The 396,097-nt window shown below is 45.0% G+C and carries 357 protein-coding genes, 1 tRNA gene, 2 rRNA genes, 1 other RNA gene, 5 pseudogenes and 3 riboswitches; of the genes and pseudogenes, 257 read left to right on the forward strand and 109 right to left on the reverse strand.

Annotated elements, in window-relative coordinates; translation table 11 throughout:
- The 9 genes from GK047_RS14690 to dnaA form a co-directional block, all read right to left on the reverse strand.
- A 16S ribosomal RNA gene (locus tag GK047_RS14690) occupies positions 1 to 62 on the reverse strand; the annotation flags it as partial.
- 347 nt (positions 63 to 409) lie between these two features.
- Complete coding sequence (locus GK047_RS14695) at positions 410 to 1,477, reverse strand: HD domain-containing phosphohydrolase (RefSeq protein WP_163947914.1); 1,068 nt, start codon at positions 1,475 to 1,477, stop codon at positions 410 to 412.
- 83 nt (positions 1,478 to 1,560) lie between these two features.
- Positions 1,561 to 4,041: a DNA gyrase subunit A gene (gene gyrA, locus GK047_RS14700; protein ID WP_163947917.1), complete on the reverse strand. Its 2,481-nt coding sequence runs from the start codon at positions 4,039 to 4,041 to the stop codon at positions 1,561 to 1,563.
- Between the two features lie 45 nt (positions 4,042 to 4,086).
- Complete coding sequence (gyrB, locus tag GK047_RS14705; RefSeq protein ID WP_163947920.1) at positions 4,087 to 6,003, reverse strand: DNA topoisomerase (ATP-hydrolyzing) subunit B; 1,917 nt, start codon at positions 6,001 to 6,003, stop codon at positions 4,087 to 4,089.
- A gap of 36 nt (positions 6,004 to 6,039) precedes the next feature.
- Entirely contained in the window at positions 6,040 to 6,288 is a 249-nt protein-coding gene (gene remB / locus GK047_RS14710) for an extracellular matrix regulator RemB (RefSeq protein WP_163947924.1), read from the reverse strand.
- A 5-nt stretch (positions 6,289 to 6,293) separates the two neighbouring features.
- Positions 6,294 to 7,412 (reverse strand): DNA replication/repair protein RecF, encoded by a 1,119-nt coding sequence (gene recF, locus GK047_RS14715; protein WP_163947927.1) that lies wholly within the window; start codon positions 7,410 to 7,412, stop codon positions 6,294 to 6,296.
- Positions 7,413 to 7,441: 29 nt separating this feature from the next.
- Positions 7,442 to 7,657, reverse strand: coding sequence for a S4 domain-containing protein YaaA (gene yaaA, locus GK047_RS14720; protein ID WP_163947930.1), 216 nt, complete (start codon positions 7,655 to 7,657; stop codon positions 7,442 to 7,444).
- Between the two features lie 36 nt (positions 7,658 to 7,693).
- A complete protein-coding gene (gene dnaN / locus GK047_RS14725) occupies positions 7,694 to 8,836 on the reverse strand; it encodes a DNA polymerase III subunit beta (RefSeq protein WP_163947932.1) in 1,143 nt (380 codons plus the stop codon).
- 179 nt (positions 8,837 to 9,015) lie between these two features.
- Positions 9,016 to 10,389, reverse strand: a complete 1,374-nt coding sequence (gene dnaA / locus GK047_RS14730) for a chromosomal replication initiator protein DnaA (RefSeq protein ID WP_163947935.1) — start codon at positions 10,387 to 10,389, stop codon at positions 9,016 to 9,018.
- A gap of 497 nt (positions 10,390 to 10,886) precedes the next feature.
- Here dnaA and rpmH point away from each other — a divergent pair, with 497 nt between their 5' ends.
- From rpmH to GK047_RS14790, 12 genes are all read left to right on the forward strand, one after another.
- Positions 10,887 to 11,021 carry a 50S ribosomal protein L34 gene (rpmH, locus tag GK047_RS14735; RefSeq protein WP_163947939.1) on the forward strand — a complete coding sequence of 45 codons (135 nt, stop codon included), beginning with the start codon at positions 10,887 to 10,889 and terminating at the stop codon, positions 11,019 to 11,021.
- A gap of 159 nt (positions 11,022 to 11,180) precedes the next feature.
- Positions 11,181 to 11,540: a ribonuclease P protein component gene (gene rnpA / locus GK047_RS14740; RefSeq protein WP_163947943.1), complete on the forward strand. Its 360-nt coding sequence runs from the start codon at positions 11,181 to 11,183 to the stop codon at positions 11,538 to 11,540.
- A 71-nt stretch (positions 11,541 to 11,611) separates the two neighbouring features.
- Positions 11,612 to 12,367 carry a membrane protein insertase YidC gene (gene yidC, locus GK047_RS14745; RefSeq protein ID WP_163947946.1) on the forward strand — a complete coding sequence of 252 codons (756 nt, stop codon included), beginning with the start codon at positions 11,612 to 11,614 and terminating at the stop codon, positions 12,365 to 12,367.
- Complete coding sequence (gene jag / locus GK047_RS14750) at positions 12,364 to 12,981, forward strand: RNA-binding cell elongation regulator Jag/EloR (RefSeq protein ID WP_163947949.1); 618 nt, start codon at positions 12,364 to 12,366, stop codon at positions 12,979 to 12,981. Before yidC ends, jag begins: the two co-directional genes overlap by 4 nt.
- Positions 12,982 to 13,055: 74 nt before the next feature.
- Positions 13,056 to 14,432, forward strand: coding sequence for a tRNA uridine-5-carboxymethylaminomethyl(34) synthesis GTPase MnmE (gene mnmE, locus GK047_RS14755; RefSeq protein ID WP_163947953.1), 1,377 nt, complete (start codon positions 13,056 to 13,058; stop codon positions 14,430 to 14,432).
- Between the two features lie 46 nt (positions 14,433 to 14,478).
- Positions 14,479 to 16,368, forward strand: coding sequence for a tRNA uridine-5-carboxymethylaminomethyl(34) synthesis enzyme MnmG (mnmG, locus tag GK047_RS14760; RefSeq protein ID WP_163947956.1), 1,890 nt, complete (start codon positions 14,479 to 14,481; stop codon positions 16,366 to 16,368).
- A gap of 4 nt (positions 16,369 to 16,372) precedes the next feature.
- A complete protein-coding gene (gene rsmG, locus GK047_RS14765) occupies positions 16,373 to 17,101 on the forward strand; it encodes a 16S rRNA (guanine(527)-N(7))-methyltransferase RsmG (protein ID WP_163947959.1) in 729 nt (242 codons plus the stop codon).
- Positions 17,102 to 17,271: 170 nt separating this feature from the next.
- Positions 17,272 to 18,090 carry a nucleoid occlusion protein gene (gene noc, locus GK047_RS14770; RefSeq protein WP_163947962.1) on the forward strand — a complete coding sequence of 273 codons (819 nt, stop codon included), beginning with the start codon at positions 17,272 to 17,274 and terminating at the stop codon, positions 18,088 to 18,090.
- Positions 18,091 to 18,256: 166 nt separating this feature from the next.
- Positions 18,257 to 19,015: a ParA family protein gene (locus tag GK047_RS14775; protein WP_163947965.1), complete on the forward strand. Its 759-nt coding sequence runs from the start codon at positions 18,257 to 18,259 to the stop codon at positions 19,013 to 19,015.
- An 8-nt stretch (positions 19,016 to 19,023) separates the two neighbouring features.
- Positions 19,024 to 19,884 carry a ParB/RepB/Spo0J family partition protein gene (locus GK047_RS14780; protein WP_163948838.1) on the forward strand — a complete coding sequence of 287 codons (861 nt, stop codon included), beginning with the start codon at positions 19,024 to 19,026 and terminating at the stop codon, positions 19,882 to 19,884.
- An 81-nt stretch (positions 19,885 to 19,965) separates the two neighbouring features.
- Entirely contained in the window at positions 19,966 to 21,123 is a 1,158-nt protein-coding gene (locus GK047_RS14785) for an aminotransferase class V-fold PLP-dependent enzyme (RefSeq protein WP_163947968.1), read from the forward strand.
- 20 nt (positions 21,124 to 21,143) lie between these two features.
- Entirely contained in the window at positions 21,144 to 21,635 is a 492-nt protein-coding gene (locus GK047_RS14790; protein WP_163947971.1) for a DUF4446 family protein, read from the forward strand.
- On the opposite strand, the gene yyaC is transcribed toward GK047_RS14790, so the two are convergent.
- Positions 21,610 to 22,230 (reverse strand): spore protease YyaC, encoded by a 621-nt coding sequence (yyaC, locus tag GK047_RS14795; protein WP_163947974.1) that lies wholly within the window; start codon positions 22,228 to 22,230, stop codon positions 21,610 to 21,612. The two genes, GK047_RS14790 and yyaC, sit on opposite strands and share 26 nt — an antisense overlap.
- Positions 22,231 to 22,327: 97 nt before the next feature.
- On the opposite strand from yyaC, the gene GK047_RS14800 reads away from it, so the two are divergent.
- The 5 genes from GK047_RS14800 to GK047_RS14820 all read left to right on the forward strand — a co-directional run bounded on the left by GK047_RS14800 (position 22,328) and on the right by GK047_RS14820 (position 24,466).
- Positions 22,328 to 22,564: a putative Se/S carrier protein gene (locus tag GK047_RS14800; RefSeq protein ID WP_163948840.1), complete on the forward strand. Its 237-nt coding sequence runs from the start codon at positions 22,328 to 22,330 to the stop codon at positions 22,562 to 22,564.
- Between the two features lie 18 nt (positions 22,565 to 22,582).
- The gene (locus GK047_RS14805) at positions 22,583 to 23,458 is read left to right on the forward strand and encodes a mechanosensitive ion channel family protein (protein WP_163947977.1); all 876 of its coding nucleotides are present in this window, start codon (positions 22,583 to 22,585) and stop codon (positions 23,456 to 23,458) included.
- A 1-nt stretch (position 23,459) separates the two neighbouring features.
- The gene (locus GK047_RS14810; RefSeq protein WP_163947980.1) at positions 23,460 to 23,675 is read left to right on the forward strand and encodes a DUF951 domain-containing protein; all 216 of its coding nucleotides are present in this window, start codon (positions 23,460 to 23,462) and stop codon (positions 23,673 to 23,675) included.
- 69 nt (positions 23,676 to 23,744) lie between these two features.
- A tRNA-Ser gene (locus tag GK047_RS14815) sits at positions 23,745 to 23,832 on the forward strand.
- A 193-nt stretch (positions 23,833 to 24,025) separates the two neighbouring features.
- Positions 24,026 to 24,466 carry a hypothetical protein gene (locus GK047_RS14820; RefSeq protein ID WP_163947983.1) on the forward strand — a complete coding sequence of 147 codons (441 nt, stop codon included), beginning with the start codon at positions 24,026 to 24,028 and terminating at the stop codon, positions 24,464 to 24,466.
- A gap of 49 nt (positions 24,467 to 24,515) precedes the next feature.
- Here the strand turns inward: GK047_RS14820 and GK047_RS14825 are convergent, their stop codons facing one another.
- The 3 genes from GK047_RS14825 to GK047_RS14835 form a co-directional block, all read right to left on the reverse strand.
- Entirely contained in the window at positions 24,516 to 25,760 is a 1,245-nt protein-coding gene (locus GK047_RS14825) for a right-handed parallel beta-helix repeat-containing protein (RefSeq protein ID WP_163947986.1), read from the reverse strand.
- Between the two features lie 226 nt (positions 25,761 to 25,986).
- The gene (locus GK047_RS14830; RefSeq protein ID WP_163947989.1) at positions 25,987 to 26,259 is read right to left on the reverse strand and encodes a hypothetical protein; all 273 of its coding nucleotides are present in this window, start codon (positions 26,257 to 26,259) and stop codon (positions 25,987 to 25,989) included.
- Positions 26,260 to 26,283: 24 nt separating this feature from the next.
- Complete coding sequence (locus tag GK047_RS14835; RefSeq protein WP_163947992.1) at positions 26,284 to 26,472, reverse strand: YjzC family protein; 189 nt, start codon at positions 26,470 to 26,472, stop codon at positions 26,284 to 26,286.
- Between the two features lie 239 nt (positions 26,473 to 26,711).
- On the opposite strand from GK047_RS14835, the gene rpsF reads away from it, so the two are divergent.
- The 11 genes from rpsF to GK047_RS14890 all read left to right on the forward strand — a co-directional run bounded on the left by rpsF (position 26,712) and on the right by GK047_RS14890 (position 36,134).
- Positions 26,712 to 26,999 carry a 30S ribosomal protein S6 gene (rpsF, locus tag GK047_RS14840; RefSeq protein ID WP_163947995.1) on the forward strand — a complete coding sequence of 96 codons (288 nt, stop codon included), beginning with the start codon at positions 26,712 to 26,714 and terminating at the stop codon, positions 26,997 to 26,999.
- A gap of 34 nt (positions 27,000 to 27,033) precedes the next feature.
- Entirely contained in the window at positions 27,034 to 27,519 is a 486-nt protein-coding gene (ssb, locus tag GK047_RS14845; protein ID WP_163947998.1) for a single-stranded DNA-binding protein, read from the forward strand.
- Positions 27,520 to 27,542: 23 nt separating this feature from the next.
- Positions 27,543 to 27,830 (forward strand): 30S ribosomal protein S18, encoded by a 288-nt coding sequence (gene rpsR, locus GK047_RS14850; RefSeq protein WP_163948001.1) that lies wholly within the window; start codon positions 27,543 to 27,545, stop codon positions 27,828 to 27,830.
- Between the two features lie 274 nt (positions 27,831 to 28,104).
- Positions 28,105 to 28,341, forward strand: a complete 237-nt coding sequence (locus GK047_RS14855; protein WP_346010342.1) for a cupin domain-containing protein — start codon at positions 28,105 to 28,107, stop codon at positions 28,339 to 28,341.
- A 74-nt stretch (positions 28,342 to 28,415) separates the two neighbouring features.
- Complete coding sequence (locus tag GK047_RS14860; protein WP_163948004.1) at positions 28,416 to 28,727, forward strand: MazG-like family protein; 312 nt, start codon at positions 28,416 to 28,418, stop codon at positions 28,725 to 28,727.
- A 6-nt stretch (positions 28,728 to 28,733) separates the two neighbouring features.
- Positions 28,734 to 29,648: a DUF2232 domain-containing protein gene (locus GK047_RS14865; protein WP_163948007.1), complete on the forward strand. Its 915-nt coding sequence runs from the start codon at positions 28,734 to 28,736 to the stop codon at positions 29,646 to 29,648.
- Positions 29,649 to 29,666: 18 nt separating this feature from the next.
- A complete protein-coding gene (locus GK047_RS14870) occupies positions 29,667 to 31,628 on the forward strand; it encodes a DHH family phosphoesterase (protein WP_163948010.1) in 1,962 nt (653 codons plus the stop codon).
- A complete protein-coding gene (rplI, locus tag GK047_RS14875) occupies positions 31,625 to 32,074 on the forward strand; it encodes a 50S ribosomal protein L9 (RefSeq protein ID WP_163948012.1) in 450 nt (149 codons plus the stop codon). Before GK047_RS14870 ends, rplI begins: the two co-directional genes overlap by 4 nt.
- Before the next feature lie 40 nt (positions 32,075 to 32,114).
- Positions 32,115 to 33,476, forward strand: a complete 1,362-nt coding sequence (dnaB, locus tag GK047_RS14880; RefSeq protein WP_163948015.1) for a replicative DNA helicase — start codon at positions 32,115 to 32,117, stop codon at positions 33,474 to 33,476.
- A 564-nt stretch (positions 33,477 to 34,040) separates the two neighbouring features.
- Positions 34,041 to 35,327, forward strand: a complete 1,287-nt coding sequence (locus tag GK047_RS14885; RefSeq protein WP_163948018.1) for an adenylosuccinate synthase — start codon at positions 34,041 to 34,043, stop codon at positions 35,325 to 35,327.
- 126 nt (positions 35,328 to 35,453) lie between these two features.
- Positions 35,454 to 36,134: a hypothetical protein gene (locus GK047_RS14890; protein WP_163948021.1), complete on the forward strand. Its 681-nt coding sequence runs from the start codon at positions 35,454 to 35,456 to the stop codon at positions 36,132 to 36,134.
- A gap of 17 nt (positions 36,135 to 36,151) precedes the next feature.
- Here the strand turns inward: GK047_RS14890 and GK047_RS14895 are convergent, their stop codons facing one another.
- Positions 36,152 to 36,412, reverse strand: a complete 261-nt coding sequence (locus GK047_RS14895) for a hypothetical protein (RefSeq protein ID WP_163948024.1) — start codon at positions 36,410 to 36,412, stop codon at positions 36,152 to 36,154.
- Positions 36,413 to 36,750: 338 nt separating this feature from the next.
- On the opposite strand from GK047_RS14895, the gene GK047_RS14900 reads away from it, so the two are divergent.
- The 6 genes from GK047_RS14900 to GK047_RS14925 all read left to right on the forward strand — a co-directional run bounded on the left by GK047_RS14900 (position 36,751) and on the right by GK047_RS14925 (position 43,961).
- Positions 36,751 to 38,289, forward strand: a complete 1,539-nt coding sequence (locus tag GK047_RS14900) for a M23 family metallopeptidase (RefSeq protein WP_163948027.1) — start codon at positions 36,751 to 36,753, stop codon at positions 38,287 to 38,289.
- A 126-nt stretch (positions 38,290 to 38,415) separates the two neighbouring features.
- The gene (yycF, locus tag GK047_RS14905) at positions 38,416 to 39,135 is read left to right on the forward strand and encodes a response regulator YycF (protein WP_163948030.1); all 720 of its coding nucleotides are present in this window, start codon (positions 38,416 to 38,418) and stop codon (positions 39,133 to 39,135) included.
- A 2-nt stretch (positions 39,136 to 39,137) separates the two neighbouring features.
- A complete protein-coding gene (gene walK, locus GK047_RS14910) occupies positions 39,138 to 40,964 on the forward strand; it encodes a cell wall metabolism sensor histidine kinase WalK (RefSeq protein WP_163948033.1) in 1,827 nt (608 codons plus the stop codon).
- Positions 40,961 to 42,250: a YycH family regulatory protein gene (locus GK047_RS14915; protein WP_163948036.1), complete on the forward strand. Its 1,290-nt coding sequence runs from the start codon at positions 40,961 to 40,963 to the stop codon at positions 42,248 to 42,250. The genes walK and GK047_RS14915 overlap by 4 nt, the downstream gene beginning before the upstream one ends.
- 75 nt (positions 42,251 to 42,325) lie before the next feature.
- Positions 42,326 to 43,063, forward strand: coding sequence for a two-component system regulatory protein YycI (gene yycI / locus GK047_RS14920; RefSeq protein WP_240343976.1), 738 nt, complete (start codon positions 42,326 to 42,328; stop codon positions 43,061 to 43,063).
- 97 nt (positions 43,064 to 43,160) lie between these two features.
- Positions 43,161 to 43,961, forward strand: coding sequence for an MBL fold metallo-hydrolase (locus GK047_RS14925; RefSeq protein WP_163948042.1), 801 nt, complete (start codon positions 43,161 to 43,163; stop codon positions 43,959 to 43,961).
- On the opposite strand, the gene GK047_RS14930 is transcribed toward GK047_RS14925, so the two are convergent.
- Positions 43,930 to 44,139 (reverse strand): hypothetical protein, encoded by a 210-nt coding sequence (locus GK047_RS14930; protein WP_163948045.1) that lies wholly within the window; start codon positions 44,137 to 44,139, stop codon positions 43,930 to 43,932. The genes GK047_RS14925 and GK047_RS14930 overlap by 32 nt on opposite strands.
- 310 nt (positions 44,140 to 44,449) lie before the next feature.
- Here GK047_RS14930 and GK047_RS14935 point away from each other — a divergent pair, with 310 nt between their 5' ends.
- The 4 genes from GK047_RS14935 (at position 44,450) to GK047_RS14950 (ending at position 47,819) form a co-directional block, all read left to right on the forward strand.
- The gene (locus GK047_RS14935) at positions 44,450 to 45,667 is read left to right on the forward strand and encodes a S1C family serine protease (protein WP_163948048.1); all 1,218 of its coding nucleotides are present in this window, start codon (positions 44,450 to 44,452) and stop codon (positions 45,665 to 45,667) included.
- 36 nt (positions 45,668 to 45,703) lie between these two features.
- Positions 45,704 to 45,871, forward strand: a complete 168-nt coding sequence (locus tag GK047_RS14940; protein ID WP_163948051.1) for a CxxH/CxxC protein — start codon at positions 45,704 to 45,706, stop codon at positions 45,869 to 45,871.
- Between the two features lie 139 nt (positions 45,872 to 46,010).
- Positions 46,011 to 46,490 carry a 23S rRNA (pseudouridine(1915)-N(3))-methyltransferase RlmH gene (rlmH, locus tag GK047_RS14945; RefSeq protein WP_163948055.1) on the forward strand — a complete coding sequence of 160 codons (480 nt, stop codon included), beginning with the start codon at positions 46,011 to 46,013 and terminating at the stop codon, positions 46,488 to 46,490.
- Between the two features lie 372 nt (positions 46,491 to 46,862).
- Positions 46,863 to 47,819: a hypothetical protein gene (locus GK047_RS14950; protein ID WP_163948058.1), complete on the forward strand. Its 957-nt coding sequence runs from the start codon at positions 46,863 to 46,865 to the stop codon at positions 47,817 to 47,819.
- A gap of 165 nt (positions 47,820 to 47,984) precedes the next feature.
- Here the strand turns inward: GK047_RS14950 and GK047_RS14955 are convergent, their stop codons facing one another.
- Positions 47,985 to 48,272 carry a hypothetical protein gene (locus GK047_RS14955; protein ID WP_163948061.1) on the reverse strand — a complete coding sequence of 96 codons (288 nt, stop codon included), beginning with the start codon at positions 48,270 to 48,272 and terminating at the stop codon, positions 47,985 to 47,987.
- A 152-nt stretch (positions 48,273 to 48,424) separates the two neighbouring features.
- On the opposite strand from GK047_RS14955, the gene GK047_RS14960 reads away from it, so the two are divergent.
- Positions 48,425 to 50,164 (forward strand): ABC-F family ATP-binding cassette domain-containing protein, encoded by a 1,740-nt coding sequence (locus GK047_RS14960; protein WP_163948064.1) that lies wholly within the window; start codon positions 48,425 to 48,427, stop codon positions 50,162 to 50,164.
- Positions 50,165 to 50,168: 4 nt separating this feature from the next.
- On the opposite strand, the pseudogene GK047_RS14965 reads toward GK047_RS14960, so the two are convergent.
- Positions 50,169 to 50,396: pseudogene (locus tag GK047_RS14965) on the reverse strand (transposase); the annotation flags it as partial.
- A gap of 650 nt (positions 50,397 to 51,046) precedes the next feature.
- Between GK047_RS14965 and GK047_RS14970 the strand changes: the two are divergent.
- Together GK047_RS14970 and GK047_RS14975 are read left to right on the forward strand one after the other, a co-directional pair.
- Complete coding sequence (locus tag GK047_RS14970) at positions 51,047 to 52,717, forward strand: DUF6138 family protein (protein ID WP_163948067.1); 1,671 nt, start codon at positions 51,047 to 51,049, stop codon at positions 52,715 to 52,717.
- A 108-nt stretch (positions 52,718 to 52,825) separates the two neighbouring features.
- Positions 52,826 to 53,419 (forward strand): hypothetical protein, encoded by a 594-nt coding sequence (locus GK047_RS14975; protein WP_163948070.1) that lies wholly within the window; start codon positions 52,826 to 52,828, stop codon positions 53,417 to 53,419.
- 142 nt (positions 53,420 to 53,561) lie between these two features.
- Here GK047_RS14975 and GK047_RS14980 read toward each other — a convergent pair whose 3' ends face one another.
- Both GK047_RS14980 and GK047_RS14985 read right to left on the reverse strand, forming a co-directional pair.
- A complete protein-coding gene (locus GK047_RS14980; protein ID WP_163948072.1) occupies positions 53,562 to 53,756 on the reverse strand; it encodes a hypothetical protein in 195 nt (64 codons plus the stop codon).
- A gap of 273 nt (positions 53,757 to 54,029) precedes the next feature.
- Positions 54,030 to 55,193: a response regulator gene (locus GK047_RS14985; RefSeq protein ID WP_163948075.1), complete on the reverse strand. Its 1,164-nt coding sequence runs from the start codon at positions 55,191 to 55,193 to the stop codon at positions 54,030 to 54,032.
- Between the two features lie 494 nt (positions 55,194 to 55,687).
- On the opposite strand from GK047_RS14985, the gene GK047_RS14990 reads away from it, so the two are divergent.
- Positions 55,688 to 58,807, forward strand: a complete 3,120-nt coding sequence (locus tag GK047_RS14990; protein WP_163948078.1) for an S-layer homology domain-containing protein — start codon at positions 55,688 to 55,690, stop codon at positions 58,805 to 58,807.
- A gap of 236 nt (positions 58,808 to 59,043) precedes the next feature.
- Positions 59,044 to 62,121 (forward strand): hybrid sensor histidine kinase/response regulator, encoded by a 3,078-nt coding sequence (locus GK047_RS14995; RefSeq protein ID WP_346010343.1) that lies wholly within the window; start codon positions 59,044 to 59,046, stop codon positions 62,119 to 62,121.
- Between the two features lie 148 nt (positions 62,122 to 62,269).
- Here the strand turns inward: GK047_RS14995 and GK047_RS15000 are convergent, their stop codons facing one another.
- Positions 62,270 to 62,452 carry a hypothetical protein gene (locus GK047_RS15000; protein WP_163948086.1) on the reverse strand — a complete coding sequence of 61 codons (183 nt, stop codon included), beginning with the start codon at positions 62,450 to 62,452 and terminating at the stop codon, positions 62,270 to 62,272.
- A gap of 1,151 nt (positions 62,453 to 63,603) precedes the next feature.
- Here GK047_RS15000 and GK047_RS15005 point away from each other — a divergent pair.
- The 7 genes from GK047_RS15005 to GK047_RS15035 all read left to right on the forward strand — a co-directional run bounded on the left by GK047_RS15005 (position 63,604) and on the right by GK047_RS15035 (position 72,606).
- Positions 63,604 to 64,287: a response regulator transcription factor gene (locus tag GK047_RS15005; protein ID WP_163948089.1), complete on the forward strand. Its 684-nt coding sequence runs from the start codon at positions 63,604 to 63,606 to the stop codon at positions 64,285 to 64,287.
- Positions 64,288 to 65,289, forward strand: coding sequence for a sensor histidine kinase (locus tag GK047_RS15010; protein ID WP_163948092.1), 1,002 nt, complete (start codon positions 64,288 to 64,290; stop codon positions 65,287 to 65,289).
- A 101-nt stretch (positions 65,290 to 65,390) separates the two neighbouring features.
- Positions 65,391 to 66,329 carry a VanZ family protein gene (locus GK047_RS15015; protein ID WP_163948095.1) on the forward strand — a complete coding sequence of 313 codons (939 nt, stop codon included), beginning with the start codon at positions 65,391 to 65,393 and terminating at the stop codon, positions 66,327 to 66,329.
- A 24-nt stretch (positions 66,330 to 66,353) separates the two neighbouring features.
- Positions 66,354 to 67,037: an ABC transporter ATP-binding protein gene (locus GK047_RS15020; RefSeq protein WP_163948099.1), complete on the forward strand. Its 684-nt coding sequence runs from the start codon at positions 66,354 to 66,356 to the stop codon at positions 67,035 to 67,037.
- Complete coding sequence (locus tag GK047_RS15025) at positions 67,034 to 69,622, forward strand: ABC transporter permease (protein ID WP_163948104.1); 2,589 nt, start codon at positions 67,034 to 67,036, stop codon at positions 69,620 to 69,622. Before GK047_RS15020 ends, GK047_RS15025 begins: the two co-directional genes overlap by 4 nt.
- Positions 69,623 to 69,916: 294 nt before the next feature.
- On the forward strand, positions 69,917 to 70,825 hold the full coding sequence (locus GK047_RS15030) for a helix-turn-helix transcriptional regulator (RefSeq protein WP_163948106.1): 909 nt from the start codon (positions 69,917 to 69,919) through the stop codon (positions 70,823 to 70,825).
- 89 nt (positions 70,826 to 70,914) lie between these two features.
- Positions 70,915 to 72,606 (forward strand): alpha-amylase family glycosyl hydrolase, encoded by a 1,692-nt coding sequence (locus GK047_RS15035; RefSeq protein ID WP_163948109.1) that lies wholly within the window; start codon positions 70,915 to 70,917, stop codon positions 72,604 to 72,606.
- Positions 72,607 to 72,832: 226 nt separating this feature from the next.
- Here GK047_RS15035 and GK047_RS15040 read toward each other — a convergent pair whose 3' ends face one another.
- Both GK047_RS15040 and GK047_RS15045 read right to left on the reverse strand, forming a co-directional pair.
- Positions 72,833 to 73,234, reverse strand: a complete 402-nt coding sequence (locus tag GK047_RS15040) for a RidA family protein (protein ID WP_163948112.1) — start codon at positions 73,232 to 73,234, stop codon at positions 72,833 to 72,835.
- Positions 73,235 to 73,813: 579 nt separating this feature from the next.
- Positions 73,814 to 74,302 (reverse strand): stalk domain-containing protein, encoded by a 489-nt coding sequence (locus tag GK047_RS15045; RefSeq protein WP_163948115.1) that lies wholly within the window; start codon positions 74,300 to 74,302, stop codon positions 73,814 to 73,816.
- Positions 74,303 to 75,440: 1,138 nt separating this feature from the next.
- On the opposite strand from GK047_RS15045, the gene GK047_RS15050 reads away from it, so the two are divergent.
- Positions 75,441 to 75,953 (forward strand): hypothetical protein, encoded by a 513-nt coding sequence (locus tag GK047_RS15050; protein WP_163948118.1) that lies wholly within the window; start codon positions 75,441 to 75,443, stop codon positions 75,951 to 75,953.
- A 30-nt stretch (positions 75,954 to 75,983) separates the two neighbouring features.
- Here GK047_RS15050 and GK047_RS15055 read toward each other — a convergent pair whose 3' ends face one another.
- Entirely contained in the window at positions 75,984 to 76,703 is a 720-nt protein-coding gene (locus tag GK047_RS15055; RefSeq protein ID WP_163948121.1) for a glycosyltransferase family 2 protein, read from the reverse strand.
- On the reverse strand, positions 76,703 to 77,440 hold the full coding sequence (locus tag GK047_RS15060; protein WP_163948124.1) for a glycosyltransferase family 2 protein: 738 nt from the start codon (positions 77,438 to 77,440) through the stop codon (positions 76,703 to 76,705). Before GK047_RS15060 ends, GK047_RS15055 begins: the two co-directional genes overlap by 1 nt.
- A 358-nt stretch (positions 77,441 to 77,798) precedes the next feature.
- On the opposite strand from GK047_RS15060, the gene GK047_RS15065 reads away from it, so the two are divergent.
- The gene (locus GK047_RS15065) at positions 77,799 to 80,921 is read left to right on the forward strand and encodes a S8 family peptidase (RefSeq protein ID WP_163948126.1); all 3,123 of its coding nucleotides are present in this window, start codon (positions 77,799 to 77,801) and stop codon (positions 80,919 to 80,921) included.
- A 376-nt stretch (positions 80,922 to 81,297) separates the two neighbouring features.
- On the opposite strand, the gene GK047_RS15070 is transcribed toward GK047_RS15065, so the two are convergent.
- A complete protein-coding gene (locus GK047_RS15070) occupies positions 81,298 to 82,944 on the reverse strand; it encodes a glycoside hydrolase family 19 protein (RefSeq protein ID WP_163948129.1) in 1,647 nt (548 codons plus the stop codon).
- A gap of 206 nt (positions 82,945 to 83,150) precedes the next feature.
- On the opposite strand from GK047_RS15070, the gene GK047_RS15075 reads away from it, so the two are divergent.
- Both GK047_RS15075 and GK047_RS15080 read left to right on the forward strand, forming a co-directional pair.
- Positions 83,151 to 83,360, forward strand: a complete 210-nt coding sequence (locus GK047_RS15075) for a hypothetical protein (RefSeq protein ID WP_205516802.1) — start codon at positions 83,151 to 83,153, stop codon at positions 83,358 to 83,360.
- Positions 83,361 to 83,394: 34 nt separating this feature from the next.
- Positions 83,395 to 83,637, forward strand: a pseudogene (locus GK047_RS15080) (MerR family transcriptional regulator); the annotation flags it as partial.
- 121 nt (positions 83,638 to 83,758) lie between these two features.
- Here GK047_RS15080 and GK047_RS15085 read toward each other — a convergent pair.
- Positions 83,759 to 84,325, reverse strand: coding sequence for a beta-class carbonic anhydrase (locus tag GK047_RS15085; protein ID WP_163948133.1), 567 nt, complete (start codon positions 84,323 to 84,325; stop codon positions 83,759 to 83,761).
- 196 nt (positions 84,326 to 84,521) lie between these two features.
- On the opposite strand from GK047_RS15085, the gene GK047_RS15090 reads away from it, so the two are divergent.
- The 3 genes from GK047_RS15090 to GK047_RS15100 all read left to right on the forward strand — a co-directional run bounded on the left by GK047_RS15090 (position 84,522) and on the right by GK047_RS15100 (position 87,131).
- Positions 84,522 to 85,406 (forward strand): NAD-dependent epimerase/dehydratase family protein, encoded by an 885-nt coding sequence (locus GK047_RS15090; RefSeq protein WP_163948135.1) that lies wholly within the window; start codon positions 84,522 to 84,524, stop codon positions 85,404 to 85,406.
- A gap of 216 nt (positions 85,407 to 85,622) precedes the next feature.
- Entirely contained in the window at positions 85,623 to 85,964 is a 342-nt protein-coding gene (locus tag GK047_RS15095) for a zinc ribbon domain-containing protein YjdM (RefSeq protein ID WP_163948842.1), read from the forward strand.
- Between the two features lie 105 nt (positions 85,965 to 86,069).
- Positions 86,070 to 87,131, forward strand: a complete 1,062-nt coding sequence (locus GK047_RS15100) for an Atu2307/SP_0267 family LLM class monooxygenase (RefSeq protein WP_163948137.1) — start codon at positions 86,070 to 86,072, stop codon at positions 87,129 to 87,131.
- Positions 87,132 to 87,142: 11 nt separating this feature from the next.
- Here the strand turns inward: GK047_RS15100 and GK047_RS15105 are convergent, their stop codons facing one another.
- A complete protein-coding gene (locus GK047_RS15105; RefSeq protein ID WP_163948139.1) occupies positions 87,143 to 87,595 on the reverse strand; it encodes a VOC family protein in 453 nt (150 codons plus the stop codon).
- Positions 87,596 to 87,755: 160 nt separating this feature from the next.
- Between GK047_RS15105 and GK047_RS15110 the strand changes: the two genes are divergently transcribed.
- Positions 87,756 to 88,190, forward strand: coding sequence for an Lrp/AsnC family transcriptional regulator (locus GK047_RS15110; RefSeq protein ID WP_163948140.1), 435 nt, complete (start codon positions 87,756 to 87,758; stop codon positions 88,188 to 88,190).
- Between the two features lie 92 nt (positions 88,191 to 88,282).
- On the opposite strand, the gene GK047_RS15115 is transcribed toward GK047_RS15110, so the two are convergent.
- Entirely contained in the window at positions 88,283 to 90,028 is a 1,746-nt protein-coding gene (locus GK047_RS15115) for a methyl-accepting chemotaxis protein (RefSeq protein WP_163948143.1), read from the reverse strand.
- A 54-nt stretch (positions 90,029 to 90,082) separates the two neighbouring features.
- Between GK047_RS15115 and GK047_RS30170 the strand changes: the two genes are divergently transcribed.
- Genes GK047_RS30170 through GK047_RS15125 form a run of 3 tightly spaced genes read left to right on the forward strand, consistent with a single transcriptional unit; the run spans position 90,083 to position 92,295 of the window.
- Positions 90,083 to 90,205, forward strand: a complete 123-nt coding sequence (locus GK047_RS30170; protein ID WP_275901677.1) for a hypothetical protein — start codon at positions 90,083 to 90,085, stop codon at positions 90,203 to 90,205.
- A 52-nt stretch (positions 90,206 to 90,257) separates the two neighbouring features.
- Positions 90,258 to 90,836 (forward strand): TetR/AcrR family transcriptional regulator, encoded by a 579-nt coding sequence (locus GK047_RS15120; RefSeq protein ID WP_346010344.1) that lies wholly within the window; start codon positions 90,258 to 90,260, stop codon positions 90,834 to 90,836.
- Positions 90,837 to 90,888: 52 nt separating this feature from the next.
- The gene (locus GK047_RS15125) at positions 90,889 to 92,295 is read left to right on the forward strand and encodes an MFS transporter (protein ID WP_163948145.1); all 1,407 of its coding nucleotides are present in this window, start codon (positions 90,889 to 90,891) and stop codon (positions 92,293 to 92,295) included.
- A gap of 84 nt (positions 92,296 to 92,379) precedes the next feature.
- Here the strand turns inward: GK047_RS15125 and GK047_RS15130 are convergent, their stop codons facing one another.
- The 4 genes from GK047_RS15130 to GK047_RS15145 form a co-directional block, all read right to left on the reverse strand.
- Positions 92,380 to 93,387 (reverse strand): FecCD family ABC transporter permease, encoded by a 1,008-nt coding sequence (locus tag GK047_RS15130; RefSeq protein ID WP_163948147.1) that lies wholly within the window; start codon positions 93,385 to 93,387, stop codon positions 92,380 to 92,382.
- Positions 93,384 to 94,394, reverse strand: coding sequence for a FecCD family ABC transporter permease (locus tag GK047_RS15135; protein ID WP_163948148.1), 1,011 nt, complete (start codon positions 94,392 to 94,394; stop codon positions 93,384 to 93,386). The genes GK047_RS15130 and GK047_RS15135 overlap by 4 nt, the downstream gene beginning before the upstream one ends.
- Before the next feature lie 67 nt (positions 94,395 to 94,461).
- Complete coding sequence (locus tag GK047_RS15140; RefSeq protein ID WP_163948150.1) at positions 94,462 to 95,385, reverse strand: iron-hydroxamate ABC transporter substrate-binding protein; 924 nt, start codon at positions 95,383 to 95,385, stop codon at positions 94,462 to 94,464.
- Positions 95,386 to 95,389: 4 nt separating this feature from the next.
- Entirely contained in the window at positions 95,390 to 96,181 is a 792-nt protein-coding gene (locus GK047_RS15145; RefSeq protein WP_163948152.1) for an ABC transporter ATP-binding protein, read from the reverse strand.
- A gap of 193 nt (positions 96,182 to 96,374) precedes the next feature.
- On the opposite strand from GK047_RS15145, the gene GK047_RS15150 reads away from it, so the two are divergent.
- The gene (locus GK047_RS15150) at positions 96,375 to 97,424 is read left to right on the forward strand and encodes an NAD(P)/FAD-dependent oxidoreductase (RefSeq protein ID WP_163948154.1); all 1,050 of its coding nucleotides are present in this window, start codon (positions 96,375 to 96,377) and stop codon (positions 97,422 to 97,424) included.
- A 70-nt stretch (positions 97,425 to 97,494) separates the two neighbouring features.
- On the opposite strand, the gene GK047_RS15155 is transcribed toward GK047_RS15150, so the two are convergent.
- The 3 genes and pseudogenes from GK047_RS15155 to GK047_RS15165 all read right to left on the reverse strand — a co-directional run bounded on the left by GK047_RS15155 (position 97,495) and on the right by GK047_RS15165 (position 99,524).
- Positions 97,495 to 98,247, reverse strand: coding sequence for an ABC transporter permease (locus GK047_RS15155; protein WP_163948155.1), 753 nt, complete (start codon positions 98,245 to 98,247; stop codon positions 97,495 to 97,497).
- Positions 98,240 to 99,144, reverse strand: a pseudogene (locus tag GK047_RS30655) (ABC transporter ATP-binding protein). Before GK047_RS30655 ends, GK047_RS15155 begins: the two are co-directional and overlap by 8 nt.
- Positions 99,145 to 99,269: 125 nt before the next feature.
- Positions 99,270 to 99,524, reverse strand: a complete 255-nt coding sequence (locus tag GK047_RS15165; RefSeq protein ID WP_346010349.1) for an ATP-binding protein — start codon at positions 99,522 to 99,524, stop codon at positions 99,270 to 99,272.
- A 32-nt stretch (positions 99,525 to 99,556) separates the two neighbouring features.
- Between GK047_RS15165 and GK047_RS30395 the strand changes: the two genes are divergently transcribed.
- From GK047_RS30395 to GK047_RS15180, 3 genes are read left to right on the forward strand one after another with little or no spacing between them, the layout of a single operon-like run.
- Entirely contained in the window at positions 99,557 to 100,195 is a 639-nt protein-coding gene (locus GK047_RS30395) for an ATP-binding cassette domain-containing protein (protein ID WP_163948160.1), read from the forward strand.
- Complete coding sequence (locus GK047_RS30185; protein ID WP_163948163.1) at positions 100,189 to 100,557, forward strand: ATP-binding cassette domain-containing protein; 369 nt, start codon at positions 100,189 to 100,191, stop codon at positions 100,555 to 100,557. The genes GK047_RS30395 and GK047_RS30185 overlap by 7 nt, the downstream gene beginning before the upstream one ends.
- Positions 100,558 to 100,603: 46 nt before the next feature.
- On the forward strand, positions 100,604 to 100,990 hold the full coding sequence (locus tag GK047_RS15180) for an ATP-binding cassette domain-containing protein (RefSeq protein WP_163948166.1): 387 nt from the start codon (positions 100,604 to 100,606) through the stop codon (positions 100,988 to 100,990).
- A gap of 190 nt (positions 100,991 to 101,180) precedes the next feature.
- Here the strand turns inward: GK047_RS15180 and GK047_RS15185 are convergent, their stop codons facing one another.
- Positions 101,181 to 101,762: an NAD(P)H-dependent oxidoreductase gene (locus tag GK047_RS15185; RefSeq protein ID WP_163948169.1), complete on the reverse strand. Its 582-nt coding sequence runs from the start codon at positions 101,760 to 101,762 to the stop codon at positions 101,181 to 101,183.
- Positions 101,763 to 101,924: 162 nt separating this feature from the next.
- On the opposite strand from GK047_RS15185, the gene GK047_RS15190 reads away from it, so the two are divergent.
- The 4 genes from GK047_RS15190 (at position 101,925) to GK047_RS15205 (ending at position 107,757) form a co-directional block, all read left to right on the forward strand.
- Positions 101,925 to 102,953: an AraC family transcriptional regulator gene (locus tag GK047_RS15190; RefSeq protein WP_240343977.1), complete on the forward strand. Its 1,029-nt coding sequence runs from the start codon at positions 101,925 to 101,927 to the stop codon at positions 102,951 to 102,953.
- A 142-nt stretch (positions 102,954 to 103,095) separates the two neighbouring features.
- Entirely contained in the window at positions 103,096 to 106,191 is a 3,096-nt protein-coding gene (locus tag GK047_RS15195; protein WP_240343978.1) for an ATP-binding protein, read from the forward strand.
- Positions 106,192 to 106,349: 158 nt separating this feature from the next.
- Entirely contained in the window at positions 106,350 to 107,447 is a 1,098-nt protein-coding gene (rlmN, locus tag GK047_RS15200; RefSeq protein ID WP_163948172.1) for a dual-specificity RNA methyltransferase RlmN, read from the forward strand.
- Between the two features lie 34 nt (positions 107,448 to 107,481).
- Complete coding sequence (locus GK047_RS15205; RefSeq protein WP_163948175.1) at positions 107,482 to 107,757, forward strand: hypothetical protein; 276 nt, start codon at positions 107,482 to 107,484, stop codon at positions 107,755 to 107,757.
- A gap of 145 nt (positions 107,758 to 107,902) precedes the next feature.
- Here GK047_RS15205 and gdhA read toward each other — a convergent pair whose 3' ends face one another.
- On the reverse strand, positions 107,903 to 109,264 hold the full coding sequence (gene gdhA, locus GK047_RS15210) for an NADP-specific glutamate dehydrogenase (RefSeq protein WP_163948851.1): 1,362 nt from the start codon (positions 109,262 to 109,264) through the stop codon (positions 107,903 to 107,905).
- 234 nt (positions 109,265 to 109,498) lie between these two features.
- Between gdhA and GK047_RS15215 the strand changes: the two genes are divergently transcribed.
- The 11 genes from GK047_RS15215 (at position 109,499) to GK047_RS15265 (ending at position 122,248) form a co-directional block, all read left to right on the forward strand.
- Positions 109,499 to 110,116, forward strand: a complete 618-nt coding sequence (locus GK047_RS15215) for a class I SAM-dependent methyltransferase (protein ID WP_163948177.1) — start codon at positions 109,499 to 109,501, stop codon at positions 110,114 to 110,116.
- 109 nt (positions 110,117 to 110,225) lie between these two features.
- A complete protein-coding gene (locus GK047_RS15220) occupies positions 110,226 to 111,671 on the forward strand; it encodes a DEAD/DEAH box helicase (protein ID WP_163948180.1) in 1,446 nt (481 codons plus the stop codon).
- 180 nt (positions 111,672 to 111,851) lie between these two features.
- Positions 111,852 to 112,304 carry a MarR family winged helix-turn-helix transcriptional regulator gene (locus GK047_RS15225; protein ID WP_163948183.1) on the forward strand — a complete coding sequence of 151 codons (453 nt, stop codon included), beginning with the start codon at positions 111,852 to 111,854 and terminating at the stop codon, positions 112,302 to 112,304.
- 112 nt (positions 112,305 to 112,416) lie between these two features.
- A complete protein-coding gene (locus tag GK047_RS15230; RefSeq protein WP_163948186.1) occupies positions 112,417 to 113,994 on the forward strand; it encodes an ABC transporter substrate-binding protein in 1,578 nt (525 codons plus the stop codon).
- A 50-nt stretch (positions 113,995 to 114,044) separates the two neighbouring features.
- Positions 114,045 to 114,995: an ABC transporter permease gene (locus GK047_RS15235; protein WP_163948189.1), complete on the forward strand. Its 951-nt coding sequence runs from the start codon at positions 114,045 to 114,047 to the stop codon at positions 114,993 to 114,995.
- 7 nt (positions 114,996 to 115,002) lie between these two features.
- Complete coding sequence (locus GK047_RS15240) at positions 115,003 to 115,848, forward strand: ABC transporter permease (RefSeq protein ID WP_163948193.1); 846 nt, start codon at positions 115,003 to 115,005, stop codon at positions 115,846 to 115,848.
- Positions 115,849 to 115,872: 24 nt separating this feature from the next.
- On the forward strand, positions 115,873 to 116,853 hold the full coding sequence (locus tag GK047_RS15245) for an ABC transporter ATP-binding protein (RefSeq protein ID WP_163948196.1): 981 nt from the start codon (positions 115,873 to 115,875) through the stop codon (positions 116,851 to 116,853).
- Entirely contained in the window at positions 116,850 to 117,866 is a 1,017-nt protein-coding gene (locus tag GK047_RS15250; protein ID WP_205516804.1) for an ABC transporter ATP-binding protein, read from the forward strand. Before GK047_RS15245 ends, GK047_RS15250 begins: the two co-directional genes overlap by 4 nt.
- A gap of 50 nt (positions 117,867 to 117,916) precedes the next feature.
- Complete coding sequence (locus tag GK047_RS15255) at positions 117,917 to 118,432, forward strand: hypothetical protein (RefSeq protein ID WP_163948203.1); 516 nt, start codon at positions 117,917 to 117,919, stop codon at positions 118,430 to 118,432.
- 243 nt (positions 118,433 to 118,675) lie between these two features.
- Complete coding sequence (locus tag GK047_RS15260) at positions 118,676 to 120,418, forward strand: ABC transporter ATP-binding protein (RefSeq protein WP_163948206.1); 1,743 nt, start codon at positions 118,676 to 118,678, stop codon at positions 120,416 to 120,418.
- A gap of 60 nt (positions 120,419 to 120,478) precedes the next feature.
- Positions 120,479 to 122,248, forward strand: coding sequence for an ABC transporter ATP-binding protein (locus GK047_RS15265; RefSeq protein ID WP_163948208.1), 1,770 nt, complete (start codon positions 120,479 to 120,481; stop codon positions 122,246 to 122,248).
- 715 nt (positions 122,249 to 122,963) lie between these two features.
- Here GK047_RS15265 and GK047_RS15270 read toward each other — a convergent pair.
- Positions 122,964 to 123,704 (reverse strand): DUF3800 domain-containing protein, encoded by a 741-nt coding sequence (locus GK047_RS15270; RefSeq protein ID WP_163948211.1) that lies wholly within the window; start codon positions 123,702 to 123,704, stop codon positions 122,964 to 122,966.
- Positions 123,705 to 123,916: 212 nt separating this feature from the next.
- A complete protein-coding gene (locus GK047_RS15275) occupies positions 123,917 to 125,347 on the reverse strand; it encodes a DNA sulfur modification protein DndB (protein WP_163948214.1) in 1,431 nt (476 codons plus the stop codon).
- 771 nt (positions 125,348 to 126,118) lie between these two features.
- On the opposite strand from GK047_RS15275, the gene GK047_RS15280 reads away from it, so the two are divergent.
- From GK047_RS15280 to GK047_RS15300, 5 genes are all read left to right on the forward strand, one after another.
- Positions 126,119 to 126,901 carry a DeoR/GlpR family DNA-binding transcription regulator gene (locus GK047_RS15280; protein ID WP_205516805.1) on the forward strand — a complete coding sequence of 261 codons (783 nt, stop codon included), beginning with the start codon at positions 126,119 to 126,121 and terminating at the stop codon, positions 126,899 to 126,901.
- Positions 126,902 to 126,903: 2 nt separating this feature from the next.
- Positions 126,904 to 128,049, forward strand: coding sequence for an N-acetylglucosamine-6-phosphate deacetylase (nagA, locus tag GK047_RS15285; protein WP_163948217.1), 1,146 nt, complete (start codon positions 126,904 to 126,906; stop codon positions 128,047 to 128,049).
- A gap of 13 nt (positions 128,050 to 128,062) precedes the next feature.
- Entirely contained in the window at positions 128,063 to 129,010 is a 948-nt protein-coding gene (locus tag GK047_RS15290) for a helix-turn-helix transcriptional regulator (protein ID WP_163948220.1), read from the forward strand.
- A 63-nt stretch (positions 129,011 to 129,073) separates the two neighbouring features.
- Positions 129,074 to 129,616: a DinB family protein gene (locus GK047_RS15295; RefSeq protein WP_163948223.1), complete on the forward strand. Its 543-nt coding sequence runs from the start codon at positions 129,074 to 129,076 to the stop codon at positions 129,614 to 129,616.
- Between the two features lie 160 nt (positions 129,617 to 129,776).
- Entirely contained in the window at positions 129,777 to 131,744 is a 1,968-nt protein-coding gene (locus GK047_RS15300; protein ID WP_163948226.1) for a methyl-accepting chemotaxis protein, read from the forward strand.
- A 72-nt stretch (positions 131,745 to 131,816) separates the two neighbouring features.
- On the opposite strand, the gene GK047_RS15305 is transcribed toward GK047_RS15300, so the two are convergent.
- Positions 131,817 to 132,128: a hypothetical protein gene (locus GK047_RS15305; RefSeq protein WP_163948229.1), complete on the reverse strand. Its 312-nt coding sequence runs from the start codon at positions 132,126 to 132,128 to the stop codon at positions 131,817 to 131,819.
- 281 nt (positions 132,129 to 132,409) lie between these two features.
- Entirely contained in the window at positions 132,410 to 133,429 is a 1,020-nt protein-coding gene (locus GK047_RS15310) for a phosphodiester glycosidase family protein (RefSeq protein ID WP_163948231.1), read from the reverse strand.
- A gap of 232 nt (positions 133,430 to 133,661) precedes the next feature.
- Between GK047_RS15310 and GK047_RS15315 the strand changes: the two genes are divergently transcribed.
- Positions 133,662 to 134,243 carry a stalk domain-containing protein gene (locus GK047_RS15315; protein ID WP_163948234.1) on the forward strand — a complete coding sequence of 194 codons (582 nt, stop codon included), beginning with the start codon at positions 133,662 to 133,664 and terminating at the stop codon, positions 134,241 to 134,243.
- Positions 134,244 to 134,456: 213 nt separating this feature from the next.
- Here GK047_RS15315 and GK047_RS15320 read toward each other — a convergent pair whose 3' ends face one another.
- The gene (locus GK047_RS15320) at positions 134,457 to 137,732 is read right to left on the reverse strand and encodes an S-layer homology domain-containing protein (protein ID WP_163948237.1); all 3,276 of its coding nucleotides are present in this window, start codon (positions 137,730 to 137,732) and stop codon (positions 134,457 to 134,459) included.
- 311 nt (positions 137,733 to 138,043) lie between these two features.
- Here GK047_RS15320 and GK047_RS15325 point away from each other — a divergent pair, with 311 nt between their 5' ends.
- The 10 genes from GK047_RS15325 (at position 138,044) to GK047_RS15370 (ending at position 149,415) form a co-directional block, all read left to right on the forward strand.
- Entirely contained in the window at positions 138,044 to 139,882 is a 1,839-nt protein-coding gene (locus GK047_RS15325; RefSeq protein WP_163948239.1) for a sensor histidine kinase, read from the forward strand.
- Positions 139,854 to 141,410, forward strand: coding sequence for a response regulator transcription factor (locus GK047_RS15330; protein WP_163948242.1), 1,557 nt, complete (start codon positions 139,854 to 139,856; stop codon positions 141,408 to 141,410). The genes GK047_RS15325 and GK047_RS15330 overlap by 29 nt, the downstream gene beginning before the upstream one ends.
- 227 nt (positions 141,411 to 141,637) lie before the next feature.
- Positions 141,638 to 143,002, forward strand: a complete 1,365-nt coding sequence (locus GK047_RS15335) for an ABC transporter substrate-binding protein (protein WP_163948246.1) — start codon at positions 141,638 to 141,640, stop codon at positions 143,000 to 143,002.
- 93 nt (positions 143,003 to 143,095) lie between these two features.
- Positions 143,096 to 143,986 carry a carbohydrate ABC transporter permease gene (locus GK047_RS15340; protein WP_163948856.1) on the forward strand — a complete coding sequence of 297 codons (891 nt, stop codon included), beginning with the start codon at positions 143,096 to 143,098 and terminating at the stop codon, positions 143,984 to 143,986.
- Positions 143,987 to 144,137: 151 nt separating this feature from the next.
- Positions 144,138 to 144,947, forward strand: a complete 810-nt coding sequence (locus tag GK047_RS15345) for a carbohydrate ABC transporter permease (RefSeq protein WP_163948860.1) — start codon at positions 144,138 to 144,140, stop codon at positions 144,945 to 144,947.
- 20 nt (positions 144,948 to 144,967) lie between these two features.
- On the forward strand, positions 144,968 to 145,828 hold the full coding sequence (locus tag GK047_RS15350; RefSeq protein WP_163948248.1) for a metallophosphoesterase family protein: 861 nt from the start codon (positions 144,968 to 144,970) through the stop codon (positions 145,826 to 145,828).
- Between the two features lie 13 nt (positions 145,829 to 145,841).
- Complete coding sequence (locus GK047_RS15355) at positions 145,842 to 147,041, forward strand: Gfo/Idh/MocA family protein (RefSeq protein ID WP_163948251.1); 1,200 nt, start codon at positions 145,842 to 145,844, stop codon at positions 147,039 to 147,041.
- A gap of 13 nt (positions 147,042 to 147,054) precedes the next feature.
- The gene (locus GK047_RS30190; RefSeq protein WP_163948253.1) at positions 147,055 to 147,579 is read left to right on the forward strand and encodes a GNAT family N-acetyltransferase; all 525 of its coding nucleotides are present in this window, start codon (positions 147,055 to 147,057) and stop codon (positions 147,577 to 147,579) included.
- A 28-nt stretch (positions 147,580 to 147,607) separates the two neighbouring features.
- Complete coding sequence (locus GK047_RS15365; protein ID WP_163948257.1) at positions 147,608 to 148,432, forward strand: AraC family transcriptional regulator; 825 nt, start codon at positions 147,608 to 147,610, stop codon at positions 148,430 to 148,432.
- Positions 148,433 to 148,554: 122 nt separating this feature from the next.
- A complete protein-coding gene (locus GK047_RS15370) occupies positions 148,555 to 149,415 on the forward strand; it encodes a DUF6923 family protein (protein ID WP_163948260.1) in 861 nt (286 codons plus the stop codon).
- A gap of 158 nt (positions 149,416 to 149,573) precedes the next feature.
- Here GK047_RS15370 and GK047_RS15375 read toward each other — a convergent pair whose 3' ends face one another.
- Positions 149,574 to 150,389 (reverse strand): alpha/beta fold hydrolase, encoded by an 816-nt coding sequence (locus tag GK047_RS15375; protein WP_163948263.1) that lies wholly within the window; start codon positions 150,387 to 150,389, stop codon positions 149,574 to 149,576.
- Between the two features lie 105 nt (positions 150,390 to 150,494).
- Between GK047_RS15375 and GK047_RS15380 the strand changes: the two genes are divergently transcribed.
- From GK047_RS15380 to GK047_RS15415, 8 genes are all read left to right on the forward strand, one after another.
- Positions 150,495 to 151,454, forward strand: a complete 960-nt coding sequence (locus GK047_RS15380) for a helix-turn-helix transcriptional regulator (protein ID WP_163948266.1) — start codon at positions 150,495 to 150,497, stop codon at positions 151,452 to 151,454.
- Positions 151,455 to 151,522: 68 nt separating this feature from the next.
- Entirely contained in the window at positions 151,523 to 152,062 is a 540-nt protein-coding gene (locus tag GK047_RS15385) for a TetR/AcrR family transcriptional regulator (protein WP_163948269.1), read from the forward strand.
- An 89-nt stretch (positions 152,063 to 152,151) separates the two neighbouring features.
- The gene (locus GK047_RS15390; RefSeq protein ID WP_163948271.1) at positions 152,152 to 152,601 is read left to right on the forward strand and encodes a hypothetical protein; all 450 of its coding nucleotides are present in this window, start codon (positions 152,152 to 152,154) and stop codon (positions 152,599 to 152,601) included.
- Positions 152,602 to 152,607: 6 nt separating this feature from the next.
- Positions 152,608 to 152,976: a DUF6463 family protein gene (locus tag GK047_RS15395; RefSeq protein ID WP_163948274.1), complete on the forward strand. Its 369-nt coding sequence runs from the start codon at positions 152,608 to 152,610 to the stop codon at positions 152,974 to 152,976.
- Between the two features lie 283 nt (positions 152,977 to 153,259).
- On the forward strand, positions 153,260 to 153,703 hold the full coding sequence (locus GK047_RS15400) for a MarR family winged helix-turn-helix transcriptional regulator (protein WP_163948278.1): 444 nt from the start codon (positions 153,260 to 153,262) through the stop codon (positions 153,701 to 153,703).
- An 81-nt stretch (positions 153,704 to 153,784) separates the two neighbouring features.
- Positions 153,785 to 154,438 carry a nitroreductase family protein gene (locus tag GK047_RS15405; protein WP_163948282.1) on the forward strand — a complete coding sequence of 218 codons (654 nt, stop codon included), beginning with the start codon at positions 153,785 to 153,787 and terminating at the stop codon, positions 154,436 to 154,438.
- Between the two features lie 47 nt (positions 154,439 to 154,485).
- Positions 154,486 to 155,439 (forward strand): ring-cleaving dioxygenase, encoded by a 954-nt coding sequence (locus GK047_RS15410; protein WP_163948285.1) that lies wholly within the window; start codon positions 154,486 to 154,488, stop codon positions 155,437 to 155,439.
- A complete protein-coding gene (locus tag GK047_RS15415; protein WP_163948287.1) occupies positions 155,436 to 156,044 on the forward strand; it encodes an alpha/beta hydrolase in 609 nt (202 codons plus the stop codon). The genes GK047_RS15410 and GK047_RS15415 overlap by 4 nt, the downstream gene beginning before the upstream one ends.
- A gap of 81 nt (positions 156,045 to 156,125) precedes the next feature.
- Here GK047_RS15415 and GK047_RS15420 read toward each other — a convergent pair whose 3' ends face one another.
- Positions 156,126 to 156,980, reverse strand: a complete 855-nt coding sequence (locus GK047_RS15420; RefSeq protein ID WP_163948290.1) for a helix-turn-helix transcriptional regulator — start codon at positions 156,978 to 156,980, stop codon at positions 156,126 to 156,128.
- Between the two features lie 93 nt (positions 156,981 to 157,073).
- On the opposite strand from GK047_RS15420, the gene GK047_RS15425 reads away from it, so the two are divergent.
- From GK047_RS15425 to GK047_RS15435, 3 genes are read left to right on the forward strand one after another with little or no spacing between them, the layout of a single operon-like run.
- The gene (locus tag GK047_RS15425; protein WP_163948293.1) at positions 157,074 to 158,138 is read left to right on the forward strand and encodes a Gfo/Idh/MocA family protein; all 1,065 of its coding nucleotides are present in this window, start codon (positions 157,074 to 157,076) and stop codon (positions 158,136 to 158,138) included.
- A 34-nt stretch (positions 158,139 to 158,172) separates the two neighbouring features.
- Positions 158,173 to 159,030, forward strand: a complete 858-nt coding sequence (locus tag GK047_RS15430; RefSeq protein ID WP_163948296.1) for a sugar phosphate isomerase/epimerase family protein — start codon at positions 158,173 to 158,175, stop codon at positions 159,028 to 159,030.
- 43 nt (positions 159,031 to 159,073) lie between these two features.
- Positions 159,074 to 159,949 carry a sugar phosphate isomerase/epimerase family protein gene (locus GK047_RS15435; protein WP_163948299.1) on the forward strand — a complete coding sequence of 292 codons (876 nt, stop codon included), beginning with the start codon at positions 159,074 to 159,076 and terminating at the stop codon, positions 159,947 to 159,949.
- Positions 159,950 to 160,032: 83 nt separating this feature from the next.
- Here GK047_RS15435 and GK047_RS15440 read toward each other — a convergent pair whose 3' ends face one another.
- The 4 genes from GK047_RS15440 to GK047_RS15455 form a co-directional block, all read right to left on the reverse strand.
- Entirely contained in the window at positions 160,033 to 160,752 is a 720-nt protein-coding gene (locus GK047_RS15440) for an SDR family oxidoreductase (protein WP_163948301.1), read from the reverse strand.
- A complete protein-coding gene (locus tag GK047_RS15445) occupies positions 160,749 to 162,323 on the reverse strand; it encodes a PucR family transcriptional regulator (protein ID WP_163948304.1) in 1,575 nt (524 codons plus the stop codon). Before GK047_RS15445 ends, GK047_RS15440 begins: the two co-directional genes overlap by 4 nt.
- Positions 162,324 to 162,547: 224 nt before the next feature.
- Entirely contained in the window at positions 162,548 to 163,747 is a 1,200-nt protein-coding gene (locus GK047_RS15450; protein ID WP_163948306.1) for an MFS transporter, read from the reverse strand.
- A gap of 79 nt (positions 163,748 to 163,826) precedes the next feature.
- On the reverse strand, positions 163,827 to 164,834 hold the full coding sequence (locus GK047_RS15455) for an LLM class flavin-dependent oxidoreductase (protein WP_163948308.1): 1,008 nt from the start codon (positions 164,832 to 164,834) through the stop codon (positions 163,827 to 163,829).
- 341 nt (positions 164,835 to 165,175) lie between these two features.
- On the opposite strand from GK047_RS15455, the gene GK047_RS15460 reads away from it, so the two are divergent.
- Both GK047_RS15460 and GK047_RS15465 read left to right on the forward strand, forming a co-directional pair.
- The gene (locus GK047_RS15460) at positions 165,176 to 165,895 is read left to right on the forward strand and encodes a 3-ketoacyl-ACP reductase (RefSeq protein ID WP_163948310.1); all 720 of its coding nucleotides are present in this window, start codon (positions 165,176 to 165,178) and stop codon (positions 165,893 to 165,895) included.
- A 353-nt stretch (positions 165,896 to 166,248) separates the two neighbouring features.
- Complete coding sequence (locus tag GK047_RS15465; protein WP_163948314.1) at positions 166,249 to 167,490, forward strand: MFS transporter; 1,242 nt, start codon at positions 166,249 to 166,251, stop codon at positions 167,488 to 167,490.
- A 224-nt stretch (positions 167,491 to 167,714) separates the two neighbouring features.
- Here GK047_RS15465 and GK047_RS15470 read toward each other — a convergent pair whose 3' ends face one another.
- The 8 genes from GK047_RS15470 to GK047_RS15505 all read right to left on the reverse strand — a co-directional run bounded on the left by GK047_RS15470 (position 167,715) and on the right by GK047_RS15505 (position 175,936).
- A complete protein-coding gene (locus tag GK047_RS15470; protein WP_163948317.1) occupies positions 167,715 to 168,728 on the reverse strand; it encodes an extracellular solute-binding protein in 1,014 nt (337 codons plus the stop codon).
- An 81-nt stretch (positions 168,729 to 168,809) separates the two neighbouring features.
- Positions 168,810 to 169,889, reverse strand: coding sequence for an ABC transporter ATP-binding protein (locus GK047_RS15475; protein ID WP_163948319.1), 1,080 nt, complete (start codon positions 169,887 to 169,889; stop codon positions 168,810 to 168,812).
- An 18-nt stretch (positions 169,890 to 169,907) separates the two neighbouring features.
- On the reverse strand, positions 169,908 to 171,566 hold the full coding sequence (locus tag GK047_RS15480) for an ABC transporter permease (protein WP_163948322.1): 1,659 nt from the start codon (positions 171,564 to 171,566) through the stop codon (positions 169,908 to 169,910).
- 91 nt (positions 171,567 to 171,657) lie between these two features.
- Positions 171,658 to 172,692 (reverse strand): ABC transporter substrate-binding protein, encoded by a 1,035-nt coding sequence (locus GK047_RS15485; protein ID WP_163948325.1) that lies wholly within the window; start codon positions 172,690 to 172,692, stop codon positions 171,658 to 171,660.
- Between the two features lie 25 nt (positions 172,693 to 172,717).
- Positions 172,718 to 173,503, reverse strand: coding sequence for a DUF3919 family protein (locus GK047_RS15490; RefSeq protein ID WP_163948328.1), 786 nt, complete (start codon positions 173,501 to 173,503; stop codon positions 172,718 to 172,720).
- Between the two features lie 43 nt (positions 173,504 to 173,546).
- Complete coding sequence (locus GK047_RS15495; RefSeq protein WP_163948331.1) at positions 173,547 to 174,983, reverse strand: sensor histidine kinase; 1,437 nt, start codon at positions 174,981 to 174,983, stop codon at positions 173,547 to 173,549.
- A gap of 3 nt (positions 174,984 to 174,986) precedes the next feature.
- Positions 174,987 to 175,679, reverse strand: a complete 693-nt coding sequence (locus GK047_RS15500) for a response regulator transcription factor (RefSeq protein ID WP_205516806.1) — start codon at positions 175,677 to 175,679, stop codon at positions 174,987 to 174,989.
- Positions 175,680 to 175,720: 41 nt separating this feature from the next.
- Positions 175,721 to 175,936: a hypothetical protein gene (locus GK047_RS15505; protein WP_163948337.1), complete on the reverse strand. Its 216-nt coding sequence runs from the start codon at positions 175,934 to 175,936 to the stop codon at positions 175,721 to 175,723.
- Between the two features lie 31 nt (positions 175,937 to 175,967).
- Between GK047_RS15505 and GK047_RS15510 the strand changes: the two genes are divergently transcribed.
- Positions 175,968 to 176,135 carry a hypothetical protein gene (locus GK047_RS15510; RefSeq protein ID WP_163948340.1) on the forward strand — a complete coding sequence of 56 codons (168 nt, stop codon included), beginning with the start codon at positions 175,968 to 175,970 and terminating at the stop codon, positions 176,133 to 176,135.
- A 122-nt stretch (positions 176,136 to 176,257) separates the two neighbouring features.
- The gene (locus GK047_RS15515) at positions 176,258 to 177,697 is read left to right on the forward strand and encodes a lytic polysaccharide monooxygenase (RefSeq protein ID WP_240343979.1); all 1,440 of its coding nucleotides are present in this window, start codon (positions 176,258 to 176,260) and stop codon (positions 177,695 to 177,697) included.
- Between the two features lie 182 nt (positions 177,698 to 177,879).
- Here GK047_RS15515 and GK047_RS15520 read toward each other — a convergent pair whose 3' ends face one another.
- Positions 177,880 to 178,245, reverse strand: a complete 366-nt coding sequence (locus tag GK047_RS15520) for a DUF2512 family protein (RefSeq protein WP_240343994.1) — start codon at positions 178,243 to 178,245, stop codon at positions 177,880 to 177,882.
- A 520-nt stretch (positions 178,246 to 178,765) separates the two neighbouring features.
- On the opposite strand from GK047_RS15520, the gene desA reads away from it, so the two are divergent.
- Positions 178,766 to 179,797 (forward strand): Delta(5) desaturase DesA, encoded by a 1,032-nt coding sequence (gene desA / locus GK047_RS15525; RefSeq protein ID WP_163948349.1) that lies wholly within the window; start codon positions 178,766 to 178,768, stop codon positions 179,795 to 179,797.
- Positions 179,798 to 179,869: 72 nt separating this feature from the next.
- Here desA and GK047_RS15530 read toward each other — a convergent pair whose 3' ends face one another.
- The 5 genes from GK047_RS15530 to GK047_RS15550 form a co-directional block, all read right to left on the reverse strand.
- Entirely contained in the window at positions 179,870 to 180,364 is a 495-nt protein-coding gene (locus tag GK047_RS15530; RefSeq protein WP_163948351.1) for a YhcN/YlaJ family sporulation lipoprotein, read from the reverse strand.
- A gap of 128 nt (positions 180,365 to 180,492) precedes the next feature.
- Positions 180,493 to 181,041 carry a hypothetical protein gene (locus GK047_RS15535; RefSeq protein WP_163948354.1) on the reverse strand — a complete coding sequence of 183 codons (549 nt, stop codon included), beginning with the start codon at positions 181,039 to 181,041 and terminating at the stop codon, positions 180,493 to 180,495.
- 224 nt (positions 181,042 to 181,265) lie between these two features.
- Complete coding sequence (locus GK047_RS15540) at positions 181,266 to 181,691, reverse strand: DUF3995 domain-containing protein (RefSeq protein WP_163948357.1); 426 nt, start codon at positions 181,689 to 181,691, stop codon at positions 181,266 to 181,268.
- Between the two features lie 64 nt (positions 181,692 to 181,755).
- The gene (locus tag GK047_RS15545) at positions 181,756 to 182,145 is read right to left on the reverse strand and encodes a VOC family protein (RefSeq protein ID WP_163948360.1); all 390 of its coding nucleotides are present in this window, start codon (positions 182,143 to 182,145) and stop codon (positions 181,756 to 181,758) included.
- Between the two features lie 24 nt (positions 182,146 to 182,169).
- The gene (locus GK047_RS15550; protein ID WP_163948363.1) at positions 182,170 to 182,715 is read right to left on the reverse strand and encodes a TetR/AcrR family transcriptional regulator; all 546 of its coding nucleotides are present in this window, start codon (positions 182,713 to 182,715) and stop codon (positions 182,170 to 182,172) included.
- A 213-nt stretch (positions 182,716 to 182,928) separates the two neighbouring features.
- Between GK047_RS15550 and GK047_RS15555 the strand changes: the two genes are divergently transcribed.
- From GK047_RS15555 to GK047_RS15595, 9 genes are all read left to right on the forward strand, one after another.
- Positions 182,929 to 183,891, forward strand: coding sequence for an ABC transporter permease (locus tag GK047_RS15555; RefSeq protein WP_163948366.1), 963 nt, complete (start codon positions 182,929 to 182,931; stop codon positions 183,889 to 183,891).
- A gap of 17 nt (positions 183,892 to 183,908) precedes the next feature.
- A complete protein-coding gene (locus tag GK047_RS15560; RefSeq protein WP_163948370.1) occupies positions 183,909 to 184,790 on the forward strand; it encodes a carbohydrate ABC transporter permease in 882 nt (293 codons plus the stop codon).
- A 157-nt stretch (positions 184,791 to 184,947) separates the two neighbouring features.
- Positions 184,948 to 186,522 (forward strand): extracellular solute-binding protein, encoded by a 1,575-nt coding sequence (locus GK047_RS15565; RefSeq protein WP_163948373.1) that lies wholly within the window; start codon positions 184,948 to 184,950, stop codon positions 186,520 to 186,522.
- Positions 186,523 to 186,615: 93 nt separating this feature from the next.
- Positions 186,616 to 187,656 (forward strand): response regulator transcription factor, encoded by a 1,041-nt coding sequence (locus GK047_RS15570; protein ID WP_163948376.1) that lies wholly within the window; start codon positions 186,616 to 186,618, stop codon positions 187,654 to 187,656.
- Positions 187,653 to 189,518, forward strand: coding sequence for a cache domain-containing sensor histidine kinase (locus tag GK047_RS15575; RefSeq protein ID WP_163948379.1), 1,866 nt, complete (start codon positions 187,653 to 187,655; stop codon positions 189,516 to 189,518). Before GK047_RS15570 ends, GK047_RS15575 begins: the two co-directional genes overlap by 4 nt.
- Positions 189,519 to 189,553: 35 nt before the next feature.
- Positions 189,554 to 190,321: an SDR family NAD(P)-dependent oxidoreductase gene (locus tag GK047_RS15580; protein ID WP_163948382.1), complete on the forward strand. Its 768-nt coding sequence runs from the start codon at positions 189,554 to 189,556 to the stop codon at positions 190,319 to 190,321.
- Positions 190,318 to 192,411, forward strand: coding sequence for a heparinase II/III domain-containing protein (locus GK047_RS15585; protein ID WP_163948385.1), 2,094 nt, complete (start codon positions 190,318 to 190,320; stop codon positions 192,409 to 192,411). Before GK047_RS15580 ends, GK047_RS15585 begins: the two co-directional genes overlap by 4 nt.
- A 25-nt stretch (positions 192,412 to 192,436) precedes the next feature.
- Positions 192,437 to 194,740, forward strand: coding sequence for a DUF4962 domain-containing protein (locus tag GK047_RS15590; protein ID WP_163948388.1), 2,304 nt, complete (start codon positions 192,437 to 192,439; stop codon positions 194,738 to 194,740).
- Between the two features lie 160 nt (positions 194,741 to 194,900).
- Positions 194,901 to 195,275: a hypothetical protein gene (locus tag GK047_RS15595; RefSeq protein WP_163948391.1), complete on the forward strand. Its 375-nt coding sequence runs from the start codon at positions 194,901 to 194,903 to the stop codon at positions 195,273 to 195,275.
- Between the two features lie 184 nt (positions 195,276 to 195,459).
- Here the strand turns inward: GK047_RS15595 and GK047_RS15600 are convergent, their stop codons facing one another.
- Entirely contained in the window at positions 195,460 to 195,915 is a 456-nt protein-coding gene (locus GK047_RS15600) for a response regulator (RefSeq protein ID WP_240343980.1), read from the reverse strand.
- A 71-nt stretch (positions 195,916 to 195,986) separates the two neighbouring features.
- Entirely contained in the window at positions 195,987 to 197,030 is a 1,044-nt protein-coding gene (locus GK047_RS15605) for an HD-GYP domain-containing protein (RefSeq protein ID WP_163948394.1), read from the reverse strand.
- A 435-nt stretch (positions 197,031 to 197,465) separates the two neighbouring features.
- Between GK047_RS15605 and GK047_RS15610 the strand changes: the two genes are divergently transcribed.
- Positions 197,466 to 198,461 (forward strand): leucine-rich repeat domain-containing protein, encoded by a 996-nt coding sequence (locus tag GK047_RS15610; RefSeq protein WP_163948397.1) that lies wholly within the window; start codon positions 197,466 to 197,468, stop codon positions 198,459 to 198,461.
- A gap of 199 nt (positions 198,462 to 198,660) precedes the next feature.
- On the opposite strand, the gene GK047_RS15615 is transcribed toward GK047_RS15610, so the two are convergent.
- Positions 198,661 to 199,269: a TetR/AcrR family transcriptional regulator gene (locus GK047_RS15615; protein ID WP_163948400.1), complete on the reverse strand. Its 609-nt coding sequence runs from the start codon at positions 199,267 to 199,269 to the stop codon at positions 198,661 to 198,663.
- Between the two features lie 227 nt (positions 199,270 to 199,496).
- Here GK047_RS15615 and GK047_RS15620 point away from each other — a divergent pair, with 227 nt between their 5' ends.
- The 13 genes from GK047_RS15620 (at position 199,497) to GK047_RS15680 (ending at position 214,703) form a co-directional block, all read left to right on the forward strand.
- Complete coding sequence (locus GK047_RS15620) at positions 199,497 to 200,849, forward strand: extracellular solute-binding protein (protein ID WP_163948403.1); 1,353 nt, start codon at positions 199,497 to 199,499, stop codon at positions 200,847 to 200,849.
- Positions 200,850 to 200,946: 97 nt separating this feature from the next.
- A complete protein-coding gene (locus tag GK047_RS15625) occupies positions 200,947 to 201,837 on the forward strand; it encodes an ABC transporter permease subunit (protein ID WP_163948406.1) in 891 nt (296 codons plus the stop codon).
- Between the two features lie 17 nt (positions 201,838 to 201,854).
- Entirely contained in the window at positions 201,855 to 202,736 is an 882-nt protein-coding gene (locus tag GK047_RS15630) for a carbohydrate ABC transporter permease (RefSeq protein WP_163948409.1), read from the forward strand.
- 68 nt (positions 202,737 to 202,804) lie between these two features.
- Positions 202,805 to 204,661: a sensor histidine kinase gene (locus GK047_RS15635; RefSeq protein ID WP_205516808.1), complete on the forward strand. Its 1,857-nt coding sequence runs from the start codon at positions 202,805 to 202,807 to the stop codon at positions 204,659 to 204,661.
- 3 nt (positions 204,662 to 204,664) lie between these two features.
- On the forward strand, positions 204,665 to 205,855 hold the full coding sequence (locus tag GK047_RS15640; RefSeq protein WP_163948412.1) for a response regulator: 1,191 nt from the start codon (positions 204,665 to 204,667) through the stop codon (positions 205,853 to 205,855).
- A gap of 176 nt (positions 205,856 to 206,031) precedes the next feature.
- Positions 206,032 to 207,312, forward strand: coding sequence for an ATP-binding protein (locus GK047_RS15645; RefSeq protein WP_163948415.1), 1,281 nt, complete (start codon positions 206,032 to 206,034; stop codon positions 207,310 to 207,312).
- A 3-nt stretch (positions 207,313 to 207,315) separates the two neighbouring features.
- On the forward strand, positions 207,316 to 208,215 hold the full coding sequence (locus GK047_RS15650) for a response regulator (protein WP_163948418.1): 900 nt from the start codon (positions 207,316 to 207,318) through the stop codon (positions 208,213 to 208,215).
- A gap of 519 nt (positions 208,216 to 208,734) precedes the next feature.
- Complete coding sequence (locus GK047_RS15655) at positions 208,735 to 209,538, forward strand: transporter substrate-binding domain-containing protein (RefSeq protein ID WP_163948421.1); 804 nt, start codon at positions 208,735 to 208,737, stop codon at positions 209,536 to 209,538.
- A gap of 74 nt (positions 209,539 to 209,612) precedes the next feature.
- A complete protein-coding gene (locus GK047_RS15660; protein WP_163948424.1) occupies positions 209,613 to 210,269 on the forward strand; it encodes an amino acid ABC transporter permease in 657 nt (218 codons plus the stop codon).
- Complete coding sequence (locus GK047_RS15665; protein ID WP_163948427.1) at positions 210,266 to 210,988, forward strand: amino acid ABC transporter ATP-binding protein; 723 nt, start codon at positions 210,266 to 210,268, stop codon at positions 210,986 to 210,988. The genes GK047_RS15660 and GK047_RS15665 overlap by 4 nt, the downstream gene beginning before the upstream one ends.
- A gap of 225 nt (positions 210,989 to 211,213) precedes the next feature.
- Positions 211,214 to 211,753 (forward strand): C40 family peptidase, encoded by a 540-nt coding sequence (locus tag GK047_RS15670; RefSeq protein WP_163948432.1) that lies wholly within the window; start codon positions 211,214 to 211,216, stop codon positions 211,751 to 211,753.
- Between the two features lie 265 nt (positions 211,754 to 212,018).
- On the forward strand, positions 212,019 to 214,223 hold the full coding sequence (locus GK047_RS15675; RefSeq protein ID WP_163948435.1) for a 5'-nucleotidase C-terminal domain-containing protein: 2,205 nt from the start codon (positions 212,019 to 212,021) through the stop codon (positions 214,221 to 214,223).
- A gap of 264 nt (positions 214,224 to 214,487) precedes the next feature.
- Entirely contained in the window at positions 214,488 to 214,703 is a 216-nt protein-coding gene (locus GK047_RS15680; RefSeq protein WP_163948438.1) for a helix-turn-helix domain-containing protein, read from the forward strand.
- Here GK047_RS15680 and GK047_RS15685 read toward each other — a convergent pair whose 3' ends face one another.
- Positions 214,704 to 215,318, reverse strand: coding sequence for a TetR/AcrR family transcriptional regulator (locus GK047_RS15685; protein WP_163948441.1), 615 nt, complete (start codon positions 215,316 to 215,318; stop codon positions 214,704 to 214,706). It lies immediately after the preceding gene.
- Between the two features lie 137 nt (positions 215,319 to 215,455).
- Here GK047_RS15685 and GK047_RS15690 point away from each other — a divergent pair, with 137 nt between their 5' ends.
- Positions 215,456 to 216,709, forward strand: a complete 1,254-nt coding sequence (locus GK047_RS15690) for an MFS transporter (protein ID WP_163948444.1) — start codon at positions 215,456 to 215,458, stop codon at positions 216,707 to 216,709.
- A gap of 50 nt (positions 216,710 to 216,759) precedes the next feature.
- Here GK047_RS15690 and GK047_RS15695 read toward each other — a convergent pair whose 3' ends face one another.
- On the reverse strand, positions 216,760 to 217,074 hold the full coding sequence (locus tag GK047_RS15695) for an antibiotic biosynthesis monooxygenase family protein (protein WP_163948447.1): 315 nt from the start codon (positions 217,072 to 217,074) through the stop codon (positions 216,760 to 216,762).
- A 2-nt stretch (positions 217,075 to 217,076) separates the two neighbouring features.
- Here GK047_RS15695 and GK047_RS15700 point away from each other — a divergent pair, with 2 nt between their 5' ends.
- Both GK047_RS15700 and GK047_RS15705 read left to right on the forward strand, forming a co-directional pair.
- Positions 217,077 to 217,466 (forward strand): hypothetical protein, encoded by a 390-nt coding sequence (locus GK047_RS15700; RefSeq protein WP_163948450.1) that lies wholly within the window; start codon positions 217,077 to 217,079, stop codon positions 217,464 to 217,466.
- 154 nt (positions 217,467 to 217,620) lie between these two features.
- Positions 217,621 to 217,995, forward strand: a complete 375-nt coding sequence (locus GK047_RS15705) for a winged helix-turn-helix transcriptional regulator (protein ID WP_163948453.1) — start codon at positions 217,621 to 217,623, stop codon at positions 217,993 to 217,995.
- 93 nt (positions 217,996 to 218,088) lie between these two features.
- Here the strand turns inward: GK047_RS15705 and GK047_RS15710 are convergent, their stop codons facing one another.
- On the reverse strand, positions 218,089 to 219,147 hold the full coding sequence (locus GK047_RS15710; protein ID WP_163948456.1) for a YncE family protein: 1,059 nt from the start codon (positions 219,145 to 219,147) through the stop codon (positions 218,089 to 218,091).
- A gap of 343 nt (positions 219,148 to 219,490) precedes the next feature.
- On the opposite strand from GK047_RS15710, the gene GK047_RS15715 reads away from it, so the two are divergent.
- From GK047_RS15715 to GK047_RS15745, 7 genes are all read left to right on the forward strand, one after another.
- Positions 219,491 to 221,074: an AraC family transcriptional regulator gene (locus tag GK047_RS15715; RefSeq protein ID WP_163948460.1), complete on the forward strand. Its 1,584-nt coding sequence runs from the start codon at positions 219,491 to 219,493 to the stop codon at positions 221,072 to 221,074.
- Positions 221,075 to 221,204: 130 nt separating this feature from the next.
- Positions 221,205 to 221,765, forward strand: a complete 561-nt coding sequence (locus GK047_RS15720; protein ID WP_163948463.1) for a nitroreductase family protein — start codon at positions 221,205 to 221,207, stop codon at positions 221,763 to 221,765.
- A 69-nt stretch (positions 221,766 to 221,834) separates the two neighbouring features.
- A complete protein-coding gene (locus GK047_RS15725; protein WP_163948870.1) occupies positions 221,835 to 222,788 on the forward strand; it encodes an ABC transporter permease in 954 nt (317 codons plus the stop codon).
- Positions 222,778 to 223,725 carry an iron chelate uptake ABC transporter family permease subunit gene (locus GK047_RS15730; protein ID WP_163948466.1) on the forward strand — a complete coding sequence of 316 codons (948 nt, stop codon included), beginning with the start codon at positions 222,778 to 222,780 and terminating at the stop codon, positions 223,723 to 223,725. The genes GK047_RS15725 and GK047_RS15730 overlap by 11 nt, the downstream gene beginning before the upstream one ends.
- Positions 223,722 to 224,480 (forward strand): iron ABC transporter ATP-binding protein, encoded by a 759-nt coding sequence (locus GK047_RS15735; protein WP_163948469.1) that lies wholly within the window; start codon positions 223,722 to 223,724, stop codon positions 224,478 to 224,480. The genes GK047_RS15730 and GK047_RS15735 overlap by 4 nt, the downstream gene beginning before the upstream one ends.
- Positions 224,481 to 224,540: 60 nt before the next feature.
- Entirely contained in the window at positions 224,541 to 225,542 is a 1,002-nt protein-coding gene (locus GK047_RS15740) for a siderophore ABC transporter substrate-binding protein (protein WP_163948471.1), read from the forward strand.
- A gap of 172 nt (positions 225,543 to 225,714) precedes the next feature.
- The gene (locus GK047_RS15745; RefSeq protein WP_163948473.1) at positions 225,715 to 226,065 is read left to right on the forward strand and encodes an ArsR/SmtB family transcription factor; all 351 of its coding nucleotides are present in this window, start codon (positions 225,715 to 225,717) and stop codon (positions 226,063 to 226,065) included.
- Between the two features lie 379 nt (positions 226,066 to 226,444).
- On the opposite strand, the gene GK047_RS15750 is transcribed toward GK047_RS15745, so the two are convergent.
- Both GK047_RS15750 and GK047_RS15755 read right to left on the reverse strand, forming a co-directional pair.
- On the reverse strand, positions 226,445 to 227,779 hold the full coding sequence (locus tag GK047_RS15750; RefSeq protein WP_163948475.1) for a 5'-deoxyadenosine deaminase: 1,335 nt from the start codon (positions 227,777 to 227,779) through the stop codon (positions 226,445 to 226,447).
- A gap of 76 nt (positions 227,780 to 227,855) precedes the next feature.
- A riboswitch (purine riboswitch) is annotated at positions 227,856 to 227,955 on the reverse strand.
- A gap of 187 nt (positions 227,956 to 228,142) precedes the next feature.
- Positions 228,143 to 230,266 carry a multicopper oxidase family protein gene (locus tag GK047_RS15755; protein WP_163948477.1) on the reverse strand — a complete coding sequence of 708 codons (2,124 nt, stop codon included), beginning with the start codon at positions 230,264 to 230,266 and terminating at the stop codon, positions 228,143 to 228,145.
- Between the two features lie 439 nt (positions 230,267 to 230,705).
- On the opposite strand from GK047_RS15755, the gene GK047_RS15760 reads away from it, so the two are divergent.
- From GK047_RS15760 to GK047_RS15775, 4 genes are all read left to right on the forward strand, one after another.
- On the forward strand, positions 230,706 to 230,906 hold the full coding sequence (locus tag GK047_RS15760) for a cold-shock protein (protein ID WP_054817005.1): 201 nt from the start codon (positions 230,706 to 230,708) through the stop codon (positions 230,904 to 230,906).
- Positions 230,907 to 230,973: 67 nt separating this feature from the next.
- Complete coding sequence (locus tag GK047_RS15765) at positions 230,974 to 231,201, forward strand: cold-shock protein (RefSeq protein ID WP_163948479.1); 228 nt, start codon at positions 230,974 to 230,976, stop codon at positions 231,199 to 231,201.
- Positions 231,202 to 231,548: 347 nt separating this feature from the next.
- Complete coding sequence (locus GK047_RS15770) at positions 231,549 to 232,727, forward strand: M23 family metallopeptidase (protein WP_240343981.1); 1,179 nt, start codon at positions 231,549 to 231,551, stop codon at positions 232,725 to 232,727.
- Between the two features lie 227 nt (positions 232,728 to 232,954).
- The gene (locus tag GK047_RS15775; protein ID WP_163948483.1) at positions 232,955 to 233,641 is read left to right on the forward strand and encodes an MIP/aquaporin family protein; all 687 of its coding nucleotides are present in this window, start codon (positions 232,955 to 232,957) and stop codon (positions 233,639 to 233,641) included.
- Positions 233,642 to 233,764: 123 nt separating this feature from the next.
- On the opposite strand, the gene GK047_RS15780 is transcribed toward GK047_RS15775, so the two are convergent.
- The 3 genes from GK047_RS15780 to GK047_RS15790 all read right to left on the reverse strand — a co-directional run bounded on the left by GK047_RS15780 (position 233,765) and on the right by GK047_RS15790 (position 235,840).
- The gene (locus GK047_RS15780; RefSeq protein ID WP_163948485.1) at positions 233,765 to 233,992 is read right to left on the reverse strand and encodes a hypothetical protein; all 228 of its coding nucleotides are present in this window, start codon (positions 233,990 to 233,992) and stop codon (positions 233,765 to 233,767) included.
- A gap of 29 nt (positions 233,993 to 234,021) precedes the next feature.
- Positions 234,022 to 234,549: a MarR family transcriptional regulator gene (locus GK047_RS15785; protein ID WP_163948487.1), complete on the reverse strand. Its 528-nt coding sequence runs from the start codon at positions 234,547 to 234,549 to the stop codon at positions 234,022 to 234,024.
- 88 nt (positions 234,550 to 234,637) lie between these two features.
- On the reverse strand, positions 234,638 to 235,840 hold the full coding sequence (locus tag GK047_RS15790; protein WP_163948489.1) for an MFS transporter: 1,203 nt from the start codon (positions 235,838 to 235,840) through the stop codon (positions 234,638 to 234,640).
- Between the two features lie 223 nt (positions 235,841 to 236,063).
- On the opposite strand from GK047_RS15790, the gene GK047_RS15795 reads away from it, so the two are divergent.
- Positions 236,064 to 238,391: an ATP-dependent DNA helicase gene (locus GK047_RS15795; protein WP_163948491.1), complete on the forward strand. Its 2,328-nt coding sequence runs from the start codon at positions 236,064 to 236,066 to the stop codon at positions 238,389 to 238,391.
- A 218-nt stretch (positions 238,392 to 238,609) separates the two neighbouring features.
- Here GK047_RS15795 and GK047_RS15800 read toward each other — a convergent pair whose 3' ends face one another.
- On the reverse strand, positions 238,610 to 239,773 hold the full coding sequence (locus GK047_RS15800; RefSeq protein ID WP_163948493.1) for an iron-containing alcohol dehydrogenase: 1,164 nt from the start codon (positions 239,771 to 239,773) through the stop codon (positions 238,610 to 238,612).
- Between the two features lie 233 nt (positions 239,774 to 240,006).
- Here GK047_RS15800 and GK047_RS15805 point away from each other — a divergent pair, with 233 nt between their 5' ends.
- Positions 240,007 to 241,041, forward strand: coding sequence for a GGDEF domain-containing protein (locus GK047_RS15805; RefSeq protein WP_163948495.1), 1,035 nt, complete (start codon positions 240,007 to 240,009; stop codon positions 241,039 to 241,041).
- A gap of 209 nt (positions 241,042 to 241,250) precedes the next feature.
- On the opposite strand, the gene GK047_RS15810 is transcribed toward GK047_RS15805, so the two are convergent.
- Positions 241,251 to 242,951 carry a hypothetical protein gene (locus tag GK047_RS15810; RefSeq protein WP_163948498.1) on the reverse strand — a complete coding sequence of 567 codons (1,701 nt, stop codon included), beginning with the start codon at positions 242,949 to 242,951 and terminating at the stop codon, positions 241,251 to 241,253.
- A gap of 256 nt (positions 242,952 to 243,207) precedes the next feature.
- Between GK047_RS15810 and GK047_RS15815 the strand changes: the two genes are divergently transcribed.
- The 9 genes from GK047_RS15815 to GK047_RS15855 all read left to right on the forward strand — a co-directional run bounded on the left by GK047_RS15815 (position 243,208) and on the right by GK047_RS15855 (position 252,941).
- Complete coding sequence (locus tag GK047_RS15815; RefSeq protein ID WP_163948501.1) at positions 243,208 to 243,753, forward strand: GbsR/MarR family transcriptional regulator; 546 nt, start codon at positions 243,208 to 243,210, stop codon at positions 243,751 to 243,753.
- Positions 243,754 to 243,892: 139 nt separating this feature from the next.
- The gene (locus GK047_RS15820) at positions 243,893 to 245,707 is read left to right on the forward strand and encodes an ABC transporter ATP-binding protein (RefSeq protein WP_205516823.1); all 1,815 of its coding nucleotides are present in this window, start codon (positions 243,893 to 243,895) and stop codon (positions 245,705 to 245,707) included.
- A gap of 195 nt (positions 245,708 to 245,902) precedes the next feature.
- Positions 245,903 to 246,916 (forward strand): Gfo/Idh/MocA family protein, encoded by a 1,014-nt coding sequence (locus GK047_RS15825; protein ID WP_163948873.1) that lies wholly within the window; start codon positions 245,903 to 245,905, stop codon positions 246,914 to 246,916.
- A gap of 134 nt (positions 246,917 to 247,050) precedes the next feature.
- Positions 247,051 to 248,097: an ABC transporter substrate-binding protein gene (locus tag GK047_RS15830; RefSeq protein WP_240343998.1), complete on the forward strand. Its 1,047-nt coding sequence runs from the start codon at positions 247,051 to 247,053 to the stop codon at positions 248,095 to 248,097.
- Between the two features lie 116 nt (positions 248,098 to 248,213).
- Positions 248,214 to 249,128 (forward strand): ABC transporter permease, encoded by a 915-nt coding sequence (locus tag GK047_RS15835; RefSeq protein ID WP_163948507.1) that lies wholly within the window; start codon positions 248,214 to 248,216, stop codon positions 249,126 to 249,128.
- The gene (locus GK047_RS15840) at positions 249,128 to 249,922 is read left to right on the forward strand and encodes an ABC transporter ATP-binding protein (RefSeq protein WP_163948510.1); all 795 of its coding nucleotides are present in this window, start codon (positions 249,128 to 249,130) and stop codon (positions 249,920 to 249,922) included. Before GK047_RS15835 ends, GK047_RS15840 begins: the two co-directional genes overlap by 1 nt.
- Positions 249,923 to 250,446: 524 nt before the next feature.
- Positions 250,447 to 251,130, forward strand: coding sequence for a response regulator transcription factor (locus GK047_RS15845; RefSeq protein WP_163948513.1), 684 nt, complete (start codon positions 250,447 to 250,449; stop codon positions 251,128 to 251,130).
- Positions 251,127 to 252,242, forward strand: a complete 1,116-nt coding sequence (locus GK047_RS15850; RefSeq protein ID WP_163948515.1) for a HAMP domain-containing sensor histidine kinase — start codon at positions 251,127 to 251,129, stop codon at positions 252,240 to 252,242. Before GK047_RS15845 ends, GK047_RS15850 begins: the two co-directional genes overlap by 4 nt.
- A gap of 201 nt (positions 252,243 to 252,443) precedes the next feature.
- Positions 252,444 to 252,941, forward strand: a complete 498-nt coding sequence (locus GK047_RS15855; protein WP_163948518.1) for a DinB family protein — start codon at positions 252,444 to 252,446, stop codon at positions 252,939 to 252,941.
- Positions 252,942 to 253,688: 747 nt separating this feature from the next.
- Here the strand turns inward: GK047_RS15855 and GK047_RS15860 are convergent.
- The gene (locus tag GK047_RS15860) at positions 253,689 to 254,126 is read right to left on the reverse strand and encodes a GNAT family N-acetyltransferase (RefSeq protein ID WP_163948521.1); all 438 of its coding nucleotides are present in this window, start codon (positions 254,124 to 254,126) and stop codon (positions 253,689 to 253,691) included.
- A gap of 146 nt (positions 254,127 to 254,272) precedes the next feature.
- Positions 254,273 to 255,346, reverse strand: coding sequence for a M42 family metallopeptidase (locus GK047_RS15865; RefSeq protein WP_163948523.1), 1,074 nt, complete (start codon positions 255,344 to 255,346; stop codon positions 254,273 to 254,275).
- 397 nt (positions 255,347 to 255,743) lie between these two features.
- Here GK047_RS15865 and GK047_RS15870 point away from each other — a divergent pair, with 397 nt between their 5' ends.
- The 14 genes and pseudogenes from GK047_RS15870 to GK047_RS15925 all read left to right on the forward strand — a co-directional run bounded on the left by GK047_RS15870 (position 255,744) and on the right by GK047_RS15925 (position 269,428).
- Positions 255,744 to 257,573, forward strand: coding sequence for a fibronectin type III domain-containing protein (locus tag GK047_RS15870; protein ID WP_163948526.1), 1,830 nt, complete (start codon positions 255,744 to 255,746; stop codon positions 257,571 to 257,573).
- 309 nt (positions 257,574 to 257,882) lie between these two features.
- Positions 257,883 to 259,466 (forward strand): annotated as a pseudogene (locus tag GK047_RS15875) (M4 family metallopeptidase); the annotation flags it as partial.
- A 45-nt stretch (positions 259,467 to 259,511) separates the two neighbouring features.
- A pseudogene (locus GK047_RS29715) lies at positions 259,512 to 260,000 on the forward strand (fibronectin type III domain-containing protein); the annotation flags it as partial.
- 48 nt (positions 260,001 to 260,048) lie between these two features.
- Positions 260,049 to 260,195 carry a carbohydrate-binding protein gene (locus tag GK047_RS30400; RefSeq protein WP_346010350.1) on the forward strand — a complete coding sequence of 49 codons (147 nt, stop codon included), beginning with the start codon at positions 260,049 to 260,051 and terminating at the stop codon, positions 260,193 to 260,195.
- 172 nt (positions 260,196 to 260,367) lie between these two features.
- Positions 260,368 to 261,093 carry an MBL fold metallo-hydrolase gene (locus GK047_RS15880; RefSeq protein WP_163948529.1) on the forward strand — a complete coding sequence of 242 codons (726 nt, stop codon included), beginning with the start codon at positions 260,368 to 260,370 and terminating at the stop codon, positions 261,091 to 261,093.
- A gap of 16 nt (positions 261,094 to 261,109) precedes the next feature.
- Positions 261,110 to 261,679: a TetR/AcrR family transcriptional regulator gene (locus GK047_RS15885; protein ID WP_163948532.1), complete on the forward strand. Its 570-nt coding sequence runs from the start codon at positions 261,110 to 261,112 to the stop codon at positions 261,677 to 261,679.
- 433 nt (positions 261,680 to 262,112) lie between these two features.
- A complete protein-coding gene (locus tag GK047_RS15890; protein ID WP_163948536.1) occupies positions 262,113 to 262,670 on the forward strand; it encodes a glycerol-3-phosphate responsive antiterminator in 558 nt (185 codons plus the stop codon).
- Positions 262,671 to 262,697: 27 nt separating this feature from the next.
- The gene (gene glpK, locus GK047_RS15895) at positions 262,698 to 264,191 is read left to right on the forward strand and encodes a glycerol kinase GlpK (RefSeq protein WP_163948540.1); all 1,494 of its coding nucleotides are present in this window, start codon (positions 262,698 to 262,700) and stop codon (positions 264,189 to 264,191) included.
- Positions 264,192 to 264,341: 150 nt separating this feature from the next.
- A complete protein-coding gene (locus GK047_RS15900; protein WP_163948543.1) occupies positions 264,342 to 266,039 on the forward strand; it encodes a glycerol-3-phosphate dehydrogenase/oxidase in 1,698 nt (565 codons plus the stop codon).
- A gap of 262 nt (positions 266,040 to 266,301) precedes the next feature.
- Positions 266,302 to 266,889, forward strand: coding sequence for a TVP38/TMEM64 family protein (locus GK047_RS15905; RefSeq protein WP_163948546.1), 588 nt, complete (start codon positions 266,302 to 266,304; stop codon positions 266,887 to 266,889).
- A 323-nt stretch (positions 266,890 to 267,212) separates the two neighbouring features.
- A complete protein-coding gene (locus GK047_RS15910) occupies positions 267,213 to 267,584 on the forward strand; it encodes a hypothetical protein (protein ID WP_163948549.1) in 372 nt (123 codons plus the stop codon).
- Positions 267,585 to 267,966: 382 nt separating this feature from the next.
- Positions 267,967 to 268,563 carry a TetR/AcrR family transcriptional regulator gene (locus GK047_RS15915; protein ID WP_163948552.1) on the forward strand — a complete coding sequence of 199 codons (597 nt, stop codon included), beginning with the start codon at positions 267,967 to 267,969 and terminating at the stop codon, positions 268,561 to 268,563.
- Between the two features lie 79 nt (positions 268,564 to 268,642).
- Positions 268,643 to 268,834, forward strand: a complete 192-nt coding sequence (locus GK047_RS15920) for a hypothetical protein (RefSeq protein ID WP_163948555.1) — start codon at positions 268,643 to 268,645, stop codon at positions 268,832 to 268,834.
- A gap of 18 nt (positions 268,835 to 268,852) precedes the next feature.
- A complete protein-coding gene (locus tag GK047_RS15925) occupies positions 268,853 to 269,428 on the forward strand; it encodes a hypothetical protein (protein ID WP_163948558.1) in 576 nt (191 codons plus the stop codon).
- 141 nt (positions 269,429 to 269,569) lie between these two features.
- Here GK047_RS15925 and GK047_RS15930 read toward each other — a convergent pair whose 3' ends face one another.
- The 4 genes from GK047_RS15930 to GK047_RS15945 form a co-directional block, all read right to left on the reverse strand.
- The gene (locus GK047_RS15930; protein WP_163948561.1) at positions 269,570 to 270,061 is read right to left on the reverse strand and encodes a GyrI-like domain-containing protein; all 492 of its coding nucleotides are present in this window, start codon (positions 270,059 to 270,061) and stop codon (positions 269,570 to 269,572) included.
- A 32-nt stretch (positions 270,062 to 270,093) separates the two neighbouring features.
- Positions 270,094 to 270,597 carry a DinB family protein gene (locus tag GK047_RS15935; RefSeq protein ID WP_163948563.1) on the reverse strand — a complete coding sequence of 168 codons (504 nt, stop codon included), beginning with the start codon at positions 270,595 to 270,597 and terminating at the stop codon, positions 270,094 to 270,096.
- A gap of 94 nt (positions 270,598 to 270,691) precedes the next feature.
- Positions 270,692 to 271,636, reverse strand: a complete 945-nt coding sequence (locus GK047_RS15940) for a helix-turn-helix transcriptional regulator (protein ID WP_240343982.1) — start codon at positions 271,634 to 271,636, stop codon at positions 270,692 to 270,694.
- Between the two features lie 221 nt (positions 271,637 to 271,857).
- Complete coding sequence (locus GK047_RS15945; RefSeq protein ID WP_163948566.1) at positions 271,858 to 272,412, reverse strand: NAD(P)H-dependent oxidoreductase; 555 nt, start codon at positions 272,410 to 272,412, stop codon at positions 271,858 to 271,860.
- 150 nt (positions 272,413 to 272,562) lie between these two features.
- Here GK047_RS15945 and GK047_RS15950 point away from each other — a divergent pair, with 150 nt between their 5' ends.
- A complete protein-coding gene (locus GK047_RS15950) occupies positions 272,563 to 273,381 on the forward strand; it encodes a hypothetical protein (protein WP_163948569.1) in 819 nt (272 codons plus the stop codon).
- A gap of 71 nt (positions 273,382 to 273,452) precedes the next feature.
- On the opposite strand, the gene GK047_RS15955 is transcribed toward GK047_RS15950, so the two are convergent.
- On the reverse strand, positions 273,453 to 274,682 hold the full coding sequence (locus GK047_RS15955; protein ID WP_163948572.1) for an aminopeptidase: 1,230 nt from the start codon (positions 274,680 to 274,682) through the stop codon (positions 273,453 to 273,455).
- A gap of 84 nt (positions 274,683 to 274,766) precedes the next feature.
- Here GK047_RS15955 and GK047_RS15960 point away from each other — a divergent pair, with 84 nt between their 5' ends.
- The 9 genes from GK047_RS15960 to GK047_RS16000 all read left to right on the forward strand — a co-directional run bounded on the left by GK047_RS15960 (position 274,767) and on the right by GK047_RS16000 (position 286,524).
- Positions 274,767 to 276,440 (forward strand): glutamine--tRNA ligase/YqeY domain fusion protein, encoded by a 1,674-nt coding sequence (locus GK047_RS15960; protein WP_163948575.1) that lies wholly within the window; start codon positions 274,767 to 274,769, stop codon positions 276,438 to 276,440.
- Positions 276,441 to 276,663: 223 nt separating this feature from the next.
- Positions 276,664 to 277,368: a response regulator transcription factor gene (locus tag GK047_RS15965; RefSeq protein ID WP_163948578.1), complete on the forward strand. Its 705-nt coding sequence runs from the start codon at positions 276,664 to 276,666 to the stop codon at positions 277,366 to 277,368.
- Positions 277,362 to 278,765, forward strand: a complete 1,404-nt coding sequence (locus GK047_RS15970) for a sensor histidine kinase (protein ID WP_163948581.1) — start codon at positions 277,362 to 277,364, stop codon at positions 278,763 to 278,765. The genes GK047_RS15965 and GK047_RS15970 overlap by 7 nt, the downstream gene beginning before the upstream one ends.
- Before the next feature lie 64 nt (positions 278,766 to 278,829).
- Positions 278,830 to 279,480, forward strand: coding sequence for a hypothetical protein (locus tag GK047_RS15975; protein ID WP_163948584.1), 651 nt, complete (start codon positions 278,830 to 278,832; stop codon positions 279,478 to 279,480).
- A 287-nt stretch (positions 279,481 to 279,767) separates the two neighbouring features.
- Positions 279,768 to 283,280, forward strand: coding sequence for an S-layer homology domain-containing protein (locus tag GK047_RS15980; RefSeq protein WP_205516810.1), 3,513 nt, complete (start codon positions 279,768 to 279,770; stop codon positions 283,278 to 283,280).
- A gap of 603 nt (positions 283,281 to 283,883) precedes the next feature.
- Positions 283,884 to 284,450 carry an RNA polymerase sigma factor gene (locus GK047_RS15985; RefSeq protein ID WP_163948590.1) on the forward strand — a complete coding sequence of 189 codons (567 nt, stop codon included), beginning with the start codon at positions 283,884 to 283,886 and terminating at the stop codon, positions 284,448 to 284,450.
- Positions 284,443 to 285,282: a hypothetical protein gene (locus GK047_RS15990; RefSeq protein ID WP_163948593.1), complete on the forward strand. Its 840-nt coding sequence runs from the start codon at positions 284,443 to 284,445 to the stop codon at positions 285,280 to 285,282. The genes GK047_RS15985 and GK047_RS15990 overlap by 8 nt, the downstream gene beginning before the upstream one ends.
- A 310-nt stretch (positions 285,283 to 285,592) precedes the next feature.
- Positions 285,593 to 285,916, forward strand: a complete 324-nt coding sequence (locus tag GK047_RS15995; RefSeq protein ID WP_163948596.1) for an NUDIX domain-containing protein — start codon at positions 285,593 to 285,595, stop codon at positions 285,914 to 285,916.
- 86 nt (positions 285,917 to 286,002) lie between these two features.
- Positions 286,003 to 286,524 (forward strand): NADPH-dependent FMN reductase, encoded by a 522-nt coding sequence (locus GK047_RS16000; protein WP_240343983.1) that lies wholly within the window; start codon positions 286,003 to 286,005, stop codon positions 286,522 to 286,524.
- 55 nt (positions 286,525 to 286,579) lie between these two features.
- Here GK047_RS16000 and GK047_RS16005 read toward each other — a convergent pair whose 3' ends face one another.
- On the reverse strand, positions 286,580 to 287,458 hold the full coding sequence (locus tag GK047_RS16005) for a cation diffusion facilitator family transporter (RefSeq protein ID WP_163948604.1): 879 nt from the start codon (positions 287,456 to 287,458) through the stop codon (positions 286,580 to 286,582).
- Positions 287,459 to 287,759: 301 nt separating this feature from the next.
- On the opposite strand from GK047_RS16005, the gene GK047_RS16010 reads away from it, so the two are divergent.
- The 6 genes from GK047_RS16010 (at position 287,760) to GK047_RS16035 (ending at position 295,122) form a co-directional block, all read left to right on the forward strand.
- Complete coding sequence (locus GK047_RS16010) at positions 287,760 to 288,119, forward strand: Na-translocating system protein MpsC family protein (protein WP_163948606.1); 360 nt, start codon at positions 287,760 to 287,762, stop codon at positions 288,117 to 288,119.
- Positions 288,120 to 288,335: 216 nt separating this feature from the next.
- The gene (locus GK047_RS16015) at positions 288,336 to 290,690 is read left to right on the forward strand and encodes an FdhF/YdeP family oxidoreductase (protein ID WP_163948609.1); all 2,355 of its coding nucleotides are present in this window, start codon (positions 288,336 to 288,338) and stop codon (positions 290,688 to 290,690) included.
- Positions 290,691 to 290,821: 131 nt separating this feature from the next.
- Positions 290,822 to 291,562 carry a formate dehydrogenase accessory sulfurtransferase FdhD gene (gene fdhD, locus GK047_RS16020; RefSeq protein WP_240344000.1) on the forward strand — a complete coding sequence of 247 codons (741 nt, stop codon included), beginning with the start codon at positions 290,822 to 290,824 and terminating at the stop codon, positions 291,560 to 291,562.
- A gap of 93 nt (positions 291,563 to 291,655) precedes the next feature.
- Entirely contained in the window at positions 291,656 to 294,166 is a 2,511-nt protein-coding gene (locus tag GK047_RS16025; RefSeq protein WP_240343984.1) for a trypsin-like peptidase domain-containing protein, read from the forward strand.
- Positions 294,167 to 294,332: 166 nt separating this feature from the next.
- On the forward strand, positions 294,333 to 294,788 hold the full coding sequence (locus tag GK047_RS16030) for a VanZ family protein (protein WP_163948611.1): 456 nt from the start codon (positions 294,333 to 294,335) through the stop codon (positions 294,786 to 294,788).
- Between the two features lie 79 nt (positions 294,789 to 294,867).
- Positions 294,868 to 295,122, forward strand: coding sequence for a hypothetical protein (locus tag GK047_RS16035; protein WP_163948613.1), 255 nt, complete (start codon positions 294,868 to 294,870; stop codon positions 295,120 to 295,122).
- A gap of 58 nt (positions 295,123 to 295,180) precedes the next feature.
- Here GK047_RS16035 and GK047_RS16040 read toward each other — a convergent pair whose 3' ends face one another.
- Entirely contained in the window at positions 295,181 to 295,951 is a 771-nt protein-coding gene (locus GK047_RS16040; RefSeq protein WP_163948616.1) for a pirin family protein, read from the reverse strand.
- 168 nt (positions 295,952 to 296,119) lie between these two features.
- On the opposite strand from GK047_RS16040, the gene GK047_RS16045 reads away from it, so the two are divergent.
- Both GK047_RS16045 and GK047_RS16050 read left to right on the forward strand, forming a co-directional pair.
- Complete coding sequence (locus GK047_RS16045; protein ID WP_163948619.1) at positions 296,120 to 296,536, forward strand: BlaI/MecI/CopY family transcriptional regulator; 417 nt, start codon at positions 296,120 to 296,122, stop codon at positions 296,534 to 296,536.
- 3 nt (positions 296,537 to 296,539) lie between these two features.
- Entirely contained in the window at positions 296,540 to 297,373 is an 834-nt protein-coding gene (locus tag GK047_RS16050) for a M56 family metallopeptidase (protein WP_163948622.1), read from the forward strand.
- A gap of 65 nt (positions 297,374 to 297,438) precedes the next feature.
- Here the strand turns inward: GK047_RS16050 and GK047_RS29250 are convergent, their stop codons facing one another.
- Complete coding sequence (locus GK047_RS29250) at positions 297,439 to 297,615, reverse strand: hypothetical protein (RefSeq protein WP_205516811.1); 177 nt, start codon at positions 297,613 to 297,615, stop codon at positions 297,439 to 297,441.
- 486 nt (positions 297,616 to 298,101) lie between these two features.
- On the opposite strand from GK047_RS29250, the gene GK047_RS16055 reads away from it, so the two are divergent.
- The 3 genes from GK047_RS16055 (at position 298,102) to GK047_RS16065 (ending at position 302,444) form a co-directional block, all read left to right on the forward strand.
- Positions 298,102 to 299,847 carry an ABC transporter ATP-binding protein gene (locus tag GK047_RS16055; protein ID WP_163948625.1) on the forward strand — a complete coding sequence of 582 codons (1,746 nt, stop codon included), beginning with the start codon at positions 298,102 to 298,104 and terminating at the stop codon, positions 299,845 to 299,847.
- Between the two features lie 30 nt (positions 299,848 to 299,877).
- Positions 299,878 to 301,938 carry an ABC transporter ATP-binding protein gene (locus tag GK047_RS16060; RefSeq protein WP_163948627.1) on the forward strand — a complete coding sequence of 687 codons (2,061 nt, stop codon included), beginning with the start codon at positions 299,878 to 299,880 and terminating at the stop codon, positions 301,936 to 301,938.
- Positions 301,939 to 302,126: 188 nt separating this feature from the next.
- A complete protein-coding gene (locus GK047_RS16065; RefSeq protein WP_163948630.1) occupies positions 302,127 to 302,444 on the forward strand; it encodes a hypothetical protein in 318 nt (105 codons plus the stop codon).
- Positions 302,445 to 302,545: 101 nt separating this feature from the next.
- Here the strand turns inward: GK047_RS16065 and GK047_RS16070 are convergent, their stop codons facing one another.
- Together GK047_RS16070 and GK047_RS16075 are read right to left on the reverse strand one after the other, a co-directional pair.
- On the reverse strand, positions 302,546 to 303,169 hold the full coding sequence (locus tag GK047_RS16070; RefSeq protein WP_163948632.1) for an NAD(P)-dependent oxidoreductase: 624 nt from the start codon (positions 303,167 to 303,169) through the stop codon (positions 302,546 to 302,548).
- Positions 303,170 to 303,317: 148 nt separating this feature from the next.
- A complete protein-coding gene (locus tag GK047_RS16075; RefSeq protein ID WP_163948635.1) occupies positions 303,318 to 303,647 on the reverse strand; it encodes a hypothetical protein in 330 nt (109 codons plus the stop codon).
- A 195-nt stretch (positions 303,648 to 303,842) separates the two neighbouring features.
- Between GK047_RS16075 and rluF the strand changes: the two genes are divergently transcribed.
- The 8 genes from rluF (at position 303,843) to GK047_RS16115 (ending at position 315,502) form a co-directional block, all read left to right on the forward strand.
- The gene (rluF, locus tag GK047_RS16080; RefSeq protein WP_163948638.1) at positions 303,843 to 304,562 is read left to right on the forward strand and encodes a 23S rRNA pseudouridine(2604) synthase RluF; all 720 of its coding nucleotides are present in this window, start codon (positions 303,843 to 303,845) and stop codon (positions 304,560 to 304,562) included.
- Positions 304,563 to 304,855: 293 nt separating this feature from the next.
- Positions 304,856 to 307,216 carry an S-layer homology domain-containing protein gene (locus GK047_RS16085; protein ID WP_240344001.1) on the forward strand — a complete coding sequence of 787 codons (2,361 nt, stop codon included), beginning with the start codon at positions 304,856 to 304,858 and terminating at the stop codon, positions 307,214 to 307,216.
- Between the two features lie 124 nt (positions 307,217 to 307,340).
- Positions 307,341 to 308,597, forward strand: coding sequence for a threonine ammonia-lyase IlvA (gene ilvA, locus GK047_RS16090; protein ID WP_163948644.1), 1,257 nt, complete (start codon positions 307,341 to 307,343; stop codon positions 308,595 to 308,597).
- 308 nt (positions 308,598 to 308,905) lie between these two features.
- Complete coding sequence (locus GK047_RS16095; RefSeq protein ID WP_163948647.1) at positions 308,906 to 310,441, forward strand: putative bifunctional diguanylate cyclase/phosphodiesterase; 1,536 nt, start codon at positions 308,906 to 308,908, stop codon at positions 310,439 to 310,441.
- Between the two features lie 262 nt (positions 310,442 to 310,703).
- Positions 310,704 to 311,777, forward strand: coding sequence for a BMP family lipoprotein (locus GK047_RS16100; protein ID WP_205516812.1), 1,074 nt, complete (start codon positions 310,704 to 310,706; stop codon positions 311,775 to 311,777).
- A 126-nt stretch (positions 311,778 to 311,903) separates the two neighbouring features.
- Positions 311,904 to 313,445, forward strand: a complete 1,542-nt coding sequence (locus GK047_RS16105; RefSeq protein ID WP_163948650.1) for an ABC transporter ATP-binding protein — start codon at positions 311,904 to 311,906, stop codon at positions 313,443 to 313,445.
- On the forward strand, positions 313,438 to 314,517 hold the full coding sequence (locus GK047_RS16110; RefSeq protein ID WP_163948653.1) for an ABC transporter permease: 1,080 nt from the start codon (positions 313,438 to 313,440) through the stop codon (positions 314,515 to 314,517). The genes GK047_RS16105 and GK047_RS16110 overlap by 8 nt, the downstream gene beginning before the upstream one ends.
- Before the next feature lies 1 nt (position 314,518).
- Positions 314,519 to 315,502: an ABC transporter permease gene (locus GK047_RS16115; RefSeq protein WP_163948656.1), complete on the forward strand. Its 984-nt coding sequence runs from the start codon at positions 314,519 to 314,521 to the stop codon at positions 315,500 to 315,502.
- Between the two features lie 56 nt (positions 315,503 to 315,558).
- Here GK047_RS16115 and GK047_RS16120 read toward each other — a convergent pair whose 3' ends face one another.
- The gene (locus GK047_RS16120; RefSeq protein ID WP_163948660.1) at positions 315,559 to 316,413 is read right to left on the reverse strand and encodes an AraC family transcriptional regulator; all 855 of its coding nucleotides are present in this window, start codon (positions 316,411 to 316,413) and stop codon (positions 315,559 to 315,561) included.
- Between the two features lie 188 nt (positions 316,414 to 316,601).
- On the opposite strand from GK047_RS16120, the gene GK047_RS16125 reads away from it, so the two are divergent.
- The 8 genes from GK047_RS16125 (at position 316,602) to GK047_RS16160 (ending at position 325,256) form a co-directional block, all read left to right on the forward strand.
- Positions 316,602 to 317,783 (forward strand): galactokinase, encoded by a 1,182-nt coding sequence (locus tag GK047_RS16125; protein ID WP_163948663.1) that lies wholly within the window; start codon positions 316,602 to 316,604, stop codon positions 317,781 to 317,783.
- A 2-nt stretch (positions 317,784 to 317,785) separates the two neighbouring features.
- Complete coding sequence (gene galE / locus GK047_RS16130; protein ID WP_163948666.1) at positions 317,786 to 318,772, forward strand: UDP-glucose 4-epimerase GalE; 987 nt, start codon at positions 317,786 to 317,788, stop codon at positions 318,770 to 318,772.
- Between the two features lie 37 nt (positions 318,773 to 318,809).
- Positions 318,810 to 320,387, forward strand: coding sequence for a UDP-glucose--hexose-1-phosphate uridylyltransferase (locus GK047_RS16135; protein WP_163948669.1), 1,578 nt, complete (start codon positions 318,810 to 318,812; stop codon positions 320,385 to 320,387).
- Positions 320,388 to 320,740: 353 nt separating this feature from the next.
- Complete coding sequence (locus GK047_RS16140; RefSeq protein ID WP_163948672.1) at positions 320,741 to 321,739, forward strand: acrylyl-CoA reductase family protein; 999 nt, start codon at positions 320,741 to 320,743, stop codon at positions 321,737 to 321,739.
- Between the two features lie 74 nt (positions 321,740 to 321,813).
- Entirely contained in the window at positions 321,814 to 322,671 is an 858-nt protein-coding gene (locus tag GK047_RS16145) for a carbon-nitrogen hydrolase family protein (protein WP_163948674.1), read from the forward strand.
- A 26-nt stretch (positions 322,672 to 322,697) separates the two neighbouring features.
- Positions 322,698 to 323,417 (forward strand): GNAT family N-acetyltransferase, encoded by a 720-nt coding sequence (locus tag GK047_RS16150; RefSeq protein ID WP_163948676.1) that lies wholly within the window; start codon positions 322,698 to 322,700, stop codon positions 323,415 to 323,417.
- A 16-nt stretch (positions 323,418 to 323,433) separates the two neighbouring features.
- Positions 323,434 to 324,105: a GNAT family N-acetyltransferase gene (locus GK047_RS16155; RefSeq protein WP_163948678.1), complete on the forward strand. Its 672-nt coding sequence runs from the start codon at positions 323,434 to 323,436 to the stop codon at positions 324,103 to 324,105.
- Positions 324,106 to 324,371: 266 nt separating this feature from the next.
- On the forward strand, positions 324,372 to 325,256 hold the full coding sequence (locus tag GK047_RS16160) for a GNAT family N-acetyltransferase (protein WP_163948680.1): 885 nt from the start codon (positions 324,372 to 324,374) through the stop codon (positions 325,254 to 325,256).
- 54 nt (positions 325,257 to 325,310) lie between these two features.
- Here the strand turns inward: GK047_RS16160 and pyrH are convergent, their stop codons facing one another.
- The 5 genes from pyrH to GK047_RS16185 all read right to left on the reverse strand — a co-directional run bounded on the left by pyrH (position 325,311) and on the right by GK047_RS16185 (position 335,284).
- Positions 325,311 to 326,048: a UMP kinase gene (pyrH, locus tag GK047_RS16165; RefSeq protein WP_346010351.1), complete on the reverse strand. Its 738-nt coding sequence runs from the start codon at positions 326,046 to 326,048 to the stop codon at positions 325,311 to 325,313.
- Positions 326,049 to 326,238: 190 nt separating this feature from the next.
- Positions 326,239 to 327,555, reverse strand: coding sequence for an MFS transporter (locus GK047_RS16170; RefSeq protein WP_163948887.1), 1,317 nt, complete (start codon positions 327,553 to 327,555; stop codon positions 326,239 to 326,241).
- Positions 327,556 to 327,704: 149 nt separating this feature from the next.
- Positions 327,705 to 330,584, reverse strand: coding sequence for an ATP-binding protein (locus GK047_RS16175; RefSeq protein ID WP_163948685.1), 2,880 nt, complete (start codon positions 330,582 to 330,584; stop codon positions 327,705 to 327,707).
- Positions 330,585 to 330,797: 213 nt separating this feature from the next.
- Positions 330,798 to 333,704 carry a DEAD/DEAH box helicase gene (locus GK047_RS16180; protein ID WP_205516814.1) on the reverse strand — a complete coding sequence of 969 codons (2,907 nt, stop codon included), beginning with the start codon at positions 333,702 to 333,704 and terminating at the stop codon, positions 330,798 to 330,800.
- Positions 333,692 to 335,284, reverse strand: coding sequence for an SWIM zinc finger family protein (locus tag GK047_RS16185; protein ID WP_163948687.1), 1,593 nt, complete (start codon positions 335,282 to 335,284; stop codon positions 333,692 to 333,694). Before GK047_RS16185 ends, GK047_RS16180 begins: the two co-directional genes overlap by 13 nt.
- Positions 335,285 to 335,494: 210 nt before the next feature.
- Between GK047_RS16185 and GK047_RS16190 the strand changes: the two genes are divergently transcribed.
- Genes GK047_RS16190 through GK047_RS16200 form a run of 3 tightly spaced genes read left to right on the forward strand, consistent with a single transcriptional unit; the run spans position 335,495 to position 337,994 of the window.
- Positions 335,495 to 335,788: a hypothetical protein gene (locus tag GK047_RS16190; protein ID WP_163948690.1), complete on the forward strand. Its 294-nt coding sequence runs from the start codon at positions 335,495 to 335,497 to the stop codon at positions 335,786 to 335,788.
- 50 nt (positions 335,789 to 335,838) lie between these two features.
- Entirely contained in the window at positions 335,839 to 337,647 is a 1,809-nt protein-coding gene (gene recQ, locus GK047_RS16195; RefSeq protein WP_163948692.1) for a DNA helicase RecQ, read from the forward strand.
- Positions 337,648 to 337,688: 41 nt separating this feature from the next.
- Positions 337,689 to 337,994, forward strand: coding sequence for a 4a-hydroxytetrahydrobiopterin dehydratase (locus GK047_RS16200; protein WP_163948694.1), 306 nt, complete (start codon positions 337,689 to 337,691; stop codon positions 337,992 to 337,994).
- A gap of 12 nt (positions 337,995 to 338,006) precedes the next feature.
- Here the strand turns inward: GK047_RS16200 and GK047_RS16205 are convergent, their stop codons facing one another.
- Positions 338,007 to 338,507: a GNAT family N-acetyltransferase gene (locus GK047_RS16205; protein WP_163948696.1), complete on the reverse strand. Its 501-nt coding sequence runs from the start codon at positions 338,505 to 338,507 to the stop codon at positions 338,007 to 338,009.
- Positions 338,508 to 338,545: 38 nt separating this feature from the next.
- Here GK047_RS16205 and GK047_RS16210 point away from each other — a divergent pair, with 38 nt between their 5' ends.
- From GK047_RS16210 to GK047_RS16235, 6 genes are all read left to right on the forward strand, one after another.
- Positions 338,546 to 339,202 carry a hypothetical protein gene (locus GK047_RS16210; RefSeq protein ID WP_163948698.1) on the forward strand — a complete coding sequence of 219 codons (657 nt, stop codon included), beginning with the start codon at positions 338,546 to 338,548 and terminating at the stop codon, positions 339,200 to 339,202.
- A 100-nt stretch (positions 339,203 to 339,302) separates the two neighbouring features.
- Positions 339,303 to 339,776, forward strand: coding sequence for a GNAT family N-acetyltransferase (locus GK047_RS16215; protein WP_163948700.1), 474 nt, complete (start codon positions 339,303 to 339,305; stop codon positions 339,774 to 339,776).
- Between the two features lie 30 nt (positions 339,777 to 339,806).
- Entirely contained in the window at positions 339,807 to 340,643 is an 837-nt protein-coding gene (locus tag GK047_RS16220) for a sulfurtransferase (protein WP_163948702.1), read from the forward strand.
- Between the two features lie 248 nt (positions 340,644 to 340,891).
- Positions 340,892 to 341,110, forward strand: a complete 219-nt coding sequence (locus tag GK047_RS16225; RefSeq protein ID WP_163948706.1) for a hypothetical protein — start codon at positions 340,892 to 340,894, stop codon at positions 341,108 to 341,110.
- A 55-nt stretch (positions 341,111 to 341,165) separates the two neighbouring features.
- Complete coding sequence (locus GK047_RS16230) at positions 341,166 to 341,738, forward strand: helix-turn-helix transcriptional regulator (RefSeq protein ID WP_163948709.1); 573 nt, start codon at positions 341,166 to 341,168, stop codon at positions 341,736 to 341,738.
- Positions 341,722 to 342,708: a BtrH N-terminal domain-containing protein gene (locus tag GK047_RS16235; protein ID WP_163948712.1), complete on the forward strand. Its 987-nt coding sequence runs from the start codon at positions 341,722 to 341,724 to the stop codon at positions 342,706 to 342,708. The genes GK047_RS16230 and GK047_RS16235 overlap by 17 nt, the downstream gene beginning before the upstream one ends.
- 328 nt (positions 342,709 to 343,036) lie before the next feature.
- Here GK047_RS16235 and GK047_RS16240 read toward each other — a convergent pair whose 3' ends face one another.
- From GK047_RS16240 to GK047_RS16250, 3 genes are read right to left on the reverse strand one after another with little or no spacing between them, the layout of a single operon-like run.
- Positions 343,037 to 344,005, reverse strand: a complete 969-nt coding sequence (locus tag GK047_RS16240; protein WP_163948715.1) for an NAD(P)-dependent alcohol dehydrogenase — start codon at positions 344,003 to 344,005, stop codon at positions 343,037 to 343,039.
- Between the two features lie 20 nt (positions 344,006 to 344,025).
- A complete protein-coding gene (locus GK047_RS16245) occupies positions 344,026 to 344,247 on the reverse strand; it encodes a helix-turn-helix transcriptional regulator (protein ID WP_163948718.1) in 222 nt (73 codons plus the stop codon).
- 1 nt (position 344,248) lies between these two features.
- Positions 344,249 to 344,695 (reverse strand): hypothetical protein, encoded by a 447-nt coding sequence (locus GK047_RS16250; RefSeq protein WP_163948721.1) that lies wholly within the window; start codon positions 344,693 to 344,695, stop codon positions 344,249 to 344,251.
- A 454-nt stretch (positions 344,696 to 345,149) separates the two neighbouring features.
- Here GK047_RS16250 and GK047_RS16255 point away from each other — a divergent pair, with 454 nt between their 5' ends.
- From GK047_RS16255 to GK047_RS16300, 10 genes are all read left to right on the forward strand, one after another.
- Positions 345,150 to 346,031: a MetQ/NlpA family ABC transporter substrate-binding protein gene (locus GK047_RS16255; RefSeq protein ID WP_163948724.1), complete on the forward strand. Its 882-nt coding sequence runs from the start codon at positions 345,150 to 345,152 to the stop codon at positions 346,029 to 346,031.
- A gap of 81 nt (positions 346,032 to 346,112) precedes the next feature.
- Entirely contained in the window at positions 346,113 to 347,141 is a 1,029-nt protein-coding gene (locus GK047_RS16260) for an ATP-binding cassette domain-containing protein (protein WP_163948727.1), read from the forward strand.
- Complete coding sequence (locus GK047_RS16265; RefSeq protein ID WP_163948729.1) at positions 347,131 to 347,790, forward strand: methionine ABC transporter permease; 660 nt, start codon at positions 347,131 to 347,133, stop codon at positions 347,788 to 347,790. The genes GK047_RS16260 and GK047_RS16265 overlap by 11 nt, the downstream gene beginning before the upstream one ends.
- Positions 347,791 to 348,074: 284 nt before the next feature.
- The gene (locus GK047_RS16270; RefSeq protein WP_163948732.1) at positions 348,075 to 352,217 is read left to right on the forward strand and encodes an S-layer homology domain-containing protein; all 4,143 of its coding nucleotides are present in this window, start codon (positions 348,075 to 348,077) and stop codon (positions 352,215 to 352,217) included.
- A 243-nt stretch (positions 352,218 to 352,460) separates the two neighbouring features.
- Positions 352,461 to 353,552, forward strand: a complete 1,092-nt coding sequence (locus GK047_RS16275) for a serine hydrolase domain-containing protein (protein ID WP_163948735.1) — start codon at positions 352,461 to 352,463, stop codon at positions 353,550 to 353,552.
- Positions 353,553 to 353,738: 186 nt separating this feature from the next.
- Positions 353,739 to 354,662: an ABC transporter permease gene (locus GK047_RS16280; RefSeq protein WP_481856008.1), complete on the forward strand. Its 924-nt coding sequence runs from the start codon at positions 353,739 to 353,741 to the stop codon at positions 354,660 to 354,662.
- 11 nt (positions 354,663 to 354,673) lie between these two features.
- A complete protein-coding gene (locus GK047_RS16285; RefSeq protein ID WP_163948741.1) occupies positions 354,674 to 355,561 on the forward strand; it encodes a carbohydrate ABC transporter permease in 888 nt (295 codons plus the stop codon).
- Positions 355,562 to 355,633: 72 nt separating this feature from the next.
- Positions 355,634 to 357,301 (forward strand): extracellular solute-binding protein, encoded by a 1,668-nt coding sequence (locus GK047_RS16290; RefSeq protein WP_163948743.1) that lies wholly within the window; start codon positions 355,634 to 355,636, stop codon positions 357,299 to 357,301.
- A gap of 77 nt (positions 357,302 to 357,378) precedes the next feature.
- Positions 357,379 to 358,206, forward strand: coding sequence for a response regulator transcription factor (locus GK047_RS16295; RefSeq protein ID WP_163948746.1), 828 nt, complete (start codon positions 357,379 to 357,381; stop codon positions 358,204 to 358,206).
- Positions 358,196 to 360,079: a cache domain-containing sensor histidine kinase gene (locus GK047_RS16300; RefSeq protein ID WP_240343985.1), complete on the forward strand. Its 1,884-nt coding sequence runs from the start codon at positions 358,196 to 358,198 to the stop codon at positions 360,077 to 360,079. The genes GK047_RS16295 and GK047_RS16300 overlap by 11 nt, the downstream gene beginning before the upstream one ends.
- Positions 360,080 to 360,201: 122 nt before the next feature.
- Here the strand turns inward: GK047_RS16300 and GK047_RS16305 are convergent, their stop codons facing one another.
- Entirely contained in the window at positions 360,202 to 361,734 is a 1,533-nt protein-coding gene (locus GK047_RS16305) for an MDR family MFS transporter (protein WP_163948895.1), read from the reverse strand.
- A 258-nt stretch (positions 361,735 to 361,992) separates the two neighbouring features.
- Between GK047_RS16305 and GK047_RS30195 the strand changes: the two genes are divergently transcribed.
- Complete coding sequence (locus GK047_RS30195) at positions 361,993 to 362,826, forward strand: hypothetical protein (RefSeq protein ID WP_275901678.1); 834 nt, start codon at positions 361,993 to 361,995, stop codon at positions 362,824 to 362,826.
- A 228-nt stretch (positions 362,827 to 363,054) separates the two neighbouring features.
- On the opposite strand, the gene GK047_RS16315 is transcribed toward GK047_RS30195, so the two are convergent.
- Entirely contained in the window at positions 363,055 to 363,840 is a 786-nt protein-coding gene (locus tag GK047_RS16315; protein WP_163948750.1) for a lipase family protein, read from the reverse strand.
- Between the two features lie 257 nt (positions 363,841 to 364,097).
- Here GK047_RS16315 and GK047_RS16320 point away from each other — a divergent pair, with 257 nt between their 5' ends.
- Positions 364,098 to 365,813: an ABC transporter ATP-binding protein gene (locus GK047_RS16320; protein ID WP_163948754.1), complete on the forward strand. Its 1,716-nt coding sequence runs from the start codon at positions 364,098 to 364,100 to the stop codon at positions 365,811 to 365,813.
- 165 nt (positions 365,814 to 365,978) lie between these two features.
- On the opposite strand, the gene GK047_RS16325 is transcribed toward GK047_RS16320, so the two are convergent.
- Positions 365,979 to 366,254 carry a hypothetical protein gene (locus GK047_RS16325; RefSeq protein ID WP_163948757.1) on the reverse strand — a complete coding sequence of 92 codons (276 nt, stop codon included), beginning with the start codon at positions 366,252 to 366,254 and terminating at the stop codon, positions 365,979 to 365,981.
- A gap of 156 nt (positions 366,255 to 366,410) precedes the next feature.
- On the opposite strand from GK047_RS16325, the gene GK047_RS16330 reads away from it, so the two are divergent.
- On the forward strand, positions 366,411 to 366,554 hold the full coding sequence (locus GK047_RS16330; RefSeq protein ID WP_163948760.1) for a hypothetical protein: 144 nt from the start codon (positions 366,411 to 366,413) through the stop codon (positions 366,552 to 366,554).
- Here GK047_RS16330 and GK047_RS16335 read toward each other — a convergent pair.
- The 7 genes from GK047_RS16335 to GK047_RS16365 form a co-directional block, all read right to left on the reverse strand.
- Positions 366,551 to 366,871: a DMT family transporter gene (locus tag GK047_RS16335; protein ID WP_163948763.1), complete on the reverse strand. Its 321-nt coding sequence runs from the start codon at positions 366,869 to 366,871 to the stop codon at positions 366,551 to 366,553. The genes GK047_RS16330 and GK047_RS16335 overlap by 4 nt on opposite strands.
- 79 nt (positions 366,872 to 366,950) lie before the next feature.
- Positions 366,951 to 367,053: riboswitch (guanidine-I (ykkC/yxkD leader) on the reverse strand.
- A 53-nt stretch (positions 367,054 to 367,106) separates the two neighbouring features.
- Positions 367,107 to 367,430, reverse strand: coding sequence for a DUF4190 domain-containing protein (locus GK047_RS16340; protein ID WP_163948766.1), 324 nt, complete (start codon positions 367,428 to 367,430; stop codon positions 367,107 to 367,109).
- 261 nt (positions 367,431 to 367,691) lie between these two features.
- Positions 367,692 to 367,943, reverse strand: a complete 252-nt coding sequence (locus GK047_RS16345) for a deoxyribodipyrimidine photo-lyase (RefSeq protein ID WP_346010352.1) — start codon at positions 367,941 to 367,943, stop codon at positions 367,692 to 367,694.
- Positions 367,944 to 367,965: 22 nt separating this feature from the next.
- The gene (locus tag GK047_RS16350) at positions 367,966 to 368,118 is read right to left on the reverse strand and encodes a hypothetical protein (protein WP_163948771.1); all 153 of its coding nucleotides are present in this window, start codon (positions 368,116 to 368,118) and stop codon (positions 367,966 to 367,968) included.
- A gap of 99 nt (positions 368,119 to 368,217) precedes the next feature.
- Positions 368,218 to 368,694 (reverse strand): C40 family peptidase, encoded by a 477-nt coding sequence (locus GK047_RS16355; RefSeq protein WP_163948774.1) that lies wholly within the window; start codon positions 368,692 to 368,694, stop codon positions 368,218 to 368,220.
- Positions 368,695 to 368,697: 3 nt separating this feature from the next.
- A riboswitch (cyclic di-AMP (ydaO/yuaA leader) is annotated at positions 368,698 to 368,837 on the reverse strand.
- 165 nt (positions 368,838 to 369,002) lie between these two features.
- The gene (locus GK047_RS16360; protein ID WP_163948777.1) at positions 369,003 to 369,821 is read right to left on the reverse strand and encodes a hypothetical protein; all 819 of its coding nucleotides are present in this window, start codon (positions 369,819 to 369,821) and stop codon (positions 369,003 to 369,005) included.
- Between the two features lie 97 nt (positions 369,822 to 369,918).
- Positions 369,919 to 371,916 (reverse strand): M1 family metallopeptidase, encoded by a 1,998-nt coding sequence (locus GK047_RS16365; protein ID WP_240343986.1) that lies wholly within the window; start codon positions 371,914 to 371,916, stop codon positions 369,919 to 369,921.
- A gap of 131 nt (positions 371,917 to 372,047) precedes the next feature.
- Between GK047_RS16365 and GK047_RS16370 the strand changes: the two genes are divergently transcribed.
- The 4 genes from GK047_RS16370 (at position 372,048) to GK047_RS16385 (ending at position 373,902) form a co-directional block, all read left to right on the forward strand.
- Positions 372,048 to 372,632: a TetR/AcrR family transcriptional regulator gene (locus tag GK047_RS16370; RefSeq protein ID WP_163948782.1), complete on the forward strand. Its 585-nt coding sequence runs from the start codon at positions 372,048 to 372,050 to the stop codon at positions 372,630 to 372,632.
- A 6-nt stretch (positions 372,633 to 372,638) separates the two neighbouring features.
- The gene (locus tag GK047_RS16375) at positions 372,639 to 372,980 is read left to right on the forward strand and encodes a DMT family transporter (protein WP_163948786.1); all 342 of its coding nucleotides are present in this window, start codon (positions 372,639 to 372,641) and stop codon (positions 372,978 to 372,980) included.
- 30 nt (positions 372,981 to 373,010) lie between these two features.
- Positions 373,011 to 373,325 (forward strand): DMT family transporter, encoded by a 315-nt coding sequence (locus GK047_RS16380; RefSeq protein ID WP_163948789.1) that lies wholly within the window; start codon positions 373,011 to 373,013, stop codon positions 373,323 to 373,325.
- An 85-nt stretch (positions 373,326 to 373,410) separates the two neighbouring features.
- Entirely contained in the window at positions 373,411 to 373,902 is a 492-nt protein-coding gene (locus tag GK047_RS16385) for a YwhD family protein (RefSeq protein ID WP_163948792.1), read from the forward strand.
- 173 nt (positions 373,903 to 374,075) lie between these two features.
- Here the strand turns inward: GK047_RS16385 and GK047_RS16390 are convergent, their stop codons facing one another.
- The gene (locus GK047_RS16390; protein ID WP_163948795.1) at positions 374,076 to 376,169 is read right to left on the reverse strand and encodes a transglycosylase domain-containing protein; all 2,094 of its coding nucleotides are present in this window, start codon (positions 376,167 to 376,169) and stop codon (positions 374,076 to 374,078) included.
- Positions 376,170 to 376,453: 284 nt separating this feature from the next.
- Here GK047_RS16390 and speE point away from each other — a divergent pair, with 284 nt between their 5' ends.
- The 3 genes from speE to argS all read left to right on the forward strand — a co-directional run bounded on the left by speE (position 376,454) and on the right by argS (position 379,599).
- Positions 376,454 to 377,281, forward strand: coding sequence for a polyamine aminopropyltransferase (gene speE, locus GK047_RS16395; RefSeq protein WP_163948799.1), 828 nt, complete (start codon positions 376,454 to 376,456; stop codon positions 377,279 to 377,281).
- Between the two features lie 228 nt (positions 377,282 to 377,509).
- On the forward strand, positions 377,510 to 377,920 hold the full coding sequence (locus GK047_RS16400; RefSeq protein WP_163948802.1) for a YwiB family protein: 411 nt from the start codon (positions 377,510 to 377,512) through the stop codon (positions 377,918 to 377,920).
- 5 nt (positions 377,921 to 377,925) lie between these two features.
- Positions 377,926 to 379,599, forward strand: a complete 1,674-nt coding sequence (gene argS / locus GK047_RS16405) for an arginine--tRNA ligase (protein ID WP_163948805.1) — start codon at positions 377,926 to 377,928, stop codon at positions 379,597 to 379,599.
- A 118-nt stretch (positions 379,600 to 379,717) separates the two neighbouring features.
- Here argS and GK047_RS16410 read toward each other — a convergent pair whose 3' ends face one another.
- Positions 379,718 to 380,875: a S8 family peptidase gene (locus GK047_RS16410; RefSeq protein ID WP_163948808.1), complete on the reverse strand. Its 1,158-nt coding sequence runs from the start codon at positions 380,873 to 380,875 to the stop codon at positions 379,718 to 379,720.
- Between the two features lie 425 nt (positions 380,876 to 381,300).
- Between GK047_RS16410 and rpoE the strand changes: the two genes are divergently transcribed.
- The 17 genes from rpoE to GK047_RS16495 all read left to right on the forward strand — a co-directional run.
- Positions 381,301 to 381,867 (forward strand): DNA-directed RNA polymerase subunit delta, encoded by a 567-nt coding sequence (gene rpoE / locus GK047_RS16415; RefSeq protein ID WP_163948811.1) that lies wholly within the window; start codon positions 381,301 to 381,303, stop codon positions 381,865 to 381,867.
- A 321-nt stretch (positions 381,868 to 382,188) separates the two neighbouring features.
- Positions 382,189 to 383,790, forward strand: coding sequence for a CTP synthase (locus tag GK047_RS16420; RefSeq protein ID WP_163948813.1), 1,602 nt, complete (start codon positions 382,189 to 382,191; stop codon positions 383,788 to 383,790).
- Positions 383,791 to 383,953: 163 nt separating this feature from the next.
- Positions 383,954 to 384,346 (forward strand): response regulator, encoded by a 393-nt coding sequence (locus GK047_RS16425; protein ID WP_163948815.1) that lies wholly within the window; start codon positions 383,954 to 383,956, stop codon positions 384,344 to 384,346.
- A 132-nt stretch (positions 384,347 to 384,478) separates the two neighbouring features.
- Entirely contained in the window at positions 384,479 to 385,333 is an 855-nt protein-coding gene (fba, locus tag GK047_RS16430; RefSeq protein WP_163948817.1) for a class II fructose-1,6-bisphosphate aldolase, read from the forward strand.
- A 162-nt stretch (positions 385,334 to 385,495) separates the two neighbouring features.
- Positions 385,496 to 386,755 (forward strand): UDP-N-acetylglucosamine 1-carboxyvinyltransferase, encoded by a 1,260-nt coding sequence (locus GK047_RS16435; protein ID WP_163948901.1) that lies wholly within the window; start codon positions 385,496 to 385,498, stop codon positions 386,753 to 386,755.
- 65 nt (positions 386,756 to 386,820) lie between these two features.
- Positions 386,821 to 388,122: a transcription termination factor Rho gene (rho, locus tag GK047_RS16440; protein ID WP_163948819.1), complete on the forward strand. Its 1,302-nt coding sequence runs from the start codon at positions 386,821 to 386,823 to the stop codon at positions 388,120 to 388,122.
- A gap of 93 nt (positions 388,123 to 388,215) precedes the next feature.
- Positions 388,216 to 389,490 carry a radical SAM family protein gene (locus GK047_RS16445; protein ID WP_163948821.1) on the forward strand — a complete coding sequence of 425 codons (1,275 nt, stop codon included), beginning with the start codon at positions 388,216 to 388,218 and terminating at the stop codon, positions 389,488 to 389,490.
- A gap of 120 nt (positions 389,491 to 389,610) precedes the next feature.
- Positions 389,611 to 389,808: a 50S ribosomal protein L31 gene (gene rpmE / locus GK047_RS16450; protein WP_163948823.1), complete on the forward strand. Its 198-nt coding sequence runs from the start codon at positions 389,611 to 389,613 to the stop codon at positions 389,806 to 389,808.
- A gap of 91 nt (positions 389,809 to 389,899) precedes the next feature.
- Positions 389,900 to 390,301 carry a hypothetical protein gene (locus GK047_RS16455; RefSeq protein ID WP_163948826.1) on the forward strand — a complete coding sequence of 134 codons (402 nt, stop codon included), beginning with the start codon at positions 389,900 to 389,902 and terminating at the stop codon, positions 390,299 to 390,301.
- A 67-nt stretch (positions 390,302 to 390,368) separates the two neighbouring features.
- Positions 390,369 to 390,632: signal recognition particle sRNA large type (gene ffs / locus GK047_RS16460), an RNA gene on the forward strand.
- Positions 390,633 to 390,792: 160 nt separating this feature from the next.
- Complete coding sequence (locus GK047_RS16465; RefSeq protein WP_240343987.1) at positions 390,793 to 392,229, forward strand: ATP-binding protein; 1,437 nt, start codon at positions 390,793 to 390,795, stop codon at positions 392,227 to 392,229.
- A gap of 78 nt (positions 392,230 to 392,307) precedes the next feature.
- Positions 392,308 to 394,056 (forward strand): DNA polymerase III subunit gamma/tau, encoded by a 1,749-nt coding sequence (dnaX, locus tag GK047_RS16470; RefSeq protein ID WP_163948829.1) that lies wholly within the window; start codon positions 392,308 to 392,310, stop codon positions 394,054 to 394,056.
- Positions 394,057 to 394,076: 20 nt separating this feature from the next.
- A complete protein-coding gene (locus GK047_RS16475) occupies positions 394,077 to 394,388 on the forward strand; it encodes a YbaB/EbfC family nucleoid-associated protein (protein WP_163948832.1) in 312 nt (103 codons plus the stop codon).
- A 42-nt stretch (positions 394,389 to 394,430) separates the two neighbouring features.
- Positions 394,431 to 395,027, forward strand: coding sequence for a recombination mediator RecR (gene recR, locus GK047_RS16480; RefSeq protein WP_163948834.1), 597 nt, complete (start codon positions 394,431 to 394,433; stop codon positions 395,025 to 395,027).
- 142 nt (positions 395,028 to 395,169) lie between these two features.
- Complete coding sequence (locus GK047_RS29725; RefSeq protein WP_346010346.1) at positions 395,170 to 395,448, forward strand: DUF2508 family protein; 279 nt, start codon at positions 395,170 to 395,172, stop codon at positions 395,446 to 395,448.
- Positions 395,438 to 395,731: a pro-sigmaK processing inhibitor BofA family protein gene (locus GK047_RS16490; protein ID WP_346010347.1), complete on the forward strand. Its 294-nt coding sequence runs from the start codon at positions 395,438 to 395,440 to the stop codon at positions 395,729 to 395,731. The genes GK047_RS29725 and GK047_RS16490 overlap by 11 nt, the downstream gene beginning before the upstream one ends.
- A 304-nt stretch (positions 395,732 to 396,035) precedes the next feature.
- Positions 396,036 to 396,097: ribosomal RNA gene (locus tag GK047_RS16495) — 16S ribosomal RNA — on the forward strand; the annotation flags it as partial.

The following is a 396,097-nucleotide window of genomic DNA, read 5'->3' on the forward strand; positions in this document are numbered from 1 at the left end:
ACTTGCATGTATTAGGCACGCCGCCAGCGTTCGTCCTGAGCCAGGATCAAACTCTCCATAATAGTTAAACCTATTTGAAAGCTTAATTGCTCATTTGCGTTGCTAGCGAGATTTGCATCTCTTTTTTTGGTCGATTGCTCGACCGTGCTTCTTTCACTCGTTGTTCAGTTTTCAAAGATCAATTTCTTTCATTTTAATCCTCCGCCCCTCAAAGGCGACTTAATCAATATACCACATCTGCCTATTCGATTGCAAGAACTTTTTTTATTTCTTTACTTTCTTTCGTTCTGCCTCCGAAGCGACAAGGAGTAATATATCAAAACTGAATAAATAATGCAAGCTTTTTTTAATAAAATACAAAAGAAGATGAACCCCACTTCAAGAGAGTAAGGGGTTCATCTTCCTATGACTAAATCGTGCCAAGCACATCTTGAATAAATAAACTTCTTTCCAAAGCTAAGTTAACAATCGTACCGTTAATATTTATCCAAGGACGTGTTGGATAAGCCCGATCCGAGAAAACAATTTCACCAACGCGATTATCACTGAGCTTTACTAGCGTGCCATTACTGATTTGAGTTGACTTGTTAATAAACACCTGAACAAGAGTTGGATCAACTTTGCCAAATGATTCAGTGAAGAGCTGCTCAAGTACGAGATAGGGAGACAAAGCTGTGCGATAAGAGCGGACATTCGTCATCGCGTGATAAATGTCCGCAATCGCTACTATTTTTGCATACAAATGAATTTTGTCACCTTTTACGCCTAATGGATAGCCAGAGCCATCCTCACGCTCATGATGCTGTAGTGCACTTAGTTTTACACCTTCATTGATAGCCGTAATATTTTTCAATATGTTATATCCAATTAACGTATGCGCTTTGACTTCATCCATCTCCGAAGAGGTTAATGGATTCTTCTTTTCAAGAATTGCGTAATCAACCTTGGCCATTCCAATATCGTGCAATAGCCCGGCCAGTGCAATCTGCATCAAATCTTTTTGCTGAAGTCCGTGCCATTTGGCCAATGAGTAAGAGGTAAGGCTGACCATAATGCTATTGTGATAAATATAATCTTGTAGATTTACATTTTTAGGCGTAAAGGTGAGCACTTTGTAGGCATCAATATGTTGGATGAGGGCCTCTAGTCGAGTTCGGATATCCAAAATGGGAAAAGGTTGTCCCCCACTTGCCAAACGAAAAATGCGCTTAAGCAGCGTTAACATGTTCTGATACTCTACATAAAAGGGATGAACTGCGGAACTTTCCGTAGGTCTCGCTTCCTCTACAACTACTTCAGGTTCAGCCCCTATTTTGGATTCGATAAACACAGAAGGAATAAGAAAAGCTTTTAAAATCTCGATTTCTTTTTCTGTTATCACTTTCCCTTTATAGAAAAGCGTGCTACCAAGCTTCGTTAGAACGTTGTCGCCCAGTCTTTCCCCATATTTCAATTGAGTAACAGCTACTGTCGGCACGAATATTCACTCACCTTACTTGATCTAATACTTAGTATTGTAAATGAAAAGGGATGGGTTTGTAAGCCCCATCCCAACATTTATTACTCAGTAACTTCAGTTTCTTCCCAATCTCCATCTTCTTCGCTCTCGCTTTGTTCTTCGTTCTTTTGCACGCGAGCCAACGTTCCGACTTCGTCATCTTCTCTTATATTGATAAGACGTACACCTTGCGTATTCCGACCCATCATGGATATTCCATCCATACTAGTACGAATTACCGTGCCTGATGCCGTAATGATCATTAAGTCTTCATCATCTTGAACGACTTTAAGACCGACAATTGGGCCGTTCTTATCCGTAACATTCAAAGTTTTAATCCCTTTACCACCACGTGATTGAATGCGGTATTCCAAAACAGGCGTTCTTTTACCGAAACCTTTGGAGGTTACAATCAGAACACTATTATCCTCTTGGATAACATCCATATCAATAACAGCATCTTCTTTATCTAAATGAATACCTTTAACGCCTGTAGCCGTTCTTCCCATCGAACGAACATCCTGCTCTGGGAAATGAATCGACATACCGAACTTGGTTCCCATAATAATGCCTTGGTTTCCATCCGTCAGCTTGACGCCAATTAGATCATCATCTTCACGCAAGTTAATGGCAATTAAGCCACCTTTACGAATATTGGAATAATCGTCGATTGGTGTTTTCTTCACTACACCTTGCTTCGTTGCGAAGAAAAGGTATTGTTCTGTTTCAAAGCTTTCAATCGGAATTACAGCATTGATGGTCTCGCCTTGCTCAATTTGAATCAAGTTAATAATAGGTGTCCCACGTGCCGTACGACTCAAATCTGGAATCTCATAGGCTTTCAGACGATATACTTTTCCTTTGTTCGTGAAGAACATAAGGTAGTGATGCGTATTGGATACGAATAAATGTTCGACAAAGTCATCATTCTTCGTATCCATTCCTACTACACCACGCCCGCCACGTTTTTGATTACGGTACGTCGTTACAGGCAAACGCTTAATGTAACCAGTATGCGTAATTGTTATGACAACATCTTCGCGTGGAATGAGGTCTTCATCTTCGATACTTTCAAGACCTACTGTAATCTCGGAACGTCTTTCATCTCCGAATTTTTCTTTGATCTCTTTTAATTCTTCACTGATGATAGCCAAAATGAGTTGCTCATCAGCCAAAATTGCCTTGTATTCCGCAATTTTCTTCATAAGCTCTGCATACTCGGCTTCAATTTTCTCACGTTCTAATCCTGTCAAACGCTGTAAGCGCATATCAAGAATAGCTTGTGCTTGGTCGTGGCTTAAGTTGAAGGTAGTAATAAGACCTTCTCTAGCTTCGTCTGTCGTTCGTGATGCACGGATCAATGCGATAACTTGATCTAGATGATCAAGGGCAATACGCAGACCTTCCAAGATGTGAGCGCGTGCTTCCGCTTTACGTAAGTCATACTCTGTCCTACGGCGGATAATTTCTTGTTGATGCTTGAGATAGTAATACAACATCTCACGCAGATTTAGTACTCTCGGCACGCCGTTTACTAATGCTAGCATAATGATACCGAAATTAGACTGCATTGAAGTATGTTTAAATAAATTATTCAGAACAACGTGTGGATTAACATCACGACGAAGCTCGATGACGATTCGCATCCCGTTACGATCGGACTCATCACGAAGATCAGTGATACCATCAATTTTCTTTTCCCGAACAAGCTCAGCTATCTTCTCCACTAATCTAGCTTTATTTACTTGATACGGTAATTCGTTAACAATAATTCTAGCTTTATTATTATTCTCCTCAATTACCGTTCTGGCACGCATTGTGACGGAACCTCTACCTGTTGAATACGCTTGTCGGATACCCTCACGACCTAAAATGAACCCAGCTGTCGGGAAGTCTGGTCCTTTAATCACTTGCATAAGCTCAAGTGGGGTGACATCTGGGTTATCGATCATCATCAGAATGCCTTCGATGACCTCGCGCAAGTTATGAGGAGGAATGTTCGTTGCCATCCCAACGGCAATTCCTGAGCTTCCGTTTACGAGTAAATTCGGAAAACGAGAAGGGAGAACGACTGGCTCATGCTCTTCACCATCATAGTTAGGGATATAATCAATTGTCTCTTTATTAATATCGCGGAGGATCTCCATCGCGATTTTGGATAAACGCGCTTCTGTATAACGCATTGCCGCAGCCATATCGCCATCAATTGAACCAAAGTTACCATGACCATCTACAAGCATGTAGCGCAGGGAAAAGTCTTGGGCCATCCGGACCATCGTCTCGTAGACCGGACTGTCTCCATGCGGATGGTACTTACCGATAACTTCGCCAACGATTCTCGCAGATTTCTTATGCGGTTTGTCGGATGACATGCCCAGCTCGGACATCGCAAACAAGATACGACGATGAACTGGCTTAAGACCATCTCTTACATCGGGCAGTGCACGACTGACAATGATACTCATCGCGTAATCCATAAAGGAAGTACGCATTTCTGTACCAATATCAATTTCTTTGACTTGCGAATGTAATTCTTCGCTCATGAATGTTCCTCCTGAAAGCTTACATCGTTTGCAACGCCTAGGACGTTAAATATCTAAGTTTTTCACGTATTTCGCATGTTCTTCGATGAAATCTCTTCTTGGTTCTACATTGTCACCCATAAGCGTATCGAAGATGGCGTCTGCTTCAATTGCATCCTCGATAGTTACCACGAGCATAGTTCGGCTATCTGGATCCATCGTAGTTTCCCACAGCTGTGTTGGATTCATTTCTCCGAGCCCTTTATAACGCTGTACATTAACTTTGGCGCCTTCGCCGAATTCCTGCATGATCTCGGCTCTTTGTTTGTCATTGTAAGCATAGCGTATTGTTTTGTTTCTCTCCAACTTGTAAAGAGGTGGTTGAGCAATATAGACATAACCGGATTCAATCAGCTTTCTCATGTACCTGTAAAAGAAAGTAAGAAGAAGTGTCCGAATATGCGCACCATCCACGTCGGCATCAGTCATAATAATAATCTTGTGATAACGGGCTTTTGTAATTTCGAAATCTTCACTTATTCCGGTTCCAAATGCCGTTATCATTGAGCGAATTTCGATATTTGATAAAATCCGATCTAATCTAGCTCTCTCTACATTCAGAATTTTACCGCGAATGGGGAGAATGGCTTGGAAATGGCGATCCCTCCCTTGCTTGGCAGAGCCACCAGCTGAGTCACCTTCTACAATGTAGATTTCACTAATCGATGCATCTTTTGAGGAGCAATCGGCTAGTTTACCTGGCAGAGAACTAACTTCAAGCGCGCTTTTACGACGGGTCAGCTCTCTTGCTTTACGTGCAGCTTCTCTCGCCCTTGCAGCTTGAATCCCTTTTTCAAGGATTTTCTTGGCAATCGCAGGGTTTTCGTTCATGAATTCTTGAAGCTTTTCTGCAAATAAGGATTCGACAATCCCGCGAACCTCGCTGTTACCAAGCTTTGTTTTTGTTTGTCCTTCAAACTGAGGCTCCGGTATTTTCACCGAGATAATAGCAGCCAGTCCTTCACGAACGTCATCGCCAGAAAGATTAGAGTCATTTTCTTTAATAGAGTTTGTTTTGCGCGCATAATCGTTCAAAATCCGTGTCAGCGCACTCTTGAAACCTGATTCATGGGTTCCGCCTTCATGGGTATTAATGTTGTTTGCAAAAGAATAAATATTTTCTGTATAGCTATCGTTATATTGCAGAGCGATCTCGATCGATATATTATCCTTGGAGCCCTCAACATAGATAGGTGTCTGGTTGACTGTTTCACGATTTCGGTTCAAGTACTCGACAAAAGATACAATTCCACCTTCATACATGTAGGTATTGACGGTATCTGTACGTTCATCAACTAAGTTAATTTCGATCCCTTTATTCAAGAAAGCAAGCTCTCGGATTCTTGATTGGAGAATATCGTAATCATATTCAAGCGTTTCTTTAAAAATTTCAGGATCGGGATGAAAGGTAATCTTAGTTCCGGTTTCTTCGGTTTCACCTACTACCTTGAGATCATACTGAGGTGTACCGCGGCGATATTCCTGTTGATGAATTTTACCTTCACGTTTAACTTCTACGGTCAATAGCTCAGATAATGCATTCACGACGGAGATACCTACACCGTGTAATCCCCCTGATACTTTATAACCCGAATCTTCTCCACCGAACTTGCCTCCTGCGTGAAGAACTGTAAGCACAACCTCAAGTGCAGGACGCTTCATCTTTGCATTTATGCCAACTGGGATTCCTCGTCCATTATCGATAACGGTTACAGAGTTGTCCTTGTGAACGAAAACGTCGATCTTCGTACAAAATCCGGCTAGAGCCTCGTCGATACTATTATCGACAATCTCCCAAACGAGATGATGAAGTCCCCGGCTGCTGGTTGAACCAATATACATACCCGGTCTTTTACGAACCGCTTCTAATCCTTCCAGTACCTGAATCTGATTTTCATCATACGCATTTTGATTCACAGACATGTTATGCTTCACCTGCTTTTTTATAGTCAAAACTGGTTAGTTCGTTAATAATTGATGAGCTCTTTTTTTGAGGGTCGTAGATGAAATTGGAGAATAATACACTTTATTCTGCGTAACAACGAGCGATTTGCACTCTTCCTCACCGATTTGCTCTGTTTTTTTATCTTTCGCAGCTTGCTGAATAAACTGTTTGGATATTTTGGAAGACTTCTCGACCGAAATATCGAAAATTGCAATCAGTTCAGAAGCTCTTATAATTTTTTCGCCACCCAAATGGATAAACACGCTCTTCAGCTCCTGCCGCTTACATTTCCTTTCAAAACATGGAACACGGAAGCATGATCAAGTTGGTCCAAATGGACGCTTTCTAGACCTGTTGTTGTAATAAAAGTTTGCACTTTTTGTTGAAAGGTACGGATCAATTGTGTCTGCCTATATTCGTCTAGTTCGGAGAGAACATCATCCAGCAGCAAAAGCGGATACTCGCCGACTTCCTCATGGATAAGTTCAATTTCGGCAAGTTTAAGGGATAACGCAGTTGTTCGCTGCTGCCCCTGAGATCCGTACGTTTGGACTTCTTTATCGTTGATGAAAAAAAGAAGATCGTCTCGATGAGGGCCAACAAGAGTGACACCCCTTCGAAATTCCTGATCTCTAACCTGTGTTAACTTTATCATAAATTGGTCTAATAAAACAGATTCATCTTCAAACTGCTGCATTTCAAAAGATGGGGCGTAGCGAATACGGAGCTCCTCAGTGTTATTAGTGATCCCTTTATGAATCGTTTCAGCCCATTGTTGTAGCTTCTTAATAAAGCTTTGACGTTTTTTCATAATTTTAACACCATATTGGGCTAATTGTTCATTCCAGATGTCCAGCATAGCGTCAGGAGAACCTTTTGCAGAGAAAGATTGTTTTAAATAATTGTTTCTCTGCAGCAGTATTTTTTGATATTGGGACAAATCATAGAGGTAGGAGGGCTGAACCTGACCAATCTCCATATCCAAAAAGCGCCTGCGAATACCTGGCGTTCCTTTAACGATTTCTAAATCTTCTGGAGCAAACATGACGACGTTCAGCGCACCAATAAAATTACTTAATTTTTTTTGCTCGAGTCCGTTAATCTTAGCCTTTTTTCCTTTTGGAGAAATAGACAAATCTAGTTTGCAATTTCCGTATCTCTTGTTGATCTCTGCATGCAGTTGCGTTTGCTCACCGTTCCAGCCGATTAACTCTTTATCCTGATGGGTCCGATGAGACTTGGTCATCGCAAGCACATAAATGGACTCCAACAAGTTTGTTTTACCTTGAGCGTTTGGTCCTACGAATATGTTCACATTGCTGTCTGTCGTCAGCTCAACATGTTCATAATTCCGATAGTGACTAAGGGCTAGCTTCGTTAAGAACATGGCCTATCCTCCCTGGATGTTTGATCCTATCAGGAGCTTATCACTTCAAATTGCCCGAAACCCTCTACGTTTACCACATCATGCGGTACAAGTTTCCGTCCTCTGCGGTTTTCAGCTTGCCCGTTCACTTCAATTTTCTCTTCTTTTACAAAAAATTTAGCTTGTCCACCTGTGGATATACAGTCAGCTAACTTTAAAAACTGCCCTAACGTTATATATTCAGTGTTGATCGCAACTTGTTTCATGTACTTAAACTCCTTAAGGGGATTTACAACTTAAATTTAATTAGTTGTGCGGTAAGGGAGAATCAACTGAAGGATATTGGTTGAATCTTCTGGTTTCATAATGATCGGCTGCATAGCTCCTGTAAATCCAATATGGATTAATTCTGAGTCAAGCACCTTTAATGCATCAAGCATGTATTTGGAATTGAATGAGATTCTTAGCAGTTCGCCTGTAATGCGCTGCAAATTAATTTGTTCGGTTACTTTTCCAAGCTCAGAGGAACTTGAAGAAATTTCAATCGTTTGATCTTCTCGCATGATCATTTTAACAATGTTTGTCTTATCTTCTCTGGAGAGTAGGTAGGCGCGGTCAATCGCTTCTGCCAGCTCTTTGGTTGGTACGACCATTTCCGTTTGATAGGACTGTGGGATAAGTTTTGAAGTATCCGGGTATGTACCATCCAAAATCCGAGAATAGAAAAGAATGGAGTGAATTTTGAATAAAACCTGATTATCTGAAATAACAATATCAATAAGCGAATTTTGATCAGGCAAAATTTTGCTTAATTCATTCAACGTTCGCCCGGATATAACGATATTTTGTAAATTTGGCGCCGATTCAATTTCAATTGTGATTTCTCTGCTAGCTAGTCGGTGTCGATCACAGGCAATAAATTTTAGCTTATCCCCAGAAATGTTCCAAAGAACACCCGTTAAAATTGGCGTAGATTCGTTAGTGGAAACAGCATATGAAGTTTGCTTAATCATTGTTTTTAATAGATCACTTGGAATACGCAGCATTTTGCTTTCTTCGATCTCAGGTAACAATGGATATTCATCGGGATCAAGTCCCATGATTTGAATTTCAGATGAGCCTGAACGAATCGTTGTTTGAAAATGATGACCTACTTCAATTTCGATGTTTTGAGAAGGCAGTTTGCGAATAATTTCAACGAAAAACTTTGCAGGTAAAACAACACTTCCCGCTTGGAAGAGATCAATAATCTTGAGTGTTCCATTTTCCGAAGGGGTAAAACTTTGAATCGAGATGTCGGTGTCGCTAGCTGTTAAGGTCACACCGCTTACGGTTGCATCTATTTTGATCCCTGTAAGAATAGGTATGGTTGTTCGACTGGAAATAGCTTTGGAAACGTGTCCTATGGATTCGATCAAGTGATCCTTGAGAATGGTTAATTTCATGATTTCACTCCTGCGGTTCTTTTTTTCGATGCGTTAGCATAATCATTATATAATATCATTTTTTATTAGTAATAGCAGTAGGGGCTCGGGATATGTGGATATGTGGATGAACCCCATAAAAATCAAGCCTATCCACATGTGAATAGATTGTGCATAGGCTCAGTATAATTGAGAAGTTATTAAGAGGGGTTTTTTATGCGTTCTGTCAGGTTATGAACAACCTTGTATAATTCTTGATCGACTTTCAGTTGTTGAAAAATTTTCTCATGTGCATGTATGACCGTTGTATGATCACGACCGCCAAAGTTTTCTCCAATTTTGGGCAGAGAGAAATCAGTAAGCTCACGAGCCAAGTACATAGCAACTTGTCTTGGGAAAGCCACGGCTTTGGTTCGTTTACGCGCTTTAAAATCCTCTAGCTTTAATCCATAGAATTCTCCTACACGCTGCTGAATATCCTGAATTGTAATTACCCTTGGTCGACTTGATGGAATAATATCTTTCAGTGCTTCGGCTGTAAGATGAACGCTAATATCTTGGTTAATAAGAGACGAATAAGCGACGACTCGAATGAGGGCGCCTTCGAGCTCTCGAATGTTCGTGTCGATCTGATTGGCTATATAAATCATAGCTTCGTTAGGGATTTCTAGATTTTCAGCCTTTGCTTTTTTGCGTAAAATAGCGATACGTGTTTCTAAATCTGGTGGTTGAATATCGGTAATTAAACCCCATTCAAATCTGGAGCGTAAACGATCTTCCAGGGTTGGAATTTCTTTTGGTGGGCGATCACTAGAAATAATAATTTGTTTACCTTCTTCATGAAGTGCGTTAAATGTATGGAAAAATTCCTCCTGCGTTCCTTCTTTGCCCGCGAGGAACTGAATATCATCAATAAGCAGCACGTCGATCGTTCTATATTTATTGCGAAATCCTTCACCTCGGTTATCACGAACCGCATTAATGAATTCATTCGTGAATTTCTCTGAGGAAATATACAAAACACGCGCATCTGGGTTGTGTTCGAGAACATAATGCCCTATCGCATGCATCAAATGTGTTTTTCCTAAGCCTACTCCTCCATAGAGAAAGAGCGGATTGTAAGCTTTAGCTGGTGCTTCCGCTACGGCCAGCGACGCGGCGTGGGCAAATCGGTTGCCTGAGCCGATGACAAACGTGTCAAAGGTGTATCTGGCGTTCATTGCGTTCATCATATTCGTAAAGGTTTCTTCACTTGCAACAATGGCTGGACCCTTAGGAGGGATAACCGCTTGCAGAGCCAAGGCAGGTTGTGATTTTTGTTCATCCATTTCGATCGTAAACTTCACGTTGACATGTTTTCCGGTGAAATCGTGTATGGTTCCTTCAATTAGCTTGGTATAACGGCTTTCAAGCCACTCTCTAGCAAAATTGTTGGGTGCACATATGACGACAGTAGAATCGTTGAATACTGTCGCTTTGGTTGATTTCAACCAAGTATCGAAGCTTGGTTTACTGAGTTTAGTCTGGATAATTGTTAAAACTTGCTGCCACAAGTCAGTAGTATGGCCTTCCACAGTAATTCACTCCTTTGAAATCAAACATGTGGCGTAAGGCCAGCAAAGAAAAGCTATGTCAAAACAGGACAGCTTTTGTCGTTTTATCCACAATATTAAGGATCGGTCGAAATGACTTGTTCTTCAAGAGGGAAAATTGTTCACAATGTTATCCACAGGCTGTTGATAAATCGGAGGCTGATTGGGGTATATCCACAACAGAAACATTATCATCTTAACAAAAGATTACTTGTTAATCAACGGAATGTTTGAATTTATCCACAATCTCCATAACTTGTGCATATGTTTTATTCACACCACAAGATATTGTTGATATTTTGTTAATTTTCGACAAGGTTCTCTTTTGTATAAGAAAAATTTATGCACAGGTTGTTCTTTTTGCAAAAAAGGCTTCCGTCACCTGCACACTCGGGTAGGTTGACTTTATGTCGTGGAAATGATTTAATGAGTAGTAGAAAATTTGTAGGATGGATATCCTCAACAGGGAGGTGCTATAGATGGGTCCGACGTTTAACCCGAACACGAGAAAGCGTAAGAAGAATCATGGTTTCCGTAAAAGAATGAGCACGAAGAACGGCCGTAAAGTGCTGAGCGCTCGTCGTCTTAAAGGAAGAAAAGTTCTTAGCGCGTAATTAGCGTAAAAAGAGAGGCTCCGAAAGGGGCTTTTTTTTGTGTATATAGTTGCACATATAGAATAGCTAGTTTTAATGTGGCGTTTTCTGTTAATGCTGTTATATGAGGAAAGAATCTAATTTATTCTTGAATGTAACCTGTCTGGAGCGTACAAACTTGTGGAAAAAACATATAGATTGGCCAAGAGGGAAGATTTCAATAAAGTGTATCGGTATGGAAAATCGATGGCAAACCATCAGTTTGTCCTTTATTACTTGGCGCAGCCGAAGTTGGAGCAATTTCGCTTAGGTGTTTCGGTCAGTAAAAAAATAGGGAATGCAGTTGTTAGAAATCGATTAAGAAGGATGATGAAGGAAATCATACGTTTGAATAAAGATAATTTGACCCTTCATTATGATTACATTTTAATTGCGCGAAAACCGGTTGCTGAGATGGAGTATGCGGATATGCAGAAGAGTATATTTCATGTCATTCGCAAAGCTTCTTTATATAAAAGAAATGAGCCGATAAAAAAGTAACGTATTATTTCCTTGCGAGCTGAAGTTGTGTTATAGTTTATGTTGGAAAAGATATTTAGGAGGATCTCATTTTGACTCGTCGACTCTATTTGCTCGCATCAGTCTCTGCACTGATTCTTTTGCTCTCCGGATGTAGTACTGCAAGCAGCGCTACGGCACCAATTGATCCGAATACTGCTGGTTTTTTTGTGAAATATTTTGTGTACCCGCTTTCCCAAACGCTTGACTGGTTCGCTGATCACTTATGGGGTCAATACGGTTTATCTATTCTCGTTGTTACATTGATAATCCGTTTAATTATTTTGCCGCTTACGCTCAAGCAATACAAAAGCTCCAAACGGATGCAGGATTTACAGCCGGAAATGAAAAAGCTGAAAGAAAAGTACAAAGATGATGCGAAGAAACAGCAAGAAGAAACAATGAAGCTGTTTCAATCAAATGGTGTCAACCCGTTAGCTGGGTGTTTCCCGATCATTGTACAAATGCCAATTCTGATTGCATTGTATCAAGCAATCATGCGAAATGACCATATTCGTGATCATACTTTTTTATGGATGAATCTTGGACAGCCAGATCACTATTACATACTTCCGGTGATTGCGGCAGCGACAACATTCATTCAGCAGAAATTTATGTCTTCTCAAATGAATCAGCAAATGAAAAGCTTACTGTTTATTTTTCCAGTTATGATTTTCGTGATGTCGATGAATTTCGCTGCAGCGCTTCCGCTGTATTGGATATATGGTAATATTTTCACTATTATTCAATCTTACTTTATTTATGGTTCTCCTGGATCTCAAAATAATAAGGGTGGCCTGTCAAAATGAAAAAAATCGTGGTGACTGGAAAAACCATTGAGGATGCCGTAAAGACGGGGCTCGCTCAATGGCATGTATCAGAGGATCGTGTAAAGATTCATATCTTGGAGCAGCCTTCTAGAGGGTTTCTCGGTTTCATTGGTTCGAAGGCAGCTAAAGTCGAGCTTGAATTGATCCCGGATGCTCTTGAAGAAGCCATACGTTTTCTTCAGGAAATTATCAAGACGATGCATATTTCCATCACCATTGATCAACATAAAGATCGTGAAGGCACCATCTTGAATATGAATGGTTCGGAGCTAGGCATGCTAATCGGTAAAAGAGGGCAAACGCTGGATGCATTACAATATCTAGTTAATATTGTTGCGAACCGTTACTCCAATTCTCACTTCCGCATTATTCTGGATGCGGAGAATTTCCGGGAAAGACGGAAAAGAACATTGGAGGAATTAGCACTGAGGCTAGCTAGTCGCGTAATAAAATCGAAGAAGGAAGTAATTCTGGAGCCGATGAATTCGCAAGAACGCAAAATTATTCATGCTGAGCTTCAAGGACACTCCGTTGTGAAAACTTACAGCAAGGGCGAGGAACCAAACCGTAGGGTTGTCATCGCTTTAAAATAAGGTTGGGCTGCAATGACTTGTTATCTTGTCATTGCTTTTTCTTTACTATGAGGTACATTTAAGGGGTTATTACTATGTTAAATGATACGATCGCCGCTATTTCGACGCCACTAGGAGAAGGTGGGATATCGGTTATTCGTGTGAGTGGCGATTCGGCGATTCCACTAGTGGAGCGCGTTTTCCACTCGAAGACGAAATTATCTGCGGCACTAACACATACTGTTCATTATGGTCATATTATTGAACCTGCTTCGGCCGAAAGGTTGGAGGAGGTTCTCGTTACGGTTATGAAAGCTCCACGTTCTTTTACAACTGAGGATGTGGTTGAAGTAAGCTGCCACGGTGGAATAGTCTCAGTTAAAAAAGTACTCGATTTGTTGCTACAGCAAGGAATTAGACTGGCTGAGCCAGGTGAGTTCACGAAGCGAGCTTTCCTTAATGGTCGCATAGATTTGACACAAGCTGAGGCTGTAATTGATTTGATTCGTGCTAAATCAGATCGCGCTTTTAAGGTTGCTCTCAGGCAGGTGGAGGGAAATCTGTCGAAGCAGATTAAGTTACTACGACATCAGCTTGTTGAATTAATGGCTCATATTGAAGTCAATATTGACTATCCAGAGCATGATGTTGAAGAGATGACCAATGCGTTCATTCTTACAAAGTGCGATGTGGTAATGGGTGAACTTAATCGGCTACTGAAAACAGCTGAGCAAGGAAAGATTTTGCGAGAAGGAATTGAAACAGCCATTGTGGGGAGACCCAATGTAGGTAAATCATCACTGCTCAATGAACTAGCACAAGCAAACCGCGCGATTGTGACGGATATTCCTGGAACGACTAGAGATGTTATAGAGGAGTTCGTTAATATTGGCGGCATCCCGTTAAAGCTGCTCGATACAGCGGGAATCCGTGAGACGACTGACATTGTAGAACAGCTCGGAGTGGAGCGCTCGAAGACTGCTTTGGCTGAAGCGGATCTAATTTTGTTCGTACTTAACAGTAATGAAGAGTTACAGTTGGATGAACTTGCGATGATAAAACAACTAGCAGAAAAACAGACGATTGTTATTTTAAATAAAATCGATTTAGATCGAAAGCTAGATATTGAGCAAGTATACGCATACTTTGTACCAGATCGTGTAGTAGAATTATCGCTATTAGAGAATAAAGGTATTGAAGATTTGGAAAAAGCCATTGCTGGAATCTTTTTTGAGGGTAAACTAGAATCAAATGATTTGACTTATGTTAGTAATGTTCGGCATATATCTTTGTTAAAGCAAGCAAAAAGATCGCTTGAAGATGCATTGGAAGCTAATGAGCAATATGTGCCCATTGATATGATACAGATTGATATTCGAGCTGCATGGGAGCAGCTAGGTGAAATAATAGGCGATTCTGTGGGGGAATCTTTGATCGACCAAATTTTTACGCAATTTTGCTTAGGAAAATGAAAACGAAATGATTTGAGTTTTCATAAAAGAGGGAGGAACGTTTACTATGGGGTATCACGCTGGGGATTACGAAGTCATCGTAATTGGGGCAGGCCATGCCGGATGTGAAGCAGCACTTGCTTCCGCTCGTATGGGCTGTAATACATTGTTGTTAACTATTAATCTAGATATGGTTGCTTTTATGCCTTGTAACCCATCGATTGGTGGTCCTGCAAAGGGCCACGTTGTTAGAGAGATTGATGCACTTGGTGGTGAGATGGGGCGTAATATCGATAAAACTTATATTCAAATGAGAATGTTGAATACAGGCAAGGGGCCTGCTGTACACGCGCTCCGTGCACAAGCAGATAAATTTTCTTACCAACATAAGATGAAAGAAACCATTGAAGCTACGCCTAACTTAACTCTTCGTCAAGGAATGGCGGAAGAGTTAATTGTTGAAGATGGAGTATGTAAGGGACTTATTACGAAAACAGGTGCTGAGTATTATGCTAAAGCAGTTGTTCTTACAACAGGGACTTATTTAAGAGGTAAAGTGATTATGGGTGAGCTGATGTATGAGAGCGGACCTAACAATCAACAGCCATCAGTGAAACTATCCGAATCTCTCCGTAAGTTGGGATTTGATTTGGTGCGATTCAAAACGGGAACACCGCCGCGTGTTCATAAGGATACAATCGATTTTAGTAAAACACAGATTCAGCCAGGTGATGATGAACCTAAATTTTTCTCATATGAAACAAAAACGGGTATTCAAGATCAACTTCCATGTTGGTTAACATACACCTCAGAAGCGACTCATGATATTATCAATGCAAATTTGCATAGAGCACCAATGTTTTCAGGGGCCATTGAGGGGACAGGGCCAAGATACTGCCCTTCAATTGAAGATAAAATCGTTCGTTTTAGTGATAAGCCGAAGCATCAAATATTTTTGGAACCAGAAGGTCGGAATACATCTGAATACTATGTGCAAGGTCTTTCTACGAGTATGCCAGAAGATGTTCAGCTAGGAATTTTGCGATCCATACCTGGACTAGAAAAAGTTGAAATGATGCGTACGGGTTACGCAATTGAATATGATGCTGTTGTACCTACTCAATTGAAGCCTTCATTAGAAACCAAGCTTGTTAGTGGTTTGTTTACGGCTGGCCAAATTAATGGTACATCAGGGTATGAGGAAGCTGCTGGTCAAGGCGTTATGGCTGGTATTAATGCAGCGCGTAAAGTACAGGAAAAAGAAGCTGTTATATTGGATCGGTCTGAGGGATACATCGGTGTACTTATTGATGATCTTGTAACTAAAGGGACGAATGAACCGTATCGTCTTTTAACCTCTAGGGCAGAATATCGTTTGCTGCTTCGTCATGATAATGCAGACCTTCGCTTAACTCCGATTGGCCATGAGATTGGGCTTATCTCTGATGAGCGTTATGAGGGCTTCTTGATTAAAAAAAGTTTGGTCGAACAAGAAATTGAACGCTTGAGAACATCGAAAGTCAGACCTGAGCCTCATATACAATTATTGCTTGAGAGTCTTGAAAGTGTACAACTAAATAACTCTGTTGATGCTCTTTCTTTACTTCGCCGACCCGAAATCGAATATCGGCATATCGAGCAAATGACACCTTCACCTTTGGATCTCTCAGATGAAATGAAGGAGCAAGTTGAAATTCAAGTCAAATATGCTGGGTATATCGATAAACAGCATACACAAGTGGAGCGTCTTCGGAAAATGGAAAAGAAGAAGATTCCTGACAACATTGAATACAGCGACATACATGGAATAGCTACGGAAGCTAAGCAGAAATTGGCTAAGATCCGTCCTATTTCTCTCGGTCAAGCTTCTCGGATTTCGGGTGTGACACCTGCCGATATTTCAATACTGCTTGTTTATTTAGAACACTACAATAGAGTCACTGCGGCTAAAGGATAATTATATGGATGACATTCAAAATAATTTTGTGAAGCTTTTAAAAGAGAATAATATTGCCCTCTCTATAGAGCAGTTGAATCAGTTCGAACTTTATTACAAAACGTTGGTTGAGTGGAATGAAAAAATGAATTTAACTGCAATAACGGAGAGAGAACAAGTATATATGAAGCACTTCTATGATTCTCTCTCTCTTTCTTTTTATTTTCCTATGGGACAAGTATCATCCCTTGCTGATATTGGTTCAGGTGCTGGATTCCCGAGTATTCCTTTGAAAATTGCATTTCCACATTTGCGTATTACTATCGTTGATTCTTTAAATAAACGTATTCTGTTTTTACGTGAATTAGTTTCATCCCTTGGTTTGAAGGATACGGAATGTGTACATGGCAGAGCAGAAGACATTTCAAGATTATCTACATATCGAGATTCGTTTGATTTGGTAACAGCGCGTGCAGTTGCGCGACTGAGTGTGCTAAATGAATTTTGTCTTCCTTTTGCCAAAAAGGGTGGAGCTTTCATTGCAATGAAAGGTTCGGAGATTGATGAAGAACTCGTGGAGTCATCGTATAGTTTATCTGAGTTAAGAGGGAAGTTGATTAAAGTTAATCGCATGCAGCTACCTATTGAGGATTCGATTAGACACTTCGTTCAAATTGAAAAAGTGGCCCCAACACCTGCTAAATATCCAAGGAAAGCGGGACTACCTCTTAAAAGCCCTTTAGTTAAGATTTAAATATGTTCCACGTGAAACATTATTAAAACGTTCATATCTGTTCGGCAGGAACTTCATCTTTTATGGAGAACTATTCATAGTATGAGTTTTTTTCGTCATCCTTTGCCAGCATGACATTTTTAACCGTATTGGTAGCAAAACTACGGGAAGAGTTGGTGGTTAGTTTTCCTATGAAAGAACAAATATCAAAGTTATTTGGTCTAGTAGACCGTTCAACAACGACGGACGAGGTTAAGAATATACAAGTTAACAATATTATTCCTAGTCCATATCAACCAAGAACTGTTTTTGATGATGATCGAATTGATGAACTTTGTCAAACCATTCGTACACATGGTGTGATACAACCTATTGTTGTAAGGGTTAAAAATAACACATTTGAGTTAATTGCTGGTGAAAGAAGACTTCGCGCCGTTAAAAAATTGGGCTTGGACACGATTCCAGCCATTGTAAGAGACTTTAATGATTCTCAAGCTGCATCAATCGCCTTAATCGAAAACTTACAACGTGAAGGTCTTACTGCTATAGAAGAAGCAGGTGCATATCAACAGTTGATTGAAATGCACGATCTTACACAGGAAAGCCTTGCTCAAAGGCTGGGTAAGAGTCAATCTACAATCGCTAATAAGATTAGACTACTTCATTTAAGTGTACCTGTTAAACTTGCTCTTATGGAGAGAAAGATAACAGAACGGCATGCGAGAGCATTGCTCTCTTTGGATCAAGAAGAGATGCAAGTAAAAGTGCTAGAAGAAATAATCAGCAAGGAATTAAATGTTAAGCAAACAGAAGCAAAGATTAGTTTCCTTAAAGAAGCTGCGAAAATTAAAAAATCTAAACGCGTTTCTTTTACAAAGGATGTTCGTCTTGCTTTAAATACAATTCGACAATCCGTTGAGATGGTTTCAAGTTCAGGACTCAATATCAATACTTCGGAGCAAGACCACGAGGATCACTACGAAATTATTATTAAAATCCCGAAAAGATAATATAGGAAGCATTGCTACCTTAAACGGCGCAAGCCGTTTTTTTTGTTTCCCATAAAAGAATGAGACTAGCAAATATTAATAAGGTAACGTGATAGAAGATATGTTAAGATAGTATTATTCTTTATTTTTTGTTATTTGGAGCATAAGTGATTGAGGTGAACAGGTTTTGTCTAAAATTATAGCAATAACGAACCAGAAGGGTGGAGTCGGTAAGACGACTACTTCTGTGAATTTAGGAGCCTCGCTAGCCTCTTTAGGAAAGAGAGTGCTCTTAGTAGACATTGATCCACAAGGGAACACAACGAGCGGTATTGGTGTTAATAAAGCGGATGTGGTTTATTGCATTTATGACATTCTTATTAATGATGTGCATCCTAAAGATGCTACCGTAGATACAAATGTAGAAAATCTTAAGATAATCCCAGCTACGATTCAACTGGCTGGCGCTGAGATTGAACTCGTTCCGACCATTTCAAGAGAAGTTAGATTGAAAAAATCTCTTCAATTAGTAAAGCACTTGTATGACTATATCCTTATCGATTGTCCGCCTTCGTTAGGTATACTTACGATTAATTCGTTAACTGCTGCTGATTCCGTCATTATTCCTATTCAATGTGAATATTATGCGCTTGAAGGGCTTAGTCAACTGTTGAACACAGTCCGACTGGTTCAAAAGCATCTTAATACAGGTCTTCAAATTGAAGGCGTTTTACTTACGATGTTCGATGCAAGAACAAATCTAGGTATTCAAGTTATTGAGGAAGTTAAAAAGTATTTCCAGACAAAGGTATATCAAACAATTATTCCGCGTAATGTTCGTTTGAGTGAGGCGCCGAGTCATGGGCAATCAATTGTTACTTATGACCCAAGATCGAAAGGGGCAGAAGTGTATTTAGAGCTCGCGAAGGAAGTGATCTCAATATGACAAAAGGAATGCCCAAGGGTTTAGGAAAAGGGTTGGATGCATTAATTACATCTTTACATATTGATGAATCCGACAAAGTTATTCAAATTCCTCTAGCTAATTTGAGGGCGAATCCGTACCAGCCTAGAAAGCATTTTAATGAGGATAGTATTAAAGAACTTTCTGACTCAATTAAAGAACATGGTGTTATTCAACCTATTATTGTTCGTAAAGTTCTTAAGGGTTTTGAGATTATTGCGGGTGAACGTCGATATCGCGCATCACAGCTTTGTGGGCTACCCACTATACCAGCTGTTGAACGGAATTTCTCGGATCAGCAGGTTATGGAAATTGCGCTAATTGAAAATGTGCAACGTGAAGACCTCAATGCGATGGAAATTGCTGTTGCATATCAAGGAATTATCGATCAATTTTCACTGACCCAAGAAGAGCTTTCTGCTAAGGTTGGTAAAAGTCGTTCTCATATTGCTAATTTTCTACGGTTGCTTCAGCTTCCAGAAGCGATCAAACAATATGTTTCACGTGGAACATTATCCATGGGACATGCAAGAACGATTGTTGGTGTGAAAGACGATAAGCTAAAAAAAGAGCTTGCGGAGACTGCAATTAGCAAGCAATGGAGCGTGCGTGAACTGGAGGATGCGGTTAAGCGTCTTGAGGATCAGCCAGGGCATGAAAAAGATAAGGCTAAGCAGAAAGAAAAGAGTAGAGATCCTTATATACATCAGGCCGAAGATCAATTGCGAGATATTTATCGGACAACAGTGAAAATTAAAGCCCAGCAGGATAAAGGGAAGATCGAACTTTTATATTATTCAAAGGATGATCTTAATCGCCTGTTAGAGCTCCTTCAGGGCAAAATCTCTTAAAATTATATAGCATACCGATGGTTTTCTTTCGAACTGAAAGATCAAACTAAGGTATGCTATATTTATGAGGTGAGGTAGAAAATGAGAGAAATTATATATTTTGATCAAGCGGCTTCTTCTTGGCCAAAGCCGCCAACTGTTATGGATGCAATGATGACATGTATGCATGAATATGCGGCTAACCCTGGTAGAGGCAGTCATCAAATGGCTGTACAGGCAAGCAGAGCGCTTTTTGAAACAAGAAAAAATTTAGCTAAGTTATTTCACATTAAAAATCCAAATGATATTTCTTTTGCTTTAAATACTACACATGCACTGAATCAAGCGATAAAAGGGTTTGTCCGTAATGGTGATCATGTAATTTGTACAAACATAGAGCATAATTCAGTACGAAGACCGCTTGAGTTTTTAAAGGCTACAGCTAATGTGGAGCTGACTTACTTAAGTCATAATGCTGAAGGCTACTTTGAACTTAGTGATTTGGAGAATGCATTTCAGGCGAATACAACGCTAGTTGTAATTAATCACAGTTCGAATTTGCTTGGTACAATTATGCCGGTTGGGGAAATCGGGGAGCTGTGTCGGGTTCGTGGCGTGAGGGTGCTTGTTGACGCTGCTCAGAGCGCTGGTATACTGCCAATTGATGTTGTGAGTATGAATATTGATCTTCTAGCTTTTCCTGGCCACAAGGGTCTTCTAGGGCCTCAGGGGACTGGTGGGCTATATATTCATCCTGATATAGAGTTAGACCCATTGTTTCATGGGGGCACAGGAAGTCAATCGGAAGCCATTCATCAACCTACTGTGAGACCAGATCGATACGAAGCAGGGACTCAAAATACAGTTGGAATCGCTGGTCTAAATGAAGGTGTTAAATATGTTCTTGCTGAAACGGTTAAGAAAATTCATGACAAAGAGTGGCGGCAGACGCAGAATCTGATGGAAGGCTTGTTGGGAATTGAAGGGGTAACGGTTCTAGGGCCAACTCTTGGACAAAATAAAACAGGTATCGTATCTTTCAATGTTCCACATGCGGATTCATCGGAAATTGCTTTTATCTTGGATCAATCCTTTCAGATTGCAGTTAGGGCCGGCTATCATTGCACGCCTCTTGCACATGAAGCTGCCGGTACGATCGCAACAGGAGCGGTTCGAGCAAGTATTGGTTATTTCACAAAGGATGAAGAAGTGGAAGCTCTCATTAACGCAGTTAAAGAGATTCGTTCACAGTACGCATAAATTAGAAAGAGGGATCGTGCATGGAGGAACTGCTAGGTTTGAACGGGGATTTAATTTTATTAGCATGTATGGCGCTTATTGTTATTTCATTTGTATTGATTATCCTATTATGGTCCAAGCTTTCAAAACTAAGAAAACAGTATATGCAAATGATGAATGGTTCTCAAGCTGAAGATATTGAACAGCTTCTAATTAATATCCAAGGAGCATTAAATGATCAAAAGGCCGAATCTGCAGCGACTTCAGCCAAGGTTCATGCGATTCGTGAAGCGATGACGAAAATGAAATCGAAAGTCGGAATTCATCGCTATAATGCTTTCGCCGAGGGTGGAAGCGATATGAGCTTTACGATTGCTATACTTGATGAGCATCAAGATGGCGTTGTTATGACAGGTATTCATAGTAGAGAGCAGACCTATATTTACGCTAAGCCTGTCCAAAAGGCACAGTCTACGTACACATTAAGCCCGGAAGAAAAGGAAGCAATTAATCAAACTTCAAAGCAGCAGTAATATTTGGCCTATAGGGCTGAGCACGTCTTAAAGCGGTTTGTATAGCATCTCCAATAACATTAGCCATATTAATAACCAAGCTAAGTCGTGTGTTTTGTAAAACGAAATATTCCATGAAGCCACCTACATTAACAATGCCAGTAACATGAATATTTCCAACGGGAGGGAGGTCCTTGTTGACGCCTGCTCCTGGTTTCAGCGGACCATCTGCGACTTGAATGCAGCCTACGCTTGATAATTGGCCTAAACAGGCGTCTACCGCTACGATAAATGGGTTCTGAAACAAACTGTGAATTTTCTCGACAGTCTCAGCTAAGTTCATGGCGTGTACGGGTTCGTCCAAAGTGCCAAATAAATGGGGCTGGCGTAAGCTGGTGGTATTCAAACGAGAGCCGACCAGGGGGCCAAGAGAATCGCCTGTCGATCTATCCGTTCCTACGCAAATAATAACAATTGGTTGATAGGTTGGTAGATTGCTAAATATCGTATGTAAATGTGAAGAGAGAAGAGCAGGTGTTTCGGCATCGGTATATTGGATCTTCAGGGGTTCTAAAGCTTTATCTTTCGATGAATCAAAACCGAATTGAAATTTCATAATATCCCTCCAAGTGCTGTATTATTTTTACTAGTATATGGAGAGAGAGGCACATTTATACGTGGTGAGAGGAGGATTTCCCCTGAACCCTTTAATTATGTTACTTGCATTTGATTCAACTCAACAAGCGCTTCGCGCAGAGATGCTCCTAGAGTATGCCGACATCGAAATTGATATTAGGCCGACACCGAAAGAGGTCACAGCAGGTTGTGCGCTATCTATTGAATTTCCTGGAGAAAATCTATTACAGGTGCAAGAGATTATCGAATCCGAAAAGGTAGAGATAAGAGGTATTTATTTTAAAAAAGGCGATAAATATGTTACCATGGAATGAAGCTAGGAGGGCCAAAGGATGACTTATGTAACGGACGTCGTTCAATGGATACGAGAACATATGAGCAAACCCGAAATTGTAGCGGCCGTATTTTGGGGAACTGTAAAAATCATTATTATCTATATAACGGCTAGAATCTGTATTAAGATAGCAGACAAAATGATTTCGCATATGATGCTTGCAAGAGAGAAATCACCATTGAAGTTTGATGTCAGAAGAACAAATACAATTGGCAAGCTCATACATAATTTAATTTCATATTCAGTAAATCTGATTTGCATGCTATTGATTCTTGGCCAAGTAGGGGTGAATTTAGGACCCTTATTAGCAGGAGCTGGTGTGTTAGGTCTTGCAATCGGTTTTGGTGCTCAGAGCTTGGTGAAAGATGTTATTACGGGTTTTTTCATTATTTTTGAAGATCAATTTGGAGTAGGGGATGTCATTCAGATTGACCAATTCAAGGGGACAGTTGAGGAAATCGGGATTCGAGTGACCCGGATTAAAAGCTGGACCGGAGAAGTTCACATTATTCCAAACGGAAATATTAAACAAGTAACGAATTTTTCTACCTATAATTCCTTAGCTGTAATAGATATAGCGGTTTCCTATGAAGCGGATATCGACAAAGCGATAGAAGTCTTGAAAGACACCGTTAAACAGGTGCATGAGCGCACGGATAACATCGTCAAAGATCCAGAGGTTCTCGGTGTACAAATGATTGGGAACTCGGAATTGAAAATGCGAGTTATTGCCGAGTGTAAACCGAACACACATGGGGAGGTAGCGCGCCTCATGAACGCAGAAATAAAAAAACAGTTAGATGCGAATGGCATCGAAATTCCGTATCCCAAGGTGGTTACGTTCGTAAAATCGGAGAAGGCGGTGGCGGACTAAGATGGAAAAGAAGCAGTTCCAGCTTGGAGATATCGTGCAAATGAAAAAACCTCATCCGTGTGGCTCGAATGAAATGGAAATTATCCGGATGGGCATGGATATTCGAATCAAATGCGTAGGTTGTAAACATAGCGTGTTGGTACCAAGAACGAAGTTCGAGAGTAAGCTTAAAAAGGTGCTTAGATCGAACGCAAACCCAGAAGAAGCCTCATCTTAAAATCAATAGAGAATACTACTTGCGAGAGCCAGACTTTTTTGATACAATAAGTCCTGTTCTCACTTTTGTGGAAAGGTACCCAAGAGGCCCAAGGGGGCTGACTCGAAATCAGCTAGGCGTCGCGAGGCGTGCGTGGGTTCGAATCCCACTCTTTCCGTACTGGTACCGTACATAGGGAACAATGAATAAGAGCCTTCTACGATTTTTCGTAGAGGGCTCTTTCTTTTTAGCACAACTACACGGATAAAAGACAAAGAAAGGATGCAAAATAATGTGTAGCAATGGGCAGTCTGGAAGTAGTGGTAAGTTTTCAGTGTTGTCTATAAAAAAATGGAAGGAAGGTGTTAGCTTTGAGGATATTGCTCATATTGGTATTGACGGTTGCTGTGACCGCCTCAGGCTGTGCTAAGAAAGAGGGGACGAGTACAACGAGTCCAGTTGCTTCAACGACCGTACAACCTTCCCCAAGCGCTCCTACGGCAACAAGTGGGACAACCAGTGGGACGTCAGGTGGCGCAGCAGCAACCTCCACACCAAGCAGCGGTAGTGGGAATGATACGAAGAAGGAAGAACCACCGCCAAGTATAACGAAAGAACAAGCAGATAAGATTAGCATGACAAGTACCTATGACGACTTGGTAAAGTTGACTGGTTCTAAAGGCAAGCTGGTGAAAGAAGAGAACGGGAAGAAAACATACGAATTCGCAATTTCTAATCAGGCTGGATATTACGTAGGAGTAGTATACTACGACGATGGGAAAATATCTGAAAAGAGAATTTATCAGAAATAAAAATAACGCCACAGATGCCTGCGCAGCTTGCAGATCTGTGGCGTTATTTTCAAAGGGCAGAAGTCGTAGTGGTTGTACCATTATCAACAATTTTATCTCCATTGCCTGAACCGATATTTCCATAAAGAATTGTATTTACACATTTCGTATCAGCGATGCGAATAGGAGACTTGCCGCAGCGATTAATGGTGTTGGTTACAATCTGGTTGTTGCTACAGAAGGAGTTTTGCTCTTTTCCTTCCGCATAAAGAATGATGCCATCAACTTTGCAATCGCGGATTGAGTTTCCGCTAATGCGATTATCATAGCTATTTAAGATGACGATCCCCGTGTTCCGAACATCGTGAATTTGATTGTCGGCGAATGTATTGAAACGAGGGCGTTCTTTTTCACTAACACCTTTAGCTTCACACTTTATAGCGTAGTCATCGATATCCGTAAGGGTGTTACCGATAATTAGATTGGAGACACAATTACCTCTTAAACGTACGCCGTAGGTGTAACCGGTCTTACCGCTTGAGTTCAGGAAGCTTTCTACAATGTTGTCCGAAATGGTATTCTGCTTACAGGCAGCCTCTGTAGGAAGCGAGATAATATCGATGCCCGATTGATAGCACTTTTGCATGTGATTACCAGAGATCCTTGAATTGCTAGTTCCGTTGGTTAAAGAAATACAAGACTGAAACAACATATTGAAATGATTATGCTGGATGCTATGGTCGGTAGCGTTGCTGCACCAAACTCCATGGCCTTGGCTGTCAAAGTCAAGAGCTCCGATAAGGTTATCGAATGTGCAGTTCTCTATGTGAACACGACTTGAATCGACAGAGGTCACTCCATTATCAATCATTGAGAAGACACAGTCTGTAATACGCACATCGGCGGCTTTATTTAGAGTAATACCGCTCTCTAGACGCGGTACATAGGAAGTTGCGAAAGTGCCTAAGCCTTGAAAGGCGATGTTATGAATATGTACATGATTAACAGTGGAAAGGTGAAGTACACTGAACTTGTTCATTGTTGAACGAAGTATGGCATTACTGCCTGAACCAATTAACGTGATATTGGAACTTACGCGAAGCGGCGACTTCAACCAATACATACCTGCTGGTATGAATACAACACCGCCTGACAGACTAGCACTATCTAGTGCGCTTTGAATATATGGCGCATCATCTTCATCAGGCCGACTATTCCCCTTAGCTCCGAAATCTTTTACGTTTAAAATGGGGGAGGAAGGCGACATAGCCTGCGCGGTATTTTCCTTTAATAATCCTCCTACAGCTAAGGCCAAACTTGTAGCTCCTAAGGATGTTAGCAATTTTCTGCGACTAATAGTAGAAGAAGGACTGGAAGAAATTTCACTCAATGTATTCACCTCATAGATGGGATGGTAGATATAGTAAATTATATCGGAAAATAACTAGATCGAAAAGGGGAAGACAAAAGGAAACCCTGAACGGTAGGTTCAGGGCTTCTTTAGAGAATAGGGATATGATCTCTTAAGGAGAGATCCATGATTATTTATATTTACTTTTGCTTCGATAGCTTACAGAGAAACGATCAATGATATAGCCGACAAGCGCCCATGTAACAATAGTTAGTGCATAAATAACTAGCATTTTCAGCATAGATACCTCGTAGATGTTAGAGAAAACCGAAGCAAACCATGCAGGCACACTTAACGCATAGAAGAGCATGTAAATAGCATCATGGTCATGGAACAAATAATGAATAACGCACAATGCCGCACCTATGAAGGTAAATAGCCAAGTAAAGGTAGTCGTTCTCATGGTGCATTCTCCTTGCCCCGCATATTACTGTCTCAAACGTTTGTGATGCCACTTGCGGTTATGGTTGCTTGTTTCTGGAAATACATCACCTTTTTTCAAAGTTACAATTTTGGGATTATTAATACCCATGTGAAAAGCATTTTCGCCAATTTCCATATACTCACCGTCGTTGGGTACATGATCGCCGGCATTGAAGTGTGTCCACTCACCCACTGTAATCACCTCTCTTTGTCATTATCACTCGTATTTAGAGTACCCAAGCAGTGGCGAAGCATGTACATTCCACGCTACCAGCTTCATCCTGCTGCATTTTCGACAGAAGAGCTTGTAATATCATGGCGAATTTGCTATAGTGTTTAGGTGCGAGTTTTGAAAAGAATCCTCGCTCCTTGCTCCTATAGGCTGTAACAAGTTTGATTAGGGGCCGCTTAGTCCAAAAGGAGGTGAAATACATGCGCAAATATGAATTGATGTACATTATTCGTACGGATATTGAGCAAGAAGTTGTTCAATCTACGTTAGAAAAGTTCCAAGGAATCATCACGAACGGTGGAGGAGAAATCTCCAAGCATGACCTGATGGGTAAACGCCGTCTTGCGTATGAGATCAACAAGTTTCGTGACGGGCACTATGTGCTGGTACACTTCAACGCAGAACCTGCAGTTGTAACGGAACTCGATCGCGTAATGAAGATTTCGGACGAGATCATTCGTCACTTAATCGTAAACGACGTAGCTTGATGCATGCCAGTATTTTCGTCAGGGGGAATTATCCATGTTGAACCGTGTCATTCTTATCGGCAGGTTGACTAGAGATCCAGAGCTTCGCTATACTCCAGCCGGGGTAGCTGTAACTCAATTTACACTTGCTGTAGACCGTCCCTTTACGAACTCTCAATCGAGAGAGCGTGAGGCCGACTTTATCAATATCGTAACGTGGAGGCAATTGGCCGAGACGTGCGCGAACTATTTGCGTAAAGGTCGTCTAACGGCAGTGGAAGGCCGCATTCAGGTGCGTAATTATGACAACAATGAAGGTAAGAAAGTATATGTTACTGAAATTGTTGCTGATAATGTACGTTTCCTAGAATCAAGTAACAGTGCCGGCAATCGGGAAGAGGGCGCAGGGTCATCTAACGCAAACGCTAGCTACGGCGGCGCAGGCGGAGGCAATCGAAACGGTGGATCGCGCGAACAAAAGGATCCTTTCATCGATGACGGAAAACCGATCGACATTTCTGATGATGACTTGCCATTCTAAAGTAGAAAGGACTGAGAGACACAATGGCTTTCCAAAAAAGAGATAACAATGGTGATGACCGTGCAGATCGCAAATTTGCTCCTCGTGGCAAAGGCGGTAAAGGTAAACGCCGTAAGGTTTGTTTCTTCACTGTAAACAAAATCAAACACATTGACTATAAAGACATTGAAACACTCAAGAAGTTTATCAGTGAGCGCGGGAAGATCCTTCCTAGACGTGTAACTGGTACTTCCGCTAAGTACCAACGTGCTTTGACGATTGCGATCAAACGCTCCCGTACAATTGCGTTGTTACCTTACACAACTGAGTAGGCTATAGCTTATGGAAACAGTCGGGAAACCGACTGTTTTTTTGATTTATCCGAAGTTAGAAATTTATAGAAATAGAGGATAGGTTAAAATCATGAGTTATGAATAATGGAAGGAGCAGTCTGCGAACACAGTCCGTAGGGTGCTTTTTTCTATCTTGAGGAGGGAGTCTGTCATGAAAATTCATAAGGAACAAGCTGAGCATTATAACTGGGGAGAGGCTTGCGATGGATGATTTCTCGAACAGAGTACAGACCGAACGATCATCCAGGAGCGGATGCCTGCTGGCACAAGTGAGAGAAAGCATCGGCATGAGAAGGCCAAGCAATTTTTCTTTATTTTGCGTGGAGAAGTCATTATGTGGATAAACGGGGAGGAAATAACCTTATATCCACAGGAGGGATGTACGATTTTACCTGGAACCCCTCATCAAATTAGAAATAATTCACATGTGGATAACGAGTTTTTTGTGATATCCACACCTTCCACGAAGGGAGATCGCACACTGCTCTAGAGGCTTTCTTTTCTTGCGGGTTTTTGTGGTATAATTGAATGCATAGCCTTTTTTGGGGTTAGGAGAGATGACAAATGCCGAATCGGGAAAAGGAAGTAGACCTAGCCAGACGAGCCAAAGTGATTGAGTGGCTCAAGACGGAAGTCGTAGACCATGTTGCTCATTTGCTTAAAGGCATTTGGGAAGGAAGTCACGCTAAAATTGTTGACGCACTAGCCAGTTTGATCTCCTGTGGATACATATTAGGCAGAAGGCTGGGGATATCGTATCGAAGTTTGGATGAAGCCATTGTGGATAAAATGAAGAAACAGCGCCAAGATGGCCATCAACTTGAAGACTGGTATGATGATATCTCATCTTTGGAAGAACATTTACGTAAGAGGTGATCCCGATTGGGGAATCGAAGTTGGCAAGGTATCATATGGAGTGTAGTGATGATTATTTTACTGCTTTCCTTAATGACTCCTTTAATTATTTTTACGCTTAGTTTTCTCATGATTCCAGTACTTATGCTATACGTGAAATCAAGTACGAAACGTTTTGCAATCCATTATGTGTTGAGCCTATTCGTTGTCTATGTGCTCACAGGCTTTAAAGGCATGTTTCTCCTCTCTGTGTCTTTATTTTTCTTACCACCAGTATTGGTGATGGGGAATTTATATAAACGCAAAGCGGCGGCTCGTACAATCCTTACAGCGGGAACAGTTACTATACTAGCGGAATCTTTGTTAAGTCTTGTCATGGGTTATGCATTTGGTTTCAACCCGATTGCTAAGTTCAAGCAGTTCATGAACAATTACGTGTCGACTATGCCTCCATTACTGAGAGAAATGCTACCTAAGGATCAAGACTGGTATGTAAATCTGATGGTGCAGGTTATTCCAGTATATTTAATTTTCTTCGCGTTGTTCTATACGTTTGTCACTCATGGTATTAGCCGTTGGTTGTTGAATAAAACAGGAGAAGGTATACCTGGACTCCGTCCGATGCGAGAACGCATGCTGCCTAGATCTTTTGTTTGGATCTATCTCCTTGCTTTTATTCTGGATGTATTCGTAAATCCTACATCAACCTCACTCATTGCAACATTACTGATGAACTTGTTACCTATTTTAATGGTTGCATTTGCGATTCAAGCGATATGCTTTTTGTTTTTTATCGCTCATGCGAACAAATGGAAACCCATTTTACCAATTATGGCGATGTTGCTCGTCTGCTTTATGCCTCCGTTTCTGTTTATTTATAGCTTATTAGGGGTATTTGATGTTGCGTTTCCAATCCGAGAACGGTTTAAGAAAAATATATAGGATTAGGAGCTAGTACGAATGCCGAAGTTCCTTTTAAAGCGGTGGCACGGTCTTCACATCGTATGGATTTTCGTTCTGCTCATTGCATTGAGTGCAATCATTTTTGCGTATCAGTGGATACTGGGTTTAATCTCTTTGGTACTGTGTGGAGTGCTAGCGTACTTTACATTAAAGGCAGAAACCGCTTTTCGCAGAGAACTGAATGCCTATGTCGGAACGATTACACATCGCGTGAAAAAAGCAGGCAACGAAGTGATGAGTGGCCTTCCAATCGGAATTATTTTATATAATGAAGAAAAACGAATTGAATGGCACAATCCATTCGTAGCAAAAATGCTAGATAAGGAATCTGTTATCGGGGAATCGATCTATGAGCATTTCCCTGATTTAAAGAGCAAAAAAGATAAGAGTGAGAATTTGGAGCTAGCCATTGGAAAGCTTATCTATCAGGTGTGGATTCGTCCGGAAGAACGGTTGCTGTATTTCCGGGAAATTACGGAGCAGGCTATTCTTGCAAAGAAGTATGAGGATGAGAAGACGGCTATCGGGATAGTCATGTTGGACAATCTGGAAGAAGCGACGCAAGGGATGGATGATCAGACTCGCAGCATCATGCTGGCCAAGGTGACAGGAGAGATTACCGAGTGGGCACAGAAGTATCAACTCTATCTTCGTCGGACCTCGTCGGATCGATTCCTTATTCTGATGGATCAGAGAGGACTTCGTCAGCTGGAGCAAACGCGCTTTGAGATTTTGGACAATGTTCGTGATTTGACTATTGAAAATAAGCTGCCCATGACGCTTAGCGTTGGTATTGCTTCGGGTACGGAGCAACTGATGGAATTGGGCCAAATGGCACAAATGGGACTTGATATGTCGCTAGGCCGCGGAGGCGATCAAGTGACAGTCAAGGTCGGACAGCGCCTCTCCTTCTATGGCGGAAGAACGAATGCCGTTGAAAAGCGCACCCGCGTAAGGGCGAGAGTTATCTCCCATGCGCTGCGGGATTTAATGAAAGATAGCGATAAAGTGGTCATCATGGGCCATCGCTATCCGGATATGGATTCGATTGGTGCGGCTATTGGCGTATTGAAGGCTGTACAAGTTGTAGGCAAAGAGGGCTACATCGTGCTCGAAGGGGTAAATCCTTCGATTCAAAAGCTCATGGAAACCATTTCAGCGGACGAGCGCTTGTACCGTTGGTTCGTTACACCAGAGCAAGCTATGCAAATAACGACGCAGCGCACACTAGCGGTCGTTGTAGATACGCATAAGGCATCTATGGTTGCCGAACCAAAGCTTTTACAGCAAACTCATAGGGTTGTTGTTGTCGATCACCATAGACGCAGTGAGGAGTTCATTCATGATGCTACATTGGTCTATATGGAGCCATATGCATCTTCTACCTGCGAATTAGTGACCGAACTGCTTCAGTACATTAATGAGAAGCTAACTTTGGAAGTATTGGAGGCTACGGTGCTGCTAGCCGGTATTGTAGTTGATACGAAGAGCTTCAGCCTTCGCACAGGAGCAAGGACTTTTGAAGCGGCGTCCTATTTACGCCGAAATGGAGCAGACTCTGCTTTGATTCAGCGGTTAATGAAAGAAGATATCGATTCATTTATCGAGAAAGCAGAGATTATTAAGCATACCCAAACCATCTATGAGCATGTGGCATTGGCAGTTGCTGAGCCTAATCGCAAATATTCTCAGTTGATGATTGCTCAAGTAGCTGATACATTGTTAAATATGACGAATATTATGGCTTCCTTTGTTATCAGCGAACGATTGGACGGTCTCATCGGAATTAGCGCGAGATCGCTCGGACAGATGAACGTCCAGGTCGTGATGGAGCGTTTGGGTGGCGGCGGGCATTTAACGAATGCTGCTACTCAGATGGAGGGTAGTTTAGAGGAAGCAACGAGACGATTGAAGCAAGTACTTGAGGAAATGCAGGAAGAGGAGGGACTTTTCGAATGAAAGTTATTTTATTGAAGGACGTTAAAGGCCAAGGTAAAAAAGGTGAAGTTAAAGAAGTATCTGAGGGGTATGCGCAAAATTTCCTGATTGCACAGGGGCTTGCGGCGCCAGCGACACAAGGAACAGTGAAGGTTCTGGATAATCAGAAGAAAGCGGAGCAACGCCGCAAAGATCAAGAAAAAGCGGATGCTCAGGCGCTCGGGGTTAAGCTTGGAGAAATGACGATTCAAATTAAAGCAAAAGCTGGTGAAGGTGGACGCTTGTTTGGTGCCATCACAAGTAAGCAAATTGCAGAAGTCCTGGAGAAGCAAAACAAGATTGTTATCGATAAGCGCAAAATTGTTCTGGAAGATCCGATTCGCACACTAGGTGTAACGAAGGTGCCGGTGAAACTGCATAGTGACGTAACAGCGACCCTCAGCGTACAAATAACGGAAGAGAAATAAGATTGATTACTAAACATCATAGAAAGGCGGGTACCATGAAATGAGCAACGAAAACATGTTTATGGATCGTGTACCCCCACAGAATATAGAAGCCGAGCAGGCCGTGCTCGGCGCTATTTTGCTTCAAGGCGATGCACTGATTACCGCAATGGAGCGAGTATCCAGTGATGACTTCTACCGCGGCCAGCATAAGAGTATCTTCGAGGCTATTGTTGAACTGGCTGAAGAGCAGGAGCCAGTTGATCTGATCACACTGACGTCGAAGCTGCAGGATAAGCAGCAGCTTGAAGAAATCGGCGGAGTGACGTACCTCTCAGAGCTCGCAAATGCAGTGCCAACAGCAGCTAACGTTGACTATTACGCGGCTATCGTCGAAGAGAAGTCGATGTTGCGGCGACTCATCCGTACGGCCACACAGATCGTTTCGGATGGCTATGCGAGTTCAGATGATGTGGGGGCCATGCTTAGCGATGCCGAGGCGCGCATTCTTGAGATCTCGCAGCGGCGCAGCTCAAGCGGATTCGTGGTTATTCGCGATGTGCTTATGGAGGTCTTCGAGAAAGTCGAGCATCTTTACTCGAATAAAGGGGGATCCACAGGAATACCTTCAGGATTCGTTGACCTGGACAAGATGACGTCGGGCTTCCAACGTTCTGACCTTGTCATCTTAGCAGCTCGTCCTTCCGTCGGTAAGACCGCGTTTGCGCTGAATGTCGCGCAGAACGTCGGTGTAAGGGCGAAGGAAACCGTGGCCATCTTCTCCTTAGAGATGGGCGCGGCACAGCTCGTACAGCGTATGATTTGTGCAGAGGCGAATGTCGATGCGAACCGGATGCGGACAGGCTTCCTTGAGGGAGACGATTGGGAGAAGCTCACAATGGCGATAGGGGCCTTGTCAGAGGCGAATATTTACATTGATGATTCGCCATCCATTACGGTGGCTGATATTCGTGCGAAATGCCGTCGTCTGCAGCAAGAAAAAGGGCTAGGGATGATCCTTATCGACTACCTGCAGCTGATTGCGGGTCGCGGCAAAGGGGATAACCGTCAGCAGGAGGTCTCCGAGATCTCACGTACACTGAAACAAATCGCGCGTGAATTGAACGTACCGGTTATTGCGCTCTCACAGCTTAGCCGGGGTGTGGAGCAGCGTCAGGATAAACGTCCGATGATGTCAGATCTTCGGGAATCGGGTTCTATCGAGCAAGATGCCGATATCGTAGCCTTCCTCTACCGGGATGATTACTACGATAAGGAATCCGAAAAGAAGAACATTATCGAAATTATTATTGCCAAACAGCGTAATGGTCCGGTAGGGACAGTAGAATTGGCGTTCTTAAAGCAATTTAATAAATTCGTGAATATGGATCGAAGCCATCAAGAGGCAGCCGGGCAATACTAAGGCTGCTTTTTTCTTTTTTTGCCCTATCTGAATGGATTAAAAACCGGCAGCAACGAGATCATAAGGATATAGTTGAAATATTGCATGACGTTGTTTTTTAATTTGAGTGAAAATTTAGGTGTCTCTTTCAATAAACAATAGACATAGTATGTGCAATTTCCGAACGATTATACCAAGGTCCGTATAATCGTTCGTTTTTAATTGACTTTGCTTAAGGGGACTGCTACACTTAAGACGGTGGAAAAAACCTTGATCTAATCGCTCCAATTAACATGGATGTTTAGAATAAAGGTCGTTTTTCATGCCGAAAGGTAGGTTCGCTCAAAGCTTGTCGAAGGTCTGACTGCTTTACGAAATCTACGTGTTCCTTTGCGGTGAGTAAGCTCTCATAACCGGTCTGCGAAGCATAACGGGTCCGTGTTGTGAGGTAGTTGCATCGCCAAAGGGAAAGTAGCACGGACTTAATACTTTAGCGCTTTAATGAAGTCCAACTTTCCTTTGTGGCACACAAAAGCCATAGCGGCTCATTATGGGTGACTCGTCACCGTACGGAGGTAAGTGCACATGTCAACGGTTGTTGTTGTCGGAACGCAATGGGGAGATGAAGGAAAAGGGAAGATCACGGATTTCCTAGCTGAATCCGCGGAGGTTGTTGCTCGTTATCAAGGCGGTAACAATGCAGGCCATACGATCATCATTAGCGGTAAGAAGTACAAACTAACGATGATTCCTTCAGGTATTTTTTACAAAGATAAAGCTTGTGTAATCGGAAATGGTATGGTTATTAACCCGGCTGCACTCATCGAAGAAATTAATTACATTCATGATAATGGGTTTACTACAACAAACCTGAATATTAGTGATCGCGCGCATGTGATTATGCCGTATCACCTATTGCTGGACGGTCTGGAAGAGGATCGTAAAGGAGACAGCAAGATCGGTACGACTCGCAAAGGGATCGGGCCTTGTTATATGGATAAAGCCGCTCGTAACGGCATTCGGATCGCTGATCTGATGGATGCGGAGGAGTTTGAGTTGAAGCTCAGACGAATCGTTGCAGAGAAAAATGTCGTGATCGAACAAGTGTACGGATCCAAAGCCTTGGATGTAGAGCCGATTCTAAAAGAATACCTTGCATTCGCGGAAGTATTGCGTCCTTACGTGACGGACACGTCCGTCGTATTGAATAAATACATTGATGAAGGCCGCAGAGTGTTGTTTGAAGGCGCGCAAGGCGTAATGCTGGACATCGACCAAGGCACGTACCCGTACGTGACATCATCCAACCCAACAGCGGGTGGGGTATGTATCGGCTCTGGCGTAGGCCCAACGAAGATCCACAACATTATCGGTGTGGCAAAAGCTTACACGACTCGTGTTGGCGACGGTCCGTTCCCTACGGAGCTGGACAACGAAATCGGCGCTTGGATTCGCGAGAAAGGCTTTGAGTACGGGACAGTTACTGGCCGTCCCCGTCGCGTGGGTTGGTTCGACAGCGTAGTTGTTCGCCACGCAAGACGTGTAAGTGGTATCACAGGGTTGTCCCTGAACTCCATCGACGTGCTGACAGGGCTAGAAACGGTTAAAATTTGCACGGGTTATATGTACCGTGGTGAATTGATTGAGCATTACCCAGCCAGCTTGAAAGCTATCTCAGAGTGCGAAGCAGTCTACGAAGAGCTACCAGGGTGGACAGAAGATGTAACAACAGCTCGTTCTTTGAGTGATCTGCCTGAGAATGCAAGGCATTATGTGGAACGCATATCGCAGCTTACAGGCATTCCGATCGCAATTTTCTCCGTAGGACGTAATCGTGAGCAAACAAATCTAGTACGTCCAATCTACGCTTAAATTTAGTAAAATCCTCTAAGTTGTTTATAGCTTAGAGGATTTCTTTTTTTATAGGGATTTAATGGAGATGAATTCGTCAATACTGGAAAGGAGGTAAATGATTAAGCGCTAGGAGTGGTGTAAGGAATGAAATTTATGCAATGGCTAGGCAAAATTGTGATTGGAACGGTCCTTATTTCTTCACTATCAGTATGTACGACGTGGTATGTGGTGAACATGTACGTCGAGGATATATTTCGACAATTTCAAATCCCTGCGTTAGGTAAAAAGGTTCAATTTTCCGATTTTGCTGCAAGATTGGGAGAAGAGCTGAATATAGTTAAGCCAAGAGACGGGGGCAAACGAGCGGTGATGACACAGACCGAACCATCCAGTCCGTCAACAAAACCAGAAGCAAGTTCTCTTCCAAGTCCAAATGGGAGCAAAGCGAGCACGATCGACCCCCAAGACCAACACGGCTCTGGAACGACAAGTCCTACTACAAAATCAGGTGCAAAGGCGGAGGCTAAGGATGACTCCGTCGCTGTCATGGGGAGAGTTCAAACGGAGGCCGAAGCACAGAAGAAAGATCTTGTTCTGTCTACCGAGGATTTCGCCAAGAAGAAAGAGGCGCTCTCTAGCGATGACAAGATGAAAGTGTTTTCCTTGCTTGTAGCTAAGCTGCCTCAGAATGAAGTTCAACATTTATCTGCTTTACTTGAGGATGGGATTACATCAAGTGAGCTGAAGGAGGTCGATCTAACACTGAAAAAGTATTTGAATGAACAAGAATACAAGCAGTTGATGGAGATTATCGGTAAATATTAGAGGTGTGCTAACGTTAGTCAGGTAAGAAGTTGTCCGCCGAACTTGGTGATGGTATCCTCGGCTTCGCGGTAACGGGATTTTTGGACACATACTTCGAGCCCATAGGATAAGGAGGCGATAGAGCTTTCTAGATTTTGTACAAAAGAATCAGATTGAAATTCGACGATAAAATTATTATTGTCGAATCTAATATCCAGTACGCCTTGGCGCTTAAGTTGCTCTGCCGCTTGTTCTAGGTTATCCACGTTATGAAATGTAGCCGTTAGATTTACTTCCATGTGAAAGTCCTCCTTCAAGTTTTCATTAGAAAACTAGTTTGGTAAGCATTCGCCAAATTCTTTACTCCACGAAGGCGTATGTCGTCAGCACTAGTCTTTGCCAAAAATTTTGCTTCGGTAGTCATAGTATTGGATTTCTCAACAAAAAACACGAGGTTTTGGCGACGATTTTTAGGTATTGACACCAATCTATCACAGGGCTGTCGACTCTTTTGTTGAAATAGGCACAGTAAGTGTGGTAAATTTAACAAAAGAAAGACATAGTTCTATGGATATTATGTCTAATCAAGGTTTATTTATGTATCTGTGGATGCAAAACCGTTCAAAGGGAGAAGATCATGACAGGTTTCAGGGGTATACGCTTTGTCATGGATCTCATCGAGAGATTCAAGTCTAAGCGAGAAAGCTTGACCGGAAGTGAATCAGACAAGCAGCAGCAAGAAGTAACGACAACAACGACGCTGGCGGTAATGAAACGACATAAATGGCCTCTTGTTCTGGGTATAGGCGCAATCGCGCTAACAGGGGCAATCACGTTTGCTGGACATCAATATGTAGAAGCAGGCATGGTCAATGTATACCATGTGATGCTAAACGATCAAGAAATCGGTATCGTAAGTGACAATAAGATTATCGATGAATATAAGCAAAACAGGCCGTCTGAAGTTCAACAAAATTTTCCTGATGTTCATATGGTTCTTGAAACAAACGGAATCACCTACAGGGCTGAAAGGGCTTACAGTGTAAAATCAGATGACGAAGCCGTCATTGCTTCTTTAAACACGCTGTTAATCCCGAAGCCGACAGGCGTAGAGCTGAAGGTAGACGGCAAGATGGTTGCGATTGTGAAGGATCAGACAACAGCAGAGCTTATTCTCGAGCAGGTTAGGGAGCCTTTCAAACCGAAGGGCAAACAATCCACTAAGGTTGCGGCTCTATCCGCAAGTATGGGGGAAGACATCTCTACCGCACCATCCGAACTCGATAAAGTGGAGTTCATTCAGCAAGTCGATAAGGTTGAAATACCGATTGATCCGAAGGAACTTGCCAAGCCAGAGGACGTTGTGAAAAAGCTTCAAACGGGTAATGTGCAGCCAGCTAAATATACGGTTGTGGAAGGAGATTGCGTCTCCTGTATCGCCAAAAAACTTGGTATTTCTAAGCAATTCATTTATGATAACAATCCAGGAATTCAAGACGATAAATTGAAGATTGGCAATCAGTTGGATGTCACTGTGCTCCAGCCTACACTCTCTGTCAAAACGACGGAGCGGATTATAAAGAATCAAGAGATTCAATATGACACGGAGTATGTCAAAGACGATTCGATGCGCGTGGGTATTGTTCAACCGATTTCGGCAGGCAAGAACGGGCTGAAAAAGGTGACCATACAAGTCACTAAGGTCGATGGATTGATGAAAGATGAAAAGCTCATTGATGAGGAAATCATTGATAAGCCGGTAACAGCTAAAGTGAAAAAAGGCACCAAAGTGATTCAAGGTGAAGGAACAGGGAAATTTGCTTGGCCTGTTGTATCTCCTAGTATTTCGAGTACGTTCGGTGTTCGTTGGGGCAAGCTGCACAAAGGTATCGATATTACGGGAAATAAAAATATTATGGCTGCCGATAATGGTAAAGTTATTGAAACTGGATATAAATCAGATTACGGCAATTATGTGATTATTAATCATTTGAATGGTTACGAGACGCTATATGGACACATGAGCAAGGTGACCACCTCCGAAGGTACGATTGTGGAGAAGGGCGATAAAATTGGCATCATGGGGAGTACAGGCGATTCCACGGGCGTGCATCTGCACTTCGAGGTTCACAATAGTGGAGAGCTTCAAAATCCCTTGAAATATTTGAATCGATAAGTAGACAAAGAGGCAGGGTCAAACCGAACATCACGGGGACCTTGTCTCTTTTTACGTGAAGGTATGGTAAAATAGACAGAAGTATGTAAAAAGATGGACGACTTTTAGAAGTAGGCGGTGGTACGTTTGTTTGGCAAAATTCTTGTGGTGGATGACGAACAACCGATTGCAGATATTTTGAAATTTAATTTGGAAAAAGAGGGCTATCAAGTGATATGCGCTTATGATGGCGGGAGCGCGGTGGAGCTAGCTTTTTCCGAGCTGCCAGACCTGATACTGCTTGATCTCATGCTGCCTGTTAAGGACGGGATGGATGTATGTCGGGAGGTTCGCTCTAAGCTGAATACTCCTATCATTATGCTGACTGCCAAGGATACAGAACTGGATAAAGTGCTTGGCCTAGAAATGGGCGCTGATGACTATGTAACCAAGCCATTTGGTACACGAGAGCTGCTTGCTCGCGTGAAGGCCCACTTGCGCAGGCAGACGAAAGCACAGGCGGCTCCGACGGATTTGGATACACAGCGCAATGGGCTGCGCATACATGAGCTTTTTATCGATAACGACATGTATATGGTATATAAAGACGGGAATCCGCTTGATCTGACACACAGGGAGTTTGAACTGATTCAATACTTAGCCAAAAATTCGGGTAAAGTGATGACGCGCGAACACCTGCTGCAAGCCGTGTGGGGCTTCGAGTATTTCGGTGATGTGCGTACAGTGGATGTTACGATAAGACGTCTGCGTGAGAAGCTAGAAACGGACCCAAGTCGTCCAGAATATATTATGACCCGCAGGGGACTTGGTTACTTGATGCGGAGCCCGAAAACCGGAGGCTTCTAAGCATGAAAGGCATCCGCTTCTTTCAGTCGATCCAATCGAAGCTGATTATTATTTATGTGCTGCTTATTTTAATTGCGATGCAGCTCATCGGTGTTTACTTTTATAAAACGGTAGAGACGTATTTCAAGAACGATTTCTTAGCCTCACGCAATAGTCAGGTGACGCTGCTGGCTGGTTTCGTAGGCCCTTATTTGACGGGAGATCAGGACGGCAAAAGTACGGAAGGCAAGAAATCGTATACAGATTTGAATGAGTTCGTTAGCAATTTATTTTCAATTAATAATGCCGAAATTCAAATTATTGATGCGAATGGTAACGTCGTTAGCACATCAGTTCCTGCTCACTTGAAGCAGAGGAATACACAGCCTGAAGTGATCAGGGCTCTACAGGGGATTAAGGATAATCAGCGGATATTTACTGACGAGGACGGCTATCGGAAGGTCGTCATCGCGAAGCCAGTTGGGAGCGGTGTGCGTGTATTAGGCGCGGTGTATATTATCGCATCGATGGAGGATGTGTATAAGACGATCGGTTCGATCAATCGGATTCTGATCTCCGGGACATTGATCGCCCTCGGCCTAACCGCGATTCTTGGGGTCATCTTATCGAGTACGATTACGAACCCGATCAAGGAGATAACGAGGCAGGCTACGGCGGTTGCTGAGGGTAACTATGATCAACAGGTGCGTGTGCAGGGGACGGATGAAATTGGTCAGCTCGGCCATACATTCAATTTCATGATGAATCGCTTGAAGGAAGCGCTCTCGCTCAATGAAGAAGAGAAGGAAAAGTTGGCTTCGATTCTGACGAATATGAACGATGGTGTCATAGCAACGGATGATAGGGGACAAGTCATCGTGCTAAACCGTAGGGCGAAGCAAATTCTTCAAACGGAGGAAGAGCATACGCTCGGAAGGGAAATCTCTGAGGTGCTCGGCATCCCGATGGACACCATTCGCCAGTTTGTTGAGGGACAAGTGAATACGACGTTTCTCGATATTGAGCTCCCCGATGAGGAAGAGCAGCTTTCGGTAAGGATTACGTTTACACCCATTCATCGTAGAAACGAAGGACAGCATGGTATTATAGCCGTTCTCCAGGACGTGACGGATCAGGAGAAGCTTGAGCAGGCGAGACGAGAGTTCGTAGCGAACGTGTCACATGAGCTGCGGACGCCGTTGACGACGATCAAAAGCTATCTGGAAGCACTTGATGACGGTGCGATTGAGGAGCCTCAACTGGCATCACGATTCATCAGCGTTACACGCAGCGAGACCGAGCGGATGATCCGATTGGTAACTGATTTGTTACATTTATCAAGACTGGATTCAAAGCAGTCTATGATGAGTAAGGCATCGACACTCGTCAACGAAATGCTGGAGGAGGTTGCTGACCGATTCTCCTTCCAGCTGCGTCAGCGCAAAATCCGTATCCATATTCAAGTCGAACATGGTATCTCAAGCTTACTGTTAGATCGCGACAAAATCGATCAAGTGTTGGATAATCTCGTCTCCAATGCGATTAAATACACCGGAGATGAAGGCGCTATTCACCTATGTGCGAGGAAAGTAGATAAAGAAATGCTGGAAATCACTGTGCAGGATAATGGTATAGGAATTCCGAAGAAAGACCTATCACGCATTTTCGAACGCTTCTATCGGGTAGATAAAGCCCGGTCTCGCAATATGGGTGGTACAGGGCTAGGACTTTCAATTGCCCGGGAAATAGTAAAAGCTCACGGCGGTACGATAGCTATCGAGTCGGAATTGGGACAAGGAACTCGCGTTGTGTTTACGCTACCGTTGGGGCAAGAGGAGGCGGCGGTATGATAGAAAGAGTGAAATCAATCGTTCTCGTCGTCTTAATTGGGTTCAGCTTGTATCTAAGCTTCCTGCTCGCTTCTTATAATCCGCCTAAGGGCGAACCTATTCAGCAGAGCAATTATATACAGACAGAGACGTTAGGCAGGCAATCTGAGCTTCAAGATATGTTATTTCCCGATCAAATTATCGTTCATCTCGGTAATCAGCAGCATTCTGTTTTGTATCCAAGCAACTATTATTACACGCGCCTTTTGGATAATATTAAGCAGCGTAGTTTTAATGGGTTTCGTAAAACAACGATGTTTTTAGCGAATGTCAATTGGGAAGAAGTTCGTACGAAACAGCAGGGCGTTGAGATACGCTTTCGGGAAGGTATCCCGTTTAGTATTCTGCAGCAAATGCTTCGTATTGAAGGTGAAATTCCCGTAGAAAATGATAAAATTACCCGAATATGGATTTTTACTAAGGGCAATAACGAGGATGTTCGAGCTTTCTTTTATACCGATTCTCCGAGTATCGGATATGAAGTTGTACACGCAGATTTTACAAGTAAAGATATTGAGAATTTCGCTGCTTATGGCGATCTAACTAACTTGTACAAGACGACGAACAATGGGGATTATTATGTTCCGGTGAAGCCACTTCGTGTCTCAAGCTATTCTTTTAATTATAGTCTGTTATCGGCTGATCAGTTGAAGCAGAGCTTGTTCGTGGATCCGGGGATTACACGGAATTTGAAGGAGCGGGACGGCTCCGAAATCTACACGGATAGTAAGCGCGGATTTCAACTTAATCGTGACCAGCGGTGGATCACCTATTCAGACCCTATAGCTCCTGTAGAGAGCAAGAGTGATGTGCGTGAAGATTTGGTCGCAGGGATTAAATTCATCAATCAGCATATTGGTTGGGATGGGAAATATTTAGTTGCGCGTACACCGCAAAAGCAGTCTTACGACAACCATACCTTTACGTTCCGCCAATATTATGAGGCTTTTCCGATTATTACGAGCCAACTGGAAGGCTTCGGTTCTTTGAAGCTGCAAATACAGAAAGGCCTTGTATCTGGTTTCGAGCGCTCGATGATTATTCCAGATTTGAAGTCAGCTCAGCGTCGTGATGCAGAGCTAATCTCGGGGGACGTATTGGAAGAAAGACTGCAATATTATCAGCGTAAAATGAGTATCGTTACGATCTTTCCGGCGTACCGACCAATCGTTTCGGAAAAGACAGTGGTTCTTATACCGACATGGGTCCTTGAGCTGCGAGATGGTACGTTTGATTTTATGGAGTAACATCGATTATGAGCGAAGGCAGGTGAAGCCTTGAACTGGGGCCGGGCCAAAACGATATTAATCCTATCCTTTTTGATGTTGAATATGATTCTTGGTTTTCAGTTATGGTCGACCAATCGATCCAATCAAACGGAAATTGCCGCTGACACCTCGGGGACCGTTGAAGAATTGAATCGTGTGCTGCGCAGCAAAAATATCCGTCTAGTCGAGGAGTTGCCAACGGATTTACCCAAGCTGAAGGTCATTACGGTGAAGTTCGATGAGAGCTTTAAGCCAGGAGAGATGAAGACGCTGAAAACCCCCATGACTATGACGAGTATTTTGGGGAAAAGTGTGACCAAAGAGGTACAGGCACGATCTGAAATTCCGCATTTCGAGATGTATCAATTTGATTCGGTGACGAGTAAAAATGGCGTTTATCAGTTTAATCAAGCGTATGGGAAGCTACCTTTGTTCGATGTGAAGGTGGAGCTCAATGAGCAAAACGGAGAAATTACCAGTTACCGACAAGCTTACGTTGAAGTAGAATCAGGAGTAGAACAAGCAGAGCAAAAGTTAATTCCTGCACAGCTGGCTGTTCGCAGTTTAGTGGAAAATTACTTGAGCGAAGGCTCTATTATTACGGAAGTTCGGCTAGGCTATCACGGTCAACTGTACAATTCACAAACGCAGCCGATGTTCCCGCATTGGCGGGTAACGATCGATAACGGGGATATTTATTATTTACAAGCCTTTAATGGAGCGGTTGAGCCTCCTCAGAAGGGTTCTGACTTAGCCCCGTTTGCCACGCCTGATGCCAAGAGTAAGAAATAAGCAGAGTGCTTGTGCAGATAAGAGCAATAAGAATGATTAATGGGTTATTGACAACATGAGACTGAAAAACAAGGTACGTTATAGAGGAGCAAGAAGTATGGGATTGAGATTCACGGTACTGTCGAGTGGTTCGACGGGTAACGCAACGGTGATCGACAATGGAGAGAAGAAGCTGCTCGTGGATGTAGGATTCAGCGCTAAGAAGATGGAGCAGCTGATGAAGGAGCGCGAAGTTGCGGCTAGCAGCATTGATGCTATTCTCGTTACACACGAGCATTCCGATCATATTAAAGGACTGGGTGCGTTTGCGCGTAAGTATAAATTACCGATCTATGCCAATGAGAAGACATGGGAAGAGCTGGATCGTCAGATTGGCGAGATTGCCGAAGAGAACAAGAGAGTGATGGACACCGGGGCGATGGAGGAATTCGGAAGCTTGAAAGTGGAGTCATTTGGGATTTCTCACGATGCGGCTGAGCCTGTAGGGTATTGCTTTTATGAGAATGAACAAAAGGTAAGTGTCGTTACCGATTTGGGCTATATGAGCTCCAAGGTGAAGGAGAAGATCATTGACTCTGATGCGATGGTGCTAGAGACCAATCATGATGTAGAGATGCTTCGCATGGGGCACTATCCATGGAGCATTAAGCGTCGTATCCTGGGCGATAAAGGCCATTTATCCAACGAAGCTGCGGGGGAAGCGCTCTGTGACGTAATGACCAGCAAGACGAAATCCGTCTATATGGCGCATCTTAGCCGTGACCATAATTTAATGGATTTGGCCAGGCTAACCGTGAATAACATAGTACAAGAGCGTGCCCCTGAGGCCAAGCAAATGCGGCTGATGGATACGTATTTCGACCGACCTACGAAATGGGAAGTGTTGGACTCGGAGTAAGAGTAGCGTCCAAGTCCTTGGATTTCTGCTGAAGCTCTTGCGCTGTGATGACGCCTTTATCGATCAAAACTTGAATAAGAGAAGACAACACGAGCGACTGGTTATACTGACTTTCTTTGAGATCAGCCAATTTACCAATCATATTAATTTCATCTAAATGGGAATGTATACGATTCATGGGTCATACTCCTTTGGGAATTTGATTTTAAAGTTTCGATTAACTCTAGTATTTCGTTAAGAGATTTGGTTTACTATTATTGTAGGCAAGAAACGAGCGAAACATTCCTATTTTTTGCAAAAAAAGAAAAGTATCACCGTCGGGGTTGCTGACAAAGGGAGTGGAGAACGCAAGTTGTTTGCAGAGGAGCAGTAAGGATCGAATCTGAGGTCCGTTTTCTTCCGAAAACGCTGAATACTCTGAGCAAATCGCTAAGATTCTGCAGGATACCTACATGATCAACAGCCCTCGTCAGCGAGGGGGATCCGGTATGAGTTTGTTTGATGATGATTTTTATTCAACCAAAAGAAAAAGGGAAAAGCAGCGCCCTTGGCAGCCCAAAGGTTCGGTTGGATTCAAAAGCTTTGCGGATCGTAGACGAAATGTAGCACTTGTCGCTGGAGTAGGCGGTGCGCTGATCATGCTAGCACTAATGTGGTTAGTTGGCGGCTTCGGTAAGGGCGACACGGCGACAACGGCTTTGACGGTACCTGCTTTGGCAAAGGCGGAAGCGCATCCTATGAACAGTGATACGGTCGTAACAGCAACGGAGAAGATTAAGCCAGCTGTGGTTAGTGTCATCTCCTCGAAAAAGGATGAGAAGGGGCAAGAGACGGGGCTGGGGATTGGCTCTGGTGTCATCTTTGGCCGGAATGGCGATAAAGTCCGTATCGTTACGAATAGTCATGTCGTAGAGAGCGGAAATCAATTCGAGATTGTTAATTTCCAAGGCGAGCATCGCAAGGCGACACTGGTTGGACGCGATCGTATAACCGATCTAGCGGTGCTGGAAACCGATGGAAAAGATCTGAAGGTCATCGCCGAATTCGGTGATTCCTCTCAACTGCGTGCCGGGGAAACAGCTATTGCTGTTGGGAATCCGCTTGGACTTGGTTTCTCGCCAACGGTAACACAGGGGATTATTTCTTCGCCTAAACGGACGATTCCCGTTTCGCTTACGCGTGATAGTGGTGATTACGACTGGGAAATGGATGTTATCCAAACCGATGCTGCCATTAATCAAGGTAATAGCGGGGGGCCGCTCGTTAATATTGAAGGTAAGGTTATCGGTATCAACTCGATGAAAATTGCCGATACGGGTGTGGAAGGGCTTGGTTTTGCCATCCCGATTAATAGCGTTAAACCCATTCTCGATAGTATAATTACGGATCATAAGGTGAAACGTCCTTTGATCGGAGTTTCCACGCAGGAGCTGCAAGCTTTTAGCGGAACGGATGTATTAAAGCTCCCAGCAGATGTGAAAACTGGAGTTATCGTCTTCGATGTTTCCGGACCTGCCAAAGACGCTGGTCTCAAGGCACAGGACGTCATCGTTCAGCTCGATGATCGCAAGATTGACAGCACCATCACTCTTCGAAAATATTTGTACAACGAGAAGCGGATCGGGGATAAGGTCAATGTGACTTACTACCGCGGCGGTAAAAAATTCAGTGTATCCGTAACACTCGTAGAAGCGAGTGATAAATAACGAGTGGGAAACAACGCGGATGAGAGAGGTACTTGCATGTACGTAGTATGTAAAGATCATGTAGAAATCGCGATCGATGAGTTTGTTGATGAATATGAAGAAGCCCCAGACATTGTGGATCTGCAGAAGACGCATTTTGCCAACTGGGAAGCACCGACACAGTGCGAGCACTGCCAGGCGTCAGCGCGATTTCTAGTTGTATAAGAGAGGCGGAGGCCTCTCTTTTTTTTGTTTGGGTGAAAGCATAAAAAAGTGCTAGTTGTATAAAAAACGTTTATATGAAATACCAGCTGTATACAATAAAAACTTGTGAGCGAGTGCTTTGTAGAAATGGGGATCGGTTGTGCATATACAAATACTTACCGTTGGGAAATTAAAAGAACGCTATCTTGTGGATGGGATAGCGGAGTACGTAAAGCGGCTTGGGCCGTATGCCAAGATGCAGATGATCGAGGTGCCTGATGAGAAGGCACCCGAGAGCATGAGTCCTGCTGAGGAACAGCAGGTCAAGCATAAGGAAGGCGAGCGGCTTCTTGCTGCGCTGCGCCCTGAAGCTTACGTCGTGGCGCTTGCCATCGACGGTGAGATGTGGACGAGCGAGCAGCTTGCGAGCTCGCTCGATAAATTGGCCACCTACGGGCGAAGCCAGGTGGCCTTCATTATTGGCGGCTCGCTCGGACTGTCGAACGAGCTGCTGCGCCGAGCGGATATGCGGCTGTCTTTTGGCCGCATGACGCTGCCACACCAGCTAATGCGGCTGGTGCTGGTGGAGCAGATTTATCGCGCGATGCGGATAAATCGCGGGGAGCCTTATCATAAGTAACGGCAACGGTTTTTGAGCAACATTCGTGAAAGACAAGAAGCTGCTTGCTGGGGAAGGACTTGAGCATTTAGGCAAAATCAATTCTTTCGTCAATCTTCGAGCCAGACTTAGCTTCATCGACAAATATTTCCTTTAAATTCCAATTCTGGCTGGTACAATGTGCCTGTATTCGTTTCTTTTATTCTGCTATTGAAGTGTTGTCTTTTTGAGAGTCAGAGCTAATACGAACATAGCCAACAACATGTTTAATCATTTGTTTCATAGAATTAACCTCCTGTAAGATAACTATATAAATCCATGTGGACATTTTACCGAACAGGATGTTTATTGTACATATTTGGTTGAGGTAAACTTATAATGGGGTGATTACTATTGCTAGGCGCTACATTAATTATTAAAATAATAACCAGTTCAATTGTAGTTGCTATGATTTCTACATTTTTTAAATTAGGGGTATGGTCTCAAATTGCTTCAAGCAAATTTTTAGAGAAGTATGATAGTAAGGAGGAACTACTGTTTAAAGCAAGAAGTGACTTATTTGTTATTAAAGATAATATACCAAAAGGAATCTTCAACACCCTTCCGTTTCTATTATGGCATGTTGTATTATATTTAATATTAGCGGTACTTTCCGACTCTGGATATTTGCCTGTTATTTTAACTGCACCTCAACTTTCTAATTACTTGTTTGTTCCTATAATGTTTGTGTTGTTTCATCCAGGTTACCTTTTTTTCGCCTTGGATATAAAAAGGGTTGACGTTAATCAAGGAAAGATAAAATATGAACACCCCGTGTGGTTTAGTTATGCTATATCACTTATCGTAATCGGTGTCATGTTAACTGATGTGTATGTTAGTCCAGCCATTAAGCAAAAGATTATGGGATATTTACAAATTACTAGTGAACAGGATGGTAATCTTTCACTGGTCTATGTAATTTGTTCTTGGATAAGCAGATATCTAGTATTAAAGCCAGTCACTAGATGGATTGTTCAATATGAAGACTATAGGTTGACCGAAAGGTCTAAGGAAGTTAAAAATGATCAAACGTCCATATATGGCGTAGCAGGTCTTTTGTTCTCAATTGTATTAGTATTTACTGGAACTTTTGTTACCTTATCTGGAGCTGTCACAAATTTAATACCACCTATCGGGGATTTAATTAACCTTTACTGTTTTATATTGTTAGGAGCAGTGTTGGCTGGACAAAGATCAAAGTACTTGGAAATTTCAAGAAGTTGTTATAAAGTGAAAGGTCAGTTATTTTATAAAAACATAAAGGGTGAAAAGGTAAAGATTAAACCAGATCCGCCTAAATCAAGAAAGTAACACGGCCCCAAATAAAATATGGGTAGTTAGTTTGTTTTTTGTAACGGAAATTAGAATTATTCGTACAAAAAATACCTTGGAGCTGTTGGTATTCATGGCTCCAAGGCATTTTTATTGCAGATATGTAAAAACAATTCTCGACTAAGGAATTCAAGGTAATCTATCTCAGATAGCTACTCTACTTGTAAGCGATTCACCGAGCTTCAACTCAATCCGATCAATCTTCCTATCCTCAGTTATAGTAACCCTCTTTATCGCCGCATGCACAAGCTGCTTCCGTTTTTCATTACTAAGCTTATCAAATAGCGTTATAAACTCCCTCAAAATGCCTCTTACAACAGCCGTTGATACATTCATATCAACATTATTTTCACTAAGCTGATCTTCAATTTCCACTTTCCGCTTCTGTAGCTGCTGCTTACTCTTGTCTATATCGGCCAGCTTCTCTTTCAAAGTTGAGAAGTAGCATGGAAATTCGACCCCATTGAAGTTAGTTGTAAACAGTGTTACTCTAACAACGGTAAACTCAAAATCTATGTTTTGTAATACATTTTGTAATACATCTAATAATAGTCACTATTTTAGTTATAAAGAAAGGTAATACTATGATAAAAGTTGATAACTTATCCTTCTCATTTCCGCAAAAAGAACTATATACAAACATTACATTTACGCTTGAAGAGGCACAACATTGCGCTTTTATAGGAACAAGTGGCAGTGGGAAAAGTACATTGATAGAAATACTGATGGATCCAGAAAGATATTTGTTCGAGGGCATGTTAGAAATAGATCCGACTTGCAAAATTAGGCATGTAAGTCAATTTTCACAACTCGACAAAACGAAAGAAACAACAGTTTTTGAATATATAGGGCAAGAATTTATTAAGATACAAAATGAAATAACATCTATTTGTACTGAAATGGAAACATCATCGGATATGGATGCGTTATTAGAAAAGTATCAATTAGCTTTAGACACATTTGATTCAATCGGTGGGGCTGATTTTGAAAGCAACATTAATAAGAAACTAAATCTAGCAAACCTCATGAAGCTAAAAGATCTTAGGGTATCCGACCTGAGTGGTGGGGAATTCAAACTTATTCAAGTGATGAAGGAAATGCTTAGTAGTCCAGATTTAATGATTATGGACGAACCAGATGTATTTTTAGACTTTGAAAACCTAAATGCGCTTAAAAATCTTATTAATTCTCACAAAGGAATACTGTTAGTTGTTACGCACAACCGATATCTACTGAATCATTGTTTCAACAAAATTATACACCTTGAAAACATGGAGATCCAAGAGTTTGATGGGCGGTATATTGAGTATAATTTCTCATTACTTCAGACAAAAATTGAGTTGCAAGAAATCGCAGTCGCTGAACAAGAAGAAATTGAGAGATACGATAACATTATTGATAATCTTAGAGCTATCGCAACTATTAATTCAGAAGCATCTAGAGGGAGAGCATTAAAAGCTAGAGTTAGGTTTCAAGAAAGATTGGAAGCGCGTAGAATTAAAGCGCCATTTGTTGATATTAAGCAACCGAATATTAGTTTCGGTATTGAAAATGAGATTGAAGACACCATTGTTGTAAATGTCAATAATTATAGTGTTACGTTTGATGAATTACTTTTAGACAATGTTAACTTTGAGATAAAATCTACAGATAAAGTAGCCATTATAGGTCCAAACGGTACCGGGAAAACAACTTTACTCCGAGATATCTTTAAAAATAATCATGCTTCAATTGAAATAAATGCGGATGTTAAAGTGGCTTATCTATCTCAGAATCAAGGAGAAGTGCTAAAGGATTCTAATACAATACTAGAAGAATTCATCGATGCTGGATTTAAAACTTATGATGAGATTAGATCGTATATTTCAAACTATGGCTTTGAAGGGGAAATCGTTAATCAAAAGATAGCTTCTTTATCTGGTGGAGAAAAAAATATGCTTCAATTGGCTAAGGTTTCTGCCAGTAAAGCAAACGTTTTGCTTCTTGATGAACCGACAAGCCATTTAGACACCTATACACAAATAGCACTGGAGAAAGCCATTGAAGACTATAAAGGTGCGATTCTCATGATTTCTCATGATTTCTATTCTGTTGTAAATGGTATGGATTATGTTTTAATCATTGACGATAAGACGATTAGAAAAATGAGTATGCGGAAATTTAGACAGATGATTTATGCTAGTCATTTTGATAGAGACTATTTAGAAACTGAACAAAATAAAAAATCGGTTGAAATGAAAATAGAATTGGCTTTAAAAGATACTAATTTTGAACTTGCAAAAGTATTGGTTGATGAGCTAGAAGAGCTGATTAAGTTGCTTTAAATTACAATAAAGCGGCGAAGCGCGATCGTCCACGTTTATTAATCTTCATCTGCCCCGTCCATTTGCCTGAGTTTGTTTCTGCAAGGTTAAGACCAGCATGACGCAGCAGCGCATTGCCGTGAGCAAAACCGCTTAAATCCCCGGCCTCACCCAGAATACCAGCTAGTGAAATGGCGCTAATCCCTTTTACATCCAGCATTGATTTAGCAAAAGGTATGCGATCTAACACTGATCATGAGGTTCAGAGAGTCGGTGGTTGCTGTGAACCGATCCTCACCTGATGCCGAATGGGCTTCTGAATCGCTTGTTGCGATTAAAAAGGTGGTACCACGATAACCTCGTCCTTTATTGGGCGGTTTTTTTTTGTATTCTTTGAAAGAGGGAATGTCCATGGATGATGGTTGGTGTATCTCAAGTTTATATTATAAAAGCCAAATTATGAGGGAACGAGATACGAGAGGCAATGAGTATGAACTATTTCTAAATAAAAGTTATTCTTGTATAGGTAATAACCCGGATAATTATCAAAAGCCGACGTTCACCCTGACAACATCGTAGCAGAAAAAGCCCCGCCATATCATTTGTAGAAGGCAGGGGAGACATCTATGAGCATTGCTCGCTCCATATTACGGACGAAAGACAAGTGCTAATGCTATCCTTCGGCAGCCGTGCACAGGACTTCTTCCTACAACCGGATTTGGTCATGTATACGACTGAATCCGGTTTTTTCTTTCCGGCAACCGGACGTTAGACTCATTGTGCTGGAACGTGCCGGCATGTAAAATATTAGGATCATGCGAACATTAATCCGTATTTTTAAAATAGATACGTTGATGGGCATGGTGAGATCAGCTGATGAAACACTCGGAAAGGCTGGAGACGATGAACACATTGCAGGAAGAAGCGCTGGAAGAGATGAAAACGGCGATTCATGAATGGTTTGACGAACAGGAAAATCGGAAGGACGTGGAGGGAGCGGTCAAGCGAACCACGTTGCAAATGGGCATATTTAACGGCGTTATGCTGGATTTTCGGCCGGGCAGGACCCGCGTTGACAGTTTGAATTTTGGACGGAATGCTGCAGGCAGCAAGTCGAAGGCTTCACCATTTACGCGGGAGCAGGTCTTGCATGAGGTTCAGCTCCTGCTGGCGGAAATCGTAAAAGAGAAGCTGGACAAGCTGGAGACGTCGCCGTTGATCGACTACCGGTTTACCTTGCAAGGAACATTCGCAACGACAGACGGGCCCGTGAAATTAACGGTGCTGGAAATCGTATATGAAGAGAAAAAGCGGCAGCTTTTGGAACGAATTCAGTCCTATATCGAGAAAAAATTGGAGAAGGGCTCTTACCCGACAAAGCCACTGGAAACCTTCTTTTTGACGCGTCATCTGCTGGACCCATATTTGTTTCACGAACCGGAAGTGGCAAGGATGACTGCTTTATTTGACCGGATTCAGGAGCTGAACAAAGAACGGACGCAAGTGCTGGCGGATCATCGAAGATATATCATCCAGGCCTTGACCGGCTGGGCCGAGAATGTATTTCTGCGACGTTACTACGATTTCACTCGTTCCGAATACAGGATCAATGATTATAAGATCAAGCCGGATACTGCTCTGGAGAACAAGGATGAGCCGAATCAGCCTGTCGACTTACTGTTGTACGGCGCGGTGATGATTCTTCGTTACGAGCCCAACTACAGCAAATTCAAGGGCCAGACTTTTCTGGAGCTGGCGACGCAACTTGGCAGCGACAAGGCCGGGCGCATGCTGAAGGAGGGCAGCGACAGCTTCTCGCAAGAAGACGTCCATATGCGTCATGAGTTGGCCGAATGCAAGGCTAACGATGTTTTTTCCCTCATTACGGTCGTTATTTGCAAGGAAGAAGCCGGGGCGTACGAACGGGCGATTTCGTTTATTCTCTCCCTGCTCCGAAAGGGCTTCCCGAAAAGCTACAAAATCAAGCTAAAATCCAGCGCGAGAGAGGTATTGCCCGTCAAGGGGCTTGTCAGATCGGATACGCACCGTTTTTTTGCGAATGCTCTGGCTTATTCCGAGCTGCATCCGTTATTGGAGGAATACGCTCGTGAGGCGATGGAAGAGTTTGAATGGTACGAGGATACGGAAGGCGAAAAAAGCGTAATGCCGGGCAGTTATGCCGTATTCGGGCTAGGACTTTCGGCCGAGCGGTATTTTCCGTTGGTCGAAGCTTACATGGCCCTTGTGGACGATGAGCATCAGCTGGTGCAGGACAAGTACACTGCTGTTTTTGCCGAAACCCATGGCGTAACGGAACGCTCGACTCCCGCCTTGGTTGCCTGCCTACGGCGCTCCCGCGGTTCGCTAAAGCTGAAGATTCAGCTGGAGCTGGAAAGCGAAGACAAGCTGTCGCTGTTGGTACAGCATGTAGAAGCCCTGACGGATTACGAGGCCGAGCGGGTGTTGTACCCGATCTGGGGCAAGTCGGAGAAGCTGGCCGCGTTGGCTCGCAAAGCGCAGGAACCGCGCAAGGAGCTGCTGCTTCGTCTGCTAAAGGCGACGGGTAAAGCCTGACGGTACATAAAAATCCATAAGAAAATCAACGAAGGAGAATGCCGCGGATGTGGATATGGTGTACCTAGTTTAAATCAGGCATTATGGTGTTTGGGAAATAATGTAAGCATGGTCATTCAATCTAGTATTTCACCATTTAAAAAGATTAAAGGATCAATTGCTTTAAATGAAATGCACTTACATAAATTGCCGTGGCCTGAAGAAGTATTGTTAAGCCTTGGAGAATTAGATGTGAAATTGAGAATAACACTATCTTATTATATTGAGCCCAGCCCAGGTGAAGTTGGGTGGAAAAGTAGATATTCGTATTCCTCGTTTGGGTTAAGGTTTGATATGAATGGATCAGCGACAGAAGAGCAATTTATCAAACGTATTAATGAAGCAGCTAAAGATGAGGAAGATGGCAAGCCGCCGTCAAGTAATATTGATTGGACATTAGGCCCAAACACTCGAAACAAAGGATCAATTCACAGTGATATATGGGAAACAACCGCTTCACAATTAGCAACTAGTAACATGATTGGTATCTATCCAATAAGTGGTTGGTGGAGTAAAAGACCATGGTTAAAGCGATGGGATAGAGAAGTTAAATACACATTAATTGTAACGTTATCTACACCTGCATCTGAAATTGATTTATATACACCGATAGAAGTAGCAACAAAAATTAGAAATAAAATTATTATCGATGATAAAAATTAATTGAAACTGAACATAGCTTTCTTAGCTTAAGTTTAAATTGAATAAAATAAAAAACGAGCCAAGAAGTAAAATTCTAGGGGCCCGTTTTTTTAGGTATTCTGAAATATAAAAAAGGGCAATCGGCCTGAGAAGCAGGTGATTATTATTTATAGGGGAGCGTATTAAATATTTCAGCATGCAGCTGATGCTGGCCGCTCATGCGCGCGGCTACGACACCAACCCGATGAGCGGCTTTTCGAGCGTATCGCAGATCCCCATCATGGAAGGTCTGCTTCAGTTCCTGTACGCGGTACGTGCTTACTTTCCGTTCGTGGGACAGCGTTCCGGCTTCCGTCATCGCGGGTTCGAGCCCGCTGGTGATATTCCGCTCCTCTCGTTATCCCACTTCTTGTCGTCTAGGATACTACTTCTTACATGGGCAGACGGCGGCATGTCGCCGTCCACCGTCATCATCCCGTTGATGATCTGCTTGAGATCGGGTTAGTTGTCTTTGCTGTAGCTCCAGGTATAGAATGAACGGGCCAGGAGCAAGGACTGCCTCTGAACCGTTCAATTGTTCGACATAGATTTATGGTGATATACTCAAAATCCCTCGCCTTTAAGCGTGAGATTATCCAATTTCTGTTTCCTCATTGCGCCAAGGGGGCAATTTCTTTCTCGCTTGTTCGAACCAGTCTACCAGCTTATCGGTCAAGCCGATCCGCAGCTCGTTTGAAAATAGATGATCCAGCTTATGGTAGTGCCTCTCCGCTTCTTTGTGCCTTCCGCTTGCCGTATACAGCTTCATCAGTGCAAGTCCGTCTTCTTCGTTATACGGGTCCACATCCTGAATCCGTTCGTACATCGCCAGCGCTTCCTCCAGCATCATGGCTTTCTCATAGAATCGGGCTAACGAACGGGCATTCTGATACCATAGCTTCCGTAGTCTTTCGCGTTCGTCCTCTACCCATCCATAACCGATCTCTGGTAAATAGTCCCCTTCATAAAGCGAAAGCAACCGCCGCAGCTCGGAGTGACTGTCGGTCAAATTTAAGCCGTTCACCTGCCGTAAACCGTGTTCCCATTCATCCACGTCAATCCGAATTCGGCTTGTGTCGAGTATGTAGCCTTCTTGAATAGTCATATTTTGGATGGGGGCATCGATGCCCATTTGCTTCAAGCACTGTCTAATGTGATAAATCGATGTGTACAATTGATTCGCCGCCTGTTTCACATCAAGCTCCGGCCACAGCAGTTCCAAAAGTGTCTCCTTGGGGACGATATTGCCGCGTTGGTGTAGCAGGTAAGCAAACAGGGCCTGCGTTTTTGCCGTGCGCCATTTCGGTATTTCCGGAGACCCGCCGCTGCTCTGAAAACGGAGAGACCGAAAACACAGAATGCGAGAAGGCGCTATTGAGCGCATATCTTCTTTATGCATTCTTTTTTGCATCAGCCGCTTTATCGTTTGATCCAAACGTGCTTGATGCAACGGTTTAAGCAAATAATCGACCGCATTCAGCTCAAAAGCTTGGACAGCATACTCGCTATATGCCGTTACAAATACAATATCGGCTCCCGGACAAGCCTCCTGTGCCAGCTCTACCGCTTTGATTCCCGATATTTCCGGCAAGTGAATATCGAAAAATACGACGTCTGGCTGAAGTTCCGGCATTCGCATAATAGCCTCTCGCGCATTCCCAAACGAGCCGACCACCGAAATACCGGGATATCCCGATAGCATTCGCCGAATCTGGTTTAACACCAGCGCTTCGTCATCCACCAGCATGATCTTCATGTATTCACTCTCCATAACATGTATGCATTGTTTTTTGGCAAGATTCGACTTGTTACACCAATACTATCGGAATTTTGGCAATGGATGATTAGAACTGTCCGAGCAGCTGTGTCCAATTAGAGGTAGTCTCAGTCGGTTGAATGACCTTGATAATACGAGGTTAATTTTAAGTACTTCATTTCCACGTGAGCGAAAATAGCATGTAAAGCAGTTGTAGAGATTTTGTAAAGTTCCTTTTGTTATGATCACACCTGTCGAAAGAAAGTGGATTATATCAAGATATAGGATCAAGGGGCTTGGAGTCCCTATGGGACAGGGGGGAGTATAAAAGAGGAATAGAAAAAGAACGGTTGTTTTACTCCAGCGTGAGCAGAAGCGCCTGAGTTAGAAGGAATAGACAAATTTTTCAAGAAGAAAGGAGAACCCTGCTTAACTGAAAGAAATCTGCAAATATAGAATTTCTATATGCTTTCGTTAGCAGGTATACACAAAATATGAAATTAAAAAATCGAAGAATGTTATCTGTTCTAATAGCAATTGTTATGGTATTGACGATGATGCCTTTTCATCCGTTAGAAGTAAAAGCCGCTGCAACATCTACAATTGATCTTGGTACTCCTGTTAGTGTAACCGAAACCACCTATCAGCTATCCAATGCTACATTTGGAAGATCAGGTGTCGTGAATGGAGCAGGCGGATACTTTACTGTGACAGTAAATAATGGCTCTATTGCTGTTGGAGCTATTCCAAGTGGTATCACCGAGTTGATTAATGGCATAAAAATCAGTGGCATTGTGACTGATCAATCTACATCTGTAAATAGAGTATTCAATTTTTTAAATGGTAATACTTATGAAGATATTCTGGCTGTTATTCAAAATTTAACATTTACAAAAGCTGTGGGGCAAACCCAAAGTGTAACAGTAAATGTAGCGCCAGGGGCACCATTGACCGATGGGAAAACATCTGTGCGTACCTACAATGGGCGCCATTTTGTATATGTGCAAAGACAGGCTACTACCATGACTTTTAAAGATGCTGTGACGATTGCAACGAACAATAGCGGACATCTTGTAGAGCCAAAATCAAATAATCCTCAAGAAATTTTTGCGATTGCTAGTATGTTTAAAGAATTGAAAAGTGCCTTTAGGGGAAATTGGAGCTTTTTAACCTTTATAGGTACTACTAAAACTACAGCACCTAATTGGAACACTTCTAGTTATAGCGCTACAAGGTATGTATCTAACGGTCAGTTAACAGGTCTTGATACATCGAAAGAGTTTGTGGCTAATGGAGCATATGACCATCTTACACTTCTGCTAGACACGACTAGTAATAAAATAGGTTACTTAGCTGTAAATAATACACACGGCAGCAGCAGCGGATATTTTGATCCGGGAGTTATTGTCGAGTATAATTCCGGTGTCATTAGCAACAATATCACTGCCACAAAATATATTGGGATTTCAGAGATGAAAGGCAGCGTGGGAATCAGCGGTGTTGCCAAAGTTGGTGAAACGTTGACTGCGGACTTATCGGGAATCACTTATTCGCCTGACACGTCTGGCAATGTGCCGACTTACCAATGGTACCGGAACGGAGTCGCCATCACGAATGCGACGGGTTCAAGCTACACGTTAACCGCTGACGACCTCGGCGCAGCCATCACCGTTGTGGTAACCGCTGACAATACGCATGCGACAGGGAACGTGACGAGCGCGGCAACGGGGGCGGTAACGGCAGCGGACGGCGCCGAGGCTCCGGCAGCACCGGTAGAAGTAAGCAAAACAACAACGAGCATTACGCTGCAAGCCGTCACCGGTCAGGAATACAGCATAGACGGCGGCGTGACGTGGCAGGATAGTTCGACGTTCGCCGGACTGATGCCAGGGACGAACTATACGATTGTAACCCGTGTGAAAGCGACAGCGACGCAGTTGGCGTCTGCTATCAGCACAGGAACAGTGATTCGTACAGTGGCTAACAACGCGGGCTTGAAAGATTTGACGCTGTCGAGCGGCACGTTAAGCCCGGCATTTGCGGCAGACACCACAAAATATACGACAAGTGTGCCGAACAGCGTGAGCGACACGACAGTGACGGCAACGGTATATGATGCTGTTTATTCTACGGTGACGGCGAGCGTGTACAATAGCGAAGGAACGTTGGTAAAAGGTCCGATTAACTTGACAAGTGGCGTCGCTTCCGATTCGCTGCTGCTAAGCGTAGGCATCAACACGATCAAGGTGGTCGTGACGGCGCAGGACGGTACGACGCAAACGTACATCGTAACGGTGACGCGCTCCCCTCGTAGTGCCTCCGGCACGAATGGAAGTCCTACACCTGCACCTACATCTGCTCCTGCTCCGGCATCGGGCGTGAAAACAACCGTAAACAATGAGGACAGTGGCTTCGCTACTGGCACAACGGCAAACAACGTAACGACCGTTGTGATGGATCAAGATAAACTATCGGCTCATCTCTCCAAAGGCAACGGACAGCAATTGAATGTGCTTGTGCCTGGCGACGGTGACATCAAGGTTGTAGGTTTGACCGCAGCAACCCTGAAGCAGTTGTCCGATACCGGCTCCACGCTGAAAATCGAGAACCTGCTTGCTATTTATCCGATTCCAAGCACACAACTGGATCTGGGTTCAATCACCAAACAATGGAACGGCGCGCCGCTTGGCGAAATTGCAGTCGATATTGATATCAAGAGATCGTCTGACGCATTAAAAGCCGCAGCAAAAGATCAGGTGACCAAAGGTGGCTACGATCTGCTCGTCAATCCGGTCGATCTATCGCTTAACTTCACGTACCACAACCAAACCGTTAAGCCGGATCAATTGAAGGGCTACGCGCCGCGCTATATCGCATTGCCTGAAGGCATTGATCCGAACAAAATTACGACCGGCGTCATTGTTAATCCGGACGGTACCGTGTTCCATGTGCCGACAGTCGTAACGAAAATCAACAACCGTTACTTTGCAATGATCAACGACCTACGCAGCCAGGGCAGCTACTCAGTCATCTGGAATCCGCAAAATTTCGATGACGTGAAGAGCCACTGGGCACAAGCGAGCATCAACAATATTGCAGCCAGACTGCAGCTTGCAGGTACAGGCAACAATACCTTCTCCCCGAATCGCAGTATTGACCGTTCGGAATTTGCCACGATTGTGGCAAGCGGACTGGGCTTAATGCGCCAAGGTGTATCTGGCACGCCGTATAACGACGTAGCACCGTCGAGTTGGTATCACGATGCCGTAAAGATTGCCAACGAATTTGGCATTATCAAAGGCTTTGAAGACGGTGGTTTCCACGGCAGCGAACGGATTACAAGAGAGCAAGGCATCGCCATGATCGCCCGCTCCCTTCATGTCGTTCAGCCGCAAGAGGCGCTGAGCGCATTGGAAATCAATCAGATTCTGGCTCCTTACAGCGATATGGATCAAATCTCCGGGTATGCCCGGGAGTCCGCAGCCCAACTGATTAAGGCTGGCATCCTGCAAGGGATCGGCAAACAGCAGTTGAACCCGAAAGCGGCGATGACGCGCGCGGAAACAGCGGCTATGGTTGAAAGATTGCTGAAATCTACGAAGTTGATCGACTAGTATTAATGATTAAGAGGGGGCTAACTGCTTCCTCTTTTTTTGTCCCTCACAACACTGGCTAATATGCCTAATCACCCGATTTATGGAACAAGGGATTCCCGCTGTTATTGTCGAAGTATGAAAGCTACCGGACTGGGCCTTAGCATTTTCAAGCAATTGGCAGAACTGAACGGCGAAACGTTGGGAGTGAGCCCTGTATGATTTGGATAAAAAACAAAACCGCCCTGAAATATGCTGTGACGTTCATCCTGTTTCTCTCCATACTTCTCGGCGTCCGGTGGCTTTGGTCCGGGATATTTCTTACGCCTGAACATCCTCGTGCTGTTCAAGGCGTGCTCGATCTGCGCGGCTGGGACTTCGCGAACTCCCGCTCCATTACGCTGAATGGCGAGTGGGATTTTTATCCGGAAGCATTCGTCACGTATAAAAGCAAGGATTGGAAATTACTGGATAAACGTTATATTCAGGTTCCGGGAGATTGGCGAAGTGCTTTGCCGGCAGAGTCAAAGTCGTCGTTCGGATACGGGACGTACCGACTACGCATTCTGGTCGATCCTTTACCGCAACAGTCGTTCGAATTCTGGATTCAGGAAATTCAAGCCTCTTCAGTTGTTGAATTCAACGGTCAGATAGCAGGAGTCGGCCAACCGACGGAGCAAGCGAATACGTATAAACCCCGCCGGATTTCTTATACCCCGCTTTATAAGGCAAACGGAGTGAATGAGATCGAGCTGCTCGTACGCGTGGCCAATTTTGATAATCCGCTTAATGGCGGCATTGTTAGAGCCATCCGCTTCGGGTCGGATACGGCCATCAATACTGAACGATGGATCTCCATTGGCTTTCAGATTGTGACCTTCGTGATACTGATGTTTCTTGGCTTGTACGCCGTGATGTTATACTTGTTCAGTCGGCAAAAAGGGTTGCTTGCCTTTTTGATGCTGCTTTTGACCGCCGGGCTTACGATTGTGTCTGATAACGACAGCCTGCTGCTGGTATGCATGCCTTTCATCAACTATGCATGGGCACTGAAAATCAAAATACTCTCGTACTCGTTGCTTCCCTTTTTCTTCCTGCTGATTGCCGGAATATTTGCCAAGATCCGAACAAACACGGTGTTGTTCCGTACGTACGCCATTACTCTGGCTTTATATTCAGGATTTGTATTGGTCATGCCGCCTCCGCTCATTTACTATATAATCGAGTTTAAATTATTCAGACTGCTTTATTGGTTCCCAATGGCTTGGGTTATCTATCTGATTGGCAAACTGATAGCCAGAAATCAGCCCGGTGCCACCTTCCTGCTGCTTGCCACCATGAGCATATTATCCAGCTCCGCATGGGGACTGATTAATGCCCACTTGGAAGTAATAAACATTTACTTTCCGTTTGACGTGCTGGTGGCCATCATCAGTTTTTCCGCTTACTGGTTTAAGCAGTACTTCCGCAATTCCCAAGAAAACGCCAAACTAAACGAGCAGTTAAGAATGGCAGACAAGCAGAAGGACGATTTTCTGGCGAACACATCCCATGAATTGCGAAATCCGCTGCATGGGATGCTGAATATGGCGCAAACCGTCCTTGACAGCGAAAAACATTCGTTGAGCGCCAAGAGCGTCCAAAATTTGGAGTTGGTGATGACGGTCGGTCGGCGCATGTCGTTTATGTTAAATGACCTGCTTGATTTGACTCGTCTCAAGGAGGGTAACGTCCGCCTGCACGTGCAGAGCGTTCAGGTGCAGGCGGTCGCTTCCGGCGTATTCGACATGCTTCGCTTCATGACCGTTAGTAAACCGATCGGGCTGGTCAATGAGATTCCGAACGAGTTTCCTCCTGTGATGGCCGACGAAAACCGACTCATTCAAATTTTGTTTAATCTCGTTCACAATGCAATCAAATTTACCAACGAAGGAACTGTCACCATCCGGGTGGTTGCACAAGATGGGAAGGCGTACATTAGCGTTGCGGATACGGGCGTCGGCATGGACGAGGAGACGCTGCAAAGAATCTTTAACCCTTACGAGCAAGGCGACTCCGGCATGACGGCGGCGCCCGGGGGCGGCATCGGACTGGGCCTCGGCATTAGCAAGCAGTTAGTGGAGCTGCACGGCGAAACGTTGGAAGTGATATCTGCCTCTGGCCAAGGTTCGGCATTCACCTTTGCTTTGGCGCTGTCCGATTCGCCCGTTCAACGGGAAGCGGATTTTGCAGCAGGCCTGCCGCCTGTCTATGCAGAAACCGCCGCCGCTGCCGACTCGAACATCCGTTACGGTACGGATGACGATTCTGCCGTTGTGGAGAGATCGGTGCGTCCTTCGGTATTGGCTGTGGACGATGATCCACTCAACTTGAGAATACTGGAGAACATTCTGGCTGGGGAATCTTTCGACATCATTGCGGTTACGAGCGGCAATGATGCCTTGTCTCATCTGAACACGAGAGTATGGGATCTTGTTATTGCTGACGTCATGATGCCTCACATGTCGGGGTATGAGTTAACGAGAGCTATTCGTGAGCGCTATTCGAGCTCGGAACTGCCCATTCTGCTTCTGACCGCGCGCAACAAGCCTGAGGATATCGCCGCCGGTTTTTTGGCTGGGGCTAACGATTACATTGTGAAGCCTGCGGATGCGATGGAGTTAAAGGTTCGGGTGCGGGCATTAACGGATCTGAACCGTTCCGTGCGCGAACGCCTGCGTATGGAAGCGGCATGGCTGCAGGCGCAAATACAACCGCACTTTTTATTCAACGCCCTTAATGCGATAGCTGCGCTTAGCGACATCAATCTGAACAGAATGCGCCTACTGCTCGACGAGTTCGGCAATTATCTACGGGCCAGCTTCAACTTTCAAAATTCCGAGCTGCTTGTTCCGCTTGGACAGGAGCTTGCTCTCGTACGTTCTTATTTATATATCGAGAATGAACGTTTCGAAGGCAGGCTGAATACGGTTTGGGAAGTCGAAGCGAACATGGAGCTAAGGCTTCCCCCGCTTTCCATTCAACCGCTTGTCGAAAACGCAGTGCGGCACGGCATCATGAGTCGTTCGTCGGGCGGAATGATTCATATTCATATCGCCGAATATGAGGATCGTACAGAAGTAACCGTTGCCGATAACGGCGTGGGGATGGATACAAAAACATGGCAACATCTATTCGACAAACGTTCGAACCAAAGGCAGGGAGTCGGTTTGTTCAATATTAATCAACGGTTGAAACAATTATATGGGAAGGGGCTACACATTCAGAGTGATCCGGGTCAAGGGACGATAGTCGTCTTTGCCGTACCGAATAATGCGGTGAACCGCCTGATTTAGCGGCTCGCCGGTGCGCATCGGCAAAAAAGACGGCAGCAAAATTGCACGGCTGTACTACCCCTGCAGCAATTTCCGCAACAAGGGCAGCAATGTGTGCGGTGCCAACAGCATTCGCAACAGGATGCCGAAGAGTACGTGATAAGGCGGGTCAAGGAAGTCCTCTCGTATTCACAATCCTTATAGCGTCCTTTAAAGCATATACGTTCGCAAAACGAAGCGGATCAAGCCGCTCCAGCAAGAACTCGATTCCATTACGGCAAGGATCGCCCAACTTGAGGAGAAGCGGCAGCGATACTCCGAACTGTACGAGCAGCGTAAGACGCTCATGCATTGGACGGGTGGTATGCTGAAACAACATGAGCAATCAAAAGATACATAATGTTAAAGTGGAATGAGAGAATTTAGGAATACCGATATTGAACTAACGGCATAGAGTAGTTAGGTCCAACGAGTTATCAGAAATGAACCAGACAAGTATATTTATGACAATGCGAATTTTTATAAAAGAGGATTTTCTCTATGTAAGTATCTTACTATTGATAAGATATCCATGATAAAGTTGACTTTTAAGGTATTTTTATATTAAGTAAGGCTCTGTTGATCCGAAGGCTTGCGTTCCTACGTAGGACTTCTTTTAGGTGAGATGGGGCTATTTTATTATCTGCTGGGGGCTATTTCACTATTGAGTAGTCCCTTTATTTCAATGTTATTGTAAACATAAAACTGGATATATGTGGTAGTGCGGAGAGTTTGCGATCCAGTCGGCAATTAAATCTATTGTCGGAACAGTTGCCTTGATTGTTTTGTTAATATTTCTAGGAAATGTTCTCCTTCCGATTAAACTGTCCTCCTATTTTGGAAGCTACTACTGGATTATCGTAATTTATCTTATGTATTCTTGGTATAGGAACTACAAAAGTTTAAAGAACTATCTCGATGATGGGGGACACATTCAGAAAGTTAAAGAGTACTATAGATTCCCGATTGCAGAGTTTAAAGAGAGCATTAGAAGGATAGAGGCTTTCAAAGTAATAGTAGAAAAGAGACTTGATATCGCCAAGCTTTTTTCACCAATCCCACTATTAATATATGGCGTTGGTATATACGTCGATGATTAGCCATTTTTGAAGAAATCAACCACTATATTAACGTATACTTTCAACTTTAAAGACGCACTGATTTATGGCGGATTTGGATTAATGGTTGGATATTCCCTTTGGATTTTTAATCTGCTGGAAAGACATAAGCAGTTCTCAATAAGAGGATGCCGTTATCAAGCAGAGTTATCCTTTTATGAGGAGTTGTTACTTTCGAAAGAAAAGGATAGAAGGATAGAATATAAAGAAACCATCTCTAGCCTTATATAACAGGCCAGATACCGACCTCTTTTCGTTGCCGAAGCCCCAAACGAGGTGAACCATACCATAAGTGACGGCGAAATTTTTTTTGAATAATTAATCCAATTGTAAGGATGATCTACATATGAAAATTTTATTAGTCGAAGATGATAAGACGATCGCATCGGGTCTGGAATATTCGCTGCAGCAAGATGGTTTTACAACCGTTCTCTGTCATGATGTCACCTCAGCCAAAAAGGTGCTCGCCGAAGACATCGATCAGTTCGCTTTATGCTTGTTCGATTTACAGCTTCCGGACGGAAGCGGCTATGAATTGTGCAAGATGTTGAAGGAGCGGCGAGACATTCCGGTCATCTTCTTAACGGTGATCGACGATGAGGTCAATGTCGTGATGGGGCTCGACATGGGAGCCGACGATTACATTACCAAACCTTTTCGAGTTCGTGAGCTGCTGTCCCGAATCAAGTCCGTCTTGCGGAGATACCAGAAGCCGTCCCAAGCCAGAGCGATCATCGACATCGACCATGTCCGAATCAATACGCTGGAAGGCAAAGTGCATAAAAACGGCGCCGAAATTTCGCTCACCGCTTTGGAATACCGCTTATTGCTGATCTTCGGCAACCACGTTGGACAAGTCCTCACAAGGAATCAGCTCTTAGAGCAAATCTGGGACGTGGCCGGCGACTTCGTGAACGACAATACGTTAACGGTGTATATCAAAAGGCTGAGGGAAAAGCTGGAGGATGATCCAGGGCATCCGACATTGATCAAAACGGTACGCGGTTTAGGCTATAAGGTTGGTGATTAGATGTTGCGTAATCGAGAAATTCAACTATTATTGCTCCTCATGGGCTTGATCAGCTTAGCGGCGCTCGTTGCCGCTGCTTTCATTTCGACTGTCGCCGCGGCGCTCGTATTCATTCTATCCATGCTGCTCATTGGCAGCAGCTTGTTATTCACAAGATGGAGATATCGCGAGCTAGCGAAGCTGTCCGTCTATTTGCGGGAAATTAGCAACGGCAATGATTCCCTCGACGTTCGCGATAACCAAGAAGGCGAGCTGAGCATTTTAAAGAATGACATTTACAAAGTGACGCTCATGCTATCGGAGCACCGGTCGCTATTGCAGCGGGACAAAATTCAACTGACGGATGCCATCTCCGATATTTCCCATCAGCTCAAGACGCCGCTTACCTCCATGACGGTGATGGCGGATTTGTTAAGCGCCCCTGACCTGCCTCCGGCCAAGAGATCGGAGTTCACCCATCATATTCGCGTCCAGCTTGATCGCATCGATTGGCTGGTTTCTTCCTTACTAAAGTTATCGAAAATTGACGCGAAGACCATCCCATTCAAAAAAGATCGAATACTCATGATAAACCTGATCCAAAAGGCATTAGAGCCGGTACTGATTCCGATGGATATTAAGGGACAGACGGTTTCCATCGCGGGCGATGACGACGTCTCTTTTGTCGGCGATTTCAATTGGACTGCCGAAGCGGTCATCAATATTTTGAAGAACGGCGTGGAGCATACGCCTGAAGGCGGAGCGATCGCCATCGCATTTTCCGAAAACGCGCTATTTACGGAAATCGTCATTGCCGACAACGGCAAAGGCATTCCGAAAGAAGATTTGCCTTATATTTTCAAACGTTTTTACAAAGGAAAGAACGCCGGCGAAGGAAGCATCGGCATAGGACTTGCGATGGCTCACAGCATCATTGCTAGCCAGAACGGCGTGATCGATGTAACGAGCGACGGCGGGAAGGGTACGCAGTTTCGGATTAAATTTTATAAGCAAGTGATTTAACGGCACGCCGTAAGTGACTGAATTGTCACCTCCATCGTCACTGAAAAGTCATTTTAGACAGATAAAATGATATTCATCAGCTAAGCGATGGAGGTAAGACAATGCAATTGAAACAACACCGAAAGATGATTTTGGCTATAACCATATCTTATACCCTTTTGATTCTTTATTTTTTGTTTTTCGCTTTCGGCAGAGTAGGTACGGTAGATCAAATCACCGAGTACACCTTTATTTTTTTGCCGGACGGTTTCTTTAGGCTGCCGGGTCTATCCGATCTTCTACATCCTACGCTGATGGACTTTGTGGGTTTCGGGAACATCGCAGCCTTCATCCCTTTTGGCATCTTGATTCCGTTGTTATATCGGACCAACTTTATTCGATTCATGACATGGTTCATCCTATCCATTCTCGTGCTGGAGACGATTCAAGCACTAACTTTCCTCGGAAGCTTCGACATGAACGACGTTATACAGAACGCATCGGGCGCAGCCATCGGATTCGGGGCGTATAAGCTTGGCTTTCGTATGAAAAACGACTGGATAAATATGGCTTCTATGGGCATTTACAGTGTTGTCCTGATGCTTGGGGTATGGGGGGGCTTCGGGCTGGTTGACCAAGCGTTCACCAAAGAAATCGGCCCCTTTGTGGCGATCAACGAATTGAAAGATAGTAACGGGAATCCATCGACGGGTGCCAAACGGTACAGTCTCAAGATTGGCGGTCAAAACGTAGAACCCAAATATAATGCGTATAGCGTCGAAGGCAAAAATAAGGAAACGTACACGTATACGCTAGGCAATAAGGAGGAGATGTATCTCTCCTTGAATTATGGAATTCCCGATCAAAAGGATTTCTATGGCAGCATCAGGGTTGCCGTCGATGGACATGAGTTCCTGTCCGTATCTGCAGAAGCGCAACGTCATGAGCCAGATAAGTCCGAAATTTTTCTCCCGCAGGCTAATGAGCTTATGATCACCTTGGAGGGAAATGAAACCCTATGGGATGTTGGATTTCGAGAGAGGGTCTATAAATGGAATTGAGCATCAAGGAAAGGAGGTATGGCCATGGATATTTTAAAAATCGAGCATCTGTCTAAAATATACGGCAAAGGCGAATCGGCAGTGAAGGCGCTTGATGATGTTTCTTTCTCGGTTCAAAAAGGCGAATTTGTTGCGATTATCGGCCCGTCCGGATCGGGGAAATCGACGCTCCTCCATATGTTGGGCGGCGTGGATCGGCCGACTGGCGGTAAAGTTTATGTTGAGGATACGGATATGTATGCCTTGAACGAAACGCAGCTGGCCATCTTCAGGCGCAGGCAAATCGGCCTGATCTACCAGTTCTTCAATCTGATTCCCGTCCTGACGGTAGAGGAGAATATGACGCTGCCGCTCTTGCTGGATAACCAAAAAGTAGATCAAAAGCAGTTGGATAGTCTTGTAAATACGCTGAATTTGCAGCATCGATTAAATCATCTGCCGAATCAGCTATCCGGCGGACAACAGCAACGGGTCTCGATCGGCAGAGCACTCATCGGCAATCCTGCGATCATGCTGGCCGACGAGCCGACCGGAAATCTGGACAGCAAGAATAGCAGCGAGATCGTCGACTTATTAAAAATGTTGAATAAAACCTATCAGCAGACGCTGATTGTTATTACGCACGACGAACGAATCGCCTTGCAAGCCGACAGGATTATTTCGATTGTAGACGGGAGGATTGCCAAAGACGAGGTGATCCGACGATGAACATTGTTAACACGCTAACCATCCGGCATCTGAAGCAGAACAAGAGACGAACGCTCGTAACCATCATCGGCGTCATCATTTCGGTTGCCATGGTGACCGCCGTCGCTACGCTTGTGTTTTCCTTTTCGGATTTATTGATCAGGCAAGCTATCGCGGATACAGGGGAGTGGCATGTCCAATATCAAGATGTCACCAAAGAACAGCTTGCGGCGATACAGGGCGATGACGCAACCAAAACCGTCGCGATGGCAAGAGATCTTGGGTTTGTCCCACTAGAAGGGGGGCAAAATCCCAATAAGCCGTACTTGTTCATCAAGGCATATGACGCGCAAGGTTTCGCGCAATTTCAGGTTGAACTAAGCAAGGGACGTCTTCCGCTTACGGACAAGGAAGTCGTTATCTCCGAACCCGTTGCAATGAACGCCAAAGTAAAGTTCGAAATCGGCGATCGTCTAACCCTTCGCGTCGGCGAACGATTCGAACAAGGGGGCGATCATCCCCTGGATCAGACCGAACCGCTGCGTAGGGAAGACGGCACAGTGAAGGAAACGTTGCAGCATATCAAGACAAGGGAGTATACGGTGGTAGGCTTCATTAAGCGTCCCTTAGGGGAAACGGCCTGGTCCCCGGGGTATACGATCCTTAGCTATGTCGATGAAAATATCATCGGGGTAAACGATCGAGTCGCTGCGTCAGTGGTGTTACAGCGTGTCAATCCGTTCTTGTTCGCTCATGCGGAGGATTTGGCTGAGAAAAACCATATTGAGTCCGTCCAATATAATAACAGTTTGCTTCGTTATTACGGCTTGTCCAAAAGCAGTGCCTCGTCCAGCATGATGTTCTTCTTATCGGCGATCATTATGGCGATCATTATGATCGGATCGGTGTCGCTGATCTATAATGCTTTTGCGATATCCGTCTCAGAACGTTCCCGCCATTTAGGGATGCTCGCGAGCGTGGGGGCTACGAAAAGGCAGAAGAGAAATTCAGTGCTTTTTGAAGGAGTCGTCATTGGCTTGATCAGCATTCCCGTTGGCATCCTATGCGGTCTTGCCGGGATGGGGGTCACCTTTTGGTTCATGAATTCCATGATTCAAGGGGCATTATGGACCAATGAAAAGTTGACGCTTATCGTCACGCCGTTATCGCTCTTGATTACTTGTGTTGTATCGCTGTTGACGATTTTCATTTCGTCGTATCTCCCGGCGATCAGGGCATCCAAGGTATCCGCGATAGACGCGATTCGCCAGATTACCGACGTCAAGCTTACGGCCAAAGCCGTGAAAACGTCGAAGTTCATTCGCAAGTTCTTCGGGATTGAAGCGGAGATCGGGCTGAAAAACTTAAAAAGGAACAAACGGAGATATCATGCCATCGTATTTTCGCTCGTCATCAGCATTGTTTTGTTTTTGACGGTATCATTTTTTACGGCCGGCATGACACAATCCCTGGAACTATCGCGGGAAGGCATCAATTATGATATTGAAGTGTTGCACGGCAACGGAAAAAGCATAGACGACCGGTTGATACAATCGATTGTATCCCTGGATGGCGTCACGGAATATAACGTGATTCGTGAGATGTTTGGGAACGCTTGGGTCGATGCAGCGATCATCGCCGATGAATTGCAAGCGAAGGTGAAGAAAGACAAGAGCTTACTGCAAGACGGCAAATACCCTTACGATATTAAGATTCATGCATTGGACGATTCGAACCTGCAAGCCTATGCCAGAGCGGTCGGCGCAGATTACGCGCAGCTTACGGATCCGGATCATCCCGCCGCGATCGTGATGGATAGGATCCATTACAAAGATATGGATACGGGGAAATACGTCCAGACGAAGGCCATCTATACGAATGTCGGCCAACGTATCGAGTTAACGAACTCCTATAAAGAAAATGGGGAAGAAACGAAGGCAAACGAAGTGACCGTTGCCGCGCTAACGGATCAAGCACCGATGGGGATGAGCCCGACAGGCGTAGGCGGGTTAAATATGATCGTGTCGGAACGCGTCATGAATCGATTGGCAGACGATGATCTTGGTAATGTTCAGATGTACCTCCATTTGAAAAGCACGGAACCGCTGCGAACGCAGCAGGAAATCGAAGAGATGCATGAGACCAATCTGAATGTCTTCAATGTATATCAATCCAGAAAAAGCGAAGAACAACAGATTCTATTGATGTCCGTCTTCTCTTATGGATTTATCGTATTGATTTCGGCGATTTCCATTGCGAACATTTTTAATACGATCTCGACGGGCTTATCCCTTCGCAAACGAGAATTTGCAATGCTGAAATCCGTAGGCATGACGCCAAAAGGCTTTACGAAAATGATGAACTACGAAAGTATTTTTTATGGGGTCAAATCGCTGGTGTTCGGGCTTCCCGTCAGTTTCGTCGTGATGTATCTGATCTATAGGGCATTTGCGAACAAATTTAGCTACGGGTTCACCCTCCCTTGGATGAGCATTCTTTCGGTCATTGTCGCCGTATTTGTCATTGTCGGTTCCGCCATGTTATATTCCGGCGCGAAAGTAAAAAAGGAAAACATTATCGATGCATTAAAGCAAGAGAATATATGATAGGCCATCGCCCCTGACTTGGTTGAAGTCAGGGCTTGCTTCGTTTAGGGGGCTCAACGAGCCGCACCCCATCTATTGCACACGTTAAAGAAAAAGAGATTCAGGCTAAAGGGATCTTCGGGTAGTTTTCGCCGATAGCCCCGTTTCTGGGCGCGGGAAATTGCTACCGAAGCGACGCTGGGTAAGGTTACTTTAAGGTGAATAGACGAATTCGTTTATGTGCTTAGTTATTTGCCAGACTGTTCATACGTCATTTAAACTGTGAATTAACCCTGCTCTGGAGGTAACTGTCTTATGGAATTATTTAAAGAGCCAATTTTTTATAACGACCCGCTACTTCGTATTCAAGTGCTTAGCTTTCACAGTATGATAATATGTCAGCATGGGTGGCATTTCCATCCACAGCTAGAGATTATTGCTGTACGATCTGGAAGATTGGAAATCCACACACCAGCTGAAGTTTATCACTTACGAGCGGGGGATGTGTTAATTTTGGGTTCTTGCCAACCCCATCTTGATCTGAGAAAACAAAACGAAGTGGTTGATTATGTTGTGCTCCATTTCGAGATGGAGGCATTCTTAGATTCCAACATGCTTCCTTTCCTTTATTTGTTTCAGGAATCATTGCTCCCTTTAGTAAGGTTAAACACATTGTTTAGGGAGAATTCGGAATTGCGGCAACAATTCTACAGCACAGTAATAGAATTGCAACAGGAACATGAACAGATGCAAAGAGGCTATGAGATGGCCATTAACTATTTGGTAAAGAAATGTCTTTTTTTATTATTACGTCATGACAATGAGGGATTGTTAGAACACAACCGATCGATGAACTATGCCAAGCTAAAGTTAGTTTTCGATTATGTGGAAGCTCATTTATCCGATAAAATAACTGTCGAACAGGCTTGTCTTCTCGTCAGTTTCAGCTATACCTATTTCCTTAAATATTTTAAACAGACCCTGGGCATTACTTTCACTGACTATGTCATTCATCGCAGAATCAAATATGCAGAACGCCTGCTTCTGACCGAAGATCTCAGCATTGCTCAGATTGCTGAGCAGGTCGGCTTGCCGAACATATCACACTTCTACAAGTTGTTTAAACGAGTCCATCATTGTTCCCCTAAAAGCTTTAAAGACACCATCATAGCCAGAGCGAACGAAACCATTCATGGTATGGGGCGGATGATCACAACAGAATAGCATCATTATGGAGTGGTATCGGATATTGGAAGCCTGTTTCAATACAGATATGATATAAGAAGAGAATAAATAATCTTTGAGGTGACTTCATGTTGACTAAATTTCCAACAAAGGGATCTAAGGGCGTACGATTTGTTTATTATACGGATACTCCTGTTGATAGCGTTACTCTAGCAGGGACCTTTAATAATTGGAATGGCGATAGAAACTACATGAACAGAATGGAAGATGCGACAGGCTGGGAGATTGAATTACCTATTCTTAAGGGAAGACATCTCTATAAATTTGTGGTGAATGGGGAAGCGTGGATTTTAGACCCGTTGAATCCGAGTGTATCGGAAGATGGGCAGAATAACTCTGCGATTACGGTAACTGAACATGGTGATGTACTGATCAGAACAAATGAGATTTCAAAAAATCACCCGGGATACATGTATGAGAACTTTACAGCCTTTTCTAGTCCTGAATGGATTAAAAAATCGGTCATTTATGAGCTTCATCTCCGCGCGTACACAGAAACCGGTTTCCGAGGACTGGCTGATAAGATAGACTATTTTAAAAAATTGGGAATCAATACGCTGTGGCTAATGCCGTTTAACGAAGTGGGACATGAACGCAGAATAGGTAAATACGGTGACCCCTATGCGGTAAAAGATTTTTATTCGGTAGATCCAGAATTCGGAACCAAAGATGATTTATTGTTATTTATGCGCAAAGCTCATGCGAACGGGATCAGGGTCATTTTGGATTGGGTCTTGAACCGCACTAGTAGGGATCATATTCTGACAGGAAGTCATCCGGAATATTTTACACATAATGAACAATATGAGATCTACTATGATGTGCCTCATCGCGAATATTTTGCCGGTTTGCAATTTAGCAGCCGCGACATGAGGAAATATGTAATTGAGGCTATGAAATACTGGATTACCGAGTTTGATTTTGACGGAATTCGATTGGATGATTCGGATATTACTCCCTATGATTTCCTCACTGAGATCAAGCAAGCCCTGCAGGAAGTAAAAGCTGATCTCATCCTGATCTCTCAGTCATACGATGAATATCATCATATTGAAGCCTGTGATTTGACCTACAACGGGAATCCTCGAATTCTTATTCGTCAGATGATCGATAGAACGATTACACAGACTGATTTTATAACGATTTACAACTCTTACAAGTACAGCTTTCCTAAAAATTCTCTGAGGATGAATTGGCTTGAGGAGAAAGAACAGTCCAGAGTCTGGGAGTATTTGGGTGTGGAGCATGCAGGACCTGCTGCTTCGATCTTACTGACGCTCGAAGGCGTTCCTCTCATCATGATGGGACAGGAATTTAATGAGAATACGATGGAAACATGGACGTCCTTATTCGATGAGTATAAACTCAACTGGGATTCATTTGATACAAGGATGTTCGAGCATTATAAAGTCCTGATCCATCTTCGAACAAATCAGCCGGCATTTTGGGCGGGCGAATTAGAGTTCATACGTAACTCGGAGAAAATGGTGTTATCCTACATAAGGCAGCACAAAGGCATCAAGTTTTTAATTATCGTTAATTTGTCAGAGGATCCTGTGCTCGTTCTGTTTGATAAGGAAACCTTAGCAGACGAATTTATCAAAGATAGGAGAAATATGCTCTATCGCACTGGAAGGGACGATCTTCACACCGAGAAAGATTCTTCAGCATTATGGGCGAATAGCTATGAAACAATAATATATAAAATGGATGAATGCATGGAAGAGGGGGCCTCCGTACAGACGTTAGGGGTTTTATGACCAGTAGTAAACGGTACTGAATTATTGAGAAGAAAATAACGGTTTTAATTGTTAGACTGCTGCAAAAATATGTTCAGATTAAGATAAATAATAGAAAAACGAGCCTCTAGAATCGCTTCTAAGGCTCGTTTTGCGTAGAGGGAATCATATTGCCCCCCTAAATTCTATGGTTTTTCCAAAAACACTACTTTTGCAGGGCTCTTTACTTAGCCCTTTTTTTAAGGTTTTAACCTGCAGCCCAAACATCTAATTCAATTTTTAATTCAGGTAAACCTAATCCTTTAATATAAGCAATCGTCATTGAAGGAGGTGTGGTACCGAATACTTTATTCCAAATTTCATAGAAATGATCCCAATCAATTGCTTCTGTGGCCCAAATGTTGATTTTAATTACATGATCAGGAGTCAACTTTTGAGAAGAAAGGATTTCAACAATATTGCTCATTGTATTTGTTACTTGTTGATTAAAATCTGTGGGGATATTATTGTTTTGATCTATACCAATCTGACCAGAAAATACATACATTTCAGCATTTCTACTTATTTTCGTTACATGACTATAGTTACCAACAGGTTTCGCAATATTTTCTGGATTATATCTTTTAATTACATTATTATTTAAGTTCATTATTTGTAAAGTCTCCTTTTAAATAGAAAATACATAACTATGGATATGTTATATATTTCCACTGTTTTTTAATTTCTTTTAATTTTTGACAGAACTATCCTGTCAATAATCAATTCTAGAAAAAAACAGCAGTAGAATACCCAATACCAAAAGACAAATATTTAATCGATTTCTTTTTCACCAGGTATTCCCTCCTTAATATTTAAAAGTAATATAACTTACATCAGGATAATAACATTAACCCAAGAAAAATAATAGCAGAACCTACCTAATAGTTTGGAGTATTATGGTTGCTGCACAGAACCTCTAGAACAGCTAGGGAAATAAAGTGACCTTATTCGCCGTTCGGGTAGATAGGGTCATTTTTATTATGTTTCCCTGACAGCGTTTTGCTTTATAACGGCTACGGCAGCTTACAAAGCATTGGGCATAAGTGACAATATATTTTACCGTAGGGTAAAGGAACTGGAGAAGTCAGTAATTGGTCTTTGATTATCTCCAATTAGTTGCTATTCAAGGCAAAAATGAAAAGAGGATGCAGAAAATCAAAATCATGTATCCTCTTTTCATCAATAAAATTCAATTAGGTGGTCTGTTTCCCGAATCGAGCCAACCATTAAAATAACCCACGTGTAACGTAGTAGAGGCATAATTCATGAAATCGCCATCACCTAATAATTCAAAATTATGGGTTCCTGCGTCAAAACTATCGTTAAAGGTAACAAATCCTGTTTGTTCGCCTTTGCTGTTTAAAAATACTAAATTAGCCCCGATCTGAGCATTTCTTGGGATTTTAAAGACTCCAGCAACTTTCGTTTGGGCTCCCTCTTTAGTTAGGATTAAGCTACCTACTTGCATATTATCTTTTGCCAGTGGGTTAGGATCGACAATATCTAGTTGCCCTTGTTTAACGATAACCTCCTTTGAATCTCCATTATATGCAATGCTTGCCCCTAAACTTTCAGCAACGAATCGAATAGGTACATTGTATTCGACTAAAATCCCAGCTTTATAACGATCGCGATTGTAAGGATTAAGGAAAAGGGTAATAATGGAAGGGTTGGACATCTCTCGCTATGTAATTTAGTGTAATGCTAAATTTTCTTGTTGTAGGATTTTGTGCTTTACGGTGTATCGTCATAATTTGAAGGTCCGAAGGGGAAAGAATTAAACCGCCTGAGACTACAATAGTAGATTGAAGAACTTTGAGAATTGTCCCGTCCTCAATAAATCCAAATGGATTGATTAGAGTAGTTAATTTAGCTCCTTTTAATTGAGTCAAGCGCTGTTGTAACGTAAGAGGAGTTTGCCGAACCCCAGATAGTGCCTTTAGGTTATAAATGAGCAACTTTGTTCCTTCCCCCTTTTGATTGGTTTTTCAATATATGTTGAATAATCGGGGAATGCTTGGGTTATTACAAATGTGGAAAGCAGATCTTATGATTTTTCGTCGTTAGAGTAAAGCTTAATTAAAGGAGAAGAGATACAATGACATCAAATCGAGCAAGAGAACTATTTTTAAATACTATAATTATTTCATTTTTCGTAAGTGTAATAGTTTCTGTCGTTGCCGCTACGATAGATTATCGAACTTCTCTCCATAAGGATATGGGACAGTGGTTCTTTTATTTCCTTTACACTCTAATGATTGCTTACATCTTCAACCTTATTGTAGGTCTAATCAATTACTGGACAGAAAATATGACAAGCACCCTTTTACTAAAGATATTGGTATTCAATTTAATAGGAGCCGTTATCGTTGGATTAATATATTTATTTTTTGATAATTTTGCTTTTTATTTCTTATTCTTATCCTTTCCACTTTTTTCAGTGTTGAAACTTTTATTTAAAGCATCGTTTAAAAGGTGAAAATAGGGTTGTGGTTCCTCTTAACACGAAAAATTTGATCACGACGGGTTAAATAGTCTTTGACTCAACAGCGGTGATCACAGATCGGGAAGACAGAAGATAAACAGAAAAGCCTTCAAGTGTCAGGGGATGGAGAGTTTCCCTGTTACTTGAAGGCTTGTTTTTGGTTATAGGGGTCGCGCCAACATTTTAACGAAAATATACGCTAAGCCTTCAAGCACGACCGGCTTGGCGTTTTTGTTTACTTTAAGGGCAACTTTCCTAACTTCGTCACCTACGATGAAACAAATCCAGAGAGTTGAGCGTCTAAATAGTAAGCCCTTCGAAAGGAGATCCTATGAAGCGATATATCTTTGTCTTTCTAATTGTGTTGGCCAGCGCAACGGGTTGCGAGGGGAAGGAATCTCCTCCAGCGAATAGTCCCGTCGTCTCGGTACTGCCGAGTACAGACGCCCATTCTTTTAAGCCGTATACCGATCATGTGCCTCCGAACCTAGAAGTGATGGGTTTAGAGGAGCGTAAAACATTATCGCTGTTGGGCCAAGAACTGGTAGCTCTACTGGATGATTATGTGCACGTGTTTAACAACCGCATTCCGCAAAAGGACGGAGATAAGTTCGAGGCAGTGGATACGGCGGGCTCCGTGCGGCATACGGAGGGAGAAACATTAAAGCTGAAGGCCACGGATCAGATTCGGGCGGATGGTCCCGTAGTCATCATTGTTGCTTATGCGGAATTACGCCATCAAGCGAGCGATCCGAATCCATTTTGGAGTGGAAAGCAACAATTCCGGTTTCAAATTGTAGATGAGAAGTTGAAGTTGGGGTACTGGAACGAATCAGCCCCATAGTCCTCTTTAGTGGCATTAGTAATAAAAAACTCAGTTTCTGCACACAAATCTTCGTATGTTCTTAACTTTCAGCACTTTAACATTTCTTGATAAAAGATGTTTATCGCTTACGATCCAAGTATGATCTTTAGAATTCCTCCTGCGAATCACAAGGAAGTTATATTTATTTCCTGAATAAATCTTAAAACCTTTTGCTAGGCTGTCGGAACAGAACTTTACACATTCCCCCCGATTCTGATTCGGAAAACCAACCTGACTAAACACATGTCGCTTCACGAGAAGGGTCGCTCCTTGAATAAGGGAAACATATTGATTAGCTAGCTTATAGTAACGAAGCAAGAGTAGATTTTTACCATTCAAATACATATAATGGGCTCTTTTCCCTACAATATCAGCGTTTGTCTTTAACATGATTCGCCTACTATCAGTTAAATAGTTGGGAGCATAATAATCGTCATCATCAAATTTAGCGATCAGGCTGTATTTCGATAATTTAACACCAAAGTTAAGGCAATAACCAAGCGATTTATGCTCCAGAAGGCTATATATGCGTACGTTCTTATATTGCTTTGCAGTCTTTATATACTCGTTTACCTTTAGGTTGTTATTATTTAATATGACAATAAGCTCTTTATTCCTATAATTTTGTCTGCTGTAGTTTTGAAAAAGGGTGTCCATGCACTGTCGCCGTTTGGTACAAGTAATTATGGAAATAGCATTTTTATTACGAGAAATATCTGGAGTTGCCATCACAGAACGCCCTTTGGCTTTCTTTGTACAAATTTTTTGTAATTCTTAACATTTGGGATTGTTTTATGATGAGCTATTAGTTCATTATCGCTGATGATCCATGTATGGTTGAATGAGTTTTTTCTACGTATTGCGACGAAATTATTTTTTCCTGCAGAATAGACTTTGTATCCCTTCTTTTTGCTTCTTATGCAAAATAGATCATCTTCACCAACGTTTTGATCAGGGAACTGAACTTTGTTCAATACGTCGCGTTTAATAACGAGTGTAGCTCCTGGAATCTTGGTTACGGGTCGATTTTCATCATGTGCGAAACGAAGTATAAGAGTCTTTGACCCACGTAAGTACATATAATGTGCTCGCTTTCCTATGATATCGGCATTTGTTTTTTGAAATGCCAGCAAGCTGCTAGTCAAATAATAGGGAGCGTAATAATCATCATCATCGAACTTAGCAATATAACTGTATTTGGTTTTCTTGACTGCGTAGTTTAAACAAGCGCCGAGAGAGGAATGTCCTGGAACGCGGTAAATGTGTATATTTTGAAGCTTTTTGGCTAATTGTTGATAAGGCGCAAGAGGTATCTTATTGTTGTTAACAATAATGATTAGTTCTTTCGTTGGATGGTATTGTCTATTGTAATTATTAAATAGATTTTTTAAATAGCTTTGGCGATTCGTGCAAGTAATAACGGAAACTCCCTGCTTTTTGATAGATTTCCTTGAGCCGTCATTCATTACTTCACTCCCCCTATCTGTGATGATTAATAATCCTCACTTTACTATATGTATACAGCTAGTAAGAGTAACGGCATATCAATAAAATAGAGAATAAGCACAAAACTTGGTGATATAGACAGTTTGGAGATCGCTTGCTCATTTGAGTTGGTAGGGACATGAGTGGGATGAGGGAATAAAGTCAGGTCACGATAGATATGTTCATATAAACAACTAAGGAGCTGCCATCTGTGCAGCTTCTTTTTATATCTTCATAAGCAAATCTATCTATCAGTACTATGAACTTTATATACGACAAAATATTAAATATCTGATATATTCAAAGGTATAAAATAACTATTTTGGGGGATTGAGGACCATGACGGGCAGTTTATTTAAAAGACTGATTTTAATTATTACTTTTAGTCTTATTATTTCAACGGTTTTACCATTAAGCTCTTCGAAAGTGAAAGCAAATTCGGTTTCGCAAGAAGTATCACAAACAAGTATTGATGTTGTTCCTGGACAGATTCTTGTAAAATACAAGCATTCCCCAGCTATAAGTAGCTCTTCATTCGGAGCTAAATCTATTTCTCCACAAATAAGTAACTTGAAGTTTCCGGAAGATACTAATATATCCGATAAAATTGAAGAGTTACAAAAAGATCCTAACGTTGAATATGCAGAGCCTGTCTATAAATTTTATTTAAACAAAGCTCCCCAATCTGGTACCGTTACTCAATCGATATATTTTGATAGAAATAACATGGGCTATATGGAGAATTGGGGTAAGACGGTAACCGAGCTTACTTATGCCTCCAATAATACCCCTCAACAACTAAGTTCCCAAGTCGTTGTTGCTGTATTGGATACAGGTATTGATTTAACACACATGGATCTAAAAAATTCTATCTTACAAGGGTATGACTTTATTAACAACAATAATACCCCCCAGGATGATAATGGCCATGGAACACACGTTTCTGGAATTATAGCCGCAAAAGCTCATGATAATTCTGGATTTACTGGAGTTGCCCCAGGAACTAAAATTATGCCCATCAAGGTTTTAGATCAGAATGGCGTAGGTACAACTGTATCCATGATAGCAGGTATTCAGTATGCTATTGACCATAAAGCTAATATTATTAATTTAAGTCTGGGTACCAGTGGAAATAGTAAAGTTTTACATGACCTTATAAAACAAGCCGTAAATAGTAATATTTTAGTTGTAGCTGCTACCGGTAATGAAAGCAGCAATTGGATTAATAACGAATCGGGACAACTTGATAATTCTCAAACGGATACAAGACGGAAAGCATCTAAAACTAACTATCCAGCATTGTATGATGAAGTAATTAGTGTTGGAGCTATAGAGCAATTAGATGATACAAGCTTAACTGTGGCTGATTTTTCAAATACATTAAAGGTTGATGTGGTTGCACCGGGTGTTAATATTTATAGTACCTATTTAAAAGGAGAGTATCGTGTTTATTCGGGTAGTTCACAAGCCACTCCATTTGTATCGGGACTTGCTGCCCTCATTAAAGCGAATAATCCTAGGATATCAGTTGCGAATTTAACTTCGCTCATTGAAAATACGGCTACTCCAATGCCTAATCTTAATTTGCCGTTTGATAATGTAGATCGCTACGGAAATAATTTCTTAGGAAATAAAGACTTTTACGGTCATGGGCTTATCAACGGAAAGATACCTTTTACACTCCCTAGGTTAGAAATCGTTCCTATCTTTGGAACGGATAATACGGTCACATTAAACGTATACGATAAAGATATTCATGGAGATAAAACAGATTTAAACTTTTACGTAAGTCTATATAATTTCTCAAGTGCTGAGGATTCAATTTATAGAAATGCAATTCTTTCTAGTGATTTAAATGTTAATGGAAGTCTTGTGCATGTAGTTGATGGGAAAGGATCTATTAGTTTTCATTTGTCAGCTTCTACACCTGATGCTTATCATTACATTTTTTATGTCGATGATGACAGCTATCGAGAACATATACGTTCAAATTCAATAGACCTTGTTCAAAAACCAAGTATGCCGCAGGTTGATCGTAATAGTGGTCTTTATCATGATAATATTAAGGTTGCATTAAGCAGTGCGCCGGGTTCAGAAATCGGCTATGCGTTACTTAATAACGATAATGATAGTGCAATCAAAAATTATACAGGCCCGATAACAATTAATAAAAATAGTACACTTGTTGCATTTTCCCTAAAAAACCATGTATACAGTGATACTGCTATATATACTTACACGTTTGCGCCACCAACAAATCCTCCTGTTGCTGGAGGGGGATTTGCTGGTGGTGGTGGCGGCGGAGGAGGCAGTAGCCAATTACCTCCGACCTTGAATGCGGATGGGAAAATGACTTATGATCTACAACCTGGCTATGTTGATTTATTGATAGCTATCAATTCAGATTCAAATGAAGTAATTCTAGATGCAAGGACAAAAGAAAAAATAGATATTCTTACAGTACAATTTGGCGCTGATATTATTCAGAAAGCTACGAAACGCAATAAGTCGATTATCATTAGGTCTAATGAAGCGACGTTAACAATTCAGCCGAATACGTTTAATGTCGAGAATGAAGCCAGTAAGATTCGATTCAAAGTATCTTACGGATCTGTGCCATCAATCCCTAATTTCAAGGCGGTTTCATCTATTTATGATTTTTCCTTAACAGAAGGTGAGAGTCAAATAGCGAAATTTAAGGCTCCAATCCAGGTTACCTTTGCCTATGATACGACCAAGGTACAAAACCCTAATAACCTTGGCGTGTATGTTCTCGATGAACAATCGGGTGCCTGGAACAGTGTGGGTGGTACGTTAGACGGCACTGGCCAAATAACAGCCTCGTTACCACACTTCTCCAAATACGCAGTTTTGGAGAAAACTTCAACAGATGATAAAGGACCCGTGACATTTACGGATATTCAGAGTCATTGGGCACAGAAGGAAATTGAGCAACTGGCCAGGAAGCAAATTATTGATGGCATGGATGACGCATCTTTTAAACCAGATTCTAATATGACAAGAGCACAGTTCGTAATGTTACTCTCAAAGGCATTGAAATTACAAAGTCATGGCAGTGCTCTAACTTTTGCTGACGTAGCTAGTGATTCATGGTATAAAGAATCAGTTTATGCGGCATATGAAGCGAATATAGTGAATGGTGTAAGTGATCATAATTTTGCTCCCACTGCTACAATTACAAGGGAGCAAATGGCCGTCATGTTGGTAAATGCTTACTTATACACAATGGGCGAAAAGCTCGAACAAATAGCAATTACACAAGAAGTTAAATATTCCGATGAGGGCAGTATCAGCGACTGGGCTAGATCTTATGTGAGGATAGCATCTGGATTGGGTCTACTAAATGGATCTAACGAAGGGGATTTTTCACCTGGGAAAGATACCTCAAGAGCCGAATCTGCCGTTGTTATCTACAGATTGTTAAATAAAATAAATAGATAAGCTCTTAAGGGGTCTGAGTTGTTTTAGCAAAGTATCTATGAAAGACAATAATCTAAATGCTAATAATAATTTCCTTTTAAGTTAACGGCAAATGATAGTTAAGGAGCAGCCAGCCTCGGCAGTTCCTTAACTATTTTTGCTATTATGACATGCAAGACACCAAGCCAAATCACAGGAGGATTTTATTATGAAGGTGAAGAAAAACAGCTACGCGTTTTTAGGCTCATAGCTTTCGATAGTAAAGATAATTATCGATAACATAACGGTACGAGTGACATACAAAAAGGCTAACCCAAAACGTCTCCCTCAAGCACCGAACTGCAAGTGCTTGAGGGGGACGCATATAGGTCAGCCTCTTTTACAGCTGTGGTTCGTTCTAGAACGGACTCATGCCGAGTGTATTCACTTTTTCGCCCATAATATTAACCCCCATCCTGGTTGTAATGTCACGATAATGACCGACACGGCGGCCGACTCGTTCATCAGTTTCGTCTTTATTGCCTTCAAAGTTCCCATTGATGATCATAATGGTAATGCCAAAACCCGCAGGAGTTAACCCTTTGGAGATGTCTGCTGCCGAAGGGGTCCAATCGCCAACTATTACATCGTGAGCCGATGGTTTCGGCGGTTGTGGTGTCATCCAGAACAGGATAGCTGTCATAAAGCCCAGTTTACCATCGTTCACAATAAGCTCTGGTTGCTGGAGCAGTGTATTTTGATTTCCATAGATAATTCCGCTAATTAATCCATAATTATAGTTCCAACTTAATTGAATCGGGCCGCGTCCATGATAGGATTTGCCCGGAACAGGTGGGAAGTCAGCATGAGATTGAACGTAACCAATGTTGGTGGAATTGATGTATGCTACTTCCTCATTCCAAAATAAGCCCCAACGGAGCGTGCCGCCAGGCGCGGTCGCCCAACCTCCGCCCGTTTCGTGCGCAATATTGGCGAGGAAAGCAGCCAGTTCGCGCTTGCGGTTTACAGATGAGCCTTCTTTAATAAATGAACCAAAATCAACTGTTTTGGAGATGATCGGGACCGTCAAGTTCCAAGAAGCGTTAAAGTCGGCATTTTGGTAGATGAGTGTTTCTGTCTTCGTTGTCTTGTTCAATCGGTATACGCGATTGTTCCATGTAGCTCCCTGCCGGTATTCGAGCTTGTACTTGATGTTCGCCACGTCGGTCACGGCTGCGATCAGGTTATCATACGAATAATAGTCTACTTGTCCTGGTTTGTAATACGGCTTTCCTGCGGCAAACGTATGCCACTCCGTCGAGCCGATGCGTAGCGGGAACAGCGCTTCATATTCTGTCTTCGGTAGGGCGCTCTGCACGGCTGAGACTGCATTGGCTGGCGAATATTGCGGATCTATACCACCCCATAGCGATGTAATTTGCGCATCGGTCAGTATGCGGCTTTGGCCGGCGTTTAATTCGCCTAGAGACGTTTTTACGTTAATGCTTAAACTTGCCGTTGTGTTATTTGAGCTATCTTTTGACTTTACGTAATAGGTGTATTGGGTATCCTGCTGCAAGCCAGTGTCGGTGTAAGTCAGCGTGGAAGCGTTTACCGAGGAACCGACTAACGTGCCGCCGCGGTAAATATCATATCCCGTCACAGCAATGTTGTCTGTTGCGGCATTCCAAGTCAATGTGATCGTGTTAGCTGTTTGCCCCGTCGATGCAAGATTTGTCGGAGCTGTAGGAGGGATAGTATCTGTACCGCCCCCCGTATCCGGACCAAGTAACAGCCACGGTGAGCTTGATGGAACACCCGCACCCGGTACATCGCCTTGCGTCCACCATTTGGCCTTGTACACATTGTTGGCATAGCTGACCTCATTGCCACCTACGTATACTTGAGTAGACACCCAAGGCGAGGCGGTTAATGAAGCTTGCTGCTGTACCGCATTCGCGGAAACTGACTTTGTAATCGCTTCCAATGGTGCGAATACGATTAATGCGGATAGTACAGCGATGCTTACACGGATTAGCTTGTTGCTTTTCAGCTTACGTTTCATAGTGATCCTCCTATACTAGTGAATTAACTTCACTTTCAAGTATAGGAGACTCTAAATCTATTTTCTATAGTCAGCAATAACTAAATTTTCTTAATTTTGCATAATTTGTCACATGTAGTTATGTGATGTTGTTGTTTATCTCATGGAAACTTTAGAACTGCTGGAGCACTTGTATGGACTTGTTGTGATACTATGATGAGATCGAATTGCAGAGCTTCACGGATATCGCGCTGATATCCCCATCGCTTTTTGCTAAGCATATTGACCCCGTGCATAATATCGATATTACAAGATCCTATGTAAAAGCCTTCTTCGATCAATATTTAAAAGGCGAACAGCAGGCGCTTCTGAATGGTCCGTCACCAAAATATCCTGAAGTAAAGTTTGACGAGGGATATACGAAAAAGAGAAATTAATTTGTATAGAGCGTTAAAGGGTAGGGGAACAGGCATGGAAGGAATGACACGCGGTGAACTGGCAAAGCGAACTGGGTTAAGCATGGCCACCCTCCGCTACTACGAGGAGAGCGGCATTCTGCCTGCTCCCCACCGGGTAGCGAATGGGTACCGGATATATACGAATGACTATTTGGTGAAGATTAAGTTCATCAAAGATGCCAAATCGTTAGGTTACTCGCTAAAGGAAATCCAAGAAGTGCTGCGAATGCTCAGTCAAGAGATGGCGACATCCACAACTATTTGCGATCGTTTCATACTTCCAATAAGTAATTAGTTCAGGGATGCCATTCATTTTAAGAGAAGTATCAAAGAACAATTCATTATCTTTGATACTTCTTTTTTTTGCCTTTATCTTATCAACCTTCTCTATAGTCCTCAACAATGACCTCTATGGCCCCTGTCTTAGGGTCCATTACAAATCCATGAACGGGAATTGCCCTGGGAAAAAGGGGGTGATTGCGGATCATTTTGACGCTGTGCATTACGCCTTCCTCCGCGCGGTCAAAGCCTCGTAAAAACTTGTCCATACGAATACCCGAATTTTCAAGCGTCTCTATAACTAGTGGATCGATACCGTGTTCGGCGAATTTAGTAACCATTCTCTTCGGGTCTATCTCTGTCATGCCGCAGCCGTGATGACCGATAACGATGACTTCGCGTGCCCCCAGTTCATACACGGCTACTAAAATGCTGCGCATAGCGCTGCCGAAAGGCTGGGTTAAAATGGCGCCCGCATTTTTAATGAACTTTGCATCTCCATTTTTAAAGCCTAGTGCCTTCGGGAGCAGTTCACTGAGTCGTGTGTCCATGCAAGTCAGGACAGCTACCTTTTTATCCGGATATTTGTCAGTTAAATAATCTTCATACCGCTTTTCTTTAACGAATTTTCTATTGAAGTCCAATAAGCTAGGGACGATTGACATAAAGTGACCTCCTTACATGATATGGGCTTTATCCACAGGTTGGACAGAAAGAGTGGAGAATATGACCAGCCGCACGGCTTAGCTGCGGTTCTTTGTTAAGATTAGCATCAAATCTGTATGGATAGCAAAAGTTCATATAACGATCAGGAGTAGGGGCAAGATTTATGGTAAAATTTTAATATTAGGGGGTGTTATTATGAAAAAGGTGCTTATTCTGGGTGGTACAAGATTTTTTGGCAAAAGGTTAGTGGAGCAGCTGATCAGCGAGCAGGTGGACATAACCATCGTAACGCGGGGGTACACTTCCGATTCGTTCGGAAGCTCAGTAAAGCGGCTGCAGGTCGATCGTACGGATCCAATTGCTCTACGCAATGCACTAGGTTCCTCAACATTTGATCTTGTTTATGACAACATTTGTTTCACCCCGCAAGAGGCAGAGGATGCAGTGGAGTTGCTTGCGGGGCGTGTAGGGAAATACATCGTGACTTCATCACTTAGTGTTTATCCTTTCGGAGAGCCTCGAAAAAAAGAGAGCGATGTTGACTCATACAGGTACCCTCTTCCGGTATCTTATCCGCCAAAGGAAGATTATGCAGAGGGGAAACGGTTAGTCGAAGCGGTATTGTTTCAAAAAGCGCCATTTAAGGTAGCGGCTGTACGTTTTCCAATCGTTTTGGGACTCGATGATTACACACGGCGTCTACATTTTCACGTTGAACATATCCAACAAGGGCTACCGCTTGGAATACCGAATCTGACCGCGCCAATGTCGTTCATCCGTTCGGATGAAGCGGCCTCTTTTCTCGCCTGGCTTGGCAGTTCCAATCTGGAAGGACCGGTCAATGCTTGTTCTCAGGGAGAAGTATCAATTGGACAAATCGTTTCTCTAATCTCGCAGGCCACTGGCAGACAGGCGAATGTTTTTAGCGAGACTGAAGAGGTACATATGTCGCCTTTTGGTATTCCCGAGTCATGGTATATGGATACGACAAAAGCCCAAGCAGCCGGATATTCATTCCAGAAGTTGGGCGATTGGCTACCCGAATTGATCCGAGAAATCGTTGTCAGCCAAACCAGATGACTTTTCGGACAGGCGCTATACATGTGGGTTGTTGCTGAGGATTAAGATAACTCAGGCTGTGCAGTTCAGTACCTATTGTCATATGGAGTGGAATCATGGCCGAATATCAAATATACTTGTAAGGCTAACTTCAAGGTGAGCTTGGAGGTAGATCTATCGATAGGGGAAGACGCTTCTAAATTACAAGTAACAATAATGAATGGAGAATTTAAAATAATGTCTAATTTGCCAAACTGCCCAAAATGTAAGTCTGAATACACCTACGAAGACGGAAGTCTTTTTGTTTGCCCGGAATGCAGTCATGAGTGGACTTTAGAAGTAGAAACCGAAAATAGTGAAGATAATAAGATCATTAAAGATGCAAATGGAAGTGTCTTAAACGATGGTGATTCTATAACGGTAATCAAAGATCTTAAAGTAAAAGGAAGCTCATTGGTCATAAAAATAGGTACAAAAGTGAAAAATATTCGTTTAATTGACGGCGATCATGATATTGATTGCAAAATTGATGGTTTTGGGGCTATGAAATTAAAGTCTGAATTTGTTAAAAAGATTTAAATTCAGTTTTAATCATACAGATCAGTTTGTATTGGAAGCCCTTTGTCTGCGTTTGCTTACGAAGATGTAGGTCAGAACGTAACATTTAAGTAGGAGGGACTATAAGTGGAGATAGGCGTGAGCACGTTTGTAGAAACATCGCCGGATGCTCAAACGGGCGAGGTGATGAGTCATGCGCAGCGTTTGCGTGAAGTTGTCGAGGAAATTGTACTTGCCGATCAGGTGGGCTTAGATGTATACGGGGTGGGCGAGCATCATCGCAAAGATTATGCGGCATCTTCTCCAGCAGTCTTATTGGCTGCGGCTGCGTCTCAGACGAAACGGATACGGCTAACAAGTGCAGTCACAGTGCTGTCTTCTGCCGATCCGGTGCGCGTGTTTCAGGATTTTGCCACACTCGATGGAATCTCGAATGGACGGGCGGAGATTATGGCGGGTCGGGGTTCTTTTATCGAATCCTTCCCGCTATTTGGCTATGATTTAAATGACTACGATGAACTCTTTGATGAGAAACTGGCGTTGTTATTGAAAATACGGGATTCTGAGAAAGTAACCTGGAGCGGTGGGCATCGGCCGGCTATTCATCAATTGGGCGTGTATCCGCGTCCGGTTCAGAATCCTTTGCCCGTGTGGATTGGCAGCGGAGGCAATAAGGAATCTGTTATCCGTGCAGGCTTGCTCGGACTGCCGCTTGTTCTGGCGATTATTGGTGGTAGTCCACTACAGTTTGCGCCGCTCGTGCAGCTCTACAAGCAAGCGGCAGCTCACGCTGGCCATGACGAATCGCAGCTGCCGGTTGCGTCACACTCGCACGGTTTTATTGCGAAGGATACCCAGCTTGCGGCCGATAAGTTTTTTCCCTCCACACAGGCATGTATGAATGTGATTGGCAAGGAGCGGGGCTGGGGGCATTATGACCGTTCAAGCTACGATGCTGCGCGCCGCTTTGAAGGAGCGCTGTACGTGGGCGACCCGGAGACGGTTGCCAGCAAAATCATTCACCTTCGTAAACACGTAGGCATCACACGTTTTATGCTGCACGTACCGCTAGGTACGATGCCCCATGAGGATGTAATGAAAGCCATCGAGCTGCTGGGGACAGAGGTGGCGCCTCGGGTTCGAGATGAAATATCCAGATGGGAAGCTGAGAACGAAGCGAAGCAGTAAACCGGCGCCTCTTATCTACTAGACCTATCGAAATCAACATCCTCTATAAATTCGATAACCTCGCCGTTTGGGCTGTGAATCACCGCATTCTTTAACACAAGCGGTGGTTCACCAAGAGAGAGCTGACTCGGTTTTACATATGGTTTTGCCCCGTGAGCAAGGGCCTTTTGGTAGATGTCGTCTACATTATCCACGTAAAACGCAAAGTGTAATAACGCCCCGTGAGCGATATCTCCGTCAGATGAGGCTTTTGTTCCTTGAGCAGGAATAACGGCTTCGCTATCAAAGATTTCAATGCAAGTTCTTTGATCCGTCGAAACCAGCATAGAAGCTTCTTTGATCTGAAAGGAAGGCAGACTCCAATGATGTCCTACTTTAAACCCTAAGACTTGCGTATAAAATGCGATAGTCGCTTTATAATCCTTGGCTTGTATAGCCACGTGAGCAAGACCTTTTACGCTCATCCACAATCTCTCCTCATCCATAAGTTGCTTTTATTATAGTGCTATTAAATTGAAAATTACATGTAATATATGAGGAAATGAGAGTGAAATAGCTTAAAATATAAGTTATTTCAATTGAATAACATTACTATCGTGAATTCGAAGCAGGAGGTTGCTTGATATGTATTATTTCATTGATGACATCGATAAAAAAATTATGCAATTGCTCCAGCATAATGCCCGAATGTCGGTTTCTCAAATCAGCAAAGAGATATCCATGTCCCAACCTTCGGTTAAGGAAAGGATTCTCAAGCTGGAGGATAAAAAGATCATTTCTGAATATTTGACAGAATTTAATTTAAGGAATCTGAATCGTGGCACGACCACTTTCATTCTAATCAAGACAGAGCATTGTCAGGAGTTAGTTGATTTTTGCAAAGCAGCCAAAGAAGTAACCGACCTGTTTCGCATAAGTGGAGAGTTTAACTATCTCATCAAGGTTCAAACCTCATCGGTAGAGGAAATTGCAGCATTTCAAGACTCACTTGTACAGATAGGGCCTTCCAAGTCTCATATCAGTTTGAAAAATATACTTGAAAACAGAGTTTTACTCTAAATTACCTATACATATAGCGAAAAACCCGTTAAGCGGCTAAATTTGCCGATTAGCGGGTTTTCTTAGTTTCATTAATGAGGAGGTTGCTACAACTATTTGAACTTAAATTTACTGATTAATTGCTGCAGATCACCCGCCATGTGAGACAGTGTGGCTGATAATCCGGTAACTTCCTCCATCGAAGCTAGCTGCTCCTCAGCAGCAGAAGCAATGCTTTGCGAGTTATCTGAAGCGAGCTTTGCAATATTGGTAACATTCTCGCCGCTTGCTGAGATTTCCTGTACACTAGCTGATATTTGTTGCGTAATACTCGCCAAATCTTCCGTTTGCTGCGAGATTTGACTGGTTAAAGTAGAAATGTCACTAAATCTTAGCTCGGTTTCTTTAGCGATTTCAAGCCCAGCTGAGACTTCTGATTTTACTTTGCCCATCGTTTGAATTGATTGTTCCATATTTCTTTGCATTTCTTCGATTAACGTTGAAATTTGACCTGAGGAACGATTGGATTGATCCGCTAGTTTTCTGACTTCTGAAGCTACAACAGAAAATCCGCGTCCATGTTCACCTGCACGGGCAGCCTCAATAGCCGCGTTCAATGCTAACAGGTTAGTTTGCGTAGAAATGTCTGTAATTACGTTTAACATTTCATTGATTTGTTGGGTCCGCTGTTCCAACAGTTTGATGACTTCATCGGATTCATTTACCGATTTACTGATGGAATTCATTTGCTTAACCGTGTTTTGTACGGCGATCCCGCCTAGATCAGCGGTTTCTCTTGTATCCGCAGAAGATTCCGCAATCGTTGAAGAACTTTCGGCGATACGCTGCATACCAACGGATATTTCCTCCAGAGAGGTTGTTGTTCTTTGCAGGGCGAATTGCTGTTCTTCGGCTCCATTCGCGGAATCTTGAATAGCTATCGTAATTTGTTCGGTAGCTTTGCTTGTTTGTTCGGCGCTTGTCGTTAAATCGCTAGATGAACTGGCAACCTGTTGAGAAGACACGTGGACTTCGCTAATGAAATGTTTCATATTATGGATCATGTTGTTGAAGTCTTTGGCCAATTCGCCAACCTCATCCTTGGAACTAACTTTAGCCTCTTCTACCGTAAAATCGCCAGTGGCAACTATATTTAGTTTCTTGGCAATGAGCTGAATCGGCTTAGTGAAGCGAGTTGAAACAAAAGCGGCAATGACAGTACCCACAAGAATCGCAATGCTGCCGATAAGTAAAACAAGGTTTAATATATGCGTGGCTCCGCTGTTAAACTCGGAAAGATAGGCTCCTGAACCAACAATCCATCCCCAATGGGAATCCATCTCAACATAGGATATTTTAGATTCAATAACTGTCGAATTGGCTAACTTCCATTTATAAGTTAGGAATCCACCACCGCTTGTACCTATTCTAACAATTTCTTTTCCCAGCATCACACCGTCTTCGGTCTTAACATCCGTTAAGTTTGTTCCCTCATTAGAAGGATTCATAACAGAAATTGCATCCTTATTGGCAGCCCAAGGGTATCCTGTTTTACCAACCGTATATTCAGGTTTGATCGTACGAGCATTTTTCTCATTCTTTTTGCCTAGCAACTCTTGTCGAACTCTCTCTTGCGCATCTTCGAGGGTAAGCTTACCCTCCTCTACTTGTGCATTCATGACATTAATCATTCCGATAACAGACTTTACGCTTTGTTTAAGTTGACTTTTCCCTACTTCGTCTAATTTAGCCTTTGAAGACTGGTACGTACTTATTCCAATAACGACTGTGGGGACCAGTAGAATAAATAGGCAGAGAATAATTAGCTTTGTTCTTAGTGATTTTAACCGAAATTTCATGTGAAGAATCCTCCTATAGTAGTAAACAAGTTGTCTATTCTTCATATATCGGTCATGCTAACGGCAAAGCTTAGTAAAAATGCTGGAATAGAAGCAAAAAAATCTAACAATTTTCTTTTTTTAAATGTATCAGTACGTATGGTGGTTGTTGATGAAGCTGTTGACAGGAAAGCTTAGAAACATTATTATGTATGTTAGTGATAACTAACATTTTGAAAGAAGTGAAATCGTGGGAAATAATGAATTAAGCACCTCAGATAAGATTCTTGCTGCCGCCATAGCGTTGTTTGAAGAAGCGGGATTCAAGTCCGTAACGATGAAAGATATTGCATTAGCTTCAGGAGTTAGTGAGATGACAGTGTTTAGGCATTTTGGAACAAAAAATGGTGTATTAGAAGCAGCTATTAACAAGTACTCTTATGTCCAACCGATGAAGAAGCTATTCGAGGAACAGATCGTCTGGGATTTACATAAAGATTTATTATTAGTCGCCAAAACGTACCATGAATCCATGCATAGAAATCGATCCGTTATTTTCATTGCTGTGCAGGAGCGGAACACGATGCCCTGGATTTCAGAACTTGTTTATGAAATTCCCAAACAATTGAAAGAACTGTTAGGTGGTTACTTTCGCGAAATGCGGGAAAAAGGAGAGCTGATCGATACCGATCCAGAAGCCCAAGCGGTTGCTTTTATGACCATGAACCATGGATACTTTTCAGCTCATAATCCCAATATTAAGGCTATAACAGAGGATGTATTTATCGCGAATTCTGTACAAACGTTCGCTAGGGGGCTAAAGCCCTAATTTTTTTGTTTATTATGTTAGTTATCAATAACAAACATTGGAGGAATAGACGATGAAAAGACAACATACTGTTGATAAACCGGATGTGGCCGATAAGCTGCTTCGCGTTCTGTTCTTTACACTTATTATTTCGGTTATGAATGCATCGATGTATAATGTGGTTCTCCCAAGGATTCGCTTGGACTTTCATCTTTCGGCCTCTCAAGTGAGTTGGGTGGTCACTGGATATTTGATTATTTATGCAGTAGGCGCGGTCATGTATGGAAAACTTGCGGATAAGTATAAGCTGAAAAATCTGCTGACCTTTGGGTTAACTTTTTTTGCCCTTGGGTCATTAATGGGAATGATAGCAAGTGAATATTGGATGCTAATTGCCGGGCGTATGATGCAAGCTGCAGGGGCAGCGGTTATTCCAGCTATTGCTATGATTATTCCTATTCGGTATTTCTCACCAGAGAAGAGAGGGCTAGCCTTAGGAACAAGTGCGGTCGGTATGGCGCTAGGAAATGCATTGGCCCCGATCGTTGGGGGATTAGTTACAAGTGTGGGGAACTGGCGTGTTCTCTTCGGGCTGTCCATCATCATTCTTTTGACGTTACCGTTCTTTAGGAAGTACTTGGGGGATGAACAAAGGAACACAGGTCGCATCGACTACTTGGGTGGCGTCTTACTGGGCGGGACGGTGTCCTTACTCATGCTGAGTATTACGTATGGGAATTCAATGTTCTTAATATTCGGTCTTGTTCTGTTCGTTCTTTTTATCCTGCGAATTCGATTTGCAGTGGAACCTTTTATAGAACTCGGACTTTTTCGAAATAAAGCCTACACGATGGGACTAATAATCACATTAATTAACACCGGCGTGGTTATGGGTATTCCATTCCTAACTCCTCAGTTGTTGGCAAATGTTAACCAGTTGTCCCCTGCCAGTATAGGATTCGTTATGTTCCCTGCGGCTCTTGCTTCGGCTCTCATGGGAAGAAGAGGAGGGAAGTTGGCTGACGCAAAAGGAAATTCATTGCTCGTCTATACAGCAATCTCTCTACTGCTTGCCTGCTTTACGTTGTTATCCCTCTTTGCAGGCATGTCACCCATTTATATCATGTTGATCCTAATCCTCGGTAACTTGGGGCAAACCTTCATGCAAATTTCACTATCGAATACGATTTCGCAAACCCTTGTTAAAGAGCAGGTTGGAGTCGGAATGGGGCTATTTTCAATGAACATATTTATTGCCGGGGCTATATCGACGGTGGTTATTGGTAAAATACTGGATTTTGATGCGTCATCAACACAATGGAATCCTTTTTTGTTAAATAGATCTGGCTTGGTGTACAGTAACATCTTTGTCGTCTGTGCCGTGCTAGTTTGTATCCTGTTACTTTTATATTATTTGCAGTTTGGGCTTTCGGATGCAAGGAGGGCACGGAATAAGTCGCAGCCGCAGTTGACTCTATAGTCAAAGAAAATCAACTAAAACCGTTGGAAAGGAACATTCCCAACGGTTTTTATCTGTAATTCTACAAATTCTCAGCCATACCTCTTATTTCTTCAACAATAAATACATAAAATAAGGCGCCCCAATCAAGGCGACCATAATACCTGCTGGAATGCCATCAGGGTCGAAGATATTGCGTCCAATGGTATCTGCAAATAATAATAGCCATCCACCAATCAGAATGGCGACTGGAATGAATAATTGGTTTCTAGGTCCAACTAAAGCTTTTGCGATATGTGGAGCCATGAGTCCAATAAATGCAATTCCCCCTGTGACAGATACGGCAGAAGCTGCCAGAGCTACGGCTGTTAGAAGTAAAACGACGCGCTCCTTTTCAATCGATACCCCAACGCCGATGGCGACGGGTTCGCCCAGTCCAAGGAGATTCAAACGATTTGCTTTGTATAAAGTAAATGGAATGAGCAGGGCCAGCCACGGAACAATGGCCCAAATAAAGGGCCAGTCAGCTCCCCAAATGCTCCCAGCTAACCATTTTGAAATAAAATCGACCTTTGTACGTTCAGCAGATGAGATGATAACAACCATAATTCCGGAAAGGGCCATTGAAAACCCGACCCCAATGAGCACTAATCTTACGGGCTGAAGGCCAACTTTTCTGTTATACGAGAGTGCGTAGATCAGGCATGCCGTGATTAAGGCCCCTATAAATGCGACAAGCGGTAGCAGATACACAAATGAGCCTGCATGGATAGGGAAAAACAAAAAGAAAACAGCAATGGCAACGCCAGCTCCAGAGTTGATACCTATAATACCTGGATCGGCTAAATCGTTTTGTGTAATCCCTTGTAAAATAGCGCCAGATAGTGCAAGGCCCATCCCTGCTAGCAAGGTAATCATGATTCGTGGTAATCGAACGGAAAATAAAACGAAATGCTCTTTAAACGTACCTTGACCGAGAAGGGTGGGGAGCAGTCTGTCATAGGATAAAGAGGAATACCCCATCCCCATTCCGAGAACGATCGTAATCACTATCAGCGCTAGTGCGCCACCTACTAGGAGTCGTTGTTTTTTTATTAAAGCAGGATGAATCATGAGAAGGCTTTTCCTCCTTTACGCTCGATTAACAGGAAGAAAGGTAGACCCATCATGGCAACAATTGCGGCCACAGGCGTTTCATAGGGAGAATTGATCGTACGTGCAAGCGTATCGGCAAACAGCATGAAAGTAGCTCCTAAAATCGCTGACATTGGAATAATGAAACGATAATCTGTTCCAACAACGGCTCGAACGATATGGGGAATCAATAGACCGATAAATGCCATATTCCCGACTAGCGCAACAGAGGCACCGGCAAGTATGACAACAATGATAAAAAGAATCGTCTTAATTTGCAGCGTCTTTTGGCCTAATCCAACGGCAACTTCCTCACTTAAGCTAAGGATAGTAAGCTGTTTGGAGAGAATAAAGGAAATAAGCGTACCGATGATAATGATTGGAGCAATGGCTTGGAGCTGGCCCCAAGAAGTACCGATCATTCCTCCAGCTGTCCACATGGACACATCTTTTGAAATCTTGAAGTAAATGCCGATACCTTCTGAAATTGCATAGAGGAACGCAGAAACAGAGGCTCCGGCCAACACAATACGAAGAGGGGAGAAGCCGCCTTTCTTCATTGCGCCGATCCCGAAGACCATTGTCGCACCTATGGCAGCTCCAATAAAACAAGCAATCATAATCCCAAAGTAATTGGCGGATGGGATGAATGCAATCGTACACGCGAGCGCGGCATTGGCTCCGGCAGTTAAACCAAGTAAGCCTGGGTCAGCCAGCGGGTTTCTCGTCATTCCTTGCATGATGGCACCGGAAACCGCCAGTGCGGCCCCAACAAAAATTCCTGCAACTTCACGCGGCAAACGAATCTCACGGATGATGGAAATTTGATCGCCGGAGGCAGATGAGGTTAGAGCTAGCCATACATCTTGGAAGGTAGTGTCTGCTGCTCCGAACACCATGGCAAGAACAAACATACCCACAAACACAAGGATTCCAGCAATTAGTTTATATCCATAGGGGATGGAACGTTGATTTTGTGTATTCATCAGTCTCATCTTTTCTTTGTATAAGATAAGGAGGAATTCTCAATGAAAGAATTCCTCCTTTGTAGCTTTATTTACCTAGTAAGTTTTTAATGAAGTATTCAAGTTGGTAATCTAGGGTTAGTGGATCATTGAAGTAGAATTCTTTCGCATTTACTTCAAATAATTGTTTGTTTTTAACAGCGGGCATGTTTTTGTACGTATCTGTTTGTTGGAATGAATTATCAGCATCCGGGTTTTTACTGAGAATGACATAGTCACCTGCATATTGAGGAAGAACCTCTAAGGACAAGGCATAGAAACCGTCTTTTAAAGCCATTTCTTTCACTTTTTTAGGCATCTCCAGCTTCATTTCCTGATAAAGAATTTCGGTGCCGCGGCCCCAGTTGTTCCCGAAGACGTAGAGCTGTTTGTCGGAGCTTTCAATGACAGAAATTGTTTTGTCAGCCCCAATTTTCGCCTTAATGTCCTCTCCAGCTTTCTGTGCTCGTTTTTTGAAGTCATCAATCCAAGTTTTAGCTTCTTTCTCTTTATTCAAAAGTTTGCCGATCTCTAGTTGTTGGGTTAGATAGTCTACCTTTGCGTATGTATATGTCACAGTAGGAGCAATCTGTTTTAATTTATCAATGTTTTTAGTATCGGAGAGGCCGATGATTAGATCAGGCTTTAATTCGATAATTTTTTCTAAGCTTTCATCGGATACCTCTTGAACATCTTTTAATGCTTTCTCAAAGCGCGGATTCATTTTCGACCAAGAGTCTACACCGACAAGCTTTACATTTAGAGCCATTACGTTCCCTGTGAAAGATGAGAGGACCACGACGCGCTGTGGATTGCTCGGAACATCAATGGGACCATTTTCAGACTGGTAGGTAATTGTTGTTGCTTTATTCTCAGCCTTAGTTGGGTTGCTCTCTTGTTTGGTTGTTGCGCTATTGCAGGCACTAATTGTTAAGACGATCAATAGTAGGAATGGAACGAGTAGTTTTTTCATGCTGTTAGTCTCCCTTTAATAAATTGTATGTGAAACACATTGGTTTGTTGGTTCGAGGATCGCGTCCGATTTCCGCATCAATATGGAACACTTGCTTTAATACCTCATGCGTCATTACTTCTTCGCAGCTTCCTGCCTTCACGATTTCGCCGTCCTTTAAAGCGATTATATAGTCAGCAAAACGAGCAGCCTGATTTAAATCATGAAGCACCATGACAATGGTACGTTCCTGTTCCAGATTTAATTTCTGCAAAAGCTCCAGAACCTCTAATTGATGTGCCAAATCCAAATAGGTTGTAGGCTCATCTAGGAAAATAATTTCTGTCTCTTGTGCAAGCGCCATAGCGATCCAAACGCGTTGTCGTTGACCTCCCGATAGCGCATCGACGGGCCGATACTTAAAGTCTTTGGTTCCAGTGACTTCAAGTGCCCAATCGATTACCTCATAATCCCTCTTCGCTAAGCGGCCGAAGCCTGTTTGATACGGAAAGCGACCATAAGAGACTAGTTCACCCACGGTTAACCCGCTTGCACTCTCTGGTGCTTGTGGTAGAATAGCCATCTTCCTAGCCAGTATTTTTGTACTTTCTTTTGTAATAAGCTCTCCATCTAGAATGATGGATCCAGAATGATGCGAGATAATGCGAGTGGTTGCTTTTAATAGCGTGGATTTCCCGCAGCCGTTTGCCCCGATAATTGTAGTGATTTTTTTATCTGGAAACTCTACACTGAGATTTTTGACAATTAAACGTTCACCATAACCAATGTTTAGTTCATCTGTATATAGGCGAACCATTATGTAACCTCCATGGATAAAAAATAAATGCGCAACTAGTTAGTGATAATGATTATCAAAATCAACATATTACACACTTTAATGCCATGCATTTAATTTGTCAACATGTGCTTAAGATTGTAAAAGGGAAAGAAACGACGTATATTTAATTGAGAATGATAATCAGTTACATTAATTGCTAAGGAGTGAGGACATGGAACAACAGGATCTATTTGATGTGACAATTATTGGGGGAGGCCCAGCAGGGCTGTACTCAGCTTTTTATAGTGGACTTAGAGAAATGAAGACAAAGCTTATTGAGTTTCAAACACAACTAGGAGGTAAAGTTCATGTATATCCTGAGAAAATGATTTGGGATGTTGGAGGGCATACGCCAATTCCAGGATCAATACTCATTGAAAAGCTTGTGGAGCAAGGATTAACGTTTCATCCTGAAGTCGTGTTGAATGAAAAGGTAGAGTCGATCACGCGTAATGAAGAAGGTATTTTTGTATTAAAAGCAGCTTCGGGCCAAGAACATTTTTCGAAAACGGTTATTGTGGCTGTTGGCGGGGGAATATTGAGTCCGCAGAGGCTAGAGATTGAAGGCGCGGAGAGATATGAGGTCTCGAATTTAAATTATACCGTGAAGTCTTTAAAACGTTTCAAGGACAAGACGGTGATTATTTCAGGTGGGGGAAATTCTGCAATCGACTGGGCCAATGAATTAGAGCCAGTAGCCAAACAAGTTTATTTAACCTACAGAAAAGATGCGCTCACGGGCCATGAATCACAAGTAAAACAGCTAATGAACAGCTCTGTTGTTTGTTTCCTGAATACGTCGATTACAAAATTAATCGCTTGCGCTAATCACGAGGCTATTGAACGTGTTGTACTGACAAATCATGAGACAGATGAGGTTACCTATCTGCCGATCGATGAAGTAATTATTAATCATGGTTATGAACGAGACAGTACATTGCTGGAAAAAAGCGAATTGAATATTATGCTTGAAGATAATTTTTATATTTCAGGCAACTCCGCTAGCGAATCTTCGATAGATGGACTTTATGCTGCTGGGGATATTTTGAAGCACGATGGGAAATTGCATTTAATCGCTGGGGCATTCCAAGATGCAGCGAACGCTGTTAACAAAGCGAAGCAATATATTCAACCGGATGCAGAGAAGAGCGGCATGGTATCTTCGCATAATGAAGTTTTCAAAAAGCGTAATCGAGAATTAGTTAAGCATATGATGAGCTAATCGGGACAGCCCCTTCTACCGTTTCGTGGAGGGGCTGTTCCTAAAACTATCGACCGATAGGATCGAAAAATTAAGAGCCGCTATGAACCTCAGATTTCGTATAATAAAGCGCATTGAATATGAAGAATAATACAAAAATTATTCCACTGGGATACAAAGGGTTAAGAACAGCGATATCCACGTTTGATTTAATCATCTCGAGCAGTAGTACAATCATTGAACCGAAAGGGAAATAACTTACCAAAGTAATGCGATCTGGAATATGGTCTTCGACTCCTTGAATTGCCATCATATTAATGAGAATGGCAATGATCCCAAGCACAACTGGAGGGATGAAGCTTTTGCCAACGATCCCGGCGGTCATCGTCATTGGGATCAGCAGAGCTTGCAGTGCCAGCATCCATAGGTACGTATCGGTATATTTCCAAAAGAGTTCTCCCGTAATCGATTGACTGCCTATTAAGCTGCCTGACAACCAAATGAATAAATAATTCAATACAAATATCGTAACTGATAGAAGAAGGATAACGACCATTTTTCCAATTAAAATCGTAACGCGGCGATAAGGATATACCAAAAGTTGATTAACCGTACTATCACTGTACTCTCGAACTACAACATATCCAGAGAGCATCGATAACAACATCGGCCCAATCATTATGTTAAGAAACAAAAGATTATTAGTTAAAAGGTTAGTCCAAACCATCGACTTAAGTTCCCCGAAAGTTGCTATTAGCGCTGGAAGCATAGCGCCGATGATCGTTAACCAGAGGATGTTTGATCGCTTCAGTTTCAGTAATTCGGTATAGAGAACATTAAGCACTTAGACCACCCCCCGTCAAGCTTAGGAAATAATCCTCCAGGTGATTTCCACTACATCTATGCCATTCTCCACCAGTGTTCGATTAATCATTGCCGATTCAGATAGCTGTTCGAACACTCTTACAATCCCTGGCTCGGGGACAGAGTAGTCATGAATGTGCAGCTTCTGTTCCAGCAGCATGACCGCTTGGCGATCATTGCTTACTTTGAACTCAACACAATGCCTATTTTTCATCTGTAGAACTTGTTGTTCTATTTCCTCAACTAATTTTCCATTATGAATAATACCTAGTATCGTAGCCATCTGCTGAACTTCGCTTAAGATATGACTCGATACCAGAACTGCAATATGATGCTTTGAGGCCAGCTTAATAATTAAATTGCGAATTTCTTTTATTCCAGCTGGGTCCAAGCCGTTCGTAGGCTCATCGAGAATAAGCAGCTCTGGATGATGCAATAGGGAACGGGCAATGCCAAGACGCTGCTTCATCCCTAGTGAGAAGCTTTTCACTCTTTTATTGCGGGCATCCAGTAAGCCCGCTTGTTCCAGTGACTCTTCAATGCTCGCTTTGTTCCCCATGCCCATCATTCGGCGGTGAATGTCCAAGTTCTCTACAGCAGTCAGATTTGGATAAAATCCCGGCATTTCAATCATCGAGCCGATACGTTCAAAAGCAGCCCTACGATCCGACTCCACTTTCTGCCCGAACAACTCAATTTGGCCCGATGTGGGTTGTATGAGACCCATAATCATTCAAATTGTCGTCGTTTTACCAGCACCATTCTGACCGAGAAAGCCGTAGATTTCTCCTCTCTTCAAGGAGATGTTAATACTGTCGACTACCGTGTGATCTTTATACTTTTTTGTAAGGCCGCTTGTTTCCAAAATGTATTCCATTTGTCTCCAACCTCCTACACGTTTTGCAAAGCAAAAACTGATCCGTAAGTATTCACTTTGGTTGGATTTAATTATATAGAATAGGATTTAAAATCGATTTAACTATTTCTTACGTTTTCCTTAAGTTACCTTAGGCAAGAAGAAGGAAAAGCTGGTCTTTTCATTTGGGATGCTAATAACATGAATTTGGCCTTGCTGATAGCGTTTCTGGAAGCTTTCCCTGTGTAAAGATGCTCGAATATATGTGGCAAATCCATCTCCGAGATGCCTCGACCCCAGACATCGACCCATACGCGTTCATCCTCTTCACGAACCCCAATATCAATCATTCCGCCGTCTCTACCATAACGAAGCGAATTAGAAAGAAGATGGTTCATAATTCGGTCGAGGGCAGCAAGGCAGCAGCGTAAAAGTGAGAATTATCGTCACGCCACAAATGTGCGGCAAAACTTTTTATATTTTACGTAAGCATCTTTTACCTTTCCTATGGCCACTGCTCAGAACGAAGCTAATTCTATCATTCAGACAAGCGGTTGCCATGGAGGCAAGCCTATCCTTCTTAGGTATCGGAGATCCCAATCACCCTTCTTGGGGGAAAATGCTACAGTTGGCGTTCTCCAGCAATGAGACGTGGTTGACGGAATCATGGCAGTGGACGGTAATTCCACCGACGCTGAGTATTTTACTAGTTACGATAGGTCTCGCTTTATTAGGGGAAAAGACGATCCCCTTGTCCACAATGGAGAAAGAAACTGGCATGAAAAGAAAAGCTTTGACGCAAGCTCCTGCAATTGTCGGGCTGACAGGGGGAGCTATCACAGCTGATCAATTGAGTGTCTCCTATGGGAATCATACTATTTTACAGCCTGTATCCTTTGAAATTACTGCTGGTAGCGTAACAGCGCTGATCGGAGAGTCGGGCTCAGGTAAAACAACTTTGGGAAGGGCTCTTTATGGGCTACAGCCGAAGGAATCGGTCATAGGGACTGTGCTAATTGGAGGGAAATCTATTTACGGAAGTGGCCCAAAAGGCACTATGAAGCGATGGTGAAGCCTCGGACCGAAAGAGAAAAGCGTATCGAGGCAGGACGAAGTTTACGGGAGGTACAGCTCGATGATAAGCTGTTAGACCGTTATCCTCACGAATTAAGCGGAGGTATGTTGAGCCGGGCATTGATCGCCCTCGCTCTCGTGAACAAGCCTGAGGTGTTGATAGCAGATGAACCTACGGGCTCGCTCGATCCGATTGTTAAGCGCGAAATCTTGGAGCTTCTAATTACGAAAGTCAGGGAGCATCGAATGACGCTACTGCTCATTAGCCACGATATTAGGGCTGCTCGTTATGTGGCTGACCGAATTATGGTAATTGGGGATGGACAAATTATAGACGATGAAGTGCGTGTACAGCAGTAGTGGATAAATATCTCGAGTGCAACATGAATAGAAGGCATATGAGCGGGTGGAGGAGTTATTGGATTTAGTGAAGCTCTCGCGTGAGCTGCTGGAGCGCCGACCTTCAGAATGTTCGGGCGGGCAGAAGCAGCGTGTCGCCATTGCACGGGCACTGTCTCTTTCCCCTGCTCTGCTCATAGCTGACGAAATTACGTCGGCCCTTGATCCAAAGACGGAGGATGAAATTCTGAAGCTGCTCGTTTCTTTAAAAAACGAGCAGCGAATGTCAATTCTGCATATTACCCACCGTTTGGAATCCATTGACGGGTTTGCCGATCGTATGGCAGTTATGAAAGACGGCGTAATTGTTGAAGAGAACCTTACAGAGGAAGTTCTGCGTAATCCACAAGCTGACTATACGCGGGCTTTGCTTGAGGCATGTTCGTTTGGGTAGTGGAGCCTGCTGGAGAATCTGTCATCTCACGCAATTGAGGGACGAATTTCGATATTCAAAAAAGCCAAGTTCCCCTAAATGAGGAAGCTGGCTCTTTTTAAATTATGAATCAGGATTTCAGGTATCCTGGGGATATAATGAGCCGCAGCACAAAACCTATGAAACCTCAATTACGGTTCCCTCTTCGTATCTACGAACGCTTCACACCCAAAGCTTCAACCTTAGCCAACCACTTTTCGCGCTGTTTGTCAGTTGAAGACTTGATTGGACCTAGTTCTGTAATTTTGACAGGATTAATTCCGGAGTATTGCAAAGTGCCTCGCTTCATAATAAGGTGACCAGCTTGTTTGTACACCAATCGATAGTACCAGGAGGGCGAGTCCATAGTTACAATGAGACGGGCGGACTTCCCCTTTAATAATTTATCCCACATGGCGGAATTTGGACGAGTTTTATAGGCGAAGCCAGGCAAAAACACACGATCGATGAACCCTTTCATGACGGCAGGGACCGTTCCCCACCATATTGGATATACGAAGACGAGGTGATCTGCCCAACGAATCGTCTCTTGAGCGGCGAGCAAATCTGCTTCTAAATCCATGCGTTTACTGTACCCAAATTTCAAATTGGGTTCAAAATCCAAGGAACCTATATGAATACTGCGTACAGCCGAGCCGCTGGCGATTGCACCTTTCTTGTAGGCCTCAGATAAAGCGGTGCAGTAGCTTTCGGCATAGGGATGTCCATTAATGATGGCTATGTTTGGGTGCATGTTCATATCTCCTCTTATTAGAGCCATTTTACTGGCTTCGTTTATTCATCTATCATCACTGTGCGTGTTAAGATATAGTAAGAATAAAGGAAATGAAGCGATATAAATATGATGAAACGTGCCAAAATCTTATTCTTACGTGCAGAAAGGAGGATTGAGTTTTTGCCAACCTACACTGGAGTATCTGTCTCTCTTGTTTATCCGATTGTGAAAACCATTGTTATCAAGGGACATGACAAAGCTGATTTTTTTAGAAGAGCAAATATAGATGAATCGTTTCTCCATGATACGGAGGCTCGCTTGTCGGGAGAAGACCTTGAACGTATGACCGAGTTGGCCGCTGCAATTACCTCAGATGAAATGTTTGGATTACATCAGGGACAGAACATAGAAGTTTCTGATTTGGGCATTTTAGGCTATGTCATGCTGCACTCAAAGACCATCGGTCAAGCTTTAGCTGCTTACCAAAAGTATAATGTTATCGTATGCAACGGATACAACATCAGTTGGGAAGTGGAGGGGAACGATGTCATCATTACGATGTCGTCTAATCATGTGCACAGGCAGCCTGCTCGACACTGCATGGAGGATATGGGGAGTTCGTTGTATCATTTGATGATAAGGCTAAGTTGCAGGCCTATTTCTTTAAAAGAGGTGGATTTTACCCACGCGCTCTCCTCAGAGCTGGAAGCGTATAGATCTGTATTGGGGATAACGCCTCGGTTTGGCAAAGATGCGAACACGATTCGTATGAGCAAAGATGTTCTGGAATATCCCATTTTATTTGCGGACCCGAAGTTATTAGGAACCTTCGAGGTCATCGCGGAGGAAGCAAGACAACGATTTATGCGCGGTCGCGTATTTTCGGACCAGTTGTACAATTGGATCATCAAGTGCATGCCGATGTATTTTCCGAGTTTAAAGGATACAGCAAGGGCATTCAAAATGAGCGTAAGGAGTATTCAAGCTAAGCTAAAGCAAGAAGATACAACTTATCAAGATCTGATTCATCGTGTTCGAAGAGAGCTTGCTGTTGGTTATTTGGCTAAAGCGGAGTATAAGGTTGCAGAGGTTGCTTATCTTCTTCATTTCTCAGAGCCAAGCGCGTTCCAAAGCGCTTTTAAGAAGTGGACCGGGGTAACGCCAAGACAGTATAGGATGGACTTAATAAGCGGGAGATTGCAGGCGTAAGCTCAGTAGGGGCACTTTTGTTTGCGAAAAGAGCGTCAGCAACGATTGTGAGCGAACGGAGCTATGTGAGGAAGTAAGCCTAACTGCTCTGAATGGCAGTGAGGGAGGAATTTAGATTTTGATGTCGAAATGCTAGACTACTATGATGTCTAAAACGAAAATACTTCTAATAACGGGCCTATTCCTCGTTCTACTGACTGGATTACGTATTCTGTGGAATTCCACCCATGAGGCTCCAGTTCATCCTCAAGCGATCAACGGAATATTGGATCTGCGCAGCTGGGATCTTCCCAATGATGAAACCATCCCTTTAGAGGGACAGTGGGAATTTTATCCGAGTCTTTTTTTGAACCCAAATATGAGGGACCGACCAAGCTCTTCCGATGCCGGAAGAAGCTTTATTCAGGCGCCAGATAGACGAGCTATGATTCTGCTAAATGATAAAAGTAATCCGTATACGTTTGGGACTTATCGACTGCGCATTCTGATGAATACCAATATGCAACAATCCTATGGGCTTAGGGTTTCTGACATTCAAACGGCATCCGAGCTTTTTGTAAACGGCAAATCCGTAGGAAGTTCAGGTCATCCTTCAGAGGACGCTGCTCAGTTCAAAGCTCGAAATAATCCTTACTATGGAACTTTTATTACAGATCATAACGAGATTGAAATTGTCATTCACGTATCTAACGATAGCTATATCGGTACGGGTGGTATTGTTGGACCTATTCGATTTGGAACGGAATCTGCCATAAATCAGAAGAAATTTTTTTCTATCGGTTCGCAGTTGATGGTGTGTATTGTTCTTTTACTACACGCATTTTACGCAATCTTATTATTCTTTTTAGGGACGCGCCAAAAAGCATTGATTTACTTCACTCTTTTGATTATTTTCACAATCACGACGGTAATCGTGGACGATGATCGCTTGTTGTTGGTATGGGTGCCCTTGGAGTTTGGAGGGACACTCAAGGTTCAATTTTTGAGCTACACCGGTGCGGCCGCATTTATCATTTTATTCGCCAAGCATATGGTTCCTGAGTACGGTAAAATTAAAGCTTTCAGTTGGTTCGTTTACTTCTGTATCTTATTTTCTTTGTTTGTCTTATTTTCCCCGACCAAATATACGGTAATGACTGGCTATCCGTTTCTACTTATTTTATTGTTACCTAACCTGATGATTCCGATCTATATGCTGCGTGCTGCTTTGAAGAAGGACCCGGATGCTATTTATTTATTACTAGGAGCTACTGGGATTGCTAACACCACTGTGTGGGGCCTTATCAAAAATATAGGTTCAATCGAGCTGACTTACTACCCTTTTGACCTCATTTTCGCCTTTTTGGGCTTCGCGGGTTACTGGTTTAAACGATTCTATCGAAATACGGCTGAAACGCAAAGCCTTGCCGACAAGCTCACCAAAGTTGACAAGCTTAAAGACGATTTTCTGGCTAATACTTCGCACGAGCTGCGAAATCCACTTCACGGGATTATCAGCATCGCCCAGAACGTCTTGGATAGTGAAAAAAGTACATTGGATGACAAGAACAAGAGAAACATGGAACTATTAATTCGTGTAGGACGGCGAATGACGCTGTTGTTGAATGATCTGCTCGATTTAAATCGTTTAAGGGAAAATGAAATTAATCTCCAAGTTGCAGATTTACGAATTCAATCCGTCGCCGCCGGGGTCGTGGATATGCTTCGTTTCATGACGGAGGGGAAGCCAATTAAGTTGGTTATGCTTATCCCAGCAGAATTCCCGAGCGTACTTGCGGATGAAAATAGGCTTATTCAAATCCTGTTTAATCTGATTCATAATGCAATCAAGTACACGAGTGAAGGGGATATAACGGTTACCGCTCATGTCAGTGCAGACGGGAAAGCGACGATCCATATTATTGATGCAGGAATGGGCATGGATAAGGAAACTCAAGTTCAAATTTTCGAACGATACGAGCAAGGCGATTCCAGCATGACCGCTGTAGGGGGCGGACTGGGGCTCGGCTTGAGTATCACTAAACAATTGGTAGAACTTCACGGTGGTACATTGCAAGTGAAATCAACCCCCGATGTCGGTTCCGTGTTCTCCTTCACATTGCCTTTGTTCATCCCAGCAGAGAAGCAAGAAGAAGTAGCCCATGAGCAGGATAGCTCCATCGTAGATGTGGAAACTGCCGCAGCCGTAGATTTTAGCGCATCTAACGATTTGTCTGAGAGGGAGTCTGAGTCGAGATTAAGTTTTCTAGGGAGTACCCCACGGATTTTGGCTGTGGATGATGATCCTCTTAACTTGAGAATTCTTTACACTATGCTCTCTGTTGAACAATACGATATCGTGACTGTAACGAGCGGCAGAGAGGCGATAGCTCGAATAGATACGGAGCATTGGGATTTGATTATTACTGATATTATGATGCCGCACATGTCTGGCTATGAGCTGACGCGTCTCATTCGTGAGCGCTTCTCGATCTCCGAGCTGCCGATCCTTCTCTTGACAGCACGCAGTCGGTCAGAAGATATAGATGCCGGGTTCCTTTCCGGCGCGAACGATTATGTGATGAAACCGATGGATGCGATGGAGTTGAGATCGCGAGTACGCGCATTAACCGAATTGAAAAAGTCGATAGGCGAGCAGCTCCGCGTAGAAGCGGCATGGCTGCACGCACAGATCAAACCCCACTTTCTATTTAATACGCTGAATACGATTTCCGCGCTAGGGGATATTGATGGCAACAGAATGAGAGCGTTATTAGATGTATTCGGAGATTATATGCGGTCGAATTTTGATGCCCATAATTTGGATCGCGTTGTTCCGTTGGAGCGGGAAATCGAACTGGTACGTTCCTATTTGTACATTGAGAAGGAGCGCTTTGATGATAGGCTGCAGATCGTTTGGGAAGTTGATGAAAATATTCAAATTTGGCTGCCTCCTCTGACCATTCAGACGCTAGTCGAGAATGCCTTGAATCACGGTATACTCAAACGCGCAAGCGGGGGGACGGTACATATCCGCATTAGCGATTTGAAGGAATGCGTAGAAATTTCGATTAAGGATAACGGTGTAGGAATCGGCGAGGACAAGCTGCATGGATTACTTAACAACCGGCCTGACAAACGGAGAGGGATTGGCCTGCTCAATACAGATCAACGATTGAAACAAATATACGGACAGGGCTTGCTAATCCAAAGTACGATTGGTCAAGGAACAACGGTTAGCTTCAAAATACCAAATTAATGTGAATAATGAGTGACTGGAATCAGTTAAAGCCAAATAACTGGCTAGCTCCCCTTGTTTTAATAAAAAAAATTTGGGACAATAATAAATAGATTATTGGCTTCGGCTGCTTAAGTAGAACTAGGACTGAATTTTACAGTTTTGAAAAGAGGATAGCGATGAATAAAGAATCCATTTATGGATTAACATTTGATCAACTGACAGCATGGTTACTGGGATATGGGCATAAGAAATTTCGGGCATCACAAGTTTGGGATTGGCTTTATCGGAAAAGGGTTACTGATTTCTCTGAGATGGTTGATGTTCATCAAGAGTGTCTTCAATTACTGGAAAATCATTTTGTTATCCACACGTTAACCGAGCACATGAAGCAAGAATCGTCAGATGGAACCATTAAGTTTTTGTTCAAGCTAATGGATGGCAATCTGATTGAAACCGTATTGATGAGACATAAATTTGGTTTATCCGTTTGTGTTACAACGCAAGTGGGTTGTAATATTGGTTGTAGCTTCTGCGCGAGCGGGCTGTTAGCCAAAAAACGTGATTTATCCAGCGGTGAAATCGTGGAACAAATTATGAAGGTCCAACATCATCTCGATAAAATGGAAAAAGATGAACTCGTGAGTCACGTTGTCGTGATGGGGATTGGCGAGCCGTTTGATAACTTTAAAAATCTAACGGACTTCATTCTGATTGTGAAGGATCAGAAGGGGCTAGCCCTTGCTGCGAGGCATATTACCGTATCAACAAGCGGCCTTGCTGATAAAATTATTGAATTCGCGGACACGGATCTGAAGGTCAACCTAGCGATTTCCTTACATGCCCCAACGAATGAGCTTCGAACGCGAATAATGAAAATAAACCGCGCCATTCCTATAGAAAAATTAATGCAGGCCATTGATTACTATTTGGAAAAAACGAATCGAAGAATCACGTTGGAATATATTTTGCTGAAGGATGTTAATGACCAAAGGGAGCATGCTCTTCAGCTTGCTGAACTCGTTGGGGATAGAAAACATCTTGCAAATGTCAACTTAATTCCATATAATCCAGTCGATGAACACAGTCAATATCAAAGAAGTGAGCGGGAATCGGTACGAGCGTTTTATGACACGTTGAAAAAGCAAGGCATTAGCTGCAGTGTTCGCCTGGAACACGGGACAGATATTGACGCTGCTTGTGGGCAGCTTAGAAGTAAGCAAATTAAAGCAACCACGGAAAATAACCTTGATAAGGACCGTTTGACAGTAGGTTGATCATCAAGACTCAGACAAACGGAGGCAAGTAGAAATGACAAAGAGAAAAAAAACGATTGAAGCTACTTCAGATAAGCTTACGCATGTTACGAAGGTTCTTCTAAAAAGATGGGCAGGACTTAGTGGGTTTTATGGCTATAAAGCAATGGAGCTAGAAGAGCTTTCCGCGTTATTAAACACAAACGGGTGGAAACTTACTATCGATGATTCCGTGAGTTCGGTCAGAGTTATTGAATTGTATCAAGGGGAAAATCGAGTCCGCAGAGAGAAGTTTACAACGGATGAAGCAGGAAGAATTCACATGGTGTAACGCCAGTGAAGTTAGCTTAGCGGATACAGACAAAGAAAGGAGCCGCAATAACTTATGCGGCTCCTTTCTTATGGATAATGGAAGGGTTATTTTCCATTTCACCCTTCTTCCTTTTAACCAGTATGGTGGGCACAACCGCCTTTGATTAAATAACGCCGTGCGCGATCATGGAGTCTGCTACTTTGATGAATCCGGCGATGTTGGCACCCACAACGAGGTTACCCGGATAGCCATATTCCTCAGCAGCCTCGATGGAGTTTTTATAAATATTCTTCATGATCTCATGAAGCTTGTCATCAACTTCATGGAATCTCCAGGAGTATCTCATGCTATTTTGCGACATTTCGAGTGCTGAGACGGAAACGCCTCCCGCATTTGCGGCTTTAGCAGGCCCGAATAGCACGTCTGCTTTCAAAAATACATCGATGGCTTCTAGCGTAGAAGGCATGTTAGCTCCTTCTGCGATGGCTTTAACGCCGTTAGCAACTAGCAATTTAGCCGATGCTTCATTGATTTCATTTTGTGTAGCGCAAGGAAGTGCAATATCGCAAGGAATGGACCATATATCCTGACAACCCTCTGTATAAATAGCATGGGGATGCTCTTTTACATACTCGCTAATACGTTTTCTTTCTACTTCTTTCAATCTCTGTACCGTTTCGAGGTTAATCCCATTTTTATCATAGACGTACCCGTTCGAATCGCTACAGGCAATGACCTTAGCCCCTAATTGAGTCGCTTTTTGAATGGCATAGATAGACACGTTGCCAGAGCCTGAAACTACAACGGTGCTTTCTTCAAAGCTTAAGCCTTTGGAATTCAGCATTTCATTGGCGAAATAAACGGCACCATAACCAGTAGCTTCCGTCCGGGCCAAACTACCTCCGTAAGGAATGCCCTTACCCGTCAGTACGCCGGCTTCATAACCTCCGCGAATTCTTTTATATTGACCGAACATATAACCGATTTCTCTAGCGCCAACGCCAATGTCGCCGGCAGGCACGTCGGTGTCCGGGCCAATATATTTGTACAACTCGGTCATAAAGCTTTGTGTGAAACGCATGACTTCTCCGTCGGATTTGCCTTTTGGATCAAAGTCAGATCCGCCTTTACCGCCACCAATAGGTTGTCCGGTAAGGGAGTTTTTGAACGTTTGCTCGAATCCGAGGAACTTAATAATGCTGGCGTTTACCGACGGATGGAATCTCAAGCCGCCTTTGTAAGGTCCGATAGCGCTATTGAATTGCACGCGAAATCCGCGATTTACTTGAACAATACCTTGATCGTCTACCCAAGGGACTCGAAAGGTAATCAGACGCTCAGGCTCCACCATTCTCTCCAGAATACCATGCTGTCTATACTTCGGATGCTTAGCAATGACGGGCACTAAGGATTCGAGAATTTCTTTGACAGCTTGATGAAACTCGGTTTCATGTGGATTACGTGTTACTACGGTTTCGTATACGTCTTGCACGTATGCTCTTGCGGTCACTTCTTCTGGATTCATCGTCTGTAAATTGCTCACCTTACAACCACCTTTATCAATGTAGTTTCGTATTCATACAACGCTTAGGCAGGAAACCTCTATCATATTTTTACATAGGAAGGGAAACAGGGCAACCATTATTTACATTGTATGTTAACTTTACATGGGAAATTGCTGGTGGCGATAGGCTCAATTGGGGGCATAAGACCCCATAGATAGACTTAATAAATAGTAGTCTGAAGGTGAGTGTGAAGGATGAATCTTCTCGAGCAGCTAGGCGGAATCGATATTTATTTGTTTGATCAATTGTTAAAAGGGCAAATTACGATAGATATGCGCATACTTGATGCTGGCTGCGGCTCCGGGCGCAATCTTTCATATTTATTACGTAACGGGTACAACGTATATGCCGTGGATCAATCGGCAGAAGCTATCCGTACCGTTCAGGAGATGGCGATGAGACTTGCCCCTGCTTGGTTAAGCGAACAAGCGCGTGTGGAAGCTGTCGAGCAGATGAGTTTTGCTAACGACAGTTTTGATTTTGTCATTAATAATGCCGTTTTGCATTTTGCAAAAAATGAAGCACATTTTCTACAAATGATTCATGAGCTATGGCGGGTATTAAAACCGGGAGGTAAGCTCTTTATACGCCTTGCTTCTTCAATCGGAATAGAATCGAAGATTACACTGCTCGGCGATCGCCGCTATCAGCTGCCAGACGGAAGTACGCGTTTTCTGGTCGATGAGGGATTAATTATAAACACGACGGAGATGTTGAAGGGTACATGGTTTGAGCCGCTGAAGACCGTCAACGTGGCTGGGCAGCGCTGTATGAGTACCTGGTGCATCCAAAAGCCAAATGCGCATGCCTAACCTAAGAATCAGTGATCGGTTTCTTGTTTGAATTTGGTATTACTAAATCAATCAGAGAACCAACATGCTATAATGCAAGGACAACATACAGAATAGATGAGGTTAACCTATGAGCAACAAATCGTTTAAAGACTTCGAATTAAGTGATGAAATCGTAAGAGCATTGGCTGATCTAGGCTACGAGAACCTAACCGATGTCCAAAGTGAAGTTATTCCCGTGGCGTTAGCCAAGAGGGATCTTGTTGTGAAATCTCAAACAGGAAGCGGGAAGACAGCGGCATTCGGTATTCCGATATGCGATCTGATCGATTGGAATGAGAATAAGCCGCAAGCCTTAATCCTAGCGCCAACGCGAGAGCTGGCTGTTCAAGTGAAAGAGGATATTACGAATATTGGACGATATAAAAGAATTAAAGCGACAGCTGTCTATGGTAAGGATTCTTTTGCCAGACAGAAACTAGAGTTAAACCAGAAAAATCATGTGGTCGCAGGGACCCCAGGTCGTGTATTAGATCATATTGAAAGAGGAACACTTTCTTTAGGGCGCCTAGCGTATCTGGTTATAGATGAAGCCGATGAGATGCTGAATATGGGATTCATCGAGCAAGTAGAAGCGATTATTCAGAAGCTGCCTAGAGATCGAGTAACCATGCTATTCTCTGCTACTTTACCAGAAGACGTAGAGAACCTTTCTCGTAAATATATGAACGATCCTGTTCATATCGAAATCAAAGCAGCGGGCATCACGACAGCTTCTATCGAGCATGCTTTGTTCGAAGTGAAGGAGAACGATAAGTTTTCTTTACTTAAAGACGTTACGATTGTAGAAAATCCAGATAGCTGCATTATTTTCTGCCGAACGCAAGAGCAGGTTAATCAATTGTTTAGACAGCTAGCCGACTTGGATTATCCGTGCGATAAAATCCACGGCGGTATGGAGCAAGAAGAACGATTCGAAGTGATGAATGCTTTTAAAAGAGGACAATTCCGTTATTTAATTGCTACCGATGTAGCGGCAAGAGGAATTGATATTAAAAACATTACCCATGTCATTAACTACGACCTTCCCATGGACAAAGAAAGCTATGTACACCGTACCGGAAGAACAGGACGTGCAGGTCAAGAAGGGAAAGCGATCACCTTCGTTACACCTCATGAAGGCAAGTTTCTAGCGGAGATTCAAGGCTACATCGGCTTCGAGATTCCTAAATTAAACGCTCCTTCCAACGAAGAAGTGTTAGCTTGTACGACAGCTTTTGAAAAGAAAATCAATATTCAACCCACGGTCATCAAAGATAAAAGCGAACAATTAAACAAAGAAATATTAAAGCTATATTTCAATGGCGGCAAGAAAAAGAAATTAAGAGCAGTCGATTTCGTGGGCACCATTGCCAAAATTGATGGCGTTACAGCAGATGACATTGGGATTATTACGATTCAGGATACAGTCACTTATGTCGACATTCTAAATGGTAAGGGCCCATTGGTCTTAGAAGTTATGAAGCATACAACCATTAAGGGTAAATTATTGAAAGTTCATAAGGCAAATAAGTAATCAAGGTCAGAACAAAGTCTCGAATTCCTCTAGAGGAGTTTCGAGACTTTTACTTTCTCACGTATGATATTCTGCGTGGCAAAGGTATAGATGGAAAAAGATTGACGAATTATAGTTATCGTTATAATATTTATTCTAATAATAGTTATCGTGATAAATAAATGCAGGGTGGTGGGGTCAATGAAATTAGTAGATTACTGTATTTTGATCGGTGAACTGCTCCGAGTGATTGAATCAAAGCAAGCTAAGATCGTCAATCAGCATTACGCACATCATAATCTTACGACACCATCAATTAATATTTTACTTTTACTTAATGATAGAGGTGCGATGAGGGTCAGCGATATTGGCGGAGCTTTGAATATGGTGGACAGTAATGTTTCTGCGATTTGCTCTCGTCTTGAGAATATGGACTTGATCGAGCGCATACGGAAAAAAGAAGATCAGAGAGTTGTCCTGATCCAGCTCACTCAAACGGCTTTGGACAAAATGAAAGAAATTTTATCAAACGTCAATGACTTTCAACAACTATTCGTAAAAAATGCAACGGAAAAGGATCTACAGGAGATTTCAAACGGATTAACCAAACTAAATGATTTGTTGGAGAACGTGCTAAAGGAAAAAATGGAGTAAAAATTTTTAAATGTTTAACCAAGTAAACTTATGCGGATTTAAAAGTTTGCCTACTGGACAGCTAGAGGCATCACATATGGAATATAAACTATTTTCATCGGGAGGTTATGGAATGAAAAGAAATAGAAGTTTATTAACTGTAGGTTTATTGACATTAGTGATGGTCGCGAGTGCATGCAGCGGGGCGCCAACGGAGGAGAGCAAAACGGCGTCAAGCGATTCCAAAGTGGGAGGCAACTTAATCGTCGCCATTAAAGACGACCCCAAAACGTTTAATCCGATCTATGCGGGAGATCGGATGTCATTGACAATCGACCAATCGCTGTATGCTCCCTTTTTTAGTATCAATAATGGTAAAAAAACATTTGTGCTAGCGGAGAGCTTGACGCCAACGGCTGATCTTACGAAATATACCATGAAGCTGCGCAGTGGGTTGACGTGGCATGACGGGCAGAAATTGACCGCGGACGATGTCGTGTTCACCTTCAACAGCCTGCTTGATGAGAAGCAGCATAGTTACTTCCGCAGCTTGTTCGTATTGGATGGCAAGCCGATTCAAGTAAGCAAAGTGGACGAATTGACGGTCGATTTTGTACTGCCACAGGCAACCGCAGCATTTGAAGGCGCTCTCGTGCAGATTTTCCCGATTCCTAAGCATATTTTTGAGGGAGAAGCCGACATGGAGAAAAGCGCTAAAAATAATAAGCCCATCGGATCGGGCCCCTTTCAATTCAAAGATTATCGTCCTGGCGAATATATCATGTTAACCCGTTACGATAATTATTTTGCTGGAAAAGCGAAGCTTGATGCGATTACATACCGAGTGGCCAAGGACAGCAATACGGCAGTTCTTGCCCTGCAAAACGGTGAAGTTAACATGATGATGATCGAACCGCAGGATTACAATAAAGTGAAGGAAACGGGTAAAACCAATATCGTTATGTTCCCTTCAGGCGGGGTTACGAGCCTTGTATTCAACGTTAACATTGACGTCATGAAGAAAAAAGAAGTGCGTCAGGCGATTGTACAGGCCTTGGATAAAAAAGAACTGATTACGACGGGGTTCTCGTCAACGGATTTTGCCGAACCGGCCTCCTCCATTTTTACCCCGGATACCTTGTATCAGAAGAAGGATCTCAAGGCTTATACGTACAATCCGGAGAAAGCCAAAGAATTGCTTAAAGCGGCAGGCGCTGAAGGTTTGAAGATTCGTTTTGCTTATTTTAACGCTAGTAAGACAGAGGCCAATATGGCGCTCTACGTCCAACAGAAGCTAAAGGCTATCGGTGTAGAGGTTGAGTTGATTCCGCTGGATGGAGCGGCCCTGGGTAAGAAGGCGCTGAACAAGGACAATACGGATTACGACATGTCCTTCGGGGGCTATAGCATGGGCTTCGAACCAGATGCTTACAAACCGCTTTATTTGAGCAATGGCTCTTACAATTACTCGCATTACAAGAGTGAAGAGTTCGACAAGCTGTGGATTAAAGCAGCGGTAGAGACGGATGTCACGAAACGGGCTGATTTGTATCAAAAAATTCAGGACATTTCGGCTGAAGAAGTAACTACTTATCCGATCGCTTACGGGAAATCGATTGTTGCCGTAGATACTAAGTTTGGCGGATTGGAAGAAGCAGTGCCGAAGCAGGTTGTCCTGTTCGATGATTACGCTAAGATTTTCATGAAGTAGGAAAATGACAACAGGATGGGCGAAAAGGCGCCGTCTAGGGAGGTTTCTGTTTGAGTAAATACCTTTTACGTCGTGTGCTGCAATTATTTCCGCTCTTACTGTTCATCTCTATTGTTTCTTTTGCCCTGATCAGGCTGTCGCCGGGTGACCCGGTGTTATCGTTTGTTACGCCGAATATGAGCCCGGACGATATTGCCCGGATCAGGCAAAGTATGGGGCTTGATCAGCCCATCTATCTTCAATACCTGTACTGGTTGAAAAATATGCTTACGGGTAACTTCGGTTACTCGCTTAACAACCATAGACCCGTGCTGACTCTTATTGTAGAAAGACTTCCGGCGACAATAGGTCTAATGAGCTCAGCATTCGTGTTGTCTCTCCTCATAGCTATTTTATTTGGGCTCATTTCAGCTTTAAATAAAAATAAGTTGATTGATCATGTGCTTAGCTTGATGTCCTATATCGGCATTTCGCTGCCCGGTTTATGGTTCGCGATGATCTTGATTTATGTGTTTACCGTCCAGCTGCACTGGCTTCCAAGCATGGGCATGCGTACAATTGGGGTGAATTCGGCATGGGATATCATCAAGCATTGGATGATGCCATGTTTGGTTCTCAGCATTACCCACATTTCTGTGTTCATGCGGTATATTCGTTCGAGCACAATTAGTCAGCTAGAAGAAGATTACGTGCAAATTCAATATGCGTATGGTTCGACTCGACGAGTGGTGTTGTTTCGCCATGTGCTTAAGAATGTCATGCTTCCTGTCATTACAATTTTCGGTTTATCGTTCTCTGAAATTATTACGGGGGCTTTCATCGTCGAAAGTATGTTTTCGTGGCCAGGGATGGGTTCATTAGGGATTAACGCTGTGTTTAGTTTAGATTATCCGTTGATCATGGGAATCACAATGATTGCCTCGTTCATGTTGCTTCTCGGTAATTTACTTGCCGATTTATTGTACAGTGTGGTCGATCCGAGAATAAAGGTGAAGAGGTGAGGGCCAGATGAACCAAATGAGGTGGCGTCTGTTAAAGACGCAATTGTTGGAACAAAAATCGGGTCTCGCTGCACTGATCCTACTGGTTGTGTACGCGCTTATGGCGGCATTTGCTTTTGTGGTGCCGCATGATCCCAATGCCATCAACCTGACAGCGCGCTTACAGCCGCCAAGCTCTGAGCATTGGTTTGGCACCGATGATAACGGCCGAGACTACTTCGCCCGCGCTTTGTACGGCGGACGAGTCTCTCTGAGCGTCGGTTTCCTATCCATGATCGTGTCTACGATCATCGGCACCGCAATTGGTACGGTTAGTGGCTACTTCGGCGGGCGAACAGACAGTTTTATGATGCGCAGCGTTGATATTTTCTTATCGATTCCTTCTTTTTTTCTTATGTTGATTCTGAATGCGTATTTGAAACCTAGCATCTTTACGATTATTATCATCATCGGTCTGCTGAGCTGGATGTATATCTCTCGGATTGTAAGGGCAGAAACGATATCTGCTAAGGAACGAGAATACGTCGTGTATGCCCGTGTCTCTGGACAAAGTACGTTCCGTATTATTTGGCGGCACATTATTCCAAGCATTATGCCAACCATTATTGTAGCTGCGACGATCAATATAGCAGGGAGCATCATGATGGAGTCAGCACTCAGCTTTCTGGGTCTCGGTGTGCGTCCGCCATTCTCTTCGTGGGGCAGCATGCTGAATAACGCTAAGGGATACATCGGAGAGAGCCCTTATCTGGCTTTATTCCCAGGCTTATTCATTTTGACGACGGTACTCTGTTTTAATTTCTTGGGCGATGTATTCCGTGTTGCTTTTGAGCCCAAGGTGAATCGGAGATAATCATGAAACAATGGAGTGAAGCGTATGACACAATTGTTGACTGTTCATGATTTACAAACCTCGTTCTTTACCCGTGATGGGGAAGTGCAAGCTGTTCGGGGCGTCAGCTTCACGGTGGCCGAAGGGGAGATGGTCGGCATCGTCGGCGAGTCAGGAAGCGGTAAAAGTGTAACCGCCAAGTCGCTCATTCGTTTAATTCAATCGCCGGGTAAGATTGTAAGCGGTGAGGTGCTGCTTCGTGGGGTCGATACGCTCCGTCTAGCTGAAGACCAGCTTCGGGACATTCGTGGGAATCGGGTGGCGATGATTTTCCAAGATCCGATGACTTCGCTGAATCCGGTACTTAAGGTTGGCACACAGTTGATGGAAGTGATTCGCCGCCATCAAAAACTAAGTAAAAAAGAAGCGCGCTTGCGAGCTATAGAGCTGATGCAGGAGGTCGGTATTCCATCCCCGGAGAAGAGGATCGACCAGTACCCCCATGAGTTCAGTGGGGGCATGCGCCAACGGGTCATGATTGCTATGGCGTTGTCCTGCAAGCCGGAGCTTTTGATTGCTGATGAGCCTACAACGGCGCTGGACGTTTCGATTCAGGCTCAGATTCTTAAACTAATGAAAAATCTGTGCGATACGACATGCACTTCTATATTGCTAATTACGCATGATCTCGGCGTTGTCGCTCAAGTGTGTACACGCGTCATCGTCATGTATGGCGGACTTGTGATGGAGGAAGGCGCTGTAGTCGATATCTTCGAATCGCCGCAGCATCCGTACACGCAAGGCTTGCTGCGCTCGATACCGAAGGTGACGGATGGTTGGCGGGAACGACTCGTACCGATCGAGGGCACACCGCCGAATCTGCTGCATCCGCCGCAGGGCTGCCCCTTCATGGAGCGTTGTCCGCATGCGATGAAGCAATGTCTGGAGCTCCCTCCGTATGTCGAGACGAAGCCGGGGCACCGATCTTTATGTTGGTTGAACAGTGGCAAGGAGGGAACCGCATGATTGATCAGCAGCAAGAGAGTCGCAATGAGATCAAGCAAGCTGACACTGAGGTATTAATCGACGTTCGCGGATTAAAGAAATATTTCCCGATGGAGAGGTCGCTGTTCGGACGAACAACCAAGGTATTGAAAGCAGTCGATGACGTTAGCTTCCAAATCCATCGCGGCGAAACGTTCGGTCTTGTCGGTGAGTCGGGGTGCGGTAAATCGACAACGGGACGCAGTCTCATTCGCCTGTTTGATATCACCGCAGGGGAGATTTATTACGACGGACGCGATTTAGCCGCTATGAGCGAGAAGGAAATGAAGCCTTATCGCAAGCGGATGCAGGCTATTTTCCAAGATCCTTATTCATCGCTTAACCCTGCTATGAATGTGCTTCAGCTCATTAGTGAACCGATGGAAATTCACATGAACTACAATAAGGCGCAGCGTCTCGACGTTGTACATGAGCTCTTGAACAAGGTTGGCATGAAAAAAGAACATGCGGATCGGTATCCACACGAGTTCAGCGGCGGCCAACGGCAGCGAATCAGCATTGCGCGATCATTGGCGGCAAGTCCAGAGTTCGTTCTCTGCGATGAGCCAATTTCCGCGCTCGACGTGTCCGTACAGGCACAAGTTGTCAATATGCTCGAAGATTTGCAGGACGAATTCGGCCTGACTTATTTATTCATCGCCCATGATTTATCGATGGTGCGCCATATTTCGAACCGCATCGGCGTTATGTATCTAGGCAAACTGGTGGAAGTCACCTCGAGTGAGCAGCTATATAGGCACCCGGCGCATCCTTACTCGCAAGCGCTTTTAGCTGCAATTCCGGTGCCTAACCCCAAGGTAGCGACCGCGGATCGTTGGATGCTGCAAGGGGATTTGCCTAGTCCGCTTGATGAAGTCGTCGGTTGCAAATTCCGCTTGAGGTGTCCATTCGCCGTACAGCGCTGCGCAGAAGAAGACCCAAGTCTTCGTGAAGTGGCGCCTGGGCATTATGTGGCTTGTCATTTGCATGGATAATTCAACCTAGCTTGTCAAATATGCTGTTTAAATGAAAAGGGGATGTATGCATGAGCAACAAGGCTAAGCTTTCTCAACATACCGCGATTATGCTGGAGCGCGCACGTCGCTTCGGTATTTCTGACACCGTTCTGCTGAATAGTGCGGTAACAGGTGATATCAATCCTTTCCAACCGGCTGTTGCGCAATATTACAGCTATGATGATTTTTTTACCTACGCAAAGACGCATGGGGAGTCCATCGAAGAGGCAATTCGTAACGGATACCGGATGAAATTTAATACGCCAGGGGGCTTGCAAATCTGGCTGAAGGATCGATTCGGTCTTGAGGCAGGGGTCGATTTCGAGGCAACTACCGGGCGGTTAGACGGTCTGAAGCTTTCAGCTGAAGATATGGAGGTAATACGAGAAACGGTTGCCGTGAATTGGGTATTACTTGAAACGAACACTACGGAAGGTCAAGAGGGGCAGTCCACCATTCAGGCAGGAGCATCTGTAGAAACGAATTCTACGCACGGTAATCGGGCGTTCACCTTGGTCATCAGTTCCTTGCTTGAGTCCAACTGAAGTTATACAGTTTATAGAATGAGCTTCCACCCTGAGAATAGGATGGAAGCTTATTTTGATGTCGTTCTTGAAACGGGGCAAGCCCTGTGCTTGGCACTAAATTGAAAGTGACGAAACTTGGTTCTTCATGACTTGAGTCATTTGTAGGAAACGGAAATTTTAGATAAAATTTGTTTATACATAGACTTGATAACGATGAAGCTATAGAATCAATGTGTACATATGGAGAAAGAGGTGAACGCTATGTCATTTGTTATCCGGTTGCAATGGTTTTTCAAATGGAGATGGAGTCGCTATGCGCTTGCCATCAGTTTGATGACGTGTGTAAGTTTGCTTTCGACGATACCGCCCAAAATGATAGGGAATACGATCGATCATATCAAAAACGGGGATTTGACCGCTTCCAACTTAAGCCAGACAGTCATGCTGCTTATAGGTCTTTCGCTGCTTTTGTATGGGATGGCTTACGTATGGATTACGACCTTATTCGGGAATTCGGCATTGATCGAGAAAGTGCTGAGGGGACGTCTCCTCGCGCATTTGACGAAAATGACACCAGCCTTTTTCCAACGCAACACGACAGGTCAGTTGATGGCGTTAGCGACCAATGATGTTCTCGCAATCGGTCAAACGGCGGGTTACGGGGTTATGACACTTGTGAACACGTTGGTGGGAGCCTCGGTCGTCATCATCATGATGATTTCCTTCATCAGTTTCAAATTAATGCTTGCGGCGCTTATTCCGCTGCCGTTTCTGGCTATCGTTATTAATAAGCTCGGGAAAAAAGTAAGGACGCGCTTTCTCGCGGCGCAAGCCTCCTTCGGTAAAATGAATGACCACGCATTGGAGTCTATTTCTGGAATACGTGTAATTCGTTCCTACGTGCAGGAGGATCATGATCTAACCGCTTTTGACAAAGTAACCTCCGATGTTATGAACAAGAACAAACACGTATCCTTACTGAATGCGTTGTTTCAGCCGCTTACTTCACTGATTGTTGGGATCAGTTATTCCATTGGCATTGGTTATGGATCCTACCTAGTCTTTCACGATCAAATTACCCTCGGGCAATTGATTTCTTTCAACATTTATCTCGGTATGCTGATCTGGCCTATGATTGCCTTTGGTGAGTTTATCAATGTGCTTCAGCGTGGAAACGCCTCAGCAGATCGCCTCGAAACCGCATTGGCCCAGAAGGCGGATATACCGGATGCGGAAGCGCCGATAGCGATGGACATACCGGAGTCCATCGACGTGAAGCAACTAACCTTCACGTATCCGACGGCTAACCATCCTAGCCTCAACAGCGTTTCTTTCCAGTTAGAGCGAGGCCAGACGCTTGGTGTTGTAGGGAAAACGGGTAGTGGGAAAAGCACGCTGCTCAAGCAGCTGCTGCGCCAATATCCGATTGAGCCAGAAAAATTGTTCATCGCAGGTGTTCCAGTCGAGCAAATCGCCTTGGATCAAATGAAGCGCTGGGTAGCTTACGTACCTCAGGAGCATTTGCTGCTCTCCAAATCAATCCGCGACAACATCGCACTTGGCAAACCGGATGCATCACCCGAAGAGATTGCAAGAGCCGTAGAAATGGCCTCCTTTACTCAGGATATTGCCCAAATGCCAGAAGGGCTTTCGACTGTTGTCGGAGAAAATGGCGTGATGCTTTCTGGCGGACAGAAGCAGCGTTTAGCGATCGCGCGTGCCCTGCTTATCGATTCGGAAATTCTGCTGCTGGACGATGCTTTGTCGGCGGTAGACGCACGGACGGAGAGCCGGATTTTGCATCATATTCGTTTGGAACGTGCTGGCAAGACGACACTCATAACGACACATCGTCTTTCTGCGGTCAGCCATGCGAATTGGATTCTCGTGCTGGATGAGGGGCGAATTATCGAAGAGGGTACCCACGAGGAACTCATGCATTTCGACGGCTGGTACAAAGAACAGTGGGAACGCCAACAGATGGAAGCTAGTCTGGAAGAATAATAAGAGCGATTGTTTACCAAGTCAGTTTGGCTAATATACAACGCTAAGGAGGCCGCATGAATGACAAAGCCGTCCACGACGAGAAGACTGCTCGGGTATGCTCTCGTCTATAAATTTAGAATTATCGGTGCGCTGCTTATACTTTGCTGTGCCGTAGGCGCAGAGCTAGGCGGACCTTATATTACGAAAACGATTATTGACCAACATTTATCCGTTGGCACACGTGATTTAGGGCCGGTTCTTAAGCTGCTTGCCCTGTACTTAGGGCTGCTGCTCACGGCTAGTATTTGTAATTTCACGCAAGCGTACATGTTGCAATCGACTGCTCTGCAGATTATTAAAAATATGCGAATGGATTTAATGAAGCATATTCAACGCATTTCACTGCGCTATTTTGATAACACGCCGATTGGGCAGGTTGTATCTAGAATCGCCAATGACACGGAGGCAGTTCGTGACTTGTTCATGAGCTTCATGGCTACGTTTGTCGTAAGCATGATGCAACTGACAGGTATCTTTATTGCTCTATTTATTTTGGATTGGCATCTCGCTATGTTCTGCTTGCTGCTGCCCCCTATATTTGCTTTGATTATGACGATTCATTTGAAGTACTCCAAGATATTCATCACAATCATGCGGGCTAGACTCAGCGATATGAACGCGATGATTAATGAATCCATCGTGGTGATGCCGATTATTCAAGCTTTTCGTCGGGAGAAGGTCACGCTCCAGGAATTCGAAGTATTGAATGAGGATCGCTATGTGAATCAAATTAAGCAGTTCCGCATCTTCTCATTATCATCTCGTAACATTGTGGGTATGATCGGCAGCCTGGTGACTGCCTCCGTCATTTGGTATTTCGGTAAGGAGTCGCTGCAAACCGCTATTTCCTTTGGGGTGTTCTATGCTTTTATCGATTACTTGGGGCGGATTTTTCAACCGATTATTGGGATATTCGATCAGCTGACGAATGCGCAAAGAGCGTTTGTTTCCGCGGAGAAGGTATTCACCATTCTTGATATGGAAGGCAAGGACGTCGAGAAGACGGATCAAGTGGAGCGTCCAGAAGGCGTTGTGAAATTCGAAAATGTAACGTTTGCTTATAAAGCCGGGGACAACGTGCTCAAGAAAATCTCCTTTGAGGCTCGAAAAGGGGAAACCGTGGCGCTTGTGGGCCATACGGGCTCAGGTAAAAGCTCAATTATGAACCTGCTGCTTGGTTTCTATGAGCCTGATCAAGGCCAAATCACGATTGACGGCGTTGATATTACCACCTTGTCCAAACAAGCGCTGCGTAAGCATATGGGCATTGTTTTGCAGGATCCGTTCCTGTTTGCCGGTGATATCAAGTTCAACGTCAGTTTGTATAACAAAGACATTTCCCTGGAGCGCGTGAAAGAAGCGTTAAGGGACGTGGGCGCCGCGCCGTTCATTGAGCAATTGCCTGGTGGCTATGACGAGCAGGTGGTGGAGCGGGGAAGCACGTTATCTTCCGGTCAGAGACAGCTGATATCTTTTGCCCGAGCGTTGGCCTTTGATCCTTCGATTCTCATCTTAGATGAAGCGACGGCTAGCATCGACAGCGAGACGGAGGGACTCATCCAAAAAGCATTGAAAGTCGTCAGCGAAGGCCGAACCACCTTAGTTATCGCGCATCGCCTCTCCACGATTCGGGATGCCGATCAGATTCTTGTGCTGCATCGCGGTGAAATTGCCGAGCGTGGCAATCATGATGAGCTTATGGCGCTTGGAGGCAGGTACGCTAAGATGTATCAGCTGCAAAAGGGGGAGAGCGTTTCATCGGGTGCCGCAGGTAAGATTGCGAATTAACTTAGAGAGATAGATACGCAAAGTTCTATTTTCTGGCACCAAAAATAGATGTGACTAATTATTAACTCCGCGCGTTGGTGCAGTTGCCATGCTTGGAAGGACTGGGAGTGCAAGTGGTGTACCAGCGAAAGCCAAAAACAAAGCTCCTCTGACAATCCAAACTATTATTAAGAATTATTTCATTCGTGTGTTATTTGGAATGTATGGAGTTAAGAGGGATCCTATGATCACGAAAATTGTTCTATAGATTCAATAGATCTGGATTTCCTTTATTCTTCTGTCACTTCAATGTAAAAGCCCCTCGATGGAGGGGCAAAGGCGTAGAACATTATGATAGCGGTAGTGAACACGTCTTATAAGCTTCTGGGGGAGGGTCTATTTATGGACATGTTCATAAAATTGAATGTCCTGTTCCGATATCGATAAAAATGCTGAATTAACATTTTATAGTTTCAAAAACTTGTAAAAAAAACGCTCTGCATGAGCGTTTTTTTTTTTTTTTGCGACGGGAGAGCTTTCGCAATCCTATCGCGTTAACTGCAGTGAAGAGCTTTCGCGGTTCCTGCAAATTTAATATGCTTCAATCCATTTGAAATAATACAAAATCTAAAAATTAATAAAGAAGAGCTTCCGCAGTTCTTATTTTTTAAGAAGTAGAAAAGCTTTCGCGATTCCATTAATATTATATGCAATAACCTCATTTAAAGTCAAGAAATTAAGGGATTATTTTAATTCCAAATCTCTCTTGCTTTCCACATCTTCCATCATAAGCCTTTTTTTCAATAACATCAATTAGTCCATGTGTACGTTGATCCTTATTACTTAGCTTACGGTTCAACGAATTTGGCAATAAATCAGCAATTTGAAGACCGACAATATTGTCTACTTTTAAGGGGAAACTAATGGTGCCAACCCTATTTTGAATTACTCGTTTGTCATAAAAGAGTGTTCCGTTAGCCTTTAAATAATGAAAATGATATTGTAATTGTTCATCCTTTTGGTGAGGATTGGCATCAGTTGACTCCACGTAAATATTACCAACACCATTGCTTTTCTCTAAAAAATGCACAAAGTTTTCTAAAATAACTTGCAAAGCAATAAAGTATTTGTCTCTACTGTTGCTGTAAAGCTTTTGACAGCTAACTTCGTGGATGCATACGGCAAATATAGGTAAATCATATTTTTGGAATAACGATTTTATTCTCTCCCAAAACTCTTCATATTTTTTGTTGTTTTGAAAAATTTTAAAGGGAGTGCTAGATTTGTGTTTTTGAATTTCCATTTCATGAATTATGACTGAAGTATCTCCGAAAAAGTCCTGCTTTATTTGATTAAGCTCTGGAATAATCTTGGTTTCATAATCTTCTGTAGATACAGCGAATCCAACTAAGCAAAAATGATCAAAATGTCCTCCTGTAAGAATTTCATCTAAATATAATGAATATTTCTTCCTCATAGTTTTCACCCCCATTTATTTATGACTGTCCCCATCAGAATAGTGTTTTAATCACCATAGGGTAATAGGAGTATATAACCTAATCAGGCTTAAGTTGAAGTCGCTTAATTAATTGAGTTTTTCGAATTCACGAAACCAACCACTAAGTTATTCTGATATACTGACCCATGTTTGCCCAGTGTGATTGCCGGACACGAAGCCTCTACTTGGCTTTAATCCTTTCGTTTAGGTAAACCTAACGTCCAACGAATCATATCCCCAATTATCGGAAAGATATCGTTATGCTTAGCACCAAACCTCATCCATCCTGTAGAACCTTCAAAATTCCCCACATCTCTATTTCCTTTGGATTCATTAGGCAAATAATCTTTTAGTCCTTCAAGTTCGGCTTCTATTATTTCTTCTTCGTTTAGTTGATAATATCTCCATAACTTATTTTCATGGCCAAAATCAATTTCAGTAATACCATCCAGAAGTTTGTCCAATAATTCTTCCTTAGTTTGCCGCCCGAATGCAAAATCATAGGTTAGTTTTGCAAGAGCCTTAAGAACAACGGGCTGTGCTGCAACGGTTTTGTGCTTTGCACCTACCTCTCCAAAATCGGGTATCTGGGTGACTGCTTCCCAAAAACGTTTTGCAACTGTAAGCTTCGGTTGAACAATAACAGGGGTTGCAGTATTAATATTGGACCTATTAAGAATTAAATGGGCATTAATCGCAACTAAGTCTTTGCGAGTAAAACTGCCGTCATCGTTTACCCAATCTACTTTATCCCCAGAAGCAAGTTTAATGAGTTCAGTTTCAAGCAATTCATCTTTAATAAAGGCGTTTACTGGATTGGAGCTGTCAAACTCAAGCGCGAGACTCTTCTCCATTTTTTTTGATAAATTATTCAAGTCATGAAAAAGTTGTCTTTCCTCGGGGATATCAAGACCCAGGTGAATTTCAACATTTACGGTACATTCACTTCTAGTTACTTGATAACATTCTATCCATACATTTAATTCATCTTGGGGAATGCTCCTATCATTCCTACCGTAGGGAAATAAGGAACTCTTCTGGGCTGGATATCTCTGTTGCATCCTAATATCTTCTAAAAAATCTATCACTATTTGCATTGCCTTTCTTCGATGCTGCCCATCTACTACCCATAAAATATCCTTTTGTCCAAGCCAGATCCTAACACCGATGCCTTCATTGTTAGTTGTAGTAAGTGGTTTGCCTCGAAGTTCTGCACCATTCCGGCCAGCTGTCCTTAAGTTAGCAACAATAGGTTGCAAGGCAAGGTATGGTTGTTTTCCAATCATTTCTTGCATTCTAAGCTTTGTATTCATCAAATGACCTTCTTCTTTATGTAGCAGAATCGTTGTGGACAACAATCCTTTAAGGATATACCGTGCCAGATCATTTGCATGTTTAATGTCTAACTTACGCTGAGATACAGGTCTTCCGTTTTCCGATCTTTCATTTGCAACATCTGACATTCGATAGAATTCATACATTGGCAGTTTTGCGAGCAAAGTACTATTACCCATGTTGTTACATAGGAATGCTTTAATTTGAGTTTCAGAAGTATCACCTCGCTGGATCAACTGATCTAACGATTTCACTTCTTCGCTGTTTTCTGTATTAGCTACAAACATAGTAATCCCCCTCTAAATTGGTAGTAGTTTCCTGCCTATGAATCTATTATACATAATATTATTCCTGTGTAAACAGCCAGGTTGATTTATTTGATGAATATAATATACCTGGATTTATATGAATAATGGTTTTATAATACCTGGAGTTATATAAAATATACCTGGGTTTAAATTTTGTTTTCTTTTTCTTTTTCTTTTTTTTGATAAAACGGTGCTTAAGTGCGCTAGATTTTTCGATTTAAACACATCCATAGGTCCCTAGCCAAACTAGGAGCTACTTAGAGAAAAACTGTATTTAATTTTATTTTCAAAAACACTGTAACTAAATGCAGTTACAATTTCCGTGGTTGGGATTCCTTTCGTAATCGATCTCGATAAGAGAAATACCTGACAAGTATCTCCACGCTATATTTTCGTTAACATGTTCTTAAGAAAATCGAAGAACGGATCTTTCGCTCTTAATACGAACAAAGACGGTTTTTCCATTATTTCGAGGAAGGAAGAGGCTATTGCAGCGAAATTCGTGATGTTTCCACTCTGCTAAAACATAAATAGTCCCACTTAAATAATTGCGTACTTAGAGGTGAAAGTTCCACTATGGAGGTGGTCATTTCTACAAGCATTCATGTTCCTAAAAGCATACGTTCTGTCGTATGCTTTTTTATCACATTTTAAAAAACACCAAGTACTTTTAAATACTTAAATATAAATTAAAAAAATTTTAAAATGCTTATAAAGAAGTGTATAATTACTTACAAAGAGGTGATCATCATGTATCAAGAGGAACGATTACTCAAAATACTCGGCTATTTAAACGAACACCACGCGATGAGTGTCTTGGATATTTGCGCTCAACTGGAAGTATCCAGAGATACGGCCCGCAGGGATATTGTTCGATTAGTGCAAGAAGGGGTCGTTATTCGAACGCATGGAGGCGTAGCATTGCCTCAATTGCAGAAGGAAATAGCTTCCTATCAGGAACGTTTAATTGATGAGACGGATAGCAAAAGAAAAATTGGAAAGCTAGCAGCAATGCTGATTCAAGACCATGAGACGGTTATATTAGACGTGTCGACTACGGTGCAGGCTGTTGCTGAGCGAATTTCCGCCAAACAGATTACCGCTGTCACTCACTCGATTGATATAGTAGGTATTCTCTCGGGTCGGGAAGATCTGCAAGTCTATGTACTCGGCGGCTATTTACACGCGAAGAATCGCTTGCTGTACGGTCCCTCCGTTATTGACAAGCTCAGAGAATTGAGAGCTGATAAAGCATTTATTGGGGCCACGGCGATTCAAGCAGATGGGCTGTATTTTCCCTATGAAGACGATGCTCATGTCAAAAAAGAGATAGCCCGTAGATCTGACCAAGTCATTGTCGTAGCTGATTTTACGAAATTTATGAGCAGGTCGGTTTATCGTTTAGATTTTGATTTTGTAGATATTTTGATTACCGATCAAGAAGTGCCTAGCGAAATAAGAGAGGTGCTTGATCAGAAAAATATCGCGATTGTTCAATGCGAGCAGAATAAGCAGTTAGAGGGGGAGAATTAGACATGAGTCTTCAAATTTTGCGGGACGTTCAAGTCGTACAACTAGACATCGGGGTTCAATCTGCCGTGGTGTGGATAAGGGACGGGATTATTGAGCGGATAGAAAGCGGGCCCTATTCTCTTCCAGAAGAGGCTTATGAGCTTATCGAGGGAAAAGGCCAACTCTTGATACCGGGCATGATCGATGTGCACATCCATGGCGCCAACGGGTTCGATATGATGGACGGCAGCGAGGCGAGTATTCAGGAGGTTTCACGGGCCTGCGCTGCAACGGGATGCACCTCATTCCTGGTTACCTCTGTAAGCTCCACAATGGAGGATTTATTAGCCATGATTCGTAGTGTTAAACGTGTGGTTGGGCATGAAGTTGGGGCCAGAATTGTGGGCCTTCATCTAGAAGGGCCTTATCTAAATCCGAAGCGTAAAGGGATGCAAAATGAAAAGTTTCTACGACATCCCAATTTTGAGGAAATGAAGGCCATTTTCGAAGAAGCAGACGGACTGATTAAGATGGTTACAATAGCCCCTGAATTACCTGGGGGGATGGAGCTAATTTCCTTTTTGAAGGAAAAGGGAGTGATCATAGCCGTCGCTCATTCTGATGCTACGTACGAGGAGGCGAAGCAAGCCTTTGAAGCTGGGGCAAGCCACGTCACGCATTGTTTCAATGGTATGCGCCCGATCCACCATCGCGATCCAGGCCTTGTAGTGGCAGCCTTCGAAGAAGAGCATGTGAGCCTGCAGGCGATTGTAGATGGCATTCATCTGCATCCCGCAATTATTCGGATGATGCATCGCTTAAAGGGGCCGGAGGGCATGGTACTTATCACAGATGCTTTACAAGCTATGGGCTTAGGGGATGGAAGCTACGTATTCGGCGGCCATCATGTTACGGTAGCTGAAGGCGTTGCGCGGCTAGAGGATGGTACCCTAGCGTCCAGCACAGTTAAGATGAATGAAGCTTTACGCCTAACAATTGAAACTGGAATTTCCTTGAATGACGCCGTTCAGATGGCTTCAGCGACACCTGCGCGATTGCTAGAACTTGATACTACAGGTAGAATATCAACGGGCTTTGATGCCGATCTTGTCTTATTAAATGACCAATTTCAAGTGCAATGGACGATGATTAAGGGTCGAATGATCTGAAAGGAAGCGGCACATGAACAAAACAGACCGCTTGTTAGCCATCGTGCTAGAGCTGCAGCGAAAGACGGTGCTGCGTGCCGAGGATTTGGCTGTTACGTTTGAGACGAGTGTTCGGACGATTTATCGGGATATGCAAGCGTTATGTGAAGCAGGGGTGCCGATTATAGGAGCGCCTGGACAAGGCTATTCGTTAATCGAGGGTTATTTTCTGCCGCCTGTTAGCTTCACAGCGGAAGAGGCAGTAACGCTGCTTATCGGTGCGGATTTTGTTGAACAAAGGTTCGATGCCAGTTATGGGGCCCAAGCCCAAGCTTCTAGGAGGAAAATAGAAGCAATCTTACCAGAGAGCGTGCGCAATGAGGCAGCGCGAGTCCGATCGACGATTAAACTGCTCGCTGTGAAAGAAGGGGAGAGCAGAGGACGTGAGGCAGAAGGATTTGAAATGCTTCGTTATGCTATTTTGGAAGAGCAAAAAGTCGCTTTCGAATATTCGAAACGTCTGCCCGAAGCAGATGGCAATCGCCAAAGTGTTCGGGTTGTCGCTCCCTATGGACTCGTCCTTATGCGTGGTTCATGGGTTTTAATTGCTCACTGCGAGCTGCGTCAAGGGCTGCGCCATTTTCGCTTATCTCGGATGAGCGGGCTTCAGGTTCTCGAAGATAAGTTTCAGCGGCCGTCTGATTTTAACCTTCGAGACTATGAACCGCCGGATGACCGCAACGTCTACGTGCGTATACTAGTAAATACCAGCATTCTTGATAAAGTAAAGGAGCTTGGGAGCTATTATATGGAATGCATGGAGGACCACGCGAATGGTTCGCTAATGACTTTGCGTGTACGTTATCCAGAAGAATTGCTCCATTGGATGCTGGGTTGGGGAGCGGATGTTGTTGTCTTAGAGCCTGAATCACTTCGACTTCGAGTGCGTGAAGAAGCGATAGCTATGTTAAAGCACTACTGACATACAGCTGTCAGTAGTGCTTCTGTATACTAAGCTTATACAAGTCGAAAGGGGCAATAAAAGATGAACACAACGGAATCTCTACAGCGGTTAGAGGAAACAACGAACCAATATCTCGAGGAACTGAATGGGTTGACCTTCGAGCAGTTAAGACGTCAGCCGAGCGAGAATGAATGGTCGCTCGGGCAGATGTATCTTCATCTTATCCATACCGCACAGCGTATGCAGATTGGTAGCATCGAGAAATGCAGAAGCCAGGCTGAGGAAAGTGCTGTAGCAGAAGGCGAGAAAACGGAAATAGGAGCAAAGATTTTTAGCCATGGAAGTTTTCCGGCAGAACGCATTCAAGTCCCTGCCTCGCCTTACTATACACCGGAGCAGCCGCTCAGTAAGGAGCAGATTGCCGATGGACTGCATGCAGTACTCCAAAAAATGAAAGAGATCGAGCCTACACTTGATGCGATACCTTCTGCGTATACAGCTTTACATCCCAGATTTGGAGGGCTCCATGCAAAAGAATGGTTTACGCTTGTAGAGATGCATTACCGCCATCATCTGCATCAATTGGAGCGTTTGAAACAATTTCTAGGCCGTGCCGAAGGCTAAATGAGGGATTAAAACAAAGGGAAACACACATGTAGAGGCCATCCTTTTCGAGGGATGGTCTTTTTTACAATAAACATTCAACTTTTTGGTGAAGTATGCCGATGAACCGTATAGCGGATTGCAATGTCCTAAATTTATACAATCTACATCAGGAGGAAATATGAAAAGTATTAAAACGAAGTTTATTACGTTTATTTCTGTATTACTTGCCGTAACGCTGTTGTCTCTAGGGGTGCTTAATTTCTTTGCGACGTCGAAACTCTTACAAGCGGAAACAGACAAAGAAGTCGCACTACGCTCCGAGGTTATTGTTCAGGAAATCGAGAAGTTTCTAATAGGAAGAGTTAGTATTATGGAAACCTTCGCGAAGCAGTCAGCGGCCTTATACGGCGATGATAAGAAAGAGCTTGAGTTTATTAAAGCAGCGGTAGCCAGTACACCTGAGCTTAAATCGATGGTATATTCTCCAGATGTTACCGGGAAAAAAGCGGTTTCGCATGAAGGCAAATCGGTAGACCTCTCTACACGCCCTTATATCAAAGACCTGGCCGAAGGGAAAACGGCAATTTCTAATCCACTTATTGATAAATTAGATGGGAAATTGGCGATTATAATTGGCGCACCCGTTATGATAAAAGGTAAACCAGGTGCTTTTCTAGTGTCTTCTGTCTCTATTGATGATCTAATGAATGTAGTTGCTAAGGAAAAAATCGGCGATACCGGCTATGCCTTCATGTTTGATGCAAGTGGCATCACGGTGACACATCCATTCAAAGATAATATTATGAGTAAGAATGTGAAAGATTATGGCATCCCAGCCATCGAGCAAGCGTTTGAAAATGCGCTCAAAGGCGGAAAGGGAAAGATCGATTACACATTTGAAGGCATACATAGTATTGGTTACTATACCAAAACCTCCAATAATTGGATCGTCATGCTGAGCGTGCCGTCGAAAGAGTTAAGCGAAGGTGTGCGGGAATTGGGCAAAAATACAATGATCTTAACCGCGTTTTTCATTATTTTGGGCATTTTATTAGCTTATTTTGTTGCGCAGAGACTGGTTCGTCCCATTCAAAGGTTGAATCAAGCCATTCAAATTGTTTCTTCCGGTAATCTTCTTCATCGCATTGAACTGAAGGGGAAAGACGAAATTGTTCAAGCCGGGACTAGTTTTAACCAAATGGTTGATGCTTTTCGCAAAGCATTGACAGAAGTGAACCTCTCTTCTGCCCAGTTGGCGATAGCTTCTGATGACTTAACGACGAGCGCTAAGCAAACCTCCTTGGCAACTGAACATATTGCCTCATCGATGGAACAAATGATGTCGGGAACAGAACAGCAAGTTACATCTGTTGAGCATAGTCGCCAAGCAGTTGCTGAGATGTCTGGGCATGTCCAGGTAATTACGGATTTAGCAGAGGGAGTTGCCTCCGAAGTAAGGAAGACTTATGGAGTTTCTGCTGACGGTGAAAAGGTCATTCATTCCGCAATCGAACAGATGGGATCCATTGCTACCACGGTACAAACATTGTCTGAGGAAGTACATCAATTAGGGGCGTACTCGAAAGAAATCGGACAAATCGTCCAGGTGATAACCAGTATCGCTCAACAAACCAATTTACTTGCTTTAAACGCGGGGATAGAGGCTGCAAGAGCAGGGGAAAGCGGTAAGGGATTCGCTGTAGTCGCCAATGAAGTAAGGAGTCTTGCTGAGCAGTCTGGTGCATCCGCACAGCGAATAACTCATTTAGTGGCAACGATTCAAGCCGGTGCTGGAGCAGCTGAAACGACGATGAAACTGGCTACGAATGAAGTTACAGCAGGTATTGAGGTCGTGGATTCTGCTGGGGCTTTATTCGAGAGCATCAAACTGGGGATTGGCCATGTGGTCGATCAAATTCAGCAAGTAACGGGAGCTACGCAGGAAGTTGTGCATGGAAATGAGATCATGGTGGGCTCGATTACAACGATTTCGAGCGCGGCGGAGGTAAACATGGCTAGTACGCAAAGCATATCTGCTTCTGCGGAGGAGCAGTTAGCTTCCATGGAGGAAATCGCTGCTTCTGCAGAAACTTTGTCCAACATGGCAGATGAATTAAAACAGTTGATTACTAAATTTAAAATATAATTGATATAGGTGGAATTAGAATACCATATTAATATTCCTTGACGTAATGCTAAAAAAGTAAAGAGGCGCTATTTATAGCAGCCAAGACTTTGTTTGCTTGAACAATACTTTTAAATTTGAAACGGGCATTGAAAAGTAAAGATACTGATTAAATGCTTGGTCTACTTTATCTAAATAAAAAAAGTGAAGATGAGAATATCCTTCATATTCGTTTTTAGTTACTAACGCCAATGAATTATAATCCTCTGTTTCATAGGACTTATATTGAATTTGTGTATCATTTGATTCAGAACAGATAATACCATCAATATGCTCAACTAGACGTATTGGTTTAATTTTTTCTAAAACTTCAGTTCTGAATGAAAGCTTCGATACACACTTCATTATATCTTCCTCCTTGAATGTAAGCCTGAGAATACAATTATACAGAACATTTGTTCGTATTTCAATGCGAACTTGGATATTTTATTCCATATTCATTAAGCATTGAAAGAATGTAGATAGTTTCAAAAACCTACAGAGCAAGTTATTTTGAGACATTCGATTTATGAACCCTATCTTTAATTGATTAAGAAGGGACTGATTAAGTCGATCTTTCTAAAGGATACTATGTATAAAAAAGCCAGTAGGAATAACTACTCCACTGGCTCTTCGAAGATTATGTGTTATTGAAATTGAACAGTTACTCTCGCGTAAGTGGGCTGTCCATTATTGAAATTTCGGACTTTTAAGTAGTAAGGTCGTCCCCAATTTAGGTAGAAACCTGTAATTAGAGAGTATCGATTACCAGCTCTATCATCATCTTCAGTAACTTTATTTGTTAGAGCTGAATCAGTATAAAGCTCAATAAAAGTATCGCACGATTGGTTATATAGCTCTGTTCTTATAGTAGCGTAACCAGCTCCATCAATTTTAAAAACCTTTGACGCTTCACCATTCACATAGCCAGGTGAGTATGGAGTTAGCGGCGTTGCCGGAGTAGAACCATCAATATCGACGTTATAAACAACTTCAATCATTGCAGCAATTGGACGAGTATGACCAGTAATACCATCAGGCTGTCCAGGCACGTTCATTTGAGAAGCAGTTGCGCCATCAAGGAAAATACCATCTATAATACCGGAGTCAACGCCTTTGCAAGCTGTTCTAAAGTCTGCAAGATATACTTCATCCATGCTACGTACTAAGAAGATGTACTTACTATCACTATATAGTAATGCGGAACGATACCATTGTCCGTCGCCATTATAAGGAACTCCCTCTTGTCTAGCAATATTTAACCACTGGGAATCATTTTTTAGGCTCATGCTGATGCCACCTTGTGCCCAATATTGATCATTAGCAGCCAACCAAAGGTTACTTCGATCACCTACAGTTACGGATCGAAGAACATAATCTTGTGTAGTCTTATCCCATGCAAAGGTCCCTCTTGATGTGTCTTGCTTTCCGCCACTGCCATAATAGTCGATAGCTTCACCGCGAACAGGTGTCCCATTGTTAACAGCGATTGAATAAACATCTGGATGAGAAGTGCCATCCTGAAAAAATCCCCCATTAATTCCGATTTTACCTGATCCCGGAACCGTTTGCCCGCCTAGGTAAGTTAGCTGGATATTATTTGGGGAAGTCTTAATTACAGCTAGACGCACTCCATTAACTGTTGTTGTGAAAAAATTATAGTACATTTTGTTTCCTCCTATTAATGTATTAGATTGGGGTAAAAAAATGAAGGGATATTCAGATTGAAGGGGTATCCCTCCCTAATCTCAATCTGATTCGAATTTCCTTGCCCGTATTCACACAATAACATATAGCGTAACGTTACGCAATATAATATTATATAAATCACCGCAACATTTTAATTATTTCTTGCGTATACAATTTAAAGAAGATTATTTACTCAAAGGGAGAGAATCTATGAAAAAGTTTATCCTTGGCTTAACGATTGGTATCACACTAACAGCTTCAACTGCTGTATTTGCATCCAATACAATACAAGCTTATTTATTCCCAACTTCCTTTTACATTAATAATCATCCTGTAAAATTGGATAATGATTATGAAGTTCTTAACTACAACGGCCATGCCTATGTTCCTATTCGTTTTGTTGCTGAAAAACTAGGAGGTTACGTGGATTATAGGCAAGAGCAAGAACTGAATAGAATTCACATTAATTACTTCGCAGCTAATAAAGAATTCTTGACAGATAAAACGTATCCTGAGATTCATGTTGGGATTGTAGATATGGGACATAGTTATGGCTATACAGCAATTCAAGGACTTGTATCTATAGATAGTGACATTGGATCTGCCAATAAACATGACTTACAATTTAATTTAAATTTTTATGATGAAAAGAATAAATTACTAGGCACATTTTTATGGGATTCAAAAGAAAAACCCCTTGATAATAAAGAAATTAGATATTTTACAGATGGGTTTTTAGGAGATGGAACGAAATATTCTAAAGTTGAATTGAAAGTAAATAGTTTTAAGTAAAAAACAAGGCAACAAATTGAATACAGGGAAATTTGGGAATGGTTGCTCGACACTTCCATTTTACCAAGGTTTGGTTTCTTTTTGTTTGTAGGAATTATGGAAAAGAGCTGCCCCTTAAGGTCTATTTGACCTTTTGAGGCAGCCTCTTTTTTCATTTAGAAAAGTACGGATATCATGGCGGGAAATCATTCATCTGTCTTTTTGGTTTGATATTTATTTTTTCACAGGAATTTTATGAAATATTTGTTCGAGTAGTACAGCTACTTCGGCTCTTGACGCATGATCGGTTGGGTTCAGTTGGCTGCCATTTCCATTAACGATTCCCTCAGTAACCAAGGATAGTATGGCTTCCTTGGCATAATCAGGTACCATTTTGGAATCTGCAAAACGATTCAAAGTAGTGGCATCCCCAGATTGAAGTTTAATTCCATACTTCGTCATCGCTTTATGCAGGATAACCATAAGATCTTGTCTTGTAATAGGGGCTTCCGGATCAAAGGTATTATTTTCAAATCCTTCAATGACTCCTTGGCTTTTCAGGCTTCCGATTGCTTCGTAGTAATAACTGTTTTGCGGAACATCAGAGAAGTTGACGGTCGTATCCGATTTCAACGCAAACATTTTCATAAGTAAAAGTGCAACGTCGCCGCGCTTAATAGCTGCGCTAGGTGTAAATGTACGGTCGGAAGTTCCAAGGATAATTCCTTTGGAGCTTAGGAAACCAATCGCATTTTGTGCCCATTTGTGATCTTGTAGATCATCAAAGATGAGGGCAGGCTGACCGCCCGTGCTACCGCCCGTGCTACCGCCCGTGCTACCGCCCGTGCTGCCGCCAGTGTTACCGCCCGTGCTACCGCCCGTGCTACCGCCCGTGCTACCGCCCGTGCTACCGCCCGTGCTACCACCAGTGTTACCGCCCGTGCTACCGCCCGTGCTACCGCCCGTGCTACCGCCCGTACTACCGCCCGTACTACCGCCCGTACTACCGCCCGTGCTACCGCCCGTGCTACCGCCAGTGTTACCACCCGTGCCGCCGTCCGTGCTTGCTTTTTTGATGGTCACTTGCAGATGTTTTTCGTCCGCTGCGAGCCCTTCAAAGACCAGCGTGGTTCCATCTGTTTTAATGGAGTAAGTACTAGAAATTTCATAATCTTGGGAAAGACGATCACTTACTTTTTGAGTAACGACCGTAGCATCATCTGTCGCTGCAACAGGTACGCTGATCTGCTTATTTATTAATCCGTCGGAGACTTGTACAACAAGATTACCAGCAGCAGTTGCTCCACTCTCTACTTTGATGGAGAAACGGGATTTTTCCCCAGCAACCCCTCTACTACCAACCTGCTTGGTTTGTAAGCCTTTTTGTATTTGTTGATTTTCATCTTTGAATGACCAGCTTAATCCTTCAACCGCCGAACCTTCGCCATTTTCCAAAACCTTAAGTTCTACCTTTTCAGTTCGTCCTCTACCTGGCATTTGTTTGATGATAATGCCTGATGGAGCTTTGGAAGCAGTAACTTCATAAAAGCGGCCTCTATCATGCTTGGACAAAGCTGCATTCAGCACCTTTGCAACCTCAGCAGTAACATCTTCTATCTTCCATCCGACATATAGCTTCATATTTAACGGGAGATAGCGACTATATTTATCAAAGGTCAGCACATCTTTATCTTCTATTTTCATATCCAACACCATGAGCGCTGTCCCAGGTCCATTAATAGGCTGACCATTGGCACCAGTAACCTCACCGGAAAGCGGTAGGAAATATTCGCTCAGTACCTCGGTCGTTTTGCGACCTGGTTTAACCACGACCGTATCCCCAAGCACGACGCCTACGTTATTCAATGGTTTTACTTGTGCGTCAACGAGCACTTTCACTTTTGCTTCTGTGGAGCTCACTTTGGTTCCAACAGGCAAGTCGACCAATGATCCAGTTACGACAAAAGTTTGTGCAGTAGGTTCATTTTTCTGATAGCCGATAGACTGCAAACTCCATTGCACGTTTGTATGGATGCTGCTTCCATCTGCCAACAACGCGGTTACTTGTTTAGGTAAATGAAGCGCTTCTGGCGTAGGCGTTGTTCCATTAACGATGCCTGTAATATCAGCTAGACTATCTACTGATTTAACATAACGCATAGCATTTATCGTGACAGTAGCCGTTGCTGTTTGATTGGATGCTGCAACTCCAGCAGGTAGTTGTCCAAGAGCACCCTTCACTTCAACAGTTTGTTGCTGTTCATTTTTAGGATCGTAGGATGTGTTTGTTGCATCCCAGATAACATCTACGTGTGCCTTTTTGTCGTTTCCAAGCGTTACTTCAACTTGTTGAGGAAGGTAGGAAGCAAGAGAGGGCTTATTAATACCGCTCGGCACTTGAGCTACCTGTACCTTTTCAATATTAGTGATTGGAATAGCTGCATTAATTTTGATTGTCGCTTTTGCTTTAACAGAAGTTGGATTGATTAATCCAGCCGGCACATTTTGTAGATCGCCCACAACCTCGATTGTTTGTGCTGCGGTATTGTTAGGATCGTAGTTTATGCTGGATAGATCCCATACAATAGGAACCTGAGCTGTTTTGCCATTACTTAGGGTAGCTTCAACTTGATCAGGTAAGCCTAATGCTTTGGTTGTTTTGGCCGTACCGCTGAGCACGCCTTCAATAGCAACAGAATTCATGCTTTGGATTGGAATAGCAGCGTTAAAGAATACTTTGGCTTTGGCGACAAAAGGCTCTTTTTTACCGTTAATTAAAATGCCGCTGTTAGCGATTCCGATAGGCAAACCATAGCGGTCTCCTAAGCTGCCTACAAACTCCACGTAATGCGCGCTTTTATCGTTCAAGTCATAATTGCTTTGACTCCATGAAACGTCGATCTTGGACGTGTTGTTAACGTCATTATCTAATGTTGTATCAATCTGACTGGGTAAGCCCAATGTATAGAAGCTTGCTCCGTTTTCTACATTTGTTATATCCGCGATTTCAGCAACACCTGTTATTTGTTTGGCCGCTTTGATCGTAATCTTAGCCGTTGCTTTCAAATTTTGATTGTTCGTGATGTCTTTCGGAAGGTTGGAAGAACTTGAGCTTTCTCTTAGGGTTCCCACTGCGATAAACGTTTGTGCTTCGGCATTAGAAGGTTCATAGATATCATTGTTCCATCGAACATATAACTCTCTTTCAGTCCCGTTAGTCAGTGTTACCTTGATATAGTTGGGTAAACCGAATTGGTAGGCAGGAGTTCGATTATCAAAAGTTAGATCTTCAAAGGTCGATACGGATTGGATATCATATGTGGCAGCAGTTACAGTCTGACTTCCCACTGATCCCGCATCATTAAGTGCAAATGTTTGACTATTGGAAAGATCTATTTGGGTAACAGGAACGAATTTACCTGCTGATGCCGACGTGGGTAAAACCAAAGACATCAAAACACTAGAGGATACCAAAACTTTGAAAATAACTTTATTCTTTTTTCGTTTCATATTTATGCTCCTTGCTTCGTGTAGGCTCCCCTGATAGGAAAATTGACTATTATGCTAAAAAGAAACAGACATGTAGCGTACATAACCAAAAAGATGATAATGATAATCAATATCACTTAGGGTGCAGGTAGTATTATTAACCATAGGACAGATAATGTCAATCCTAATTTTGACAATCCTAAATTTAATTAGAGCTTGCAAAGCACACCCATTTACACAAAACACACGTTACTCTTAACCTTCTGATGACGAGAAGAGACTATAATGTGTCATATAAAAAAGTCAGAAAGACGTAAGGGGAAAATGCTTAGATGCTGCGCAAAGAAAAGGTAAGAGGTGTGCTAAATGGCTGGAAAATGCTCCTTTTTGTTTTGTTTTCCTATACCGTTTTATTTTTGATTGCTTTTCAAGGCATGATCATCAGCAAACAATCTACGAACACGATTGAAAAACAATATAATCAAATTATTTTTGATAAGATGGATTCGCTTTCCGTCAATATTATTAATTATTTGAATTATATCGACGATTTTGCCCGAGGCTTATCGACCAAAACCGATCTAATGCTTAGAATTCAAGATCATCATGACGTGCCCAAAGAGGTCATCGAGGGTTATTTAAATTACTTCCGGTTACGTTTACCTTTGTACATTCAAATTCTAACCGATCAGAATCGCGTGTTTGCTTATCCGCCAATTGATCTAGAAGAAGAGGAGCGGTTCAAAGGGACGCTTGTTTCTTTTCCTTGGTACGGAACACGCTTTTTCCTCAATAACAGCTACATTCAATCCGACGTAGCCCCCGATTTCCATTACAGTGCTTTCCCGAAAGCCTTGTATATCAGCAAAAACATGCTCAAAGACGATCGCTCCCTTGGGACGCTTACCATCAAAATGAATGGCTCAGCAATCGAAACGCTGCTCGATGCCGTGCGGATCAACCCGATGAATGCCGTATTTATTTTGTCACCAGAAGGCAAGGTGCTGTTTGAGAATACGCAGTCTTCACCTGAGGTTTCGAACTATTTGAAATCACTAGATCGTAATCGTATGGACGAGCTAATAAAGAAAAACGGCGACGAAGCCGGATCAGGCCAAATGAAAATCGCGGGTCAAGATTGTTATTTTATTTATAAGCAAATTCCTTCTACAACATGGGAAGTACTCTCGATCATCCCGCTCAAGTCGCTGCATGCGGAGAGTATCAGTGTGTGGCAGACGACGGGTATCACCACAGCGTTCTCCGTGCTATTAATTGTTACGTTTGGTTATCTTTTATACACGAAGCTGCTGCTGCCTCTACAACGAATGTCCCGGATTATACGTGCAGTTGGAGAGGGTACAAATCCGGAAAAGTATGTTTATAAGGGGTTCAAGGAGCTGGAAACCTTGAATCAAGGCATCTACCAATTTTTCGAGCAAATTCAGATGCAAATTCAAACCATAAAGGCAGGAGAGAGTGCGAAGAGGAGACTGGAAGTGCATGTGCTGCAGGAACAAATGCGACCGCATTTTTGGCATAATTCGTTAAATGCCCTGCGATTTATGGCTATGCTGCATGGCAACTCAACCATGGCCGACGCCCTTCTGGCGCTCACTCGAATGCTCGATTACACGTTGAAAAATTCGCATACGCTGTTCAGCAAAGTGGAGGAAGAGAGGGATTATGCCCTCCAATATATCCGATTTCAGGAGATACGCTCGATGCAGCGGATGGATATCGAGATAGAGATCGATGCGCAGGCTCTGGAAGCCCAAATTCCGAAATTTACCCTCCAACCTTTACTTGAAAATGCGATTACCCATGGCTTCTGTACGCCATTCGATAGAAAGCCTGTCCTTAGTATGCTTATACGTGTGAAGGATGATTGGTTGAACATCTGTATCGCGGATAACGGCAATGGGATGGACTCCGATACGCTTCGGACGCTGATGCAGCCAGAGGAGCAAGTACCGTCCTCCTTGCAGAATTCCGGCATTAGTCTGTTGAATTTGCAGGAAAGAATTCGATTGGAATACGGCAGTGAGTATGGGGTTTCAGTGGATAGTCAGCTTGGAAAAGGCACTCAAATTGAGGTCAGGCTTCCTTTGATTACAAGTAAACAGAAAGAAGGTGGAAGTCATGAAGGTCATGAAGGTCATGATCGTTGAGGATGAAGTATTGGTTCGATTAGGCCTAAAAAAGGCAGTCCCATGGTCCACCCTTGGCATGGAGCTGGTATGTGAAGCTAGTGATGGAGCCGAGGCTTACGAAATGTTCGTCAGGCATCTCCCCGATATCGTGTTGGTCGATATTGAACTGCCCAAAATGGACGGCTTGCGGTTCATTCAATTCGCCAAGAAGCACAGGGAGGATGCCAAGTTTATTATTTTAACGTGTCAGCAGGATATCAAGTATGCGCGAAGCGCTATTCAATTGCAGGTGTCCGATTTTCTTCTGAAATCGACGTTGGATATTAAGGAGCTGTGCGATATTTTGCAAAATATCTCGGTTGAAATGCTCCTCAAACGACATCGCGAGGACGATTCGGGTTCACCCGAGCTAGACCGGGTTCAGCGGAAAAAGCGGTTTCTCCAAAGCTGGCTAGACGGCATTCTTCCTAAACCAGATGCAGAGCGCTCGGACGCGCAGCTCCAGGAATTTGCTTCGCTTTTGCAAGCAGCAAGTTACCAGGCATGGGTCATTCAACTCAATCAGGAGGATGAGTCGAAGATGGACGAGTCGCATGCGTTCAAGGAAATTGAACAGCAGGCCACACAGCGCTTTGGGAGCCGTTGTTTGGGCATCGTTCCTGATACGGAGAAGATCAGACTACACCTAGTCTTCGCAGGCGCTTCTTCTACAGCAGAAATCTTAAGCTGGCAAGAAAGCATGCAGATGAAGCTTGGCAGGCAGATGACTATCGCGGCCAGCTCCATTTTCGTTAACCCCTACGAGTGGCGATCAAACGATCTGCAAGCTGCCGAGCTGCTCCAGCTCCAATTTTACAAGCCCAACGGCAACCTTTTCAATGACAGTAGTTTAATCCGGGATACACTCACTGAGCCTGTTCAGAGAATAAAAAAAGACCTCTATGACCGTATCGGTGCCCTCCAATTCGCTGAGATCTCTGAGCTCGTTGGCGTACTTTGCGAGACCCTGCTGCAGCCGCCTTTTTTGCATCCCCATATGATCAAAAATATGTTTACAGAAATGCTGTTCCGTATCTGGTCAGCATGCGAGGAAATAGCCGATGCCTCAATCCTTACAAATCATCAATTCGTCGACCGAATTTATGCAGCTGTCCAGTTGGAGGACATCGTCGAGCTGCTGCTGGATGAAGTTCGTAACGCGGAGAAAGCAGTGGCAGCTTGTTACGCTCAGGACGATAAATCAAAGCTTATTTTGCTAATCAAGCAGTATATCAAGTCCAACTTGCATAGGGAAGTCTCCCTCCAGGAGATTGCGGATACGTTTCATATGAATAACTCCTACTTGAGTCGCATGTTTAAGGAAGTGACGGATTCCAGCTTCACCGAATATGTCCTCTATGAGAAGACAGAGGCTGCTATGGCCTTGATGAAGAGCGGCATGCCCCTCACCGAGATTTCTGATAAACTGGGCTACCAGAATTTAAGCTCCTTTACCCGCATGTTCAAAAAGGTACGGGGCATATCTCCGTCCCGGTACCAGGACTAACCTGATAAGCGAGCTGGCAAAAGATGATAAACAGGTAGGCTAATAACCGCATATATTTACTGCTCCTTTATTTGCACGATATAATTCCGCCTCTGCGGGATACTGTCCGCTATCAAGATAAACAATCGGTCAAAGTCGGTCATGTCCAAGCAGACACCCGCCATTTATACTAATCCTGAAAGGCGAAATCATTCCGATGCGAGATAGAAAAAGGAGAGAAACGACCCATGAGAAAGCACTTAAAATGGATCCTGCTGCCTACCGCTGGACTCACGCTTCTAGCAGGCTGCGGCCAAACGGCAGGTACAAGTTCAACGGCTAGTCCTAGTTCGGCTTCCCCCTCTGCTGCTGCAACATCTGCGGCAAGCGCCAAAGCGGCGAGCGAGCCTGTGGAATTAACCTTTTATTACCCTGTTAACGTCGGCGGTCCAGTCATGAAAGTGATTGACAGCATGACGAACAAGTTCATGGAGTCTCATCCGAACATCAAGGTGAAGCCTGTCTACACAGGGAACTACGGGGACAATACGATCAAAATTCAGTCTGGCATTCAAGCGAAGCAACCGCCCGATATAGCCGTTATGATGTCGACGGAACTGTACTCGATGCTGGATTCCAACGCAATTATCCCGCTGGATGATTTTATTGCGAAAGACCCCAGCATCAACGTGAAAGATTTCTATCCAGCTTTCGTCGAGGATACGCAAACTGGCGGTAAAACCTATAGCCTGCCGTTCCAACGCAGCACGATTGTTTTGTATTACAACAAGCAAATGTTCAAGGAAGCTGGACTCGATCCCGAGAAGCCGCCGAAAACGTGGGATGATCTAATCGACTATGCGAAAAAGCTGAAAAGAGATGGACATGCAGGTCTGGAAATCCCGGGAAATGATGATTCCTATTGGATGCTTCAACTCTTTGCGCTGCAGAACCATACCGATCCTAAGGTGAATCTCATGTCCTCTGACGGGAAGAAAGTCTTATTCGACCAGCCAGAGAATGTGGAAGCTCTACAATTCTGGTTGGATCTGTCCCGCAAGCATAAGGTCATGGCAGAAGGTATTATCGATTGGGCAACGGTGCCGACCGATTTCATCCAAGGTAAAACAGCGATGATGGTGCATACGAGCGGTAACCTGACGAATGTAAAAAACAACGCAAAATTTGATTTCGGGGTTGCTTTCCCACCGATGAAGAAACAGTTTGGTTCACCGACGGGCGGCGGTAACTTATATATTTTCAAAGATACGGAGCCGAAGAAACAAGCGGCAGCTTGGGAGTTCGCGAAGTTCATGACAGAACCGGAACAAGCCGCACAATTCAGCGTTGGCACAGGTTACGTCGGTGTGCGTAAATCGGCTTTCGATACAGAGACGATGAAGAAATACGCAGCGAGCTTTCCGCAAGCGCTTGTCGCTCGCGATCAGCTTGAATATGCTCATGCGGAGCTGTCCACACATAATCATGGCAAGGTATCTACGGCTTTGACGAACCAGATTCAAGCGGTGTTGGCGGGAACGATTGATCCGGCAGGAGCCTTGAAGAAAGCTCAGGAAGAAGCGGAACGCGCACTAGCTCCTTTCAATAAGTAACAACGACTGCTAATGAATGTCATGACCCATCGCTCCTGCGCGAATACCGCATCTGTGGTGGGCATGGCTTTCAAGGAAGGAGAGAATGCCGCTATGAATGCGATTTGGGGCGAGAGGATAAAGCGTAATGGCTGGGGCTGGGGCTTGCTGCTCCCTTCACTGCTCATCCTGGGCCTGTTCACCTATTATCCGATCTTGAAGACCGTATGGCTTAGCCTGTATCAGAAGGATTTGGCGACGCCAGTTCCAGTCTTTAACGGTTTGGGCAACTACGCCGCGATGCTGGAAGATCCCGTGTTTATCAAAGTGTTTATTAACAATCTCTGGTTTGCCCTTGGTACGGTACCGACTTCGATGGCGCTTGCTTTTATCATGGCATTATTCGCTGATAAGGTTATCCGGGGGCGGGGATTCATTCGATTCGCTTATTTCTATCCAAATATGATTCCTATGATTGCTGTAGCTAATATTTGGTTGTTTCTCTATACGCCCAAGTTTGGCTTGCTGGCCCATCTAGCTTCTTGGTTTAGTCAACGAGAGGTAAGTTTGCTCGGCCAACCGGGGACGGTTATGGGTGCAATGATCGTAATGATCATTTGGAAGGAAGCGGGCTATTTCATGCTTTTCTATTTAGCCGCTTTGCAGCAAATACCTAAGGATTTATACGAATCTGCCGCTGTGGACGGCGTTAGTAGGATGAAAGTGTTGTGGCGCATCACAATTCCGCTCACCATGCCAACCACGCTGTTCGTTGCCGTCGTTGCCGTTACGAATGCCTTCAAGCTGGTCGATCACCTTTGGATCATGACAAAAGGGGGGCCAGATAACGCCAGCAGTTTGCTTCTTTATTACATCTACGATACCGCGTTTAGTTATTATGACCAAGGAATGGGAGCGGCGATGACGGTCGTTTTAGTCGTGCTGCTGCTGATCGTATCATCGCTGCAATTTTTCGGGCTGGATCGCAAAATCCATTACGATTAAGAATCGGTTATGGATTTTGCGATTTCCCTCGGAAAACGTTAGGAGGAATAGAATGAATCATCAGATCGAGGTGCAGCTTGGGCGCAAGGGAACGCAAAGCCGCCGCAAGCCTGCGGCATTACGAACACCTACTGCCTCAAATGCAGGCCCAATGATCGCAAAAGCGTTATGGCATACGATTATGTATGCGCTTGGCCTTTTGTGGTTAATTCCTATGGCTTGGGTAGCCTGGACAGCTTTTCGTCCCAAAGACGCTGCGTTAGGTTTCCATTGGTCGTGGGATTGGACCTTGGATAATTTTATAACGGTATGGCACGCTGCGCCATTCGGACAGTATTATCTGAATACGTTTATCATCACAAGCGGCGTGCTTGGTGTGCAACTGATTAGTTTGACACTAGCCGCTTACGCTTTTGCTCGCGTTCGGTTTGTCGGACGCGATATCGTATTCATCCTTTTTTTGGTGCAAATTATGGTACCACCAGATGTCCTTATTTTTTCCAATTATCACGTGCTGAAAGAGATTGGCTTGCTGGATACGAAGCTGGGCATTATGCTGCCTTATTTTGCTTCTTCGTTTGGCATCTTTTTGCTGCGGCAGGCTTTCAAGCAGATCCCTTATGAGCTGGAGGAAGCGGCGCGCGTTGAAGGATGCTCTCGGATGGGGACGCTATGGCGGATTTATGTGCCGTTGTCACGGCCAGTTTATGTTTCCTTCGCTGTTGTTTCGGTCAGCTACCACTGGAATAATTTCTTGTGGCCGCTCATTGTGACGAACTCAGTGAACAATCGCCCGCTTACGGTCGGGTTAGCGCTTTTCGCCAAATCATCGGAGTCTGGCGGACAGTGGACGGAGGTATGCGCGGCCACATTACTAGTCGTAGCGCCAATTTTCATCGGATTTATGTTGTTTCAGCGGCAGTTTATCAGCAGTTTCATGCATTCAGGTATTAAGGGCTAGCAGACAGGAGGCATATTCAGATGAAAATTGCGTTGATTGGAGATCTTCATTATCCATCGGTGGTCATTAACCGCCCAGAGGTGCTGAAAGCGCGCGATGCTTTCTTTGAGCATCTGTTAACGGCATTTTTGCAAACGGAAGCGGACTTTCACATTTCCATTGGAGATTTGACTAATGTGGGAGAGTTGTCGGAGTTTGCTTATGTGTTTAATAAAGTTCAGAGCTGTGGTGAACGTGTCCGGTTCATTCACGTCATGGGTAATCATGACACCTACACCAATGCTAAGGCGGAGGTGCTGGCGGCGACAGGACAGGAGCCATACGGCTTGATCGAAGCAGATGAGGCTAACCTCATCCTGCTGGATACGGCGCGTGAAACGGTAACGGATTGGAGCGGGTTTATGGAAGACGAGCAGCTGGCATGGCTTGAAAATGCTGTGCGTCAGCATCCCGATAAGCCGCTGCTGGTGTTTGCCCATCATCCGATATACGGGACAACAGCTCGTTCACAAGAAACGATGATGTCGCTGCATGAGTCCGTTGATCTGCGGTCCATTCTGAATCAGCATAACGGAACTGGTTTGTATTTTAACGGCCATAATCATATCAATTCTATTGTTGAAGAGGCGGGCTGGTATTACGTTCAGACGGCGGCTCCCTTAGATATGCCTGCATTTCGCCTCATCACGATTCAAAATGGGCAGGTTGATGTTGAACTTGTCCAGCTGGAAGACGAGAAAGTAAAGGAATGGGCGGACATCGTTAGCCGACACATGCCTTTCTATGAACCCTATGCGCCTGCCGCAGGAGATGAGTTCTCCTTGAGCTTGTCCGTTCGGACGAAGCAAGGGTATTCGATTGTTGACGAAGCTAGCAGATAGGAGGAATCACGTCATGCAGATTCAACCGCTTCGGCTCGCTATCGTTGGAGGCAATCGGGGCAGCCGCTTGGACCAGGTGCTTCAAGTTATGGCCGATCAGATCGAATTGGTGGCAATTTGTGATGTAAATGAAGATTTATTGCAAGCATGGGAGAGCCATTATCCCGGCGTTAAAACGTATTTGGACTATTGGCGCATGCTGGAGGATGAAAGCATTGAAGCGGTGTATATCGCTAGTCCGATGGCTTTTCATGCGCGGCAATCGATTGAAGCTTTGCAAGCTGGGAAGCATGTGCTGAGTGAGGTTCTAGCTATTCAGACTTTGGAGGAAGCGTGGGAACTCATAGAGGCTGTGGAAAGATCGGGCCTCTGCTATATGATGGCCGAAAACTACTGCTTCTCTCGCTCCGTATTGACGATTGGCCATCTGATCGAACAGGGACATATGGGGAAGCTCACCTACATGGAGGGTGGTTACATCCATGATTGCCGTCACTTGATTGCACAGCCGGACGGTTCGTTAACCTGGCGAGGACAGCTGCATCAGACCTACAATGGCATGAATTATCCAACCCATTCATTAGGCCCTCTTGCGCATTGGCTTAACGCGGATAAAGCGGGAGGAGGCGATCGGTTGAAGCAATTGACTGGCTTCGCGTCTCCAGCCAAATCGCTGCAAAATTACTTCCATGAGCACCATGGAAGCGAGCATCCTGCCGCGCAAAATGGCTACTGGCGGCAAGGCGACTCCTCTGTCGTCGTCATCCAGACACAGAACGACGTATTGCTTACCTTACGGGTCGATTGGACGTCTGCGCGACCTCCCAATCCTACGCATTATGTCGTGCAGGGGACGGAAGGCGCTTATCTATCAGGCCGCCACGAACAAGAAGCAGACTGGATATGGTTGAATGGTTTATCTCCTAAAGAAGCGGATGGCCAAACAGCTGTGTGGGAGTCTCTTAGCAGTTATCAGCCGCGGTTCGATCATCCATTATGGCAGGAATGGGGTCATGAAGCATCCCAATTCAGGCATGGCGGCGGCGACTTCCTCGTTTATGTGGAGTTTGTCTCTGCTATTCGGGAACAGCGTGCTCCGAAGGTTGATGTTTATGATGCAGTGACTTGGAGCTCCGTATTTGCTTTATCGACGGAATCGGTAGCAGCTGGCGGTAAGTCCATGTTATTCCCGAATTTCAAGTCGAAGGATTGAGAGGCGTGAACGCGTGAACGAATCCTTATCGAAGCTGGTTATGCTTAAGGCAGACTTAGATAACCTACCAGATCTTGAGCTTCCGCGGGGGTATAGCCTCCGCCATTTTGAACTAAGTGACACAGCCGTATGGGAACATATCATTCAGCTTTCTTTTCAAAGAAGTATCGCTTTTCAAGCTAAGATAGGCGGTCTGCCATACTATCAAGCTGAGCGTGTGCTGTTCATTTGCTTTGGGATGCAGCCTGTAGCCACCGCAACGGCATGGGAGACGGAGCTGATGCCGGGCAGTCAAGTGGGATATCTGCACATGGTTGGAGCCCTGCCTGAGTTTGCGGGCCGAGGTCTCGGTTATGCCGCGACGCTCGCAGCGCTGCATCGTATGCAGGCTGAACATAGGACCGAGGCCGTACTGGAAACAGATGATTTCCGGCTTCCTGCGATTCGCGTTTACTGGAAACTGGGCTTTCGTCCCCTGTACAGAGATGAAAGCCATGATCACAGATGGGAACATATCCTGAAACTCATTCAGAAGTAATGGATGGGATGTCTGAGTAAATAGGGTGATGGATTTGAAGCAACCTGTTTTTTCTAGCGAAGGGCTGGGGTGGGATCATGTTCGCTTCTCCAAATGGCAGAGCGTTCCCCCACATTTGATGGACGATGAAGTCATAGATACTAATCAAGTTGTAACCATTTATGGCTGCTCCAACGGCTCATCCGGAGGCGGAGATATCCAAATTTGTCCTCATGGTTATCCATATAGGTACATAAGCCATGGTTTTTCTCTGTTTATCATCGAAATCGTCCCCTCATTTATGGATCAGATTGCTTACGAGTCTGGATTCGGCTTACCAGGAGCGGTGGAAATCCAATATAAGGTTTGCTTGCAGGACGCTAAGTTATGGCAGCTTGGCACTTGGATGCTGGAAGAGGTTAAAAGTGGGGGGGTCAACAGCAGTATGTACCGTGAGTCCTTGGCGACGATGACAGTCCTTCATTTACTCCAGTATTATTCTTCAAGCGTTCGTCCAGCCGCGCTCCCTGGTGGGTCTACCTATCAGCAAATAGCTGAAGTCATTCAGTATATGCGGGAGAATCTCGATACGGAAATTGCCCTTACCCAATTAGCATCGGTAGCTAATGTGAGCTCGCCCCATTTGATTCGTCTCTTTAAAAAGCAAACCGGGTACACCCCCCATCAATATTTTATCCGCATGCGGGTAGAACGCTCCAAAGTTCTTCTGCAATCCGGCAAAGACAGCTTGAAAGCAATCGCCAGCCTAGCGGGATTCGCTGATCAGGGTCATTTTACGAGACTTTTTAAACGTTTCACGGGCATCACGCCGATGCAGTATGCGAATGAACTCACGGTTAGGGAGCATTTATGAAAACTAAACAAAAGAGGATACTTTTGTTCAATGATTTACGCGTTTTGTTCAATAGCAAATGAGCTAAAAGCCTTACGCTATAGAAGAGTCAGATGAAGCAAAATTCTAAGGAGGAATGAATTATGAAAATGGTTAAGAAACTTTCAATGCTCGCAGTAGGTACAATGTTGCTAGGTTCCCTAACAGGTGTAGCGTCTGCGGCGCAAGCAACAGATCAGGCTTCGGTTGCTCCTGCAGTTTCTGTTACTGCTTCTACGTGGCACCAGACTTCTAGCCAAACTTTTTGGGTGCTTGATGCGCTTGAGCGAGGGCAAGGGGTCACATCAGACGGAAGCGGCTTTATTTTCAACTCCAACTTTGGCTTGTTGCGCACTAGTGTTGATGGCAAGAGTGTTCAGGCGAGAAATACCGGAGCCATTCCTTCGGAAATCTCTAACCTAGGCGGCAACCACATTGGCGACATTAGTTATTACAACGGTAAAATTTACGCTCCTATTGAAGACAGTGAGCATTACGAGCATCCTTTCATCGCTCTCTTTGATGCACAAACACTGAAATATACAGGCACGTCCTATGCACTTCCATTAAACCTGCACAAAGGCGGTGTACCTTGGGTAGCTGTCGATGCGCAGCGTGGCCAAGTCTATACAGCACAATGGAGCAATGCCACTGTCCTTAATGTGTTCAGTCTTGCTGATATGCAGCTGATTAAGACAGTTCCACTGACACAAAGCATTGATCGTATTCAGGGCGCGGAAATGTATAATGGTCTCTTGTATGCATCTTCTGACAACAGCACGAAATCCGTCTTAACAATCGATCCCGATACAGGTAACGTGGCGGTTGCGTTTGACCGTAACTTGCCTAGCGGCACAGAAGCTCAAGGGATTGCCGTGCTTCCAACCGCTAATGGAGCTGCTCTGCACATTCTAGAAGTAGGCTCGAACCGTGTCAGCGTAAACTTTAGACATTACGCTCAGTAAGCTTTCGGTTCGTAGTTCGTATCTACGGCGCAGCAGCTTAAGATCCTGCCAATAAAGGGTTGCCCCATCAGTCATTGTCAATGACGAGGGGCACCTTTTTTTGACGCCTAGCGTAGTAAGCTGTTTTGACAGGATGGACGTTGAAGATACAAGGTGCTTTAAATTAGCTCATCGAGGAATTTTTTTACAACTTGATAAAAACCGTTTAGGTTATCAGAATGGACACCGTGACCGCATTCTTCAAAAACTTCAAGTTTTGTGTTTGGTCTTCGTGATACCATAAGTTCGGCTTGGCTCAAGTCTAATATGAAGCTTTTTTTACCATGAATAAGCAAAATAGGACAAGATGAAGATAGCCAGTCTTCCCACCAAATCCCATTTACGTTTTGTTGAGAAATTCTCATCCCTTTTAAATCAGAACGAAATCCCCAACCTTCTTCATCCTTAAACACGCTTTCTGAAAAATAATTGATGGCTTTAAGTCCTGCACGTTCAAGTGATTCTCTCAGTTCCTCTAATGAAGATGAACGTTTGGGGAGCTTCTCAGCAAAGGATAGGTCAGAGTTAATTTCTACACCAACGTCTTCCACAATAACAGCTTTGACAAATTCAGGGTAGCGAGAGGCAAACTGATAAGCGTTTACTCCGCCTAAAGAATGGCCCAATATAGTTACAGGTTGTCCGCCCAGCTCTACACGAATAAAGTTAAGAATATCTTTCATGTAGCTTTCTCTTGAGTAATCCGCTTCAGGAGAATGTTCACTCCAACCATGACCACGTTGGTCTAAACCAATAACTCGCCAATCTTTGAATTTAGACGCTAATTCTGAAAATGTTCTTGCATCATTCATATGTCCATGTAACATGAGTAATACATTTTGACTCTCTCCACCAAAGTCAAGGTAAGAGAGTCTAATATTACCTGATTTGAAATATTGTCTTGTTGTCAAAAGATTGTCCTGAGAATTAAGCATGCCATTTCCTCCGTTTGCTTCTGGATAATATTCAACTTGATTTCATATCAACTATAACAGATAATAGTGACAGATATTGTCATAATTAAAAAATGGAGCATAGCCATGTCTAAATCAAAAAGAATTATGGAATTAATGATGACCGTCAACCAAAAACGTAAGTTTACAGTCAAGGAACTTTCTCGAGAGTTTGGCGTTTCACAAAGAACGATATTAAGGGATTTACAAGAATTGAGTGAATTAGGGGTGCCCTTATATTCTGAAGTGGGACCTCATGGTGGTTACCGAGTGTTGAAGGAAAGGATCCTGCCTCCTATTGCCTTCTCCGAGGAAGAAGCCATCGCCATATTTTTTGCGATTCATGCACTTCGTCACTATTCATCCCTTCCTTTTGAAACGGAATCTTCTTCGGCATTGAGCAAATTTTATTATTATATGCCACAAGACATCCGGGATCGTATTGATCAAATGAAGAACCGTGTTGATTTTGTAACTCCTACCAGGCAAATCAGTTCTCCCTATTTATCCATCTTGCTCGACGCAGCCATACAGCAAAAAGTCTTACTCATAGATTACGAATCTCGAGAAAAACGATCAAATCGGGAGATACAACCAATTGGAATCTATACAAGGAACGGTCTATGGTACTGTCCTGCCTATTGTTGCCAGAACGATGATATTCGTGTGTTTCGGTGTGACCGAATACATTCTGTTGTTCATTCGGCATTAAAACCGATGGATCTTCGGCATCTTGACCTTGAAAATAGAGACTTGAATAGTCTGGTGGAGCAGGAGTATGTTACACTTTTTGCGGAACTGACAAAAGAGGGTGTCCAAGCGTGCGAGGCTGAGCCTTGGCCGGTACCCAAGCTTCATATTCGGCAGGATGGAACTGGTTGGCTTGAAGGTAACATTCGGAAGAGTGACATTCAGTTTTTTGCAAAGTTTTTCATTGGCTTAGGCAATGAAGTGACGGTGGAAAATCCACCAGAGCTTTTGGATAGTATAAAAAGGAATTTATCCGAACTCATGGCCAAATATGTGATGGGGGGAAACTTGTGTTGATTTTTGGGTGCAGGATGATGTATGATTGCAACATACGATGACGTATGTTTTAGAGGTGAGTGAGAAGCATGCAGCTAACGAGTGACGATTGGATTAGAGCGGGACTAGAGACGTTATCGCAATCGGGGATTGCTTCCGTCAAAATTGAAGCCATCGCTCGAAAACTAAAAATCAGCAAGGGAAGCTTTTATCACTATTTCAGAGACCGTGCCGAGTTGCTTGAAGCGATGTTTTTCTATTGGGAAGTGCACTTAACCAGAGAGGTCATTCGTGAGATGGAGAACAGCGGCATGTCTGCTAAAGAACAATTTCAGGCATTGGTGTACGGAAGTTTCTCGCATACGATCAGATTGCAGTCAGCCATACTCGCCTGGGCCAATCAAGATGAACAGATTGCGGAGCGAGTGAAGGAGATTGAGCAAGAGCGTGTGCAGTACATTGAAAGGTTGTTCAACGAAATGGGCCTTCCTCCCGCTGAATCCAAAGTGCGAGCGGAGATTAGTTACTTTACATTCCTCGGTTGGATCGACCGGAGCAGCAGGAATCCGGCATTGAAGACAACCCAGTTGGCTGATGCGTTTATTAACTTCATCACACAGATGTCCTAGCGCCTTTTAAATTTGATTTAAAAGGTTTTTCTGTAAACAAAACATACGTATACGTATTTTTACATCCATTATTTGAGGAGGAACATACAGTGAGAAGCTTATTAAAGCTCGGCGGTTATTGCAATCTGGTCATTTCCCTACTGCATATTGCGGGATTATTCTGGGCGAAGGAAATGTTCCGAGTAACGGGTGTCTCAGAGCCCATGGGCCAATTATCAGCGCTTCACAGTTCGCTGCCTTATTTATTAACAGCATTCGTGGCTATTATATTTGCCCTATTTGGCATCTACGCGATCTATGCGGAAGATGAACGTATCAAGCTTCCTTTTAAGCAAAACGTGATTTATGGCATTGCTATCATTTATTTCCTACGGGGGTTTGGAGAATGGATCGCGCATGCTGCTCTTCATTCTGTGAATGCTACTGAGACACTATATTCGAGTATAGCGATTGCAATCGGGGCTATGTATGGCTTGGGTGGATGGTACCTTTTCAAAAAAACGAAAACGATTCATCAAACGAAAGAAATTCGGAGGTGATCTGCGATGCGGATTTGGAAATATAGCGGTATATATATGATTGCAACAGGAATCATCCATAATGTTGTTGGTTTTATCGCGGGTTGGGATGTACTGGGTCTTATGGCGCAAGATGGATTGTTTAATTCGGTGACTAATCAGCCTGATCGGAACTACATATTTTGGTTCCTATCCATCGGCTTCTTTTGGATGATTCTCGGGCATGCGTTTCACAAGTATCTGTTAGCATACAATCAAGCGCTGCCAGCTATATTCGGGTGGTACATACTCCTTTTCGCCATTATTGGTTGCGTGTTAATGCCCGCATCAGGGATCTGGCTGTTTATCCCGCAAGCTATCATTATTATCTTAGCTAAGCGCAATATAGTGAGGTAGTAGGAATTTGCAGGAATTTTAATTCCGCATGTATCTCAGCCCTCCTTTTCCCTGTATAGAGATTGGTTTTTAATAACATTCTAATGAATCTGGCCGTTGTCGGCTGGGTTTTTCTTGTATGTTGACGCTATCGGCAAGTAGGTTTATGCAGGTTGCGAGCTAAGTCATATATGCGATAAGAATTTTGGGTTGACATTTATCTACAATTAAAGTATCTTTAAATTAAGAGTTAACAAATTAAGATTTAAACATAAACAAAAGCAAGTAGAAAGAGGTGAACAGGATGGCGAATTCGAAAGATGACTCATTAAATCTCTTTATTGCCCTTTCCAGAGCGAGCCAATGGGTAAATGCGCATGCGGATCAGGATATTCGCAAGCATGGGCTGAATCGAACTGAATTTGGAGTTCTTGAGCTGCTCTATCACAAAGGGGCTCAGCCGATTCAACAAATTGGTTGCAAGGTGCTTATGAGCAGCGGCAACATTACGTATGTCGTCGATAAGTTGGAGCAGAAGCAATTCGTGTCTCGCAGAACGTCGACTGAAGACAGGCGTCTCATTTATGCTGAGATTACGGATAAAGGCAGGCAATTCATCGAAGACGCATTTCCCAAGCATATCGATGTCATTGATCAGGCTGTAGCTGGTCTTACGTCCGAAGAGAAGAGAGTCGCCAGTGAGCTGCTCAAGAAGCTCGGCAAATTCGCGCAGGATGCTTTTAAGTAGTTTACCCCGCAGAGGGAAATCAATTACAATGGTTTCTGACCTATATCTTAAATTGAAGATACTTAATTTGGAGGAATAATCATGACAAACAATACGAACGAACTTAACGAGCTTAATCTTATTTCACTTTTAAAAGCACGTAGATCTGCTAATAAATTTCATCCTGGTGTGGACATACTGGATGAAGAATTGGACGAAATATTCAACCTTGTGAAGTTCGCCCCATCTGCTTTTAATTTGCAGCATGCGCACTATGTCGTCGTCAAAAATCCAGACCTTAAGAACCAACTCTATGAGGCTGCTAACAAACAATACAAAGTTCAAACCGCATCAGCCGTGATTGTTGTGCTGGGAAATAAGGATGCTTACAAAGAAGTAGGTCGCATCAACGAAGGACTTCTGGCGTTAGGCGTCATTAGCAAACAGGAATATGACATGACTGTTGATTCGGTCGTGAGCTTCTATGAAGGAAGAGGCGATGGATTCAAGCGGGAAGAAGCGATTCGCAACGCTAGTCTTTCCGCTATGCTCTTGATGCTGATTGCTAAAGAAAAAGGATGGGATACTTGTCCCATGATCGGTTTTGATCCGGAAGCAGTGCGTTCTGCATTGAATATCCCAGAATCCCATGTCCCTGCCCTTCTTATCACAATTGGTAGAGAGGATACATCCAGCCAACGCCCACGCGGCTACAGGAAGCCTGTTCGTGAGTTTGTTAGCTATAACTCATTTTAATTATTGAACTGATTAAAGATAAATCAATTAATAAGGAGATGGATAAGATGACAGAACAGCAGACAGCAGGAATCCACCATATCACAGCTTTTGTGCAAAATGCGCAGGAAACCGTTGACTTTTATGCGGGTGTTCTTGGACTGCGAATGATTAAAAAAACGATTAATTTCGATGCGCCAGAAGTATATCACCTGTATTTCGGGAATGAGCTGGGAAGTCCGGGCACCATTATTACCTTTTTCCCTTGGGCCCATTCTCGTAAAGGACGCATTGGCGGTGGTCAAGTAGGGATTACTTCTTATGTTGTCCCTACAGGCAGCTTATCGTTTTGGGAAGAACGGTTAGCACAGTTTAATATTCCTTTTGAAAAAGTTACGAGATTCTCGGAAACGTATCTTCAATTTGCAGATCGCGACGGCCTTCAGCTTGAGATTGTTGAGCGTGAGGAAGGTCCTAGGAGTCAGTGGTCTTTCGGCGGTGTACCGGTTGATAGAGCGATTAAAGGTTTCGGAGGAGCAGTGCTCTACAGTACAGATCCCACACAAACAGCTCACTTGCTCAAGCAGGTGATGGGACTTCAGAAAGTAGGGCAAGAAGGGGCCTATGCCCGCTTTAAATCTACTGGTGACTTAGGGAACATGATTGATTTGAATGTTTCTCCAATGGCGAGTGGCGTCGGCGGCGCCGGTACGGTGCATCATATTGCCTGGCGTGCCAAAGATGACGCGGAGCACGCGCTGTGGAGAAGTCACGTCACGAATCATGGCTTCCATCCAACACCGATTGTGGATCGCCAGTACTTCAATGCGATTTATTTCCGCGAGGAAGGCGGTATATTGTTCGAGATTGCGACGGATCCTCCAGGGTTCTCGCGGGATGAGCAACCAGAAGCGCTTGGTGAGAAATTGATGCTGCCGGAATGGTTTGAAGGCAATCGTTCGCAAATTGAAAGTAATTTGCCTCCCATTCAAGTGCGTGTATTGGAGGCGGGCAAATCATGAAGCACATCTTCCAGCAAGGTTCAGATTCTAGTGCGCCTGTGCTTGTACTTTTTCACGGAACGGGAGGCACCGAGCAGGATCTTTTGCCGCTAGCGCAAACCGTTGCGCCATCCTCGTCTGTGCTGAGTGTCAGAGGTAATGTGCTTGAAAATGGCATGCCGCGATTTTTTCGTCGATTGGCAGAGGGCATCTTCGATGAGGAGGATCTGCTCTTTCGCACCCAAGAATTGAATGAGTTCCTTGATCAAGCCGCTGAAGAGCATGGTTTTGATCGTCATAACCTCGTAGCCATCGGGTACTCGAACGGCGCTAATATTGCCGGCAGCCTCTTATTCCATTATCCGGGCGCGCTGCGGGGAGCGATCCTCCATCACCCGATGGTGCCGCGGCGCGGCGTGCAGCTGCCTGATCTCTCTGCTGTACCGATTTTCCTTGGCGCTGGCGAAAATGATCCGATTTGTCCTCCCCAAGAGACGGAGGAACTTCAGAAGCTGTTAAGCGATGCAGGCGCACCCGTTGTTGTTCATTGGGAACGGGCTGGGCATCAGCTTACACACTCAGAAGTTGGCGCAGCAGCAGCGTGGTATAAGCAGACTTTTGTATGAAGATACACTTACGTTTAATTTAAAAGGTCAGGCTGAGAGCCCAGCTCACCAAGTGGTGAGGATGGGTTCTTTGCTGTCTTTTTAGACGTCGGTACGGAAATGCTGGGGTGAAACGCCTACGTATTTTTTGAACAGCCGGGAAAAGTAGAAAACATCTTTAAACCCAAGCGATACCGCGGTTTCCTTCACGGATTGATGGGTGTTGAGCAGCATATTTTTGGCTTCTGAGATTTTGAGGCGATGGACATATTCATTGAGCGAATAGCCTGTCGCTTTGTGAATCATCCGACGTAGTGTGGACAACGAAATATGATGGCGCTCGCAAACCTCAGCCGCATCAAACGGGTGGTGTATAGAAGCGGAAATATCATCCAACAACTTGGTCATAGGGTCTGCGGAGGGTTCGCGAAGCCGCGGTTGGCTGCTTAGGACGAGCTCATACAAGAAGGATTCCAGAAGTAAAGCAGCTCGGTCCAGATTGGCGGGATCGCCGCTTTCCATGAGCATGAAAATGCGGTCGATTTTACTTTGCTGCGCGTCATCGGTACCTATTTGGTGAACTTTATCCAGTTCAGTTAGCCAGGTATCAAGCCATTCTTGAAGGCGGGACCCTTCAACGGTGAAATAGAATTCGTCCCAGGTCTCGTTATGAGCAGGTCCATAGTCAAAGACTGCACCAGGGAAGAAGAAAAAGAAGCTGCCTTTTCCGACCTTCATCTGTTCTCCGTTATTAATCCGATAGGTGCCCGAGCCACCGGCGATGTAGACAAGCGCATAATGCTGAAAGCTGGCTGTGCGTCTATACAGCTTACGATTAGGCAGATGACCAACGGAGATCATGGCGAGTGATTTGATGTTAAGCTTGCTTTTATCTGTCGTGCGATCAATAATACGGATCGGTTTGGAACTGATCGTATAGTCCATGTAAGTGGTCATAATGGGTATTCTACCTCCTAGAAGGTGCGTGGTATTCTGATTGTATAATGCGAATGTTCATTATCGCAACTTTACTACGAGGATGTGTCACTCATGATCGTAAAAAAAAGTAAAATCGGCATTATTGGCCTCGGATCGATATCCGACATGCACTTGAAATCCTATCAGAAGCTAGAAGAAGTGGAAGTATTTGCGGTTTGCGATTTAAATCAAGAGCGTGCGGAAGAAAAAGCGAAGCAGTACGGAGCGTCGCATGTTTATACAAATTACAAGGATCTCTTAGCGAATCCAGAAATAGAAGCTGTTAGCATTTGTACATGGAACAACTCGCATGCGGAGATCAGCATTGCTGCTTTGCATGCAGGCAAGCATGTTTTGGTCGAGAAACCGTTGTGCCGCACTGTCGAGGAAGCGCTTCAAATTGAAGCCGCTGTACGTGAAACTGGCAAGACGCTGCAAGTGGGCTTCGTACGCCGTTACGATACGAACGCGCAGCTCGTGAAGCGCTTCATCAATAATGGGGAGCTGGGAGAAGTCTATTATGCAAAAGCCTCCTGTATACGCAGGCTGGGCAATCCAGGGGGCTGGTTTGCTGACAAGGAACGTTCTGGTGGCGGGCCGCTTATTGATCTAGGCGTCCACGTTATCGATGTGTGCTGGTATTTGATGGGGAGACCCAAGCCAGTGTCTGTCAGTGGAAATACCTATAAGAAGTTAGGTAATCGCGCTCATATTCGCAATCTTTCCTTCTATCAAGCTGCGGACTACGACCCAAGTGTGAATGGTGTCGAGGATATGGCCAACGCGTTGATTCGTTTCGAGAATGGTGCATCCTTGCTTGTAGATGTGAGCTTTACGCTGCATGCGAAGAAGGATGAGATTTCGGTGAAATTATACGGGGATCAAGGCGGTGTTGAGCTGGAGCCGGAACTGTTGCTCGTTACAGAAAAGCATGACACGATCTTGAATATAACGCCTCAAACTGACAATAAATCGATCAATATTGACGAAGCATTCTATAACGAAGTGAGCCACTTCGTCTCCTGCTGCCGAACAGGGAGCACGCCGATCAGTCCAGTTGAGGATGGGCTGACGATGATGAAAATCCTATGCGCCATTTATGAGTCAGCAGCCAAAGGGACGGAAATTCAGCTATAAATAATCCATCATAAGGAAGATGAGGGCGAAAAGGATGAAACTAGGCGTCAGTTCATATAGCTTGTACGGTGCTTTGCAGTCTGGGGAACTAGATATTTTGGGTGTTATCGATTGGGTTGCCGATCATGGAGGCGAGCATATTGAGATTGTGCCAGTTGGCTTCGAATTGGCAGGCAAGCCGGAGTTAGCCGACGCCATTCGCAGCAAAGCGAAGTCGCGTGGAATCGATGTATCGAATTATGCGATTGGGGCTAATTTTGCTACGGAGACGAAAGAGGCTTACGAGCAGGAGATCGCTCGAGTCAAGGCGGAAGTTGATCTTGCAGCCAGATTAGGCGTGAAGCTGATGCGTCATGATGTCGCAACAAGCAAGGACACTTCGATCCAGAACTTTCATCGCGAATTAGATCGTTTGACGGAGGCAGCTAGACAAATTGCCGATTATGCCGCGCAATACGACATCGTGACGAGTATTGAAAACCACGGTTATTTCGTACAAGCCAGTGATCGGGTGCAAGCTCTGATTCAAGCGGTAGATCGCCCTAACTTCCGCACTACGTTAGATGTCGGCAACTTCCTGTGCGTTGATGAGGATCCTGTTGCTGCAGTCAAGAAAAACTTGCCATACGCATCTATGGTGCATGTGAAAGACTTTTACCGTCGTCCCTCTTATTTGAACCCGGGAGAAGGCTGGTTTAAGAGCACAAGCGGCAACTATTTACGTGGGGCCATCTTCGGTCATGGAGATATCGACATGAGGGAAGTGCTTCGCCAGGTTAAAGGTTCCGGCTACGATGGTTATATTTCACTTGAATTTGAAGGCCTCGAAGAATGTAAAAATGGTACGAAGATCGGTTTGAGCAATGTCAGACGTATGTGGGATGAAATCTAAAATCGAATAGCTATCTGTAATTAAGCGTGTAGGAGGCGATGAAATGAAGCTAGTTAATCCAATTGGTATTATGGTCGACAGCCTGAAATTAGGCTTGTATGAGGGACTGAAGAAAGCCAAGGAGCTGGGCGCTGACGGCGTTCAGATCTACGCAGTCAAAGGAGAGATGGAACCCTCGAATTTATCCGCTGCGACGCGGAAGGAATTGAAGGCTTACGTGGCCTCGCTAGGGCTTGATATCTCGGCGCTTTGCGGCGATCTCGCTGGTCATGGCTTTCAGGATCAGCAGGCAAATCCCCTGAAAATTGAGACGTCCAAGCGCATACTGGATCTGGCCGTCGAGCTCGGTACGAAGGTCGTAACGACGCATATTGGTGTTGTGCCTGAGCAGGTAAATGATCCGATTTACGAAACGATGCAACGTGCTTGTGAGGAGCTTGGCGTGTACGCTAAGAGTATGGGCGCCTATTTCGCGGTCGAAACAGGGCCTGAAAGAGCTGCACATCTGAAACAATTCCTCGATTCGCTTAGTACGGACGGGGTCTCCGTTAATTTTGATCCAGCGAACATGGTTATGGTTACAGGCGACGATCCCGTGCAGGGCGTATACACGTTGAAGAATTACATTGTTCATACGCACGTGAAAGACGGCATTCGTCTAAGGGAAGTGGACGCGCGCGAGGTATATGGAGGCTTAGGCTACGAGCCTATGAGCCATGAACGCATTGCCGAGGATGCCGCTTCTGGAGCGACGTACCGCGAGCTTGCTTTAGGCGAAGGACATGTCGATTTCGCACGTTACTTCGCAGCTTTGAAAGATATTGGCTATACTGGCTATTTAACCATCGAACGGGAAGTCAAAGAAAACCCGGAGCGTGATATTGCCAAGGCGATCGACTTTATTCGCGGGTATAAATAAAATGAGAATCCCCCACTAGCCAATATGGCTGGTGAGGGATTTTTATTTGTGGAAAGTAGGATGTCAGAGGTAACTAACAGCGACTATCGCAGGATGTATCCGCCATCTGGGAATAGTGTACTGCCAGTCGTGTACCCATTTGTCATTAAGTAAAGGACGGTGTGCGCCGCTTCCGCAGCCGTGCCGACTCTACCGAGCAGACACATATCGTTGTAGGCATGATAGGCTTCTAGTCGTTTCGCTGCACTAGCTCCCTCCCAATTGAAATTGGTGAGGATCGTTCCGGGGGAAACGACATTCACTCTTACGGGTGCAAGCTCAACCGCGAGCGCTTTGCCGAGGCTTTCGATAGCGCCGTTGCAAGCTGCATACGAAGCTCCGTCACTAAGCGGGCGTTGCCCGAACGCGCCTGACATGAGAACGATCGACCCGTTGCGTGAGAGGTAAGGGACGGCATATTTGGCCGCATTGTATTGGGGCCAGAATTTGCCCTTAAAGCAGCTATGCGCAATGTCGGCATCAGAGGTAATGGGTCCTCTGACATAGGAGGCGCCAGGCGTAAACAAGTGATCGAACTCACCCACATGTTCAAAAAAGGCTTTCAGCTGATCTTCGTTTTGGTTATCCAATTGATAGATTTCCACAGCATCGCTAGCTAGACGCTCTTTGGCGAGTTCAAGCTTCTCCTGGGAACGGCCGGCAATAATAAGAGAGGCTCCTTGCTGTAGCGCTTGTTGGGCCGTAGCCAGTCCAATACCGGAGCTTCCACCGATGATAACAATACGTTGGTTCGTTAACGTCATTTGTAATCCTCCTCTTTTTCCTGCAAAAAATGGGTTTGCTTCATCTGTCGTGCCTTGCCATAGCGAATGGCTAAGTCTAGTCGAAACCGGGTTTCCGCATCATGGATATTGGTTTGTAAAATTTCAGTAACCCGTTCCAGTCGATATAACACAGAGTTGCGGTGAATGAACATCTCTTCAGCAACTTGCTTCGTATTGCCCATTCTCAAAAAAGATTCAAGTGTAGACAGCAAATTAGTACCCGCCTCAAGGTCATAACGTGCTAGAGGTTCGATAAGCTCTTGATATAGCTGGGCCAAAACCGGATGATCCGATACATCCAGAAGGAAGTGTTCCACCCAGATGTCATGAAAATGGACGACGGTTCGTTTAGGCAAGCTTTGCCCGCCAAGGGCCAAAGCCTTTTGTGCCTCCACACAACTGGCATGAAGATCAACCCAACGTTCGCGTGTTGCCCCTACGCCACACTTGAGCGTAACATCGGCAACGAGCTCTTCAGCCTGCTGATTGAGTTCCTTGACATACGATTCAATGACTCGTTGTAGTGAACTTTGTTCCTCGCTGTTGGTGGTACAAAGAATGAGAAGGCAGCCGTTAATCGCTACAGCTTGGCGTGCATGGTTGCCGTGTTGGTTAATGGTATCGGTTAGGGAGGTATAGAGCCTAGTTGCTTCCTCTGAGGTAATTTCCATTGAACCAAAGGCTTCAATGGCGATCACATAGAGATATTTTCCCGAAGGCATGCCTAGCTGCTGAGCTCGGTAGTGCAGTAAGTTTTCTTGTTGGCGCGTTCCGGACAGGAGTTCTACAAGAAATAATTCTTGTTCCCGCGTACGGTGCAGTTGCTGAGACTGGCGAATGGTAAACTCAATCCCCAACACCATGACTGCATGCTCCAGACACATCCGTTCAAAATGCTCGCTGTCGGCAAGTTCCCGTGTAATGGCGAGTGAGCCCCATATTCGGTTGCCAACACGAACCTCGCGTGTTTCGACGGTGTTTTTTGGGTGGAATGAAGAGGTGCTGCTTTCCATATCGCCGTCTCGATTCAACACAGCAACTTCGCAAACAAGAAGTTTGCCAATTAACACAACCAGTTCGGCAAAGTGCCGATTTAGCACCATGTTCGTAAATTGTTGATTAACCTCTTGTACCTCCCGCAACATATAAGCTTGCCGTTGGAGGATATGATCCATAATGGAGTGGGTCATATCCATAAAAGGAATGTCAAGCGGGATATCGAACAGTGGGATATTGTATAGGTTACTTTTCTGAACCGCTTCAGAGGGTACTTCGTGTAGAAATCGCTTCGTTTTGATACCAACCGCAGATCCGCCCACACGATGCATCTCATCGAGAAGCCGACCGAGCATAGAGGGCTCGTGTCGAAACGAATAGCCGGTAGTTAGAATCAGCTCGTTTGGTCGAAGCCAACCCGTAAGGTCGGGCATTTCCATATTGTCTACATATAAAATCTCATTCGACAGGCCATTTTTACCACCGATGACTTCTGCTCCGCGGAAGAGAGGGATTTGCAGCAAGCTTGTTACAGTGAAGGGTGTGTTCTCCATAGGGTGCCCCGCTAATTCCTACTGATTTAGTATGTAATAAATATAACAAACTTTTGCTGCGCTTTGTATAGGATACACTCTAAAAAAATGGGAGTTGATTTGTGCTGCTGCACAAGGAGGCGAAAATGGAGGAAAAGGAGAAGTAGGGATCTAAATAATTCAAAAAACCCATGTAGCCGATCCCTTGATGAAAAGGAAACGGCTTCATGGGGCTAGATTGAACTTTAATTTATGTTTGCTCTGCGTTCATACATATAGAGAATGATTGCAAGAATAAGCCCGAGTGCGGTCAAGATGGAACCAATCCAAGGTAAGGACGTGAGACCAATATGCGTAATGCCCCATCCTCCGAGAAAAGCGCCTCCTGCATTCCCTAGGTTCAACGCAGAATGCGTGGAGGTAGCTGCAAGCTCAGGTGCTTCTTTGGCTAGGTTCATGATACGGAGCTGGATACCTGGCAAAATGCCGAAGGCTGCGATACCCCAGACAAAGAGGGTAATGATGGCAGCTACAGGGATTTTATCAGTGAAAGCAAATGCGGCAAGGATCAGGGCTAAGGCAGCAAGATTCACGAGTAAGGAAGGCATCAGCTTCCAGTCGGCTAGCCTTCCGCCAAGTATATTGCCAAGTGTAACGCCAAAGCCGAATAAAACTAAGATCCACGTCACGCTGCGCTCAGAGAAACCGGTGACTTCGATAAGGATAGGTGCAATATAAGTGAATACGGTAAACAAGCTGCTGCATCCCAAGGCGCCAATAAGTAGAACAAGCAGCAGCTTGGGCTGCACCAAAGCGCGGACTTGCTGTAGTAGGCTTGTATTCGTTTTCTGTTGAATATGTGGAATGAAGATAAGGATACCTATAAGTGAAATAATACCCATAATAACTACGGAACCGAATGACGCACGCCAACCCAAATGCTGACCAATAAATGTTCCTAGAGGTACACCGATGATATTGGCAATGGTCAGGCCAGCCATCATGACCGATACGGCGCTCGCTCGTTTATCCGGCCTGACAAGATTTGCGGCAATAACAGACCCCACACCGAAGAAGGTCCCGTGCGCAAGTGCGGAAATTAAACGGGCAATCATGACCGTGCCATAATTAGGTGCAACAACGGCTAGGAGGTTGCCGAGGATGAAAATAACCATTAGCAGGCATAATAAGCGCTTTTGGGGCAGGCGATGCGTAAGCATAGCTAGAATAGGGGCGCCAAAAGCAACGCCTAACGCATAGCTGGTGATTAACTGTCCAGCTTGTGAAATGCTGACATTCAAGTCTGTGGCGACGTTAGGCAAAATGCCCATAATGACAAACTCGGTCATCCCGATGGCGAAAGCGCCTACGGTTAAAGAGAAGAGTGAGATGGGGAAACGTCCATTGTCGGCGGCGTTCCCCTGCAAAGCATGAGACGAATTCATTATGATTCTTTCCAACCTTTCTCATTGCAAAAAGCTGCTGATCCAAAAGAGCAGATTCAGTCTGAGGATTGCTTGCGATTTACTTATTAGCCTCGATTTCGTTAACCAATTCAGCGACAATTTCATACGATTTCAGGCGAGCCGCATGATCGTATATTTGGCCAGCAATGATCCATTCGTCAGCCGCAGTTTGCTGCTGAAGCGTACGGAGCTTAGCGCGAATAGTCTCTTTACTTCCAACGATAGAAAAGCTTAAGCTTTTTTGAACGTACGCTTTTTCTTGTTCGCTCCATAAGGCTTCCATGTCGTCCACGGGAGGTTTCAACATGCCTGGTCGACCGCGGACGATGTTCAGGAACTGCTGCTGCTGCGAAGTAGCCAGCCAACGTGCTTGTTCGTCGGTGTCGGCTGCAATGATGTTAATGCCCACCATTGCGTGTGGCTTCGCCAACGCTTCGGAAGGACGGAAGTTGCTGCGATACAGCTCCAGAGCTGGCAGCAGATAGTCAGGGGCGAAATGGCTGGCAAAGGCGAAGGGCAAGCCGAGTTGTCCGGCCAGTTGTGCGCTGAAGCCACTGGAGCCAAGAAGCCAGATCGGTATATCGAGGCCTTCCCCAGGAACGGCTCGCACATTCGGTATGGCCGTGCCTAGGCTCGGATTGAGATAGCCTCGCAATTCGCTAAGCAGCTCAGGGAAATCATGCCCATCACTGGTCAAGCCGCGGCGCAGTGCCCTAGCGGCAGGCTGGTCCGAGCCAGGAGCTCGTCCCAAACCCAGATCGATTCGTCCCGGATACAACGATTCCAGTGTTCCGAACTGCTCGGCAATAACGAGAGGAGCGTGATTAGGCAGCATGATACCGCCGGATCCGACGCGGATCTTCGTTGTCCCGCCAGCTACATAACCAATAATTAATGAAGTGGCAGAGCTTGAAATGCCAGGCATATTGTGGTGCTCAGCCAGCCAGTAGCGATGGTAGCCCCATTTTTCAGCGTGTTGAGCCAAATCGAGCGAACGATGAAAAGAATCTCTAGGCGTTCCGCCTTCAACGACGGGAGCTAGATCTAAAATAGATACAGGTATCATAACAGGAATAACCTCCTAAATAATAAGTAAAATAAAAACTCTCATCAAAAATCTATCGTTCACTATATATTAGACCTTATGGTTTGATAAACAAGTACTTACTTTTTTGTGTCTTAGTATACTTTTTATACTGTGTATGTTAGAATGTCGGGTTGTTTCTTCTTGCTTTTACAAAACTTTCATATGGTGAAAATCGTATAGAAGTTGCTGGGTTAACATTTTTTGTGTAATATCAGGCATGAATCGTTTGACCGCCCATAATAGTATGCGTAATCTTAGGTTGTAAATGGGAATCCTGATGGGGACGCCTTTCATAAATAGAATGATGAGGAGAGATTCATATGAATTTACACAATAAAACAGCAATCATTACAGGTGCCGGAAAAGGCATCGGGAAAGCGACTGCGATCGCATTAGCAAAAGAAGGCGTAAATTTGGGTCTAATTTCCAGAAGTAGCGCTGACCTAGAATCCCTTCAACAAGCGCTCATGAGCACATGTGGCGTCAAAGTGTACATTGCGACAGCTGATATTGCTAATAAAGATGAAGTCGAGCAAGCCATCGAAGCGCTAATTCAGGAAATGGGCTCTATCGATATCTTGCTCAACAATGCGGGCGTTGCCCAATTCGGAACACTCGTTGACATGGATTCCGATCAATGGGAGCGCATTATTCAAACGAATCTAATGGGAACGTACTATGTGACTCGTGCTGTTTTGCCAATAATGATTGCTCAAAGCAGCGGAAATATTATTAATATTGCCTCAACCGCAGGAGAGCGGGGTTTTGCAACAGGTTCTGCTTACTGCGCTTCGAAGTTTGCCGTCCTGGGGATGACAGAAGCCCTCATGCAAGAGGTTCGCAAATCTAACATTCGGGTTACGGCTCTGACGCCGAGTACGGTGAATACAGAACTGGCGGTAAACGCAGGTCTATCTATCGGTGATGAGGATCGTATGATGCAAGCGGAAGATGTGGCTGAGCTTGTTCTGGCAACCTTGAAGCTTCCGCAGCGGGTATTCATCAGAAACGCGGGGATCTGGACAACAAATCCTCAATAAATTTGGTTCTACATGAATTCTCTTACCCAAAAACGCCGCCATCCCCACGTACACCGTGGTTTTGGAGGCGTTTTTGCACGTTATGTGGGACTCAATTAGTTACTGGTAGACTTCAGCTATAACAGAACTTTCACTAGCTGTCTGATAACAATAAAAAAGTATAATAAAAGTAATTAAATTCGGAGGTGTTCGATCATGTTAAAAAATAAAATATTTTCCTCAGAGCAACTTATGAAATTGGAGAAAGATGAGCGGTAGAGTGGCGCGTTCGAAGCTTCGCTTGACGTTTTGGATTGGCGTGGCACTCGTGACTCCTGCCCTCTATCGCAATTAGAAGGGCGGAAATATTTATTATGAAATTACATGCGTCACGAGTTTATACGATAATGGGATTTATGGTAGCTCTGGCTAACTCAACGATGTTCACCACATATGCGGTATACCAAATTATCGCGTTAGGCCTCAATCCCTTCCAGCTGCTTCTGGTAGGGGCGGTATTGGAAGTAACTGTACTTCTTTTTGAAGGGATAACAGGCGTTATCGCGGATACGTACAGCCGGAGATTGTCCGTCATTATTGGGATGTTTGTACTGGGCTTTGGTTTCATACTGGAAGGCAGCGCGATTTGGTTAGGTACGGGTAGCTCTGTTATTCCAGCGTTCTTGTGGTTACTTATTGCCCAGCTTATCTTCGGAGTAGGAGCAACGTTCGTCAGTGGGGCAGACACAGCCTGGATCGTGGATGAGGTAGGCGAAGAGCACGCAGGCGGCCTATTTCTGGAAGCGAAGCGCATTGGACTATATGGAACTTTAATAGGCATTGGGCTGAGCGTTGGGTTGTCGGCATTAGCCCCTAACCTTCCCTATGTTATCGGTGGTCTCATGTATGCAGTGCTTGGTGGCTTTCTACTGATTTATATGAAGGAGACGAAATTCACCGCCATGAAGCGAACAGCGGACACTTCGCATTGGCAGAACATGAAGGGAACTTGGGTTTTAGGTGCTCAAATGATTCGCCGTCATTTTGTATTAGTACTCATGCTAATCGTGACGTTGTTTAGCGGAGCGGCATCGGAGGGCTATGATCGACTCTGGCAGGCGCATTTTATCATGGATATTGGATTCCCTCAAAGCATTCAGTTCACGGCAGCCGCCTGGTTCGGCATCATCGCAGTGCTCTCTACGTTTTTAAGTTTATTTGCTATGGGGATTGCACAAAGAAGATTAGATATGTGTAATGAACATGTCGTTCTTCGGGGTATGATCGTGCTGACGATAGCGCGTATTGCTGCTATCTTGTCTGTTGCCCTCTCGTCTAATTTCATCTGGGTGCTGGTTTCTGTACTGATTTTAGAAGTAATACGGACAATGAGCGGGCCGATGTACGATACGTGGCTCAACCTGAATATTGAGAGCAGGTCGCGAGCGACTGTGCTTTCGATGATGAGCCAAAGCGACGCACTGGGCCAAACAGTTGGTGGGCCACTGGTCGGCTGGGTGGGGAATCGTTTCTCCGTGCGAGCGTCTCTTGTTGTGGCTGCTGTGTTGTTGTCACCGGTTCTGGTTTTGTTCAGTCGTGCACTTCGCAAACGATAAGAATAGGGTGCAGTGCATAGGGTTGAACAATTAATTGTCTTAACGGGCAGCGGAGGAATAATATCCGGCATGTAAAAGACTATCTTCCTAGTAGCTAGGACTACTTGAAAGATAGTCTTCTTCTTTAAAATATTTATATATACCACCTACATGCTAAATGAAAGAAAACGATAGATGTTTGCTGCTTCTTAGGGGAGTACTTTCACTGGAAAAGTAGTAACTCCTTACTCCAGCGCTGCCCGCCACTGGCTCAACAGCTGCTCGCGATGCTGAGCAGCGAGATCAAACCGATACGTAGCCAGCAGGTTTTCCAGCTTCACTGGTGCAAGAAGCGGGTTCACCGGGATATCCGGGGTCACGGGAAACGAAAAAGCTGTGTTCATGTAGTCCGTCTGCACTTCGCGGGACAACATGAAATCTACCAACTGCTTCGCCGCAGCCGGATTGTTGCCGCCCTTCAAGATCGAGACGGCGCCGATCTCCCAGCCGACTTGCGGAGGGACGAGCGAGCTGATGTTGTAGCCCGAGTTCTTAAAGCGCAGCTGGTCGCCGAGAAAGGAGACGACCGTCGCGACTTCGCCTTCGGCCAGTCGCTGTGCGCTCGTAATCCCGGCGAACGTCGTCGATGCGCTTTGTTTCTTAAGCGCCTGCATCAGATCGATCGCCTGCGCTTCGCCACGCTGCTGCGCAAGCGAAGCAAGCAGCGTATACCCCGTCCCCGACGTTTCCGGGTCGGGGATTTCGATCTTGCCCTTTAGCTCCGGGCGAAGCAAATCCTCATACCGCTGTGGCATCGGCAGCGCCGCAAGCTGAGGATCTTGTTGCCAGACGGTTTGGTTCACGCCAATGGCTAGCGCACCCATATACATGCCTGTCCAATAGCCGTCGCTATCCTTGTACTTGCCGGGAATACCGTTAACGGCAGGGGATAAATAGCGAAGGGACTTGCTCTTGGTTTTCAGCTGCTCATGCAGATCTGCCGGGCCGCCGAGCACGACATCGATGCCGGTTTTACCGAGCGTCAGCAGATGATAGCTTGCTTCCCCGCTCGACATCCGAATGAGTTCATACGGCTGATCGGTCTTTTTTTTGAACGTCTCCAGCAGAATACGTCCTTCATCCTCTTGAAAGATAACGTAAACTTTCAGTGCCTGGTTACTTTTCTTTTCCCCAAACAACCGAAAGCCAAGGAAGACCAAGGCGACTACGACGAGCGTAAGCAATGCCTTTTTCCACATACCCCTAACCCCTCCTGAACGGCCAAAAAAGGAAACCAAAGTTTCCCTTTTCTGCATGCTACATCGTTTATTTTTAACCCATTAGCTGATCTTAATTAAATGAATTTTATCGGCTGCGGCACTAAGGGTGACATTCCCCTCGAACCTGATGTGACCGATATCGTAGGCATCCACGATCCATTCTTTCATGTTATCGTCCAGAATGAAATATCGTTCCTTCTCGCCAAGGAACATAGACGATTTGACGAAGCCCTTCATGATAAAATCACCGATTTCGGGCTTATTAATTCGCATAGATTCAGGACGAATGCTCAGCAGCACCTTTTCGCCAAGCGTGACGGCTTCATCGCTATTCACACTTGTGGTGAGCCCGTGCTCAGCGTCATACTCGACAGTGGCCTTAGAGCCATCAACTTCGCGAACAACTGCATCCACGAAATTCGTTGTGCCGATAAAGTCAGCGACATAAGGGGTACGGGGCTTATAGTAGATCTCGTGCGGCGTACCGTACTGGTCAATTGCGCCTTTGTTAAAGACGACGATGTAATCCGACATCGACAGCGCCTCAAGCTGATCGTGCGTCACATAAATAACGGTCAGGCCAAGCTCCAGCTGGATGTTACGCAGCTCGACGCGCACTTCTTCACGCAGCTTCGCATCCAAATTGCTAAGCGGTTCATCCAAGAGGATGATCGGTGAGTTCATAACGAGCGCTCGCGCCATCGCCACACGCTGTTGTTGTCCGCCTGACATCTCATGCGGATATCGCTCTTCAAGACCGGTTAGCTTCACTTTCGCCATCGCTGATTTGACGCGATCCTGCACTTCTGCCTCAGGGCGTTTCTGAATATCCAACCCATAAGCGACATTATCGAACACGGTCATGTGCGGAAACAAGGCATACTCTTGAAAAACCATCGGCGTTCCACGCTTGTAGGGCGGCAGATCGTTAACGATCTGTCCATCGATGCGAATTTCACCTTCATCAATCGTATAAAAACCAGCAATCGATCGTAACAGCGTTGTTTTACCGCAGCCGCTTGGCCCTAGGAAGGTAATGAATTTACCGCGTTCAATCTGTAAGTCAATCTGTTTCAAGACGTGATTGGTACCAAATACTTTACTCACATTTTTTAAATCAAGCAATACGTTGGAACTCATATGCCTCACTCCTGACGGTTAGAAATCGAATATTTTGACCTTCGAGCGGAAAATAAGCTTCATCACACCAAGCGTAAGCAGAGTAGCACCCATCAAACCAACGGCTACAGCCGCCGCCCAGTAATAAGTGCCAGTCTCTGCGTAATTGAAGATGGAGACTGCAGCGACGACCCATTTGGGGGTAATCAGAAACACGATTGTGCTCAAGGTGTTCATATTTTTCATAAAAGCATAGACGAAGTTCGCCACAATCGTCTTTTGGAGCATCGGGAAGACGATGGTAGTTAGTGTACGGCGGCTATCCGCGCCAAGATTCGTTGCGGCTTCCTCAATCGATTTATCGACCTGCTTGAAGGAAGCCGTAAGTCCACGATAACCGACGGGCATCTGCTTGAGCAGCATGGCGACGATGATAAGGATGGCCGATCCTTGCAGGATGATAGGGCCTGAGCTGAAAGCGACGATCAAGGCTAGACCAACGAAGGTACCTGGTAAGGCAATGGGCAGCACGGCTGTGAAATCCAGCAATTTTTTGCCCGGAAATGGCTTGCGTACGACGACATAAGCTAACACGAGCGCAAAGCCTACAGCCAGAATTGAGCTGATTAGTGAAAGGACTAAGCTGTTCAGTACCGCAGGGCTGGAAGGGTTGAAGACGATTTTGAATATATGATCCAGCGTAAATGTGTTATCGCGTCCAAAATTTTTGGTGAAAGCGAATAAGAGTGTGATCGCAAACATGGATAAGATGAAGAGCGCCATGATGCTGTTGAAAATAAAGAGTAAAACATCGGTTTTACGAGACGTCGTCACTCGTTTCAAACCGGAAACGGGCTTTCCTGTAATCGTCGAATAAGAGCCTTTGGACAATAGCTTGCTTTGAATGACGAATACGAGCAAGGCAGGGATAACGAGAATAATGCCCATCACGGACGCGAGTCCGGGTTCGTTATTAATAATTTCTCCGTAGATTTCAACAGCCAAGAGGGAGTAATTGCCACCAATCAGCTTGGGATTTCCGAAGTCGGCGAAGCAGTTAATCGCTACAAGTAGGAAGGCATTAATGACGCCTGGAAGAGCTAATTTGAACGTAATTGTACGGAAAAGCTTGAAGCCGCGCGCGCCAAGGTTCTGAGCGGCGATTTCGAGGTTAGGCGAAATGGCACGAAGGACGCCTGTAATGGTCATGTAAGCAAGCGGGAAATAAGAAATCGTTTGGACAATCCAGAGCCCTGGCAGTCCGTAAAGATCTAGTTCAACGTTAAACCATGCCTTCATGGTCTGTGAAACCATACCGCCTCTGCCGAATAGGAGCAGGAAGGCAAGGCCCGTCATGACGGAAGGCGCAAGAATCGGGAGAAAGGCGATGAAGCGGAAAAACTTTTTTCCGGCGATGTTGCTGTAATGAATGGAATACGCATAAATAAAGCCGCAAACGGTTGCTGTCAAAGCGGATAAGGAGGAGCTGACGATGGTGTTTAGCAGGGCTGTACCGTAACGGCTTTTGCTAAAGAAAGTTTTCCAGTCAGCTCCGCCCGGCAGGGCAACAACATAAATGAGCGGGTAAATGACGAAGAGACAGAGAACGGCAAAACTGATGAGGACAAGAATCAGCGAAGATGGATCTTTGACCAGTCTGCTGACCGACGCGCCCATACCTTTTTTTTCTATCATCATAAGGGGCTTACGACCACCTTCCAAATTCATTGTGTAGGAGGGCATTGGAAGCTCGCGGTGACGCTTCCAATGCCAATTTGTAAACGCTTACTTATTTGAGGTTTTTCAACGCATCTTGCAGTTCTTTACGCTGTTCTGCAGCTTTCCACAAGCTGTAAGTAGTGTTGTATTTCGTTGTTTTGATATCAATACCGTTCTTGGGAATCGGTACAGAAGCCTTCACAGAAATGGCAAACGCGGACTCTGTGTACAGAATACCAGGTTCATTTGTAAGCATATAATCCATTAGCTTTTTCGCGCCTTCGGTGTTAGCGCCACCTTTGACGATAGCAAGGCCGCCAACTTCATAACCTGCTGCTTCTGGAACGATACTAACAATCGGATTCCCTTGATTTTTCAACTTTAGTTGGTCGCCAAGGAAGGTGATGCCAATTGTATATTCGCCTTTAGCGGCTTTCTGAATCGGTTCGATGCCGGATTTCGGTCTTTCCTTGAGGTTCGGCAAAAGCTGCGCAACGTACTTCAGCATTTCGTCTTTTCCCCATACTTGCGCAAGAGAAGCTACCGCTGTGTAGGCAGTTCCCGAAGTCGCAGGGTCGGACATGCCGACTTCGCCTTTGAATTTCGGATCTAACAGGTCTTTAAACGTTTGCGGATAAGCATCCGTCCCGTATTTTTCTTTCCAGCGATCCTGATTGATGCCAATCGCAATCGGATTGAGATAGAATCCCGTCCAGAAGCCATCTTTATCTTTTACATTCTCGGCGATATCCTTGGAATTCGGAGAGATATAGGCTTCTAAAGCGCCAGCTTTTTTCAACACTTCGTGGGAATCAGCAGGTCCGCCCAATAAGAAGTCGGCTTGTGGTTTGCCCATTTCATTTTGCACACGAGTGACCGCTTCACCGCTCGGCAGACGAAGCACGTCATAGTCGATGCCAGTTTCCGCTTTAAATTTATCTAGAATTTTGCGTGCTTCTTCCTCCTGGAAAATCGAGTACACCGTAATTTTACCCTTTGCTTTTCCGCCAAACACGCCTGATTTGTAAAGGAAGAATCCTGCAACCAATACAACAACAATGACCGACACGATCATGATGGAACTATTACTTTTTTTTCTAGCCATTTCTATCAACCATCCCCTCAGTAGGTTAGGAGGTATCGCTAAGCTTGAAATAGGCTTTGTGGTTCGTTTCATCCAACAAATCGAAAACAACGAAGTAAGCGTTGTCATATCGGTCGACATGCAGCCAATGTTTTCTGCTCTTCAGCTCGTCGGTCAATTGCACGACATAGTGGGCGCTGGGCCTCTCAGCCATAAAGTCAAAATGACTGAAATCGATAAGCCTTACGGCTGAGCGCATTTGTCTTGTCAATGCTGCGCGTTCAGCTTCGGATAGCGCTGTAAGCTTGCCATCTTGCAAACTGAACACCTCATGACTCGCATTCTCAATAGCCGCTCCTACCGTATCCGAAGTTAGCGTTTTATCGATTAGCATGTTCTGTAGCTTACGAATCTCAGCGCTAACTTCAAGTGAATTGACCGACTCCGACCCGAAGCTCAAGCCGCTGGTACCGATTTGAAACGGAACATCCTCCTGATCCAGGTAAGCAATTGAACCAGACAGCAGCAAACGGGAAGCGTTTGCACGATTCTGTTGCTTACCAGCGATTAACAAGCGGGAGAATGATGCTTTCCACGCAATGAGCTCCTTCGGATCGTCGATGGCGATAGTGCCGATTCCTGGGTACGTGATATTCATGCTCATCGGAACACCGTCGAACATGTCGCGGTTAGTTGACTCCTTAGGCACGATCCGCACTTCATCGATCCCAATACGAAACACATAGGCGAAAATACCGATCAACGAACACCCGATGACAATTTGCAATAAGATGAGACGTAACCATGAAAGCCCTTTCTTCTCCTCTTGCATGTAGATTACTCTCCTTTTATCTCAGAAAAATCGCTGATTTGTATCAATTTTGTAACAAAATCTGTGAAGGTTGCAGCTCAGTCTGGAAAAAAAGCTCAACATCCGTACTCTGCTCCTCTCGGCTCTGAACGGATATGCTGCCGCCTTGAAGCTTCATTAATTGTCTGCATAAGAGGAGACCCAGCCCATGAGATTGAGCTGAAATTGGGCGAGACGGCTTCTCATCAGCAGGGAGGAACAGCGCTTGCACTTCGCTGTCGCTCATCCCTTTGCCATTATCAGAGATTCTCACAATACATTGACCGTCCGCATGCTCTAGTCTTATGTGCAGCTGCGTGCACTCACTATGTTTAATCGCATTATCGATGACATTGAAAAGCACCTGTTGGGTGCGTTTAGGATCAAGGTACACCTGACAGGGATCTGCCAGCAAAGTTGTAGAGATCGCGGATTTGTTCAGTGTCGGCTCCAAGATGCGAAGGCTATCGCTCAGCAGCGCCGCTAGATCGGTGCGTTCGAGCTGTATGCGCCATGCTTCGTCTCCTTTAAGTGATGATTGCAGCAGTTCCTCGACCATCTGGAGTAGTCGCGTGCTCTCCTTGCGGATGTATACATTACATGTACGGATGTCGTCGGTTCGTTCCATTTTATCAATAAGGTCGGAGAAGCCGATGATGGAAGTGAGCGGCGTTTTCAACTCATGGGTTACATTATCGTAAAATGTTTTCTGCTTGCCTTGCTCGTAATGCAGCAGCTCGATATGCTTTTGCAGCGCCTCGGACATTAGATTGAAATCATCAGCCAGCTCACGAACCTCGTCTTGGCTGCGGACAATAATTTTGCGGCTGAAATCACCGATAGCAACAAGCTTGAGCGCTTGTTGCAGCGCGTGCAGCGGCTTCATAAGGAAGAAGGAGAAGGAGTAGCTTGCAAGCAATGCGATAAGCAAGCAGCCGAGGGCTACGCCAATAAACCATCTGCGCATCTCAGCGAGCGTCTGTTCATGCTGATTCAGGTCAAGCAGATAGCGGAAGCCGCCGACAATCCTCCCTTCGTAAGCGAAGGGGGAGGCATAGATGAGGACTTTGCCAGCCTCGCCTTCCGTGATAACGGTTGCCGTTTGCCCGCCAAGCGCGGCGACGATGTCGCTCCGTTTGACCAAATCCTCTTTGTTACCGCTGTCCCCGATAATCGTGCCTTCCGGATCAAATAACTGAACTTGGAAGTTGCTGTTAGCTGCCAAGTGAGAGGCGATCAAAGGCGCATATGTCCCTGAAAATAATTGTTCGATGCTGATTTTCTTATCGTTTACAATTTTCAAGGCTTCGATGCGGTGCAGCGAATAGTATTGGCTGAGTGTCTGCGAATCTCGTTCGATCATGCTTTTGCTTAGGGTGTAATTCACGACGACATACATAGCTGCGAGCAGCATGATGATCGTAATCGTATGCTGAATAAACAGTTTGTTGCGCAACCTCATCGCTCAAACCTCCAGCTTGTAGCCCGTCCCGTGAACGGTGGCTAGCACATGATCGTGAGGCTTCATTTTTTCGCGCAGGCGATTCACCATCATGTCGACAGACCGGGTCTGTCCATAGTAATCATAGCCCCAGACTTGATCTAGCAGGTGTTCGCGCGTAAACACCTTCTTCGGATTTTTGCACAGCAGCCAAAGCAGCTCAAATTCCTTGCTCGTTGTTTTTACGAGGCTGCCTGCTACTTTGAACGTGCGCTGTGTTTTATCGATTTCGATCACACCAACTTGTATGATGTCTATGGATTGAATTGTATCCGCTTTCATGCGGCGCATAACGGCGCGAATCCGTAGAATAAGCTCCCGAGCCTCGAAGGGCTTGGTTAAATAATCATCGGCTCCAAGCTGGAAGCCTAATATTTTGTCGTTCATTTCATTTTTGGCTGTGAGGACGATGACAGGAATCTCTTTATATATTTGCTGGAGCGTCTTCAACAGCTCGAAGCCAGACTGGTCGGGAAGCATGAGATCGAGGAGGATTAAGTCCGTGTGTCTAGCCCCCAGATGCTCGAGGCCCTCTGTGACTGTGCCGACGACCGCAGGTTGAAAGCCCTCAACCTCAAGGCTTAGTTTAAGCAGCATTTGGATGCTGGAATCGTCTTCAATAATGAGAATGTTCACTTCACTGGTTCCTTTCCGCATACCGTTGTTCTTTAAGCATTCGTCGTGCATAGGGAAAGTTCCTACAATGGAAGTGCCGAAAAGGACCCCGGTGTGATCCAAGCGATGTGGGATACGTCTTGGAAGTCACCGAGCTGATCGATTTTGTCAGTCTTAGCATTGGCGACATATACACCGTTCATACCGTCTTTTTCTTTGCAATATACGGCGAAAGCAGCATAGGTGCCGTCAGGGAACCAGCCGAAGCCGTAAAATTGTGTCGCGATAGCTATGGGCAAGTTCCGGAATTTCTTGCCCGGGTGGGCCGAAATGTCTAGGCAGGTCCCAGATTCATCGAAGCTCTACGCGTCAGATGCGTATGACAGATGGTTGTCGGAGCAACTGCCAAGGGGGAATTGTAATTATTTACATGGAAAATTAGGCGCTTGTCCTAGTCGTCTGGATGCATACAGTAGGCAAAGGTTAGGTATTGCGTAACTGGGCAAACGTGGAAACATCACGTAATGTAAAATAGTACATATTTTAACAACGAGAGGATGAGTTTTATGGGACAGCTTGGTCTACGCGGTAGGCTTGCGTTACGTGTTTCACCATTTCTGATGATGTTAGGATTACTGCTGCTTGGGGCAGCGCTATCCTTGGCGTTTGCACAACGCGCATCAGCGCACGGTTATTTAGAGGCGCCGACAAGCCGGACAGTTCTATGCCAGCAGGGGCAAAATACGGGCTGCGGCCCGATCCAATACGAACCTCAAAGTGTGGAGGGGAAAGGTTCCTTCCCTGAATCCGGTCCAGTTGACGGTCAAATAACGGGCGCTGATAAATATCCTGATCTCTATGAGCAAACGTCGGATCGTTGGAAGAAAGTGACGCTGAAAGGCGGCAAGCAATCCTTCACCTGGCATTTGACTGCACAGCACAGTACGAAAGAATGGAAGTACTACATAACGAAGAAAGACTGGGATCCCAATAAACCGTTAACTCGAAGCGAATTGGAACTCGTTTGCTCATTTAATGACGGTGGGGCGAAGCCAGCAGCTACAGTCACCCATGAATGTAATCTGCCGACAGACCGCAGTGGATATCAACTCCTCCTAGGCGTATGGGAAATAGCGGATACTGGCAACGCCTTCTATCAGGTCATTGACGTGAATCTGGTGAATGACGGAACGGGAGGACCTGTGGTAGAGATTCCAACAACGCCTACCCAGCTAAAGTCTACAGCTCAGACGGATACAAGCATTAATTTAAGCTGGTTAGCCTCCATGGCGCCGAGTGGGATCAAGCATTACGAAGTTTACCGGGATGGCAAAAATGTAGGCATAGCGACTCAACCGTCCTATGAGGATAAAGGTCTAAAGCCTTCCACCTCGTATACCTATCTCGTTGTATCTATTTGTGGAACTGGCGGACATTCGGCACCGAGTCAGTCGGTGACGGTTAGCACGAAAGCGTCAACCACTCCTCCCATGCCTGTTGATACTCAAGCGCCTACAGTTCCTTACAATGTACAGTCTGGCAGTCAAACGGATGCTAGCGTTGCACTGGCTTGGAGCGCCTCCACGGACAACGTGGGCGTTGTGAAGTACGACGTATATCGTAATGGCGGACTTGTGGGGACTGTTACGCAGCCATCGTATACGGACACTGGGCTTGCGGCTAATACGCCATACAGCTACTCGATCGTTGCTCTAGACGCAGCTGGTAACCAATCAGCGCGCAGCAGCGAACTCAAAGTGACTACAAAGCCTAAGAGTTCGCCAACAACGGACTGGGATACTTCTAAGGTATACCTAGAGGGTAACCGTGTAACTTATAAGGGGTTGGAGTATGCGGCCAAATGGTGGACGCAGGGCGAGCAACCGGATAGCTCCGATGTTTGGAAGTTGGTTAGTGCCGATGTCGTGCAGGCATGGAGCTCAAGTAGAGTTTATGTTGGACAAGCCAAAGTCAGCTACGAAGGAAAAATCTACCTAGCCAAATGGTGGACGAAAGGTGAAGTGCCTGGGAAATCCGATGTCTGGACGTTAGCGAAATAAGTTAATTAAAACTTGGATTTTCCTGAAAAGTAACGCCCCCATCCCCACTTACACGGTGGTTTTGGGGGCGTTTTTGCACGTTATTTGTGACTCTCTCATTCGCTGATCCCCTTCTGGGATCGCCTCTTTTTTATCTTTTCATATCGTGGTTTTAAGACGAATTCTATTTCTACTTTTCTTCGCTAGTTATCATCAAAGCTGGTTCGTCCGATCTTCCCTTTGTCCTTTTGAAAATAAATATGCACGAAGTACTCAATAATGCCGAATACTATGGCGATAATCGCCAAATTCGTAAAGGTGAAGGACCAGTGGAAAAAGAATTTTTCCAACATCCAGAAGTAAGCAAAGGCCAGAACTACATCTACTAGCGTTGCGACCCCGTTGCCAGTAAGTCTTAAGAGCAGTTGATCAATTGCAATGTAAGAGACTATGGAAAAAGCATACGAACCAAAGAGAGCTTCAATAAGAGTTGCTTGCGTAACATACATCAAGAGAGGAACTATAAAAACGCCATTTAGCAGCATCTTCACAAAGAACTTCCCAAGCATTCCCTTCACCTTCTTTCATCATTTAGAATGTGCACGGGCTTCTTCTTTAATATGACCTCATTGCACTTAGAATATGCTAATCATTGAGCCGCAGGAACTCAGCAGGGACAGCAGACTGAATGGAGCATAGCTACCACCGGATTGTGTCCAAGATAAGAAGCTATCAACTTATATATTAAAATAAATTTTCGCTGCTTAAATATTTTGAAGGAAAACATGATGATGGAGCGTCTAAGAGATCAGTGCCATCTGAGGGCGTGCCCTCCAGATTTAAATTGCGAGTAATTACACGGAAGATGCACTAACCGTCTCCAATGAGAATCCACTGAGAACTCCCTGGAAATGTAATTTATAAAAATTACTTATATTGCATTTTACAAATGAAAGAATCCCCCTTATGATGATGAGGTCGTGGTCTCGATCTCAGAAGTAATGGATACCTTTTCATTAGGGAGCGCGTAGTACACCAAGATGGAAACAAATAAGGTCCGATTTAAGTCGGAGAGGGAGTTTTATAAGAATGAGTTATGAAGATAAGGGTGGGTGGCGTTCAGATATCGCTCCTTACGAAAGACCACATCTTAAGCACAGTGTGTGGCAGATCATTAATACGCTCGTGCCGTTTTTCCTACTCTGGTATTTCGCCTATCTGAGTCTATCGGTTTCATTCTTGCTTACTCTTGTCTTTGATATCGTCGCAGCTGGATTTCTTATTCGAACGTTTATCATCTTTCATGATTGCTGTCATAAATCTTTTTTCAAAAATAAGCTCGCTAACGATGTACTAGGTACAATTACAGGTATTCTAACCTGTGTTCCTTATCACCAATGGCGTCATACGCATACCATTCATCACGCATCGAGCGGGAACTTGGATCGAAGAGGCGTTGGCGATATCTGGACGCTTACGGTAGATGAATATATTGCTTTATCTTGGATGAAAAGATTAGTTTATCGCCTGTATCGGAGTCCTTTTGTGATGTTCATCATCGGACCGATTTACATTTTCTTGATTGATTATCGCTTTAACCGCAAGCGTGCGGGAATGAAAGAACGCATTAACACGTACGTAACGAATTTAGGTATTTTTGGCGGAGCTGCCTTGTTGTGCTGGGCAATTGGTTGGCAGTCGTTTCTATTGGTACAAGGCCCTATGTTTTTCCTTTCAGGGGCAGCTGGAATCTGGCTTTTTTATGTACAACACCAGTTCGAGGAATCCTATTATGAAAATGACGAGGAATGGGATTATGTGAAGGCTGCTATGCACGGAAGCTCCTTCTACAATCTGCCGAAGTTCCTTCACTGGATTACAGGCAATATCGGTTTCCATCATATTCACCATTTGAGCCCGAGAGTGCCGAATTACTATTTGGAAAAGGCTCATAATAAAAATGAGGTTTTGCGGAATGTACAAACGATAACCTTACGTACAAGTCTGGAATCTCTTAAATTCCACATGTGGAATGAGGAAACGAAGAAGTTTATCGGCTTCAAGGATTTGAAGCGATTCGTAGTGAAGAAGCGAGCAGCGGCTGTGAAAACAGAATCTTAAACTAAAAAGCTGTCCTCAAAGTAGTTACTTTGAGCGACAGCTTTTTGTTGGTTTTGTGCTTTCTGAATAAGCCTAGTGCGCGTTCGGGAAAATTCGTTTTACGGTTTCGCTGAATTCTGCGAAGAAACCGGATACGGGCTTACCTTGGCGAACATCATTAACATACGTACTGATGCGGCCGAAAAAATCAGGATTTGTTGATACATAAACATTTTGAATATTGGGATCTGTCGCTCTTACTTGCTTAGCGATTTGATCCTCCACGTCACGTGAGAGCCCGGTTCCTTGATGAAGCACAGCGGCTACGTAGGCATTGCGATTGGTGACAAGCACATTAGCTTGTTGGACTTGATTTAATTTCAAAATGTTAGCTGCAGCTTGTTGGGCAATTTGGATCTTATTGTCGGTCTGTGCAGTCTGTGCGGTCTGCTGAGGAATCGTTCTATTCTGCATCGTGGTGCTTTGCTGTTGAATCTTGTTGTTATCTCGGGTGCAGCCTGTGAATAACAGTGTTGAAGCAAGTGCTGCTGCAAGAACAATTTGAGTAGCGTAGGGATGCTGTTTCATAGGGTTTCTCCTTTAGAAAGTGGATTTTGTCAACTTATTATGCGAACTTTAGTGAAAAATATGTGAAGCGTGCGTTTTGTTTTCTGGAAACAGGAAAAAAGCATGAAGCCATGAATAACTCCATGGTTTCATGCTTTATATGGTTTTAAGCAGTCTTTAAGGACTTTAAATTGTTTAAAGTCCTTCATATGTACGTTTATTCTTTTTAGGGCATAACGCCGCGGTCCCTTATCCTCGCATTGCGAAAGCTTTTCCATACACGTAAATAATTTATCGTTGAACGGACGGATATGTATAAGCTTAAGATGTAAGAGTTCTTGAAGATCGCTAGCAAAAGCATGGCTGACTTCACTTATAGAAGGGATTTCCATCCACTCGTTAATAGATACAGTGTCTGGGGTGAAATCCTGCCTGAAATCTTGGCCTGGAACCTGCTTCCAGAAGCTTTTCCACGTGTCAAGAAGGTCCATTTCCAAAAGTACATATTGTTGAAAGCCGCAAAGCCATGACGTACAGCTTGTGTTGCGCAATTGACATCCAACTCGATCTAATAAAAAGTCACAGCTGTTGCAACAAGATCCGCCGTTCGGTATGCATACCTTACAAATCGCTTCTGTTCCAACTCCTTGTAAAAATGCAAGTCCATGCTCAATGACCTGTTGTTTACTGACAACCATGCATCTCATCCTTCATATGTAATTGCGTCGAGAACTGCTGTAGGACGAAAGTATCGGAGTCGTCGGATTTCACTCGTGATGGTATTCGATATTGTTTGCGTTGTGAATCCATGTTATATGTCCTTTTGTTGATTGTAATAGTGTTCGCTGCCCATGCAACCTGTATTCTACTAAGGAGCTTGTCGTCTTGGCTGTAGGAACTCAGGAAAGAATTGGACCTGCCCTTATCCTTCCATACGGATGGCCATGTAAAAGATGAAGCATAGCCACAGGCAAAGGGGCGTGAACAATAAGTAATCATAGGTAGCAAAGCGCGATGCCCGCATTCTTTTAAAAAGACCAATGTATTTAAAATCACCGATAGCTCGAAACCCGAAGACGATGACACAAACCCAACATCCCCATCTGACAACCTGTTCAGGATGAAAGGAAGCGAGCAGCCCGCCTTGGATCATAAGCAGAAAAGCGGCAACGAATAAAAGAAAGGCAATAAGGAATGTACCTAGTATGCTTGGAGTAAATAGGGGCTTTTGCGATTCACCTGTAGGGATAGCAGCCGCCCCTCCCCATTTGCCGCCACATGCCCAATAGATATGCAGCCCTCCGATGCCTACCAATAGTAGAGCCGATAATCCAATTAAAACGACCATTACTTTGCATCTCCCTCCGAATGAATGCCTTCTCGTGCGATCTCAAGCTAGAGCTTGAAAACCGCTAAATGGCATAGATAGAGTGAATATTTCCGTCAGGATCAGCGAAAAATGCGGTTCTATGACCCCAGTGCATGGTGGTAGGCCCTTTGATCGGAGTCGCTCCAGCTTCTACGATTTCCTCATAGGCTTTATCCACATCTGCATGCGAATCTAATGGAAAAGACAATTCAAAGCATTGTCCGCGTTTGGGCTCTCTAAAGCTAGGATGTTGATCGGTTATTTCAGCGAGGATGGAACGCGCGCAAATGGAAAACCTGACGCCTTCATTTCGAAGCTCGGCATAACCCTCCATCTGACTTTCCACATGGAACCCAAGAATATTTTCATAAAAGGTCATCATTTTATCGACATCGTCTGTCAAAATTGTTATTACGGCTAATACGGTTTTCATTTCTATTCATCTCCTTTTTTATTTTCAGTGCTGCTGAGAGATCAGGTTAATAAATTCATCAGCCAAATGGACGGATATTAACGCCGGATTCCTACTCTTTCGGTCTATCCAGCCTAGGAATGTAAAGTAACATAGTTCGGCTCTGACAACAGAATCTACAGGAGAGAACCCCATTTCGTAAAATAGCTTGCTGAGGTAATCTACTCGTTCCTGTTCAATCCGCATCATTCGCTCAGCGATAAGTTCATCTTGATTTGCCCACGCGACAATGGCGGCTTGCAAGCGGGTCGTTTCTGAAAAACTATGGTGCACTAATTGGCGAAGCCGTTCCTTTGGGGAAAGCTCATCTTCGTCCATTTGGCGAATAATATCTTGCGTTAAATGCTTCTCCCAGTAAGCAAGTATAGCCTCAAGAAAATCGGCCCGATCCTTGAAGTAGTGGTAGAAGCTTCCCTTACTGATTCGTAATTGTCGGGCCACGGCTTCGACTTTAACAGAGGCAATGCCAGTTTGGGACATCATCTCTAATCCTGCGCGTATCCAATCATCGGCTGTTTGTAACAAAATCATTCACCCCAAAACATACGTTATCGTATAGTTTGAATTATACTATTTACTAGCGTTAAGTCAATGGCCTAGATGAGCTAAAGAAACGAGTAGACTGTAACTTTCTACCTAAAAAAAACACAAGTTGGTGAAAAGGCAATCCATTGTTGGGAACGCTTCGTACAGGTACGATGTAGCTATAACATCGAAGATAGATCAAGTGAGGGGGCCATGAGGATGGCGGTCAACGCACAAGCGGTGAAGCGGGCAAATCGGCCTGCGCAAACGAGTAAAGGCAGAAGCTTTCTGCGAACGCTTTGGAAGTTCAAAGCCTTATATCTGATTTCACTGCCAGGGATTTTGTATTTTATTATTTTCAAATATGTACCGCTGCTCGGCTCGGTGATCGCTTTTCAGGATTACAACATTTTCGATGGCTTTACGGGTAGTAAATGGATTGGCTTGGACAACTTTACCCGTATGTTTGCGCATTACGATTTTCTTAAGATTTTGAATAACACGCTGTTAATTGGCTTGTACGATCTATTCCTGGCATTCCCGGCGCCTATTGTACTAGCGCTTCTCTTGAATGAATTACGCATCGTATTGTACAAGCGAGTGCTGCAAACGGTCGTGTACATGCCTCACTTTCTATCGTGGGTCATCGTGAGCGGTATCGCGATCGGTATCTTGTCTCCATCTACAGGAGCGGTGAACCACTTCCTCGCTTGGCTCGGGTTCGAGCCCATCTATTTCTTAGGGGAAGAATCATGGATCCGCACGGTGCTTATTTCCTCAGGGATTTGGCGGGATTCTGGGTATGGTACGATTATTTACTTGGCCGCCTTGGCGGGAATTAATCCGGATTTATATGAGGCTTCGGAAGTAGATGGCGCCAGCCGCTGGCGGCAAACAATCTCCATTACGCTTCCTTCGCTGCTGCCGACCATTATGATTTTGTTCCTGCTGCACATTGGGAAGTTCCTCGATTTCGGCTTTGAACGTGTTTACGTGTTCTTGAATCCGCTTAATAAAGAGCATGGTGAAATTCTAGATACGTATATTTATACGGCAGGCTTACTCGGTCAGCAATTTAGCTATACAACGGCCATTGGGCTCTTTAAGTCGGTAGTCGGCCTTGCCCTTATTGTCATTGGTAATTTCTTGAGTAAGAAAACGACGGGTGAAAGCTTGTACTAGACGGAGGTGAACGCTTTATGAATCGCAAGCCGACAGCCGGTTGGCAAGTTTTTAACATCTTCAATATGCTCTTCTTGACACTCTTATCGTTAGCGATGCTCCTGCCGTTCTTGAACGTGCTGGCCCAATCGTTTTCCGCTTCGGAAGCGATTGTGAACGGGAAGGTTTTCTTCCTGCCTGTCGAATTCACGGCGATTAACTATCAATATGTATTCAGCGATGCGGCAATCTGGCGCTCGTTCGGCATCACGGTGTATATTACGGTGGTAGGCACATTCATTAATCTGATTGCTACAGCTTCACTCGCTTATCCCGTTTCCAGACCTGAATATGTCGGTCGTAACGTGATTGTACTTATGGTATTAATCACGATGGTGTTCAGTGCGCCGTTGATTCCTAACTTTATTTTGATGAAAAACCTGCATCTGACCAACTCCCTGTGGGCGCTGCTCATTCCTGGCGCTATCAGTGCCTTTAACTTCTTCGTCATGCGGTCGTTCTTTATGCAAATTCCAAGCGAGTTGATCGACTCAGGTCGTATCGACGGGTGTTCGGAGCTCAGAATGATCTGGAATATCGTGCTTCCACTGTCCAAGCCAGTGATGGCTTCCCTCGGAATTTTCTACGCAGTAAACCATTGGAACACGTACCAGAGTGCCTTATATTATATCAACAAGCCTGCCTTGTGGCCGCTTCAGGTGAAGCTCCGGCAGTTGATTGTATCGGAAGATATCAGTATTGATCCGAATTCATCGCAATTTAGCGGGCTTGCCCATATGGATCCGGAAGGTATCAAGATGGCGACAATTATACTCGCGACGATCCCGATTATTGTCATTTATCCATTCCTGCAGCGTCATTTCGTTAAGGGGATGATGGTTGGTTCGGTCAAATCCTAACCATCCAACGTAGGTTTGCATGAAAACACGAGATCTAATACGATTCTAAAAAAAAGACAATAGAAACCAAAGTCATTCCATAGCCGCATGGGAAAACCGCTCTTACAATGAGGTAATGAAAGCGCTATTATCCTAGTGATACGAAAAGAGGGGTACGATGAAAAAGTGGATTCCTGCCACGATGGCAACTGTATTAATGGCGAGCATGCTGGCGGCTTGCTCGACCAAGCCAGCTGAACAGCCGAGTGCATCCAGCACAGCTAGCGCGAAGCCCGCTGAGAAAACAAAGTTTTCGATTTCTTTACGTACGTTAGCTTTCGGACATGTTGAGAAATCGCCGAATATTAATGAGGACAAATGGGTGAAGAAGCTTGAAGAGTTAACGAACTCTGACATGGATATCGTGCTTGTTCCCCACAAAGAATATGAGCAAAAAATGATCCAAATGTTTGCAACCAATGACATCCCTAACGTTGTGCAGGGCAGTGGAGGCGTAAACGGGAAGGAGATGGCAGGTTCAGTGAAAGCCGGCGTCTTCATGCCGCTGGACGATCTTCTCAAACAATACGGGCCGAATTTGTTGAAAAAAGTGCCGAAGGAAGCTTGGGATAACGTAAGTTACCAAGGCAAAATTTTTGCGATACCGGAGTACTTATCCAACCCGTCACGCCGCGCCATTTTCATTCGCAAAGATTTGTTGGATAAAACAGGCCTGGGCGTACCGAAAACAGTTGATGAGTACATGGCCGTATTGCGCAAGTTCAAAGAAATGGGTGTTGAGAACCCTTATATGGGACGTGAAAATTTCAAATATTCGGATTCCTTCTTTGGAGCATACGACGTATTCCCGTACCTGTCGATGTTTGAGAAGCAGGGCGATCAAATTTTGCCGAAATTCTTCGATACGGAGAACATGACCAAAGCGCTGCAAACGTACAAAACGATGTTTGATGAGGGCTTAATCAACAAAGAATTCGCTACGATCAACGCAACGGTGTTCAAAAATACGATTCTGGCAGGTAAAGCAGGCATGTGGTCCATGAATGCGAACGAGCTTCTACAGTGGGAAACACAACTGAAAGCGAATGTTCCGGCAGGCGATATTGAGATTATTGGTTCCCCTACGGGCCCTGATGGCAAAGGTGGACACTACTTATACGGTCCTGCGCCGCGCGCTTACTTCATCAGTAAAAGTGTGAAAAATGCCGCGCAAATCATCCAGTTTTTCGATTGGATGATGTCTGACGAAGCTGAGAAATTTTTCACCTTCGGTATTGAGGGTGACACCTACAAAACGGTGGATGGCAAAATCGATTACAAGAGTCCAACAGATGCGACTGCTGTTGACGAAGAGCGCTATCGTCAATCTTTCTTGTGGCTCGTGCAGGACACCACGTATAATAAAGGGACATTGAGCTTTACCGATGAAGGTAAAAAATTAATGAACGTTTATGATACAACGCTGAAAAATGAAGGTCGCGATGGCATTTCCTTCGAGCCACGACTAGAGGCTTTAATGAAAAATCCAGATATTTCGCCGCTCTCTGATCAAGCGCCTCCAGTTATTTTGCAACATATGGTGAAAATGGTGTACGGCAAAGAATCGATCTCGGATTGGCCGAAAGTATTAGAAGAGTGGAAATCCAAAGGCGGGAACGACGTAATCAAGGAAGCAACGGAGAAATTCAATAATAAAGACTCCGGTACGACAGTGTCGATGCCGCGTAAATAATAAGCTCAATTGCTGAGCCCCTCCGTCTCCTCACGAGCTTATAGCCGTGGGGAGCAGGCTTTTCTCAGGAGATAAAAGGAAGGAGTGTTCCTCATGTACCGCATACTCATTGTCGACGATGAACCGATGATACGTAAAGGATTACAGAAGCTCGTGGAACAATCGGAGCTGCCCATCGAAAGCTTGCGCTCCGCCGAGAATGGCGTTGCCGCGATGCAGCGGATTCAAGAGGAACGGCCGGACTTTCTATTCACGGATATTCGGATGCCGAAGATGGACGGGCTGGAGCTGTGCCGCCAGGTTGCTGAGATGGACGCTGATATTCAAGTGGTCGTCATCTCCGGCTTCAGCGATTTCGAGTATGCGCAGAAGTGTGTCTCTTTCGGGGTGAAAGAATACCTGCTTAAGCCTGTTAATATCAAGGGATTTCAGGGCGTTTTGGAAAAGCTGGTTTTAACGAAAAGCAAAGTAAGTTCTGAAACGTTCGTCGCCGTAACGAAGCTAGAGCAGTGGGCTAGCCGCATGGAGCTCGGGGTATGGATGCTCCAGGAAGCGGAACTGAATGCTTTACTCGATGAAATCAGGAGCGAGCTGCGTGAGTACAAGCTGAAGCTAAACCGGGTTTGCGACATTTTACAAGAAATTCATACGCTCCTACATCAACGGTTGAATGCGCGCGATGTGTATTTGATGCAGGGAGAACTGGCGTTAGTAGGAACCAGTAATGAAGAGGAGACATGGCTTCGATTTGCTTGTGCGGTGCGCGGGCATCTGGAAGAGCTAAGGATCAGGCGCAAAGGCAAGCTCAAGGACCCGGTCGAGGAAGCGAAAAGGTATATGGAATCGCATCTCGCCGAGGAAGTTTCCTTAGAAGAAGTGGCCGATCATATTGGACTTAACGCTTCTTATTTCAGTCAGTTGTTTAAGCAATCCACCCAGGAGACGTTCGTGCAATATCGGACGCGTAGGCGGATGGAGAAGGCGAAGAAGCTGCTGGAGCAGCCGCAGTGGCGAATCACGGATATTTCGGGTGAAGTCGGCTATGCCGATCATCCTCATTTTACAAAGACGTTTAAGAAGTATGCAGGCTGTCTGCCTTCTGAATATCGCCAGCAGATGGGCATCCGTTCATGAAGAGGAAAACGCTTTCCGGCCAAATCTATTTGTATTTCATGATCGTCATTGTTTTGTCGCTTTTATCCGTAGGCGTCTTCTCTTATGTGCAGTCCTCGCGGGCGTTAGACAGGCAAGTCAAGCAGTATATGGAGCAAATGATAGACAGCGCCAATTATCAAACGGATATTTACTTGCAAGCGTATGAGCTGCTGAGCAACTCCTTCTCATCTAATTCAGATGTTCGGTCTTTCATGGAGATTAAGCGCAATGATGCTTACGAGTATTACGAGTACTCCGATAAAATCAAGAAATTCGCTTTAGCTTCTGTGGAATCTATCGTCACTTTATACAAACAACTTAATATGATTTATGTTGTCGGGCAGCATGGCCGTTCCGTCATTTATGAGAATCAAAACTTGCTTAATTTCGATCCTATTCTCGTGCAGGAGAAATATGCGAATCTGATGAATTCTACGCCAAGCGACGGACGAATTGTGCTGCTCAACATGAGTATCCGGCCTGTAGATCAAGGCTCGGTGGTCACGATGGCTCGTAAAGTCAGAGGGCCTTCCTACGGAGACGATCGTGGCGTAGTCGCGATTGAGATTAAGCTGGCCGAGTTGGCTAAAATATGGAGCCGTGTCAGCCTAGGCAAAGCAGGCTTCTTCTTTATCATCGACGATGCCGGAAACTATATTTATCCACCGTCAATGGGAGAGCGTAAGCCCAGCGATGAGTTGGCCTCGCTTGTTCTGGCAAGTGGAAATCAAACGTTCCTGCACAAGTATAACGGTGAGCAAAGGATGTACGTTTCTCGTAAATCAGGCTACTCCGATTGGAATCTTGTCGCTTCCATGCCAGTTGAGGAATTGCGACGTCCTGCCGATACGATTCGGACGACGACGATTAGTGTCGGGCTTGTAACGCTTGCTATCGCATTATGGCTAGCCTCTCGATTCGGTCGTTCGATCATTGCACCTATTCGCGGGTTGAAGGAAAGCATGCGCGAGACGGAAAAGGGGAATTGGCAGTACATCGATGAGATCGGCCGTACGGACGAAATCGGCGGTTTGATCCATAGCTACAATCTGATGGTGACGCGTCTCTCAGATATGATTGAACGAGTGTATGAGGCGGAGCTAGATCAGCAAAAGAACGCGCTTGAGCTAGGTGAATCGAAGCTGGAACGTCAACGGGCTGAATTCCAGTCGCTGCAGCTTCAAATTAATCCCCATTTCTTGTATAACACCTTGGAAACGATTAATTGTTATGCCATTGTACAGAATTCGAGCGAAATTACTGAGATGGTAGAAGCGATGGCTTTCATGCTGCGTTATTCGGTTCAGACCAATTTGGAAGAAATCACGGTGGCCAATGAGCTTAACCATGTTCGTAATTATATGATTATTTTGCAGCATCGGACGGGAAGCGATTTCGAGATTCATGTAGCTGTACCGCCTAGTTTGCTTTTGGAAAAAATGGTTCGACTGACGCTGCAGCCCGTAATAGAAAATATTTTTCAACATGCGTTTCCTGATGGCGTAGAAGATCACCACTATATTTGTATTAATGCCCGTAAAGAGGATGGCCTGTTTCAAGTGTACGTTGAGGACAATGGAGCAGGAATGAAACCAGAACGGCTTGCTGAGCTGCGGAAGAAGCTGGAGATGAACCGTTTGGCGGAGCCTGATGAGATCGAAGGTGCGAAGCGCGGAGGTATCGGCTTAATGAACGTCCATCGACGCATTCAGATGGTTTTTGGCGAGGCATATGGCTTATCCATCGACAGCGAATGGGGAAAAGGAACCTGTATGACAATGACGATGCCAGAGATGGATAGATCCAAGATGCGGGGGAAAGACGGCTACTCGGAAGCATAAGACGACGGAAATTAGAGCTATGGGAGGAAATCAGAATGAAGATCGACTTAACTGGAAAAATAGCGCTTGTTACGGGGTCTAATGCGGGTATTGGACGTGCGATTGCAATCGCTTTAGCGAGCAATGGGGCGAAGGTTGGCGTGAACTGTTTGAACAATGTGGCACAAGGACAGGAAGTCGTGGCTGCCATTCAAGCAGCAGGAGGCGAAGCGATTCTCGTGCAAGCAGACGTAACGGATACAGTGCAAATCGATCGATTGGTAGGCGAGGTTGAGTGGGCGTTCGGTGGAACGATTGATATTCTTGTCAACAATGCAGGACATCTTGTGCAGCGTGTTCCCAATGCGGATATGACGGAAGAGATGTATGAGCGTATTATGAATGTCAACCTGAAGAGTACAGTGTTCATGAGTAAAAGAGTACTGGCGGGTATGAAAGCTAAGGGCTGCGGGCGCATTGTTAATATGACCTCTGTCGCTGCGCATAACGGCGGCGGACCGGGGTCAAGCATTTATGCAGCAAGCAAAGCGGCGGTTTTGACCTTCTCTAAGGGATTAGCCAAGGAAGTAGCCGCAAACGGCATTATGGTAAATAATGTATCGCCGGGTTTTATCGGGAATACGATGTTCCATGCGACATTCACGACAGACACAGCACGGACAGCTACGGTGAATGGCATTCCGCTTCAGCGCGAAGGAACGCCTGACGATGTCGCAGGAGCGGTATTGTATCTAGTCTCGGATTTAGCTGCCTACGTGACAGGTGAAACGATTGAGATCAACGGCGGGATGATGATGCGATGAGTATGACGCCGAGGTTAGGGGAGAAGTTGAAGGGACTTACATGGGCTGCAAACCTAGTCAATGAGCTGAAAAATGAGATCGATAGGCTGCTTGATGCAGGCAGTCTGTTGATTCCGAGAGAACCTGGGGGTTGGTGGCACCAGTATGTTTGTCCACGTCATAATACCGAACTGATGTTCGATACCTTGGCTGTGAGTGCATCCGAATTCTTCTGTCCGTATGGCTGCCGCATCGAGGGCGAGGCATACAAAGGGGCATGGCTCGTGTTCAAGCATCAGTCACTCGCACGCATTGCGCTGCAGGCAGCGGCTGTGTATGCCGTGAATGGGGACGAGGATTATGCGAGTCTCAGTAAACGGCTGCTCGTTGAATACGCCGAGCAGTTCCCGCTTTATCCTGTGCATCCTGAAGCACAGGGCTGGATGCTGAAAGGGCGGGCGTTTCACCAAGCGCTGACGGAGGCGATCTGGTCCACGACGTTGATTCGCGCTTACCTCCTTCTACGCGATGAAGGCGTTACGTTCAACTCCGAGGAGCAAGGAGCTATTGATGCCTTTCTGGAGCTGCTCGCCGGGAGTATGGAGGAATATCGGCGTATTCTTATTCATGAGCGGAATAATCCGGAGAACAATTACACCGCTTGGCTTAACGCTTCATTGTCTTGCGTGTACGCTGCCCGCGGGCAGCGAGTAGCATTGGAAGTGCTTGTTGAAGGGACCGGCGGCTTCAAACATCATTTATCGATCGGAGTGAAGCCTGATCAGTTGGAATTCGAAGGAAGCACGTATTACCATGTTTTTGTGCTTCGGGCCTATTTAATTTCCGCCGAAATGGCAAAACGCTTTGGTATAGATCTCTACGCATGCGAAGGCGAAGCGGGCCAATCCATGCGCGGCATGCTCGTCGCGTTAGCCGATCTCGCCGACGATCGCGGAGCCCTGCCAGCGCTGCACGACGGGCCTCTGGCGCGCGAGCCTTACGCCCGTGAGATCGCCGAGATCGCCGAGCAAGGGCTGGCGATCTATGGCATTGCCAGCCTCGCGCCGGTAGCCCGCGAAGCCTACCGGCAGCTAGGCGCTGCGAGCGGCGAGCGCTGCCAGCTCGAGGCCCATCTGTATGGCGCAGGAGAAGCCGCCGTACCAGGGTCAGAGCTGCGCGAAGCGGCTGTATCCGCAGGGCCAGAGCCACGCGAAGCACGACTCTTCGCGGACTCCGGCTTCGCCGTTGGCCGTGTGGCGGGGAATCCGCTATCGTTCCTCGCCGATTTCGGCGAGCATGGCGGTTCTCACGGCCATTTCGACAAGCTGCATCTGACGTTGATGCATCCCGTGCAAACATGGACCCCTGATTACGGGATGGTGCCTTACGGCTCATCGTTACGTAAGTCATGGTTCGCCGAAACGGCGAGTCACAACACGGTGTCGGTGGGTGGCGTTTCGCAAGCGCCGCACGAGGGGCGCTGCGTCCGTTTTGAAGCGACAGCTACCCGCGTGTATGCATGGTTGCAGTCGACGGAAGCTTATGCTGGCTGCGTGTTAGATCGCCATGTGCTGCTTAGCGGCGAGTGGCTGCTGGATTGGTTTCACGTTGAGCTCACAGGCGAAGAGCCTACTCAGCTAGCTTGGTGGATGCATCCAGCCGTTCCACCGCTTTCTGAGCAGCTGGAAGCGCTCAGCGTTAGCGATGCATCGGCTTACTCGCTGCGTGTCCAAGAGCAGATGCTGTCCGTAATCGGCCGCTTCGTGCCGATCGGCTCCAGCGAAAGCGAAGGCGCGCAGGTACACGCGTCGTACGTGCTTAGAGCTGGCTCTGACGAAGCGACGGTGTTCCACACGGCGCTCATCCTGCCGGGGGATGAGCTGCTCGCGGTTCACACACCGGGTGATTCCATAGATCCGAGCGTGCCGCTGACCGCCTTATTACACCAACGGACGGACGCTAGGGCTGATTTCATTCATGTCTATCGCACGGGAAGCCGTGCGGAGGTGAAATGGCTTACTACAACGGAGATTGAGGTTTCCGTTTCGGGTGTTCCGGATAGCGCTACCCGTATCCAACTTACCAGAGATCAAGGCTTGTTTTTTACATAGAGAACTCGTGCGAAGGAGAATGGATATGACTTCGTTATTACCGTTATATGAGCCGCAAAGCGGCGTATTGACTGTGCAATACGAACCGAATGAACAAACTGTCCTGCTAGAGAATCCGCCTCGCTTCACCTGGATTCCCGCGCAGCTTGAGAAAGATCGCTATGTGCTGCAAATCTCTCAATCCGATTTGTTCATTGAGGCGGAGACTCGAACGATTCAGCCCATTCTCTATAACCTGTATACGCCTGACAAAGTGTTAACACCGGGTACGTATTTCTGGCGGTATGCATTGTTGACAGAAGCGGGCGAGCAAACGGTTTGGAGCCGTGTACGGCAATTTGACGTGCAGGTAGGATTACCCGAGACGCCTTTGCCAAGCCGGGAACGCCGCTATGCAGAAGCAAACATGGCACATCCGCGCCTGTGGCTGCAAGCTGAAGAGCTATCGGCATTCCGCAGCCAGCTAGCCGCGGACCCTACTTACTGTGGCTGGGATGCCTTCTATGAGAAGTCTGTCCAGCCTTGGCTTCAACGCGAATTGCTTGCTGAGCCGCAGCCGTATCCGAATAATAAGCGAATTGCTAAGCTTTGGCGTCAAATGTACATGGATGCGCAAGAAGCGTTGTATGCGGTCCGACATTTAGCCGTAGCTGGCGTCATTCTAGAGGATAAATCCCTGTTGGAACGTGCGCGAACATGGCTGCTGCATCTGTGCAGCTGGGACGCCTTGGGAACGACTAGCCGAGATTATAATGACGAGGCTTCGTTCCGCATGGCAGGGGCCATTGCGTGGGGCTACGACTGGCTGCATGCTCAGTTAACGGAAGAGGAGCGTATAGAAGTCCGCCGAGTGCTGCTGGCACGCGTACGCCAAGTTGCGCACCACGTGATCGACCACTCCAAGATTCATCATGTGCCGTTTGACAGCCACGCGGTTCGCTCGTTATCGAGCGTTCTGGTGCCTTGCTGCATCGTCATGCTGGATGAGGAGCCGGAAGTTCGCGAGTGGCTGGACTACACGGTCGAATACTATGCGTGCTTATATTCCCCATGGGGTGGTCCTGATGGCGGATGGGCAGAAGGGCCGATGTACTGGACGACTGGCATGGCTTTTGTGACCGAAGCGATGAATTTGTTGAAGAAATATACAAGCGTTGATTTCTACAAGCGCCCTTTTTTCACGAAAACAGGAGATTTTCCTTTATATACCTTCAGCCCGGATACGCTTCGCGCTAGCTTCTGCGACCAATCTACACTAGGTGACCCTGTTAGCTTGAAAACGGGATTTAACATTCGCCAATTCGCGGGTGTAACCGGAAATGGTCTTTACCAGTGGTATTTCGAACGGGTGCGGGAGACCGACACCGATTCGGAGCTGAAATTTTACAACTACGGCTGGTGGGATTTTCGTTTTGATGAAATGATTTATCGTCACGATTATCCGCAAGTGGAGCCTGTCGTGCCTACGGATGAACATATCGAACCCGTCAAATGGTTCCGAGATATCGGCTGGGTGGCCTTCCATTCGCAGATGGCCGATCCAGAGCGTCATATCATGCTGTTGACCAAAAGCAGCAAATACGGTTCTGTCAGCCATAGTCACGGTGATCAAAATTCGTTCCTATTGCATGCTTATGGGGAGCCGTTAGCTATAGAGAGCGGTTATTATGTAGCATTCGGCAGCACGATGCATATGAATTGGCGCAGACAGACTCGTTCTACCAATAACATCTTAATTGATGGACAGGGGCAATACGCAGAGAAGAATAAAGTGCTCAATATGGCGGCATCAGGTATTGTTGAGGCAGCGGAGCAGCGCAAGGGCTACGGGTATTCGCGCTCCAACGCAACCGCAGCTTACAAGGAGAACGTGCCTTATTTGGAGCGATACATACGCGAGTTGTACTTTTTTGGCGGCTACGTCGTTGTCGTGGATCACATCGATCTATCACAAGCAGGCTCCATTGACTGGCTGTTCCAGACCCTTTACGAAATGAAGCTTGATGGGCAATCATTCAAGGTGCAGGGGCGCAAGGCTGATATGGACGGTCGGTTCGTCTATTGCTCTTCTGGCGAGCTTGCGCTTACGCAGAGCCATAGCTTTGAAGGTGTGGATCTATCCGAAGTGGAAGGATTGCCTTTGCATTGGCATCTTAAGGCGACGACGAAATCAGCCCGCAGCCATCGAATTGCGACATTGCTCGTGCCGATCAAGCACGGCGAGCCGAAATATGTGTCCTATTTTATGGACGACCAAGGTTTCGACACATCGATTTATTTCACCGAGGACGGCGTGACCCACAGGGTTGAGGTACCGAAGGCTTACTAAGCGGAGGATGATTCTTTTCCGTTAGGCTCTGTTATACATTGTTGTTGATTTAATGACGGGCCTTCCCATTTGGAGAGTGGTGTTAAGCTAACGGCAGGATAGTGAAAAGCGAGAAACTTATTTAATATTCATAACGTCATAAAATAAAAGGGGGATTTAAATGAGAAAATTGTGCTTACTTTTTGGAATACTGTCCATCACTTTTATAATTGCTTCTTGTAATTCTCGCTATATAGGAAATCCAACTGCTAAAGATATTTTAACAAATAATAAAGATGCAGATATTTTTATGTTAAATGGCATTATATATCGTAATGCAGAAGATATTAAGTGGGTAAATGAACGGGAATTAACATTAGGTGAAGAAGTCGGGGAGATTAAGAAGCAAACTAAAAAAAGTGGCGAATTCGAGAATTATACTGCTACCAAACTACCAGTCGGAACTTTAATATACAAACCAGTTGAAAAAGGCGATATCTATATCGCAATTGTTGATAACAAAGAAATACTATATTTAGGTTTGCGTGAAGGATAATATATTCTTATTTTGTTAACGGGAGTTCAATACATATGGCGGTTTTTTTGTTCAAAAATCAACATTAATGCATAACATAGCCTTTCGTTAAAGAACAGATGAGGCTTGATCCATTGCCTCCGCTTTAGTGGAACCGCTGCGCATAAGGAAAGGCTCTGTCCGCAGGATGCGTCAGAGCCTTTCCTTATGTCTCTTTCAAGTAAACCTGCATCTTCTCGAGCAGTCGATTCCACTCCACGGGCTTCGTGTCAAAATCATCGCAGCCCGCCTCCATGGCTAGCTTCCGATCTGTTACCATTGCATGGGCGGTTAGCGCGATAATCGGGATATTTTTCGTTTCTGGAGAGGCTTTTAGCTGTCGGGTGGCGTTCCAGCCATCCAAGATGGGCAAGCTCATATCCATGAGAATGAGATCCGGGGCTTCTGATCCTGCCATATCGATGCCCTGTTGCCCATCCGTAGCCATGATGACCTCATATCCCTTGCGGAGCAGCCGCCTAGATAACATATCGCGATTCATTTCGTTATCTTCAATCAATAGAATTTTGTACATGGTCATCTTCCTCTTCGCTGCGTATGTAGGCTTGCTGCTCGAAGGCTTGGGCATTCTGGGAGCAAGCCAATAGTTTGCAGATTTCATGTAAAAGGGGCTCGCGTTTAAAGCTTCCTTTTTGGACAATGAATGGGGGTGTTACGAACACCGCTCCATCTTCATTCTGAATTGTTGTTTTTCTTCAATGTGCTGATGAAGGCGTCCACGACCTTAGGATCAAAGTGAATGCCGCGCTGCTTCAAAATTTCCGTCAAAGCTTCTTCCTGTGACCAAGCTTGTTTATAAGGGCGTTCGTGAGTCAAGGCATCATAGAAATCTGCGATTGCTACAATACGCCCAGCCAGTGGAATTTCTTCTCCCTTTAATCCTTGCGGGTATCCCGTACCATCCCACTTCTCGTGGTGTGACAAAGCAATCGTGCGGGCTAATTGAAGGACAGGGAACAGACTTCCTTCGAGTATGCTTGCGCCGATGGTCGTATGTGTCTTCATATGCTCGAATTCCTCGGGCGTAAATCTTCCTGGTTTTAATAAAATGTCATCCGGAATGCCTATTTTTCCTAAATCGTGTAAGGGCGTGGCCCGTTCTATGAGCCTTACTTCTTTGAACGGAAGCCCCAAAGCATCAGCTATCTCCTTCGCCATCCGGCCGACGCGCTGCGTATGCTGTCCCGTCTGGTCATCGCGAAATTCGGAGGTGCGTCCGAGCAATTGCAAAATCTCCATCTTCGCTTGTTCTAGCTCCAACATCCGCTCCTGAACTTGCTGCTCCAAACGTTGATTATGGTTTTGAAGCTGCAAATGGTAGAAACGTGTCTTGAGTAAATTATTGATTCGTAAAACGACTTCGGTTTTATCCAGAGGCTTCGTAAGAAAATCATGCGCTCCAAGATGCAGTGCCTCTTTCTTAGCTTCTTGAGTCACGTCGGCGGTCAGCACTAAAATGGGCAAATAATTGCCTTCATGAACGCGACTTTTTAAAAGCTTCAATGCCTCGAACCCATCCATTTCCGGCATATGTAAATCCAACAAAATAAGATCTGGTTTGACCTCGTCAAACAGATCGTTTAATTGCTTGGGATCGGTCGTAGCGTGTATGTTGGAAAAGCCCGCACGACGTAGAATGCGATCTAAAAGGCTAATATTATACGCTTGATCATCAACTAGTAGGAAATTAGCGCTTTTCTTCCAAGTCACATCCATAGTAGGTACCTCATTTCATCCTTGCCCTCTTCACGAAATAAGTAGGTGAACTGCTTTTCAAGAACATAGTCTATTAGTAGGATTTTATCATAATTTACAACAGATGATGATAATAAAATGTCGTATTATGTAAAATAAAAGCAAACACTCAAATTGATGTTAGAAAATGGTAGAGTAATAAAAAGAATGGAGGATGATGGATAATGGACTTTTCAGAACTTCATCAATTTTTTAACGATATTAGCTAGCGAATCGGTGATTTAGCCGATAAAACGAATCGATTCTCGTGGAGTATGGAAACGGAGATAAGAGGCTTGAAGTCAGAGCTTCATGTCACGAACATTTTGCTAAGTCTGTTTCTGCTCGTGTCTATTGTGAACTTGATTCTGAATGTTGTGAAAAGGAATAAGAAGAACTAATCGGGGAGGCGATATTTTGGAGATTTATAATGATCCCAAGGGAGAGGCCTATACTAGACTTATTGATTACGCGATACAGCATGCTTCTATGTTCGTGTTGGTGGATCGGAATGATGACCCGCGTGCTGCATATCAACATATTTTGGAACAGCTCAAGCCCTTTCTAGTAAAGCAACAAAGCTGTGAAAGCTTAATGCGGAAGCTTGAGGTTGCTTATACCTATGAAGGCACGGTCTATTTCTATCGATGCTCGCCTCAGAGTGGGGTCATATTGAAGTCTGTGGCTAACCGATTATTCGACTGGCGGCATCCAGGCTTGCCGGAAGACTTAAGTTTTCTTGATGCTGAAGGTAGAGACTGGCTCATTACTATTGCCCATGAGAAGATAGCGAGGATTCAAATCGATGAAGAAGAAGCGCAGCGGCTATCTGGAGAGGTCAAGGGACTCTTCTTGAAGGGGGATTTCAACAGTGAATTCAACGTATTTCTAGCGGATGCGATTAGACATCAAGCGGAAGAACTGCGTGTCGTCGGCTTTGGAATTACATCTATTCCAGAGGAAATCAGCCAAATTCAAAGTCTGAAGTCCCTTGAAATTTTTGAAAATAAAGTCACCCAGCTTCCACGGAGCTTGTTTCAGCTGACGCAACTGGAGGAGCTCACGCTTCATTTGACAGATTTGATGGCTATACCTGAAGAGATTGGCCAGCTCAGCGAGCTTCGTAGGCTTACTATCCGCTGTGGCTGCTATTGGGACCTTGAACCGGGGACAACAATAATTACGAAGGACAAGGTGATCTTAAAGGAGCTGCCGAGCTCGATCGGGAAGCTAACGAAGCTAGAAGTCTTGCAGATTAGCTATACTGGAATTAAAGAACTACCTCAGGAGTTAGCGCAGCTAACCCAATTGAAATTTGTGGATGTTTCGAATAATCTGTTAACAAGTATGCCTATAGTATTCGAAAAATTTCCTGGCAGCGTTTATGTGGAAGCAAGCGGTAATTTATTCTGAAAATAAGGATTATCGTTGTTTCCGGCAAACCGCTAACCTTTAATTACTGGAGGTAATTTCTCTACTTTGGGTAATTCCTCCTCATACAGGTATGTGCAATGTACTCCCCGCATTCCTATCCCGAAGTGCATCCTTCGGGATAAAGGCTTGCGGTTTTTTGCTGATTTCTCGGATGCAGGCATTAGGGAAAAGCTAGCACTCATGCATCTTTTGATTCCGTTTTCGTTTTGATTCCTGATAGAACGAGTTGCCAAACAGATTGGAATTCCTCGTCGACACTGGCATTCACCCATTCATAAGCATGCGCGGGATGATGGAACCTGACTGTCGCCATGAAGATGGCCTTGGCAATGGATTCACTGCTGCCAGGCTTAACTTCGCCTACTGCAATACCAACCTCAACGATTTGAGCTAATTGTTGAATTAATCTGTTGATATGAGCGGAGATCATTTCAACACTCTCTAAGGTGACGGCCGTGTACATCGTAAACATTTCGGGATCGTTAGCCGCATAAGTCCGCTTGCTTATTATGAGCGTATCGATCCAGTGCCGCAATCGCTCAAGGGCTGGCCCGCCAGATTGATACGCGATAGCCTCCAACGTATCGGCAATTTGCTGGAGCCAACGCTCGGTCACAGCTTCTCTTAGGGATGCTTTGCTTGCAAAATGCCGATAAAGTGCCCCGTGACTCACTCTTAATGCTTTGGCGACATCAACCACGGTTGTTTTCTCGGGCCCGAACCGTCGGAGCACAACCTCCGCTGCATCTAGGATAGCCTCTTTGGTCAGTGGCATATCTGTAGCCATATTTCGACCTTCTTCCCTCTTTTTTTAAATTATTATAGCACATCATTAACAAAATTAAACTAACAGAAATACGATATTGATATTTGATATTTATGCACACCTATATTATTCCTCCACTACCTATAAAAAGTAAACCTGATATCTATAGTTTCCGCATTGTAAATGCTTCCATTTTCGAGCGATAATAAGCACATCAAATCCATTAAATACATAAGGGGGATTCAAAAATGGCAACAAAAAATAACACGCTTAAGTTAGTTATGGCGAGCACATTAGCCATTAGCTTAACCGCTTGCGGTGCGGCAGGTACTGGCAGCAAAACGACTACAACAGCAACAGCGACGGCAAGCGGTGGCAGCACAACTGATGTGAAAAAGCAGGAAAACGTTACCATTACCTTTCAAAATATATACCCAGATCCAACCGATCCGAAAAACGGCATGTTAAAGAAAATCGTGAATGATTACCAAACGAAAAATCCAAACATCAAAGTCGAGTTGGATTCCCTCAATACCGATCAACAGAAATTAAAGCTGAAAACGCAAGCAGCTTCCAAGGAAGTTCCCGATATCACGATCGTGAATCCATCCGCGCAAATGAAACCATTCGTTGATGCAGGCCTCTTCGCCCCACTGAATGATATGGTAGAGCAAAACGGGCTGAAGGATACGTTCCAAAACGGGATTCTTGATTTTTATACCTTCAATAAAAACATCTATGCCTTGCCTGATGGCAATAACATCGGTCTTGTTTACTACAATAAAGACCTCTTCAAACAAGCTAGCGTTGAAGTGCCGAAAACATTTGAAGAAATGGTCGCTGCCGTAAAAACGCTTAAAGGAAAAGGCATTCAACCGATGGCAATCGGTGAGAAGGATAGCTGGACAGGTTCGTTCCTTTTCATGAACGTGCTGCTTCGTACAAATGGCGGGCCGGGCTTCCTGCAAGCCGTTGTTGATGGCAAAAAGACTTTCCAAGACCCTGCTTTCACGGATGCAGTAAGCAGCTTCCAAGATTTGATTCAAGCTGGCGCCTTCCAAGAAGGTGCGACTTCTTTTGATTACAACGCAGGCGAGAACTTGTTCAAAACCGGCAAAGCCGCAATGTATTTTATGGGCAGTTGGGCAACAGGCGGTATCGAAACTTCCTCTGTGAACGGTAAAGTGGGCGTATTCAAATTTCCAACCGTTAAAGGCAAAGGTAACCCAGATGAGTTCATGCTTGCTCCGGGTAGCGGATTCGCTATCTCTGCGAATAGCAAACACTTGAAGGAAACCAAAGATTTCTTAAACTATTTCATGTTGAACTATCCCAAAGAAGCTTTCTCCGTAAAAGGCGCAGTAGGCGTAGCGCAAAAAGTAGAAGGAGACTTCAAGGCAGCAGGCTACTCCGACATGGCAATGGAAGTGTTGGGCATGTTCAAGCAAGTAAAAGGCGGGGACTTGGCGTTCGATAACACGATGAACCCAGGAACGGCTCAAGGTCACTTGACAAGTATCCAAAATATATTCGTACAGAAGAAAGATGCTGGCGATGTAGCCAAAGAACATCAAACTGCCTACGAAACAAATAAAAAATAAAATGAGTGAACAGCCGAATCGGAATTTATCTTTGACGCCGTCAAGGTGTTAGAGGTAAGTTCCGATTGGCACATTCTGAATAGAGGAGGCGAGTAAAGTGAATGTGTTAAGAGTCTCCAAATGGACGATAGCGATGTTTGTATTGCCATGCTTAGTGCTCTATGTAGGCCTCGTTTTCGTGCCTATCCTTGTTTCGCTCTATAGCGGGCTCTTGGATTGGAATGGTATCGGCGAATCGAAGTTCATTGGCTTGCAAAATTTCCATACCTTGTTGTTTGCTGACCCAGTATTCTGGCCTTCGGTGCGCAGAACGTTAATGTTTGCTTTGTTCTCTATGGCTGAGATTCCAGTTGCTTTATTTGTAGCGATGTTACTAAATAGGTTCATTAAGAAGCCTAATTTTCTCGTTTCGAGCTACTTTCTTCCTGTTATTTTATCCGTTGTTATCATTGGCCAACTGTGGAAAACAATTTATAATCCTGCCGCGATGGGAGGTATGCTCAATCAAGTTCTCGACCTGTTGAATTTGCATGGTTGGACGAGATCGTGGTTAACTGATCCTCAAATCGCGATGTACTCGCTTTATTTCGTAGCGCTCTGGCAGTACTTAGGCTACCATACGCTCATTCAATTCACCGGCATTCAGAACATCCCTGCGGATATTTATGAAGCGGCCCGAATTGATGGAGCGGAGGGCTTGAAGGCTGACTGGCATATTACCTTCCCTATGAATATTCCGATTTTCAAAATATCGATTGTTCTTGCTTTTATCGGTTCTTTGCAAGCGTTCGACATGGTGATGGTCATGACAGGCGGTGGGCCTGCGCATGCAACAGATGTGATCTCTACACACATGTACAACATGTCCTTTTTATCCATGAAATATGGCTATGGAAGCGCCATTGCTGCTTTCTTGGTGGGCCTTTGCCTCATTGCGACCGTTCTTATTAACACGGTATTTAACAAATTAGAAAGAAAATTCTCATGAAGGAGGGGAGTGTCAACATGAATTCAACGCTGGGTGTAGTTTCTGTGAAGCCTACTGCCGAAGTGAGACGCAAACGCCTCTCCATCGTGAAGGTGCTCGCACTTGTCCTTCTCTCTGGTTTAGTGGTTACGCAAGTGTATCCGCTGCTGTGGTTGTTCATATATTCATTGAAAAATAATGAGGAAATTTTGTCAGGCCGTTTTTTCTCGCTGCCGGCATCCCCGCAATGGAAAAATTTCAGCGATGCCATTGCAGCAGGGCACTATTTTCAATACTTAAAAAATAGCTTGCTCGTTACCTCGTTGACCATGGTTGTCGTACTGTTGCTTAGCTCATTAGCCTCGTTCGCGATCAGCCGTTTTCGTTGGAAATATGGTCAGACGGTGATGGTTATTTTCTTAATTGGCATGATGATTCCGCTGCAAGCGACCTTATTGCCACTTATGATTATTTTTAAAAATATGCATATTCTGAACACGCATCTTTCCATAATTTTGCCCTATGTGGCCTTCCAGACACCGATTGCCGTATTTATCCTAAGCGGTTTCATGAAATCGATTCCGAATGAAATTGAAGAATCGGCGGTCATGGATGGAGCCAGTGTGATAAGAATTTTCCGCAGCGTCGTTCTACCTATTTCCATTCCCCCGATGATGACGGTGTGCATTCTAACCTTCATTAACATATGGAATGAGTATATTTTGGCCGCGACGTTCATCTCATCGGAACGACTTAAGACGCTTCCTTTCGGTGTGAACAGCTTTGTCAGTCAGTATTCCGTTAATTATGGGGCAATCGGGGCATTTTTGGTGCTAGGCGCACTGCCGGTCATCCTTATTTACTTCTTATTAGCAGATAAAATTACAAAAGGCATGGTAGCGGGAGCGGTGAAGGGTTAACTTCACTTCTCTCTCTTTTTTGTTACCTATGCTAAGATGGGGAGTAAAGGCATAACGAAAGGGGACCGATGAGCGTGGCACGGGGCCTTCATTCTATACATAATCGATTATTTTTACTATTCCTAACCTGCATGATGGTCCTTTTGCTCATTGTGAGCTTTCTTTATTATAAGAAGACAACCGATATTATTCACAGTAAAATTAGCGATTTGGCAGAAAAAAATATTTCCCAAACGGTTGGTTTGTTCGATTTGCTGCTTCAAGGCTATGATAGCGTCACCAAATCGCTGAATAGTAATTATGAGATGCTGCGCCTTATTGAAGACCGCGAAGCGAATAAAGATCCGGCCCTTAGTGTTATAAATGAACGAACCATTACGAATATCTTGGGTGCGATTTATTATTCTCGCGATGATATTGTAGGTATTCATGTCATTACCAACGCCGGGAAAAACTATAACTACGAGCGAAGATTTGCCGGTGTGATTGATGCGAACTATTCAACTTCAGATTGGTATCAGAAGCTAACTGATTCTTCGGGGGAGATGGTGTGGTTAGGCTTATTTCAGGGGTCTGTTATTAATCGCTTAAGCGATGATCCGCTCTTCGTATTCGGTCGTAAGCTATACGATCTGACCGATCATCGAATGATCGGGGTCATGCTTATCGAGACGAATCCACAGCCTATTCTAGCCGCGCTATCGAATGTCACAATCAGCCCGAATAGTCGCGTGTACATTGTCGACCGGGAGGACCGGATGATTGCTTCCACAGAGAAGGAGCAGGTCAAGCTGCCCTCGTTCAGCGGCCTTCCTCGTCCGCAGACCGACCAAATTATAGTAGACGATCGAACGGATCAGCTCATTGTTGCGGCTAAGGCGAAGATGTCGGATTGGACGGTGCTGGGACTTACGCCGAAAGGCGACATTAATGCCGAAATTGTCAAAACGAGAGAGTATTTATACATCGTCATCGTTATCCTTATTATTTTATCGACCGCATTGGCTAGTTTGATTTCGCGGAATATCGCTTCCCCGCTGAAGCTGCTGATCCGCGAGATGAAGCAGGTGGAAATGGGGAATTTCAAGGGCTCCGTGACCGTTAAATCATTTGAAGAAATCAACTCGTTGGTTTCCTCGTTTAACCGTATGGTGAATCGGATGGACGAATTGATCGAGCGGATCACCCTGTCTTCTATTAGCGAGAAAAACGCTGAGCTGCAGGCGTTGCAGTCGCAGGTCAACCCACATTTCCTTTATAACACATTGGATATGATTTATTGGATGTTAGATGAACGGGAGAACGACAGGCTGGGCCGGGTTATCTTAGCTTTATCGCATATGTTCCGTTATAGCAGTGACTGGGAAGAAGCGTCCAAGACAACGCTGCGTCAGGAATTGGATCAAATGCGGCATTATATGACGATTATTGAGAGTCGTTTGGAAGGGAGAGTCAGCACGGAGATTCATGTGGCTCCCGATTGGTTGGATGCAGGTTTGCCGAAGATGACCATTCAACCTATTATCGAAAACGCAGTCAAATACGGATTGGAACCTTTTGACCAGCCTGGTGTCATTCGCGTATCCACGGAAGTCCGTGAACAGGAACTGCGGATCATTATTTCCGATAATGGCGTTGGTATCGAGGAAAGCGTACTTCTACAGATGAAAGAGACCCTTAGGAAGGGGACAGCAACTATGGATGCTCACGCTGATTATCAGCAGGATACAGACGGGCGTTGTAGTTCTAGCTCAGATAGTTTGAGCAGTGCTTCGAAGAAAATAAGAAGAGGTATCGGCTTAACCAACGTTCATCGTCGTATCATCCTTATGTACGGGGATATTTACGGTCTAAGCATTCAAAGTAAGCAAGGGGAAGGAACGACGGTTACGATTGCGATTCCGCTTCCCCGGAAAGGAGGTTAGAACGTGGACATTCTCATTGTTGACGATGAAACTGTCATTCGTGAGGGAATTCAACGTACGCTGATCAATCGGTTCCCGCAGTACAGGATGCATTTGGCGGCGAATGCGGAACAAGCGATGGCGCTGCTTCGTAATCATCACATTCATCTAGTCCTCACGGATATATTAATGCCTGGCATGACGGGTCTGGAGCTTATGAAAATTTCTCGTAATCGGCATCCCCACGTCAAATGGGTCGTTATCTCCGCATATTCGGAGTTTTCCTACGCTCAGGAGGCTGTTCGGTTAGGGGCTAAAGATTATTTGCTCAAGCCAATCGGTAAGGAAATGTTAACGGAAATGATCGAGAAAATGAGCGGTGAAATTGCTCGGGAAACGGAATTAACAGAGGAAGCACAGCTGTTGAAGACGAATCGCAGATATTTGCAAGAAGCCGTCTTTCAGCGCTGGGCATTAGGACTTGATACAGGACGCATCGATATGGGGCCTTTCATAGAGCAGCACCCCTATTTCCACCTTATCATGGTGAAGATGGAGTGTGACAAGGTCGTTCATCTCGAAAATTTCATTATTGAGAACGTCCTGCTCGAATTGATTGAGAACTATGGCAAAGGCTTCGTCACAGTGCACGACAGTAAAAGTTTACTGGGGTTGGTGACACTGCCAGCGGGGGTCAGTTTGCCTGAGTTGGTCGATGAACTGCGGTTGCATCTCATCAAATACTTGAAAGTACCGTTTCAGCTTATGAGCTCTGAGCGAATCGAGCAGTTCCAAGCAGTGCCGGCAGAGGTGCAGCGAATGCGACAAGCTTCCACCACACAGGTCTACGAGCACTATGCTAGCGGCAGCGATCGCTCTATAGAAGTCGCGCAGCAATACATTCGCACGCACTATCATGATGATTTGTCCTTGGAGAAAGTAGCCTCTATTGTTTACTTGAACCCTGTCTACTTCAGTCAATTGTTCAAACAGAAGACCGGTTCAGGCTTTAAGGAGTATGTCATTCATCTGCGGCTGGAACAAGCAAAGCAACTCCTGATGAACCCTAGGATGAAGCTCGCCGATATCGCGGAACGGATCGGTTATCAAGACATGCGTCATTTCACGCAAGTGTTTCGCAAGAAGTATAGTGTTACACCGTCTGAGTACCGCCAAGAGAACAGCTTGAACACTTCTGATAAATGCCAGCAATAAGCTCAAGCTCCCTAACGTAGATCAGGGGGCTTGAGCTTTATCAACATTTAAGCATGTATATGTATAAATATGTGGATTTTTATCTTGTTGAATGTGTGTTAGTGTATATAACCATAGAAAGTTTCGTTTTATGAAGGATCTTGGGGGATGAATCTTTAACAGGAGTGAATCTGAGGATGCAGACGTTTATCAAAAATGAAAAATTGCAAATATTCGTTATCGCCCTCTCTGCAGCTATTGGGGAAGGCTTCAAGATTAACCCGTTCAGCGGCGATTTTTTTCGGATTGGTCTTGGGGTAAGCACCTTCTTGTTTCTGTTACTCTTCATGCGTCATTTATCCTATATAAAAGCTGGCATCCTTACAGGCTTAGTTAATGTGGCTTTTCAGGCTGGGGACTGGATGCTGCTTACCCATTCCTTCTCCGTGATCGAGAGTTTGCAAAATAACCTTGCAGCGGGTTTCTACTATGTTGTGTTTGGCTTTGGGATGAGTAGGATTCAATCCCGAATCACGGAGTTCCACCCTCTCCTTTTAGGCGGAATCGTCTCGCTCATCGATTTTGTAGCGAATGGGACAGAACTTTTGGTTCGCGGTACGCTGCTCGGGACGACGGTATTTGAATTCCATGCGTGGTTTGTTTTATTGATAACTGCGATTGTGCGAAGCTTTTTCGTTATTGGTTTGTATAGCAGCATTGCGGTAAGTCAGATGCGTTTCCTTCATGCAGAGCGGGAAAAACGAATGGAGCAAATGCTCAATATCGGCGCTGGGCTTTATGGAGAAGCCTTTTATTTGAAAAAATCAATGGATACGATTGAGGAAATTACTGCGCATAGCTTTGATCTCTATCGGAAATTAAAGGAGCAGAGCCTGACTAGCCATAGTCAACAGGCGCTGGGAGTTGCTCAGCAGATTCATGAGGTAAAGAAGGATTCTCAGCGTATTTTAGCGGGGATATTAAAGTTGTTTGATAGTAAGATCATCGTTGATATGAATCTCTCGGAAATCCTCCACTTTGTTATTAAGGGTAATGAGGAATATAGCGAGATGCTGAAGAAAACAATCAGGATAGAAAAAGATATGGGAGATGACTACAATATTAAGAATTACATCCCCATTTTAACGATACTTAATAACTTGGTAGCGAATGCGGTCGAAGCTATCGACTTACAGGGGACGATCCACCTTCGTATTTTTGAACAAGATAACGAAACGCTATTTATGATCTCTGATGATGGCAAAGGGATACCCGAGCAAGACAAGGACATTATTTTCGAGCCCGGCTTTACAACCAAGTTCAATCAAGAAGGCATAGCGGCTACAGGGATTGGGTTATCTCACGTACGAGATATTGTTCGTTCCTTGGGAGGTTACATCGCAGTCAAGTCCTCAGAAGCTGGTGGCGCCAAAATGGTTGTTTGTCTTCCGACATATGAATTAAAAAAGGGGGGGTAATCGATGTCGCTTTCTTTCATTATTGTTGATGACGATGCCGTTAGCAGAAGGATGCTGCAAAATATTATTGAGGATTGTGGACTTGGCGTTGTCATTGGCATGGCAGAAGGGGGAACCGAGGGTGCTCGGATGGCACTTGAGACGAAACCGGATGTCGTGCTGATTGATTTACTAATGCCCGATCAGGATGGAATTGAGACGATAGCCCAATTGAACGAGGCTGGATTTAAGGGTAAATTCATCATGATCTCACAAATTGAAAATAAAGACATGGTTGGACAAGCCTACCAGAATGGAATCGAATTTTTTATTCATAAGCCGATTAATCGTGTGGAAGTTGAAGCGGTTCTGTTTAGAGTAAGTGAACGCTGGAAGTATGAGCACTATATCATTGAAATCAAGCAATCACTGGCCAAAATGGATGGTTTCGATTTGCCAATGGCCCGTAAAGAACGAAACAGTGTCCGTGATTGTGTCAAATTGATCCTCATGGATCTAGGCATTATCGGTGAAAATGGCAGCAAAGATATCATATCCATTATGGAAAATTTAATTGAGCATCGGAAGGCAAATCTTGATTTGCCGCCACTTAGAGAATTATATGAATCTGTGGCTCGTACCTATAAACAAAGCCAAGCTGAGATTGAGAAAGAGAGTAAAACGATTGAACAACGGATTCGAAGGACGGTGCTGGCCGCGTTAACGAACCTCGCTTCCATTGGCTTAACGGATTATAGCAATCCTAAATTCGAATACTATTCGCCGCTGTACTTTGATTTTCAAGATGTCAGGTTGAAAATGAAGGAAATGGACGACGGGCTTCAATCTGAAAAAAGCAAAGTGAATATTAAAAAGTTTTTGCATGTTTTTTATTTAGAGACACTAGAGAAAATGAAACATTAGTCAAATAGGGAGAGCGCGGGTACGCGGTTAGGGAATTTGAACCATTGTTCTGGAGGGATTAGGCCAGATTGAGGGTTTGGGTTCCTTTTTTATGTTGGAATAAGAACCGAAGCGATTCGAGGTGAATGATGCTTGAGTGTGATATAACATCACACAAAAAACGGCTTAATATTTTATGCAAACGGATACAAATGTCAATAGTTAAATAATGTGAGGGTCAAACCTCACGAAAAAAGCTTACATGTAAAATTAATTGTCATATGGCGGGATATTTTTTTGTAGGATCATGTAGGGTTGTGTAGGGCAGGAATTACTATAAAAACGTAGCAGAAAACCTAGAAACCAAATCTGTGTGATCGAAGAGGGAGGATAGAAGCTCATAACCAAAGCGAACCTATTGTTCGCGGCAGGTATCCAAAGTACATCTTTCGGTCAAAATAACGGAGCAGGTTTCATCGTATCTCGTGTATGTGTAGGGCAACTATATAAAATCTAACAAAAATGAAAAGGGGTATTCATATGAAAAAATTAGGAACAGTTTTATTGGCGACCGTATTGGCATTCTCTCTTAGCGCTTGTGGCACACCGAATTCAAACAAGGCTGTAGATACTGCTCAGCCGACCAAGAAACCCGATGTAGTTAAAAAATACACGTTCGGTACGGATGCGACTTACCCTCCTTTCGAATTCGAAAAAGATGGGAAGTACGTAGGGATTGATATCGAATTGATCAATGCGATTGCCAAAGAAGAAGGCTTCGAGATTGAACTGAAACCAATGAATTTCAAAGGAATTATTCCTGCTATTACAGCTAAACAATTGGATGGCGCACTTGCGGGTATAAGTATTACAGACGAGCGTAAACAGGTCGTGAATCTATCGGATTCGTATTACAAAGCAGGTCTTTCACTCGTCGTTCGTGAGGATAATACGACAATTAAAAGTCCTGAGGACTTAAAGGGTAAAACCATCGCGATCAAAAAAGGAACATCCGGCGCTAAGCTTGCGGATGAACTAGGTAAAAAATATGGCGCGGAAGTCAAATATTTCGATGATAGTCCTTCGATGTACCAAGAGGTCGCCAACAAGAACGCGGATGTTACAATTGAGGATTTCCCAGTTATTTCTTATAAAATTGCGATTGATCCTAATTCGAAGCTGAAAATTGTTGGAGATCGCTTGAATGGTGACTTGTACGGTATCGCAGTAAGCAAGGAAAACCCTGATTTGTTGAATAAAATCAATGATGGCCTGAAGAAGCTGAAAGATAGCGGTAAATTAGATCAAATTATTAATAGCTATATGGCAACATCCTCTAAGTAAATCATATGCGGCCGCTCTTTCTTGCCAAAGGGCGGCAATAGAATTAATTAGTGAATAGAAGGGGCGGGGATTCGTTGACTTCCTCATTTCAAGTTATGTTGGATGCATTACCCACTTTAGTTCAAGGCTCTCTAATTACTTTGAAGATTGTCGTTATTTCTTTAATTATTGCATTTATTATAGGTCTAATTGCGGGATTAATGAGTGCGTCTGTAAATAAATTCCTTCGTGCCGTTGCATCGGTTTATGTTGATCTTATTCGGGGAACGCCGCTTCTGGTCCAAGTTTTTTTCATTTATTTTGGATTGCCCGTTTTTCTGGATGTTCGAATATCCGCAGAGACGGCAGGTATTTTGGCCATTAGCTTAAATGCTGGGGCTTATATCGCTGAGATTTTCCGAGCGGGGATTATGTCCATTAGCAATGGTCAGACGGAAGCTGCTCGATCGCTAGGACTAAGCAGATATTTAACAATGAGACTGGTTGTGCTGCCACAAGCTATTCGCCGTATGCTGCCTGCCTTTGTGAACCAATTCATTGTAAGCATTAAAGATACTTCCTTGCTCTCGGTTATTGGGATCAAGGAACTGACGCAGAGCGGTGAAATTATCATTTCATCCAACTTCCGCGCGTTCGAGATATGGACTGTTGTAGGGATTTTTTACTTCATAATTATTTATGCATTATCCCGGCTATCTCGCATGCTTGAAAGGAGGTTTGCGTTAAAATGATCGTTGTTGAAAACCTGAAGAAAAGATTTGGTTCCAACGAAGTGTTAAAGGATATTTCTACAACCATTCGGGAAAAAGAAGTTGTTTGCGTTATCGGACCGTCCGGCTCTGGTAAAAGTACATTTCTTCGCTGCTTGAATCTTCTCGAGGAAGTAACTAGCGGCAAAGTAGTGATTGGGGATGTAGAAGTTACTTCACCTGAAACGAATATCGATAAATTACGCGAAAATGTAGGAATGGTGTTTCAACTCTTCAATTTATTCCCTCATCTAACGGTATTAGAGAATATTATGTTGGCGCCTAAATTTATTAAAAAGTTGAATAAGCAGCAAAATGAACAAAAATCCATGGAGCTTTTAAAAAAGGTTGGTTTGTCCGCCAAACGGGATGAATACCCCGAACGCTTATCTGGAGGACAGCAGCAGCGTGTAGCGATTGCTCGCGCGCTGGCCATGAACCCACGTGTGATGCTGTTTGATGAACCCACTTCTGCGTTGGATCCTGAAATGGTAGGCGAGGTATTGCTTGTCATGAAGGAACTAGCCCATGAAGGCATCACGATGGTTGTTGTTACACATGAGATGGGCTTCGCTCGCGAGGTGGCGGATCGAGTCATCTTCATGGATGGTGGCTATATCGTCGAAGAAGGGATACCTTCCGAAATCTTTGATTCGCCTAAACATGAACGCACACAAGCCTTTCTGAGCAAAATTTTATAGGTAGATACTAGCTATTTTAACGCTTATATGGCTGTGGCAACCACAAAACACGCATGTCAAGGGATGGACGCTCATCCAATTTTCATCAAACTCTCAGAATGGATAGCAAGGCTAGGCTGGGCTTGACTCTCATCTCTGATCGGTAAATATTAGGTAACCTGATATATGCTAAGGTACTATCAGGTGCAAGCCTAACACCACGATCCAGAAGGAGGAAGTCCAATCATGCAAACAATGAAAAAGAACCGCCTTGCCAAATCGTTAGTCGGGATAAGCCTTAGTCTTTCCTTATTGACTTCAGGAAGTATGCTTTTGAATCCGCAGTCGGCTCATGCTGCGTCTGCTACCTCAACTGATGTGACAACTGCTTACAGTGCAGCAAGCTCAGCGGTGACAACTAAGGTCGTCCGAACAGCAGAATCCTATATAGGTAGAGTTAAATACAAATTTGGGATTAGAGATACGCAGCATCTAATTTTAGACTGTTCTGCTTTCACACAGCTTGTTTTCAAGCAAAATGGGATCACAATCCCGTGGGGATCACGCGCGCAAGCGAGTGTCGGTACACGGGTGTCGAGCAAAAATAAGCTTAGCAAAGGTGACTTGGTCATGTTTAGCGTAGGCACGCCAGGCAAGATTAATCACGTTGGTATTTATATTGGGAACGGGAAATTCATCAGCAACACGAAGAGTTCAGGTGTCATAATTAACGATATGAACACTGGTTACTGGAAAAATAGATTTATAACAGGTCGTCACTTGTAAAACAAGAACCGACAACTTTTCGAAAAGTCTCTATGAGCCATTGCCTCTTCTGATCGAAGGCTAGTTCCGATTAGAAGAAAGCAAATGGCCTCTAGGGGCTTTTTTTGCTTTGTTCTACCTCTACGATATGAGAGGAGCTTTAGTAGTTGATATGGGGAAATCTAGTAGAACAAGATTAAAGCGGTTCCATTCCTAAGATAGATAAGATAGAATGAGTGGTGTAATTCCTTTACAATTCCTTAACAAAAAAGGGGACAGCTAATTTATGCGAAAATTTTCTTTAAAGGGGTACGTAGGTCTAGCTCTTTCATTAACGTTAGGAGCCGCTAGTCTCGTAAGCCCTCTGCCAAGTGTTAAGGCAGAAGAGCCTGAGACGACGATTTCATTGCTGGGCACTTCCGATATCCACGGACGGTTTATGCCCTGGGATTATGCCCTTGACGGTCCGAATCAAAGCGGGAGTCTGACACAGCTGTTCACAATGATTAAGAAGATTCGTCAAGAAAATCCGAATACCATTTTGTTGGATGCAGGGGATATGATTCAAGACAACTCAGCGGAACTGTTCAATGATCAGCCCAAGTCACCGATGATGGTAGCAATGAATGAGATGAAGTATGATGCTTGGGTAATGGGCAATCATGAATTTAATTTTGGCTTGGATGTATTGAAGAAGGTTTCTTCTCAATATAATGGGCAGCTCCTTGCAGGCAATATTTATAAAGAAAACGGCGAACGCTTCATGCCTGCATATACGATTATTGAGAAAGCTGGCGTTAAGGTCGGGATCATTGGGATGGATACACCTATGGTTACCGATTTTGAGAAAGGCTCGGATCATTTGAACGGGATTGTTGTGAAGAATCCTGTAGATGAGACGAAGAAAGCGATTAAAGAGCTAGAAGGCAAAGTGGACGTGATTGTCGGACTGATGCATATGGGGCTGGATAATGAGAACGGGAAGCCAGGCACGGGTGTAACGGATATTGCTAACGCAAATCCTGAGTTGGCGGCTATTTTCGCAGGTCACATGCACAAGCTGGTAAAATCGGAAACAGTTAATGGTGTGCTTATCTCCGAGCCAGATAAATACGGAACGCACATTTCGCGCATCGACCTGACCTTCACGAAACAAGCGGGTAAGGTTGTGTTGAAGAACAAGCAAGCCACAGCATTACCTGTGAAAAGTGCCGACGGGAAGACGGAAGTATCCGATCCTGAATTGGAGACGACATTGAAACCGTATCATGAATTTGCGCGTGCGGATGCCAATATCGAGGTGGCTCAGTTAAAGGGGACGAATCTTGTGCCACAGAATGAAATTGAAGGCATTCCGAGCGTACAAATTCAAGAGACTCCACTGTCCGACTTCTTCAGCGAAGTGATGTTGTATTACAGCAAAGCCGACGTTGTCGCTCATCAGATCGATAATGATAAAGCTCGGTTGGACGTAGGGCCTATTAAGAAAAAAGATATCGCCTACAACTATCAGTTCGCTCTTGGAGAGGTCACCGTTTATAAAGTTACGGGTAAAGATCTCAAAGACTATATGGAGTGGGCTGTAGGTTATTTCAATTCTACGCGTCCAGGAGACGTAACGGTTAGTTTCGATAAGAAAAGGCGTGCATCCAAATACAGCACGAATGATTTCTTCGGCGGAGTGACGTATGACATTGATCTCACAAAGCCTTATGGCAGTCGAATTGCGAACCTCAAGTACATGAACGGAGATTCCGTGCAAGCAGGGGATACCGTTAAACTCGGCATGAATGCGTACCGAATGGATGCTCTTAAAGCAAAGGGTGGAGCTCTCGAAGGCCGGACTTTCGAACAACTATGGTCTTCAAAGGATGCGAATGCTTTCGGTGAAATGGGTGGAACTATTCGCAATCGAGCTATTGCTTATTTGAAAGATGTAAAGAATGGCGTATACGAGCCGAAGATTAATAATAACTGGAAGATTACAGGCGTGGATACCCAAGCACCAGCGCGTGCTGATGTTGTTCAATTGATTAATGCGGGTATTTTAGCTATTCCGAAAACGGAGGATGGCAAGTACACGAATGTAGCCTCTATTAATATTCAAGATTCTGCTACAGCAGAAGAAATCACTGAGCTTTCGAAGAAAGCCAAAGTGAGTCCAGCGTTGTTTGCGGCTGTGACAACGAAAGGCGATCTCTACCAGAAGCTGAATCAGGCAAGAAAAGCCCCGATTGTGACTCCAGTAGAGCAGCCAAAGCCAAGTGTTCCTGCTGTGGAAGAACCAACAGCGGAAGTGTTGAAGCAAGCCAAGGTTACAGCTTACTATTTGAATGTACGAGCTAAAGCTTCTCCGTCAGCGAAGATTTATACGGCGGTACCGAAGGATACGCTGCTTGAAGTACTTGATATCGAGAACGGATGGGTCAAGGTTTCCTATGAGGGACAAACAGCTTATGTGTATGGTGAGTATGTAGTTTTACTGCCGTAATTATAAAGTTAGCCAGAAAAGCAATCCAGGCGTGGAGCCCGGATTGCTTTTCTTCATCTATACACTCCCTGATGCGTTCACAGAAGCGGCATCACTCCGGTTTAACGAAGGGAGTACGAACTAATAATAGATTCCGATGCCAATCATACAAGCACTTAAGCACCCGGATACCTAGGAAGATGGTGAGGAGTGATGTATAGTCTGCTATAGGCAACGTGCAGTTATAACGATTCGCTTACTAAGGAAGGGGAAGGGGGAAATCCAGTGGAATTTAGACATAAATTAAAAGAGCTGCGGCAGCAGCAGGATTTGACGATCCGCAAGCTTGGAGAAAAAGCCGGTATCAGCTATTCCATTCTGAATGCCATCGAGAATGGCAGAATTCAACCTACGGAAGAGGTGGTGATGGCCCTAGCCACTGCATTAAAGGTTGAGAATAGAGAAGAGCTGCTCGTTTTAGCAGGGCATGCTCCTTCTTAGTTAAGGATGGCTTGTGGCTGGTGAACGTAGGCAAGCCTGTTTTAAATAAGTGGAAAGACTCTCGATATTCATCCGTATATGTCGATTGTCACCCTCAAGCTTGCTCATCATCACGGCACCTTCCATGGTTGATAGGGTAAAGGTAGCCAGGGCGTCGATATCGAGGTCCATTTTGAATTCTCCGCTTTGCACGCCTTGAGAAATAATTGCTTTCATCGCGTCCAGTGTGCCCTTTAGGCCCATCTGGGCTCTTTGGCGTAGGACGGGATGAGCATCGTCGCTTTCAATGGCTACATTGAGAAGCGGGCATCCCCCGATAAAAGGAGGGGCATTGACGACATTCTCGTACACACGCAAATAAGCTAATAGCTTGTCAGAAGCTGTTTCTTTTTGAGTAATAGCTTCCTTTAACTGACCACCAACAATATTAGCAGCGTAGTTATAAGCTTCAAGAGCAATTTCGTCTTTACTTGCAAAGTGGCGGTAGATGCCGCCTTTCTTAATACCTGTAAGCTCCGTAATCGCAGATAGCGATGAGCCCGAGTACCCATATTGGTTAAAGAGCTCGGCCGATTTGGCGATGATGTGCCTGCGGGTGTTTTCTCCTTTTTGCATCGTGATCCCCCATTAAACAAATAAATGTAAGTATAGTATAACAAATGAGCTTCCCCTATTGAAAATAAAAGTATCTGTGTTATTATAAAAAAAAGATACCGATTGGTATCTTGTGTGAACGCATGAGGGGGGTTACAATGGAGAATCAAACATGGTTTAAGGAACCTAAGCATGCTTGGATAGGATTGGGGACCTTGTGGGTTATCGGATTCGTAGGGGCGCTAACGAGGTTCATCATGGCTTATTTCCAAGTGCAGATAGCAGAGGACTTACAAATTAGTAGAGGATTTATTTCTATGGCCTGGTCCACCAATTTACTAATTGCCGCCTGCTGTGCGCCTCTAGGGGGATGGCTCGTGGATCGATACGGCCCTAAGAAAGTGATGCTGACTAGCGCCCTCATGGGCATAATCGGTACAGGCATTGTAGTGCTGGGACATCAGCCGATCGTTTTCTTTATTGGCTATGGGGTTATTTCAGGGTTGATCGGCATTGGGACGACAACAACGTATATGCTGATGTTCGATTGGTTTCAACATCACCGGGCCAAAGCCACCGCGCTGTTGGCGAGCGCCTCCTCTGTGGGGCTGGCAGTCAGTACCCCAATCTTTGTGTCCTCAAGCTGGTTAACTTGGAAAGATGCTTTTCTGGCCTCATTCATCCTCGGGATTGTTATTGCATTGCCTATGATTTGGTTGGGCATTAAGAGTCCCCAGCAGCAGAACAAGGCAGAGAGCGTTCAAGAGCTTCCGCCTATGGAAGAACAGGAAATGTCGCAGTCGGTTGGTTCATCTCTCAAGGCAAGGGCTTTGCATCTGCCCATCTTTTTCGTGGTTGCTTGCGCATTGTTTACGTGCGGTTTCAACATGGGAACCGTCGAAATGAACTTGGTCGCCATCCATCAGTTGGCGAATGTAACGCCAGGCATGATTGCGCTATCCATGAGCGTGCTTGGTATTTTAGAAATTACGGGGTCGCTCGTTTTTGGCTATTTGTTGGACCGCTTCAATAAGCTGATGCTCATGACTATTTTATACGGTATTCGCATCATGGGATTTACTTTTCTATTCCTGCACGTAGGCTGGTCACCAGTCCTGTTTGCCGCAGCATTTGGGATTACGTATTTGAGTGCAATTCCAGGGGGCTTACTTATCGTGAATGAGTACACCAAAGGGAAGGGGAAGCAAACCGGGTTCCTGCTCCTCTTTCATCAAGGCGGCAGTATTCTAGGTGCGTTAATCGGGGGCGCTTCATTTGATTATTTTCAGAATTATCAGTTGCTGATTGGGGTGGATGTCTTTATCTGTACGCTTGTAACGCTTGGCTATTTTCTACTGTTATCAGCCAGGAGACGTAAGATCCAGCTTCAACCTATGAAAGCCTCTACCTAAAAATAAAGGGTGGAGGCTTTTGCCTTACATAAGCTAAGGGATTAGGGCTTTTAGGGCTTTTTTACTGCCTTTACCGTATAAACATCACTCTTGGACGAGAGGACGAAGTCCGGTTTGCCATGTTTACGCTCTTGGCGGTGACCTTCCAGATGGGGCTCGCTTAGCTCCCATTGCTTCCACATTGCTTCGTTTTCCCAGCGGATCATGACGATAATTTCTTCTTCGCCTTTACGGGCTTTTTTGACAAGAACGCTTAAATCTACAAAGCCTTCCGCTTTTTCAACAGCGGCTTCTGCCGAGAAGCGCTGGGCAACCTGATCCGAAAATCCTTCTTTTACGACAATGGATAGCGTTTCAATGACCATGAATGGAGACACTCCTTTACAAAAATAGTACTCGTCTCATTTTATTGATAAACATTCTCAATGTCAACGAAGTGCATGTTTGGGGGGCGGCTACGGGTACCGTCATCATTGGCAAGGTCGGAAACGCTTTCCAGTATATTCGCGGCTCAAGCGATAAGGTACATAAAATTACGCAAAAAGCTGTTCAAGACGCTTTGTTGATCCGGCCGGAAACGGAGCAGGTCGTGCGCGACCTGAACGTGATCTCTAATGTAGCCGGGAATGCTCCGAGCATACGCAGGATGTGGACGCGTCAACTGGTGGGCAAAACGCGACGATGGAAGAAGTCGCTGCGACTTCAGCGATGTGGCACGATTAGCCGAAGACCTTCAAGATTCTTTATCTCTCTTTAAATTATAATCGTCTCCTTATTTATTTCAATTTAGGCAACTGATATCAAGGCATCAATTAATTCGAATGCGTCAGCAAGTTATGATAAAATCAAAGTTATATATAAGCGAAATATGCATATAGCATCATTATGTATACTATAGGAGGCTAGAAGAAATGAAAGCACGTGAAGGTAGATTTGGGCCTTGTCCGACAGGCGAAGGTTGCCCAGTAGAATTCACCTTGGATGTGATTGGTGGAAAGTGGAAGGGTGTCCTGCTCTATCATCTAATTGATGGAACGAAGCGATTCAATGAATTTCGTCGTATTTGTCCGTTGATTACGCAGCGTATGCTAACTCTGCAGCTTCGGGAACTCGAAAATGATGGCATTGTTCATCGTGAAGTGTACCAGCAGGTGCCGCCGAAGGTGGAATATTCGTTAACAGAGTTTGGTAAAACATTGGAGCCGCTCATTCTCAGTATGAAACAATGGGGAGAAACTTACAGAAATCGAACTTTATCTAATAATAAAGAGCGTTCTCTGAAGTAGATCAACTTAGATGTTATGACGGATGTTTAATAAAGAAAGCGACAAAGAACCTCTCATTCCACTGTGTTGTGGCACTTGGGGTTCTTTTGCTTTTTATTTACGGTCCTGAACAACGGTGATCGCGGACTCGTTTCCAACGTAGAGCCGATTTGTTCGAGTATTCAATGCCATATTACCTGCTGGCTCACCCGTGTGAAGCGTCGTAATGAGTGTGTTGGTGCGACCATTGTAGACGAATAATTTATTGCTTTCGGTATCGCTGATAAAGAAGTGATTCGTTTGGGGATTAACAAGAATGAAGGTGAAGGGCGGTATTTTCAGCGTTTTCAATAAACGAATGGTGAGACCGCTTAAGACATATAATGTGCCAGGGCCTTCCTCCTGCGCGCTTGTCACATAGATTCGATTGGTGACAGAATTAAGGGCTAACTCGCTTTGCAGACGTCCGAGTTGTACAGGAATACTTTTCTTATTGATATTCCCATTAATGACGGAAAGGAAGCGGCTTAAATTATTCGCAATATAGATACGATTGGTTCTCTCATTCACGCCTGGTGAAATAATGGGATTCTTCCCCACTTTAATGGTGGAAATGACTTTCTGAGTCTGGCCATTGATCACATGGACGGAATCTTTACCTGTATTGGTCACATAAATGCGGTTCGTACGTTCATTGATTCCAACAAGTGCAGGTGATCCACCGACTTGAAGGGTGTTCAGTACGCGATTATCACTGCCGCTAAGGATGCTTATTGTACCGTTCGAGTTTGCTACATAAATGCGATTGCTTTTCTTGTGGATACCAATGCCGAAAGGACGTTCACCGACGGGAATTGTCGTGATGGGTAGATTAGTCGTACCGTTAATAACGGAAACAGTGGCATCTCGAAAGTTGGTTGAGTAGATCCGATTAGTTAGCTCATTAATTGCTAAAAATGTTGCACCATCACCTGCTTTTACGTTGCCAATGACCTGATTCGTTTGGCCGTCTAATACACCGACATCAGTCCCATTACGGACGAAATAAACGCGGTTGCTCACTGAATTTGTTTGAATATCACCAATTGAGCCTGTTAGGGGAATGATTTTGATTACTTGAGGCTGAGCTTGCAGTACCTTGGGTCTTGCAGGCAGTTGTTTGTTTTGGGCCAAGAGAGAGCTCCCCCTTTCATATTAGTTATTTATCAATATATGGGCTGATAACTGGATTGGGAACTATGAGTGATGTCACATAAACACAAAAAGAACCATTAGTTTGATGGCTATTTTATCTATAATGGAATTCAAGTAGATTTGCATATAGCTAACCTGCTTTTGTCATATTTCCCATTATAAAATTGAACTTTGCTTCTGTGAGTTACTCTTGGGATTAATAGTACTTTCTATGAAAGCTGAAATAGAAGGATTAAGCGCCTATCAAACATTTGACATTGAGAATTATTATCATTTACTATGGGGAGGTAAGTAAACTGGTTGCAAGGAGGTGGACACCCGTATGAGGAGGAGCTGTTACCCAGGAACCTATGCCCTTCATTATCAGGGGACGGATGAGCTCCACATCGAGAGTCAGACGACAGCGGAGCTTTCGGAGCGGGAGGGGTATACATTTGGCTTTGTCATGGACGAAATCGTGAGAGTAACCCTTGAAGATGAAACTCACCGCCGTACCGATAAGGTGCTGACAGGTGAGCTTTTCTTCGTTCCGCCCAACTGTCGATGCACACTGAAGAATCGAGAGACACATCGAGCCAGTATCATTCTGATCCGCTTCCAAAGCATACGGGCTCCTCAAGCACATGTGGAGAATTCGCGTTCTGCTTCCTCGGAAACCTCCGGCTTCATGGAGATGACCGAGCTCCAACTGCACAGTTTTCGGATGCCTCATATTCGTCATTGGATTCCTGATTTTCTGAGCGATTGCGGTCAACAGGATATTGCGCTTTATTACCAGCTTCAGTCTCACCTTTATATGATGGCGGCTTCGTTTGCCACATTCCTGCAAAGTCCTAAGCTGGTGGACGATAATTTAGTGGAATACGTGGAGCAGACCAAACAGTACATGCTTGAGCACTTTAATCAGACAATGGACATCGAAGAGATGGCGCGGTTGTCGGGTTCCAGCAGACGATTCTACCAAGCATTCAGAGGCATTACCGGTCTTAGTCCCCATAAGTTTGTGACGACTATCCGTTTGAACCGTTCTCTGGGTCTGTTAGGTAACGCACCTACATCGGTTATGGAAGTTGCTCATACAGTTGGCTATTCAGACGAGCTATATTTCAGCAGACTATTTAAGAAACATATGGGCCTTTCTCCCACAGAGTATATCAAGAACGCACAGGTACGGATTGCGAATCTATGTCTTATTTTCCACGGCGATTTGGCGGTACTCGGCATTACCCCCAAGGTTAGCTTGCCGAAAGACTGGTGGCAGGAGGAGGATATTGAGCCCTACATGGACCAGATTAGAAACTGTCAGCCTGACGTGATTTTAACGGGTCCGCTTCCAGACGAGTTATCCGAGAGACTTTCGCACATAGCGCCAGTCACCACAATCCGATGGCATCAATATAGCTGGAAAGAAACTCTGCTGATCATTGCCGAGCTAATCGGCTTATCGAGCGTGGCCCAACGATGGCTTAGCTATTTTGATATGAAGGTAGAAAATGCGCGAGAACATATTCGCGAGCACCTCGGTGGTAAGCCCTTTTTACTTGTTAGCGCCTTTGAAGAGCACTGTAGAGTGTATGGATTGACGAATAAGAAGATGAAAGACTTGTTCTACGATGAGTTACAGCTAACACCTCCTAAACCAGCAGAGCAAATTTCTTTCCTCGATACTTATACGCTGAGTGAGGTGGCTTCTCTGGACTGTGACAACGTGCTCTTCTTCGTGTCGACTTCTTTGACGAATGAATATTGTATAAACCTTGAAGAATCCTGGAGACGCCTCAAAAGAGAGCGCAGCAACGAGCAGCAGCAATGCTTGCTGATTCGCCATCAAGGTCTTCTCACCTATAATGCGACGATGCACGATAGCTTAATTGATGAAACCGTCTATCACTTATTGTCTAAATGATGACAGCGAGGGAAAATCCATATCAAATACAGAAAAGTCCATTCACGTACCCCGACATTCATGTAAAAATAGGAATCGTTGATAACCATTCTCACTAATGTTGGGCACGTGATGCCAGATAGGAGGACGCATGGAATTAGTACAACTTTTGAAAGCACGACGTTCTGTCCACGCTTTTGAGGATCGACCTGTCTCTGTCGAGCTGGTTACGGAGCTTTTGGATACAGCGGTTTGGGTGCCCAATCATCGGCTGACACAGCCTTGGCGCTTTGTGATTATCCATGGAGAAGCGCGCGCTAAGCTTGCGGAAATAGTTCGTAAACAGAGGGAAGCGAATGAGTCAGATCCAGTTAAAGCGAAAGAAATTGGACAGAAATTTTATGATAAATTCATGTCGGTTCCGATGTTTCTAGCCGTCGTGATGGCGGAAAACACGCATCCTGTTGTATGGGAAGAGGATTATGCGTCTACGAGCTGTCTGATTCACAATTTCAGTCTGCTGGCTTGGGAGCAAGGTATTGGCTTGGTTTGGGAAACGTACCCCCTGCTGCATGTCGCTGAATTCCGCGAGGCCTTTGGCGTTAAGCCAGGTGAGAAAATTGTTGGCAGCCTACACGTAGGCTATCCGAAGAAAGTTCCTCCGGTACAGGCGCGCAAAGCGGCAAGTGAACTTTTGACGATCATTGAATAGCCCCTCTTTTTTTGAGTGATTAATGAGAATGATAATCTTTACCACAACTTTGGAATGATAGGAACTGTTATGAAAAAGAGATATTTAGTAATCGCTCTCCTTCTCCTATCCATCACCTCGGTTTTTATTGGAGTAAAGGGTATCTCACCCTTTGATTTGTTTCATTTAACCGAAGATCAAGCGCATATTTTGCTTGTCAGTCGGCTCCCTCGTTTGATTAGTATCGTTATCGCCGGGGTGAGTATGAGTGTGATCGGCCTTATTATGCAGCAGCTAAGCCGCAATAAGTTCGTATCGCCTACGACAGCGGGTACGATGGATAGCGCTCGATTAGGTATTCTTGTTGCTATGCTGTTGTTCGCGAATGCAACGCCAATGCAAAAGATCCTTGTGGCCTTTGTTTTTTCCTTAGCGGGGACTTACCTGTTTATGAAAATCCTCGACCGCATTCGATTTAAGGATACGATTTATATTCCGCTCGTTGGCTTAATGTACGGAAGCGTCATTACGTCCATTTCAACCTTTTTCGCTTACAAATATAATCTCATTCAAAATATTTCTTCGTGGCTGCAAGGAAATTTCGCAACAGTCATGAAAGGTCGCTACGAGTTGCTGTACATCAGCGTTCCCATGCTTATCATCTCCTATGTGTATGCGAATCGCTTTACCATTGCCGGTATGGGCGAAGATTTTGCCACGAACCTCGGTCTCAAATATCGTCAGATCGTGAACATTGGCTTGGTCATCATAGCCGTTGTGGCTTCCGTGAATATTTTGAGCATCGGCATTATCCCTTTTCTCGGGTTGATTATTCCGAACATCGTCTCTCTCTATCAGGGAGATAACTTGAAGAAAATTGTCCCGCATACTGCTCTCTTAGGAGCTGTATTCGTATTGTTCTGCGACATTCTGGGTCGCGTGGTCATTTATCCGTATGAAATTCCGATTGGCTTAACCGTTGGAATTCTTGGGAGTGCCATTTTTATTTACTTGCTGATGAGGAGAAAGGCTTATGACGTTTAGATTCAAGCTGAGCCTGCTCGCCATCATTGCCGCTGGTTTAGCGGCTGCCTTCCTAACCCTGAATGCAGGAGGGAATTGGGACTACGTGCTCCCCAGAAGAGGCGTTAAAGTTCTGAGTATTATCTTGACTGGTGCAGCCATTGCCTACTCGACGATTCTGTTTCAAACCATTACGAATAACCGCATTCTCACTCCGAGCATTATCGGGCTGGATGCTTTGTATATGCTTATTCAGACGACGGTTATTTTCTTGCTTGGCTCGAAAAGTATACTTGCTGCCAATGTGAATGTGAACTTCATGATCACAGTAGGCATCATGACGCTATTCTCCTTGCTGCTTTATAAGCTTTTGTTCCAAAGGGAAGGACGCAATCTGTACTTCCTGCTGCTTTTTGGTATTATTCTCGGCACTTTTTTCGGCAGCTTTACGACGTTTATGGAGGTTCTCATTGATCCTAATGAGTTTGCTATTTTGCAAAGCCGATCGTTCGCTAGCTTTAACACAGTGAACAGCAAACTGCTGCTCATCTCCGTTATCGGGGTTGTGTTGGTAGGGCTCTACAGCTTGAAGTTCATCAAATATTTGGATGTCATTTCGCTCGGTAAAGATCACGCGGTTAACCTCGGTGTGCCTTACGAACACGTAGTGAAACGACTGCTCATTATTATCTCGGTTCTCGTCTCCATCGCGACAGCGTTGGTTGGACCCATCACGTTCTTGGGCTTGCTTGTGGCCAACCTCTCCTACCAGTTTATGAAAACGCATCGGCATCGTTATCTGCTCCCCGGCTCCATGCTTATTTGTATCGTTGCGTTGGTTGGTGGCCAATTGATTGTGGAACGCATATTCACCTTCTCAACGCCACTAGCGGTCATTATTAATTTCATCGGGGGCGTTTACTTCTTATACCTGCTGCTAAGGGAGAATAAGTCATGATCGAAGTCAGACATGTGTCCAAATCCTACGGAAACAAACCCGTTGTGGATGATGTATCTATCCGAATCGCCAAAGGCCAAATTACTTCCTTTATCGGACCTAACGGTGCTGGCAAAAGCACACTTCTATCTATGATAAGCCGACTCATTGCCAAAGATAGCGGTGAAATCTTGATTGATGGTGAGGATGTTACTAAAAGTAAAAGCCAAGAGTTAGCTAAGAAAATATCGATTCTCAAGCAATCGAATCATATTAATGTGCGGTTGACCGTGCGAGATTTAGTCAGCTTCGGAAGGTTTCCTTATTCACAAGGAAAGCTGACCAAAGAGGACTGGGAATTTGTAGACGAAGCCATACGGTATATGGAACTTGGGGACATGCAGCACAAGTATTTGGATCAATTGAGCGGCGGTCAAAATCAACGAGCTTATATCGCGATGGTTATTGCGCAGAACACGGAGTATATTTTGCTTGATGAGCCGTTGAATAACTTGGACATGAAGCACTCTGTGCAAATCATGAAGGTGCTGCGCCGATTAGCCGACGAGCTTGGCAAAACGGTCATCATTGTGATCCATGACATCAATTTTGCTTCTTGCTATTCCGACTATATCGTAGCACTCAAGGACGGCAAAGTCATCAAAGAAGGCCCCACCGACGTCATTATTGAGCGGTCTGTTTTGCAGGACATTTATGACATGGACATTCAGATTCAAGAGATTAATGGTAACAAGATATGTGTGTATTTTGCCTAATGGATTTCCATGTGAGTCTTCTCTCGTAAAAAACATAAAAAAATTAAAGAGGTGCCTAAGATGAGTAAGAAATTATCTATGCTAGTATTTACGATTATTATGGCTATGTTTGTTGCCGCATGCGGCAACGGCAGCAAGACAAGCACAGAGACAACGAAGCCAGCAGCGAGCCCGCAAGCGTCTGCAGCGGCAACAACAGCCGCATCTGCAACGCCAGCAGCACCGACTGAAATAACGATTAAGCATAAATTGGGCGAAACAAAAGTAAAAACAAGCCCGAAAAAAGTCGTTGTTTTCGACTACGGCGTATTGGATTCACTCGATCGTCTGGGTGTTGAAGTCGCAGGTGTTCCGCAAGCGAACCTGCCATCCTACTTGGATAAATATAAAGACGCTAAATACATCAACGCGGGGACACTTTTCGAGCCGGATTTCGAGAAAATCAACGCAATGAAAGCAGATTTGATCATCATTTCCGGACGTGCTGAAAAGGCCTATCCTGAACTTGCCAAAATTGCTCCAACCATCTTTATGGGTGTCGATAATACGAAATACATGGCGTCTTTCACAGAAAATGCTGAAACTTTAGGTAAAATCTTCGCTAAAGAAGCAGCAGCGAAAACAGAAGTAACCAAAGTTCAAGAAGCAGCGAAACAATTGCAAACGAAAGTGTCAGCAAGTGGTAAAAATGCACTTATCGTGCTCGTCCAAGATACAGCGCTTAGTGCGTATGGCGCAGGTTCCCGTTTTGGTATTATTCATGATGCTTTCGGTTTCAAGCCCGTTGATCCCAAAATCGAAGTTTCCACACACGGACAAAATATTTCTAACGAATACATTCTGGAGAAAAACCCAGACTACTTATTCGTAGTAGACCGTGGTAAAGCGGTAGATGGTAAATCTACAGGTAAACAAACGATTGAAAACGAAATCGTGAAGAAAACGAATGCTTTCAAAAATGGGAACATCGTTTACCTTGATCCTAACTTCTGGTACCTCTCCGGCGGCGGTTTAATCTCTGTTGAAGGTATGGTTAAAGAAGTAGCGGCAAGCGTGAAATAAAGGGCATTCGCTAGCGAATTGCTTCTAAATCTAAAAAGGAACCTCCAAGACCATTGTAAAGTGGAATTGGAGGTTCTTTTTAGATTGACTTTTAAATGTAAAAACTTTATTTTTTGATTAAACAACCAAATAATTAGTTATATGATTATAAAGGGACGCGGAGACGATAAGAATGGAATCGAAGGATACCTCTCAACTTGAGGTTAAAGTACATCAGCAATTGAGAGATTGCAGCGAAATATTTCTCGCCTTAGCTGATCCTGTCCGTCATGATATCATCATGATGTTGACGAGGCATGACACGCTGAACGTTGCTCAAATTGTAGAACGTTCGCCAATGTCCAGATCAGCCATTTCGCACCACTTGAAAATTTTGCGGCAAGCAGGATTGATTTCATCAAACAAAATAGGCACTGAAATATTTTATAGTTTAGATATTGAGTCCTCCGTATTGCAACTGAAGGCTTTTATAGAAACAACGGAGCAAATCATTGAATTGAAGAGCGTACACGAGGCTGAATAAGCCTCCATTTATTGTTATAAATAACTAAATAATTAATCATTTAGTTGATTGGTTGTTTAAATATAAATTATAGGAGGTTAGCGTGCGGCTTTCAGAATTGGCTTCTGACGCAAGCTCCTCGTATTTTCCCGAGGCAATTCGTTACTGCTTTCACACGTAAGGTAATTGAACAACGACAATGATCAAATGCTCATTAGAATTTTAGGCTAAAAAGCGACAGCCCCCTGTTACTTTCATCAGGTGGTCTGTCGCTTGGTTTTGTTTTAGCTTTGTTTGACTTGATGTTTTATGAAAACATGCGCGTTAGGAGCTTATTAACTGGGGCAACGTGATGTCATCTTGCTGGGCAGAACGCGAGTAGGAGTTCTTGCCCCTTTTCTTAGCGAAGGTTCGCCCGTTTGAGCAATCGTTGAATGGAGCGGTTCGCTTCCGGTAGAACGATGTCCTTGTCAACCGTCCGCATGATTCGGTTTTCCATAACAATCTTCCCGTTGATGATTGTCGTCTCCACATCGGCGCGTGTCGCGGAATATACGATACGAGAGATTGGATCGACATCAAAGGAGGGATAGACATGGAAATTGTTCAGGTCGAGGATGGCCAGGTCAGCTTTCTTGCCGACTTCTAGACTGCCAATGTCCTTTTCCATACCTACTGCTTTAGCGCCTCCGATGGTCGCCATGCGGAATACGGTTCTCGCGTCCATCGCGGTTGGGCCGTGAATTGGCTTTTGGATCAGCGCAGCCAAGCGCATTTCGTTAAACATGTCGAGATTGTTGTTGCACGGTGCTCCATCTGCTCCCAAGCTGACGGAAATATCAAGCTTCAGCATGTCTGGCGTTTCCGCGATTCCCGAAGCCAACTTTAAGTTCGAGCCCGGGCAGTGGCTGACATGGACGCCTCGGTCATGAATAATTCGTTTTTCTTCCTCGTCAAGCCAGATACAGTGAGCTAGAATGAGGCGTTCGTTCGCCAAGCCGAGGTGATCGAGGTAAACGACGTTGCGCATGCCGGTTTCGGCCTGCACGATTTCAATCTCACCAAGATTTTCGGATGCGTGCGTGTGCACCTTCACCTTGTACTGCTCCGATAAGTTTCGTACTTCTCGCAGCAGCTCTTCCGTACAGGAAATAACGAACCTTGGAGAGAACGCATATTGAATGCGTCCGTCATCGTGTCCGTTCCATTTTTCGAGTAAATCGACGCTTTGTTGAAGCGAATCGGATGTTTTCTCCTGTAATGGAAAGGGAACTTCATCTCCTTTATCCATCATAACCTTGCCAGATAAAGCTCGAATGCCGCTCTCGGCAATGGCTTGGAAAGCATGGTCGGTATGATGCACAGTTTCCATATCCACGATTGTCGTCGTGCCGCTTTGAATCAACTCGCCGATACCGAGCATAGCGGAATAATAGATGGATTCCTCATCGTGGGAGGCTTCTAGCGGCCAAATGCGTTTTTTTAACCAATCGAGCAACTCCAGATCGTCCCCTTTGCCGCGGAACAAGGTCTGGCATAAATGAATGTGAGTTTGAATGAAGCCTGGGATAATCGTGCGGTTTGTAGCATCAATGATTTTGTCCACTTGCGGTGGGTTCAAATCAGGGCCGATTGCCGAGATTCGGTCATTTTCGATAAAGATATCGCCTGTAAGGATGTCCCCATCGCCGTTCATTGTAATAATTTCCGCGTTTCTAATTAATAAATTTGCCATCAAATGAAACCTCCTATTTCCTATCCCTTATTAGTATGGTTCTCAAGACATAAAAAAACTAGCTATGAAAAATATGCTTGAGACGCACATTTTTCGTAGCTAGAAATTTACGGTTTCTAAGTAGAGACCCTTAATCCAATTATTAAGGTTATACGAAATAGTTGTATTCAGTTACTTCTAGCGTAAACGGGACGAGAAAAAATGTCAATATAATGTCAGGTAAAATTACTCCAAATAAGAGGGGGGAAGATGGCGGAACAATTTTGAAATAGAAATATGTGACAATAAGTGACATGTAATTCGTCTTTGTATGGAAAAGTGACAATTTTGCTATGCTTCTTAAAAGCAAAATAGCGGCCGCTATTATTCGGACTGCTGATTGCTGCTAGCCATGGAGAACATTTTTGTGATGCCTTCATACATCAGGCGGGCGTTCAAGCCATGTGTACCTTGTGTAGGATGCTGTGAAGGACTCATCCAAATATCGGATTGGTTAGCGATGAAGCCAACCTCATAAGTATCGCCAGGCTTTAAATTCAAAGAATCTGACCACCAAGGACTTCCTTTAGAAGGTTTGCCGTTCCGCGATAGAACAAGCACGGGGTGACCATGCAATGGCATAGGCTGCGCGAAGTTGCCTCTATTCACAATGGTTGCCTTTATGAGCTCGCCTTCCTGCACCAAAAGCCTCGATGTTTGGGGAGATGCTTCGCCATTCAACGTATTCAGAAGATCGAAACTTCCATTAAGTAACCCCAGTTTCTGATCTAGGATTAAGGTTAAATCTTTGGTGAACTTCACGTCCGCCCCAAAAGGGGCCGCTGTAGGACTGCCGTATTGCAGCGGATCAAGTGCCGTTGTAGCTGGAATATCGGGAATGTCGCCTCTGCCATCTGGGGTCATGAATACACCAAGATTGCGGCTATTCCCGACACTGAGGAACACGGGATGCTCTGGCATGATAAAGGTAATATCGGAACGGCCGCCTGATGTTAACTCCAAGTGTGTGTTAGCCAACACGCCGGGCTTATTTATTGCGGCTCCGTCGAGCGCGGCTACCTCAAAGTGGGTACCGACCAACGTGTAGGTTTGCGTCAGCCAATCGTCGGTGTTAATGAGTCTCATACGGACGGGGGTACCCGGTTCTACGTTCATTCGCTCAACCGTGTCCGATTCGCCAATCGCGATTCCTCCACCTTTCCAAGTATGAGTGAGAACGTTGATATTCTTCTCTTGAGTCTGAATAGTCTGTTGAGCTTCAACGATCAATGTGCCGAACAAGCCTTTGTTGGTAGCCTCTTGTGAATCTTGAGGGGAGTAGTACCAGAACGTTCCGGCCTGTTCAGCGCGAAAACGGTAGGTGTACGTTTCACTGGGCATAACGGCGTTATATGTCGCACTTGAGACGCTGTTCTGCGTATTTGGTAGGGCAAGACCATGCCAGTGCAGGGTGAGGCCTTGTTCAATATCTTGGTTTACTAAGGTGACTTCAACAAGTTCGCCTTCTTTCACGCGCATTTCTGGACCGGGAATCTGCCCATTGAACGTCCAAGCCTCGATCTGCTTGCCTGAGCTGAGTGCTACATATTGCTTCTGGGCTGTCAGCGTAAATTGCCGATCTGGCGCTTCCGTGCGAGGAATGGACGGATCAACTAAAGATACAAGTTTGGCGTTGGAGTCGGTCATGCCGTTCATGCGATTAGTAAAATTACCATTGGTGGATCTATTTGCATAGGAGGTCTGATTGCTATAGTCAGCGACGCCACTTGCCGTACTCAACTCCGCAGGGAAGTAACTTTTATTTATGGCATACATCATTAGGAAACTAATTGCCGTTGCAATAACGGCGAGTACCCCTGTCATGGTTAGGGCGCGTTTCCATAACGCGGGTATCAGATAGACCTCTGATTTACCAACCTGTTTAGATCGAAGCGAGTGTCTCCACCATAAAGCAACTGTAACGAGAACGAACAATGCAAGGGGGATCGCAATCTGCATCCATTGGAAAGGAATCGGCGGCACTAGCGCAAAATAGAGGGCAGTCAAAACGCCTAAAGGCAGCATTTGGAAAGGCACAATAAGTCCTGGACGAGCCGCTCCTTGGTATACGGGTAGTTCTAATGCTGCAGGATCGTCGTTGGTCTCTAAGGTCATGTTTTTAAGCATCTTTCTTAAAATCCAAAGGTTAGGAACCGCTACGACCCAGATAACTAAAATAGGCAGCGCGACTAGTGGTGTATGGATGTATAAACGATCCTGCCAAAACAAGGGGTCAAAGGATAGCTGCATCCAGTAGGCAATTCCGCCAATTGCTGCGGCGGGGATCGCGAGGAACCATGACCAGAACAGCAGCCTGCGCGTTTTCAACACCATGGATTCACGGTTTCCGATATAGAGCAATCGAGATGCCTTCACACCAGCAATCCATGATATGAGAAATAGAAAAAGTAAGAGCGCGAGCTCAATTTCAACTAATAATGCGTACAAAATAAAACCCTCCTAATGAAAATCTTTGTCTTCATTGTACGATCATGGCAGGGTTCAGCAAACCGTCCAGGGACCAAGGCGGCACCTAGACTAAAGTTGGGGCAACGGCTTCAAAAATGTAGGATGGCAAGGTGTTGGTCATCTCATCCCTATAGAACAGACGAAGATATTCAATCTGCTTTGCTGGGAATGGCTGGAACGTGCAGCAAAACAGTAACCGCTTACTTTAATCCAAGCTAAGCCAATTTTTTTTCAATTTCAGACCGATAAAGTTTGCGTTTTCAAGTATGATGTGGTAAGATGAAATCAATCGACAAAGAACCTGAATTCACATATTATAAAGGGTTAATATTTGTGTGATTGAACCTTTTGTAATGTGTGAATTTTTTTCTGTTGAAGAATAAAAAAACATGTTAATAAATTTTTGGAGGTATTTTCAATGCAAACAGGTACAGTTAAATGGTTTAACGCAGAAAAAGGTTTCGGTTTTATCGAAGTTGAAGGCGGCAACGATGTATTCGTACATTTCTCCGCAATCCAAGGCGACGGTTTCAAAACTTTGGACGAAGGCCAACGCGTTGAGTTCAACGTAGTTCAAGGCAACCGTGGTCCACAAGCAGAAAACGTTGTAAAACTGTAATAACAATTAAAAAAACTGCCCTTAACAAGTGTAAGGGCAGTTTTTTTCAATTAAAGGAGGTTTATTCATGTATTCCAGAAAAAAGTCGCTTGAAGAGATTCCTCTAGAAAATGTGACGATATGGTCTTGTGAAAAAGAAGGCTGTAAAGGCTGGATGCGGGATAATTTTGCATTCGAATATGTGCCGACCTGTCATCTATGTCAGTCCACCATGGTTCGTAGTGTCAAGATGCTTCCTTTGGTGAACAACACGAACATAGATCAGAAAGCGCTCAAAAAGGGCGTACAAATATAAGCAAACTACAGACCCGGAGACGCTGATGTCTCCGGGTTTTGTGTGTTATCATAGATGCATACATAAAATAAAGGGGACAACCTATCGTGCTTGGGAGGTAAGTGTTTTCTATGAATTCCCGTAAACAACGTCATTGGCTTCTTTTAATAAGTTCGTGTGTATTAGCAGCTTGCTTGGTTGTATGGATAGGTGACCCAGAAGTGATTCTGTCCCCTTTTTCTAAGAAGGGGAAGTTATCATCAGAGACAGTTAGGGTTTCTCCTACGCCTACACCCCCGCTAAGAGAAGCTTTGAAGTTTCAGATGATAGACTTTGAACACGGTTGGATCCAATATACTGATGGTAGGATGAGGACAGAAGATAGTGGCGCCACTTGGCAGGATGCAGGCTTGGATGTGCCGAGTGAGAGTCTGGCTGGCGTCGAGCTTGTTGACGATTCAATAAAGGAGCTTATGGGATTAGAAGTAATTGGATCTTCAGGCGTAAATGGCAGTGTGAGTCAAAATCCGCAGACGGCTGTACTCGACTCAACGACGTATTCCTTGAAGCAGTCGCAGTTTCTGACCCCTCGTATAGGCTGGGCGCTGCTAGCGAATCCGAAGGATGCCGCCACGATACAGAGTGCGCTGCTCGTAACTGCGGATGGTGGACAAACCTGGAACGCTGGTCTGAAGCCAGCCGTGAGGGAAGCCATCCTGAAAGAGAAGGATCGTCTCCAGAAGCTCAAGCGGGAGGCTGCACTTTATGCTACGAAGGATACGGCCAAAGCTGTCATCGGATCGAAGTGGAAACTTGTTCCCGACACTGCGGCTCCAGGTGATGTAGTGTTGGTTCGCCATGACGAACCTGGAAGTATAACCTGGTTAGGGAAAACATACACGCTACAGCCATTCGGCGCTGGCTACTTTACCTATCTGCCGACTACGATGCAGGCTAAGGCAGGCAAATATCCGATTGGCGACCAAGTATTAACGATACAAGGGAAGAAGTTTGAAACGCAGTATTTGAAAGTGACAAAGCAAATGGAGAGTATGAAGCAGGATACCGACCGCATTCAGGCGGATCAGAAGAAAATTGATCTGGCACGCAGTAAATCCGAGCCTGAATTTCTCTTTAAGGGGCCGTTCGTACAGCCTATCGAAGGGATTTTGACAACACCGTATGGGCATACCCGTTATGTGAACGGAAAATACGATAGCTCTCATCTGGCCATTGATCTGGCCGCCAAGGAAGGCACGCCAATCAAAGCAACGAACGATGGCGTCGTTGCGTTAGCCGACACCCTATATCTTACGGGCAATGCCATTTACATCGATCATGGGATGGGGCTTTTTTCGCAATACGCCCATCTGTCCGAGCTGCGCGTGAAGACGGGGGATCGGGTGAAGCAAGGCGATATCATTGGTCTGGTAGGCACAACGGGCTTCTCGACAGGGCCGCATCTGCACTTTACCTTCTGGGCGCATAATGTGCAGGTCAATCCGAACCTCTTTTTCAATACAACGCCATTTCAATGGTTGAAATAACAATTGGAATATGAATTTGAAAGCATGATTTGAAATCAATAGAGCTTCTAAATAGTCTCTCTGAACAGCATGGCTGTCTGAGGGGCTATTTTGTATGTAAAGGTTCAGAAGTTGTTCAATTCATTCAGGTAAAATTTATTTGCTAGGGAATATATGGTATTTAAATGGCATATCCATATTCTCGGGTGAGAGATAGATAAGTGAGATATGAAAAAGGAGGGCGTGTAATGAGTTTATCGTTAAAAAAGTATACCGCGGAGTTCATTGGAACCTTGGTGCTGGTTCTATTCGGGTGCGGCAGCGCAGCTACAGCAGGAGGCCAACTTGGCTATTTGGGTATTGCCCTTGCGTTCGGCTTATCGATTGTCGCATTGGCTTATGCCATCGGCCCAGTGTCAGGCTGTCATATTAATCCTGCGGTATCGTTTGCAATGCTGATTAGTGGAAAGCTATCCGGAAAAAATTTTGTAGGGTATGTCGTAGCACAAGTGTTAGGTGGGCTTGTAGGTTCGGGTCTGCTCTATGCGATCATCAATTCCACAGGCAAGGCGGTAACAGGCCTAGGGCAAAATGGCTTTGGAACTGGATATGGGATCGGCATTACGGCATTTATGGCGATCATTGTGGAAATTATTTTAACATTCGTCTTCATTTACGCCATTTTAGGGGTTACATCGACAGACTCGACTAGCGCAGTAGCTGGCATCGTAATCGGATTAACACTGGCTTTCGTCCACATTCTAGGTATCGGCTTGACGGGTACATCGGTTAATCCTGCGAGAAGTTTGGGACCTGCGATCTGGCTTGGAGGCACGGCGCTTTCACAAGTTTGGGTATTTATTGTTGCACCATTAATTGGTGCTGCGTTGGCCGCTTGGACCTTTGGCGGGTTGAACGGTAGAGCCAAAAGATAATCACTATAATAAAAAAAATAGAAAAACAAAGCCTTTGAAAACAGCGGCAGCTGCTCAAAGGCTTATTTTTCTTTCGATTTTGCAGGATGCTCCGCGTGCAATCGCTCATAGGTATCTTAAAGGTTATCGCCGAATTGCCTCGTTAAAAGCTGAGAGACGAGCCGGGTGAGAAGGCTGAGCGCACAGCAAGTTGAGAGACGGTTTCTGAGCCAAGAATAAATCCGTTGACGCGGTAGCCATCTCATGTTGATGTGCGCCTGCATTGGCTGCATTCTTAGCGTGTATCGCAAGAAAGACCGCTACGCGGTAGCACGAAGCAGCGCTTATATATGAAGATAAAGGAAACCGCATGCGATATGAATCTCTACGCACGCGGCTATTTATTTGTTCTGTGCTTCATTTAAAACCTTACCCATTGCAGCCATAGAGGTTTCAATGGCTTGGGTGATGTCGCCGATCAACCGATCAATGAATTGATATTCCTCGTCGGTGTAGCGATTTATGAAATCTTCAAAAAGCTTTTCTGCGTACAAATGATACTGCTCATGGACATCATATACACTGTGGCCATCAGGCGTTAGACGGAAAAGCACTTCCTTGCGATTGCCGCTCAAAGCGAACTTCTCGATCCATCCCCGATCTAGCAGCTTGGCGCCAATTTTGGTTATTGCGCCTTTGGTCATACCCATCTTCTCAGCTAGACGCGTCACATTGATGGTTTCATGCATGCCAATTTGCTCAATGACGTGCGTTTCAGACATGGTTAGATCATCGGACATATTCTTGATCCCGCATTGCCTGGCAACAGCAAAGAAAATGTCTTTTTCTTTTCTTTCATGTGCTTCATGTAACTGCATCATTTTCTGTACTTTACCGAATAACGGTGCGATCTTAGCGTGTTTTTCCACAGTTAGAGTCCTCCGGGGGAACATAGATAAGAGATTCCTTAACTGTACCACTCGAAATGCGTCTAGTACAACCATTCAGCCTACAATTTTACATCTCAGCTTGTAATGGGTTAGGTAGAGTGTTCATGTTCTTAGGTTGTAGATAACGTGCCAAAAGTACAGATAGTGCAAGAAGGAGCGCCGTGACCATAGCTAGAGTAACAACACTACCCCCGGTATAAAAAACACCGCCTAGTGTTGGGCCGATCGCCATACCCATGTAACGTACCAGGTTATATACGCCAATCGCCGTTGCGCGGTTGTTGACGAATTGCTCTGTCAGGAGCGTGGTTTGCATAGGCATAGTTAGGCCGACCATAAAGCCTAGCAGGAGAAAAGTAGCAATAAGCAGCGGAAGATTGATACCAGCCAAACATCCAAAAAGAATGACGGATACGACGGATAAGGTCGAGGTTATCAATAAACTGCGCAGGACACCAAGTTTGGCTTGCAGACGAATACTCACTACGCTAGCTGCCATAAGCAGGACGATAAACGGTACAATCACTACACCTGTCATTGAGGGACCCATGGCATAACGATCGAACAGGAAGGTAGGTAAGAGTACAATAACAATATAAAGGGTGAAGTGCGTTGTAAAGCCAATCAATAGAACAATGGCACCAATTTTATTTCGTGTGACACTTAAGAAATTTTGCAGGATGGAAGTTTTTACTGCCTGAGGAGACTTTTCCACGGGCTTGGATTCTTTGATCCAGAAAGCGTTCAGGAAGAAAATAAGAATTCCGCTGATAGCTAAAAATAGAAATACGTTCCCATAGTTTCCTGATCCACCGATGAGGCCGCCGAGTGGAGGGCCAATGGCCGGGACTACAGCAAGGCAAGTTTGATAAATCCCCATTGCTTTTACACGGTCATTCCCGCTATACGTGTCGCCAATTACGGTCAAGGCTACGAGAGGTATGGCTGCTGCGCCAATACCTTGGAGAATACGCAAACCTAGCAGTACATAGACATCCCCGGCATAGGCGCAGCCAATGGAAGCTAGGATATAGAGTAGAATGCTAGGGAGCAGGACGACCTTTCGCCCTTTGGCATCAACGAGTGGGCCGAAGACCATTTGCATAATGGCTAGCGCAACGGTGAAAATCGAAACAGTTAAATTGGTTGTGAAATAGGATGCGTGCAGTGCCTCTCTCACTTGTGTGAGCAATGGTGTGTAAATGTGTGTGGCCAAGGAGCTAACAGCTGCGCTGATGCCTAGTATGACCAATGTGCTTTTGGATTTCATGATAAAGCACCTTCCTTTCAAAAAAAATTAAAATTTTCAATGGAAATAATGTTTCCTGGTATACAATATAGGCATGCCTAGAGAGAGGCTGACGGTTATTGTTGATTTATTATTTCCTAGGAAACAATATAACGCTTTTAGGAAGGAAAGGCAAGACTTTATTTCTTTTTCATGTTTGGTCATGCTACAATAAGGAACAAATGTTCTTAAATGGAGAAAAAAGATGACGAATAGCGTCCATATTTCTGTGCGATCCCTAGTTGAGTACGTGTATCGTAGAGGCAGTATCGAATCGGGATTTCGGACGAACACTACACTAACCGAGGGGACGAAAGCGCATCAAAAAATACAGAAGCAGTATGGAGAGCGCGATCAACACGAAGTGTATGTATCAACCGAAATCCACCATGGAGGGCTAGTGTTCGTTATTGATGGACGCTGTGATGGACTCCTTATGGATGAAGAACTTGGGATAACGACGGTAGATGAAATTAAGTCTACTTCGTCAGACATCACGTTGATTGCAGAGGATACATATCCCGTTCACTGGGCACAGGCGAAGTGTTATGCCTATATGATAGCGAAAGATCAAGGCCTAGACAGCGTGCGTATTCAGTTGACCTACATGCATGTCGAGACGGAAGAAACGAAGCGATTCGCTGTAGAGGCATCATTCGAAGAGCTCAAGCAATTCGTGCTGGATGTGGTGGAGAATTATTTTCCGTACGCCCAGACTAGAAAAGAGCATGAGGAGCGAAGAAATCAAAGTATTAAGGCGCTTCCTTTTCCGTTCGAAGCCTATCGTGAAGGTCAGAGGAAACTCGTGGGAGCTGTGTACAAAACGATAACGGAAGGACACAAGCTGTTTGCCAAGGCGCCAACAGGCATTGGGAAGACGATGTCGACGCTATATCCCTCCGTCAAAGCAATCGGAGAGGGCTTGCTCCAGCGTATTTTTTATCTAACGGCAAAAACAATTACTCGTACGGCTGCGGAGGAAGCTTATTCGCTTTTACGCGGCAAGGGACTTGTACTACAGTTTGTTACAATAACTGCAAAGGATAAGGTGTGTTTCAAAGAGGAGGTACGGTGCTCCAAAGAGTACTGCGAGTTTGCAGACGGCTACTACGATCGGATCAATGAGGCTGTTCTCGATCTGCTCCAGCAGGAGTCGGCAATGACTCGTCCGGTTATTGAGACTTATGCGCGGAAGCATCGGGTATGCCCGTTTGAATTCTCGCTGGATGCCGCTTACGCCGCGGATGCAATTATTTGCGATTATAATTACGTTTTTGATCCAAGGGTTAATCTGAAACGCTTGTTTGAGGAGCAAAAGCGGAAGACAGCGCTGCTTGTCGATGAGGCGCATAATTTACTTGATCGGGCACGCGAGATGTACTCGAGTACAATAAATAAGTCAAATTATTTAAACGTGCAGCGTGAGTTCAAGGGAGTTTCTATAGAGCTTCATGATGCGGCGAAGGCGATTAATCAGCATCTAATTACGGTGCGTAAGCAGGCTGGCGAACGCAATATGCAGGTGGAGGAAGGATTGCCTGAAGAGCTGATCGCGCTGCTGGAAGTATTTATTTCCCAAGCGGAGCGGGAGCTCGTAGCTCAACGCGCGACTCCATCGAGTCCGCTGCTGCTGGACACATATTTCGGTGCGCAAAATTTTGTGCGAATTGCAAAGCTGTATGATGAGCGGTATGTGACGTTTGTCGAATGCGAGAAGAGCGAGGTCATCGTTAAGTTGTTTTGTTTGGACCCGTCCCATCTGCTGCGGCAGGTTGGGAAGGGCTACCGATCGCAGGTGTTTTTCTCAGCGACGCTGTCACCTTTGTCCTATTTCATGGACACGTTAGGGGCTGGGGAGGACGATTATTCTGTCTCTGTGCCGTCGCCGTTTTCCAAAGAGCAGCTTGAGGTCATGGTTCAGCCGATATCTACGCGCTATCAAGACAGGGAGCGCAGTAGGGAGCCCATTGCTCAAGCCATATATCAACTTGTAACTAATCGTTCAGGCAATTATTTAGTGTTCTTTCCTTCTTATGCTTACATGAGCAGTGTGTATGAGGCATTCACTGACCTTGTTGGTGTTGATTTGGACGCTAGGGAAAGTGGGCTAAAGGTTCTTGTGCAGCAAACCCACATGTCGGAAACAGAACGGGAAGGCTTCTTGACCGAATTCGCGGCAAATCGCGAAGAAACATTAATTGGCTTCGCCGTGATGGGCGGTATCTTCTCGGAGGGAATCGATCTGGTAGGAGATCGGCTCACAGGCGTGGCCGTTGTCGGCGTTGGCTTACCGCAGTTGGGTCCGGAGCGCAACATCCTCAAGACATATGTAGACCGTCATGGTAAAAATGGCTACGAATACGCCTACGTCTTTCCAGGTATGAATAAAGTGCAGCAGGCCGGAGGCCGACTGATTCGCTCAGAAACGGATCGCGGCGTCCTATTGCTCATAGATGATCGCTACTTGCAGCCGCTTTATCAGCGTTTGCTGCCAGAGGAGTGGCGGGATTACACGGTGCTACCTCGCAGGTAGGGTGTTTCTTCGAGCGACATGATTGGGGAATACTTCGACTTCCAAGGGAAAGAGCGTTCTAGGATGGCTGGAGACAAGCTTTCCCTTATGTTGGGTTATTGTGCCTAGAGGTACTTCTGGTGCTTGCTTTGCTGTTTATGCTTGAGATAAGAACAAAAAAACGGAGTGTTTGACTGCTTGCACAGTCAGCGCTCCGTTTGTATTTTTTCCCGTCTTTTCTATAAGGACATATGATAGATAGCCAAGACATCCTCGCGTGTGAGCTTCTTGAAGTTGCCGAAGTTACCGTAGACCATCGCTTTGTCTGCCATCAGTTCGATGGTGGAGTCGTCTATGTTATAATCGGCCAGCCTAGCTGGCGCACCGATAGAATTGAAAAATTGGCGAAGTGCCGCGATGCCTTCCTCGGCCACTTGACGATCGGTTTTGTCAGTGGCGTCGATGCCAAAGACGTGCTGCGCAAATTGTTTGAAGCGTGCCATATTGGCATCCAGCGTGCGGGTCATCCAATTCGGGAACAGGATGGCTAATCCGCCACCATGGGGAATATCGTGAATAGCTGAAACCGCATGTTCTAGGTTGTGGGTCGCCCAGTCACCACGGATGCCCATGCTCAGCACACCATTGAGCGCCATTGTGCCGTTATATAGAATAGTTGCGCGTTCTTCGAGGCTTTGCAAGTCTTGAAGCAGGCGAGGCGCCGTGTCGATGACGGTACGGAGAATGGTTTCACTGAAACCGTCTTGTACGGGCGTATGTGAATCATGATGGAAGTACTGCTCAAATACGTGAGACATGATGTCAACCATGCCGTAGACGGTCTGATTCGCGGGTAAAGAAGCGGTATGCGCAGGATCGAGAATCGAAAATTTCGGGAAGGAGTAGGGACTTCCCCATCCGTATTTTTCTTTTGTCTCCCAATTCGTAATTACGGAACCTGAATTCATTTCTGTACCAGTAGCGGCGATCGTTAGTACAGTACCGAGTGGCAGCGCCCCTGTGGCAGCCACTTTACGCGTAACGATATCCCAAAAGTCCCCATCGTACTTCGCTCCCACCGCAATTGCTTTGGCACAGTCGATGACACTACCTCCGCCAACGGCGAGAATGAGGTCAATTTGCTGGCTGCGACACAACTCTACGCCGCGATGCACGGTTGTTAAACGTGGGTTCGGTTCTACCCCGCTCAACTCAACAACGTTTGCACCCACACCATTGAGCAATTTTAATACATTGTCATAAATACCATTTTGCTTAATGCTTCCGCCGCCATAGACGAGCAGGAGGTTCTTACCGTATTTAGGTACCTCGGTTGTTAATTTTTCTAGTTGGCCACTACCGAAATACAGGGTTGTAGGATTATAAAATGTAAAAGTATTCATCGATTTCCCTCCTAGGACATTTGAGTTGGAAAAGCTAATCGTAATTAATTATGCTCTATTACATTGTATACAATGTAATAGCAAAAAACAAAAACTAACCGCGGGCGAATTACTAGCTTCATATGCTCCCCATTCAGCAGTATAATGAAGGAAGGGAAGAAGAGGGCATGAAACCGCCATATTCCCTAAATACGTAAAAAGCTTTCATTTAATTTTTAGGAAGTGATGACAACATGTGGATGCCTAGGAAATCCGATCATATCATGGAAATTGCATATAGCTATGTGCGCTGGTTTTTCGTACCGACCTCTACCCTTTTATTTATGAAATACTACCATCATACAGAGCAAGATCTGATTTTATTTAGCCTGCTATTCTGTTTTGCGGTTGGGTATATGGGGCTAACGGAGTTTGCCTTGCAACGCAGCCACGTACATTCTGCTTTTTATCGAAACATGACGAAAATAGGGGTTGTCTTTGATTATATGGCGTTTCTTTTGTTGATTTCATTGACAGGAGGTTCGCAAAGTCCGATGTATCCTATAGCATATTTAGTGATTTTGCATGCTTCACTTTATTGGAGTTTCATTGGAGCGATGGTAGCTACGTTCATGGTCATCTGTGGTTACATGGGTGTAGTCCTAACCGTAGATGGCGGTTTTCTGGAAGATCAGCTTCCCCGTCATTTGCTTAACTGTGTCTTCCTCATCATGGTGGGAGTAATTGGAGGCATTATCGTAGCTCGGGAAAGAAAGCATTTCGTTGAGAAAGGCATTTTCGAAAACCTAGCCAAAACAGATTACCTGACGGGGCTGTCTAATCATCGGAGTTTTCAAGAACAAATCAAGGAAACGATCGTGCAGAGGAACTATTTTATCCTTGTAATGGCTGATATCGATTATTTCAAAAGCATCAATGATCGTTATGGTCATCAGGCAGGAGATGCCGTCTTGCGGGAAATTGGCATCCTACTAGAGGTGATGCTTCCAAAGACGCTGGGGAGTGCTTTTCGTTATGGCGGAGAGGAATTCGCAATTATTTTGTATACGCAGGACCAACAACCCGCGAGTGAATTGCTGCAGCAATTCAGCCAGAAACTGTATGCCCTCGAATTCGGCTCAGCGGAAGAGCAGTTTCGTGTCACGATGAGCTTCGGGGCAGCTATTCGGGGCGAAGATCAGCATGCAGATGAGTTAGTGGCTAAAGTAGATGCTCTCTTGTACGAAGCAAAGGGACAAGGTAGAAACCGCGTAGTATGGGGCAGATGATCATCTCAATTATGGGTTTGAAATAAAACTGATTGGGAGGGCAGCAGTGATGCCGTTCGAGCGTTTCTGGGGAACGATGTTCGGTCGGTAGAGGATCCCTTTGATATCACTTTAATAAATGAAAGAGACCATGCCACTACATTTATAGTGAACATGGTCTTTTTAAATGCCCTACAGTGATTGAGGACAGTCTTTTTAATAAAACTACACTATTTTGCTATGTAGCCAGATGTATTAATAATGTCAGAAATTTTAGAAGAAGCTTGTGCATAGAACTTATTCGCATCTTCTTGAGTGGCCCGATTTATGGAAACTTCATGGTCCAGTTCTTGTCGGATCGCGTCATTCAGTTTCTCTTGCAGTTTTCCTGCCTCTAATGATGAGGCAATTGAGAGTAGGGATTCACCTTGACGAAGGTCACTAAGAACATCCTGTTCGTCTTTATTGGAGAAGAAAGCAGTATCGCTGATGATACGACTGATTCGATTAGTCACTATTTTCATCAAATCTGCAGGAGCAGGTTTGGAAGCTTCGGATTGGTAACCAACTGTATGGATAATGCGAGAAATTTTAGCAGAGGCTTCTGCATAGAACTTATCGGCGTCCTCCTGAGTGGCCCGATCCATGGAAACTTCATAGTCCAGTTCTTGTTTGACAGCGTTAGTTAGTTCTTCGTACAGTTCACCTGCATCTAAAGAAGCTGCAACTGCCACAAGAGAGCTGCCTTGTTGAAGTTCACTCTGGACATTTTGTTCGGTTTTTTTGGACAATAAAGCAGTATCTCTGATAAGGTGATCGATTCGATTAGTCACCAGTTTATCTAGATCTGTAGGAGCAGATTTGACAGCTTCGGGCTGGTAACCAGCTGTATGGATAATGCGAGAAATTTTGGCGGAGGCTTCTGCATAGAATTTATTAGCGTCTTCCTGGGTGGCCCGATTCACAGAAACTTCGTGGTCAAGTTCTTGGTTGATGGCGTTAGTTAGTTTTTCTTGAAGTTCCCCTGCATCTAAAGAAGCTGCAATCGACACGAGCGAGTTACCTTGATTAAGTTCATTTAGAACGTCTTGTTCATCTTTATTGGAGAAGAAGGCAGTATCACTGATGACACGACTAATTCGATTGTTAACCAATTTTTCCAAATGTGCAGGAGTTGTTGTTATTACTGGTGGTTGATAACCTGATTTACTGATGATGTTCGAGATTGTACCAACAGCCATGGCATAATATTTATCTGCATCTTCCTGAACAGCACGATTTACAGTGACTTCAAACTGAAGTTCTTGGTAAATCATATCTGTCAGTTTTTCTTGTAGTTTCCCTGATTCAAGGGACGAAGCGGCACTAATAAGTGAATTGCCTTGTTGAAGATCACTCAGCATGTCTTGTTCATCTTTATTGGAGAAGAAAGCCGCATCTTTAATTATCGTATTTAAACGGTTCATAACCTGATGTGCGAGGACCGTACTGCTGTCGGCAGAAGGTATTTGGTATCCTTTTGTCTCCACAATTTGACCCAATCGTTGTCTAATATCAGCTTCACCGGCTTGCAGATCAGCTTGTGTGATCAAACCATAACTTTGTGCTTGCAGCAGGTCATTATTTACAATCGGAGTCAAACTATTTAAAATGTCCTCTTTGGCAAGTCCAGTGGCTTGAGTCAACGTATTTTTATTAGCAAGTGCATCAGTAATGTCGTCTGTTTCTTTGGCAGACACGGAAGCGGCATCCTGAGCAAGAGTAGAAAGGCGGTAGTTGATAATTTGGTTAGCAAAAGAATCTGACCGCAAGGTAGCATTTGAAGTCGTAGCTTCGTTTGCAGATGCTTTGTTAGTTGAAACGGAAACTCCAGATAAAAGAAGAGCGGTGGCCAACGTGCTTGTTGTTAAAATTTTGAGTGATTTTCTCATGGTAGTCATCTCCTAGTGTATGTATAAATCGCAATTTACCAACTAGTTTCGTTGGTATTTATCGTTAACAACGTTGTTAATGATAATAATATAGAACACAAATTCTTCCTAGTCAACTCATGTAACTATACGTTTACAAAATGTTCACAAAGTTTAAAGCTGTCGAGAAGCTTCCCTTTAAGTTGACTGTCAATCCGTTTTTGTCTATGCTTAGTGGACGTATTCTAAATTTTCTAACAGTAAGGGAGAGGAAGGAATGGATCAATATGAACAAACTTTCTCTGGGTGGAAACAAAATATTAGTGACTTTTTGTCACTAAACTATGAAAGTAAAGGATTCAGTCCCTTAGTTGGCAAAATATTTGCCCAGCTCATGTTTGCAACGGAGCCGCTTAGCTTACAAGCTATCGTTGAACAACTAGGCGTGACGAAAGCCGCCGTAAGCGTTCAAATACGTCATATGGAAAGAATGGGCATGTGCAGGAAAATGCCTTCAAATAATGACAGAAAAGATTATTACTACATGTCAGAAAATTACAGTCTCAACCATGCTCGGCGAATTATTAATGATTTAGAGTCTTTCTATCAGTGGGCGGATAAAACGCTAAAAGAAATTTCCATTGTTGAAACCTCTGACTCAGCGGAGCAGGAAGCTCTTGAACATTTTAAACATAGATTTTCGGCAATTGCTGAGATGTACAATATGATGCTTCCAATGATTAAAGAAGTCGAAATGGAATGGGAGAAATGTATTGCGGATCGCCGGAAGAAATCGGACAAGAATAATCAAAGCCTTTCGTGACCTGTTTTTGCGGGTGCGTTAGGTTTTTTTGTTTGTTTATATTCAGTTTAAAATAGACGTGTATGATTCTTACATAAGATAATCATACAAAGAGACGGACGTGAGTCCAGTCTGGTAAAGGAGAAGAGTGACCATGACTATGGCAACATCGCCAAAGGGAACGAAAAACAAGGGGAACTGGCGCGCTTTCGTTCGCTTGCTCGTTGAAGCGAATCCACCAAAACTCGTATTAAGTATAGCTTTAGGGTTAAGTCTGATTTCTACACTAGTGGGGCTGGTGATTCCGCTATTTACCAAGAATGTGGTGGATAGCTTTTCCGTTAGCTCCCTAAGCTGGGGGCAGGTCAGCGGTATGGCCATCGCTTTCGTAGCACAGGCAATCGCAGCGGGAATTTCGGTTTACCTTTTGAATTATGCGGGACAACACGTTGTTGCAGGCATTCGGGACCGTTTGTGGAAGAAGCTGCTCGTGTTGCCCGTGAGCTATTACGATAACCATCAGACCGGGGACACGATTTCTCGGATGACGAATGACACTGCAGTGATCAAAGGCCTTATCGCGGAGCATATGTCCGGTTTTATTACAGGTATTATTTCGATCGTAGGTTCGATTGTCGTGCTGCTTTACATGGATTGGAAAATGACCCTGATCATGTTCAGCGTTTTTCCGTTGGCTTTTCTTATTCTTTTCCCGCTTGGTCGCCAAATGTACAAAGTATCTAGAGGTATGCAGGATGAAACAGCAAGCTTCACCTCCGTATTGAATCGGGTGCTCTCGGAAATCCGTTTGGTCAAAGCGGCGAATGCTGAATCAGGTGAATATCAAGAAGGAAGCTCAGGCATTCAGAAGCTGTTCCAATTTGGCTTAAAAGAAGGGAAGATTCAAGCGCTAATGGCGCCGCTAATTTCTTTTGTCATGCTGATGCTGCTGGTTGTACTTTTTGGGTATGGTGGCATGCGTGTTTCTTCTGGTGCAATTAGTGCAGGTCAATTGGTTGCATTTATGCTCTATTTGTTCCAAATCGTGATGCCAATCACGCAAATTACGCAATTTTTTAATCAAATGCAAAAAGCGATGGGGGCTACCGACACGATATTAAATGTATTGGATTATGAGGAGGAGAATCCACATGCGGGTGATTCCGTTAAAGATGCTTCTCAATCCATTCATTTGGATCAGGTGAGATTTAGCTATAAAGAGGGCGAGCCTGTTCTGAAAAATGTCAGCTTCACTATGGAAGCGGGCAAAGTAACCGCAATTGTAGGCCCAAGCGGGAGTGGTAAAACGACATTGTTCTCTCTCGTGGAGAGGTTTTACCAGCCTCAGGAAGGTTCCATTAAGCTAGGTGATGACCCAATTGAACGTTTCTCCCTCCTTTCGTGGAGGAGTCAAATTGGTTACGTTTCACAAGAAAGTCCATTGATTGCAGGTACAATCCGAGATAATATTTGCTACGGTATGCAGCGTGAAGTTTCTCAAGAGGAGCTTAAGCGCGCTTCACAAATGGCGTATGCAGATGCTTTCATTGAAGATTTGCCAGATAAGTATGACACCGAGGTTGGTGAGCGCGGCATTAAGCTATCTGGCGGACAGCGACAACGGATTGCTATTGCGCGGGCATTGCTGCGAAACCCGAAAATTTTGATGCTAGACGAAGCGACCTCTAGTCTTGACAGTAAATCCGAGGTTGTGGTGCAGCAGGCCCTGCAAAACTTGATGCAAGGGCGAACAACGCTTGTCATTGCACATCGTCTATCTACGGTCGTGGACGCGGATCAAATCGTTTTTTTGGATAAGGGCAAAGTAACAGGTACAGGTACGCATCAAGAGCTGCTAGACACTCATGCCATGTACCGTGAATTCGCTACGCAGCAGCTCAGGCTGCAGGATCAGCCGTTACAGGCAGAGGCCTCTCAAGCGGATTTACCTGCTTATTCCAAAGTGCGGGCTTAATGATAAAGGCATTTCAAACCTCGGATTTCGAGGTTCTGAAATGCTTTTTTGATGTGACAAGACTAGTCTCATCGCGTAGCTTCGACTGCCACTTGGGATCGAGTCGCAAAGGAAGTAGCGTTCAAGCGTCGAATAAGAAAGAACAACAATTATGATCACCTGCGGTGACCATTGAAAGACAAGTGGGAGGTTGGAATGATGGATACAATTCGTTGGGGAATCATCGGCTGCGGTGACGTGACAGAGGTCAAAAGCGGCCCTGCATTGCAGAAGGCAGAAGGCTCCGAGCTTGTCGCGGTGATGCGAAGAAATGGTGCGTTGGCCGAAGATTATGCACGTAGGCATGGGGTGGCCAAATGGTATGATGACGCGGAGGCGCTGATTGCTGATCCGAAAGTAAATGCTATTTATGTAGCAACTCCCCCAGCTTTTCATCGTGAGTATGCGCTGTTGGCCGCGAATGTGGGGAAACCTGTTTATGTGGAAAAGCCGATGGCTAGGAACCACGCGGAATGTTTGGATATGCTGAGCGCTTGCGAAGCAGCGGGAGTATCTTTATTCGTAGCTTATTACCGAAGAAGCTTACCTAGGTTCAATGAAATTAAGCGGTTGTTGGCCAGTGGGGTTATTGGCGAGGTTCGATTGGTACAAACGATGCAACTTCAAACCCAGTGGGCAACGGGGGATCAGGTGCTCCCTTGGCGGATACAGCCGGAGCTTTCGGGCGGTGGTTTATTCGTCGATCTTGCAAGTCATACGCTCGATATTCTCGATTACTTACTTGGCCCTATCGGCGAGGTCAAAGGATTTGCAGCTAATCAGTCCGGTAAGCATCAGGTAGAGGATCTGGTCACTACAACTTATGCATTTGAATCTGGCGTTATCGGCATAGGAACGTGGTGCTTTAGTGCTTACACTCGTTTGGATATGAATGAAATTATTGGTAGTCTGGGAAAAATTACGTTCTCTACTTTTGGTGAAGATATTCGCGTGGAATTGTCGGATGGACAGGTAGAAGAACGTACGATTCTGAATCCTCCGCATATTCAGCAGCCTCTTATCCAATCCATTGTGAACGAGCTTCGGGGTACAGGTTACAGCCCAAGTACGGGGTATTCAGCGGCTAGAACAAACCGGGTAATGGATGAACTGCTTAGAGATTTCTATAAGCGTGATAAAACAATTGACGGAAACGTGACAGCCAATTAAACTATGGTTAATTCAGTTCATTTTTGGACATTCGCCGCCTTGCATTTTGATGCTTTGTTGGATAGAAGCGTTAAAGAGGTGAGCGGGTGAAACGTTCAAATCAACCAATGAAAGTAAAGAGAGGGGTCATGATGTTGAAAAAGAAAACATTAGTAACGCTCGTTTTATCCGCAGCACTTGTCACTTTAGCCGGTTGCGGCCAGAAGGCCGAACCTACGAAGGCGGCAGGCGGATCATCAGCTACTCCGGCTGCTACGGCAGCAGCGAAAACGTACAAAGTAGCAATCTCCCAAATTGTGGAGCATCCATCGCTGGATGCAACTCGTCAAGGTTTCCTCGCAGCGCTTAAAGATGCTGGCCTCGTAGAAGGAACCAACCTGAAAATCGACTTCAATAACGCCCAGGGCGATCAAACAAACAACTTATCCATTGCACAAAAAATTGCGTCTGCAGATAACGATTTGGTTCTTGGTATCGCCACGCCATCCGCGCAAGCCGTTGTGCAGCAAGTGAAGAAGTCACCTGTTCTATTCGCAGCGGTTACAGACCCGCTTGCAGCCAAAATAGTTAGTAATTTGGACAAACCGAGTGGTAATGTCTCCGGTGCCTCTGATACCAACCCGCAGGCTGTCTCGCAATTGATGGAGTTTGTTGCTGCTAATTTCCCAAAAATAAAAACAGTAGGTCTTGTTATTAATGAAGGCGAGCCTAACGCAGTTATTATGGCTAAAAATGCTGAAGATTCCCTGTCCAAACATGGAATCAAACTTGTTAAAGCGCCAGTTACGAATACGTCTGAGGTCAAACAAGCCGCTCAATCTCTGGTTGGACGCGCAGATGCTTTCTTAATCACGCTGGACAATACGGTCGTGAGCGGTGTTGATTCTATTATTCAACTTGCCAATGACAAGAAGATTCCGTTCTTCTCCAGTGACCGCGATACCGTGGAAAAAGGGGCTTTTGCAACGGTAGGATTCAAATATTATGATCATGGTTACCAAGTAGGTCAAATGGCCGTCGAAATTCTTAAAAACGGCAAAAAACCAGCAGATTTGAAAGTAACCGTGCCTGATAAGTTAGACCTGATCTTGAACCTGAAAGCAGCGAAAGCAGAAGGTATTGAAGTGACGGATACAATGAAAAATGCTGTAAAAGATAAAGAGAAGAACATTATTCAGTAACCCATTTTCTCGAAAAAGGGGTGAACGAAGCTTTTCGTTCACTCCTTTTCTCAGTTAATCGGTAGCACTCAGGTGTAAGACATATTCATATTCTGATCGTAACGGAGGTTATACAAATGGCTGATTCCATGATGGGAGCCGTTGAGCTAGGTCTTCTCTATGCGCTTATGGCGCTCGGGGTCTACATCACGTTTCGCATTCTCGATTTCCCTGATTTGACGGTAGATGGCAGCTTTACGACAGGCGGAGCTATTGCTGCTATTATGATTTCCCATGGATTCGCGCCTTGGTTGGCTTGTTTGGCTGCTTTTGCCGGTGGTCTTGCAGCGGGGGCATGTACGGGGCTGCTGCATACGAAGGGGAAAATTAACGGTCTATTATCCGGTATTCTTATGATGATTGCCTTGTATTCCATCAATATGCGGATTATGGGCAGACCGAACATATCGCTGTTAGGCGGGGAAACCTTATTTACTTCCATGTCGCCGATTGCGCTTGTCCTCATCATCGTTATCTTGTTTAAGCTGTTGCTGGACGTGTTCCTGCATACAGATTTGGGACTCGCCTTAAGAGCGACAGGAGACAACGCACGCATGATTCGGAGCTTCGGGGCCAACACGGATAACACGACCATTTTGGGCATTAGCTTGTCTAACGGTCTAGTCGCATTATCTGGTGCGCTTATAGCGCAGCAATCGGGGTTTGCTGACATTTCGATGGGGATTGGAATGATCGTTATCGGTCTAGCCTCTGTTATCATCGGAGAAGCCATCTTCGGAGCGCGTTCGGTGTTCCAGGCGACATTGGCTGCTGTGCTAGGTTCTATTGTGTACCGTATCGTGGTAGCTCTGGCGCTGCGGGTCGAATGGCTGAATGCATCAGACTTGAAATTTATTACGGCGGTTATTGTTATTATCGCCCTTGTGTTTCCTTCCCTACAGAGAACGATCAAGCAAAAAGCGATGGCTAAGCGACGTTCTGCCGAACTTATTGCTCGGGCCTTACAGTCGAATAAGGGAGGTGGCCGCTGATGCTTCAGCTCTCAAACGTTTCTAAATTGTTTAATCCCGGCTCAGCCGATGAGAAAATCGCGTTGATCGGTATTCAATTGAACTTGAAGCCCGGCGACTTCGTTACGGTCATCGGCAGTAACGGCGCCGGCAAGTCCACACTCATGAACATCATATCAGGTGTAATGACGCCAGATGCCGGTGAAGTACGCATTGGTGGTGAAGTCATTCACCACCTGCCTGAATACGAGCGCAGCCGCTGGATCGGCCGCGTGTTTCAGGACCCCATGGCAGGGACCGCCCCTCGGATGACTATCGAGGAGAATCTCGCCATGGCGTATGCCCGCGGCAAGAAGCGCGGTCTAAGCTTCGGCGTCACGATGTTTAGGCGCAAGCTGTTCCTTGAACAGCTGCACCGCCTAGGCATCGGCCTCGAAGGCCGTCTGAAGGCTAAGGTCGGCCTGCTCTCCGGCGGAGAGCGGCAGGCGCTCAGCCTGCTGATGGCGACATTCACCAAGCCGCAGATTCTGCTGCTTGACGAGCATACGGCTGCGCTCGACCCAGCGCGTGCAGAGCTTATCACACGATTAACCGAGGAAATCGTGCGCGAGATGAAGCTAACCACGCTTATGGTTACGCACAACATGGAGCAGGCGATCAGGCTCGGCAATCGCCTGATCATGATGGATAAGGGCCGCATCATCCTCGATGTAAACGAGGAACGGAAGAAGGACCTCACTGTCGAGCAACTGCTCGGCGAGTTTGAGCAAATCAGCGGGAACAAGCTGTCAGATGACCGCGTTGTTCTCGGGTAACATAGAAAAGCCGTCTGCGAAGGATTGTTTATCTTTCGCGAACGGCTCTTTTTTGTCCAACCTGTCGAGGTTCAAGTTTCAGAGACAAGTCATCTTACTGAAAGAAGGTTAAGTCTTCGTAGAAAAAACCATGCTGAGCATAAATCTTTATAAAAAACGCGCTTCCTCTTCACACGGGAGGCGCGTTTTACTTATTGTTCAACCGTTTTCTGAGAAAGGGTTATTTAGCATCGCATCCCAAACCCTTGAGCGTGATGTAAATCTTAAATGGGTAGATATCGTTATTCAATACTGGTTTATATTGAGTTTATAAAAAATGACTATACTGTTCTCATCAAATAAAGCGGATAATCGAGTGAGAACAAATGAATAATGAGCAAAAGAAAGTAACTTGGATTATTGTTGAACTTATGCCGGGAATGTTACTGGGCGCGCGCGCTGGATCAACAATCTGAGTTCGTCTAACGCAGGATTCTGAGGTATGCTAGAACTAACTGACAAAGAAGAAATGAGGCTGTTCCTAGATGGCACCAGTCATGATTGTTGATGATGATCCGTATATACGTGAGTTAGTCCGTGTTTTCATGCTGAACGAGGGTTTCGACGTTGTCGAAGCTTCGGATGGTGTCGAGGCTTTGAAGATGCTTGAAACTGTGCAAGTAGATATGGTTATTATGGATGTGATGATGCCCAATATGGACGGTTGGGAGCTGTGCAGGGAGCTGAGAGAGCATTATGATATCCCCCTTCTTATGCTTACAGCTAAAGGCGAAACCTCGCAGAAAGTTAAAGGCTTTGAGCTCGGTACAGATGATTACCTCGTCAAGCCTTTCGAGCCTGTCGAGCTTGTGCTGCGTGTAAAGGCACTGCTTAAGCGGTACAAAATTGCTTCGTCCCAGACGGTGCAGGTTGGGGATTTGATGATGAACCGCAAGACCTATGAAGTGACCGTCGGCGCAGAAAGCGAGAGCGTCACCCTGCCGCTTAAAGAATTCGAACTGCTGTATAAGCTGGGGAGCTACCCAGGTAAGACCTTCTCGCGTGACCAGCTCATCGAGCAGATATGGGGCTTTGACTATGAAGGTAATGAGCGGACCGTAGATGTGCATGTTAATCGTCTGAGGGAGCGATTTCCGGAGGAGCAGCATACCTTTCGGATCGCTACGATCCGCGGACTGGGGTATCGCATGGAGGTGCTGCGAGCATGAGCAGGCGGGCCAGAGGTAGGGCTAGGAGTGGATCTAATAGTAATAATAGTAACCGCACAAGAAAGCAGACATTTAGTCAGCGTCTTCGTGGTTTTCTTTTTACTTGCGGTATCTTTGGACTTATTCTTTTCTATTGGTTGGTTGCTTTTTATGCCACGGACTGGTTCTATAGCTCTCTAGATAAGCGCCCTCATGAGGTGTTCGTCCAACTCATTAATTCGATAGGCGGTATGTTATTATGGGGGCTAACCATGACGCTACTAGGCAAGTATTTTCGCTCAAAGCAAATGGATTTTTTTCAGGCTTTAATCGATGCAATTCGGAGTATGTCCAGAGGGGATTTTAACGTGTCCGTCGAAAATAATTCGCATAGCGGCCCCTTTGTGGAACTAGTCGATAGTATTAATCACATGGCCGTGGAATTGGGACAATTGGAGAAGATGCGGCAGGAGTTCATCTCTAATGTGTCCCATGAAATTCAATCACCGCTCACTTCGATTAGCGGCTTCTCGCGTGCGCTGCGGAACGATAGGATTACGCTGGAGGAGCGTACGCATTACCTTGAAATCATTGAAGCGGAGAGCAATCGTTTATCGAAATTAAGTGATAACCTGCTCAAGCTTTCATCGCTTGAATCCCAACATCATCCCTTCGAACCCAAAAGCTTCCGGCTGGATAAGCAGCTGCGTAACCACATTCTCGCCTGTGAGCCGCAATGGGTAGATAAAGCGATTGAAATGGACATCGACCTTGCCGAAGTTAATGTTACAGCCGATGAAGATTTGCTCAATCAAGTTTGGACTAATCTCATTCACAATGCCATAAAATTCGCACCCCAAGGTGGAACGATTGGCGTTCATTTACGCCGTAATGAGGGAGAAGCCATTGTACGCATTTCAGATAATGGCATAGGTGTTCCAGATGCGGATCAGGCCCATATCTTCGAGCGTTTCTATAAGGTGGATAAATCTAGAAATCGCACATCCGGCGGTAGTGGACTGGGCCTTTCCATAGTGAAGAAAATTATTGAGATGCATCAGGGTTCTGTTTCCGTAAAAAGTCAGCAGAGCGTGGGGACGACGTTTACCGTCTGTGTCCCGTTAACTGAATAACCCCAAGGGGATAGATGAAAGAAGGGGCTAATCATTTCTACCGGTAACACTGGGATAAAACAGGGCGGGTTTGGCCATTCTTTATTTGACAAAAGCATAAGCTATAGCCATATAATATTTTATCCGATTAAATAGTGTATAATTCAATTTTATGTAAATGCATTTTATGTAAATCCATTTATGGAGAGGAGACTAATCAAGATGAAAGAGTCAAATCAAGCCTTTGGACAAGCGCTCGTTAAATCCCTAATTGGAGAGCGAGGACACATTCCGATAGCAAGAGCATTATCGGATATTACAGTTGATGTGGCCGGGAAGCGTACCGATAACATGCCCTACAGCATCTACCAATTGTTGATGCACATGAGTTACTGGCAGGACTTTATGTTGACCTATCTTGAAGGAGGCAAACCCGTATTGCCGACAAGCGTAATGGAAAGCTGGCCTAGCGAGGAGCAACCAGAGGATGCGGAGAAATGGCAAGACACGGTTGAGCATTTCCTACAAGGTGTAGAGAAAGCTGTTCAGATGGCCCAAACAACCCAGTTGGACGAGCCTATTAATAACTTTCCCGGCGAAACAAAAGCGGGTATTTTGCGAAATATTGCCTCACACAACTCATATCACCTGGGGGAAATTGTCCTGCTTCGCCGTTTACATGGAGCTTGGCCGCCTCCTGGCGGAGGCTACCCTGCCTAAGCAAACTTGCTTATTTATATAGGCAACGCAAATAGGGATCCCGCTTATCTATGATAACCGGAGACCCCTATGTTAGTTTGTTCCTATTCAATTGTAACCAAGCACGCTCCCATCGAACAACTGACGTTGCATAATTAAACGTAAACTCACTACAGCGATCCTTTCCTCAGATGAATGACCACGTTTGAAATACGATTTCCCACATGCCCTAAGATCGAGTAAAGTGTGGCACCTCTTTCCGTCAAGTATTCAAGTATGGAGGGCATGTTTCGCTTACCTGCTGCATTGGGCTATCCCCTCTCCTCTTGCTGTCGATTGATCGTGCCGGCTCGCTGCTTCAAAGTTGCTTGAAGGCTTGTCTTGCATGTGAGCCTGTAATTAATATAGCCTATTATTAAACTATTGTAAATATTCAGAATATTAAATTAAATGGTGAAAAGGCCCGGTTTATAAGCCTTTTCTCTCGATTGCTCTCTTAATCTTAATTTTACAAAAAAAATATTAGGTTATTCGATTGAGAGTTAGAGTGCCCATCATAACGCGAACTTGGCGTTGGGCTATCTTGGGAGATTTCGGTACGAGGATTTTCCGCTAGGCAGCAGTTTGGATGAGCTGCTAGTCGAAGTGATGAAGATCGACTAGGTCTTTATAAGTAAAAGCACACAGCTATCCAAACGGTAAACCGATGTAAACTGGGAGATTGGAGTGTATAGCTTACGTATCTGCAAAAGAATGCACTTGCGTATCCTATAGGAATCTTTTAACGAATTTGTACCCCGTTTCTTGAAACCCCAATTGTTGTCCTAACGCATGAGTCCCATTTTTTCTTTCCGAGCCTGTTACCCACCACATGCCAGTACACGCATGTTTATTAGCTAATAGCTCTGCAAAGTGCTTTAGTTTATCGGTGGCATTCGGATCTTCGCTGGGCTCGTCCAAGGATAAGACTGAGACTTCGCTAAACTTCAAATCGCTATCGGTGCTTTCACGGATACGAAAGCCTAAGGTTCCGCGAATTTGATTCTCCTCTACATAGACATAAAGGGATTCATTTGGATGACTTTGCATGAAGTGAAGCCTGTTTTCAATGTGCAGCGGGGAGATAGATTTGCCTGTCAGTTGGCTAATTAGTGAGCTGATTTGCGTAGTGTCTTGTGAGGTTGCTTGCCGAATAACATAGTCCATAAAATTCCTTCTTTCTAGATAAAAGTACGTACTTTCTTTTTTTCTTGTTAATTATACCATATATTGGAACATAGGTTCTATATCGGATATTGATGGAAAATGCAAAAGGCCCGCCAATTTAGGCGGGCCTTTTAGTAAACTTACGATCATGCCTTGGCGTGAATCGTGTTAAGGGTTGTTCGGTCGCTTGCTTTCACGAGCTTAACAAGGAGTTCCTTCGCAGCTGCGTAATCATCTACGTGCAGAATGGACGCTGACGTGTGAATATAGCGTGCGCAAACGCCGATGACAGCGGACGGGATGCCACTGCCTTGAAGATGAACATTGCCGGCGTCCGTACCGCCGGCCGAGATGAAATACTGATACGGAATTTTATGCGTCTCGGCCGTATCTAGAATGAACTCCACCAACCCTCGGTGAGTGATCATCGTGGGGTCGAAGATGCGCAGCAGCGTGCCGCGACCAAGCTGGCCGAAGGCGCTGCGGTCGCCGGTCGTATCGCCGGCGGCACTTGCATCCAGCGCGTAGAATAAGTCCGGCTGGATCATATTCGCCGCCGTGTAGGCGCCACGCGCGCCTACTTCTTCCTGTACGGTTGCTCCGGCGTACAGGACATTAGGGAGCTTCGTTCCGTGAAGCTCCTTCATGAGTTCAATCGCAAGGCCGACGCCGTAGCGATTGTCCCAAGCTTTGGCCATAATCCGCTTCGGATTGGCTAGGGGAGTGAACGGGCAGATCGGCACGATCTGCTGTCCGATGCGAACGCCGATGCGCTGCGCGTCGGCGCGGTCTTCTGCGCCGATGTCTATGTACATCGACTTGATGTCTGCAGGCTTGCCGCGTGCAGCGTCATCCAGCAGGTGCACAGGAACAGAGCCGATGACCCCGATGATCGGCCCCTGATCAGTCATGATTTGCACGCGCTGCGCAGGCAGTACCTGACTAAACCAGCCGCCAAGGGGCTGGAACTTGATCGTGCCGTGCTCAGTGATGCCGTTCACGAGAAAACCGACTTCGTCGAAATGGCCGGCAACCATCACTTTCGGGCCACTTTCATCGCCGCGCTGAATCCCGAACAAACTGCCGAGTCCATCCTGAATGAACTCCGATGTGTATTTCTCTAATTCTCCACGGACGAATGCGCGTATGTCCCGTTCAAACCCAGGGGCAGCCTGCATTTCGGTTAACGTACGGAAAAGTTCTAAGGTCTCTGTATTCAAGTAAAATCCCTCGCCTTTAAGAAATTAGGTAGATTGAGCTTGCTGTATATGTACTTATTTTACCACAGAAATCATGAAAACTCTTGAAGGGTCAGCTGAAGGGGTGGGGACTTGGTATTCTTAGCCTAGTGCAAGCCTTCACACGTTATATCGTGAAAGTTTATTCGGATAACCCTAGCTATCTTTAGTTAATTCCTCTAGGAATAGTAGGAATATAACCCTGTTTCTGCCATATTTACCCTTGTTTAAACCCCCTATTTGTAAAAAAATAAAGGTAGTCCTAATTTAATTGCTAACAGTAAAATCTGCTTACAAGGAGGAGAGAATTCCCTGTCTCTTATCGTTGGAAATGATCGTTCCATCACTAATTAAAATTAGTCATTGCGGGAGGTTTATCATGATGTCTGTACAAAAAAAAGTAGTGAATAAAGTGCTTCTTTGGACAATTTTATTTGCCCTAATGATCACCTTGTTCCCCGTAGCCGCAACAAAGGCTTCGGCAGCAACAGGCAAAATCATCGTTGGCTATTGGCATAATTTCGATAATGGTTCTGGTTTTATTCGACTGAGAGATGTTTCCTCCAAGTTTGATGTCATCAACGTTTCTTTCGCCGAACCGACGGGCGCCACGAACGGTACAATCGGTTTTACGCCTTATAGCTACACGGATGCCGATTTTAAAGCGGATGTCACGTATCTAAAAGGAATAGGCAAGAAAGTAATTATTTCGATCGGCGGTGCTAACGGGCAAGTACAGTTAACAACTACGGCGGCAAGAGATAACTTCGTTAATTCCGTGACAACCATCATAGAGAAGTACGGATTCGACGGATTAGATGTCGATTTTGAAGGACATTCCTTATACTTGAATGCCGGTGATTCCGACTTCAAGAATCCAACTACGCCAGTCATTGTAAATCTCATTGCCGCTTTGAAAGCAATTAAGGCTCACTTTGGTTCCAGCTTTGTCCTGACGATGGCGCCGGAAACATTTTTCGTACAGCTTGGTTATGCATTTTACGGTGGAAGCTGTTCAGGCTGCGATTCGCGTGCAGGTGCTTATTTACCGGTCATTTATGCGGTACGTGACTCCTTGAATTGGCTGCAAGTACAAAATTATAACTCAGGTCCTATTACGGGCTTAGATGATCAATATCACACGATGGGCGTTGCAGATTTTCACGTCGCTATGCTGGATATGATCCTCACAGGATTCCCAGTTGCCAAAAATGCGAACAACTTTTTCCCGGCGTTGAGACAGGATCAAGTTGTCCTCGGGCTGCCAGCGTATGCGAATGCAGGTGGGGGTTTTACGACAGTTTCGGAAGTACAGAAGGCGCTTGATTATGTCATTAAAGGAATTCCTTTCGGTTCTTATCGGCTTCATGGAAGTCCGTCTGGATATCCTGATTTAAAGGGCCTCATGACGTGGTCCGTAAACTGGGATAAATTCAATAATTTTGAGTTCTCTAACAGCCATCGCAGCTATTTGGATAACATCGGCACAACGCCTGATACGCAAGCGCCTTCTGTACCTTCTGGGCTTGTATCAACGGGCAAAACGCAAACTAGCGTTTCCTTATCATGGAATGCCTCGACAGATAACAAAGCGGTTACAGGCTACGATGTCTACAATGGCTCACAGTTAGCGCTATCCGTGACAGGCACTAGTGCTATGGTAAGCGGTTTGACGTCTGGAACCACCTATAGCTTCACGGTGAAAGCAAAGGATGCGGCAGGCAATGTATCAGCAACCAGCAGCGCGTTAGTGGTGACAACGCTACCGACTACGGGAGTGGATACACAAGCGCCAACGATACCAACGAACTTAGCATCAACGGGCAAAACGCAGACGAGCATCTCTTTATCGTGGACGGCATCGACAGATAATACAGTTGTTGCAGGCTACGATGTCTACAATGGCTCGCAGTTAGCGCTATCTGTGACAGGTACAAGTGCTACGGTGAACGGTCTGACGTCTGGAACTGCCTACACCTTTACAGTGAAAGCAAAGGATGTGGCAGGCAATGTTTCGGTAGCGAGTGCAGCGTTGACGGTGACAACAGACAGCACGTCATCTGTTCAGCCATGGGCGCCATATGTGGCCTATAAAATAAACGACTTAGTTACTTATAGTGGCAAGACGTATAAAGTCGTTCAAGGACATACGTCATTACCAGGGTGGGAGCCAGTCAACGTTCCGGCTTTGTGGAGCTTAGTGAATTAAATGCAGGCGATGAAGGTGTGGCAGCGATGCTAAGAAGGTCGCTGCCAGCTTTTAACCTAGATAATCTTGTTGTTGTCTAGTAATTCTATCATTTACGTTCGAATCTATTTTTTTATATTAAAATTGACCGATGGTTTATTTACAAATAATTCATTTAATAGTAATATATTACATAAGCTTTATGGGATTTACATCACGTTTGACTAGCATAAAGCTTTACTAAATCCTTTTGAAAGGAGTGGTGTGTACCTAGTTTTCATAGTTTTAAAGTCCAACAGGCAAGTAAAAAATGATGGGAGATGATTAATGATGAAAAAGACATTAACTGTACTTGCAGTAAGCGTAATGATGACGATGACAGCTGTTCCTGTGTGGGCACAATCAAGCGAAGCAGTCGGTTCTGAGGATGCTCTTGTGGAAACTGCTGCCCCCAAAATTATCGGGGAGACTTGGATAGCACCCCAGGGTGCATCACTTGAGGAAAAAGTAAGAGTCTACTTGGAATCTAACAAGCAAACGCTTAGTCTTGTGGGTGATGATACAAAAAGTATCAAGATTACCGAGCAGGTTACAGACGCTGAAACAGGAACACAGCATGTTCGCTTAAAGCAATATATACAGGGTATTCCTGTTTTTGGTGCTGATCAAACGATTCACTTTGACAAGCAAGGAAATGTTTCTTCCTATTTCGGAACTACAATTCCCGATGCTACCCAACAAACTGCCGTCGCACTCGCGCCGAAGATCAGTGCAGAAAAAGCAATTTCTATTGCTAATAAGGATACGGAGAACATCGTAGGTAAGCTTGGAAGCCAGCAGAAAGAACAAACGGCAGAGCTCAATATTTACCCCTATAAGGGACAAAATCTGCTGGTTTATGTAACGGAAGTCAATGTACTTGAACCATCCCCACAACGTGTGCACTATTTCATTAATGCAGATAACGGTAAGATCGTAAATAAATATAGTCTGCTTGATCATGCTACTGGGACTGGTGTAGGGGTTCTGGGAGATACGAAGAGCTTCACTACGACTGCAAATGGAAGTTCATACACGCTACAAGATACAACCCGTGGCAATGGTATTATCACCTATACATCTGGTAACTCACAAATACTTCCAGGTACCTTGCTACAAGATTCGGATAACGTTTGGACGGACCCTGCAGCTGTAGATGCTCATGCGTACGCTGGAGTTGTCTATGATTATTACAAAAACACCTTCGGGCGAAATAGTCTTGACGGCAATGGGTTGGCTATTAAATCCAGCGTTCATTACGGTAACAGATACAACAATGCCTTCTGGAATGGCGTGCAAATTGCATACGGTGATGGCGATGGAAGCTTATTCCGTGCATTCTCAGGTGACTTAGATGTTATCGGTCATGAATTGACACATGCGGTTACAGAGCACTCAGCCGGGCTGATTTATCAGGGGGAATCGGGTGCGCTTAATGAATCCATATCTGATATTTTTGGTAATACCATTCAAGGAACTAACTGGTTAATTGGTGATGATATCTATACGCCAAGCACGCCAGGCGATGCTTTGCGGTCTATGGAGAATCCTACGCTGTACAATCAACCTGATCATTACAGTAATCTATACAGAGGTTCTAGCGATAATGGCGGCGTGCATACGAATAGCGGTATCAATAATAAGGCCTTCTATTTATTGGCTCAAGGCGGTACGCATCACGGTGTGACAGTAACTGGCATTGGTCGTACGGATGCGGCGAAAATTTTCTATAAAACACTTACGCTTTATTTGACGCCATCTTCGAATTTCGCTGCAATTCGCGCTGCGGCTATTCAAGCAGCTACTGATTTGTATGGGGCAGCTTCTACGCAGGTCAACTCCGTCAAAGCTGCTTACGGCGCTGTAGGTGTAGGCAGTGCTCCATCTCCAGATACGCAAGCGCCTAGCGTGCCGACAGGTCTTGCTTCAACGGGCATAACACAAACGAGCGTGAGCTTGTCATGGAATCCTTCAACGGATAACACAGCCGTCACAGGATACGATGTTTACAATGGATCTCAATTAGCCGCATCAGTGGCAGGAACTAACGCAACCGTGAGCGGTTTGAGCGCAGGAACAGCTTACACGTTTACAGTAAAAGCGAGAGATGCAGCAGGCAATGTTTCTATAGCGAGCGTTGGGTTAACCGTAACGACAACAAATTCATCTGATCCAGATACGCAAGCACCTAGTGTACCAACAAATCTTGCTTCCACAGGCAAGACACAAACAAGCGTGTCCTTGTCGTGGAATGCTTCCACAGACAATACAGCGGTTACCGGGTACGATGTTTACAATGGATCTCAATTGGCCGCCTCGGTGACAGGCACAAATGCGACCGTGAGCGGTTTGAGCGCAGGAACAGCTTACACATTTACGGTAAAAGCGAAGGATGCCGCAGGTAATGCATCGGCGGCAAGCAGCGGCCTAACAGTGACAACAGACACTGCATCTTCCGTGCAGCCATGGGCAGCTTACGTAACTTATCAAGTAAATGACTTGGTTACTTACAATGGCAAGACGTATAAAGCGATTCAAGGGCACACGTCACTGCCAGGCTGGGAGCCTGCTGGTGTACCTGCTTTGTGGAGCTTAGTTAATTAAGATTTTCTAAATGCTTAGAAAGAGACAAGCGGCGCTTTTTGCCGGGCTTGTCTCTTTTTAATTTTCTAAAGGTGGTCAATTCGTTTAAGAAACAAAGAAAGCAATAAGCTCCTTGACTAAACTAATATAGTTAGTTATTATGCTAATATAGATAGTTACTGGAGGCGTTTATATGAAAATTACTCGTAATGGTGCTTTGTATCAACTGGCTTTTATGCCGCGGTTATTCCCAGTAAATTGCTACTTCGTGGAGGAAGAAAAGGAGTTAACGCTAATTGACGCGGCGATGCCTTTTAGCGTGAAGGGAATACTGGGAGCAGCATCTCAAATTGGCAAGCCGATTACGCGTATTGTACTGACCCATGCTCATGGTGATCATATCGGCGCCTTGGATGGTTTGAAAAAAGTGCTGCCGGAGGCAACCGTCTACATCTCCCGAAGAGATGCGAAGCTGCTTGCAGGGAGTAAGGAGCTAGAAGCGGGCGAGCCTCAGCTGCCGATTAAAGGAGACGTGCCGAAGTCGGTGCAGACTAGGCCGGATGTACTCTTGCAGGATGGCGATCGAATCGGCTCCTTGCAGGCTGTTGCCGCTCCAGGGCATACGCCGGGGATGATGGCCTTCCTTGACGTGCGAAGCCGTGCTTTAATCGCAGGCGATGCCTTCCAAGTACGCGGGGGTGTTGCCGTGTCCGGCGTGATGAAATTGTGGTTTCCCTTCCCCGCTATGGCCACGTGGAATAAACAAGCTTCATTAACGAGTGCACGCAAGCTCCGGGAGATGAAACCGAGCCTTCTCGCTGTTGGACACGGACACATGATTGAAAATCCGCTGCCTATTATTGATAAAGCTTTGGAAGAAGCAGCTAAACATATTAAACTAGAAGCATCGAGCATCTAAGAGACGAGGGGTAAATATGGCATATCGACAAGGTTTGGATACAGAATCGGTTTTGCAGGCGGCTATTGAAATAGCTAACCTTCATGGCGTTGAGCAAGTAACGCTAGCTGCGTTGGCTGCTAAGTTGAATGTGAAAACACCATCTTTATACAATCACATTAAAGGCTTGCCAGGTCTTAGGAAGCAATTGTCTCTACTGAGCTTAACAAGGATTAAGGAAGCGATGGTAGAAGCAGTCCTCGGCAAATCAGGGGATGATGCGCTTTTAGCGGCTGGCTTCGCTTATGTTACTTTCGCTAGGCAGCAGCCGGGTCTATATGATGCTATGGCTTCGCTTCCAGACTTCGGAGATCCAGAATTACAGCAGGCCAGCAGTCAAGTAGTTGAGTTTGTTTTAAGGCTCTTGGAGCCCTATGAAATGTCTGAGGATGATGCGCTGCATGTGGTACGAGGATTTCGCAGCGTACTACACGGCTTCGCTTCCTTGGAGCTTAAAAATGGCTTCCGGATGGAGTTAGAGCGCGATGAAAGCTTTAGGCGCTTGTTGATTGCCTATTTAAGAGGGCTGCGTACAGCCCAAAGTTGAAAAAAGCGTAAGAATGCCGGTTTATTGGCCAGACAAGGCTTTTTGTGCTTTTTTATAGGGGATTAATGGATGAAGGCAATCCCAATACATTCTACCTGTACCGAAGAAATGCATTGACACACAAATGCCCATTGCTTACAATGAAGTCAAGTTCATACATGTGACGGAGAACAGGAGACTCACCTAGGTTGCGCATCTTATAGATGACGCAATTTATGTGAGCTTTTTGTTTTTTTAAAGCAGCCCAATGGACATAGTCGTCGATATGGCTTTTTTTTCCTAGATGGCTTGCTATTCCGTCGAAGTTATTTATATGTTAACGTGGTTGTAGTAAGTGGTTTCCTCGTCTGGTTACTTATGCAATTCAGATAAAGAAACGCAATCACAAGGGTAGTTCCCATGGTTCCGGGATACTCGGAATGGAGAGACTGAAATGTCATTAGAGCAACAACGTATTTTACCAGCCATACGAAAAATTAAAGATATGGAGAAGCTTTTCCAATCTCCGTTTACCTATATTGTCCTACTGGACAGTCATATCGGGCAGCTCAAAAGTGTAGTAGATCTTGCCAGATCCCACGGGAAAAAGCTGTTACTTCATGCGGACCTTATTGAGGGTTTGAAGAATGACGAGTTTGCGGCTGAATTCCTTTGTCAAAATATAAGGCCCGCGGGTCTTATTTCGACACGTGCTAGTGTCATTACAAGAACAAAACAGAATGGGCTGCTGGCCATCCAACGTCTTTTTCTGTTGGATAGCAGTGCATTAGATAAGAGCTACACACTGTTGGAGCGTTCGAAGCCAGACTTCATAGAGGTACTTCCGGGGGTGATCCCGCATATCATTACCGAAGTGAAAGAGCGGTCGGGCATTCCGATATTCGCAGGAGGCTTGATTCGTTCGGTCAATGATGTGGAGAGTGCTTTGCAGGCTGGAGCTACGGCTGTCACGACATCGAATAAAGATTTGTGGAAACATTACGGCAGCTAATGAGAAAAGAACGTGGAGGGTCAATACGTGGGTAAAACGTATATATTGTCTCTGGATCAGGGAACAACTAGCTCCAGAGCCATCTTATTTAACAAGCAAGGGCGAATTGAGCATATCGCCCAGCAAGAATTTAAGCAATATTTCCCGCAACCAGGCTGGGTAGAACATGACGCCAATGAAATATGGCTTTCCATCCTAGGTGTAATTTCCACCGTTTTATCCGAATCGGGTGTGAGTCCCGCTCAAATAGCTGGAATTGGTATTACCAATCAAAGGGAAACGACGGTCGTCTGGGATCGGCATACTGGAATGCCCGTATACCATGCCATTGTTTGGCAATCGCGGCAAACGGCAACTATATGCGATAGTTTAACAGCGCGCGGTCTGAATGATCTATTTCGTGAGCGGACGGGACTGCTTATCGATGCGTACTTCTCGGGTACCAAAATTAAATGGATTCTCGATCATGTGGCTGGAGCGAGAGAGAAGGCTGAGCGTGGAGATCTGCTATTCGGCACGATTGACACCTGGCTCATTTGGCGGTTAACGGGTGGAGCCGTACATGTGACCGATTACTCTAACGCTTCGAGGACGCTGCTCTACAACATTCATGATTTGAAGTGGGATGAGGAACTGCTCGGGCACTTAGATATTCCGCTTTCGATGCTGCCGCAGGTACGTTCTTCTTCTGAAATTTACGGCTACACACAGGAAAGTCACTTTCTTGGAGCGTCGATTCCGATTGCGGGTGCGGCTGGAGATCAGCAAGCGGCGTTGTTCGGGCAGGCTTGTTTCGAGAAAGGCATGGCTAAAAACACCTACGGCACAGGTTGCTTTATGCTAATGAACACAGGAAATCGTCTGATTCCGTCCCAAAGCGGCTTGCTAACCACCATTGCATGGGGCTTGAACGGAAAGGTGGAATATGCGCTGGAAGGCAGCATTTTTGTGGCAGGCTCAGCGATTCAATGGCTGCGCGATGGGATGCGGATGATTAAATCGGCCAAAGACAGCGAAGACTATGCGAAACGAGTTGTATCCACCGAAGGCGTCTACGTTGTACCTGCTTTTGTTGGTCTAGGTACTCCATATTGGGATAGCGATGTGCGCGGAGCTGTTTTTGGACTCACGAGGGGAACATCCAAAGAGCATTTTATCCGGGCAACACTCGAATCTTTAGCTTACCAAACCAAAGATGTGCTGCAAGCGATGGAAGACGATTCAGGCATACAGCTTACCAAGCTGCGCGTGGATGGCGGTATCGTGAAAAATAATTTCTTGATGCAATTTCAAAGCGATATGCTAGGCGTTGAGGTTGAGCGTCCTTTAATTAGTGAAACAACGGCCTTAGGCGCGGCTTACTTAGCTGGCTTGGCTGTCGGTTTTTGGAAAGATCAAGCCGAAATTGCCGCGCAGTGGCAGGTCGAGCAGGTATTTGAACAGAAGATGGAAGCCGATCTTCAAACAAGGCTATACAGCGGCTGGAAAAAGGCAGTTCGTGCAGCAATTGCTTTTAAATAGACCCATGATGTGATAAGATATCATTATAAGTTCATATTCGGTTGGAGACCAAGGAGAAACCACAACGACCTCTACGTGCAGACGTAGAAGGTGTGTTGTGGTTTTTGTATTTTCTACACATTTTCTACACGTTAGAAGGGAGAGAGTGAGATGACACAAAAACAAGCATACGGATTTTCTGGATTGCAAAGAACGGAATTGCTGAGCAAGATGTCGGAACAAACGTTTGATCTGATCGTAATTGGCGGGGGAATTACGGGGGCAGGTATCGCATTGGATGCACAAAGCAGAGGACTTCGCACTGCGCTTGTGGAGATGCAAGACTTTGCGGCTGGAACATCGAGCCGTTCGACGAAGCTCGTGCATGGAGGTCTGCGTTATTTGAAGCAGCTTGAAGTAAAAGTGGTTGCAGAAGTGGGCAAAGAACGCGCTATTGTTTATGAAAACGGACCTCATGTGACAACGCCGGAGTGGATGCTGCTTCCTTTTTATAAAGGGGGGACATTTGGCAAGTTTTCGACTTCGCTTGGCTTGCGTATGTATGATTTCTTAGCAGGTGTCAAGCGTTCGGAACGCAGACGGATGTTCCGCCCAGAAGAGACGCTCGCGCATGAGCCGCTATTGAAGAAAAACGAGCTTAAGGGTGGCGGCTATTACGTAGAGTATCGGACAGACGATGCGCGGTTGACGATTGAAGTTATGAAAAAAGCGGTTGAGCTTGGCGTTGTAGCGGTCAACTACGCTAAAGTCGAGGAACTGCTCATGAAGGATGGCAAGCTGGTTGGTGTGCGGGTTGCCGATCAGATGGATGGACGAACGGGGCATGGCGCTTCTTACGCCCTTTACGCGAGTAAAATCGTTAATGCGGCAGGACCATGGGTAGATACGCTTCGAGAGATGGATCATTCGAAGCGCGGCAAGACACTGCATCTAACCAAAGGGGTGCATCTGGTGTTCGATCAGAGCCGATTCCCGCTGCAGCAGGCCATTTACTTTGATACGCCAGATGGACGAATGGTGTTTGCGATTCCGCGGGATGGCAAAACCTACATCGGAACGACGGATACGAACTATAAAGGGGATATCGTAAACCCCCGAATTACGGTTGCAGATCGTACTTATGTGCTGCGTGCGGCTAATGAAATGTTTCCGTCCCTCGGGTTGACGGAAGCTGACGTGGAATCGAGTTGGAGTGGGCTGCGCCCACTGATCCATCAAGAGGGCAAAGATCCTTCTGAGATTTCCCGACGCGACGAAATCTTCATTTCCGATTCCGGCCTCATCTCGATGGCTGGAGGCAAGTTGACAGGCTACCGCAAGATGGCGGAGACGGTCGTGGACAAGATCGCCGCCATGCTAACGGCGGAAGGGAAGGCGCCGGCGGCTCTGGCGCCGAGTCGTACGCGGACGCTGCCAATCTCCGGCGGCGACGTGGGCGGCTCAGCGAAGCTGGCGTCGTTCTTGCAAAGCAAGGTCAGCCAAGGCCTGCGGCTGGGACTGACCGAGTCTGAGGCTGCGCTGCTCGCGCGTCGATATGGCTCCAATGTGGACGCCGTATTCGAGCTGCTAGAGCGCTATCGGGGCGAAGCTGCGGAGCGGGGCTTACCTGCCGCCGTGTTCGCTGCGCTCGTTTACGCGATTGAGTGCGAGATGGTCGTGAAGCCGACGGATTTCTTTATCCGCCGCACGGGCGCCCTCTTCTTCGACATCGCGTGGGCCAAACAATGGAAGGCGCCAGCAATTGCCTTCTTAGCCGAGCGTTTCGGCTGGGATGAAGTGCAGACGAGGATTTACACAGCAGAGTTAGATCAGTTGCTTCACGAAGCGGTGAATCCGCTGGAAGCTTAACGCCAGCGACGATTAGCCTTCATTTATATATTGTAGCGTTAACAACCCGCCATCCTAAGAAAGCGGGAGGTTAACGCTTTTTTTATGTCGTTGTTTTGGCGGACAGTAGCAATTAAATCTGAATCCATACGCGAAGGGCCTTTATGTATTCGGTAGTTCCAACGCAAAAATAAACATAAAGAGCCTCCCTTGTGCTATTATGCCTAAGGGGGGTTCTTTTACCGCTCATTACTAGTTTAGCAGGAGTAGGTGTTTCTCGCATATGGGAATTTCAGAGTTTATGTCGTATCTGACCGAAGAAAATTTAATGATGCTGTTGGGAAAATATCGATCTCTGGGGCCTTTCCCAGGCATTTTGTTAACTTTTATGAAATCATTCGTTCCACCGCTGCCAACACTTCTGATTATCAGTGTGAATGCGGCTGTATATGGTTTGTGGTTTGGTTTCTTATATTCGTGGATTGGCATTGTAAGTGGGTGCTTAGTTACTTTCCTTATTGTCAAAAAAATCGGCGGACACCCCTTGCTAGAGCGCTGGGTGCAGAAGCCTAAGGTACAGAAAGGATTGCTCTGGGCCCGTCGCCAAGCCTTTAGCTACGTTTTTATTTTAAGTTTGTTTCCCGTGGGTCCCTTTGTCGTAATCAATATGGCAGCTGCTCTAGTAGGTATGAAACTGCGGTCTTTTCTGGTGGCTGTCGCATTAGGAAAAGGGGTTATGGTGCTTTCCGTTTCTTTTATCGGATATGACCTGAAACGATTTATCGAACATCCATTTCAACTCTTGTACGTTGTTGCATTTGTCGTTCTTTCTTTGATCATCAGCAAAAAAGTAGAGAAACGTTTTGCATGAGTCGAAGGTGTAATTCCGACTACATTTATTTTCAGATGAATTCTCTTTGTTTCTATAACGGATAGCGTCTGCCCGATAGCACGTTAGAAAACCTCGACAGTGCCCGGGTAGGGGCTGTCCGCTGTTGTTGGCTGACAAGAAGTTATGCCGTTTACAAAAAACCGCGCCGCCTATAATTAACTAAATATTCGAAATATTAGTATGCTTTTCATTTCATTATGGTATAGTGAGTGATAGAAGGGCTTACACACATACAATAGAACGCTGGCCAGCATTCACATCTATAGAGACAGATCCCTTCTACTAGTCTCTTATATGAAAGGATGAATGTAATGAAAGCGAAGAAGTTAATGATTCTAATGCTAGCTGCTTGTATGCTCTTCATATTCTCTACTACCGCCAGCGCTAATACTGTTATAAGCCGTACAGATACCGTTACTGGTCAAGGGACACTGAATATTTCTGGATATTTGTATGTGAAAACCAGCGGCTCCGGAGCCATATTTGCAGATGTGTACCGTGTAGTAAACGGTACAGAACAACATGTTGCCAGAGGTTCGCGTATTATCGGCGGGGGTCCCCGTACAGCTAGTTTCAACTTAAGTATCAGTGGATTATCACAAGACACGTACATTGTCAGATATTCCTACGGCGGGCCGCTTTCAAGTCTAACGATTACTAGTGTCGGGTTCTGATTCTAATGAAACACTAGGTCCATAAGTTATAAGAATTTTGCAACCTTGGTAATTTCGCGAGCTGCGATACTTTTCATGTATTGGGGTAAGTCGTAGTATGAGAAATTAAGACACTTAATCTATATTTTTGGTCGGTATCCGCAATCGGATCATATTTTTGACATTGAAAAATGACAAGAATATGATCCGATAAATTTTTTTGGAAACCATATAGGCGGATATTCATCGGTCTATTTTCTTGTCGCTGGGCAGATGTGGCACACGTAGCGTTGGGCCAGTTCTTTTTATTAGAGCTGATGGTGAGGGGGACTTGCATTGTCTGTCTATCTGAATTGGTTTAGAATGCGAGATGAGCCATTTTAAGAAAAGGAGGCCGCCCTCCATGCCCAAAACCTTAGATGAAAATAAAGAGATGATGATCATTCAATCAGCTCGAGAGCTCTTTGGCAAATTCGGCTATAAGAAGACGACGATCGATGACATCGCTCAAGCGGCTAGTATAGCTAAAGGTACGGTGTATATTTATTTTCAAAATAAAAAGCAACTGCTTGTCCGGATAGGGATGCAATCCCTGCTGCAATCCCAAGATAAGCTCGAGCAGGAGCTAGCGGACAGTGATGACGAAGCTTGGAAATTCAAGCAAATTATTGCGCGCAGAGCAGAAGATCTATATGCGTTTGCGGAGCAATTTCCTGACGCTTTGGAGATTATTCCTTTTCTAGAGCATGAGGAGCTGGTACGTGAAGGCGGGGACAAGTATTTTGGCAAAGTGATCAGTATGCTGCACAATACGCTTACAGCTGGCGTAGAGAAAAATATTTTCCAAGTAGATGATGTTTCTTCCTTTATTGATAATACCTGTTTTATGTCGCGCGCATTCGAACCGCCCTACAAAAAAGTGGGTTCCCAAGAGCAACTCCAACATCATATTCACCTCTATACGGATACGCTTTTGAATAGCATACGGAAGATTAAGTAAAACATTGCTGCGTGAAGTGGTGTTTTTTTATTTGACAAAAGGAGGAAATGAGATTGATTACCTTTATAATGAATAATATATGAATTTAGTCATTATTCATTGTGGAGAGGTGTTTATTCATGCCCAGCTCGTTTCAAGTGATCGAGGTTCCTTGATTTGGTGCGCTAGAGGTACTGCGCCAAACAACCAGACGTTGCGTCCATTGGAGGTCAATGAGGCATTGATTAGCGTGGTGGCGTCAGGTGTGTTGAAGTCCTGTGATTATGGTTAATGAGGGGGGAGATCAGAAATGGCGAAAATGTCTAATCGATTGTACGAATGGGCATCGTGGAATAAAGCTTTGCTTTTATTTATACTAGCCCTCGTTTGTTTGATTTGGCTTGATACAGTCAATGCGCCTTTCACGGTATTGCGATTTAGCGAGGTTGCGGGGGGCTTCCCTATGATCGATCTTTTATGGAATTATGATGTCGAACATGTTGGGCAGTTATTGACAGGTTATGGCGAAGCGGGTCGGAACTATTATTATTATATGCTTTCTGTTGTGGATATTCCCCTACCGCTCATGTACGGATTTGGGCTTAGTCTGATGATCGCTCAGGTTAGTAAATGGGCTTTGCCAGCAGGGAGAGGGGGGTATAGGCTCCATATGCTCCCGCTTATCGCTATGTTAGCCGATTACTTGGAGAACATTAGCATCCTGACGCTGCTGCTGCAATACCCCCATCAGCAAGCTTGGGTAGCGGTGGCAGCAAACCTGTTTACTCTTGTGAAAACAACGCTGACTTCGGCAAGCTTTCTCCTTCTTATCGTACTCCTCGTATTACGTCCTTTGAAGAAAAGAAGTACCGCTAGAGAGCTTTAACCATCATTGCCCTCCATATTCTCTTTACATCGATAGAACATCCTAGAAGACCATCGAGCAGCAAGACAAGAGGCGATCTCTTCCTGATTGAATATCAGGGAAAAGATCGCCTCTGTAGTTTATTGCAGATTGCTTAATAATTCACTTAATCGCAATATAAATATCTACTTCTGCATCCTCTGGATTCATCGCTCTCTCATCATAGAGTTCGAAGTCGCCTGTATACGTTCGCTCCATGTCTGAATGGGTAAACAAGTCCCAGATAATCGCCCAGCATTGAGGCACAGTTTCATAAAAAGGGCCTCTTGCTGTTGTGAAAACAGCATATTTTCCAGCGGGAACAAATGCGGTTGTGAGACTTTCAGGAATATCGGTAACCTGCGTCACTTTTAACCCGATAAGAGAAGTGTATAGTCCTAATACACCATTCTCATAATCCGTGTAAAGACCTATTGTCGGGCTATTGGGCAGGGGATTAGTAATGCGCTCACTAATTTGCTCTTGGTAAAACTGCTGCCAAAGCTTCGGAATGCTGCCATTTCCTCCAGATTCTAGTGCGTTGGATGTTCTTGCAGATAGGCCCATTATGTGAAAGGCGTCTAATTGTACGATTTTCGGTTGGATAAGGCTCATTCCTCTCTCTATGGGTTCAATTATATAAGTGGTTAGACGAGTGGCTGCATGCCGCGTTCTAGCCAATCTTCGCGGGTAGGACCATAAACGTCAGGGACGCGGAGCCCGGCTTGACGCATTAGGACGATCATTTCCCCGCGATGATGAATCTCATGGGAAATCAGGACACGCAGCGTAAAGCTGTTGAGCCATGATTCGCCGTACATATCGTGGCTTTCGGCTAGTGTCACATCCGTCCATTGGGATTGGATAGCTGTAGTCAGGGCAGCAGCGGAAGTCCGATACGTATCTGCGATCGTTTTCGCAGAAGACGGCGCGTGCTGTTCTTTGTTTTCTGGCGCGTCGAACTGTAGACCAGTGAGCGAGATCATTTCATGAATGGTCGTTGCGATGTGCCAGCCTAGCTGTCCTAAAGTGCGGAAGTCTGGTGCGATTTGTTGAGCAAGCGAAGTATCCGTCAGTGTGTTTAATACGCGCAGTGTAGTTGTAGATTCATGAGTCCATTCATCAACGAAAGCTTGAATTGTTGTAATCATAAGGAATTCCTCCTAAATTTGTTTTCATCATAAAGTTGGTTTCGGAAGCATATGAACATCCCTAGTATAGACGAGCTCTGCTGACATCAGTATGTCAGTGATCAACCTCATACAGTTTAATTATTTTTTGTGCTTTATCTTTAATAATTTCAACGAGGTGGGTCGGTTCTATAATGCGCAGGCTTGGTCCGTAACTGAGCAGCATCCCATGCAGCCAAGGCTCGTCAGGCTGCACGGCGGTAACAAGTAAGGAGCCGTCGGGCTGTTCGGCTATTTGCTCAGCTTGGAAGTAATCCTCGGCTTGAGCGCGGGCGTTTGGTTGGATATGCAGCACAAGCTTTACATAGTCTGCGGCATCTCTTTTTCCCCAGCGGTAGTCGAGCTGTTCGATCGTTTTTTGTTTGCGTTCAAATGTTCTGGACAGCACCTCAAGTTCCTTCATGCGGGTGAGCCGGAAAATGCGAAAATCCTGGCGAAGCAAACAGAATCCGTATAAATACCAGCCATAGCCTTTAACGACAATGCCCATAGGTTCAGCGGTGCGCACTGATATCTCGCTTTGCGATGTGGTGTATTGAAAGGAGATGAGCTGTGACTGGCGAATGGCGGATTTAAGTGTATTCAGCTTCTCTTTATCTGAGCCGCTGCCTCTCCATGGATTCATGTCGATGAGGAGTTGATTGTTCATATGAGCAACGGTATGCTGCTCGGATTTGGCGACTAGGGCACCGACTTTATCGAGCAAGCTGCCAATTTCTTGATCCCCCATTGTGGAGCGAATTCCTTTTAAACCGACAATAATGGACTGCAGCTCTTCTAAGGATAAAAACTGGCGATCGAGTCGGTATTGATCCATGATCTCATAGCCGCCACTGCTTCCAGAATAGGAGGCAATGGGGACCCCGGCTTGATTAATCGCCTCGACGTCGCGGTATACCGTTCGCAGAGACACCTCAAAGCGTTCTGACAGTTCTTTGGCGCTTATTCTTTTACGGTTTAACAAGAGCATTGTAATGGCGAGCAAGCGATCGATTTTCAAAAAAGCACCTCATCCATTTATTTATCATAGGGATAACATTCGGTTTCGAATTATGTAATTCCTTTGCAGAGGAAACCTGGGTACATAGGGATTTCCGGGTCATGCAGAACGTAGAGCTTTCAATAGATACTCGTCATTTGGAGGAGTCCGCAAATTTAAAAAACCGCCCCCCTACGGTACACAACAATTTATGTTGTATGCGGAGAGGGACGGTTCGGACATTAATGAGCGTTAGCGTTATTTTTCGGCGAAATCGCTGGATCTAGCGCGTATCGCACATACTCTTTGGCGCTTTGTTCTAACTGTTCATCGGTATACTGATGAACACCATCAACGGAGAATGGGGTTAAGTAGTGGGCTCCAATCAGGTTGCTCGTCGCTTGGAAGGGGCGCAGCAGTTCGGCAAGGGTATAGTGATTACGGCCTCCGGGGGCGTAGGCGGTTTCCGGTGAGCCTGTTGAGATTGCGATGAGCAAGTCTTTGCCACGAAACTTACCGCCTTCACTTCCATAGGCCCAACCGTAGGTTAGAACGAGATCTTGCCATTTTTTCAAAAGTGAAGGCGAGCTGTACCAGTAGAAGGGAAATTGCAGAACAATACGATCATGTTGTTCAACAAGCTGCTGTTCAGCGGCAATATCAATTTGTTCATCTGGGTAGGCTTCGTATAAACGGTGAACGGTCACATGATCTTGTTGCTCTATTTCTTCTGCCAAACGGCGGTTGATGCGCGAAGCTGCAAGGTTTGGATGAACGACGATAACTAATGTTTTCATGAATAAGGATGCTCCCTTTATTTTCAGTTGGTTGTATATACATAAATGGTAGACGGCTTGCTAGATAAAGTCAAACCAGTTCCGCATAGATTAGGTGAAATTTGAAATAATAAGGCCGATTGGATATGACTAAGAAAAGAGTTGAGCACAATGCGTACAAGATTATTTAAAGCAGTTCTTCACACCGTTGCGATCAGCGTGCTCTTGGCAGGGTTGCCCTGGTGGGGAGCCAGCATAGCTAAGGCTGAAAACAACGAAGAATTGCCGCCTACAGACCCTAATACTACACAAGAGCAGATTCTACAAACGCGTGAAATTGATGTTACTGGCGATGGGAAGCCAGATCATGTAGCGCTGGTGGGCACCAAGCTGGATAGCTCAAGCCCTTATTATGCGAAGTTATCTATCGTCGTTTCCGGTCAAGGGCAGAACCCGGTTGTGATCCCACTGAAAGGTGGCTACAATCCTCAAATTGTTTTCTGTGACTTCAATGGGGATAAGCTGCCTGAAATTTATGTAGCTGCTGAAACGGGAGGCAGTGGAGGTCTTTCCACCTATTATCTTTACTCCCTCAAAAACAATGTGCCGACAGCAATTCCACTCCCAACGCCTCTTCACGTTGATGCTATGTTCAAGAACAACTATGTTGTGAAGTTGAAAATTAAGGAAACTGGGAAATCTTACAAAATTGATCTCAAAGATAAGAAAGCAGACTACGATCAATTCGGTGTTTACAAAAGCGGCAAGCTGATCAAACCAATCATTGTTGACGTGCATCCTTACGGTATGCTGGCCCCGATCGACATCGAGCATGACGGCGTGTGTGAGTTGAAAGGCGTTCAACGGATTTCCGGTATTGCTAATGCCGATACCATAGCCTATGTGACTTCCATCTGGAAATGGAAAGACGGCAAGTGGGTATTGAAGGATTCCTCGATTAACAAGCAGTACAGAGCTAGCGACGAGTAACACAAATAAAAACACCGCAACTGCTCGCGCATTTAATAAATGCCCAGCGGCTTGCGGTGTTTTTATGTATCCTATGCCCAGTTGCCTTTGCGGAATAAAGGTACACGGCTTCCGTCAGCTGCAATTCCATCGATATTCATTTCGGTGGAGCCAATCATGAAGTCTACGTGAATCAAGCTTTTGTTATAGCCATTCTCGATAAGCTCTTCAGGGCTCATTGTTGTTCCACCTTCAATGGTGAACGGGTAGGAGTTGCCCAAAGCCACATGGCAGGAAGCATTTTCATCAAACAGCGTATTGTAGTAAATGATGCCTGACTGCGAAATAGGGGAGTCATAAGGAACAAGGGCCACTTCGCCTAAATAGCGAGCGCCTTCGTCCATGTCCAACATTTTATTCAGCACTTCTTGACCGACTTCGGCAGTGGCGCTGACCACTTTGCCATTCTCGAACGTCAGGCTGAAGCCATCGATAAGCGAGCCTTGATAGCTCAGCGGCAGCGTGCTGCGAACCGTACCGTTCGTCCCGCCACGAAGCGGCATTGTAAAAACTTCCTCTGTCGGGATGTTCGGCAAGAAGAAGATGCCGCTATCTGTCGTACTGCCCGCAGCTACCCACTGATGTTTAGGTGCAAGCTCGATGTAGAGATCAGTTCCTGGCGCTTGCAAATGCAGCTGCTTGAAGTGCAAGCCATTCAGCATTTCCTGCTTGCTGGTAAGCTGCTGAACATGTGTGTTCCAAGCAGCTACAGGATCTTCGGCATCGGCTCGGGTGAGCTTGAAGATCTGCTCCCACAGCTTCCCGATGCGTTCAGATTCATGGAGGTTCGGGAACACCTTGGCGGACCATTCCGCCGTCGGGTACGAGATCATCAGCCAGTTAACCTGATTGCTGCGCATATAGTGCAGGAAGCCCTCGCGTGCTGTAGCAGTCGTTTTGCTGGAGATGGCGACCCGTTCCGGGTCTACATCTTTGAGCAAGTCCGCATTCGGCGCGTAGATTTGGAGGAAAGCGGCGCCTCCTTTGGCAAGCTCCTCCAAGCCTTTGGCGCGCCACATGGGATACTCGCGCAGCGTGGACTCAGGGGCGTGTTTCAGACGGAGCGCCTTCACTTCATCGTCATCCCAGTCGATGAGGACATCTTTGGCTCCAGCGTCATAGGCTTTTTTCGTTATTTTACGTACAAAATCTGCGCAAGCAATCGGCGTCATAATGACGACGGTTTGATCTTTCTGTACGTTTAATCCTACTCTGATGGCTAGCTCCGCATACTGATCTAAGTAATGTTCGAATGTTTTCATCTCGCTAGCTCCTTTATATTTTAGTAAGATTTAGTGTATGATAGAAAATAAAACTTTAACCCTTGGGAGAAAGGCTGGCAAACAATGGATACGAAGAGCACGCCAACAAGCACTCCATCCAATTTCATTAAGAACATTGTAAACGAAGATTTGAAATCAGGCAAAGTCAGCCAGGTAATCACACGATTTCCTCCGGAACCGAACGGCTACCTTCATATAGGTCATGCGAAGTCAATTTGTCTCAATTTTGAGCTTGCAGATGAATTCAAAGGTTTAACGAACCTTCGTTTTGACGATACGAATCCTGTTAAGGAAGATCTTGAATACGTGGAGTCGATTAAGGCTGACGTCGCATGGCTTGGTTTCGAGTGGGATGGTCTATTCTTTGCTTCGAACTATTTCGACGAAATGTATAATCGCGCCCTTGTTTTAATTCGCAAGGGGCTAGCATATGTAGATGATCAAACAGCTGATCAAATCCGTGAAGCACGCGGTACCTTGACTCAGGCAGGTACTGATAGCCCTTACCGTACGCGCAGCGTGGAAGAGAATCTCGACTTGTTCGAGCGCATGCGCACAGGGGAATTCAAAGACGGCGAGCGCGTGCTTCGCGCTAAGATCGATATGTCTTCGCCGAACATCAATTTCCGCGATCCGATCCTTTACCGTGTCGTTCATGCACATCACCACAACACCGGAGATGCATGGTGCATTTATCCGATGTACGCATTCGCACACCCGCTTGAAGATGCAATTGAAGGGGTCACGCACTCCATTTGCACCCTAGAATTCGAAGACCAACGCCCTCTATACGACTGGGTCATTCGTGAGTGCGAGATGCCGAATGTGCCGAGACAGTATGAATTTGCGCGCTTGAACATAACGAACACGGTCATGAGCAAAAGAAAGCTGAAGCAGCTTGTCGATGAGAAAGCGGTCGACGGTTGGGACGATCCGCGGATGCCGACCATCTCGGGTCTTCGTCGTAGAGGCTTTACAGCAGAAGCGATCCGTACGTTTGCTCGTGAAGTCGGCGTTGCTAGGAGCAACAGCACGGTGGATGCGAAGTTGCTGGATCACTTCATCCGCGAAGACTTGAAGCTGAAGGCTTTGCGCACGATGGGCGTTCTTAATCCGCTTAAAGTAGTTATTACGAATTACCCTGAGGATCATGTGGAGATGCTCGAAGCCGAGAACAATTCCGAGAACCCAGAGATGGGTTCTCGTCAGATTCCGTTTTCCCGCGAGATTTATATCGAGCAAGACGACTTCATGGAAAACCCGCCGAATAAATATTTCCGGTTATTTCCCGGCAATGAAGTGCGTCTGAAGAACGCGTACTTCATTAAGTGCAATGACTTTATCAAGGACGAGAACGGCAAGGTCGTTGAGCTGCATTGCACATATGATGTAGAGACGAAAAGCGGCAGCGGCTTTACTGGCCGTAAAGTTAAAGGAACCATCCACTGGGTGGATGCAAAAAGCGCGGTACCAGCGGAGTTCCGCTTGTATGAGCCGCTCATCCTAGATGATGAAGAGAACGACGGCGCATCCTTCCTTGAAAACCTCAACCCGAACTCATTGCAAATCGTTCATGGCTTCGTAGAGGAGAATATGAAGCAGGCGAAAGCGCATGATAAGTTCCAATTTTTCCGCCACGGCTATTTCAACGTGGACCCGAAGGATACGACGAACGATCATTTGGTGTTTAATTTGATTGTTTCGTTGAAAAGCTCGTTTGAAGTGAAAGCGAACTAAGAAAGAGGCCGAAAGGCCTCTTTTTGTTGAATATATGTTTTGCAAGCGAGTCTGGCCATGCAGTATGTAAGGGTGGACGTCATGCTGCCAGCAAGTCAATAGACCCCCTTTTTAAGAAGAAAAGTCCTTATCTTGTAATAATCTGACTCCCAAAGATGGAAAAAGGTTAAATACCATGAAATAATAGGAATATCATAATATCATACAATAGGGAGTGAGTCGCTTGAAAACCGTATTGGTTGTTGATGATGATCCTAATATTTGTCGGATTACGAAGCTATATTTAGAGAAGAGTGGTTATAGCGTTGAAACTGCTCACGATGGGGACCAGGCGCTAGCGCAGTTCGATAAGCTTAGTCCTGATTTCATAGTGCTAGATCTCATGCTGCCGAAGCGGGATGGGTGGGCCGTTTGTCAGAAGATTCGTGCCATGAGCGACGTACCTATTCTGATGCTAACTGCAAGGGGACAGGTAGAGGAGCGAATTGAGGGTTTGCAAATGGGTGCGGACGATTACTTGATAAAACCATTTGACCCCAATGAATTAGTTGCACGGATTACGACAATTTTGCGAAGAACGACGCTTCGCTCCGATGCGCCTGTTCCGACGAACCTTTACGAAATCGGCAGTTTGCGCTTAGATGCTGGCTCGCACGAGGTCACGGTGGAAGGACATTATGTAGCACTGCCCAAAAAGGAATATGAGCTTCTGCTATTTTTCTTGCGGAATCCGAATCAAGTGTTCACGAGGGAGGAGCTTATCGCGAAAATATGGGGTTGGGACTTCGAAGGTGAGGATCGTGTCGTCGACTTATATATTAAGCGATTACGACAGAAGCTCTCCGCCCTGACACAGAGGCGAGATGATTGGAGTATCCGTACGGTTTGGGGCGTCGGGTACAAGTTTGAGGGTCCGGGCGCATGCTAAATTCTTTTTATCGCAAGCTATTATTCATTTATATCAGTATTACGGTTGTTTCCATTCTAGCGATATCCGGTACGATAGGGTATACGATGAACAAAAATACGTACGAACGCAGCGAAAAGCTTTTACTAGAAAAGGTAGAACAAGTGGAGGCGCTAGCTAAGGATCTATTCGACAATACACTGGTGCAGAAGGATTTCCGCAAGCAGATTGCGACGATTGAGCGAACATCCAATGTACGGGTATCTGTTGTTAAGCATCCGAAATCGAACCAAGATAAATTCTTGTCTGTGGGTGAAACACCTGTGCGCAAGGAATGGGTGGATAAAGTGCTGAGCGGAGAATTGGTAACGGTTCGGAGTAATTTTACCCAAAATAGCAATGTGGAAATGTTAATTGTCGGAGAGCCTGTTCTCATAGAGAATCGTGTGGTTGGCGGCATCTTTCTGTACACGCCCATAGAGAACATTCAAGGTATGATTAATGGTATTAATCGGGCCATTTTAATTTCTGATTTTTTCGTTGCCTTACTAGCTGTAGCGTTGCTGTACTTTGTTTCTCGTCACTTTATGAAGCCAATTCAGTTGATGAGCAAGAGGGCTGAAGCTTTGGCTCTAGGCGATTTTAGGGGAAGGGTTGCCGTCAGGGGTAAGGACGAAATCGCTTCTCTGGCCGGATCGCTCAACCGAATGGCTGGTAAATTGGAGAAAGTCGAAGAGAGCCGTAAACGATTTCTATCTGAAATCTCACATGAGCTGCGCACGCCGCTAACGACGATACGCGCTTCACTGCAGGGAATAGTCGATGGTGTCGTTGAACCGAAAGATGCACATGATTTCATCCAAGTCTCACTAGGTGAAACGCTTCGACTAAGTAATATGGTGGATGATTTGCTTCAACTCTCTGCGTTTGAAGAGAAGCAGGTGAAGCTGGATGTGCAGGAGGTCGATATGAAAGCACTAATGGCTTTAGTGGTCACCCAACTGAAGATGAAGGCGAAAGCGAGGCACATCGAGCTGTTTACTGAGGAGGAAAAGAAGCTTGTTGTGTTCGGGGACGCGGATCGTTTACGACAGGTCCTGATTAATTTGTTGGATAATGCGATCAATCATATTCCTGTAGGCTCATCAGCGGGTATTCGAGTAAATAAAGTGAAAAGCGAACGTTGGATCGAGGTGTGGGATAATGGGCCTGGCATTTCGCCAGATAAGCTTCCACATGTGTTTGATCGCTTCTACAAGGTGGATGAAAGCCGCAATCGTTCTGGTGCAGGGTTAGGACTGACGATCTGCAAGCATATTATAGAGGCACATGGAGGTTCGATTCGTGTGGATTCTCAGCCTGGTAAAGGGACAGTTTTTTCGATTTTTTTGCCGACTTCGCCGATGACAAACTTATGACATATTTATCCGCTAGTATAAAGCTCGTAAGCTAAACACAAACACGAGCCTAGGAGTGATACTTATGTTGAAAAAATTAACAGGATTAGCATTGGCAGGTGCGATCGTCTTATCCGTTCCGGCAGCAGCATTCGCCGAGACGCTTCAAAGCGATACAGCTGCAACGAAGAGCAGTTCCTTCCATCCAAACAAGCAGCTTTTGCAAGACAAAGCGCAAAGCCTTGGCATAGCTACTGAGGGCAAAACGAATGCACAGCTCAAAACGGAGATTAAAGCAGCGGTGTCTGCTCAACAAGTAGAACGATTAAACAGCGTTGCAGTGAAGCTTGGAATCTCAACTGATGGTAAAACAGTCGATCAACTTAAAGCTGAAATTAAAGTGGCAGCTTTAGCTAAGCTCCAGGCCAAAGCGGCAAAGCAAGGTGTGAGCACGGAAGGCAAGACGAGCAAAGAGCTCAGAACCGAGCTACGTGCAGCAGCTTTAACCGAGCTGAAAGAAAAAGCGACCAAAGCTGGCATCTCATCAGATGGCCAAACGGCGAAACAAATCCGAACTGCCTTGGCGCAGGCCCACAAAGCGAAGAAAGCAGAGAGCGTCAACAAGCGAGCTGCCAAACTAGGCATCAGCATAGAAGGTAAAACAACTGAACAAGTTTTGGCTGAAGTGGAGAACGCACTGAAAGCTAAATGGGCCAAGCGCGCTGAAAAAAAATAAAGCGATGAAGTAAACAACCCCCGAGGGCAACCGCGGGGGTTTCGTGTTGTGTCCACCCATGCTGCACATTGCCAACTCCATGTGTACGAAGTAGTGAGCTTGCAGAAGCCCCTATGTTGTGCGGTTCAATACAACGGTAGGTCATTCTAAAGTTTCCTTAATAAACCTATTTTTCTAATTCAATTACAGGTATAATTTTACTGTTAACTATGGTTGCTAGAACTATTTTACTAGTTTAAGTAGGCATAACTAACCAAATTATTAGTATTACGGGGGAAATTGAACAAATGAAAGTTGGATTAGGACGTCGTTGTATATCTCTTATGGCAACCATGACTGTAGCGCTGAGTGCGATTATGCCTACGATGGCGATTGGATCGGAAAGTAAAGATTTTAAGGATACTGCGGATTCTTACGCCAAGCAAGAAATCGCGGCATTAGCAAAAGAAGGCATTATTGCTGGTTATGAGGATGATACGTTTCGACCAGAAAAAGCGATGACTCGTGCGGAGTTGGCCAAAATTATCGTACTCGCTAAAGGACTTACGGAGGAGCCGACGAAAGCAGACTCTTTCACGGATGTGGCTTCGGACAGTTGGTACCGTGGGTATGTCGGCGCACTTGTAGGATCGGGGATTACGCAAGGCACCTCACCGGATACCTTTTCTCCAGATGCTAAGGTGACACGTGAGGAATTAATCGTTTTTTTCATTCGTGCACTAGGCCTTGAGCAGGCGGCTGCCAAGCAGCCTTTGAATAAGAAGGTATCCGATCTGAATCAAATATCCCAGTGGGCACAACCACAGGTATCCTTTGCCTTCGAGATCGGTTTAGTTAACGGAACAGAGACTCCGGAGGGAGCGGTGCAATTCAATCCCAAAGATAGCGCGCAGCGTCAAGCGTTGGCCAGATTGGCTTATGAGTTTAAAGTAAATGCAACGAAGTATACAAGTAAGGCGAATGAAGTAAATAAGGATTTAGTGTCCGCGATCCTAGTTGTTAAAGCGATGGATAATACAACCATTGAAGTGACTTTGGCTGAAACGGTATCCGCTGTCAATAAGGAAGACTTTACGTTTGATAATGAGCTGAAAGTAACAGCGGCTGCATTAAAGTCAGGAAGCAATACAGTCGTTGTACTCACTACAACAGCTCAGGCATCTGGCGCCTCCTATGAACTTTCGTATAAAAAAATGAAGAGCGGTAAAACAGTCGTTGGTGTCGCTGCTATGTTTGGTGGCGGGGGAGGAGGCGGAGGCATTATCATTAGTCCTCCAAGTGTAGTGTTGTCCGAGGCAGCAAAGAAGCTGGCAAGCGGTGCGGCACAGACGGAGATTACATTAATAGAGTCAGGAACCTTCGGGCCAGCGAGCGGCTCACGTACAACTGTTCAAAAGTTAGTCGTGAATCCAGGACGTACAGGTGAAGTCACCTTGCAAAATATTAATGCAGAAGAGTTAGAAATTCGTTCTGGAGCCCTAAGTTCAATTAAGCTAACGAATTCCAAGGTTACAAAGCTAAAAGTAAATGCTGTTGAGAACGAAGGGCAAGACGTTAGAGTTGTAGCGCTAATTGGTGCGGATGTAACTGACACGCTGGTCACTACACAAGCAATTCTCGAATCAGCTTCTTCCCAAGGCACATTTGGTAAAATCAATATCGCAGATGCTGCAAAAGGCAAAAATATAACGCTAAGAGGAAACATTGATAAAGTGGTCACCGTCGAGGTGTATGGGGCAACAATAAAGGTGGAACCTCCTGTGGGTGAGAATCAGCCGCCAACCGTTGTTAATTCTTTGAATTTAGCTGCAAATGTTACCCTTAATACGCTAGCTAAAGCATCGGTGAAAACTGTTAGAGTAGCTTCGTCAAGTCTCGCAATTGTTGTAAAGGGAGAGGGCGAGCTGCGGGAAATTCAAATACCGAGCGATAGCATTGGGACCAGTTTTGAACTAGAGGCAACGGCCAATATCAACAACTTGAATGCTCATGCAAACTATAAGGTCAAAGGCGATGCAGGAGCGATTGCCAAAGTGTCCGACACAGGAAGCGTGAGTATGCAGCTTAGTGATGAGCTGAAAGATAAGGTTAAAGAACAAGCGATTAGTTTAGCTAATCGAGCTATTGAGAATATGAAAGCTACATATGTTTTTGAAACGGATCTTCCACTAGCGGAAGAAGCAAATAAACGAGTAACAATTGCTAAGCGTTACGGCGCGGTAGATAGTGATTATGATATTCGAAAGTTTCAATTTTGGAAAGAAACATTGTTTACTTTAAGAGATGCATTGCCATTTGTAGATCTATTTTATGCGGAGGGCGATTCAGCTGCATCTGTAACGCAGAGACCTCGATTTGCTGAAGCTAAAGATGTGGGTAATAGAGTTGCTATATTCTGGAGCTCTGATAAAGGGAATATCCTTAGTTATTTCTCACCTTTAAATAGGCCTGCTTCAGGCGCTGGTGATGAGGAAGTAACATTAGGAGCTACCGTATACAGTGGTAGCTATACATTTACTAAAAAAATTAAAGTACTAGTTAAGCAGTTTGACTCTCGGGTTACTGACATAAGAAGTTTAAGATCAGATATTGTATTGGTGAAATTTGATCATCCCATTGCTGATTTGAATTCAACTAATTATCAATTTGATAATGGACTGCAAGTCTCAAAGGTGACGAATTATCCGCAGTATAAGAATCTAGTATTATTGACAGTCCAAAATCAAAAAACGGGTGTTAATTATCATTTAACCTATAAAGGTGTCAAAGGTAGTGAGCCCTTAAAAGGTAGCGAACAAGATACCTGCTCAGCTAGCACTTGTCCGTTGAATAGCCAAGGAACAGAGCAGATACCTGTACCTGGAATTAGCGTACCTGGTAGTGTCAAAGGGGAAATCTTTGAAGATCCACACAAAAATGTTGTCAATGCGACAGTAAAATTAAATGGCACAAATATGGTGACACAAACAGATATGAATGGTGTCTATAAGTTTGATCATGTTCCTTCTGGAGTCAGTTATTCTGTGACAGCCACAAAAGCAGATTATTCTACAGTTACAACAGCTAATTTTACGATTGCCTCAGGTGAGCCTTATGAGTTGACTGGGATTCGTTTGTATACAAAGTCGGGTCCAGTACAACGGCTTGATGTGTCTAGTCATTACAACGACCGAGTGGACTTGTCTTGGGTGCCGCCGGTCCGTTTTGATAAAGATAGTAATCCTACCTATACGGTGTATCAAAACGGCCATGAAATTAGAAATGGGATTTCGGAAACAAGGATAGAAATTAACTCTTTACTAGGTGGACAACAGTATTCGTTTGGTGTGAAAGCTTGCAATGAATTCGGCTGCTCAGATGTAGTATCGGTTTCTGTAGAAACTCCGGTACGACTCCAAGTGGATAGCGTTATTCCTTATGATTCGGTGACCAAACGGGTTTACGCAGCATTGGTACAAAGTACTGAAACTAAAAAATATACATTTACAGACGCGGCAGACGGTGCTGACTCTCTGCTTATTAAGGTAACGGATACCGATTATAATCCCACTACAGGGGGGAAGCTGCTGAAAGGTAGTTTAGATGGTTCTGCGATTGATGTTAATTTGCATAGTAAGGGAGTAGTTAATGGCCAAATTAAGAACCTTAATGGTGAAGTTTATTTACAAATTGATTTAATTAAAAAAATCATTCCAGAGGTAGGTCCTTACCTGATTTATAGTATTGGTGGGCTAAAGTATACGATAAACAATAAAGCAAACAATGTTGAATATATATCTATCGTCATTTCATTAGAATAGCTGCATGACATAAAGTGCTTCTCGTCACCGATTATCGGTGATGGGGGGCCTTTATTGGTGTAAAGGCAAAATAAGCGGGTATTTTACTGTCACTAGTGGTTATGACATTAGACTACCCTCTTTCTGCGTTTATGACAATAAAATAGTCTCTTATTCCGTGAAGGGGATTTTCTATGGAGCAGGAAAATGTCACTGGACGTAACAGCATTAGTAGATAAAACAGAATGTATTTCATGCTTCTGATTGCTGCTAGGTCATTTAAACTCAACGATTTAGCTTAGCGTATAAAATCGTTAAAATGTTGGATTTACTCCTTGACACCCCCGTAAACGAGATTCAAAGCACTGCCCAAACATGTATAGTAGCGTGAGCTGCATGGATCGGTGTCCAGGAACGATCGATACTTTGGGCGTAGCCGGGGAGCTACTAGTTACGCATCCCCTCCCTTGTAACTCACGCTGCTAAGTATGCTTGGCCATCATTTCTGGATATCGTTTTCGGGGAGAGATCCGCATCGTAATAGAAAAGTTGATATTCGCCCAAATATGCAAACGAAACAAAGGATTTAAGTGTATATAAGGTATGTAATAAGGAGGTGATGACATGGAAGATCTCATTCAACGGTGCAAACAAAATGATATGTTTGCATTCGGGGAATTATTTGAGGCGTATAGTACAGAGGTTTATCAAACGATATTTGTTTTAGTGCGAGATCGTAGTGTTGCAGAAGATGCAACGCAAGAAACATTCATGCACTTGTTTTCAAAAATTCAGCAGTATGATGAGGCATATCCATTTCGAAATTGGCTGTATCAAGTCGCTTTAAATTTATCCAAAAATTATATTCGAAAGAATCAAAATTGGAATAATTGGCTTAAAGCAGGAAAGGTTTTTTCATGGAACAATGAAGACAGCCACACACCAGAGACTGCATTATATCAAAAAGAGCTACAAGATCATATGATTTCACACATTAAGACGCTCTCAAAAACATCCCAAATGGTAATTACATTAAAGTACTTTAATGAGTTTAAGCAAGAAGAAATCGCTGAAATCCTTAATATACCAGTTGGAACGGTTAAATGGCATATTCACCAAGGTCTGAAAAAACTAAAGAAAAGTATAGGATCAGAAAAAATTAAATTTCAGGAGGGCTTTATTCATGAATAATCTTGATCTTGAAAAAGAAATTAGCCGATCATTAAAAAACTATGCTCGGTTAGAAAAACCTTCTAGCCATTTAAAAGCAAAAACACTGGAAGGAAATCATCAGCAAAAACGTCGTTTCGTTCGAACAAATCATTCAATAAAAAGAAGCCTCTTTGTAGCTACACTATTAATCACTGTATTGGCAGGTGGTACCATTTATGCGGCACCGTACCTAGGGAATTTGTCAAAGGCTCACTTATTTGATATCAATCGTGTGCCGGTATTCGCATCCTCAGGTGATCAAAAAGGTGAATCTAAAACAAATTATGTTCTATCTGTTGATGAAAAAATGAAAGAATTATTAGAAAACACAAAAATTTCTAAATTTGAAATTGAAAAATTATCTCCTGTAGTGCTAAATTTGCCGTCCTATCTTCCTGTAGGCTACAAATTTTCGTATGAATTTGGGCGTGCGGGAGTTGTTGCTTTGGATGTTGAAAAGAACACTGTTAATATCAAAAAAAATGGTGAGATTGAATACTCTGCTTATTTTACAAAGGAAGATAAGCAAACAGCTAATTCAACTGTATCCAAAAATAATAACATCATACTCACTTATAAATATGATCCAAACTTTTCATATAAGAATGCTGTTAACGTTGCTGATATCACTAATACAGAAACAATCAATGGTTATCAAACATTAGAAACAGATAATTCCCTCGATACGTGGATTCCTCTATCGGATATGGCTTTACTTCGTGTAACTGTAACAACCGATTCTGATTCTATAACTAAAGAAACACGTATTCAGATATTACAATCTGTTATTAAACAACTATCTGTGAAATAAAAAAAAGCCCCGTCTAAGCAAGTTAGACAAACTAGTAAACAACCAAATTTACTTTATAAGTCGAAAGGGCTTGGATCAATTTTTGGGTGACTATATTTCAAAAGGCTGTTAACAAGTATGGATTGTCAGGGCTACAGTTAGTTGCGGCAGTAAAGAAAGGAATAGTTACATGGGTTACATTTACATTAGTTCGGGTTTTCTATAAGCGTGAGTACATCGAACTATGTGTTAAACTGTGGTGCATATACCTCAGTGTACAGTGAACTTTGGGCTTTTAAATTACCCGAAATATATTATTCGAAGGATATTTATGTTTGCTATTAATGTAGAAGGACTAATTATTAAAGACAATAAAGTATTGATAGGTAGAAGAAGCATGAATGAAGAACATGCTGGAGGCAAACTTCCTTTAATTGGTGGTACGGTAGAAGAAGGAGGGAATTCTAATGATGTTTTAGAAAATAATTTAAAGCGAGAGATAATGGAAGAGACCGGATTGGAAGTAAATAATTTAAAATATGTTAATAATACTTCTTTTGTAACAGAATCAGGAACAAACGTAATCAATATAGTGTTCTCCTGTGAGTGGTTATCAGGGGATGCTGTGGTACCATGTAATCACTTCCCATTTTAAATAAAAGAATCTCTTGACCCTGACATTAATGTCATAGCATACAATCAGCACAAATACATCCGAAATAAGGAAGGATGGTTTGGCCCATGAATATTTTAGCTATATCAGGAAGCCTCCGTGCTCGATCGTCAAATACGAATCTATTGCATGCAATAGTTACTCTAGCCCCACCGAACACGGAGGTGAGGATTTATGAAGGTATCGGGGAACTTCCGCATTTCAACCCGGATCTGGACAGGGATGAACCACCAGTAGCTGTCCAAACTTGGCGCGACCAATTAAAATGGGCTGATGGTGTTATTCTATGCACACCTGAGTATGCGAATGGAGTACCTGGGGTATTGAAAAACGCATTGGATTGGATCGTTTCGTCCGGTGAATTCGTGGACAAACCGACAGTTGTTATAAGTGCATCTCCTTTACAGACAGGCGGTGAGAAGGCGCACACATCGCTATTACTCACGTTGGAGATGATGACTGCCAATATTACGGGGAAGCTTACAGTCCCTTTGGTCAATCAAAAGGTGAATGAAGCGTATGTAATTACGGATGCAATATTGGAGCAAGAGATCAATCAGGTCCTAGATGGATTACTAGCATCCCAATAGAAAAAGAGTCAGTCTCGCGTTAGCGAAGGGGCTGACTCTTTTTTATACAAGCAAGTTAATTAGACGCATGAAAGGGTTCGATGTGAATATGCACATGCGAGGTTCGATGTAAATCGAGCATGCGTTTTTCAATGAGCTCCGTAATCTCATGGCTTTCACTAACATTAAGCTTATGATCAACGCCAATCGTAACATCGACGAGTTTATTGCTTCCGTGGATGCGGGCTTTGATATCAATGATCTTTTCTACGCCTGCGACTTCTCGGATCGTTTGTTTCATGGTTTGGAGCTCGGAGTCATCAAAGCCATCCGTTAAGGCATGGGTCGTATCGCGGAAGATCGTCCACGCGGTCTTACAAATAAGGAAGCCGACTAGCAGTGCTGTTAAGGGGTCCAGCCAGGGTAAACCAAATTGCGAGCCAAGAATCCCGATGAAAGCACCCAGGCTGACGAAAGCGTCAGAGCGATTATCTTGTGCCGCTGCCATTAAGGCGTGGCTGTTAATTACCCTAGCTAAGCGAATGTTGTAGCGGTAAACCAGATAAATTACAATGGCGCAAAAGAGCGCCGTCCAAGCTGCGATCGCGCCTGGTGTCTCCATGGTCGGAACGGTAAACTTCAGTATGGATTGGTACAAAACTTGTAAACCAACGGCAAACATAAGAAAAGAAGCCAACAGAGCAGCAACTGTCTCAGCCCGAAAATGGCCGTAACGATGGTTGGCATCGGGTGGTTTACGAGATATTTTCAAACCGATTAAAACAGCGAGCGAAGCGATAATGTCTGTAGCATTATTAAGACCATCAGCTAATAAAGCCTCGGAGTTTGTTGAGTATCCAATGATAAGCTTCACGGCGGATAAGAATAGATAGGCGAAAATGCTAAGCCAAGCGCCTCTTTCACCTTGTTTGATATCTCGATAGGTGGTCTCCATGTGTACCTCCACTTTTTTCACGTGTTACAGGTTATGGTACCCGATGAAATCGGTGTGGGTCTAGAGAAACAGTGTTGTTACCATCCCCAAAAATCTGAGGAAGCAAACAATGTTGCCCATACCCAAGTCGGAGAACGGGAGCACTTCAAGCAAAATAGGCGTTATTTGTGCTGTTCACCGTGTTGAGGTTGCCCTAAGAACGCTATGGGAAAGCGATTGTCAGGTATTGGCTTTCTTGCTATGATGAAAGTGCAAAGGCACGAAGCGCTTAATTTGAGAGAAACATAAAGGTGGCTACCCGATGAATCGTATTGAGGCCGAATTCAGTAATCTGGTGAAGGCTTACCGCAAACGGCATATGGGTAAAGGGCCAGAGCGAGTAACGACGACTTTCTCCAAGCATTGGGCCATATGCGAAATGGAAGGTAACTTGTCCCCTGTGGAGAGGTTCATAGCGAAGACCGACGATGGCAGGCAAATGCTCCGTACGGCTCGCACCGAAATGGTTAAGGAGATTTATAGAGACCATCCGCCTATCGAGATGGAAGCGTTGCTCGGGGCGAAGTTTGTGCGATTGTTCGTCGACATTGACATTCAACAGGACTCGGGGATGTCGGTATTCGTATTTGATCAGGATTTGGAAAAAAAGTTTTGTAAATAACGGCTGTTACATATACATAAGTATGGTGCTGTTGGCACTTGGTAGCGAACCTGCTGGAGACTAACCACTACGAAGCGTATCACTTGGATTCTTTTTCTCAAAGAATCAGAGGGTCTGTTTCGTGGTGGTTTTTTGCTTACATGTATGCAGGTCTGTGAAACGAGAATGTCCGAAAAATGAAAAATGAAGTAAAAAGCGAAAAGGGGCTAATGCAAGATGGGGAAAACAAAACACTCGGGGCCTGTGAAGCTGCCCGCAAAGCCAGATCCGAAACTGTGGGTTAGCGCGATGCCATTCGGTCTTGGCAAAATCAAGCCTCGCCATATCCGCGAAACGGCCAAAATCGCTTGGCAGAATCGAGATAATCTGCCTTATGCGTATCGCATTTTGACGCAGGGGGTATGTGACGGCTGCGCACTTGGCGTGTCTGGACTTTACGACCAAACCCTAGCTGGTCCGCATCTGTGCACGACTCGGCTTAACGTGCTGCGCCTGAATACGATGCCCGCGATCAGCGAAGAGCTGCTGCACACGGATATCGACGAGCTTCGCCGCATGAACAGCACTGAGCTGAGACAACTCGGACGTATTCCGTATCCGCTCATTCGCTGCCAAGGAGAGCGGAAATTCAGACGCGCTAGCTGGGATGAGGCGTTGGATATGATCGCGGCGAAGATCCGGGCAATCGATCCGAAACAATTGGCATTCTACTTGACGGCGCGAGGTATCACGAACGAGTCGTATTATGCGGCCGCGAAGGTCGCGAGGTTCCTCGGTACGAGCAATATCGACAATGCTTCCCGTATTTGCCATTCGCCGTCGAAAACGGCGTTGAAGCGTTCGGTAGGTGTCGGCGCTTCGACATGTAATTACAAGGACTGGATTGGCACGGATGTGCTGGTATTCTGGGGCAGCGTGGCCGCGAATAACCAACCTGTGTCAACGAAATACATGTATGCGGCCAAGCGCAAAGGGACCAAAATCATTGTTATTAACCCGTACTACGAGCCCTCAATGGAGCAGTACTGGATTCCCTCGATTGCCGAGTCCGCCCTATTCGGCACGAAGCTAGCTGACGATGTGTATCAGGTGAACATCGGCGGCGATATCGGCTTCATGAACGGCGTTATGAAGATTTGGTTTGAGATGGAGGAGCGCCAGCCGGGCTCCGCGATTGACCATGCCTTCGTGCAAGCGCACACGAAGGGCATCGGCGAGCTGCGCGCTCACGTGGCGCAGCAGGATTGGACGACGTTGGAGCAGTCGTCCGGTATGACCCGCGAACGCATGCGCGAGTTCGCAGAGCTGTTGGCCCGTGCCAACAGCGCGGTGTTCGTGTGGAGCATGGGGCTCACGCAGCATCGCTTCGGCACGGACAACATTTCGCAGGTGGCGAATCTCGCCCTCCTGCGGGGATTTCTGGGCCGCGAGCATTGCGGGCTGATGCCCATTCGCGGCCATAGCGGCGTGCAGGGCTCCGGCGAAATGGGCGCCGATCCCTTCAGCCTGCCTGGCGGCGAGATCAACAGCGCCGCCGACCGCGCGCGCATCGAGCAGCTATGGGGCTTCGAGCTGCCAAGCTGGCAAGGGGACATTGTCGGCGTCACCCTAGAGAACGCGCTCCTGCCTGACGAGCAGGAGCGGAAACTCCGGATGTTCTACACCTCCGGCGGCAATTTCTTAGAGACGATGCCGGACCCGGATTTCGTCCGGCAAGCCTTAGAAGCCATCGATGTCCGCGTTCACCAGGACATTATTCTTAACACCTCTACGCTGCTGGATGCGCAGGAGGCTGTCGTAGTGCTGCCCGCAATGACGCGCTACGAGCAGCCTGGCGGGGGCACGTCCACTTCCACGGAGCGAATGGTATACTTTTCGCCAGAGATCGCGGGCCCGCGCATCGGCGAAGCTCGCGCAGAATGGGCGATTTATGTCGATCTCGCCCGTCGGGTGAAACCCGAAGCCGCGGCGCTGCTAGGCTGCGGAAGTGCGGAAGCGATCCGAGCAGAGATGGCTAAGGCTGCACCCAATTATGACGGCGTCCAGCATTTGAAGGATCGCGGGGATGTGTTCCAATGGGGTGGCGCTTGGTTATGTGAGGACGGGGTTTGTCCGACTCCAGATGGTTACGGCGCACTGCTGCCGATCGAGCTTCCCGAGCTGCGCAAGCCAGAAGGGCACTTCGCGGTGACAACGCGCCGCGGCAAACAATTCAATTCGATGATCTACAGCGACGTCGATCCGTTCAATGAAGCAGATCGGTACGATGTATTAATACATGATGATGATGCAACCGCGTTAGCGCTTAACGAAGGGGAGGCAATCGTGGTTTATAACAGTTACGGCAGCATGCATGGCAGGGTAAAGCGGGCTGCTGTGAAGGCAGGCAATATCGAGGTGCATTGGCCAGAGGGCAACACCTTAATTCCAAAAGGCGTGTATGAGCAGTATGCAGGAATCCCGGAGTACAATACGGCTGTCATTGTTGAGAAAGCGGAGACTTATCACGCCCACAAGGACACACGTTATGTGGAAAAGCGGATTCAAGAGTTGGAAACCGAAGTGGAGTGAGTCAGATGGATGAGGAACAGACATCTAGTACGGAGCATGAAAATCGGGATGAAGGAGAGCCGCTTTCACTAGATGCAGGTAGTCGTTCTTCTAAGACAACTTGGCAAATCTATCGTTACAACGGAATAGAAATGCTAGAGCAAGAAGATACGGTAGCTACAGAGGCGCCTCTTACTATTAAGATCGCCGGGGATGAATTCGCGACATTAGTGTGCACGCCGACGGACGTAGTCGATTTAGTAACCGGTTTTCTGGCTTCCGAGGGGATTATTCGGTTTGTAGATCAGATTGAGTCGCTCTCCTATGAGGAGGATCGGGGCTATGCGCATGTGAAGCTGCGGCATTTGCATCAGCTTAATCAAGCAATGGTATCGAAAAGGTTTATCGGGTCGTGCTGCGGGAAAAGCCGCCAGTTTTACTTTCACAATGACGCCCAAACAGCAAAAACCGTCCGCACTCCCTTGCAAGTCTCGGCCGAGCAGTGCTTTCATTTGATGAGGGGCATGCAGGAGCAATCTGAGGATTTTCGAGCTACTGGGGGCTTGCATAATGCGGCTTTGTGTACGGCTAGTGAGCTGCTGCTAACAAGAGCGGATATCGGCAGACATAACGCATTGGATAAAATTTATGGACATGTGCTGCGCCATCGCATCCCTGTTCGTGATAAGCTTATCGCGTTCAGCGGGCGTATCTCCTCCGAGGTAGCGCTGAAAGCAGCCAAAATTGGCGTAGGCATTCTGCTCTCGAAGTCCGCGCCGACGGATTTGGCGCTGCGACTGGCAAGTGATTTGGGTATTACCATAGTTGGTTTCATTCGTAGAGATCAACTGACCGTTTATACGCATCCAGAGCGGATAAAGGAATGCCAATAGAACTATTTTCATGGGAAATGTTGTATTGTTCCTCTGGGTTCATTATGCTAGACTCTAGCAACTTCAAACATTTGCCAAGAGAGGAAGACTAAAATGGGGAAATGGAATAGAGAAATGAAGAAAGGCATCGTCTCCTTGATCGCTGCTTTCATGGTTGTATCTTGGGTCGGCATAGCACCTGCACGTGCGGCTGAGGTAAACACGGAGGTGCCTAAGGTAATTGAGCGGACTTCGCCTTCGGTCGTTGCGATCATTGGCAAGCCTTCTTCAGAAGCCGATAAGACGTTGGAGAAAAATCGGTTTAATCTAGCGCATGGAACAGGTGTTATCGTAGAGTCGAATGGCGTCATTGTAACGAATGCGCACGTTGTTAAAGATATGAAAAATATTGTCGTCGTTACCTCGGATGGCACTACGTATAACGGTCATGCGACGAATATTGATGAAGAAAGCGATTTGGCTTTGGTCAAAATAGAGGCAACAGGTCTCTCACCTGCGAAGTTTGCTTCCTCATCGGATATTAAAGTAGGCGAAACCGTTGCAGCAATCGGCACGCCAATCTCCTTCGCATTGCGGAATTCCGTAACTGTAGGGATTGTGAGCGGTCTCGATCGTTCGGTGAATTCCCAGTATCAGCTTATTCAAACGGATGCCGCGATCAATCCAGGCAATAGCGGTGGTGCGCTAATCAATATGAGTGGCGAAGTTATCGGCATCAACACGATGAAATATGCGGAATTTGGCGTGGAAAATCTCGGGTTTGCGATTCCCGTGGATACGGTTAAATATGTATTGAAGCATTTTCAGCTTTATGGCAAAGTGAAGCGCCCTTATTTGGGGTTAGAGCTGGAAGAAAGCTGGGAAGCTGTTGTGGGCTTGCCAAGTTCAACTGGTTTACGCGTCGCTTATGTCGATCCCGATTCACCGGCTGCGGGGGCAGGCGTTAAGCAAGATGACCTCATAACTTCTATTGGCAGCAACAAAGTAAAGACGATGGTGGATTATAACGAGACGCTCAAGAAATATTTGCCGAATGATAAGGTCAGTGTGACGGTTCAAACCGGCAGTTCGGAAGTTACGAAATCCATCACTCTTGGAGAATCACAAACACAAGAGACCAAATGGACGGACGATGCGGACGATGCGAGCTTGGATGCAGACCGAGGTAAAACCAAAATTGGCGACAGCCACTTCGGATGGTCGATGAAGTATCCGGCCGGTCTTGTGAAGAGTCATCAATCAGAAGAGGGGGATTCTGTCAGCTTTGTAGATTCAAAAGGCGAGTTTTCCTTATTGATTCAAGTAGACAGTAATCAAAGCGATGAACTATCGCCAACGGCACTTTTGAACAAGCTTGTCGGTGATGACGAGAGTGATTATGATAGTGCGCCTTCTACAATTGTTGAACGTCAATATGTGAAGCGCGAAGGAAATCCATATGGCAAAGTCGTCGGTCGTTCCGGTGATCATGGCTACATTCAGACGCGCGGCTACCTTAGCAAAGGAAGCTTGTACACCGTTCAATTATTTGTGACCAAAGACCACTATAACAACGATTTTAAACAAAATAGTTATAATGATTTGTTGGATAGCTTTCAACCGGATTTTAATGATAAGGATGAATCATTGAAAGATATTTCCGTCTATTCGACGGGAAGCACGACGTATACAAACGAATATGGTTTATCCTTAGACCTCCCTGCAAGCTGGCAGCAGGGCAGTTATACGGGAGGCTCTTCCTTTTATAGCGATGACTATACGCGAACCGTGCATATTAACGTAACATCGGCATCTTCGGGCGATACGCTGAAGTCTTGGGTAGATCGTCAGCGCAAGCAATTTGAAGAGGTCTATGCGTCCAAGTACCGCAAGGTCAATGAGCCAGAGGAGCTTACATTAGCAGGCGTGCCTGCTTTGAAAGTATCCTATTCCAACTCACTGGGCAATAAGTGGACAGCCGGGAATTCCCTCTTTTTTATTAAGGATAAGTATAAGTACGAGGTCGAGTTTACCTATCCGCAAGAGGCTGACGAAGAGGAGACGGCGGAACTGCTGTCAACGCTGACCTCATCCATCAAGGTAGAGAAAACAAACATGGATCAAGAGCTTGGTTTTATCCAAGATCTTGATGAGCTTCAAGATCCGAATCGGACGGTTCCGTACAAAAACGATAAATTTAAGTACACGCTGCAACTTCCTGAGAATTGGTCGAGCGATAATTCTTACGACAGTAAGGATCAGGGCAGCAAAACCTTCGTCTTTACAGGCGGACATTTGCTCGTCCATGCCGATCCGAAGGCAACTTACGAGGAGCTAGTCAAAGCGGAAGAGGCGAAGCAGAAGAAAAGCCATGAAAACGACAGTGAGTATACGTATACAGCTTCCGATGTTACACTATTCGATGGCGTGACAGCGAAGAAATATGTTGTCCATTACGCAAGCTACAAAATCCCGTACCAAGAAACGGTTTACATTTTCCGCAAGGGCAGCATCTCTTATGCGGTGAGCCTGCGTATTGATGAAGCCGTACAAACTGAGGCCAATGAGGCTCGGTTAAATAAAGCGTTTGATTCGATGAAATTTTTGGATAGTGCTAAAAAGTAAACGAATTCGATGAAAAAAGCTTCCGTTAGCTGCAGCTAGCGGGAGCTTTTTTGGAGTTAGGTAAAGCTTGATTTTCAGCCGCAATAGGAGATTGCTCAATCTGCACACGCGTCACTTGTCGGTGATCTTCTTTGTTTCTAAATATCTCTGAAAGGTTAGGTTATCTATGAAGAGCAAGGGATTGCGATGGCTCATTGGGCTGTTTTTCGTTGGCTACACATGCTGTCTGCTTTATTGGATGTTTATAGGTTTCGGCCGAGGTATACATAGGGATGCTTCCTTTTCCTACAATCTCATTCCTTTACGCACGATAGGTTTATATTTATTTCATATGGATGCATTTCCGTGGAGAGTGTGGGTTATTAATCTATTTGGCAACATGGGTGTGTTCATGCCGTTCGGGATTTGTATGCCTTACTTATTCCGTCCAGCAGCTCGGTACAAGATATTTATTTTGTTATTCGGTTGTCCGTTAGTTGGTTTAGAAGGATTACAAATGCTGCTGAGAGTAGGTAGTTTTGATGTGGATGACCTCATTCTCAATGGACTTGGGGCTAGTGCTGCCTATGCCTTCTATATGCACTTTCCAACTTTTAAGAGAAAATTTATTGGGGCTGAATGAAGATGAGGTATAAAAATGTGCCATTTTCCTCACCATAGCCGTTGTAACGAATTTACTTAAGGCAGGAGGGTGTCCAGATATGACAATCCAAGATTCAAGTTTGCAGTCGCAGAATCCCGTATCTTCAGCGCAAAATTCGGTGGGTAACGTACATTATGCGGTTTCTCACGCGCTGTCTCATCCGACGGAGCAAACGATTCAAGAAGCTCAGAATGCGATCGCGCAGGCCGAAAGAGCGATGGAACAAGCGAAGTCTCATTCGGATCAGCCAGCCGTGCAGCAAGCTCAGCAAGAACTAGAGCAAGAGAGATCACGATTTCAAAGTCTTCAATAAAGTGCAAAACAACCCTCGTCCTTTTTTTAGGATGGGGGTTGTTTGCATTGGAGCTGTTTTATTTGCTATAAAGTACATAACCCGGATCTTTCGGCACTTCAATGGCGATAATACGAATGCCTTCTTCATTATCGGCCTGCAAACGAAGGAACTCGACTTCTTGCGAGGCTTCGACAACCGCGAAGTCCTTGTGCGCCAAAGCGTGGGTACTGTCAGCCGCGGTACTCGTGCCTTGACCTCGAATGACGAGTAGGGCAAGCAGGCGACTTGATTGCAGCTTGTAGCTAAACTCGGTACCTGGTTGCAAAGTCCAGTCGAACATCGAGACCTCGGTATCTAACCGAATGGGTGCTCCCCCACCGATAACCGTTTTAACTGTTGTAGGTCCTTCGAGGCTGCTTGGGAACTGCTCGTGGTTATACTGTTTATAGGTAGCAGGTTGTTTCACTGTTACGTTCAGGTTCGGTTCGAACCAGATTTGCAATCCTTCGCTTCCGACTGTGCGGAATGCCTCGGAGTGAGATATCCCTGAGCCTGCTTGAATGACCTGAGCGCCACCACGGCTAACTGTCTCCAATGATCCAAGAGAATCACGGTGCTCGACAAGGCCTTCAATAACATAGGTTACAATTTCGAACGCTTTATGTGGGTGCATGCCGATTTCGGCTACATCTGTAGATTTACCCCATGCCCAGTAGAAGAGCGAACCGACGCGATCAACTGCGGCTTTCTCACCGGGAAAGCTAATTGGGCGCTGTTCAACGAATTTGCCGCCATCAAATGCGCCAACGCCTTGCTGCGTATACGGAAATATGCGAATGTTCATCATAGATACACCCCTTTGTAACTATATATTATTTAATAACTAACTTTATGTAAGTAATTATAAGACCTTTATCATTCGCTGTCAATGAGCAAGGATATTCTGCTAGCGTCGGCTTGGCTTGACGGAATGTTCGCTTTCCTACTACAATATGTAGTGTAGGGAGTGTTCACGATGAGAATGCAAAATTTCAAGATCCAGAGTAGTGGACTTGGTCGCTTTTTTGGACCGCTCGAAGCTAAAATCATGGAGATTTTATGGAGTTCAGATTCAGAAATTACGATTAAAGATGTACACCATAAGCTTGATCAAGAGAAGGCAATGTCGTTCAATACGGTTATGACGGTGATGAATCGTCTGGTAGAGAAAGATATTCTTCAGAAACGACCGCTTATTCGCTCTTTTGTTTACTGCCCTGTTATGTCGCGCGAAGCTTTTATGGAGGCACAATCCAAGGAGCTGACGTTTGATTTGATCGAAGAGTTCGGCTCGCAAGCTGTTGTGCATATGGTAGACGCTCTGGATCAGGTAGACCCAGCGCTGCTAGATCGTTTGGAGCAGAAAATCAAAGAATTAAAAAAGGATAGATAATACATGTGGGAAACTCGGTCCAAATGGATGCTGTATGCTTCTTTGGTAACAGCAGGCTTCATTTTACTTCAAATGGCCTTCTTCTCCTTGCACATGCTGTTCGGTATTCGTATCTCTTTTAATGTGTTCAAGGTATGCTTTGATCTCTTTCGTGTTCTAAAGACGCCATGGGTATGCAATATTTTTCATTTGTTCGTTCTATATACCTTTCTGGCGTGTTTTTGGGTTGTTGGCAGACAGATTGTGGTCTCACTCAGATCCGCCAAGCGACTTGTCCGCTACCAAGATGCGCAACTCACTGAACGGTATGGGAATGAGTATCACTTAGAGCAACATGAACTGATTGTCATTCAAAATAACGCGCCAGTTGCCCTGACGCTTGGTGTAATTAGACCGAGAGTTGTCGTGTCCACTGGTCTCCTTCAAATGCTCGATCATCGAGAGCTGGAGGCCGTGATGGAACATGAGAAATTCCATGTTAAGCATCGCGATCCGTTAGCTATCTTCTTGTTATCGATGCTTTCCGTTGCCATGTGGTACTTCCCCTTGTTTAGGTGGGTACTGGACAAATACAAAATTATTATTGAAATTATGGCGGATCAATTCGCTTTATCCAAGCGTTGTACGACTGCCGAGTTGGGCAGCGCGCTGCTGAAAATGCTGAAATTCGGAAAAGCCCCACATCCATCGGTGTCTTATGCTTCCTTCGCGGAAACGTCAATTAACCTGCGGATTATTCACATTTTGGAACCACACACAGAACTTTCTCTGAAGATGCCAATTATGCGGACTCTGATTTCCATCATAGCTCTGATAATTCTAGTGACCTTCACCTGAATAGAATAAAGCTATATAGAAGTCCTGCGGCCTATGGTCACAGGACTTCTTTGGCTTCATGACTCCTAATCATGCTCTTTCAGCTCTAATTCCTCGAGTGTGTAACGATTGCCCCATAGAAATTCTCTATCGTAGTTTATTGAGTCTCTGCTGACGAATCGCGCGATAGCTGCAATTGCGCCTCCGCCCACGATCCCAAATGCGAGTATCCAGCCCATTAAAGCAAATACCTGATCGACCATCCGGACTCATCCCCTTTGCAAGGCCTTTATACAAACCTATGCCGCCTAATTATGAAACATGTGTGACAATGGCTGGAAAGGAAGACAATTGATTATAGTCGTTTTATCCTGTTGACACTTTCATGCGAAGGGTGTTAAGATCACTTTTGTAATGATGAACATACAACTTTTGGAAAAGGAGGGTTTCAAGATGAATCGAATTTTTATGGATCGGGATGCGCATCAGGGGTTAAATTCCAACCTTACAATTTCATATCATGTAACCCGTCCGCCAGCTGCGCTGCTTATCGTTTAATCACGCAAGGTTGCTGTCGCAGCCTTCACATACGCTTGATAAAAGCGCGGGTTACGAAGTTAGTTCGTAACGTGCGCTTTTGTGTTTTTCAAAAGGCATATCGCTGCGCGCGATATGCCCTTTTTGCGTGAATAGCTGCGCCTAAATACCTTAGGCTGAGTGCGCTACTTGAGAGGAGTGAGTTATTCCTAATGTTTACTGTATTAAAAAAATTAAGTTGGTTTTTTCGAATGAACTGGAAACGATACACCCTTGCTGTCGGGCTTCTTATTCTGGTCGGCTTCATTGATGTGATCCCGCCCAAATTAATCGGTTATGCGATTGATGGCATTCATATGGGAACTTTAACAGGGACGAAGCTGTTCCAACTGCTTGCCTTCTGGGGCGTGCTTATCGTGCTTGGCTATGCGATGACCTATGTGTGGCTCTACCAATTATTTGGCGGCGCATTCGTACTAGAACGAATTTTGCGTTCTAAGCTTATGAGGCATCTGTTGCGAATGACGCCAACTTTCTATGAGCGCAATCGCACGGGCGATCTCATGGCAAGAGCGACCAATGATTTGCAGGCGGTGTCTGCGACCGCAGGATTCGGAATTTTAACCTTCGTAGATTCGACTTTGTTCATGCTGACGATTCTTGGCATGATGGGTTTTTTCATTAGCTGGAAGCTAACGATCGCATCGATTTTGCCGCTGCCGATTATGGCTGTAGCGATCACGATTTATGGAAGCCGTATCCATGAGCGGTTTATGCGAGCTCAGGACGCTTTTGGCGAGATGAATGATCGTGTGCTGGAGACCATTGCCGGTGTACGTGTCATCCGAGCTTTCGTACAGGAGAAGGCAAGTCAAGACAGCTTCAAAAAAATGACCGATGATGTGTATCGTAAAAATATTGACGTGGCACGGATCGATTCCTTATTTGAGCCTACGGTGAAAATTCTGGTAGGGATCTCCTATTTAATTGGATTGTGTTACGGCGGTTACATGGTATTTCATAGTGAACTGACACTTGGCGAAATGGTTTCCTTCAATGCATTCCTAGGAATGCTGATCTGGCCGATGTTCGCAATTGGCGAGCTGATGAACATTATGCAGCGTGGGAATGCATCGCTAGATCGAGTAAACGAAACACTGGGCTATAAACCAGATGTCACGGACGCGCCTGACGCGACAACACTGCTGCTGCCGCACTCCATTACGTTTAAGCAGGTGACGTTCCGTTATCCGTCGTCCTCCATCGATAATTTGGTGAATATCTCCTTTGAATTACAGCGTGGGCACACGCTTGGTATTGTTGGTAGAACGGGTAGCGGCAAAACAACGCTGCTCAAGCAGTTGCTCAGGGAATACCCGCTCGGTGAAGGAAAGATCGCTGTATCGGATATGTCTATTGAGCAATTGAAGATCGACACGCTGCATGGTTGGATTGGGTATGTGCCACAGCAGCCGATTCTATTCTCCAAAACAGTAAAGGAAAATATTATGTATGGCGGCAGTCAAGGGACGGAAGCTGAGCTGATTCAAGCGCTTGAGCTTGCAGCCTTCCGCAAGGACGTCGAATTCCTTCCCGAGGGCTTGGAGACGCTGGTCGGCGAAAAAGGTGTAGCTTTATCAGGTGGGCAAAAGCAGCGTGTATCTATTGCGCGAGCGCTTTATGTGAATCCGGAAATCTTGATGCTGGATGATGCGTTGTCAGCGGTCGATGCCAAGACAGAGGCAGAGATCATCCGCGGTATCCGCACCGAACGCGCTGGCAAAACAACGCTAATCACGACGCATCGGCTCTCAGCTGTACAGCACGCGGACTGGATTTTAGTGCTGGACGAAGGCTATGTTGTGGAAGAAGGTACACATGAGCAGCTACTGGCGCTTGGAGGCTGGTACAAAGAGCAGTACGACCGACAACAACTGGAAGAACAGATAGAGGTATAGAATTTATTAGAAAAGAAGGTGAGAATCCTTATGAAACATACAGGTAAGCGATTATTTCAATATGCGATGCTGTTCAAAAAGCCCTTGATTATTGCCCTGCTGTTCTTGGCGGCGGCGGTAGCTACAGAGCTATCGGGGCCTTTCATTGCTAAGCAGATGATTGATCGTCACATCCTCGGTATCGAAAAACCGTGGTATGAGATCGCGTCCGTAAATCAAACCGACAAAGTCGTTCCTTATAACGGTAAGCAGTACAAGCGAAGCGATAATTTCGCTGAAGGCGAAGCTAAGGGGAAGGAGGTTCGAATTTTACAGGCGGGAAGCCAGTTCGCTTTGGTCGAGCAGGCGATTTCCTTTGATGGGGCACGCAAATTAACGGATGGACAGCTCACGATCACTCAAGGCGCCGAGAAAGCGGTATATCCAGCTAAGAAGCTAAGCATTCAAGAGCTTTACATGTTTTATGAGCCTGAATTTATGAATTTAATGAAGCTAGGGGCCATTTATTTGGTGCTCGTTATTGTGGGGGCTGGGTTTTCCTACGGGCAGCACTACTTACTCCAGGCTGCCGCTAATCGTATTATTCAGCGGATGCGAACCGATGTATTTGCCCAAATCCAAAGACTGCCGATTCATTACTTTGATAATCAGCCTGCCGGAAAAGTAGTGTCGCGTATAACGAATGACACCGAGTCCGTGAGGGAGTTATACGTGCAGGTGTTGGCGAATTTTTTTACAGGTACGATTTATATCGTAGGAATTATTGGGGCCTTGTTCGTATTAGATTACCGGTTGGCGCTATTTACACTACCGATCATTCCCATGCTATATCTATGGATTGTGGTTTACCGGAAATATGCCTCTCGTTATAATCACGAAATTCGCGAGCGACTCAGCTCCATCAATGGAATGATTAATGAATCCATCCAGGGAATGACGATCATTCAGGCTTTTCGCCGACAAAAGGAATCCATCCAGGAGTTTGAGCAACTAAACGATGAATATACGAGTTACCAAAATAAAATGCTTAGTTTAAACTCGATCACTTCGCATAATTTGATGAATGTGATTAGGAACTTATTTTTCTTCGGTTTAATCTGGTATGTAGGCGGGAGTTCCCTGAACACCTTGATTACAGTCGGCGTACTGTATGCTTTCGTCGATTATCTCAATCGGATGTTCCATCCGATGACTGGTATCGTCAATCAACTGCCGAACCTTGAGCGAGCGCTTGTGTCGGCAGACCGCGTGTTCGAGCTGTTAGACGAACAAGGGATTGATGTAGCGGATGGCAAATCCGCTCGTTACCTGGGCAACGTTAAGTTCGAGAACGTTCGCTTTGCGTATAAGGAAGGGGAAGATGTGCTTAAGAACATTTCCTTTGAAGCGAGGCAGGGGCAGACTGTTGCGTTGGTCGGGCATACAGGTTCTGGCAAAAGCTCGATTTTGAATCTGCTGTTCCGCTTCTACGATGTTAACGAAGGTCGTATCACGGTAGATGGCCGTGATGTGCGCGACATGCCCAAACAGATGCTCCGTGAGCATATGGGTATCGTCCTGCAGGATCCCTTCCTCTTCACAGGGACGATTGCATCCAACGTAAGCTTGGACGATCCGTCCATTACCCGGGAACGGGTCGAGCGGGCACTTACCGACGTGGGTGCCGTGGAGATGTTCAGGAGCTTGCCTCAAGGCATCGATGAGCCTGTAATCGAGAAGGGCAGCACGCTGTCGGCAGGTCAGCGGCAGTTGGTGTCCTTCGCTCGGGCGCTGGCCTTCGACCCGGCGATCCTCATTCTCGATGAGGCGACAGCCAGCATCGATACAGAAACCGAGGCCCTCATACAGGCCGCGCTCGATGTATTGAAGAAGGGGCGCACCACCTTCATCATTGCCCACCGTTTGTCGACGATTAAGAACGCCGACTTGATCCTTGTGCTTGACCATGGCGAGATCGTCGAGCAGGGCAGTCATGACGAGCTGATGCAGCAGCTCGGCCGTTATTATCAGATGTACCAGCTTCAGCAGGGACATCGAGAAGCCGCGACCGCTGCGGTGGAAGAGGCGAATGTCAGCTCCGTCACAGAGTAGATGGAGCGTGGGGTTTAGCAGAACGGTGCGCAGAGATGTGCGCCGTTTGTGGTATTTCGGTTTTTGAAATGGTCAGTTAACCCCCAACTCACGAGGACAAAGCTCGTTAATAGGGCTAACGACTAATGTTTGTGGCTATGCTACAATGAAAGCGCAAGGCAATCCCTTATCTGAAATGGAGGAACTTCATGCGTCCTGATACGATTCGCATTTTGAACCTATTGCAAGTAATATCCGAAATTGCAATCGGCATTGGTTATTTACTCGGTCTTATCCCGTTCGTGTATTTGTGGTCGAGCGCCTGGGTCATTCCACTTGTATTTGTAAGCTTGATATTCGCGCTGCTCACTCGCAACGGTACGACTACTTTGACGATTGTTAATGTGGTGTTGTCGTTTCTAAGCTACATTCCTATTGCAGGCTATTTGTTCCGTGCAGCAGGCATTGTAATTAATTGGATCAACGTACGGTCGATTACGAGCCAGGGTAGCCGTAATTCCTACTAGTGAGCGACGATTTAAAGAGGAGGATTGAAGCCAGTCGTTATGGTTTCAATCCTCTTTTTGCAACCAATATAGATGGAATGATCTAGGGAGCTAGGGAGCTTTTAATAAGCTAACCCGACTCGAGCCTTTACATATTGACACGCTAGGGCTTCTTGATAGGTGAAGTCCGCGGTATCGCCCACAGAGATGGACATGCCTTCCTCTGGCAAGTAATCCCGCTCGACACGGTAGTTGCCAAGCGGCTCGCCATCTGGTAAATAGGTGGGGCAGACGACAGTCCAATCAAGGCTAGACGCGGCGAGCAGCTCCCACGCCTTTCGGTGCTCCTCGGCGGCTCGCGTCGAAGATCGTCTAGAGTTGGGCGACTCGTAGCGAAGCAGCCCATGATGTTCACGGCTCTGGAGGATCCCGGCCGTTCCGACGGTAACGATACGGCGGACACCGTAGACGTCCATGGCCTTGATGAGATAAGGCACGCTTTCCGTTAGAACAGTGCCTCCGTCTGTACTCAGACAGCTAATTACGAGCTGTGCTTGGGCGACGGCATGTACGATATTATCCTCACGACATACGTCCCCCTCATATAGGAATAAGCTTGCTGAGCCTATATTTTCAAGTTTCTTAGGATTTCGAATTAGTGCTTGTACCTCATGTCCCGCTGCCAATGCTTGGTTAAGAACCCTTCTTCCTACTCTTCCAGTAGCACCTAGTAGTAGTATGCGCATGCTTGTCCTCCTGTTTCATCAAGCTTATTTGTATTATATCTAGAATAAAGGATATCTCGCTCGTCCTCAAGGAAAGGGGCAATCTTCAAAAAAAAGCAGCCTGCACGCCTAAGAAAAGGCGAGTGCAGGCTGCTTTACTGCGGTACTCTTAAGATTTAGCGATGAAAGTAAAAGAAATGGGTCTAGTGACGTTAGTGGGGTTAAACACAGTAATGATCCACGTGGTGGCGTTTTGGGAGTAACTGCTTGTCGCGTATGCAGGCAAGGAGTTTTGGCGTCCAATAAACCAGCCACCGCTGACAGGTTTCAAGCTTCCGCCAAGAAAGGTGAATGTAAAGAAGGTGTTGGGTCCAATGGTTCTGTTGAAGACGAAACGGGAGAAGCCACCACCAAGACTTTCTGTTGCATTCGCACCTTTTGCAGTTGCTTTTAATTTCCTGACGACAGCGCGCGGTTTTTTAACTAATTTAACACTCATATATCATTCCTCCTTTTCTAATATAGTAAATGCGAAATGGTAGTAAGTAGCTTGTGTGAATCTACTGATAAACCTTTCTCATTTTCATAAAATGAGATGAACAGATGCCCCACTTGAACCGAGTGAGCGAATACAGCATAATAGGGCTAGGAGTAAGAAACGACACGATTTTGGCATAGAAGGGATTTCCCAGTCATGAGGATTAATAAATTTATTAGTGAAACTGGCGTGTGTTCTAGACGAGAAGCAGATAAATGGGTAGAGGCCAGACGGGTTACCATTAACGGCGAGGTTGCGGGACTTGGGAGTGTTGTTGGTCCAGGGGATCAGGTGCGCGTGGACGGCAGGCCGATAGGCGCTAAAAAGGAGCATGTTTATATTGCGCTTAATAAGCCAGTAGGTATCACTAGTACAACAGAAGCGCATGTGAGAGGGAATATTGTCGATTTCGTCGGACATACGGAACGAATTTTTCCGATAGGCCGGCTGGATAAAGATTCAGAAGGGCTTATTCTGTTGACCAATAATGGTGATATTGTGAACCAGATTCTGCGGGCTGAAAATAATCACGATAAAGAGTACATCGTTACGGTGGATCGACCTATAACGCCAATGTTTTTACAAGGCATGGCCAGTGGGGTCAAAATATTGGGAACTACGACGAAGCCTTGTGAGATTCATAAAGTAGGCGAGCGTGTCTTTCGTATCATTCTCACGCAAGGGCTTAATCGGCAAATTCGTCGGATGTGCGAGGCATTTGGATACCGGGTTGTAAGACTCCAGCGTGTGCGGATTATGCATATTCATCTAAAGGATTTAAAGGTAGGTAAGTGGAGAAACCTGACACAGGGAGAGATGCAGGACTTGATGCATACACTCAGCCAAGAAAAGGGTCATTCACCTGCGAAAAGGTAACAAAAAGGACAATCTAAATGTAGAAAACGGAGCATGTGCAAGAGGGACCCAAGATGGGGTGCCTTTTGCACATGCTTTTTAAATTTTAATTTATTCCGGTCAAGCAACCTTTTTTCAAGATCTGACGTTAAGAGCGTAGAAATGTAGAAAATTAAAGCGCTATTGCCGCGCTAAGGCACACGAAAGACCACTCATTAAAAGCTTCCCGAGCCACTTGCTAAAGGAAGCTAGGCCTGATCTTACAAAGTAAACTTTATTCAAGCAAAATGCTAAGGAGGAAGAGGATATTGAAAATGCTTAGACAAGTAGGAACCCTGGCGATGGCCTCATCGCTTTTACTCACTGCTGCTCCTCAAGTATGGGCAGATGAAGCTGTTGTTCAAAACAAAGCGATTTCAGTACCAGCCGTTCCTGTTCAAGGAGATGGTAAGACTTTGGAGGCAAGTATTACGAAAGAACGTGCGATTGAGCTCGCGAAGACCTACATAACAATTCCCACCGGATATACACTGCAATCGGTTAGCCTCAATTCGTATTATGCGAATACGGGACGCAACTACCCTACTTGGAACATCAATTATGCGAAAAAAGTGAAGGATCAGTATTATGGTTCTCTGAACGTTTCCATTCATGGTTTGGACGGCACGCTGCTCTCTTATTCCATGAACGACAATGATCCGGAGCTAAAGGCTAGTTATCCGCCGAAGGTGGATTATAAAGCCGCCAAAGACGTGGCTGCTGCCTGGATCGCCAAAGTAAACCCTACGAAACAAAAAGAATTGCTTTACAACGATGCGGAAGAAAATGCTTTCCGCACCCCATTAGATGGCAATTACGAGTACAATATACGCTTTGATCGCTCCGTAAACGGTGTCCCTTTTACCCAAAATGGGATTAACATTAGTGTAAATGGGGAAGGGCAAGTCACTAATTATGGTTTTAATTGGGATAGCAATATAGCCTTCGAGGAGAATAAGACAACAATCTCATCTGAGAGAGCTGCGCAATTATTCCGAGAGAAAGCCGATTTGTCCTTGCTGTACCAAATTCCTAATCAAACCAAAGGGAAGAAAAATCCGATAATTTCCTATAATATGAATGAATTCTCGTTGCGAGCAGGCAGTGGAGAAATGTGGAACCCTAGTACAGGGGCGGCGAATTCAGTTGGGAATGGTAAGCCTCTGACGGATAAACCGCTATCGGGTAAACCCGCGAATACGCTAAATCTGACTAAGGAACAAGCGGTTGAAAAGGTAACGGCTACGTTCAATCTCTCTTCGGACTTGAAGCTTCAGCAAGCTTCTTACAATGAATCTACGAACTCCGAAACAGGGGAAACGGAATCTAGCTGGAATTTAAACTGGAGTCAATCTTCTGAGAAGGACCTGAACGGTAAGATGGGCGGGAGTGGCGCTTGGGCAACTGTGAATAGCAAAACAGGCGAGATTAAGAACTTCAATAGCTTCGTTCCGAACGGACTTGATGCCGACAAGGAAGTAGAAGGCAGAGTTACGTTGGAAGATGCGAAGAAAACGGCTATTGATTATGTGAAGAAGAACTTGCCCTTTTACACGGATCAACTAGCACTCGATGCGTCTTCGGAAAAAGATTTCTCCACAGAGCAGCTAAAGCATATGCGTAATTGGGAAATTCGCTTCAAACGAGTCATTGATGGCGTCAATGCCGGCAATGAGAACGTGACCCTCAACATGGATCGTGTTAGCGGCAAGATTACGAGTTATTATTTCTCTCTCAGCGGTGTACCTTATCCGAACCAGAAGCCTGAGGTGCTTACGGTCGATAAAGCAAAGGATATGTTGTTCACCCAGTACGATATTAAGTTGAATTACGTGGTGGCAAATAAGGGTCCCATTTATGGCGTGCCGATTGAAAAATATTTGGTGATGGCAGCTGCAGGAGAAGTCCCGCAGAATGTTTCCAAAGAAGCCAATAATCAGAAGCTGGAAGCTAAACTGGTGTACTCGCTCGTCCCTAAATTTACAAGGGAAGCTTACTTGTTAGATGCTCAGACAGGACAATGGAAGAATGCCAATACAGGTGAAGTGATATCACTTGATAAAGTAAAAGTGGATGATATCCAAAATCACTGGGCACGCAATGAATTGCAGCTTATGCTGGACTATCAAGCATTGGATGTCAAGGATGGCAAGGTAAATCCCGACCAGACGATTAAACGCGGGGAATTGATTAAGATGCTTGTTATTGCGATGAATGGCGGCAATGGCGGCATCTATTATGGAAAGGAGCGAGCAGCTTCTTTTGCAGATGTGAAATCCAGTTCACCTCTCTTTGCTTACGTAGAAAATGCTGTGGATCGAGGACTGTTGGATCCTGGCACAGACTTTAACCCGGAAGCTAACATGGATCGTGAAGATATGGCTCAGCTTATTGTCAAGGCGCTTGGTTACAAGAGCTTAACGAAGTTTGACGGAATTTTCAACAGCAACTTCGCGGATAAGGCAAACGTGAAGAATGTCGGTGTTGCTGCTATCGTGCTCGGACTTGATATTATGTCGCTTAGCGGCGACAAATTCGAGCCTCAGCAAGAAGTGTCCAAAGCACAAGCGGCCAGTGCGTTCTCCCGCTTTCTACAAAAACGAGCTGAGCTGCAAGATCAACACCGTTACTTCTAAAACTCGATGAGCATACTGCCTTGGCGGTATGCTTTATTTTTTCCCACTCCCCCCTTCGTGTTTAGATATGCTACAATGTTCTTTAAAACTTAGCATTGATACAGTCAGGAGAGGGAGTAAGCGTATGGCAGTTCCAAATCGGGTAGGTTTAGAAGATATCATTAAGGCTAACCATGTTCTTAGTCGTGTTATTGAGCCATCGCCTCTGCAGCGCAACGAGCTGCTGTCTAATTTATATGAATGTAACGTTTATCTTAAACGTGAAGATATGCAGGTAGTACGGTCCTTTAAAATTCGTGGAGCGTATAATGTTATTCAAAGCTTGTCCTCTGAGGAGCGGGCAGCAGGCGTTGTTTGTGCGAGTGCTGGCAACCATGCGCAGGGCGTTGCTTATTCATGCAAACAGCTAGGGATTGACGGGAAAATATTTATGCCTACGACAACACCTAGGCAGAAAATTTCTCAGGTCAAATTATTCGGGGGACCGTTCGTTGAGGTCATCCTGACCGGTGATACCTTTGATGACTCCTCTACGCAAGCTAAAGCATATTGCGAGCAAGAGAAGAAAGTGTTCATTCATCCATTTGACGACGTTCGTACGATTGCTGGACAAGGCACGGTCGGCCTTGAAATAATGAATCAAATTCCAGAAACACCGGACTTCATTTTTGCGACCATTGGTGGAGGCGGCTTGATTGCGGGCGTCGCAACCTATGTGGAGAGTGTCTCCCCGCAAACGCGTTTTATCGGAGTTGAGCCCGAAGGCGCTGCGAGTATGTCAGAGTCCCTTCAGCAGGGACATGTGGTGACGCTTGCCACGATCGATAAGTTCGTGGATGGCGCAGCCGTTAAGCAGGTGGGTCAGCTTACATTTGACATTTGTAAAGAGAAGCTAGAGGACATCGTCGTCATTCCATCTGGTAAAGAATGCACGACCATTTTAGAGCTCTATAACAATAACGCGATTGTCATTGAACCGGCTGGAGCTCTGCCTGTTGCAGCTCTTGATGCTTATCGGGAACAAATCCGCGGTAAAAATGTTGTTTGTATCATCAGCGGTGGGAATAATGATATCGACCGGATGCAGGTGATTAAAGAAAGATCCTTGATCTATGAAGGGTTGAAGCACTATTTTATTCTTAACTTCCCGCAACGCGCGGGGGCCCTCCGCGAATTTCTAGAGGAAGTTCTTGGGCCTACCGACGATGTTACGCGATTTGAATATACGAAAAAAAATAACCGTGACGACGCTCCAGCATTAGTGGGCATTGAGTTGAAAAATAAAGACGATTATGATGGTTTAATTGAGCGTCTCTCACAAAAAGACTACGGTTATGTAGAGATTAACAAAGATCCTAAATTGTTTAATTTGCTTATTTGATGCATCCGATCAAGCTTCCTATTATTAGCCAACCAACATTGGATATGCTATATTAAGTTGGTTCCAGTTCTTTTCCATATTCGTATGAGGCATGGTGACGATGATGGTAGAGCTGTTGATAGGTCGCTATGTTACCTATACCAGGTAAACCTACGGCTATTCCAATTGGAATAGCCTTTTATTGTGATGATAGGCATACGCTATACTAGGTAACTTCTCTATTAAATACTTAGCCTTTCTTATAAATAGTAGCTTTACTGTGATTTAAAAAAGTAGGTTTTCTGTGAAACAGTTAGGAGGTAAGGAGTTTGAGAAGCATAAAGTCATCCCGATGGACGCAGCATATGCAAACCTATTCTTGGGCTTACATAAGCTTGATTGGCGTTTGTTTGTTGACGGTTAATCTGCTTGTCGTTGCTTCTTTTTCATTCCAGCCGCTTGTATGGGGCGGTATCGTATTCCAATTCATCGTCTGCGCGATTGGTGCCCTTCGATTACGACATCTACTAGTTATGAAACGACAGTATGAAGAGCAAACGAAAGAGATGGAACACATCGCTTATCATGATGCGTTAACAGGACTACCGAACCGTCGGTTATTCGAGGATCGATTGAAACAGGCGCTGTTGCATGCACAAAGGAGAGGACAACTGACAGCAGTCATCTTTCTGGACATGGATCGCTTTAAGCATGTCAACGATACGCTTGGCCATGCCAGTGGCGATAATCTGATTCATCATGTTGGACAGCGCTTGGTGAAATGCTTGCGAGGTGTGGATACGGTGTACCGTCAAGGCGGCGATGAGTTCACCATTTTATTAGAATCGATTGCAAAGCCAGAAAATGTAGGCATGGTAGCAAGCCGTATTCAAGCTGCGATAGAAGAGCCCTTTACCCTTAATGGCATACCTGTTGTAGTGACGGCGAGTATGGGCATTGCTCTGTATCCCATGGATGGGGATACCCCAGAACAACTGATGCATCATGCGGATGAAGCGATGTATGCGGCTAAGAAGCGGGGACATAACCGGTTTCAATTCTATACCTCAGAGGTAGATGCTATGGTTGCAGGCAAAGCTTATGTGGAGGCTGAGTTGCGATTAGCTTTAAAGAATGAGCAGTTTGAACTTCATTATCAGCCCCAGTATGAGTTATCGACCCGCAGGCTTAAAGGCATGGAAGCCGTTCTTCTGTGGAACAAAGACGATCATCCGAGATTGGCTGAAATGGATTGGAGAAAAATTGCCGAGGAAACGGGACTTATGGTGCCGATCGGGCATTGGATGCTGCGCACGGCTTGCAATCAGTTGAGAAACTGGCAAGATGCAGGTTTTCATCCTCTGCGAATAACGGTGAATGTGAAGGCCGTGCAGTTTAAGGACGAGTTGTTTATCGATGCAATTGCAAATATAGTAAAAGAATCAGGTCTAGATCCTACAAGCATTGAGTTAGATCTGACCGAAAGCATCACTTCATCCAGTGTACAGCTCGTTGGCGAGAAGCTTCGTAGATTAAAAGCGCTAGGAGTTCGCATTGCGATGGATGATTTATGTATAGGTTTGTTTACACGCTCTGGTTTGCAAGATATGCCTATGGATAGCATTAAACTAGATAGTTCCCTGATTAGAGATCTTCCAGATGATGCTGAGAATCAAGTATTGGCTGCCGGGATTACCCGAATCGCCCATCGATTAGGGCTAAATCTCATTGCCAAAGGCGTCGAAACCAAGGAACAACTAGAGCATCTCCAGCATCTTCAATGCACGGAGGTACAAGGAAAGCTGTTTAGTACGCCCTTGGATGCTTTGGAATTTTTAGAGCTTTTGAAGGCGGAACTCAACTAGCATGTATCTGGATTTTATTGACCGCCGGTAGTATAATCAATACTTGTGGCTTGGACCCTGTTGTTGAGAATCACAATGCGAATATGTCAGCTTGTATGACATGACGAATTATGTTATTTCCTGTGGATACTACTTTTCTCCTGCGGATTAAAATGGTACAATTGTACATGGAAGGCCTTACATAATTTCGTTTATCATGGTCATACTACAATGTGGGTTCCATGGTAACGGTCAAATTCAATAAGTCGGGGGTAAAAAAACAATGAAAAAAGTGCTATCTACAGCTCTTATGGCTGTAACAGTAACGGCAATGGCGCTCACTGGTTGCGCAAAAAAAGAAGAAACAAAACCGGGTGCGGCTTCCGCAACTCCAGCTCCTAGCGCAGCAGCATCTGCAGCACCAAAAGGAGACACAAGCGGTAAAGATTTCAAAATCGGTATGGTTACAGATATTGGTGGCGTAAACGACAAATCGTTTAACCAAAGCGCTTGGGAAGGCTTGAAGCTGTTGGAAAAACAAACGGCTGCTAAAGTGAAAAACCTCGAAAGTAAAAGCGACGCGGATTACACACCGAACTTGAACCAATTCGTTAAAGATAATTACAACTTGACTTGGGGTATTGGCTTCTTGATGGGTGACGCACTCAAAACAGTTGCTACACAAAACCCTACTGCTAAACTAGCGATCATCGATAACGTTGTTGAAGCTCCTAACGTAGAGTCTGTTACTTTCTCCGAACAAGAAGGTTCCTACCTAGTTGGTGTGGTAGCAGGTCTGACTACAAAAACAAACAAGATCGGTTTCGTTGGTGGTGTTGAAATTCCGGTTATCAAACGTTTTGAAGCTGGCTTCGTAGCGGGCGTTAAGGCTGTTAACAAGGATGCCAAAATTCAAATCAACTATACAGGTGCTTTCGACAAGCCAGACCTTGGTAAAGCAGCGGCTGCAACGATCTTCAACGATGGCGCAGATATCATTTTCCACGCTTCTGGTTCCACAGGTAACGGTGTATTTAACGAAGCGAAAGACCGTGCAAAATCAGGTAAAAAAGTTTGGGTTATCGGTGTAGATAAAGACCAATCCTTAGAATTTGGCGATGAAGTGACACTGACTTCCATGATGAAACGTGTTGACCAAGCGGTTGCTCGTGTTTCCAAAGATGTAGTTGAAAACAAGTTCCAAGGTGGTAAAGTAGTTGTTCTTGGTCTGAAAGACGATGGTGTAGGTCTTCCTGAAACTTCCAAGAAAAACGTGACTCCAGAGATTTTGAAAAAAGTGGACGAGTTCAAAGCTAAAATCATTAGCGGTGAAGTTAAAGTTCCAGAAACTCCTTAATTGTATAGACAACGTAGTAATTAGGAACGCTAAGCTTGCTTTTGTTAAAACAAGGCTAGTTACATAAACTAGCCTTGTTCTTTAGTTATGAGAGGTTTTCCAAAAATTGATCAGTAGGGTGATCTGATGAGTAATGTAACCCCTGTTGTTGAGCTAAGCCAGATTACGAAGCGATTTCCTGGGATTGTCGCCAATGATTCCATCAGCTTAAAGCTGCATCTTGGTGAAATTCACGCATTGCTTGGTGAGAACGGCGCTGGCAAATCAACACTAATGAACATTCTGTTTGGTCTCTACCAACCAGATGAAGGCCACATTAAGGTCCAAGGTAAAGAAGTTAGCATTGACAGTCCCAATCGGGCAATTGAATTAGGGATCGGCATGGTCCATCAGCATTTTAAATTGGTTCAACCTTTTACCGTTACTGAAAACATTATTTTGGGCATGGAGCCCAAAGCGGGAATGAATATAGACTACCGCACAGCGCAAGAAAAAGTACGTAAGTTATCTGAGCAATATGGTTTGCGTGTAGATCCTAAAGCTAAAATCGAGGATATTTCCGTCGGCATGCAGCAACGCGTAGAAATTTTGAAAACGCTGTATCGGGGCGCGGATATTCTTATTTTCGATGAACCGACAGCTGTATTAACACCGCAAGAGATTAGTGAGCTGATGGTGATTATGCGGAATTTGGTCAAAGAGGGCAAGTCGATCATTCTGATTACGCATAAGCTAAAAGAGATTATGGAGATTGCCGATACCGTAACCATTATTCGTCGTGGTAAAGTTATTGATACCGTAGAGTGCTCAAAAACGAATCCGCAAATTTTGGCGGAGAAAATGGTTGGACGCGATGTATCTTTTAAGGTGAACAAGCAGGACGTGAAGCTTGGCGAGCCAGTTCTTCAGGTGAAAGAGCTTGTTGCCCGTAATCATCAAGGTTTAGCTGCTCTGAAAGGGCTTAATTTTGAAGTGAAAGCAGGAGAAATTCTAGGTATAGCTGGGGTTGACGGCAATGGGCAAAGCGAATTGATTGAAGCTCTAACCGGCCTGCGTCCAGTAGACAGTGGACAAGTTTTACTGATGGGCAGCGACATTACGAATCAATCACCAAGGCAAATTTCGGAGGCTGGGCTTTCCCATATTCCTGAGGATCGCCATAAGCATGGATTGGTTTTGGATTTCTCAATGAGCGAAAACATGGTGCTGGAAACTTATTTTCACCCTGAATATAACCGAGCTGGATTTTTGAATTATAAAGAGATCGATCGGCACGCAGAGGCCCTTATCAAACAATTCGACGTCAGAACGCCTACGATCTATAACAAGGCGCGTTCTTTGTCGGGGGGCAATCAGCAGAAGGCGATTATTGCCAGGGAAATACACAAGAATCCTAATCTGCTTATCGCAGCTCAGCCTACGCGCGGTTTGGATGTAGGAGCGATTGAATTCGTGCATCGACAATTAATTGAGCAGCGCAATAAAGGCAAAGCTGTCCTATTAATTTCTTTTGAATTGGATGAAATTATGAACGTTTCTGATCGTATTGCAGTTATCTATGAAGGTCAGATTGTGGGAGAAGTGCTGCCTCAAGAAACAAATGATCAAGAAATTGGGTTACTCATGGCCGGCAGTAAGCGCACAGAGAAAGGAGCTGCTCATGAATAAAGTAGTTAGAATCTTTACAAGTGAATCGGCCCTTAATCCAATCATGGCCATCATACTTGGTCTGTTATTCGGAGCGCTCGTCATGCTTGCTGGAGGGTATAACCCCCTTACGGCGTATAGTGCGCTTTTCTCCAGAATCTTCGGTAGTTCCTATGATATAGGGGAGAGCATTCGCGCGATTACACCTCTTATCCTAACAGGTTTATCCGTTGCTTTCGCATTCCGCACAGGTTTGTTCAACATCGGAGCTGAAGGACAAGTTGTTATGGGTATGACGGGAGCTACACTTATTGGCGTTAAGCTTACTGGACTTCCATGGATCATACATGCTCCGCTTGCTGTTATTGCAGGTGCTTTACTGGGCGGACTATGGGGAGCTATTGCAGGTTATTTGAAAGCAAAACGTGGTGTGAATGAAGTTATCACCACCATCATGCTGAATTGGATTGCGTTGTTCCTTTCTAATTACATCGTAAACCAATTTCTATTGGAGCCTAAACAACAACGTTCCTATATGATTCAAGATTCTGCTTCTCTAAGCATCACGTGGTTATCTGACTTGCTTAATCATGCTAGGATTCACTGGGGGACGGTCATCGCGATTGTCGCAGCTATCGTATTTTACTTGATTTTGTGGAAAACCAAGCAAGGTTATGAACTGCGTGCAGTAGGCCATAATATGGATGCCGCCAAATATGCGGGCATGAACGTTAATCGCAATATTATTAAGGCGATGTTTATCAGCGGTATTTTCGCGGGACTCGCTGGCGTATTCGAAATTCTCGGTGTGTTTCACTACCAGGTTGTGGCCGCGTCATCGCCGGGTTACGGTTTTGATGGGATAGCCGTATCCTTACTAGGAGCTAATAATCCTTTTGGAATTGTGCTTGGAGCTGCGCTCTTTGGCGGATTAAGTTATGGTTCCGCTGGTATGAGCTTCGGTGCGGATGTACCACCGGAAATTGTTCGAATCGTCATTGGCTCGGTTATTTTCTTTGTAGCAACCCAAGGCATTGTCAAATGGGTTCTCCTTCCGTTCTACGGTAAACGCAAGAAAGAGAGGGCGTCGTAACATGGACCTACTCACAGCAATTCACGAATTCCTAACGAAATTTAGCGAACTTATTAATACGACGCTCGTTTACTCGACTGCTCTCATATTTGGTGCTATGGGTGGCATTTTCTCGGAACGATCAGGTGTCGTGAACATCGGTATCGAAGGTTTAATGGTCTCAGGCGCTTTCGCTTCGGCTGTCGGCGCATACTACGCAGAAGAAGCGAATATGGGATTATGGTCCCCGTGGATCGGTCTGCTGACAGCGATTTTATTCGCTTTGATTTTTGCTCTGATTCACGCTGTTGCTACGATTTCGTTCAAAGCAAATCAAGTTATTAGTGGAGTGGTCATTAACTTCTTGGCTGCGGGCGTTACCGTATATTTAGTTAAAGTTTTATTCGATGGCGCAGGTCAAACAGAGACATTGAAAGATGTTTTTTCCAAATACGAAATTCCGCTGCTATCCAAAATTCCTTACCTCGGCTTCGCTATTTTTACAGCCTATCCGACTACGTTCATAGCTTTGATTCTCGTAGTCGTAACTTGGTACGTACTATTTAAAACGCCATTTGGTCTACGTCTTCGTTCCGTTGGCGAGCATCCGAGCGCAGCAGATACGGTAGGTATTAAAGTAAATCGTATTCGGTACATTGCGGTGCTGATAAGTGGAGCCTTTGCCGGACTAGGCGGGGCAACAATTACGCTAACGACGACAAGTAACTTTTCACACAATACGATCTCTGGTCAGGGCTTTATTGCCATGGCGGCAATGATATTTGGTAAGTGGCATCCAGTGGGTGCATTGGGCGCAGCTGTCTTTTTCGGAATGGCGCAAGCGCTCAATAATTTCATGCGGTTGTTTGATTTTTCCAAGAACATTCCGCAGGAATTCCTCTACATGCTGCCTTATGTACTAACGATTTTGGTACTGGCTGGAGCCGTAGGTCGGGCTAAAGCGCCTTCGGCACTTGGTGAGCCTTACGATCCAGGTAAGCGGTAAAATAAAAAACATGCACATGCAGGGGGAATATCCCTTAAGCTGTGCATGTTTTTTTATTAAAGAGACTTGATTTGGTTGCGATATGCACTGGGGGAAACACCGTACAAGCGTTTGAATTGCTTGGAGAAGTACAAGGGATCAAAGAATCCGACAGAAGCGGCAATTTGCTCAATCGTAAGTTCTAGTCGTTCGCGCAGCAGCAGCCGTGCTTTATCTACACGCAGCTTCAGCAGAAAGGTGATAGGCGTCACCTGGGTATGCCGTTTGAATAGTCGGGATAAATAAGCGCGATTGTAGCCCAGGCTTTCTGCCATAAGCTCAATTGTGATTGGCTCTGCATATTGGGTGGTAAGATAATGAATGGCTTGCTGCACAATCCGGTCACTTTCCGCTTCAGCTACGATGCCTGTTAATGTAGGAGCCGCGAGGACTTCGTAATAATCGGCAAACAGCAGTTGTAAATATCCGCAAGCTTTCATTTGAGCATTAATTTTTTTAGCTCGTAGCGCTTGCTGGATATGGCGAAATAGAACAGGAATATGGCGATTACGCTTGGTATAAATGACGGGGTGGAGCGGATTGACGCCTATAGAGTTAACTAGATGCGAGGCATGGGCTCCAGTGAAAGCAATCCAGCAATAATGCCAAGGATCTAGTTCATCGGAGACGTAGCTGATGAGCTGTTCCGGTTCGATGATAAAGCTATCGCCAGTGCCTAGCTCATGCTCCTGTCCGTGACAGGAGAATACGCCTTTGCCTGAAATCACATAGTGTATCAAGTAGTAGTCAACTACTTTAGGCCCTAGTCTGTGTTCTGGTTTGGTTTGGCTCTCCCCGGCAAAAAGTACGGTCAGTTTTTGATCCTGCGCAGGCAGTGGATTTGAAACAACGTAGTAGCTATCTGGTCTCATCAGAGCTGCCTCCCTCTCCTGCCTATCTTTCTCTACTTTAGCATACAGGGCTAAAAGATAAAATGCAGATCATATTTATCCATGTGAAAATAACATGCCTCCATAGCTTAAATATGGCAATTCTTTTATACTGAAGATATAAGCTTACATCCAAATCGAAGCTCGATTAGACAAAAGGCGGTGCCAGTATGGCAAATCTTGAAGCGTTGAAAGATACATTTATTGAAATTTACGGCGATTCTACAGCGGAGCTTGCGGCTTTTCATGCGCCAGGACGGGTAAATTTGATTGGTGAGCATACGGATTACAATGGGGGCTATGTGTTCCCAGCAGCGCTGACTTTCGGAACCACCCTGCTTATTCGTCCAAGAGAGGATCAAGTCATTGGATTCGCCTCGACAAATTTGCCACTTCGGAAACAAATATCCATAGATGAGCTGTCTTATGTAGAAGCCGATGATTGGATTAACTATCCGAAGGGGATCTTTGTTCATTTAGGTAAAGAAGGATTCCCAATTACAAAAGGATACGACCTCTTGTTCCACGGTGAAATACCGAACGGCGCCGGATTATCTTCTTCCGCTTCAATTGAAGTCGTTACGGCTTTCGGCTTACTGACGCTGGAAGGTCATCCTACGGATACTGTCCAAATTGCGCTGCTCGCACAAAAGACAGAAAACCAGTTTGTTGGCGTCAACTGCGGTATTATGGATCAATTCGCTGTAGCCAACGGTAAAAAAGATCACGCCATCTTGTTAATGTGCGATACACTGGCCTACAAGCATGTTCCTTTCAAGAGCGGCAGCTACAAGTTAGTCATTGGAAATACAAACAAACGTAGAGGACTTGTAGACTCCGCTTATAACGAAAGAAGAAGCCAATGTGAGCAGGCGGTAACGTACTTGCAACAACAATTCCCGAACCTTACCTTACTAGGTCAAATGAGCTTACAGCAGTTTAATGACTACAAACATTTGATTCCTGATGAAACGGTACGCCGTAGAGCGCAGCACGTCATTGAAGAGATTGACCGTGTGTTGAAATCCATCGAAGTGCTGCAAGCGAACGATCTTGAAGCATTTGGTAAGCTCATGATTGGTTCTCACGATTCGCTTAGGGATTTATACGAAGTGACAGGGGCGGAATTGGATGCTATGGTTGAAGCAGCCCTTAAAGTACATGGTGTTCTTGGCGCAAGGATGACAGGCGCAGGATTCGGTGGTTGTACAGTTTCTCTCGTACATGAGGACAGCGTGCAGACCTTCATAGATCAAGTAGGCAAAGAATACACAGAGAAGACAGGGCTTACACCAAGCTTTTATGTATGCGATATCGGTAATGGCGTTGAACAAGTCGGGGAGGCGTTGTAAAAATGGCAATTCTAGTAACAGGTGGAGCAGGATATATCGGATCTCACGCAGTAGCAGAGCTGCTTGCAAAGGGTGAAGACGTAGTAGTTGTGGATAACTTACAGCAGGGACATCGTCAGGCCATTTTAGGCGGTAAACTTTATGTTGGTGACCTACGCGATGGCGAGTTTCTGGATGCCGTTTTTCAAGAGAATGACATTGATGCGATTATTCACTTTGCAGCCAGCTCCTTGGTAGGCGAGAGCATGACCGATCCTGCCAAATACTATCACAACAATGTGTATGGCGCCCTATGTCTTTTGGAGAAAATGACGCAATACGAAGTGAAGAAAATTGTGTTCTCTTCTACGGCTGCAACCTACGGAGAACCTGAAAATATTCCGATTCTCGAGAGCGATCGTACCCTGCCGACGAACACCTACGGCGAGACGAAGCTTGCAATGGAGAAAATGATGAAGTGGTTCGATACCGCTCATGGCATTAAATATGTGTCCCTTCGTTACTTTAATGCGGCTGGCGCACATGCCAGTGGCAAAATCGGGGAAGACCACAGTCCGGAAACGCATCTGATTCCAATTATTTTACAAGTTGCCTTAGGTCAAAGAGCACACATCTCCATCTTCGGTGAAGACTACGAGACAGAGGATGGGACATGCATTCGCGACTACATTCATGTCAGCGATCTGGCTAGTGCGCATGTACTTGCCGTAGAGAAGCTGCGTCAAGGTGCGGAGAGCAACATTTATAACCTAGGCAATGGCAAGGGATTTTCGGTAAAAGAGGTTATCGAAATTGCCCGCAGCGTAACCGGCCATGCCATTCCCGTAGTTGTCGAGCCTCGCAGAGCAGGCGATCCAGCAGTATTGGTCGCGTCTTCCGAACGGGCGAGAGTGGAACTTGGTTGGAAACCTACGCGTGACTCGCTAGAGGCGATTATTGAGAGTGCGTGGAACTGGCATCAAAATCATCCAGGCGGTTATGAGAAGTAAGAGAAGCGAAGGCTAGCAAGGGAAAGGATCTGGGCAAATGGAACAGACAGTCAATAAGCCGCAGCATGCGGCGTTCATCATAGAGAGATTGCTGCAGTTTGCCAAACAAAACGGACTGATTGGGCAGCTCGATATTTATACTTCACGCAATGCATTGTTGGATCTATTCAACATCGCTGAGCCTTTTCAAGGTGATCTGCCCAAAGAGCAGCTTGATAGCCCCGTTGTGCTGCTCGAACTGCTGCTCGACGAAGCTTATGAGGCGGGCATGCTTCCAGATAACACGACCACATACCGAGATTTGTTGGATGCTAAAATCATGGGACTGCTGATGCAGCGCCCATCCGAGGTTGTGAATCATTTCTGGAATACGGCAAGGACTGCGAAGGTGGAGGCGGCTACGGACTATTTTTACAAGCAATCGATTGCTTCTAATTATATTCGAATGGAGCGTATTCGGAAAAATGCGTATTGGCTGACTGAAACGGCGTATGGGGATCTAGAAATTACGATTAACCTTTCCAGGCCCGAGAAAGATCCGAAGGAAATCGCGCTGCTTAAGACGCTGCCGCAAAGCAGTTATCCCAAGTGTCTGCTGTGTGCTGACAATCTAGGCTATGCAGGGCGTGTCGATCATCCAGCAAGGCAGAATCTGCGGATTATCCCATTGGAGCTGGACGGCGAGAAGTGGTACTTTCAGTATTCACCTTATGTGTACTATAACGAGCACAGCATTATTTTCCATGAGCAACACATTCCGATGAAAACCACGGCGAATACGTTCTATCGTCTACTCGATTTCATTGAGCAGTTCCCGCATTATTTCATTGGGTCAAATGCAGACTTGCCGATTGTTGGTGGTTCTATTCTGAACCACGATCATTTCCAGGGCGGTCGTCACAAGTTTCCGATGGAAAAAGCAGCTAGCGAGACGTTCTTCACGCATTCGGAATTTTCGGACGTGAAGGGGGCTATCGTCAAATGGCCAATGTCCGTCATTCGACTTAGCGGACATAACAAACAGGTCCTCTACAAGCTTGCGAGCAAGCTGCTTGAGGATTGGAAAGCTTACAGTGATGCGGATGCAGACGTCTTCGCCTTCACCGATAAGGACGGACAGCGAATCCCGCATAACACGATCACACCGATTGCCCGCAATAATGAGCGGGGCGAGTACGAGCTCGATCTGGTGCTGCGCAACAATCGTACCAGCGTGGAACATCCGGATGGAATTTTCCATCCGCATACGAATTTGCACCATATCAAGAAAGAGAATATCGGTTTGATTGAAGTGATGGGGCTTGCTGTGCTGCCAGGCCGACTCCAAGCGGAGCTAGCGGAGATCGCCAAGCTGCTTACCGGCGAAGCCGCATTGGACAGCGAGATTCGTAATGATGCGAATCATCCGCTTTACAAGCACGCGGAGTGGATCGAGGCACTGCTGGCGAAGTTCGGCTCGGCGCTGGAGCCGACCGAGGCGGACGCAGCGCTGCAAAGCGAAGTCGGAGGCAAGTTCCTTGATGTGCTGAAGGACGCGGGAGTTTTCAAGCGCGACGAAGCCGGGCAAGCGGCGTTCTTACGGTTTTTGACGGCTGCTGGATTCGCGCAGCATTAGAGCAGCAGAAGAACGTAAACAAAAAAATTAAAATAACCAAAAGCACCAAAAGCACCAAAAGCACCAACTCCCGCCCACTGGTGAAGGAGTTGGTGCTTTTGGTTTAGACTAGAACAAGTAATATAAATCTTACAACGGAAAGAAATCTAACATTTTATACGGTTTGTTTTGACAGGCAGCTAATTTGCTTTGGTTTTAGCCAAGCAAATTAGCTGCCGAGCCTTATTGGGTAGTCGTGTTTGCATGAGCAGAATGGAAACGAATAGGTGAATTTAGTAAAATAGAAGTTAATGTAGGGATGTTGAAGAGAGCAGGACAAGGGACGGCAATGAATTCAGCCTAGGAGGAGCAAGATGGATAGCTTTGGCGCGTTGATAGTAGATCGAACGAAGGATGCTTTTACGTTGGAAGTAAAGGAGCTACGAATCGAGGATTTACCGTCTGGTGAAGTAACTATCCGTGTTTTATACTCCAGCATTAATTATAAAGATGCACTGGCTTGCACCAGTAATGGCCGTGTTGTTAGGTCCTATCCGATCGTACCCGGCATAGACTTGGCAGGAACCGTCGTTGCTTCGACGGATGGCTGCTATCGTGAAGGAGACGAGGTGCTCGTCACCAGTTATGAGTTAGGAACTGGTCATTATGGTGGATTTAGCGCATATGCACGCGTGCCTGCCGATTGGGTCATACCGCTGCCGCAAGGATTAACGCATCGTGAAGCGATGATACTAGGCACCGCAGGCTTTACAGCAGCGCTCTCGATTCAGCGGTTAGAAGAAAATGGGCTCCAACGTCATGAGGGGCCTATCCTCGTTCGCGGTGCTACCGGGGGTGTGGGGAGCAATAGTGTGTCCATGTTGGCTGCTCTTGGTTACGAGGTCGAAGCCAGCACAGGTAAATCTGAGGATCATGCTTACTTACTTGAATTAGGTGCTAAGCGCGTCCTCTCGCGTGAAGAGTTATCTCCAGAGGTCAGCAAACCGATTGATAAAGAACACTGGGCAGGTGCCGTCGATCCGGTAGGCGGGGCATCGCTTTCTTATGTGCTCAGTAGAATCAAGTACGGCGGCTCTGTTGCCCTGAGCGGCCTCACGGCAGGGGCGGAGTTTGATGCAACGGTGTTTCCTTTTATACTCCGAGCCGTGAATGTGCTTGGAATTGACTCTGTATACTATCCAATGGCCAAAAGAAAACGGTTGTGGGAACGCATCGCTTCTGAGCTTAAGCCGGTTGGTTTGGAGAAGATGGTATACAAAGAAATATCGCTTTCTAGGGTCGTGGATGCGGCAGAAGAGGTATTACGCGGGAAGATTAGAGGTCGTGTGCTTGTCAGGCTGAACGATGAGTAATTCGCAAGAACGACGATAAAACGCTACAACGCGCGCCCAGGATTCGCGCGCATCAGGCTAAGGAGAGAATAAGAATGAAGATGAGAGTTTCTGCTGTGCAGTATCACCTGCATACGATACATAGTTTTGAGGAATTTGCCTCGCAAGTCGAACATTATGTGAAGACAGCGCAAGAGTTTGAGGTGGATTTTGTATTATTTCCTGAGTTGTTTACTACGCAGCTGTTATCGATTGGCGATGATACTGGAAAAGCATTGCCCATAGAAGCGCTGCCGACGTTCACAGATCAGTATCGGGCATTATTTAAAGGATTGGCGGAGCAAACGGGCATTCATTTGATCGGCGGCACGCATGTTACGTCAGAAGGCGATAAGCTGTATAACACAGCACATCTGTTTTATCCAGATGGACGGATTGCTGAGCAAAAGAAACTGCACATCACGCCTACGGAAGTAAAGGAATGGAACATGGGGGCGGGGGACAGCCTGCAGGTGTTCGATACAGACAAGGGGCGTATAGCGATTCTTGTTTGCTATGATGTCGAGTTTCCTGAGATTGTGCGGATGGCGAAAGCACGAGGCGCAGACGTCCTGTTCGCTCCATCGTGCACCGATGATCGACACGGCTTCCACCGTGTGCGCTACACGTGCCATGCTCGAACGATCGAGAACCAAATTTACGTTGTGACAACGGGGACGGTTGGCTCCCTGCCAACGGTTGATTTCATGAGAGGCAATTTTGGCCAGGCAGCGGTAATTACCCCGAACGATGTCCCTTTCCCGCCCAAAGGAATTCTTGTTGAAGGTGAAATCAATGGGGACATGATTGTCACCGCAGATTTGGATTTGGAGCTGTTGGCGTTAGTCCGTGAAAAAGGTTCCGTAACCACTTGGCGTGACCGTAGAACGGATATATATACAGATTGGTCATAAGAACAAATCAAAAGGGGGCTGCATCGGTGGAAACGCCACATACATGTGATTCATACAAAGAGCCGCTTTATTTTAAAAAATTGTATGTTTTTGATCAAGATAAACCAGTAGCCGCGATAATTCGAAACTATACGTGTGCGGACTTCGCGGAGCTCATTCGTGTGCAGCAAGAGAGCTTCCCGCCTCCATTTCCAGCAGCGCTATGGTGGAAGGAGGAACAGCTTTTAGAGCATGTGGCAAGGTTCCCCGAGGGGGCGCTCTGCGTAGAAATCGATGGCATCATCGCAGGCTCAATTACGGGCCTTCGGGTTGATTACAACCCGCAGCATGCCGCCGATCATAGTTGGGCGACACTCACAGATAACGGGTATGTGCGTACCCACCGTCCAGATGGCGATACCCTGTATATCGTTGATATTTGTATCAGTCCCGTGTATCGGAAGCTAGGATTGGGAAAATGGATGATGCAATCCATGTATGAGGTCGTCGTGCAGCTCGGTTTGAAAAGGTTGCTTGGAGGCGGACGGATGCCAGGCTATCACAAAGTGGCCGAATGGATGAGCGTCGAAGATTATGTAGAAGCAATCCTAGCGGGAAGTCTCAAAGATCCTGTTATTACGTTTCTATTGCGCTGCGGACGTACGCCTGTACGTATCGTATCGAATTATTTGGAGGACGAAGAGTCGCGAGATTTTGCGCTATTGATGGCTTGGAGCAACCCCTTTTTGCCTCATAACTCATACTAAAGGAGTGTTATAGACGATGGATTATATCCGTATAGCGAACATTGAGCATCCGCTATTTCGTGCGATGCATGATTTGATGAAGGACGTATTTCCGCCTGAAGAAGTGCTGGAATACTCGCTTTGGAAAGAGCCTCTGGAAGATCCAGGCATACGTGTCTTCGTGGCTGTACATGAAGGCAAAGTGGTAGGTACGACGGAATATCGTTATTACAATGACTTTCAAGTAGCAATGACCGATTTCACGATCATTGGTCAAGCGGGTCTCGGTATTGGTCGTTTCCTTGCCCGTAAACGGTGGGAAGATCTCCAGGCGCTAGCAGAAGCTTCGGGAAGACCGATGCTTGGCATGTTTGCCGAGATTTATGATCCCTATCAGATCGAAAACCATGCTTTCGGCGGTGTGAAGCCGATGGATCCTTACGTGCGTCGCGAGGTGTTGTCGCACTTGGGATACAAACGATTAGCGTTCAGCTATGTTCATCCTTCCTGGGAAAACAATGGTGAAGCGGTTGAAGGATTGGATCTCTGCTTCTTGCCTACCGATGAGGAACGGGCGGGTGTTCCTGCACCACTCGTAGTGGAGTTCCTGACACGTTACTATGAGGTGCTGGCGAACAAGCCAGCGAAGTGGAACGAGATGATTGAAGAGCTGAAAAGGCGCGATACTGTAGCGCTGCTGCCGATTTAAATAGAAGGCTGTTGGCATATGATGAGTGCATCATGTGTCAACAGCCTTTATCTATGCGTTCGTAGAACGAGAAGCTAGTATTTTATTCTTCCAAGTGATGATCATCCTCCCTGTTTGAATGCATGCATCAATCGTTGCAAATAGTGGGAGGAATCGTTCAAGAACGGACGAAAATATTTGTAAAATTGTTTTTTAGCTTACCACGTCAAAGCTTGTGCATGTATAATGACAACAAGCAAGTCCATAAGGTATGGGAGGAACTTGATTTGAGACAAGGCGTACAAGGAAGAGCAGGGCTGTCCACAGAAGAGTTAGCTGAAGTTAGGGAGCTTTGGGACTTTTGCAATAAGAATGAGCAAATTGAAATCAAGCTCAATTGGGGGACATTGACGAGTCGTCCTATCGGCATTACGAATGACTTTTTATATTATGAGAATGATCGAGTAATCGGGTTCTTGGCGATATACAGCTTTTTATCCACCGAAGTAGAAATTAGCGGGATGGTGCATCCAGATGCTCGCCGCCAAGGTATTTTCGGCCAATTGGTACAGATTGCTATAGAAGAGTGCAGGCGGAGAGAGATTCCGAAGCTGATCTTCATTAATGAGCGAGGATCAACGAGCGGAAAAGCTTTCTTAACTAATCTTGAAGCTCGCTATAGCTTCTCGGAGTATGTGATGGAATTGAAAAGTGAAGGGACAGAGATCCTGTCCACAGAGACACAGAAGGTACAGATTCGCCCGGCGGTAAAGGAAGATGTTGAGTTGCTTGTCCAACTGAATGTCTCTGGATTTACGATGACAGAGACAGATGCGCGAGAGTATGTTTTGCAAACAATTGAAGGTGATAAAGAACTTACGTGGATTGCTGAGTTGGGTGAGGACCGCATCCCTGTTGGGAAAATCGGGGCAATGATTGAAGCCGATGCTAGCGCCTTTATTTATGGTTTTTGTATGTCTCCTGCTTTTCGAGGCAAGGGTGTCGGACGTCGCGTGCTGCGCCAAACTCTTGAGGATTTGCAGAACAAGTATAAAGCCAGCAGCATTAAACTGGAAGTTTCAGTGGAAAATGAGGGCGCTCTGGGTTTATATCAATCCTGCGGCTTCCAGACGAAGAATGCGAACGATTATTATGTGATATTGCTCGACTAAAAAAGATGATAAGGATAGAGACAGCAGCCTGACTTCTGCATCTCTATCCTTTTTTTAATGAAAAATAAGTTCGGATGAACCGCTGATAATTGTGCCTGTGTTCTTGCCTTGGCAAATTTCTTTCATCGAACCTGGTTTATCGAAGTTAAACACATGGATTGGGATGTGATAATCCCGGGCTAAGATGAATGCGGACTGATCCATGACCTTCAGGTTGTTTTGAATGACATCATTATAATGGAGAGATTTGTACTGCATTGCATCCTTATGATGCTTAGGATCTTGATTGAACACACCGTCAACGCCTTGTTTCGCAACAAGGATGGCGTCGCAATTCACTTCAATCGCTCTTTGGACCGAAGGATAATCCGTCGTGACATACGGTTGTCCATTACCGCCGGCAAAAATGACGATGTACCCTTTCTCAAGGTGGTGAATAGCCCGAAGTCGAATGAAAGGTTCGGCTACGGAAGCGATCGGAATAGCTGTCATAACGCGTACTTCAGCGCCAGTCTTTGCTTTGAGGACGCCGCGCAGCATTAAGCTGTTAATCACCGTAGCAAGTGTTCCGATGCTGTCCGCTTCTGCTTTCTCAATGCCCCAGCTTTCACCCATATTGCCTCGGAAGATATTCCCCCCACCAATAACGAGGCACACTTCAACACCAAGTTGAACAACAGTCATAATTTCATTTGCGATGTGATCCAGTTGACTGGGATCGAACCCAAACTCACTCTCGCCAGCTACGGCTCCGCCACTGAGTTTAATGAGCACTCTTTTGTAACGCATAATGACCGCTCCTCTCTCTAATAAAAAAACACTAAAGCAATAAATGCTTTAGTGTTTCAATGTAAAAGAAATAGGAAAGAGCTGATTCTGAAACCCAACGCGCTTCTTAGCAGACACCTTCATATCCCTCACACCTTCCAACGTTGATTAGTTGTATTTTACCGAATTAGGAGGGGGATTGCAATTACTGTGATTATTGCAATTTCTTTGGCGTTCGCAAGTGAACGAACAAGCCGATGATGACTAGGACTAGAAGCGATGAAAGAGCTGCACGACTGGCTAAGTTTCCGGAGGCTGCCAGCGCCCATGTAATCGTACCGTATAGAGCAGGACCGACGATGGATGATACTTTGCCAGAGAAGGCGAATAAGCCGAAGAATTGACCTCGTTTCTCCTCAGGGGTTAGTTCCACAATAAGCGTGCGGGAAGTAACCCACATGGCACCCATGGAAACTCCGTATAAGCTGCCGGCGATCCAAAACAGATTTTTGTTGGTGGCTAGAGAGGCGATGGCAATGGCGATAATTAAAATGAATGCAACGAGTGTGACAGCCTTTTTGGGCCCGATGGTTCTAGTCACATAGCCGAAGACAAAGGAGCCGATGATACTTGATATTGTCGAGACAAGATAGAGCAGAATGAATTGTCCGGTCGTAAAGCCCATTACCGTATTTGCGTAGATGGCCATAACTGCAATCGCTGTTGCAATCGCATCGTTAAAGAAGAAGTAAGCGATCATGAACTGGAAGGCAGCTTGGTATTTTCTCGCTTCTTTAAAGGTAAGCCAAATTTCTTGATAACCGCTTAACAGTGATTTCTTCGTATGAACGGCTTTGACGGGCTTCTCTTTGTACAAAAAGATGATCGGTAATGAAAAAATGAGAAAGAGCAGCGCACTAGGGATGAACGTGTTCTCATAATGTTTCCCGTCGATTAGAGGAAAGACAATGAGTCCGACCAAGGTTCCGATATAACCAACGGCTACGCCAATGCCCGAGATGATAGGCAGTTCACGCGGATTACCAAGATCAGAGATCATGGAGTCATAGAAGATTAGGCTGGAATTATAAAAGAACTTGGCGATCATAAAGAAAAAAATGACACCTATAATTGAGATATTCAGTCCCATCCATTGCTGGTCCGTATGCCAAATAGCTGAGACACCCATGAGAAGTGTGGCGGCGATGCAGATGATCGTGAAGGGGACGAGATAAGCCTTCTTCTTGCCTGTGCGGTCAATCCATACGCCGAATAGAGGGGACAACAGCACGAGAAAGAAGCTGGCGAGCGCATTGGAGTAGGTGATGAAAGTGCTCGCAATTTGATTCATTTCCTCGCTCTTGCCTAAGGTTTCGCTTAAGTAAAAAGGATAAAACACGGTCACGATGTTGGATGAGAAAATCGTGTTGGCAAAGTCGTACATCGCCCAGGCGAAGATAGGGAGGGAAAAGAATAACGTCCATGCTTTACGTGCATGGACCGGGTTGGAAGCGGATTCAAGCTGTGCCACTCGATTCACACCTTTCCTTCTAGTAAGTTTGGGTATTCCTATGTATATTTGCTGCCTAGCGAGGAAATCCCTTTCCTTTACATGAAAAATAAAAATTCCCTCCGACGAATCGGAAGGAATCTTGCATGAGTGTTACATGGAGCCGGATTTTATTCAGACTTAGGCTTTTTTATTTCTACCTCAATCATATCCATATTCTCTTTCATTTCGGATACCGCAATACCGTTGCGCTCCAAAGTTGTAGATAGAGAATCTTTATCCTGGGCGGGGAATACATAAGCATTGTTCATCTTATTGTCCAGCAATCGTTTCGCAACTTGGATGAGACGCTCCATCGTAAAAGGTTTCTTCAAGTATCTCTCGATTTCTTTCTCATGATAATCATGTGGCGGATCTAGCGCCGTAGATACAATGACAGGAGTCTGGTAATGTATGGGATGATGATAAAGCTCAGCTAAGAAATCCCATCCTGTTTTCGAGCCCTCCAGATGAATGTCTACGATAAACAAGAGAGGTCCTTCCCCTTGACTGCGGTGCAGGGCGAGAATGCCTTCTTCCGCAGAACGCAGCTGCATGGAGGGGAAATTCAGCTTATTCAGTGCGACTTGAATCAGCTTCGCCAAGTTATCGTCGTCTTCGAAAATGACAATTTGTCCGTCCATGACCGAGAGCTCGTATTGTTCAAGCTCAATAGTAAACGTCGTTCCCTTGCCCATCTGGGAAGTGAAAGATATCTGGCCTTGGTGGCCTTCAATAATTTCCTTCACGATGGCAAGGCCTAACCCGGTACCACCAATTTGTCGACGGTCGGAGTTGTCTACTCGGAAGAACTTGGAGAACATGTGCTCTTTCGCTTCTTCAGGAATGCCTAGGCCATAATCTTGAATCTCTATTGAAATTTTACCGTCATGCGTAGATAGACGAATATCGACTTTATCGGCTCCTGGTGAGTACTTGATCGCGTTGCTGAGCAGGTTGTGGAACACTTGGCGAATGCGATCTACATCGCCTCGGACCCAAAGCTCGGTATCTGGCTGATGAATGATAAGGCGATGCACTTGCTTGTCTTGCCACTGTTCAACGATTTCTTGTACCGTTGGCAGCAAGTTAACCGGTGAGAAGTGATACACCTGTCGACCGGATTCCATCCGCTGTAAATCAAGGAAATCGTTAATTAAATTGGACAAACGATGAGCTTCTTTGTAGATGGTTTCTAAATATTTCCTCTGCTTGTCTTGAGGAAGCTCCCGATGAAGCAAGATTTCGATAAATCCAAGCACACTGGCCAGCGGTGTCCGCAACTCATGAGAGACAATGCTGATGAATTCATTTTTCATCTCATCAATGCGTTCTTCTTCGGTACGGTCGCGGAACACGAATAAGTAACCCTTTTGCTCGGTATCCTCGCTCACAACGGTAGCGTATAGCTCCGCATGTTGGAGTTGCTCTTCGAAATCAAAGCTGAACCGCTGAGTAAGATGCGTAAGAGAATCTTCAATCAGCGCTTCAATGGAAGAAGCAGCTCCGCTAAAGCTAGGAAATTCTGCAGCGATCTCATGGCAATTTTCCAGAAGATTCTGGCCGATACGCTGTTCAAAATGAAAGTAACGATTCATTCGCTGATTGGCGAACAGAATAGCGCCGTGCGAATCGCACATCATCATACCTTCATGTGCAGATTCAAGAATGTTTTGGATGAGATCGCGCTGCGCCTCAATGAACTGTTTCTCCGTCATGAGCTGATCATTCAACTGAGCTAAGCTGACGGCTTGTTGATGACGTTCATCGTTCATGACTTGCGCGTAGAACGCTAGGCCGAATTGGTGCACCAACCCACGAGTTAATCGTTGATTGTCTTCTTGGTACACCGTGCTTCCGTAGCTGGTAAGCAGCAGGAAGCCAATGACCTTCTGTTGTTCGTTCAGAAGCGGGAAATATTGATCGACAGCCTGCTGCGATGCGCCGTGAATCCCCCGTTCGTTACCGAATACGTTCCGTTTATGCACGAGGGAAATCGCTTCTTCGAAAACGCGCTTGGGAGGTCCGAACAGTTCACTTTGTACACGGGTAATATGCTCTTCGGGAAAACCACTGGCATGAATGACCTCATAAGTAGTTCTCTCCGAAGTCACGCGCTCCATAACGACCATCCCTGCATCTTGGGCTAGGGAATCCAGCAGCGCGGGCAGAGAATGTTTCAAGAAATCTTGTAAGGCGATATAGCCAGTAAGCTTTTCTTGATACGTTGAAATCAATTCAAGTTCCTGCTCTCGTTCGGAAAGCTTAGCCAACGTAACCTGCTGCTCTTCCTGTTGAGCAATGATCTCCTCATTCTGCGTTTCTAGGCTTTCTGCCATGAAACGATAAGTTTCCTCACTCTTGCGAAGCTCATCTTCTGCGCGATTCGCACGTAAAAAGATGAAGATGGACAGTCCACCTGCAATAAGGGCAATCATACCGCCAACCATTGTGATGGTACGTGATGTTTTGCCTGCTTTGTTGGAGGCCGTATAAGCGTTAGCCGTAATTTGATCGATGACTTTTTCGATGCTAGTGTGAATGATGCGATAGCGATCCATCATTGTTTTTCCGCTTTGAATGCGAGCTTTCGCTTCCTCATCCTTACCCGCTTTGATCAATTCCAATTGAGAGTCATAATGTTTTTGAAGATTCGTAATGGCTGGAATGGCTTGTGTGTCGATGATGATTTGTAAGGTAGGATAGTTGGTCTCTAATTCACGAATCAATGCTAAGTCCGCCTCTAGCTGCTTTTTTCCAGTTATATAAGGCTCTAAGAATTGCTCGTTGCCTGTGAGTTCATAACCGCGAAGTCCTGTTTCTTGGTTAATTAAATCCGCCAGCAGATTGTCGGCCGTGTTGGTAATTGGAATGGATTCATTCACAATCGCGTCGCTCTGGCTTTCCATATTGCGGGAAGCTATGTAGCTGGATATGCTCATAAATGCTAGCAAGCAAACAATCAAAATAACATATAGCATGGAGATGCGTGATCTTGTAAAAGTCTTCATCGGACGGCTTCACCTGAATTCTAAAAGGATGAGAAGAGATTTAAGTAAATTCGACATGAGGGGGCAGAATCCTTCAAATTTCGCGAAGCCAAGAACTACGTAGCGCGTGTCTTGTTTTTGGAGTTGACGCTGTAGAAAGTAGAAGAAGAGGTTGCCCGTAGTGGAGACACGGGGCAACCTCTTTTTGTTGCATAAGCTAAGCGTGCTAAAGCATTAGGTTTCCACCCATTCTCGCCGCAGCGAGAACAAATCGCGGAGCTCGTCAGTGGACAGCTCTGTAATCCAGTTCTCGCCAGCGCCGACGATTTGCTGGCTGAGGCCGAGCTTGCGTTCGATCATCTCGTCGATGCGTTCCTCGAGCGTTCCGAGCGTAACGAACTTGTGCACCTGCACGTGGCGCGTCTGCCCGATGCGGAAGGCGCGGTCTGTCGCTTGGTTCTCGACGGCGGGGTTCCACCAACGATCATAGTGGAACACATGGTTCGCGGCGGTAAGGTTAAGTCCGATGCCGCCGGCCTTCAGCGACAAGATGAAAACAGCTCGCTGCTCTTCTACCGGCTGGCTGACGTCTTGGAAGTGCGCGATCATATCGTCACGCGCTTGCTTCGAGGTGCCTCCGTGCAGGAACAGCACAGGTTCGTCGAGCTCCTGTTGCAGGACATTCTGCAGCAGATTACCCGTTTCTACAAACTGCGTGAAAATCAAGCATTTGTCGCCTTCTTGACGCAGCTCCTGCACCATTTCAAGCAGTCGCTCTAGCTTGTTTGAGCGCCCACTCCAGGGGGCATTCGGTCCTTCTTTAAGCAATAGAGCAGGGTGGTTGCATACCTGCTTGAGCTTCGTGAGGGCGGCGAGGATAAGGCCCCGCCGTTCCATAGCGGAAAGCTTATCCAGCTTGTCGAACATATCTTGGATATAGTTCTCATACAGCGAACCCTGCTCGGCTGTAAGCGAGATAAACGTCTTAGACTCATTCTTTTCAGGCAGGTCCAGCTGAATAGCAGGATCTTTTTTCTCGCGTCGAAGAAGGAAGGGGCGAATCAGCTTCTGAACCTTACTGATCGTCTCGCTATCGCGCGTTTTTTCGATTGCGTTCACATAACGATGGGTGAATTCGCGTATCGTGCCTAGATAGCCCGGATTGGCGAAATCGAAGATGGACCATAACTCAGTGAGCCGATTTTCGATCGGCGTACCTGTAAGCGCAATGCGATGATAGCCTTCAAGTCGCCGAATCGCGGATGCCTGCTTGGTATAAGCATTTTTTATATTTTGCGCTTCATCCAGACAGATGGAGTTCCACGCCACGGAGGCGAGTTCTCCCTCGTCGAGATGAGAAAGCGTATAGGAAGTTAAGACTAAATCTACTTTGCCCACCACGTCGTTAAAAGTAGGGCCTTTGAAACGCTGGGGTCCGTAGTGCAGGTGTACCTTGAGCGAAGGCGCGAAACGTTTGAGCTCCATCTGCCAGTTGCCGAGTACGGACGTCGGACAGATCAAAAGCGAAGGTGTTTCAGGCTGTTCCTGTTCTTTCACGGTGAGCAAATAGGTGATCCACTGGATCGTCTTACCTAGTCCCATGTCATCGGCTAGGCAGCCGCCAAGTCCGAAGCGCCGAAGGAACAGCAGCCAGGAAATACCGTCTACTTGATAATGACGAAGAGAGCCTTGGAAGCTTGGCGGCGGTTGAATAACAGGAATCGACTCCGTTTGTGTCAACTGATCAATCATGTGCCGCAGTTGCTCGTTCAGCTCGACCTCCATCTCGATGTAGCGGAGCTCATCCGGGTCATCTTCTGCAGGTAATAGGCCACCCGCGTCACCGGCAAAGTGAAGTTCAAGGACATCGCGAAAGGAGAGCCCCTGCTTCTTCTCCACTTGCTTCATAATTTGCTCGACTTGGGCCATAAACTGCGGGTCGAGCTGAATCCAGTTGCCGCGAATCTGAATCAGCTTGCGCTTCTCTTCGAGCAGCTGATGGAATTCCTCTTCCGTCAGCTCGATATCCCCCACAGCAAGCTTCCAGTCGAATTGCATCAGCTGCGTGAGACCAAACATCGTTTCCCGGGTGGTCCCCACGGAAGATTTGATCTTCGCGCGCAGCTTGGGCCGCAGCTTGCGGATGCGATCCCACCACGCCGGGAGGAATACACTCGTCCCGGCTTCCACGAGACGTACGCTTCCCTCTGCGAGGAAGCGCCAGGCCTCCTCCTCCGTCAATTGTTGACGGAGGAGCGGCTGAGCTTCTGCGGCGCTGTCAGACGCCGCAGCCCCAGCAGTCGCATCCAGCCAGGGGAGGATGCGGGCCCACTTCGCCGCGTCACGCTGGACGCGGCCGAGCTCTGGCAGCCACGCCTCCGGCAGTGGCTGCTCGCCGGGCACGGGAGTGCCGTCAGGCGCTATCGTGCGCAGCACGTCCGGCGTGAGCCGATCCTGCAGCATGATGCGGAGCTGCCAGCCTTCGCCATGCGCCAAATTGGGCTCGACGAGCTGCAAACAAGTTCGCATCGGCGTCCGGTCTTGACGCCAACCAATGGCGACGAGCCAATCCTCCTCGTCAAGCCATTGGTTGGCGCCGATCTCGCCGCGGCGCATCAGCGGATATGCAGCTTCGAGCTTACGCAGAGTGTCTTTCATGACGCCATCCTCGTCGACCCACTCAGGGATGAGTGCCTGAATCCAACGTGAAACCGTAGGAGTCTCCAGTACTTGCAGCTCGTCGGGTAGCTGGAGCTTCCAACCGATTTCTCCAGCTTTCCATTTATCATAATCGGGCATGAATTGACCTGTTGCTAGCGCCCCCTTGATCGCTGGCGCGAGACGGATGAGATCGGTACACGCTTGGTTCCAGCTTAGCTGAAGGTGCTGAACCGGCATGGGATCGCTAAAATATTCAAGGGCCTCCAAGGGCAGCAGCTCAATGCCTTCGCGATTTTGCCATTCGCTCGGTTCCATGAACGTGCCGTAGAAAGACGCTCGATGCCAGGCGAACAGCATGTTTTTCAAATCAAGAGCATCCCAAATACCGCCGTTTTCGCGGGTGCCCCACAAAAACAAAGAACCATTAGGTATGGAGCTAACGTGAACAGTCAGCGCACTGGTTTCGATCATCGAATCCATTTTCCTTTCTTCAGCTCTTCTTGGAAAGCGCGCAAACGTGAGAATTTATCCGCTAACCGATAAATGTAATGCTCCCAGCGATCGTCTTGCTCCAGCTGTTTATAGATCGCGTGTAGCTTTTTCAAGAGTCTGACAGCTGTTTTGTAGGAGGCGCGATTTTTCTCAAGCACTGCTCTTTCCGCAGCTTGATGATAAAGCGGCAGCAGCAGCGCCGCATCGTGATCTTCAATGGCTCGCAGCTCTAGGGCATACAAGCTCAATGGTGAAATTCGATTCGCAAGCTGTAGATCGATCCATTGTCGATAGCGTTTTGTTTGTAGCAAATAAGCCGTGTAGTAGTAATAGGAACGGGGAAGGAGAGACTCCATGACATGGACCCATTCACTATCGGACTCAAGATGCTTCGTTGTATCGAGCCAGTACTGGCAAAACGTGCGGAAGTCATCATGATTCGCATGAGAAATCGTAGACAGAAGCCAACGAAGCCAGAATAGCGTCTTTTCCCATTGCTGATCCTTGTAGTAATAATTGAGATAAAGGAAGAAATCCTTGGCATTCGGATGAGTAAGTTTTTCCAATCGTTGGAAGGCTGTATCCGTATTTCCTTGCATAATATCAAAGTGAGCCCTGGCAACAAGAAGGGTGTCTTTCTTGCGAGGGATCGTATCTTTCTTAGCTAGCAGCAGCTCCAGACGCTGAATTTCTTCCTGCTGCGCCTTTGGTTGCTCTGTTAGTTTCCACCATATATATCTGTACACGAATAACCAGTCGATTGGGCTATCCTTGCCTTGTAAGGCGAATTCACCGAGCATTTTCATCGTTGCTTGCCAGTGTTTAGGTTCTGTTGTGAAGGAACGATTCACGTCCATCCGTTCCACAAATTCAACAAACTTGTCTTCGCAATTTTTGGCGGCGACTTTGCAGCCATTCTCATGATAAAAAGACAAGTAAGAGCTTTTCGTATCTTGATAAAATTGCTCGATCTTCCTCATCATGAAGAGTACGATATGGAGCATATACAGTTCTCGCGTCGAGGCGCGCCAATCGGCGGCGTATCCCGGGAGCGTTTCTAATGCAGACTCATAGAAGGTTTCAATCGAATTCTGATGCGAGATCGAGAATCCATGGAATCTACCTTCAAATAAACGGTGCCATTCTATAGGCATAGCCTCTTCAAGCGGTATATTAGCTTTGCTAGCGTTGCGACTGGCCGAAATGGCAGCTCCGCGAGCGGGCTTCTTACGGGTGAGGATCGCTTGCTTAAGCTGCTGCAAGAGCAGCTCGGGGCGACCGTAAGGTGCGTACAGATTGAAGAAAGCCGCACCTATGTGTTTGCAAAAACCATCATAAGAGCAACTGCATTCACTGTGCACGAAGTCTTCTAAATTCAGCACAACATTGTGCGATTTATTAGTTTCTTTGACCAGTGCGTGAATGCTAGTGCCTACAAGATCGATTTCAGCGACACGACCTTTATGAAAGTACTCCCAGCCATTTTCCAAAACGACAGCGTCGAAGTGGATCTGGATTTGCTTAATTAGGTAGTTCATTCGATTTTTTGGAATCTGCAGTTTCAGCATGTGTGCTATCCTACCTCCGAGCGGTACATTCCTTCTTCCATAGTAACAGATTTTTTCCGAAATTGCCCATTTCCATAGATTATGCTAAACGTCATGTAATTATCCGCGATGCGGGGAGTTATCCCTGCTTTTCTGACTATAATGTGATAAAGTGAATCTATATGCATGTGATTATGGGTAACAGGGATTATGGTGAAGGGAGAACTGCGAATGGGCATTAAATTTGGCAGGGAGTACAAGGATATCGTTGCTGATTTTATGCGCGGAATCGCGCTTGTAGATGGTTTTTATGATTTATTTGAAATGACCGAGGAAGAATGGCAGGAATTGACGAACGAAGAACAGGAAGAATGCTTGCAAACGCTGGCTGACGATATTTTTTATGGATTAGGAAGCTCGCCTGTCATGCAGGTGGGAGTGGGTACGGTGCGTCACGATCCAAGCAATCATGTTCTCAAAGTGCACGATGGCGAGAAGCTGGTTTCAGTCATTTACTTAGTTTAACAAATGGCGATGGTTAGCTGATCTGATATATAGAAAGGTGTTTATACGTTATGCTTTCTGAAGCAAGAAAAGTTTTACAGCAAGTTTACGGCTACCCGGAGTTCCGAGAAGGTCAGAAAAATATAATAACGAACCTCTTAGAGGGTCAAGATACGCTTGGTATTATGCCTACAGGTGGCGGTAAATCAATCTGCTATCAGGTGCCTGCACTGCTTCTGGAGGGCGTAACCCTTGTTATTTCTCCCCTTATTTCGTTGATGAAGGATCAGGTGGACGCTCTAACGGTATTAGGCGTTCCTGCGACGTTTATTAACAGCACGTTAGAAGCCAGAGAAGTGGAACAACGCATGCAGGGTGCCATGCAGGGGAAGTACAAGCTGCTGTATATCGCTCCGGAGCGGCTGGAATCAGAACGGTTCCGGGCTCGGATGCATGCGCTCAATTTACCTCTTGTCGCCATCGACGAGGCACACTGCGTATCCCAATGGGGACATGATTTCCGTCCAAGCTATGTATCCATCGCCCCGTTTATTCGCGAGCTGCCTAACCGGCCGATTGTAGCGGCTTTTACCGCAACGGCAACAGCTGAGGTTACGCAGGATATCGCCAGGCTGCTTGAGCTGGATGAAGCGGGCATCTATATTAACGGCTTCAGTCGGGACAATCTGGAGCTAACGATTTTGCGTGGGGAGAACAAGCGCGATTACATTCAAAACTATGTGAAAGAGCATACCCATCAGCCTGGGATCATCTATGCAGCGACGCGTAAAGACGTGGAAGACCTTTACGAGCTTTTACGCAAAAAAGGCTATGCTGTAGGCAAGTATCACGCGGGCTTAACCGACGAGGAACGATCCTACATGCAGGAGGCTTTCCTGTATGATGATATTCGCGTAATGATTGCAACGAATGCATTTGGAATGGGGATTGACAAATCCAACGTCCGTTATGTCATACACTTTAACATGCCCAAAAATATGGAAGCGTATTATCAAGAAGCTGGCCGGGCGGGGCGTGACGGTGAGCCAAGTGAATGTATTCTCCTCTTCAGTGCGCAAGATATTATGACGCAGAAATTTCTCATTGAGCAGAACCAACTTTCTCCCGAGCGTAAAGCGAATGAATATAAAAAGCTTCAGACGATGATTGACTACTGTTATTCGCCACGATGCTTGCGAAACGTAATCTTGCACTATTTCGATGAAACCAATGTCAAAGATACATGTGGGAATTGCAGCTCTTGCAAAGACGATCGGGATACCGTAGATATTACCGTCGAAGCGCAAAAAATCTTTTCTTGTATTCGTCGTATGCAAGAGCGATTTGGTATTTCCATGATTGCTTCTGTGCTCAAGGGCTCTAAGGCGAAGAAAATTGTGGATTATCGTTTTGATCGATTGCCAACGCACGGCATTATGCGAGACCTGCCGGAAAAGGAAATATCCGACTTAATCAATGTGCTTATCTCCGAAGGATATTTAACGCTGTCCGATGGTCAATATCCAGTTGTGAAGCTGATGCAGCCAGCAGCAGATGTGTTGCAAGGGAAGCAGCAGGTGTTCCAGAAGGTCCGCAAGCAGCAGCAGAAAGCTGCCGCCATCGACAACACTTTGTTCGAGCAACTGCGTTTGCTTCGCAGGGAGATCGCTCAACGCGAGAAAGTGCCGCCGTACATCATTTTCTCAGACAGCACACTGCGTGAGATGAGTGAGGTTTGCCCGACGACGACAGCTAGCATGCTTAGAATTAAAGGTGTTGGTGAAGTGAAATTCCGCAATTACGGCATGCCTTTCTTGGAACTGCTTCGAACGTATGCAGGGGAAAGTGAAGTCGGCGCAGCAGCGTATGACTTTGAGTAAGAAGTGGTAGTTTGTGGTTTGCGCTTGAAGGAGGCCGAGTGATGAGGCTATCGGTTACTGAAATTGATGAAAGCTTGGGACAGGCGGCTGTTGCTGGCTGGACGACAGATGATCATAAATGGATCGTTCGTAAATACCGCTTTGCAGAGTTCCTTCAAGGGATCCATTTTGTGAATGAGGTTGCGAGATTTGCCGAAGCGAGCAACCATCATCCCCTGATTGCCATCGATTACAAAATGGTTACACTGCGATTAACCTCTTGGCACGCTGGAGGCCTAACCGCACTTGATTTCAGCACAGCGGCTCATTTTGAGCTTGCTTATAGTCGTTGTACTGCGCGTCAATAACGTTTGGGAAGGTCAGTCATTTTTAGCTACGTTGTAAACCATGCAGTGGAATAGCGCTGTTCCTGTGGGGGTGCTTCTCTCATACGTATCTGTAATGGTAAACCCCGCTCTTTCATAGGTCCGGATGGCCCGCTCGTTCCAGACGAGCACCTCCAGATCAATTTCATGCTGCGGAGCTCTACGCTTAGCCTCATCAACGAGCAGCTTAATGAGATGTTGACCTAATCCTTTGCCTGCTCCGCATAGGTCGGGTCGAAGCCCAACTCCCAAACGTGTAACGCCGACAATAGGGAAGAATTGAGCAAAGCCACACAAATGTTCATGTTCATCCACAATTGCCGCATACTGCTGAGTTCTAATGACGGGATCAGCGAACTCACTGTCGTCACGAAGCATAATTTCCCATTTTGGCCAATTATAGATGTCATAGGGTTGTGGATAGCTCCACGAGCATAATTCCTGGCCTTGAGATTGTGTGAGGACAACAATTTGCCATTTTAAATTAAGGTTCATTTTTGTTAATCGCCCTTCTTAGTATGGTGGAGGTCCATATGTTAGTTCAACTTGAAATTCCGATCAGTACGATTACGTTATTCTCGATGCTCGTACTGGGACTGAGCCTTTTTCGAATCTCTCTTAAGACCAGATGGCCGCTTGTTTTATTGGCGTCATTTTTTTTATCGTCTATGAGTTTTCTAGTATCAACGTTGCAGCTTAAGGCTATAATCCCTATGTTGATGATTGTCATGCAAGCTGTGCTTATTCACTACATCTTTCGATTGCGCAAATTCCTTTCCTTAATGGTAGCTTTTCTTGGTTCTCTTGGATATACCATTTATTTAGCCATTATGTATTTTCTTATGATCCTATTTACTGAGGATTCTTTGAATGATTATTTTTATGAACTTAACCTATCTGCATACGCAGTGAAAATTGTTGCTGCATGTTTCTCATGCCTTACTGGCTATATAATAGTCAAGAAAAGATTAGGTTTTACCGTTCAAATGAAACTAAGTGGTAAGTACTTACGGCAGTCGCAGAGCAAATCTTTATTCATTATATTTCTCGTCGCTTTTATATTGTTCTCCTCTGCGTATTATGCAGTTACGTTGCATATAGCTGCTATCTTCTATTCTGCTGCAAGCTTTTGCCTGTTCCTAGCTTGGATCATCTATCTGCTCTACAAAAAAGAGATGGAAGAAAGCTAATAGGTAGGTCCATACAAATTTTCTGACAATTTCTCCATTCAATTTTTACAAAAATAGCGTACAATAGATATATTCAAGTATTGGAATAGGAGGTCTTAAGATGACTCAAGTGTTAATTAGAGAAGCAACCATACAAGATATTCCACAGCTAAAAACGCTGATGCTCGCTTATATTGTAGACTTCTATGAGTACCGTCAGCCAGAGGATGAGAAGTTGAACGGCTTAATTGATCTGCTGCTTGAGCAGAAGGATGGCATTCAGTTCGTTGCAGAAACCGAAGAAGGTACACTGGTTGGTTTCGCTACCCTGTATTTTACGTTCAGTACGCTCCGCGCATCCAAGATCGCTATAATGAACGATTTGTTTGTGACAGAGGCAGAGCGTGGGTTAGGCGCAGCAGCGAAGCTGTTCGCAGCCTGCAAAGGCTATGCGGCTAGACATGGCTATGCTAATTTATCATGGACCACGCACAAGGAAAATTTCCGTGCGCACAAATTTTACGATAAAATGGGTGGAGAGCTAGGCGAATGGCTGAGCTATTCCATCAATCCGACGATTGGAATAGGCGATTAATCGATTTATATAGAAAGGTGGCCTCATACTATGGAAAATATCGTGAGTCAGACTTGGCTGCTTGGACAACTGGGCAACGCGAACATTGTCATTGCGGATTGCCGTTTTGCGCTAGGACAACCAGAAGCAGGCAGAGATTATTACTCGAAAGATCATATAACGGGCGCTGTTTATGTGGATCTGGAGCAAGACTTATCCGGTGCCAAAATGGCGCACGGAGGCCGTCATCCCTTGCCTGATTTGGGCGCATTCTCGATCCTTGTGGGTAATCTCGGTATCGATGCCACGCAAACAGTAATTGCCTATGATGACCAAGGAGGAGCCATGGCTTCCCGCCTATGGTGGATGCTTAAGTTCCTCGGCCACTCCGAGGTGTATGTGCTGGATCAGGGTTACTCGGCTTGGAAAGCAGCTGGATATCCCGTCACGGAAGAAGTGCCTGAGGTTTCCCCGCGCACCTTCTCGCCGAAGGTTCATCGATCGATGCTAGCGAGCATGGATGAGGTGAAGGACAAGCTAGGGCACGCAGGCACTGTACTCGTTGACTCTCGCGAGGAGCGCCGCTATCTCGGGCTGGAAGAGCCCATCGACGTTGTAGCTGGGCATATTCCCGGCGCACGGAATTACTTCTGGAAGGGCGTCCTCGATGAATCGGGGGCTTGGCGGAAAGCCGCAGATCAAGAGCAGCACTTTGCTGGACTTCGCGACGCGGAAGAGATCATCGTATACTGCGGCTCTGGTGTAACGGCTTGTCCGAACGTGCTGGCGCTGACGGAAGCGGGCTTTGACAATGTGAAGCTATACAGCGGAAGCTGGAGCGATTGGATTAGCTGGGAAGAGAACCCGATTGCTAAGGGTGAGGAGTAAGAGCGGAGAGACCGCGTTGGGCGCGGGTTGGAGGGTTGTGGCAGGTGCGAGTATATGACCTGTTGCGATCCTCTTTGTTTTCTCGTACAATCACTTGCAAACAAACACACGCTGAAAACAGTTACAGCAGGCCCAGAGCTAGCCAAGGTTCAACAATCGGGACAGGTTACTGTTGAACGCTCGTCCACCTTGTCCTTCCACAAACATGCGTGGCGTCCCTTTGGCTTGGGAGCAAGAGTTCGACAGCCATGAAGAGCGAGCCATTGTGTTTGGATGGCGTTGCCTTTGTTCCCCGGTTTGTCGGCGTCGGCAGCAGGAACGTACAGGCTCGGGGGGGGGGGATTGTTGCGGCGGAGCCACGGCCTACCATTCGCGCAAACCGTCACCCTATCCGTTACCCACATCAATTCACCTTCCCTTGGATTTCGTTTACAATTGTCTTACCTACCTCGGGTAGTTTACCTTGATCTTATATTACACTAGTGTTATATTACATGTATGTAATATAAATGGAGGTAAACAATGAATCGTCTTTCCAACGTGGAATTTATGTTGCTGCAGATTATTGCGGAATCCAAACAAGCGTCAGGGTACCAAATCAATAAGTTGATAGAGCTTAGAGGCTACAGGGAATGGGCGAATATAGGCACTACTTCTATTTACGCCGGTTTGCAGAAACTGAAAGATAAACAATTGATCCGATCCGAAGATTCCGGTCATAAGTCTGGCAAAGGACCTTTGCCGTCCACATATGTCATGATGGAAGCCGGTATAGAAGCATTGAGAAATGAAATCATCATAAGCCTAACTTCCGCGCGGGAGCGGGATAACCGTTTCGATTTAGGGCTCGCTGCGCTCCCTTTTATCAGGAAAAATGAAGCCGTGGAAGCTCTGCGGAAGCGGCAGGACTTTCTTGATGAGACATTGAGGAACATAGAGCAGAAATATGAATCGCAAGGCGGCTATCGATTGCCGCTGCACGTAAGGGCTCTTTTTCTTCACCCGATGAGTTTCATCGAAAATGAAAAGACATTTGTCGCCAATCTGATCAGCGAATTAATAGGGGAACTGGAGGGCCATGCCCATGATGATTGAAGGTTTTGCACTTTTTCAGGGAGAACACTGCGAGACGACAGCGATGGGCAATCTCCTTCAACATGAAGGTGTTCGTTTATCGGAGCCGATGTTATTCGGTATTGGGCAAGGTTTGGGATTCATTTATTGGGATTCGAAGGGGATGGAATTTCCTTTTATTGGGGGGAGAGCGAAGCCTGATGAACTGTCTGCTTGCCTAGCATCGAGGCTCAATTTGAACATCAGGGCGCAAGAGACCTCGTCTGTCACAAAAGCATGGCAGAACGTACAAAGCTGCATAGCTCAGGGAATTCCTGTGGGACTTAAATTAGATTCATATTATTTAGATTACTTTACGAACAAAGTACACTTTGCAGCCCACTATGCGGTGATATATGGCATGGATGACGAATTCGCCTATATGGCAGACACTAGCCAACAAGGTGGTCTCGTGACAACGAGATTATCGAATTTGACCCTGGCAAGAAACGCGAAGGGGCCCATGAGCTCCAGAAATCGCTCCTTTACGATTGAGCAAACGGGTACCCTTCCACCGCTTGTACCCGCCATACGATCATCCCTTATTAACAATGCTCATGACTATTTGAATCCGCCCATTCGCAATATGGGGAATAAAGGAATAAAAAAAATGAGCGATGAAATTCTAAAGTGGCCCTCTAGAAGTAAGGATTTAGAGAAGGATCTATGTTTGACAGCTTTATTGATGGAAAGAGCGGGGACTGGCGGCGCCTTATTTCGAAACCTATATAGAGATTTTCTCAAAGAATGCGTGGATTTGCTCGGTGATTCCAAATTAGAACAAGCATACCTTCAGTTTGTGGAAATCGCGCCGATGTGGAATGGTGTTTCGGAGTCAATTGACAATGCGGGAAGAACTGGAAATCTACAGGAACTAAAACTTGCATCCGAGCTTTTGGTCGATATTGCGGAGAGAGAACGAGTAGCCATGGAGCTTTTATTGACAATTTAATTGTATAATTGGATTCGCAACTCGTTCTGAATCGACATTTGGGGTAGACGCAAACAACCGTCAACAGGCTGAAAATAACAGCGTTGCAGCCTGCGTATCTGTCACCCACACCTTTCGGATGCTACCTTGCTGCTTACCTTTTGTTGGCGTTCCGTTCGCCTTCGCCTAGTACCTTGGGTTAGCTTACCTTGGCGTTCCACCCTGGTCCCGCCGTCCACGGGCTTGCTCGCAGGCTGAATACACGAATACGGACCTCTGCATATACATAAAGAAGGCCGGTAGATCCACTCTTTGGAGCAGCTGCCGGCCTATTTGGTGTGCGACTAAATCATGTTCCAAAAGTTATGACCACATTTCCCTTTTTGTGCCCTTTTTCAACATATCTGTGAGCCTCGGCAGTCTGTTCCAACGGATAACGTCTATCTATGACAGATTTAATCTTCCCCGCCTCAACAAGCTCTTTGAGGAAGTTTAAATTTTCTTTATTCTGCTTTAAGCCCGCAGCGGTAAAAATTGCTTTTTTGCTGCCGATCTTGGAAGTCCATAGCATTTGAAGCATAACTCCCAGTGAAGGGACAGTGGAGAGATAGATTCCTCGTTGCTTTAGCGAGCTTTTACATTGTGAAAAAGAACGCTTGCCTACCGCATCGAAAATAACGTCATAGGTCTGATCACTTTTGGTAAAGTCCTCCTCGGTATAGTCAATGACCTGATCGGCTCCCAGAGATTTCACTAATTCTAAATTTGTGGAACTGCATACTCCAGTAACTTCTGCCCCAAAGTACTTGGCAAGCTGTACAGCATAAGCACCTACCGATCCAGAAGCGCCATGGATAAGGACTTTTTGTCCGCTCTGAATAATTGCCGTATCTCTAAGGAAAATCAATGCAGTTAATGCCCCGTCACAGACGCCGGCGGCTTCTTCATAGGCCGCGTTGACCGGTTTGATGATCACCGATTTGTCTTCGGGCAGACACATGTACTCGGCATGAGCGCCAAAGCTATTTGGACTTATACCAAAAACCTGGTCACCTTTCTTAAATAGCTTCACATCTTTTCCTACGGATTCAATTTCCCCAGCTAGTTCAACCCCTAATATATTATTTTTGGGTCTCATGAGACCATAAAGAAGTCTGATAATAAAGGGGTTAGCCTTTCGAAAGGCACAGTCCGATGGTGTTACGATTGCCGCATGTATTTGTATCCGTACTTCATTGTCTTTGGGAGTAGGTTTTTCTACCTCTTTGAGCTGAAGAACGTCCGGTGTTCCGTATTTTGTGCATACAATCGCTCTCATATGAATTCCTCCTGGATTGTTCATACATTGTTATCTTCTAAAAAGAACACTTCTTCCAACGGTAAGCTGAAGACGAGAGCAATGCGAAAAGCTAATTCCAGAGAAGGGGAGTATTTTCCTTTTTCCATGGCTACGATGGTTTGTCGTGTCACACCCACTTTATCAGCTAATTGTTGTTGGGTCATTTCATCATGGTTAAAACGTAATTTCCGAATGTGATTGCCAATAAGACATTTGCCCATCTTAAACTCCTCTCCGATAAAGATAGAGCTGTGTGATAGCTCCAACCACTTCTGACGCAAGCCCTGAGAAAATAAGTAAGATGAACATCACAAAGGGCGGCATATGCAAGACCAGTGATCCCATCGATAGAAGAAAGCCAAAGATAAACATATAATGAGAATTCCTTGTGGCTTTCAATTCAATTAGCTTATCTAGTTCATCAGAAAATGAAGGTTCTTCTTCTTTCGTAGTTATTCTATAGATGATATTGAATACAATATTAATGATGATTTTTGCCACAATCGACACCGGGATTAAGATTAAGATGACGGCCCCCCAAAAGCGAAAGGTTTCTGTCGAATCTATGCTTCCTTCTGGGTAGCTTTGAAACACATACAAGCAATAGCATCCAAAAATGAGTAAGGTGCCAATTAAAGATGCGATATTCTTCTTTTCTTGATAGGACATAAATGATTCCTCCTGTACGATTATTTTTACTTCAAGTAAAATATTATATACACAATGTAAATAAATTCATTCATAATGTCAAGTTAACTTAACATTATATAGTAAAAATAATTCCCTGAACCCTTAAAAAGTTTATAAGTGGTTAGATAAAATGAGTGGAATTTTAAAAACACGGTCGTATGACGAGTTGATGGAGAGAATACAGGTTGGTCTATACGGATCGGCAGTTTAGGCGGTTATATAGGGGGCTGTACATGGTTAGTCAATTGTTGCTCTTGGGAGGAAACCCTATGAAAATTTGCACTTCTTGGTGCATAACAGTAAATACGCATCAATAAGTTTATTGACACAAGGTTAATTCTATGTTATTTTTAATTCCGTGTTAACCTATAGGATTAAATAAATATGCATGTAAAAACAAATACCTTTAGAAAGTTAAGGAGTGGAAGCAGATATGAAACGATCTCATTTATTATCCATTTTCACCATGATTTTAGTATTGGTGGTCACAGGCTGCGGCAAAACAGCAGAAACAAAAACCGCAACATCAACAAGTCCAGCACCAACTGCTGCATCCACGAGCGCCTCTTCAACTTCATCAAGCCCAGCAGGCGAGAAAGCGAAGCTGAAAGTCGGTATTTCCGCAGGCCAAGAAGAAGAAATTTGGAGGAAGGTAAAAGAGGTTGCCGCCAAAGACAATCTAGATATCGAAGTCGTAACCTTTAATGATTATATTCAACCCAACAAAGTACTAGCAGACGGCCAATTAGATGCGAATGCATTCCAACACGAGCCGTACTTGAACCAATTCAAAGCTGATAACAAGCTGGATATCGTCAAACTGGCGAATACGTTGAATTTCCCAATAGGTATTTACTCCAAGAAAATTAAGAACATTTCCGAAATCAAAGAAGGCGACGAACTGGGCTTACCGAATGATCCATCCAATGGAGCAAGAGCCTTGATTCTTTTTGAACGTGCTGGATTGATCAAGCTAAAAGAAGGTGTTGGCGTTAAAGCTACGGTTCGCGATATCGTAGAAAATCCTAAGAAGCTTAAATTCAAAGAGCTTGAGGCTCCTTTCATTCCTAAAGCTTTGCCTGACCTTGCAGCAGCCGTAATCAATACGAACTACGCCGTAGATAACGGCTTTGTTCCTACGAAGGACGCGATCTTCCTTGAACCCAAAGATTCGCCGTGGGTGAATGTGATTGCTGTACGCACAGCGGATAAAGATAAACCTGTATTCCAAAGATTAATTAAAGCCTACCACTCTGATGAGGTTAAGAAGCTTGTTGTAGATAAATACGGAAGCTACATCGTACCATCTTGGTAAGAGAAATACGTGGAAGAAAACAAAGGTCTCTTTCCAAATGAAAGGGGCCTTTTGTTTTGGATGAAAGGGGAGGTGCTCCGTGTGATTGATTTAATCAACGTTAGTAAAACGTTTGAACAAAAGGGAGTCTGCGTAGAAGCGGTTAAAGAAGCTAATCTTCAGGTTCAGAAAGGGGAAATTTTTGGCGTCATCGGCTACAGTGGGGCAGGTAAAAGCTCACTCTTGCGGTGTATTAATTATTTGGAAAAGCCTACCTCGGGACTGATTAAGATTAATGGTGTGGAAATGTCAACGCTTAATAAGCAAGAGCTTAGGATGATAAGAAGGAAGATCGGAATGATCTTTCAGCATTTTAATCTATTGTCTTCGGGAACGGTCTTTCAAAACGTCGCTGCTCCACTCCTGCTAGCCAAGGTTCCCAAAAAACAAATTGTGACCAAGGTAAGAGAATTATTGGAATTGGTAGGGCTCCAAGACAAAGAGCAATCCTATCCGCGCCAGCTCTCGGGAGGGCAAAAGCAGCGAGTTGCAATTGCCAGAGCATTAGCCAATGATCCTGAGATTCTGTTATGCGATGAAGCTACCTCAGCGCTTGATCCCCAAACGACAGACTCTATTTTGGATTTACTTTTGGATATTAACCGCAAATACAAAATTACGATTGTCCTGATTACGCATGAAATGCATGTCATTAAAAAAATCTGTGATCGTGTTGCCGTCATGGAAAACGGCAGCATTGTTGAGCAAGGCTCAGTGATCGATTTGTTTCATTCGCCGCAAACTCGAACAACCCGCAATTTCGTCAAAAGTGTGTTTGATACAGAATTGCCAGAAACATTATGGAATCAATTGCGAAACCCAGGAAAGGCTGGAACATTAATCCGCGCTTCATTTATTGGTGAATCGGTTACCGAGCCTGTTTTTGCAGATTTAACGACCAAACTCGAGTTACGTCCCAGTATTATTTACGGGAATATTACTCAAATCAAAGAGACTATTTTTGGAACATTGATTTTGCATATATCGGGAGATGCCGCTCTTATTGAGCAGGGGATTCAATTCTTGCAAGCGCAAGGTTTACGGATTGAGGTGATTGACAATGTGGAATAAATTCCTGGAGGATGCAGACCTTTATGTAAAATCGATTAATGAGACCGTGATTATGGTTGGTTATTCATTAGTGATTTCAAGTATTATCGGTCTATTGTTAGGGGTTATGCTAGTTGTGCTAAGACCTGGCCATATTTATGCAAATTCTGGAATTTATTATATTCTGAACACGGTCATTAATATTATTCGTTCTATTCCCTTTATCATTATTATGGTTGCCATTCTTCCATTAACCAAGTGGATTGTCGGTACGACGATTGGCGTTAAGGGGGCTATCGTTCCTCTTGTTTTTTACACGGCTCCTTACATTTCACGCTTAATGGAGACGGCTTTATTAGAGGTTGATCCGGGTGTCATCGAGGCTTATCAAGCAATGGGAGCATCCAGAGGACAAATTATTTTCCGAGTCATGCTGAAAGAGGCACGGCCAGCTATGATTCTCGGATTTGCCATTGCCACAATCGGACTGGTTGGTGCTTCAGCCATGGCCGGGGTTATGGGTGCAGGTGGATTAGGGGACGTAGCGATAAGATTCGGTTATCAGCGTTGGGAGCCAGATGTCATGTATATCTCTGTCATTATGCTCGTTATTATGGTACAGATCGTACAATCATTCGGAAATTGGATATCAAAAAGGTTGAGAAAATAAGTAAACGATAAAAACTTCGGCGGACTTGCAAAGAAAGCTGATCAAAATGGAGTGGTTCTAAATAATCCCACACATGGGCTGTGACGGATTGCCGCAAGGCAGGCTGTTGCGGCCTTTCTGCGTAGAAGACCATTAAATTGACTGCAAGCTATTTACAAAATACATAAATTCAAATTGATAATGTAGTAACAATTCATAGCTACACTTAACTCTATGTAATTACAAGCAAAACGCTTGTAATTATTTTTTTAATATTACCCACATACATAGAGGAGTGAACAAACTTGTTGAAGACGGAGATTACCAAAAGATTGTTATCGATAGTGAACAAAGCAGCTGTAATTCCCATGCTATTCACTATATTGGCAGGTGCTTTACCACCGGTAGGCATTGCCGCAGCCGAAAATGCTTCACCTAACACCCTAGTAATAGAAGATTTCGAGAACAACCTTAGCGATGTCAAATTGATTCAAAAACGAAATTTCTCAGGTGCTATGAGCCTGGAATCTGATCCGAAGCATGTCCGCTCAGGGAAGAATTCCGTCCGCATCGATTATGATTACATCGGAGTTAAGGAGAATCCCTCCTATGTTTATGTCGGTCCAGCGGCAGGTTCAATTCCGATCACCGGAAACCCCAAGAAAATGGGCATGTGGGTCTATGGGAATAATGACGGGCATCAAATCTTCAGTAAATTCAGGGATGGCAGTGGGAAATCCTTTGAAGTGGAGTATTTGGACGAAAACATCGGCGTGAATTGGTATGGATGGAAATATATCGAAGGAAAAATACCAGAGGGTAAAGTGGGCCCTATTGTCCTTGATATTTATATGCGCATCGAGCAATCCATTTTTGATAAGAAAAATAAAGGCACAGTTTGGGTCGATGATGTTCGTCTAATCTACGAAGATACCCCCAATGAGGATATGGAGATTCCTACACTGAATGTTGTAGCTCCAGGGAATAACACGAACGTCGAAACAAATCGCCCCCTCATTCAATTACTTACAGCAGACGCCCAGTCAGGTATTGATCCCAATTCGATTCAAGTTGATATCAATGGTCACTCGGTCAAAGCGGCGTACGATGCGCCAAAAGGTGTCATTCAATATCAATCAGCTGCCCCAATGGCAGGTGGGTATCATACCGTTCATGCCGCTGTATATGATCGATCTGGCAATCCAGCAGAGATCAACAGCACATTCTTCATTCGCGATGGCGTGCAGTATCAGATAGAAGCTCCTAGCGAAGTGATCAGTAATAAAACGTTCCCGTTGAAGCTTCAGGTTAAAAATGCAGATCAGTTGAAGGGTTCCTATGCCAAGCTTAGCTTTGATCCCCAAACATTGGAAATCACCTCAGCAGAGTCTAAGATAGCTGAATCCTTAGTGACACAGAATAAGATTGATAATGTAAAAGGAGAATACCAATTCGAGCTTCAGGGATTAAACAACCATTCATTATCAGCAGATGGCACGCTTGCTTTATTAACTTTCAAGGTTAAGCCCACTGCCAAAATGGAGCGCGGCGAGCTATTTAAATCGATTGGGATAAATGATGGAAGCTTTCAATTTACCGTGGGAGAAGCTGTCTACGCGTCGGTTCGACCACACACATATAAGATTGGATTTCCCTATGTACTCACGATCAAAGGTAGTTCGTTACATTCGAAGAGCACCATGCGCGTTACGGATGATGTAGGCGTACCAGTAGAAGGAGCTTCAATTGCACTGCCTAATCCACTTAACCCTCAATTCTACGCGAAGGTAAACGTAACGCAATCTGGTATTTATGCTAGTGCTAATCTTACTTCAGCTAAGCTTGCTTCCGTCTCGCTGGGTGAACAGTTTTTTTCAAGCGGCGTTAAGAGTGCAGGATTTATCGCTGTCCATCTGCCTGACGGGAAAGGAACGGGTTGGATTCCTAGCGGTGATGTTGAATCCGGGCTGTCGACTGACAAATGGGGAAAAACAGATGCAAATGGCGAAATCCATACGAATCTTACAACGCTAGCTTTGATGAGTCTTGGTCTTCAAGCCGTGAATGGAGATAAGGTCAGCAAAGTCGTAATTCTGCCGATTGTCCCGCAATTGGGTGCAGATGAGCCAGAGTTTATTAGAACCTTTGTTACGGAAGATTTAAAAACAACGCAAAGCATTGTCTGGAGAACGGCTCCTCGTGTGGAACAGGGTGTCATTCAATATGTCAAAGACAGCGACTTCAAAACCTTCGATCAACCTAACATAGTTGAGCAGGCTACTGTATCGGAACTAGTATTAGCCCCTGATTCTACAGGGGAGGCTCTATTCCACAAAGGGCTTCTAAAGGGTCTTACGCCAGGGACGGCCTATCGTTACCGCGTAGGTTATCCAGGCCATTGGAGCGCATCGCATATTTTCAAAACAGAAGCGGCAAGTCCCGATTCATTTTCATTCTTATTTGTTACGGATTCACACACCAATAATGAAGAAGGATTTCGTATTCACCAGGATTTAATGAAAAGCGCCATTTCCAATTTCCCGAATACGCGATTTGTGATGCATGGCGGCGATATTGTGGATGACGGTGGCATTATGTATCAATGGGAGCAAGATATGAAAGCTTCCGAAATTTATAGCGCAAGTATCCCATCGGCTTATGCATTGGGGAATCATGATGTCAAAAATGGCGGCAAACAAGTGTTTATGAATGCTTTGGGCTTGCCGAACAACGGAATGAAAACCCAAGAGCACTTGACCTATTCGTATGATTATGAAGATACGCATGTTGTCGTCTTGAATTCGGAAGCTGACGAAGTTGATATGAAACAACAAGCAATATGGCTAAGAGAGAATTTAAATGCTAGTAAGAAAAAATGGACTGTAGCGATGTTCCATCGACCTGCTTATCATACAGAGGACGGGCGCGGTCCCGAGCTCGTTACTTATTATCTAGCACCCGTTCTTGAGGAGCTCGGTGTGGATTTGGTGCTTGTTGGTCACGATCATGCGCTGGCTTGGACGTATCCAATGAAGAATGGCAAGCCATTGAAAGATGGCAGTAAAGGTACGATCTATCTTGTTGGTGGATCTTCGGGTTGGAAATTTTATGATGCAGTAAAGCATGATTACTTGAACTACCTGTATGATGATAATTTCCCTGTTTATTCAGCTATAACGATCAATAAAGACCACATCGCTGTTGAAGCAAGAACTACTGATGGCAAACAACTGCAAGCGATGACGATTGAAAAACCTAAGAACCCAAGTCCAGATCCGGGTTCAAAACCAGACACAAATCCAAGCCCTAATCAAGGTTCAGGTTCTGCAGAAACAAAACCTAGTAAAGAGAGAAATAGCAGTGGACTCCTTACACGTCAAATCAAAGAGCAAGATTTGATAAAACAGATTGAAGAAGGCAAGCTCGAATTTGAGTTAGATCCTCAAGGTGAGGAAATCAGTTTGCCGAGCCATATTTCTCAGTTGCTTAAAGATAAACCATTGGTATTTAACATAGGGAAAATAAAGGTTTCCTTGAATCCTCAGGCACTGAAGCTAGCTGATACGAATCAAAAGAATGCAAGCCAGATTGTATTAACAATTGATAGAAATCAAGCTGCCAAAATTGCAAAAATTAAAGCCGCACAATCATTTACAAATGCTGCTCTCAGTCCTGCAGGTGATCTAATTACCCTATCACTCGATGTTTTATCGACGGATGGTACTAAAACAATCGTTAAAACAGATGAAACGGTTTCAATCTCTCTTTCAATGGAGAGCTCAACGAATAAGTCACTGGTCGGTTTTTATGCTTTGAAGCAGGATGGTTCAGCTCATTTTGTGACAAGCAAGAAGACAAACACAAGCATGAATGCCCAAGTAAGCCCGAACGGACAATATGTGCTACTGGAATATACAAGAACCTATGCTGACGTGGCTAAGGAGCACTGGGCCGCAAGTATAATTAAAGAACTCTCGGCACAGCATATTATAGAAGGGATCGATGATACTCATTTTGCTCCAGAACAAGTTGTTACTCGTGCAGAATTCGTAGCTATGCTAGTAAGAAAGCTAGGGCTTCAAGCCACTAGCAAAAGCAATTTTAGTGATGTAGCCCCAACAAATTGGTATGCCGAAGCGGTAACAGCAGCACAAGATGCTGGTATTGTAAATGGCACTAGCGCTAACAAGTTTGGTCCCAACGATACGATTTCTCGTCAGGAAATGGCCACTATCGTAATAAGAGCTTATGAGTACCTTCATGGGAAATTAGCTTTAGATGGTCAATACGATTTCAAAGATATGATAAATGCAGATGAGTGGGCGTTAGAATCCTTACAGAAGGCCAAAAAATTAGGCTTAATGAGTGGTTATGTAGAAGGGGATGTTAGACCTTTAGAAAAAGCCACACGTGCTGAATCCGCTAAGCTAATCAACATGACGAATTAAGAAGTAAATCGGTTTTTAACGATAATATGCCCCACTTATGGCTAAAAAGCCAAGGTGGGGTTTTTATTTCACTTGAGATCCTTTACAATACTTTCCAATTGATTAGCAATAATCCGCGACATGTCCCTCTAAGACTAGCCCTTATTGGCAGGGTAGTTGGCTGTCCAAGTCTATTGCCAAAGCAAAAGAACCTACACTATAATGAAATGGAAATAAGTGTAAATTTAAAGGAGGATATACATAATGAAGCGTGGTATGAAGGTGGTAATGGTTATGACAATTTGCACACTGAGTATTCTTTCCGGATGCAGCCAAACACAGAAGGCTTCTTCAAATCTAGTTCAAGAGAAAGGAAAGGCGGCATCATACGTTTGGAAGGAGGCTTTGCCTAAGGACATGGGGATGGATGAGGTTATTTTGAATCAAATGGATAGCGCTGTAGAGAGCAAACACACCAGAACCTACAGTGTGCTTATTGTAAGAAATGGACATATCGTTTTTGAAAAATATTATCATAACAAAACAAGAAATACCCCAACTGGCGTATTTTCTGTAACTAAAAGTGTGTTGTCGGCTTTGACGGGAATCGCGATTGAGAAGGGCTATGTCAAAAATGTCGATCAAAAAATTTCTGATTTTCTGCCTCAAGTATTTAGTGATGTGACCGATAGCCGCAAAAAGGAAATCACGATCAAACAAGCCTTGTCCATGACGGGAGGCCTAGAGTCGGTGGACAATACGATTGGTGTATGGTTTCAAAGCCCAGATTGGAATATGAATACAATAAATAAACCTTTACGCAATGAGCCGGGCAGCAAATTTGAATACAATACAGGTCTCCCGCATTTGCTTTCTGGTGTTTTGACCAAGGCCACAGGGATGTCTACGGAGCAATTTGCGAATAAATATTTGTTTGGTCCTTTGGATATTACCAATTATGAATGGAGTCAAGATCCCCAAGGAATTACGAGCGGAGGAACCCGGCTTTCTCTAACACCAAGAGATATGGCTAAACTAGGCTACCTCTATTTGCATGAGGGCGAATGGGAAGGACAGCCTATCGTGTCAAAAAAGTGGGTCCAAGCTTCGATTCATAAGCAGGTGGAGGTGGATGCCAATACGGATTATGGCTATTTGTTCTGGCTCCCTGACGTGAAAGACAAGAATGGCAAGAAGGTGTTTGCCTTTGAGGCAAACGGGTATGGCGGACAATATATTCGTGTTATCCCTGAATGGAATTTAGTTGTTGTAATGACTTCGAATCCGGATTCAAGCGCGAATTCTAGCCCCGAAGAGCTTATGAGAACGTATATTTATCCCTCTATTAAGTCATAAGAAACATCCCCTCGCAGCATAACTCAGAAATGTTATGCGCTTTCATTGATTTCTATCACATTTCATTGATCCTGCAAGTAGGCGGCATAGCCCCTTTCCCATTAATATGAAGTCATAACAGCTACGAACAAAGAAAGGGTGGTCGGTTTGAGAGAAACCGCGACAGTAGTCCACACGGATCGCCCGGTGGTGAAACCTCGCAAATCCAAGCTAGTGTCTTGGCTGAAGCAATGGCCATTGCAGATCATGGTGTTGCCAGCACTCGTATTAATTTTGGTTTTTAGTTATTTTCCAATGTACGGCGTTATCATCGCGTTTCAGGATTACTCGGTATTTAAAGGGTTCTGGAACAGTCCGTGGGTAGGCTTTAAGCATTTCATTGATTTTTTTCAATCTCCTGAGCTTACCTTGGTTATGCGAAATACACTCGTCATCAGCTTCTTGAAGTTAGCGTTTGGCTTTCCTGCTCCCATCATCTTGGCCATTCTACTGAACGAAGTAAGGAGCATGATATTCAAACGGGTCGTTCAAACCGTAAGTTATCTGCCTTACTTCCTCTCATGGGTGATCGTCGCGAACTTCGCGATCTCGATGTTATCAACCGATAATGGAAGCGTAAACATCTTGCTTGGAAAGCTGCATCTAATCGATGAACCGATTCCCTATTTATCGGTACCAGAATATTTCTGGACGATTCTCGTTACCACGAATGTTTGGAAAGAAATCGGCTTTGCCTCCATTGTGTATTTAGCGGCGATTGCCTCTATTGATCCTAACTTGTACGAGGCAGCCGCAATCGATGGGGCAAGCCGCTTCCGCATGACGTATTTGATAACGCTTCCGAGTATTTTGCCTGTTGTTGTTATCTTTTCGATCCTTGCCATAGGCAACTTGTTGAATGCAGGTTTTGAAGACCTGCTGTTGCTCGGCGTGAATCCAGCGCTTCGCGATGTATCAGACGTCATCGATACATATGTGTTCCGTATGGGTATCAACTTAAACCGGTATTCGTTCGCAACGGCCGTTGGATTATTTAAAGCCATTGTAAGCGTCGGACTGCTGACGTTAGCGAATTATTTCGCAAGACGTACCGGCAACAGCTTGTGGTAGGAGGACTTTCAATGAAATTTGCTTTTGAAGACCGGATATTCAGTATAGTCACTCACATTGCGCTTGCGTTATTAGCTTTTGTTACCTTTTATCCGTTCTGGAATTCTGCCGTTATTGCGTTCAACGAGGGCACGGATACTAGCTTAGGTGGCATTACCTTTTGGCCGAGAGAATTTACGCTTGAGAACTTTGAAATCGTTCTAAAAGACATTCGCATTTTGAAAGGCTTTGGTATTTCGATTTCCCGGACCGTCGTCGGCACATTCTTGACGATTGCAGCCACGGCAATTTTCGCTTATGGCATGTCCCGCAAGGAGTTAATCGGTCGAGGCTATTATATGGTGTTTTGCATCATTACGCTATACTTTGGCGGGGGGCTTATCCCAACGTATATATTGATTCGCAATCTAGGGATGTTCGACTCTTTCTGGGTGTTCGTAATACCTTCCATTATTAGCGTGTGGAGCATGATTATTTTCCGTACCTTTTTCAGGGAAATTCCGCCCGGCTTGGAGGACTCAGCACGTATTGATGGCTGTGGTTATTGGGGCACTTTTTTGCGAGTGGTGCTGCCGCTCTCTGGCCCGGTCATAGCGACGCTCTCGCTGTTCACGGCAATTGCCCATTGGAACGATTGGTTTGTCGCTTCTATTTATATTAACAACAATGATTTATTGCCTGTGCAAACGCTGCTTAAGCAAACGCTCGATTCTAATATCGCTTCCGAGTTAAATGCAGATACGGCAGCAGCAAGCTTTCTTGCTAAACGACAGTCGTTCACGACCAAATCACTGACGATGGCCACAATGATGGTTACCGCAATTCCTATCATTCTTGTTTATCCGTTTTTACAGCGGTTTTTCGTTAAAGGCGTGCTTGTGGGTTCATTAAAAGAGTAGTCGTTATTGGGGCTTCAAAGCGATAAGCTTTAGGCATAGATGAATACAGAAATGGGAAGGGGTACAACGTTCATGAACAATCGGCTCAAAAAAGGGATTGCACCACTCACGGTCATGATAGCACTGGGAACGATTATTGCTGGATGCTCCGGTGGGGACAAAGGAACGACGCCTAGCTCGACGTCAGGCACGACCGGAACGGCAGCGCCAGTTGCCACAAAGCAAGAAACATGGAAGCTAGGCAGTGAACCGCTTAGTTTCACCATTTTTGGTAACTACGGCTGGTATACAATGCCGCCATGGGGTAAAGACATCTTTTCTAAAAATGTTCAAGATAAAATGAAACTTAATATCACGGCAATTAACGCTGGTGGGAATTCCGAAACAAAACTAAATACGATGATTGTCGGTGGAGATTTGCCAGACGTCATCTGGGGCGATCGCGATAAGTTTGAGCGTCTAAGAGAAAATGGCGTGCTTGTGCCTCTTGACCCTTATTTGGAAAAATACCCGAACCTTAAAAAGTGGGCAGGCGATGAAATTCTTAACATGCTGCGCGCCAAAGACGGCAAGCTCTACATGTTTCCAAACTGGTATACGAACAAGCCAACTGGCAATGCCGGCTATGTTATCAACAAGAAAATCTATGACGAGCTCGGCAAGCCGAAATTGGAAACAACCGATGATTTATATAGCTACTTGAAGCTGGTTAAAGAGAAGTACCCGAACGTGATTCCGTTTGAGCCAGGGCAAGCTAAAGAAGGCAAAGGCGTGGATATTCTGTATTCTGCATTCGCAGAAAATAATCCGGCCAGCTACGCAGGTACGCTGCGTGCTTTACCGAAAGATGGGAAGTTTACGTCGTTATTCGCGGATCCCGTTTATAAGGAAGCGATGGTTTTCGTTAACAAGCTGCATCGTGAGAAGTTGATGACACAGGATGCTTTGACGCAGACAGTCGATCAGGTTCGGGAGAAAGTGAACACAGGTCGTGTGGCCGTATTCGTCGATGTTACAGCTATTGAGTATGCCTCCAAGGGGCATGCACAGCTTGTGAAAAATGATCCGAATGCAGGTTACTTTATGATTTGGCCGATCCACAAGCCAGGACTCGATAAAAATAAAATTATGGTAGCCCATTACGATCGACTTGGCTGGAATGCCGCCGCTATCACAACAAAGGCCAAAGATCCTGAGAAAATTTTCGCCGCTCTTGATTGGATGACAAGCCCAGAGGGGACACGCGATCTGATCTGGGGTCCTGAGGATATGTACTGGAAAGGTGTAGACGGGGATGGCTTGCCGAACTTGACGGATAAGTTTTTCGCTGAGCCGGAAGAACGGACGAAGAACATGAATGCTACCAATGATCTTCAATTCGTCGGCAACGCCACATTGAATGACAAGATTAAAGTGAAGGCGGAGCTTTCATTACCGGAAGATAAGCGTTCATGGGAGACCAAATACCAAGATGCTATCACTTGGAAAACACATATGGATCTGACAGCTATGAGAGGCATCGAGCCTGCACCGGACAGCCCGGAAGGAATTATCCGCGAACGCTGGATTGAGCTCTATAAGAAAGTTCGCGGTCAAGCGATACTTGCGAAGAGCGAACAAGAAGTCATCGAGATTATTGACAAAGGCGAGAAAGATGCGCAAACATTGGGTGTTCAGAAATTAAATGATTATTTAACTGCGAAATGGAAGGAAAATGAAGCAAAGATGAAGAAAAAATAAGATGGAAAGCTTAGGGTGCACATGATGTGCACCCACTTTCCATTTTTATAATAAACATAACGCAAGGAGGGTGCTTCATGTACAAAGTGCTTATCGCCGACGATGAGACGCTGGATTTGGAAGGAATGAAGGCATTCATCCCGTGGGAATCACTTGGTATGGAAATCGTCGGCGCTGTGACGAACGGGTTCTCTGCGTGCGAGCTAATCGAACACGAGAAGGTCGATGTGCTTGTTACTGACGTCAATATGCCCAATATGTCGGGTTTGGAATTAGCTAGACATGTTAAGGAACGGTTCCAAGATGTTAGGGTCATATTTGTAAGCGGTTATCGTGATTTCCAGTATGTGAAAGAAGCTCTTTCGCTGCAAGCGTATAGCTACGTGCTTAAGCCAGTAAACGATGAAGAGCTGATACAATCGCTAGAGCGCATCCGCTTTGATTTGGATGAAGCGCAGAAACGAGATCAGGCAGCCAAAGAGATGCAGCGCGTTTTGTCAGCCGGAGGTCGGCAGCTGCAAACCGGTTTGGAAGCCAGTAAGCTGAGCGATGTTGGAGGGGAGCGAGCGATTCCTCACAGCGGCAAAAATCTGAAGCTGATTCAGCAAATCATTGAAGAGATACAAAGAGGTCTCGATCAGACGTTGACGCTGAAGGATGTGGCAGACAAATTTGATTTCTCGCCGAACTATCTTGGACAACTGTTCAAGGAAGTGATGGGCCAGTCCTTTCACGAATATCTTGTTGCTTTACGGATGGAGAAAGCGGGGGAACTTCTGCGTAATCCGAAGCTGCGTATTTACGAGGTTGCCCATCAAGTGGGGTATCGGTATATGCCTTATTTTAGCAAACAATTCAAGGAAACGTATCGGATGACCCCGGTCGAATTTCGCAATGGTTTATAAAGCTTTCATGAAGATGCTCGTACGAAACCGCCGAAAAACAGCTGCTGCTCTTTCAGGTTTAGAAGAGAAGAAATTTGTACCTTTTGGGTACAAGTTGATGTTTTCATATTTACTATTAACCCTTTTTCATGTGTTGTTATTCGGATATTTCGCCAATTGGATATTCGTCGATTCCATACGCAAGCAGACGAGCGATAACGTACAGGCGGCGCTTCGCCAGATGAAGGACAACATCACGTATAAAATGAAGGATACGGTACGTCTATCCGACATGATTTATTACGATGATACGATTTCAGCGCGATTGCGGCAATACCAGGAAGGATGGTATAGCTACGAATCGACCACGGACTATTTATTGCCCAAGTTTGATAGTGTGCTGAAGGCGACTAACCGTCACATCTGGCTTGTTGTTTATTTGCGTAACGAAACGCTTCCAGAAATATATAATTCATACAGCGATACAGACCCACTGACTTATGCTGGTCAAAGCTATGATCTATACCATATGAAACGGATTTCTGAAAGCGAATGGTATCGTGATTTCCCGCCTGAGCGCTACGGAGAAACGATGCAATGGCAGCAGATTGAGCGAGACGAGGAGTTCCGCAATATATCTCTGTTGCGCCGAATGATCGATACGAAGACCCTTCGCCGAAATATGGACAGCGGCTTTATGCGGCTGACCGTGAAGTTGTCTGATTTGTTTGAAACGGTATCACCTGATTTCGGCAAAGGTACCTCAGTTCGTGTCGAGAATGGCGCTGGGCAAATCTTGTTCGAAACAGGGGTGCGTGAAGCTGAACGTATCAAAGAAGACGGACAAGAGAATTACCTGACCATCACGGAGCCATTTCAAGATTTGGATTGGCGGCTTGTCGCCAGCATTCCTAAGGAGTGGGTAGAAAAGGATGCTCGAAAGGTTAAGCTGTTAACCGTAGGGATCGGTTCAGTTAGTTTCTTTCTTTTTGTATGCGTTGGTGTCTTTCTCTCCCGCTATTTCTCTAAGCGAGTTTCTCGCATTGTCAGGGTGCTGGATTCGTTCCGGCATGGTGATTTTCATAAACGTATACGATTCAAGGGACGGGATGAATTTTCGACAATTTCTCAATCGATTAACGCCATGGTCGAGCACATGGATGAGTTGATTCAGGAGGTGTATGTAACTAGTCTGAAGAAAAAAGAAGCGGAATTAGAGTCGCTTCAGGCTCAAATTAATCCACATTTTTTGTACAATACGTTGTCGTCTATTAGTTTGCTTGCTAAATTCGGAGAGGTCGAACAGCTGCATCGTATGGTAAGCAATTTAGCGTTGTTTTATCGACTTTCCTTAAATGAGGGTCGTACCATTATCCCGGTTGCGAACGAATTAGAGCAGGCTAAAGCGTATTTGGACATCCAAAAGGTAAAGTACACCGATCGCCTTGACGTTTTGTTCGAGGTTGATCCTGATCTGCTGCGCTATGAGATGGTGAAGCTGCTGCTTCAACCCTTTCTTGAAAATGTGCTTAAATATGCATGGTGTGGAGATCGTGTGCATATTCGAGTTACTGGACAGCGAATTGATGATGATATTGAATTGCGTATTATTGACGATGGGGTCGGTATGAAGCCAGAGACCTTGCGTCGAATAATGAGGTACGATGGGGACGAGGAGACAGGGTACGGCATCCGCAACGTACAGCAGCGAATCCAACTGCATTATGGCAAAGCCTATGGTATACAGATTCATAGTAGGTTGGGCATTGGAACGGCGGTAGCGATACGAATTCCTTGCGTGCGGCGGACAGCGCCGTATGTGATAAAAGAGGTTGCCCGAGAAACAGATGGGCAGTCAGATAAGTTAGGGGCAAGTTCTGCGAAAGAGCCATAAGGGCATACGGCGTTCTATTCGCAAGTTGGAATGGAGATTGTTTGCTGGTACGCTTGTTGTAAGGATGTTGCGAAAAAAAAAGCTCATGTATCCAATCGGAGGCATGAGCTTTTGAACTTGGATTAATGCGAAGCCGCGAGCCCCTCAGCCTCATCTGTTGGGTTTAATTTCTCTTTACTCATAAATAAGGCTGCGGCGAAAGCAAGTATCGCTGGCAGTAGGCCCCAAGCAAAGGTGACGGCGATGGAGGAGGAGAGCCCGTCTGTAATTCGATCCAACGCCTGTGGTGGAATTTGATTACGAGTAGCAGGATCAAGCAGTGCATGGGGGTCACTAAAGTTAATGCCTTGCGGTACATTTCCTTCACCACTGCCTGCGAATGCCTCCGTCAAGTTTCGAGTCAGCGAATGGCTTTGGAGAATACCAAAAATTGTGATTCCCAGTGTCATCCCAAGGGACCTGAGGAAATTGAGGGTGGCGCTTGCCGAGCCTCTCTGTCTACTGGAGAATGAATGTATAGCTGCATTGCTTAATACGGAGAAGGAAGCGCCGATGCCAAGTCCGATTAAGATCATATAGAAAGTAATCGTCAGACGGGATAAATCGGCTGTAATCGTGCTAAGAAGTCCGATTCCGACTACCAGAATGAGGAGCGTCGGGATCATAATGGAGCGATACGACAGCTTGTTCATGAGGAATCCCCCTAGTGTCGCGGTTACCACAGATCCGAGCATCATAGGCAGCAAGACAAGGCCGGAACTCGTAGCGCTCCCGCCAAGAACACCCTGAATGAATATGGGAATATAGACAGAAGCTGTGATGAATGCAGCTCCGCTTAGCATGCCGATGATATTGCTTGTTGCATAAAGGCGGCTTTTAAACATACTAAATGAAATAATGGGTTCTTCGGCTCGAGTTTCTATAAACACAAATAGTGCGGCAAGAAGAGCAAAGCCAGCGAATAAACCTATGATTTGTGCCGAATCCCAAGCGTATTGCTTGCCCCCAAGCTCCATTGCGAACATCAGACAGATAATAGCTCCTACAAGTGAGATAGCGCCGAGCCAGTCGATAGGCTGTTTGGAATGTATATGGGACTCTTTATAAAAGAAAGCAATCATGACAAAGGCGAGCAGACCAAGGGGTAAATTGATGTAAAAAATCCATTTCCAGTTCATATAATCCGTGATGTAAGCACCCAACAAAGGGCCGAAAATACTAGACATACCGAACACAGCTCCGAATAATCCACCAAGCTTTCCACGGTTTTCTGGCGCTACCGCATCGAGCATAATCGTAAATGCGATGGGTACAAGAGCGCCTCCGCCAATGCCTTGAATAGCCCTGTAAATGCTTAACTGTACGATAGACTCGGCCGTTCCGCAAAGTACGGAGCCAAGCATAAATACCAAGATACCGAAAACGAAAAAACGCTTGCGTCCATACATATCGGATAGCTTGCCGAAAATTGGCATTCCAGCCATCTCGGCGACCATATAGGCTGAGGTCACCCAGACGAATTTATCGAGTCCGCCGAGTTCGCCAACAATCGTTCCCATAGCAGTAGCAACGATTGTGTTATCCATCGAGGCCATCAGGATGGCAAGAAGAAGTCCTGCGACGATAACACCAGTTTTGTTTTGTGCTTTTTTCATTTGATTAAGTCCTTTCTTGTTATAGATCATAGTAGGGGCTCTCCCAAGCCCGTACTTCTAACTTCATTATAAACAAGCAACACTGACAGAAGTGTGTCAGTGTTGCTGTGGCATTTATTTTTTATTTTAGAGATATGATTCAATGCATTACATATTCTCTGTCAAATGGGCTAGTTTTCCTGTGGCATTCGTCTATACGCTGCATAAAGTATGTTAGGCGCTAGTTTAGTATCACGATTTCACGAGGAGGAAACAATCATGAGTTCGAATATAAACCAAGATGCGAATTTCGGCTCCGCTTTCGATCCATCGCTAGGTGCTTCCCAACATCAGTTCTCAAATCAGGGGGGAGCAATACCTCTTGTTTTGCCTGTTGATGCTTATAATGAAGTAAAACAACTTGAGCAAGAAATTGCTGACCTAGAAGTTGAGGCATTTAGGTTAAATCAAGAGGGAACTGCTTATAGGAGCGGTTCCGATCTGGAAAAAGCCAATGAGAGCTGGTTAGAAGCTGCTCAGATGCAGGAGCAAGTTAATGCCAAACATCAACAAAGAGCAGCAATTCTAGCCCCTTATATGATTCCGCCACGTTCTTACGGCGGCAATCCGTTCGGTATTCCGGGCTTCCCGGGCGGAGGTTCGCCGGGAATGCCCGGATTCCCAGGTGGTGGATCACCAGGTGGAGGCTTTCCAGGGATGCCGGGTTTCCCAAGCGCACCGGATTTTCCAGGTGGAGGCTTCCCAGGGATGCCGGGCTTCCCGGGATCTGTTCCAGGAACTCCAGGTGGCGGTTCGCCCAGTGCGCCATTTCCAGGTTCGCCGGGGGGCGCACAGCCGCCGAGCTCTCCTCCGCCATCATACACACCGCAAAAACCATTTACGGCAACAGGAGCTACTGCGCAATTTATTGATCCAGGATCCATCGCACGCTGTTTGTTTAGATTCACTTATGTATGGTTGAGAAATGGTGGACAGTTCTGGTTTTTCCCGGTTTTTGTCGGTCCGAATTCGGTTGCTGGATTTAGATGGGAAGGGTTTAGGTGGAGATACTTCGGAATCGATGTCCGCTTAATTGATGCTTTTACTTGTTGATTTTCAAGCATAATCATTAACCATTGGGGTTGCGGGAGGTCGGCAAAAGCTGGCTGCTGCGACCCTATTCGTCTTGACTCTTGACTGATAATAAAAAGACAGTGCCAAGGACGTCAAATTCACTCCGTGGGCTGTCTCTTTTCATTACCAAGATTGAGCATTGGAGAACTGCAGCATTTGGACCTAGTAATTCAATAGTAAGCGCTTTAATGACTTACTACAGGCGAGCTAACCATTTGGGCAAAATCCAGGATTGTACGTACAAAGCTCTTGTGCGTAGGCTGTATCTAGCTTTACGAGTTCAGAGAAATAGTTGCCAATGGCATGGTTGGCAGAGATAGATCCCTTTTGAAACCGAACCTCATCGCCTTTTTTTACATGGACATAGTAGTAGTTTTGATCTGTTTTAGGGGATCTATAGATGACGGGCGGCAGCTGAGGAACAAGATCGTTTACATTATAAATCCTATGGCGGGTAGCAATTTGACGATCAAATGTTTTGGCAAAGACAGCGTTACCTACACGCGGTGATGCGAATGTGTATACGCAAGGGGATTCGAAGGGCGTATTGGCAACAATATCGACCGCACACAAGGTGGCGAGTGCTCCACCCAGACTATGACCAGTTACAAACAGCTTCTTTTGAGGTGATAGTTTAGATAAAGTTGAGATGATTTTTTTTCTGGCAGATTTATATATGCTTAGGAATCCGCGATGCACTAGGCCGCTATCCCGCATATAGGGGAATTTATTTTGTCGAGCAATGACATCTGAGATCCAATCGGACCGGGTGTTCGATCCCCGAAAAGCTATAACGATGGTATCCTTCGATTCTAACATGTACCCAAAATACTCTTCTTTCCCCGCAAAAGAAGCTGCTTTGAATGTGGAAGCGATCTCGTAAGTTCGAGGAACGACGAAAGTACCAGATTCATTTTCAAATTGTGTATAGGTTTGACCGCAAATCGCAGCTAAGAAGATAGCGGTGCGTTTTTCAAAAGAAATCGTGCTCAAGTAGCATACCCCCGATCCCACATTCCTTTATTAGCTATGTATATGGAGATTGAGGGGAATTGCTTTAGGGCAAGAACCTAATTATAGAGCGGCAGTATCTAGAGAGCAGTCGGAAGTAGTGAGCCGGAATAAAAGAGGTTCCTAATTCGGTCGTTTGTTATTGAAAAATATGGATATTGGCTTGATATTGAGAACTATTATCAGTTAATATGGTTCATATCGACTATAATTGGCGAAAGAAGGTGAGGGACACACACATGTTAAGAAGATTTTTTTCGTATTATCGTCCGTATAGGAACTTATTCATTTTAGATTTCACCTGTGCTGTAGTAGCGGGGTTACTTGAGCTAGGATTCCCGCTTGCCGTTAATCGAGTCATTGATAAATTGCTTCCGGCTGGGAACTGGCAGTGGATTTTATGGGCATGCGCTGGTTTGCTTGCTGTGTACGGCTTGAATACGATTCTCAATTTTGTTGTTACTTATTGGGGACATAAGCTGGGGATTAATATCGAGACGGATATGCGGAAGAAGATGTTTGATCATTTGCAGAAGCTGTCTTTCCGCTTCTATGACAACAATAAAACGGGCCAACTCATGTCGCGAATGTCCAATGACTTACTGGAGATTGGCGAGGTTGCTCATCATGGTCCAGAAGATTTATTTATTGCCGTAATGACGTTAATCGGGGCGCTTATTTTGATGCTTAGTATTAATGTGAAATTAGCTTTATTAACTTTCGTCACAGTTCCTTTCCTGCTGTGGATAGCCATATACTTTAATCAGAAAATGACGAAGACATTCCGCCGTATGATGGGGGATTTGGCTGATATTAATGCGAGAGTGGAAGACAACATTGGGGGGATTCGTGTTGTCCAAGCTTTTGCCAATGAAGCTTATGAGAGAAAACTATTCGCAGAAAATAATGGACGCTTTCGGATAACGAAGCTGCTTTCCTACAAAATTATGGCATGGAATGTATCTCTTAGTTATATTCTCATGCGGTTGGTGACGGTATTCGTTCTGATTTGTGGTACATGGTTCGTGATTGATAAACAGATTACATATGGGGAATTTATCGCGTTCGTCTTATTAACGAACGTATTCCTAGGTCCTATTCAGAAGATTAATAATGTAATCGAAAGCTATCCTAAGGGAATCGCCGGATTTAAGCGTTACGTAGAGGTTATTGATACGGAGCCAGAGGTGGCTGATCGCCCTGATGCGGTCCCCGTTCGACACCTTGTTGGCGAGATCCGTTTCAACAACGTCTCGTTTGGCTATGGACAGGAAACTAAGGTATTGAATGGCATCACCCTATCTATTCGCGCTGGGGAAACGGTCGCCTTCGTAGGCCCATCCGGCGCCGGGAAAACAACGATTTGCAGCTTATTGCCACGATTCTACGATGTTAGCGATGGCAGCATCAGTATCGATGGGATGGATATTCGCAGCATTCAACTAGAGTCGCTGCGCCGTCAAATCGGCATCGTACAGCAGGACGTGTTCCTATTCGCGGGTACGATGCGCGAGAATATCCTGTACGGCAAGCTGGATGCGACGGAAGAGGAGATTTGGCAAGCTGCTAGACGAGCGCGGCTTGAGACCTTCATCCAGTCCCAGCCGCTGGGACTGGAAACCATTATCGGCGAGCGCGGCGTGAAGCTCTCAGGTGGACAGAAGCAGCGCCTTGCGATTGCGCGCATGTTTCTCAAGAATCCGCCGATCCTCATCCTTGATGAGGCAACCTCGGCGCTCGACACGGAGACCGAGGCAGCGATTCAACAATCGCTTGCCGAGTTATCGGAGGGGCGCACGACCTTGGTTATTGCGCATCGACTAGCGACGATCAAGAATGCAGATCGCATCGTCGTAGTTACGGAGCAAGGGATTACAGAGCAAGGCCGACATGAGGAGCTTCTGGCAGTTGGAGGCATCTATAGCCGTCTGCACAAGGCACAGTTTCGCTCATGAACAAAGGGGACGGCGACTCTGAGCGTAGGCGCTTGCTTTGCGGGGCTGCTGCTAGCATTACAGTTTTTTTTGAGCCAGTTGAAGCGCCGTTATGGGAGTGAACGGGAATTGATATAAATAAAGGTCAGGGGCTCCAGAGCCGCTGACCTTTATTCATTTACAAAATTAAAGCAAGGAGCTTAATCGGATATTTAATCTAGCTGCTACGCCAGCCGGGTTGCTTGGGCTGCGCGGACCGCCGAAATTGAAGGCGATGATGACGATATCATTACGGCCTCTGCACAGAAATTGTCTGACGTTGAAGGTGCGTCCGGGATTAAAATTTAATGGTGTGTTGGTAGGACCATCGAAGAGGAGCGGGACACCATTAATGATGACGACAGCGTAGTTATCGACAGATAGGAATAAGGAAGCGGCGAGTATCGACCTTCTTTGGGACAAAGTGAATCTTGTTGAAATAATGGCGTTTTCACTACTGAGGTTACCGGAATAGCAGACATAATTCGCATTGATAACAGGTACCCAGGCAGGATCGCGTGGAATGATCTGATGCGTGATAGAGAAGAATGCGAGGGTTCACAGGTAGTTGAGAAAGAAATGAGTAAGATGACCCAATTAATTGTGATGGCGACGCATGGCCTATTAGCTAACTACGATGCTAGAGGCGGATCTATTTTTGCGGATTTGTTAGCTACTAAACAACGAATTACCCACGATATGGCGAAGAAAGCTATGAATTAATGCCCGGAAGTAAATTTAAGACCAAGTACACCAACTAAGATCAATACCATGAACAAAATTCGGGTTAAACTAATCGGTTCATTTAAAAACAAAGTGCCGATAATGATCGCCCCGACAGCGCCTATCCCAGTCCAAGCCGCGTAAGCTGTTCCGATAGGTAATGTTTTCGTAGCTATAGCGAGGAAGTAGAAGCTCACAACCATTCCTGCGAGCGTGATACTTGTTGGAACAAGACGCGTGAATCCATTAGAAAACTTCAATGAAATTGCCCATACGACTTCAAAAACTCCTGCAATTGCCAGATACACCCATGCCATACTAACCCACTCCTCTTCGTAAGGTTGTTTTGTCTCAGAAAAAAAGAAAAAGCCTGGAAGCATTATCGCAAAGCGATAGTACTCCCGGGCTTTTTCCCCTCCGTGACCACAGTGTATTCACTGTGTGTTCTCTCTCGGACCAGTCTGGCGATGCTCGCCACGGAACCCTAGAAAACAATATGAGGCAATTATAAGTCGCCTTATACCCTATGTCAAGTTACCGATTTTTGTTTAATTAGTAAGTGGCTAAATCGCTTGCTGCATAAAACATAATAGCAATAACAAATATTGCAATAATAATAGCATACAAAGCTGTTCCAATGATCCCGCATACTAAGCCAGTGGTCGCGAATCCTCTTCCTTGATCCCCGCGTAGCCGAATTTCTTTCGCGGCAATACGGGAGAATACAATGGCAATGATCCCAAGAATAAAACCGATATATGGGATAACGATGGATAGAATACCTAGCACCATGGAAGCAATTGCTTTACCATTCGTTACTGACGACATTTGCGGTGAAGGCTGGTAGTTAGGGGATTGATGTGGATAAGGATCCATGTGAGGACCTCCTCAAGATGATATATGACCCATTATAACCATATCTTACCTACGATTCTAGAGGAAAATTGAGCGATGGGTGAGATTACAATACTTTTCCAGCTATTTTTGCTCCCATAAGCCAGCGTCATTCATCGCTAAATCGGCTTTATACATGTCAACCGTCTTCAAATCACGCAAGGTGAGTGGAGAAGAAGGACGATAATACGATTGAAGATATGCGTTTAGTTTCTTGGAAAAAGGGGTATATACCTTGTAGGGCTAGTTTTTTCCAGAGGTACGTTGGAAATCTATCAAGTCGGCGAGCGTATGATCCACCAATAACGTCAAAGGAATACCTAGGTCATCAGTAACCTCCTTGAGTTTTTGGTCACGTGCTTTGGCGTAAGGGGTAAAGTCGCGATGCATGACCACTTCATTCACGGGTACTGCCTGAAGCACCTGTTTGAGAACGATGGCTGGATCCCCGTATAGCACATAAAGCTGTCTGCCGTATTGGGCATAGAGTCCGATTAAGCATCACTTGCTGGAGGAACTACCTGCCGCTGTACGCCTCATGCCGGGCATGCCACAATAGAAATGGATCAAGGATGAGGAGATGCACACTGGGAAGTTTACTAGCGAATAGATAGTCAAACGCAGTCATATCGTCGATGCGCAAATCTTTACGATGAATGAAAAGTTTCATAGGCCTTAAATGGCATGCCTCCAAAATGAATAAAAGCCCGGAAAGCTGCTCTTTCGAGCGATGGCTTGTCTGGGCTTTATTCTTAGTATAGTAATTACTTTACTTGGATTGGATCGCAGTCAGTTGGTTGTAAATATCATCCCAGAGAACTCTTCTGGCTGATACGTACCGCTTCGCGTAATAAGACTCGCTCAACTTACTCTTAACAACACCTTCGTTTGTAGCGGAGTGAGCAAACTCACCATCCCCGAGGTATACACCTACGTGAGATACGCCTTTACCGTCTGTGTTGAAAAATACGAGATCGCCCTTACGAAGATCGTTTTTGTCAACCCAGTTACCTTCTTGAACTTGTCCTTTGGAGCTGTGCGGAAGATCGATTCCGAATTGATCGAACAGGTATGAAGTGAAACCCGAGCAATCAAAACCGCTTGTTGTGGTTCCCGCCCATTTGTAGGGGGTTCCAACAAGTCCGTCTACCGCGTCATCCAAGGTGGATTTTGCGGCAAACACGCTTCCTGCGCCAACGCTCAAAAACAATACAAGACTGAAAATTAGAGCTACAACCTTTTTCAACTGCTTGTCTCCTTCCGGTGCCTACGAGGTTAGCTGGAGGGTTCGGTTGAAGGTTCCCTATGATCCCTGTCTAGCAAGATCAATTCACCCGGTGTGGTTCCCCCGTTTCCCAATAATAATTGGGAATTCGGCATGAAATATTTGGTTTTTTATGCTAATTTAAATATTTCGCCATAAACATTGAAATTCCTCCTTCTCTATGCGTAACTCTATAAAATATGCGCAATAGTTCTTAAAATAGACAAAAAAGAGCCCCTTTTTTAAGGGGGCGTGAACGGAACGTGACAATTAGGCATATTTCACTCGCTTTAATTGTTCAATTTGGCAGACCAGAGCTGATATTGTGACGTAATAGCCCACATGTGCAAAAACATGCTGAAAAGGGGGAACAGTTGATAAATGATTAGGGCTAGGAGACCCGCCCATATATAGGTCGCAGTGAAGGTAATCCCTGCCAATAGTCCTGAGGCTAATAAAAGGAGAATGGCCAGACCCACAATAGGTAGCGCATGCCTGATGAATGTAATGACGGTGGATACAATGCCGATTCTAGCAGCGATTGCGAATTGCACATGCATGAAGAGTAAATGTAAGAGAAAGCCATAACCTAGCATACCGAAAAGCCAGGGGAGCAGTTGCACGAGCGCGTCCTCGTACGAAGTTGTACGCGCGAAGATGCTCTGCGCTTTGGGAAAGAGCCAGATGAGCGGCAGCAGGGACATCACTACGCGCAGAAGGTAACTAACCAGGAAAGGGAAGGTAAGCTCTTTTATTCCCTTGAAGAAGCGGTAACCGGCGTTTTGCTGGGCGTGCGTCAGCGAATAGTAGACGCCAGCGTTCAGCATCGGCGTTAACAGCATGCGAGCGCCTAGCAGCGCGGCCAGCCACCATAAATACGAGTGACTGAGATCTGTTTTGAACAGCTGAAACTGGCCCTCGGCGAGAAATAATTCTAAGGTTTGTTTCGGCTGTTGGCCGCCGGGGAAGCGATGCATGAGCGGTACAAGCACAGATTGTACCAGTTTATAGAGTAGAGCCCCCCAACCCATCTGATACAGGAATAAAACAATGACAGCAAAGGGCTGTTGCATGGCCGTCCAAAATCCGGATTTCACATAACTGGTCAAGGGAGTCCCTCCTATGCGTTTTCCGTGAGGAAAACTTGCTTCGCAAGCATAAATTGCAGTTTGTTTGAATGAAACTTCTTTTACAAACCAAATTTAATTACCAAGCGATCCAACCGAATGTAGTTTGCAACAACTGAATGAGGCCGAGATTCCAACGGATTCTCCATATCCGATCCACTTCAGTTTGGAAGTAGTTATTAATATGTTTGTTCTCAAGCACCAGCGAATAGTTGGGATCGATACGTACCCAGTCTACGGGGCTAGTGTGTGTTAGCTTATATTCGATGCTGGCCGCGGAGCCATCCCAAGTTTTATCGAGTGTGGTCCCGTCTGTAAAATGAAACTGGATGGGTACTGCGGGCGAATTGCCACCGCGTTTGGAGATGAGAATCGTGCTGTCGTAAGCTGCAGTACCATTTACTTTGTTCGCTTTGACTTTGATGCTTTCTACGGTGTAATCCATCATCATGCTGCCATATACATATTGATTGAAGAAATCGTCCCACTTCGTTTTCGTTACATCCTCAACGACTTTCTGGAAATCCTTTGTAGAAGGGTGCTTAAACTCCCAACGTTGAAAATAAGTCGTCATGATGCGATCCATGGTTTTGATGCCGACTTGCTTTTCAATTTCTTTTAATACCAACTTTGCGCGCGTGTATACATTATCTGCGTACTCGCCGTGTCCCTTATAATGCCAAGCGTTCAACTGGAGCGCATTAGGGGATGTAATATAGCTGGATTCCACAGCGAGATTAGACGGCACGCCATACTCAGCCTCCATCACTTTGTCCTCAGCGTAGGAAGTGAAGCCCTCGTCCAACCAAGCTTCTTCAAATTCGTTGGTTGCAACGAGACCATAGAAAAATTGATGTCCGATTTCATGGACGACGACTCGTTCCAACTCAAGGTCAGGATCTTTCTCGCCGGCTCCCCAAGCAGTAACGAGTGTCGGATATTCCATGCCTCCCACTCCGTTGCCGTCCGCAGGCGGAACGACAATTGAAAGTGTCGAATAGGGGTACGAACCGTACCATTGACTGTAGCGGGAAAGCGCTTTTTTAGCCGCATACAAATATCGATCTTTTAAATCTTTATGATTCGGGTCTAGATAGAGCTTGATTTTGACACCGGGAATTTGTGGGGTGGAGAAGGGTTCTTCCACGTAGACGAAATTCGGCGATGCTGACCAAGCGAAATCATGAACATCTTCGGCATAGAATTGGTATGTCTTTTTGTCGTTTTCCGTTACGGCCGGTTTGATTGGGAAGCCCGTGGCGGCAACTGTGTAATTGGCCGGTACTTGAATCTTCACATCGTACATACCGAAATCTGAATAAAATTCTGAATTCCCATGATATTGATGCAGGTTCCAACCATCGGTCGTGCGACCGCGTGTACCAGTTACTTCGTAAGCAGCGACCTTAGGGAACCACTGGCCAGCCATGACGAAATCATCGACATAGCCCATTCTTGCAAAAGCAGAGGGGAGCTTAACGAGAAATTCAGTTTGAATCGTGACATGTTCCCCGGCTCCAACTGCCTTGGGCAGCGGAATCTTCAGCAGCGTATGATCATCTTGGTTACCGTCATCAGGCTGAACGAACTCCATTCGTTGAGTGAGGTCACTGCCGTCGTCAGCTTTCACCGATAGCAGATCCATGCTCCCTACGCTCTCTGTTTTCGCTGCATCCTGACGAAGCTTGCCGCCTGACTCGCGCATGAAGGTTGTTTTTTTGGATGCGAACGCATTCGGATACAGATGCAGATAAAGCTCTTGTACGGGAGCAGTCCCCGGATTTTCCCATGTTAGAGCTTGTTGTCCTTGTAATTGTTTCGTATCTGGGGAGTAGGCGACGTTCATATGATACTCGGTAATACGATAGCTGAGCGGCTTCGCCGCTTGCTTATCCATTGGTGTGGCAGGATCAAGCTGTTGCATGTCCGGTGACGGCACAGACGGTTCCTCCCGAGAGACGGGGGCAGCAGGCTTGAAGGTGGACGGGAGCAAAGATTCTGACAACAGGACAGAGCCTGCTGCAAGGAGCATAACGACAATCCACTGTAACTTGCGGTTTTTGAATAAAACATTCATGATATTCACCCCGTTGACAAGCATCTACAGCCATATATATGTAGACAACCTAGGGATTATTTCTGCAAATTGATTTTTTGTGTTAAATTCTATATACTTACCTAACTAATATTAGTTAGGTTGTGGAATGGATGAGTGCTACGCGGATTCGAGAAGCGGCTATTGAACTATTTGCGAATCAAGGTTATGAGAAAACGACATTGAGCGATATTGCTCGGAGAGTAGGCATTAAGACGCCTTCTATTTATGCGCATTATGCCTCTAAGGAGGATCTGTTTCTCGCGGTTACAGAGGAAGTGATTAACAACAACGTATATATCATGCGCGATCAATATGGGAAGGAAACGGACGCAGATCCTGAGAAGCAGATCATGCATTATTTTCATCGTGTAACGAATACCTTTCGTCACGATCATTATCATTTATTTTATAAAAGGTTTATTTTTTTTCCGCCAGATGCGCTGAAAGAGAAGCTGCTGCAACCCTTTTTGCAAGGAGAGAAGGAAATGACGGAAAGCTTGATCCGTTTATACAAGGCAGGCGTAGATGCCGGACAATTTCGTTCCATGGAGACTGATTGCTTCATAGCGGCATTTTACTGTGCAGTGGACGGTTTGTTCATGCAGTATCAATTATATGAGGCAGAAGAATATGACCAAAGAAAAGCGCGCGTATGGGATTTCTTCAGCGCAGGCTTACGAAGCAACAAGGAGTGAATGCACATGAATAAGTATTGGATGTATGTGATTATCTCCGGTATTACGGAGATTTTCTGGGTTGCGGGCTTGAAATATACCGAATCCTACTGGGGGTGGCTGATCGTGATAGCGGCTATATCGATTAGCTTTGTGCTCCTTCTGAAGGCATGCGCGGTCTTGCCGACGGGAACTGTGTACGCTGTATTTGCCGGGATCGGAACGGTGGGAACGGTGCTTACAGAGATGGTTATTTTCAAAGAGCCCATCCATCTCGCGAAAATAGGGCTCATATTCGTATTATTGATCGGTATTATCGGGTTGAAGAGCGTAACGTCCGAGTCCAAGCAGCAAACAAAATCATCTTGATAAACAGCAGGGAATAGGAGCAGGATTGAAATGGCGTGGTTATTGCTAGTGGTATCGGGTTTTGGGGAAATTTTTAGTGTTATGGGCTTAAATAAGCTAAGTAAAGGGTTTAACCTGAAAGGATTACTTTTATTGGTATTCAGCCTGGGCACCAGCTTTTATTTGTTATCAATCGCTTTGCAGACGATTCCTATGGGAACAGCTTATGGCATATGGACGGGAATTGGTACGATTGGTGTTACGGTGGTGGGAATGTTGGTGTACGGAGAATCTAGGGATGTGCGGAGACTGCTCTTCATTGGAATGATTATGGTCTCAACTATTGGTTTAAAGTTGGTTTCCTAGCCAGCGCCCTTGTTCTCGGAAGCCACTTTGGCTACAATGAATGCATAGTGTAGGTTCATAATGAGAAGAGCGGGAAGGTGCCCAGATGGACGGAGAAAAAAAGAAACTGGCTTTAAATATTGTAAGCTCCAAAGTAAACCATAAAGGCTTTGGCGCAGGCGCGATCGATCTTAGCAATGTATCCAGCATCATTATTGATGGAGACGAGGCTTATTTAGATAATGGCGCTCTGCATGCCAAAAGCAAAATTGAGAAGGGGATTAAGTTCTCCGTGAATAAAGAAGACGTCCCTAATGGCCGTAAATCTTGGATCGTTTGGGTCGCGGTAGACCGCACAGAGGAAGGCGCCTACTACGCTGGACTAACTGCATGCGAGATGTTGGTTGATACGGAAGCCCGCAGAGGATGGAAAATACTCGCTGATCACGTCAACAAGATGGATGCGGCGATGAAGCGTAAGTTTGTACTAGACGGGTTGGATGAAAAGGAGCGTGCAGCGCTCAAAAATCAACTTATCGCACACAACGAAGAATGGTGGAATCGTTCGGATCAAAGTCTGAAGGATGCGCTTTCATAAAAACATAATCTACCTATTTAGTATTTATGAACATTATGTGTCATCCATTGTGACAGTAGAGTGAACCGAGTATACTAGACCCTAGTGTATGTTACCTCATATACTAGGACAGCAAAAAGGCAGACTAAGACGCGCTTAGTTCTGCCTTTTTGTGTTGTCGGAAGGTGAATGCACTAGTCGTTCCACCAGCGCTTCAGATCGTTCCACCAAGAGCTGTTTTTGCCTTTTGGCGTTCCTTTTTTAGGATCTTTTTTAATTTCATTTGCCTGTTTATCGGTACAGTAGGCAGTAGGTTCTGTGCCAGTGAGGAATGCCTCCATACGGTTACTGGGACAATCTTCATTGGACAGCTTGCCGCTGACCGGATCGATATAGACGGTGGCCACGCCCTCTGGAATCGGGAACAGCTTGGGGGGGATCGCCTCTAGCGTTTGTTCCGTAAACTCGGCGAAGATCGGTGATGCCATGTGTGATTCGACACTGCTGATGTCACGGTCTTTGTCATAACCGACCCATACCGCTGTTGCTAGCTCTGGCGTGAAGCCGACTAACCAAGCATCCGTATCCGTTGTGCCGGTTTTCCCGGCAATCGGTCGTTTGATCGTATTGGCAACGCGATTGCCAGTCCCCCCCTCTTCGAAAACACTTTCCATTAAGTTCGTCATGACATAAGCGATAGCGGGGTCAAGGACCTTTTCGGATTTCGGCTTCGCTTCATATAAAATCTTTCCGTTCGCATCCTCGATACGTTCAATGGCAGTCGTCTCATTGTGAACGCCTTGATTAGCGATCGTTCCGAAAGCAGACGCCATCTCCATCGGGCTCACGGGGAAGGAACCAAGAGCCAACGAGGGGAGCGGCTTCATCGAGGAGGCGATGCCTAGCTTCCGCGCCAACTCAATAACCTTTGCGGGTCCCACATCAAGAATCGTGTGCACAGCATAGATGTTATCCGACTTCGAAATCGCTTGGCGCATGTCAATATTCGTATTCACATACTGATCATTGAAATTACGTGGTGTGTACGTCTGCCGTCCCTCATCATAGGTGAATACCGTGGGCTCGCTTTTGACCAGCGTTGCGGGGGTATATCCGTTTTGCAAAGCGACCATATACACGAATGGTTTAAACGAAGATCCTGGCTGGCGCGTATTGGAGAGCGCACGATTGAACTGAGTATCCGAATAGTCGCGTCCCCCAACCATTGCCTTGATCGCGCCTGTTCGGGGATCGATAGCGACGAGAGCGGCTTGAATGTCGGGTTTTCCGGCTAATTGTTTGGTGATGATATCCTCGGCGATCTTTTGCGCATTCATATCGAGGGTTGTAAATATTTTAATGCCGCCTTCATCCAACTGTTCTTCCGGAATTCCGAGTCTATCTGTAGCCAAGGTACGGATATAATCACGGAAGTAAGGGGCCGAAGCGGGCTTCTTTTTCGTTAACGGCTGTATGACCAGCCTCTCTCTGGCTGCCGCGTCTGCTGCGGATTGGGTAATAAAGCCGCTGCGCACCATCGTTTGCAGCACAATCTTTTGTCGATCCATGGCATTGGTCAAATCGTAGTAAGGTGAATAGTACCGGGGACCTTTGGGGACACCCGCCACCATTGCGCTTTCAGCTAACGTGAGTTCGCTGGCATGCTTGCCAAAGAACAGCTCAGAAGCGGTTTCGATGCCATACGTCGAATGGCCGTAATAAATCTGATTCAAGTAATTCGTCAGAATCTCATCTTTACTAAGCTGCATTTCCATTTGAATGGCGAACACGGTTTCTTTAATTTTACGTGACCAGGTGCGGTCGTGATTTAAATATAAGTTCCTCGCTAATTGCTGGGTGATCGTTCCCGCACCCTGTACTTTGGCCATTGCCTGTACATTTACAACTGCCGCTCGCGCTACTGCTTTCACGTCTACGCCGAAGTGATCGTAGAAATGCTGATCTTCAACGGATAGAGTAGCTTTGATGAGATAAGGCGAGATATCTTTAAGCGCCACCACCTGCCGATTTTGACCGGAATAAAAGGTATCAATGAGCTGACCATGGGCATCGTACATTTGAGAAGTTTGGAGCATTTTTGTAACGGGGAGCGTTTGAGAACGCAAGTAGATCAGACCCGCTGCAGTCACAATGAGAAGAATAACAAAGGAGGAAAATAGGAAGGAGAACATTTTCTTGATACGGCGCATCCAGCGCATGGAAGCAACCTCTTTATCCTTCTGGGAACTGGGCGAACTAGCCGGGGTAGGACGTTTGTTGTCGGACATGCTCCATTCCTCCTTTCCATTTACCTTAAAGTCGTTACTCTCCAGTATGGAAAAGCATGGCAATGCATATTCAACGAATTGTAAATATTTTTTGTTAAATCGGTAAAAAACCTAGGAAAATATTGCATTTTGGGGGTAATGAACTATAATACAATTTGTGTGTATGAGGGGACTGGAAATGAGCACGTTCTTCTGCATGACAATCCCATCTTGTGGAACACTGTTAAGGACTTGAAATTTCAGGATTTATTCATCCAATATAGAAGCGAAAGAAGGGCATAAGCATGGATTTGTGGTACACAGAGAAACAAACGGATAGCTTTGGCATTACGGCGAAAGTGAAAGAAACTTATGTAAGAGAACAAACCGATTTCCAAGACCTAGCGATGATCGAAACAGAAGAGTGGGGCACGATGCTCACTTTAGATGGTATGGTTATGACAACGGTTAGAGACGAATTCGTCTATCATGAAATGGTTGCACACCCTGCACTCGTTACGCATCCGAATCCGGAGAACGTGCTTGTTGTTGGCGGCGGCGATGGCGGTGTTATTCGTGAAATCATGAAACACCCCAAAGTGAAGAAAGCGGTTCTGGTTGATATTGATGGCAAAGTCATTGAGTACTCCAAGAAATATCTCCCAACGATTGCTGGCGAATTGGACAACCCTCGCGTTGAAGTTATCGTTAATGATGGCTACATGCACATTCACGATCATAAAAATACGTATGATGTTATCATGGTAGATTCCACAGAGCCTGTTGGGCCAGCTGTCGAATTGTTCTCCAAAGGTTTCTATCAAGGGATTTTCGATGCATTAAAAGAAGATGGGATTTTCGTTGCCCAAACGGACAACCCTTGGTTTAAAGCAGATTTGATTCAAACCGTTAACCGCGACGTGAAAGAAATTTTCCCAATCGTACGCGTCTATGGGGCAAATATCCCAACGTACCCAAGCGGCCTTTGGACATTTACACTAGGCAGTAAAAAGCATGATCCGCTTCTTGTTGAAGAAGCTTCCATTCCAGAATTCCCAACGAAGTACTACACGCCACGTTTGCACAAAGCGGCATTCGTGCTGCCAAGATTTGTCGAGGATCTTGTGAAGTAATCGTTTCACTGAGAAGACTATAAAAACCGTCTGCGTGCTTGGAATTATCAAGAAGCGCAGACGGTTTTTTTGTGCAAGAGTCAAGTGAGTAGTGTCATCATAGGGCTGCTAACGATCTTTCTTGTCTGCATTGAATTGTCAGACCTTATATTATACACTAATACCTAACTTGCCTTATCTTGACATAAGGCGCAAGCAAGCCCAAAGGGAATAGGAGAATGTCAGACGATGACGGCTAAGCAACGCGTGCGAATCCGAATCGAGAGTCGAAGCGGAAGCGAAACTACCGTGCAGAGGGCGCGAGGGGATCTCTATCGCAAAGGAAATCATACGTATATCCGATATGAAGAAGAACCTAACGAACTTGGACGAACGGTAACGCTCATTAAGCTGGAGGAGAACCAAATTCGAATCATTCGGCAGGGCGACGTGCAAGCGGAGCAAACCTTTGTCGTCGGCGAGAAGCGAATCGGCTTCTACCAAACGCCTCAAGGCAGATTGGAACTCGAAATCGAGACTCATGAGCTTACATCGGAGGCCGAAGCAGGTATCGGCATTACAAGGTGGAGCTATGATTTATATGCATCAGGCACACATGCAGGCAAATATCGAATCAAGTTGTTGATTCAGGGGGAGTAACTAGAATGGATGTTATAAACGAAGTGAAAGTAATTATTAAACAAGCGATAACGAACGCCGTCATAGCTGCGAGGATAGTTGAAATTGAGCAAATGCCTGAGATTATACTCGAGGTACCGAAGGATAAAGCGCATGGGGATTTCGCGACGAATATCGCTATGCAGCTTACCCGTATCGCCAAGCAGAATCCAAGACAAATCGCCGAGCAAATTATCGCTAATCTGCAAAAAGAGGAAGCTAACATAGCATCAGCGGAAATCGCTGGACCAGGCTTTATTAACTTCAAAATGAATAAAGTCTATTTGTACCCGCTCATCAAAGAGGTGTTAAGCCAAAGTGAGCGCTACGGGGCAAGCAACATCGGACAAGGTCTCAAAGTACAAGTCGAGTTTGTTAGCGCAAACCCAACAGGTTCCCTTCATTTGGGACATGCTCGTGGGGCGGCGGTTGGTGATGTGCTATGTAATGTGCTTGATCTCGCTGGATATGACGTATCACGCGAGTACTACATCAACGATGCAGGCAACCAAGTTGTAAACTTGGCCAAATCTATCGAAGCCCGTTATCTACAAGCGCTTGGTCAAGACGCCGAGATGCCTGAAGACGGCTATTTCGGGGAAGATATTAAAGGTTTTGCCACAGATCTTGTAGCCGAAAAAGGCGACCAACTGCTTAGTCTTGCTGAAGAGGAGCGTCGTTCATTCTTCCGTACGTATGGACTTGAGAAAGAACTCGATAAAATTAAGCGTGACCTCGGTCGCTTCCGTGTTCATTTCGATCATTGGTTCTCAGAAACGTCGATCTACGAGGACAACCTGATTCCACCCGTGCTCGAAGAACTGCGAAACAATGGGCATGTGTATGAAGAAGAGGGCGCTACATGGTTGAACACAACGCCGCTTGGCGACGATAAGAATCGCGTCTTGATCAAAAATGATGGCTCTTTCACTTACTTAACGCCGGATATTGCCTACCACCGGAATAAATTTGAGCGCGGCTACGACCGCTTAATTAATATTTGGGGCGCAGATCACCATGGCTACATCCCACGGATGAAAGCTGCTATGACGGCGTTGGGTTTTGAATCCGATCGACTCGTCGTGTTGATCGCGCAGATGGTAAGTCTTTTCCAAAATGGGGAAAAGGTGAAGATGTCCAAGCGTACCGGCAAAGCCGTTACGATGGAGGATCTCATGGATGAGGTCGGCGTCGACCCGATTCGTTACTTCTTCGCGATGCGAAGCATGGACTCGCATCTGGACTTTGACATGGATCTTGCGGTTTCGCAATCTAACGAAAATCCTGTGTTCTACGTGCAGTATGCACATGCTCGTATTTGCAGCATATTCCGTCAGGCAGAAGAGCAAAATATTGCGATTCTACCGTTAGAGCAAGTAGACTTATCCCTTCTGACCTCAGAAGCCGAATTCGACTTGCTGCGCAAAATCGGCGAGCTTCCGGAGGAAATAGCGATTGCCGCTGAGCAGTACGCGCCGCATCGATTGATTCGTTATGTCTATGAAGTGGCAAGCCAATTCCACAGCTACTACAGAGGCCATTATGTTATCACGGAAGACGCAGCTTTGACTCAAGCGCGCTTGGCGCTGCTTGGCGCATTGCGTATAACTTTGGCCAACACGCTTCGCGTGGTCGGCGTATCGGCTCCGGAGCGGATGTAGATTCCACTCCTTAACATCCAAGAGGCTCCCTTTTACAAGGGGGCCTCTTGTGTTTCTATACCTGTCCGCGCAGCTGGTATGCAGGGCCTCCGTACCCGGCTTTTGCGCCGGGTACGAGCTATTTCAGTGCGCTTAGGGCGCGTCGGGCATTGATTTGCCCAGGGCGCCAGCGCGCACTTTCGCGCTTGCTGAGGCTGCTTGCACAGCGCCTCACGATGTTCTTGATTTGCGTTGGGCTGAGGCTCGGCTTGATGGATAGCATCAAGGCGATAACGCCGCTGACATGGGCGGTAGCCATCGAGGTGCCGCTCAACTCATTATATTTGCCGTTAAGCCAGGAGGAGTAGATACGCTCGCCTGGCGCGTAAACATCAATTTGCTTTCCACGGTTGCTGAAAAGAGCTATTTTGCCTAAACGCGTTGTTGCTCCAACCGAGACGACTTGCGGGAACCGAGCCGGGTAATCCACCGTTTTCCGTTTACCGTCATTTCCGGATGAAGCCACAATGATTTTGCCCTTGTAATACGCGTTCATTACGGCATGTTCCAGAGAGCGATTATAGGTTTTCATGCCAAAGCTCATGTTAATTACATCAAGGTCGTTTTGAACACACCAATCAATGCCTGCGATAATGTCGGATACATAAGCGCTTCCGTTGTAGTCGAATGCTTTAACTGGGCAGATGATAGATTTGGGGGCAACGCCAACAATTCCGGTATGCCGACCTGCAGCGGCAATCGTTCCCGCGATATGCGTCCCATGACCGTTGTCGTCAAAGGGCAGCATGCTGGGGTTTAATAAATTGATCCCCCGAGAAATTGAATTTCTCAAATCGGGATGATTATAGTCGATACCTGTGTCAATGACCCCGATTCGCACACGTAGGCCCGTTGCTTTACTCCAAGCTTCTGGTGCGCCTATCTGATCTACTCCCCAAGGAATGATGTGGGTGCCTGCGATGGTGCTTCTACGCTTAGCGGTTGTTTTCTTTCCGACGATCTGATGAACGGTAACCTTGGTATCCTCTTCAATGATATGCGCACCAGAGATAGCCTTTAGTTTGGTGTCAGCACGTAAAGTGCAAGAAAACGCATGGATGATGCCGAGATCGCGGACTTTGGAGAGGTGGACTAGGCTGGATTTCAAACGCTTCAGCTGTGAACTACAAGCATAGTAATCCCTTGTTGATGAGAAGTGGATGATATGCTTTTTACCAGCATGTTTGGTGAGACCAATTTCCTCATGAAGCAGATGAAGAAAGGTGGCTGTATCCATAGTGCCATCCCCCCGTGACAGCGTAGAATCGAATCTCCCCTATCCTATGTACAGGTCATCCTGCCTGACCGTGTCATCGCCTTTTTAAGAAATAAATGGGTGCAAAGCCGTGGCATATGCTTAGGTTTTACATAGGATAAACAGAGAGGCGCAGCAGGATGCCTCTTTCTCAAGTGGTGGAAACGGATGTGTTTTGGGCACGCTGTTTCCAACGGATACAGTCGCAGGCGGAGGGGGGCCTCCGCTTGTTTAATTTGTCTGGGCTTGTCCATCAGCCCTTTCTGGGTAAGGATTTTGGGCTTGTCGAAGGTCGAATTGAAGTGGATAGTTGCAATTTTAGAAAAAATAGGTTTTACTTAATGAAGATATTGGTTATGGTAGATAAAAGAACCTTGAAGAAGACGGTCGAAAGGGATGTGCCTTAGATGAGTAGCGAATATACACTCAAAATCACCACCGAACAGGCGAAAGAAATGCCAATGGTGGATTTGGCGTTCGAATTGCTGAAGTCGGCGAACACGCCGTTTTATTATCGTGACCTGATGACGGAAATTGCTAAAATTAAAGGGTTATCTGAGCAGAATGTCATGCAGGTGATTGCCCAACTATATACGGAAATCAACATCGATGGACGTTTTGCTTGTGTGGGTTCTAATCTTTGGGGACTTAAGCGTTGGTATCCGGTTGAGAAATCAGATGATGCGGTAGGAAATGCGAAGCGTCCAAGAATCATCAACGATGAAGATGATGATCTGGATGAAGACATTTATGCTGAGGAAGAAGATACCTACGCCGAGGAAGAAGACTACGATGCTTTCGGCAAGGAAACCGAAGAAGAAGAGGAAGCGGAAGAAGATAACGAATTCTTTGAGGATGAAGAACTCGAAGAAGAAGATCTGGGCGAGGCTGGTATTGAAGGAGCCGACGAGGATCTGGAGGAAGAAGAAGAGGAAGAAGATTCCGACTTCGAGGAAGAAGAGGAAGAGAAATAACTTGTCTTGACAGCCCCTGTACGTTCAGAGTAAACTATTGCATGGGCTTTAAAAGAATCTTAACATTTCGCGAGAGCGTTCGAAAAGTGCCCCGTCACTACGGGTGTCACTTTTTTTGTTTTTTTGTAGGTATTTTAAACGGTTTTATCATGAAATCTCTCATTTTGCGGAAACTAAAAGATCGACGTAACCCTGCGTAAAAAGCCAGGCGACTGGCGTTAATAAGCAATTGCTTAAACTTCTAAGCTTTTCGCATACAAACGAAGCAAATGCTTGCGACGTAAGTTTTTACACACAAAAAACTCATAGGAGGCGTACATAGTGACAAAATACATTTTCGTTACGGGAGGCGTAGTTTCTTCCCTTGGCAAAGGAATTACGGCAGCTTCCTTAGGAAGACTGCTTAAGAACAGAGGTCTGAAAGTTACGATTCAAAAGTTTGACCCTTACATTAACGTGGACCCGGGGACAATGAGTCCTTACCAACACGGTGAAGTATTCGTAACGGACGACGGTGCAGAAACGGATTTGGATTTAGGCCATTATGAACGTTTTATTGATATTAATCTGTCCAAGAGCTCGAACGTAACATCTGGTAAGGTGTACTCTTCCGTTATTACGAAGGAGCGCAGAGGCGAGTATCTCGGAGGTACTGTACAGGTTATTCCACACATTACGAATGAAATCAAAGATCGCGTTCTTCGTGCTGGCCGTGAAGCGCAATCGGACGTTGTCATCACGGAAATCGGTGGCACTGTGGGCGATATCGAGAGCCTGCCTTTCCTTGAAGCTATTCGTCAAATGAAAAATGACATCGGACGTGAGAACGTGATGTACATTCATGTTACGTTGATCCCATACATTAAAGCTGCTGGTGAAGTGAAGACGAAGCCAACGCAACACAGCGTGAAAGAACTGCGTGGTCTGGGTATTCAGCCACATGTCATTGTTTGCCGTACCGAGCACTCGCTTACTGAAGAAATGAAGCGTAAATTGGCGCTATTCTGTGATATTGATCCTGCGGCTGTTATTGAGTGTAAGGATGCTGAGACGCTATATGAAGTGCCAATGATGCTGCGCGAACAAGGACTGGATGATTATGTCGTCAACCATCTGAAGCTTAGAACGAATGAGCCTGATATGACCGAATGGGAAAGTCTCGTACGCAAGGTCAAATCGTTAACTCAGAAAACAGAGATCGCGATTGTTGGTAAATATGTTGCTCTTCATGATGCTTACCTTAGTATTGTAGAAGCACTAGGTCACGCGGGGATCGATAATGATTCCGAAATTAGCATCCGTTGGGTGAATGCGGAAGAAGTTTATGACCACAATGTAGATGAGTTACTGAGCGGCGTACAGGGTATTCTTGTGCCCGGCGGTTTTGGTGATCGTGGGATCGAAGGTAAAGTATCGGCTATTCGGTATGCGCGGGAGCAAAAAATTCCTTTCTTCGGCATCTGCCTTGGGATGCAAGTTGCTGTTATTGAATATGCGCGCTCTGTCACGGGGCTTGACGGTGCCAACAGCTCGGAGATTAACCCGACAACTGCATATCCGGTTATCGATTTACTGCCGGAGCAGAAGGATATCGAGAATCTAGGCGGCACGATGCGTCTTGGTCTATACCCTTGTAAGCTCGTTCCAGGGTCACTAGCGGCCTTGTCTTACAATGATGAGTTGGTTTATGAGAGACATCGTCATCGGTATGAATTTAATAATGAATACCGCGAGTTGATTGAATCGGCAGGTTTACGTATCTCTGGTACATCGCCAGACGGCAGATTAGTAGAAATGGTTGAGCTTCCTGGTCACCCGTGGTTCCTTGCGGTTCAATTCCACCCGGAATTCACCTCACGCCCGAATCGTCCACAGCCACTATTCCGTGGATTTGTTAAGGCCGCTCTGGAACTTAATAGCTAAGAGAGCAGCCTGTTACATCTATCTCTTCCTGTAAAGCGATTATTTGTAAAACTTTTCAATAAAGTTTGGGCCCACAGAAGGAAATCGAAAATGAATAGCGAATACCATATATTCACATAGAAAATGGGCAGTTCGTTATTCGTTTTCGGGAGGGGACCACGCTATGAAGAAGAAAGTATTGATTGTCGATGATCAAAACGGAATTCGTGTATTATTAATGGAAGTATTTAGCAACGAAGGATACGATACCTATCAAGCAGCGAACGGAAAGCTTGCTTTAGAAATTGTCAGGAATTCCTCACCCGATCTTGTTTTACTTGATATGAAGATTCCTGGTATGGACGGTTTAGACATTTTGAAGCATGTCAAAGCGATTGACTCTTCCATTAAAGTAATCATGATGACAGCTTACGGTGAGCTTGATATGATTAAAGAAGCGACGGATCTCGGAGCGATCATGCATTTCACGAAACCTTTTGATATTGACGAATTGCGCATGGCGGTAAATAAGCAGTTAAATAACGAATCGAACAGCAGCTTTGCGGTGGGATCCTAATCATTAGGGTCTTTTTTGTTTTCGAAAAACAAAGGGCTTGGTTATCATTTGAAAATTTATGTGCTATAATAACTCAGGTAATGACAAAGAGCGGTTTACGCATCTACTACGGGTTCTAGGAGGAAGAGAAACATGGCATTAGTTTCAATGAATGAATTTTTACCTAAAGCAAAAGCGAACAAATTCGCGGTGGGTCAATTTAATATGAACAACCTTGAATTCGCTCAAGCGATCGTTGACGCAGCGATCGAATTGAACTCCCCATTCATTTATGGTGTTAGCGAAGGCGCACTTAAATATATGGGTATCGAGTTTACGGTAGCGATTGCTGAAGCTGCAGCTAAAAAATCCGGACTACCGATTGCTCTGCATTTGGATCATGGAAGCTCCTTTGAAGTGGCTATGAAATGTATTCGCGCAGGATTCAGTTCCGTTATGTTTGACGGTTCCCACTATTCCTTCGAAGAGAACATTCGCTTGACGAAAGAAGTTGTTAAGGCTGCTCGCGCAATGGGCGTATCCGTTGAGGGTGAGCTTGGAACAATTGGCGGCGTTGAAGATGATATCTCCGTGGACGAAGAGCATGCAAACCTTGCAAAACCAGAAGAAGCAATCCGTTTCTATGAAGAAACAGGCGTTGACTGTCTGGCTATTGCTGTAGGTACAGCACATGGTATGTACGCAGGCGAGCCTAACATTCACTTTGATATTATTGAACAAGTTTCTAAAGCAATCCCAGTTCCAGTGGTACTGCACGGTGGATCCGGCGTTCCTGACGAAATGATTCTGAAATCTATCGCAGCTGGCGTTGGTAAAATCAACGTGAACACAGAGAACCAAGTGGCATGTACGGATGCAATCCGTGAAGCACTGAACAAAGATGGGAAAATTTACGATCCTCGCAAATATCTCACCCCAGCCCGCAAAGCCATGGTAGACGTGGTTAAATCCAAAATTCAATTATTCGGAAGCAGCAATCAAGCTTAATTCCAATTGTATAGATATTGTGGGAAATGCATCCATACTCAAACGGACGACAGATGTCGTTGCGTTTGAGTTATGATGTTGCGTTTCCCTCTTCTGTTTTTCATGGGACAGCTCTTTTCTGTTTCATAGCAAGTAGGTACCTGATGTAGGGGGAGTATCATGTTGGAGAAATTAATGGTGGTCGGAGGCCGTCCACTACGGGGAACGATTCAAATTAGCGGAGCTAAGAACAGCGCTATCGCTCTGATTCCAGCTGCGGTTTTAGCGGAAACGTCGGTAACTTTGGATAATCTGCCTCATCTAAGCGATGTGGCTACATATACAGAAATTTTGACGGATTTAGGTGCGACGATTGATTGGAATGAGGATCGGATGACGATTGATCCGAGTGCGATGAGATCTCTTCCAATGCCGAATGGCAAAGTGAAGAAGCTGAGAGCATCCTACTATTTAATGGGAGCATTACTAGGGAGATTTGGAGAGGCGACAATTGGACTTCCTGGTGGATGCAATTTCGAGCCGCGACCGATTGATTTGCACATCAAGGGATTCGAGGCGCTTGGAGCGGTAGTCAGCAATGAAAATGGCGCTTTGAAGATACGTGCCAAAGAATTACGGGGAGCTAAAATTTATTTGGACATGGCTAGTGTTGGTGCGACAATCAATATTATGCTCGCAGCATCTCGTGCCAAAGGTGTTACGATTATTGAGAATGCGGCTAAAGAGCCTGAAATTATAGATGTAGCAACTTTATTGAACTCAATGGGAGCCAAGATTAAAGGGGCAGGCACAGAAACAATTCGCATCGAAGGCGTTACTGAGATGCATGGCTGCCGCCATTCAATTATCCCAGATCGTATTCAAGCAGGGACCTATATGATAGCAGCAGCTGCAACTCGTGGTGATGTAACCGTGGATAATGTGATACCTAAGCATATGGAAGCCCTTACCGCTAAACTGCAAGAGATGGGTGTTCACATTTATGAGATGGATGAGTCTATCCGTGTTGTCGGTCAGCCTGAATATGAGAGTGTGGATGTCAAAGCGTTAGTGTATCCAGGCTTCGCAACAGATTTGCAATCTCCGATGTCTACGCTGCTAACACAAGCACGCGGAGTTAGCATATTAACTGATCATGTCTATAGCAATCGCTTTAAGCATATCCCTGAGCTTATACGCATGGGGGCGAAGGTGAAAGTTGAAGGTCGCTCCGCAATTATTGAAGGTTCTCAGCTTAGCTCGGCTAAAGTTAGAGCTACGGACCTGCGTGCAGGCGCTGCGCTCGTTCTTGCTGGTCTTAGTGTGAGGGGCGGCGGAATCACGGAAGTATCAGGCGTTGAGTTTATAGATCGAGGCTATGAAAATTTAGTGTTTAATTTGTCTTCACTCGGCGCAGAGGTTTGGCGCGAGAGCGAGGAATAAAGTTACAAGCAACAGGCAATGCTAGAATCCAATTGAAAATTTAATAGTTTGGTGGTTGAAAAGGAATGAGCATGCAACTTGCGGAGCTTGAATTACTCAAGCTTACCGAATTATATAAGCTGGCCAAGAAGCATCAGATTCCTTACTACGGACAGCTTAAGAAAAAAGAACTCATCTTTGCTATTTTACGTGCGCAAGCGGCCGAGAGTGGTCTAATGTTCATGCAAGGTGTCCTCGAAATTCTTCAGGAAGGTTTCGGTTTTTTACGGCCGATTAACTACCTTCCAAGTTCAGAGGATATCTATATATCCGCTTCTCAAATTCGGAAATTCGATTTACGTTCTGGAGATATTGTCTCCGGTAAATGTCGGCCTCCGAAAGAAAATGAACGCTATTTCGGCCTGCTACAGGTAGAGGCTGTAAATGGCGAGAAGCCGGAAACAGCTGCAGAGCGACTTCACTTCCCAGCACTGACGCCTCTATATCCGCAAACGCGAGTTACACTCGAAACAGAACCTAACAAAATATCGACCCGAATTATGGACTTGCTCGCACCAGTTGGGCTTGGACAACGTGGTCTGATCGTTGCCCCCCCTAAAGCAGGGAAAACATTGCTGCTTAAAGAAATCGCCAACAGTATCTCCACCAATTACCCGGAAATCGAGCTTTTCGTCTTGCTCATTGATGAGCGGCCTGAGGAAGTAACCGATATGCAGCGTTCCGTTAAAGGAGAAGTCGTCGCTTCTACATTCGATGAGCTTCCCGAGAATCACATCAAAGTTGCGGAGTTAGTATTAGAACGTGCGATGCGCTTAGTTGAACATAAAAAAGATGTTGTCATTCTCTTGGATAGCATCACGCGTCTGGCCAGAGCGTATAACCTTGTTGTGCCGCCAACAGGAAGAACACTTTCCGGTGGTATAGATCCAGCGGCTTTCCATCGCCCTAAACGGTTTTTCGGGGCTGCTCGTAACATTGAAGAAGGCGGCAGCTTAACGATTTTGGCAACAGCACTGGTAGAGACTGGTTCGCGTATGGATGATGTCATCTATGAAGAATTTAAAGGAACCGGGAATCTGGAACTTCATCTTGATCGCAAAATGGCTGAGCGCCGTATTTTCCCTGCCATCGATATTCGTAGATCCGGAACACGTCGCGAAGAAGCGCTACTCGGCAAAGATGAGCTTGAGAAAGTATGGGCTCTGCGCAAAGGCATGAATGACTCTCATGAATATACGGAAGCTTTTATCAAAAAGCTACGGGATACCAAAACCAATCAAGAGTTTTTAGACTCCCTATCTTCTCCCTCTGCTGGAACACCTGCTGCAGGTGGGAATAAAGGGAAAGTTAAAAACTCTGCATCCTAAGTAAAAATATGCGGACAAAGCGTTTTCATCGGAAACGCTTTGTCCTGCTTACGAAGAAAGTTTTCTGAGGAAAACTCGAAGGAGTACCCTGTTATGAATTTAGTGTATTCAGACTCACAAGGAAACGTCTTTGACCATCCCGATTTTTTGGCGCTCGGTCGAAACGCAGAAATGATTACGGAAATTTTGGAAGAAGAACTAATTCCGCTGCCTGAAGGGGCAACCTTGGTCAGTCTTCCGTTTACCCGACCGGTTGGGATTGATGCCAAGACGGGAGATATGAAGCTCGTCGAGGGGGACTATCATGCTGTCGGTGCATTGCTACCCCAAGGCTTCACTAGGCTTTTACTCCCGGGCTACATTAAGGCTGATAAAAGCAAATTACTTCCTCTATTTGGCTACACAGCTGTCGTATGGAAAGAAAATGGCTTCTATGTAGCGGCCCGTCAGACGGATAACCCGTATTACTGGAATCCAGTACATTGCGATCCAGGCGAGTTGGAGGTGGAGGTTAACCGTTTAGTTGCGAAGTATCCAGAAAATCGCCTCTACAAGCATTTATCGAACTGTGCGCTGGGGTATGAGTGCTTAACGGCTTCAAACACCTTTTTACAGCGTTGGGAAGGGGCTGTACCCGTTTCCTACTCTTGCAACGCTGGCTGCTTCGGCTGCATATCTGAACAACCAGATGATAGTGGTTTTCCTGCTCCCCAAACACGGATGAACTTCAAGCCGCAAGTGGAGGAGATTACACAGATTATGCTTGAGCATCTGCGTACACCAGAAAGCATCATCTCCTTCGGACAGGGCTGTGAAGGTGAACCTAGCACACAAGCTGTGATTATCATTGAAGCGATGAAACAAGTGCGTCAACAAACGAAAATGGGCTATATCAACATCAATACGAATGCGGGCCTTACTGACCATATCCGCGGCATCGTGGATGCTGGACTAGATCTCATGCGCGTTAGTACGATCAGTGCGCTGGATGACCATTACAATGCTTATTACAAGCCTAGAGCTTATACGCTCAAAAATGTCGAAAAGTCCTTGCGGTATGCTACGGACAAGGGCGTTATTACATCCATTAATTATCTTGTCTTTCCAGGGGTAACGGATCGAGAAGAAGAGATTGAAGCAATGATTGATTTTGTTCGTAGAACGGGATTGAAATTGATTCAAATGCGTAATCTAAACATAGATCCGGAGAGCTACCTCGGCATCATTCCGAAAGCAAAGAGTGAGCTTCTGGGGATGAAGCAGATGCTTGAGATTTTCGAAGAGGAACTACCTGATGTGGTTATTGGCTCTTACACCCATACGCCTGAGTTTTATAGCAGGGAACGGTCGCTTTTGGCCAAGCTCTAAGCCATTGCTTTCCTCATGATTTTTATTGCATCGTAACTTCATAACGTGATATAATGCGCTTGTATGTCAAATTAACTCTGTTTCAGCAAATGATTCAGGGCAGAAAGAGGTGAACCTAACATGAAAGCAGCGATTCATCCTACTTATCATGTAACCACAGTCACTTGTGCTTGTGGTAATGTGTTCGAGACTGGCTCCATTAAGCAAAATCTTCGTGTTGAGATTTGCTCAAATTGCCACCCGTTCTACACAGGTAAACAAAAGTTTATCGATGTTGGCGGACGTGTCGACAAATTCAAAAAGAAATACAACATCTAATTGGCATCAATTACTTGATTGTCAATCGGCATAAGACAACCTCCCTTGGTCATCCTAAGTTTAGGCTTAGAGTCCATAGGGAGGTGTTTTTATGTTTATTGGCATAAGAAATCTTACTGCAGCAGCCGTACTTATGGTGAGTCTTGTCGGATGTGGGGCTAATAACAGCCGAGCGACGCACGATAGTTCCTACAAAGCGCAGACGTACCAGAAGGATGGGTATCTAGGAATAACGAGCGTGAATCCGAATGACCCGCTGAACCCGACATATCATCATTATGAGGACGATACAGGGTTGATGAAGGCCGTGCTAGCGCAACTGCCAGGGATTGATAAAGCGATTATTTCAATAAACGGACCTATTGCTCGCGTGAAAATAAAACCAAAGCCTGAATTGACCGATGCCCAAGTCAATGAGTTACGTTCACAGGTGGAGACTGCGCTTGATACGAACATGCCACGGTACAATGTGAAGGTAAAAATGGAAAGATAGATAAGGTAACTTTTACACCTGCTGCTACGGTTGCTATTTACTATTGAATCGGCTATACTTATTTTTACCGTGCTAGACGGGGAGGTAGCGGTGCCCTGTAACTCGCAATCCGCTGTAGCGGGGTTGAATTCCTGTTAGAGGTACTGTGATGTGAGGTCTGACTTTTACACGTGGTGTTGAGAGTCGGGTCCTTCGCAATGAATGCTTGTGAACCCGGTCAGGTCTGGAAGGAAGCAGCCGTAAGCAAGATGTTTCATGTGCCGAAGGGTTGCCTAACTTGAGCTAACGATAAAAGCACGCTCGGATCTCTTTATCAATAACAGGTGCACGGCTTCTTTTTATATCTATAATCAAGCACAAACGCCATAGCAATGGCGTTTTTTCTTTTTTCTAGGGAAGGAAAATTCTGTATGTGAAGAGAATGTGTATAGCATCTGTATTTTTCTGAAAACGCTTGCGTGCTGGAGTGATAGAGAAAGGGTGCTGCTGAATTGTCAACTCATGAGGCTCAACATTACATGGTATCCATGGAAGAAGTGCGAAAGCTGCTGAATCACAGCATAGAAAGCAGTATGCTTATTGTGGATGAAGAAGAAAGTGTAATTATGGCCACTGATCAGTTGCTGAAGTTCTCAGGCTTCTCCGCAGAGGAGATTACCCATATGCCGTTCTCTCAATTTTTTAAGGTGAGGGCGACGCTACAAGAGCTGTACGATTTTTATTTTGGCCAAGAATCAGGGTTGGTAGAGTGGCCTCATGGCTTTCTCATGAATAAAAACGGTGAGATCACACACTATCAATTTTCAATGGTTAAGCTTGCTCGTGAAGAAAAGCAGTTATATTTAATGGTTTTGAAAAATCAATTAGAGGGTTCAGAGCTGAACTTGCTCCAGAGGTTTTCAGATGCTTTTCTTAAGGATGTTAATCTAGGCGTTTTGTTAATTAGTATGGATTTTACCTTGGTGGATATCAGTGATATGGCGTGCCGGATTCTGGGTATGGAACGTGAACATATTTTGAATATGCCCTTGGATGAAGTGTTTGCGACAGTTCCTTCCGAGCATCGTTTAGTGAATCGGACGATATTGAGAGGGATGGTTGTTCGCAACCATGCAGTTTCCTGGACGAATAATCATGAACGATTTGAGCTGCTGCTTGATTCTAATGTGCTTAAGGATAGCCAAGGCAATATGGTAGGAGCGTACATTATCTTCAAAGATGTAACGAATATGCGTTCCTTGGAAGAAATGGTTCAGCGAAGCGATCGACTTGCAATGATTGGGCAAATTGCGGCAGGTACAGCTCATGAAATTCGGAATCCCTTAACCTCGATAAAAGGATTTCTTCAGGTGCTTCGCCGTACCTTTGAAGTTCAGGGGATGGGGAAGGAGCAAAGCTACACCGAAGTGATGCTGACGGAAATCAATCGAATTAATGAATTGGTGAACGAGTTTTTGCTGCTAAGCAAGCCAAAGCATGTTTCGTATGAACGTATCGATGTATCTGAGGTACTAAGGGGTATACTGCCGATAATCAATAACGAAGCGATTTTATATAATGTGCATTTGCAATACGAGGCTTCCTATCACTTGCCGGAAGTTATGGCAGATCAGGAACTGCTTAAACAAGTTTTTTTGAATGTGTGTAAGAATGGCATTGAAGCGATGTCAGATGGAGGGATATTGACGATCTCAGAGAAAATAGATACGGCTGAACGAAATGTCTGTATTGATGTTCATGATACAGGAACTGGTATTCCGATGTTTGTGATTGATAAAATTTTCGATCCGTTTTTCACGACGAAGGATACGGGGACAGGGTTGGGGTTATCCGTGTGCCAACGAATTATCCATGATATGGGTGGCGGCATTCGTGTTTCATCCAAGGGCTTCGGGACAACGTTTACGATCAGTATTCCATACGCATGATCCTCTATTTCATCCCTGAAATGGTTATAGTATAATAAGTTCAATAGTTCTATACACGAATTATTGGAGAGGAACTTTATGGCACAACACATAGCACTATACCGAACATGGAGATCCCAGACGTTTCGTGAAGTTGTAGGGCAGAAGCATATAACGCAGACGCTGCAGAATTCCTTAAGAGAAAATCGCCTAACCCATGCTTACTTGTTTAATGGACCACGTGGGACGGGGAAGACCAGTACAGCCAAAATATTAGCCAAAGCGGTTAATTGCTTGAATGGACCTGCCGAGGAGCCTTGCAACGAGTGCTCCGCATGCTTGCGAATTACTGAGGGCGCCGTGATGGATGTCGTTGAGATTGATGCAGCCTCTAATCGTGGGGTCGAAGAAATTCGGGATATCCGAGATAAGGTGAAGTATGCGCCTACGGAAGTTCGTCAGAAAGTATATATCATCGATGAAGTGCATATGCTCACCACCGAGGCCTTTAATGCGTTGTTAAAAACATTGGAAGAACCACCCGCGCATGTTATGTTTATTCTTGCGACGACGGAGCCGCACAAGATTCCAGCTACGATCATTTCCCGATGTCAGCGTTTCGATTTTCGGCGTGTCTCGATGGAAGAGCAAGTTCAGCGGCTGCAATACGTGTGTCAACAGGAACACATTGGCATTACGGAAGAGGCGCTCCATTATATAGCTCGGCTATCTGATGGAGGCATGCGTGATGCGCTTAGCTTGTTGGATCAAGCAGCTTCTTTCGCAACTGGGGGGGTGCAGCTCTCTGATATCCTCTCGATTACAGGGGGCGTAGCTTCGGATCAATTTAAGAAGCTTGTGCTTGCTATCAAAGAAAAGGATCTTGGCGCAGCTCTCGAACTCGTGGATACTTTCATGCAAGAAGGTAAAAGCGCTGATAAATGCATCGAGAACTTAATTGATTACTTCCGTGATTTGCTCATGGTTCGTATGGTGCCGAATTCCCCAGTGATTACAGAACGCGTTTTTGACATGAGTGAGCTGAGGGAAGTAGCAGGTCACTTCTCGCCAGCTGAAATGATGTCCAACATCGAGATGTTGAATCATTATCAGAGTGAAATGAAATACTCCGTGCAACCGCAGACGCTTCTAGAAATTGCGATTATGAAGATTTCTGGGGGCAACAAGGATGTCGTGAATGGCGCTGTAGCTGGTGGGAATGTTGTGAACCCTGGGGCTGGATCGCAAGGTGATCTCTTCACCCAGATGAATAAAAAGCTGCAACAACTTGAAGAACAACTAGCAGGACTGGTAAAATCGGGATTAGCGGCTGCGCCTGCAGACTCCCTGAGTAAACAAGGCGCTTCACAAAGAGTGCCAGTTCCCTCCGTACCGACCAAGAAATCCGGTCTTAAATTAGATGGTTATCTCAAAGCGGTAGAATTGCCTGAGACTAAAACAATTCTGATGAAGTGGAGCCAAGTGCTCGGTTTAGTCAAAGAGAAAAAAATTACCGTTCATGCGTGGTTCGTCAATGGGGATCTTGTTTCTACATTGGATGACTCAGTATTGGTTGCTTTCAAGAATGAGATGCATCGCAACACAACGGAAAAGCCAGAGAACAAGCTCCTCATTGAACAAGTGCTTACCTCTGTGCTTGGCAAACCTTATCGATTGCTCACGATTATGCGCAAGGAATGGGATGATGCGCATAGCGAAGCATCGGCATCTCCTGAAATTATGGAGCTTCAGCCTGAGGACGGTTTGGGCGGTAAAGTGAAAGAAGAGTGGATATCCGAAGCGATACAGCTCTTTGGAGAAGATTTGGTTACAATAAAAGAAGACTAATAAAAAAGGAGCTACTTACCATGAATAACATGAACCAGATGATGAAGCAAGTGAAGAAAATGCAAGAGCAAATGATGAAAGCACAAGAAGAACTAGGTACAAAGTCAATTGAAGGAACTGCAGGTGGCGGTGTAGTTAACGTTATCGTCAATGGCCATAAGAAAATCCAAAGCATTACCATTAAACCAGAAGCGGTTGATCCGGAAGATGTAGAAATGCTGCAAGACCTTATTTTGACAGCTGTGAATGACGCGATGTCCAAAGCAGAAGAATTGGCGAACAAAGACATGGGTAAATTTACTGGCGGAATGAACATTCCTGGTCTATTCTAAACAACCACGAGCAATGAATCTGTTTGATGAAGGAGACTTCCGTTGTATTACCCCGAACCGATAGCCAAGTTAATCGATGCTTTCTCCCGACTGCCGGGAGTAGGCCCCAAAACGGCGGGCCGCCTAGCCTTTCACGTCCTTCGCATGAAGGAAGAGGATGTGACCGACTTCGCTAAGGCGCTAGTCAACGTGAAACGTAACCTTCACTATTGTTCGGTCTGTTGTAACATTACGGATATTGATCCCTGCCGTATCTGTCAAGATAAGAGCAGGGATGGCTCCGTCATTTGTGTTGTACAAGAGCCTAAAGATTTGGTAGCTTTGGAGCGGACCAAGGAATACGAAGGATACTACCACGTGCTGCACGGCGCGATTTCTCCGATGGAGGGGATTGGGCCTGATCAGATTCATATTGCTGAATTGCTCAAACGTTTGAGCGATGAAACTGTACAAGAGCTGATACTTGCTACCAATCCGAATATCGAGGGAGAAGCGACTGCGATGTACCTCTCGAGATTAGTTAAGTCTTTTGGACTCCGTGTAACCCGAATCGCGCATGGCCTACCAGTTGGAGGCGACTTGGAATATGCCGATGAAGTGACGTTGACTAAAGCGATGGAAGGTCGCAGGGAATTATAAATCCATAACGAGATTACCATAGGGAGCTGCAAGGCTCCCTTTTTGTTGTTTTTTCATAAAATGCAGCTAGAGTTCTAATCTTGCCGTTCCTTCAATATTTATAAAGTATCTCTTTATGAATATTAGAATGGAGGAACGGAATGTGAAACCAGCTTTGCAGTCGACAAGTGCTCAAGATAAAAAGAAGGTATTGACTAAACTTGATAAAGAATTGATCAAGAAGGACAAGCAAATGCTTGTTGCGGAAATACGTATTGCACATCAGAGTTGGCTTGCAGCTCAAGCCCATTTCGAGTTTGCAGTAGAGAAGGGTCAGGTAGACTATGCGATCTACGCTTTAGAAGCGGCAGAAAAGCGCTTTGAAATGTTAATAAAGCAGGCGAAAGAACTACGTATCAATTTAAGTGACAGTGATCATTAATGGAGGTGCAGTTGTGTATATCAAATATGTCATGTGGGGTTTACTTTCGCTATCCTCCTTGTTGCTCGTATTCACTTTATTCAGAAATAGGCGAGCCGGCAGATGGCTATCGACATTGGGGCTTAACATTGTTATTGCTGCTTTTATCTTATATGGAATGAATTTATTAAGTGAGTATACGAACCTCGAGCTGCCGATTAATACAACGACATTAGGAACAGTGACGGTTCTTGGCGTGCCAGGGATTCTTCTTCTTGTATGCTTGAAAATTTCGCTGCTTTAATGGAAGGAAAATACATTCACTTTTTGGGTTGACTCACTGAATGTATCTGTGGTATCTTATAAAAGTTGCCTCTGAGATGCAGGCGAAAGTAACTTGAGAATAACAAGTTGCAAAAGAATTGTAAGTGTGTTATAGTGAACTTCCGGCTTTCGAAAGAGAGTAGGATGAACAAGATAACCAAGTAATTGCTCTTTGAAAACTGAACAACGAGTGAAAGAAGCACGGTCGAGCAATCGATCAAAAAAGAGATGCAAATCTCGCTAGCAACGCAAATGAGCAATTAAGCTTTCAAATAGGTTTAACTATTATGGAGAGTTTGATCCTGGCTCAGGACGAACGCTGGCGGCGTGCCTAATACATGCAAGT

This window comes from Paenibacillus sp. SYP-B3998 (assembly GCF_010820665.1).
In the GTDB taxonomy this organism is placed as follows: Bacteria; Bacillota; Bacilli; order Paenibacillales; family NBRC-103111; genus Paenibacillus_E.

Coding starts and splice junctions, on each gene's coding strand:
- gyrA (WP_163947917.1), bottom strand. CDS start 4,041: ATGAGCGAAGAATTACATTCGCAAGTCAAAGAAATTGATATTGGTACA.
- gyrB (WP_163947920.1), bottom strand. CDS start 6,003: ATGTCTGTGAATCAAAATGCGTATGATGAAAATCAGATTCAGGTACTG.
- recF (WP_163947927.1), bottom strand. CDS start 7,412: ATGTTCTTAACGAAGCTAGCCCTTAGTCACTATCGGAATTATGAACAT.
- yaaA (WP_163947930.1), bottom strand. CDS start 7,657: ATGAAACAAGTTGCGATCAACACTGAATATATAACGTTAGGGCAGTTT.
- dnaN (WP_163947932.1), bottom strand. CDS start 8,836: ATGAAATTAACCATTCTCAAGGATCACTTGATCGAATCCATAGGACAC.
- rpmH (WP_163947939.1), top strand. CDS start 10,887: ATGGGTCCGACGTTTAACCCGAACACGAGAAAGCGTAAGAAGAATCAT.
- jag (WP_163947949.1), top strand. CDS start 12,364: ATGAAAAAAATCGTGGTGACTGGAAAAACCATTGAGGATGCCGTAAAG.
- mnmE (WP_163947953.1), top strand. CDS start 13,056: ATGTTAAATGATACGATCGCCGCTATTTCGACGCCACTAGGAGAAGGT.
- mnmG (WP_163947956.1), top strand. CDS start 14,479: ATGGGGTATCACGCTGGGGATTACGAAGTCATCGTAATTGGGGCAGGC.
- rsmG (WP_163947959.1), top strand. CDS start 16,373: ATGGATGACATTCAAAATAATTTTGTGAAGCTTTTAAAAGAGAATAAT.
- noc (WP_163947962.1), top strand. CDS start 17,272: ATGAAAGAACAAATATCAAAGTTATTTGGTCTAGTAGACCGTTCAACA.
- GK047_RS14780 (WP_163948838.1), top strand. CDS start 19,024: ATGCCCAAGGGTTTAGGAAAAGGGTTGGATGCATTAATTACATCTTTA.
- GK047_RS14785 (WP_163947968.1), top strand. CDS start 19,966: ATGAGAGAAATTATATATTTTGATCAAGCGGCTTCTTCTTGGCCAAAG.
- GK047_RS14790 (WP_163947971.1), top strand. CDS start 21,144: ATGGAGGAACTGCTAGGTTTGAACGGGGATTTAATTTTATTAGCATGT.
- yyaC (WP_163947974.1), bottom strand. CDS start 22,230: ATGAAATTTCAATTCGGTTTTGATTCATCGAAAGATAAAGCTTTAGAA.
- GK047_RS14800 (WP_163948840.1), top strand. CDS start 22,328: ATGTTACTTGCATTTGATTCAACTCAACAAGCGCTTCGCGCAGAGATG.
- GK047_RS14805 (WP_163947977.1), top strand. CDS start 22,583: ATGACTTATGTAACGGACGTCGTTCAATGGATACGAGAACATATGAGC.
- GK047_RS14810 (WP_163947980.1), top strand. CDS start 23,460: ATGGAAAAGAAGCAGTTCCAGCTTGGAGATATCGTGCAAATGAAAAAA.
- GK047_RS14830 (WP_163947989.1), bottom strand. CDS start 26,259: ATGAGAACGACTACCTTTACTTGGCTATTTACCTTCATAGGTGCGGCA.
- rpsF (WP_163947995.1), top strand. CDS start 26,712: ATGCGCAAATATGAATTGATGTACATTATTCGTACGGATATTGAGCAA.
- ssb (WP_163947998.1), top strand. CDS start 27,034: ATGTTGAACCGTGTCATTCTTATCGGCAGGTTGACTAGAGATCCAGAG.
- rpsR (WP_163948001.1), top strand. CDS start 27,543: ATGGCTTTCCAAAAAAGAGATAACAATGGTGATGACCGTGCAGATCGC.
- GK047_RS14855 (WP_346010342.1), top strand. CDS start 28,105: ATGCCTGCTGGCACAAGTGAGAGAAAGCATCGGCATGAGAAGGCCAAG.
- GK047_RS14860 (WP_163948004.1), top strand. CDS start 28,416: ATGCCGAATCGGGAAAAGGAAGTAGACCTAGCCAGACGAGCCAAAGTG.
- GK047_RS14870 (WP_163948010.1), top strand. CDS start 29,667: ATGCCGAAGTTCCTTTTAAAGCGGTGGCACGGTCTTCACATCGTATGG.
- rplI (WP_163948012.1), top strand. CDS start 31,625: ATGAAAGTTATTTTATTGAAGGACGTTAAAGGCCAAGGTAAAAAAGGT.
- dnaB (WP_163948015.1), top strand. CDS start 32,115: ATGAGCAACGAAAACATGTTTATGGATCGTGTACCCCCACAGAATATA.
- GK047_RS14885 (WP_163948018.1), top strand. CDS start 34,041: ATGTCAACGGTTGTTGTTGTCGGAACGCAATGGGGAGATGAAGGAAAA.
- GK047_RS14890 (WP_163948021.1), top strand. CDS start 35,454: ATGAAATTTATGCAATGGCTAGGCAAAATTGTGATTGGAACGGTCCTT.
- GK047_RS14895 (WP_163948024.1), bottom strand. CDS start 36,412: ATGGAAGTAAATCTAACGGCTACATTTCATAACGTGGATAACCTAGAA.
- GK047_RS14900 (WP_163948027.1), top strand. CDS start 36,751: ATGACAGGTTTCAGGGGTATACGCTTTGTCATGGATCTCATCGAGAGA.
- walK (WP_163948033.1), top strand. CDS start 39,138: ATGAAAGGCATCCGCTTCTTTCAGTCGATCCAATCGAAGCTGATTATT.
- GK047_RS14915 (WP_163948036.1), top strand. CDS start 40,961: ATGATAGAAAGAGTGAAATCAATCGTTCTCGTCGTCTTAATTGGGTTC.
- yycI (WP_240343976.1), top strand. CDS start 42,326: ATGTTGAATATGATTCTTGGTTTTCAGTTATGGTCGACCAATCGATCC.
- GK047_RS14925 (WP_163948042.1), top strand. CDS start 43,161: ATGGGATTGAGATTCACGGTACTGTCGAGTGGTTCGACGGGTAACGCA.
- GK047_RS14930 (WP_163948045.1), bottom strand. CDS start 44,139: ATGAATCGTATACATTCCCATTTAGATGAAATTAATATGATTGGTAAA.
- GK047_RS14935 (WP_163948048.1), top strand. CDS start 44,450: ATGAGTTTGTTTGATGATGATTTTTATTCAACCAAAAGAAAAAGGGAA.
- GK047_RS14940 (WP_163948051.1), top strand. CDS start 45,704: ATGTACGTAGTATGTAAAGATCATGTAGAAATCGCGATCGATGAGTTT.
- GK047_RS14960 (WP_163948064.1), top strand. CDS start 48,425: ATGATAAAAGTTGATAACTTATCCTTCTCATTTCCGCAAAAAGAACTA.
- GK047_RS14970 (WP_163948067.1), top strand. CDS start 51,047: ATGAACACATTGCAGGAAGAAGCGCTGGAAGAGATGAAAACGGCGATT.
- GK047_RS14975 (WP_163948070.1), top strand. CDS start 52,826: ATGGTCATTCAATCTAGTATTTCACCATTTAAAAAGATTAAAGGATCA.
- GK047_RS14980 (WP_163948072.1), bottom strand. CDS start 53,756: ATGACGGAAGCCGGAACGCTGTCCCACGAACGGAAAGTAAGCACGTAC.
- GK047_RS14985 (WP_163948075.1), bottom strand. CDS start 55,193: ATGAAGATCATGCTGGTGGATGACGAAGCGCTGGTGTTAAACCAGATT.
- GK047_RS14990 (WP_163948078.1), top strand. CDS start 55,688: ATGAAATTAAAAAATCGAAGAATGTTATCTGTTCTAATAGCAATTGTT.
- GK047_RS15000 (WP_163948086.1), bottom strand. CDS start 62,452: ATGCATGAGCGTCTTACGCTGCTCGTACAGTTCGGAGTATCGCTGCCG.
- GK047_RS15005 (WP_163948089.1), top strand. CDS start 63,604: ATGAAAATTTTATTAGTCGAAGATGATAAGACGATCGCATCGGGTCTG.
- GK047_RS15010 (WP_163948092.1), top strand. CDS start 64,288: ATGTTGCGTAATCGAGAAATTCAACTATTATTGCTCCTCATGGGCTTG.
- GK047_RS15015 (WP_163948095.1), top strand. CDS start 65,391: ATGCAATTGAAACAACACCGAAAGATGATTTTGGCTATAACCATATCT.
- GK047_RS15020 (WP_163948099.1), top strand. CDS start 66,354: ATGGATATTTTAAAAATCGAGCATCTGTCTAAAATATACGGCAAAGGC.
- GK047_RS15025 (WP_163948104.1), top strand. CDS start 67,034: ATGAACATTGTTAACACGCTAACCATCCGGCATCTGAAGCAGAACAAG.
- GK047_RS15030 (WP_163948106.1), top strand. CDS start 69,917: ATGGAATTATTTAAAGAGCCAATTTTTTATAACGACCCGCTACTTCGT.
- GK047_RS15035 (WP_163948109.1), top strand. CDS start 70,915: ATGTTGACTAAATTTCCAACAAAGGGATCTAAGGGCGTACGATTTGTT.
- GK047_RS15040 (WP_163948112.1), bottom strand. CDS start 73,234: ATGAACTTAAATAATAATGTAATTAAAAGATATAATCCAGAAAATATT.
- GK047_RS15045 (WP_163948115.1), bottom strand. CDS start 74,302: ATGTCCAACCCTTCCATTATTACCCTTTTCCTTAATCCTTACAATCGC.
- GK047_RS15050 (WP_163948118.1), top strand. CDS start 75,441: ATGAAGCGATATATCTTTGTCTTTCTAATTGTGTTGGCCAGCGCAACG.
- GK047_RS15055 (WP_163948121.1), bottom strand. CDS start 76,703: ATGGCAACTCCAGATATTTCTCGTAATAAAAATGCTATTTCCATAATT.
- GK047_RS15060 (WP_163948124.1), bottom strand. CDS start 77,440: ATGAATGACGGCTCAAGGAAATCTATCAAAAAGCAGGGAGTTTCCGTT.
- GK047_RS15065 (WP_163948126.1), top strand. CDS start 77,799: ATGACGGGCAGTTTATTTAAAAGACTGATTTTAATTATTACTTTTAGT.
- GK047_RS15070 (WP_163948129.1), bottom strand. CDS start 82,944: ATGAAACGTAAGCTGAAAAGCAACAAGCTAATCCGTGTAAGCATCGCT.
- GK047_RS15085 (WP_163948133.1), bottom strand. CDS start 84,325: ATGTCAATCGTCCCTAGCTTATTGGACTTCAATAGAAAATTCGTTAAA.
- GK047_RS15090 (WP_163948135.1), top strand. CDS start 84,522: ATGAAAAAGGTGCTTATTCTGGGTGGTACAAGATTTTTTGGCAAAAGG.
- GK047_RS15095 (WP_163948842.1), top strand. CDS start 85,623: ATGTCTAATTTGCCAAACTGCCCAAAATGTAAGTCTGAATACACCTAC.
- GK047_RS15105 (WP_163948139.1), bottom strand. CDS start 87,595: ATGAGCGTAAAAGGTCTTGCTCACGTGGCTATACAAGCCAAGGATTAT.
- GK047_RS15110 (WP_163948140.1), top strand. CDS start 87,756: ATGTATTATTTCATTGATGACATCGATAAAAAAATTATGCAATTGCTC.
- GK047_RS15115 (WP_163948143.1), bottom strand. CDS start 90,028: ATGAAATTTCGGTTAAAATCACTAAGAACAAAGCTAATTATTCTCTGC.
- GK047_RS30170 (WP_275901677.1), top strand. CDS start 90,083: ATGCTAACGGCAAAGCTTAGTAAAAATGCTGGAATAGAAGCAAAAAAA.
- GK047_RS15125 (WP_163948145.1), top strand. CDS start 90,889: ATGAAAAGACAACATACTGTTGATAAACCGGATGTGGCCGATAAGCTG.
- GK047_RS15130 (WP_163948147.1), bottom strand. CDS start 93,387: ATGATTCATCCTGCTTTAATAAAAAAACAACGACTCCTAGTAGGTGGC.
- GK047_RS15135 (WP_163948148.1), bottom strand. CDS start 94,394: ATGAATACACAAAATCAACGTTCCATCCCCTATGGATATAAACTAATT.
- GK047_RS15140 (WP_163948150.1), bottom strand. CDS start 95,385: ATGAAAAAACTACTCGTTCCATTCCTACTATTGATCGTCTTAACAATT.
- GK047_RS15145 (WP_163948152.1), bottom strand. CDS start 96,181: ATGGTTCGCCTATATACAGATGAACTAAACATTGGTTATGGTGAACGT.
- GK047_RS15150 (WP_163948154.1), top strand. CDS start 96,375: ATGGAACAACAGGATCTATTTGATGTGACAATTATTGGGGGAGGCCCA.
- GK047_RS30185 (WP_163948163.1), top strand. CDS start 100,189: ATGGTGAAGCCTCGGACCGAAAGAGAAAAGCGTATCGAGGCAGGACGA.
- GK047_RS15185 (WP_163948169.1), bottom strand. CDS start 101,762: ATGCACCCAAACATAGCCATCATTAATGGACATCCCTATGCCGAAAGC.
- GK047_RS15195 (WP_240343978.1), top strand. CDS start 103,096: ATGATGTCTAAAACGAAAATACTTCTAATAACGGGCCTATTCCTCGTT.
- rlmN (WP_163948172.1), top strand. CDS start 106,350: ATGAATAAAGAATCCATTTATGGATTAACATTTGATCAACTGACAGCA.
- GK047_RS15205 (WP_163948175.1), top strand. CDS start 107,482: ATGACAAAGAGAAAAAAAACGATTGAAGCTACTTCAGATAAGCTTACG.
- gdhA (WP_163948851.1), bottom strand. CDS start 109,264: ATGAATCCAGAAGAAGTGACCGCAAGAGCATACGTGCAAGACGTATAC.
- GK047_RS15215 (WP_163948177.1), top strand. CDS start 109,499: ATGAATCTTCTCGAGCAGCTAGGCGGAATCGATATTTATTTGTTTGAT.
- GK047_RS15220 (WP_163948180.1), top strand. CDS start 110,226: ATGAGCAACAAATCGTTTAAAGACTTCGAATTAAGTGATGAAATCGTA.
- GK047_RS15225 (WP_163948183.1), top strand. CDS start 111,852: ATGAAATTAGTAGATTACTGTATTTTGATCGGTGAACTGCTCCGAGTG.
- GK047_RS15230 (WP_163948186.1), top strand. CDS start 112,417: ATGAAAAGAAATAGAAGTTTATTAACTGTAGGTTTATTGACATTAGTG.
- GK047_RS15240 (WP_163948193.1), top strand. CDS start 115,003: ATGAACCAAATGAGGTGGCGTCTGTTAAAGACGCAATTGTTGGAACAA.
- GK047_RS15245 (WP_163948196.1), top strand. CDS start 115,873: ATGACACAATTGTTGACTGTTCATGATTTACAAACCTCGTTCTTTACC.
- GK047_RS15250 (WP_205516804.1), top strand. CDS start 116,850: ATGATTGATCAGCAGCAAGAGAGTCGCAATGAGATCAAGCAAGCTGAC.
- GK047_RS15255 (WP_163948203.1), top strand. CDS start 117,917: ATGAGCAACAAGGCTAAGCTTTCTCAACATACCGCGATTATGCTGGAG.
- GK047_RS15260 (WP_163948206.1), top strand. CDS start 118,676: ATGTCATTTGTTATCCGGTTGCAATGGTTTTTCAAATGGAGATGGAGT.
- GK047_RS15265 (WP_163948208.1), top strand. CDS start 120,479: ATGACAAAGCCGTCCACGACGAGAAGACTGCTCGGGTATGCTCTCGTC.
- GK047_RS15270 (WP_163948211.1), bottom strand. CDS start 123,704: ATGAGGAAGAAATATTCATTATATTTAGATGAAATTCTTACAGGAGGA.
- GK047_RS15275 (WP_163948214.1), bottom strand. CDS start 125,347: ATGTTTGTAGCTAATACAGAAAACAGCGAAGAAGTGAAATCGTTAGAT.
- GK047_RS15280 (WP_205516805.1), top strand. CDS start 126,119: ATGTATCAAGAGGAACGATTACTCAAAATACTCGGCTATTTAAACGAA.
- nagA (WP_163948217.1), top strand. CDS start 126,904: ATGAGTCTTCAAATTTTGCGGGACGTTCAAGTCGTACAACTAGACATC.
- GK047_RS15290 (WP_163948220.1), top strand. CDS start 128,063: ATGAACAAAACAGACCGCTTGTTAGCCATCGTGCTAGAGCTGCAGCGA.
- GK047_RS15295 (WP_163948223.1), top strand. CDS start 129,074: ATGAACACAACGGAATCTCTACAGCGGTTAGAGGAAACAACGAACCAA.
- GK047_RS15300 (WP_163948226.1), top strand. CDS start 129,777: ATGAAAAGTATTAAAACGAAGTTTATTACGTTTATTTCTGTATTACTT.
- GK047_RS15305 (WP_163948229.1), bottom strand. CDS start 132,128: ATGAAGTGTGTATCGAAGCTTTCATTCAGAACTGAAGTTTTAGAAAAA.
- GK047_RS15310 (WP_163948231.1), bottom strand. CDS start 133,429: ATGTACTATAATTTTTTCACAACAACAGTTAATGGAGTGCGTCTAGCT.
- GK047_RS15315 (WP_163948234.1), top strand. CDS start 133,662: ATGAAAAAGTTTATCCTTGGCTTAACGATTGGTATCACACTAACAGCT.
- GK047_RS15320 (WP_163948237.1), bottom strand. CDS start 137,732: ATGAAACGAAAAAAGAATAAAGTTATTTTCAAAGTTTTGGTATCCTCT.
- GK047_RS15325 (WP_163948239.1), top strand. CDS start 138,044: ATGCTGCGCAAAGAAAAGGTAAGAGGTGTGCTAAATGGCTGGAAAATG.
- GK047_RS15330 (WP_163948242.1), top strand. CDS start 139,854: ATGAAGGTCATGAAGGTCATGATCGTTGAGGATGAAGTATTGGTTCGA.
- GK047_RS15335 (WP_163948246.1), top strand. CDS start 141,638: ATGAGAAAGCACTTAAAATGGATCCTGCTGCCTACCGCTGGACTCACG.
- GK047_RS15340 (WP_163948856.1), top strand. CDS start 143,096: ATGAATGCGATTTGGGGCGAGAGGATAAAGCGTAATGGCTGGGGCTGG.
- GK047_RS15345 (WP_163948860.1), top strand. CDS start 144,138: ATGATCGCAAAAGCGTTATGGCATACGATTATGTATGCGCTTGGCCTT.
- GK047_RS15350 (WP_163948248.1), top strand. CDS start 144,968: ATGAAAATTGCGTTGATTGGAGATCTTCATTATCCATCGGTGGTCATT.
- GK047_RS15355 (WP_163948251.1), top strand. CDS start 145,842: ATGCAGATTCAACCGCTTCGGCTCGCTATCGTTGGAGGCAATCGGGGC.
- GK047_RS15365 (WP_163948257.1), top strand. CDS start 147,608: ATGGATTTGAAGCAACCTGTTTTTTCTAGCGAAGGGCTGGGGTGGGAT.
- GK047_RS15370 (WP_163948260.1), top strand. CDS start 148,555: ATGAAAATGGTTAAGAAACTTTCAATGCTCGCAGTAGGTACAATGTTG.
- GK047_RS15375 (WP_163948263.1), bottom strand. CDS start 150,389: ATGCTTAATTCTCAGGACAATCTTTTGACAACAAGACAATATTTCAAA.
- GK047_RS15380 (WP_163948266.1), top strand. CDS start 150,495: ATGTCTAAATCAAAAAGAATTATGGAATTAATGATGACCGTCAACCAA.
- GK047_RS15385 (WP_163948269.1), top strand. CDS start 151,523: ATGCAGCTAACGAGTGACGATTGGATTAGAGCGGGACTAGAGACGTTA.
- GK047_RS15395 (WP_163948274.1), top strand. CDS start 152,608: ATGCGGATTTGGAAATATAGCGGTATATATATGATTGCAACAGGAATC.
- GK047_RS15400 (WP_163948278.1), top strand. CDS start 153,260: ATGGCGAATTCGAAAGATGACTCATTAAATCTCTTTATTGCCCTTTCC.
- GK047_RS15405 (WP_163948282.1), top strand. CDS start 153,785: ATGACAAACAATACGAACGAACTTAACGAGCTTAATCTTATTTCACTT.
- GK047_RS15410 (WP_163948285.1), top strand. CDS start 154,486: ATGACAGAACAGCAGACAGCAGGAATCCACCATATCACAGCTTTTGTG.
- GK047_RS15415 (WP_163948287.1), top strand. CDS start 155,436: ATGAAGCACATCTTCCAGCAAGGTTCAGATTCTAGTGCGCCTGTGCTT.
- GK047_RS15420 (WP_163948290.1), bottom strand. CDS start 156,980: ATGACCACTTACATGGACTATACGATCAGTTCCAAACCGATCCGTATT.
- GK047_RS15425 (WP_163948293.1), top strand. CDS start 157,074: ATGATCGTAAAAAAAAGTAAAATCGGCATTATTGGCCTCGGATCGATA.
- GK047_RS15430 (WP_163948296.1), top strand. CDS start 158,173: ATGAAACTAGGCGTCAGTTCATATAGCTTGTACGGTGCTTTGCAGTCT.
- GK047_RS15435 (WP_163948299.1), top strand. CDS start 159,074: ATGAAGCTAGTTAATCCAATTGGTATTATGGTCGACAGCCTGAAATTA.
- GK047_RS15440 (WP_163948301.1), bottom strand. CDS start 160,752: ATGACGTTAACGAACCAACGTATTGTTATCATCGGTGGAAGCTCCGGT.
- GK047_RS15445 (WP_163948304.1), bottom strand. CDS start 162,323: ATGGAGAACACACCCTTCACTGTAACAAGCTTGCTGCAAATCCCTCTC.
- GK047_RS15450 (WP_163948306.1), bottom strand. CDS start 163,747: ATGAATTCGTCTCATGCTTTGCAGGGGAACGCCGCCGACAATGGACGT.
- GK047_RS15455 (WP_163948308.1), bottom strand. CDS start 164,834: ATGATACCTGTATCTATTTTAGATCTAGCTCCCGTCGTTGAAGGCGGA.
- GK047_RS15460 (WP_163948310.1), top strand. CDS start 165,176: ATGAATTTACACAATAAAACAGCAATCATTACAGGTGCCGGAAAAGGC.
- GK047_RS15465 (WP_163948314.1), top strand. CDS start 166,249: ATGAAATTACATGCGTCACGAGTTTATACGATAATGGGATTTATGGTA.
- GK047_RS15470 (WP_163948317.1), bottom strand. CDS start 168,728: ATGTGGAAAAAGGCATTGCTTACGCTCGTCGTAGTCGCCTTGGTCTTC.
- GK047_RS15475 (WP_163948319.1), bottom strand. CDS start 169,889: ATGAGTTCCAACGTATTGCTTGATTTAAAAAATGTGAGTAAAGTATTT.
- GK047_RS15480 (WP_163948322.1), bottom strand. CDS start 171,566: ATGATGATAGAAAAAAAAGGTATGGGCGCGTCGGTCAGCAGACTGGTC.
- GK047_RS15485 (WP_163948325.1), bottom strand. CDS start 172,692: ATGGCTAGAAAAAAAAGTAATAGTTCCATCATGATCGTGTCGGTCATT.
- GK047_RS15490 (WP_163948328.1), bottom strand. CDS start 173,503: ATGCAAGAGGAGAAGAAAGGGCTTTCATGGTTACGTCTCATCTTATTG.
- GK047_RS15495 (WP_163948331.1), bottom strand. CDS start 174,983: ATGAGGTTGCGCAACAAACTGTTTATTCAGCATACGATTACGATCATC.
- GK047_RS15500 (WP_205516806.1), bottom strand. CDS start 175,679: ATGCGGAAAGGAACCAGTGAAGTGAACATTCTCATTATTGAAGACGAT.
- GK047_RS15510 (WP_163948340.1), top strand. CDS start 175,968: ATGTCTAGGCAGGTCCCAGATTCATCGAAGCTCTACGCGTCAGATGCG.
- GK047_RS15515 (WP_240343979.1), top strand. CDS start 176,258: ATGATGTTAGGATTACTGCTGCTTGGGGCAGCGCTATCCTTGGCGTTT.
- GK047_RS15520 (WP_240343994.1), bottom strand. CDS start 178,245: ATGCTTGGGAAGTTCTTTGTGAAGATGCTGCTAAATGGCGTTTTTATA.
- desA (WP_163948349.1), top strand. CDS start 178,766: ATGAGTTATGAAGATAAGGGTGGGTGGCGTTCAGATATCGCTCCTTAC.
- GK047_RS15530 (WP_163948351.1), bottom strand. CDS start 180,364: ATGAAACAGCATCCCTACGCTACTCAAATTGTTCTTGCAGCAGCACTT.
- GK047_RS15535 (WP_163948354.1), bottom strand. CDS start 181,041: ATGGTTGTCAGTAAACAACAGGTCATTGAGCATGGACTTGCATTTTTA.
- GK047_RS15540 (WP_163948357.1), bottom strand. CDS start 181,691: ATGGTCGTTTTAATTGGATTATCGGCTCTACTATTGGTAGGCATCGGA.
- GK047_RS15545 (WP_163948360.1), bottom strand. CDS start 182,145: ATGAAAACCGTATTAGCCGTAATAACAATTTTGACAGACGATGTCGAT.
- GK047_RS15550 (WP_163948363.1), bottom strand. CDS start 182,715: ATGATTTTGTTACAAACAGCCGATGATTGGATACGCGCAGGATTAGAG.
- GK047_RS15555 (WP_163948366.1), top strand. CDS start 182,929: ATGGCGGTCAACGCACAAGCGGTGAAGCGGGCAAATCGGCCTGCGCAA.
- GK047_RS15560 (WP_163948370.1), top strand. CDS start 183,909: ATGAATCGCAAGCCGACAGCCGGTTGGCAAGTTTTTAACATCTTCAAT.
- GK047_RS15565 (WP_163948373.1), top strand. CDS start 184,948: ATGAAAAAGTGGATTCCTGCCACGATGGCAACTGTATTAATGGCGAGC.
- GK047_RS15570 (WP_163948376.1), top strand. CDS start 186,616: ATGTACCGCATACTCATTGTCGACGATGAACCGATGATACGTAAAGGA.
- GK047_RS15575 (WP_163948379.1), top strand. CDS start 187,653: ATGAAGAGGAAAACGCTTTCCGGCCAAATCTATTTGTATTTCATGATC.
- GK047_RS15580 (WP_163948382.1), top strand. CDS start 189,554: ATGAAGATCGACTTAACTGGAAAAATAGCGCTTGTTACGGGGTCTAAT.
- GK047_RS15585 (WP_163948385.1), top strand. CDS start 190,318: ATGAGTATGACGCCGAGGTTAGGGGAGAAGTTGAAGGGACTTACATGG.
- GK047_RS15590 (WP_163948388.1), top strand. CDS start 192,437: ATGACTTCGTTATTACCGTTATATGAGCCGCAAAGCGGCGTATTGACT.
- GK047_RS15595 (WP_163948391.1), top strand. CDS start 194,901: ATGAGAAAATTGTGCTTACTTTTTGGAATACTGTCCATCACTTTTATA.
- GK047_RS15600 (WP_240343980.1), bottom strand. CDS start 195,915: ATGAAATCTGCAAACTATTGGCTTGCTCCCAGAATGCCCAAGCCTTCG.
- GK047_RS15605 (WP_163948394.1), bottom strand. CDS start 197,030: ATGGATGTGACTTGGAAGAAAAGCGCTAATTTCCTACTAGTTGATGAT.
- GK047_RS15615 (WP_163948400.1), bottom strand. CDS start 199,269: ATGGCTACAGATATGCCACTGACCAAAGAGGCTATCCTAGATGCAGCG.
- GK047_RS15620 (WP_163948403.1), top strand. CDS start 199,497: ATGGCAACAAAAAATAACACGCTTAAGTTAGTTATGGCGAGCACATTA.
- GK047_RS15630 (WP_163948409.1), top strand. CDS start 201,855: ATGAATTCAACGCTGGGTGTAGTTTCTGTGAAGCCTACTGCCGAAGTG.
- GK047_RS15635 (WP_205516808.1), top strand. CDS start 202,805: ATGAGCGTGGCACGGGGCCTTCATTCTATACATAATCGATTATTTTTA.
- GK047_RS15645 (WP_163948415.1), top strand. CDS start 206,032: ATGCAGACGTTTATCAAAAATGAAAAATTGCAAATATTCGTTATCGCC.
- GK047_RS15650 (WP_163948418.1), top strand. CDS start 207,316: ATGTCGCTTTCTTTCATTATTGTTGATGACGATGCCGTTAGCAGAAGG.
- GK047_RS15655 (WP_163948421.1), top strand. CDS start 208,735: ATGAAAAAATTAGGAACAGTTTTATTGGCGACCGTATTGGCATTCTCT.
- GK047_RS15665 (WP_163948427.1), top strand. CDS start 210,266: ATGATCGTTGTTGAAAACCTGAAGAAAAGATTTGGTTCCAACGAAGTG.
- GK047_RS15670 (WP_163948432.1), top strand. CDS start 211,214: ATGCAAACAATGAAAAAGAACCGCCTTGCCAAATCGTTAGTCGGGATA.
- GK047_RS15675 (WP_163948435.1), top strand. CDS start 212,019: ATGCGAAAATTTTCTTTAAAGGGGTACGTAGGTCTAGCTCTTTCATTA.
- GK047_RS15685 (WP_163948441.1), bottom strand. CDS start 215,318: ATGCAAAAAGGAGAAAACACCCGCAGGCACATCATCGCCAAATCGGCC.
- GK047_RS15690 (WP_163948444.1), top strand. CDS start 215,456: ATGGAGAATCAAACATGGTTTAAGGAACCTAAGCATGCTTGGATAGGA.
- GK047_RS15695 (WP_163948447.1), bottom strand. CDS start 217,074: ATGGTCATTGAAACGCTATCCATTGTCGTAAAAGAAGGATTTTCGGAT.
- GK047_RS15700 (WP_163948450.1), top strand. CDS start 217,077: ATGGAGACACTCCTTTACAAAAATAGTACTCGTCTCATTTTATTGATA.
- GK047_RS15705 (WP_163948453.1), top strand. CDS start 217,621: ATGAAAGCACGTGAAGGTAGATTTGGGCCTTGTCCGACAGGCGAAGGT.
- GK047_RS15715 (WP_163948460.1), top strand. CDS start 219,491: ATGAGGAGGAGCTGTTACCCAGGAACCTATGCCCTTCATTATCAGGGG.
- GK047_RS15720 (WP_163948463.1), top strand. CDS start 221,205: ATGGAATTAGTACAACTTTTGAAAGCACGACGTTCTGTCCACGCTTTT.
- GK047_RS15725 (WP_163948870.1), top strand. CDS start 221,835: ATGAAAAAGAGATATTTAGTAATCGCTCTCCTTCTCCTATCCATCACC.
- GK047_RS15730 (WP_163948466.1), top strand. CDS start 222,778: ATGACGTTTAGATTCAAGCTGAGCCTGCTCGCCATCATTGCCGCTGGT.
- GK047_RS15735 (WP_163948469.1), top strand. CDS start 223,722: ATGATCGAAGTCAGACATGTGTCCAAATCCTACGGAAACAAACCCGTT.
- GK047_RS15740 (WP_163948471.1), top strand. CDS start 224,541: ATGAGTAAGAAATTATCTATGCTAGTATTTACGATTATTATGGCTATG.
- GK047_RS15745 (WP_163948473.1), top strand. CDS start 225,715: ATGGAATCGAAGGATACCTCTCAACTTGAGGTTAAAGTACATCAGCAA.
- GK047_RS15750 (WP_163948475.1), bottom strand. CDS start 227,779: ATGGCAAATTTATTAATTAGAAACGCGGAAATTATTACAATGAACGGC.
- GK047_RS15760 (WP_054817005.1), top strand. CDS start 230,706: ATGCAAACAGGTACAGTTAAATGGTTTAACGCAGAAAAAGGTTTCGGT.
- GK047_RS15765 (WP_163948479.1), top strand. CDS start 230,974: ATGTATTCCAGAAAAAAGTCGCTTGAAGAGATTCCTCTAGAAAATGTG.
- GK047_RS15770 (WP_240343981.1), top strand. CDS start 231,549: ATGAGGACAGAAGATAGTGGCGCCACTTGGCAGGATGCAGGCTTGGAT.
- GK047_RS15775 (WP_163948483.1), top strand. CDS start 232,955: ATGAGTTTATCGTTAAAAAAGTATACCGCGGAGTTCATTGGAACCTTG.
- GK047_RS15780 (WP_163948485.1), bottom strand. CDS start 233,992: ATGCGGTTTCCTTTATCTTCATATATAAGCGCTGCTTCGTGCTACCGC.
- GK047_RS15790 (WP_163948489.1), bottom strand. CDS start 235,840: ATGAAATCCAAAAGCACATTGGTCATACTAGGCATCAGCGCAGCTGTT.
- GK047_RS15795 (WP_163948491.1), top strand. CDS start 236,064: ATGACGAATAGCGTCCATATTTCTGTGCGATCCCTAGTTGAGTACGTG.
- GK047_RS15800 (WP_163948493.1), bottom strand. CDS start 239,773: ATGAATACTTTTACATTTTATAATCCTACAACCCTGTATTTCGGTAGT.
- GK047_RS15805 (WP_163948495.1), top strand. CDS start 240,007: ATGTGGATGCCTAGGAAATCCGATCATATCATGGAAATTGCATATAGC.
- GK047_RS15810 (WP_163948498.1), bottom strand. CDS start 242,951: ATGAGAAAATCACTCAAAATTTTAACAACAAGCACGTTGGCCACCGCT.
- GK047_RS15815 (WP_163948501.1), top strand. CDS start 243,208: ATGGATCAATATGAACAAACTTTCTCTGGGTGGAAACAAAATATTAGT.
- GK047_RS15820 (WP_205516823.1), top strand. CDS start 243,893: ATGGCAACATCGCCAAAGGGAACGAAAAACAAGGGGAACTGGCGCGCT.
- GK047_RS15825 (WP_163948873.1), top strand. CDS start 245,903: ATGATGGATACAATTCGTTGGGGAATCATCGGCTGCGGTGACGTGACA.
- GK047_RS15835 (WP_163948507.1), top strand. CDS start 248,214: ATGGCTGATTCCATGATGGGAGCCGTTGAGCTAGGTCTTCTCTATGCG.
- GK047_RS15840 (WP_163948510.1), top strand. CDS start 249,128: ATGCTTCAGCTCTCAAACGTTTCTAAATTGTTTAATCCCGGCTCAGCC.
- GK047_RS15845 (WP_163948513.1), top strand. CDS start 250,447: ATGGCACCAGTCATGATTGTTGATGATGATCCGTATATACGTGAGTTA.
- GK047_RS15850 (WP_163948515.1), top strand. CDS start 251,127: ATGAGCAGGCGGGCCAGAGGTAGGGCTAGGAGTGGATCTAATAGTAAT.
- GK047_RS15855 (WP_163948518.1), top strand. CDS start 252,444: ATGAAAGAGTCAAATCAAGCCTTTGGACAAGCGCTCGTTAAATCCCTA.
- GK047_RS15860 (WP_163948521.1), bottom strand. CDS start 254,126: ATGGACTATGTTATTCGGCAAGCAACCTCACAAGACACTACGCAAATC.
- GK047_RS15870 (WP_163948526.1), top strand. CDS start 255,744: ATGATGTCTGTACAAAAAAAAGTAGTGAATAAAGTGCTTCTTTGGACA.
- GK047_RS15880 (WP_163948529.1), top strand. CDS start 260,368: ATGAAAATTACTCGTAATGGTGCTTTGTATCAACTGGCTTTTATGCCG.
- GK047_RS15885 (WP_163948532.1), top strand. CDS start 261,110: ATGGCATATCGACAAGGTTTGGATACAGAATCGGTTTTGCAGGCGGCT.
- GK047_RS15890 (WP_163948536.1), top strand. CDS start 262,113: ATGTCATTAGAGCAACAACGTATTTTACCAGCCATACGAAAAATTAAA.
- GK047_RS15900 (WP_163948543.1), top strand. CDS start 264,342: ATGACACAAAAACAAGCATACGGATTTTCTGGATTGCAAAGAACGGAA.
- GK047_RS15905 (WP_163948546.1), top strand. CDS start 266,302: ATGGGAATTTCAGAGTTTATGTCGTATCTGACCGAAGAAAATTTAATG.
- GK047_RS15910 (WP_163948549.1), top strand. CDS start 267,213: ATGAATGTAATGAAAGCGAAGAAGTTAATGATTCTAATGCTAGCTGCT.
- GK047_RS15915 (WP_163948552.1), top strand. CDS start 267,967: ATGCCCAAAACCTTAGATGAAAATAAAGAGATGATGATCATTCAATCA.
- GK047_RS15920 (WP_163948555.1), top strand. CDS start 268,643: ATGAATTTAGTCATTATTCATTGTGGAGAGGTGTTTATTCATGCCCAG.
- GK047_RS15925 (WP_163948558.1), top strand. CDS start 268,853: ATGGCGAAAATGTCTAATCGATTGTACGAATGGGCATCGTGGAATAAA.
- GK047_RS15930 (WP_163948561.1), bottom strand. CDS start 270,061: ATGAGCCTTATCCAACCGAAAATCGTACAATTAGACGCCTTTCACATA.
- GK047_RS15935 (WP_163948563.1), bottom strand. CDS start 270,597: ATGATTACAACAATTCAAGCTTTCGTTGATGAATGGACTCATGAATCT.
- GK047_RS15945 (WP_163948566.1), bottom strand. CDS start 272,412: ATGAAAACATTAGTTATCGTCGTTCATCCAAACCTTGCAGCTTCGCGC.
- GK047_RS15950 (WP_163948569.1), top strand. CDS start 272,563: ATGCGTACAAGATTATTTAAAGCAGTTCTTCACACCGTTGCGATCAGC.
- GK047_RS15955 (WP_163948572.1), bottom strand. CDS start 274,682: ATGAAAACATTCGAACATTACTTAGATCAGTATGCGGAGCTAGCCATC.
- GK047_RS15960 (WP_163948575.1), top strand. CDS start 274,767: ATGGATACGAAGAGCACGCCAACAAGCACTCCATCCAATTTCATTAAG.
- GK047_RS15970 (WP_163948581.1), top strand. CDS start 277,362: ATGCTAAATTCTTTTTATCGCAAGCTATTATTCATTTATATCAGTATT.
- GK047_RS15975 (WP_163948584.1), top strand. CDS start 278,830: ATGTTGAAAAAATTAACAGGATTAGCATTGGCAGGTGCGATCGTCTTA.
- GK047_RS15980 (WP_205516810.1), top strand. CDS start 279,768: ATGAAAGTTGGATTAGGACGTCGTTGTATATCTCTTATGGCAACCATG.
- GK047_RS15985 (WP_163948590.1), top strand. CDS start 283,884: ATGGAAGATCTCATTCAACGGTGCAAACAAAATGATATGTTTGCATTC.
- GK047_RS15990 (WP_163948593.1), top strand. CDS start 284,443: ATGAATAATCTTGATCTTGAAAAAGAAATTAGCCGATCATTAAAAAAC.
- GK047_RS15995 (WP_163948596.1), top strand. CDS start 285,593: ATGTTTGCTATTAATGTAGAAGGACTAATTATTAAAGACAATAAAGTA.
- GK047_RS16000 (WP_240343983.1), top strand. CDS start 286,003: ATGAATATTTTAGCTATATCAGGAAGCCTCCGTGCTCGATCGTCAAAT.
- GK047_RS16005 (WP_163948604.1), bottom strand. CDS start 287,458: ATGGAGACCACCTATCGAGATATCAAACAAGGTGAAAGAGGCGCTTGG.
- GK047_RS16010 (WP_163948606.1), top strand. CDS start 287,760: ATGAATCGTATTGAGGCCGAATTCAGTAATCTGGTGAAGGCTTACCGC.
- GK047_RS16015 (WP_163948609.1), top strand. CDS start 288,336: ATGGGGAAAACAAAACACTCGGGGCCTGTGAAGCTGCCCGCAAAGCCA.
- fdhD (WP_240344000.1), top strand. CDS start 290,822: ATGCTAGAGCAAGAAGATACGGTAGCTACAGAGGCGCCTCTTACTATT.
- GK047_RS16025 (WP_240343984.1), top strand. CDS start 291,656: ATGGGGAAATGGAATAGAGAAATGAAGAAAGGCATCGTCTCCTTGATC.
- GK047_RS16030 (WP_163948611.1), top strand. CDS start 294,333: ATGAAGAGCAAGGGATTGCGATGGCTCATTGGGCTGTTTTTCGTTGGC.
- GK047_RS16035 (WP_163948613.1), top strand. CDS start 294,868: ATGACAATCCAAGATTCAAGTTTGCAGTCGCAGAATCCCGTATCTTCA.
- GK047_RS16040 (WP_163948616.1), bottom strand. CDS start 295,951: ATGATGAACATTCGCATATTTCCGTATACGCAGCAAGGCGTTGGCGCA.
- GK047_RS16045 (WP_163948619.1), top strand. CDS start 296,120: ATGAGAATGCAAAATTTCAAGATCCAGAGTAGTGGACTTGGTCGCTTT.
- GK047_RS16050 (WP_163948622.1), top strand. CDS start 296,540: ATGTGGGAAACTCGGTCCAAATGGATGCTGTATGCTTCTTTGGTAACA.
- GK047_RS29250 (WP_205516811.1), bottom strand. CDS start 297,615: ATGGTCGATCAGGTATTTGCTTTAATGGGCTGGATACTCGCATTTGGG.
- GK047_RS16055 (WP_163948625.1), top strand. CDS start 298,102: ATGTTTACTGTATTAAAAAAATTAAGTTGGTTTTTTCGAATGAACTGG.
- GK047_RS16060 (WP_163948627.1), top strand. CDS start 299,878: ATGAAACATACAGGTAAGCGATTATTTCAATATGCGATGCTGTTCAAA.
- GK047_RS16065 (WP_163948630.1), top strand. CDS start 302,127: ATGCGTCCTGATACGATTCGCATTTTGAACCTATTGCAAGTAATATCC.
- GK047_RS16070 (WP_163948632.1), bottom strand. CDS start 303,169: ATGCGCATACTACTACTAGGTGCTACTGGAAGAGTAGGAAGAAGGGTT.
- GK047_RS16075 (WP_163948635.1), bottom strand. CDS start 303,647: ATGAGTGTTAAATTAGTTAAAAAACCGCGCGCTGTCGTCAGGAAATTA.
- rluF (WP_163948638.1), top strand. CDS start 303,843: ATGAGGATTAATAAATTTATTAGTGAAACTGGCGTGTGTTCTAGACGA.
- GK047_RS16085 (WP_240344001.1), top strand. CDS start 304,856: ATGCTTAGACAAGTAGGAACCCTGGCGATGGCCTCATCGCTTTTACTC.
- ilvA (WP_163948644.1), top strand. CDS start 307,341: ATGGCAGTTCCAAATCGGGTAGGTTTAGAAGATATCATTAAGGCTAAC.
- GK047_RS16100 (WP_205516812.1), top strand. CDS start 310,704: ATGAAAAAAGTGCTATCTACAGCTCTTATGGCTGTAACAGTAACGGCA.
- GK047_RS16105 (WP_163948650.1), top strand. CDS start 311,904: ATGAGTAATGTAACCCCTGTTGTTGAGCTAAGCCAGATTACGAAGCGA.
- GK047_RS16110 (WP_163948653.1), top strand. CDS start 313,438: ATGAATAAAGTAGTTAGAATCTTTACAAGTGAATCGGCCCTTAATCCA.
- GK047_RS16115 (WP_163948656.1), top strand. CDS start 314,519: ATGGACCTACTCACAGCAATTCACGAATTCCTAACGAAATTTAGCGAA.
- GK047_RS16120 (WP_163948660.1), bottom strand. CDS start 316,413: ATGAGACCAGATAGCTACTACGTTGTTTCAAATCCACTGCCTGCGCAG.
- GK047_RS16125 (WP_163948663.1), top strand. CDS start 316,602: ATGGCAAATCTTGAAGCGTTGAAAGATACATTTATTGAAATTTACGGC.
- galE (WP_163948666.1), top strand. CDS start 317,786: ATGGCAATTCTAGTAACAGGTGGAGCAGGATATATCGGATCTCACGCA.
- GK047_RS16135 (WP_163948669.1), top strand. CDS start 318,810: ATGGAACAGACAGTCAATAAGCCGCAGCATGCGGCGTTCATCATAGAG.
- GK047_RS16140 (WP_163948672.1), top strand. CDS start 320,741: ATGGATAGCTTTGGCGCGTTGATAGTAGATCGAACGAAGGATGCTTTT.
- GK047_RS16145 (WP_163948674.1), top strand. CDS start 321,814: ATGAAGATGAGAGTTTCTGCTGTGCAGTATCACCTGCATACGATACAT.
- GK047_RS16155 (WP_163948678.1), top strand. CDS start 323,434: ATGGATTATATCCGTATAGCGAACATTGAGCATCCGCTATTTCGTGCG.
- GK047_RS16175 (WP_163948685.1), bottom strand. CDS start 330,584: ATGAAGACTTTTACAAGATCACGCATCTCCATGCTATATGTTATTTTG.
- GK047_RS16180 (WP_205516814.1), bottom strand. CDS start 333,704: ATGGATTCGATGATCGAAACCAGTGCGCTGACTGTTCACGTTAGCTCC.
- GK047_RS16185 (WP_163948687.1), bottom strand. CDS start 335,284: ATGCTGAAACTGCAGATTCCAAAAAATCGAATGAACTACCTAATTAAG.
- GK047_RS16190 (WP_163948690.1), top strand. CDS start 335,495: ATGGGCATTAAATTTGGCAGGGAGTACAAGGATATCGTTGCTGATTTT.
- recQ (WP_163948692.1), top strand. CDS start 335,839: ATGCTTTCTGAAGCAAGAAAAGTTTTACAGCAAGTTTACGGCTACCCG.
- GK047_RS16200 (WP_163948694.1), top strand. CDS start 337,689: ATGAGGCTATCGGTTACTGAAATTGATGAAAGCTTGGGACAGGCGGCT.
- GK047_RS16205 (WP_163948696.1), bottom strand. CDS start 338,507: ATGAACCTTAATTTAAAATGGCAAATTGTTGTCCTCACACAATCTCAA.
- GK047_RS16210 (WP_163948698.1), top strand. CDS start 338,546: ATGTTAGTTCAACTTGAAATTCCGATCAGTACGATTACGTTATTCTCG.
- GK047_RS16215 (WP_163948700.1), top strand. CDS start 339,303: ATGACTCAAGTGTTAATTAGAGAAGCAACCATACAAGATATTCCACAG.
- GK047_RS16220 (WP_163948702.1), top strand. CDS start 339,807: ATGGAAAATATCGTGAGTCAGACTTGGCTGCTTGGACAACTGGGCAAC.
- GK047_RS16225 (WP_163948706.1), top strand. CDS start 340,892: ATGAAGAGCGAGCCATTGTGTTTGGATGGCGTTGCCTTTGTTCCCCGG.
- GK047_RS16230 (WP_163948709.1), top strand. CDS start 341,166: ATGAATCGTCTTTCCAACGTGGAATTTATGTTGCTGCAGATTATTGCG.
- GK047_RS16235 (WP_163948712.1), top strand. CDS start 341,722: ATGCCCATGATGATTGAAGGTTTTGCACTTTTTCAGGGAGAACACTGC.
- GK047_RS16240 (WP_163948715.1), bottom strand. CDS start 344,005: ATGAGAGCGATTGTATGCACAAAATACGGAACACCGGACGTTCTTCAG.
- GK047_RS16245 (WP_163948718.1), bottom strand. CDS start 344,247: ATGGGCAAATGTCTTATTGGCAATCACATTCGGAAATTACGTTTTAAC.
- GK047_RS16250 (WP_163948721.1), bottom strand. CDS start 344,695: ATGTCCTATCAAGAAAAGAAGAATATCGCATCTTTAATTGGCACCTTA.
- GK047_RS16255 (WP_163948724.1), top strand. CDS start 345,150: ATGAAACGATCTCATTTATTATCCATTTTCACCATGATTTTAGTATTG.
- GK047_RS16265 (WP_163948729.1), top strand. CDS start 347,131: ATGTGGAATAAATTCCTGGAGGATGCAGACCTTTATGTAAAATCGATT.
- GK047_RS16275 (WP_163948735.1), top strand. CDS start 352,461: ATGAAGCGTGGTATGAAGGTGGTAATGGTTATGACAATTTGCACACTG.
- GK047_RS16285 (WP_163948741.1), top strand. CDS start 354,674: ATGAAATTTGCTTTTGAAGACCGGATATTCAGTATAGTCACTCACATT.
- GK047_RS16290 (WP_163948743.1), top strand. CDS start 355,634: ATGAACAATCGGCTCAAAAAAGGGATTGCACCACTCACGGTCATGATA.
- GK047_RS16295 (WP_163948746.1), top strand. CDS start 357,379: ATGTACAAAGTGCTTATCGCCGACGATGAGACGCTGGATTTGGAAGGA.
- GK047_RS16300 (WP_240343985.1), top strand. CDS start 358,196: ATGGTTTATAAAGCTTTCATGAAGATGCTCGTACGAAACCGCCGAAAA.
- GK047_RS16305 (WP_163948895.1), bottom strand. CDS start 361,734: ATGAAAAAAGCACAAAACAAAACTGGTGTTATCGTCGCAGGACTTCTT.
- GK047_RS30195 (WP_275901678.1), top strand. CDS start 361,993: ATGAGTTCGAATATAAACCAAGATGCGAATTTCGGCTCCGCTTTCGAT.
- GK047_RS16320 (WP_163948754.1), top strand. CDS start 364,098: ATGTTAAGAAGATTTTTTTCGTATTATCGTCCGTATAGGAACTTATTC.
- GK047_RS16330 (WP_163948760.1), top strand. CDS start 366,411: ATGAGTAAGATGACCCAATTAATTGTGATGGCGACGCATGGCCTATTA.
- GK047_RS16335 (WP_163948763.1), bottom strand. CDS start 366,871: ATGGCATGGGTGTATCTGGCAATTGCAGGAGTTTTTGAAGTCGTATGG.
- GK047_RS16340 (WP_163948766.1), bottom strand. CDS start 367,430: ATGGATCCTTATCCACATCAATCCCCTAACTACCAGCCTTCACCGCAA.
- GK047_RS16350 (WP_163948771.1), bottom strand. CDS start 368,118: ATGAAACTTTTCATTCATCGTAAAGATTTGCGCATCGACGATATGACT.
- GK047_RS16365 (WP_240343986.1), bottom strand. CDS start 371,916: ATGAATGTTTTATTCAAAAACCGCAAGTTACAGTGGATTGTCGTTATG.
- GK047_RS16370 (WP_163948782.1), top strand. CDS start 372,048: ATGAGTGCTACGCGGATTCGAGAAGCGGCTATTGAACTATTTGCGAAT.
- GK047_RS16375 (WP_163948786.1), top strand. CDS start 372,639: ATGAATAAGTATTGGATGTATGTGATTATCTCCGGTATTACGGAGATT.
- GK047_RS16380 (WP_163948789.1), top strand. CDS start 373,011: ATGGCGTGGTTATTGCTAGTGGTATCGGGTTTTGGGGAAATTTTTAGT.
- GK047_RS16385 (WP_163948792.1), top strand. CDS start 373,411: ATGGACGGAGAAAAAAAGAAACTGGCTTTAAATATTGTAAGCTCCAAA.
- GK047_RS16390 (WP_163948795.1), bottom strand. CDS start 376,169: ATGTCCGACAACAAACGTCCTACCCCGGCTAGTTCGCCCAGTTCCCAG.
- speE (WP_163948799.1), top strand. CDS start 376,454: ATGGATTTGTGGTACACAGAGAAACAAACGGATAGCTTTGGCATTACG.
- GK047_RS16400 (WP_163948802.1), top strand. CDS start 377,510: ATGACGGCTAAGCAACGCGTGCGAATCCGAATCGAGAGTCGAAGCGGA.
- argS (WP_163948805.1), top strand. CDS start 377,926: ATGGATGTTATAAACGAAGTGAAAGTAATTATTAAACAAGCGATAACG.
- GK047_RS16410 (WP_163948808.1), bottom strand. CDS start 380,875: ATGGATACAGCCACCTTTCTTCATCTGCTTCATGAGGAAATTGGTCTC.
- rpoE (WP_163948811.1), top strand. CDS start 381,301: ATGAGTAGCGAATATACACTCAAAATCACCACCGAACAGGCGAAAGAA.
- GK047_RS16425 (WP_163948815.1), top strand. CDS start 383,954: ATGAAGAAGAAAGTATTGATTGTCGATGATCAAAACGGAATTCGTGTA.
- fba (WP_163948817.1), top strand. CDS start 384,479: ATGGCATTAGTTTCAATGAATGAATTTTTACCTAAAGCAAAAGCGAAC.
- rho (WP_163948819.1), top strand. CDS start 386,821: ATGAGCATGCAACTTGCGGAGCTTGAATTACTCAAGCTTACCGAATTA.
- GK047_RS16445 (WP_163948821.1), top strand. CDS start 388,216: ATGAATTTAGTGTATTCAGACTCACAAGGAAACGTCTTTGACCATCCC.
- rpmE (WP_163948823.1), top strand. CDS start 389,611: ATGAAAGCAGCGATTCATCCTACTTATCATGTAACCACAGTCACTTGT.
- GK047_RS16455 (WP_163948826.1), top strand. CDS start 389,900: ATGTTTATTGGCATAAGAAATCTTACTGCAGCAGCCGTACTTATGGTG.
- dnaX (WP_163948829.1), top strand. CDS start 392,308: ATGGCACAACACATAGCACTATACCGAACATGGAGATCCCAGACGTTT.
- GK047_RS16475 (WP_163948832.1), top strand. CDS start 394,077: ATGAATAACATGAACCAGATGATGAAGCAAGTGAAGAAAATGCAAGAG.